Source organism: Flavobacteriales bacterium, from assembly GCA_030584065.1.
GTDB lineage: Bacteria > Bacteroidota > Bacteroidia > Flavobacteriales_F > PHOS-HE28 > PHOS-HE28.
On record CP129489.1, the window covers coordinates 1,028,077 to 1,488,053 of the forward strand.

Below are 459,977 nucleotides of genomic sequence, written 5' to 3' on the forward strand. Positions count from 1 at the left end.
CCATCAAGGCCTTCAATAACGATACGCTCCTGTACGAGGATGACCTGGTGCGCACGAGCCTGAAGCTGAATGCCTTGGTAGGCTATCGAATCATCGATTCCTATCAGTTCGACCTCCGCTTCATGCTAGGTCCAACCTACGATGTGCTGTTGAGCGTCGATGACCGTGACGACCGCATCGGATACAACCGCGGCGATTTCCGTGGAGGGTCCCTGAATCTTGATGCCGCCCTCGGCTTCGACATGGGTGTGGTGACCGTTCAACCCGGAGTCAGCTTCGGCCTGAGCCGGGTCTTCAGCGACAATCCCGTGGTGAAGGATATCGGATCAAGGTACCTCACGTACGGCGTGACCGTCGGCGTGAACTTCGGTAACGACGACTGACGGAAGGCCCCTTATCCGACGAGCGCCCTCGCCAATGCGGGGGCGCTCGGTTTTCTTAGTCCTTCACGACAGGGAGGCCCGCTTTCCGCCACGCGACGATGCCCCCTTCGAGGTGCTGCACCTGATAACCGCGCTGCGCAAGGTGCTCAAGGGCCTGCTCGCTGCGCCCGCCGCTGTGGCAATAGAGCAGCACCGGCCGTTTGGCGTCCAATCGTGCGAAGGCTTGCTCGTAGTCAGGCGCGGTCCAGTCGATGAGGGTGCTGCCGGCCAGGTGCCCTGCTGCATACTCGGCCGGTGTGCGTACATCCACAAGCTGGTAACGTCCGGATTCTACCTCTGCTTTGAATGCGGACGGGCCGAGGGCCGCAGGGTGATTAACGGCCATGCCGGTTGCTGGGGCTTGCTGCACCTGGCCAGCGGCGGGCAGGTGAGAGGTCAGCACGAGCAAAGCTCCGATCAGCCAGGAATGGTTCATTGCGGATCGAGGGTCATGGCCACATCCGTCCAACCGCCGCCATTCTGCAGCCCTGTGATCCCTCGTGCCTCCAGGTACAGCAGCGCCTGACCGCTGCGTGCGCCGCTTCGGCAGCACAGGACGATAGGCGTTGCCATGGTCCGGAATTCAGAGGTCCGCGCCGGCACTTGATCGAGCGGTATATTGATGGAACCGGGCACATGGCCGCCTTCGAACTCCTCCGGAGTGCGCACATCGACGATGGTGCCCGCGGCCATGCCTGCGTTTCGGGTGGAGCTGATGGGAGTCGAACCCACGACCTCGTCATTGCGAACGACGCGCTCTGGCCAGCTGAGCTACAGCCCCGAAGTCGCCGCGAAGTTGCAAAGAAGACGCGAACTGCCGATATGGAACCGGAAAGCTCTTGGTGACGTAGAAGGCGGGCTATGCTTCGCGAAACCTCACTGATCATCGCCGCCTTGCTCGCCGCGTGCCACTGCGTGGCGCAGGCGGATGACATGGCCTACATGCCCAAAGAGGTCCCGGCCCGGACCGCGGACGATGCGGTGATCACCATGCACGAGACCGATACGCCCGGTGTGGTGGCGTTCAGCCTTCCCCCTGAGACCTATCGGGTGGACCTCCTGAACGGGCAAGGCCGGGTGGTGGACAGCATGCCTCCGGATGCCGCAGCGGCCTTCGACCTGGATCGTCTCCGGCCCGGGACCTGGACCCTCCGGGCGCACACGCCTGTGGGCATGCGCGTGCGCCGCTTCGTGGTGAGCAACAGGAACGGCCTCAACCGGGCCGTTGAAGCCTCGGCACGCCCCAAAGGCCGCTAGCGCGCCTTCACCTTCACGCCCTTGGCCGCGAGCCTGCTCAGGCCGAGGGCCGCTTCGGTGTGGGTGGGGTCGATGCGCAGGGTCTGCTCGTAATCCGCCTTCGCACTGTCCAAGCGGCCCTCCAGTTCATAAGTGACGCCCCTGCTGTACCACGCCTGCGTGTAAGTGGGCATCTTGGCAATGGCCCTCTGGAACTGCTCGCGCGCCATCAATGTCTTCTTCTGGTGCTCGAGCAGGATGTACCCGGTGTTGTAGTATGCCAATGGGTAGTCGGGATCGATCTCCTTGATGCGGGCGTAACAGGCGAGGGCCAGGCTGTCCCGGTCATGTTCCTGCGCGAACATCGCCTTGTTGTAATGGGCCTCGATGCTCGTGGGCCGTTCGGCGATGGCCGCATCGTAGTAGTCCAGCGCGAGGGCGTCATGGCGGGCCGCGTGCAGGATGCCCAAGGAGATGTAGGCGTCATAGAGGTCCGGGTCGCGCTCCACGGCGGTCTGGTAGCTGCTTATGGCCAGGTCGGTGTCACCGGCGGTGCGGTGGATCCACCCTTTGAGGTTGTACAGCTGGCCATTCTGAGGGTCCAGCCGCAGGGCGTCATTGGCCTCGGCCATGGCTTCTTTGAAGCGTCCCTGTACGAGGTAAAGCTCACTCAGCTTACTGCGTGCGTCCGTTGAGCTAGGGGCCAGTTCGATGGCCTGTTGGAAGCTCCGCTCGGCATCCACCAGCCTCACCTTCCGGAAATAGAGCCCACCCAAGGCGAGGCGCCAAGCGGAATTGGCGCTGTCAAGGACGATGGCACGCTTCCAGTCGGCCTCAGCCAGCGCCAGGCTGTCAATGCCCTCGAAGAATGCGGCACGCTGGGCGAAGAGCGCCGCATCGTCGGGGTTGTCGATGATGCGCTGCTCGATCCAGGCCAGGCTGCCCTCCGGGGCTTGTGCGTCACGCGGTTCCTTTCCCCCCGGTGCCTGGCAGGCGATGAGGGCAAGGCACCAGAAGGCATTGAAGGCCAGGGAACGGGAAATCGGTTGACCCATAAAGCGAAGGCCCCGGATCACCTTCCGGGGCCTTCAAAAGTAGCGGCTGAACCCATCAGGCCGTGACCGGCTGCTCGGTCTTGGCCACCGCTTCCTTGATCCGTTGCTCGAGTTCGAGGCAAAGTTCCTCGTTGTCATCGAGGAGTTGGCGCACCATGTCGCGCCCCTGGCCGAGCTTGTTGTCCTCGTAGCTGAACCAGCTGCCGCTCTTCTTCACGATGCCCATCTCCACGGCCATGTCGATGATCTCACCCGTCTTGCTCACGCCCTTGCCGAACATGATGTCGAACTCGGCCTTGCGGAACGGAGGGGCCACCTTGTTCTTCACCACCTTCACACGGGTGCGGTTGCCGATGACGTTCTCTCCTTCCTTGAGTTGCGTCACGCGACGGATGTCGAGGCGGATGGTGGCGTAGAACTTCAGCGCGTTGCCGCCGGTGGTGGTCTCCGGATTGCCGAACATGACACCGATCTTCTCGCGGAGCTGGTTGATGAAGATGCAGCAGCAACCGGTCTTGCCGATTGTGCTGGTGAGCTTGCGCAGGGCCTTGCTCATGAGGCGGGCCTGCATACCGACTGCACTGTCACCCATTTCACCCTCGATCTCGGCGCGTGGGGTCAAGGCCGCCACGGAATCGACCACCAAAAGGTCGATGGCGCCAGAGCGAATCAGGTTGTCGGCGATCTCCAAGGCCTGCTCCCCGTTGTCAGGCTGGCTGATGAGCAGGTTCTCGGTGTCCACGCCAAGCCCCTCGGCATAGAAGCGGTCGAAGGCGTGCTCGGCATCGATGATGGCCGCAATTCCGCCTCGCTTCTGGCATTCGGCGATGGCGTGGATAGCCAAGGTGGTCTTTCCGGATGATTCCGGGCCGTAGATCTCGATGATCCGCCCCTTGGGATAGCCGCCAACGCCCAAGGCCAGGTCTAGTCCCAGCGAGCCGGTGGGAATCACCTCCACCTGTTCGATGGCATCATCGCCGAGCTTCATGATGGCGCCCTTGCCGAAGGTCTTCTCCAGCTTATCCAGGGTGAGCTGAAGCGCCTTGAGTTTCTCCTTGTTGATCTCCGTTGCCATGGCCTATGGTGTTGTGGTTAGTTGCGGAATCGAACGATTGACGGAAAAACCGTCGATATCATGACGCCCAAATAAGCACCGCGGTGCAGGCTGTGCCAAATTTCTCGGCAAGAAGTTTTGAACAAGCGTCACCATTCTTGGTACCGATTGATTGGATTACTCACCGTCGAACAGCCAAGAATGTCGACGAAATGAGGTTTTTCAAAGACGAAACTTGACACAGGGTGCCGAATGGCCATAGGTTCGCGGCACTCTTTCTCGACTGGGTCGCTTTTCGGACCACTGCCTTTGAACGCTTGGACCTGAACCACAGGGCCAGCGACATGCGATCCACCCATACGCCCAGCGAGGGCACCGCGAAGCCGGTGACCCGCGCCAACGAAACTGACCGCCTTTGGCTGGACCCCGAGCAAGGCTTGGGGACCGTGCCTGCTCATGCTTCACCGGAAACACATGAACCAATCTCCAACCCCATGCACTCCACACCTACCCTGTTGAGGGCAGCGCGCGCCCTGCTGGCCGCGCTGCTCCTCTTGTTGCTGCCGGCCCTGCCTGCAGCGGCGCAACTGGCTCGCGGCATGGCGCCGTCCAAGGGCCATTCCGCGCCCCAGTCGCACCAAGGCCATCATCACGATGACTTGGCGCAGCTCCTGAACATGCACGACCAGGAGATCCACTTCACGGAGAACAAGGGGCAGTTCAGTCCCGGTGTGCTCTTTCGGGCGGACTTCCCCTACGGACAGGCGGTAGCCACCCCCCAAGGCATGGTGGTGACGGCCTTCGACCCCGTGGAAGTGGACAAACGCATTGCGGATGGCTTCGCGATCGAGGAGGAGCAGCGTCAAGGGCGACCCGCACGCGAGCTCACCTGGAGGCGAAGGGGCCATGCCTGGCAACTGCGCTTCGTGGGCGGAAACGCATCGGCACGTGCGGAGGGCCGCGACGCACACCCTGAGGTATCCAACTACTTCGTGGGCGACCGCCAGGCCACCGACGTGCGCAGCTTCCAGGAAGTATGGTACCGCGATGTGTACCCGGGCATCGATGCGCGCTACTATCCGGCCAAGGACGGCTCGCTGGAGTATGACCTGATCGTGATGCCTGGCGCCGATGCCGGACGCATCGCCATCGCCCATGACGGCATCGGCAAGATGCGCGTGAACGAGCAGGGTGAACTGCTGATCGAGACCCTCCTGGGCGAGCTGGCGCACCCTGCGCCCTACGTGTACCAGCGCATCAACGGCAAGGAGATCGCCGTGGCCAGCCGCTACACTATCGAGGGTGACAACACCCTGCGTTTCGAGCTGGGGGCCTATGACAAGCAGCATCCGCTGGTGATCGACCCCATCGCCATGCGCTGGGCCACCTGGATCAACACCAACAGCAGCGACGACAACCACGGCCACTGCATCTGGGTGGACCCCGCCGATGGCGCCATCTATGTGGTGGCCCGCGTGGTGGGCACCACGGACCAGATCACCCCGGGCGCCTTCGATGAGACGGCCAATGGCAACCTGGAGATCATCGTTGGCAAGTACCTGGAGCCTTCCGCGGTGGGCGGCAGCGGCACCCGCGTGTGGCAGACCTACATCGGTGGCGGCGGTGACGACAACCCCTACGCCATGGAACAGGGCCCCGACGGGAACCTGTACATCACCGGCCAGACGAGCAGCACCAACTTCCCCCTGCTGGGCGGCAGCGCCTTCAGCGGATCCAGCATCAACCAGCAGTCGCAGAGCGGCATCGATGTCTTCGTGCTGAAGATCAATACCGCGGGCAGCAGTATCAAGGCCGCCGTGGTGGGGGGTAATGGGGCCGACGACAACTACGATGTGCGCCTGGCGGCCAACGGCGACGTGTTCGTGGCCGGGAGCACCACCAGCACCAACCTGTCCACGCTGAACCCCGGCAGCGGAGCCAGCAACACCAACAACGGCGGTGCGGATGTGCTGCTGTTCCGGGTGAACCAGGACCTGAGCAGCCTGGTGTGGATGCGCAACTATGGCGGAAGCAGCACCGACCGTGCGAGCATCATGCTGCACAACCCCGTGAGCGGCGACCTCTTCGTGGGTGGCAACACCAGCAGCACCAACTTCCCCACGGTGAGCCCGCGCCAAAGCACGCGCGGAGGGACCAGCGCCGGCTTCATCCAGCGCCTGAACGGCACCACGGCCGCCACGGTCTGGTCCTCCTACTTCAGCAGCGACGCCAACGACGATGCCAACCTGCTGTGCATGGAGTTCAATGCCGCCCGCACGGAGCTCTACTTCGGCGGGGTGACCGAGGGCCTGAACAGTGCGAACATCACGGCCGGCGCCTATGATACGGGACACAACGGGAGCAACGACTTCTACGTGGGCCGGATGAGCATCGACCAGAATTTCCTGGGCGGCACCTACGTGGGTGGCAGCAGCAACGAGGTGAACATGATGGGCCTGAACGTGGACCAGAACAACGATGTCTACGTGTTCGGCTATTCCAACAGCACCAACTTCCCGATGAGCACGGCACCGAACGTGCCGCTGCAGACCACCAACCAGGGCAGCAACGACAAGGTCTTCTTCAAACTGGAGAGCGACCTCAGCGCACTGGAGTTCAGCACCTACTACGGCGGCACGGCCGACGATTATGACCCGGTGGGCGAGCGCGGCATCAAGTTCAGCAACTGCCGCATCTACACCATCGTCACCGCGCGCAGCAACAACATCCCGCTGACGCAGGGCGCGCTGAACACCACCAAGGTGAGCGGCACCACCCGCTACGAGCCCGGCCTGGTGGTGTGGGCCAACCCGCCCGACCTGCTGGGCAACAGCATCACCTACCAGGGCGTGGCCATCTGCCCCGGAGCCACTCCGGGCGATATCATCGGCTCGGAGCCCACCTACGTGCTGCCCACCATCGTGCGCAACAACAGCGCGTCCTCCTATCCTTCGTTCGGCAGCGCCGCGACCTACCAATGGCAGATCAGCACCGATAGCCTCACGTGGACGAACATACCCGGGGCCACAGGACAGAACCTCTCGGGAGCGCAGATCGGAGCGCTCACGCAGGACACCTATATCCGTCGGATCATCGGCGGCGATGCATGCATCCTCGCCGGCGCGGCCGACCAGGTGGTGAAGGTGCGCATCATGACGGTGGAAGGCACCGTGACCGACGCGCTGTGCAATGGCGCGGCCACCGGCAGCATCACCGCAACGGCCGATGGCCAGGCCCCCTTCACGTACATCTGGAGCGATGGGCAGAGCACGCAGACGGCGGGCAACCTCGCCGCAGGGCCCTATACCGTGACGGTGACCGATTTCAATGGCTGCAGCGCCACGGCCAACTTCGTGGTCGGCCAGCCCGCCCCCCTCTCCGCCAACATCAACACCACGCTCGATGCCTGCAACACCAGCACCGGCGGCGCAAGCGCGAGCGGCACCGGTGGCACGCCCGGCTACGGTTACGCATGGAGCACAGGAGCCGTCGGCCCGAACATCACCGGCGTGCCGGCCGGGCTCTACAGCGTGACCGTGACCGATTTCAACCAGTGCTCGGTTTCCATTCCCGTCAACATCCAAGGCACGGTTCCGCCCGTGGCGGATGCCGGTGCTGATGCGGAGATCAATTGCGCGACCGGCCCCAGCATCCAGCTCAACGGCAGCAGCACGCCGCAGGGCCTGCAATTCTCATGGAGCGGGCCGGGCATCGCCTCGGGCGGTGGCACAGCGAATCCCAGCGTTAACCAGGCCGGCATCTACACGCTCACCGTCACCGATCCGCAAACGGGGTGCAGCAGCACTGACGTGGTGGAGGTCACCGTGAACACGACGTCCCCAAGCGCCCAAGCCTCAGGCGGCACCATCACCTGCACCAACGCGTGCGTGCAGCTCACCGGCAGTGGCAACGGCAGCTTCAGCTGGAGCGGCCCCGACGGCTTCACCAGCACCGAGCAGAACCCCACGGTATGCGTCCCGGGCACCTACATCCTCACGGTGACGGGCGCCAACGGCTGCACCAGCACAGCTACCGCTCAGGTCAACAGCGATACGGAGGCTCCTGCGGCCGAGGCCACGGGCGGTTCGATCAACTGCAACCTGCTGTCGACGCAGCTGCAGGGTTCCGGCGATGGCAGCCTGGCCTGGACCGGTCCGAACGGCTTCACCAGCAGCGAGGCCGATCCGGTGGTCAACGTGGCCGGCACCTACACCCTCACGGTGACCGCTGCCAACGGCTGCACCACCTCGATCCTGGCAGATGTCACCATCAGCGGCACCACGGCCAGCGCCGGTGCCAATGGCGGGGAGATCAGCTGCCTTCAACCCACCGTGCAACTCCAGGGCGCCAGCCTAACCCCCAACGTGACCTATGCCTGGAGCGGTCCTGGTGCCTTCACCAGCACCGACCAGAACCCGGTCGTGAGCCTACCCGGCACCTACACCTTGACGGTGACCGGCGCCAGCATCCAGGCGGAGGACGGACCGATCGCCTGCGTGGGCACGGCCGAAGCATTGGTGACCGGCAATACGGATGAACCCGGGGCTGTGGCTTCGGGCGGCACCATCACCTGCAACAACGAGTGCGTGACGCTGAGCGGTAGCGGCAATGGCAGCTTCGCCTGGAGCGGCCCCGATGGCTTCACCAGCACCGAGCAGAACCCGACGGTGTGCGCCCCCGGTACTTACACCCTCACGGTGACCGGTACCAACGGCTGCACCAGCACCGCCACCGCCGAGGTCGGCGAGGACACTGATCTGCCCGGCGCGCAAGCTTCTGGCGGCACCCTCACCTGCAACAACGCGTGCGTGCAACTGAGCGGCAGCGGCAACGGCAGCTTCGCCTGGAGCGGCCCCAACGGCTTCACCAGCACCGAGCAGAACCCAACCGTGTGCGCCCCCGGCACCTACACCCTCACGGTGACCGGCAGCAACGGCTGCACCAGCGTGGCGACCGCTGAAGTGGCGCGGGATGTGGATGAGCCCGGCGCGCAAGCTTCTGGCGGCACCATCACCTGCAACAATGAGTGCGTGACGCTGAGCGGCAGCGGCAACGGCAGCTTCGCTTGGAGCGGCCCCGATGGCTTCACCAGCACCGAGCAGAACCCGACGGTGTGCGCCCCTGGCACCTACACCCTCACGGTGACGGGCAGCAACGGCTGCACCAGCACCGCCACGGCAGAAGTGGGTCAGGATGTGGATGCGCCCGGCGCACAAGCGGCTGGCGGCACCATCACCTGCAACAACGAGTGCGTGACGCTGAGCGGTAGCGGCAATGGCAGCTTCGCCTGGAGCGGCCCCGATGGCTTCACCAGCACCGAGCAGAACCCGACGGTGTGCGCCCCCGGTACTTACACCCTCACGGTGACCGGTACCAACGGTTGCACCAGCACCGCGACCGCTCTGGTCGATGAGGACCTGGTCGCACCCGGGGCTCAGGCTGCTGGCGTCACCATCACCTGCAACAACGCGTGCGTGCAACTGAGCTGCAGCGGCAACGGCAGCTTCGCCTGGAGCGGCCCCAACGGCTTCACCAGCACCGAGCAGAACCCGACGGTGTGCGCCCCTGGCACCTACACCCTCACGGTGACCGGCACCAACGGCTGCACCAGCACCGCTACGGCTGAAGTGGGTCAGGATGTGGATGCGCCCGGCGCTCAAGCGGCTGGCGGCACCCTCACCTGCAACAACGAGTGCGTGCAGCTGAGCGGCAGCGGCAACGGCAGCTTCGCCTGGACCGGTCCCAACGGCTTCACCAGCACCGAGCAGAACCCGACGGTGTGCGCCCCTGGCACCTACACCCTCACGGTGACCGGTACCAACGGCTGCACCAGCACCGCCACCGCCGAGGTCGGCGAGGACACTGATCTGCCCGGCGCGCAAGCTTCTGGCGGCACCCTCACCTGCAACAACGAGTGCGTGACCCTGCAAGGCGTGGGTAACGGTTCGTACAGCTGGAGCGGCCCCGACGGCCTCACCAGCGCCGAGCAGAACCCGACGGTATGCGTCCCCGGCACCTACACCCTCACGGTGACCGGCACCAACGGCTGCACCAGCACCGCCACGGCCGAAGTGGGTCAGGATGTGGATGTGCCCGGCGCTCAGGCCGCTGGCGGCACCCTCACCTGCAACAACGAGTGCGTGACCCTGCAAGGCGTGGGTAACGGTTCGTACAGCTGGACCGGCCCCAACGGCTTCATCAGCATCGAGCAGAACCCGACGGTGTGCGCCCCCGGCACCTATACCCTCACGGTGACCGGTGCCAACGGCTGCACCAGCACCGCCACCGCCGAGGTCGGCGAGGACACTGATCTGCCCGGCGCGCAAGCTTCTGGCGGCACCATCACCTGCAACAATGAGTGCGTGACGCTGAGCGGCAGCGGCAACGGCAGCTTCGCGTGGAGCGGCCCCGACGGCTTCACCAGCGCCGAGCAGAACCCGACGGTATGCGTCCCCGGCACCTACACCCTCACGGTGACCGGCACCAACGGCTGCACCAGCACCGCCACGGCGGAAGTGGGTCAGGATGTGGATGTGCCCGGCGCACAAGCGGCTGGCGGCACCCTCAGCTGCAACAACGAGTGCGTGACCCTGCAAGGCGTGGGTAACGGTTCGTACAGCTGGACCGGCCCCGATGGCTTCATCAGCATCGAGCAGAACCCGACGGTGTGCGCCCCCGGCACCTATACCCTCACGGTGACCGGTGCCAACGGCTGCACCAGCACCGCCACCGCCGAGGTCGGCGAGGACACTGATCTGCCCGGCGCGCAAGCTTCTGGCGGCACCCTCACCTGCAACAACGAGTGCGTGACCCTGCAAGGCGTGGGTAACGGTTCGTACAGCTGGAGCGGCCCCGACGGCTTCACCAGCGCCGAGCAGAACCCGACGGTATGCGTCCCCGGCACCTACACCCTCACGGTGACCGGCACCAACGGCTGCACCAGCACCGCCACGGCCGAAGTGGGTCAGGATGTGGATGTGCCCGGCGCTCAGGCCGCTGGCGGCCCCCTCACCTGCAACAACGAGTGCGTGACCCTGCAAGGCGTGGGTAACGGTTCGTACAGCTGGAGCGGCCCCAACGGCTTCACCAGCGCCGAGCAGAACCCGACGGTATGCGTCCCCGGCACCTACACGCTCACGGTGACCGGCACCAACGGCTGCACCAGCACCGCCACCGCCGAGGTCGGCGAGGACACTGATCTGCCCGGCGCGCAAGCTTCTGGCGGCCCCCTCACCTGCAACAACGAGTGCGTGCAACTGAGCGGCAGCGGCAACGGCAGCTTCGCCTGGAGCGGCCCCGACGGCTTCACCAGCGCCGAGCAGAACCCGACGGTGTGCGCTCCCGGCACCTACACCCTCACGGTGACCGGCACCAACGGCTGCACCAGCACCGCCACGGCGGAAGTGGGTCAGGATGTGGATCTGCCCGGCGCGCAAGCTTCTGGCGGCACCATCACCTGCAACAATGAGTGCGTGACCCTGCAAGGCGTGGGTAACGGTTCGTACAGCTGGAGCGGCCCCAACGGCTTCACCAGCGCCGAGCAGAACCCGACGGTATGCGTCCCCGGCACCTACACCCTCACGGTGACCGGCACCAACGGCTGCACCAGCACCGCCACGGCGGAAGTGGGTCAGGATGTGGATGTGCCCGGCGCTCAGGCCGCTGGCGGCACCCTCACCTGCAACAATGAGTGCGTGACCCTGCAAGGCGTGGGTAACGGTTCGTACAGCTGGAGCGGCCCCAACGGCTTCACCAGCGCCGAGCAGAACCCGACGGTATGCGTCCCCGGCACCTACACGCTCACGGTGACCGGCACCAACGGCTGCACCAGCACCGCCACCGCCGAGGTCGGCGAGGACACTGATCTGCCCGGCGCGCAAGCTTCTGGCGGCACCCTCACCTGCAACAACGAGTGCGTGCAACTGAGCGGCAGCGGCAACGGCAGCTTCGCCTGGAGCGGCCCCGACGGCTTCACCAGCGCCGAGCAGAACCCGACGGTATGCGTCCCCGGCACCTACACCCTCACGGTGACCGGCACCAACGGCTGCACCAGCACCGCCACGGCGGAAGTGGGTCAGGATGTGGATGTGCCCGGCGCTCAGGCCGCTGGCGGCACCCTCACCTGCAACAACCAGTGCGTGACGCTGAGCGGAAGTGGCAACGGCAGCTTCGCCTGGAGCGGCCCCGATGGCTTCACCAGCACCGAGCAGAACCCGACGGTGTGCGCTCCCGGCACCTACACGCTTACGGTGACCGGCGCCAACGGCTGCACCAGCACCGCCACGGCTGAAGTGGGTCAGGATGTGGATGTGCCCGGCGCGCAAGCGGCTGGCGGCACCCTCAGCTGCAACAACGAGTGCGTGACCCTGAGCGGCAGTGGCAACGGCAGCTTCGCGTGGAGCGGCCCCAACGGCTTCACCAGCACCGAGCAGAACCCGACGGTGTGCGCCCCCGGTACCTACACCCTCACGGTGACCGGTGCCAACGGCTGCACCAGCACCGCCACCGCTGAGGTCGGCGAGGATACTGATCTGCCCGGCGCGCAAGCTTCTGGCGGCACCATCACCTGCAACAATGAGTGCGTGACCCTGCAAGGCATGGGTAACGGTTCGTACAGCTGGAGCGGCCCCAACGGCTTCACCAGCGCCGAGCGGAACCCCACCGTGTGCGCCCCCGGCACCTATACCCTCACGGTGACCGGTGCCAACGGCTGCACCAGCACCGCCACGGCGGAAGTGGATCAGGATGTGGATGTGCCCGGCGCACAAGCAGTGGGTGGCACTCTCACTTGCAACACGTGGTCTATAGTCTTGAATGGTGCTGGGGATGGAGCGTATAGTTGGATTGGTCCCAATGGGTTCACGAGTAATCTTGAGGACCCAGTCGTTTTCGAACCCGGCACATACGTATTGACGGTAACTGGTTCGAATGGCTGCACGAGCACTGCAAGTACTATGGTGGACGTGGATTTCGACCTGCCCGAAGCAGTCGTCTATTCGACCTTGATCGGTTGCAACGGCGAACCTGCCACACTAAGCTACTCCAGCAGCAGTTCGATCGCTTACGCCGCTTGGGTCTACTCCATTGGAGTTGTAGGAAGTGGTCCCACCTACTCCACAAGTACTCCCGGCACATACATCCTACTGCTCACTGGTACCAATGGCTGCGTGAATGAGATCCAGGTGGAAGTGATGCAGGACACGGACTGCGGCAAGGTGTGCGGCCCGATCATCGAGTCCTGCCCTCCGGATATCACGGTGCAGTGCGCCGACGACTTCTCGCCCTTCGCCCTCGGCGGTGAGCCCATCTTCCGCAAGAAGCAGGAGGACTGCCCGGAGATCGAGCACGTGGGATGGACCGACGCGATCCTGAGCAACTGCCCGTATGTCATCCGCCGCACCTTCTGGGCGACGGACGAAGCCGGGAACTATGCCAGCTGTACGCAGTACATCACCCTGATCGACGAGGTGCCTCCGGTCTTCACGGGAATCCCGGCCGACCTCGCCGTAGCCTGCGATGCGGACCTGGATGCGATCCAAACGCCGGATGTGACGGCCTACGACGAATGCACCAAGGTGCATGTGGCGGTGCAGCACAGCATGGTGGTGGTACCGGGTGACTGTGCCGGCTCCTACACCATCGTGCACACCTGGACGGCCAACGACCAGTGCGGAAACGTCGGTACGGCCACCTGGGCCATCACGGTGACTGACGATACGCCCCCCGAGCTGAGCTGTCCGGTGGAGGATCTGGTGGTGGAATGCGGCAAGCTGCCGAAGCCGGTGAAGTGCGAGGCGACGGACAACTGCTCTGGAAGCGTTGAGGTCGAGGTGACCGACGTGGCCGGGCAACCAGACTGGACCGGCACCTACGTGGTGACCCGCACCTATACTGCGGCCGACGACTGCGGCAATCCTGCGCAGGTCATCCAGCACATCACCGTGAAGTGCACAAAGAAGCCGGGGTACGGCGACATCACCATCGCGAATCCGAAATCGGCCATGTCGGCGAACGCCTCCCCCAACCCCTTCCGGGAGGAGACGACCGTCTTCCTGATGCCCACGGAGAGCGGCACGGCTCAAGTGGTGGTCACCGACCTGCAGGGACGCAAGGTGGCCGACCTCTTCCAGGGCCATGTCGAAGCAGGGGTTGCCCTTGCCCTCCCCTTCCGACCGATGGAACGGAATGGCGGCGCCTACATCTATCGTATCCGCCTGAACGGCGAGGAGGTGGTGGGGCGCATCATGGCGCAGCCCTGACGGATCGACGTATTGCATCGAACGAGGAAGCCCCGGCATGGCCGGGGCTTCCTCGTTCCAGCATCGACCAAGGCAGCGGGCCTATGGGGCCAGTCGCTGCTCCGGCACTACACGTTGAACAGGAAGTGCATCACATCGCCGTCCTTCACCACGTAGTCTTTGCCTTCCACCCGTAGCTTTCCTGCAGCCCGACAGGCGGCTTCACTGCCGTAGCGGATGAAGTCGTCGTACCCCATCACCTCCGCGCGGATATAGCCCTTCTCGAAATCGCTGTGGATGACCCCGGCCGCCTGAGGCCCGGTGTCCCCTTGATGAATGGTCCAGGCCCGCACCTCCTTCTCCCCTGCCGTGAAGTAGGTCTGGAGCTTCAACAGCCGGTAGGCTGCGCGGATCAGCTTGTTCACACCGGGCTCATCGAGGCCCATGTCGGCGAGGAACAACGCGCGTTCTTCAGGGGTGTCCAGCGCGGCGATCTCTGCCTCGATGGCGGCTGTGACCATGATCACCTCAGCATTCTCCAGCTTCACCGCCTCCTTCACGCGCTCCACATGCGCATTCCCGGTCTTGGCGCTCTTCTCGTCCACATTGCAGACATAGAGCACGGGCTTGGTGGTGAGCAGCTGAAACTCGGCCAACAGGGCCGGATCGTCGGCCCCGGTGACGGCGGCCCTTGCGCTCTGGCCCGTCATCAGGGTGTCTTTGATGCGGGAGAGGAGCTCGAACCGGCGCTTGGCCTCCTTGTCTCCCGTGCCCGCCTGCTTCTGCACCTTGGCGCTGCGCGCCTCCACGGTCTCCAGGTCCTTCAGCTGCAGCTCGATATCGATCACCTCCTTGTCACGAACCGGATCCACGCTGCCGTCAACATGCACCACGTTGGGGTCGTCGAAGCAGCGCAGCACGTGCAGGATGGCATCGCACTCACGGATATTGCCCAGGAACTGGTTGCCCAAGCCCTCCCCCTTGCTTGCCCCCTTCACCAGCCCCGCGATGTCCACGATCTCCACCGTGGTCGGTACGATGCGCTGCGGTTTCACGAGGTCGGCCAGCCGGTTGAGGCGCTCGTCAGGCACGGTGATGGTGCCCACATTGGGCTCAATCGTGCAGAATGGGAAATTGGCCGCTTGCGCCTTGGCGTTGCTCAAGCAGTTGAACAGGGTGCTCTTCCCCACATTCGGGAGTCCCACGATTCCGCACTTCAGTCCCATACGTCCGATTTTCGGGCGGCTAATGTAGGCCGGGGTGCGCAGTACGGCGGGCCCTCATCCGCTTGGTGCGCCGGGGCGGTGATGCACGGCGCAGCACAAGAACCGCATGGCTCAGCCCATCCCCCGCCCGAACCCCCATACGGCGTCATAGTGCCTGATGGCGGAGCCGTGATGCTTCAAGCTGGCGTATGGCAGGGAATGCAACGGCGCAATGCCGCAGTCCGGCATGCGTCCTCAACCGGAGCACGCTGAGCTGCATCGACCGTGGCAAGTGCCCCGTTGGAATCGAAGCCGTCCTATTGCACCGGCAGCTCGGCCACCTGGGCCAGCCGCTCACGGCGGAACATGGCCTCTGCCTGCAAGCGGGCTGCCTCGGGCTGCACACGGGCCTCGTACTCCTTGTTCCATGCCAGGAATCCGGTCATGGGCGTGAACCGCCCCATGCCCATGGGCATGTCGAAGAAGCCAAGATCGAGGCCGTCCACCTGTTCGAAGAGGGTCATCTCCACCTCCACCTGCTTCACGGAGCGGTCATCTTCCCAGGCCGGGCCATGGGTATCGATCGCGAAGCACTTGGTGACACGGCCCGGCATGGAGAACCGGATCACGTACTCCGCGCCGTTGTCGAGCGTGAAGCCGTAGTGGCCGTTCGCACCTGTGCGATGCACATGCTGGCGGACACCATCCTTGTAGACCCTGACCAGCGCGTCGGCCAGGGGCTCGCGGGTGGCCGCATCCGTGACCACGCCCTTCACGTGCAATTGGGCGCCCAGGGCGCTGAGAGCGAGCAGCGAAAGGGCCAGGAAAGCTGGGATGCGCATGGCTGAGGAGATGGGGTTGGTAGCTTTCAATGCCATCAGTGGTTAGCGGCTGGCCTTGAGCGGGGGGCGAAACTATCCCCGCGACCAAGGGCGATCAAGGGGGGGCTGGCCGCTCGGCCGTCATCTTGCGAACAGTCGGCTGTGAATTGCAGGGTGATGAAGTGCGCCCCGGAGCCGCACGTGGGTGCCCGGACTAAGGGCTACCTTCGCCGCCCTTCGGAACACCGCTCGTAGGGTGGCCGGAGCGAACCGATGAAAATCCATGTGACCCTCCCTGACGGCAGCGTCAGGGAATACGATGCTGGAGCCACGGCCATGGACGTGGCCCGGAGCATCAGCGAAGGACTGGCCCGCAACGTGCTCTCGGCCAAGGTGAATGGCGCGGTATGCGACGCCAACCGCCCCCTGCCGGGCAACTGCACGCTGAACCTGCTCACCTGGAGCGACCCCGAGGGCAAGTCCACCTTCTGGCACAGCAGCGCCCACCTGCTGGCGGAGGCGCTCGAGGCGCTGTACCCCGGGGTCAAGTTCGGCATCGGACCGCCCATCGAGAACGGCTTCTACTACGATGTGGACCTCGGCGACCGCACATTGGGCGAGGCGGACTTCCCCGCGATCGAGGCCAAGATGAAGGAGCTGGCCGCGCGGAAGAGCGCCTACCTGCGGCGCGAGGTGCCCAAAGCCGAAGCCATTGCCTACTTCCGGGAGAAGGGCGACGAATACAAGCTCGAGCTCATCGATGGGCTCAATGACGGGGAGATTACCTTCTACGAACAAGGCGGCTTCACGGACCTCTGCCGCGGTCCGCATATCCCGGATACCTCCTTCATCAAGGCGGCCAAGGTGATGAGCGTGGCCGGCGCCTACTGGCGCGGCGATGAGAAGCGGAAGCAGCTGACGCGCATATACGCCATCACCTTCCCCAAGCAGAAGGAACTGGACGAGTACCTGGTGCTGCTGGAGGAGGCGAAGAAGCGCGACCACCGAAAGCTGGGCCGGGAGCTGGACCTCTTCACCTTCAGCGAACGGGTGGGACTGGGCTTGCCCCTGTGGCTGCCCAAGGGCACCGCCCTGCGCGAGCGGCTCATCAATTTCATGAAGGAGGCCCAGGAGAAGGCCGGGTATGTGCAGGTGGCCACCCCGCACATCGGGAGCAAGGCACTCTACGAGACCAGCGGTCACTGGGAGAAATACGGAAAGGACAGCTTCCAGCCGATCAGCACCCCGCAGGAGGGCGAGCTCTTCATGCTCAAGCCCATGAACTGCCCGCACCACTGCGAGATCTTCGCCAGCCGGCCGCGCAGCTACAAGGACCTGCCGCTGCGCCTGGCTGAGTTCGGCACGGTGTACCGCTACGAGCAGAGCGGCGAACTGCATGGCCTGGCCCGGGTACGCGGCTTCACGCAGGATGATGCGCACCTCTTCTGCCGTGCCGACCAGGTGAAGGAGGAATTCATGAAGGTGATCGACCTGGTGCTGCTGGTTCTCCGGGCGCTGGGCCTGGAGCACTTCGAGGCCCAGGTGAGCCTGCGCGACAAGGAGGACCGCAGCAAGTACATCGGCAGCGAGGAGAACTGGGAGAAGGCCGAGCAGGCCATCATCGACGCTGCTGCGGCCAGCGGGCTCAGAACCGTGGTGGAGTACGGCGAGGCCGCGTTCTACGGCCCCAAGCTCGATTTCATGGTGAGGGACGCCCTGGGCCGGCGGTGGCAGCTGGGCACCATCCAGGTCGACTACAACCTCCCCGAGCGATTCCAGTTGGAGTACGTGGGTAGCGATAACCAGCGGCACCGGCCGGTGATGATCCACCGGGCGCCTTTCGGCAGCCTGGAGCGCTTCATCGCCCTGATCATCGAGCATACCGCAGGGCGATTCCCGCTGTGGCTCACGCCGGAACAGGCCATCGTACTGCCCATCAGCGACAAGTTCGTCGATGCCGCGCAAGCTGCCAGCACAGCCTTGGCCCAATTGGGCATCCGCACCACGGTGGACGAGCGCAACGAGAAGATCGGCCGGAAGATCCGGGATGCCGAGCTGGCGAAGACGCCCTTCATGCTCATCGTGGGCGAGAAGGAGGCCGCTGAGGGCGCTGTGGCGGTGCGCGAGCACGGAAAGGGCGACATCGGCACCCTCTCCACCCAGGCCTTCGCTGACCTGGTGAAGGCCCGGGAAGCCGAGCAACTGGGCCGTTACTGACCCACTGACCGCCAACGAGCCGGCCGCAAGCTGCTGATGGTTAGGTAAAGATGCCGATATTCGCGCCCTCAAACCCGGGAAACGGTTTTCCCGGGTACCGAACCAAACCAGTTTAAGTGGCAGGACCTCCGTTCCGTCCCAGTGGCCCGCCCCGCCCTCCCGGCGGAGGTGGCCGTCGTCCCTTCCGTGGTCGCGTCATCAAGGAAGACCCACACCGGATCAACAACAAGATCTACGGTGTCAACGAGGTGCGCGTCGTCGGCGAGAACGTGGAGCAGGGCGTCTACCCGTTCAGCCAAGCGCTGCGGATGGCGGAGGAGCTGGGCCTGGATCTGGTGGAGATCAGTCCTACGGCCGTGCCCCCGGTATGCCGCATCACCGACTACAAGAAGTTCCTCTACGACCTCAAGAAGAAGCAGAAGGAGATCAAGGCCAAGCAGAGCACCGTGGAGGTGAAGGAGATCCGCTTCGGCCCCAATACGGATGAGCACGACGTGAACTTCAAGCTGAAGCACGCGCGCAACTTCCTGGAGGAGGGCCACAAGGTGAAGGCCTTCGTCTTCTTCCGCGGGCGCAGCATCGTCTTCAAGGAGCGGGGCGAGATCCTGCTGCTGAAGTTCGCCCAGGACCTGGAGGATGTTGGCCTTGTGGAGAGCATGCCCAAGCTGGAGGGCAAGCGCATGATCATGTTCCTCATTCCGAAGAAGAAGAAATAACGTAGAGGGCGTGACCCATCGCGCCCCGACAACCACGACAGACAATGCCCAAGATGAAGACCAAGTCCGGCGCCAAGAAGCGGTTCAAGCTGACCGGCACCGGCGAGATCAAGCGCAAGCACGCCTTCAAGCGCCACATCCTCACCAAGAAGGAGACCAAGCGCAAGCGCGCCCTCACCAAGATGGCCTTGGTGCACGACCGCGACAAGAAGGCGATCCTCGATCTGCTGAAGTAAGCCAACCCGATCGCTCCAGGGTATCAATCGGTAGCGTTAACCAGGACGTGCAGCACCAAAGACCAGCCCCGCGCTGACGCTCACGCCCGAAAACCAGTGGAACAATGCCACGCAGTCAGAACAAAGTAGCCAGCAAGGCCCGCCGCAAGAAGGTCCTCGCCATGGCCAAGGGCAGCTTCGGCCGCCGCAAGAATGTGCTCACCGTCGCGAAGAACAGCGTCGAGAAGGGCCTCACCCACGCCTATGACGGCCGGCGCCTGAAGAAGCGCGATTTCCGCGGCCTTTGGATCCAGCGGATCAACGCCGCCGCGCGGATCAACGGAACCAGCTACAGCGTGCTCATGAGCAAGCTGAAGAAGGCGAATATCGACCTGGACCGCAAGGCCCTGGCCGAGATCGCCTACAGCGATGCCGCCGCCTTCGCGGCCATCGTGAACAAGGTGAAGTGATCGGAGCAGCGCTCTGTCGGGAAGGGGCCTTCGGGCCCCTTTTCGCTTCCGTGCAGCCTTGGGCGTACGCTCCGGGCAGGATAGCTTTCCAGCGCCGCACGGCACCCCGCGCCCGATCGGTGGTGCTGGTGCAGTCGGATGAACGAACGACCGGTATCCCATGATCGCGAATCGGCAACTTCCGCTCCCGCTTGTCCTCCTTCTGCTCTCCTGCGGCGCCCCCCCACCTGCGGCAACAGATGCCATCCCGGAAACGCTGCGGAGCCGGGAGCAGACCACCTTGGCTGCCCTGCTGAGCGGCCTTGCGCCTGCCAAGGGAGCCACATACGCCCCTTGGGGGCAGGAGACCGAGATCGCCGATGCGCTGCACGTGCAGTGGAAGGACGGCGCCCCGGTTCGGAAGGGGCAAAGCCTTGTGCGCGCAGCCTCCGTGCGCCTGGTGCTGCCCGCAAGCCCTGACGCCGAAGAGCCGGCCATGGAGTGGGACTTTCTGCTGGTGGGCAATGAACGGGGCTACGACCACGCAGAGCTGGTCCACGGCAACTCCCAGGAGGCGATTTCAACCACTGCCGAAGCACTGATCGGCGAAGGCGGGCATGTGCTGCGCGAGGTGCAGCGCTGCGATGCATCGGCCACGGACGGCTTCACGAAGCATGAGTTGGCTTTCGCGCATAGGTCCACGGGTTGGCTGCGGGTGTCCTACTCTGCCGGCACCGCAGGGTTGGGGCGCAGCATCACCTACGGCTTCAGCCCCGCCTGGGGAAAGGCGCGAGAGGCCTGTGATACCGAATGACGGCTTGGCCGCAACGTGCATGGTTCGTATCCCTTTCATGGAGGGTTGCCGGCGTCGCGGGGCATACCTTGCCGCATGCACCTCGTGATCATCTCCGGCAGCGTGCGCGAAGGGCGTCGCAGTCATCGTGTGGCGGTCTACTTGCACCGAGCTGCCCTGTCAGTGGGCCATAGCGCCGAGGTCATCGACCTCAAGGCCTGCGATTTCCCGCTCTTCCGGGAACGCTTGCGCGAGCAACGCGAGCCCCTGCCGGAAGCGGTGGATTACGCCGCTCGTGTGGCGAAGGCGGACGGCGTGGTGCTGGTGACGCCGGAATACAACGGCGGCTACCCGGCGAGCGTGAAGAATGCCGTGGACCTGCTGGTGGATGAATGGAAACGGAAGCCGGTGGCCATCTGCACGGTAAGCAACGGCTCCTTCGGGGGCAATCAGGCGATCACCGCGCTCGTGTTCACGCTGTGGAAGGTCAAGGCCTGGGTGGTGGCCCATATGCCCGTCCCCCATGTGCAGGAGTCCTTCGACGAGGGCGGGGCCCCGGTGGATCCCGAGATCTGGGCCAAGCGCAGCGGCCAGCTGATCCAAGAACTGAGCTGGGCCATGGAAGCGCGCCGCCGCATGGAGGCCTAATCGTCGCCGGCGGTTCGCCGCCAACGATCATCTTTGGCGAAAGCGGCACCCCTTCGAATGGAACGGAACGGCGCGATGCCCATGGTGGTGCTCACCACGCTCTTCTTCATGTGGGGCTTCATGACGGTGATGAACGATGTTCTCATCCCGCACCTGCGCGGTGTCTTCCCCGAGATGCCGTGGTGGCAGACGCTGTCGGTGAACCTGTGCTTCTTCGGGGCCTACTTCGTGGGTTCACTGGCCTACTACCTGCGCTCCCTCGGCGGGGTGGACCCCATTGCACGCTTCGGATACAAGCGTGCGGTGGTGGCCGGTCTGCTGGTATCGGCGGTCGGCACGGCGCTCTTCGTGCCCGCCACCTACGGGCATGCGTTCGGTCCCTATCTGCTCGCCCTGTTCGTCCTCGGCCTGGGCTTCACGCTGCTGCAGATCGCGGCCAATCCCTTCGTGGCCATCATCGGCGACCCGGCCGGCGCCAGCAGCCGGCTGAACCTTGCCCAGGCCTTCAATTCCCTCGGCACCACGCTGGCGCCCCTCATCGGGGGCACGCTCATCTTCTCGGTGTTCAAGGGAGCCGACGCCGTGCGGTGGCCCTATGCGGCCTTCACGGGCCTTCTCCTGCTCCAGGCGGCGCTTGTCCTGGTCACCCGGCTGCCCGAGCCTCCTCCCTCGGTCGCCGCGCGGAGCCGAGCATGGCGGCATCCACAGCTTCGCTGGGGCATGGTGGCCATCTTCTGCTACGTGGGTGCGGAGGTGGCCATCGGCAGCCTGCTGATCAACTTCCTGAAGCTGCCGTCCGTGATGGCCATGCCCGAAGAAAGCGCCAAGCACTATCTCAGCCTCTACTGGGGAGGCGCCATGGCGGGCCGCTTCATGGGCGCGGTTGCGCTTGCCAAAGGAACATCCCGCATGAAGCGTTACGGGGGCATGCTGCTGCTGGCCGGAGCGATGTTCGCGCTGCTGGCCGCGCTCAATTCGAGCACCGGATTCGGCCTCCGGCATGCCTGGCCCATGGCCGTTCTCATCGGCGCGAACTTCCTGGCCTTCATCCTTGCCGGCCCCGATCCATCGCGGGCTCTGGGCCTATTCGCAGTTGCCGCCATGGTGCTGCTCGGCGCCGTCATCGGCATGCAGGGTGCCTGGGCCATGTGGGCCATCGTGGCCATCGGCTTGTTCAATTCCATCCTGTGGAGCAACATCTTCACGCAGGCGATCCAGGGCTTGGGCGATGACACCGCGCAGGGCTCCAGCCTGCTCGTGATGATGATCGTGGGCGGTGCACTGGTGCCTCCGCTGCAAGGGCTCATCATCGACTTGCTGGGCGCTGAGAGCCGCGCGGCACTGGGATTCCACATCAGCTTCATCCTGCCGCTCCTGTGCTACGCTTTCCTGGCCTGGTACGGCTTCAAGGGCTCCGAACGGGCTCCCAGCGCATGATCCTGGGAATCGACATCGGCGGCACCACCAGCAAGCTCGGCCTGGTGCGGAACGGCAAGGTGACGGCTCGCTCGCGCATCAGCACCACCGGCCATGCGGATGACCATGCCTTTGCCGATGCCCTTGCGCAAGAGGCCGCCGGACTGGCACGGGCGAATGCGGATGCCCCCCTGCAAGCCATCGGCATCGGGGCGCCCAACGCCAATCAGCTCACGGGCATCATCGAGATGGCGCCCAATCTGCCGTGGAAGCACGATGTCCCCCTTGCCCGGATGATGAGCGACCGCCTCGGCGTGCCTGCGACGCTGGGCAATGACGCGAATGCCGCAGCGCTGGGCGAATGGCGCTACGGTGCAGGCAAGGGCATCGACGACCTGCTGGTAGTGACGCTGGGCACCGGTGTAGGCAGCGGCTTCATCGTGAACGGCAGGCTGGTGCTCGGCAGCGCGGGCAACGCGGGTGAACTGGGGCATATGACCTTGATCCCTGGCGGCCGTGTTTGCACGTGCGGCAGGAAGGGCTGCCTGGAGGCCTATGTGAGCATCCGGGGCATGATTGCGACCTATGCGGAAGAGGGCGGCGCCGCCGGGCCAACCGACGTGAAGACCATCGCCGACCTGGCCAATGCCGGTGATGCAGCGGCCAAGGGGTGCTTCAGGCGCACCACGGAATGGCTGGCCATCGGATTGGCGAATGCGGTGTGCGCAACGGGGCCGAAGCGCATCGTGCTCTTCGGCGGCATCGCGCGCAACGGCGAGCTGCTCATGGCCCCGCTGCGCGAACGCTTCCACGCCAGCCTCCTCAACATCTACCAGGGCCGTGTGGACCTCACGGTATCTGCTTTGCCGGATGACGATGCGGCCTTGCTGGGGGCCGCTGCTCTCAGCACACTTTGAACATGACAATTGCCCATTCGCATCCCAACAATGCCGCAGGTCGACCCCCTGGGTCGACGCTACGGGCGGTCGCGACCATAATCTGGGGAATGACCGGGATCATCGGTGTCGCCCAACAATTTAACCCTGCCCGCGACCTCGTCAACCCTTTCATCGGCACCGGCGGCCACGGCCACACCTTCCCCGGCGCCTGCGTGCCCAACGGACTGGTGCAGCTCAGCCCCGATACGCGCCCCGATGGCCATAACGACTGGGACGGCTGCGGCGGCTATCATTACAGCGACAGCCTCATCTACGGCTTCAGCCACACGCACCTGAGCGGCACCGGGGTCGCAGACCTATGCGATGTGCTGCTGATGCCCATGAGCGGCGCATCCTCCACCGAACCGAAGCAGTACCGCTCCGGATTCCGCCATGGCGACGAGCAGGCCCATGCCGGCTACTACCGCGTTCAGCTGGCCAATGGGGTGCTGGCCGAGCTCACGGCCTCCGCACGGGTGGGCGTGCACCGGTACCGGTACCCGGCCGGTCTCGAGGCGAATGTGGTCATCGACCTGCGGCACCGCGACTTCCTGCAGGCCTCGAGCATCATACGTGCATCGGATAACGAGGTGGTCGGCGAGCGCCGGTCGGCATCCTGGGCCAAGGACCAGCGGCTCTTCTACTGCATGCGGTTCAGCAAGCCCTTCACGGCCCGACCGGGGCAAGGCACGCTCGCAGACCAGATCGATGCCACGCAGCGTTCCGAGGAGGTGCTCAGCTTCGGCGACCTGGGCGCGGAGCCGCTGATCGTCCGGGTCGGCATCTCCGCCGTGAGCATCGAGGGCGCGCGCAAGAACCTCGAATCCGAAGTGCCGCATTGGGATTTCGACCGCGTACGTGCCGAAGCCGAAGCCGCCTGGAACGCCAAGCTGAACAAGGTGCAGGTGAAGGGCGGAACCAAAGAGCAGCAACGGGCCTTCTACACCGCGCTCTACCACAGCTATGTGGCGCCGTACATCTTCAACGATGCGGATGGCCGGTACCGCGGCATGGATGGCGAGGTCCACAAGGCCGACCACAACGTGTACACCGTCTTCAGCCTATGGGACACCTTTCGCGCGCTGCACCCGCTGATGACGATCCTGGAGCCTAAGATGACCGAGGATTGGATCAGGACCTTCCTGCTGCATTACCAACAGGGTGGAAGGCTGCCCGTTTGGGAGCTCTGGGGCAACGAGACCGACTGCATGATCGGCTACCACAGCGTGAGCGTGATCGCCGACGCGTATGCGAAGGGCATCCGTGGCTTCGACACCAAGCTTGCGCTGGAGGCGATGGTGGCCAGCGCCGAGGCCGACCATTTCGGGCTGAAGGCCTACCAGGAGCGCGGCTACATCAGCAGCGAGGACGAGCCGGAGAGCGTGAGCCGCACGCTCGAGTACGCCTACGACGATTGGTGCATCGCAAGGTTCGCGGAGATGATCGGCGAGCAGGATGTCGCGCAGCGCTTCTACGCGCGCAGCCGCAACTGGCAGAACCTCTTCGACCCGGATACGCGCTTCTTCCGTGCCCGGCGCAACGGCGGCTTCATCCAGCCCTTCGACCCGTACGAGGTGAACTTCCATTTCACCGAGGCCAACGCGTGGCAATACGGCTTCTTCGTGCCGCATGACATGGACCGTTTCATGCAGCTCACGGGCGGCCCCAGCGGGTTGGCGCAGCGGCTCGATGCGCTCTTCACCGCGAAGGCACGGACAACCGGCCGCGAACAGAGCGACATCACCGGCCTCATCGGCCAATACGCGCACGGCAACGAGCCCAGCCACAGCTTCAGCTACCTCTACAACCTGAGCGACCGCCCCCTCAGCACAGATGTATTCGTGCGGCGGATCACGGAGCGCTTCTATACCGACTCGCCCGACGGCCTGATCGGCAACGAGGATTGCGGGCAGATGAGCGCTTGGCTGGTATGGAGCGCGCTCGGCCTCTACCCTGTCTGCCCCGGCAACCCCAGCTACACGATCGGCTGGCCCATCTTCGATGAGGCCGTCATCGACCTCGGAAACGGGAAGGGGTGGCACATGGCCACCGAGGTGCTGGGCAACGACCGGTCGCATGTGCAGTCCTTCGCGTGGGAAGGCAATGAGCCCGAGCCGTACCGCACGCTCGCCCACGATGCGCTTCGGCAAGGTGGCAAGCTGCGCTTCACGCTGGGTCCGCGCCCCGGCGGATCACCAGGCCGCTACATTCCGGAGTTCGACGATGCATGGACGCCCGTCCCCATCATCCAGGCCGCTGGCCAGAGCTTCAAGGACAGCCTGCTCGTATCCATCACGAGTAGCGATGAACGTGCTGCCATCGAGTTCCGCATCGACGAAAGTGAGCCCCGCCCCTATCAGGCGCCGTTCTGGGTGAAGGAGAGCTGCGCGGTCACGGCTATGGCATCGGTGCGCGGGCCGCGCGGGCAGCAGAACCGCATTCTCTCCAAGCCGGTTACCGCCCGCTACACCCGCTACGAAGGCGGCCGCACCATCACCTTGGAAAGCAACTACGCCAATGAGTACGCCGCCGGCGGCCCCAACGCCTTGATCGACGGCGTGCGCGGCGGCAATGATTTCCGCACGGGTGAATGGCAGGGCTATCGCGACCAGGACCTGGTGCTGCTGATCGACCTGGGCCGCCCGCAGAAGCTGAATCGCGTTGGCCTCAGCGTACTGCAGGACCAGAAGAGCTGGATCTGGCTGCCGAGCGAGGTCACCATCAGCGTGAGCGCGAACCAGCGGCAATGGAGCAGCGCCACCGTTACCCACGATGTGGACCGTCAGGTTGAAGGCAGCATCACCCGCGAGCTCTGGCGCCCGCTGGTCGGCCGCAAGGTGCGCTACATCGCCATTACGGCCAGGAACGCGGGCGTATGCCCCGATTGGCATCCCGGCAAAGGCGGCACCACCTGGATCTTCGCCGATGAGGTGCTGATCGAGTTGGAGCCGTAGCGCGGATCGGCGGCACACTCCTCCGCAAGCGGCAATTCGGTTCCTCAAGGGATAGCATAGGCTGAATTGGTGGTTGGCTCAAGGATGGCGCTGGCAGCCCTCACCTGCTTCACTTCCATCGCCTCCGGTTTCAGTAGAGGGAAAATGGCGCTTGTATTTAACCCATTGGTTTAATATGTTTGTCCTTTCATTACAGCATGGATCGACTCTCGCTCACTTTCTCCGCGCTCGCGGACCCAACACGCAGAGCGATCCTCTCGCGCCTGGTGAGCGGACCTGCCTCGGTGAACGAACTGGCGGCACCATTCGACATGAGCCTGCCTGCGGTGAGCAAGCACCTGAAGGTGTTGGAGCGCGCGCAGCTGATCAAACGCGGACGGGAAGCGCAGTGGCGGCCCTGTGAGCTGAAGGCCGAGCCGCTGAAGGAGGCCGATGCGTGGATCGAGCAGTACCGGGCGCTGTGGGAAGCACGTTTCGATCGGCTGGACGCATACCTGATGGAGCTGCAAGGCAAGAAACCACGGAAATGATGCGGCTGGAACAACTGCTGATCGACGAGCCAGTGGCCTCCCTGAGGCATGCACGTTCCGGTCAGTGTGGTGGTTCAGGCCTGGTATTCCATCGAGCCTACCACGCCTCGCCGGAATGGATCATGCGCCATTGGTTGGAGCCGAAACTGCGCGAACGCTGGCTGCCGCTCCCGCCGAATGCCCGGATGGTGCTGCTTGCGCAGGTCGTTCCCGCCTCCATCCGCGCGCATGTCACCGATGGAATCCACTCCGCCGGAATCGAATTGCTGCTAAGCGACGATGGCCCCATCACCTTGCTCCAACTCACCATCACACCGCACGAGCCCTTGACACGCGCCATGCTCATCGATGCCGGCTATGCCGATCGCTGGGAGGAGCTGCTCTATGCGCTTGCGGACGTGGTTATACCTTGAATCCATGGCATCAGCAGCACGACTCATCGGCGATCGCGAGATCATCATCACCCGCCATATTCGCGCACCGCAAGCCCTGGTGTGGAAGGCGTGCACGGAACCCGGGCACATCGATCTGTGGTGGGGGCCTGACGGCTTCACCAACCGCACCCTGCGCATGGATTTCCGCGTGGGCGGTGTATGGGAGTACACCATGACCGGTCCGGACGAGAAAGTCTGGCCCAACCTGATCACTTACCGGGAGATCGAGCCGATCAGCCGCTTGGCCTATGACCACGGCGATCCCGAGAACCCCAGGCAGTTCGAGGCCGAATTGCGCTTCGAGGAGCAGAACGGAGGAACCTTGGTGACGCTTCGGACCCTCTTTGCGTCCAAGGAAGCACGGGACTACGTGGTGGAGCATGTCGGTGCGATAGAGGGCGGAAAACAGACCTTGGCTCACTTGGACAAGTACACGAGCACATTAATGGTGCAGATCCCATGAGCAAGCAAGCCCTCTTCAACTTCATCGTCGCCAAGGGGGACAGGTCCATCATGGTCGAGCGCTCCTTCGCTGCGCCCTTGGACCTGGTGTGGAGCGCATGGACCGATCCGGCCATCCTTTGCCGGTGGTGGGCGCCTGCGCCTTACCGGTGCATCATCAAGTCGCTCGACTTCCGCGAAGGAGGCAAGTGGCTCTACTGCATGGAAGGCCCGCAGGGCGACCGGCACTGGTGCTACTTCCAGTACGAGACCATCACGCCGAAAAGCCACTTCACCGGGCATGACGCCTTTTGCAGCGAAGAGGGTGTGGCCAACGCCATGAAGCCGGCCACGCACTGGAGGAACCACTTCAGTGCGCATGAAGGCGGCACATTGGTGCGCATCCACATGAGCTTCGACTCATCGGAAGCCTTGGAGCAGATCATCCAAATGGGCTTTCGGGAAGGCTTCACGATGGGCTTGGAGCAGTTGGAGGAGATCTTCGCGAACACCACCTTCTACCACGGCACGAAGTCCGATCTGCGGGTGGGCGATCTGATAGAGCCCGGCTTCAATTCCAACTACGGCCAGCAGAAGACCGCCAAGTACGTGTACCTGACCGCCACCCTGGATGCCGCCACATGGGGTGCAGAGCTGGCCCAGGGCGAAGGGCGTGGCCGGATCTACATCGTGGAACCCACGGGCCATTTCGAGAACGACCCCAACCTCACGGACACTAAGTTCCCGGGGAATCCGACGCGCTCCTACCGCACCAAGGCCGCCTTGCGCGTGGTGGGCGAAGTAACGGAATGGCAAGGCCACCCCCCCGAACAACTCCAGGCCATGAAGGCCCACCTTGCACGTTTGAAGGAGCAGGGCATTGAAGCCATTGAGGATTAGGAGGCCACAAACCGGACCGCACATGAGCACCACCACCCGCATCACGATCACCGCCCACGTCAATAAACCCGTGGCCGACGTCTGGAGGATCTGGACCGATCCCGCGCACATCACCCAATGGAACGCCGCAAGCGATGACTGGCACTGCCCCAAGGCCAGCAACGACCTGCGCATGGGCGGATCGTTCAGCAGCACCATGGCGGCCAAGGATGGCAGCTTCAGCTTCGACTTCGCCGGGGTGTACGATGATGTGCAGCTCCATCGGCGCATCGCCGACACCATGAGCGATGGCCGCACCTGCCAGATCCTGTTCGAGGGGAAGGACGGCGGCACCATGGTGACCGAATCGTTCGATGCGGAATCGCAGAACCCGGTGGAGATGCAACGGGCCGGCTGGAAGGCCATCCTGGACCGCTTCAAAGCGTATGCGGAAGCGCAGGCGTGACGCATCACCTTACATCACGAACCTCATGAGCATCACGGTCGAGATCGTTCCCCACGGGGATAGCGCGATCCGCATCACGCGCACCTTCCTGGCACCGCGCACCGTGGTCTTCGATGCGATGACCACGGCCGACATGATGTTGAACTGGTTCCATGGCGCGACCGGCTGGACGCTTGTGCTGTGCGAGATCGACCTGCGGGTGGGCGGCACCTACCGATGGGTGTGGCGCAATGCCGACGGACAGGAGATGGGCATGGGCGGCATGTACAAGGAGATAGTCCGGCCCGAGCGCCTCGTGACCACGGAGAAGTTCGACCAAGCGTGGTATCCCGGCGAGGCCGTGGGAACGATGGTGCTGACCGAAGAGGGCGGAAGGACCTTGATGACCTTGACCGTTGAATATGAGTCACCGACGGCACGCGATGGTGTACTTGCCGCGGAATTGGGTGACGGGATGGAGATCGGCTACCAGCGCCTCGATCGGTTCCTATTGCAACGCTGATCCATCATGAACGCCCGCTTCGACCCTGCCGTGAACGCTTTGCTGGATGCGCACGATCACCCCTTGCGCAAGGAGATCGACATGCTGCGCAGCATCATCCTCGGCGTCGACAGGTCGATCGAGGAGGGTGTGAAATGGAACACGGCCAGCTTCAGGACCCATGAGTGGTTCGCTACGCTGAACGGCCCGAAGCAGGTGAAGGAACCGATGCTGATCCTGCATGCGGGCGCCAAGGCCAAAGGCCTCGTCCTGAAGGACCGGATCCCCGATCCGGAAGGCCTGATCAAATGGCTTGGAACCGACCGCGCGCGGATCGCTTTCCGAAACGCAACGGACATCACCTCGAACAAGAACGCCCTGCGCGCCATCATCAGCGCCTGGGTCAAGCTCATCTGACCATGATCACCACACCCGAGATCGTCACCACCACCGAGCAGCCTGCCGCCACCATTCACCTGGTGATTCCAAGCATGGAGATGCCCCAGCACATGGATCCCGCCATCCAGGAGGTCATCGTGCTCCTGGGCGAACAGGGCCAACAGCCCGCCGGGCCGATGTTCAGCTATCACCATCGCCGTCCCAGTGACACCTTCGACTTCGAGATCGGCTTTCCCGTGGTGAAGCCTGTTCAGGAGAAAGGCCGTGTGAAGAACAGCGCCCTGCCCGCAGGAAAGGTCGTGCGGGCTGTTTATCAGGGTCCATACGAGCGGCTCGGCGATGCCTGGCGAGCAATGCAGGACTGGGTGCGCGCGCAGAAGCTTCCGGAGAGTGGGCGGTTCTATGAGCGTTACCTGAACAACCCCGATGAGGTGAAGCATCCGAAGGACTACCTCACGGAACTGAACTGGGTGATTGCCTGACGAGCATGGCCATGGAACGTATCGAGGCCTACCTGATCCGGCTTCCCGCGGCCCAGCGCAAAGCCCTCCAAGCGCTGCGCAAGCAGATCCTCAGCGCTTTGCCCGGGATCGAGGAGCACTTCGGCTATGGCATGCCGGCATTCAGGTACCGCGGGCATCCGCTCCTGTACATCGGTGCGGCAAAGGAGCATTGCGCGCTCTATGGCAACGTTCCAGCCGCATTCAAGGAGGACCTCAAGGGATTCAAGACCAGCAAGGGAGCCGTTCGATTCACGCCCGAGAAACCGCTGCCTGCCGGGCTTGTGAACGCCATCGTGCAATCGAAGGCCGCGGATATCGAGGCACGATGGCCTTCTCACGCCCCTGGGAAAGGATGACCACCAACCGTTCCAGTTACATCCGGCGCGACGCACAGGACAGTGCATCGCCCCCTGGTCGTTTTACGCTGCCCACGCACGCAGGCCAGAGCAGCCTGGCTAGGCCTTCAGGGGCTCCAGTTGCAGCACACGTTTGAGCACTTCAACAGCCCTGTCTACCTCTGCCACGGTGGTGTATCGGCTGAAGGAGAACCGGATGTTCGCGCCCGGCCGCTCGGGATAGAGGGCGGCGAGCACATGGCTGCCCTTGTTGCTGCCGCTGCTACAGGCGCTCCCGCCGCTGCAGGCCACGCCCTCGATGTCGAGGTTATAGAGCAGCATCTCGCTGCGGCCGTCGTCAGGGAAGCGCACGTTGAGCACGGTATAGAGCGCATCCTCGCCCGGATCGCCATTGAACCCCACGCCCGGTATCTCCGCCTGAAGGCGCTGCATCATGCGCGCCTTCAGGCCCTGCACATGCCGGTGATGGCCTTCGAGGTCCTCGTAGGCGAGTTCCATCGCCTTCGCCAGTCCCACGATGCCCGCGATGTTCTCGGTGCCGGCGCGCATGTTGCGCTCCTGGGAGCCCCCGAGGATCATCGGCTTCAGGCCGGCGCGGCTGCGCATGTAGAGGAACCCCGTGCCTTTCGGGCCATGGAACTTGTGCGCGGCACAGGTGATGAAGTCCACAGGCGTGCACTCCAGATCGAAGCGGTAGTGGCCCATCGTCTGAACGGTATCGCTGTGGAAGAGCGCCCCGTAACGATGGCAAAGGCCGCCGATCGCATGCAGATCGATGCGCGTTCCGATCTCGTTGTTGGCGTGCATGAGCGAAACGAGCACCCCCTGCCCCTGGGTGTCCTTAAGCAGGTTCTCCAGGTGTCCGAGGTCCGGCTTGCCGTCCGCCTCGAGCTTCACCCAGTGCACCTCGGCGGTACCGGCATCGCCGATGGCGTGGGCCGTGAGTTCCACCGCATGGTGCTCAATGGCACTGGTGATGATGTGCTTGACGCCCAGGTCGCGCACGGCTCCGTGCAATACCATGTTGTCCGCCTCGGTGCCGCCGCTGGTGAAGATGATCTCGCCCGGAGCGCAATGCAGGAGCCTGGCGATGGCCCTTCGTGACTGCTCCACCGCAGCGCGCGTGGCACGCCCGTAGGAGTGAATGGCCGAGGGATTGCCGAAGTGGTCGCGCAGGTAGGGCACCATGGCCTCGAAGACCTCAGGGGCCAATGGCGTGGTGGCGGCGTTGTCCAGGTAGATGCGTTCCATGAGGGCCGGCGAAGTTACCGGGAAGGGGCCGTGGTTGCAGCGATCCCGCGTAGCTCGTTGATGATCCGGCCGGCCAGGGCATCGGCTTCGGCCATGGTGGCGGCCTCGGCGTAGATGCGGATGATCGGCTCGGTATTGCTGCGGCGCAGGTGCACCCAGGTGGTCCCGAACTCGATGCGGAGGCCATCCACGGTGGAATGCGGCTGTGCGGCATGGCGAACGGCCATGGCGTCCACGAGGCCCTGAACATCCATGCCCGGCTCCAACTCGATCTTGTTCTTGCTGATGAAGTAGTCGGGGTAGGAACGGCGCAGCCCCAGGGCGCTCTTGCCGCTCCTGGCGAGCCCGGTGAGGAAGAGGGCGATGCCCACGAGCGCATCGCGGCCGTAGTGGAGCTCGCCGAGGATGACGCCGCCATTGCCCTCGCCGCCGATGGCTGCCCCCACGGCGCGCATCGTTTCAACCACGTTCACCTCGCCCACGGCGCTGGCGTGCCGCTTCCGGCCATGGCGGGCGGCGATGTCGTCCAGCGCCCGCGTGCTGCTCAGGTTGCTCACCGTATCCCCCGTGCGGTGGGCCAGCACATGGTCGGCACATGCCACCAGGGTGTACTCCTCGCCGAAGAGGCTGCCATCCTCGCACACCAGCGCGAGCCGATCCACATCAGGGTCCACCGCGATGCCCAGGTGGGCCTTCTCACGGACAACGGCCCCGCACAGGTCGGCCAGGTGCTCCGGCAACGGCTCGGGGTTGTGCGGGAACCGGCCATCAGGCTCGCAATGGATGCGGATCACCTCCACGCCTAGCCGCTCAAGCAGCTCCGGAACCGCGATGCCGCCAACACTATTCACAGCGTCGAGCACCACCCGGTAGCCCTTGCTCGCCACGGCGGCCGCGTCAACCAGGTCGAGAGCGAGGATCGCCTCGATGTGGCGGCGGGTCCATGTGCCATCATTCCGCACGGTTCCGAGTTCCTCCACCCCGGCTGCGCTCCAGTCATCCTCCTCCGCGATGCGCAGCAGCTCCGCACCTTCAGCGGCGCTGATGAACTCGCCGCGCGCATTCAGCAGCTTCAGCGCGTTCCATTGGGAGGGGTTGTGGCTGGCGGTGAGGATGATGCCCCCGATGGCGCCTTCGCCCGGCACGGCCATCTCCACGGTGGGCGTCGTGACCAAACCCAGGTCCACCACATCGATGCCCATGCCCATCAGCGTTCCCCGCACCAGTTCGGCTGCCATGGGGCCGCTCATCCGGGCATCCCTTCCCAGGACCATCAAGGGCCTCGCCTGATGCGTCCGCCCCTTGCGCATGAGCGCCGCGAATGCCGCGGTGTACCGCGTGATGTCGAGGGGGGTGAGCCCAGTGCCGGGAGCGCCTCCGATGGTGCCGCGGATGCCGGAGATGGAGCGGATGAGGGTCATGGTTGGAGTGGTGGCTGCAAAACTACCGGCTCGAATGGTGGCGCGGATGGCTGAGGGTCAGCCGCATGCACGCCTTCCTGTTCATAAGCGTCAGCGCAGCGGGGCGCCCCCGCAGGCGTTCCGCTATTTTTGTGCGGCAAGGCCGCATGGCCCAACCATGAACGACGGAACGCCCCCCCTGCCGGACCGAGACCATCAGCGCGGTTGCGTGCAACGGTACGAGGACATGATCGCCCGGAACGGGAAGGCCTACTTCGATGTGGAGGAGCTCGAGCTCATCATCGACCACTACCTCGAGGAGAACGAGCCGCGGCGTGCGAAAGAAGTGCTCGACTTCGCGAAGGCCCAGCATCCTGGATCGCTGGACCTGATGTTCAGCGAAGCAGTGGTGCTCATGAACCTGGGACGCCTGAACAAGGCGCTGGAGGTCCTCGATGCCATCGGGAAGCTGGAGCCCTTCAATGAAGAGGTGCACCTGCACAAGGCAGGGATCTACAGCCAGCTGCGGAACTACCGCCGGGCCGTGGAGCACTACAAACGAGCGCTCGACCTCGCGGATGAGGGCCGTGACGAGATCCTGGTGGACCTTGCCTTCGAGTACGAGAACCTCAACGCCCACGAGCAGGCCATCGCCCACCTGAAGGAGGCCTTGGAGATCAATCCGGAGAACGAGGCGGCGCTGTACGAGCTCGCCTATTGCTTCGAGCTCACGGATGCGCATCAGGCGTCGGTGGCCTACTTCCGCCAATTCACCAACGAGCACCCCTACAGCTTCGTGGCCTGGTTCAACCTGGGCAACGCGCTGGCGCGGCTCGACCGGCTGGCCGAGAGCAATGAAGCGCTGGACCTCTGCCTCGCGATCGATGAGCGATTCACCTCCGCCTTGTTCAGCAAGGCCCGCAACCTGCTGGTGATGGGCGAGTACCAGCAGGCCATCGACTGCTACCAGGAGGCACTGGCCAACGAAGGGCCGCAGGCCGTCACCTTCAGCTACATCGGCGAGTGCTATGAGAAGATGGAGCGCTATGAGCAGGCACTGATCCACTACGACCAGGCTCTGGCGCTCGACCCCAACTGGGTGGATGCCTGGATCGGGCGCGGCGTGGTGAAGGACATGCAAGGGCGCTTGGCCGAGTCCGTGAAGGACCTCGAGGTGGCTGTGAAGCTCGCACCGGATCATGGCGATGCCTGGTTCTACTTCGCCAATGCCCTCGGGCGCGCGGAGCGCTACGAGGAATCATTGGCGGCCTATGCCCGGCTCAATGCGCTGGAGCCCGAGAACCTCGATGGATGGCTGGACCACGCCGACCTGCTGCTGACCGTGAAAGGGCCTGAAGCAGCCCTGAAGAAGCTGCGGGAAGGTGCACAGGTCCATCAGCTCCATCCCCGCTACCGGTACCGCTTGGTGAGCTACCTGCTCCGGCTGGGCCAGGAGCAACAGGCGCTGCTTGAGCTGGAGGAGGCCCTTATGGCCGAATACGCCGGGCACCGCCAGCTGCTTGAGCATTATCCACAGGCGGCGGCCATGCCGCAGGTGATACACCTGCTGGAACTCTACAAGCAATGAATTACACCTTGTCGCACATCCCCGTACGGACGAAGCAGCCGCGCGATGAGGGACTTACGATGGTGATGGATAAAGGCCTGTCCCTGCGGCAGGTGGACGACCTCATTGAAAGCAGCGGTGCGCTGATGGACCTGGTGAAGCTCGGCTTCGGGACGTCCTTCATCACCCCCAAGCTGAAGGAGAAGGTCAAGCGGTACCAAGATGCCGGAATCAGGGTCTACCTCGGAGGCACGCTCTTCGAGGCCTTCGTGGCGCGCGGTCAATACAAGGACTACCGCAAGCTGGTGGATCAGCTGAAGCTCGACACGGTGGAGGTCAGTGATGGGTCCATCAGCATGTCCGCCAAGGAGAAGTGTAAGTACATCAGCGAGCTGGCCAAGCACTTCACTGTGCTCAGCGAAGTGGGCAGCAAGGAGAGCGGCATCCTTATCAGCCCTTCGAAATGGGTGACCATGATGCGGTCCGAGCTCGACGCCGGCAGCTGGAAGGTCATTGCCGAGGCCCGCGAGAGCGGAACCGTCGGCATCTATCGGCCGAGCGGGCACGCCCATACCCAGCTGGTGAGCCGTATCCTGGCCAAGGTGGCGGCCAAGGACATCCTGTGGGAAGCGCCGCAGAAGTCGCAGCAGGTATGGTTCATCAAACAGCTGGGCGCCAATGTGAATCTGGGCAACATCGCAAGCGACGAAGTGATTGCGTTGGAGACCCTCCGACTGGGCCTGCGCGGCGACACCTTCTTCCAATACCTGCCGGAATCCGTGGCGGAGAAGCTGCGACAGGTGAAGAGCGAGTCCTGACTCCATGCACCGGCATCCCAATCCATCGGCCGGCTAAACCGGCCCGAAACGCATCCGAATGAAGGAGATCACCTGCGAAGAGCTGAAACGCCTGCGTGCCGAGGGGACGCCCCATCAATTGATCGACGTCAGGGAGCCATACGAAGCCGAGGCCTGCGGCATCGGCGGAACGCTCATTCCTATGGGCGAGGTGATCGAGCGCCGTGCTGAGATCCGCACGGATGTCCCGGTCATCCTGCATTGCCGCAGCGGCAATCGCGCGGCGGCGGTCATTCAAGCCCTCGAGTCGCGATACGGCTTCAGCGGCCTTCTCCACCTCAAGGGGGGCATCCAGGCGTGGTCAGCCGAGGTGGAAGCCCTCCATTGCGATTGAACATGGACCTGCGCTCACGCATCAAGCTCTACCTGAAAGGAATGGCCATGGGCGCTGCGGACGTGGTGCCCGGCGTTTCGGGCGGGACCATCGCCTTCATCTCCGGCATCTATGAGGAACTCCTCTCCTCCATCCGGTCCATCGGTCCCGATACGCTGACCGTGCTTCGGCGGCAAGGGTTGAAGGCTGCCTGGCGGCAGGTGAACGGCGATTTCCTCCTCACCCTCGTGGCCGGCATCGGTACCAGCATCCTGCTCCTGGTGCGTCCCATCACCTGGGCGCTTCAGCACGAGCCGGTGCTCATCTGGAGCTTCTTCTTCGGCCTGATCGCCGTGAGCGTGTGGCTGTGCGGGAAGCTGGTGAGGCAGTGGGGAACCGGCCCCGTCGTGGGAGGCATCATCGGCACGTCCATCGCGGTGGGCATCGGGCTCATGAGCGCTGGCACCGCGCCCGACAGCCTCCTCTTCTATTTCATCGCCGGTGCCATCGCCATCTGCGCCATGATCCTGCCCGGCATCAGCGGCTCCTTCATCCTGCTGCTCCTGGGCGCCTACCTGCCGGTGATGACCGCGCTGAAGACCTTGAACCTGCCGGTGATCGTGGTCTTCGCCGCCGGATGCCTCTTCGGGCTAGCCGCCTTCTCGCGCCTGCTCAACTGGATGTTCCAGCGCCACCACGACCTCACCGTCTCCACCCTTACAGGCTTCCTGCTGGGTTCGCTCACCATCATCTGGCCGTGGAAGGAGGTGGTGAGTACCCGCGTGGTGCATGCCGGCGGCCCCGATGAGCACTTGGAGCCCTTCCTCACGCGCAATGTCTGGCCAGGGGATTATGCCACGCTCACCGAGATTGACCGCCTGCTGGGTGTGACCGCGAAGGACCCGAACATACTGGGAGCCGCCCTCCTTGCGTTGCTGGGCGCGGCGCTGCTCCTATTCCTGGAGCGCTTCGCACCGCCCCGCGCATGATCCGGTACGGCCTCATCGGCAAGTCCCTCGCCCATTCCTTCAGCCAGCGCTGGTTCACGGAGAAGTTCGCCCGCGAGGGCCTTGCCCACCATCGCTACGACCTCTTCGAGCTCAGTTCCATCGAGGAACTGCCGGTCCTGGTCCGGGATACGCCCGGGCTCCGCGGCCTGAATGTGACCATCCCGTACAAGCAGGCCGTTATTCCCCTGCTGCATGGCCTTGACCCGTTGGCGGCCGCCGTTGGCGCGGTGAACGCCATCCGCATCGAGGATGGCCGGCTCGTGGGCCGCAACACGGACGTGGCGGGATTCCGAAGCACGCTGCTTCCACTGCTGGGGGAGCGACGGCCGCGCGCCTTGGTGCTCGGCACCGGAGGTGCCAGCCGCGCGGTGGCGTATGTGCTCAAGGAACTGGGCATCAGGTTCAGGGCGGTGAGCCGGAGCGCACAGCGCGGCGACCTCACCTACGACCTGCTGGAGCCCATCGTGGTGGACGTGTGCAAGCTCATCATCAACGCCACGCCGGTGGGCATGTACCCCGCAACGGAAGAACGGCCTGAACTGCCCTACGCGGCCATCGGCCCGGATCATGTCCTCATCGACCTGGTGTACAATCCGCCGGAGACCGCGTTCCTACGGGCGGGGCGTGCGCGCGGGGCAGTTACCGCCAATGGCCAAGCGATGCTGGAGGCGCAAGCCGAAGAGGCCTGGCGGTTCTGGAATCCCTGACCGGTCAGCCTTCGAGCCGCCGCGATTTCAGGTCCACGTATTCGCTCAGCACATGCGGATTGCGGGCCACCTCTATCCATTCCACCTGGTTCCAGCCCAGGCGTATCCATACCTCGCAGAAGAAGCCCGCCCCCCTATCGGGCCCCATGCGATAGAGGTGAACGCAGTGGCCGATATGCCTGCGGGATCCGAGGTGTTCGCCCTGCGCGCGTACGGCTTCGAGTCGCTGCCGGCGATTCAAGCGGATGAAGGCCTCCTCGGTCATGGCGAGGATTCAGCGTGAGAGCGCGCGCACCACCATCACCCCGATGCAGAACAGGAAGAGCAGGATGCTGATGCGGTTGATCCCGTGCATGAAGCGCAGGTTGAAGTCGGCCTTGCTCTTACCGAGCAGGGTGGCGGGGTTCAGGTAATAGAGCAGCCGCTTGAGGAACATGGGGTGAAGGTAGGTGGAGGGGTGACGTGGCTGAAGGGTTGGCAGGCGCCAATTCCGGAACCTCAACCCGCGTGGGCGCGGAACGGTTCGCTTCCCGGTCCTCAATCCAGCGTGAAGCGCAGCCCGAGGAACCAGCGTCGGCCCTGCAGGGGCGCGTACATGTACGAGGCGTCGAAGGTGTGGCCGTGCGGGTTCGCCACCTGGTCATCAACCGACCGATCGAAGGGGTCGAAGGGCCGCATCAACGGGTCCTGCGGCACGAAGTCGAGCACGTTCTTCGCCCCGCCGTAGAGCTCAAGACGATTGTTGAGGCGGTGCTTCACCTGCAGGTTGATCAGCGTATACCATGGCGAATACGCCGGACGGAAGTCGTTGGGCTGCACCGGCAGGCGCATGGGGCCGTACCACTGGCCGGTCAGGTCGACGCTGAGGCGGCGCGGCAGCTCCTGGCTCAACGCGAAAGTGCCCTGCCAGCCCGGCGCGAAGTACTGGTCCTCACGTTTGGCGCCCTCCACGGTGTGCACGTCCATCCACGTGGCTCCCGCATTGGCCCTGAAGCCGCGGCCAAGGCGTGCCTCCACATTGAGGCTGATGCCCTGCGCGATCCCGTGGCCGTCGAGGTTGCGGTACAGGATGAGGTCCGGGTCGGTGTCGTAGTCCGGCAGGATGCGGTTGCTGAAGCGCGTGAAGAAGAGGGAGGCGTCGAGGCCGATGGAGCGCATCTCCCCGGTCCACTTGCGGACGGCATTGAGCGTTGCGTTCCACGAGCGCTCGGGCAGCAGGTCCTCGGTGATTACCACCTTACGCGCGCCCGTGAGCGCCGCATGGTCCTCGGTGAAGAGGTTCACCACCCTGTAGCCCGTGCCCGCGTTCGCGCGCAGGGTGAACCGGCCGGAGGGCGCGAACTTGTACGCGAGACGCGGTGACTGCACCAGGCCATGGTCGCGATCGTGATCGAGGCGGTAACCCATGAGCAGTACGCTCCGGTCGGTAACCGACCACTCATCCTGCAGGAAGATCCCGGGCAACGGCCGCCGCTCGGGGCTGTTTCGTACCTGTGGTGCCTCGCCGATCGCGGTGGCCGGGGTGTTGTCATCATAAAAGGTGCTCCGGTACGCCAGGCCTGCGAGCATATGGTGCCGAGCGGCACGGCGGTGCCTCCAGTACAGCTGACCGAAGAACACGCGCTGCACGGCATCGTAGGGCGTGGTGCCATACCAGCTGTCCTGATGATGCCCGTTGGCCGAGACCTGCAGCATCACCTGCCCAGGTACCGGCAACTGATACTGGCCGATGAGTTCCCAGCGCCGCGTGGCGATGGTCTCGCCGTAGATGCTGTCGCCCCCGGCGAAGGCCGGTGCCCAGTCCATCTCCCCGCCCCAGCGGTCCTCACCCACCACGCGCATCGCTAGGCTGGCCAGCCGCTTGTCGGGACGCTGCAGGGTGAGCTTCTCGAAGATGGAGAACCGCTTCTGCAGGGTGATATCGGTGAAGCCGTCGCTGTTCTCGTCGCGCGCCTTGTCGTACAGGTAACTGTTGATGCCCGTGAGGCTGCGCAGCCTCCCCTTGCCGAGTGCGAAGCCCAGATCGGTGTGGTGCTCCTGCCACGAGGTGGTCATCAGGTCGATGCTGAGGCGCGGGGCCAGCACGGGGTCCTTGGTGATCACGTTGATGATGCCGCCCATGGCCTCGCTGCCATAGAGGGCGCTGCCCGGCCCCTTCACCACCTCCACGCGCTCGATGAGGCTGGTGGGGATGCCGCTCAGCCCGTACACCGTGCTCAACCCGCTCACGATGGGCATGCCGTCGATGAGCACGAGGGTGTAAGGGCCCTCCATGCCGTTGATGTGTATATCGCCGGTGTTGCACACGCTGCAGTTCAGTTGGGGGCGCACGCCGTTCACCATCCCCACGGCATCGAGCAACGCAGGCCCCGGGTTCTTCCGGAAGAGCGCAGGCGTGATCACCTCCACGGGCACGGGGCTGGCATCGCGCGACACAGGGGCCATGGTACCGGACACCACCACCTCTTCCAGCTCCGCAGCCGCGGGTTCGAGCACGATCACCGCCGCCTCATCGGCCGCCTGCACCGTGAGCGAGCGCCTGCGGTAGCCCACCGCGCTCACCGCCAGGCGCACCGGGCCGCAGGGAAGCGCCTCCAACATGAAACGGCCCTGGGCATCGGCCGCCGTGCCGCGCGACCGGCCCTCCAGCGCGATGCTGGCGAAGGGCACCGGGCCCTCCGGGCCGCGCACCGTGCCGCGCACCGTGCATTGGCCCGATACCCACACCGGGATGAGGCAGGGAAGGAGGGCGGCCCACCGGAACATGCGGCGAAGGTAATCCCATTTTTAGACATATCTAATTTTCATATACCTTTGCGCCGCATGCTCACCCGCAGCGAGGAGGACCACCTCAAGGCCGTGCACGCGCTCCTGCAGGAGGGGGACCGCGCGCTCACGAAGGACATCGCCGCGCGGCTGCGCACCAAGGCCAGCAGCGTCACCGACATGCTGAAGCGGCTGGCGGGGAAGAAGCTGCTGAGGCACGAGCCCTACTACGGGGCGCGGCTCACCGCGACTGGCGAGGCCATCGCGCTGCAGCTGGTGCGCCGGCACCGCCTGTGGGAGACCTTCCTCGTGGAGCGGCTCGGCTTCGGCTGGGACGAGGTGCATGAGGTGGCCGAGCAGATGGAGCATGTGGCCAGCGAGCAGCTCATCGACAAGCTCGACGCGTACCTCGGCCATCCGGCCTTCGACCCGCACGGCGACCCCATACCGGACAGGCATGGCCGGATCCGCGCGCGCAAGACGGTGCGGCTCAGCAGCTGCGCGCAGGGCCGCACCGTGCGCATCGCGGCGGTGAGCGAGACCACGGATGGGCTGCTGCGGCTGCTCGACGCGAAGGGGCTCCGCATCGGCAGCGTGCTCACCATCCAGGACGTGCACGCCTATGATGGCAGCATGGACGTGAAGCCCCGCAGCGGGGCCGCCTTCAGCCTCAGCAAGGATGTGAGCCATCACCTGCAAGTGGAACCCGCATGAAGGACCTGCTCGATTTCTTCCAGCGCATCGACCCGGTGCATGCCGCGGTGCTGGCCACCACCTTCACCTGGCTGGTCACCGCCTCCGGCGCCGCGGTGGTCTTCCTCTTCAAGGACCTGCCCCGCAAATGGCTCGATGGCATGCTGGGCTTCACCGGCGGCGTGATGATCGCCGCGAGCTACTGGAGCCTGCTCGCGCCCAGCATCGCTCTCAGCGAGCGCATGGGGCTCCTTCCCTGGCTCCCGCCGGCCATCGGCTTCGCGCTGGGCGCCCTCTTCATCTTCGTGCTGGACCGCTACGTGCCGCACCTGCACATCAACTTCGACCCCAGCGCCAGCGAAGGCGTGCGCACCCAGTGGCGCCGCACCACGCTCCTCATCCTGGCCATCACGCTGCACAACATCCCTGAGGGCCTGGCCGTGGGCGTGCTCTTCGGCGGCGTGGCGGCGGGACTGCCGGAGGCCACCATCGGCGGCGCCGTGGCCCTGGCCATCGGCATCGGGCTGCAGAACTTCCCCGAGGGCATCGCCGTGAGCATGCCGCTTCGGCGCATGGGCCTTTCCCGCAGGCGCAGCTTCTGGTACGGCCAGCTCAGCGCCATCGTGGAGCCCGTGGCGGGCTTCGTGGGGGCGGTGGCCGTCCTGCACATGCAGGTGGTGCTGCCCTACGCGCTGGCCTTCGCGGCGGGCGCCATGATCTATGTGGTGGTGGAGGAGGTGATCCCCGAGACGCAGCAGGACAGGCACACCGACCTCGCCACCCTGGGCTTCATCGGCGGCTTCATCGTGATGATGGTGCTCGATGTGGCGCTCGGCTGAGCGCATCGGGCTAGCTTCGCGCCACCCGCGTGCCGGTTGCAGCCGGCAACCGCTCACCCATGGCCGGCCAGCACATCGATATCAGGAACCGGAAAGCGGAGTTCGAGTACCACCTGCTCGACCGCTTCGAGTGCGGGCTGGTGCTCATGGGCAGCGAGATCAAGAGCATCCGTGCGGGCGGAGCGAGCATCAACGAGGCGTTCTGCGTATTCGCCGGGGACGAGCTGGTGGTGCGGAACATGCAGGTGAACCCCTACGGCACGGCGGTGCATTACGTGCATGAGCCCAAGCGGGACCGGAAGCTGCTGCTGCATCGCACGGAGCTCAACAAGCTGCGGCGCAAGCTCAAGGATGCCGGTATCACCATCGTTCCGGTGCGCCTCTTCATCAATGAGCGCGGCCTGGCCAAGCTGGAGGTGGCCCTCGCCAAGGGGAAGAAGGCCTTCGATAAGCGCGAGAGCATCAAGGCCCGCGATGTGAAGCGCGACCTGGAACGCGAGGGCTGATGGATTGGCGCGCCCACATTGCCCGGTATGGCGATGCCCCCTGGCCCGGCGCCCCATGGGCCCGCTGGAGCCTGGTGGGCCTGCTGGCCTTGGGGGCCATTCTCCGCTTCTGGGACCTGCCCCACCTTCCCTATACGCATGACGAGCTCAGCGCACTGGTGCGCCTCTACCCCACCCTTTCCGAGACCATCACCACGGGCGTAGCGGCGCTGGACACCCATCCGCCCGGTGTGCAGGTCTTCGAGTGGCTGTGGACGCGCATCTTCACCATGGAGGAGGCCGATGTGAAGCTGCCATTCATCCTCATGAGCCTGGCCGCCATCGCCCTGCTCTACCGCTTCTCCATGGCCTGGACGGGTGAAGGGGCGGCCGTGGTGCTGTCGGCGCTCATGACGGTCCTGCAGTACGCGGTCTTCTACGGTCAGCTTGCGCGGCCCTATGCTGCCGGGCTTTTCACAACAGCCCTCCTGGCCGACCAGCTCACGCGGCATCTGGCCTCCGGCAGCCGGCGAACGCTCGTTGGTGCTGGGCTGGCCGCCGTGCTCAGCGCCTACACCCACCATTTCGCGCTGCTCCTCGCTGCGCTGATGGCCGGCAGCGTCTTGCTGCTGATCCCACGGGAGCGACGCAAGGCCTATGGGTTGATGTGCGGTGCGGTGGTGCTGGCGTACCTGCCGAACCTGCCCATCTTCCTGAAGCAGCTGCGCCAGGGCGGATTGAGCGGCTGGCTGCCACCGCCCGATGGCGGCTGGCCGGTCCGGTACGCGTCATACCTGTCGCATGATGATGGCATGCTGGCAACGGTGATGCTCGTCGGCGTTGCGGCATCGCTGTTCCTTACCGTGCGCCATGGTGGCGCATCCGGACCGGCCCGCTGGTTGCTCCCGCTCTGGGGGGGCGCACCGCTCATCATCGGCTATGCTTACTCGGTCTGGCGCGCCCCGGTACTGCAGTACTCCGTCATCCTGTACTCATTCCCTTACCTCGCGCTCTTCCTCCTCCAGGGCTTGCGCCACCTCGAGCGCCGTGGCGCACTGACCGTGATGTTCATGCTCGCGGCGGTGGGCACGGCCTCCCTGGCACAGCAACGCAAGCACTTCGTGGTCAACTACCACTCCACGTACGAGGCCATCCTGCGCACCGCAATGGACGTCCACCGTGAAGCGGGCGCCGAGGGATCGCTGCTGCTGATCGATGCGCCCGCGCACCTGACCGGATTCTATCAACGGCTCTGGGGCGGCGAGGCCGCAGCGCTCCCGCTCGTGAACATCCGCGAGGGCTGGAGCGCAGGCCGCCTTGACTCCCTGCTCTCCGCGAACGGCAGCAAGCAGGTGGTATACGGCCGCAGCAATGGAGCGGTGGCCGAGCATGCCGCGCTCATCCAGCACCGGTTCCCACGGCTGGTGGATCGCCGGGACTTCGCGGAGGGCCAGGTGTTCCGGTTCGCGTCCCTCCCGGTTCCCATGCAATGGTTCGACCGTGATACGGTAGCCCATATCGGAACCCATCGCCTTGGCCCATGGCGTGTGGATGAATGGCTGCCGCGCCTGCCCGAGGCCGGATGGGACTACACCGGGTTCGAGTTCGGCATCGCCATCGACCTGCCCTTGGATAGCCTGGTGCAGCACCGGGACGACCACCTGGAGCTGATTGCCGTGGTGGACGGTTTCGTGCCGGGGACAAGGGCCTCGATCGTGGCGGATGTCCGTCAGGCGGACAGCACCGTGTTCTACCGCACCGGAGACCTGGATGCCGGCCACCGCCCCGACGGCCCCGTGGCCATGGTCGTTGCCATCAGCCCCGGGGATCTCGAGGACCATCGGCCCGGACGCGTCCTCCGTGCTTATGTGTACTCGCCGGACAAGGCACCGCTCCGCATCAGAAGCGTTACGCTGATGCGCCGGACCTGGAATCCGCTGCGCGACGCGGTGCTGCGCCCCATCCCCTGGCTCGGGCGCTTTCCCCCTGAATGAGCGAAGGCCGCACCAAGCGGCCTTCGCGATCCGGTGCGCGCTCGATCAGAGCTTGAAGGTGAGCCCGATGCCCAGTGTTTGCTTGAATTGGGTGGCAGGGCCTGCGTAGGGAATGTTGTTCTCGTCCACTTTCGGAAGCTTGGTGTCGTGGTCGTAGAGCAGCAGGGTGTTCAGGGTGGCCGCGAACCAGCTGTTCACCTTGAAGGTCCAGAGCGTTTCCCAGGTCACATCCAGATTGCCGGGTTCGCGCAGGTAGTTGCTGAAGAGGTCGCCGCGCGTCATGAAGGTGATGTTCTTCGCAAGCTCGGTCTGGTACTGGGCGCGCAGGTAGCCGCCGGCCTCCAGTTCCGTGGTATTCCCGTACTTGACGCCGTAGACCCTCATCTCAGGGTCGGTGCTCCCGCCCCAGAGGGTCTCGTCGGTCACGATCACCATGCGGGCCGTAGCGGGTGAGATGAACACGGTGAACTTGTCGTTCGGCCGGTAGTCGAAGCCGATGCCGAGGAGGGCGTAGCCGGGAGCGAGCAGGTTGGAGATGCGTGTGCCATTGGCATCGAAGCCCTCGGTGAATTGCGTCTTGAACTGGAGCACCCCCGCGAGGTACCACGCCTTGTTGAGCTCATACCCGTACTTGCTGTTCAGCTCGATGCGGTCATCGGTCTTCTGCGGGTCGGTGCCATTGTGGATGTGCTGCCCGCCGAACGCGAGCACCAGGCTGTTATCCCAAGCGCGGCGGCCCTTCTTCCAGTTGGCGGTCCCGTTGAACAGGGCGATGCCGCTCACGGAGCTGAAGCCGCCGGCAGCCCAGTTCGTCAGGTTCACCTGGGTCATGTTGATGTTGAAGACCCCGGACCTCTGCCATTTGCCATCGAGCGAATCCGATGCGTGCCTTGCTGCTGCTGCTGCTGCGGCGGCATCACGCGCTTTGGGGTCGATGTCCTCCTGGGCGAATGCCGCCACAGGCATCACGGCCACCATAAGGTGTGCCAAGGCTCGCATCATATTCATTGCTGAAGGGAGTGGTATGTGCCGCAAAGATGCGGATTCAGGAACGGATGCTGAACTGACCATGATCACCGCCACCGTCAATGGCGATGCTGCGGAAGTGCGGCTTCACGGGGCGTATGAGAAGCTCCGGCTTGTGGTGGTGCGCCTCCATGAGCGGATACGGGCGAGCAGTTCTCCGCATGCCCAGGGCAGGCGTTCCGGTCTGCCCCCCCCCAGCAATGGTGGAACCATGCGGCAACCCACCCCCATGGGCCTTCCGCATCGCCCGTGTCAGGTCGCAGGCTCCGCCCCATGCACATTGACCCCAGGGTGGTTTTGATGCCGTCCGCTTCACTGGTCGGGTGCGCCACGCCCCCCGCAACCGGTGAAGTGAAGGGGCGTGGGCGACAGCAATTCCTTTTGGCGCTGGTTGCGACCCTCACAAGCCCCCAGCTACGACTTCCTTGACAGGCGTTGGAGGTTCTCCCACTGCGGCCTGCGACACGGCTGCAACCATTGCCACCATTGACAGAGAGGACCCAATAGAACCCTTGTCCTCCCGCCAGGGCGGGACACTCCTCGGTGGGCACTACTGGATTCGAACCAGTGACCCCTACCCTGTCAAGGTAGTGCTCTGAACCAGCTGAGCTAAGTGCCCGATGAGGGCGCGAATGTAGCGATGGTCAGCACAACCGGCATCGCGAGCGATGCAGCCCATGCCCCGGATAGGGGTATCGGTGCGAAAGGTTGTCCCAATACAGGAAAACAATCTCCATGACCGGTACGCCGAAAGCAGGAAAGGCCCCGTTTGATGCTAACTTGGCAGGGCAGCACGCTCATCCACCGACCATGTCGAGGAACGAAGGCGCGCGGATCTTCGGCCACCAGGCCTTGGAGGCCCTCACCCGGACCCACATCGCGGTGCCCTTGGTGCTCTTCTATGGTTCCGGCATTGCCGGCATCCTGCATTCCGCCCTTCACCTCCCGATTGGGTCATGGGCCCTTTCAGGCATGGTGCTGCTCGGGGTGCTGACCTTCACGCTGGTGGAGTACCTCATCCACCGGTTCCTCTACCACATCCCAGCGGATGGCCCGGGCCGTGCGCGCTTCCAGTTCATCATCCACGGTGTGCATCATGAGCACCCGCGCGATAAGCGGCGACTGGCCATGCCCCCCATCCTTTCGGTGCTCATCGCCGTGCTGCTCATGGGCCTCCTCCATTGGTTGCTGGGACCCCAAGGGCTGTCCTTCGGCGCCGGTTTCCTCATGGGCTATGCCACCTACCTGCTGATCCATTATTCCATCCACGCCTACAGGCCGCCGAGGAATTTCCTCCGTGCCCTCTGGAAGCATCACCACCTGCATCACTACGCGGGCGACGACCGGGCATTCGGCGTGAGTTCGCCGCTCTGGGACTGGGTGTTCGGCACGCTCCCGCGTGAGCCCCGCGACCGCAAGGGCTGAATCCACGCCAGCACCCCGTCAATCGGCCTTGTGAAGCATCCGCGCCTCGGCGGACCGATGCTCAGCCCAGCACCTCCTTCACCTTGGCGCCGATGGTGGCGGGGCTGTCCACCACGTGGATGCCGCACTCGCGCATCACGGCCTTCTTGGCCGCTGCACTCTCGTCGGCGCCGCTCACGATGGCGCCGGCGTGGCCCATGGTACGGCCCTTCGGCGCCGTCTCGCCGGCGATGAAGCCCACCACGGGCTTCTTGCAGTGCTCCTTGATCCACTTGGCCGCCCTGATCTCCAGGTCGCCGCCGATCTCGCCGATCATCACGATGGCCTTCGTCTCCGGGTCATTGGCGAAGAGCTGCACGGCCTCGAGGGTAGTGGTGCCGATGATCGGGTCGCCACCGATGCCGATTGCCGTGGTGATGCCCATGCCCGCCTTCACCACCTGGTCGGCCGCCTCGTAGGTGAGCGTGCCGCTCTTGCTCACGATCCCCACCGGGCCCTTCTTGAACACGAATCCGGGCATGATGCCCACCTTGCATTCCTCGGCCGTGATCACGCCGGGGCAGTTGGGGCCGATGAGGGTGCAATCCTTGCCGCGCAGGTACTCGCGGGCCTGTACCATGTCCTTCACGGGGATGCCCTCGGTGATGCAGACGATGACCTTGATGCCGGCCTCGGCGGCCTCCATGATGGCATCGGCGGCGAAGGCCGGCGGCACGAAGATGATGCTGACATCAGCCCCCGTATTGGCGACGGCCTCGCTCACGGTCTCGAACACCGGGCGCTCAAGGTGCGTCTGGCCGCCTTTGCCGGGCGTGACGCCGCCCACCACGTTGGTGCCGTACTCGATCATCTGGGAGGCATGGAAGGTGCCTTCACTGCCGGTGAAGCCCTGGACGATGACCTTGCTGTTCTTGTTGACGAGTACGCTCATGGGTATCGATGACTAATGAGGAATGGGCGGCGAAGGTAACCGCTGGGATTTCACGCTGTCTTGCGCCCGGCCACGGCCCGCAGGTAGCCGTGCACGTAGTACAGGCCGCCGAGCATCACCAGCCCCGATGCGACATAGGGCAGGCTGTGCCCCATCTCGTAGAGCCGGCCGCCGAGCGCAGGGCCTGCGATCCGCGCCAGCGAACCGAAGCTCTGGTTCATGCCCAGCACCTCCCCCTGCTCATGCTGCTCGGCATTGCGGCTGAGCTGCGATAGCAAGGTGGGGCTCAGGCTCCCGTTGCCGAGGGAGAGCAGCGCGATGGAGATGATGCTCAGCGGCAGGAAGAGGCTGTCCGGGATGAAGGCGATCATGCCCAGCCCCACCGCCACCATGAGCGCACCGTAGATCATCAGGTTCCGCTCCCCGAAGGTGCGCTGGAGCCAGCCCACCATGGTGCCCTGCACGATCGCCGAACCCAGGCCCACGATGGCGAACATGTACCCGATCTGCCTCTTGTCCAAGCCGTAGTCATCGTACCAGAGCATGGCGATGGTCATCTGCATCATGCTGAAGGCGGTGATGTAGATGAAGCTGATGATGAACAGGTCGCGGAAGCGGGGTTCGCGCAAGGCCTTGATGGCACTGGTCACCGGTTTGATCCGGATCTTGCGGTGGGTGACCTTCTCCTGCAGCGATTCGGGCAGGAAGGCCCACACGGCCACCAGGTTGACGAGGCACATGATCGCCGCCACGTAGCCCACCCATTCCACGCCCAGCCGGTCGAAGACCAGGCTCCCCAAGGGCGGGCCGAAGATGAAGCCCAGGCCGAATGCCGCACCGATGAGGCCGAGGGCCTTCGCGCGCTGATCGGGCGGGGTGATGTCCGTGATGTAGGCCTGCGCGGCGGTGATGTTGCCCGACCCGATGCCCGTGAGCATGCGGCTGACGATGAGGAGCGTGATGGTGGTGGCGTGCGCGAAGAGCACATAGCTGAGGGCAGAGAGCCCCACGGCGATGAGGATGACCGGCCGCCGCCCGAACCGGTCGCTCAAGGTGCCCCAGAACGGGGTGAAGATGAACATCATCAGGCTGAAGAGGGCGCCCGTATCCCCCACCAGCGACTCGCTGGCGTTGAGCTCGCGGGCGTAGATCGGCACCACCGGAACGAAGATCCCGAAGCCCACCAGGTCGATGAAGATGGTGATGAAGAGGATGACGAGCCGTCGGTCCATGCGGAAAAGGGTGCGAAAGTAGGCCGCGGGTGGCAGGCCTGCGGGCTACTCCACCGGCGTGAAGGGCCGCACGATGACGGTTCCCCGGCGCACATAGGGGCGCACGATGAGCCGTATGGTGTTCTTCCAGCTCAGGTACTTCCAGGCCCAATTGACCAGCACCATCACCCGGTTGCGGAAGCCCACCAGCTGCACCACATGCACGAACATCCACAGCAGCCAGGCAAGCGTGCCGCCGAAGCTCCTCCGGCCTAGGTCCACCACCGCACGGCGCCTGCCGATCACCGCCATGCTGCCCTTGTCCCGGTAGCAGAAGGGGATTGCCCCCTCCCCGCGCGACCGGCGGATCAGGTTCCGGACAAGGTGCCGTGCCTGCTGGATGGCGGCCTGCGCCACCTGCGGGTGACCGTGCGGCCAAGCTTCCTCGGCCATCAACGCGATGTCGCCGAGGGCATACACGCCCTCGGCGCCCTGCACGGCGTTCATCCGGTCCACCTGATAGCGATTGGCGCGCTCATGCACGGCCGTCTCGAGGCCCGGAATGAGCATTCCCTTCACCCCGGCCGCCCAGATCACCGTGTTCGTCTCCAGCGCGGTACCGTCGTCGAGCTGGATGCGCTCGTCATCACCGCCCATCACGCGCTGGCCGAGACGCACCTCCACGCCGAGTTCTTCCAGGTAGCGCAGCGCGCGGGCGCTCGATGCCGGGCTGAAGCTTTTCAGCACCCGGTCGTTGCTGTCGATGAGCACGATCCGCATGAGGCTGCTGTCGAGCTCGCGGTACTCGTGCCGGAGCACGGTCCGGCGGATCTCCGCCAGGGCCCCGGCCAGCTCCACCCCTGTGGGACCTGCGCCCACGATGACGAAGTTCAGGCAGCGGCGGCGCTCCTCCTCCTCCAGCAGCACCATGGCCCGCTCGAACTCCTGGAGGAAATCGCTACGGATATCGAGGGCCTGGCTGATACTCTTCAGCTGCATGGCATGCTCGGCCATGGCCCGGTTGCCGAAGAAATTGGTGGTGCTCCCCAACGCCAGGATGAGCAGGTCGTACCGGAAGTCGCCCACCGAGGTCTCGATGCGCTTCTCCTGGGGCACCACGCGCAGGACTTCCGCCATGCGGAAGGCCACGTTCGGCATGGGGCCCACCGTGCGGCGGAAGGGATGGCCAATGCTGTCGGCACCCAGGCTCGCCGTAGCCACCTGGTAGAGCAGCGGCTGGAAGCAGTGGTGGTTCTGCTTGTCGAGGAGGAGCACCTTATAGGGCTGGCCGGCCAGCCCCTGCACCACCTCCAGGCCGGCGAACCCGCCGCCGACCACGATCACCGTTGGATAGGGCAGCTTGTCGTACCGGTGCTTATCGATGGTCCACATGGGGGCTAAGTTCCGGACATTTGCCACCGCTGATGCTGCTCCGCGACACCATCGCCGCCCTGTCCACCGCCCCGGGCACCGGTGCCATCGCACTGGCCCGGCTGTCAGGGCCCGATGCCATCCGCGTGGCTCGCTCGCTGGTGCCCGGCCTGCCGGAGGAGCCCACGGACCGACACGCCTATCTCGCAGCGCTCAGCGATTCCGAGGGCCGGATCGACGAGGGCCTGGCAACGGTGTTCAAGGCCCCCCGCTCCTACACCGGCGAGGACGTGGTGGAGCTGGCTGTGCACGGCTCGCCCTACATCCAGCAGCGCGTGATGGAGGCGCTGCTCGCGGCTGGCGCGCGGCTGGCGCTCCCCGGCGAGTTCACGCAGCGTGCCTTCCTCAACCGCAAGCTCGACCTCAGCCAGGCCGAGGCCGTAGCCGACCTCATCGCCAGCCAGAGCGCCGCGCAGCACCGGCTGGCGCTCCAGCAGCTCCGTGGCGGATTCGGTCAGCGGATCGAAGGGCTCCGCCAGCAGCTCATCGATTTCGCCGCGCTGGTGGAGCTCGAGCTGGATTTCGGCGAGGAGGATGTGGAATTCGCGAAGCGGCCGCAGCTCGTGGAGCTCATCGATGGGGTGGCCGCGGTCTGCACCGGGCTCATCGACAGCTTCCGCTACGGCAATGCCGTAAAGCAGGGCGTTCCAGTGGCCATCGTGGGCGCCCCCAACAGCGGCAAGAGCACGCTGCTGAATGCGCTGCTGGAGGAGGACCGCGCCATCGTGAGCGACATCCCGGGCACCACGCGCGATACCGTGGAGGAGGCCATCACCATCGGCGGGGTGCTCTTCCGCTTCATCGATACCGCCGGAATCCGCCGAACCGACGATGCCATCGAGCGGATGGGCATCGAGCGCAGTTACAGGAAGGCCCGCGAGGCCGCCATCGTGGTGCTCCTGGGCGATGCAACGGTGATGAACGAACAGGCCTTCGCCTTCGAGGCCGCCATGCTGCGCGAGCGCATCGGTGAAGGGCCTGTGATCATCCCGGTGCTCAACAAGGCCGACCTGGCCCTCACCCCCCCTGGATCGACCCTCGCCATCAGCGCGAAGGCCGGGCAAGGCCTCGAAGCCCTCCGGGAGCGCTTCCTGGTGCAGGTCAATGCCCTGCAGGGCGGCACCGGCGATGCGGCGGTGACCAACGCCCGCCATGTGGATGCGCTCACCAAGGCACGCGCAGCGCTGCATGATGCCCGCAACGCCATCGAGCGCGGACTCAGCGGCGAGTTGCTGGCAGTGGACCTCCGACGGGCGCAGCACCACCTTGGCGAGATCACCGGGCGCATCACGCCGGATGATCTGCTCGGCAGCATCTTCAGCCGGTTCTGCATCGGCAAGTAGCAATGCTGCCTGCCGACCATGCTCCGCGGCACGCATCTCCACGCAACTCATCGCCGCAGGTCACGTAGGAAGGGCCTCCTAATCAAGGGGATGCTCCCCAGCCCTCCGTCATCGTGACCATAAACGCTGGTTCAATCAGGCTTGGCCGCCACTCCTCCCCGGCAGTTATCGCCACAGCCCTCGCAGGGCTGCTGACCCTCGCTTCCACCGCTCAGGACGATGGACAGGAGTACCGCATCCTGAAAGTGGGCGGCACCGAGAGCATCGCCGGCTACCTCACCAGCTGGATCGATGTTTCGCCGGATGGCAGCACCGTGGGCCTCTCCGCCACGCAAGGCTTCCCCTACCGACTCTTCCCCGCCAGCGACGAGGCCCAGGTGCGCACCATCGACGTGGGAAACTGGTACGCCGGGTCCCGCGCACGCTTCAGCAGCACAGGCAGATACATCCTGCTGCAGCAGCTTTTCTACCTGGACTATGCCCCCAACAAGGACCGGCCCATCAAGTACGAGGTGGTCGACGTGACCACAGGCAAGGCGGTCTTCTCCATGGACGAGCTGTATGCGGCCGCCTTGACACCCGACGAGACCACCGTGGTGACCCTGGGCAAGGATGGTCTTCACCTGGTGGACCTCGGTTCCGGCAAGCGCCGGTCGACAGGACTGGAACGCATGGGCAATGCCGTTGCGGTGAGCACCGATGGCCAGCGTGTTGCCGTGGCCCACAAGCCCACGAAAGCGGAACTGGAAGCGCTGACCGGGCTGCGCAACGACAAGGACGCACTGAAAAACGCGCTGAAAGTGGGCCAGTTGGTGACGGTGTACGACCTGGCCACCCTGAAGCCGCTCTACACGCTGAACGAGCTCTTCGACAAGATCTTCCGGTTGGAGTACAGCCCCGATGGGCAGGACCTGTGGATCCACGCCAAACCGCACACGCGGAAGGGCGGCAATCCCAACCCGAACCAGTGCTACGTGAGCGTGGCCGATGCCCGGACCGGTGCCATGCGCCGCACCGCGTTCCCTTCCCTGGCGCAGTACGAACCTGATTTCCGCATCAGTCCTGACGGGAAACTCTTCGCCATCGGCAGCCAGGGCAACAAGTTCATGGAGGTGCACCTCTACGAGCGCGCCACCGGCCGCATGGTGGACCGCTTCGTACTGAGCTACCGCCTGTTCGAGAAGATGGCCAGCAAGGCCGAGTTCCCCAGCGATGGCCGGGTCTCCTTCGTGTTCCTGCCCGATGGCCGGCGCATGCTCATGACGTTCGGCAACCGCCTCATCGAATGGACCTACGCCCCATGAAACACCTTCTCACCATCCTGTTCCTGGTGAGCATCGGTCTCACCGCCGCGGCCCAGAAGAAGGAGCTGCTGGAGGACAAGGAGACCATCCTGGCCCGCGCCACTCTGGCGCTGGATGCCGCCCTGCAGCCTGGACAACCCCTGCATGAGGCGGTGGTGAAGGAACAGCTCATCGGCCGCTATGTGATCCAGGTGAGCTTCCGCGAGAAGGGCGATATCAGCAGCGTGTTCGTGGTGAGCGCCGAGATGCACGACCAGCGTTCGCAGAACCGCTTCAAGGACCTGGTCCATCAGCTGGAGCTGCCTTTCAAGATGCCCAAGGGCCGTCAGTACCGCATTGAACACACGTTCGACCTCAACACCATCCACCGATAAGAAGCGACAACAACCCACCGACCATGAAACATCTGCTCATCACCGGATCACTGCTGTGTGCCACGGGGCTGCTTGCCCAGGAGGACATGCCCACGATGTGGGAGACCAAACTGGAGCACCGCATCGAACATACCGGCACCGGCACCGAGGAGCGTGGCTACAGCTACGCCGCCAGCGAGAAGGAGATCACCGTTTTCGACAACAAGACCGGCGCCACGCGGTGGACCGGCAGGTTCAAAGACCTGGCACCGCGCCTGAACAAGGTGGACGAACTGGTCCCCTTCTGGGAGAGCAACGTGCTCTTCCTCTTCGACCGCAAGATGGGCAAGGACCAGATCGCCTGCCTGGACATGAGCGATGGCCGCCTGCTATGGGCCACGGACAAGTACCAGAACGTGACCGATGAGAACGTGGTGTACATCCCCGAGCTGGATGGCTTCGCGATCTCGCTGAAGGAGCGCCTGGTGTGGATGATGGCCCGCACCGGCGAGGAGCGCTGGAGCACCGACAAGTTCAAGGGCGTGGTGGGCCAGTACGTGGTCACCGGCGACAACAAGCTGGTGATGGTGAACTTCGTGCCCGGCAACCTGGGGGCCCTCTTCAGCGGTTACAAGAACCAGATCGTCCGGATCGACCTCACCAACGGCAACATCCTGTGGGAGAACACCTACGTGGGCCGCGCCGAACGCAAAGTGATATCCAAGGAGTTCCTCTATGACCTGGACGTGGTGGGCGACAAGGTCTTCCTGCGCATGAACGGCATGCAGGTGTACGACCTGAACACCGGTGCCAACATCTACACCGCGGCCTTCGATTACACCCCGGACAAGCTCGTGGGAGCACCTGCCGGCGCCAAGAAGTTCGGCGTGTACCATGCCGTGGCCGATCCGGTGGTCGTGGGCGACGACCTCTACGTGCTGGACATGAGCAACAAGAAGAGCCAGTACGTGAAGAAGTACGACAAGAACAGCGGCAAGCTGCTGTGGACCAGCCCGGAAATCAAGGAGGCCCGCGCCATCCCGGCCATGTACGTGGTGGGCGACCGTGTGCTGCTGCAGATCGGCGGCAATGTGGAGGCCCAGGCCTACATCTACAAGCGTGAGCCTGACGGCCAGGGCGGCTGGCGCATCACCGAGGAGTGGCGCATCTGGCATCCCAACGTGAAGCCCAACGGCATCCAGGCCTTCAGCACGGCGGATGGCAGCCTGGCATGGGAGAGCGAGCGCTTCAGGAAGGGCATCACAAACGCCGTGGTGGTGGGCGATCAGTTCATCGTGTGCAGCGGCAAGGAACTCTACAGCATGGATATCGCCACCGGGGCCGAGAAATACGCCGTGCCCGTATCCAAAGGCGGCCTTGGCCTCGCCGACCAGATCATGGTGTACAAGGACATGATCGTGGTGATCGGGGACAAGGGCGTAAGCACCTTCAACGCCAAGACCGGCGCACCCGTGGCCATGGGCAAGTACAAGAAGAGCGACCTGGAGGACTTCGAGGGCGACCGCATGATCCTGAAGACTGACAAGGCCGACATCGCCTGCTTCGACCTGGACGATTGCACCTACAAGCAGTTCAATGCTCGCACGGGAGCCATCACCAGCATGAGCACGGACGGCAACTTCGTCTACGTCTACGAGAAGAAGAACGTCACCAAGGTGGGTACGCGATAGGCGGCTTGCACAAAGAGCAGCGCGGGCCGTGGCGGAAGCTGCGGCCCGCGTGGCGTTCAGGGACACGCCTCCGCAGACCCAAGCACACGGTGGATGAAGATGTACTCATCCGCCCCATCGCCCTCCATGGCCGGCCCCATGGCCAGGCTGCACTCCACCTCGATCAACCAGGGATCGCCGCCTTGCTTCACGCTTCGCAGGTAGCGCCGTTCAAGCTCGGCGGTATTCAGGCTGCCCAGCACCTCGCCCTCATCCGTCCATTCCTCGCCACCGGCGCAGGGCCAGCTGAAGGGGGATCCGCAGGGCCTGAAGCTCATGGCATCGGCCATGTAGGTGAATTCGCCACGGAGCCGCATGCGCGGAATCTCATCGCCGATCTCATCCGCCAGCTTCTCCAGGGCCATGCCCGCCGACGCACCCACCCCGTTGATCACATCCATGAAAGCAAGCCCCGTCTCCGTACGCTGGTAGTGGTCAGGCGGGTTTCCACCGTGCTGGAACCGGAGCAGGCCGGTGGCAGGTCCGCCCGGCAGATCGACCGCCTGCCATCTCCCGATCGCCCCTTCCGGCAAGGTGTCCGCCTCACCGCGCCGCTGCCGGATCACGAAGGTGCTGTCGCTCCGCACCCACAGTTGCACGGTCATCCTCCGGTCCTCGCCAAGCGGAAAGGTCCCTTCGTAGTAGCCGGGCCAATCAGCTACCATCCGGGCCGATGCAGTGGTGTCGGCGAGCGCTGCCGCATTCTCCGTGGCCGGGGCGGGATCGGATCCGCATGACACAAGCAAGGCACAAGCGGCAAGCGATCGCAGTGGATGCATGAGGGAAGGATGATGCATCGAAGTTAGGGCGCGACCTTTGGCACCATGGACCCTGTCCTCTCCGCCTTCTACTTCGGCTGCGTGGAGCACTACCACCTGCTGGCCGGCCATCCAAGGGCGATCATCGACATTGGGGAGCACTACGAGCGGCAGAGTTACCGCACCCGCACCCGCATCGTGGGGCCAAACGGGGTGCAGGACCTCAATGTGCGCATTGCCCGCGACCACGGCAAAAAGATGCCCATGCGGTCGGTGGAGCTGAGCTATGCGGAGACCTGGCCCGAGCAGCATCTGCATGCGATCCGCAGTGCCTACGGGAAGACGCCATGGTTCATCCATTACATCGATGACATCGAGGCCGTGCTGATGGCCCGGCACCGGCTCCTCATCGAGCTTGACCTGGCGACGATGCGGCTGGGCATGAAATGGCTGGGGCTGAAGACCGAGGTGGAGGTGAGCAAGGAGTACGTGGGCGCCAGCCGCTCCGCCCCACCTGAGGCGGGCGATGCAGGTCCCGATGCGGCGCTTTCCCACTTGTCCTACAGCCGCTCGCCGTTCGACTTCCGCGCCGCCCTGCACCCGAAGCGGCCCCTCCCGCCTGAACTGAAGGGAGCGCCACCCTACCCGCAGGTATTTGCCGACCGCCATGGCTTCCAGCCCCGCTTGAGCGTCATCGACCTGGTGATGAACACCGGGCCGGAGGCCGCCCGAACCATCCGCAGGCCTTGAGCGGCGGGCGGTCCAGGGCTGATCCGGCCTCGCCGCTCATCCCCGGCGCTTCCGCCGTACCTTCGCCGCACGAGCGCTGTTCAGCAACACTTGATCGGACACCTGATCCGCGCATAGCGGCCCATGCGACCAAGGACCACCTGAGCGGGAGAAACGTTCGGTGCGATACATGGCCACATTCGAGAAGCGCGAGAAAGAGAAGAAACGGCAGCAGAAGAAGGAGGAGAAGGAACGCCGCAAACAGGAACGCAAGGCCAATTCCCCCGGCGGCGGCCTGGAGAACATGATGGCCTATGTGGATGAATTCGGTCGCATCACGGATACACCGCCCGACCCCGCCAAGCGCAAGGAGATCGACATCTCCGAGATCGAGATCGGCGTTCCGCGCCGCGCGCAGGAGGATGAGCAGCCCGCCATCCGCAGCGGCCGGGTCGATTTCTTCGACTCCAGCAAGGGCTTCGGATTCATCCGTGAGGACGGCACGCAGGAGCGCTTCTTCGTGCATGTGAGCCGGGTGGAGGACGCCATCGCAGATGGGGACAAGGTGCGCTTCGAAGTGGAGCGCGGCCCCAAGGGCATGAATGCGGTGAATGTGAAGAAGGCGTGATTGGCAGCAGCCGCTGACCACAAGATCCTGCTGCAGTAGCGATCAATCCCTGATCACGCGCTGCGGCCAAGCACAGCCTGCCGCCTCCGCCCGCGGTGAACAGAGGCCCTGCGGCTAGGCGCTCAGGTCCATGGTGCCACCCGATGATGCGTCTCTGCTTCACCTGCACGCCGGCGGCGCGGAGCAACCGTATTGCAGGCGAGCACTTCGAGGTCGGTGCCCTGACCTGGCCATGCAGGCAGCCATGATGCGCCATGCAGGAAGCGGGCGACTGCAGTTGGCACCCATCCCAATCGCGAATCCGATATCGCCCAAGGCTGCATTCGAACCCGGAAGGGCACGAACAGGCTGGGAGGCTGGGCGCTGCGGCTGCCAGCGTGCGGGGATACCTTCGCACCATGGTCCGCTCCTGCCTCGCCGCTGCATTCACGATCTCCGCGATCCAATCATGCGCGCAGCCGCGCGCCAACATCGCCGGCCCGGACCAGTTCATCTGCGGCACAGCCACCTCCATGAACGCACAGCCCTTGGCTGCGCTTGAAACCGGCCAATGGTCCGTGCTGCAGGGCAGCGCGCAGTTCAGCGACATCGGCTCACCTGCCACCCCGGTCACGGGGCTGTCCTTGGGCGAGAACATCCTCCGCTGGACCGTGCTCTCGCCAACGGGCACGGAAACGGACCTGGTTTCCATCTGGTGCTACAGCAGCGCCATGCCCTCGGCGGACGCCGGACCCGACCAGACCGTTCCGCCTTGGCCCGGCGCTGTCCAACTGAATGGCTCCACCCCGGTTGCGCCGGCCACCTGCCTTTGGACGCTAGTATCCGGCAGCGGCATCTTCAGCGACCCCTCTGACCCGCAGGCGACGTTCTCCGCGCCTGCCATAGGAACCAACGTGCTGCAATGGAGCTGCGACAACGGCCCCTGCGGCCAGAGTTCAGATGCCGTGGTGATCGAAGGCGTCGTGGGCATCGATGATGCGAACGCCCCGATGGCGGCCATCCGGTACGATGCCCAGCAGCATGCACTCGTGATCACGGGTGCCCGCGAAGCGATGGACCTGGTGATCCATGATGCGCAAGGCCGTGAGGTGCGTTCCGTGCGCACGCCCGCCGGAGCGGGCCTCTGGAAACTGGATGACCTGCCGGACGGCGTGTACGTGGCGTCCGCTTCAACGAACGTGCGGCGCATCACGCTGCGGTTCGCGGCCACCCATTGAACATGCACGAACCCTAGAGCCCATGAAACTCCGCCACGCCCTCTCCTTCCTCAGCCTGATGGCCACCACCGCCTGCCTCGCGCAGAATGACAATGTCATCGATGTGGCGGTGCCGCAGAGGGAGGAGGCGCACGACCCCAATGAACCGTTCACCTTGGTAGAGGTTATGCCCGAATACCCTGGCGGGCAGGACGCCATGTTCGCGTACATCGGCAATACGCTGAAGTACCCGAAGGAGGCCATGGAGAAAGGCATCCAAGGAACCGTCATCGTGAACTTCGTGGTGGAGCGCGATGGCAGCGTCAACGAGGTGAAGACGCTCCGCGGCATCGGTGGCGGATGCGATGAGGAGGCCGTGCGCGTGGTGCGGGGCATGCCCAACTGGAAGCCCGGAAAGCAGCGCGGCGAGGCGGTGCGGGTGAAGTACAACCTGCCGATCCGGTACAAGCTGACCGGGTCACAGCAGAAGTAGCGCCCCATCCGAGGGCGGCGGGGTTCCGCAGACGGCCAAGAGGGCCGGGAAATCGATTGACGCCGCTGTTTCCGGACCGCCACGTAGCGTGTCCTCCGGTTGGACGCTCCTTCAGCACAAGGGCATGGACCGCATGCTCTGTTACGCGGGGTTCACCCGTTGCTCGCCGTAGCCGGGACACGCAGATGGTTCCATACCCACGAAAGTGGATATCCGACCAGGCATTGGAGTTCGCAGTTTTCGGCGCTCAACAATCCGGACACGATCGCCATGCGCATTCCTCTGCTGCTCACCGCCCTCCTGACCGCCACCCTTGCTGTGCGCGCCCAACAGATCGGAGCCGGAGCCTATTGGTCCATGGCCACCTGTGGCAATGCGGTGCTGCACTCCTGGGGCAGCAACATCTATGGCCAACTGGGCGACAGCACCAGCACCGGGCATTACACTGCGGCGCCGGTGCATGGCTTGCTCGAAGTGGTGGACATGCAGGGCGGTTTCGGACATACCGTGGCGCTCGCGGCCAATTCCACCGTGTGGTGCTGGGGCCGCAACGACGCGGGCGGCCTTGGCGACGGCACCACCAACAGCAGCAGCATCCCAGTCCAGGTACCCGGCTTGGATGGCGTCATAGCGATCGCGGCAGGCGACATGTTCTCCGCCGCCCTCAAGGCCGATGGAACCCTGTGGACCTGGGGCGAGAACAACTACGGACAGCTGGGCACCGGCATTCCCGGCAACTCCTCGGTTCCCGCCCAAGCGAACCTCACGGGCGTTACCGCCATGGCTGCCGGCAATGGCCACCTGCTCGTGCTACTTGCCAACGGCACCGTGTGGGGCTGGGGCCTGAACGATAACCACCAGCTCGGTGCCGGTCTGGGCGCACCCATCGTTGCCGACACCGCCCTGCAGGCCGTTGGGCTCGACCAGGTGGTGGCCATTTCGGCCGGGCGGTACAGCTTCAATGCGGCCTTGCGTGCCGATGGCACCATATGGACCTGGGGCTACAACCAGTGGGGCCAGCTGGGCAACGGAGGCAATATCACCGGCGACACTCCCGCACAAGTGCCGGGCCTCACAAACATCGTATCCATCGCCCGGCAAGGGGGCCAGGGGCATATGTGCGCTGTGCGCGACGACGGCACTGTATGGTCATGGGGCTACAACCTGGCCGGCCAACTGGGCAACGGCGCCAACTCCGACAGCAACGTCCCTGTGCAGGTCGGCGACATCTCGGATGTGGTGGCGGTGACCTGCGGCATGAGCCATGCGCTGGCCTTGAAGGCAGACGGCACCACCTGGGCCTGGGGTAGCAGCGATTGGGGCCAGCTGGGCTATGGTGGCTTGGTCGCCAGCTATGTGCCTGTGGCGGTCAGCGGCATCTGCGCGGGAACGACGGAGATCAGGGAGCCGGAGGCCCCCGGCGCGCTATCCGTCTTCCCCAACCCTGCAAGCGGCATCATCCGGCTGCGGACCGAGCAACGACCCGGCAGCACCGGGGCGATCCACGATGCCTTGGGGGCCAAGGTGATGGACCTGACGGCTGCGCAGCTAAGCGGATCCGATGCCATCGATGTATCGGGGTTGCAGGCAGGCACCTACCTCCTGCGCGCCATTGACCCGAGCGGCTCGGCTGCTGCGCGGGTCGTGGTGCAATAAGGTCGGGCTCCCCCCTATGCAGGAACCCCGCGCGCGGAGGCCCGTGCCGCTTACGGCCTACTTTCGCTGCATTCAGCACTTGGACAAACCCATGTGCAGCGATGTGACGCATGGCTGAGAAGATCGATATCGAAGTGTCCCGCAATGAGGACCACAACAAGCTCCTCGTCTCCGCACTCCACGCGCGCCTGAAGAAGGTCCACCTCGGCGGCGGCGAGAAACGCATCGAGAAGCTGAAGGCCGACGGCAAGATGACCGCCCGCGAGCGCATCGACGCGCTGCTGGACAAGGGCGCGCCCCGCATCGAGATCGGCGCCTTTGCGGCCGATGGCATGTACACCGAACACGGTGGCGCCCCCAGCGCGGGCGTGGTGGTGGTGATCGGCTACGTGAGCAAGCGCCAGTGCATCGTGGTGGCCAACGACGCCACCGTGAAGGCCGGCGCCTGGTTCCCCATGACGGGCAAGAAGAACCTGCGCGCGCAGGAGATCGCCATCGAGAACCGCCTGCCCATCATCTACCTGGTGGACAGCGCCGGCGTGTACCTACCCATGCAGGACGAGATCTTCCCCGACAAGGAGCACTTCGGCCGGATCTTCCGCAACAACGCGGTGATGAGCTCCATGGGCATCACGCAGATCGCCGCCGTGATGGGCAGCTGCGTGGCCGGCGGCGCCTACCTGCCCATCATGAGCGACGAGGCCCTGATCGTGGAGAAGACCGGCAGCATCTTCCTCGCGGGCAGCTACCTGGTGAAAGCCGCCATCGGCGAGGACATCGACAACGAGACCCTCGGCGGGGCCACCACCCACAGCGAGATCAGCGGCGTGACCGACTACAAGTGCAAGGACGATGCGGACTGCCTGAAGAAGATCCGCGCCATCATGGACAAGCTCGGCAAGCCGAAGGACGCGGGGTTCAGTCGCGAAAAGCCCGCCGCGCCCAAGGCCGATCCCAAGGAGATCTACGGGATCATCCCCGCCGACCGCGCCAAGCCCTACGACATGCGCGAGGTGATCGCGCGCCTGGTGGACGACAGCGAGTACACCGAGTACAAGGAAGGCTTCGGCCAGAGCATCATCACCGCCTACGCCCGCATCGACGGCTGGGCCGTAGGCATCGTGGCCAACCAGCGCAAGGTGGTGAAGAGCAAAAAGGGCGAGATGCAGTTCGGCGGCGTGATCTACAGCGACAGTGCGGACAAGGCCACGCGCTTCATCGCCAACTGCAACCAAAAGAACATCCCGCTGGTCTTCCTGCAGGACGTCACCGGCTTCATGGTGGGCAGCCGCAGCGAGCACGGCGGCATCATCAAGGACGGCGCGAAGCTGGTGAACGCCGTGAGCAACAGCTTGGTGCCCAAGTTCACCGTGATCGTGGGCAACAGCTACGGCGCCGGCAACTACGCCATGTGCGGCAAGGCCTACGACCCGCGCCTCATCGTGGGCTGGCCCAGCGCCCAGGTGGCCGTGATGGGCGGCGACCAGGCCGCCAAGGTGCTGCTGCAGATCGAGGTGGCCGCCCTCAAAGGCCGCGGCGAAGAGATCACCAAGGAGCGCGAGGCCGAGATCCTCGGCAAGATCCGCGCGAAGTACGAGGAGAGCATGAGCCCTTATTACGCGGCAGCACGGCTGTGGCTGGATGCGATCATTGATCCGTTGGAGACAAGGACGTGGATATCGATGGGGATAGAGGCGGCGAGCCAGAGTCCGGCGACGCGGGAGTTCAATATGGGGGTGTTGCAGACCTAGAAGGAATGGAACTGACCCGCGCTGAAGAGCTCGACCTTTCGCGCCAATTCGGCTTCTATGTGATAGAGCGCGAAGATCGCTTCGAGGCGGTCAGCTATTTCCACATCGGCAGGCAGGACAATTGGGGCATGTACCTCATTCTTGCCCTTGCACTCTTCCCAGTCCATCAGATGATCTATAACGAGGACCTGGTCGTGCGCATCTTCTGCGGGATCCTCGGCATCGGCCTTGGTGGCTTTGCTCTGCTTGGTTTGCTCAAGCAGGCGACCGACCAACTGGTGGTCACCAAGGACCGGATCACCTTCCGCAACAGCCTTGTGCGAAGGTCCTTGCCGGTCGAAAAGGACATGAAGATCCAGATGCGAACTGACCGGCTGGTATCGCGCCGAGGGCAGCCCCACCTCTACGTGAACCTGTGGCTTGTAACTCCCACAAGGGAACATCGCATCTTTGACTTCAGCAGTCACGAGAAGGATCGCATCCTCCTGGAAAGGCTTGGAAAGCAGATGCGCGCCACGATCAACCGCCACATCCAATGACCATCGGCAAGATCCGCAGCAAGCTTCATAGTCCCGCCTTAGCGGGATACGAGGAGAGTATGAGTCCCTACTACGCGGCGGCGCGGCTGTGGCTGGATGCGATCATCGATCCGTTGGAGACGAGGACGTGGATCAGCATGGGAATCCAGGCGGCGAGCCAGAGCCCGGCGACGCGGGAGTTCAACATGGGAGTACTTCAGACCTGATCGCCATGGACAATCCCAACATTCCCACGGAAAAGGAGCGAGCCTATTTCGCTATGCTGGAATACCTCCACGCCTATTGGGAGCGCGGTCAATCGGCCGAAGTTGGAGGTATGCTAGGTGACATGCATTTCGTTCCTGGAGGCACCACGATGGATGCAGCTTGTTGGGAAGACTGGAACCATGCTTGGAAAAAGTCGGAAGGCAAGGCGAAAGCAGACTATCTTCTCAAGTTGCGCAAATGACCTTGATCAGCATGGGGTAGAGGCGGCGAGCCATAGCCCGGCGATGCGGGAGTTCAATATGATGGTGTTGCGGACATGATGACGTGGCTTAGACGGATCATCGTCGCATTGCCTCTGGCTGTAATCGCCATGCTCTTTCTTGCCGTGATCGCCGGTGCGTTGTTCTTCTTGGTCATGTTTGATTGAGGTTTGGGCGTGCCCCGGCTCAGATCGCCGGGTCCGGCTCTCCGCTACAAGTCCTCGCTCGTTCCTCGCTCCGGGCTTTCCGCTGCGATCCGTCACGCGGAATGCGGCGTTGTCCATTGATCCGGTACGGGGCACGTTGGTCCGTACACGGTTCATACGCCAATGTTGCAAATGCCGGGTCGACCGTGGTCGCCCCCTATCGGTCCGTGGCACGGAACCGGTCGCGTTCCCCATTCATCGGGTTTTCCCACGTTGGGGCCGATCATGATCGGCCCGGGTCGTTACCGGTTATTGAACCTATCCCCCTTCCAATTCTTCGGGTTGTCCTGGATGTATCGGGCGATGCGTCCGTACTCGCCGTCGTCGCGGATCACACGGTCCCAATAATTGCGTTGCCAGATGGGTGTACCGTGTGGCACCAACCCGTCGCGGTACGCCATGCGCGTAACGGCGGATTTGTATGCACGCACGATGCGGCCCAACGAACCCACGGGGACAACGGGCATGGTGCGGGCGATGGAATTCGTGGGCGGCGTGGGCGGCGCGGGCGGGCGTTCGGGCCGATCATGATCGCCCCCCACGGGAACGACCAACCGTTCCCGTATCACCACGATCCCATGCACATGGTTGGGCATCACCACGAATTCCCCGACATCCACATGCGGCATGTGGTCCGGTATCCCATTCCAACACCGTTGCGCCCATTCCCCGATGGGTGATGGATGCATCACACCATCAACGATGCGACCGAACAGGTGCAACCGGTCCTGCGTGCAGATGGTCAGGTAATACGCGCCGACGTTGGCGTAATCGTATCCCCGCCATCGGATGGTACGGCGTTGCGGCAATTCGGCCATTTCATCCCGAAGATCGGCATCAATCCCATTTCGATCGAACCCCTATCCCCCTGCCGTGTACCGCCCCCTGTCATGCGCCCCCTCCTACCCATCATCCTGCTTCTCGTGGCCCTACCCGCCCATTCCCAATGGCATTCCAGCGACCCGGCCCACCTGTTCGAGCGGTTCGAGGGTCGGATGCAGCAGAGCCCGGCCGACAGCGCCGACTTCGCCCGGTTCGGAGAGGCACTGGCGCGCACCACACCGGACATCGGCCCGCTGCCCGACCCCAAGGAATACCGCTTGGTTTGGGAGGTTATCTGCGAGGGCGGCACGTGGCTGCAGCGCGGCAACGGAACCGACCTGACGACCTTCCTGAAGGACCCGCCGGAGAAGCGTTTCACGGTGCCGGTGTGCTGCCCGCGCTATTACGGCGGCCGCTACGCCGTGGTGCACTGGGAGCCGCCCACGGGGCTGGTGCGTTACCGGTACTGGTTCTTCGAGCGTGTTCAACCTTGAACAACTGTACCAAGCCATGACCGGTCGCGTTCTTACCCTGCTCCTTCCCGCGGTCCTTCACTTGGTCGCCATGGCCCAATGTCCGCTCCTGCCAACTACCCAGGTGGCCTCCTCCCCGAAGTACCTGTTCCAGAACGCAGCGGACAGCCTGGCCTACCTGCAGTTCACCGCAGGGCTTCGCGAACGACCATCCGAACTGCCCATGGATACGTCCACCGCAGGGTTGCGCATGGTGTGGATGGCGTCGGAGTTCGGTGATACTTGGTACGTGAAGCGGGGCGATGGCCGTTCACCGCAGGACTTGGAGTTGCGGCCGTTCAGTTTCCACCTGGCCATGCTCTCCGACGAAGGCAAGCGTGTGCTACAGGTGATCGAAGAGTACCCTTGTGCCTTGACCTGCCACACCGTATGGTACTTCGTGGTGGAGTGACGGGATCGGGCGATGCCCAGAAGATCGGACCACCGTGTGCGCGAGCCTTCATGGCAAGGTCATGAACGACAAAGCCCCGGCTCATCGCCGGGGCTTCGCTGTTGCTGCGTGAGGGGGAACCTCAGGCCTTGGTCACGTTGACCGCGTTGAGGCCCTTGGGGCTGTTCTCTACCTCAAAGTTGACCTTGTCACCTTCGTAGAGGGGCTGACGGGTGCCGGTCTTGTGGACGAACACGTCCTTACCACCCTCGTCGGGGGTGATGAAACCAAAACCTTTCTCCGTGTTGAAGAACTTCACTGTACCGCTTGACATTGACTGACTGGTAATGTGCCTGCCTTCCGGCCGACGTGTTGATCCCCGGCAAAACCACCGGGGCATTGATGGAACAAAGGTCGACCATTCCGCCCCGCTCCCGACGATCGTGGCGAAATATAGATGCCCGGCTCCCGCAGAGGGTTCCTGCAACCGTTGCGATGACCAACTTCGCAGGACCATGCCCAGGCCCACGAAAAGTCCCTCAGCCAAGGCGAAAGCCCCAGCCAAGAGATCCGGCAAGGCCCAGGTGAAGCTCCTCTCCGGCGGCAATCCGCAGATTCCCAAAGGCGATGGCGATGCGCCCGTGCAGGCTTACATCGCTGCCATGCCCGGCTGGAAGCGCGCTATCGGTGAGCGCCTGGACGCCCTGCTCGAGGAGCATGTCCCGAAGCTGCAGAAGGCCGTAAAATGGAACTCGCCCTTCTATGGTGTGGAAGGCCAGGGCTGGTTCATCGCCACGCATTGCTTCACCCACTTCGTGCGCATCACGTTCTTCTTCGGGCAATCGCTCCAGCCCATGCCACCAGGCCCCAGCAAGGACCCGAACGCGCGTTACCTGGACATCCGCGTGAGCGGCATCGAGGATGAGCAGCAGCTGATCAGCTGGATCAAGCAGGCCGCCGCGCTGCCGGGGTGGATGAGCCACTGAACCGGTCACACATCGCCATGAGCGCATCGAACCCCAAGGTCGACTGGTTCTTCGCCAAGGCGGGTCCCTGGCAGGCATGCTTCGCCCAGCTGCGCAAACTGTCCTTGGACACCCGCCTCACCGAAGAGCTGAAGTGGGGCCACCCATGCTATACGCTGAAAGGGAAGAACGTCTTCCTGATGCACGGCTTCAACGATTATTGCGCGCTGCTCTTCCACAAGGGCGCGCTGCTGAAGGACGACCACAAGCTCTTGGTGCAGCAGACCGCCAACACGCAGAGCGCGCGGCAGATCCGCTTCAACAGCGTGAAGCAGATCAACGAGCTGACCTCGGTAATCCGGAGTTATATGCAGCAGGCGATTGCCGTGGAGCAGAGCGGGCAGGAAGTGGCGCTGAAGAAGACCGCCGAATTCGCGATGCCCGAGGAGTTCACCGCCAAGCTGAAGGCCATGCCGGCGCTGAGGAAGGCGTTCGATGCGCTCACGCCGGGCAGGCAGCGCGGCTACCTGCTGCACTTCGCCGGGGCCAAGCAAAGCAAGACCCGGGAGGCGCGCATCGAGAAGCATCTGGAGCGCATCCTCCAGGGCAAAGGGCTGGACGACTGAGCCACCTCAGGCCTTGCGCACGTAGATGCTCTTCAGCCCCATGGCGCCGAAGCCCTCGATGCGGCAGTCGATGTCGTGATCGGCCTCCACCAGCCGGATGTTCTTCACCTTGGTGCCAGCCTTCACCGGCTTGGGCATGCCCTTCACTGGCAGGTCCTTGATCACCACCACGTCATCCCCGTCGTTCAGCACGTTGCCGTTGGCGTCTTTGATCACCGGGCCCGCCCCGGCGGCGGCCACCTCCTCCGGGTTCCATTCATGGCCGCACTCGCCGCACATCCACGATGTCCCGGTCGGGTATGTGATGGTCGAGCGGCACTCCGGGCAGGGCTTGGTATCGGGCATAGCGGGGCGAAAGTACCCCCTTGCCGCTGAAACAAGCCTCAACGCATGCCGTGCACCCATTCGGCGATGATCCGCGGCACCTCCGAATTGAAGTGGTCGGCCATGTAGACCGCATCAATCCGGCCCTCCGCCTCCATGCACACATAGTCCTGCATGGACGGCACGGTGTGGTAATGGTGCGTGGTTCCGGGAACGACCATGCTGGTGGCCGTGCCGGGCCGCGTTCGGTTCACGGCGTCTGCAATGGCAGCGGCCCATCCGGTATCGATGGCATGCAGGTCATGCTCCCCAGCCAACAGCAACAAGGGCCGGTCGATGGCGCGATACGCCGCAAGGATGTCGAGCCGGCCGATGCCCTGGAAGAAGTCGGGGTGCTGGAGCCCATGCCAGGTGCGTCCATCATAGTATTCCGCGAGCGCTGTCGCAAGCTCCGGTCGCTGCGCCAATTCCTCAACGGTCTTTCCGTGCACATAGAATTCCGCGAGCAGCGGGAGCCGCGCGCGCACCCGCTCCTCGATGGCCACGGGATCCATGCCCTTGATTGCCTCCTGCTCGCGGATCAGGCGCACCTCGTACTCGAACCAGCTGGTGGCCAGACCACCCCAGGCGATGGCTCCCGCCACCGGCCCTGATGCCGCCACACGCGGCAGGCTGAGCACGCCCATGGAGTGGCCGTAGAGGAAAATGCGCTCGGGATCGATGCCCGGCAGGCCGCGCAGGTGGGCCAAGGCGGCGGAATAGGCCGCAACCTCATGATCGAAGTCCATGTCGAGGCAGGACGTGCGGTTGCGGCTGTCGCCCATGCCCGGCTTCTCCACGCGGAACACGGCGATACCGCGCTGCACCAGGCCTTCCACCCATTGCTTGTAGGGCGAGCGCGGGTCCGCTGCGAAATCCTGTGAATAGCATCCCACGCCCGGCAACCAGAGCACCACCGGGGCCTTCTCCGTGCCATCCGGCAGCTCCAGGATGCTGCGCAAGGCACCGCCATCGAAGGGCGCCTCGCCATAGATGACCTGCCCATGCGCTGAGACCTCCTGGGGCTTGCCCACTACCTTCCCATCCAATGCTTTGCGCGCGCCGTTGCGCATCACCTCCAGCCGCAGGGGCATGCCCGCCGACCAATCACCCACCATGGCCACAAGGTCATTGATCGCTCGCACCGGGGTGCCATTGACCGTCTGCACGGCATCACCTGGCCGAAGCCCGATGGATGCCGCCGTGGTGCCGGGAATCACGCGCACAATGCGAATGCCGGCAGGGTCTGTGGACATTTCCAGCTGTGCCCCGAGCGACCCCTTCCGGACGAGCGGCTGGGAGACTACGAGGGCTGAGGTGGCCCATGCTGCGGCAAGGCCGTGATAACGGAGGCGCATGGGGCGAAATACGGCACGAGGCCCGGCCCATGGGCTACCGCTCATGTGATCCCACCTCCATCCGCCTGCTTGCTATAGCCGTAGGCGTCCTTCACCCAAGTGCTCCGATGCCCGAGTTGACCAACGGTGAGGGCCTGCGCCGAACTTCGTCGCATGGACCGCACCTTGCTCTTCGCGCAGCTCGAGCGCCATGCCGAAGTATTCCGAGCGCTGTTGTCCGGCCTGGCTCCGGAGGAGTTCCGTTGGAAACCCGCGCCGGAGAACTGGTGCGCGCTGGAGGTGGTCTGCCACCTCCATGACGAGGAGCGCGAGGACTTCCGCGCGCGCCTTCGGTCCACGCTGGAGACGCCCGCCCTGCCCTGGCCCGCAATCGACCCGGCTGCATGGGTGGGGCAACGGAACTACATGGATCAGGACTTCGAGGCCAGGCTTCGCGGCTTTCTGGAGGAACGGAGGTGTTCGGTGGAATGGCTTCGCGGGCAGGAAAGGTCTCCTTGGTCCAATGCCTACCTCCATCCCAAAGTGGGCCCGGTGAGTTGCGATCTGCTGCTGACGAACTGGGTGGCGCATGACCTGCACCACATCCGCCAGTTCGTCAACCTCCGGTACGGCTTCCTGAAGGCGCAGGTCGCCGTTCCGCTCGATTACGCAGGAACCTGGTAGCGGCCCGAGCGGGCGCCCCCTGACCGGACAGCCGGAAAGCGAACGCCCCGGAGCAGGTGCTCCGGGGCGCTCGGCGAAAAGCCGGTGGGGCGGAATCAGCGCGCCACCTGCACGCGCTGCACCTTGGTCCACTGCTCAGTGGCCAGCTGCACCACGTATTGGCCGCTCTGGAGGCCTTGCATGTCGATGGAGCTGGCCGAGCCGCTGCGGACGTTGATCGGTGCCTCCAGCACGGTGCGCCCGCTCATGTCGAGCACACGCACACGGGCGGTACCGATCACATCCGGGCCCACATTGATGTAGAGCAGGCCTTCAGTCGGATTGGGGTACACGGCGAAGCCGCCTTGCGCGAGCTCCTCCATGCCCACGGCACCGCAGCCCACTGTCCAGCGCAGGGGAATCGCCACCTGGCCATCGTCGCAAGAGCCGGCGGCATTGGACTGGATCCGGAGCGTGATGGCATTGCTCGGGTTCTGCGAGTTCACCGCGAAGCCGGCCAGGTTACCGGCATTGTTGCCCTGGTAGATCACCGTGGCGCTCTCATCGAACCCGTTGTACACCACGATGCGGTCACCGGCCTGCATCTGCCCTTGGATGAAGGCGATGGTGGTGGGCACGGGGAGCTGTGAGCGGTAGGTGTACCAGCGGTCCTCATCATTCTCGTAGCAGTATTCGTAATTGTCGAATCCGCAGGATACGATCACGCAGCTGTCGCTCGGGAAGGTGAGCGAGTCGCTGAGCCAGGTGCAGCCGGGCTCGCTGAGGTCGGTGATGCCGAAGATGGCCAAGCTGTCGGTTCCGTACGGACCGAATTCGTAGATGCCCGTGCCCGTCACGCTGAGGGTCTCGCCGGTGATGGTGTTGGCGATGGTCATGCCCTCGGCGCTCGGCGGTGTGGTGATGATCACCTCCGTCTTGTAGGTGCGGTGCAGGCAATCGCTCACCAGATTGTAGGCGACGCCCGGCGCCGCGCAGCCGATGCAGGAGACCTGCCACTCCCAGCTGTCGAAGGTCGTGGCAGAGGAGACGCAGGAGACCGAACCGTCCGTGGTGAGCACCATGTAGATGTTGCCCGTGGTGCTGGTGACGTTCACCGCGTAGTAGGGCGAAGCGGCGCTGTTCACTGCGCTGCCGGCGGCCCCCAGGTTGTAGGTGCTGGCGTTGCTGTGCGAGAAGAGGATCGGGCCGCTGGCATCAGGGCCGTCGTAGATCGTGAGGTCGTCCCATGTGTTGCTCTCGATGGTGCCGCGCGTGAACTGGAGGTTCAGCGTGGCGCCCGGAGTGGGGGCCTCCCAGGCCCATGCCCGGTCCTCGAGGTTGTCGTAGCAGTAGGTCTCCACCAACGGGGTGCCTCCGCAGAGGATCGTCGGGCATAGCGGGTTCACCAAGGTGCCCGAATAGATGTTGCAGAGGTTATTGGCGTCGTTCACCAGCGTCAGTTCCACCTGGGTTCCCGAAACGAAGGGCCCGATCTGGTAGGTGCCGGTGGCAGTGATGCTGGTGGAGGCCACACCGGCCGTGTTCGTGATCTCCACCTCCGGGTCGCTGCCCAGGTCTGTCACGTTCACGTCGACGAAGTACTGGAACTGCTCGCAGTCCTGCACGATGCTGAAGGTGGCGGTGGGGGGCACGCAATCCAGGCAATCCACCGTCCACTGCACCGGGACCTGACTGGCGCTGGTGGCGCAATCCGTGAACCCGTTGGCCAGGATCCGCACCGTCATCCGATGCTCGGGGTTCGTGGTGAAGAAGAACAGCCCCGTGACATCGCCGCCGTTGTTCCCCGAATAGATGAGCGGGGCGGTGATGTCGCCGCCGTCATACACCTGCACGAGGTCGCCAGCGAAGACGGCTCCCTGGTCGAAGAAGATGCCCAGCGGGAAGGTGCCGGTTCCCTGGTAGTACCAGCGCACATCGTTGTTGTTGGCGTAGCAATAGCTCACCTCGATGGGCGTGCCGCAGGTGATCAGCTCGGGGCAGGTGCCGGTATCGCTGAAGTCGCCCTTGGGGATATTGCAGAGGCTGTTGCTCTCGTGGGCGATCGTCACGTTCACGATATCATCGAAGGCGAAGGGGCCGATGGTGGTGATGCCGATCCCGGCTCCGGTCTGGGTCTGCACCGGCCCGCCGTTCACCGTGTACTCGATGGTGGCGGTGGCGGCATCACCCGTGCTGGTGATGTCCACATCCAGGCTGAACTGGTTGTTGGCGCAGTCATCCACGATGGTCACCGTACCGGCGGGGATGGTGCAGTCAAGGCAAACCACCTCCCACTCCCAGGAATCGTAGGTCTCCGTCGGGAAGGGATCACCGCACTGCACGGAGCCGTCGGAGCTCATCTCCATGTAAAGGGTGCCCGTAGCGGAATACACCTGCACCGCGTAGTAGGTGGTGAGCGCATTGTTCACCGCGCTGCCCACAGGCCCCAGGTTGTAGGAGGTGGCGTTCGTGTGCTCGAAGACCAGCGTACCCGTTGCGTCGGTGCCATCGTAGATCCGCAGGTCATCGAAGGTGTTGCTCTCGATGGTGCCGCGGTTGAAGGTGAGACGGAGGGTGCCGCTGCCCACCGACTGGTAGGACCAGCTGCGGAAATCGTTGGCCACGTAGCAATACGTCTCCTCCAGGGGCTGGGCGCCGCATACGATGAGGTTGGGGCAGTCGCCGCCATCGGTCACCGTGCCCAGTTCGATATTGCAGGCGGGGTCGGATTCGTGCTGGACGAAGACTGATACCACATCATTGATGGTGAAGGGCCCGAGCTCGGTGATTCCGGTGCCCACACCCGTCAGGAACACAGGCAGGCCGCCGTTCACCGCATAGGCGATGGTGACGGTGGAGCCATCACCAGTGCTCTGCACGTCCACCGGCACGGTGAACTGGTTGTTCAGGCAGTCGTCCACATTCACCATGGACGCTTGCGGGAGCTGGCAGTTGAGGCATTGCACCTGCCAATCCCAGGAGGTCTGACTGCCATCGGCACAGGAGCCGAAATCGCTGGACGTAAGGCGCATGTGAATCGACCCGGTGGTGGAGGCCACGAATACGCTGGAGAGGTCGGTGTTGCCCTGCCCGGTATGCTCGAACAGGATGGGGCCGCTGTCGTCGGTACCATCGTAGATAACGAGCTGGTCGTTGAAGCTGGCCTCGATGTCGCCGCTGATGAAGTCGAGCACCAGCGACCCGGTGCCGCCCAGCGAGCTGTAGTTCCACACCTTGGTCTCACCGTTGCCGTAGCAATACGAGAAGGCCTGTGCGGGCTGCCCGCAGAAGATGAAGACCGGGCAGGCGCCTGATTCCCGGATGAGTCCGAGGTCCTGGCTGCAGGCTGAATTCGTCTCGTGCTCGAGCAGCACGAGCACCTCCTCACCGAAGAAGAACGGACCAATCTGGGTGACACCGAGGCCCACCCCTGACACCGAGTTCACGGTACCGAAGACATCGTAGGTGATGGTGGCGGAGGTGCCATCGCCCAGGGATAGCACGTCCACGTCCACGTAGAAGAGCTGCTGGTCGCAATCCTCCACGAGCGTGGCAGTGCCGAGCACCGGCGCGCAATCGCCGAAGAACTGGACAGAGGTCTCCACGCAGTCGCTCATGGTGCTGCACGCATCGTCCACGTTCCAATGCGGGAACAGGTCACCGGCATCGGCGGCCAGCACATCCACCACGGCGAAGCCCTGTGCCACCACGGGGCCATCGAAGGTGCCTTGGCGCACGGTGATATAGCCCTGGCTGCTGAGCCGGAAGCGATAGGTGGCTCCGGTCTGGATGCCCGTCACCTGCGAGTACTCCTCCTCGAAGCTGCAGGTGGAGATGGTCGTAATGGCCCCCCCGGCATCCGGGGTGACCGCAGCGGTGGGATACTGGAAATCGTTCTGGCAATCACCCTGCGCCAGCGCCGGAAGCCCCGGTAGCAGGAATGCCGCGGCCATCAGGGCCCGATTCAATCGTCCAAGTCGTGACATGGTCTCGGTGTTTGGTCAGTGAGAGGTTCGCGGACGAAGGTAGTTTTCTATCGCGGCTGAGCATCCCTTTCCCCAATGCGGCTTGCGGAGCCAAGGCACTGCTTGTTGGCTGGGCGCCATGCCAACCGGCCGGCAGGGCAGCCGGCCAGCATTAGGGTCTGGCGAACAGCTGCTTAACCTCCTCGTAGGCCGGCTTCGGACGGCCCGCGAAGTCGATGATGCTCCAGCTAGGGCCTGGCCAGCAATCGTTCAACTGCCAGAGGAGCGTACCCATGCAATTCGGCCGGGCGGCCATGTGCGCCTCGATGGCCATGCGGTAGGCCTTGGCCTGTGCCCGCTGGCTCGCTTCGATGAAACTGCCCAGGTTGGTGGGCCGATCCTCTCCCAAGTCGAGTTCGATGGCCTCCCAGATGGGCCGGTCGGTTTTATAGCTGCGTTGAAGGCGCTTCACCTCCGGTGATCCGAGGTGAAGGCTTTCGGGGTGGTTGTACCTGGCCAGCAGCGCGCTGTCCGGGTAGCTCTGGAACCCCCACTCGCTCACGAAACGGCCTACGTTGTTCTTGAAGGAGGAGAAGGTGCTGTCGCCGTGCCACACGCCCCAGTAGTGGAGGTCGCCGTGCCTCAGGCCGATGGAGCTGCCCCAGTTGCTCAATGGCGAGGTCGGCACATAACGCCCAGCACCGAGGCTCTCGGCGATGCCTGCCAAGCCCTGCTGCCAGAGCTTCTCGTTGCTCAGGATCACACGCGCCGAGTCGGGGCCACGCAGGCCGTAGCGATCCTGCCAGCCCCAATGGTGCCAGGCCACGCGCAGCTCGTTGTTCCCGCAGAGCAGAGCCACGCTGGGGTGGTGCTGGATCCGATGCGCCTGCTCCCAGGCCTCATCCAGGAGGTTTCGATGGAAACCGCCTTCTGCCGGCACCAGGTTCGCCAGCATGAAATCCTGCCATACCACGATTCCCGCGGTATCGCATGCTGAATAGAAGGCATCGGGCGGATAGATGCCGCCGGCCCAGATGCGCACCATATTCATGCCGGCACGCTGCATGTGCCGTACCTGGGCGATCCATGCGCTGTCCGTGATGGCCGATGGCACCAGATGCGGCGGTATGAGATTGCAGCCCTTGGCGAAATAGGGCCGGCCATTCACTGCGAAAGTGAAGGAGGTGCCGAGGGAATCCGAGCCTTGCACCAAGGCATGGCTGACACGGGCGAAGGGCGCCTGGTAGCGCGATAGCTCCTTGCCGCCGTCCATCAATCGGATCACCATCGCTTTCACGGGGCGCGGGCCCATTCCCGAGGGGAACCACTCGGGAAGGTCCGTGACCGGAACCGTAGCCGCCAGCTTCCAAGCCCTATCGGCCCTGGCGGTCGCAACACGCCTCCCATCGACGAGGACCTCGCACCTCAGCCGCCGCAGCGATCGGGGCCGGGCATCCATCCAAGGCACGAACCGCACGTGGTCACCGTTCCAGCGCACCGTTGCACCGGCGATCCGAGCACCGCTCCACGCCCTCAGCTCCACCCCCTTCCAGATCCCGGACGTAACCAGCCGCGGGCAGAAGTCCCAGCCGAACTGGTAGGCCGCTTTACGGATATAGGGGCTTACGCCGCTCGGGTCGCTATCGTGCGGCAGCTGTATGCCGTACGCCTCGCGCAGCTTCGCCCCTTGCTTGATCGGACTGCGGAAGACGACCTTCAGCTCATTCCAGCCCTTGCGCAGCGCTTTACGGATGTCCCACTCCCACGTGCGGAACATGTTGTCGGCAGTGCCGATGAGCGAATCGTTCAAATGGACTTCGGCGAAGGTGTCGAGGCCCTTGAAGACGAGGTCGAGGTGCTCATGCTGCAACAGCGTGTCGGCCACGAAGAGCATTCGCCGGTAGATCCAGTCCTCCCCCTCCACCCATTGCACGCTATCGATGTTGCTGCCTTGCATGAAATCGGGGATGAGCCCATGCCGCAGCAGATCGGCCTGCACCACGCCCGGCACTTCGGCGCTGCGCCATTGCTCCGTGCCCGCTCGGCAGAAGCTCCAGCCCTCGTTCAACGGGTAGTACCGTTCCTGCGCGCGGGCAGCGGCGAACCAAGCCCCCATGCAACCCACCGCCAACAGCCAGTGTCTCATCGCAGACCGGCCTTCACCAGTGCATTCAGCACGCCCTCGATCTTGGCTTCGTCCGGTTCCGTGGAAAAGTCCATGCCGGCGTTGGACGAGCTCATGGATGCCCCCTCTGCCCTATCCGCACGCGGTTTCTGCGCTGCGAAATGAACCTCGGTCACTCCGGTGCGCTCCACCAGTTCCACCACATTGCCGGCGTGGACCCCCCCGGCTGCGGCGATCACGGCCCGGCCCTCAGCGCGTACCACCATCCGCCTGATCATGCGTGCACCGTCCATGGCAAGCGTCTCGCCGCCACTGGTGAGCACACGGTGCACGCCATGCGCGACGCATTCGTCGAGGACCGCCAGCATGTCATGCGCATGGTCGATCGCCCGGTGAAAGCTGACCTCCTTGCCGCTGCCAAGCAGCCCCCCGAACGCAGACCACGGCACATGGCCTTCTTGGTTGAATCCACCGGCCACCAAGCCAGTCACGCCCTGAAATCCCGAAAGAAGGAGAGCATCGCTGGCGACCAGGTCGATCTCCTCTTGGGAGTAGCGGAAACCGCCGGGACCTGGACGGCAGAGCACGCGGAGGCGCCTTGGCCTCAGCACACCAACGCGCTCCACGAATCCGCTGCTTGGCGTTACGCCCCCGCAGGCGAGCCACGCGCAAGCCTCAATGCTGTCCACACCAGCAGCGATGGCGGCCCTCGCTTCCGCCAAGGACGCCACGCACACCTCCACGGATACGCGCATGCCCCAAACATAGCCGGCGTAACCCCATGGCACGGGCCGCGTACCAACGGTTCTCCTAACCATGCCCATCCGCCGCATCCTCATCGCCCTCCTACTCCTGGTTCATGCGGCACCGGGACTCCAGGCCTCCCAGACCGGCGACAGCCTGCGGTACCTGATCGATTCCGACGCCACCGCACAGGAGCGGGTGCATGCCCTGTGCCGGTTGGTGGACCGCTCTATGAGCGGGGATCCTACAGCGGCACTCGCCCATGCAGCGCACGCCGTGAGGCTGGCGGAGGGAACGAAGGACCCGGGGTTGCAGCACATGGCCCTGGTCGCGCTCCGCAATGTGCAGCAGAGCCTGGGAATGGTCACCGAAGAGTTCAGCACCACGCTTCAGGCCCTGGAGAGGTCGCGAGCCATCGGTGACCCCGTGCGCATCAGCACCGACCTGCAGGCGCTGGCCACGGCGTACCAGGCGAATCACCGTACGGAAAAATCCGTTGAGCAGGCGCGTATGGCGCTGGCCATGCTGCTGCCGACCAAGGATGAGGCCGCCATCGCGCAAGCGGAGGTATTCCTGCTCCGTGCCCTGCTTCAGCATGGTGCCTATGATGAGACCATCCGCACCGGCGAACGCGTGCTGGTGCGCACCGCCGCGCTGGCGCCGATGGAACATGCCAGGGCCCGCTCGATCATCGCCCGGGCACTGATTGAGCAGGGCCGGTATGGCGATGCTCTTCCCTACTTGGCCGTGGCCGGCCGGTCGTTCGATGCCGAAGGCACACCAGAGGATCGCTTCGGTCATGCACTGGGTCAAGCGATGGCCTCAGCCGGCACCCGCCAGTTCAAGGCAGCAGCGCAGCACCTGGCCGCTGCCGAAGCGCTCCTGCCCGCGGTCAGGGATGCGCACGCACCGGCTGACCTCATGCGGGCGCAGCACAAGCTGGCCGTTGCTGAAAAGGACTGGGTCAAGGCCCACGGGGTCCTGGAGCGGCTGCAGGGCTTCCAGGAGCAGGAGGCGAAGAGGGTCAGAGACCTTTCTTTAGCCGGCATGCAGGTGATGTACGACCTGAAGTCCCGCGACGACGATAACCACCAGCTGCGCGACCGGAATGCGAGGACGGAAGCCCTCTTGGATGACCAGCGGGCCTCGAACCGCTACCTGAGCGCCTCGGCCGCATTGTTGCTGGTCCTCCTTCTGGTCGTGATCCTGATGGCCAGGCAGGCCTATCGGTCAGCCCGGAGGATCCGCCTCAAGGGCGCCGTCATCCAGAAGCAGAAGGACGAGATCCATGCGAAGAACATGGACCTCCAGCGGCAGAACATGCGGCTCGCTGACGCGCTCATGCGCGAGGAGCGGCAGGACATTGTGCTCAGTGAGATCCATCACCGTGTGAAGAACAACCTCCAGGTGATCGATGCCCTGCTGCACATCCAATGCGGAACGGCCCATGACGAGCGAGTGGAGCGCATGCTCCGCGATGCGCAGGGACGGCTCCGTGCCATGGCGCTCGTGCATACCACCATCTACCGATTGGGCGACGAGGCGGCCATCCCCGTCCGGGAGCACATCGAGGAGCTGTCCCGGAACATTCTCGTGGCCTTCGGCCGGCACGACCGGGTATCGGTCGCCATCGACGCCGAACGCCTCACCATGCATGCGCAGGACCTCATGCCCCTGAGCCTGGTGGTGAACGAGCTGCTCACCAACTCGATCAAGCACGCGTTCAACGGGCGCGAGCACGGATCGGTCCATATCGTCATCCGGTCCGATGACGGCTGGTTCGAGCTCCGGTACTGCGATGACGGCCCGGCGGCCAAGGAGAGCCATGACCTGCTCCGCGAAGGGTCGTTCGGCCTGCAGCTCCTCCGCACGCTGGCGCTCCAGCTCAACGGGGAGCTCAGTGCACAGCCAGGCCCGCGACTCACGTTCTGTCTCCGTTTCAAGCCCGACCACGGCGCCCTGAGACAGGCGTCCTGAGCGCCCCTGCCCGATCCGGCTATCTTCGCCGCCCAGCACCGGCGGGCTACCCGTCATCGCCCCCACTCCGCATGGATTTCCATTCGCTCGGCATCAGCGACGACCTCCTTCAGGGCCTCGATGCCATGAACATCAAGGTTCCGACACCCATCCAGCAGCAGGCCATCCCCGCAGTGCTCGACCACCGCGACTTGATCGCCTGCGCCCAGACAGGGACCGGGAAGACCGCCGCTTTCCTCCTCCCCCTCATCGATGTCATCACCGGGTACAGACCCAAGGTGGAAGGCAGCATCCGCGCGTTGGTGGTGGTGCCCACCAGGGAACTGGCCTTGCAGATCGACCAGCAGCTGCAGGCCATCGCCTACTACACGCCCATCACGTCCATACCGCTCTATGGCGGAAGCGATGGCTCCACCTTCGACCAGCAGAAACAGGCCCTGACAGGAGGCGCTGAGGTGGTGGTCGCCACACCGGGGAAGCTACTCAGCCACCTCAACCTGGGCTATGTGCCAGTGAAGGGGCTGGAGTTCCTCGTGCTCGATGAGGCCGACCGGATGATGGACATGGGCTTCATCGACGACATCAACCGCATCATCAAGTTCCTGCCGGCCGACCGGCAGACCCTGATGTTCAGCGCCACCATGCCCCCGGCCATCCGGGAGCTCTCGAAGCGAATCCTGCACGATCCTGTGGAGATCACCATCGCCTTGAGCAAGCCTGCCGAAGGCGTGGACCAGCAGGCCTACGTGGTGTTCGACATGAAGAAAGCCGGGGTGCTGGAGCATATCCTGAACACCAACCCCGCCACGAGCATCGTGATCTTCGCCGGGCGGAAGGTGGAGGTGAAGAACCTTAACCGCCACCTGCAGAAGCGCGGCTTCAATGCCCGGGCGATGCACAGCGACCTGGACCAGTCGGAGCGTGAGGAGGTGATGCTTGACTTCCGCAACCGCAAGCTTCGGATCCTCGTGGCCACCGATGTGGTGAGCCGGGGCATCGACATCGACGACATCGACCTGGTGATCAACTACGATGTGCCGCGCGACCCCGAGGATTATGTGCACCGCGTGGGACGCACCGCCCGGGCCGCGCGCAAGGGAACGGCCATCACCTTCGTCAACGAGAAGGAGATGCGCGAGTTCGGCCGCATCGAAGCCCTCATCGGCTATGAGGTGCGCAAGATGCCCCTGCCGGAAGGGCTCGGACCCGGCCCGGCATACGACCCCCTTGGCGGGAAGCGCGAAAAAGGGAACGGCCACCGCCGGGGCGGTGGCCGCTCATCAAAGGGGCATGGGCGGCGCTAGCGCTGCCGGAACTTCGACTGATTGGCATTGAGCACGGCCACGGCATCCCAGGCCTTGGCCGCCTTGCCTACCCGCTCGATCCGCACGGTCTCCATCACATCGTCCTTCTGGATGGCATTGACCACCTCCTGACCGCTTGTGACGTAACCGAACACGGCATGACGGCCATCGAGCCAGGGCGTATCCTTGTGCGTGATGAAGAACTGGCTGCCATTCGTGGCAGGCCCCGCATTGGCCATGCTCAGCGTACCGGCGCGGTTGTGCTTCAGGTCGGGATGGATCTCATCCGCGAACGCATAGCCGGGTCCGCCGCTGCCGGTGCCCGTGGGGTCGCCGCCTTGGATCATGAAGTCGGCGATCACCCGGTGGAACTTGAGCCCGTCGAAATAGGGCGTGCCCTCGGGCTTCGCGGTATTCTTCATCTTGCCTTCGGCCAGTGCCACGAAGTTGGCCACGGTCATCGGCGCCTTCTCGTGCTCAAGCTTGATGACGATGGTGCCCTTGGTGGTCTTGATGCTGGCATATAGCCCGTCGGTCTTCGTCTCCACGGTTTTCTTGGGTGTTTGGTCGGCCGCACCGGTTCCCTCACCGGCGGAGCCGCAAGCCACCAAGGAGAGGGCCAGCATGGCGGAGGAGCAAAGTGTGATCGGCATGTTCATGATTGGTTTGATGGTGGGCAAATGTAGATGGGAGCAGTCGCCGCCTCATCGCAGCAGCACTTCCTCGATGGCCTCCAGCTTGTCGTCTGAGAACTCCCCTTCCGTACGGTGCAGGATCCGCCCCTCTTTGTCGACCACGAAGAAGTAGGGCCGGCCCCTGTCCTTCAGGCCCAAGGCCCTTTGGAACTCGTCCGTATCCGACTTCACGAACACCACGCGGTCGGCCACCTCGGGGGCCGCGCTCTTCCGGAAGCGCTTAAGGCTTGGCTCATAGGCCGCTTTGTTGGCGCCAGTGAACAACGGCACGAAATAGACCTCTGCGGAATATGCACCGGCAAACAGGCCATGTTTCGCCACGAACCGCAAATAGGCCGGCTCGTACCATCCCTCCAATGCCGGCTGAGCCCGCTGGCCGGCAGCCACGGCGATAAGGACGAAATCCGCGGCCGAATGGCCAGGAAGCTCCACTGTGCGGCCGTCCGCGAGCTCGCCCTTGATGGCGGGGAATCGCTCCTGTGCGCTGGTGATCAGCGGAAGCAGGGCCATGAATGCCAGGCCGGGGAAACGGTTCATACGCCCCGTGGATGCAATAGTGATGCCATCAGCGGATGCCAAGGTCGGGATGCTTGCCCTTGTGCGGCCTGAACCAGTCCTTCATCCGCGCGATATCGGCCTCGGGGTCCTGCGTCAGCGGGAACGGCGCCGTGATGATGCAAAGCCTGTTGGGGTAGTCGAACGTAGCCAGCAGGATGGGCACCCCGGCCCTCGTGGCGATCCGGTGGAAGCCGGTCTTCCAATTCGGCTGATAGGAACGGGTGCCCTCCGGCGTGATGGCGATCTTCTTGATTTCGCCGCGCTGGAACATGGCCACCACGGCGTCTACCATGTTGTTGTGCTTGCTGCGGTCAACAGGGTAGCCGCCCAAAGCCTTGAAGAACCATCCCGTAAGGGGTCCGAAGAGGGAATCCTTCGCCAGGTACTTCACATCCTGCAAGCGGGCGATGCTGCGCACGGCGAGGCCGACGAGGAAGTCCCAGTTGCTGGTATGCGGGGCCACCACGATGATGTACCGATCCACTCCGGGCGGCCGCTCATCCTGGATTCGCCAACCCAGCACCCGTTGGAAGACGAGTTCGTAGAGGAAGCGCATGATGGCAAAGATGGGCGCTGGCATCGGATGCCGGATTTGGCCGCTTGCATGCGCAGCAGCATCTTTGGAACGCTGGTCATGCTGCGCATCCCCATCCCGAGTTCCCCGCGAGCAACCCCTCCGGCCCCACCGGCGTATGAGGGCGCCATGCTAGGGCTACGGTTCGCGGTGCTGGATGTGGAGACCACCGAGGGAAATCCCTCCGAGGGACGCGTCATGGAGGTCGCGATCGTGGCCATGGATGGCGCTCAGGAGCGCCTGCGATGGTCAAGTCTCATCCAGCCGCGTCAGCGAGTCCCTTGGTTCACCCGTAAGCTCACCGGCATCGATGACCGGTTGCTGCGCGGTGCACCGGCCTTCCATGAAGTGGTGCGCTCCATCGAAACCCTCACACAGGACCGCATCGTGGTGGCCCATAACGTGCGCTTCGACATGACGGCCCTTGCGCATGAGTTCGCGCGCACCGGCTTGGTCTTCGAGCGCTCCACCCTTTGCACCGAAAGGCTGGGGCGCCGCTTGGTGCCGCATCTGGAGCACTATAACCTAGGCAGCCTGTGCCGGTATTTCGGCATCCACTTCCCCAAGGCACACAGGGCCATGGCCGATGCGGAGGCTACCGCTCAGCTTCTGGGGCGGTACATCGATGCCTACGGGCACCAAGCGGTCACGGATGCTGTAGTTCCGCTGCATCGAGCGGTGCGGGCCTGAACCCAAGGGACCCAAGGCTCCCCTGTGACCTCCGGGTCGCTGGATTCCGAACTGGCAGGCCTGTATAGGATGTCAGCGATCTGGTCCTAGGTGCTGCTCCAAAGCCCGTTCCCGCGCCATAGCCTTGTGGTGAGCGAAGCTCCCGCCTCGGCGGGAGGCGTTCTGGTCGGCGGACCGCCCGGGCACAGCCTTGGCGGTTCCGCTGTTCTTGGGGGCCTGCGATGGGGTGCCATCGGCTGCCCCCCCCCGTGCCGCTGAGGGCTGGAGGGGCGAACTTCGCAGCGCCGATGACCCTGCACCCACAGAGCGGACCCGCACCGGTGCGCTATTTCACGCACGGCGTAACGCTGGCCTACCGGACCTATGGCCAAGGCCCGCTGCAAGCTGTCGCCTTCCATGGCTTCGGACGGACCGGAGAGGACTATCGCATCCTGCAAGGTCCGCTGGGCGATCGCCTGACCATACACGCCTTCGACCTTCATTTCCACGGGCAAAGCCCCGGGTACCCCCACCGGGCGGACGAGCCCTTCGCACCGGAGGAGCTGGCATCATTCTTCCGGGCCTTCCTCGACTCCATGCAAGCGCCGAAGGCAGCCCTAATCGGGTACAGCCTTGGCGGTCGCATTGCGCTCTGCCTGCTGGAGCAACTGCCGGAGCGGTTCTGCATCGCGTTCCTTGCAGCGCCCGACGGCCTGAAGACCCGGCCTTGGTACCGAGGCCTGGCGGCCTCCGCGCCGGGCCGATGGGCCTACAAGCGGTTCGTTGCCCACCCGGGCCGCATCCACCTCCTCATCGACGTTCTCCGCGCCATGCGACTGATGAATGAGCGCATGCACCGGTTCCTCAAGGGGCAAACTGACAGCCGCGCCAAACGGCAGCTGGTGCACGATGTATGGCTGAGCTATCGCCGCATCGAGCCCGATCTCGGGGCCGTGGCCAAGGGCGCTGCTGGACTGCGCCTTCCCATCCATCTCTTCTTCGGGAAGCACGACCGGATCATCAAGCCCGCACTCGGCCCCCGCCTAAGCGGGCATGCCCCCGAGGTTATCCGCCAGCATGAGCTCCCCTTCGGGCATGTGCTCCTCACCACCGAGTTGGGTGATGCCATGCGTGAATTGCTGGGCGACTAGGCTCCTGATGCAACCGAATGGAGAAGGCCGCCCATAAGGCGGCCTTCCATGATTCAGGATGCGGGTTGCTTACTTCGCCCCTACGCGCTCGTCGCTCACCGTGAGCTTCTTGCGGCCTTGGCGGCGACGGCTGGCCAGCACGGCGCGACCGCTAGCGGTGCTCATGCGCTCGCGGAAGCCGTGCTTGTTGATCCGCTTGCGTTTGCTGGGCTGATACGTGCGCTTCATGACCGTCGAGTTTCGTTAAGGGTCGGCAAATGTAGGCCTTTTCCCTGCTCCGCCAAATCCGCTCAGCGGGGCGCGAACCGCAGCCTGTCCGAACCGAAGGCCTGAACCGCCCCATCCTCCATTTCGACGATGAGCCTCCCTAAGTGATCCACGTCCAACGGCCTTGCGCTGATCATGGCCCCATCGAGCTGCATCCGGGTCCAGCGGCCACGGGTCCATAGCCGGTCAGTATAGGATGCCAATCCAGCCTCACGGTCCTCATCCCACCTTCCCCACCAATGCCCGAAGCGGCCCAGGAGATGCCTCAGCACCACCCACCGATCTAGAGCCCCTCTCGCCTCCAAGGCCAGGCTTGTGGCCACCAACTCCTCCGCAAAGGAGGTGCTGTTCACGTTGAGGCCGATACCAATGATGCTCAGGGACACCTTGTCTCCGGCCAACTCGTTCTCGATCAGTATGCCGGCCGCCTTGCGCCCCTCCACCAGCACATCGTTCGGCCATTTGATACTCGGCTCGGCACCGGCCAGGTCCCTTACCGTATCGTGCACGGCCAGTGCAGCCACCTTCGCCAAGCCGAACTGCGCATCGGCTCTGAGGCCCACCGGTTGGGTTATTATGCTGAGCGCGAGGTCCACCCCTGCCACCGAGCGCCATACACGACCCTGCTGCCCGCGCCCTGCCGTCTGCGCATGAGCCAGAATGACAGCCCCGTGGCCCGCCTTGCCGGCCGCCACGAGTTCGGCAGCCGTTTTGTTGGTGCTGTGCAGTTCTGGGAATTCGAGCAACGGGGTGCCGAACGACATGGTAGCACTTGCTGTTTAGAGCCTTGCGTCACCCGTTGTTCGAGCGTGCATGCCCTACCTTTGAACGCACCAAGGTAATCCGGATGAAAAAGCAGGCCGGCGGGAGCTCCGCCAAGCTGGTGGATGCCGTGATCGGCGGGATTCAGGAGGTCAAGGGGCGTGAGATCGTGCATCTCGACCTGCGGGGTATCCCCAATGCGGTCTGCGACCACTTCATCGTCTGCCATGGCGATTCGGACACTCAAGTGGAGGCCATCACCCGGTCTGTGCTTGAGACCGTCCGCAACCGCACCGGAGAGAAACCTTGGCACACCGAAGGGGAGCGCAACGCCGAGTGGGTGCTGCTGGATTTCGTGGACGTGGTGGTGCACATCTTCCACCGGGACAAGCGGGGATTCTATGCCCTGGAGGACCTTTGGGGCGATGCTGCGCGGAAGCGATATGACAATGTGGCCTGAGCGCCAATAGCAACGAAGACGTGGAGAACAAGACTGAACGCAGCGACCGACAGCCGAACGAACGACCCAAACGGTCGTTCAATTTCTACTGGATCTACGGGATCATCATCCTCGTCATCCTCTCCATCCAGCTCTTCCAGTACGGGGGGCGTATGGAGAAGATCACGCCCACCGAGTACAAGGCGATGGCGGCCAACGGCGACGTGGAGCGGATCGTGATCGTGAACGACCAGATCGTCAAGGTCTACATCAAGAAGGAGCGGCTGACGCAGGAGCCGCACAAGAGCAAACTGAAGGGCGGTGCGCTGAGCGGCGACAATGCCACGGGCCCGCAATACGCCTTCAACCAAGGCAACAGCGATGTGGAGCGCAACGACCTGGTCCTAGAGGCCCGCAAGCATGGCATTCCCTACGAGTATGAGACCCAGGACAACTGGGGGCGCGAGGTGGTTTATTGGGTGGTGTTCTTCGGCGTGATGATCCTGATCTGGGTCTTCGTGATGCGAAGGATCGGCGGAGGTGGCGGCCCCGGGGGCCAGATCTTCAACATCGGCAAGAGCCGCGCACAGGTGTTCGAGGGCGGCAAGAGCACCAATGTCACCTTCAACGACGTGGCCGGCCTGGCGGAAGCCAAGGAGGAACTGCAGGAAATCGTGGACTTCCTGAAGAACCCCAAGAAATACACGGACCTGGGCGCCAAGATTCCGAAAGGAGCGCTGCTGGTGGGGCCTCCGGGCACCGGCAAGACCCTCCTCGCCAAGGCCATTGCCGGCGAGGCGAACGTGCCCTTCTTCAGCCTCAGCGGCTCCGACTTCGTGGAGATGTTCGTAGGCGTGGGGGCAAGCCGTGTGCGCGACCTGTTCAAGCAGGCCAAGGAGAAGGCCCCCAGCATCATCTTCATCGACGAAATCGACGCCATCGGCCGGGCTCGCGGCCGCAGCGTGAGCATGGGCGCCAACGACGAGCGCGAGAATACCCTGAACCAGCTCCTCACCGAGATGGACGGTTTCGGGACCAATAGCGGGGTGATCCTGATCGGTGCCACCAACCGGGCCGACGTGCTCGACCGCGCGCTGCTTCGCCCGGGCCGTTTCGACCGGCAGATCTTCGTGGACATGCCCGACCTGAACGAGCGCGAGGAGATCCTGAAGGTGCACCTGAAGCCCTTGAAGCTCGACCTGACCGTGGACGTAGGCTTCCTGGCGAAACAGACCCCTGGGTTCAGCGGCGCGGACCTGGCCAACATCTGCAACGAGGCCGCCCTTATCGCGGCACGCAAGAAGAAGAAGAGCGTCGACAAGCAGGATTTCCTCGATGCTGTGGACCGTGTGATCGGCGGCTTGGAGAAGAAGAACAAGATCATCACCACCGAGGAGAAGCGCGCCATCGCCTTCCATGAAGCCGGCCACGCCACAGTGAGCTGGCTGGTGGAGCATGCCGCTCCGTTGATCAAGGTTACCATCGTGCCCCGTGGGCGCTCCCTGGGTGCCGCTTGGTACCTGCCGGACGAGCGCCATCTCACCACCGCCGAGCAGATGCTGGACGAGATGTGCATGGCCCTCGGAGGCCGGGCAGCCGAGGATGTCGTTTACGGCAAGGTGAGCACCGGCGCCCTCAGCGACCTGGAGAAGGTGACCAAGCAAGCCTATGCCATGGTCACGATGTACGGCCTGAACGACCGCGTCGGCAACATCAGCTTCTATGACAGCACCGGTCAGAGCGAGTACACCTTCGGCAAGCCCTACAGCGAGAAGACCGCCCAGGCGATCGATGAGGAAGTGAGCAAGATCGTGGAAGGGCAGTATCAGCGGGCCAAGCGGATCCTTGCGGAGAACAAGGACAAGCTCACCGCGCTGGCCACGCAATTGCTGGAGAAGGAGGTGATCTTCAAGGAGGACCTTGAGAAGATCTTCGGCGAGCGCCGCTTCGGCAGTGCCGTGGAGGGGGTGGCCGGCCATACCAACGGCAGCAGCAAGCAGGAGGCGGCCGTGCCGGGTGGCGCCCAGGAGTCAGCCTGAGGCTGAACCGGCCGGTGACTCCCATGGGGCAGGACGGCTCAGCGCCGCTGAAGTCAGCGCGGTCCTAACTTGGCCACCGGCCGGCCCACCATGAGAGAGCTTTCCGTTCGCGCCGCCAGCGGTGCCGTCTTCGCTGCAACGCTGCTGCTCTGTGCGTGGTGGGGCAGCATCAGCACAACGGCGCTCTTCGGCGTGGTGACCGTGTTCGCCGCAGGGGAGTGGCACCGGCTCCTCATTGCCCCATCCGGCCGCACCCTGTTGCGAACGGTCCTCGTCGTGCTGGGTGCCTACGCCGCTGGGGTTGCGACCGCCTTCGGCTACGACGTGGCAGCCAGTGCAGCCGCACTGGTTGGCCTGCTGCTCCTCGCTTGTTTGGCGGCGCTCCGCAGCGGGCAGCCCGATTCCGGCCGGCAGTTCCTGATCCAGGTCGGTGGGGCCGCGCTCGTCGGTCTCCCCCTGAGCTTCGCCACGCTTCTGGTCGTTCACGACCCGCTGCTGCTGATCGGCTTCCTGCTCCTGCTCTGGACCAATGACAGCGGGGCCTACCTGGTGGGAAAGGCGATCGGCCGCCACAAGCTCCTGCCTGCGGTCAGCCCCGGCAAGACCTGGGAGGGCTTGTTCGGCGGTGTTGCACTGGCTTTTGGAGCGGCTTATGGCCTGGCCATCGCTTGGCCGCAGGTGCTGCCTGCAACCGAATGGCTCATGATGGCCTTGGTCATCTCGCTCTCCGCCACCCTGGGTGACCTTTTCGAAAGCGCCATCAAGCGGGCTGCCGGGGTGAAGGATAGCGGCCGGCTAATGCCCGGCCATGGCGGTGCTTTGGACCGCTTCGATGGCTTCCTGTTCGCTGCGCCTGCCGCATACTACCTGCTGGAGGCCTTGGGACCCTGAATTGGGGTTACCGGCCACGGCTATCTTCGCCGCCGCCCTACCCATTGCCGCATGCGCCTGCATCGCGAAGGCACCCCCACCCTCCTGCTGACGGTTTCGGCTGTGGCCTTCGGCCTGTTCGGTATCTGGAACTGGCCGATCCTGCCGCCGGCATTCGCCATTGCGCTGAGCGGTCTGCTCCTGGCGCTGCTGGCGATCATCGTGTGGTTCTTCCGTGTGCCGTCACGCCTCGTTCCCGCCAACGATGCACATGTCCTGTCGCCGGCCGACGGGAAGGTAGTGGCCATCGAGGAGGTGCATGAGCCTGAGTACTTCAATGACAAACGTCTGCAGGTGAGCATCTTCATGTCGCCGCTCAACGTGCATGTGAACTACTACCCCATCGGGGGTACAACGAGCTATTACAAGTACCATCCGGGCAAGTACCTGGTGGCCTGGCATCCGAAGAGCAGCACGGAGAATGAGCGGAGCACGGTTGTGGTGCGGCACGCCCGGCATGGCGAGGTGCTCTTCCGGCAGATAGCGGGGGCCCTGGCCCGACGGATCTGCACCTACAGCCGGCCTGGGCAGCCGGCCCGCCAAGGTGCCGAGTTCGGGTTCATCAAGTTCGGGTCACGCGTGGATGTGCTGCTGCCCTGCGATGCACGGGTCTCGGTGAAGCTCGGTGACAAGGTGCAGGGTTCCGTTTCGGTGATCGCTCAATTCGCATGCTGAATGATCCGCACGGTCAAGACCCTCCTTCTAATCCTCATCGCGCTGCTAGCGGTGGTGCTGGCCTACAGGATGCTCTCCAAGCCTGCCGCCGACGGCTCGGGCATGCAGGAACCGAGCGGTGAGGCCGCTTACAGCGGCCCCAGCCCGTTCGAGGGGCTCGGTCTGCGGTACGACGGACATTACCGGTGCGATCGGGGCGACCTGCGCTACTTGATGCGCTTCTGGCCGGAAGGGCGCGTGGTGCTTGTCAATGGAACCAAGCAGATTGAATCGACCCTTCCCGCCTTCCTCACCCGCGACACCAAGGGCAATCCTGCGATGGGCCTCTATAATGTCATGGCCCGGGTGGAGGGCGACAGCCTGTACTTCATCACACGCCCGGAGAAGGGCGAGATCAGCTATCGGGGCCGTGTGGAGAGCGCTTCCCGCGTCCATTTCCACCGGTACAGCCACATCACGGGCAAGCATTTCGATATGGACTACCTCTTCGTGCCCGATACCCTTGCCGCCCTCCTACCCCAGGATGGGCAGCAGGTCCGATAGGTGAGCCACCCGGTATGTCGCTCCGGGGTCCGGCTCGGCCTCCGCGTGGAAATGCGCATGGTCCCAGCCCGCGCTGCGTGCGCCGGCCATGTCCGCATCGGCGCTGTCCCCGATCATAAGGCAGTTGTCGGCTGCCGCTCCTGAGCGGCGCAACGCCTCCTGGAAGATGCGCGGATGGGGCTTCGGGGCCCCGGCCCGCTCACTGGTGAGCACCACATCGAAATGCGCCGCGATGCCGCTGGAGCCGAGCTTTACGCGCTGCACCTCCTCGAAGCCGTTGGTGATGATATGGAGCCTGTACCGGCCTTCAAGCCCGGCCAGGAGTTCACGCGCCCCGGGCATCAGTGCGGACTTCAATGGGCAATGGGCCAAGTAGTCGGCGGACAAAGCGGCCGCGAGCCGGCCATCGGCGACCCCGAAATGCTGCAGCACCCGGCGGAAGCGGAGCACACGCAGGACCTCCTTCGGCATGCGGCCCTTGCTGAGCTCGGCCCACAGCAACGCATTGATCCGCTCATAGGCGGCGATGAAGGCCTCCGTGTCCTGGATGCCCCGGTCGGCCAATCGATGATGGCTGTGCAGCTCGGCGAGCGTCGTGCGCGAATTGGTCGTGAAGTCCCACAGCGTGTGATCCAGATCGAAGAAGAGGTGCGCGTAGCGTTTCACCGGAGGAAACCCCATGCCGTGCTGAGGACCACGGACCACGCCACCACCGCAGAGAGCAGGTAGGGCAGCGTGCGCCGATCGTGACCGTAGTACTTCGCAGCCACCAGTGAGGTGATCGGGATGGAGAGTATGGGCGGCATCACCGCCAGGCCGATCAGCCCGTAGGTGCGCTTCACCCGCACGATGAAGCGATTGGTGCGCGTGAACACCTTCCGCGGCGGCAGTCCCTGCGCGATGCGCGCTGCACGGCGATGCAGGGAGCGGCGCTGAAGCCAGCGCAGCAGGCGCAAGCCCAGGAGGTAGAAGACCACCGTGCCGATCGCTCCGCCCAGCGCGAGCAGCAGGACCGTTTGCGCGAACGTGTGCTGGAACCCGTAGGAGACCGCTGCCGCGAACAGGAATTTCACGATGCTGGTGCCCAGCACGGTGATGGCGCCCAAGGCATCCATGGCTTACACCTTTCGGCCGTAGGCCAGGTCGCCGGCATCGCCAAGCCCGGGCACGATGTAGGCTTGAGCCGTCATCTCATCATCGATGGCCCCGACCCAGAACCGCGTGCCGGCCGGCAGGTGGAGCCTGGCGTGCTCCAGTCCTTCGCTGCTGGCGATGGCCGTCACCACATGAAGCGCCTTGGGTGCGCCGTGCCGCAGCAGCGCCCGATACACCAGCACCATGCTCTGGCCAGTGGCGAGCATCGGATCGCAGAGCACGAGCACCCGGTCGGCTATGGACGGGCTGCTCAGATACTCCACCTCGATGTCGAATCCGTCCTCTCCCTTGCGGTGCTTGCGGTAGGCGCTGATGAAGGCGCTGTCGGCCCGGTCGAAGTAATTGAGGACGCCTTGATGGAGGGGAAGGCCGGCGCGGAGGATGGTGGCCAGGACGGGCTGCTCCCGCAGCAGGTGGGCACGCGCCACGCCCAAGGGGGTGATCACCTCCTGCTCTTCGTATTCCAGCGTGCGGCTCATCTCCAGTGCCAATGCCTCCCCCACCCGTTCCAAGTTGCGCCTGAAGCGCATCGGGTCCTTCTGCACCCCCACATCGCGCAGTTCCGCGAGGAAGTGCCCCACGATGCTCCGCTGCTTCGCCAATTCCAACACCATGCTGCTATCGCTTGATTAATCGTAGGGGGGCCGGTAGACGGTTCCGCACCAGGCGTAAATATACCCTGGGCTGCGCACCGAAGCCCGCATTGAAGCGCGCCACGCTGGGCGTTTCGGATCCCGCGAAATCCATGAGCAGGGGTTGCCCGGCATGCTGCGCGATCCAGGCATCCACGATCCGGAACATGGCCCTTGCGCGCTGGCCGGCCACGGTATTGGCAGCCTTCAGCAGGATGGTACGCCCGCCCCAGGTGGCGAAGCAGGCCGCAGCGATGCGTGCCGAGCCATCGCTGAGCGCCACCACCTCGCATTGACCGCGGGCCACGCCCTCGGCCAGCGCCTCGCCGAAGGCCTCAAGGCCGCGCACGGCACCGGGGCCGAAACGAGCACCGGTGGTGCTACGGAAGAGCGCGACGAACTCCGATACGGGCATCGTATCGGTCAGGAGGCCGTGATCCGCTGCACGGAGGTTCCTCCGGTGATTCGGAGAGTAGGCGGCACGCAATGCAGCGATCGGCTGCCCTAGGCTGAGCACCTGGTTGGTGCGCTGATGCTGCGTGAAACCCTTGAATGGACCGGCTCCCATGGCCTCGTTCAGCTGGATGTCGGCGTAGCGGAATCGCGACGGCATGCGCTCCAGAAATGCGGCTTCAAGGCCCTCATCGGGCCGCGAGGCGAACACGCCAAGCTGCTGGACACCGAGCGGTTGGAAGAGGTAGTCGATACCCCACTTGCGGCGCCGGGTAAGCGGCATCATGGCCCCCTGCTCCTCATCAAGGAGTGCCTCCCAGCCCGGGCTGACGCGATCGAGCACCCAGCTCTGGGCGTACCAGAGACGGTTGGCGCAGGCCCCCAAGGCCTCATCCCATCGCTGTTTATCGATGGCAGCGTGCGGCAGGTGGCGAATCATGGCCGGGCGGCATGTATGATCCGCCGCACCGCCTCACGCCATGCTGCTGAGGGCCCGGTCGGCGCGAGGAAGCTCTCGTGCCAGAGGCCCGTGAACGTGCCCCTGACGCGCTTCACCGATTGGATCAAGGGCAGTACGGCCTCGACCGCCTTTTCCGGGGCGAGGTGCAGTTTGTCGCGCAGCGTGTTGTCCATCACCGTGAACGGATGGACCATCAGGGCCGTGGGCTCATTCCGCTCCAGATCGAACCAAGGGTATGGGGTGCAAGTCCCAGCACGGAACCCCGGCAGGTCATGGTAGCCCATGCTATGCTCCTCGGCCACGCCCATGCCCACCAGCTCGCGGAACGTACGGGGCGTGCGGAACCGGAGGAAATGCTGACGGCTGAGCGTGACCGGCCTGCCTATCACGTGAGCCAGCCGCGAGCGCTCCTGCGCGGTCAGACCCGGTTGCGCACTGGTTCTGTAGGATGGGTGGATGCCGATCTCGAAGCGCCGGGCCAACCCGCGCAGGTACTCCGCGTATCCGCCATGGAGCACCGGGACGGCATGGTCCCAAGGACCGCGGTCGGCAGCCAGTACGAAGAACAGGACGCGGTCGGCGCCATCGCCGAGCCATGCCAGCGTGTCGTCACCGAGCTGGTAGGGATCGTGCGCTCTGCCCAAGAGCACGCGCAGCCGCTCCGCCAGTGCGAAGCCATCTCCGCGCAAAGCATCGCGGGACCACGAACCAAGCGTACGCCACCATGAGCGGCCCCGGTACTTGAAGCCATTGTCCAGATCCACGGTCACCACTTGGCGATACCGTCGTTCGGGACTTGGCGCCACCGGATGTCGTACTCGCCATCGCTCAAGCAGCATGTGGGCCCATTCATCCACCACCGGGCGCTGCGCGTAGCCCCTGCGGACCGCGTGCAAGGCCCTGGTCAAGGGCCGGCCATGCGCATCCGCGGGAAGGTCTCCCCATTCCTCATGGCGGGAGAGGGCGAAGAAGGCCGCCGCGAATGGATCGAAGTGCAGGTCGCCTTTGTCCGTTGGGAACAGCAAGGGCCCATCGGCGCTCTCCCTCACCACAGGATCGATGGCCGCCGTTCCGGTCTCCTGGAGCCAGCCATGCGGCACCACCCACAATGCCCCCTGCACAGGGGACTCCGAATACGCCAGTCCAGGGCCCTCTGCGGACCTCAACCCATGCAAGTCGGCCATGAACCGGACCTCGAGGCCCAGTACGCGGCCCACGAGATGATCAATGGCATACCGGACCCGTGGGCCAGGTTTCTCGATCCAGGCATTGATGTGCGTCACCGGTGATTGACGCGGGCAAGGTACTCAAGCCGCCCAGCGCCGATGCTCAGGCCAGCGCTTTGACAATGGCCTCTGCGGCATGGCCATCCCCGTACAAGGGAGGGCAATCAGGCAAGCCCTGCTCCATGAAGTGGCTCACCGCCTGCGCCAGGCGCTGCGGATCGGCATCGGCGAGCACGGCCTGCCCGTGATCGATGAGTTCCACCCACTCGGTCTCGGGCCGCAGCACCACGCAGGGGCGATGGAAGAAGTAGGCTTCCTTCTGCACCCCCCCGCTATCGGTGATGATCAGCCGGGCGTTGCGCTCCAGTTCGATCATATCCAGGTAGCCTGCGGGCGGAATCACCTGAAGACCGGCCAGCTCAGCCTCCTCCAGTCCTAGCGGGCTGAGGCGTGCCTTGGTCCTCGGGTGGAGGGGGATCACCACCCTGAGGCCATGCCGGGCAGAGGCCTCCGTTAGCGCTGTGATGATGGTGCGAAGCCGCTCCGCATCATCGGTATTGAAGTCGCGATGGATGGTGGTCAGGAAATAGCCATGGGGCTCCAAGCCGAACGCCTCAAGCACCTGCGACCGCTGGGCCGCGACCGCTGCGAAATGCAGGCTGTTGTCCAGCATGACATCGCCCGAGAGGCATACAGAGGGGGAATCGGGGCTGGGATGCGGATGCTGGACCGTTCGAAAGCCCTCGCGCGCGAGGTTGTCGACCGCGGTGGAGGTCGGGCAGAACAGCCAAGTGGAGCAATGATCGCAGAGCACCCGGTTCACCTCCTCCGGCATGGCCTTGTTGAAGGAGCGGAGCCCCGCTTCGACATGCGCGATGGGAACGCGGAGCTTTGACGCAGCCACGGCGCCTGCGAGGGTGCTATTGGTATCGCCATAGAGGATCAGCGCATCAGGGCGATGCTCGAGCAGGGCTTGCTCGATACCCTGTATCATGCGCGCCGTCTGCTCCCCGTGCCGGCCTGATCCCACGCCGAGGTGGATGTCCGCGGCAGGTATCTCCAGCTCCTCGAAGAAGATGCGGCTCATGGCGTCGTCGTAGTGCTGGCCGGTGTGCAGCAGCACATGACGGATGCCCTTCTGCGCTGCGATGGCGCGGTGGAGGGCCGCAGCCTTCACGAATTGGGGCCTTGCCCCCACGATGCTGAGCAGCGTCCTCATCCCATCATGCCGTTATCGGCGAAACTGAAGTAACCGGTGGCCGTTACAATGAGGTGGTCCTGTACCGCGATATCCAGGAGCCGTGCGCCTTCGGTGAGCTTGCGGGTCAGCCGGATGTCCTCCTCGCTGGGCCTCAGCTGGCCGCTCGGGTGGTTGTGGCAGAGCACCAGTCCGGAAGCCCTTTTGTCGATGGCGGCCTTGAAGATGACCTTGGGGTCGGCCACGGTGCCATGCATCCCCCCGGCGCTGATCCGCATGCGCTCCAGCAGCCGGTTGCCACGGTCCATGAGGAGCAGCCAGAACTCCTCGCTTGGGAGGTCGGCGAGGCTGGCCCGGATCAGCTCATAGGCCACCGCGCTGCTGGTGACCGACGGCCGCTCGGGCGGATCGGTGGCCCTCCGGCGGCGCCCCAGCTCCAAGGCAGCAACGATGGCGATGGCCTTGGCCTCCCCCATGCCGCTGTAGCGTACCAGGTCGTCCACACCGAGCCTGGCCAGCCGGTGCAGGTCATTCCCGTTGTGCGCCATGATGCGCTTGGCCAGGTCTACCGCGGACTCCTTGGTGGATCCGGAGCGGATGAGAATGGCCAGGAGCTCGGCATCGCTCAGCGCCCGAGCGCCGTGGGCCATCAGCTTCTCCCGAGGGCGGTCATCCCTGGCCCATGCACGAATCGGCATCCGCGCATCCTCTTGTTCCTCCATCGCAGGGGTCTGAAAGCGAACAGGTCCCCGTATGGAGGACCTGTCCAAGGTAATCCGGGCGCGAATCACTTCAGCCCGTTGACGTGCTTCTTGATGGAACTCTTCAGGTTGGCCGCCTTGTTCTTGTGGATGATGTTCCGCTTGGCCAACTTATCCAGCATGGCGGTCACCTCGGGAAGCAGCTTCTCCGCCTCTTTCTTATCCGAGGCGGTGCGCAGGGCACGAACCGCATTGCGCGTGGTCTTGTGCTGGTAACGGTTGCGCTCGTTCCGGGTCTCGGTCTGGCGGACGCGCTTGAGGGCTGACTTGTGGTTGGCCATTGATTCGCTCCCTGCCTCATGGGCTAAGGGGCCGCAAATATAGTGGGACAACCGATGCCGCCAAGCACTTTGACGAAAAAGGGCCGGTCATCCCGGCCCCAGACGTTGCGGAATGCCGCATCAATAGGCCATCTCGTCCTTGCCGAACATGTTGGTCACGGTCTTCACCACGATCCGGAGGTCGAGCCAGAAGGACCAGTTCTCCAGATACCAGATGTCCATCTCCACGCGGCGCTCCATCAACTCGGGCGTTCGGGTCTCACCGCGCAGGCCGTTCACCTGGGCCCATCCCGTGATACCGGGCCGGACGAAATGGCGCACCATGTACTTGTCGATGATGTCGCGGTATTGGTCGTTCAGCCTCAGCGGGTGAGGGCGCGGGCCCACCACGCTCATGTGCCCGAGCAGCACATTGATGAACTGAGGCATCTCATCCAGGTTGCTCTTGCGCAGGAACCGCCCGATAGGGGTCACCCGGGGATCATTCTTGGTGGCCTGCTTCACATCGGCCTCCTTGTTCATGCGCATGCTGCGGAACTTCCAGCACACGAACTCCTTGTTGTCACGGCCCAGGCGCATCTGCTTGAAGAACACAGGGCCCTTGCTGGACATCTTGATCAGGAGTGCTAAAAGCGGGAACAGCCAGGAGAAGATGACGAGGATCACGGCTGCGGAGAACACGATGTCGAACCCGCGCTTCATCCAGCGATTCAGCTGCCGGTCGAGGGGTTCGCTCCGGAGCTTGCTCACCGGAACGGCCCCATGGAACTCCAGTTCGCTGGTCTTCACCACCGGGATGAAGCTGTCGGAACTGGGAATCACCCGGAAGCGGATGGTGTTGCGCTCACAGAACTCCATCAGGTCCGTGATCTCCTGCTTGCGCGTACCGGGCAGTGCGCAGTAGACGATGTCGATGCGATTCTGCACGGCGAAGGCCTTCACGGCTTCCACATCACCCATGCGGTGCTGTGCGAGCATGCCCTCCACCGGCTCATCAGTGAAGATGCCGCGGAAGCGATAGCCCCGTACCGTATGGTCCTCGCAGTAACGGAAAATCTCCTCCGCTGCCGGGCTGTCACCCACGATAACCAGATCCTTCACCGAGGTGAGCGGCTCCAAGGTGAGCACCTTGTTCAAGCCGGTCTGCACGTGCTGCAGTGAAATCTTGCCGGAGCGCAACAGCGTGGACAATTCCTGCCCCCGCTCGCCCCCCCCCGTGCCTCGGCCACCCGCTCCCCGATTCGGCGTAATGATTCGCTCCATGCTGGACGCTTCTGCTGACTGCTGTTCGTGGTGTGTGGTCGGGTGAGGAGTGGGACAAAGCTAGACGCCCCTTCGCACTCTGTCAAGTTGGTCGAAGGATTTTATCGCTTCGTCGAATTACGGACGTTTCGGTCGCCGAAAATGCAGGCTCCCCCTCGGCAGCATGTCGCGCCATCACTCCATCGGATGGCCATAGGCTCTGGGCCTTGTCATTCTCCTGACAATCTCCCTGGCGAGGTGCGCAAGGAAGAGCACGTTGGTCACTAGGTAACGCTTCCAGAGTCTTCGGGGTTCGAGCCAGAGCCGGTAGAGCCATTCCAAGGACAGCGAACGCATCCATTTCGGGGCGCGCGAGTCGATGCCGGCATAGAGCAGGAAGGCACCTCCCAAGCCCAGCATCACCCCGTTCACACGCCCCTTGAGCGCCGCCATGAAGCGCTCCTGCTTGGGGCAGCCTAGCGAGACCATGATTATCTGAGCACCAGTACTATTGATACGGTTCGATTCGACCCTTAAGTTAAATTGGCTCAGGGGACCATAGGGAGGGGCGTGGCATCCAGCGATGACCAAACGGGGGTGCTCCCGGGCCACGCGCTCCAAGATCCTGCGGTGCACCTCCTCGCTCCCACCGTAGAGGTATACGGAAAGTCCCTCCGACTCCGCCTTTTCCAGCAGCGCTGGCATCAGGTCATTGCCTGCCACACGCTCTTGATCGACACCGTGCAGCCCACGCATGGCCAGCAGCACAGGCATACCATCCGGCGTCGCGAGATCCGCTCCAGAAACCACCTTGGCGAATCCGCTGTCCCGGGCCTCCATCGTCATGTGGGCATTCACGCAGCACACGTAGGAGGAGATGCGCGCATGTGCCAGCGCCGCAATGGCGTCCACCTGATCTGAGAAGGAACCGCAGGTGATCGGGGCAGTGATGACACGGTACTTGGGCAAGCGGAAGGGAACTGTCATCACTCGGAGGAGTGACGTTCAACGCATCCCGGCCCGGCAGGATACAGCGCCATGCAACTTCTTGGCAATGAAAGCACAAGGCGGTGCTTCCGCACCGCCTTGTGACCCCGGCAGGACTCGAACCTGCAACCAACAGAACCGGAATCTGTCATTCTATCCAATTGAACTACGGGGCCATCGGGCGGCGAAGATAGACTTCGCGGCGTGCATGCAGGAAGTGCTGAACCGGTGCAATCATCGAAGGGCTGGGGGGCATCAGTCAAACCGCTCATATCCCGCGAATTCCGCTTACATTTGCGGCCCCAATTCAGGGAACGCCCATGCAGGGATGCCATGGGCTCACCCGTCAAACCCTTCCGGACAGCATCCTCCCGGTCCGGGATACAAGCAGGAACAGATGTCAACCGTAGAGAACAACAAGGTCACCTTCGCCGAACCGCCCGCCGATTTCGATTGGGCCGCCATCGAGGATGACAGGAAGAGCCAGGCCGCTGATGCGCGCCAGCAGATGGAGGCCGCCTACGAGAAGACCCTGAGCAGCATCTCCGAGAAGGAGGTCCTCATGGGCACCGTGGTGGGCATGAACAAGAAGGAGGTGGTGATCAACATCGGCTACAAGTCCGAGGGCGTTGTTCCCATCAGTGAATTCCGCTACAAGCCCGATCTGAAGATCGGCGACCAGGTGGAGGTGTACATCGAGAAGCAGGAGGACAAGGGCGGCCAGATGGTGGTGAGCCACAAGACCGCGCGCGTGCACAACGCGTGGGGCAAGGTGAACCACGCCATGGAGACCAACGAGGTGATCACCGGCTACGTGAAATGCCGCACCAAGGGCGGTCTCATCGTGGACGTGTTCGGCATCGAGGCCTTCCTGCCCGGCTCGCAGATCGACGTGAAGCCGATCCGCGACTACGACCAGTTCGTGGGCAAGAACATGGAGTTCAAGGTGGTGAAGATCAACCAGGAGTTCAAGAACGTGGTGGTCTCGCACAAGGCGCTGATCGAGGCTGAACTGGAAGCCCAGAAGAAGCAGATCATCGGCGGCCTGGAGAAGGGCCAGGTGCTGGAAGGCACCGTGAAGAACATCACCAGCTACGGCGTGTTCGTGGACCTGGGCGGCGTGGACGGCCTGATCCACATCACCGACCTGAGCTGGGGCCGCGTGAGCCACCCCGAGGAGGTGGTGAAGCTCGACGACAAGATCAACGTGGTGATCCTGGACTTCGACGACGAGAAGAAGCGGATCGCCCTGGGCCTGAAGCAGCTGCAACCGCACCCTTGGGATGCCCTGAGCGCCGACATGAATGCCGGCGACAAGGTGAAGGGCAAGGTGATGGTGATCACGGACTACGGCGCGTTCGTGGAAGTGGCACCCGGCGTGGAAGGTCTGCTGCACGTGAGCGAGATGAGCTGGAGCCAGCACCTGCGCAGCCCGAAGGACTTCCTGAAGGAGGGCCAGGAGATCGAGTGCGTCATCCTGAACATCGACCGCGAAGAGCGGAAGATGAGCCTGGGCATGAAGCAGCTGAGCCCCGACCCTTGGGCCGATATCGAGTTCAAGTACCCGGTCCGCTCCAAGCACACCGCCAAGGTTCGCAACTTCACCCACTTCGGCATCTTCGCCGAGCTGGAAGAGGGCGTGGATGGCCTCATCCACATCAGCGACCTCAGCTGGACGAAGCGCATCAAGCACCCCAGCGAGTTCTGCAATGTGGGCGATGAGATCGAAGTGGTGGTGCTGGAAGTGGACAAGGACAACCGTCGCCTGAGCCTCGGGCACAAGCAGGTGGAGGAGAACCCTTGGGAGGTGTTCGCCACCGTGTTCACTCCGGGCAGCGTTCATGAGGGCACCATCACGGGCCGCGCAGGCCAGAATTTCGTGGTGAGCCTACCCTATGGCGTGGAAGGCACCGTGACCGCCAAGCACCTGAAGAAGGCCGACGGCTCGAAGGCTGAACTGGAGGAGAAGCTCCCCTTCATGGTCCTTGAGTTCAACGGTGACGCGCGCCGCATCGTGCTGAGCCACACCCGCACGTTCGAGGAGGGCGATGAGCCCCTGGAGACCGTCGCCAAGGGCAAGCGTACCCGCAAGGAGGGCGACACCGCCGCCACCAGCGCCAGCGTGAAGAGCGTGAACGACAAAGTGGAGAAGAGCACGCTCGGTGACCTCGGCGTGCTGAGCAGCCTGAAGAGCTCCATGGAGAGCAACGAGCGCGCCGCCAAGGACAAGAAGGACGAGGCCGAAGGCTGATTCGCACTCCCGAGCCATCAAGAAGCAAAGAGCCCCGGCGATCGCCGGGGCTCTTTGCTTCCTGCCAGGCAGGTCAAAGGCTTCCCCTCCCCGCTGCGAACGCCTTCCGGCCGGTCCAGCTCGCCAAGCTGTCCACGGCGCCGGTTCCAAACCGTCGTCCCCTGGCCATCCACCGCACGGAAAACCGAGTTCCCCGAAGGGAAGCTTTCGGGCAGCGACTCCACCACCCCCAAGCATGCCTGCGAGGCGATGAGGCTGCCTTTAACCGGGTCCTGCGCGCTCTGTGCCCCAGTCAGGAGGCACAAGAGCCAGGAAAGCGAGGTCCTGCACCGCATGCGAGCAAGTAAGATGGCCGGACCGGAATTCGAGAAGGCGCGGCCGTGCAGCCGCTCTTGGGCGCGTACCCTGGTGATGGGCACGCCAAAGCCGAGCCTTTCGCATGAGCTCTGGGTCCTGGCTTCCAAAGTGGCGAGCGGGGGCCGAGAGGGCTTGGGGCTCCGCTCCCCGCCTACCTTCGCGGTCCTTTCGATAACGACATGTTCGAGAATCTGAACGACAAGCTGGAGCGGGCCTTCAAGGTGCTGAAAGGCCAGGGGCAGATCACGGAGATCAACGTGGCGGAGACCACCAAGGAGATCCGCAAGGCGCTGCTCGATGCCGACGTGAATTACAAGACCGCCAAGGACTTCACCGACCGGGTGAAGGCCAAGGCGCTGGGGCAGAACGTGCTCACGAGCATCAGCCCGGGGCAGCTGCTCACCAAGATCACGCACGACGAGCTGGCCGAGCTGATGGGCGGGCAGAGCGCCGGCATGAACATGAGCGGCAACCCCACGGTAGTGCTCATGAGCGGCCTGCAGGGCTCCGGCAAGACCACCTTCAGCGGCAAGCTCGCCAACTACATCCGCAAGAAGGGCAAGCGCCCGCTGCTGGTGGCTTGCGACGTGTACCGCCCCGCGGCCATCGACCAGCTGGAGACGCTCGGCAAGCAGCTGGACATCGCGGTGTTCAGCGAGCGCGAGAACAAGGATCCGGTGAGCATCGCGCAGAACGCGATCGCCCATGCGAAGCAGCACGGCTTCACGGCCGTGATCGTGGATACCGCCGGCCGCCTGGCGATCGATGAGCAGATGATGGACGAGATCGCCCGCGTGAAGAAGGCGATCAACCCGCAGGAGACGCTTTTCGTGGTGGATGCCATGACCGGTCAGGACGCGGTGAACACGGCCAAGGCCTTCAACGAGCGCCTGAACATCGATGGCGTGGTGCTCACCAAGCTCGACGGCGATGCGCGCGGCGGCGCTGCGCTTTCCATCCGCAGCGTGGTGGACAAGCCGATCAAGTTCATCGGCACGGGCGAGAAGATGGAGGCGCTGGACGAGTTCCACCCTGACCGCATGGCCGGCCGCATCCTCGGCATGGGCGACGTGGTCTCGCTGGTGGAGCGGGCGCAGGAGCAGTTCGACGAGAAGGCGGCGCGCGAGCTGAGCAAGAAGATCGCGAAGGACCAGTTCGGCTTCGACGATTTCCTGGAGCAGATCGGGCAGATCAAGAAGATGGGGAACATGAAGGACCTCATGGGCATGATCCCCGGCGTAGGCAAGGCGATGAAGAACATCGATATCCCGGACGACGCCTTCAAGGGTATCGAGGCCATCATCAAGAGCATGACGCCGGAGGAGCGCAAGAATCCCTCGGTCATCAACGGCAGCCGTCGCGCGCGCCTGGCCAAGGGCAGCGGCCGCGGCATCGAAGAAGTGAACAAGCTGATGAAGCAGTTCGAGGACATGCGGAAGATGATGAAGATGATGGGGGACAAGAGCAAGATGCAGAACATGATGCGGCAGATGCAGGCGATGCAGGGGATGAGGAGGTAGGGCGAAAAGGTGAGAGAGTACGAGGGTACCTGCCCCGAGCAGAGTTGAAGGATGGCGTGCCCCTCGCAAGAGCCTCGGGTCGCGTGCTACGCTTTAGCCGGACTTGTCGCGGCTCGCGGTCGCGGGCTGCGGGGGCTCCTGCGTCGCCGCCTCGCTCCACGCGCCCGCAAGGCCGCAACCGCGCCGGGCTGCCGCTTCTCCCGTTCACGCAGATACCAATGCAACCCCAGTTCGGGGTAAAGAGTCGCGTCGACCTTCCACCGTCGAACCCATCCCTCAGCTGGTAGGATTGACCTTGGGGCCCCTACATTTGTCAGACTGTACCATGCTGTTTAGTTTTGCTGACACCTGTGGGCGACTTCGCCCCGCCCCTTGTCACAGAGAATGTAAGACCCACATGAGTCGAGAATCTTAAACACAGAGTTGACTGCCAACAACCACCGACCATGAGAACACGGGTGCTTCATCTTCTCACAGCGCTGCTCTGCATCGTTTGCAACTTCGTCAGCGCTTCAGCCCAATCCTGCTCTGGAGGGTCCAAGGACCGGATGGTGGAGTTTCCCACGCCGATATGGGGATTGAAAATATATGCTTGTATACATGGTGCGAACGAAGCGAGTATTGGCGCTCATCAGGACGTGAGTTGGGGCATCAAGAACACACGCACTGACACCTTTGAGGTTTCTTTCACCAAGGTGTACACTTTTCGCAGCGGCAAGGTGATCGAGAAAGCGTTCGGATGGGGTGCGATTAAAGTACTGCCAGGTCAAACTGTTTATGGTGGGAATTTCACAGGAGACGCGGATTTGACCGATATATTTTTTCCGGAGGATTGCGATTGTCCCAAAGAATCCAAGCGGATAAAGTACCTCGATATACGTGACTTGGTGATCGTCAATCTTGGTGAACTCCGCCGCAAGCAAGAACAAGAGGAGCGCATACGAGTGGCCAACAATCAAGCGGAAAGGGAAAAAGCGAAGAAGGAAGAACCGGACCGCGTGGAGGACGGGAATAAAACGGAGAAAGAGCGTGAAGAAGCCGAGGAGAAGAGCGAGAAGGAGGAAAAGAAAGAAGACGGGGATGAAAGCAAGGGGTCGAAATCCTATTCGCCACCACCACCTACCGCCAACCAGATCCGGATGGGGGAACTCCGTAACCAGGCCGTGCAACGACAGGCCCAAGGAACGGCGTACATCGCCGGATGGAGTACGGCCACGGTGGGCTTGTTGTTCTTGAAGTTCAATGATGGAGAAGGCAGCTACTTCCGGGGAGGCGGCTTCCACATTCGGGGCAACTTCGGTGTCGGCCTGTTCAACGTGAGCAACATGGTAGCGCATGAGTACACGACGACGGACTATGATGTGTACTACAACGGTTGGTTCGACCACCATGTGCATGAAGAGAGAGAGGACAGCACATCCAACAATATCACAACTCTTGGGTTCTCTTTCTCTGCGGCCATGGACCTCTTCAATAGCCGGAACTTCATAATTGGGATGGAGGGCAAGTACAGTGCGGGTTTCTGGTTCGGCGGGTTGGGCGATGCGACTGTCACATCATCGACCACGCAAACAATCGGGCAATGGAGCTTGACCGGAAAAGCTGCTATTGGTACTGCCAGCGTGAAACTACTGGCCGGATATGGTTTGGAGAGAACGGAAGCCGCGGGATCAACGACCATCGCCATCGATCAATACTTAGGCAGCACTGACCCAGGTGTAAGTGTGCAGGACTTTTTGGATGAAACCACAGAGGTAACCCTGTTCGATGTGGAATATCTCAAGCCGAGCATTGGGCTTCGGTTTTCCAGCACTGACAAGCCCTTTCAAGTTGATCTTGAATACCATCAAGTATCACCTCGTGGGGATTACTATGGTGAGAGGCTCAAGCGAGATGGCGGGTCCGATATGTTCGGTGTCTCCCTCTCCATTACGCGGGTGAACAGGATGCGCTTTGAGATTTCCTATTCCCAGTTGAAGAACCGGTGGTGGGACCAGGATCCAGCGTCTTGCTGGATGGTCTCGCTCACTAAACAGTTGGATTATTTTAGCAAGAAATATTCCAAGAAGGGTATTCAATACATCCGATAGAAACCTGACTTCTGGTCCGTTTCGCGTCATAGTACAGGTCAATTAGGAGTAGACTAGGTACGCGGATATCTGCGGCGCGAGGCAGGATGCGAGGCGGTCGTCGCACTGATTTCGGTTCTTCATACGTATATCCTGCGTAATTTCGCTGTGTAAACATCCATCGCCATGGACACCAAGCTCACCCTCAGCTTCGACGCGGGCGTGGCCGAGCGGGCCAAGGCCTTCGCCGAGGCGAACAACATCAGCCTCTCGCGGCTCATCGAGTTCATGCTGAGCAAGGTGACCGACAAGCGCTACCGCAGCCTAGATGAACTGCCCGTGAGCGATTGGATAAGCCAAGTAGCCGAAGGCGAAGCGACCTACGTGCGGAAGAACGCCGCGGAGCGGAACGTGAAGAAGGATTACCTGGCCAGCCGGAGGAAGCGGTAGAAGAGGTAACCGCAAAGACGCAAAGAGCGCAAAGGGTAATTCCGTACTGGGCTTCTTGGCGGTCTTTGCGTCTTTGCGGTTTGAATTAACCCCATGCCCCCCAAGCGAATCTTCCTCGACGCCAACGTCCTTGTCACGGTGCTCTGCAATGAGTACCCGCGTTTCGGGGCGTGCGCCCGCGTGCTGAGCCTCGCTGATGACAAGCGCTTCGAGGTGTACACCTCACCGCTGTGCCTGGCGATCGGGGCCTACTTCGCGGAGAAGACGTCTTCGTCCCGCATCGGCGGGAAGAACGGGAAGAAGCTGGCCCGGAGGAAGATCGCGCTGCTGGCGGAGAAACTCCGGGTCACCACCATGGGAGCCAAGGCTGTGGAGCGCACCATGGCCGATCCACGCATCACGGACATCGAGGACGGGTTCCAGTACTTCTCAGCAGTCGATGCGGGCTGCACGAGCATTATCACACATGACAAGCGCGACTGGAGATTCGCAGCGATGGAGGTGCTTGCCCCGGAGGACTTCCTGCTGAAGCATGCTGTGAGGAAGGCCTGACCGTACGTTCACATTCGGGGCACTTTCCCGATGAGGGTGAAAACTTCCATTATGACCATCGCCCGTGCACCCCTGATTGGCCTGCTCGCCGCATTCGTAGCCTGTTCCAGTGGCCCTGGCCGGTCGGCTGGTTCGGAGGAAAGCCCAGAAGAGGCAAGGGACATGAGCGATGAGCAGCAGCCGCGCTTCGTGGAGGGCAAGGACTACACCGTGCTCGAGCGGGTGCGCTTCATGGATGCTCAGGGATTCGAGCGCCCGGCCGAGGCCTTCAGCGTGCTGCTGCCGAAGGGCTGGACCCATGAGGGCGGCGTGTCGTGGAAGGGGCTGAACGAGTGCCGGGGCGAGATGATCGCCGCGAAATGGAGCGCGAGCTCACCCGATGGCGCCATCCGCTATCAGGTGCTGCCCAATCACAGCTGGTCATCGGCCAGCGACATGATGATGATGCAGAACCTGCAGATGCAGGCTCAGCAGGGCGGCTGCGAGGTGGGCGGTCCCATGGATGCCGCCAGCTACCTGCGCGAGGTGTTCGCGCCGCGCGAGCTCCGTGGGGCGAGCATCACCGAGGTGAAGGAGAACGCGGAGGTGGCACGCGAGATGGAGCGCATGGCCGCACAGACGAAAGCGGCCTTCGAGCAGTGGGGAGGCCAGGCCACGCTGCAACCCAGCGCGATCATCGCCCGGCTGAAGTGGAACGATGGCACCGAAGGCATCGCGCTGGTCTCGGTGCTCAACGTCATCAACGTGTCGCAGAACATGTATACCGGCGAGTACCAGCAGCTCACCAACAGCAACGCCAGCGAGCGGAGCATCCTCCGCTTCCCGGCTGGGCGGCGCGATGAGGCCGAGCGCGTGCTGGCCACGATCAAATCGAGCTTCCGCACCAACCCCGCCTGGAAACAGGCCGTGGAGGGCTACTTCGCGCAGCTGCGCCAGCAGCAGGACCGGATGCATCACATACGCATGGCCGCCATCGACGCGCAGACCGCCGCCAACACCCGCGCGCACAACCAGCGCATGGCCGACATACAGGCCCAGGGCGCCGCGAACACCGCACGGCACAACGAGCGCATGGCCGGTTACGACCAGCAGATGCGCAGCTGGGAGCAGCAGCAGTCGTCGCAGGACCGCCAGCACACGCAGTTCGTGAAGACGATCCGCGAGGTGGAGACCTGGAATGATGGGGGCAATGGGCGCGTGGAGCTCACCAGCGGATACGACCACGCGTGGAGCCGTGGCGACGGCAGCTACATCCTGAGCAACAGCCCCAACTTCGACCCCAGCTCAGTGTTCCAGGACCAGAATTGGAAGCCGATGACCCCTGCTGACTAGCCGAGTGGCTCATGTGCCGTATCCTTGGAGCAAAGCGCAAGCGATGCTCAAGCCACTCGCGCTCACCGGCGCATTGGCATTGGCCAGGCCTCCACTGGCCCGGGATGGATACGAATTCGCCTGGGTCCGGAACACCCCATTCGGCAAGCGGGTGGTTGTGGTCACCGTGGAGCCCGGTGAAAGCGCAGCCAAGGACCTGGGCGGCATCACTCTCGGAGCGTTGGCCGCCCAGGCTATGTCCATCATTCCATCCTGGCCACAGAGCGCGACCAGGAGTCGCAGGGCTGGGGGGCACCTTGGACGATGCCGTATGGCTATGCTCCGCATGCCCCGGCCATGATTCTCGCAGTGCCTAGGCAACGTGGCCCGGTTCCTGCCGGTCATCGCACACGCATGCGGCTGTTCGCCTCCCTCCTTCCCTTTGCGCTGGCCGTCGCCGCCTCCGCGCAGCACCTCACCTATGAGGAGTGGCTGCGCCGCGCCATGGTGGACATGCGCCTGCAGCCAAGGTTCGGCGACCAACCGAAGAATGAGGCCCAGGTTTCCAGCGACGCGGAGTTCACGCGCCTTATGCTGGAGCAGGAGCCCGATCGGCGGAAGGCCAGCGAGCAACTGCTGCTGCACGGCTTCGACCTGCTCCGCAAGGGCGAGATGCCTGCGGCGATGAACCGGTTCAACCAGGCTTACCTGCTGGACAGCACGAACGCGGATGTCCATTGGGGATATGGCACCTTTTTCATGATGCTCGACCGTCCCGGCATGGCGCATCGGCAGTATGAGCAGGGCCTGGCCTTGGACAGCACGAGCGTGCGCCTGCTGACGGCCGATGCAGCCGCCTACCTGAACGAGCGGGGCGCCATCGTCGTGAGCGACCCGGCAGCCGCGAGGTCCCTCGCCGATCGGGCGTTCGACCGGCTCCTGCAGGCACAGCGCCATCACCCTGACGACCCTGGCATGCTCTACCGCCTGAGCGTCTGCCATCTCCTGCGCGGGGAATGCGACGAGGCTTGGCGCGCCTACCGCGCCTGCAAAGACCACCCGGAGGCGCCAATCGACCCCGGGTATCCGGAATACCTGCGGGGGCAGTGCCCCGAGTGAGGCGAGGAATGGCCCGATGATTGCCAAATTAGCGGCTCCAGAAGCGCCATGAGAACATCCGTATTCGCCCTCCTGACCCTGGTCAGCCTTTCCGCCCATGCCCAATTGCTCTCGTTCGATGAATGGTATGAGCGCTCCGACAAGGACCTCTACTTGAAGCCGCAGTTCGGTGACCGCGGTCCAGATGTGATCAACAACCTGGTGGACCAGGATGTCTTCGTGGCCATCATGAACAACCGCAACCGTCAGCGCGCGGTGAGCGACAGCCTTGTGAAGCTGGGCTTGGAGCGGCTGCGGAAGAATGATCACGTGGCCAGCATGCGCCGGTTCAACGAGGCCTGGCTGGCGATGCCGATCAATCCCGAGGTGCACCGGGCCTTCGGCGCTTATTTCCGCAGCATGAAACGCCCCCTGGAGGCCCATGAGCACTACCAGGCCGGCATCGCCATCGACAGCACCTATGCCCCCCTCCTGAAAGAGGAGGCCGACGTGTACATGGAGCAGCGGTACCACATGCAACAGGAAGGGCGGGACAAGAAGGCCGAGGAGCTCACACTCAAGGCCTTGGACCTTTACAAAAGGGCCTATCGCCGCATGGGCAATGACCCAGAGGTGACCTATCGCCTCTTCGAATGCTACGTGCTCACGCTGAACTGCCCCAAGGCCTGGGAATTCCACGACAAGGTGGTGGAGATGAAGGCGCGCAGCGTGGAGGAGATGTACCTGAACCGGCTGAAGGCCTACTGCGTTCGCTGAGGCATTCAGGCGCTGCCCGTCTCGCTGGCGTGGATACGCCGCAGGACGTCCTCGGCCTGCGGCGTGAGCTGAACACCCCGCCGCTCCATGACCCTCCGCATAGCCGTCAAAGCCCGCTCGATGTCGTAGACGGCGAAGCCCTCGCTGCCGCCCCAGGCGAATGAAGGCACATGCTTGGGTGGGAATCCACCACCGAAGACATTCGCCGCCACCCCCACCACAGTACCGGTGTTGAACATGGTGTTGATGCCGCTCTTGGCGTGATCGCCCATCATCAGCCCGCAGAACTGGAGGCCAGTGGCGGCCTCCCGGCCTTCGGCATAGCTGTATGCCCTTACCTCCCCGTAGGTGTTCTTGAGGTTGCTATTGTTGGTGTCCGCCCCGAGGTTGCACCACTCCCCGAGCACGCTATTGCCCAGGAATCCATCGTGGCCCTTATTGCTGTAGCCGAGTATCACGCTGTTGTTCACCTCCCCTCCCACGCGGCACTCAGGACCGAATGCGGAGGGGCCATAGATCTTGGCGCCCATCTTCAGTTGGGCATGGTCGCCCAAGGCGACGGGGCCGCGCAGCATGGCGCCCTCCATCACCTCCGCGCCGTGACCGATATAGATGGGCCCTCCCTTGGTATTGAGGATGCAAGCCTCCACGATGGCCCCTTCCTCCAGGAAGATGAGGCCCGGGTCGCCCACCACCGTATTGAGTGCGCTCAAGGGCTGGGAACGGCGCCCATCCGTGAGCAGGCGGAAATCGTGGTCGATGGCCCGGCCGCAATGCTGGAAGAGGTGCCAAGGCCGTTCGAACCGGATCAGCTCGCCGGGGAATGGCACCGGGTGCAGGTAGGCCGGCGGGGCCTCCCAGTCGGTCATAGCGGGAGCCTCCGCGCCCGCCAGCCCGAACGCCAAGGCGCGCCCGTCGCGCACCAGCACCTCACCCGGCCGCAGGCCTATGACCGCAGCCACCAGGTCGTCCGTCGGGAACAGGGCCCCGTCAGCCTCGAAGCGCGGTGCGAGATCGGACGGCAAGGGGAACAGCGGGCCGAGGTAAGGCTCCGTGCGATAGCCCACCTGCAGCCCGCTCCGCACATACCAGCCTTCGGCTATCCGCAGGATTCCGGGGCGGAGCTGGGCCACGGGCCTGGTGAACGTGAGTGGCAGCAACTGCGCGTGGCGCCCGGCGTCGGACAGGATGATGGCCATACGGGCGAAGGTAGCGGGCGCTCCAGCACCCGATCAAGGCATGCCGAAGAGGCCGCATACCCACCAAGCGATGGCTGCAAGCACAGCGCTCACCGGTATGGTCAGGATCCAGGCCCAAAGGAGCCTCAGGGTCACCCCCCATCGCACGGCACTGAGGCGCTTGGTGGCCCCCACGCCGATGATCGATCCGGTGATGGTGTGGGTGGTGCTCACGGGGATGCCCATCTGCTCGGTCATATAAAGCGTCATGGCACCGGCGCTCTCCGCGCACACGCCCTCCAGCGGGCTCACCTTCGTGATCCGGGTACCCATGGTCTTCACGATCTTCCAACCGCCGCTGAGCGTGCCGGCTCCGATTGCGCCATAGCAGGCGAGCGGGACCCAGTTCGGCATGGCCTCCAGGTTCTCGGCGTGGCCGCTGGCCACCATGGCCACCATGATGATGCCCATCACCTTCTGCGCATCGTTGCCCCCATGGCCTATGCTGAATGCAGCGGAGCTCAGCAGTTGGAGCCGCTTGTAGATGTTCGCCGTCCGCAGCGCGCTCGGTGCCTTGGTCATGTCCACCGCATAGGTGACCATGAACACCAGGGAGAAAAGCGCCATTGCAATGCGCAGGTCGTTGTTCTTCAGGATGAAGAGCGAGGTGATGGCCGTCGCCACCGCGATAATGAGCATGCGAAGCCAGAGCCGCTGCACCAGGGTGACCAGCGTGATGAAGATGCTGATGATCATGCCCACCAGGGGGGCGAGGAAGATGAAGGCCGCCACCAGCCCGATCTTCTGCATGTTGACGCTGTCGATGTCGAAACCCGCCCCCGCCAGTGCAGCGCCCGCGAAGCCGCCGATGAGCGTGTGCGATGAACTGCTCGGAATGCCGTACCACCAGGTGAGCAGATTCCAGGCGATGGCCGCAATGAGCCCTGCCAGGACAACGCGGAGGGTGATGAACTCCTCGTGCACCGTCTTGGCCACGGTATTGGCCACGTGGTGGTCGCTGAAGATGAAGAAGGCGATGAAGTTGAAGGCGGCCGCCCAGATGACGGCCTGGACGGGTGTCAGCACCTTGGTGCTCACGATGGTGGCGATCGAGTTCGCCGCGTCGTGGAACCCGTTGATGTAGTCGAAGATCAGCGCTAGCGCGATGATGACGATGAGCAGGGTCATGCGCTCAGGCGTACTTCAGCATGATGGATTCGAGCACGTTGCCGACGTCCTCGCACTTGTCGGTGGCAAGCTCGAGCGTGCTGTAGAGGTCGCGCATCTTGATGAGGGTGATCGGATCCTTCTCGTTGGCGAAGAGGTTCTGGATGGCGCGGTCATAGACCTCATCGGCCTCGTTCTCCATGCTGTTGATGCGGACCACGAACTCGTTGTGGTCATTGGCCTTGTGCATGTGCCGCAGGCCCTGCACCGCCAGCTGAACGATGCCGCAGCCCTCATGCACCAACCGGGCCAACTCGCGGCAGGTCTCGTCGGGCTTGCCGATGGCGAAGAGGCTGAGGTTCTTCGCGCTCGCCAGGATGAAGTCGGCCACGTCATCGAGGCTCGTTGCCAGGTAGTGGATGTCCTCCCGGTCAATGGGCGTGATGAAATTCCGCGCCAGGTCGGTGAAGATGGTGTGCGTCAGGTCGTCGTTGGCCCGCTCGGCGATCTCGAGCCGTTCCAGGAGCGCAGTGCGCTGCGCGCCGGGCTCGGTATTCATGATGGCGATCAGGTCCTCGCTCATCTTCAGCACATTCGCCGCCGAGGCCTCGAAGTGATAGAAGAACACGCGGTCGCGCGGTTTGAAGATGCTGAGGAGGGCTTCGATTGCCATGCGCTGGAGTTTCGGGCGCAAATCTATCCGGGGCGACCCTCATGCACCGGCGGCCGCAAATCCTTAACGATGGCTTAACATGCCCATGGCGCGGCTCAGGAACCGACGGGCCTCTAACTTTCCCCCATGCTCTATGAATTCAACGGATACAGGCCGGTTGTGCATCCTTCAGCCTTCGTGCATCCCCAGGCTGCGGTCACGGGCAACGTGGTGATCGGCGCGGATGTTTACATCGGACCCGGCGCAGCGCTTCGCGGCGATTGGGGCGAGATCGTGGTGAAGGATGGATGCAACGTGCAGGAGAACTGCACCATCCACATGTTCCCTGGCGTGAAGGTGGTACTGCATCCGGGCGCTCACATCGGCCATGGAGCGGTCATCCACGGGGCCACGATCGGCAGGAACTGCCTGGTGGGCATGAATGCGGTGCTCATGGACAATGTCGTGCTTGGCGACGAGTGCATCGTGGGGGCGCTGAGCTTCCTCCCGGCGGATAGCGTATGGGCCCCGCGCAAGGTGGTCGTAGGCAACCCGGCCCGAGTGGTGAAAGAGGTGAGCGACGCCATGATCGCATGGAAAACCGAGGGTACCCGGCTCTATCAGCAGCTGCCCGCCGAGTTGCACGCCACGCTCCGGGAATGCGAGCCGCTGCGCGAAGCGGACCGGAGCAAGCCACCGGTGACAGCCCAATACCGGACCTGGAACGAGACGAGGTCCGGAGACTGACCGGTTCCGCTGCCCAACGCCGCCGATCACGCGCTTCCGTCGGGCTGCTCCAAGTGCAGGGCGTGGAGCATGCGGTGCACCAACGGGGCGAGGATCACGGCCATGGTCCCCAGCAACGCGATGCCGCTGTAGAGGGCGTACACAGCGGCAAAGACCTTCGCCCCATCGGTATCGAGCGGGTCCACAGGGCCCATTCCGCCCATGATCATGGACGCATTGAGCAGGGCATCCACGAAGCGCATTCCTGCCAGATCCATGTATCCTGCAATACCTATGGCCAGGGAGCCGCAAGCCATCCCTGCGGCAAGCAGGAGGTACCGCAATTGGCGCAAAGCGAACCGATTGGCGGACAGCAGGGGCTTGGAGCGATGCTCGAACACCCCGGCAAATTTACGGGCGCGATCAACAGCAGGGCGTTCAACCATGCCCGGCATCCGGCCATTGCCATGGAACCGGTGAAGCGACCTTCGCAGCGTGCTCACCGCCGCATGAAAGCCCTTTCCACCATCGGCCTGCTCATTCTCTCCAATGCCTTCATGACGCTGGCCTGGTATGGGCACCTTCGCTTCAAGGAATACGATTGGGGGCGTGGGCTGGGGCTCTTCGCCATCATCGCCATCAGCTGGGGCATCGCCTTCTTCGAGTACTTGCTGCAGGTGCCGGCCAACCGCATCGGCAGCAACCTGCATGGAGGTCCCTTCACCTTGGTGCAGCTGAAGGTGCTACAGGAGGTGATCACGCTCGCGGTGTTCACCTTGTTCACCCTGGTGGCCTTCCGACACGAGACGCTACGCTGGAACCATGCGCTTGCCGGCCTGTTCCTGGTGGCCGCCGTATGGCTGGTTTTCAAGAAATGATGCATGCACGCCCCGCCGCTCTTCGGTGAATTGGTCGTTATCCTGGCGCTGTCAGCCGGCATCCTCATGCTGTTCCGGCGTTTCAGGCTACCGGGCATCCTGGCGTTCATCCTCACGGGAATGATCGCCGGACCCCATGGGCTGGGCTGGGTGAGGGATGTGGAGGAGGTGGTGGCCTTGGCGGAGATCGGCGTGGTGTTCCTGCTCTTCGTCATCGGAATGGAGTTCAGCCTGAAGAAACTCGCCAACCTGGGAAAGACGGTGTTCGTGGGCGGCGCCCTTCAGGTGGCGCTCACCATCACGGGCATCGGCGGCGTGCTGCATGCCTTCGGCATGCGCACCGAGAGCGGCATCTTCATCGGCTTCCTGGTCTGCCTGTCGAGTACGGCCATCGTCCTGCGGGCGCTCCAGGAGCGCGGGCGCACGGACAGCGCGCCGGGACGGGTGGCCACCGCGATCCTCATCTTCCAGGACATCGTGGTGGTGCCCATGATGCTGCTGACGCCGCTGCTAGCCGGCCAAAGCGACGATATCGGGAACGACCTCCTCTGGCTGCTTGGCAAGATGGCCATCCTCCTGGTGGCCGTTTTCGTTAGCGGGCGCTACCTGGTGCCCCGGCTGCTGCGTGTGGCGCTCAAAGGGCGGGGCAATGAGCTGTTCATCATCACCATCGTGGTGATCTGCTTCGCTGCGGCCTACACCACGCAGGCCATGGGCCTATCCCTGGCATTGGGCGCCTTCTTCGCCGGGCTGGTGATCAGCGAGACGGAGCACGCTTACCATGCAACCGGCATCGTGCAGCCGTTCCATGAGCTCTTCCTCAGTTTCTTCTTCGTCTCCATCGGCATGCTGGTGGATGGAGGGCTCTTCCTGCGCTCGCCGCTGACCATCCTTGCGCTGTTCATCGGCGCCACCCTTGTGAAGGTGCTCGCAGCCACCATCGCCGTATGGGTGCTGCGCTATCCGCTCCGCACGGCACTGCACACTGCGCTTTCCCTGTTCCAGCTCGGCGAATTCGGATTCGTGCTGGCCATCCCCGGCCTCAAACTCGGCCTGCTCTCCAGCGACCACTACCAGCTCTTCCTGGCCGTTTCCATCCTGGGCATGGCCACAACACCGCTCATGCTGGACAGGTCGGAGCGCATCGTCCGACGGGTGTTCATGCAGTTCGTACCGGCTGCGGTCAGCGAGCGCCTCGACCGGGTGATGCGTGTGAAGCTGGAGCAGGTACGCAAGCACGCCTCCGTCCTCAAGGGCCACCTGGTGGTGATCGGATACGGGCTCAATGGACAGAACGTGGCCAGGGCAGCGCTGAATGCAGGGGTGCGCTGCGCTGTCATCGAGGAGGACCCCGATCAGGCCGCACTGGCCCGTTCCGCCGGGTTGCCCGTGCTGCACGGGGATGCATGCAACACACACATGCTGGAACAGGCCCACGTGGAGAGCGCACGCGTCATCGTGGTGGCCATCAGCGATTCGGAGCAGACCGTGAAGATCGTGGCGGCCATCCGCAGCATCACCTCCACCGCCTACATCATCGTGCGCACGCGGTACGTGCGCGACATGGAGCGCTATCTGGACGTGGGTGCGAATGAGGTGATACCGGAGGAATTCGAGACCAGCATCGAGATCTTCTACCGCGTGCTGCGCAAGTACCTGATTCCGGAGGACCGGATCCAGGGATTGGTGGCGCAATGCCGCTCCCAGCACTACGGTATGCTCCGAGGGGCGCCATCCCTGCCCCGTGCCGCACAGGCCAAGCAGGATACGCTGACGATACCAGGGCTCGAGATCGCCACCCTGCCGGTGACCCAGGGCCGGGGAAAGGTGGTCGGCCGCAGCATCGGCGAAGCCGGGCTCCGGGAGAAGTACGGCGTAACGGTGCTCGCCATCAACCGGGGCGGCCGGTACATCACCAACATGAGGGGCGACACCCGCATCCTTACCGATGATGTGCTCTACCTGCTGGGCAGCCCGGAGAGCATCGTTCGCCTCGACCAGGACCTGCGCTGAAGATCCGCTTGCCTTGCATCGGGCGAGCGCCGTCCGATTGATCACCAGTCGGCAGGCCCTTCGGCTGCCGATGGCACGGCCGCCCGAACCTTACAGGGCCGGCTTCCGTTCAACGCGCCCGCCAACCGCTTGAACCGCGACGCATGCCCCAAGCCACGCTCCAGCACACAGAGGTCCTGCACATCCTGATCATCGATGATGAGGAGGACTGCAACTTCGTTACCAAGCTGGTGCTGAAGAAGGCGGGCTATACGGGGCGGGTGACCTGCTACACCAGTGCTGCGGAGGCGCTCGAGCACATGCGCAAGGGCATGGACCTGCCGGACCTCATGTTCGTGGACATAAACATGCCTGCCGTGAGCGGGTTCGAGTTCCTCGCCACCTGCGAAGCGGAAGCTCTGCTGCCGAACGGACTCACGAGCGTAGTGATGTTCAGCAGCAGCAACCGCCCGAGCGATCTGGAGCGGGCCCTCTCCTTCCGGTCCGTGATGGGCTACGTGGAGAAAGCCCTCTCCGTGGAAAGCTTCGAGCGCGTGCTCGCCGATCGCGCCGGCCGACGTCTATGACCCCAACCTCAAACCCATCATTGATAAGATGAAGAAGATCCTGATCATCGAGGATGAGACGATCATTTCGTTCAGCTACCAGCTCCAGTTGGAGCGCATGGGCTTCGAGGTGATCGGTACGGCGCGAAGCTCGGAGGAAGCCGAGGAGCATATGCGGCGGGACCGGCCGGACCTGATCATCATGGACATCTACCTCAAGGGGCCCAAGACGGGGCTCGAACTGGCCCAGGAGATCCATGCGAAGGACCCGATCCCCATCCTGTTCCTCACCGCCAGCACCAAGGCCGATGTCATAGAGGCCATCCGTGGACTGAAGGACGCGCACTACCTGCCCAAGCCCATCAATTCGGACAACCTCGAGGACATGCTGCAGCGATTCGCGCGCGCCTGATGCCAGCCATGAAGGCCACCCCCGATCAATCGGACCGCCTCCACCGGTTCGCGCATGACCTGCGCAACCGGCTTGCAGCCATCCAGCAGGCGATCATGCAGCTGCACGAAGCGCCTGAAGCGGATCGCGGCGAGCTCATCCACTTCGCCGAGCAGCAGTACTTCAAGGCCATGCGCAGCACGGAAGAGCTGCTGGATGACTTTGGCATCGACCGCGTAATGTGCAGCCTGAAGCTCGGTCCCGTCGACCTGAGCGGCCTCGTTTCCGAGGCCATCGGGCGGCAGCGCCACCGGATCGAGCGGAAGGGCCAATCCATCCAGCTCGACATGGAGCCCGGCGTGCGTGTACTGGGCGACCCTCATTGGCTAGACCAGCTCGTGACCGCCCTCGTGAGCAATGCCTCGAAGTTCAGCGCGCACGGATCCCGCATCAGGGTATCGTTGCGGTGCGAGGCCGGGTCGGCCATCCTGAACGTGGAGGATGAAGGCATCGGCATGGATGCGGAGGACCTGGAGCAGGTCTTCACGCGCTATGCCTTGCTGAAAGGTCGGAGCACCGCCGGAGAGGCCCAGGGCCGTTCAACACTTGCCCGCGCCCAGCAATGGGCCGAGGCCCATGGCGGCAGCCTCAGGGCCTTCAGCAGCGGAACCGGACAGGGCAGCAGCTTCGCACTCAGCATCCCCCTTCTGCGCTGACCATCGGTCAAGCCGGACGGGTGATGCGCTTGGCCACTCGCTGGCCGCGGTGGTTTACGGCCACGTTGAATTCCACCTCATCATTCACGGTGAGATCCTCGAAGGCAAGACCCTCCAGGTCATCGTGCCTGAAGAAGAGGTTGTTGTCCGGGTACCGGATGAAGCCATACCCGTTCATCAGGCTCATGACGGTGCTGCGGTGGCGCTCATCATCGACCAGGGCCGCCGCGGGCCGCTCCCCCTCCCCTTCGTAGTCCCGGGACGGGTCGCGCATCACGAACATGTCGCGGACCACCTCATCATCCTCCTTCAGGCCCTCCTCGATGAGGTCATGCATGGGCAGCGGGTAGCTCACCTCATTCCACAGGTCCGTGCTGGTCCGGGTGGTCTGCTGCTCCCCTTGCTCATCGGTGAACTCGAAGTCCCACCCCATCAGCATGGTCTTGCAGCCGAGCGCGTGGAGCTTGCGCACCAAGGGTACGTGGTCACCGTCGCTGGCGATCAGCACGGCCACATCGAACCGTTTCAGCATGCACAGCTCATAGGTCTCCAGCGCCATGAGCACATCGATGCCCTTCTCACGCTTCCGACCGAGCAGGTCCTTCACGGGCAGGTAGTGGGTCTGGACCCCGTTGTACATCAGCACATCATCGAAGACACGGTCATAGTAGAGCTGGTTGGGCTTCTCGTTCGCATCGCGCGCGCTGAACCGGCCGCGGAAGAAGTGGGCATCGATGATGTGGCAGAGGCTCGGGCGCGTGCCTTCCCGCTCGGCCAGCGTGTGCTTGATGAAATCATGCACGCCGCCGATATGGAGACGCCGGCGGTGCGGATGCACATAGTTGTAGTAGTTGCTGACGTGGGTGAAGTAGCTACCGTCGTAGAACACCCCCACCTTGAGGGCTGCAGTGCCCTTGCTGCGATGATCCATAGTCGACACAGGTATTAGTGAAGGAGGCGAATGTAGGCCGACACTGACCCACCATGCAGCTAACTTGCGGTCCGTGCGGACCGTGCTCCTGATCATCCTCGCAGCCCTGCTCGGCCCGGTAGCCGAGTGCCAGCCCCTGGGGGCGGATGCCGCAGGCGCCATCACCTACAGCCGCAGCATCACCGCGCCGCTCAATGCCGTGCTCCTATTCGACCGGGCACATGAAGCCTGGACATGGACCTTCGGGAAGGAACCCGGGGCCAGGGCGCTGCGGACGGACCGGGACGGCGGGATGCTCGAGGGCGTGGCCCGGGTCAATTACCGTTCGGCCCATCTGAGCATGCGCGACGAGACGATGGGGACCATCCAGTACCGGGTCACCATCCATGTGAAGGCGGGCGAGTGCCGGATAACGGTCTCGGAGCTGACCCATTCCGGGAATCGGACAACGCCTCGGGGCGGTATCCATTTCGGCCTGCTGCTGCGAGGGGATGAACCGGCAGGCCGCGTCCGCGGGGTGGGTGCAAGCAACAGCCGCCGCATCTATGCGGAAGTGAAGGCTGTGGCGGACGCACGCATCTCCACGGTGCTCCAGGCCTTCGAGGCCCGCCTGAGGGCAAATACGCAGCCCTGAGCGCAACCCTGCGAGGCCATGGCCGTTCAAGGTCGCGCACATGCTCCGTTCCATCGCTCGAAAGTGGTCACGCTGGCCGGCGGCCGCCGCCTTGGTGGCGCTGCTGTTCATCGCCTACGGAATCAATCTGATGTCCCGCTCACGGGTGCTCCAGGCCAGCATCCAACGAGAGGTGATGCTGCTGGACGAACTCAGCCGCATGAACGACGAGCTGCACCGCGTCTCCCTGGTGCACCGGGTGGATATCTCCGCCCAGCAGCATCAATGGCCCCGGGAATCGGGCAAGCTGAGGCAGCTGGCCGCAGGGATCAGCGAGCGGTATGCGGGACTGCCGGGCATGGACCGCCTCCAGCAGGACCTGGGCCGAGTCATCCATCAAGCCGATTCGCTGCACGCCCTAGCGATGGCCAAAGGCGGCCATGTCTCCGACCCGAGGGCCTTGGAGGCCATCTTCCACATCATGATGCAGCGCGCCCAGAAGGTGATCGACGGAACCGCCCGCGAGGTGCACGAGAAAGGGCTGAGCAGCCACACGGCATCGCTCAACGACAGATGGAACGAGGCGCAGTTCCTACTGGTGACCGCCTGCCTGCTCGCCATCGTCCTGGCCTGGCTGGTGGCCATGCGCAGCGACCTGCTCCGCGAGAGCCGCCTGCGGAGCGAGCAGCTCGCCCAGGCCAAGTCCACCCTGGAACGCACCAATCGCGAGCTGCGCGAGACCATGCTCAGCAAGGAGGAGAAGGAGGTGATGATCAAGGAGATCCACCATCGCGTGAAGAATAACCTCCAGATCGTGAAGAGCCTGATCCGCTTCCAGATGGACCAGGTGAAGGACGCGCGGACGCTGGAGCTCTTCAATGAATGCGTGAACCGCGTGAGCGCCATGGCCCTGGTGCATGAGCAGACCTACCTGAGCAAGGACCTCGCGAACATCGACGTGGGCACCTACCTGGCGCAGCTTACGCGCGACCTCTGTCAAGCCTACGCCATTGACATCCGCCTCGAGCACGATATCCGCATCCAGGTGCCGACGCTTGGCGTGGATACGTTGATTCCCATGGGGCTCCTGATCAACGAGGTGATCTCCAACTCGCTCAAGTACGCCTTCAGGGGCCGCGATCGCGGCACCATCATCGTGCACATCGATGGCAGCGATGGCGGCCTCCACCTGCGCATCGGCGACGATGGCGTGGGCCTTCCCGACCGCAGCCGCTGGGAGCGTCCGAACAGCCTAGGCATGGACCTCATCCATACCCTCGCCGATCAGCTGGATACCACGGTGCACCTGATGCCCGGCCAGGGAACCGTCTATGAACTCCGGCCCAAGCAGTCGGCTCTTGCGCGCAAGAGAAGGGCCTGACCGGGCAACGGTCCATCCCACACCTGTCAAGGCCATGGATGGCTCTGCGGCCCCGCATACATTTGGCGCGGACCATCCAGCGCCTCACCATGAAACCAACCGCTCCCATTGCCCTATCCCTTGCCGTGATGAGCGCCTGCGGGTCACCAGAGCAACCCATGGCGGAGAAGATCGAGTACCCGGCGACGCGCCGGGATAGCGCAGCCGGCGACAGCCTGCATGGCACCTGGATCGCCGACCCCTACCGCTGGCTGGAGAACGACACCAGCGCCGAAACGGCTGAGTGGGTGAAGGCCCAGAACGCGGTTACCAACGCCTTCCTGGCCAAGATCCCCTTCCGTGACAGCCTCGCGAAACGCTACGAGGAGCTGTACAACTTCCCCAAGGTGGGTGGCCCCATGCGGGTGGGAGACCTCTTCTTCATCTGGAAGAACAGCGGACTGCAGAACCAGAGCGTGATCCATGTGCGCAAGGGCCTCGAGGGCGAGGACCGGGTATTCATCGACCCCAATCAACTTGACCCGGCCGGCACAACCACGTACAACCCCATGGGCCACAGCAAGGACAATCGCTACATGGCCGTAGGCGTCCAGAAGGCCGGCAGCGACTGGCAGGAGATCATGGTGTACGACCTCACCACCCTGCAGCCCACCACCGACCTGCTGAAGTGGAGCAAGTTCAGCGGGGCCTCGTGGTACAAGGACGGCTTCTTCTACAGCCGCTACCCCACCCCCGCCAAGGGCACCGAGCTGAGCGCCGCCAGCAAGTTCCAGAAGGTGTACTACCACAAGCTGGGCGATCCGCAGGAGAAGGACGTGCTCGTGTGGGAGAACACCCAGAACGGCGATCTCTACGTGGGCGTCGGCGTCACCGAGGGTGAAGAGTTCGCCACCCTGTACGTGAGCACCGGCACCGACGGCTACGAGATGCATTTCCACGACCTGCGGAGCGGTGGCATCCCCTCCCCGGCCACCACCTGGGTGCCCCTGCAGACCGGCTTCGACCACAAGACCAGTATCGTGGACTTCGTGCCCGGCACCGGCAAGTTCCTGGTGATGACCGAGGTGGACGCGCCCAACTACCGCCTGGTGGAGGTGGACCCGAAGAACCCCGCCAAGGAGAACTGGAAGGACATCATCCCTCAGGCCCCGGAACTGCTGCAGGGCGTGAGCACCGGCGGCGGACTGCTCTTCGCGGAATACCTGAAGGATGCCACCAGCCGCTTCTACCGCATGAAGCTCGATGGCACCGACAAGCAGGAGATCGCGCTGCCCGACATCGGAAGCGCGGGCGGCTTCGGCGGCAAGCGCGGCGACACGTTCAGCTTCTACAGCTTCACCAGCTTCACCGACCCCGGCAGCATCTACAAGTACGACTACGCCACCGGCAAGAGCGAGGTGTGGTTCCGTCCCGAGCTGAAGTTCGACCCAAGCGACTTCGTCACCGAGCAGGTGTTCTACACCAGCAAGGACGGCACAAAGGTGCCCATGTTCATCGTGCACAGGAAGGGCGTGGAGAAGAACGGCAAGAACCCCACGCTGCTCTATGCCTATGGTGGGTTCAATGTGAGCCTGACGCCTAGCTTCAGCACCAGCCGCATGCTGCTGCTGGAACAGGGCGGCGTGTTCGCGCTGGCCAACCTGCGCGGCGGTGGCGAGTACGGCGAGGACTGGCACAGGGCCGGCATGAAGGAGAAGAAGCAGAACGTGTTCGATGACTTCATCGCGGCGGCGGAATACCTGATCGCCGAGAAGTGGACCGACACCCCGCACCTGGGCATCAACGGTGGCAGCAACGGCGGTCTGCTCGTGGGCGCGGTGATGACGCAGCGTCCCGACCTGTTCGGCGTGTGCTTCCCCGAGGTGGGCGTGCTGGACATGCTCCGCTTCCAGAAGTTCACCGCCGGCTTCGGCTGGGTGCCCGAGTACGGCAATGCCGAGAACAGCCCGGAGGAGTTCGCCTACCTGAAGGCCTACAGCCCGCTGCACAACGTGAAGCCCGCGAAGTACCCGGCCACGATGGTGATGACCGCCGACCACGACGACCGCGTGGTGCCCGCGCACAGCTTCAAGTTCATCAGCGCGCTGCAGCCGGCCCAGCAGGGCGATGCACCGGTGCTGATCCGCGTGGAGACCCAGGCCGGCCACGGCGCTGGCAAGCCCACCAGCAAGATCATCGAGGAACAAGCGGATAAGTACGCCTTCTTCTTCAAGAGCGTGGGATTCACGCCATCCTTCTCCGGCGGATCGAAGCATTGATCCAATCGGCGCTTGCGGAACGCCCGTGCCACCGCTGGTCCGGGCGTTCTACTTTCACCCCATGGCCGACCATCATGTGTACGCGCTCGACCTGCTCTGGCGAGGCACCCACACCCGCTCTTACGAGAGCTACGCACGCGAACATGTGATCCGCATAGCCGGCAAGCCCGATCTGCGGGGCACAGCGGACCCGATGTTCCGCGGCGATGCCTCTTTGCACAACCCCGAGGACCTGCTGCTCACGGCGCTGAGCCAATGCCACCTGCTTACCTACTTGGCCCTCTGCGCGCGTGCCCGCATCAACGTGATCGGCTACCGCGATCGGGCCGAGGGCACGCTGGCACTCACACGGGATGGCGGCGGACATTTCACCGAGGCCGTGCTTCACCCACAGGTGGCGGTGGCCGAGGCATCGATGCTCGAAAAGGCACGCCACTTCCACGGCGAGGTCCACAAGTACTGTTTCATCGCGCGCAGCGTGAGATTCCCGGTGCGGTGCGAGGCGGTGGTACGCGCAGGGGATTGACCTCCGCTCAACGCAGCGGCTCACGGTAGAGCGTCCGCTTCTGGGTGGATCCGTGCGGCCGGTATACGTAGTAGGCATGCCCTCCATGCACTTGCACCTCCTCGGGATACGGGTGCAGCAGGCCCTGCTCCGGTCCCAAGGCCCCGGTGGACGGATCCACGCTGCGCAACGCCACCCAAGGGCCTCGCTGGAACACCGCGTAGATCCGCTCTTCAGCGGCATCCTGCAGCAGCAGGCGCCTGTAGGCCCGGTCGCCGAGATGGACCATTCCGACCTCGTCGACCGCCTCCCCTTCGGCCGTGAATCGCCTGATGCTGGCTCTGGCGTGGTCGAAGACATGGAGGGTGTCGCGCACCCTGAACAGCGGCGCATACGGAACCTTGAAGTAGAGTTGCTTGTGGAACCCGGTCATGAAGCCGGCGATCACCTCCCGATCGATGCCCAGTTCACGCTCAAGGTCCATGGCCACCACCTTGCTGCGCCCATCCATGTATTTGTACTGGCTGCGGAAGAGCTCCATCATGAAATCATCCTGCACAGAGCAGAGCAGCGCGGTTCGGCCGGCCTCGATCCGGTGCAGGTAATGATCGAACGCGGGAAAGGCCTCGCTCCGGTTATTGCCCACGAGGCTCCCGGCGATGCTGTCCGTCCACGGGAGCACCCGTTCACGCAGGGTTTCCACGCTGATGCGCTGGAGGGCCAGCTCCCCATCGATGAGCGCAGGCAGCCAGGATTCCTCGACTCCTTCAACGATCACGCGGCGGGCGTGGTCGCGAACCAGACGCCTGGCCGGGGCGGGCAGGTGAACGGAAGCCAACTCCCGGAAGGCTGCATCCAGCAGGATGAGCCGGGAGGAGAGCAGCACCTGTTCACCGGCATGTTCCTCACGGTGCCAGAGCCGGGGCTTGTCGTAAGCCAGCACCCACAAGCCCTGCTCGTTCACTGCGAATGCCCCTACGTGCAGGTCGGTACGCCGGTAGATCTCCTCCGGTGCCACCCGCGCCCTGACCTCGACCAGCCCAAGCTCCACCGGCTTCGGGGCGAGGGCGATGACAACCGGCGACCCACCGATCAAAGCCGTTTCGAACAACCGTCGCTCGGTGGAGAAACCCGTGTGGCTCACCACGAGGCAGGCCTTCTCCGCCAAGGGCAGCGGCAGGCTGAAACCAGCCCCGGCATCGCTTATGGCCAATGCCTTGGCACCCTCCCACCGCACATGGGCGCCCGCAAGCGGCCGCAGGGTGCCCGCCTCCACCACCCGGCCGGTGAGCACGGCTTGGCTCCAAGCGGCCGCCGGGGCCAGGAGCAGCACGAACGCCAAGGCAAGGATCGAAGGGTGCATGCGTTGCTTGCTGGTAAGATAACTTCGGACAGCCGATCGCATATGCCGCGGAACGAGGAGCGTGCGTTCCGCCCCAGGGAGCACCCCATTCAACCAGCCAACGATGGAGCGCACGCTACGCTACGACCACTACAAGGTGCTGGGAGTGCCGCGCGATGCCACCACGAGCGAGATCAAGCGCGCCTACCGTGAGCGCGTGAAGCGCTGGCATCCCGACCGAAATGATTCCGTGAAGGCCAGCGAGGTCTTCCATGCACTTCATGAGGCCTACGTCACCCTGCGTGACCAGGGCCTGCGATCGGCCTACGACGAGCGGTTGCGCCACTACCGCAGCGCCTGTGACCAGCCCAAGTCACCGGGCGCTGCGATGTGCAATGCGCCCACCGGCCGGCCTGCTTCCCCACCCTCCCGGTTCGATCGGCTCGCTTTCCGGGCGTTGCACCTCACCGGGCTCGTCTTCGGGGCTGGCGTTGTCGGTGGCGTGCTGCTCGGGATCGCTGCGCTGGACTGGCCGGCGCACATGGCCTTCTTCACGCTGCCGGGCCTCGCCATCCTTCCTGACAGCCTGCGCGGTCTGGTCTCAGGAACGAGAAAGGCCCCCTCACGGAGGCCCTCCTCAGGTAATCAGGCCTAGCCCTCAGCTTACCGGCACCATCCATCCGAAGGGATCATCGATCCTGCCCCGGCGGATATCGTCAAGCCGGTCGCCGATGCGGTTGGCCAACTCCCGGGTGGCGACATCGGGAAGCTCGAAGACCTCATCCCCGAAAGCGATGCTCTGGATGTGCGCGATGGTGGCGGCAGTGCCTGCCCCGAATGCGGACCGGAGCTTGCCACTCCGTGCGGCCTGCTGGATCTCCTCCACCGAGACCTTGCGCTCCTCCACCTTCACCCCCAGGTCATGGGCGATGCGGATCATGCTATCACGGGTGATGCCGCGCAGGATGGTGCCATCGAGCGCAGGCGTCACCAAGGTCCCATCCACATTGAAGAAGATGTTCATGGTACCGCTCTCCTCGATGTAGCGATGGGTGAGGCCATCTGTCCAGACCAACTGATGGAAACCTTGGTCCTGGCCAAGCTTGGCCGGGTACAGGCCCCCGGCATAATTGCCTCCGCACTTGGCCTCGCCCGTTCCGCCCGGGAAGGCCCTGCTGTAGGTCGTCTCCACCTTCACGCGAACGGGTTCGGTGTAATAAGCGCCCACGGGACAGGTGAAGATGATGAATCGGTAGCCCTCGCTGGGACGCACGCCGATGTAGGTGTCGCTGGCGTACATGAACGGCCTGATGTAGAGCGAAGCATCCGCCCCCCCCGGGATCCAATCACGGTCAATCCGCACCAGTTCCGTGAGCGCCTCCAGGAAGAGGTCCTCGGGGATGGCGGGCATGCACATGCGATGGGCGCTGCGATTCATCCGTGCGATGTTCGCCTGCGGCCTGAAGAGCGCCACTCCGCCATCGGCCTGGCGGTAGGCCTTAAGGCCTTCAAAGATGGTCTGGCTATAGTGCAGCACGAGCGTAGCTGGGCTCATGAGCATATCGGCGAAAGGCCTGATTACCGGGCGCCCCCATGCGCCATCGGCAAAGTCCATCACGAACATGTGGTCGCTGAAGACGCGGCCGAACTTGACGTTCGAAAGGTCGGTGGCCGGTAGCCTCGAATCACGGGTGCGCTCGATCGCTATCTTTTGGCCGGTGCTGATGCCTTCCATGTGCTTGCTGCGTAAGGAACAAATGTAGAATGACCGCAATCGTGACCGGCGCAATGTAACGGCCCGAGCGCAGCCGTGTTGTTAACAGATGTCAGCTGTCCTGCCTATTCGTTTCCGGCCCCATGACGTCCTTCAGCGCCATTGGGGCTATGCTGGATTCAGGCCGGCGCAGGAGTCCATCATCCGGTCCGTGCTCAGCGGGAATGACACGCTCGCGCTCCTGCCAACCGGCGGAGGCAAGAGCCTATGCTACCAGGTGCCCGCCTTGGCCATGGGCCGGCTATGCCTCGTCGTCTCCCCCTTGATCGCACTGATGAAGGACCAGGTGGAGGGGCTTCGCAGGCGCGGGGTGAATGCGCGGCAGATCTCATCCGGCATGCGCTGGGCCGAGATCGACAACACCTTGGAAGCCGCAGCCAATGGGAAGCTGGACTTCCTCTACGTTTCGCCCGAGCGCTTGGGGACCGAGGTCTTCAAGGCTCGGTTGAAGCGACTCCCCTTGGGGCTGATAGCGGTGGATGAGGCGCACTGCATCTCGCAATGGGGCTATGACTTCAGGCCCGCCTACCTGCAAGTGGCCGAGTTGCGCGAAGCGGTTCCAGGCGTGCCGGTGATCGCCCTTACAGCAACCGCCACGGCCGAGGTGGCGCGAGATATCATGGACCGGCTCGGCATCCCCCCCAGGAACCTGATCAGGGGCTCCTTCGCACGGCCTGAGCTGGTGCTCTGGGTGAGCCGTGGCGAGGACCGCATGGGCCGGCTCTTGCGCATCCTCGATCATGTGGAAGGCAGTTCCATCGTCTACATGCGCGACCGAAAGGGGACCGTGCGCATCGCACGGTTCCTGCAGCAGCAAGGGCATTCGGCCGTGGCGTACCACGCAGGGCTACCGCCCCGCGAGCGCGATGCAATCCAGCAGGATTGGACGGCCGGCGCCGTGCGCTGCGTGGTCGCCACCAATGCCTTCGGCATGGGCATCGACAAAGCCGACGTGCGCAGCGTGATTCACCTCGAACCGCCCCCTGACCTGGAGAGCTACTACCAGGAGGCGGGGCGGGGCGGGCGCGATGGGCGAACGGCTTATGCCTTTCTCCTCACGGGTCCTGGAGATGAGGACCGCGCATGGGAGCGGCTGCGCGGCAGCTACCCCACGCTGCCCGAGGTTCGCCGCACCTATCAGGCTGTCGCCGACCTGCACGGGATCGCATTGGGCTCTGGCCTCGGGGAATCATACGAAATCGACCTCACGGCTCTCGCAGCACGCACGAAACTCCGGCCTGCGGTGGTGCTGAACGCCCTGAAGGCGATCGAGCTGAGCGGATTGCTGGCGCTGAGCGACGGCGCTCACTCCCCTTCGCGGGTCTTGATGCGGGCTGCGCCGGCAGACGTCTATCGCCTCCGCTTGCAAGACGTTCGGCTGGGACCGCTGGTGGAGGCGCTGCTCCGACTGCATGGCGGCCTCTTCGAGGAGGCCGCGATCATCGATGAGGCGCGCATCGGGCGCCTCACCGGGATGGTACCGGAGCGCGTGGAGCGAGGCCTCGAAGAGCTCGAGCGGATGGGCATCCTCTCCTACAGGAAGCGCTCGGATGCGCCATCCGCCACCTTGCTCGCGCCGCGGCTGGATGCCGATCGGCTGACGCTCGACCCGCAAGCCCTCCGCCTCCGGCAGGAGCGTGCCGAGCAACGGCTGCAAGCGATGCTGGCCTATGTGCGCGGCAGCGAGGGGTGCCGGATGGTCAGGCTGCTCACCTATTTCGATGAGCCGTCCCCGCAGCCCTGCGGGCGCTGCGATGCGTGCGTAGCAGATACCCGCCGCCGCGGCCTCCGCAACGACGATCGCGCCGCCGAGCCATTGGCTGCCTACGATCGCGATGTCGAAGCCGAGCGGTACGACGAGGATGAGCGCAATGGCTTGCGACCATGAGCTCACGCCTGCCGCGGGCCTTCTTCCTGCGCGCCGATGTGGTGCGCATCGCCCAGGACCTGCTGGGCAAGGTGCTGGCAACGGAATTCCAAGGCGTGCGCACCAGCGGAATCATCATCGAGACGGAGGCCTATGCGGGTGCGACGGACCGTGCCTCCCATGCCTTCGGCAACCGGATTACAGAACGGACGAGAGCGATGTACCTCGAGGGCGGACACGCCTACGTCTACCTGTGCTATGGGATGCATCACCTGTTCAACGTGGTCACCCATCGTAGCGGTGTGCCGCACGCCGTCCTCATCAGAGCAGTGGCGCCATTCGAGGGCGTGGACCAGATGCAGCGGCGTAGGGGCGGGAGCCCCTTGCGCACCGGAGGGCCAGCATTGCTCACCACGGCCTTGGGCATCACCACCCGGCACACAGGACTCGACCTCTGCACCGGCCCCATCAGCCTAGAGGACCATGGCTTCCGCATCGCGCGCAAGGGAATCCAATCCAGTCCACGGGTGGGCGTTGATTACGCGGGGGAGGATGCCATGCTCCCCTACCGGTTCCGCATCCCACCTTCGCACCTCCAATCATGGAGGATTCCTTAGCGCAGAAGCGCATCATCTTCATGGGCACGCCCGAATTCGCGGTGGGCAGCCTCGATGCGCTGCTGCGTGCGGGCATCCGCGTATCAGCAGTGGTCACGGCACCCGACAGGCCGGCGGGCCGTGGCAGGCAATTACGAATGAGTGCGGTCAAGCGCTATGCGATCGAGCATGGCCTGCCGGTGCTCCAGCCGGAGAAGCTTCGCGACCCTGTCTTCTTGGAGGCTCTCGACGGCTATGCGGCGGACCTGTTCGTAGTGGTGGCCTTCCGGATGCTTCCGGCGGCGGTCTGGCAGCGGCCCAGGCTCGGAACGATCAACCTTCACGCCTCCCTGCTCCCTTCCTATCGCGGGGCTGCTCCCATCAATTGGGCCATCATCAACGGAGAGCGCATCACCGGCGCCACCACCTTCTTCATCCGCGAGGAGGTCGATACCGGTGACATCATCGACCAGGTGCAGGTGGAGATCGGGCCCGAGGAGAATGCCGGTCAACTGCATGACCGCCTGATGACGGCAGGAGCAGCATTGCTGGTGCGCACCATTCAGCACGTGCTCCGCGGAACGCACAGCAGCCGTCCCCAGACCGCCGGGACCTTGCCGCTGCCGACCGCACCCAAGCTCTCCTCCGAGGGCTGCCGCATTGATTGGACTGAAGCGGCCGCCAAGGTGCATGACCAGATCCGCGGACTTTCACCGCACCCTGGTGCATGGACACAGTTGCGGTTCGGCGATGGGAGGACCATCCACTTCAAAGTCCTGGCGGGGCGCCCGGCCGATGCAACCGTGCCGGTTCGCCCCCCCGGATCGGTCCACGCCCCGGAAGGCAGGCTACTGATCCATTGCCGCGACGGATGCCTTGAAGCCCTCGATGTTCAACCCGAGGGGAAGCGAAGGATGACCGCAGCGGAGTTCCTGCGCGGTGCCGGGCACCTGGAAGGTGCCTGCTGCCTTTGATCGGCCAGGAGCCAGCGTCATCCTCTCCCCCGTGGCTGTGCCCAACTCCCACGGCAGCATCGTGCAGCGGTGCATCTCCGGTGATTCGCGGCTCCAGCGTGCATCGACCTCACGACCCAGTCGCTGCGGGTGTCGCACCCCAATGCCCCTGCCCATCCCCACCATCCTGGACAGGGCCCTCCATAGGCATCCGCAGTGCGCACCGTGGGACTGGCCGGCTGCAACCGCGACATCCCAGCTGCATGGTCGCACTATGCGGCGCAGCACGATGCCGGGTGCGTGACTGACGGCGTGCCGACACCCCGACATGATTCTGTGCATGCGCAGCATGCCGATGCCAGGCTCAGAGGACGGGCCCCGTTTCCTTACCAGGAATCGGCCCAAGCCTTCATGCATCCGGACTCCGACGAGGCACGACCTCCGGAAACCCTTGCTGGGGGCGGCTTCCAGGAGCAGTTATGAACAAACCCCCTGTTTTTTCAACATTCATAGAGCGGACCGCCGGAAACCCTTGACAGACGCGGGTCTGCGGATACATTTGTCCGCGAGTTCTCAAACCACAACTCAAACACAAAACACCATGGGTCTGAACAAAGCTGAACTGATCGAGAGCATCGCGAACGAAGCGAAGATCTCCAAGGCCGATGCCAAGCGCGCGTTGGATGCCTTCGTGAACAACACCACCAAGGCCCTGAAGAAGGGCGAGCGCGTGGCCCTCGTGGGCTTCGGCACCTTCAGCATCTCCAAGCGCGCAGCTCGCAAGGGCCGCAACCCCCAAACGGGCAAGGAGATCAAGATCGCTGCCAAGAAGGTGGTTAAGTTCAAGGCCGGCGCCGACCTCTCCAACAAGGTGAAGTAAGCACCCCTTGCGATCCTCGGAAAGCCCCTCGCCTCGGCGGGGGGCTTTTCTTTGCGGCTCATCACTCAACCATGACCGACCAGCAGCTCTATGACCGGCTCTGCGCGTTCATCACCGACAACAAGCGGGCGCTCTTCGAACGCATCGCGCCGCTGCGCACACGCCATGTCACCTGCGTGCTCGAGGATATCTACCAGGCGCACAATGCCAGCGCGGTGGTGCGGACCTGTGACCTGCTCGGGGTCCAGGATCTTCACATCATCGAGAACAGGAACAAGTACACCGTGAACCCGGACGTGACGCTTGGTTCATCGAAGTGGGTGGATATGCACCGGTGGCGCGGCCAAGACGACAACACCGCCCGCTGCATCGCCCATCTGAAGGCACTTGGATACGCCGTCGTCACCACATCGCCGCACGCGGACCATGTCACTCCTCACACCATACCGCTGGACCGGCCGCTCGCCTTCTGCTTCGGCACGGAACTCACCGGGGCCAGCGATGCCCTGATCGCGCAATCGGACCTCACGCTACGCATCCCCATGTACGGTTTCACGGAGAGCTACAACATCTCCGTGTCGGCCGCCATCACCCTGTACACGGTGATGGAACGCCTCCGCACATCAGCCATCGATTGGCGTTTGAGCGAGGTTGAGCTTGCCCGCCTCAAGCTCTCCTGGGCGCGCAAAGTGGTACATAGCGCCGCCCACCTGGAGGAGCGCATAAAGGCGGAAGGAGCAGCAGGCTGACGGCCTCGCCTCCCGGGGGAACGGGCCCTTTTCGACACATGCGGGTTGACAATGGGCAAGCCTAAGGCCGAGAGGTAGGCGGCGGCCCGGTAGCTTCGCGGCACATCAACAACTCATCCGACCATGGGTAAAGGCGACAAGAAGACCAAGAAGGGCAAGCGCCGCCTAGGCAGCGCAGGCAAGACCCGCCCCAGCAAGCGCAATGCGCTGCGTGCGGCGCGCAAGGCCGCCGGCAAGAAAGCGGCGCCCAAGAAGGCAGCCGCCAAGAAGGCCGCGCCCAAGAAGGCAGCTGCCAAGAAGGCCGCGCCCAAGAAGGCAGCCAAGAAGGACTGACCGGGCCATCGCCCATGAAGCCAAGGCCCCTGGCGACAGGGGCCTTCTTCATTCAAGTGACTCAGGGCTGCAGCCTCACGCGCAGCCATTCGCCTGTGCTGAGCTGCTCGAAGGCGATCCGGTCATGCAGGCGGTTGGGCCTGCCCTGCCAGAACTCGATCCGCACGGGCCGCACCCGGTATCCGCCCCAATGCAAAGGCCTGGGCACCTCGGCATCCTTGAACCGTTCCGCCCACCGACCGTAGCGATCCTCCAAGGATTGGCGATCGGGCACCGGACGGCTCTGGTCGCTGCTCCAGGCGCCGATCTTGCTATCGCGGGGGCGTGATGCGAAATAGGCATCGCTCTCCCCGGGGCCAACCGGTTCGGCACGGCCCTCGATGCGGACCTGCCGCTCCTGCTGGGGCCAGAAGAAGGAGAGCGCGGCGCGCGGGTCGCGCTCAAGGTCCATCGCTTTCCGGCTATTGTGGTTGGTGTAGAAGACGAAGCCGCGCGCGTCGAACGAACGGAGCAGCACCACACGGCAGCTGATGGTCAGTGATCCCATCGTGGCGAGCGTCATGGCATGATGCTCAGGCACGCCGTCCGCCTCGGCATCATCCATCCAGCGCGCGAAGAGCGCGATGGGGTCCATGCCCGCCGCCTCCTCCGTGAGCGATGCGCGGCCGTACTCGATCCTATGGTGCAAGTGCCTTTCCTGGCTCATGAGTGGAACTTCGAGCGCGCAAGTTATCCGCCGGAACGCCGCCCTCATCGGTAAATGCCCCTTGCCACAGCAACCAATGGGCTGCTACCTTCAGCACCGCATGCCAGACCTGCTCGACTTCCAGCCGGAGAATCGCCACCAGCCAGCGCGCGGCAGGCTGCTGGTGAGCGAGCCTTACCTGCCGGACCCTTACTTCCGCAGGACCGTGGTACTGCTATGCGACCACAGTGCGGAAGGCTCATTCGGCTTCGTGCTGAACCGGCGGATGGACCTGACGGTGAACGACCTCATGCAGGACCTGCCGCCTATCGCCTCGCAGGTGGGCATCGGCGGGCCCGTGCAGAGCGGGGAACTCTACTACCTGCACACCTTGGGGGCGCACATACCCGGTAGCGTAGAGGTGGTCGATGGGGTTCACATGGGTGGCGACTACGAGCAGCTGCGGTCCGTCCTGGCCACCGACCCGCGGCTTTCCCGGCACGTGCGCTTCTTCGTGGGCTACAGCGGCTGGGGCCCGGACCAGCTGAGGAAGGAACTGGATGACCGCTCATGGCTGGTCGCCCCGGCCAGCAAACGGAGCGTGATGTCGCCGGCCGTGGATGAGCTCTGGCGGAACACGCTCCGCTCCATGGGGCGGGCGTTCGCCCCGCTCGCAGATTTCCCCGAGGACCCCTCGCTCAACTGAGCGTCGATGATACGATCAGCCCGGTGAGCATTCCCGAGAGCTTGTGCGCGTAGCGCTTCGTGCGGTAGCCACCCACCCATCGAATGCCTTGGATGGCATTGGTGAAGAACAGCTCATCAGCAGCGAGCAGGTTCTGCGGATTCAGGGAGCACTCGTACACCTTCACACCATTGGCCAGCGCCAGGTTGATGACCTGGGCGCGCATCACGCCACCGATGCAGCCATCGGTGAGCGAGGGGGTGTAGAGCACCCCGTTGCTGACGATGAAGAGGTTGCCCGCACTGCTTTCGATGATGTTGCCACGGTCGTTCTGCAGGAGGCAGTCATCGAGGCCACGGGCCCTGGCCCACAGCGCCGCCATGATATAGTACTGGCAGTTGAGGGTCTTGTGCCTCGAAAGCTCATTCACCGGTTTCCGTATCTCCGGCCAGATGTCGACCTGCAGACCGGTGGGGTTGAGCACATGGTGCGGATCGGGCAGCGCATTCAGTTCGATGGCGTACCGGCCGGCGTCCTGCTCCGGCCTGTAGTAGCCGCCCCCGCCGCGGTAGAGGGTGAACCGCGCTCGGCCGCTGCTGATGCCCGAACGCTCGACCACCGCAGCAATGGCTTCACCGAAACGCTGGCGGTCGAATCCGTCAGGGAGCGTTATGCGCAGCAGCTCGGCACCCGTGGTGAGGCGGGCCCAATGCGCATCCAGGAAGCAGGCCCTGCCGCCCACCACACGGATGCTCTCGAAGAGGCCATCGCCGAAATGGAAGGCGCGATTGTCCAGCCGCAGTACCGGCTCATCCGCCGGGAACAGCGTGCCATTGTGGTCTACCCAAGCGCTCATCGGGTGCGAAGTTCGTTCTTCAGGGCGAGCCGCAAAGACCCGTTGGGCTCCATCAGCACCCCGCGCACACCGGCACCGGCAGCGGCCTCCATGTCACGCTCGCGGTCGCCCACCATGAGTGAGTCCTGCGGGTCGATGCCATGGCGGGCGATGGCGCGCTCCAGCAGGAGGGACCCGGGCTTCCTGCAAAGGCAGCGGCCCTTGGAGGGATGGTGCGGGCAGAACAGGATATCCGCAAGGAACACGCCCTCCGCCGCCAGATGGGCCACGAGGTGGTCGTGCACGACGTTCACCTCTGAGATGCCGTACAGACCCAGGCCGACCCCGCTTTGATTGGTGATGACCACCAGGAGGTAGCCCTGCGCTGCCGCCTGCCGCAGCACATCCGCCACATCCGGCAGCACCTCGAAATCCTCCAGCCTCCAGGTATGCTGACCGCGCTCGCGGTTGAGCACGCCATCGCGATCAAGGAAGAGGGCACGGCAGGAACCCCGTTCGCTCATGGTAGGACCTGATTGAAGAACCAAGGCACCAAAGCCGGCTCCACGACGATCATGAAGGCCACACCGAAGAGGGCGCCATAGAAGTGCGCATCGTGCGCCACGTTGTCGTCGGCTCGCTTATCCATGTACCATGAGTAGGCGAGGTACAGGAGACCGAAGGCCCAGGCCGGTAACTCCATCGGGAGCAAGAACAAGGCGATTCGATTGGTGGGGGTCATCAGGATGTAGGCGAAGAGCACCGCGGAGACCGCACCGCTCGCTCCAACGGCCCTATAGTTCGGATCGCGGAGATGCCGCCCATAGGCGGGCAGCGAGGAGAACAGGATGCCGCCCGCGTAGAGCGCCGCGAACGGCAGGGCCGGAGGCGCAGCCGTGAGTTGGGCAAGCCTCGGCTCCAGGTCATGGCCGAACATGAAGAGCACGAGCATGTTCACCAGGAGGTGCGGGCCATTGGCGTGGATGAAAGCGTGGGTGAGGAATCGGTGCCACTGGCCGCGTGCCTTGATGACGAAGGGCTCGAATAACAGATCGTTGAAGAGCCGGGAATCAGCGAAAGCGGCCAAGGACAGGGCCACCGACAGGACAATCGCCGTAAGGGTGACAGGGCTCAGGATGAAAAGCGTCTCCAGCACGGCGACGGTTCAATAGGTGAAGTCCCTGGCGATGCGCCATCCCTGGGCCGTGCGGACCCAGAGCAGCGCGAATCCCCCCCGGAGGGTATCCGCCTCCCGGTGCAGCGTCCATGTGCCCGTGACCCAGGCATGATGGCCGCCAGCAGGGACCACCTCAGCGATGCCGAAGCCCAGGTCTCCCATGGAGGCCTTGTCCGGGTAAGCCCGGCGGTAGTCAGACGTCACCCGGTCCCTTCCGCAGGTAAGCCGTTTAGGGCTACGGAAGCAGACCGTATCGGAATAGGCCGCCATGAAGGCGTCAATGTCGCCCCGGTCCCATGCCGCCTCCTGCTCCACCATGGCCTGGCGTATGGCCTGTTCATCCGCGGCACCGTGCGGAGCGGAACAGGCTGCGATCAAGGGGAGCATCAACCAACGACGCATGGCAGCGAAGGAAACGAAAAAGGCCACCCGTAACGGTGGCCTTCGTAGCGCGGGGGAGACTTGAACTCCCGACCTCAGGATTATGAATCATGCGCTCTAACCAGCTGAGCTACCGCGCCATGCTCCCCAAAGGCTTCCGCCAAGGGGCGGCAAATATAATCATCTCCTAAAGGCATCGTGTCCATGGCCTGCTTGCAGAGGAAATCGATCTCTCTACCTTTAGCCGCAACCCTACCTCTCCCTTATTCCTCATGGCTCAGAAGAAGAAGACCGCCCCCAGGAAGCCGGTGCGCAAGCCGGCTCGGAACAAGAAGGCGGTTCCTGCGAAACCGAAAGCGAAGGCCGGTCCCCGCAGTGCATCGGCCAAGCCCAGACCCAAACCGGCATCCAAGAAGCCGAAACCCGTCGGGAAGGGCGGAGCCACGGTAAAGAAGCCAACCAAGGCCAAGCAGCCCCCCAAGGCTGCAGCGAAGAAACCGGTGCGCGCCGCGAACCCGGTTGCGAAGCGCGGGAGCGCGGCTCCTGCCAAACCGAAGCGCATGGCCCCAGCCAAGAAGAATGCGTCTGCTGCTGCGAAGGGGCGCACACCCTCGGCCAAAGCGCTGCCCCCCCCACCCCGTCCCACTGCCGCGGCTCAGCGACCCAAGGCCAAGCCGTCGCAGGCCGCGCCGGCACAGGCAGCCCCCAAACCGGCGGCAATCGCCCAGAAGCCTGCCCCTCCCCGCACTGGAGCACAGCCGAGGCCCGCAGAGCGCAGGGCGGCAAAGGAGCGCGTGGTGATGGAGTTCCAGGTGAACAGCGCACCGAACGTCCTCTACGAGCTCATCTCCACCCCCAGCGGATTCAGTGAATGGTACTGCGACGATGTCAACGTGCGCGGAGACCAATACGTCTTCATCTGGAACGGCGAGGAGGAGGCCGTCACGCTCATCGGCAGGAAAGCCCCTGAAGTGATCCGCTTCCATCGCAATGACGACGATGACCACGCGGCATTCTTCGAATTACGGATCCGGATCGATGCCATGACCAATGAAGTGGCGCTGATCGTCACGGACCATGCCTGGCCTAATGAGGTAGAGGCCACCCGCAACCTCTGGGCGTCGCAGATCGCCAATCTCGTGCGCGTCCTGGGCGCCTGAGGCGCCAGGCGACCGACCTTTGCCCGGTCGGCGAATGAAGAAGCTGCATGCGATGATCATCCGGGCCTTCCTGGGCCCGTTGGCGGTGACCTTCCTCATCGTGGTGTTCATCCTGGTGATGCAGTTCCTCTGGAAGTATGTGGATGACTTGATGGGCAAGGGGCTGGAGTGGCACGTGATGCTCGAGCTCCTCACCTATGCTGGCGCGAGCTTCGTGCCGCTGGCTCTCCCCCTCGCCATCCTGCTCTCCTCCCTGATGACCATGGGCGGGCTGGGCGAGAACTCGGAGCTGGTGCCCATGCGATCGGCGGGCCTCGGGCTCGGCCGCATCCTTCACCCTTTGATCGCCTTCACGGCGTTCCTCGCGATAGGCTCGCTCCTGTTCAGCAATCATGCGCTTCCCCGGGCCAACCTCAAGTTCCAATCGCTCCTCTGGGACCTGCGCGAGAAGAAGCCTGCGCTCAGCATCACCCCGGGCGTCTTCTACAACGGCATCGAGGGCTTCGCGATCCGTGTGATGGACAAGGACCCCGACACGGGCCGGCTTTCCGACGTGCTCATCTACGACCACCGGGACCAGCGTCGCGGCAATGGAACGGTGATCCGGGCTAGGCAGGGTACCATGCAGCGGAGCGCGGACGGCTTGTTCCTGCTGCTCACCCTGGAGGACGGCCGGTTCTACGACGAGGGCGGCCCGGGCGGTGAACGGGAGGGCTATCGTCCCATGATGCGTGGCACCTTCGCCAAGGATGTCATCACCATGGACCTGAGCGGCCTTGGGCTCCGCCGAACGGACGAGGACCTTTTCAAGGACAACTACAAGATGCTCGCGCTCGACCAGCTGCAGCAAGGGGAGGACAGCCTGCGTGTGCAGGCTGCGCTCCGGCGGAACGAGCAGCAGGCGCACTTGAGGAACAGCCTCTTCCTGCTTCGGGGCAGCCACCCGGCGCTCAAGCGCGACACCACCGCCTACGTGGGCATGACCCGGTGGATCGCCTCGCGGCCCCCTCCGGCGCGCCAAGAGCTCTTCGACCTGGCCATGAACATGGCGCGCAACAATGCCGGCTACTGCGAACGCAGCGCCGCGGAACTGGATGGCCGCCGGGAGCAGGTGGCCCGCTTCGCAGCGGAGTGGCACCGCAAGCCGATGCTCGCGGCCGCCTGCATGGTCTTCTTCCTGATCGGCGCACCGCTCGGCGCCATCATCCGGCGCGGCGGCATGGGGCTGCCCGTGGTGCTGGCCATCGTCTTCTTCCTCGTCTTCCACATCGTCTCCTTCGCTATGGAGAAGCTGGTCATCGCAGGCGGGATCACGGCATGGGCCGGCATGTGGATGGGCATCCTGGTGCTGCTGCCCGTCGGCCTCTTCATCACCTGGAAGGCTGCGATGGACAGCCCCCTCCTCGACCGTGATGCGTATTATCGCGGCTGGGAGCGCGTGCGCTCCATTTGGCGCCGACATGCGCATCCTCCAGCTGTGCAATAAGCCTCCATGGCCGCCCATCGATGGCGGTAGCAAGGCCATGCACAACCTCACGCGTGGGCTGCTTCGCGCGGGCCATGTGGTGAAGGTCTTGTGCATCACCACACCGAAGCACGGGCTTGACCCCTCGGAGGTCCCGGGCGACCTGGCCTCCGCAACACGGATGGAGGGCGTGTACGTGGATACGAGCCTGAATATCGTGGATGCCTTCACGGACCTGGTAACGGCCGACAACTACAACATCAGCCGCTTCTTCTCCCCGGACATGGACATCAGGCTTATCCGACTGCTCACCGAGGAGCAGTTCGACGTGGTGCAGTTGGAGAGCCTGTTCATGACACCGTACATCCCCACGCTGCGCCGCTACTCCAAGGCCCGCATCGTCCTGCGGTCGCACAACCTCGAGTACGTCATCCAGGACCGCATCGCGCAAGGCGAACGGAACCCCTTGAAGCGGCCCTACAGGAGGTTCCTCGCAAGGCAGCTGCAGCGCTACGAGATGGACGTGCTCGACCGGGTGGATGGCGTTGCAGCGATCAGCCCCAGCGATGCCGAGCACTTCGCTGCGCATGGCACGCACACGCCAATCGCGACCATACCCTTCGGCGTGGACCCGGAGGAGTACCCTGCGGACCCGCACCCGGAAGGCAAGCCGCCGGTCTTCTTCCACTTGGGCAGCATGGACTGGCTGCCGAATGAGGAGGGCATCCGGTGGCTCTTGGACTCGGTCTGGCCCAAGGTGCTTCGGAAGCGCCCGGATGCCCGGCTCGACCTCGCGGGGAACAGGATGCCCGCAGACCTTATCCAGCGCGAATTGCCCGGCGTTGAGGTGAAGGGACGCGTGAAGAACGCGGTGGCCTACATGCGGCGCCGGCAAGTAATGGTGGTGCCGCTTTTCAGCGCCGGCGGGATGCGGGTGAAGATCGTGGAGGGCATGGCCATGGGCAAGGCCGTCATCTCCACCCCCATCGGCGCGGAGGGCATCTCCTGCACCCATGGCAAGGACATCCTGCTGGCCAGTACGGCCACCGCCTTCGCGGACCAGATGATCGCCCTGCATGGAGACCCCGCCCAGGCATCGGCACTGGGTACTGCCGCGCGGCGGTTGATCGAACGTTCCTATTCGGACGCCCCTATCGTGCAGGAACTGGAGGCCTTCTACAAGCTCCTGCTGAAAGGATGAGGCTCCTTGTGCTCCTCTCCCGCGTGCCCTATCCCTTGGAGAAGGGGGACAAGCTCAGGGCCTATCACCTGATCGCCCGGCTCGCCCGGCGCCATGAGGTCCACCTCGTATGCCTCAGCGACATGCGGACGGTGCAGGCCCATATCGATCACCTGGCCGGAATCTGCGCCAGCATCGAGGTCATCCGCATCCCGCGCTGGCGGGTCGTGATGAAGCTCATCACCGCCGTGTTCACCCGCCTGCCGGTGCAGGTGGTGTACTTCTACCACCGTCATGCGCAGCGCCGGATCGACGAAGCCATCGACCGCATCCGGCCCGACCATGTGCTGTGCCAGCTGGTGCGCACCACCGAATACGTCCGCCGGCGCTATGGCCTGCACAAGACGCTCGATTACATGGACACGCTGAGCAAGGGAATGGAGCGGCGCACGGAAACGGCCCCCTTCTACCTGAAGCCCATCTTCAGGCTGGAGACCCGGCGCCTCATCCGCTACGAGAACCTCATGCTCGACCAGTTCGACAATGCCGTCATCATCAGCTCCCAGGACCGCGACTACATCTATCATCCGTTGCGGAACCGGATGGCGGTGGTCCCCAACGGGGTGGACACCGCCCATTTCATGCCCCAATCCGAAGCACCCCGGTACGACCTGCTATTCACGGGCAATATGAACTACCCGCCCAACATCGACAGTGTGCTCTACCTGGTGCACAAGGTGCTGCCGATCGTACGGCGCGAGCGCCCCGGAGCGACATTGCTGATCAGCGGCGTGGACCCCAGCGCCAGCGTGCGCGAGCTTGCCCGCACCGATCACCGCATCGCGGTCACCGGCTGGGTGAAGGATATCCGCAGCTCTTACGCCGCCGCGCGACTCTTCGTGGCGCCGATGCAGATCGGGACCGGCCTGCAGAACAAGTTGCTGGAGGCCATGGCCATGCGCGTTCCCTGCATCACCAGCGCCTTGGCGAACAACGCCGTTGGAGCGCCCGCCGGCGAGGCCATCCTCATCGGCGACACCCCTGAGGAGTACGCGGCGCTCATCCTACGGCTGCTCAGCGATGACCACGAGCGCGAGCGGATCGCGGCCAACGGATACGCCTTCGTGAGGGCCCATTTCGACTGGGACAGAAGCGCCGAGGCGCTCGATGCCCTTATCGCACGCACACCCTCGGCCCCTTAGCCCTGCGCAGCGCCCCTACCTTTGCGCCATCGGCCGCATCCGTGCCGGAAGCCCCCATGAGCCCCCAATTCGACTCCATCGAGGACGCCATCGCTGACCTCCGGGCCGGGAAGGCCATCATCGTGGTGGACGACGAAGACCGCGAGAACGAAGGCGACTTCGTAACCGCGGCCCGCAATGCCACCCCGGAGATGATCAACTTCATGGCTACCCATGGTCGCGGACTCATCTGCGCCCCGCTCACCGAGGAGCGGTGCGATGAACTGGGGCTCGAGCTGATGGTGCGGGACAACACGGCGCTTCACGAGACACCCTTCACAGTGAGCGTCGACCTGAAAGGGCATGGCACCACCACCGGCATCAGCGCCAGCGATCGCAGCAAGACTATGCTGGCGCTGATCGACCCCGCCATGAAGGCCGGTGACTTCGCCCGGCCCGGCCACATCTTCCCGCTCAAGGCACGGAAGGGCGGCGTGCTGCGGCGAACCGGCCATACGGAGGCCGCGGTAGACCTTGCCAGGCTGGCCGGGTTCGAGCCGGCGGGTCTGATCGTGGAAATCATGAATGAGGACGGCAGCATGGCCCGGCTGCCCGAGCTGCGCGAGATCGCGAAGCGCTTCAGCCTCAGGCTCATCAGCATCGAAGCCCTGGTGGCCTACCGCATGCGGACGGAGCGCTTGGTGGAACGGCAGGTGGATGTGAAGCTGCCCACCGCTTACGGCGACTTCGACCTGATCGCCTATCGGCAGACCACCACCGGGGAGGAGCACCTGGCCCTGGTGAAGGGCACTTGGGCCACCGGTGAACCGGTGCTTGTCCGCGTGCACAGCAGCTGCGTAACGGGCGACATCTTCGGGAGCTGCCGCTGCGACTGCGGACCGCAGCTGCACAAGGCCATGGAGATGATCGACGAGGCCGGCAAGGGCGTGATCGTGTACATGCAGCAGGAAGGGCGCGGCATCGGGCTGCTGAACAAGCTGAAGGCCTACAAGCTGCAGGAGCAGGGCGCCGACACCGTAGAGGCGAACCTGATGCTCGGTTTCGACATGGATGCACGGGATTACGGCGTGGGCGCCCAGATCCTCCACGACCTCGGCGTTCGCAAGATGCGGCTGCTCACCAACAATCCGAGGAAGCGCACCGGCCTGGTGGGATATGGACTCGAGATCGTCGAGAATGTTCCCATCGAGATCGCACCGAACGCCCACAACGAACGCTACCTGCGCACCAAGAAAGAGAAGCTGGGGCACAGCCTCAGGCTCGGCGGCCAACCATAGGCCCGCAGCGCCGGCAACGCATTCAGGGCCGCGCCGCCTTCCTGTTCCTGCGCCGGAACAGCTCGCCCAAGGTGTCGAAGTCGCGACGAAGCACAACTCCTGCGCCCTGCGTGGTGGGAGCCTGGTCCGCCTGGGTGAGATTACGGTCGTTCGTGATGCTGAAGGCCCGCATACGGAAGCGCCCTTCGCGCGTGATGAGGTACTCCAACTGGAAATCGCCGATGAGGGCGTTGGACGAGGCCGTGCTCCGGGCCCCGTAGTGAACGCCCACATTGGTGCTGAATAGCAGGCGCTCATTGAAGAACTGCTTGCTGAAGGCCACCTCCAGCTCGTCCTGGGTGATGTTGTCCCCTGGCCTGTAGTTGAAACCGAGGTCGAAGTCGTTGCTGAGGCCGCTGAGCCAGTTGCTCACCTGATTGCTCAGCAACTCGCTGGCCGTGGTGCCGGCGACATTGCCGGTGCCCGAACCGCCCAGCGAGGCGCTGGCTCCCGCATACACGGGAGGCTCCAGGAAACGATTGAGCACGATGAGGGCGAACACCTGCCGGCTCATCTCCTGATCGGTGCTGAGGATGCTCGCCACCTGGGCCTTCACGTTCTCATCGACTGAGCTGAGCCGCACATCGAACCCGATCTCCGGGTTCATCAGCTTCTCACGGAGGCGCATCACCACCTCTACCGGCACGCGCTGGCGGTAGGCCTCCGTGCGCTCCGCCGGGGGCACGATATCGTAGAGCGGCGCTTTCAGGCGATAAATGGCCTGGAGGTCGAGCTGGGCATCGAAAGGGTCGCCGTACCAGATGATGCGCCCCCCGGGCTGCACCTGGAAGCGCTTGTTCACCACATTCCTCAGCGTGAAGAGGTAGTCGCCCTCCACGAGTTCCACCTGCCCCGTCATGCTCAGGTCGCCCATGGGCGTAACCGCCATCTCGATGCTTCCCGTTCCGCGTCCGCTCATGATGTCGCCTACGGTGGGGTCGAAGATGAGCTCGAAGCGGGCGTCGGGGGTGACCGTGATGTCCATGTCGAGCGTGACGCCGCTCAGGTCAACGTCCTCCTCTGCGCCTGTGGTGTCCTGGGCATTGAAGCGGACGAAGGAGATCGGGGAGACCTCGGTGCTCCCTCCTACCGGCAGATGCACATCAGTGCCCGGCGCCGTGGTGGCCTGGACGCTCACGTCGAGCCGGCCCCGTGATCCGCTCACGCCGAAGTCGCCGGACCCATAGGCCTTCCCGTAATAGAGGCTGTTCATGGCCGGTGTGGTATTCAGGACCAGCGTACGGTCCAGCGTTCCCCAGATGTCATAGCTCCAGTCGCGCAGCCCGCGGTGGGCGATCGTGGCACCGATGCGCGCAGCATTGCCCTCCTCATCACGCATGACGGCGCGGTCGCAGGCGAACATCTCATCACCGATGTGCACCTGGGCATCGCCGGTGTAGCGCGTGTTGAGGTAGTCGATCCGCAGGCCGGCGCCAGCGAGGTCGATGGTGCCGACGAGCTCGGGGCCGGCCAGGGTGCCGGTCAGCGCCACCTGTCCCGAGGCGAGCCCATGCAGGTCGCTCAGGCCCTCTGGGAGATAGGGATTCGCCAGGCTGAGCTCGAACCGGTCTAGCAACAGGAGCAGGTCCAGCTCGCTGCCATCGCGCACGCCGATCCGGCCCGTGAAATCAAGCGCTTTGATCGGCCCGCGGTTGAGGGTGCCTGAAACATCGATGGCACCTTGACCTTCCAGCCATGCCAAGGCAAGCCCGATGTCGCCCACAGGCAGTCCGCTCACCGCCACGCTATCGGCTTGCGCTGTGCTCACCACATGGGGAGCGCCATACAGGTCGAACAAGCGGCCATCGGCGTTCAAGCGGCCGCTGATCGGCGGACCATCGAGAAGAGGAACGAAATTGGCGAGTTCCACCCCCGAGAGGCTGAAGGCCATGGCCTCCTGAGGGTCTCGTGCAATGGCCCCGTTGAAGGCGATCCGCTGATCGGCGTTGATGAGCTCGAGCCCGCTCACGCGAACCGTGGAGGAGTCGATCTCGAAGTGCGCGCGTGAAGGATTCGTCCAGGTGCCACGGCCGAAGAACAGCCGAGACGGGAGCAGTTCAAGGGTGATCGACCGCAGCCCGCGGACCTCACCGTACAAGTCAAGGTCGCCGTTGGTCCCGCCGCTGCTGCCATCCCATCCAAGGTTCAGCTCCAGTTCATCCTGATAAGCCTTGCCGGTGGCCCCCATGCCGGTGAACCAGAGGCTGTCGCCCACTTGCTGGCGGGCGCTCTCCACCGAAAAGGCCAGCAGGTCGAGGGTCTTCTCCGCGATGACCTCGACACTATCGAACCGGATGCCCTTGTAGTCGGCCCGGGGAATGCGCCCTGTGAGGTCAAGGTCGAAGGTGCGCGTGTCGAACGAGCCGGTGATGACTGAGCCGGGGGCAACCACGGCGCCCGGCAGGAAGAGCCGCAGCACGGGTTCGGTATCCCGCGTACGGACGGAGAACCTGAAGCGCTGCTCGTCCTGGTCGTACCGCACGGCATCGGAGAGCGAAGGGAACACGCTGTAGACCACATGGGCCAGTGCCGCCGGGAGCTTCGTCGGGAGGAAGGCCCCCGCCACCTCCGCCTCCGCGAAAGATGCATCGAGCAGCAACAGGTTCTCACCGGCCCTCCGCTCGCTGCGCAGGTGGATATCGCCCAGGGCATACTCATCCTCGCCTTGGCAGTAGGAAATGCCGAGGATATGGAGATCGCCGAGGAGGCTGTCCGGCGAGAGCCGGCCATGCACCGCTGCGTCCAGGCTCAGCGCATTGAATCCGGCTGCATCGGTGAAGCCGAGCGCCTCCAGATCCGCATGGTGCAGGCGTGCCGTGAAGTCCACCTGCGGCCACCGGCCGCGGAAATCCGCCAGCCCCTTGAAGTCGAGTTCGAGGCGCTCGTCTTCGGCGCGGAGCTCTCCGTTGAACAGGTTGCGCGCCAGATGCCCCTTGGCGGTGATGCCCCCGATGGTGCGGCCGTTGATGGTGAACATGGGGAAATCACCCTCTACGTCCAGTTCCATGGTCCTGATCGACCGACCATAGGCCTTGAGCCGGACATTGGCCGCCAGCGGGCCGATGGCGCTGGTGCCCAGCAAAGGGCCCAGCCTGAAGGCCTCGGTGGCGGCGCGGCCGTAGAGCACGGCCCGGTCACTTACGGTGTCCCGCTCATAGGTGATGTCGGTCCGGAGCGACCCGAGCGCGGTGCTTGCGCGCCCAGTGGCGGTGAAGGCCCGCAGGAAGCCCGTGAAGCGTCCTTTCAGGTCGATGTCGCCGAGCTGCGCCGCCTCATCGGGAAGGTGCAGCAGCCCGCCGCTGGTGAACGGGGGCACTGGCACGCGCGCCAGGTCCTCCCGTCGGACGTGCATATCGTCGATGTCGATGAGCATGAAGGTCTCCGCGATGGTGGGCAGGCCGCTTAGCTCCGCGCTGCCCGTGAACCAGGAGCCATCGCCGAATCCGATGCGCAGCCCGCGCCCCTTCAGGTCGTCGATGGTGCCGCGGACCTTTCCGCTCACCGTCAGGGGAAAGCGGATGCCCTCGAGATCCGGAGCGAACCAGGCGATATCCGCCATCTCCAAGCGGGAGCTGTCGAGGTCGACCCGCATGGCGACGTTTGAGGTGAATGCGCTGAAATCGGCCCACCCTTCGGATAGCATGCGCAATTGCCCCTTCAGGGCGGTCCCCGGGGTCCGGAGATCCATGCCTTCCACCACGATTCCATGGCGGCTCACGCGCGCCGCGCCGGCCAGGCCATCGATCCTCAGTCCGCTGCGCTCGGTGAAGGCCACACGCTCAAGGTCCGCCGCGATGGAATCCCCGATGACCTCAAGGCGCACTCCGGCGATCTCCGCATCAGGCACATCGATATGCTCGAAATCGACGCCGAACGGCGAGATCGCCGCATTCGCATCGTGGAAGCTGAAATGGAAGCCCTCGATGCGGAAGCGCGCGCAGCGGATGGTCCAATCGCCGCCGCCGGAGGTGGTATCGGCCGATGAGATCCGCTCGAGCAGGTTGGTCAGGTTGCTGTGCGCATCGCCCTCCGCGGTCGCCAGCCTGAACCGGGCTCCGGTGAGGCGGAGCGCGCTCACATCGACCGTCCGACGCTCGGTGCTGACGCGCAGTCCGCGTACGCTCAGCTCGGGCACGAGGAACAGCGTGTCGCCATGCAGGTCGCTCACGAAGACCTGCCGCAGGCGCACCGACCCGTCCGAACCGAGCGCCACTGCGCCGATGGAAATGGTCGCACCCGTGCGCTCGCTCAACTCACCGGCAAGCCATCGTGCCACTGCGCTCTGCACGGCAGGGATCACCATCAAACCGGCACCGACGATCAGCAGCAGCAGCGCGGAGAGCACCGCCCCACCGAACCAGCGGAAGAGCCGGTCGCGCCAGACCTGATATGTGCGCACACGCGCCAGCGGACGTAGCTTTGACTGCCCTTAGCCAACACCGGGCCGTATCCGCCAAAAGTAGCCCGGTCCAGCATGCGTGAAGGCAAGCCCCTCTTCATCCTCGGCATCGAGAGCAGCTGCGACGAGACAGCGGCGGCGGTCCTCGCCGATGGCCGTGTGCTGAGCAACGTCATTGCCGGCCAGGAGGCGCACCGGCAATGGGGCGGAGTGGTGCCCGAACTGGCCAGTCGGGCCCACCAGGAGAGCATCGTTCCGGTGGTGCATGAGGCGCTGCGCCAGGCCGGCATCGGCGTGGCCGACCTGGGGGCCGTGGCCGTCACGCAAGGCCCGGGGCTCATTGGCGCGCTGCTCGTGGGCTTCTGCTACGCCCGTTCCCTGAGTCAGGCCTTGGGCATACCGCTCATCCCGGTCGACCACCTCAGCGCCCATGCGCTTGCGCATTTCATTCAGGACGGCGCACCGCGTTCGGTGCCCCGGTTCCCGTTCCTCAACCTCACTGTGAGCGGCGGGCACACGCAATTGGCGGTGGTGCACGGGTACGACCGGATGGACATCATCGGCTCCACACGCGATGATGCGGCCGGAGAGGCCTTCGACAAGGGTGCAAAGGCGCTGGGACTCCCCTATCCCGGCGGTCCGCTCATCGACCTGCATGCCGCCTCCGGCGATCCAACCCGGTTTCCGCTCCCTGTACCGCAGGTGGCCGGACTCGATATGAGCTTCAGCGGCATCAAGACAGCCTTCGCGCAAACGGTCCGGGCCGGCATGGCAGGTGACCCTTCCTTCGTGGAGCGCGAGCTGCCGCACCTCTGCGCCTCGCTCCAGCGCTGCATCGTGGATGAACTGCTGAGGAAGCTGCGCATGGCCGCCCGTGCGCAGGGGCTTTTCGAGGTCGCCATCAGCGGCGGCGTGAGCGCGAACTCCGCCTTGCGGTCAGGGGCGAAGGCACTGGCAAATGCAGAGGGCTGGGCGCTGCACCTGCCCCCATTCGCCTATTGCACGGATAACGCCGCCATGGTGGCCATGGCGGGCCACTTCGGTCACCTTGCAGGCCGGCATGCACCGTTGAACGCCGTACCCTTCGCCCGGGGCTGAGCATCGGGCCTTCCGACACTGCTTATTTTCGGCCAGTCATGAGCATCCAGCATCATCTTGAGGAAGCGCTACTGGAGGAGATCCAGAGCGAGACCGGTCCGATGCGCGAGATCATCCTGCACAACGATGACGTGAATACCTTCGACCATGTCATCGCCTGCCTGGTGGAGATCTGCGGCCACGATCCGATACAGGCCGAGCAATGCGCCTGGATCGTGCACTACAACGGGAAGTGCAGCGTGAAGCGAGGCACCTTCGACCAGCTGGAACCGCAGTGCACCGCACTGCTCGATCGCGGCTTATCCGCCGACATCCAATGAAGCAGACCATCCTCCGCGGAACAGCGATACTGGCGGCGGTCATCCTGGCCGAAGCCTGCGCCAAGGTGCCCATCACGGGCCGTCGCCAGCTCAACCTGGCCAATGAGAGCCAGCTGATGGCCATGTCGGTCACGGAGTACGACTCCTTCCTGAATGAGCATCCCGTGCTGGCCGACAACGACCCGAGGGCCCAATTGGTGAGCCGGGTAGGCCAGCGCCTGGCCGATGCCGCGACGAGGTTCCTGAATGAGAGCAACGCGGGCAACCGCGTGGAGGGATTCACCTGGTCCTTCAAGACGGTGGACGACCCCACGGTGAACGCTTGGTGCATGCCGGGCGGCAAAGTGGTCGTGTACACCGGCATTCTTCCCGTGACGCAAGATGAGATCGGACTAGCCGTAGTGATGGGGCATGAGGTCTCGCATGCCATTGCGCGCCACGGGAACGAGCGCATGAGCCAGGCCATCGCCATTCAAGGCGCGGGAATGACCTTGGAGGTCCTCACAGGAGAGAAGCCTTCGCTGGCGCGCGACCTCTTCCTGCAGAGCTTCGGCATCGGCAGCGCCTTGGGCATGCTCGCCTTCAGCCGCAAGCATGAGACGGAGGCTGACAAGATGGGCTTGGTGTTCATGGCCATGGCCGGTTACGACCCGCGCGAGGCGCCCGGATTCTGGCAACGCATGAGCCAGCAGTCCGGAGGCCAGGCGCCTCCTGAATTCCTGAGCACGCACCCGAGCGATGCCACGCGCATGCGCGACCTGGAGGCCTACATGCCTGAGGCCCTCAAGTACTACAAGCCCTGACCGCAGGGGCTTGGCATCGGCGGACGCCATGAAGCGCTGGCGGGAAGCCATCACAACAGCTGGGATGCTGCTGGGCTTACTGTCGCATTCCCTGCATCCCTGGTTCAGCAGGCTCGTTTTGGCCAGCGGTTCCTTGCTCCTGCTGGGCATCGCGCTCGCCTTCACGCGGATACCCTACGATGCGCACCGATGGCTCGGGGAGGCGGCCGGGACCTGTGCGAGCGAGCCGTCGACGATCGTGGTGCTGGGCGGGAGCGGCATGCCTTCCGGGCCGGAACTGCTGCGACTGCAGCATGCAGCCATGCTCTCCAACACGTGGCCATCGGCCAGACTGCTGGTGATCCACCCCGGGAATGGCGAGGTGCTGCGTGCGATGCGCGAGGAACTTCTGGTACGCGGGGTCCTCTCCACCCGCATCGATACGCTGAATCAAGGGGAGAACACGCGCGACCAGGCGCTCGCGGCTTCCCGTCTGGCGCAGGGCCCAGTGGCCGTCGTAACGGCCCCGGAGAACATGTACCGGAGCATCCGGGCATTCCGGAAGGCCGGTATCACAGGGGCCTGCGGAGCGCCGGCTTGGGATCATGCCATGGCGCACGATTTCGACTACGGGCACACCCAGATCGGCGGCAAGCCGTGGGTTCCTGATGTGTCGGGCCACCCCAGGCTCCGCTACACGTTCTGGAACTACCTCAAACTGGAGGTGACCTGCCTCCGTGAAGGCCTGGCAATCGCTTACTACCGGCTCAACGGCTGGATTTGAACCATTCAATCCGAACGGTTGTCTATCTTCGCCCCCGCTTTTCAGGACCCGTAGCTCAATTGGATAGAGCATCTGACTACGGATCAGAAGGTTTGGGGTTCGAATCCCTACGGGTCCGCAGAACGAACGAGGCGCCTTTGGGCGCCTCGTTGCATTTCCACCGGCTGCCGGTCAAAGACCGAGCCGGCCGCTGAGGTACTTATGGACCTTCCCTACCCGCTCCACCTGGCCCTTGGCCGCGAAGCGCTCGTAGAACCCTTCATCGCGGAATTCGCGCAGCGCATCGCCCCAAGCGGCGGTGAGGCGTTGTGCCCATCGGGCCTCGCGGGTTTCCTCATCCCCCCGGTCACGGGCATTCAGGTCGGCGCAAACGCGCACCAGCGCCTTCAGGGTGACGGGCTTGGTGACGTGGTATCGGGCATCGCCCCAGGTATCACCGAAGGCCGCCCGGGCTGCCCGGAAGAACTGCTGCAGCACCCGGTACCGGCGCTCCACTGCCGCCGCATTCACCTTCTCGTCCTTGCTGAAGGAGCGCAGGATCCAGCGGTGCACCTCATTGAAGAGCTCGGCCTGCATGATCCATTTCTCCTGCTTGCTCCGGTTGCCGAGCCGGTTGATGCGGTACTGAAGCGGGCTGTCGCCGCTGCTGTAGAGCCGCTCGATCACCTTGGCGGCCAGCCGCTTGTCCGGTCGTTCCCAGCTCACGCGCTCGTAGAGGTCGATGAGGTGGCTCTTGTTGATGCGCGTTGGCGTGCTGTTGATGATCACGAACATCTCGGCCGCGAAATCCTCGCTCTCCCCATCGAAGATGATGCATGGCACATGGATGCTCCGGGCCTCCTCGGGATGGGAGCGCATGTAGAACTCCAGCGCTGCCAAGCGATGCTGGCCATCGATGATGAGGTACTTCTCCCGCGGCTCCTTGAGGTCGCCCACGTTCTGCATGCCGCCGAGCGGCGAGAATTCGAGGATATCGCTGCTGAAGAGCAGGACCGTTCCCGGAATGGGTGGCTGCGCTACGGCGGTCTCGTAGAAATTCCTGATCGCCTTGATCTTGCCGTGTGACATGGTGCGCTGGAAGGCGGCATCGCTGCGCTCGATGCGCTGGATGAATGAAGCCACCTCATCGCCCTTTGCCGCCTCATCCGCCGCTATCGGCTTCTCGCCATCGGCGTAGAAGCGGCTGATGAACCTGACACGGCGCAGGATGTCCTCGCACGGGTAGGAAACGAAGTAGAAGCGGGCGTCTTTCTGACGGATCTGTGTGGCGATCATGGGTGGGCGGGTTGTCGCGCCCTCGAATGTACGCGGCTGAACGCGCTGCGACAAGCGGCCCCCAGGGCCGCCTCCCCTATTCCTTCAGCGCCCTGAACAGGCGCACGCCTCCATCCTGGAGGGTCAGCCGCACCGTATAGGCGCCGGCGCGCACACTGGCCATGGGAAGCACCACCAATTGACCGGCGGGCTGCGGACCGGTAGTCAGCACCAAACGTCCGGCTGCATCGAGAACGTCGATTGCGGCAGCGCCCGAGGCGCCCACTTCAAGGTTGAGCTGATGGTCGAACGGCACCGGCCAGACCCGTGCTTCGAGGCGGTCGGTCTCACCCAACCCGGTGCAGATCAGCACCTCCGCCGTGAACGCATCGTTCACCAGCGTGCAGCCGTTGGCGCCCGACCAGGTGTAAACCACCGGGTAGGTCCCGGCCGCCAAGACTGAAGGGTCGAACACCCCATCCGCGCTGACCGGGGCGGACCAAAGCCCTCCCTCCGGATTCGCGGTGAACACCACGGGGCCATCGCTTGGGCAAAGTCCCAGATCCTCGGATGAGGCCGTGACCAGGACCTCCTCGATCAGCTTGAGCGCCAAGGCCTCGGAAGCACCGCAACCCTGCTCGAATACCGTGTAGGTGACCAGGTACGACCCTTCCCCGACAGCCATGGGGTCGAAGCTCGAACCGGTGACGCCGGGACCGCTCCAGGTGCCCCCGCCAGGTGTCGCGAAGGCCGCCAGGTCAATGGCCTCACCAACTGCGCAGAGCACGGGAACCGGCTGCAGTTCGATCTCAGGCACGGAATCGCTCACCACCACGATGAGCGTATCGGAGGCGCTGCAGACATTGGGGGCCGAAGCTTCAGCAAGCAGCACGACCATGAATGTACCGGCCTGCTGGGGGATGAATGTTGCTCCTGCGCTGTTCCATCCGGCGATATCACCGGTCCAGCTCACACCCTCCGGGGGTGCGGCGGAGGCCGCAATCAATTGAGGTCCGCTGTTGATGCAGAAGGGGCCTGCCGGGGCGATCTGCGCAGGGACGGAAGGAAGCACGGCAATCGGACCAATATCAGTTGCGCATTCCACTCCTGTGGCATCGGTGAACACGGCCACCACGACTCCGCCTTCGAAATCCGATGGATCCAGGATGCCGGTAGGCCCGGCGTTCACCCATGCGGTTGCGGGCGGAACGGAGGTCAATTGAATCGGAGCCTGGCCGCTGCACAGTTCCCCTGACAACGGGGGCTCCACCAGCGGCTGCTCCACCACCAGGATGCTGGTGGTACCGCCGATTGCGCAGCCTTCAACCGCATATGCCGCATGCGAGAGCGGATAGGCCCCGCTGCCATCGATTGACGACCGCAGCAACTGATTCTCGAAGACGGCCAGTGCCGTCCACCTTCCGCCGGCAGGCACGGCATCCGGCAAGTTGAATTCGGGTCCGTACTTGCAGAGCGCAGGAAGTTCGGGCAGCACAAGGGGCTCAACCGAAGGCTGCAGGGCGTTGATGAACAGGCGCCGATCTCCCTCCACGAGGAGCACAAGGTCATCGTGCCCGTCGCCATTGAAGTCAGCCAGCAACGGGAAGTCGCCACGCGGGAAAGCAAGCATGGCCTTGCTGAACGCGAAGGCCCCGATCTCCGTGAGCCAATGCGCATAGCGCACCGGCTCATCGGGATTCAGCGGAAAGGCCACGAAACCAGCGCCTTCGCCACAGCCGAGTTGGCCGAAGGAACCCGGCCCAGCGGTTGTCCATGGTTCCAGGACATGCTCCACCCAATCGGTCCATGCGCCGCCTTCGGAAAGGGTATTCTCGATCCACCTCACTGCAGGGAACTGCGCTTCGGCCAAGTCGAGGTCACCATCCCCATCCACGTCCATGAAAGAGGGGGCCTGAAGGGTTATCCCACTCGGTTGGAAGACGGTGTCAGGCTCCCAGATGGTACCATCGCCGGCCGCGTTACGCACCACCACCACTTGGCCATCTCCATCCACGATCAGGAGGTCGATTCCGCCGGCGAGGTCCATGTTGCCCGTGCGGATGAACCCCGGTGCTGCACCCGCGATTGCGGGCCCGAAGGCCTCGCACGGACCGAACCCGGAGCCAAGGTTCGCGCACATGATCAGACGGGCGCCAAGCATGGAGTCCCAAACGGAAATCACGACCTCCCTCGCCCCATCACCGGTGAGGTCGGCCAATGCCAAGGCCCCAACACCTTCCGGGAACTGCCCCAGGAGCACCGGCGCCTCGAAGGTCGGGCCCGCATTCAACGACCACCGCACCTCTCCTGTTATCGGGTCCGCATAGGCCAGATCAGGCAGGCCATCACCGGAAAGGTCCTCCAGCTCCCATGCCGTCGGGGACTCCAGGATAGCCAGCAGCAAGGCCTCAGCATTGAATCCACCCGCACCATCAGCATTCTCGAGCCAGGCAAGGCCTTCACCCGGCTGCATCCGCACCAGGTCCGGATCCCCATCCGCATCCACATCACATGCCCGCAGAGCACCCGGCACGTCACCCTGCGCGATGGTAAGGCCGGGACCGAACTGGGCTTGTATGGTCAGGCTGAGACAGCCGGCCAAGGAGAAGAGAATCAGCGCTGTGGGCCTCATGACGTTGCCTTGGCCAATTCCGGCAAAGGATGGCGAAGATACCGAAACGCAGCCTCTGGCAGCTGCCAACCGTCAGCTTGAGGGTCAGGCGCAGAGCACCGGAATAGCAGCCGGATTCGACAGGATGCGCTCCTTCTCGGCATCGGCGATGTAGCGATACTCATCGGAGGCATGGGCCATGATGGCGATGCAACCGGCCCCGATGCGCTGCGCATAGTCGATGGTAGCCTTGGCGAAACCCATGCTGAACGAATTCATGGGCTCATTGGCCTCCACCTGGCGAATCCCCTCCTCTTCAAGCCGCTCGAACATGCGCACCTTATTCGCCAGGAGGACATCGCTGGGGGCCTCACCGGGCCGCATGAGCTGGAAGACATGCACTTCAGCAGCACAGGCCCGCGCCAACAGGCATACCGCATCCAGGAGCCTTCCGATGTCCTGGTGGCCCGCCACGGGGAGCACGATCCGGCAAAGCTCCCGGTCGACGGGGGAGCCTTCCTGGACCACGAAACAAGGCGTGGCGGCCTTTCTCACGAGCTTGAGGATGTCCGCGCCGAACAGCTTCTGGCGAAGTCCGTGGGCGCCGTGGGTGCCCATCACCAACAAGCGATGCCCACGTGCGCTCTCCGCCACGATCTCCTCCATGAAATCACCCTCCGGCATGAGCAGCCGTACGGCCGCCCCCCCCAAGGCATCCACGGTTTGCTCGATGCTCTTCCGCACCTCATCCACGGAGCGCCGCTCTTCCTTGCCCACCACATGGAGCAGGCTCACGCGGGCGCCCAGGCGATCGCCCAAGGCCATGGCATGCTGAATGGCCACGGTGGAAGCGGCCGTTAGATCGGTGGTGCAGAGCAGATCGGCCATGGCGGACGGATTGGCCGGCAAGATACCGGGCAGGACCGTCATCCGCTCGTCGAACGGCTGCAAGCATTCATCGACTGGCTGGAATCGTGCCGCGGCATCCCGCCATGCGAAGGGCCTGCATGGTCTAATTTGGCCGGGTTCATCAACCATGCGCAAAGCACTTCTCGCCCTTGCCCTTCTCTGCGGCCTAGGCCTTTCCGCCCAACTCAACGTCTCCTTCGTCGGCCGGTTGGATTACCAGGCTCTACGGGGCAGCAACCTGGCCAATCTCTGGGGCTATACGGACGAGTCCGGCAACGAGTACGCCCTCATGGGCGTTTGCGGGACAGATGAGGACAATCCCGGTGGCTTGTCAGTGGTCAGCCTCGCCGACCCCTCCGCCCCCCAGGAGGTCTTCTTCTTCCCTGGCCCGGCATCCATCTGGCGGGAGATCAAGGTCTGGGGCGACTATGCCTATGCGACCACCGAGGCCGAGAACGGCGGCCTGGTCATTGTTGACCTGAGCCCATTGCCCCAGTCGACAGACCTCCCCGCCACGGTCTGGCTCGCACCGGATTGGCATACCTCCCACTCGCTCTTCATCGATGAGCAAGGCCGGTTATACATCCACGGAGCGAATCGCGGCAATGGAGGAGTCATCATGTACGACCTCACGCAGGACCCGATGAATCCGGTGGAGGTGGGCGAATTCGATACGTGGTATTGCCACGACAGCTACGCCCGCGGCGATACCCTCTATGCGGCGCACATCTATGACGGCTTCTTTTCCATCGTGGACGTGTCCGATCCCGCGGCCCCCGTTCTGCTGGGCACGAAATCGACGCCGAACGACTTCACGCACAACACGTGGCTCGACGATAGCGGGAATTACCTCTTCACCACCGATGAGCGCACCAACTCCTACGTGGGCGCATACGATGTGAGCGATCCCTCGGACATCACCGAAGTGGACCGCCTGCGCAGCGACAACGGTTCCGGCGCCATTCCCCACAATACCTATTGGCTGAACGACTATGTGGTGACCTCCTACTATACCTATGGTGTGTCCATCTACGATGCCTCGGATCCGCACAACATGGTGGAGGTCGGGCACTATGACACCTCGCCATTCACTGGCGACGGCTTCAACGGGGCTTGGGGCGTATATCCCTTCTTCGCATCGGGGAACCTCATCATCTCGGACATGGAGGAGGGCCTGTTCGTGCTTGCCCCCGAATACACACAAGCCTGCCGGCTGGAAGGCATGGTGCGCAATGCACAGACCAGCGCACCGGTCGGTGGTGCCTCCATCACCCTGATCGGCACCCCCATTTCCGCGCTCACGCCCATTGGCGGCACGTATGCCACGGGCTACCACACCGCAGGCATCTACAGCGTTACAGTCAGCGCTCCAGGCTACTATCCATCCACGATCGATGGCGTGGTCCTCGAGAACGGGGAGGTCACTGTATTGGACGTCGACCTGGAACCCATGGTCGCATTCAGCGTCGAGGGGCTGGTCATCACGGAAGGGACGGGGGAACCGGTCCCTGGAGCGCAGGTGCTCCTGAGGAACGAGGAATTCACCTACGAGGGCACCACGGACGGTGCTGGCTCCTACAGCCTCAGCGGAATCTTCGCCGATGAGTTCGCCACCCTTGCCGGGCGGTGGGGCTGGCGCACAAGGTGCCTGCCCGTGCAGGCGGTCGCGGAGGGCGCACCGCCGCCACCGATCGAGCTGCCGCGGGTCTATGCGGATGATTTCGCGCTCGACCTGGGATGGACGGTCACGGGTACGGCAACCTCGGGACAGTGGCAGCGGGGCATCCCGCAAGGCACCACCCTTGGCAATGCGCAGAGCAACCCGGGAGCGGATGCGCCGGGGGATTGCGGTGATGAGGCCTACGTGACCGGATTGACCGGCGGTGGCGCAGGTGATGACGACGTGGACGGCGGCAATACCGTGCTGACCTCTCCCGCTTTCGATGCCACCGGGGCGGGCGAGGCCCATGTGCGCTACCGGCGGTGGTTCTTCAACGGCGGGGGCAGCGGCAACCCGAATGATGCGCTCGTCATTTCACTCAGCGATGGCAGCACCACGGTGGTGCTTGAAACGGTGACGGCTGCCACGGCGGGTGCTTCCTCCTGGATCCAGCGTGACTTCCGGATCTCGGATTTCATGACCCCGACCTCGACGATGCGGCTGCTCGCTTCGGTGGCCGATGATGCGCCGGGCCATGTGGTGGAGGCCGGCCTCGATGTCTTTGAGCTCGTGCACGAGGATGCCAATGGCTTGGCGGATGCCGCTACACCCGCCTTGGTCCTCTACCCCAATCCCACCGATGGCCCGGTTCGCCTGCTAGCCGATGGCGCTGCGGGCACGGTGCGCATCGTGGATGCGGTGGGGCGCACCCTGTTGACGGACCGTATGCCCCCGTCCGGGATGCTCGACCTGATTCTGGATGCCTCGAATGGCACCTATGCGGTGGAGTTGTGCCTTACGGATGGGCGCTGCATGCGTCAGAGGCTCATCCTCGCCCGATGAGCATCAGCGCTTCCGCGTGCCCTGCGAGGCGCAGTGCTCCTGCGCCAACCGGTCCACTTCGGGGATATCCGCAAGTGCCCTCGCCAAGCTGAGGTCGTCGCAGGCCTTGGCACGGTCGCCCCTCCGGAGACGCAGGATTGCGCGAGTGCGCAGCGCATAGGGGTTGCTGGGGTAATTGCGCAGGCTGCGCTCAACGGTGGTCCACGCTTCATCGTCGCGCTCCAGCTTGGCCAATGCATACGCCTTGTGGCTCAAGGCCACCGGCTCGTCCGCATCGTAGCCCAAGGCCCGCTCCGTAATGGGCAATGCATCCTCGAATCGGCCCAGCATGTTCAATTCATGCGCCCTATTGGTCCAGTTGCCCAGGTCGGAGGGATCCATCTCGCACAGGCGCTCAAGCACCCGGAGCGCCTCCTCGTGCCGGCCCTCAACGTCATAGAGCTGCGCGAGGGTGCGCATAGCGGTCACCTCCTCCAGCCCGCCGGCCCATGCAGCGGCCAGGTCCTCGATCGCAGCGGCGAACTGCTTGCGCTCCGCTCTCGCCTCGCCGCGCAGGTTGTGCGCCCTGGCCTTGGCCCGTGCGTCCCGGGCGAAGAGGATTGCCCGCGTGCCATGGAACTCGGCCCGATCCGAATCATTCACGCGCAATGCATATGCGCCACGCTGGTAATGCGCCTCTCCGGCGGTGCTATCGAGCCGGAGAGCCTTGTCGATATCCTCCACGAAACGGTCGTTGCGCTTGAGAGCGGAATAGGCGCGCGCCCTGGAGAGCAGGGTCCGAACGGATGTTTCCTTGCGGACCGCTTCGTCGAAAACGACCAGCGCCCGCTGGGGCTTGTCGGCGTCGAGAAGCGAATCGCCGCGCACCAGCAGGAGCTGTACGCTCTGGGCCCCTCCGTAGCCCGGCAGCAGCCACAGCAAGGCTGCGAACAATCCGCACATCATCGCCCCGCCAAGGCCGGCTTCCCTTTTCATGCTGGCTCCAAAGGTAACCGCGCGGCAAGACGGGGCCGAACCTGTCCTTGTCAAGGCTGCGCCAGGATGGAGGGCCCGAATCGCTCCAGGAGCAGCAACCCATCGCGTACCGGGATGCGCTTGCCGTTGAGGTAGGCGGTGACGAAGGCGTCCTTCACCCCCCGCGCAACAGCTTCGTCCTTGCGCTTGCGGGCCGACTCGTTATCCGGGTAGCGGCCGGTGGTGTACCGCACCTTCGCGGTCTCCGTCAGCTCGCTGTTGAGCGGCGTGATGTTGAACAAGCGATCGAGCGCGACGGGTTTGCTGTATACCCCCACCTGCACGGTGAAGAAGAGGCCCTTGATGGACTCCACCTGCGCGGCGGGCGCAGCACCGGGCACAGCATAATAGGCCCCAGCCTCGGCAGCGGGCGCAAAGCGGCCGATGAGCTCCTCCGCGGTGGCGGGATACTTGGAAAGGATGGTTGCAGCATCTGGCTCAGCGGCCGCAACAATGGGCTGAACGGGGCGCTGAATGACCGCGGCCTGCGGAGGCTGCACCTGGGCAGGATCCGCCCGGCGGGGCTCCGGCTCCTCGGATGCGCGCGCTTGCGCCGTGGCGGCGTTAGGCGGCGCTGCGGCGGCGCGCATGGCTTCACCAAGGGGCACCCGTACGCCGTCCTTGTACGCGACGACAAATGCATCGCGGTATCCGCGTTCGCGAACGAGGTCCTTGGCGGCGGCGGCCCCATCGAAGCCCGTGAAGAGGCCAGCCGTGTAGCGCACGAGCCCGTTGCCGACCGACTCGCCCATCACCGGGCTCATATCGGAGAAGGCCTCCTGCGGCACCGGCTTCCGGAAGGCGCCGATCTGCACCTTGAAGACGATTCCAGCAGGGAGCTCAGCATCGATCGGGATGGGTGCTTCCCGGCGCACGGGAGCCGGCTGTATCAGGAAGATGTCCTCCGCGAGCTCATCGGGCATCCGGAAGGGCAGCTCGGCCGTGGCGGTCGATCGCGTCGCGGCAAGGGACGCCCGGTCATCGGCTCGCCCGGCGGCCCGTTCCGCGATAGCGGTTGTGTCCGCTGCCGCAACGCGGTCGGCGGAGGTCCTGTCGGGCTGCTGCACCACGCGCTCCGGGGCCACGGGGCGCTGCATGCGCAGGTCGCCCGCCGGCCGCTGGGGAGCTGCCTCGTTGCGCGACTCGGCCAGCAGGGGCTCCGTGCGCCGAACGCGCTGCTCGATCGCCATCAGTTCGCTGCTGCGCTGCGGCGGCATGCCCTGGAGCATCACCCCGGCCTGGCTCTCGTTGATGCCGGCAGCACCGCGCAGCCGTGAAGCGATGGTCTCCAGCGAATCGGCCTTCTGCTCCAAGGCAGCGGCCCGGAGATCCAGCTTGGCAGCCCGGTCGACCGCCTCGGTGGCGGTGAGCCGTCCGTCTCGTGCCTCCTGCTCGGCGGCGCGCGCCTGATTGCGGAGCACACCGGCCACATCGCGGTTGCTGCGAGCGGATAGCGAGGCGGCATCCGCGGCTTCATACTGTTCGAGTGCCCGCGCTTTGGCTTGGAAGTAGCGGCTGGCATCACCTTCCATCAGCACCATCTCCTGCTCCTCCGGCGTGAGGTAGTAGAACTTGACCAACCGCTCTCGCAAGGCTTTCGCGACCAGGGTCTCATCGCGCAGGCGCTCCAGCTCCTGCACCTGATCCACCAAGCGGTCCTTGGTTGACCGCAGCGAATCGGATAGCGCACGCTCACGCATGGCCAAGCGCTCGAGACGCTCCCGGTCGCGCTTGCGGGCCCCGGCAGCGCTGTCTGCGAACGCCGTGGCGCGGTCGGCGGCTTCCACGGAGCGCCGGTCCGCATCGACGGCTTCGCCCCTGGTGCGATCCACGCGGATGCTGAGCAGGTCAGTGTCCAATTCGGCGTCCTTGGCCGGAGCGGACAGAACGACCGGCTCGCTGGCGAGGTATCGCTCATACAGCTGCGCAGGCACCCGGGCCTCCGGCGTCAGCCTGCGTTCGGCCTGCTCAATCGCATCCTGAGCGCTGGCGGCTGGTGAAGACGGCGCCTTGTCCGCAGGGGTCGCGGCCTGGTCGGCGTTGCGGAAGTTGCCGGATCGGTCAGGCTCCTGTTCCTGGCCACCGCCTTCCCCACCGGGCGCTTCGCTGCGGGCCACCGCGCTATCCGTGCGCGCTGCACCATCGGGTGCCGGCGCATCCGGTTGAGCTCGCTGAGCCGCCCCCCCCTCGCCCCTCGCAACGGCCGATTGCGCCTCCAGCTGAACCCCGTCGGCTTGGCGCTCGCTTGATTCGGATGGGCGCGCCGGCTCGTTTCCCGTGGCCAATACCATGGAAGGCGAGGCAGGTTCCTGGATGCCGAGCACGCGGGCTGCCACCTCTTCATAGGTCAGGCGCTCGCCCCGCTGATGGTCAGCGCCGGCCAGGTAGTTCTGTACCGTGATGGCCTTGTCCATGGCCAGCAGGGCCGCGAGCTCATCCCTGTATGCGCGCCGGTAGAGGCTGTCGCGCTGCACGATATCCTCGCTGCGGTCGGCGCGCTTGCGCAGCTGCTGGGCCGATTCGTACTGCTGGCGCGCTTCGATACCAAGCTCCTTGGCCATCTGGAGCAGGGGTTCATCCATCGGCAGCCCCCGGCCCGCCGCGGTCCCCTCCACCCGCTTCAGGCTGTCGTTGGCGGTCTTCCACTCCTCACGCATGAGGAAAGCGCTGCGCTGGCCCAGGTCGGTTCGGATGATGTAGCGTTCATCGATGAGCGCATCGGTCTTGCGGCGGAGCCGGTCGCTTTCCTTGCCCAGCGGCATGCCCGCCAGCAGGCCCTCCATGGAGTCAATGCGGCTGGTCAGATCCTCCATCCGGGCCAGGTCGGCATCGCGGAACGCAATCGCCTCGCTCACTCCTTTGGCTGCGGAGCGATGCTCCACCTTGCTCGCGTAGACGTTGCGCGCATATCGGTCGATGACGATGAACCGATCGGAGGCCGATGCCCGCTGCACGGGAGCGCTTTCGACCGTCGCCACGACGGGCGGCTGTTGCGGTCCGGCGCTCATGTCCCCGGAAGCGGCAATTTCCTGCTGCCGCTGGGCCAGCGCCTGTTCGCCAAGGGTCTGATGAGCCTCGCGGAGGCGACGCAGGCGATCCACCCGGGGCAGCACGGTCTCCGCTTGCTGGGGCGAGAGCTGCAGCACGGCTACCTGTCGTTGCATCTCGGCCCGCAGGCTGTCCGCAAGCATGGACTCCACACCGTTGATCGCATCGGCACGGGCATCGGCATCGGCAAGGCGCGCGGCCCGGTCCAAATCAGCGGAATAGGCGGGGTACACCAGGGCGATGACCTCCTGATCCGATGCGGAGCCGCTGAAAGCAATCGCCGGCTTGCTCAGATCGACCTCTCCCACCGCCTCGAGGGCATCGGCAGTGAGGGTATCCCGCTCGGCCGCGTCCCTAGCGCGGTCGATGGCCAGGATGCGCTCATCGACGGCGCGCATGCGCGCTTGCAGGCTGTCCTTCCGCAGCCGACTGCGCTCCGCCTGTTCCAGTTGAGCGAGTTCCGCCCGTTCGTTCTCGAGCACGAACCGCTCCTTCTCCTCATCCGGGGCGGCCGCGTTCACCCGCTGCTCAGCAACCATGGTACGGCCTTGACCCGCTGCTTCGATACGGCCTGCAGCCTGCTCGGGAATGCCCGCACGCTCCTGCTCCACCCGTGCGGCCGGTTGCGCAACCGCTTGGTCGAATTGCGCGGCCGTCCGAACCTCCGGAGACACCTCCTCCCGTCCGCCGGACATCGGCGCCTGAGCCACCTCCGCCCGCTCCGTGGTGCGCACCCCCACGGCGGGTGCTTGGATGGCTATCGGGCGTGCATCGGCCTGCTGCGGGGACGGCTCGTCGCCGCTCTCCATGGCGCGCGTAACGCTGCGGGCACCGCCGATCGCCTGTGCTGCGGAGGCGAGGTCCCAGTCGAAGCTGCGGGCCTCCATTCGCTCGGCCTCAACGGCCAGCTGGGCATCGTAACGCTCATCTATGGCCAGCGCATTGAGGCGCTGATCGGTGCCGGAGATGCGAAGGCCGAGCTCCTGCGCCTGATCGGCACTGAGTTCGGTGCCGGCGCCGCGGTCCGTGACCTGGGCGAGGTGCCGTGTAAGGGAGGCCTGCCCGCGCAGCACAGCCGTCTGGCGCTCTGCGGCCGTGGCCTTGTTCACCGCGGCTTCCGTCTCCTTGCGCTGGTAGGCCAGCTGCTGCTCCAGCTCGGTGATCTCGCGAACGATCTCGTCCTTGCGGCTGCGGGCGCGCGTTTCGTCGCGCTCGCGCTTCAAGCGGGCGATGCGGTCGGCCAGCTCGCCCTCCTCCTCCCGCTTTGACCGCGCGATGCCCATCAGGCGCGATGCATCCTTCTCCTGCTCGGCCAGCGCCCTGCGGGCCTGCTCCACCGGATCGCTCGCGGCATCGGGCTTGCTCTTCTCGTCGAGGCGCTGCCGAAGGGTGCGCAAGTGACCCAGGGCAGCCTCATCCTGCCGGGCAGCAAGGGTCGCTGAAAGGTCATCGGCCAGCTTGGCCGCCGCCAAGGACTTCTGCCGGGTATTCATGGCCATGGTGCTGAGCGATTGCCCGGCATTGAATGCTGCCCGCGCGCGCAATGTGGCTTCTCGCGAGCGCTGGCGCTCACGGGCCGCCTCCGTCATCCGCTCATTGCGCGCCCCCTCGTCCAAGCCCGCGCCTGTGGCCGCCTTCACGAGCCGATCGGCCTGTTCTGCGGCCCGCTCCGCCTCGTTGGCCGCATCCACCGACAAGGCGAAGGCCTCGGCCGCCTGCGCTTCCTGGTCGAGCGCCTCCGCTTCCAGCTCCTTGGCGTCCTCCTTGGCCAGCCGCTGGGCCGCAGCCTGGTCGATGTCGCCCGTGAAGCCGGCGCGGGTCATGATGTCACGGGCCGGCTCCTGGGCAGTTTCGGCCTCGGCCACGAGCGGCTCGCGGCTGCTGACGTCGAGCCGGGCGCGCCGCTTGATCTCCTCCAGCGAGAGGGCCACCAGATCATCGTTGAGCGGCTCATCGAAGTAGTTGCGGATCGTCAGCTGCTCAAGGTCGCCCTTCCGGTCAAGGACGAGTTCCTGGCGATAGGCGCGCGGCCCGTCCGTCTTGGGTACTTCCACGATGCCGCCATGCGTCTTGCCGGATGGGCCGCATTCCACGCGGTAGCGGTACTTGCCGGCGCGCGGAACGCTCAGCACATAGCTGCCGTTGATGTCCGTTACGGCCTCAGCTACGCGCTCTTGGGTGAGTGCGTCCTCCACAGTGATGCTCGCCTTGCGGTCCTGAGGGTCGATGGTGCTGGCGAAGGTGCCCTTGAAGACGCTGATGACCACCGGCAGCTGGGCCGTGGACACGCGGTAAACATGGAGCATGCCCTGCTTGCTGTTGCGTCCGCTGGCGAAGCAGGCCTCCTTCTGCTCCCCGTCAACGATGTAGAAGATGTCATCGTCGGGCGTGCTCACCGCGAAGTCGAGGTTCTCGGGCCTTCCGAAGGCATCGAGCCCCCGGTCGTAGCTGGCGCGGAACACATCGTACCCCCCCATGCTGTTATGGCCTTTGCTGCTGAAGTAGAAGGTCTTCCCGTTCGGATGCATGAAGGGGAAGTCCTCATCCTGGTCGGTGTTGATGTATCCGGCCAGTTTCACAGGCGTGGCGAAGGTGCCGTCAGGAAGGAGCTCGGTGCGGTAGATGTCGCGGCCCGTGGCGCCATCCTTGCCATAGCTGCTGAAATAGATGGGGCCCGGCCGTTCGGGCAGGTAGATTACGGAGCGCTCCTTGCGCTTCTTGTCCAGCGAGGACTTCAGCTCCTCCGGGAGCACCACGATCTTGCCTCCGATATCGGCCAGGTCATAGAACCGGAAGAAGTCGGCATCGGCCACCTCCACCTTGCTGCGCACGGTGATCTCCTTGAGGCTGCTGAGCAGGCGTTCGCCATTGCGGCATTGCTTCTGAAGGGCCTCCACGGGCCATGCCGCGATGGCCTTCTTCTCGGCGGTGCCGAGGAAGCGCTGGTAGGCAACTTGGGCCTCCTTGAACCGGTAGTTGAGGTGGTAGGCCCGCCCCAGCCAGTACCAGGCCATGGGGTCGGTACCAGGCGCCTCGGTGGCGAACTTCAGGTGGCCTACGGCCTGCTCCTTGTCAGCGCTGCCGTGCAGCAGGCATGCGCCGAAGCGGAAGTTGAGGTCGCGGTCGGACGGCCGCAGGCTGACGAGCTGGGAATAATGCGGCATGGCCTCGGCGAACCGCTGCTCGGCGAAGAGCTGGTCGGCCTTGGCACGCAGCTGCTGGTCGCCGCCCTGGCCAAGGGCCAGGAGCGGGAGGAGCAAGCCGGTAAATATGCCCGTGGAACGGGTCATCGTCCGAGAGTGGGCGCTTGTACCGGGATACGGGCCGTGGGGTTTCACCGGGGTCTGCCGCTCCTGCCGGCGAGGCTAAGGCGATTCTCCTCGCCTCGCAGGAGCCGCCCGATGTTCTCACGGTGCGTGTAGAAGACCAGCACGCAGAGCACGATGGCGAACCCGACCTTGATGGGGCTGGGCTCGCGGAATACGACGGCCACCGCCAGGGGGAACGCCGCGGCCGCCGCCAGCGAGCTGAGCGAGACGTACCGCGACAGCAGGAATACGACCGCGAAAACGGCCACGCAGATGCCTGCCGCGCCGGGATGCACGGCCAGCACACCTCCCAATGAGGTGGCCACGCCCTTACCACCTCTGAAGCCGGCCAGCACTGGATACAGGTGCCCGACCACCGCCGCTAGCACCAAGGCCACCCGGAACCACATCCAAGGCGCGGTATCGGGCTGAAGGTCAGTGAGGTTGGGCAGCAGGCGTACCGGCAGGAAGCCCTTGAGCACGTCGATAAGCAGCACCGGGATGGCCGCCTGGGGGCCGAGTACGCGGAAGGTGTTGGTGGCGCCTGCGTTACGGCTCCCATGCTCACGCACGTCGACACCGAAGAGGGCCTTGCCCCACCACACGCTGGTGGGCACGCTGCCGCAGAGGTAGGCGATGACCATCGCGAAGCTGCCGTACACCCAAGGGAAGTCCATGGTTCAGAGCCCGAAGCGGTCGCGGAAGTCGTCCACCTTCTTCTTGTTGGTGAGGATGTACTGGTAGTCCGCCTCGTCCTTGCCGCCGGCGAGCTTCCGCTTGTCATCCTTCACCTCGGAGAGCATGGTGTTGAACTGCTGGTCGCTGCTGTAGGCGTAAAGGTAGTTCCGCGCGTACTGGAAGAAGTAGTAGGTCTGGTCGTCGAGTTGGAGGAAGATGGTCATGATGTCGCCGCTCCGCTTGCGCTCGATGTGGACCTTCCCCTTCACCATGCGGTAGACGGGCTTCTTCATGATGGTGGCGATGCCGATGGGGCCATCGCTGACCCAGCTCTGTTCCGGGCCATCCCAGCGAAGCTTGACGTCGCCCAGGACGATGGGCTTCACCAGCTCATCCGGCAGCTTCTTGATCTCGCCTTTGATGCTGAGCTCGCTGATGAGCTTATCCGAGCGCTCCAGGCCGAGTACCTGGCGCATCATGCGCTCGTAGTAGGTCTTGCCGATGTCGAGGGCCTGCTGGTCGGGATAAGCAGTGATCTCTGCGGCCATGCGCTCCAAGGCGTTCTCGAGGAAGTGGAAGTCGGCCAGGAGCACGCCGTTGCCGAAGGCCTTCTGGCCGCTGGTCTCGTAGCGCATGGCGCCGACCTGCGACAGCTTCACGCGGCCGAGGTCGACCCCGAAGGCGATGGGACCATCGGCCATCACCACGCAAGGCTCCACAGCCAGGCTCACCAGGGCGCCAGGCAGGTCGCGCTGGCGGATCTTGTCCTTGTTGGAGATGACATACTCCTTGCGGCCCTTGTCGAAGAAGAGCAGGCCGCTGGCAGTGATGATGTTGCGGTCGTCCTTGCTCCGGGTGCGGCTGAGGAAGGTGCCGTAGGTGCTGAACGGATCCTCGTCGGTTAGGTGGATACCGGCGCCGATGCGCGCTCCCTGATCGTCGAAGAGGGTGTCGCCCACGGGGATGAAGACCTCCAACGGGTCGATGGGGCCGGTGAAGCGCATCCAGTTGCGCGCAAGGCCCTCGCAGCCGTGCTGGATGCGCGTGCTCCCGGAGAAGCTCAGCTCCTTCACGCTGGCGGTGAGGTGCACATCGCCGAAGAAGTCGAAGGCCGGGCTCAGCTGGAAGTCCTGCTCCTCGGCGATCCGGCCCACTGCGCGGGTCTGGAAGGCCGTGTCGACGCCGATGCTGAAGAGCTTGATGGGGAAGGCCTTCTTGTTCTCGTCCACATAATCGATGGTGCCGGTGGCGGAGTAGCTGCGCTTGGCCTTGATGGTGGCCGTGGCATCGTAGATGCGGTGGAAGCGGGTGACGAAGTTGGCCGTGATGACGGTGCGCTCGAGGGGATCCATGACAGCGTTCTTGCGGATGCGCACGCGCATGCTGTCCGGGGTGATCAGCGCGTCGGCCACCTGGATGTACTGGACATCGTTGGCGGTGATCAGATGCTTCTTCAGGTCGTAGCGCGCCTTCGGGGCCATGAAGCTGAGGCTGTCCTGGTCGGGACGGATGCTGATGAAGTTGGAGCCCGAGAGCTGCAGGTCCTCCGCCCCTTCCGCTGCCGTGCGGTCGCTCTCCAGTTCGAGGTCGCCCTGGTCCATGTACCACTTGAAGCGGTCCATGTAGCAGATGTACTGGTTCACGGGGAACTCCACCTTGGTCTCGCTGCCGTTGCTCACGAACTCGCCGACCCGCTCATCGAGCTTCACCGTGGCGTTCACGTTGTCGGTCTTGAAGGCGATGCTGGCCGTATCCCCCTCGGTGAGGCGGAAGTCGGAGGTATCGGCATGCAACTGCATGGTCTGGAACTGGAACAGGTCCGATCGGAGGGTCGCATTTCGGAAATCGATGAGGCCTGCCCCGGTCATACCGGCTGGCGTGAGGTCGGTGCTTCCGTGGAGCAGGGCCTGGTCGTCGTACAGCACCATGGGGCGCTTCAGCTTCTGCACGTGCAGCAGGTCCTTGGCGGGCTCCAGGCGCACGAACACGCCGCCTGCGCTGACGTGCGGCACCATGCTGGGCTTGGTGGCCGCGACGTTCTCCAAGGTGTCCGCTCGCCCAAGGGTGCTGTCAGGGGTGAAGATGAGCTGCTTGCTGCTCAAGCGGGTGGTGAGGTACCCGAGGTCGCCGTTGCCCTGCAGCCCCCTGCCGTTGAGCGCAATGGTGCTGGTGAACTGGGCCTTGCGGCCGTAGAGCGGCATGCCGGCCTCGCCGGTGGCGCGCACGAATCCGAGTGCATAGTCGGGCTGAAGGCGGATGGGCTCGCGGATATCCGGGAAGATGCCAGCGCTGACCAGCGTGCCGGTGAAGGTGAGGCCGGCATTGGTGAAGTTGTCCAGCGAATCGATCTGGAAGGGGTCGCTGCGGTAGTAGAAGCGGTCGCGGCCGTATGCTCCGCGCTGGATGCTGCGCTTGTCGTAGTACACATAGCTCTCCCGGGCGCTGTTGAACTTGGGGAATTCGGGGTACCGCTCCTGCTGCCGCCCGCTCTTGTTGCTGGGCGCATCGATCTCCAGGGTGCCGCTCACCTGCTCCAGCACGTTCTTCACCCGCACCAGGGTGTGCTCGCCCCGGTCGTTCGGCTCGAAGCTGGTGGCCATGAACGAGACGCTGTCCACATTGATGAGGTCGATGGTGAAGGGGTCGTAGTGGAAGTAGTACTCCTTGCCGTAGTACTGCAGCCGTCCGGCCTTGATGCTTCCGCCGAAGGTGAAGTCGCGGTTCTTCTTGATGGTGATCGCTCTGCCCGAGGGATAGATCCGCACATCCTGGGAGTCGCTCATGAGGATGGTGCTCACCCCCTGCATGGTGAGGTCGTTGTTCAGCAGGTTCAGCGTGGCGTTCACCCCGTCGTCCACCGAGCTGTTGAACTGGATGGCATCGTAATCCTGCTTGCCCGCGCTGTTGAGGATGTGCTGGCGCAGCCGGGGCTGCACCTCCACCCACTCCGTCTCGGGGTCGTACAGCAGGTAGCCCTTGTTGGCCATGTCGATGAGCAGGGGCACCACGCTCTGCTTCTGCATGCGGCTGAAGACGGCGAATTCCTGTGCGTAGAAGCGGCCCCCGTTCTGCTTGCTGAAGTCGTTGAGGCGCACGAGCGGATGCACGTTGTCGATCCCCAGCATGCCCATGTAGCGCTTCTCACGGAAGTAGTCGAAGCTCTCGAAGCTGGCCTTGTTCTGGGTGGTGCCACTGAGGTTGCCGATCTGCAGCACGGGATCGCCTTGCTTCCAGGTGAGCACCTCGAAATACATGTCGAGCCGGTGGTAGGTATTGTAGAAGGGGGCCTTGCCCAGGCCTTCGTCCTTCTTGATCAGGGAGAGCTGCTTCTTGTCGCGTAGGAAGCGCAGGCTGGTGCTCTGGTGGTGGATGGAGTCCTTGTCGAGGCGCACGCGCACGGCCACTTCATCGCTGGTGATCCGCTCCGGCTCAATGCTGTAGCGCAGGCCGCTGGTGACGATGAAAGGACGCTTGTCCCGGTAGAAGGTGAGGTAGGCCGGCTCGTCCTTGGTGCCGTAGCCCTGGAGCTTGGCGCCCTGCATGCTGAAACCGCCCTCGAAGTCGATGCCCTCAACGATGTCGCGGATCTTCATGCGGCGATCGTAGCTCTCGAATCGCGGGTAGGCGGCGCTGCCCTCATCCACGTTCGCCAGCACCTTGTCGCTGAGCTTGCCGAGCAGGGTGCGCTCGAAGTAGGGGTCGTTGAACTGCACGGAGTCGACCTCGAAGGCGGCACTCTTCATCCGGACGGTATAGGGGTGCGCCCACTCCGCGAAGGTGGCGGTGGGCTTGAGCCCTGCGCGCTCCCAGGTGACCCGTCCGCCGTCGCCCAACCAGGTCTCGGTGGTGGGCAGGAAGGTGCCCTTGGTCTGGAGGATCACGGCGCTATCGCCCTTGGCCAGGCAGACCAGGTCGGTGCCCGGAAAGGAGATCTTGGGCACGCTGTCGAAGGTGAAGGCGAAGACCTTGCTCCGCGCGCGCCAGGTGGTGCTGGGGCTGCTCACCAGGGCACCTTCGCGGAAAAGACCGGCGCAGGTGGCGATGAAGGCCTGGACACTCTGCTTGCGCGCGCCCTGCACGAGCTTCTCCATCCCTTGCAGCCACGCATCGAACTCCGCCGGCTGACGGCCTGTGGCGGGGAAGGCCGCCACGCAGGACAGGTAGTCGCGGAACCCCGGGAACGCCTCGAAGCGCTTCTTGAGCATGAAGTTGGCCACCTCCGTCACCCGCACCCGCTGCCGCTCGCTGTAGTACCCCCCGTTCCAGGCGGGAGCGAAGACCTGCTCGATGAACGGGCGGGCCTCCTTCTTGTCCGCCTCCGTCAGGAAGGCCGTGACTTCCTGGAGGAAGAGGGCCTGATCGGAGGAGAATGGCTTCTGCTGGGCCTGCGCCGTGCGCGGGAGGAGCACCATGGCCAGCACGGGCAGCAGGGAACGCAGGTACCGATGGCCTGCAGAGAGCGTGTTCAGATGGGTGTGCGTCATGGCTTGCGGCATCCGAGCAGCGCCCAATCGCCTTCCTGCAGGCGCTCGGCAAGATCCAAGCCGCAGGCCTTCGCGCGCTGCGCCAGCATGTGCCGGTCGCCGGGCACGAAGCCGCTGAGGAACAGCACCCCACCGGGATTGAGCGCGGCGGCCATCACCGGCATGGCATCGAGCAGGACGTTGCGTTCGATGTTGGCCAAAATAGCGTCGAAGGCCAGGCCGCGCAGGCTTTCCGCATCGCCCTTTTCCACAGTGATGGCATGACAACCATTGAGCACGGCATTGTGGCGCGCATTGTCCACGGCGCCCGGGTCGTTATCGATGGCCAGCACGCGCTGGGCCCCCATGCGCTCGGCCAGGATGGCGAGCACCCCGGTTCCGCACCCCAGGTCGCAGACCGCCCTGCCGGCCAGGTCGTGATCGAGCATGGCCTGCACCATCATGCGCGTGGTGGCATGGTGACCGGTGCCGAAGGCCATGCGAGGCGTGATCACCAGCTCGTGCTCGAATCCGGGGCGGCTGGGGTGGAAATCGGCGCGGATCCTGACCCGGTCGCCCACTTCCACCGCCTGGAAGCTGCTCTCCCACTCGGCGTTCCAATTGCGGTCGGCGATCTCCTCGGCGCCCCAGGAAATGGAAGCGTGCGGATCGCGCAGGCTGAGCAGCTCCCGGAGCGCCCGCTCATCGAACCGGTCGCTGCGGATGTAGGCCTTCAGTTCGCCGCTGCCTCCCATCGGGTCCGTGAAGCCCTCCTCGAAGCTGTCGAATCCGATGTCCGCGAGCTCCGCGGCGAGCAGGTCGCGCCAAGGCGCCACCGGGGCGATGAGGAAAGTGACCTGGGTATATGGCACGGCGGTTCGATTCGGTCCGGGGCCAAAGGTCAGGCGCGACCGCCGCCTTCCGACGGGACAGAATGCCCCTTCAGCGAGAGCAGGCCGAGGAAGGCACCCACCAGGGCCACCCCGGCCTGCACCTCCAGCACGGATTCCACCGCAGCCCCGGTGAGCAGCAGGAGTGCGAAGCCGGCCAGCAGCAAGGACCGCCGCCGGAAGCCCTGTGCCAAGGGCACCAGAGGTATCAGCAGAGCGAGCAGCAGGCCCGGCCAGCCGAGGGCCACTCCCCCCTGCAGGAATTGGGAATGGCTGTTGAGGCGCCGCTCCATGGCCGGAACCGCTTTCTTCGAAGCATAGCAGGCGACCAGGGCCTCCTTGATGTCGCCCGTGCCGGCGCCGAAAGGGGCGCCTTGCAGGCATTCCGTGCTGCAGATCCAAGCCACCATCCGCATCTCGCTTCCGCCCTCCGAGGCATAGATCGCGGCATCACCCGACCGTGCCAAGCGAACCGCGGCCACCGCGCTGAAGGCCCGCTCCGCCAGCGTCCCCCCTCCTATCACCAGCCCACCGCCCATGGCGAGCGCCGCAGCACCGAGGATGGCCCACCGCATGGCGGACCGCAACGTGAGCACCGCCTGGGTCAACAGGATGAGCGCCACCGCCGCCAGCGCCACGGCACCGCTACGGCTCCCGAGCATGAAGGCGAAGGCGAGGAGGATCGGCAGGTGCGCCAGTGCGGCTGAGCGGAGCCAGGGCTGCCGCACCCGGCCCGCGATCAGCTCATGGCCCCAATACAGGATGGCCCAGCTGGCATACCACGCCGCATAGCTCGGGTGCAGCTCGAAGGAGAGGGCGCTCTGCGTGAAGCAGGCGGCATTGCCCGATGCCGCGTAGCATGCGGCTGCCTTCCAGCTGCTCAGCCCTATGGCAACGGCCAGACCGGCGGAAAAGGCAATCATGCTTTCGCGCAGGGCCCCGGGCCGGCCGGCGCCCAGCACGCCAGCCGCGAGGGGCAGCAGGATCAGCCCCAGCTTGATCTGAAGGTCGAAGAGCCCGAACTGCCAGTCGGCGGTCCACGCCATGCCAAGCACGTGCAGCGCGTAGAAGGCGGCCAGCGGCCACGGCAGGCTCCACCGCATGCTTCGCCCGGACCACAGGCCCTGGGCCAGTAGCAGTGCGACAGCAGCCACCAAGGGCACCGGCACCAGCCTCCCGCTGATGGGCATCACGAAACAGAGGACCAGCCACGCCCATCGGCCCAGCCCGCCGATCCGGGAAGGCAGGCGGCCTTCGCCAATTGCCGGGTCCGTCGCGCTCACCGCGTGAAGGAACGGATCCCGACCGATACGGCGCGCACGGGGCACCCTCCCCGCCGCTGGTGCGATGGGTATGTTTGCCGGGCACCGCTGCCGCGGAACCATGAGCAAGCACCGAATCGTCCTCGAGCCTGGCTCGTCCGACCGCCGTTATTGGCAGGACCTGTGGACCTACCGCGGGCTATTCGGCTTCCTAGCCTGGCGCGACATCCTGGTGCGCTACAAGCAGACGGCGATCGGGGTGCTTTGGAGCATCATCCGGCCGCTGCTCACGCTCGGGGTGATGGCCTTCCTTGGCTGGCTGTTCGAGAGCAGCGTGCCGGGTGACACGCCACGCCTGCTGCTGGTGGGGGCCGCCACGCTCCCATGGACCTTCTTCAGCACGGCCTTCAGCGAGAGCGCCAACAGCCTCATCGCCAACAGCAATCTGCTCACCAAGGTGTACTTCCCGAGGCTCATCGTACCGGCGAGCACGGTCATCGTCTGCCTGATCGACTTCCTCATCTCCTTCGCCATCCTGGCCGTGCTCATGGCGGTCTATCGCCATGCTCCGGGCATCGAGATCCTGGCCCTTCCGCTGTTCCTCCTGCTGGCGCTGGTGACGGCCCTGGGCAGCGGCCTGCTCATCGCCGCGCTCAATGTGCGCTACCGCGATTTCCGCTACATCGTACCCTTCATCGTGCAATTCGGCCTGTACGTGTCGCCGGTGGCCTTCTCCAGCGCGGACATATTCGGCAGCGCCCGCATCCCGGAGGCCCTGAAGCTGCTGTACGCGATGAACCCCATGGTGGGCGTGATCGACGGTTTCCGCTGGTGCCTGCTGGGGAGCAGCGTCCAGCTCTACCTGCCCGGCTTCGCGATCAGCGTGGGCATCAGCCTGCTGCTGCTCGCGGCCGGCATCCGCTACTTCCGGCGCACCGAGCGGGGCTTCGCCGACGTCATCTGATCCATGGCCGCACCGATCATCACCGTCGAGCGCCTCAGCAAGCACTACCGGCTGCGGACCGAAGCGGGGCCGCGGTACACCGCCCTGCGCGATGTGATCGCGGAGCGGGCGAAGGGGCTCTTCAGCCGCCGCCGCCCGCGGGCCACCATGGAGGAGTTCAAGGCACTGGATGAGGTGAGCTTCACCGTGGAGGCCGGCGACCGGGTGGGGATCATCGGGCGAAATGGCGCAGGGAAGAGCACCCTGCTGAAGGTGCTCAGCCGGATCACGGAGCCCACCAAGGGACGCGTTACCATCGATGGAAGGGTGGCCAGCCTGCTGGAGGTGGGCACGGGCTTCCATCCGGAGCTCACCGGGCGCGAGAACATCTTCCTCAACGGGGCCATCCTGGGCATGAGCCGTGCGGAGATCGCGGCGAGGTTCGATGAGATCGTCGCCTTCGCCGAGGTAGAGCGCTTCCTCGATACGCCCGTGAAGCGCTACAGCAGCGGCATGTACGTACGCCTGGCCTTCGCCGTGGCCGCCCACCTCGAACCCGAGATCCTCATCGTGGACGAGGTGCTGGCCGTGGGCGATGCCGCGTTCCAGCGCAAATGCCTGGGCAAGATGGAGAGCGTGGCCGGCGAAGGCCGCACGGTGCTCTTCGTGAGCCACCAGATGGATGCCGTTCAGCGCCTCTGCAACAAAGGCCTGCTGCTGCACCAGGGCAGGCTGGCGGCGAACGGTCCCATGCAGGAGGTGATCAGGCATTACCTGCAGCGCAACGCCGCCGCTGAGGCGGAGTTCCACTTCACGGCCCCTCCGGATGGCCCGGCGGCCCATGCCACGAGCGCGGTCATCGAGGACGGCAGCGGGCATCCTGCGCCGGAAGTGCCCATCGGCGCTCCGTGGCGCGTGCGCGTGCGCTTCACGGTGAACCGGCCCTTGGAGGGCTTCGTCATCGCCCTGGGCGTGAGCACGCTGCTTGACCTGCCGATCCGCACCACCTGGAGCAAGGCCTGCGCCCTGGAGCCTGGCCGCTATGAGGCGCTCTTCACCAGCGATGGCATCCACCTCACCGATGGCCAATACAAGCTGATCATCGGCCTGTCGGAGCAGGGGCGCACCCTCCACTATCTGCCGGGACCGGCCACCTTGAGCATCAGCGATGTCAGCGACCTGGCCGGTGACTCGCGCATCGTGAACAACAGAAGCGGCCTCCTGCTGAACCAGATGGAGACGGCGATACAACGCATCAGCTGATGTTCTTCCCAGATCGCATCACCGGCATCCGCGAAGGCCATCGCGTGCTCGAGGTCGGCCCCGGCGCCGACCCACATCCCCGCTCGGATGTGCTGCTGGAGATGGCTTTCGAGGATCCCGAAGCGTACGGAAGGCAGTTCGGGCACGATCGCCCGCTCGTGACGGAAAAGGAGGTGGTGTACTACGATGGTAGCCGCTTCCCCTTTGCCGACGGGACGTTCGACTACGTGATCTGCTCGCACGTGGTGGAGCATGTGCCCGATGTCGAATCGTTCGTGGGGGAATGCTTCCGGGTCGCTCGGCGGGGCTACTTCGAGTATCCGCTGTGCTACTATGAGTACCTGTACAACTTCGACGTGCACCTCAACCTGGTCAAGCATACGGACGGGGTGCTGCGCTACATGAAGAAGAGCGAAACGGCCATCGACAGCTTCAGGCCGGTGCAGGCGCTGCTCCAGGAATCCCTCACCAAGGGCTACATCGGCACGTTGAACGAGCTGCTGCCCTGGCTCATGGAAGGCTTTCAGTGGGAGGCCCCATTCCCCGTGCAGCGCGTGCACGACCTGGCTTCCGTCTGCCATGCCGGCGCCCTGCTGCCGATGAGAACAGAACCGCCCGTGCATGCCCTGGGCCCGCGTCGCCTGCTCCGCGAGCTGGCCGCTTCCATCCGCATGCGCATCCTGCCACCGTCATGATCCGACTCCACCTGGGTTGCGGCCAACGCTATTTCGAAGGCTACATCAACATCGATTATCCGCTGAGCGAGCACAGCGTCCAGCAGACCTCCGTGGCCGATGAGCTGCACGACCTCACCGGGATGAGATACCCCGCAGGCAGCGTGGACGAGGTGCGGCTGCACCACGTCTTCGAGCATTTCGAGCGAGCGAAGGCCGCGGCGCTGCTGGCCTCCTGGAACTCATGGCTGAAGAGGGACGGAATCCTGCACGTGGAGGTGCCCGACTTCGGGAGGACGGCACGTGCCGTGCTCGGGCGGTTCTCCAGCGGCCAGGCGCGCATGGTGGGGCTGCGCCACATCTTCGGCTCGCAAGAGGCCCATTGGGCCGTGCACTTCGAGGGCTACACGCGCGTCACGCTCGTGGAGATGCTCCAGCGATTCGGGTTCGGGGCAGGCGAGGTGAAGCAGGAGCGCTACAAGGACACGTACAACCTCATCGTCATCGCCAGGAAGCAGCGCGACCTGTCCGGATCGGACCTCGAGGCGGCCGGGCGCTCGCACCTCAGCCAGTACCTCGTGGATGACAGCACGAGCGAGCGCCAACTCCTGGAGGTCTGGATGGAAGCCTACCGGACGCAGCTCCGCCGCACCTTGGCCAACGGCTGATGGAGACCGTCAGCGTCATCATCCCCACCTTCAACAGGGCCGCGCTGCTGGAAAGGGCGGTACGCAGCGCGTTGGAGCAGGGCGATGCCGTGCTGGAGGTGCTCGTCTGCGATGATGGCAGCACGGACGACACGCGCACGCGAACGGCAGCGATCGGCGACGCGCGGGTGAAGTGGGTCGATGGCCCTCGTGCCGGACGTCCGGCCGTGCCGCGCAACAGGGGCATCAACGCGGCTGCCGGCGAATGGCTGGCCTTCCTCGACGATGACGACCGCTGGCTCCCCGGCAAGCTGAAGCGCCAATTCGAGGCGATGCGGCGAACCGGCGCCCAAGCCTCCTGCACCAACGCGCAGCGCATGGCTCCGGACGGCAAGGACCGGGGCACCTACTTCACGGATGGCGATGCCATTCTCGCCCTGGCCGACCTGCTGCCCGTGAATCGCGTGATCTGCAGCTCGGTGATCGCACGACGCGACCACGTCCTGCGTTGCGGCGGCTTCCCTGAGGCGCCTGACCTGAGGGCCCTGGAGGACTATGCGCTCTGGCTGCGGCTCAGCCTCGCTGCGCGCTTCGCCTACTGCGCTGAGCCGCTGGTGGCCTACATGGATGCACCGGAGGGCAGCGTGCGCAGCGACTCGCTTCCGCTCCCCGTTCAGCGCGACCGGGTGCTCTCCGACCTCTGGCGCTGGGGGCGTGCAGGCCGCTTCGGCCCTGGGCAACGCAGCCTCGTAACGCGCTACCTGCGCGGCGCACGACGCTCCGCGGGCCGTCCCCTTCATCACTGGTTATTCCTGCGGTGAACATGAGCGCTGTGATCGTGCGCCTGATGGGTGGGCTGGGCAACCAGATGTTCCAGTACGCCACCGGCCATGCTGCGGCGAAGCGGCTGGGCGTGCCTTTGCTCCTCGACCGCACCTTTCTCGACAGCAGGCCGGCCGGGATGGATTGGACGCCACGCGACTTCGAGCTCGACGTGTTCGCGGCGCCCATCGCTTTCGCCGACCCCGGGCAAGTGGCCATCCTGCGCCGCCCCATCGACCAGCCGCTCCATCGCCGGCTCCGCCGGTTGCTGCCCAGCCTCTATCCCTCTGTTATCCTGGAGCGGCACCCGGGCCTCGATGCGGCTGTGCTGCGCTGCAAGGCACCGGTCTACCTCGAAGGCTTCTGGCAGAACGAAGGCCATTTCATAGCGGTAGCGGAGGAACTGCGCTCTGCGCTCTTCGTACCCCGCGAAGCACCCGATGCCCGCAATCGCGCCCTGGCGGGGGCCATGCAGGCCAGTGTGAGCGCCAGCGTGCACGTGCGCCGCGGCGATTATGCGACGAATGCCGACACAGCCCGCTACCATGGCGTCTGCCCGCCGGCTTACTTCCATGGAGCAGCCCGGGAGCTTGCCGAGCGGCACGGCGTGGACCGGTTCTTCGTATTCAGCGATGATCCGGACTGGGTGCAGTCAAACCTCTCCTTCCCACGGCCCTCCGAGCACATTGCGCACAATACCGGACGGGCTGCCCACTGGGACCTTTGGCTCATGAAGCAGTGCCGCCACCACATCATCGCGAACAGCAGCTTCAGTTGGTGGGGCGCATGGCTCGATCCGCGCCCCGAAAAAGAGGTGATCGCGCCGGCACGCTGGTTCGCCGGTACCGATACCCCGGCCTCGGCCATCATCCCTTCCGCATGGACCGCCCGTTGAGCATCGCCCACTGCGTGGAGGCCTATCCGCCATCCATCGGTGGCATGGCCGAGGTGGTGCGGCAGCTCAGCGAACGCATGGCGCGGCAAGGGCACATGGTCACCGTGCTCACGAGCGCGCATCCCCAGCGCACCTCAGGCATGCTGAACGGCGTCAAGGTCCGCTCGTTCGCCATCAAGGGCAACGCGGTGGACGGCATCCAAGGCGGATCGGGACCCTATGTGGATGCCTTGCGCCAAGGCGGGTTCGACGTGGTCACATTCTTCGCCGCGCAGCAATGGGCCACGGATGCGGCGCTACCCCACCTGGCGGAGATCGGTGCGAGGAAGGTCTTCGTGCCGACAGGCTTCTCGGCATTGCGCGACCCGCGGTGGGCCGCCTACTACCGCAGCATGCCGGCATGGCTTGCCGCCATGGACCTGAACGTCTTCCATAGCGAAGGTTACCAGGATGCGGCATTCGCCGCCAGGCTGGGATTGACGAATACGGTGCTCATCCCCAACGGAGCGTCGGAGGAGGAATTCAGCGGCGCGGTCACAGGCGACATCAGAGGCGGATTGAACTTGCCGGAAAACGGGCAGCTCGTGCTGCATGTGGGATCCTTCACGGGGATCAAGGGGCACAAGGAGGCGCTGGAACTCTTCATCCGCGCAGAAACGGCAGATGCGACACTGCTCCTCATCGGCAATGGCGTACATGCCTTGGAGCATGCCTACCGCACGCACCCGCGCTTCCTAGGGCTCCGGCTGCGCGCACGCCTGCGCCGCAAGCGGATCGCCTTCTACGAGTGGGACCGGCGGAGCACGGTCGCGGCCCTGCGGCAATCAGACCTGTTCCTGTTCCCCAGCAACCTGGAATGCTCACCCATCGTGCTGTTCGAGGCGATGGCAGCGGGCGTGCCCTTCCTTGCGTCCGATGCGGGCAACGCCGCGGAGATCGCGCGCTGGTCCGATGGCGGCTGGATAATGCCGGGAAGGCGCGATGAGAAAGGCCTGGTGCGCACGAACATCGCTGCGGGCGCACGGCGGCTCTCCGTGCTGCTAGCCGATCGCAGCCTGCTGCAGCGCACTGGCGAAGCGGGGCGACGAGCCTGGCGGGAGCGATTCACCTGGGAGCGCATCGCCCACCGCTACCTGGAGGAGTATCAACGGCTCGTGCTTCGGCAACCATGACCCAGGCTGCAGACCGACCACCGCTGGTGACCGTGCTCCTGCCCGTGCACAACGCGAGCGCATACCTCCAGCGGACGATTGACAGCATCAGCGCGCAGACGCTCGCTGACCATGAGGTCATCGCCATCGACGACGGATCGACGGATGGGAGCGCTGCCATCCTCCAGGCGCACGCCGGCCCGCGCTTCCGCATCATCCGCCATGCCGCCAATCAAGGCCTCGTGGCATCGCTGAACGAGGGCCTGGCGGAGGCCCGCGGCCGCTACATCGCCCGGATGGACGCCGATGACCTCATGCACCCGGAGCGCTTGGAGCGGCAGGCGGCTTGGATGGATGGGCATCCGGAGGTCGCTGTGCTGGCCACATGCGTCGGCCTTATCAATGCCGATGGCGAACCCTGCGGCACCTGGGATACGGATCAGAGAGCCGTGACCGAGGCCGATATCGCGGACCTGCTCCCACGCACCAACTGCATCGCCCACCCCACGGTGATGCTTCGGCGGGATGCCCTTGGAGGACTCCGCTACGAAGACCGCCAGCGCGGCGCCGAGGATTGGGACCTTTGGCTTCGGCTGATGGCCCGCGGTGCGCGGATCGCCAAGCTGCCGGAGCAGCTGGTGCAGTACCGTGTGCATGCATCGAGCGTGATGGCGGAGAGCAAGCGGGAGGTCCCGCTGGAGATCCGGCTGATGACCGTCCGCCAGCGCTTCCTGACCGGGGAACTGAGCCGGGGCCGGTTCGGCCGCGTGCATGCAGCCGTGGCGGCCGCCCAGGTCCGGACCCTGGGCCGGTACCTGATCCACCGCACGATTCGCCCCTTGGCGCGCGACGCATACCGGATGCTGACCTACTCTCCTTGGAAGCTGCTGCGCGAGCGTGCAGCCATCAAGAAGGCGCTCAGTGATTGGCAGGGACGCCACCTCCTCCTCTTCCCCTACCTCCATACGGGCGGTGCCGAGCAGGTGCATGCCGACATCCTGGGCACGATAGCGGACCAGCGCCCGCTCTGCCTCATCACCGGCTTCTCGCGCGACCGGAGCTTCCTTCCGCGATTCGCGGCGAGCGCCCCTGTCATCGAGGTGCCGCGGCTGGTCAACCACCCTTGCACCCGCACGGCCGCGCGCCGGTGGATCGCCCGCGCCCTGGATTCGCGCACCGATGCGCATCTCTTCGCCAGCAACTGTGCACAGTTCTTCGAACTGCTGCCGGAGCTCTCGCCTCATGTGCGCACGGCCTACCTGCAGCACGCCTTCCTCTACCAGCCCAAGGGGAATGCACAGCATCGGGCCTGGCTGCGCCACTTCCCGCGCGTGCATCGCTACGTGTTCATCGCCGAGCACGCCCGGTCGCAGTACCGCAGCTTCCTGCTTGCGCACCATATGACCTCCGCGCAGTTCGGCAAGCTGCAGCTCATCACCAACCGCGTGCACCGCTTTGCACCGCCCCTGCAGCACACGTGGCCCGTCCGGCTGCTCTTCGTGGGCCGTGACAGCCCGGAGAAAAGGCCGGAGCTCTTCCAGCGCATCATTGAACGCCTGCACGCCGAAGCCAAGGGCCGGTTCATGGCCACGGCGGTCGGCATAAGGGCGCGGGAATGCGCGGCGCCCATCGCCTTCGAGGGAGAGGTCACGGATCCGGCTCGACTGGCCGATCTCTACGCCGCCCATGATATCATCGTGGTCACCTCCTCGCGCGAAGGATTCCCGCTCGTGGTGCAGGAAGCCATGGCGCATGGGTTGGCCGTCGCAGCCGCACCGGTCGGTGATATCCCGATCCGGCTCGACGGGCAATGCGCCATCATCGCGGGCTCGGCTGAGGCTGCGACCACCGAGCAGGATCTGGTGGCAGGATTGAAAGCGCTCGAACTCGACCGGGACAGGCTCTGGGCCATGCGCCAGGCCGCGTTCACCAAAGCGCGGCTCGAGTACGACGGCGCCCCCTTCCAAGCTGCCTACCGGGAACTCTTCGGCTGCACCAAGGGCAACGCGTGATGGAGCATCGTGCCCACGAATGCGGTCCAATTGAGCATGTCAGCGTACCGCTTGCGCGCCGCCTCACGCATACCCTTGAGCATATCGGGGTGTGCCATCAACCGTAGAACGGCCTCCGCATAATCCTCCCCAGGCCGGTCGAGATCGAAGAGGAGCCCGGTGACGCCCTCCTGCACGATGGTGGGGATACCGCCGGTCCGTGTGGCCAGCACCGGCAACCCGTGGGCCGCAGCCTCGCAGAACACGATGCCGTAGGCCTCGAAGCGCGTGGGGAGCAGGAGGAAATCGGCCGTGCGCAGGTGCTCTTGCAGCCGAGCGAGCTCAGACGGCTTGTTCTTGTCGAGGAAGCCCTCGCGGATCAATCCGGGATCATCGCACACAGGCGGAGGCTGGCACCCGCAGACCACCAGCTGCGCCTGCACGCCCGCCCTCTTCAGTGCCAGCAGCGCAGCATATGCGATGGGGCCGCCCTTCTCCTCCCAATTCACCCCGAGGAAGAGCAGCTTCACCGGACCGCGGGGCCAGGTGCCGGTGCCCGGTGAAGGGGGGGCCTCGGGCAGGTTGGCGCCGAACGGGATCATGCGGATCCTGGGCGCCGCCTCCGGCACCGCCTTCCTTGCGGCATCGGCGGCCCAGTCGCTGCTGAACACGCACAGCGCGGCGTTGCCCAGTGCCGCGCGCTCGATGTTCAGGCTCTGCTCGCGAGACCAATCGAAGAGATTCTGAAGCACATCGTGATAGCCTAGTGCCCCGGCGATGCAGCGGTCGTTGATGTAGATGATGGGCGCATCGGCGCGCAGGAATGCGGTGGTGGCCAGGCCAGCCGGGGCGATGATCAGGTCAACCGGCTTCGCCCGCAGCCGCTGCTCGATGAGGCGTGCGTAGCTGCGGGCCACCCATGGCGAGGCGCGCCAGTTGAAGCGCTTGCCTGGAACGCGGAGGAAGACCTGATTCAGCGCACGCGTGGCCTTCACCGCGACCGTCTCCCGGAGGGGACCGATCAGCTCCACGCGCTCCACGTGCCGCTCCAGCTCCTTCAGCAGGAAGTGGTGCGTACCCGACCAGCTGCGGCGGTCGCGTGCATCCTCGATGGTGAGGTAGCCGATGGTAATGGGCAGCTTGGCACCGGGCATCGATTCAGCGCGAAAGGGCGGTTGACGCGGCCTTCGGCTCACGGCCGAAGATCAGGAAATCGATGATGCCGCGCAGGTAGCCGAATCCGTAGGCGAGGTGCAGGACCCCGAAGGCCGCGGCCACGCCCGGTGCGTCGCCGGGCGAGGAGGACGCGCGCAGGGCGCTGATGCCCGCCGCAAGGAGGTAGAGCGCGATGCCCGCGGCATAGCCCACTGCCAGCACGGGATGCAGCCAGGCCACCGCCGCTCCGAGCAGCAGGAAGAGCACGAAGGCAGCGGGCACCAATTGCCGCAGCGTGGTCACCGTGCCGTGCAGCCGGTTCACGTACACCTTCCAGTAGCCGTACTGCCAATACTGGCGGTACAGCTTGCGCAGGCCGGCGCGCACATAGTAGCGGCTGCGGATGGAAGCGTGCAGCCGGATGGCCCAGCCGCCGCGCTTCACGCGGAAGTTGAACTCATCGTCCTGGTTGCGCACGAGCCGCTCGTCGAAATAGCCGACCTGCTCGAAGACCGCGCGGCGGTAGGCCCCGAAGGCCACTGTATCCACCTCGCCTTGCCGCAGGCCGGTGCGGAAATGCGCCCCGCCTACGCCGAAGGGATGCCCCATGGCCGCGCCGATCCGCCGGCTCCAGGCATCTGTGTAAACGTTCTCGATCACGCCTCCTACGCAGCCTGCCTCCGGATGGTCTCGCAGGGCCCTGAGGTTAGCCTCCAGGAAGCCGGCATCCACCTCCGCATGGGCGCCGAGGATGATGCCGATGTCGTAGCCGGCGGGTCGCAGACCGATGTTCATGGCTTGAGGCGTGGTGCGCGCCGGGTTGTCAATGAGCTTCACCCAGGGGTGCACAGCCGCCATCGCACGCACCTCCTCGCGCGTGCCGTCGTCGCTCATACCATCGCAGACCCAGACCTCCAGGTGCATGCCATGGCGGTCCGCCTCTGCGAGGGACCGCAGGCATCGACCAATGTACCCGGCCTCGTTGCGGCACGGGATCACCACGCGGACGCGGCTCAGGGCTTCGTTCGTTCCCGGGCTCATCGCTTCATCTCCCTGAGGGCATTCCCGTACACTTCAAGGAGCCGGTCCACGCAGTCGTCCCAGCTGTAGCGCTTCACCACGCGTTCGCGGCCGGCAGCGCCCATGCGGGCCCGCAGTGCGTCATCGGCGAGCAGCTCCGCGATCCGCTCGGCCGCAGCTCGCGAATCCTCCATCGGCACGATGAAGCCCGAGCAATCGCGCTCCACCACCTCCGGTAATCCGCCGGCCTCGCTCACCACCACGGGCAGCCCGCACGCGCTGGCCTCGATCACCGCCACGCCGAAGCTCTCGCTGTGCGTCCTCGAAAGGGCCACGTATACGTCCAGCCGGTTCAGTTCTTGGGGTACCTGGTGGTGGGGAACGGCGCCTACGAAGTCGACGCGGGCCTTGATGCCAAGGTCATCGGCCAGCTGCTCGAGCTCCGACCGTTGGGGGCCGTCCCCCACGATGCGCAGGCGCACCGCCTCCGTCCTTCCTGCGCTGAGCCCTGCGAAGGCGCGCAGCAGGATATCGATGCCATACTTCGGCGCCAGTGCCTTCACCGTCCCGACCACCAGAGCGTCCTTCGACACGGGCCGAGCGGAGAACCGCTGCGTATCCACGCCGAAGGGCACCACGGTGATCGGTGAGAGCCCCGGGCAGACCAGGGCGGTGCGCCGCGCCATCACTTCGCTGGTGCTTACCACGGCATCAGCGCGGCGCAGGTTCCTGCGCAGCAGCCAGCGGTGCAGCGGTGTGGCATCGGGGAATTCATACACATCGCTTCCCCAGACGTTCAGCACCAGCGGGGCTCCTGCGGGCCTCACAGCCAGCGTTCCGTACCCCGATGCGTAATGGGCATTCACCACGTCAGGCCCGATGCGGTCCACCAGGCGCCGAAGAGCGCAGCGATTCAGCAGGTAACCTGCGCCGCCGAGATGGGGAAGCCGATGCACTACCACCCCCGCGCCATAACCGGCCAAGGGCGCATGCTGGGTGGCCACATGCACCTCATGGCCCCGCCCGGCCAGCGCCTCGGCCCAGCGCAGCAGGTGCACGGAACTGGCAGCGCCGACCAGCAGCACCCTCATGGCTCTCCTGATTTGTGCATGGCCACCGCTCGCAGGTGCGCAAGGGTCCCCTTCACCGCTGCGTCCGACCCTACCTCGCCCTTGAGCACCACGGCCTCGGAAGTTCGCCACCAAAGGCCATCGCGCACCGCCTCATTCCGGCAGATGATGCCGGCGGCGAAGAAGGCGGCAAGCTGGGAGAACCACTTGCCCAGCACAGGGCGGGCCACGCCGGGAACATCGCGGCGGTTCACATCATCACCCATGAAGGTGACCACCACGGGCAGAGCACTGCTGAGCACCGTGAAGAGCCCGGCCACCGAGCCGTATTGCACATGAACCACATCAGGGCGCACGCGCAGTATCATCCGCTTCAAGCGCTGGCGGGCGAGCCAGAGACGCACCGGTGAGGTGCGGCTCTCCAAGTGGAAGAGGGTGACATGTGCGCCGTGCCGCTCCATCGCGGCCACCTCGCGACGCACCTCGGCATAGACGGCACCGCTCTCGGCCTCGGGAATCACCGCGATCACGCGGAGCGCATGGCGGCCCTGCGCGGCCAGGCGCTGCAGTTCGGTGCGCACGAACCGCGCATCGCTCCAGGTGGCCAGGCCCAGGTAGCTGAGCGCCAGCAGCAGCACGATGGCCATGGTGTACCACGGTGTGGGCACCAGCAAGTGCAAGGCGCTGCCGGCCAGCAGGATCAGGAACGATTTCGTGAGGTTGATGCCGTTGCGCGGGGTGCGGAAATAGGCGTCGAGCAGGCTGCGCATGCCATTGAAATAGGCGAACGGCAGCGCTGCCATGAAGATGAGGCGGGCCATGGGCACGTACTGCTCGCCCGTGGGCCCCAGGTAGATGCGCAGCACCGGGGTGGCAAGCAGCTCGAAGCCCAAGGTGAGCAGGATGGACGCCGCAAGGACGAGCTTCGACATGCGGGCCACGCGCTCCGCGAGCGCGGCATGGTCGCCCTTGGCGAGCTGGGAGGCCGCCGCTGGCAGCAGCAGCAGCGCCACCGGCGAGAAGGCCGCTGCCGCGATGTTGAGCAGCGTGGCGCCGAAGCCGACCTCGCCGCTGATGTCGAGCCCATGGGTGCGCAGGGCCACGTACCCTGGAACGGTGAGCAACGCACCGAGCGCCACATCGCCGGGCACACGCGGAAGGCCATAGCGCAAAAGCTCCCCGCGCTCGCGCCCGATGGCACCGCCGTACGGGCGGACCAGATCGGGCAGGACGGAGAGCAGCGCAGCGCCCACCCAAACGAGCGCCGTGAACCAGAGCACCGCGGCCATGCCCTTGCACAGGACGAAGGCCAGGCAGGGGCCGATGGCGAGCACCGTCAACTGCAGGGCATTGGCCAGCACGATGGCGCCGCGGCCACGGAGGTACCCGTAGGCTACGCCATGGAATGCCACGCCCACGGTCATGATGCCGATGGGCGGCACCAAGGGGGCCATCGCCAGATCGTCGAAAAGTGCCCAGGCCAGCGGCTCGTCGAAGAGGAAGCCGAGGGCGGACACCACCACACCCAAGGGGAGCACCATGGAGAGGGCGCCGCGCAGGTAGCGGCGGGCGGCTTCGGGCGATGGGCTCATGGAAACGAAGCGCGTGAGGCCGACCATAGCGCCCATCAGCACCACCGGGAATAGGAAGGCCACCGTGCGCCGCGCGATGACGTAGAGGTCCAGCTCGTTCTTGCCGGCCTGGGCGGCCAAGCGGAAAGCCAGCACCATGCCCAGAAGGGCCAGCCCCTCGGTGATGTAGGTTAGGATGCCGTCGCTTCCGAACCCGGACAGGAGCTTGCGCGGTTGAGGCCGGGCCATGGTGCGCGAAAATACCCGCCCCGGGCCAGCCGCCGCTCGCACAGCCCGCCAGCCGCTCATCCAAGGCCGCAGATGCCGCGCGCCGACCGGCGGCTAACTTGGGCGGCGAACACCATGAGCGAATTCCTCTTCTTCCAATGGCACTGGTGGGCCGCCGTGGCCATCGTGCTGCTCATCGCCGAGATCTTCGTACCGGGCTTCTGGCTCTTCTGCGTGAGCATCGGATGCCTTGCCGCTAGCGCAGGCGCTGCCGCCGGTGCCGGCCCCATTGGGCAGCTCATCCTCTGTGCATCTGCCGCACTCCTCTCCTTCTTCACGCTGCGACCGCTGCTGATGAAGCGGATGTGGAAGGGGCCCGAAGTGCGCACCAATGTGGACGCCCTCGTCGGGCAGCGCGGGCGGGTCAGCCAGGATTTCGAGCCGGGCCTCCGGCTTGGCCGCGTGGCGGTGGGCGGGGATGACTGGCGCGCCGAGTGCATCAACGACCGTGCACTGCGCACCGGCGACCTGGTGGAGGTGGTGCGCGTGGACAGCAACACCCTGGTCGTGAAACCCGCTGATGCCTAGTCAATGAGGGGACTGCCATGGCCGTTCCCCGCACCCTCCGTCTCCCACCCCTCAACAACCTACCAACCCTCAACCTCCCATCATGACCGACCTCATCATCCCCGTACTCCTCGTCGTCTTCGTGCTCGTCATCATCGCCAAGGGCGTGCGCATCATCCAGCAGAGCGAGGCCATGGTCATCGAGCGCTTCGGCAAGTACAGAACCACGCTCACCGCCGGCTTCAATGTCATCATCCCGGTATTCGACAAGCCGCGTGAGATCGTCTTCCGATTCACGCGCGACCTCCCCGACGGCAACAAATACGTGCAGTTCCAGCGCAGGCAGCGCATCGACCTGCGCGAAACGGTGTACGATTTCCCGCGCCAGAACGTGATCACCAAGGACAACGTGATGACCGAGATCAATGCGCTGCTCTACTTCCAGATCACCGACCCGGTGAAGGCGATGTATGAGATCGAGAACCTCCCGCTGGCCATCGAGAAGCTCACGCAGACCACATTGAGGAACGTGATCGGCGAACTGGACCTGGATGAGACGCTCACGAGCCGTGACACCATCAACATGAAGCTGCGCACGATCCTGGATGAAGCCAGCAACAAATGGGGCGTGAAGGTGAACCGGGTGGAGCTTCAGGACATCAACCCCCCGCGCGACATCCGCGAAGCCATGGAAAAGCAGATGCGCGCCGAGCGCGACCGGCGCGCGCAGATCATCGATGCCGAGGGCAGCAAGCGCGCCGCCGTGCTTCAGGCAGAGGGCATCCAGCAGAGCCAGATCACACAGGCCGAGGGACAGAAGCAGAGCCAGATCCTGGAGGCCGAAGGCGATGCGCAGGCCCGGATCCGCCGCGCGCAGGGCGAAGCCGAGGCCATCCGGCTGGTGGCCGAGGCCGTGGCCGGCGGCAAGGGCGACCCCACCAACTACCTCATTGCCATGAAGTACCTGGAAACGCTGAAGGAGATGACAAGCGGCCAGGGCAACAAGGTCGTCTACATCCCTTACGAGGCCAGCGGCGTGCTCAGCAGCGTGGGCGGCATCAAGGAAATGCTGGACATGAACCGGAAAGGGTGACCCCTCCTCCTGCATCAAGCGCGAAGGGCGGCCAAAAGGCCGCCCTTCGCATCTCGTACCCCAAGCCTCAGTTCTCGTCCGGCAAGAAGCTGTGGCGCTCGGCATAGCGCAACATCTGCCCGAGGAAGTCCTTCGGATAGGTCACCTTCACATCCGTGATGCTGCCGTCCGCGCCGGTGACGGCCTCCATCTCGGGCTGGATGAAGCCCGCATAGGGCTTGGTCCTGATCTGCTCGGCGCGGCGCAGCACCTCGGCGTGTATGGCGGGGTCCACCTTCACGCCGTAGGTCTCCACCAGAGCTTGGCAGGCCTTGTAGTCGCCCTGGCTCTTGATGCGCTGCACCTCCCGCAGCAGCTCGCCGAAAATATTGCGCAGCTTGTCGTAGTCGCGGATATCGTAGTAGGTGTCGCCATCGCGCACCACCTTCACGATCACGCTGTCGGCCTTGCCGCGCTCGTAGGCCCATGCGCTCACCCACATACGGTTTCGCATGTGCGCCTCCTCGATGTCCTTGCCCGGCTTGATGCGGCGCAGCTGCACCAGCAGGCCGTTGCGGATATAGCTGTCGTACTCGGCCATGCCCACCTCCAGGCTCGGCATCACGCCCAGCTCAACGAGCTTGGGGTCCATCACGAAATAGAGGGCCACGAGATCGGCGCGGCCCTCCTCCAGGGTGCTGGCGTAGCTCTTCAGCGTGGCATCGGTCTCGCCAACGCCGGGCTCCAGCTGGCCGCTGGCATGACCCACCACCTCGTGCAGCGCGGTGTGCAGCTTGCCGGCCAGCGCGCCGTGCGCCTTGGCCAGCTCGATCTCCTTCGCGTCGTGGCAGAACACCTCAAGCGTGCTGCTGCCGCTGCTCTTGTCATAGGCGTCGCTGATGTTCCCCAGGCTCACGCTCTTGCTGCCGTGCTTGGCGCGGATCCAGTTGGCATTGGGCAGGTTCACCCCGATGGGGGTGCTGGGTGAGGCATCGCCGGCCTCGCCCACGGTATTGATGAAGCGGTAGGTGATGCCCACCACATCCTTCTTCTTATGCTGGGGCAGCAGCGGGCTGTTGTCCTCGAACCACTGGGCGTTCCGCATGATCACCTCCATGTTCTTGGTGGCCACCGGATCGTTCACCTCCACGATGGCCTCGTAGCTGCCGCGCTTGCCCATGGGATCGTTGTACACCTCCACGAAACCGAGGATGTAGTCCACCGTGCTCTCCACGTCCTTCACCCAGGCCACATTGAAATCGTCCCACACCTTCAGGTCGCCGGTGCGGTAGTACTCGATGAGGAGCCCCAGGGCCTTGCGCTGGGCCTCGTTCTCCGCTACGCCCATGGCCTTCTCCAACCACTTCACGCTTTCCTCCAGCGCAGGGCCGTAGAGCCCACCGACCCTGTAGGTACGCTCTTCCAGCTGGCCGCTGGCGTTGCGCACCAGTTTGCTGTTGAGTCCGTAGCTCAGGGGCTCGTCGGTCCCGATGGCCTCCTTCGCCGCATAGTACTGCTCCACCTCCCCTTGGCTGACGTCCTCGCCATAGAAATTGACCGCGCTGGCGAGCACCAGGTCCTTGGAGGCATCGAGGCTCACCTTCTTGGCATCGACCTCCGGATTGAAGATGGCCTCCATCGCCTCGGGCGCCAGCTTGACGCCGCTCTCGGCCAAGGCCTGCTCGAACCAGGTGCGGGAGAAGGCCGGCTCATGCTTGTCATTGCTGTAGTGGTGGTGGATGCCGTTGCTGAAGAACACCTGCTTCGCATAGGTCTCGAAGGCCTCCCACTCCGTACCCGAGCGCTCGCCATTGTAATTGAGCAGCACCGCTTCGATGGCCCGACGGATGCGCAGATTATAGCGGTAGTTCTGGTCCCACATGATGTCGCGGCCCGCAAGGCCGGCCATGTTCAGGTAGTAGCACAGCTGCTTCTGCTGGAGCGTGAGCTGGTCCCAACCGGGAATCTGGTAGCGCAGCACCCGGATGTCGGCGAACTCGTCGGCCTCGTAAAAGCCGGAGTCTGAGGGGGAGACGGTCTCGGAGTTGATCCGGGAGGGCTTTTCCGGCTGTCCGCAGGCATGCAGGAGCGCGACGGCCGGAAGGAGAAACAGGAACGTTCGGGAACGCTTCATGAACGAGGGGTTTGGTTCAAGGCTGGCGAAGATAGCCGGGACATCAAAGGCCTGCAGGCAATGCCATGGAGCGTTCGAAGGGGAATGCGACCTTTGGCCTGCCATGGCCGAGCGCAAGCGACGTCCTCCTCTGCTCGATGCCTTCGGCTTCGCGGCCCCTTGCACGGCGGTGCATCCGGCCACGCTGGAACCCCTTGCAGCAGGCGGCGACCTGGCTGCCACCCCGCTGCCGGCCACCTCGCGCACCCATCCTGAGCGCCAAGACCTTACCCTGGCCGAAGGCTGCGATTCGGCATCCATCATCATCCGCAGCAGCCGGCCTGCACGGCGACCGGCCAACTGGGTCCGCAAGGTGCAGGCGCTGCAGTCTGCGCTGACACCTGCCGTGGAGCGCCACGGCGCGCTGCTGCTGCCCAGCGGCTCACCCGTGGCGCCCTGGGGCGCGTCCGAGCCTATCCCCGGCTGCCTGCAGCGCGCGCTCCGGCTCGACCTGCACTTCGACCGGGCCGAGGACTTCGGCCGTCTTCACGCGGCGGTGCGGCTCGTGCTGCCACTGATTCCGGCCATTGCCGCCGCCACACCGATGCGCGAGGGACGCGTCACCGGCATCCTGAGCAACCGCCTCAGGGCATGCCTCGACCTGTATGACCGCTTCCCCGAGCGGGTGGGGGCCTTCATTCCGGAGGCGGTCTTCGACCAGGCCGAGCACGATCGCGCCATCCTAGGGCCCATCGCCCGTTCCGCAGCGGCCGCGGGCCGCGCCGAGCCCCCGGATCCGCAAATGCTGAACCTCCGCGCGGCCACGGCGCACTTCGAGCAGGGCATCCTGTCCATCCACGCCATCGATGCGCAGGAGAATTCCGCTGCCGATATGGCCGTGCTCGAGTTCATCATCGCCATCCTCAAGGCCTTGGTGGGCGGCAGGTGGGTGAGCACCTACCTGCAGCGGGCATGGGGCACGGATGACCTAGCCGCCATCCTGCTCACCACCATCCACGACGGCACCCATGCCATCGTCACCAATCGCGATTATCTGCTGATGTTCGGGCTCATGAAGCAGGAGGAGGCCACCGCGGACCGCCTGCTGCAGCACCTGTTCGTTGAGCTCTATGGCGAGCTGAGCGAGAACGCGCGCGTCCACATCAGCCTCATCATCGAACAGGGCTGCCTGGCTGAGCGCCTGTCGGTGCGCTTGGGCCACGACCCCGGCGCCCAGCGCCTGCGGGAGGCCTTTGCAGCCTTGGCGGCCTGCCGCACGGACGGACCTTTCCGCTAGAGCACGCCACCCGCCGAGGCGAATCGGGGCGCCGTCGACGGCGGAGACGGTATCCATCGAAATGGACGAACCCCTGCGCTGCGGCCGCGTTGCGAAGCCCATAGCGCAGCCATGACAAGATCGCTCCAAGCCACCGTGCTCCTGGCCTGCTGCACTGCCTCGGCCCAGCCGCCGGTACTGCATTGGCCCTTGGATGAGAGCGCGGGCTCCCTGGCCGCCTGCTGGGGCGGACCCGCTGGGGTGCTGGCCGGTGGCACGGCTTGGGCGCCGGAAAGCGGCCATCATCAAGGCGCCGCGCGGTTCGATGGAGTCGACGACCGCATCGTGCTCGGTCCGTGCGACATAACGAGCGGCTCGGGAGGGCTGACGGTATCGCTATGGGCGAAGGCCGATTTCGTTACCGGCATGGAGCGGGTACTCATCGCCAAGGCAACGGGGCCTGCAATAAGCGACCATGTGTGGTCCATCGCCTTCGTGAACGGTACGGCCCTGCGATTCAGGCTCCGCGCAGGCGGGGCGAGCCGTGAGCTCACCACCCCTCCCTCCTCGCTTTTCGGCGCGCTCTGGTACCATCTGGTGGCGGTGCATGATGGGGCCGAGATGCGCCTGTACCTGAACGGTGCCCTCATGGGCTCGATGGCCGCCCCCGGCACCTTGGGGCTGCATCCGCAATCACCGGCCTCCCTAGGCGCCCTGAGCACCGGAGCACAGGCCTTCTCGGGATGGATCGACGATGTGCGCATCCATGACCGCCCGCTCACCGAACCGGAAATCATCGAACTGTTGTTCGCGAGCATGATCACCGGACTGCCACCTGACGACCACGGCCTCCCACTCCTGCTAGGCGATGCGGTGAACGCGCCGTCCGGCTGCCGGCGCGTGCGTGTGATGGATCCGCTGGGGCGTGAGCTGGCATCGAGACCCGTACGTGCGCCGGCCACCGTCGATCTTGCCTTCCTTCCCGCTGGGCACTACCTGGTCTGCCTGGAAGGCGACGGTGGCCGCCACGTGCTTCGCCTGGCAAGGCCGTGATCACCCGATCACTTCCAGCCGCAGGCCATCATAGGCGAGCGATACCCCATCCGGCAACTGACGTGAGACCTCCGCATGCGCACCGAGCAAGTGGCTGATGTGGGTGAAATACGCCTGCCGCGGACCGATGCGGTCCACCAGTTCCAGCGCCTCACGCAGATTGAGGTGCGAGGGGTGCTCCTCGATCCGCAGCGCATTGAGCACGAGCAGGTCAATGCCCTGCAGACGCCGCACCTCCTCGGGCTCCACCGTCTTGGCATCAGTGATATAGGCCAGCCCTCCAAGGCGGAAGCCGAGCACTGGCATGCGCTGGTGCATCACGTGGATGCATTCCACCGGGATGCCCCCGGCCTGGAAGCGTCGCTGCTCAATGGGCACCAGGTGCAGCTCCGGTACGCCGGGGTAGCGGTCCTTCGCGAAGGCGTAAGCGTAGATGCGCTCCACGGCACGCAGCGTCGCCGGTGCGCCATGGATGGGCATGGGGCTGCGCATGCGGTAGTTGAGGGCGCGCACATCATCTATCCCGCTCACATGATCCATGTGCTCGTGCGTGAGCAGGATGGCATCGAGATGGTCCACGCCGGCGCGTAGGAGCTGCTGGCGCAGGTCCGGACCCGCATCGATGAGCAGCGCGCTGATTCCAGTGCGGATGAGCGCCGAGGTGCGCAGCCGGGCATCGCGCTGGTCACCGCTCTGGCATACGGAGCAGCGGCAGCCCACCACGGGAACGCCCTGACTAGTGCCTGTGCCGAGGAATTCGATGGTGACCATGCGGCCAAAGATCGCCGATGGCGCGGTGGCGCGCTGATGCTTCTCGATCCACCCTACGCGAGCCTCACGGCGGAACGGCCTGCCGGTGGTACCATGCGCCACGGAGCCGCCTTCGGGCGGCTCCGTGGTCGGCGGAGAGGGAGGGATTCGAACCCCCGTTACCCTTGCGGGTAAAGCGGTTTTCAAGACCGCCGCATTCAACCGCTCTGCCACCTCTCCGGGCCGGCGAAAGTAGGCGGTGGCGCCCAGCGTGCATTGCGTACCGGTGGTCGGAGCCTTCAGGAAAGGCTTATTGCGCCAAAGCTCCGGCAGCCGGAAGGTGCCTCACGGCCTTAGCTTTGAGGCACGATGAGGCACTTTGCTGTCCTTTCCCTCCTCCTCGCTTCCGCATCCTCAATGGCCGCCGTGGAGGTGGTGGTGGAAGCCAAGGTGTTCCATGCCCCTGGCCTGGGTCCGCGCGTGGAGGTGAACATGGCCATGATCGGCGGAACCATGACCACCTTGCCGAACACGGCCGGATTCATGCAGGCCCGGGTTGAGGCACTCACAATCATCGAGCAGGACGGAGCCATCAAGGCCTTCGCCAAGACGGAGGTGCTGGGTCCGGAGCGGTTGGACTCCCTGCAGCAGGACCTGCTCCACCAAGAGGTATTCAAGCTGGCTCCCGGCGCCTACGAGCTGCTGGTGGAACTCCGCGACCTGAACAGTTCGGACACCACCATCACCAGATACCGTTCCCCGCTGGCCGTCGGGGCACTGCCGCAAGGCATTTCAGTTTCCGACATACTGCTTGCGGAGCGCTTCGATCCGGCCACGGCAGACCGCCCCACCCCATCGGGCTACAGGGCGGTGCCCTTGCTCAGCGACTACCTGCCCTCCTCGGTCGCCCAACTGGCGTTCTACGCGGAGGTGTACGGCACCGATGCCGCCTTCGGGCAGGACAGCCTGTTCCTGCTGACCTACCAACTGGAGGACTTCGAGAAGCGAACGGTCGCCGGTGCTTTCAAACGAAGCATTCGCGCCAAGGGCGGCGCGGTGGTGCCAATCATGGCGGAGATGCCGATCGACCAGCTGCCCTCCGGCAACTACCTGGCGGTGATCGAGGTGCGTGACCGCGCAGGGTCGCTCCAGGCCCGCCGCGAGGTCTTCTTCCAGCGGAACAATCCCGTGCGCGTCAACTACGATCTCGACGCCATGGCCAGCCTCGACCTCACCAACACCTTCGCCGGGGCCATGGCGGACCGGGACTCACTGGCGGAGCACATCCGCAGCATGAGGCCCATCGCCGACCCCCTGGAGCAGAAGATCATCGATGACCGATGGAAGGACCGCGACCTGGATCTGATGCGGAGGTTCTTCTACAGCTTCTGGCTCAACCGCGGTCCCGCTGACCCCGAGGCGGCCTGGCGAGCCTACCGCGACGAGGTCATCAAGGTGAACAAGCAGTTCGGTTGCCGGGTGCTCAAAGGCTACCAGACGGACCGCGGCATGGTGTACCTGAAATACGGCCCGCCCAACACGATGATGGACCGGATGAACGAGATGGACTCGTACCCCTATACCATCTGGCACTACTACCGCGCCGGGCGGTTCACCAACCGGCGCTTCGTCTTCTACCAGCCCGACCTCATCAGCCAGTGCATGGTGCTGCTCCACAGCGAGGTGCCCGGGGAGGTGCAGAATCCGCGGTGGAACCAGATCCTGCATTCGCGCAACGTGGCCATGCCGAACGTGGATCCCGCCAAGGTGGACACGCAGAGCGGGGAGCGCGCGAACGAGTTCTTCCTCATGCCCCGGTAGGCGCCTGTGGCGGCGCGGTGCCACCTTTGCCGCCCAGCATGCCCAGCACCGCCATCGTCATCCTCAATTGGAACGGCCGCCGCTGGCTCGAGCGGTTCCTGCCGGGCGTGGTATCCAACAGCCCGGGCGCCACGATTGTGGTAGCCGATAATGGCAGCAGCGACGACAGCCTGGAGTGGCTCGCTCGGGCGCAACCCGGGGTGCGAACCATCGAATTGGGCACCAACCTGGGATTCGCAGGGGGCTACAATGCCGCCCTGCGGCAGCTGGAAGCCGACCGCTTCGTACTGCTGAACAGCGATGTGGAGGTGGCGGCCGGATGGCTCCAGGGCTTGACCGACTGCCTGGACCGCAATCCCGATATGGCCGCCTGCCAGCCCAAGGTGCTTGCACACGGAAAGCCGTCCTCCTTCGAGCATGCCGGCGCCGCTGGCGGATTCATCGACCGTAACGGCTATCCGTTCTGCCGCGGCCGGATCTTCGAACTCACCGAGGAGGACCATGGCCAGTACGACGACGACTGCGACGTGTTCTGGGCCACAGGAGCCTGCCTCATGGTCCGGGCGGACGCCTTCCGGGAGGTCGGGGGCTTCGATGAGCACCTTTTCGCCCACATGGAGGAGATCGATCTGTGCTGGCGACTCAAGCGGCTGGGCTGGCGCATCGGGTACACCAGCGCCTCCGTCGTTCGGCACGTGGGCGGCGGGGCCCTCGGCTATGGGAGCCCGCGCAAGACCTACCTCAATTTCCGCAACAGCCTCATCGTGCTCACCAAGCACCTGCGATCGCGCGCACTGTTCCTGCGCATCGTGCGCCGCCTGGCGCTCGACGGCTTCGCAGCCTTGAAATTCCTCGTCGAAGGCCATTCCGCGCATGCCTGGCAGGTGGTGCGCGCGCATTGGCACTACTTCGCCGCACTGCCACGAATCCGGCGCCAGCGGATCGCGCTCTCCGCCTCCGAGCGTTCGCCGCGACTGGACGGGCTCTATCTGCGCAGCATCGCCTACGACCGCTTCATCCTGGGCTGGAAGACGTTCAGCGCGCTCGACCGCACCGCCTTCATCAGGCGCGCTGAATGAGGTGCATCACCGCCATCCGGTAGCCCTCCAGCCCGAAACCCATGATGCTGCCGGCGCAGACCGACCCTGTGAGCGAGACATGGCGGAACGGCTCACGCGCCAGCAGGTTGCTTATGTGGACCTCTACCACGGGCACGCGCACGGCCACGATGGCATCCCGCACCGCCACCGAGGTGTGCGCATAGCCGCCGGCATTCAGCACCACGCCCTGTGCACGGCCGTCGGCCTGCTGGATGGCGCTCACCAGCTCCCCTTCCAGGTTGGTCTGGAGATAGTCGATGGTGACGCCCATGAATCCCGAACGGAGCTCGGCGAGGTACTCCTCGAAGGAGCGGCCGCCATAGACCGAAGGCTCGCGCGAGCCGAGCAGGTTGAGGTTGGGACCATTGAGGATGAGGATGCGCATCGGAGGCGGCCGACTGCCCGGCCGATGCGCGAAGATGGCATGAACAGCGCCGCGTTGGCATCCCCCACGGACGAAGACTGGCCAAGGCCATGCCGAGCCGCATCTTCGTGCCGATGGATTGGGAACGGGCCCTCCGCGGATTCAGGATGCACCTGAAGCTGGAGCGCTCCTTGAGCGACCGGACGATCGCGGCCTACCTGAGCGATGCAGCCAAGCTGCGGCGGTATGCTGAGGCGCTGAGCCCGCCGCGCACCCCGGTCAGCCTCAGCGCCGAGCACCTGCGCGCCTTCATGCAGGCGTCCGCGCGCAAAGGAATCGCCGCCACGAGCCAATCCCGCCTGCTCAGTGCGCTGCGCATGCTCTACCGCAGCCTCCTGCTCGACAAGGCCATTGCCGAAGACCCTACAGAGCTGCTCGAGAGCCCGCGGCTCGGACGGAAGCTCCCGGTGTTCCTCTCCTTGGCGGAGGTGGACGCCATTTCGGACGCTGTGGACCTGAGCCGGCCACTGGCCCATCGCGACCGCGCGATCATCGAGACCCTCTATGGCTGCGGCCTTCGCGTGAGCGAGCTCTGCGGCCTCCGGATCTCCCGCATCACAGCCCAGGAGGGATTCGTGCGCGTGATCGGCAAGGGCGACAAGGAGCGGCTGGTGCCCATCGGCAGCGAAGCCCTGCATTGGATCGACCTGTACCGGCGCCATGAACGCGCCCACCTGCCCGTGAAGCGCGCGGCTGAGGACATCCTTTTCCTGAATGCCCGTGGCGGCGCACTGTCACGCATCACCGTCTTCAAGCTGGTGAAGTCCCTCGCCGCGCGGGCGGGCGTGGACAAGGAGATCAGCCCGCACACCTTCAGGCATTCCTTCGCCACCCACCTGGTGGAGGGTGGTGCCGACCTGAGAGCGGTGCAGGAGATGCTCGGACATGCCAGCATCACCACAACGGAGATCTATACCCATCTGGACCGCGAGTACCTGCGCAGCAACATCATGCGCTTCCACCCGCGCGCCGTGCGCGCCTGAAGGCGGCCTCAGCGCGCCACCACGAATCGTGCCCGCCGTGGCGCAGAACGGCCATCGCTGACCGAAAGCAGGTAGGTGCCAGGGACCAAGCCGCGCGCATCGAGCTGAAATGCACCCGTACGCGACACCTGCATGGAGGCCTTGACCGCCTTCCCGCACAGATCCGTGACCAGCACATCCGCATGGGTCCACACGGAGGGGAGTCCCACCTCCAGCAAGCCGCCCGTGGGATTCGGACTGATTCGCAATCCCTCCGCCACGGTCCCGCGGGTGCCGGTGCTCAAATGGAAATACGGTTCCGACTCCTTTATGCACCCGTTGGCGTAGGTCACGCGAACGGTATAGTTGCCGGTGAGGTAGGCATAGATGACCTGGGTGTCGCCATCGGGGAATGCCACACCGTCCACGAACCAGGCATACGATGCACCCTCCGGCGCGATCAATTCATTGCCATCCGGGGTGATCACCGGGCGGTCCATGGGGCAGCGATCGCGCAGTTGGAAGAGGCGCCCTTGCGTGGCGTTGGTCATGAAGAACTCGCCCGTAGGCTTCACGGCGAATGCACTGTTGCCGGTGAAGGCCATCGGCGCTGCCAGCTGGTCCGTGTAGCCGCCCAGGCCATCCGGCGTCAGGGTCCAGATGCCGCCCACGCAGTAATCCGAGTAGAAGTAGCGGCCTTGGAACCGCGGCCACAGGCCACCGCGGTACACCTCCCCGCCGATGATGGCGCAGAAGTCGCCGCCCGTCACCGGGTGCCCCTTCACCGCAACAGGGAATACGTGCTCCGCTTCGGGGAGGCAGGTGCTCAGGTTGAACTCCTCACCGCCCTCGTAGCAGCGCCAACCGAAGTTGGGGCCGGTATTGAGGCCGCCCGGCCAGCGATCGATCTCCTCCCACCGCTGCTGGCCCACATCCGCGATCCACAGGTCGCCGTTGAGCGGATCGATGCCGATGCGGAACGGATTGCGCAGGCCATAGGCCCAGATCTCCGGCCGCTCCCCATTGGGCGAGCCAGCGAACGGATTGTCCGGAGGGATGGAGTAGGTGCCATCGGCCTCGGGCTTGATCCGCAGCACAGTGCCGAACAGCGTGGTGGGATCCTGGCCGTAGTCATTGGGGTCGTCCGCACCGCCGCCGTCGCCCAGCGCGCAATACAGGTAGCCATCCGGCCCGAAGGCCAGGCCGCCCGCCTGGTGGATGGCATTGGGCTGCTCCAATGCGATCAGCACCACCTCGCTGGCAGGATCAGCCCGGTTCGGATCCGTCACATCACGGGTGAAGCGCGAGATCCGCGATGTGCCGAACGGGCCGCTCGGATGGACGTAGTTGATGTAGAAGTGCCCGTTCTGCGCGTAATCCGGGTCGAGCGCGAACCCCAGGAGCCCGCGCTCGCCGCTGTACACCACGCGGCTGCTGATATCCAGGAAGGAAGGGGCCAGCACGGTTGCGCTATCCGCGACGATGTCGATGTTGCCCATCTGGCGGGCCACGTAGATCCTGCCCTCCGAATCGAAGTCGAGGTCGATGGCGCGCGCCAGGTTGGCCCAGGGCACTAATTCGAGTTCAACCGGCTCCTGTGCGGAAGCCGGCGACGCGGTGAAAAGAGAAAGCAGCAGGATGGACGAAGGACCGATTGAACGCATGCGCCGCCTCCGGTTCCGGAAGCGGCGCGAAAATACCCCGGGCACGATACGCAGCGCTCAGAAAACCTGCACCTGCCGCTTGTTGCCACGGATGTAGACGCCGGGAGCAGGTTCATCCCCCACGGGGCGGCCCATGAGATCGTGCAGCGGGCCCTTGCCCTGCGGGATGCGCTCCCAGACCTCGGCGATGCCGGTCTGCGTTCCCTGCAGCGGACTGGCCACCACCACCACCTCGTCCAGCGCCCACGCGCCGTTGGTATTCTGATAGGGCTGGAAACGGAGCTGGAACGTACCGATACTGCTGCCTTCCGGCGGAACCACCGATCCGAGGTCGGACAGGGCCACGCTGGTGAACTCCAAGGGCACCTCCACATCGGCCACCACCTCCGGCGCCATAGCGGCATCCGGGGTGAAGAGCACCTTCACGCGTTGGGGCCCATCTGCGTAGAGCGCATGCCGGAACCGGATGGAATCGATGCGAATGGGGGCCGTGGCGACTCCCGAGATGGCAAGCACCCGGTCGCCAGCCGGCTCGGCGGTCCACCCCGTGGAAAACACCGCATTGTCGCCGACGGCAATGGGCAGCGGGCAGGCGTCCACCCCGATCCATGCCGCATTGGTGCCGATGAGCGGGCCCGAGGTGCCGGCAGCGAGATTGCAGGCAGTGCATCCCCCTTCGCAGTTGAGCACCTCGGCACAGGCCTCGTTGAGCCAGCGGTATTCGATGCGGTATTCCTGCGCCTTGACCGTCCCCATGATGAAGGTGGCTGCGAGGCACAGGATGCGGAATGAACGATGCATGGTCGAGCGTTTTGGAGCGATCCATCCGGATGCTCGGGGCGCTCGTACGCTGTTCAGCGGAAGAGGTTACGCTTAGGGGCCAAGCCGCGCATCGACTCATGCCGGTTTCCGGGCAGTCAGCCCGGTCAGCGGTCCACCACGAAGCGCTTGGCCCCGATGGTACGACCATCCGGCCCGGTGAGGCCGAGCAGGTAGCTGCCCGGCGGCAGGTCCTGCACATCGACTCCGAACGGCCCCGTGCCGAGCGCGCGGGTCTGGCGAAGCACGAGGCGTCCCTGACTGTCCAGGATATCCACCAGGCAGGTGCCCTTCCGGCCGGCCGGCACCTCCACGGTAAGCCGGTCCGCCACCGGCACCGGATAGAGCGTGAAGGCACCCTGCTCCGCCTCCGCCATGCCGATGAAGCCCGATGCCTTGGCGAACGCGATCTGCCCCCGCAGCAGCATGTTCAATTCGATCTGGCCCGTGCCGTTGGTGAGCGATCCGGTGGTGACGGTCTGATCGGGATGGATCACCCACGGCTGGTCGGCGTCCGGGCGCCACACCATCACCATACCGCTCTCGTCGCCGGCGACAAGGTCAAAGTCGAACTGGCTGGGGATGCCACCCTGGTAGATGAAGCGGGCGCGCATCGCCGCGGTCTCCTCGAACCGCCCGCTCACATTCCAGTAATGCGTGCCGCTCACCTGCTGAACGCCCGGGCCGAAGGGCTCCTGATCGGCTCCGGACCAGATGTGCTCCACGCGGACGAGCGCTGTATCGGGCAGGTCGGATGCGATGAGGCGGAAATCGACCCTGGGCAACGCCGTGTTGTAGGAGGCGGCGGGGAGCAGCGTGGCCTCATGGTCCATCCGCGCCTGATTCAGGCGATGGTGCCGGTCGAGCACGGCCATGACGGGCTGGAACGGGACGCTCAGCTGCAGCAGCGTTGAGGCGCCGCTGGCGGTCACTGGCACCTCATGCACCTGCCCATCAGAGCCGACGAGGGTGAGGTCGAGCGGCACGTCGGAATGCAGCGTTTCCGTGCCGTAGAGCTTCTGGCCGATATGCAGGTCCACCGTCCAGCCTCCGCCGTCGGATTGGCTGGTGAATGACCGCACCTCGAAGACTGAATACCCGGGGCTGAACACCCAATCCTGGAAGAACGGATGAAGGTCTCGCCCGGTGATGGACTCCAGCGTATCGCGCCACTGCTCGGGGGTTATGGTCCGGTTGCTGAGGCGCACTTGGCTCTCGCGCATGGCGGTCCGGAAGAGGTCATCGCCCAGGTAGCCTCGCAGGTTGTGCATCACGGCCGCGCCCTTGTAGTAGGTGTGCGTGCCGTAGATGTGCTCATCAGGCATGGGCGAGAGGGCCTGGAAACCATCGTCATCGGTGTGGGCGGAGCCGAGGATGTCGAGCAGGTTGTCCTTCACCATGCTCACCATCGCGGGCCGACCATTGAGCCATTCCTCCAGCAGATGGGCACTGTACTCGGCGGGGCCCTCCTTGAGCCACATGTCGTTATGCACGAAGGGCGTCACCCAATCGCCCCACCAATGGTGGCCCAGCTCATGGGCGAAGAGCTTGCGGTTGCGCGCCACGCTCTGGCTCGGCATGAAATCCGGATAGGCGATGTTGGTGGGGATCTCCAGCGCACCATCGGTGGTGAGCACATAGCCTACGCGCCCGTAGGCATAGGGGCCGTACCAGTGCTCCAAGGCATCGATGCAGGCGCCGAGGTCGCCGAATCTGCCCACCATGGCGTTCAGCTGAGCGGGCTTGGCGCGCAGGGTGACGGGAATCTCGCCATACGCGCCGGTGTGCACGAATGCGTGCTCGGCATAGTCCGCCACGGCGATGGCGCTGACATGCGTCGGGATCTCGTGCTCCAGCGCGAAGGAGCGCACCACCGTATCGCCGCCGAGCTGGGTCTCGCCCAGGAATTCGCCCTGGCCTTGCAGCCTGCGCCCCCCGGCGCTCTTGACGCTCCACGTGTAGCTCGCACGCTCCACGAAGCTGTCGAAGCACGGGTACCAGACCTTCCCGAAGTTCGGCGGCACGGTGGAAAGGCCGATGCCAAGGTTGTAGATGTAGTTGCTGGCGAAGTAGAAGCCGCCCCATTCCGGATCACGGAGGGGCGAGCCCTGGTAATGAACGGTAAGCTGCTGCTCCTCCCCCACCGGCGGAGCGGTCTCCAGGTTCACCCGGAGGAACTGGCCATCGTGGGTGAAGGCCAGGGGTCCATCCGGGCCGATCACGGAATCCACCTGGAGGCCCTGCAGGTCGAAGCGGATGCTCCCTTGGTCCGCCATGAGGGCCTGGAAGGTGATGGTGGTAGCGGCCTTGATGGATTGACCGGCGTAGTCGGTCACATCCATGTCGATGCCATAGTGCAGGATGTCGAAGGTGTCGCTGCGTGCAATGGTCTCGGCGATGAGCGTGCGCTGGCCCGGGGTGAGCGGCTGGGGGCGCGGGGGCTCGCCATCGTGCAGCACCAGGCAGCCGCGCATGAGCGGCTGTGCCATGGCAGAGGAGGCGATCAGGAGTGCGGCGAAGGGAAGGGACGTGCGCGCGAACGGCATGCGATGAAGCTCTGGTCCACGAAGCTAAGGAGGCCCGCTCAGCGCACGGCGATCATCACCCGGTTTGCACGGTGGTCGCTGAGCTCCTCCGGCAGCACCTCGAACCCCCAGCTGGCGATCGCCTCATCGTGCAGGATGTGGTCGATGCGCAGGCGCGGCAGCTTGCCGATGTAGGTACCGCCCGTACCGCTGCCGCTCTCCACGAAGGCATCGCGGCGATTGCCGCGGAGCTGGCCGTAGGCATAGCTCATGGGCACATCATTGATGTCGCCGCAGAAGACCACCGGGTGGGGGCTCCGCGCCATGTCCTCCACGATGGCGGCGACTTCCTCGGCCCTTCGCACCGATCCAGAGCGGAGCAGGCCCAGTATGCGCCCGCCCCTCACCTTGATGGTCTCGGTGTCCGTGCCGGTGTTCAGCGAATCCAGGAAGCGGTAGTCCTGGTCGCCGAAATGGAAGCTCGCGAGGTGGGCATTGTACACGCGGACGGTGTCGCCCTCCACCGCCACATCGGTCCAGATGCAGAGGTTGCCCGAGCGCTCCGCGAAGGCCACCTGGCCGCGCCGCACGATGGGATGGCGACTGAAGGTGGCGATCCCGAAGTGCTGATCGTTGCGCGCCTTCTGCGACCAGGCCATGTGCTCGGCCCGATAGCCGAGTTCACCCACCAGCGCATCGCGCGTGCGGAAGTAGCGCTTGTCCGAGCTGTGGAAGAACTCCTGCAGGCAGAGGATGCCGGCGTCCTCGCGGCGCAGCACATCGAAGATGGCATCGCGCGTGCGGTCGTTGCTGTCCCAGTTGTAGAGGTCGAACAGGCGCACGTTCCAGCTGATCAGCTTGGTGCCTTCGGCCTCAACGCCTTCCGGGGGGGCCGCAGAGCCGCGCAACTGGAAGTGGTCACCGATGTGCGACCCTCCGATGAGCAGGGCGATACCGGAGAGCAGCATCCGCTTGGGACGGGCAATCAGCCAGTACAGCAGGAAGATGCCATGCAAGGCCACCTGGAAGGGGTAGGCATAGGCCAGCAGCACCAAGGGCCAGAAGAGCTTGGGGCTCACGTGCGGCGCCAGATAGGTGGCCAGCAGGACCAGTACGGCCAGGCCATTGGCCCACCACATGGGCCTGTGCCAGCCCGAAGGGCGGCTCTTCAGTAGCTCCCGATCGTCCGACATGGCCATTTAGCTGCCGCCGGCCTTGAAGAGGGTTGCTTTCTCCTCTTTGGTCAGGCTGTCGTACCCGCTGCGCGAGATCTTGTCCAGGATGGCATCGATCCGCGCCTGGTCATCACGCCTGGCCTGGTTATAGTCGGCATCGGAACGGCCCCGGGCAGCGGCCGGACGGGTGACGCGCATCCGCGGCCCTTTCTTCCTGCGCACTAGGCTGAACAGCCGGTCCAGTGCATTCACGAAGGACAGCGACCAGTCGTTCCCTTTGCGCAGCTGCATGGAAGCTGCGTAACCATAGATGGCACCGCCGATATGGGCCAGGTGCCCGCCGCTATTGCCACTGCTGCGCACGCTCACCAGGTCGATGAGCACGAGGACGAGCGCCACCCATTTGAGCCGCACGGCACCGAAGAGCAGCAAGTGCACCTCAAGGTCTGGCCGGTAGGCGGCGATGCCGACGAGCACGGCCATGACCGCCGCCGAGGCGCCGTGGATGGTAGAGATGGGCGCGAGGTCGGCGAAAACCGGCAGGATGTTGTATCCCGCCACGTACAGCGCTAGGCCCGACAGGCCGCCCAGCAGGTAGTTGCCCAGGACGCGGCGGCCGCCAAGGAGGTCCTCGAAGATCCGGCCCATGAACCAGAGCAGCATCAGGTTGAAGAAGAGGTGCAGGAAGTCCCAATGGACGAACATGTAGGTGACCACGGTCCATGGGCGGTGAAGGAGATCCCGCAGGTTGCTCGTGCTCCACAGCCAGCCCAGGATATCGGGGCCCTCTCGGCGGACCGCCCAGAAGGGCAAATCGACCAGGCGCAGGAGCAGGAATACCGCTGCGTTCACCAGGATAAGGCGGATCACCATGCCGCCGCTACGCCATTGCCGCTTCAGATCCTCCAGCATGCCGCAAAGATCGCCCTCAGGCGTAAGGAAGGCGCCGGCGCCAGATGAGCACCGTGAAGAAACCCACGACCAGCCCTCCGATGTGCGCGAAGTGGGCCACATTGTCGCTGCCCTGTCCGAGCAACCCGGCATAGCCTGCATAGACCTCATAGGCCCCATAGAGCAGCACGAAGTACTTCGCCTTGATCGGTATGGGCAGCGGGAAGATCATGAGCTCGACATTGGGGTAGAGCATGCCGAAGGCCACCAGGATGCCGAAGATGGCGCCCGAGGCCCCCACCATCGGGGTGAAGAGCAGCGCCGCCAGCTGGTTCATCGCCCCATCGCCGAAGCCGGTGCCGCCGAACCAGAGATCCCGGAGCGCCGCTGGTCCATCCATGCGCACCAGGGCAATGTCCGACCCGGAGAGGCCCGACGTGAGCTGGCCATACTCCCATGCTTGGACGCCCATGTTCAGGGCCACAGCCCCGAGGCCGCAGATCATGTAGTAGGTGAGGAACCGCTTCGAGCCCCAGCGGTACTCCAGCGGCGAGCCGAGCATGAACAGGCCGAACATGTTCATGAACAGGTGCCAGAAACCACCGTGCATGAACATGTACGTGATGAGCTGCCAAGGCCTGAATTCGGGCGAGGTGATATAGTGCAGCCCCAGGGTGGCATCCATGTCCATGCCGAGGAAGCGCCCTTGGCCGATGAACTTGACGCCATAGACGATGACGTTGATGATCACCAGGTTCTTGACTACGGTGGGCGTATGGGCCAGCGGTCCTGTGCCGTATCTCATCGGTGTTCGAAGCGTTCGTTGAGCTCATCGAGGCTGAAGGTGATGAGCACGGGCTTGCCGCCCGGTGTATGGGTGGGCGATCCGCAGGCGAACAGCCGGTCGATGAGCCCGTGCATCTCGGCGGTTGCGAGGACGCGTCCCGGCCTGATGGCCATGGAGCGTGCCAATCCGCGTGCCAAGGCCGGATGGCGCTCATTCCGTAGGGCGCTGCCCGCGCTCTTGAGCTGCTCCAGCAGCTGCTCGATCAGCCGGCCCGGGTCCTCATCGGCCGCCTCGGCGGGCATCCCGTTCACTTGCACGGTGCGCCCACCGAAGAGCTCAAGGTCCAGGCCCATGCTGCGGAGCTCGGGCAGCACGCCCTGAACGAGTGCCAGGTCGGCGGCGGTGAGCTCCACATGGCGCGGGAAGAGCTCTGTCTGGGACATGCCCGCGCCCTGCGCCAGGAGCTTCAGGTTCCGCTCGTAAAGGATGCGCTCATGTGCGCGGCTCTGGTCCACCACAAGCACGCCGCTCCGCACCTGCGCCACGATGTAGCGGCCGTGGAGCTGGAACACCGGGCGATCGCCGGCACCATCCTCCTCGCGCGAGGGCAGCACCCGGTCCGCCGCGGCCGTCGACCGTTCCACCGCCGCTGTGCCCTCCACGGGCTCGGGCCCCTCCTCCACGGGCGAGGCCATGCCCATGTCGAAGAGCTTCTGCCAACCCTCGGGGCTGGGGCGGGGCGGGGCCGTGAAGGCCCCGAGATCGGCCGGACGCCAAACAGGAGCACCGGCACCCGCATTCGCGATAAGGGCGGGCTCGGGCTCGAAGTCGAGGCTGGGCACGATGCTGAAGCGCCCCAGGGCCCTGCGCACAGCGGCATGCACGATGGCGTACACCGAGCGATCGTCGCGGAACTTGATCTCGGTCTTGGTGGGATGGATGTTGATATCGATCCGCGCCGGATCCAGGTCGATGAAGAGGAACCAGCCCGGGTAGGCATCGGCCGCCACCAGCTCCTCATAGGCGCGCCGAACCGCATGCTCCAGGTAGCTGCTGCGGATGAAGCGGTGGTTGACGAAGAAGAACTGCTCGCCGCGCGACCGCTTGGCGAACTCGGGCTTGCCCACGAAGCCACGGACGCTCACGATATCGGTGCCCTCCTCCACCGGCACCAGGCGCTCATCGTGGCGGCGCCCGAAGAGGCCCGTGATGCGCTGGCGCATGGCCGCCCCGAAAACCGCATCGGAGGGCATCTCCGGAAGGTTGAACTCCTCGCGGTCGTTGCTGATGAGGCGGAACCCGACCTCCGGATGCGCAAGGGCAACCCGGGTGAACTCATCGAGCACGTGCTTCTGCTCCACGCTGTCGCTCTTCAGGAACTGCCGGCGCGCGGGCGTGTTGAAGAAGAGGCTCCGCACACTGATGGTCGTGCCTGCCGGCCCTGCGATGGGCTCCTGCGCCCGCACCCGGCTCCCTTCGATGAGCACGCGCGTGCCCAGCTCCTGATCGTGCTCGCGGGTGCGCAGCTCCACCTGGGCGATGGCCGCGATGCTGGCCAGCGCCTCGCCCCGGAAACCCTTGGTGCGAACGGCGCCAAGATCATCCGCCTGGCGGATCTTGCTGGTGGCGTGCCGTTCGAAGCAGAGGCGTGCATCGCTGGGGCTCATGCCCTTGCCGTCGTCGGTGACCTGCACCAGGGTACGGCCGGCATCCTTCACCACCAGGGTGATGCGGCGCGCGCCGGAATCCACGCTGTTCTCCAGCAGTTCCTTCACCACGCTGGCGGGGCGCTGCACCACCTCGCCTGCGGCGATCTGGTTCGCCACATGGTCGGGCAGCAGCCTGATCAGGTCGGCCATGCGAAGTGCTGCAGGAGCCCGAAGCCCTTGATGATGAAGTAAAGGATGCCGCAGACCATGGCCATGACCACCACCAGGCGCATCACGCTGGCCCCTTCACCGCCCTGCCGCTGCCAGCTATGGCGCATGCGGGCGCGGAACGCCTCAGGGCCCTGGCCCTCCGCACCGGCGGCCCGCTGAATCCGCTGGTGCCGGGCCTCCTTGGCTGCATCATAGTAGCGCGGCGTGTAGTCGAAGCCGCGCCCCCCCCGCTGGCGGAAGAGGCTGAAGAGGGCTGGGATGCGCGGCGGCTGCATGGCCTCAAAAGTAACCAGTCGGCGAGGGTATGCGGGCAGGGAACGCGCCTGGCCGCCGCTTCCGCATCTTCGCGCCATGCGCATCCTCATGGTCTGCCTCGGCAACATCTGCCGATCACCCATGGCCGAAGGCGTGCTGCGCCATCTGGCGCGGGAACGCGGCCTTTCCATCACTACCGACAGCGCCGGCACCGGCGATTACCATGTGGGTGAGGCGCCCGACCATCGGGCCCAGGCCGCCATGCGCCGGCAGGGCCTTGACATCTCCGATCTCCGCGCCCGGCAGTTCACGCCCGAGGACTTCGACCGGTTCGACCTCCTGCTGGCGATGGACGGCGACAACCTGCGCAACATGCTGCGCCTGGCGCCCAGCCCAGCGCATGCGGCCAAAGCGCGGCTCATCATGGACCACGCCCCAGGCAATCCGCTGCGCGAGGTACCCGACCCGTACTTCGGCGGTGAGGAGGGCTTCGATGCCGTGCACGAGATGCTATTGGAGGCTTGCACGAATCTGCTGAACGATGTCCGGCGCTGACGGCAGCGGATCGCTCTACCTCCTCCCCGTGTGGCTGGGCGAAACCGGTGGACCGGAGCAGATGCCGCCTGAGAATGCCGCGCTGGCCGGCCGCATCACCCGATGGTTCTGCGAGCATGAGAAGAGCGCCCGGTCGGCCCTGCGCCGGTTGGTGCCGGCCATAGACCTGTCCAGGCTGGAGCTTCACCGTTTCGACAAGGACTCGACACCGGCCTACGCCCGGGAGTTGATCGGCCTGCTCCGTGACGGCCGCGATGCCGCCGTGATCAGCGAAGCCGGCATGCCGGGCATTGCAGACCCCGGAGCGAGCCTGGTCCGCGCCGCCCACGAGGCAGGCATCCCCGTCATCCCGCTCACCGGGCCATCTGCCCTGCTGCTGGCCCTCGCGGCCTCCGGCCTCAATGGCCAGCGGTTCTGCTTCCACGGCTACCTTCCGGTGAAGCCTCCTGAACGGCGGCAGGCCATCAATCGGCTGGAGCTGGAGGCCAGGCGCACAGGGGCTGCGCAGCTATTCATAGAGACGCCTTACAGGAACGAGGCCCTCTTGGCCGACATGCTTAAGGAATGCCAGCCGGCGACCGTTCTCAGCATCGCCGTGGATGCTACTCAGCCCGGGGGATGGATCCGCACCCGGACCGTCGCGCAGTGGCAGAGGGACCGACCTGTGCTGGGGAAGCGCCCGGCCGTGTTCATCCTCGGCACCTGGCCGCAGTGAGCCGTGTCACGAGACTGAGTCGGTTTGCACCACGGATTCCAGCCTGATGATGTAGCGCACCGGTGCATGCGGGTCGAGCAGGCCGGGGATGCCGCGCTCGCCGAAGGCCATCGCCGAGGGAATGATGAACTCCCCCTCCTGCCCGGTCCGGAGCAGGCTCACGGCCACCTCCACGCCCTTCATCACTTGGTCGGGCGTCCCATAGGTCCATGTGAAGAGCCCGGTGCGCCCCCCAAGGTCATCGAAGAGCCGGCCATCCTCGAGCCGGTGGCCGCGCCAGCGGACGGTCACCGAATCGCCCGGCTGCACCCGGGCCGTATCGCGCACGGGACCCGCGATGCGGTAATGCAGGTCACTCGTGCCCCAGCGCGTCCAGGTGCCGCCATGGTGCGCGAGGTAGGCTGAGATCAGCCGCCGCTCGAAGCCCTCGGGATCCTCCTGACGCATGCGCTCTTCCGCCTCCCGCACCATTTCCGGGGTGCGCAGGTCCACCAAGGCCACCTCTGCCTGCAGCAGCAGCGTATCGGGCGGTGAAGCCAACGCGTCCTTGACCAGCGCCTTCCATGGCCATCGCTCGGCCGGTGCGATCACGCTCATGCTATCACCGGTATGAAGCCTACGCAGCACGGGAGCCAAGGCTCCGGAGCGGAGGTCCCGCGTGAGGTACCATCGCTCGGAGCTCCAGTATGACCCGGGCGCCTCGCCGAGCTCCGCCACGCGAAGCCGCAGGAGCACGCTGTCGCCGTCGGCGGGGATCCGCTGCCCGTCACCCAGCGCATGGTACCTCAGGTGCACGCCTTCAGCCACCTTTTTGAATCCGGGATAGGGCGAGCCCCCGCAGGCCAGGATGACCAACGAAGCCAAGGGCAGCAGGCAATCGGCTCGTGCACTCATGGCCTCACGCCTGCCAGGCCGATGCGGTAGACAACCGTGCTCCGCGGGGGTATCCGGTCCATATCGCCGATAAGGCCGTGCGCACGGTAGCTGGGAATGATGATCACCGCGCTGTCGCCCGGCGAGAGGTGCTGGATGGCCTCGTGCAGGCCGCTCTCCACGTCATCCTCCTCCACCCTGAAGCTCTCCGGGCCTGCGGAATCGCTCACGTACGCGGTATCGCCGTTGAGCAGCTCCACGGTGTAGCGCACCTGCGCCCACTGCCCAGGCCGGACGTTCGCGCCGGCCCTATCGCGCAGGAGAAGATGCCTCACCCCGGTGCCGCTGCGCTGGAGCTGAAGGCCGTTGCGCTCCGCATACAGGTTGATGTCCCGGTCCTCGAGGCGCACGGCATCGCGGTTCTCCTGCATCAAGTTGCGCTCGGGCGGGCGCTGCCCCGCGGGCACCGCCTCACCTCCGCCGCAAGCGGCCAGAAGCAGGACTGCTACCGCGAACCTCATGGGTTTGCCGCGATGAAGGCCGGGAGCAGGGAGCGGAAGCGCGCCACGGCATCGGTGAGGGATTCCTTCGCCTGTCCGCCGGCCGCGTTGCGGTGCCCGCCGCCATTGAAGTGGTCGCGCACCAAATGATCCACCGGAAGCGTGCCTTTCGAGCGCAGGCTCACCTTCACCAGGTCGGGGCGCTCCACGAAGAAGGCCGCCAACCGGATCCCGCGGATGGACAATCCATAGTTCACGAAGCCCTCCGTATCACCAGGCTGGAACCCGAAGCGCTTCAGGTCGGCCATACTGAGGGCGATGATGGCGGTATCCAGCTCCGGGAGCACCTCAAGGCGCTCGTTGAGCGTGAAGCCAAGCAACTTGAGCCGCTCGGGCCGGTTATCGTCGAGGATGGACTCGTGGACCGCGGTGATGACGACGCCGCGCTCCATGAGCTCGGCGGCCACGCGCATGGTGTGGGGCGTGGTGCTGCCGAAACGGAAGGAGCCCGAATCGGTGACGATGCCGGTGTAGAGGCAGGTGGCCGATGCGGTGCTGATGGAAGCACCCAGGCCCAGCGCAGCAGCGATGTCGCAGATCATCTGGCTGGTGGCGCATGCCGTGGGGTCGGAGAACGACAGCTCCGCGAACGGGGCGGGGTCCTGATGGTGGTCGATCAGCACCTTCATCGGGGCCTTCCGCACCGCCTCTTCCAAGCCGCCGACGCGATCGGGCCGGTTGAAGTCAAGGCAGAAAAGGACCTCCGATTCCGCGATGGCGGCCAGCGCCTCATCGCGTCTCGCATCGAAGGCGATGGCCTGGCCGTAGCCCGGCATCCAATGCAGGAAGGACGGTGCGCCGTTGGGCAGCACCACGGTTGCCGAATGGCCTGACCCCTGAAGCAGGTGCATCAACCCCAGCGATGACCCGACGGCATCGCCATCGGGATTGAAGTGCGTGACGATGGCGCAGCGCCGCGGCGATCGGAGCAGGTGCCGCAGGGCGACTACGGCTTCGGCCGGTGCGGAAGGCGAATGCATGGGGCGGCCAAGTTAGCCGCCCCGTGGATGCTGCTGAAACCCGCTCAGAACCCGATGCCCGGTGTGGGCATGTGCTCGATCAGGATGCCCACGCAGCCGATATCGAGATCGGCCGCCTTGCCCTTGCGGTCAGAGGCACCGGGGGCGTTCACCTTCACGGCGATGCGCTTGGTGGCGGTGCAGGAGAATTCGATCTCGCTCGCCATCTCATGCTCGGTGTTGTCCCAGAGCACCTTCTCGGTCTCTGAATAGGTGCGCTTGCCATCCTCGCCATCGCTCGCAGTGCGCAGCTTCTCCACCAGGCGGATGGCGACCTCCTCCCCGAGGATCTTCGAGTCGTGGCAGACGGAGATGCGGTAGTCCTGCCCCCGGTACACGATGATGTTGAGCTCGGTCTCTTCGCCCACCTTCACCAGGGCGCTCCTGCTCTGGCCGTTAACCGAGAACCGCGCATCGCGCGACCGGTCGCAATTGAATTTGTGATAGGTAAGGCACTCGCTCTGGGCCTTCGCGGGGGCGAACGGGGCGGCGAGCAGCGCTGCGGCTGCCAACAGCTGGATGACGTTGCGGGTCATGGTGCGATCAGGAGTTGGTGCCGCCTTCGGGCTTGATCCATTCGTTGCGCAGGTCCGTCACGGCCTTCGAGAGCTCGGCGTACTTCTCGGGGGTGAGCTCCACGGTCATGTCCTCGCCCAGCACCATGCGGCCGGAAGGCGATGCGCCGCCGTGCGGGGCGCGCCTCACCTCGAGCTGGTCGTAGATGGACCTGAGCGCCGAGAGGCGGGCATAGACCTCAGCCACATCCGGGTCCGCCTTGGTCTCCTCCATCATGCCCAACAGGTGGTCCAAGGTCACCTTCTGTTCGGCCACACGCGCCACCAGTGCCTCGCTCTGGCCGAAGGCATCGATCTGCCGCATCACCAGGTGCATGCTTTCGAGCCAGCCGCCCGCAAGCACCATGTGCAGCACGGGGCCCATCCGCTCCTGCTGCATGCGCTCATAGGCGCGCTGGTAGGCCTCGTTGCTGATCACCTCCAAGGAGTCCCCGCGGGTGAGGTTCGACTCCAGGCGCACGAAGTCGGCATCGGAAAAGGCATTGTCCAGGCCCAGCGATTGGGCCAGCTTCTTCGAGGTGAGGTAGTAGCGTGCCACCTCCACGTTCAGCTTGAAGCTGCTGGCATAGACCAGATCGGTGGCATAGACCCCGAAATTGATCGCCCGGGCCCGCAGGCTCGCGTATTTGTCCACATGGCTCGCCGGATTGAGCATCCGCTTGTGGCCTTCCCCTGCCATCTGCCGGACCAGGCCGAAGAGCTCATTGGGCGTTGGCATCTGGTAGAGGGCGCTCACCTCGGCCTCCTCGCCGCCGATCACCAGCCCGGCGCTGGGCTGCTCGGCCTGCGGGCCGGCATCTCCGCCGCAAGCGGTCAGTGCGAGGATGGCGAGTAGCGGGGGGATGCGTGCCGGATGCATGTGGCGAGGGATGTGTTCTGGGGCTTAGGCCCGTGAGGGAGCGACCCCGCGAAGGAAGATGAGCCTGGTGCGGCGGCCATGGCCGGCACCCGATTACTTTTGCGCCGCTTTTTCAACAACCCACAATGGCAGGCAACAGGACATTCACGATGATCAAGCCCGAGGCAGTGGCCGCAGGGAACATGGGCAAGATCCTCGACATGATCATCGACAGCGGATTCAAGGTGATCGCGCTGAAATACACCCGGCTCTCGCGACAGGAGGCCGGCAGCTTCTATGCGGTGCACAAGGAGCGCCCGTTCTACGGCGAGCTCGTGGAATACATGGCGAGCGGCCCCATCGTGGCGGCGATCCTGGAGAGGGAGAATGCTGTTCCCGCCTTCCGCGAGCTGATCGGCGCCACGGATCCCGCCCAGGCGGCCGAGGGCACCATCCGCAAGCGCTTCGCCGAGAGCAAGGCCAAGAACGCCGTGCATGGCAGCGACAGCGATGAGAATGCCGCCATCGAAGGCGCCTTCTTCTTCAGCGGCCGCGAGCAATTCTGACCCACGCCCGACCGGCGGTCACTGCAGCACCACCTCCGCCACCACCGCGCGGCCCATGCGCTGATTGAGGCGCTCCGCGATGGTGACGCGCATGAACGTGAGCTCCTGCCGGAGCGGCGCACTGTCGACCCGCACCAGGAGCCGGCCCCGTTTGAGCGTGATGGCCGTGGTGTGGCGCGCGATCATGGGGCCGGTCACCTCGTCCCACCACGAGGCGATATCCAGCTCGTCCATCTTCTCGCGCATGCCCGCCCCATCGATGAGGTAGGCGATCGCCTCAGCCAAGGACTGTTCGTTGCGTCGCTTCACGGGTGATTCCGGAGTGGGTGAGGTGGAAGAACCGGGTGTCGAGGTCAAGGCCGTCGAGGGCGGCGTGGAGCCGAACCGCATCGGTATCGGTGATCAGCACCTGCCCGAAACGGTGGCCGCTTAGCAGGCGCAGCAAGTGCCGCATCCGCTGGGGATCGATCTTGTCGAAGATATCATCCAGCAGCAGGATGGGGCGCTCGCCGCTGCGGCGCGCCGTGAGCTCGAACTGGGCCAGCTTGAGCGCGATGAGATAGGTCTTCTGCTGCCCTTGCGAGCCGAAGCGCTTCAGCGGCTGGCCTTCGAGCGTGAAGAGCAGGTCGTCCTTGTGTACGCCCACCGTGGTGTGCTGCGCCGCCCGGTCGCGCTCCCACGCCCCGGCGATCAACGCCGCCATGGTCGACTCGTTCAGCCCTGAACGGTACTCCAGGGCCACCTGCTCGGTGCCCGAGCTGATGCCCGCATAGTGCTCCTCGAGCAGCGGCACCAGTTCGCCCATGAAGGCGGCGCGCGCTGCATGGATGGCCGTGGCCTGCTGCGCCAGCTGCTCGTCCCAGGCCTCGAAGGCTCCCTGCGGCACCCCGCCGCGCTCCGCATGCTGCTTCAGCAGGGCATTGCGCTGCGCCAAGGCGCGGTTGTAGCGGATGAGCGCCTCCAGGTACGCCTTGTCGAACTGGGCGATGAGGCCGTCGAGGAAGCGCCGCCGCACCTCGCTGCCCTCCAGCACCAGCTGCCCATCATAGGGCGTGATCATCACCACCGGGTACCGGCCCACATGGTCGGCCAAGCGATCGTACTCCTTCCGATTGCGGCTCAGCACCTTGCGCTGCCCGCGGCGCACGCTGCAGAGCACCGTGTCATCCCCCCCATCCGTTCGCAGCGTCCCCTGCACCACCATCAGCTCCTCCCCGCGAAGGATGTTATGCTGATCCACCGGCTCGAAATAGCTCTTGCCCAAAGCCAGGTAATGGACGGCATCCAGCAGGTTGGTCTTGCCCGTGCCGTTGGGGCCGGTGAAGCAATTCACCTCCGGCCCCAGCTCCAGTTCCGCCACCCGGTGGTTGCGGAAATTCAGCGCATGCAGGCGGCTGAGGTGGAAGGCCATGGCGCGAAGCTACGCCGCGGCCGGCGGGCCTTCCCGGCCGTTCCGGAGGGTGCTTCCCGTAAGTGCCTCGAAATCCTACATTTGCGCCCCGCGAAAAGCGCCATCTAGGACCCATGAGCAAGAAGCACGCTGAGCCCGCCGAAGGCAAGGACCTCGACCTGGGCGAAGTCTACACCCGCACGGAGCTGTTCCTCGACAAGCATAAGAAGAGCATCACCATGGGCGCCATCGGCCTGCTGGTGGTGGTTGGCGGCATCCTCGGGGTGAAGAAGCTGTACCTGGAGCCGCGCGAGAACGAGGCCGCTGAGCTCATCTGGAAGGCGCAGTACTACTTCGAGATCGATTCGCTCGACCTGGCGCTCAACGGCGACAGCCTCTGGCCCGGATTCACCAGCATCGCCCAGGATTTCGGCAGCACGCCCAGCGGCGAGCTGGCCCACTATTACATGGGAGCCATCTACATGCAGAAGGGCGAGTTCGAGCAGGCGCTGGAGCACTACAAGGAGGCCGACCTTGACGATGACGTGCTGCGCGTGATGGCGGTGGGCAACCAGGGCGATGCGCTGGTGGAGCTCGGCCGAGCAGCGGAAGCGGTGAAGCTCTTCGAGAAGGCGGCGAGCATGGCGAAGAACGACTTCACCACGCCCATGTACCTGATGAAGGCCGGTATCCTGCACCAGCAAGCCGGCGACTGGGCCAGTGCGCGCAAGGCATTCAGGCGCGTCGCTGACGACTTCCCCACCAGCAGCGAGGCCAGCCAGGCACGCAAGTACGCGGGCCATGCCGAGGCCATGGGCGGATAGCCATGTCAACGGCCGACAAGCACCTCTCCCACTACGATCCGGCCGGCGTCCCTAGTGGCGCCGGTCGCCGTTTCGCGCTCGTGGTGAGCGAATGGAACAGGACGGTCACCGACGCCCTGCGGCTCGGCGCGCGCGAGACCCTGCTGCGCCATGGCGTGGCCCCTTCCGACATCGTGGAGCGCTGGGTGCCCGGCAGCTTCGAGCTGGCTGCGGGCGCGCAGTTCCTCCTGGAGCGTGGCGGACTGCATGGTATCATCTGCCTGGGCAGCGTGGTGAGGGGCGAGACCCCGCACTTCGACTACGTCTGCCAGGGAACCACGCAGGGCATCATGGCCGTGGGCCTCAAGTTCAGCGCCCCGGTCATCTTCGGCGTGCTCACCGACGACACCTTGCAGCAGGCGCTCGACCGCAGCGGGGGCAAGCACGGCAACAAAGGCGTCGATTGCGCCGTGGCGGCGCTGAAGATGGCCGAGCTGAAGGCGCAGGGCTGAGCGGCCTTCGCTGCTTTCGCCGATCTTCGCACTGATGCGCGCGCCCTGGCTCACGCTCCTCCTGGTCATCGGTTGCTCTGCGGCCGCCCAGCATGGCCCGCGGATCGGGCTGGGTCTGGCCACGCAAGGCCCCGGGGCCTTCCGGGGCAGCACGCGCGACATGCTGCCGGCACCGCTGTTCGGCTGGTGCGTGGAAGCGCAGCTCCACCCGCAGGTGAGGTTCGCGCCCGAGCTGCTCTGGGTCACCAAGGGGGCCTTCGTGCGCAACCCGGCCGTTGGGTCGAGTTCCATCCTCACGCTTCGCTACCTGGAGGTGCCGCTCCTGCTGCGCATCTCCACGGACCGCAAGGCCGACGGCATGTTCCTGCTGGCCGGCGCGGGCCTCGGGTGGTTCCTCAAGGGTCGCGAGCAGCGCTTCCTCAACGGGCAGCTCATCTGGGATGAGCCCTATCGGCTGCCCGACCTGCAGCGCCGCTCGCAGTTCAATGTGGTGGTGGGCATGGGCATGGAGGGCCGCCGTTGGGGCTTCGATGTCCGTGGCCAGTCGAGCCTGGGCCTCTTCGACCGGCTGGTTACCCAGCAGAGCCAGGTCTACGCCATCACCTTCACCTACCGCATGGGCAATCCGCCCCCGGAGCCGCCGCCGGCCGAGGAGGAGCAATGAAGCCCTTCCTTCAACGGCGTGGCGCCCGCTGCGGCGCTGGCACTCACTTCCGGGTGCGCACCTTGCTCCACGGCTTCACCTGCCAGGTGGCGATGCCCGTGGCCACGTGGTTCCCATCCGCATCGTGCAATTCAACCGTGCTGGTGTAATCCACTGCGTCGGCCGCCCGCAATGGCACCATCACCTGCTCCTCGATCACCCGCGTCAGGTCGGGTGCCGAAGCGATGACGCGCTTCTTCGCCTGATAACGGTACTGGATGCGCAGCTCGCGCAGGATCATGCGGTACTCCTTCGGATCGAGGCGCTCAATCACCGCCAGGCCGCTGCACATCTCGGCGGCGGTAGCCAGCGCGCAGGCGTGTATGCCCTTGATGTGGTTGCGGTTGATGCGCCAGTACGGGATGGTGACGCTCATGCCCCCGTCCTTCAACGGCACCACCCTGAACCCATGCGGCCTGTTGAAGGGGATGAGCCAAGGCAGCAGGGCATTCGCCAGCCAGCGATGCGCCCACGAATGGCGGGCCTTCCCGAGCAGTGCGGAGAGCTTCATGCGAGCGAAGCTACCGCCTTGGCCTAGAGGCGCTCGTTGGCAAGGTTGGCCAGCGGGCTGCGCTCGCCCTTCTCCAGCGTGATGTGCGCGAAGAGCGGATCGCCCTTGGCCTTGTCGATGAGGTAGCTGAGGCCGTTGCTCTCGCTGTCGAGGAAGGGCGAATCGATCTGGTGCACATCGCCGGTGAAGACGATCTTGGTGCCTTCTCCCGCACGGCTGATCACGGTCTTCACCTCCAGGGGCGTAAGGTTCTGCGCCTCATCCACGATGAAGAAGATGTTCGCCAGGCTGCGGCCCCGGATGTAGGCCAGCGGTGCGATGGCGATCTTCTCGTTCTCCAGCATCTCATCGATGCGCTTGGGCGTGCTGTCGTGCTTCTCGAATTGGCCCTTGATCAGCTTCAGGTTGTCCCAGAGCGGCTGCATGTAGGGGTCCAGCTTGCTCTGGATGTCGCCGGGCAGGTAACCGATGTCCTTGTTGCTCAGCGGTACCACGGGGCGTGTCACGTAGATCTGGCGGTAATCGCGGCGCTGCTCCAGCGCACAGGCCAGGGCCAGCAGCGTCTTGCCAGTGCCGGCTGCGCCCTGCAGGGTCACCAGCTTGATCTCCGGATCGAGGAGCGCGCTCATGGCAAGGGCCTGCTCGGCATTCTTGGGCCCGATGCCGAAGACGCTCCGCTTCTCCACGCGGTCGACCGTTGCGGTGCGCGGGTCGTACTTGGCCAGGATGCTCTTCTTCTTGTGCTTGAGGATGAAGAAGTGGTTGCCCTTCGGCTTCTCGATGGGCAGCTCCTCCACCGGCAGCGTGCCCTGCTCGAAGAGCGCGTCGATATGCCCTTCGCTGAAATCATCCATGACCGTCCGGCCCGTGTAGAGCTGATCGTTCACGTTGCGCACCTTGCCGGTGAGGTAGTCCTCGGCGAGGATGTTGAGGCTCTTGGCCTTCAGGCGCAGCGCCACGTCCTTGGTCACCAGCACCACCTTGCGGTCCTTGTTCTGCCGCTGCAGGGTGAGGGTGGCGTTGAGGATCTGGTGGTCGTTCTTGCCGTCCTGGAACACCTTGGTGGCATCCACGCCGTTGAGGTCGTGCTTGGCCACCACCTTCAGCTTCCCGTGCGAGGGGCCGTTGAGGGGTATCCAATCGGTGAGCAGATCGCGCTCCGCTATGCTGTCGAGGTGTCGGATGAACTCCCGCGCCTCGTAGTTGATCGTATCGTTGCCCTTCTTGAAGGTGTCGAGTTCCTCGAGCACCTGGATCGGTATGGCCACATCATGCTCGTCGAAGTTGGTGATGGCTGAGTGATCGTGCAGGATCACGGAGGTGTCGAGCACGAAGATCTTCCGGTCTTTCTTCTTCATTCGCTCAAGGAACGGTGTAGCCCAAAAGTACCCGGGCACCCTGCCGGACGCTGGCGACCGCACGCCGCACTTATCCACGATCGATCGTGTTCATGGCGCGGAAAGCCGCGTCCATCAAGGAATCCAGCACCATGCACCGCTCCGCCTCGAGGGAGGGTCATTGGCGCATTAGGCCTGCATGGTTACGCTGGCCTGATGCGAAAGAAAGGCTGGCTTGAACGCGAAGCGGGGAGCGCTTTGGCGCCCCCCGCTCCCATGCATACAGGGCCTTGGCCCCGGTGCATGCCCATTGTCCTTCGCATCCATGGACCTTCCCTTACGGTTCGGCCCCGGCCGTGCCGGCTCCCGGCGCTGCTGGCGCGCCGCGTGATGGACGCTCGCGTGACCTCTTACCAGGTATGGAGCGCCGTAGCGCTGCCTGCGTCGTCCCTCATTCACCTTCCGGCTCTCCGCCCTGCGGCGGAGCGACAAAGAACTTGGGTGACACGAACGTATCCCCTCACCTCACCGGAATGCAAACGAAAGAACGCGGGGTTATGCACAACTTCTGCACAGACTCACCGTCCCTCATGCACCAGGCGCACAGCCGGCCATGCCGCACCGTCCGTCGGACGCACGAAGTACACTCCCGTGGGCTGACCGTTCAATGCGATGCGGTGCGTGCCTGCAGCAAAGGGACCGTTCACCGTAACCGCGACGCGACCCAAGGCATCCACCAGCTGCACCCCGGCCACCGGAGCACCCATCTCCAGGATGTGCTCTGCGCCCTGTTGCCCCAGCCAGCGCGCACCGGTGAAGCGATTGCGCTGCTCCTCAAGGCCCGCGCAAGGATCCACCACCACGGCCACGAAGGCCTGCGCATCCGCACAGGGAGGCACGCCCTCCACGGTGTAGGTGTACAGGCCCGATGCATTCACCGCCGGGTTCAGGATGCCGCTGAATGGTATGCCGGACGGCCCCGTCCAGCTGCCACCGGGCTGCGCACCAGTGAGCAGCGTGATGAGCTGCACCGGCGCCGCATTGGCGCAGATGGTGTAAGTGGTGCTCTGCCCGGCGTTCGGCGCGCTATTCACGGTGAATGTGAAGTCGGCCGTGTCGTTGGCGCATGGGCCCGAGCCATAGACCACATAGATGAGATCATAGGTGCCCGGCGCGGTGAGCATGGCCCCATTGGTGGGCTGGCCATTGTAGAAGAAGATCCCGGTGAGGTCACCGCCCTGCACGAAGCTGGGGAGCGAGGGAGCGGGGTCGGTGGAGCAGCGGCTGACGGCCACATCCTGACCCGCATTGGCAGGGTTGAGCAGGCTCACGGTAAGGGTGGCGGCATCCTGCGGGCAGCCACCAGGGCAGTCCGTGGTGTAGGTATAGGTGCCGCCCAGGTCGCTGAAGGTGTTGAGCTGCCCGCTGAAGGGCTGGCCGAAGGGCCCCGTCCATGCGCCGCAGGCCGAGGCACCGGGCAGGTAGTCGAGAAGGGCGTAGGTGCCCGTGTTCTTGCATAGGGTGATGCTCGCATCGGCTCCCGCGAAGGGCGCTGCGCTGATGGTGAGGTTGACCCCGTTATCGCTGCCCGTGGTCGCAGGGGCACTCGCCACCACGCGGATGCGATATCCCGTGCCCGGCGGCGTAAGGGCCGGGATGGTGCAGGCGATGGTGCCCGATGCCGTAGAGGATACCGTGCCGATGGCGATGGGCGCCGCGAAACCGCCGGCCGCATCGCTGAGCTGCGCGGTGAAGACGTTCCCCGTATTGAAGGCACCGGTGGCCGTGTACGGCACGGACAGCTGCGCACCCTGGCAGTAGGCTGAGACCGGCACGATGCCGGTGGCCACGGAGGCCGGAACGGCGGTGCTGGCGATGATGCGCACATCGTCGATGGCGAAGCCGGGGTCAGCCGCGCCGAAGAGCGATGTGGCGTTGCGGAAGCGGAAGCCGAACCGCAGGGTGGCCTGGTTGCCGAAGGCCGGCAGGCTGATGGTCTGCTCCACCCAGTTGGGCTGGTTGCGGTACTGGCTGATGGGGCTGGTGACCTGCGTCCATGTCAGGCCGCCATCTGTGCTGTAGTGCACCTCGCCATAGTTCTGCGCGCCGCCCTGGCAGAGCCACCAGAAGCGGAGCGATGCCTCGGATTGGCCGAGCGTGCTCACATCGCCGGTCATGCGGGCGAAGATGTTGTCCGGCTCGGTGCAGAAGCCGTCGGCCGCGCCGAAGGAGCAGCATTGGATGCCATTCTGCTGCGCCACCAGGCTCACGGTGTGGAGATACGCGCCGTTCGGCACAGCGATCCCCACTGGCTGGCTCGGGGTGGCCGGGATGGTGAAATCCAAGGGAATGCCCAGGCAATCCGCCACGCCGCTGCCTCCGGCGAACACGCTGTTCACCACCCAGGCATTGGAGACGCCGCTCACCGATCCGAGATCGGGCGTGTTGAGGGCGAATGCGGGCGACGATTCGAAGCCCTCGCTGAAGAGGACGGTCTGGGCGCTGGCCAGGAAAGGGACCAGGAACGGGATGCAGAGTAGCGGTTTGCGCATGGGCTGGGGTTTGGCCCGGGCAAGGTAAACCGGCTCCCCATACGCTTCAAGCCCCGCCCCTACTTCGCCTTGCGCTCGCGCAGGCGGGTCACCAGATCGGCGATCTGGTCGGCCGTGAGGCTCTTGCCCACGAATCGCCGATCGCCATCGACCACGAAGAGCTTCGGCGTGCTGAACACATCGTATGTGTCCGCGTAGTTGAGGCTCTCCAAGGTGGTGAGGCGCGGGATGAACTTCCGCGGGTCCTTCTTGGCCTCTTCGAAGACATTCTTCGTGAGGCCCACGTTCACCCAGTCGGGCGTGTTCTCCCGGATGAACTTCTTCCAGTCCTTCATCAGCGATTCATCCACGGCCTTTGCCACGGCATACACCTCCACGCCCATGGGCTTCAGCCTCTCTTTGTACACCTTGTAGATCTCCGGCAGTTCCTTCTTGCAATGGCCGCAGTGCGGGTCCCAGAAGATGATGACCACGAACTCCTCCTTCAGGTCGTAGAAATTGATCCATTTCTCCTCGGTGCTGTCGGTCAGGCAGAGGTAGGGGGCCTTGCGTCCCAGCACGAGGGGCGCCTGTTTCCGGGCGCGTTCGCAGAGCTTCTCCAGCTTGTCCGCCTCCATCCAATCCACCCGGGAGGCCTGGCCCGGCTTGGGGCAGTAGTAGGTCAGCGCCATGTGGACGAACACGGCATCCATGCCCATGATCTCGCTGGTCTCGAACTTGTGCGTGATGTTGTGGACGATGTACTTGAAGGTCTCCTTCGAGCTCCCGGTCCTGGCGATGAGCGCATCGGCGAGGCGGTTGATGGTATCGGGCACCTGTGCTATGACCTTCGTGAGGTACTCCTCCAGCTTGTTTCCGAAGACCGGCACGCGGACGATTCGGTCGTCCGTCAGGTCGAAGTTGTCCCAGAAATGCTCGCGGTACTGGTAGTATGCGGCAGCGCTATCCAGGCTTCCGTCAGCTTTGCGCGGCTCGGGAAGCTCCACGGCCATGCTCATCTTCACCAGGGAGGCCACCAAGGTGCCGGGGTTGCCTGAAACCAGGTCGCGCTGGTTCTGCTTCACGCGCTTGTCCAGATCCTCCATGGCGGCCTTCACCTCGGTGCGGGTGGCTTCGTCCTTGGCAGCATCGAGCCGGGCCTTCTGCGCTTCCCCCTCAAGGCGGCGCTCGTTCAGGAAGCGGATATAACCGATGAAGAGTTCGTTCTCCCGGCTCTGCTTCACCTGCAGGGCCGGCAGCAGATCCTCTTTGCGCGTGCTCACTTTGATCACGGGCTCGTTCACCACCAGCTCGAAGTACTTCGGACCGGGCACCACCACCGCGTAAACGCCCGCCGCGTAGCCGCTCTCCTTCTTGAACACCGCGGTGGCCTTCGCATCCACGATGGCTGTATCCGCATAGTAGAGCTTGTTGCCGTAATAGTTCGCGAGATAGACGGTGTCGCCTTTGGCCATCCCTAGCACCTGCGCCTCGATCACACGCTTGGGACCGGTGTTCTGCGATGCGGCCGGGGCGGAGAGGAGCGCGAGCAGCGTGAGGGCGGTGAAGGCTCTGTGCATCATGGTTGGCATGCTGTTCGTCAGGCGCGGCAAATGTAGACGGGGCGACCGGCGTGACCGGCGATTTCCGTGCCGGAGACGCGCGGCCGCGAGGCGCCCGTTGCCTCCCGGTCGTTAAGGCTTGCAAATACGGGCTTGCCGTCGTGCGCCGGCGATCGGACGCAGGGGCCGATCAAGCGGTCTCCGTCTTGAATTCACTGGTGGTGTGGAAGGTGATCTCCGGATTGTTGCGGCGCTCGAGGTCGAGCATATAGGCGCTGGGCGCCATGAACACGGGGTTGCCGTCCTTGTCCTGTACGATCTGCTGGGCCTTCACCCGGATGAACCGGTCGAGCGCGGCGGGGTCGGTGGCGGTCATCCAGCAGGCCTTGTGCGCTGCGATCTGCTGGAAAGCGCACTTGGCGCCGTACTCGTGCTCCAGCCGATAGGCGATCACCTCGAACTGCAGCTCGCCGACGCAGCCTACCACTTTCTTGTTGCCGGGCTGCTGGGTGAATAGCTGGGCCACCCCCTCATCGGTGAGCTGGCGGATGCCCTTGTCCAGCTGCTTGGTCTTCATGGGGTCCAGGTTCACCAGCTCGCGGAAGAGCTCGGGGCTGAAGGCCGGTATGCCGCGGAAGGTGAAGCCGGCCCCCTCGGTGAGGGTGTCGCCGATCTTGAAGTTGCCCGTGTCGAAGAGCCCGATGACGTCACCAGGCCAGGCCTCGTCCACGATGGTCTTCTGGGCGGCGAGGAAATTGGTGGGGGTGGCGAAGCGCAGCTGCTTATCGAGCCGCACATGCCTGTAGTAGGTGTTGCGCTGGAACCGGCCGGAGCATACGCGCAGGAAGGCGATGCGGTCGCGGTGGTTGGGATCCAGGTTCGCATGGATCTTGAACACGAAGCCGCTGAACTTCGGATCGTTGGGCTGCACCTCCCCATGGTCGGTATGGCGCGGGCCCGGCGGCGGGGCGATCCCCACGAAGGCGTCGAGCACCTCCTTCACGCCGAAGTTGTTGAAGGCGCTGCCGAAGAAGACCGGCGCGATGCGCCCTGCGCGGTAAGCATCGGTGCTCAGGGGATCGTACACGCCCTCCACGAGGTCGATGTCCTCGCGCAGCTGGCGGGCGGCATCTTCTCCCAGCTGCCGCTGGAGCTCGGGGTCCTGCAGGTCGCTGATCCGGATGCTGCTCTGCTCCACCTTCGTCTTCCCCGGATCGAAGAGCCGCAGGCCCTTGCTGTAAAGGTCGTACACGCCCTGGAAGGTGGCGCCGATGCCGACGGGCCAGCTCATGGGGCGGACCTTGATGGCGAGCTTCTCCTCCAGCTCGTCCAGCAGGTCGAAGGCGTCACGACCTTCGAGATCCAGCTTGTTGATGAACACGATGACCGGTGTGCTCCTCATCCGGCAGACCTCCATGAGACGCTCGGTCTGCGCTTCCACGCCCTTCACGCAGTCGATCACCAGCACCACGCTGTCCACCGCGGTGAGGGTCCGGTAGGTATCCTCGGCGAAGTCGCGGTGGCCGGGGGTATCCAGCAGGTTGATGAGCTTGCCGCCGTACTCGAAGGTCATGACCGAGGTGCTCACCGAGATGCCGCGCTGCCGCTCGATCTCCATGAAGTCGCTGGTCGCACCCCGGCGGATCTTGTTGCTCTTCACCGCCCCGGCGGTCTGGATGGCGCCGCCGTAGAGCAGGAATTTCTCCGTCAGCGTGGTCTTGCCGGCGTCGGGGTGGCTGATGATGGCGAAGGTGCGCCGCCGCTCGATCTCGTCCTGCAAGGCCATGTCGATCCGCTCCGTTGATAAAGGCGGCAAAACTAGGTTTTCGTCGATGCCGCCGCGGAGCGGAAGCCGCGGTTGGGGTAGTTTTGGGCAAACCCTCCCAGGAATGACCCTTCGAACCATACCCGCCGCCTGCGCCCTCGGCCTATGCCTATCGGCCACGGGCCAGGAAACGCCAATCACCCTGCAAGTGGAGCAGGTGGCCACAGGCCTCACCCGCATCACCGACATCAGCCATTGCGGTGACGACCGGCTCTTCCTCACCCTCCAAGGCGGCACCATCCGCATCCTCGATGCGGACAACACCCTGCTGGCCACGCCCTTCCTGAACATCACCAGCCGGGTGAACAGCAGCGGCAATGAGCAGGGCCTGCTCGGTCTCGCCTTCGACCCGGACTATTCCACCAATGGGAGGTTCTATGTGTACTACACCAACGGCAGCGGGTCCGGCACCAGCCGCATCTCCCGGTTCACCGTGTCTGCCGACCCCAACGTGGCCGATCCCGATAGCGAGGAGATCCTTTACACGGCAGCGCAGCCCTACACCAACCATAATGGCGGCGACATCGAATTCGGCCCTGACGGATACCTGTACATCGGCTTCGGCGATGGCGGCAGCGGCGGCGATCCGCAGAACCTGGCGCAGAACATGAGCAGCCCGCTCGGCAAGATGATCCGCATCGACGTGAGCGGCGAAACCGGCTGGGCCGTGCCGCCCGACAACCCCTTCGTGGGCCAGACCAGCGTGCTGCCCGAGATCTGGGCGAGCGGGCTGCGCAATCCCTGGCGCTGGGGCTTCGATGCCGAGACCGGCGATCTCTGGATCGGCGACGTGGGTCAGAATGCCGTGGAAGAGGTGAGCTACTGGCCCGCCGGCGACAACAGCGGCCCCAACTTCGGCTGGCGCTGCTATGAAGCCAACGCAACGTACAACACCGGGGGCTGCCAGCCGGCCTCGGCCTACGTGACACCGGCCACCTCCCATATCCAGAGCCAGCAGGGCTGGTGCTCCGTCATCGGGGGCAGGGTCTACCGCGGAGGCACCTACTGGCGCATCGAGGGGCGGTACATCTACACCGATTACTGCGGAGGCCAGTTCTATGGCCTGCGCCGCGATGAGTTCGGCGCTTGGGTGCGCACCCAGCACCTGGCCAGCGGCCTCTATGGCTTCTCCTGCATCGGTGAGAACAGCGGCGGCGAGCTCTTCGCCGGCAACAACAGCAATGGGCGCCTCTACCGCATCAAGGAGGCTTGCCCCGCACCGGCCCCGGTCATCGCCCTGGATGGCAACGGCCTTGTCTCCACGGCCGCGCTCGGGTATCAATGGTACCTCAATGGCACGGCCATCCCCGGCGCCGTAGGCCAGAGCTACACCCCGACGGAGAACGGCGACTACCGCGTGCTGGCCAATACGGAGACCGGCTGCCAGATCTTCTCCAACATCATCGAGATCACCACCACCGGACTTGCCGAGGGTGATGCGTCCGGGGCGACGGTACGTCCGATCCCGGCCGACGCGGTGATCTGGGTGGACGGCATCAGGGCGCCTGGCGCAGCGGCGGAGCTGCTGGATGCGCAAGGGCGTCGCGTGCGCGCCGCCGCACCGCTCAACAGCGGCTCAATCGCCTTGGACACGCAGGAGCTTCCTGCGGGCCTCTATACCGTGCGGCTCCTCGGCCCCGATGGCACCGTGCTGCTCCGCCGCAACGTGCCGGTGGCGCACTGAGGCGTCCGGACCTGGCAAGAAGCCCTCGCGCATCGGCGCGGGGGCTTCTTGCTGAAGCGCCGTGACCGAGGATGAGCGGTCATACGGAGCACGGGGCGGGGCCTTATGTTCGCGCTGCAGTCCCCATGCGCGAAGCAGCCTTCATCAAGCGGAACCAGGCGAAGTGGCAACGGCTGGAGCAGTCCATCGCCGGGCTGGGACAGCTCAGCGGCGACGAGGCGAGCGACCTCTACATCCAGCTGACGGACGACCTGAGCTACGCCCGCACCTTCTACCCCAAGAGCGCGGTGGTGAGCTACCTGAACGGACTGGCCGTGCGGCTCCACCAGCACATCTACCGCAACAAGCGCACACCGCGCGGCCGATTCATCTCCTTCTGGGCCCGGGAGGTGCCGCAGGCCCTGGCCGAGGCGCGGCGCAACCTGGCACTTTCCTTTGCCATTTTCGCCGTGGCGGTGCTCATCGGCGCAGTGAGCGCCGCGCATGACGACACCTTCGTCCGGCTCATCCTGGGGGATGACTATGTGGACATGACCCTGGACAACATCAAGCAGGGGCGGCCCATGGGCGTGTATGAGAGCATGGAGGAAGGCGGCATGTTCCTGCACATCACCACCAACAACATCCGGGTCTCATTCGTTGCCTTCGTGGCCGGCCTGTTGGCCAGCTTCGGGACCGTGCTGGTGCTGCTGTACAATGGCGTCATGCTGGGCTCCTTCCAGTACTTCTTCCATGAGCAGGGCGTGCTTGCGGAGAGCGTGCTCACCATCTGGGTGCACGGCACGCTCGAGATCTCGGCCATAGTCGTTGCGGGCGGAGCGGGCCTTACGCTCGGCAACAGCTGGCTGTTCCCGGGCACCTACACGCGGGGCGAAAGCCTGCGCCGAGGCGCACGTACAGGGCTCAAGGTGGTGATGGGACTGCTTCCCGTCTTCATCGCGGCCGGCTTCCTGGAGAGCTTCGTCACCCGGCATGCCCTCACCTTGCGGCCTTGGGTGGCCATCACCATCATCCTGGCATCACTGGCCTGGGTCATCCATTACTTCATCATCCTCCCCTACCATGCAGAACGCCGCCGAGCCGGTCCAGTTGCGCCAGGTGCGTGACTTCGGGCAGATCTTCAACGCGACCTTCACCTTCCTCCGCCAGAACTGGAAACCGCTGTTCCGGGCCATCGGCGTGGTGGGCCTGCCTGCCGGTCTGGTAGGAGGATTCCTCTCAGGCGGGGCCATGGCCGGCCTGCAGCAGCTGCAGATGGAGCCTGGCGACGACCCGGGCCGGGTGTTCTCGCTGCTGGGGTCGAGCATGGCGGGGCTCGTGCCGGGCATGATCATCCTCTTCGTGGCGTGGATGATGGTGGTCTCCATGGTGCACGAGTACATCAGGGCCTATCACCAGGGCGAGCACCACCTGCTCGGCACCGGCGACCTGGTGAAGCGCGGGCTCGGCCAGATGGGCCCCTATTTCGGTGCCAGTTTCCTCTCGGGCCTGCTCGTGGGCCTGGGCTTCATGCTCTGCATCCTGCCCGCCATGTATCCGGCGGCCGTGCTCTCCCTGGCGCTCGCCGCGCACGCGATCGAGCGCACGGGCGGGAGCGGTGCACTGAGCCGGTCGAACCAGCTCGTGACCGGTGACTTCTGGCCCACGCTGGGCCTGGTGATCGTGGCTACCCTGCTCAAATGGATGCTGGACTATATCGTTGTGCTTCCCTTCACCATCGCGGGCATGGTTATCGGGATCAATACGGGGCTCGAGGCCGCTTCCGGGAACGGCCCCATGGCGCTGCCCGAGTGGATGGGCATCTTCAATTCCGTGAGCACGGCTGTGCAGTGGTGCGTGCAGATGGTGACCTACCCCATCGTGGCCGTGGCCATGGCATTGAAGTACTTCAGCCGCGTGGAGGAGACCGAAGGCCATGGCCTGAAGGAGCGCATCGCAGGCTTCGACCAGGCCTGAGCGACGGATGCGCGGCCAGGCCCTGCTCCTGTTGTGGCTGCTGCTCACCGGCACCATGGCCGTGGCGCAGCCTACCCGTGGAGCGGCGGAGGGCGCCCAGGGCACGCGGCAGGCCGCTCCACCGCTGGAGCCCCCGGAGCTGAGGCCCTTCGATGCGAAGGAGATCGAGCGCCTTAGGGCCGATCCCGCCTTGCAGTACGACCGTGACCTGCGCCGCACGCCCACCTTCTGGGAGCGCTTCAAGGACTGGCTCTTCCACCTGCTGCGCGAGTTCCTCGGAACGCGCGCCGGGAGCTTCGTCGCAGAGCACCTGCTCTACATCCTGGCCCTGGCCATCCTGGTGGCCGCGGTGATCATCCTGCGGCGCAATGGCCTGCGGGCCGTGTTCCATGGGGCGCCGCGCAGCGCAGGTGAGGTCATCGCGGTGGATGAGGATATCCGCAGCATGGACATCCGCACCCTCATCGCCGAAGCGGAATCCGACGGGGACCTCCGGCGTGCCATACGGCTGCATTACCTGCTGGTGCTGCGTGCCTTGGTGGACCAAGGCGTGCTCACCTGGAGCCCCGACCGCACCGACCGCGACTACATGGCCCAGATCAAGGACCCCGGTCTGCGTGCGCGATTCGCGCAGGCCGCGCTGGTCTTCCAATGGGTATGGTACGGGCATGCCGAGGTTGACAGGGCGCGCTACGAGACCATCCGCCGGCCCTTCCTCCAATTCGAACGGGCAGCAGACCGATGAACGCCTTCGAGAAGCGACTCCTACTCGGCCTGGGCCTGCTCATCCTCGCATTGGCCATCCTGGAGGCCATGGCACCCAAGCCCGTGGACTGGACGCCCACGTTCTCCCGCCAGCACCGATCGCCCTATGGGGCAAGGCTGCTGCACGACCGGCTGCGCGACCTCTTCCCCGAGGTGCGCACGGTGAATGAGCCTCTCGTCCAGTTCACCCAGCACCGGCTCATGGGCGATGCGGACGATGGCAGCGTGAACCTGGTCCTCCTCAACGACCGCCTGCACATCGATGCGCTGGCCGCGGATCAGCTCCTCGACCTGGTGGCCATGGGCGACCACGTCCTCATCGCCGCTGATGCCATCACCGGTTCACTGGCGGACACGCTGCGGCTGGGCATGGCCCGCGACCACTCGATGCAGGAGGACACCAGCGACATCCGGTTCATCGGCAAGCCGCGATTGGCCCCTGGGGTCTTCCGCTTCTCACGGGGATTCACCGGAGCCCATTTCACGCGTTACGACACCAGCCGAACACGCGTCATGGCCGTGGACGGCGCCTCGCGGCCCGTGCTTCTGCACATGGCCTGGGGCGACGGCCGGTTCGTGCTGTGCAGCGCCCCGCTCGCGCTCACCAACTACAACCTGCTCAAGGACCGCAACGCCGCGTTCGCCGCCGGTGTGCTGAGCCTGCTGCCACCCCGCCGGCTGCTGTGGGACGAGTACAGCAAAAGCGGCCGGGCCGAGAGCAGCTCCATAGCCCGGTTCGTGCTGAAGGAGCCTGCCCTGCGGTGGGCCTGGTTCCTCGCGCAGGCCCTGCTCGCCCTCTTCATCCTCGTGCACGTGCGGCGGCAGCAACGCGCCATACCCGTCATCACCCCGTTGCGCAATGCCAGCCGGGAGCTCGCGGAGACCATCGGGCGCCTCTACTGGCACCGGGGCGATCACGCGGACCTGGCACGCAAGATGATCGGCCATTTCAAGGAGGAGGTGCGCGCCCGCACCTACCTGCGCGCCTTCGCCTACGATGAGGGCACCGCACGTCACCTGGCCGCCAAGACCGGACTCCCTCCCGAGCAGGTGATGCAGCGGCTCACCGCCATCGCCCGGCGCGAACAGGCCGCGCGGATCAGCGAGGATGACCTGCTCCGCCTCAGCAACGAACTGCACGACTTCCGCCAACTCATCCCATGAGACCATGACCGAGGACATTCATCCCGAACTGCCCGCGCCCGCAGCACCCGCCGAGGCCGGCTTCAGCCCCGCCATTCCGCTCACCGAGCTGCAACAGGCCGTTGAGCGCCTGCGCAGCGAAGTGCGACGCGTGATCGTGGGCCAGGAAAGCACCATCGACCTGCTGCTCATCGCGCTGCTCAGCGACGGCCACGTGCTCATCGAAGGGGCCCCGGGCCTGGCCAAGACGCTCACCGCCAAGCTGCTGGCCCGCTGCGTGCGCACGGGATTCTCCCGCGTGCAATTCACGCCCGACCTCATGCCCAGCGACCTGATCGGCACCAGCGTGTTCGATCCGCGCACCACGGCATTCGAGTTCAGGCCCGGGCCCATCTTCAGCAACATCGTGCTGGTTGATGAGATCAATCGCGCTCCCGCCAAGACGCAGAGCGCCCTCTTCGAGGCCATGGAGGAGCGACAGGTGACGGTGGACGGCCGCACCTACCCGCTGGCACCGCCCTTCATGATCGTGGCCACGCAGAACCCGATCGAGCAAGAGGGGACCTACCGCCTTCCCGAAGCCCAGCTCGACCGCTTCTTCTTCAAGCTCACCGTGGACTACCCGAGCATCGAGGAGGAGGTGGCCATCCTTCTGCGCGCACAGCAGGGGCGCGAGCTGCTGAGCGCCGATGCCATCCAACCCGTGATCGGACCCGAGGAGCTGGAGCGCGCCCGGGGCCTCGTTCGTCAGGTGCGCTGCGAGGAGAAGCTGATCCGGTACATCGCGGCCATCGTGGATCGCACCCGGCACGACGGGGCCCTCATGCTGGGCGCATCACCGCGCGCCTCGCTGGCCATCCTCACCGGTGCCCGGGCCAATGCGGCCATCATGGGACGCGACTTCGTTACGCCCGAGGATGTACAGGCGATCGCCCCCCATGTGCTGCGGCACCGCATTCAGCTCACCCCCGAGCGTGAGATGGAGGGCCTATCGCCCGATCAGGTGATCCAGCTCCTCGTGCGCCAGATCGAAGTGCCGCGGTAGATGAGGCGCATCGCGGGCACGGTCTTCCTCACGCGCCGCACCTTCGTGGTGGGCTGGGCCCTGGTGTGCGGGTTCGTGCTCGCCTGGATGTGGCCTCCCCTCTTCGTGTTCATGCGCCTGGCGCTGCTCGGCTTCGCAGCGGCAGCGCTAGCCGACCTCATCCTGCTCTACGGCCGCCGTTCAGGCCTCACGGCCTCCCGGATCACCATGGAACGCTGGAGCAATGGCGACACCAACCCCGTCACCATCCGCATCCGGAGCGGCTACGGCATCGCCATGCGCCTGCGTGTGCTCGACGAGCTCCCGCATCAGTTCCAGAAGCGCGACCTGGCCTTCAGCGGCGCCATCGATCCATGGGGCGTCCGCGAATTCGGCTACCAGGTGCGGCCGTTGGCGCGCGGGGTCTATCGCTACGGCGCCATCAATGCCCTGGTGAGCAGCCCCATCGGGCTGGTGGAGCGCCGCTTCCGCCTCGATGCGGAGAAGGAAGTGGCCGTGTACCCGAGCTACCTGCAGCTGCGCCGTTACGAACTGCTCGCCATCAGCAACCGGCTCACCCTCGCGGGGGTGAAGCGCATCCGCCGTATCGCGCACCAGAGCGAATTCGAGCGCATCAAGGACTACGTGCCCGGCGACGATAGGCGCACGCTGAACTGGAAGGCCACGGCCCGCCGCGGAAGGATCATGGTGAACCAGTTCCAGGACGAGAAGGCGCAGCAGGTGGTCTCGCTCATCGATATCGGGCGCGTGATGAAGATGCCCTTCGATGGCCTGAGCCTGCTCGACTACGCCATCAATGCGGCGCTCGTGATCAGCAGCATCGCCATGCGCAAGGAGGATCGCGCGGGCCTCATCACCTTCAGCGACAAGCCGCACGATTCGGTACCGCCCGGCAGGCAGCGCGGCCACATGCAGGCGATCATGCAGGCGCTCTACGGGCAGCGGACAGACCACCGCGAGACCGACTTCGAAGCGCTCTACCTGGGTCTCCGGCGGGGGCTCCACCAGCGCAGCCTGCTCCTCCTCTTCACCAACTACGAGAGCACCCAGGCCATGCAGCGCCAGCTGCCCTACCTGCAGCGCCTGTCCCGGCAGCACCTGGTGGTGCCCATCTTCTTCCTCAACACGGAACTGGAGGCCGACATCAGGTCACGGCCAGCGGACACCGAGCAGCTGTACGTGCGCACCATCATGGAGCGCATGGTGAGCGAGAAGCGCCTCATCGCGCGCGAACTGGAGCGGCACGGGCTGCCCGCGATCCTCTGCCGCCCGCAAGACCTCACCGTCAGCGTCATCAACCGCTACCTCGAGATCAAGGCCCGCGGGCAGTTGTGAGGCGCAACCCCTTTCTTTGCGCGCCCCTTCGCACCGGGGCCCTGCATGAACAAGACCGCCAAGCCCCTGAAGATCGCCCGTCGCCGCTCCAAGATCCACGGCAACGGGGTATTCGCCATAGCGCCCATCCGAAAAGGCGAGCGCATCGTCGAATACGTCGGCAAGCTCATCACGCACGAGGAAGCCGACGAGCAATACCATGGCGATGTGGACTCGGGGCACACCTTCCTCTTCACGCTCAACAAGAAGTACGTGCTCGATGCCAACCGGCAGGGCAACGTGGCGCGCTGGATCAACACCAGCTGCGAGCCCAACGCCGTCGCTTTCGTACACAGCGAGAACAAGCAGCGGCCCGATCCGCGCAAGGACCGCGTCTTCATCGAGGCCCTGCGGGCCATCAAGCCCGGCGAGGAGATCACCTACGACTACGGCTTCGCCTTCGAGGTCCCCTATACGCCCAAGCTGCTCCGCACCTGGGCGTGCAGGTGCGGTTCGCCCAAATGCCAAGGCACCATGCTCAAGGGCAAGAAGGTGCGCGAGGTGATGAAGAAGCATCCCAACTGGAACAAGGGCCGTTGAGCGGTTGCCGCCGGATCGTTGGCACGGCCTTTGACCTGCGGCCGCCCGGATAACTTTGCCCCATGCTCAAGAACGCCCTGCTCTTCACCGTCGCCCTGCTCGCTGCGCTCCCCTCCCTCCGCGCCCAGGACGATCCCAAGTCCAAAGCCATCGTGGACAAGCTGATGGCCCAGGCGAGAACATGGACCAGTTTCGAGGCCGACTTCACGAGCCGCCTGCAGAGCGCCAAGGACAAGCTGGACGTGAAGCAGGAGGGCAGCATGAAGGTGAAGGGCAAGCGATTCCGGCTGGTGCTGGACAAGAATACCGTCATCAACGATGGCACCACGCTGCACACCTACAGCAAGGAGACGAATGAGGTGACGCTGAACGATCCCTCTGAAATGGACCAGGAGCTCGACCCCAGCCGCATCTTCACCCAGTACGAGAAAGGGTTCAAGAGCCAGTTCGTGGAGGAGAAGGCGGATGCGGCAGGCGTCATGACCCAGGTGGTGAAGCTCTTCCCCCTCGACCCCGCCAAGAAGCCCTTCCACACCGTGGTGCTGACCGTTGACAAGGCCAAGGGCGAGCCGCGGAGCGTGCAGGTCCTCTACAAGGACGGCAACGTGGTGACCTACACCATGAAGCGCTTCACCGCGAATCCCGAGCTTTCCGATGCCCTTTTCGTGTTCGACAAGAGCAAGTATCCAGGCGTGGAGGTGAACGACCTGCGCTGATCCGACGCACGGCATCCGCCCCAGTGCCGCATCACCCCTCCCGCCCAGGAACGGGCGGGCGTTACCCCTCGCGCCCGGGCGCATTCACCGGTCATGCGCGGCATCATCCCCCTCGTCGTCCTATTGTTGCTGCCCACCCCCACCGTAGCGCAGCGCGTTCGAACGGTGCATGTGCTGGTGGCGCTCTGCGACAACCAGTACCAAGGCATCGTGAAGGTACCCCATGGCATCGGCAACGGCCAGAAGCCGGGCACCAACCTTTACTGGGGCGCCGGGTATGGCGTGCGGACGCACTTCGACCGATCCGGGGAATGGAAGCGCGTGGCCTGCCCGCCTGCACTGGAGCCGCACATCCTTGACCGCGCCGTATGGAAGCACCGCGACAGCGCCGTATACCTGATCGCCGAAGCCTATGACGGCCAGGCCATCCGGCTCGCCACGGAGGACCTGCTGCGCTATGCCAGCGGCACCGGCGAACGCATGATCGCCGCGGGTGGCGCATCGCTCAGCGCTGGCGGGGGAGCGGACCTGCTCGCCTACATCGGCCACGATGGGCTCATGGACTTCGCACTGGATGCGTCCTTCCCTGGCAGGCCCGGCAACCACCGCGAGGCCATCATCCTCGCTTGCCTGAGCCAGCGCTTCTTCGCGCAGCACCTGAAGCCCACCGGAGCGGAGCCGCTGCTCTGGACCACCGGCCTCATGGCCCCTGAAGCGTATACCCTCAAAGCAGCCTTGGACGGCTGGGTGCTGCGCGAGCGGCCGGAATCGATCCGCGAACGCGCAGCCGCGGCCTACCATCAGTACCAGCGGTGCGGCATCAACGGCGCCCGGCGGCTATTCGTCACGGGGTGGTGACCCGCTCCCCCTTGAAATGCCCGCTTCCGGCGCCCTGCTGGCCGGTAAGGTGTACATAATCCTTCAGCACCTGCTGGAGGAACTCCATCGCGCGAAGCCCGTCTCCGCTGATACCGGTGGCCGCGCGCACCTTGCCGGCCATCTCCTCCATCAACGTCCATCGGTTGGTGACCGAGGTGCTGCCCAGCACCTCCTTGATCATGGCAGCCTGGGCATCGGTCAGCCGGACGGCCTCGGGGAACCGCACCCGGTGCTCATCATGCACCTCAGCCAGCAGCGTATCCTTGAGCTTGGTGCGCTGCTTCAGGGTGATCACCGTGGTACCGGCGGCCAGGTCGCCCAACCGCTGGCCCTTCCCATTGATGAGCACCACCACCAGGCCCAGGCCATAGAATTGGTCCAGCGGACGGATGAGCCAGCGCAGCAGATACTGGCCCAGGGTGGGCTGCCCGCCATCCTTGCGCGCCACCTTCACCTTCATGGCCGCCTTGCCGATGCTCTTGCCATCCATCAGCAGTTCGCAGGCCAGATGGTAGAAGAAATACGGCAGCGCCAGCACCACCGCCATCACCACCATGGCCACGTCATCGTCCGGCTCGGCGATGAAGAACAGCAGCACCCACAGGATGATCCAAGCGGCCAGCACCAGTCGATCGATGATCCAGGCCACGATGCGGTCGCCGAGGCTGGCCACCTCGTGATGCACGACCACGTTCTGGGCGGTCTCGATCGCGATGGTGCTCATCAGCCCTCGGTCTCCCGTGTCCAGATGGCCTCGGTGATGCTCTGGCCGTTCTTGAAGTAGAACACCCCCCACTTCGCGATCACCTTGCTGTACTCATCGGCCTTGTTGCCGTTCACCACCACGCGGCGGATGATCACCTTATTGCCCTCGGTATAGCTCTCCTCGGTTACTCCGGGGGGATACTCCTGCGCGAGCTTGTTGCGGTTGTAGAGCGCGAAGTCGCGCGGCTGATCCACCGGTGTGGCGTCCAGCAGCTCCTTGGTGCGCGCCCGGGCGGCTTCGCTGTTCCGGGCATAGCCCATCTCCCGTGCAAGGGTGGCGCGCTTCTGGTCCTCGATGGCGCGGAGCCGCTCCTCGTTCAGTGCCGCCCCGCGACCCTGGCGCTGCGCCTCCTGGTCGATCACGCGCTCCACCTGCGAGCGCTCGGCGAGCGAGCGCTCCGCCGACCGCTCCATGCGCCGCGCCTCCGAGGCGTGCACCTGCTCGGCCTCCTGCACCACCTGCCCTGTGGCGGAAGCCTGGCGCTCGGCGAGCTGCACTTGGCGCTCGGCCACCTTGTCCTGGGTCACCCGCTTGAGCTCATACTGCTGCGTGCTCGCCTGTGACGAGCGTTCGCGGCGCTCCGCCTCGCTCTCAGCGACGCGGTCCTTCAGTGCCTGAAGCTCCTCCGCTGAAAGCTGCCGGCGCGTCTCGTCGCCCCGGTAGAGTCCCGCGCTGCTCTCCTGGAGGCGCTGCTTGTCCGAGATGGCGCCGCTGCGCCGCTCCGCCGATGCGTTGGCCAGCGCGCTCTCCTCAGCATCGAGGTCGCTGCGCAGCTTCTTGATGCGCTCCCATTTCTCGAGTTCCTCACGCTCGCGTGCCTTGCGCATGAACTCCTCGGCTTGCTGCTCATTGCTCCGGTCGATGGTCGATCCGCCCGCCGAGCGCTTGATCGGCTCCGCCTCACGGGCCTTGGCCGCGGCGAGCTCCGCCTCGCGGCGCAGGCGCTCCTGCTCGGCTAGCAGCTTGTCGATCTGGTCGATCTTGGCCAAGGGGTAGGACTCCTCAGGCTTCAGGTCGCTGGCTTGGGCGTAGAGGCCCCGGGCCCGCTCGTACTCCTTCGCTGCCAAGGCTTCATCGGCGCTCACGATGGCGCTGCGGTAGCGCTCCTCCAGGGCCTTGGCGCCCTCCCGCTCGGCCCGATCGCGCTCAGCAGCGAGCCGGCGGGCCTCGGCCTCCGCGTCCTCCTGGGCTTTGCGCTCGGCCTCGAGCCTTTGCCGCTCCGCGTCCGCCGCCAGTCGGGCGCGCTCCAGCTCCTCTGCCTCACGTCGCTTGCGCTCCTCCTCCTCCTGCCGGCGCTGCTCCGCCAATCGCTCCGCCTCGCTTCGGCTCTGGTCGCGCCGGGCGATCTCCGCATCGATGGCCGCCAGCCTGTCCTTCGGGTACTGCTCGGCGGGTCTGATGCCCAAGGCCTCCGTATACTTCGATCGGGCCCTCTCGTAATTCTCCTGCCCATAGGCGAGATCGCCCTGGGCGACGGCATCGCGGTAACGACGCTCCTCCTCTTCCGCCGCTGCCCTCCGCTGGCGGTCCTCTTCAGCCAAGCGTGCCTTTTCCGCGGCCGCCAGCTCCGCCGCCAAGCGGTCCGCCTCGGCCTTGCGGGCGCGCTCCGCCGCGTCGCGTTCGGCCGCTTCCCGATCCGCCGCTTCCTTCTTCGCCAGCTCGGCCAGGATCCGCTCGATCTCCGCCAGACGGGATTGAGGATGGGCCTCCTCCGGTTTCACGCCAAGGGCCTCTGAGTAGGCGCTTCGCGCTGACTCGTACTTCTTCGCGGCGAAATCGCGATCCGCCGCAGTGATGAGGTCGGCATACCGCTTATCGCGATCGGCCCTCTCCCGCGCCATGCGCTCTTCCTCCGCTTTCGCCCGCGCTGCCGCATCCAGCTTCGACTCGATGTCAGCGATGCGCGCTCGCGGGTGCCCCTCATCGGGCTTCAATGAGGCAGCTTCCTTGTAGTCCACGAGCGCTGGGGACAGCTTATCCGAATCATAGGCCTTGTCCGCGCGGGCGATGAGCTCGGCATACTTCGCATCGCGCTCACGGGCCTTGCGCTCGTCCTCCTCGCGCTTGGCGATCTCCGCCAGCCGCGCCTCCGCCTCCGCGATGCGGTCCTTCGGGTAGCGCTCGGCGGGCTTAAGGCCAATAGCCTCTTGGAACTTGGCCTTGGCGCCCGCGTAGTCCTCCTTCCCGAAAGCGGCATCCCCCGCTCCGATCGCCGCATCATACTTCGCCTGCAATTCCTCCAGGCGCTTCCGCTCCTCCGCTTCGCCCTTCCGCTTCGCCACCACGGCCAATTGGTCCTTCGGGTATTTCTCCGCGGGCTTCAGCACGGCGGCTTCCGTGTACTTGGCCACGGCAGCGTCCCATTGCTCCCCGCCCAGCGCGGCGTCGGCTGCCGCGATGGCGGCATCGTACTTCTCCTGCAGTTCCTTGGCCTTGCGCTCCTCCTCGGCCTTCTTCGCCAGCTCCTCCTTCTTCCTGTTGATGAGGGCGATCTGGTCCTTGGGATACTGCTCCATCGGCTTCAGACCGGAAGCCTCAGTGTACTTGGCGATGGCATCATCGTAGCGGTCGCCGGTGAAGGCCTGCATGGCCTCCGCTAGCAGCGCCTTGTAGCGGTCATCGAGTTCCTTGGCTTTCCGCTCCTCCTCGGCCTTCTGCGCCAACTCTTCGCGCTTCTTCCCGATGGCAGCCAGCTGGTCCTTGGGGTATTTCTCCTGCGGCTTCAGGCCCACGGCCTCGTTGTATTTGGCCTCTGCCTCGTCGTAGCGCGCCGCATTGAAGGCGAGGTCGGCGGCCGCGATGGCAGCCTGGTACTTTTGCTGGAGCTCCTTGGCCAAGCGCTCCTCCTCAGCCTTCTTCCGCTCCTCGTCCTTCCTGGCCGCGATAGCTGCGAGCTGGTCCTTCGGGTACTTCTCCTCGGGCTTCAGCCCCGATGCCTCCGTGTACTTCGCGGTGGCGATGTCCCAGCTGCTGGCCTTGAAGGCCGCATCGCCCGCGGCGATGGCCGCATCGTACTTCGCCTTAAGCTCCTTCGCGAGGCGCTCCTCCTCGGCCTTCTTGGCGGCCTCGGCCTTCTTGGTGGCGATCAGTGCGATCTGGTCCTTCGGGTAGCGCTCTTCAGGCTTGAGGGTGCCGGCCTCGGTGTACTTGGCCGTGGCCTGGTCCCAGTTCTCGGCCTTGAACGCCGCATCGGCAGCGGCAATGGCTGCCTGGTACTTCTCCTGCAGTTCCTTGGCCTTGCGCTCCTCTTCGGCCTTCTTCGCCAGTTCGGCCAAAATGCCGTCGATCTCCTTCACCTTCTGCTTGGGGTAGGCTTCGGCATCCTTGATGTCGCTCGCGGCCTCATACTTGGCCCGCGCCGCCTCATAGCTCTTCTTGCCGAAGAGCCCGTCGGCCTCCTTGATCAGGGCGGCGTACTCCTCGCCCTGCTTCTTATCAGCATCCGCAGCCTCCAGCCGCATGCGTGCATCACTGAGCTTGGCCGTGGCCACCGGCTCGTTCGGCTTCAGCGTGAGGGCCTCGGTAAAGCTCTCCACGGCCTTCTTGAAGTCCGAGGCCGTCATGGCCGCGTTGCCCTGGGTCATGAGCTTCGCGAACTCGGCCTCCGCATTGGCCTCGCGCTTCTTCCGTTCGTCATACTCCTTCAGCAGGCGGGCCTGGGCATCGCGCATGCGGTTGGTGTAATCCATGTCCCACTCGAAATTGCCGGTGGCGCCCACGTACTTCGCCTTGCCGAATGGCTCCTGCAGGATGGAGAAGTCCACCCCCGGTATCTCCGCGAGCATGGTGAAGTCGATGTTCATGCCATGGCCCCCCTGCCGCTCTTCCTCCGGGATATTGCGCGTATCGATGGCGATGTTCTTGCTCACGTAGCCCGCTTTGGAGCACATGACCTTGTAATCGGAGCCGTAATCGAGGTTCACCTCGTACTTGCCGCTGGCGTTGGTGGGTACATCCACCAGCTTCGCCCCGTTCTTGTAGACGGTGATGGTGACCCCGTCCAGCTTCTTGGCGGTGGTCATGTCCTTCACCGTGCCGAACACCACCACCACGTCCACCTGCGCGGAAGCCGCGAATGCAAGGAAAAGCGAGGCAGCGACTGCCAAGAGGCAGCGCCGAGCGCGTTGCAACGAACTGGTGCTCAAGGCCGGAACGGTTTGCTGGTCGAATCTCGAACGCCGCAATTTAGGACATCTTTGGCCCACCCGAAACGGGCCATGGGCATGCCGAGCATCTGGGAATCGCGCGCATTCCACCCCCGCCCCGACTTCACCGTGGTGGGGGGCGGCATCGTCGGGCTCTTCGCGGCCCTGTTCCACCAGCGGCGGTTCCCCCGGCACAACGTGGTGGTGCTGGAACGGGGCGCATTCCCCGCTGGCGCCACCGTGCGGAACGCGGGCTTCGCCTGCTTCGGGAGCCCCAGTGAACTGCTGGCCGACATCCGCCAGGAGGGCCTGGATGCGGCACTTGGCCGGGTGGAGGAGCGCTGGCGCGGGCTGCAGGAGCTGCGGAGCGAACTCGGCGATGACAGGATCGGTTTCGAGGCCAGCGGCGGGCATGAGCTCTATCGTGCGGATGACCCGCTGTACCCGCAGGTAGCCGAAGGGTTCGATGGGCTGAACCGGGCGCTCTGGCCCGTCCTCGGTCGAACGGCGTTCCATTGGGCGGATGAGCGGGTAGGCGACCTCGGCCTGGCAGGCGTCGCGCACCTTGCGCGCACGGACCTGGAAGGTGCCCTGGACAGCGGTCGCCTCATTCGCGCCTTGCTGGCGCGCGTCGCGGAAGCCGGCATCCTTGTGCGCACGAATGCAGGCGTGGTAGCCTTCGAAGAGAGCACGGCGGAGGTGCTCCTTCGCCTATCGGATGGCTCAGCGCTGGCCTCTGAACAGGTGCTGGTGGCCACCAATGGCTTCACACCGCAGCTGCTCCCGCACCTCGATGTGGTGCCGGCACGGGGCCAGGTGCTACTCACCGCACCGCTGCAAGGGCTGCGGCTGAAGGGCACCTTCCACCTTGATGAGGGCTTCTACTACTTCCGGGACTGCGAAGGCGGCGTGCTGCTAGGCGGCGGCCGTAACCTCGATTTCGCCAGCGAGCGCACGGCCGAGGAGGGGACAACGCCCCTCATCCAGGAAGCCTTGGAACAGCTGCTGCGCGAGACGATCATCCCCGGCACGCCCTTCACCATCACCCGGCGCTGGAGCGGCACGATGGCCTTCGGATCTGGATCCAAATCACCGCTTGTGGAGCGGCTCAGCGACCGATTGGGCGTGGCCGTGCGCTTGGGCGGCATGGGCGTGGCCATCGGCATCCGTGTGGCACGACGTGCCACGGAGCTCATGGCGCGCTGAATGCGTCAGGGTTCACACCACCATCCCGTCCATCACCCTCTTCACCGCCTCCTCCACCTTGATATGGAACCCATCGAGTTCCTCCTCCGTCCACGTCACACGGATGTTGAAGCTCACCAAGCGGCTGATCACCGCATCGCTCTTCGAGAAGGTCATCGTCTTGAGGTCCTGCGGCAGGCCGAGCTCGTGCGCCACCAGCCTGTAGGGCATGCGCAGGTGCTTGATGTGGTCCCACTGCTTGATGTAGTGGTACATGTTGTTGAACCAGTACATGGTGCCGATTCCCTGCGCACCCAGCTCCTTGTGCAGCGCGAAGGCCGCGTCGGCGCTGGGAAGAAGCAGGTGGAAGAAAGTGGCGCTGTCACCGGCATCGTCGCACTGCTTGCGGAAGGCCAGGCCGGGGATCTTGCCGAGGCGTTCCTGGATGATGGCCTTGTGCGCACGCTGCTTCGCGACCATCATCGGCAGCTTGCGGCTCTGCGCCAGACCGATTGCCGCGTTGATCTCGCCGATGCGGAAGTTGGTGCCCATGATGGGGTGCTTCTCCATGCCGCGGTTCTCGCCCTCGTGGTTGTGGCCGTGGTCGCTCATGTACTCGGCGGTCTTCAGCAGCTGCTCGTCGTTGCTGATGATCACGCCGCCCTCGCCGCAGGTGGCGATCTTGAAGAAATCGAAGCTGAAGCTGCCCATTTTGCCGAAGAGGCCGAGGTGGGTGCCCTTGTAGGTGGCGCCGAGCGCCTGGGCGGTGTCCTCGATGAGCATGATGTTCTTCTCCCTGCACACGGCGAGGATGCCGTCGATGTCGGCCGCGGCCCCGCACATGTGCACCAGCAGCACGGCCTTGGTCTTCGACGTGCACGCGTTGCGGATGCCCTCGGCGCTGAGGCAGAGGGTCTCGTCGATCTCGGCGAACACGGGGATGGCGCCGGCGAGCAGCACCGCCTCGATGGTGGCCACGAAGGTGAAGGGCGGCACAATCACATGATCGCCATAGCCCACGCCGCAGGCCGCGAGCATGCTGCTCACCGCCGTGCTGCCGCTGCTCACCGCCAGGGCGTGCTTCGCCCCGGTGAACTTCGCGATCTCGGCCTCGAACTCCTTCGCCTTCCAGATGCCCTTGCGCTGGGCGTCGTGGTTGTAGCGGAACAGGACGCCGGTGTTCAGGACGTCCATCACCTCCTTGCGTTCCTCTTCGCCGAAAAGCTCCGTGCCGGGCATATGCGGTTGTGTTAAAGGACGACAAAAGTACAGCCCGGACCGCGCCAGGGTGACGATCGTCAGAAGCCCGCCTATGCTGGTCGATACCTTGGATGCACATTCACGAACAGATTGCTAACGACCGAATAAACCCATATTGATGAGCACAATGAAGAACAAGGTGGCCCTGGTGACCGGGGCCGGATCGGGCATCGGCGAAGCCTGTGTGATGGCCTTTGCGCGGGAAGGCGCCAAGGTGGTGCTGAGCGATATCGTGGGCGAGGACGCCGACCGTGTACTCAAAGCCGTGCAAGAACTAGGCGGCGAAGGCACCGTGGTGCGCAGCGACGTGAGCCGTGCCATGGACAACGAGCACCAGGTGGCGATTGCCCTGCAAGCCTATGGCCGCTTGGACATCGCGGTGAACAACGCGGGCATCGGCGGTCCAGCCGCACCCACCGGGGAATATCCGCTTGACGGCTGGGAACAGGTGATCGGGGTGAACCTGAACGGCGTGTTCTACGGCATGCGGTACCAGATCCCGGCCATGCTGAAGACCGGTGGCGGCAGCATCATCAACATGAGCTCCATCCTGGGCCAGGTGGGCTTTGCCTACAGCAGTGCCTACGTGGCCGCCAAGCATGCCGTGGTGGGCCTCACCAAGAACGCCGCCATGGAGTACGCCGCCCAAGGCATCCGGGTGAACAGCGTGGGACCGGGCTTCATCCGGACACCGTTGCTGGACAAGCACCTGACCGAGGAACAGCTCGCCAGCATCGCAGCGCTGCACCCCATCGGCCGCTTGGGTCGTGCCGAGGAGGTGGCCGAACTGGTGCTCTGGCTCGCGAGCGACAAGGCCAGCTTCGTCACCGGCAGCTACTACGCGGTGGACGGTGGATATCTGACGCGCTGAGCCCAGGTGTCAAGAAGGGAGGCTGGAGAACGATCAGCGGATACTACGCGGGATAAGGCCCCGTTACTTTTCCCGATGCGGCAGATGCCCTCTTCCCTTCTTGTCTGTGGTTTGGTGCTCATCGCGCAGCATGCCATCGCCCAAGGCTGCAGCGATGCCGGCGTTTGCACGGCCGGACCGATCGTCGAGATCCCCGTGCTGACCGACTCCACCAGCACCGAGAAAGAGCCCCGTCACTATGCCCGGATGACGTTCAGCTATGCCATCGGCGAGCGATCGACCACGGTGCTGCAGGTGATCCCGGAGGTCGGATTCGGCATCACCAATCGCTGGGGGGTGCAGTTGCGCGTGCCGTACATGAGCATCGAGGGCGACCTCGGCAGCAACAGCGGCGTGGGCGACCCCGTGCTCACCACGTCCTACGCATTCATCAAGGAGGACCAGAGGCGGCTGGACGCGATGGTGGGCGTGAAGCTGAACTCCGGCAACGCGGACGACCCCTTGGAGGGCACGTCCACTGCAATGACCACGCGAAGCCTGCCCATGCCCTACCAGACCAGTTTGGGCACCACCGACCTGCTCGTTGGCGTGAACTACCGCCACAAGCGGTGGACCGGCGCCCTGGCCTGGCAGCATGTGCTGGTGCACCAGAACAAGAACGACTACCTCCATCTCAACTGGCTGGATAACGCCGTTGGCCGCGCCTACTTCGAAAGCGCCGGCCTGGAGCGCGCGGACGACGCGGTGGCCCGGCTGCTCTATGCGATCCCCATCGGCAAGCTCACCATCCAGCCGGGCATCCTGGCCATCATGCACCTGGGCCAGGATACGCGGGAGCGGCCGCTCACCTTCGACAGAAGCGAACGGATCGCGATCGAGGGATCCGAAGGCCTCACGCTCAACCTCACCGCCGACCTCCGCTACAAGCTGAGCTCCTCCTGGTGGCTGGAGGCATCGGCAGGTGCGCCTTCGGTGGTGCGGGAAGTGCGGCCGGACGGGCTGACCCGGGCCTTGGTGGCCAACGTGGGCCTGCGCTTCGCGTTCTGAGCCCGCTTACCTTGGTGGAGTGAGGCTCCCCGCTCTTCTTGCAGCACTGCTGCTGATCATGGGCACGCATGCCCAGGTCGACCTGCCCGTCTTCGGCAAGCAGCAGGTGATCAACGGCTACGCGAAGGACATCGAAGGCGAGGTCCTCTCCTACTTCAGCGTGTACCCCGAGCATGCGACCACGGCCTTGCTGACTCGCTGCACGGATGGGACGAAGGCGATCGCATGGGAAACCGCCGCTGTGCCCTTCTATCCACAGGACGAGAACATCCCCTACTACTACTTCAGCTGGATCGCCGCGCACAACAGCACCACCAGTGGCGGTAATCGGAACTTCGATCTTTTCATTGGAGATGAAAAGGTGCTCACGTTCACTACGCACCATTCAACCCAGCCGCAAAGCTGGCAGGTGGACACGGTGGACGGAGTGGCGCTGGTGTTCGAATTCTCGAAGGCTGACCGACACGGCGATGCACACGGCTTTGCGCATTTACGCGTTCCCCGGAAGTACATAACGCCCGGCAAGCCGCTGCGGCTGAAGGTGGTGGGCCATGCCCAGAACAGCCCGGACTGGTTCATGACCTTCCGGTACACCTTCGAGGAGAAGGTGGAGGTGGACGTATTGCCGTTCGTGTATCGCGACTCAAAGCTTCCAATGCAGCCTGCGCAATTCACCGTGATGCACTTCGGCGAACCTACTGAACTCGAAGTGCGCCTTACTGGGGTAGCGCCCACCAAGCATCAGATCAAGAATGGACTGAACGTGTTCGAGACCCCAGTGCATGTCTCACCGTTGACTCCCGCAATCATGTTTCCAGAGGACCGAGCGGCACATCGTGCTCCAATTAGGGCGCAGGCTTCTTTGTCCAATCGTCCGGTACTGGACACAACGATTCTTGTCCGTCTCGCACCCCACCGCGACATCCACCTTGTCCACCACAGCCACACCGACATCGGCTACAGCCACCTGCAGGCCGAAGTGGAGGTGATCCAGAACAACAACATCTGGAAGGCGCTGGAGCTGATCGACCGCACCAAGGACTATCCCGAAGACAGCCGCTTCGTGTGGAACGTGGAGAGCCTCTGGGCCGTGGAGAATTTCCTGGGCAAGTGCAGTGAGGCGGACAAGCAACGCTTCATCGCGGCGGTGAAGAGCGGCAGCATCGCCCTCAGCGCGAACTACGCGAACATCCTCACCGGCCTCTGCACGCCCGAGGAGATGCACTGGATCGTGGAGTACGCCGATTCGCTGCGGAAGTGGTATGACCTGCCGATCACCATGGCGATGCAGACGGACATCCCCGGCATGAGCTGGAGCATGGTGGACGCCTACGCCGCGCATGGCATCCGCCACCTGAGCCAGGGGCCGAACTACATCCCCGACATGCCCGACGGCGGCGACCGCATCGGCAGCACCCTGCGCGAGCAGGGCGACAAGCCCTACTGGTGGAAGGGCACCACCGGCAAGGACAGCATCCTGGTGTGGACAGCCGGCCAAGGCTACGGCGGCTGGCACGGGTACACCGCCGGGGCGATCAAGGAGCGCGGCACGCGGAAGATCGCCGCCTACATGAACGACCTGGCCGAGAAGGGCTATCCCTACGACATGGTGCAGTGGCGCTACAACATCGTGAGCGACAACGGCCCGGTGGACAGCACCCTCAGCGACTTCGTGCGCGAATGGAACGAGAAGTATGCCTCACCGCGGCTGATCATCTCGAACGTGGGCGATATGATGGCGCAGTGCGACCGGGAGTACGGCAAGCAGATCCCCACCTGGAGCGGTGACTTCACGCCCTATTGGGAGGATGGCGCGTACAGCACGGCGAAGGAGGAAGGCGAAGTGCGTGTGCTCAGCGCACGACTTTCCAACCTGATCGATGCGGCCAAGATCCTGAACAAGCCCATCGACCCGCACCTGCTCTACCGCGCCAAGCGCAGCATCGTGATGTGGCACGAGCACACCTGGGGCGCTTGGTGCAGCATCAGCGATCCGGATGCGCACTTCACCACCGACCAATGGCGGGTGAAGAAGGCGTTCGCGGATAGTGCGGGGTGGTATGTGGATGCGATTGAAAGAACGCTCTCCTCCGGGCAAGCTCCGATTAAGGAGGAGAAGCAGGCATCAGTTCTTAGGATTCCTGAGGATGATGCGTTCAGGTGTTGGAAAGTCAATGGACTCGATCCCAAGAGTTTCATCACGACGTCCCCCATGGAGTTGAAATTCGAGAAAGAAGAAGATGGAGTGGTTCACCGTCGATATCAGATTGAATACACGCCGACGCGGACCAAAGAATCACTTCATATCTCCATTCCGATCCAGATCCCCAACGCCACCGTCCGCATCGGCATCGGCGATACCTGCGTAACGCCCGAGAGCGGCCGCATCCCCGGCAGCAACAACGACTTCTTCTGCGTCCAGCGTTGGATCGACGTGAGCAACGACAGCATGGGCGTCACCATCGTATGCCCACAAGGCGCGATATGGGAGGTCGGCGAAATGGTGGACGAGCGCAAGGTGAACCCCGGCAAGGGCACCAACCCGGAGTACTACAAGGCCTGGAAGACCGAGGCGAAGAGCAGCAGCACCATCTACCTCTACGTCCTCAACAACTACTGGCACACCAACTTCAAGGCCGACCAGGAAGGACCGATCACCTTCGACCTCTACCTGAAGATGCACGGGCCGTTCAAGCTGGAGGAGGCCAGGCGCTTCGGGCTGGAGATGACGAGGCCGTTGATCACGTGGTGGAAGTAGGAGAAACGCAGAGGCGCAGAGGGCGCGGAGGAACGCGGAGAGTAACGGCTGAGGCGTGCAGCGCATCGGGAGATGAGGTCCGAGCGGGAACATTCGCATCCAGGCGGATCGGGAGTGATTGATGTTCCAACTCAGCGCCTCTCTGCGCCCTCTGCGCCTCTGCGTTGAACTGCGACCTTTGGCCCCATGAAGAAGCGCCCACCCAGCGGCCTTGGTGGCTTGGTCTACAGCACCAACAAGAACCTGAGCACGGCACGTGAGCCCGCCACCCTGCCCCCGCCCCAGCAGGACCTCCGCATCCACCTTGACCGGCTGAAGGGCAACAAGGAGGTGACGCGCATCGTGGGCTTCGTGGGCAAGCCCGGCGACCTGGACGACCTGGGCCGCGCGCTGAAGAGCAAGTGCGGCGTGGGCGGCAACACCAAGGACGGCGTGATCCTGCTCCAGGGCGATCACCGCGACAAGGTGCTGGCCTACCTGACGGAGAAGGGCTACAAGGCGAAGAAGGCGGGCGGCTGATCATGCACTTGTACCGTCGACCCCAAGGGTCGACACTTGACCATGGCCAAGAATCCCGCTGCCAAGACCTACCGCTTCACCGCTCCGCTGGAGAAGATGAACGCGCAGATGGCCTTCACGTACGTGGAAGTGCCCATCGATGTGGTGCAGGAGTTCGGCACCAAGGGACGCGTGCGGGTGCTGGGCACGGTGAACGGCGTGGCGGTGGACCGCGCGCTGATGCCGCAGAAGAGCGGGGTGCACATCATCATCCTGGGCGGCGACATCCGCAGGGCGGCCAAGCTCAAGCGCGTGGGCGACCCGGTCCACGTGGAGTTCTGGAAGCACCCCAACCCGGATGAACTGGACCTGCCGGAAGCGCTGGCCGAGACGCTGGACTTCATGCCGGAGATGAAGGCCGCCTGGGAGAGGCTCACCCCTGGCATGAAGCGCAGCATGTGCTACTGGGTAGGCAGCGCCAAGACCGCGCCCACACAGGCCAAGCGTGTGGCCGAATTGCTGCGTCGCTTCGAGGCTGGCGACTTCCAGGTTGGCAAGGGCCCATCCAAGGAGTCGGCTAAACGCAAGGGATAAGCGCCGTCGATCGTCAGCCCGTACTGGCCCTATCGTCGATGCTGGCGGCGCAGTGCCAATCGCTCCTGCGCACGCCTGCATGCACAACGCCCGCCAGCCGTCCGGATGCCGCGAAGGCGTTGCTCGGCGTGGTGCCACCCGTCGCTCTCATCGCCACCTGGTGGTTCCGCACCTGCCCCCCATCTGGGGCCACCCCTGTCAATAATGTCGCAATCAAGCTGTACCGGAGGGCTTGCCAGATGCGCAGGTCATGCGCGCTGGCGCGCTCCACACGTAGGCCGGCACGCTCCACGGGCTCCGGCTTGCGCAAGCACCGACCACGAACCGCAGGGTCATTGGCCAACTCATGATGCATATGCCCCCCTGGCACCGGGTCGAATCCGCGACATGCAGGCCATCAGCCCAGCCTGCAAAGAAGAAGCCCCGCCGATGGCGGGGCCTCCATGAGTTCTCATTCCACTTTACTCAGCGGCAGGGGCTTCGCCCTCGGCGGCGGGAGCCTCTGCGGCGGCCTCCTCAGCGGCAGGCGCAGCGGTCTCAGCGGCAGCGCTGGCGGCCAGCTTCGCGCTCAGCTTGGCGGCCATCTCCTCGGCCTTCTTCAGCTCAGCGGCAATCCGGGCCTTCTCGGCATCCGTCTTCCCGGCGACCAGCTTGTTCCGCTTCGACTCGATCTTGGCGTTCTTCTCGTTCATCCAGGCATCGAAGCGGCGATCGGCCTCCTCAAGGCTGAAGGCGCCCTTCTTCACCCCGTTCAAGAGGTGATTGCGGTACACGACGCCCGTGTAGCTGAGGATGGCACGGCAGGTATCGCTGGGGCTGGCGCCTTTCTGGAGCCAATCCAAGCACTTCTCCCGGTCGATCTCGATGAATGCGGGGTTCTGGTTGGGATCGTAAGCGCCGATCCGTTCGATGTACTTCCCGTCGCGGGGAGCGCGGGAATCGGCCACCACCAAGTGGTAGTAAGGCCGGCCTTTCTTGCCCTTACGCTGAAGGCGGATGCGAGTTGGCATGTCGCGGTTTGTGTTTAGGTCCCGGAATTGGGGGTGCAAAGATGGGGTATTCCACCCGGATTTCCAACCGGGACTCCGACAACGTACCTCCCTGGTCACCAGTCCGTTGAATCAGGCACCCGGCCCGGGTGGCGCCAAGCAGGGTGCGATGCACCTTTACAGCATGCGCCTTCTGCCCTTTCTGCTCCTGATGGCCGTGCAATCGTCGGCCCAGCAGGCCCCGTTGCCCTCCCTCATCCCCGCGCCCGTGGAGATGACCTATTCCGGTGGCACATGTTCGTTGACCTGCCCATGGTCGGTCGAAGGGAATGCGGGCGACGAAAGGAGTCAAGTTGGTCTGGAAATCCTGCGACTCCACCCTGAAGCGGAGATACTCTGCGAGGTTCCGCTACGCATACGATTCAACATCATTCAAACCGAGACCGCTCTTCCCGACGAGTGGTACCACCTGCAGGTGCTGAGCGACGGCATTACGGTCAATGCGCCGGACGCCGAAGGCCTCTTCCGGGGCAGCCGCACCCTGATCCAACTGCTGGAGCAGGGCCGCGCGACCGGCACCCTCCCCTGCCTCACCATCACCGACTGGCCGCGCTTCCCCTGGCGGGGCATGCACCTGGACGCCTCCCGCCACTTCTGGAGCGTGGAGTTCACCAAGAAGTACATCGACCTGCTGGCCCGCTACAAGATGAACAGCTTCCACTGGCACCTCACGGACGATCAGGGCTGGCGGATCCAGATCAAGAAGTACCCAAAGCTCACCGAGGTGGGCGCATGGCGGAAGGGCAGTCAGGTGGGGCCGTATGCCAAGCTCCAGTACGACAGCATCCCCTACGGCGGTTTCTACACGCAGGAGCAGATCCGCGAGGTCGTGGCCTATGCGGCGGCGCGCCACATCAACGTGGTTCCCGAGATCGAGATGCCGGGGCATGCCTTGGCAGCGCTGGCGGCCTACCCTCACCTGGGCTGCACGGGTGGTCCCTATGAGGTGGAGCGCGGCTGGGGCGTGTTCGAGGACGTGTTCTGCGCGGGGAACGACAGCGTGTTCGCCCTGCTCGAGGAGGTGCTCTCCGAAGTGATGGACCTCTTCCCCAGCACCACCATCCACATCGGTGGGGATGAATGCCCCAAGGAGGCGTGGAAGGCCTGCGCGAAGTGCCAGGCGCGGATGAAGGCCGAAGGCTTGAAGGACGAGCATGAGCTGCAGTCGTACTTCATCCAGCGCATCGAGAAGTTCGTGAACGCGAAGGGCCGCAAGATCATCGGCTGGGACGAAATCCTGGAAGGCGGGCTGGCGCCCAACGCGGCGGTGATGAGCTGGCGCGGTACCGAAGGCGGCATAGCAGCGGCGCGCAGCGGGCACTACGCCGTGATGAGCCCCGGCAGCCATTGCTACTTCGACCACTACCAGGGCGATCCCGCGAACGAGCCGCTGGCCTTCGGCGGCTACACCACCTTGCAGAAGGTGTACGGCTACGAGCCCATCCCCGCTGAGCTGAAGCCCGATGAGCAGAAGTACATCCTCGGCGCGCAGGGCAACGTATGGACGGAGTACATCCTCACGCCGGAGCATGTGGAGTACATGGCCGTGCCGCGTATGCTGGCCTTGGCGGAAGTGCTGTGGACGCCCAAGGAGAAACGCAACGAGGCCGACTTCATCAAGCGGTTAGAAGGCGAGTTCCCGAGGCTGGAGGCCATGAACGTGAACGTCAGCAAGAGCCTGTATCAAGCTCGAATCCTTCCATCTCAAGGAGATAGTGTTGGCCAGATCCGAATCGACGCGCTCTCTGGCATAGAAGGCCTACACACGGACATAATCTGGAGAGTCTACAATGAAAATGGACTGCCCTTGGGAGGCGGGGGATCTACGGACACACTCGTCATAGGACGTTCTTGTATTGTCGAAGCACGAATCCAAGCCGAGACCAGGCCCCCCGGCAAGGGCTATCCTGTTGCTGTAAGGAAATTCCTTTTCAACCTCGCCACCGCCCGCCCCATCACCCTAAGCGCTGCACCCAACGAGCGCTACAACGAGGGCGGTGCCTTCACCCTGGTGGATGGCATCAGCGCGCAGGAGAAGCGCGTGAACACGGAGTGGCTGGGCTGGAAGGAGGGCGTCACCATCACGGTGGACCTGGGCAGCGTGCAGGATATCAGCCGCATCGCCATCGGCGCCCTGAACGAGACCCACAGCTGGATCCACGCGCCGAAGGCGATCGAGTTCCAAGTGAGCACGGATGGGAAGAACTATACCTCGGTCGGCATGGCCATCCCGACGATGCGCGAGATCCCCGTGATCCCGGCGGATCCGATCAAGCGGAAGTCCACCATGATGACCAGGGTTCAAGGACGGAACGTGTTCGCGGTGGAAAAGCCGGCCCAAGCGCGTTACGTGCAGCTGCAGGTGCTGCACAGCGGCATCATTCCCGCTGGCGACCCTGGTGCCGGCAACCCGGCGTGGTTGTTCTTGGACGAGATCGAAGTGCGATGAGCATAATCTTTGTTCAGCCTTGACCATGCGCACCATCCTCCTCCTGGCCCTGCTGCTCGGCGCTTTCGCCGTGCATGCCCAGAGCACCATCTACAGCTTCGCCATCGGCAACTGGCGGAACGGCCCCACGGTGTACATCACGCCGCTCATCGAGACCACCGAGGCGGCCACCAAGCCCAAGCTGAAGGAGGAGTTCCGCGCCCGGCATGCCGAACTGAAGGACATCAATGACATGGACTTCGATGTGCTGCTCTTCGGCACGCGCGAGGAGGGCGAGGAGCACCGCGCCAGCCTGAAGCAGAAGTACGGTATCCGCAAGCTGGAAGTGGTGATGCTCTCCGCAACCGGGCCTGCGCAGGACCCCGCGCGATAGGCCGCTCCACCCACGGCACCGCCCCGCAATGGCTAGCGCAGCGACCGGCTACCTTGCCCGCATGAAGCAAGCGGTCACCGCGGTCCTCTGGCTGGCCCTGGCGCCTGCAGGCTGGGGGCAGCTCACCCGTGCGGATCAGGCCTTCACCCGTGCGGATACCTTGCGGGGCAGCATCGGCCCCGGGCGCGCCTGGTGGGATGCGGTGTATTACGACGTGAGCGTGCGTCCCGACTTCCAGCGCCGCACCATCGCCGGGCGCACCATCATCGCCTTCGATGCCGTGGCCGAAGGCCGGCGGATGCAGATCGACCTGCAGCAGCCCTTGACGGTGGACAGCATCGTGATGGAGGCCTCCGTCTTCCAGGCCGGTTCCATCACGGTCACCGACAGGCCCGTCGATTTCACCCGCGAGGGCAATGTCATCTGGATCGAGCTGCCCCAGCCCATGAAGGCCGGCGAAGCGAGCACCGTCACCATCCATTACCATGGCGAACCGATCGCTGCGAAGAATCCACCCTGGGACGGCGGATGGATCTGGCGGAAGGATGACTGGGGGAAGCCTTGGGTGAGCGTAGCCTGCCAGGGCCTCGGAGCCAGTTCGTGGTACCCCTGCAAGGACCACCAGAGCGACGAGCCCCAGCGGGGCGCCACCCTGCGCATCACTGCGCCGGACAGCCTGCAGGCCATCGGGAACGGACGCCTGCGCAGCAAGGAGCGGAACGGCGACGGCACAACGACCTGGAACTGGCAGGTGACGAGCCCGATCAACACCTACAACCTGGTGCCCTATATCGGCGGCTACGTGCATTGGAGCACGGTTCACCCGGGGCTGGACGGGCCGCTGGACTGCGACTTCTGGGTGCTGGCCGCCAACGAGGCCGCCGCCCGCGCGCAATTCGCCCAGGTGCCCGGCATGCTGCGCTGCTTCGAGGAGTGGCTCGGCCCCTATCCCTTCTACATCGATGGCTACAAGCTGGTGGAGGCGCCCCACCTGGGCATGGAGCACCAGAGCGCCGTGGCCTACGGCAACCAGTACCGCAACGGCTACCTGGGCATGGACCTCAGCGGCACCGGCCACGGAATGGCCTGGGACTACATTCTGGTGCACGAGAGCGGGCACGAGTGGTTCGGCAACAGCATCTCCACCGCTGACATCGCGGACATGTGGGTGCATGAGGGCTTCACCATGTACACCGAGGTGCTCCACACCGAGTGCCTGCTGGGGCGCGAGGCGGCCGATGCCTACTGCCGCGGCATCCGACGGAATATCCGCAACGACCGGCCCCTGATCGGGCCGTACGGCGTGAATGAGGAGGGCAGCGGCGACATGTACCCCAAGGGCGCCAACCTGCTCCACACCATACGGGCGATCGTGGGCGACAGCACCTTCAGGGCCATGCTGCTGGAGATGAACCGACGGTTCCGGCACCGCATCGTCACCAGCGCCGAGGTGGAGGGCTTCATGATCGGCTTCGACGAGCGCACGAAGGAGCTGCTGCACCCGAGCATCTTCGACCAGTACCTGCGCTCGACCAAGGTGCCGGTGCTGGAGTGGGGCGTCCGCAAGGGCCGGCTCATGTGCCGATGGGCCAACGGCGTACCGGGCCTGCGGATGCCGGTCCTTCTCGAGGTGGGAAGCCGCACCATTCTGACCGCAGGGGTCACGGCTGACTGGACGACGGTGGATGCGCGCGCGGGGCGGCGTGCTCCGGTGCGGATCGACCCCAACCTGTACATCGGCGAGAAGCGGGTGAGCGGGAAGCGGGTGGGCCGGTAATTCGGACAGGAGGACGCTGCCGATGCGTAGGTTCGTAGCATGCGTTCGCTGCTTGCCTGCACGGTCGCCCTGGGGGTGACCCATGCCACCTCGGCTGCCACCTTCAGCATCACCCACTTCGGCACCCCTCCCGAGGCGCAGGCTGCCATCGCGCACGCAGCGGCGATCTGGGGCGGGATCCTGGAGAGCGATGTTCCCATCAAGGTTGCCGTGAGCTGGTTCCCGCTCGGCAGTGCCGCACTCGGTGTGACCTTCCCCAACGGGCGCAAGGACTTTCCCGGCGTGCCCGTGCCATCCACCTGGTACGCCACCGCCCTGGCCAACAGCATCACGGGCACCGAGCTGAATCCTGGCGAGGACGACATCAACGTGTACCTGAACAGCAGCGCCGCCTGGTACTACGGCGTGGACGGCAACACACCGCCCGGGCAATATGACCTTGTGAGCATCGCCCTGCACGAGCTCGGTCACGGGCTGGGGTTCGTGGGATTGGCCAAGAAAGTAGGCGCCGAAGGCTCCTTCGGCCAGGTGCAGATCAGTGACTTCGGGCCTTTGATCACCACCTTCCCCTGGCCCGAGCAGGAGGGCCTGCCGGGCATCTTCGATCGCCACCTCACGAGCACGGCACAGGGGGAGCTGCACCTGCTGGAGAACCCCGGCACAGCGCTGGGATCGGCCTTCACCAGCAACCAGGTATACTTCAACGGCCCCTTCGCCGCCGCCGCCAATGCCGGGCAATCGGCGCGCATCTATGCACCGGCGGCCTTCGCCTTGGGCAGCAGCTGCGTCCACCTCAACGAGGCCACTTTCCCGGTCGGCAACCCCAATGAGCTCATGACGCCCTTCAGCAGTGCGGGCCAGGCCAATCACTGGCCAGGGCCCATCGCCATCGGCGTGATGCGCGACATCGGCTGGGTGGTCACCCCGGAAGTGGGCATGACCGAACGCACACCTTCAATGCCTTGGAGCGTGCGGTTGGGCCAAGCGGTGATCGCCGTCGAAGGCCTGCCGCCGGGAACTCCCCTGCAACTCATGGATGCCGGTGGGCGAACCGTGGCCGCAGCATCGGCACCCGAGGCGATGCCCACCGTGCACCTGGCGCCCGGCGCCTATCTCCTCCGGGGTGGTAATCATGGCGTCCGGCGCGTGGCCCTGCCCTGAGGCCACCCGCGCGCACCGAAGCCGTTTCCCCTAATTTCGCCAGCCATGGCGCGCTCCCTGCTCATCCCCCTGCTCGCGGCGCTGCTGCTGGCCTCCTGCAGCACCCACAGATACGTCGCCGCCAGCCATCCCAACGGGAAGCCGGAGGTGGTCATCTACATGAAAGGGAAGGGCGAGGAAGCGGTGAAGGTGATGGAGAAGGTCTATTATCCGAACGGCAAGCTGGAATACGTGGGCCAATTCCAGAATGGCGTGGAGCATGGCGAATGGACCTACTACTACGAGAACGGCACCCGGAAGTACGTGGAGCAATGGGCCAATGGCGTGGAGCACGGGATCCACTATGACTACAGCCCGGATGGGCAGATCTACCGGGAACTCCATTACGAGCATGGCCGCTTGGTGAAGGAGGTGGATCGCAGCAAGCCTCAATAGGTGGATGCGCGGTGTCCTCGCGCGGATCCCGTTCCCCGGGCGATTCGTCCTGGTCCTGGCCGTGCTGGGTGCACTGCTCTACGGCCTGGAGCGGATCAATGGCCGGTTCTGGCTCAATGACTTCCGGGTGTACTACGGCGCGGCGCAAGCGCTGCTGAACGGCGAACCGCTCTATGGCGTGGCGCATGGCCTGGGCACCGGTTTCTTCAAGTATGCGCCGGCAGCGGCCTTGCTCTTCGTGCCGGTGTCGCTACTGCCCTATAAGGCGGCCGCCTCGTTGCACTTTGCGCTGGTCATTGCCGCCTTCATCGGTTCCGCGCTCGCGATCGACCGGCTGCTGCGCCAGAACCTCTTCCCTGGCCGACCTGCCGCCTATGCTCCCCTATTCCTCACGGCCCTTGCAGCCGGCGCCCACCTGCATCGCGAGCTGCACCTGGGCAACGTCAACGCCATGCTGCTGTGGCTGCTGATGGCCGGGCTCGAACGGCTGCTCAGCGGCCGCCACCGCTCAGCGGGGGCACTGCTCGGCCTGGCGGTGGCCTTGAAGCCCCACTTCGTGGTGCTGCTTCCCTGGCTGCTGTTGCGTCGCCGCTGGTCGGCGCTGGCCATGGCCCTGACCCTGCTCGTGGCGGCGGTCGCATTGCCGACTGCGCTCCTCGGCCCTTCCGCATCGCTGCAGCTGCACGGCGAGTGGCTGGCCGAGATGGCCCGCCACAACGCCTCGCTCATCCACACGGGCGGAACCGAGCATGAGAACGTGAACACCATCTATTCATTCCTCCACCGGGCAGTGCTTCAGCGCATCTGGGGAGCACCCTTGGCCTGGGAGGCACCCGCCATCCTTGCGGCCATCGCCTTGGCGTTCGGACTGTTGATGCTGCGCCACCTGCGCTTGGAGGCCCCTGGAGGCGAACGCTCACGGAATATGGCCTTCGAGGCGCTCCTGCTCATTGCGCTCGTTCCGAGCATCACGCTCACCGATACCGAGCACTTCCTCTTCGCTATGCCGCTGGTCGCCTACCTCATCCAAGGGCTGCGGAGCAGCGAACGGCCGCGATGGCTCAGGGCCGCCGGCCTGCTCGTGCTCCTTGGGCATGGCGGCAATTGGGGAGATGCGCTGGGACCGATGGCCGACGTCATGGTCCATTACGGCATCCTCGGTGCAGCCAACGGCGCTCTCCTGTTCCTTGCCGCCGGCCTGCATGCGGCGAATCCTTCGCCGCGATCGAACCATGGGCTGCGCCCGGGGTCCTAGGAATCAAGCATATTGCGGCCATGGTGCACCGTTCCTTCCTGCTGCCCGCCCTGCTGAGCTTCGGCACCGCCTGCGGGCAATCGCTGTACTTCCCGCCCACCTTCGGAAGCGCATGGGAGACGCAGGACCCGGCTGCGCTCAACTGGTGCACCGATCAGGTTCCGCCGCTGCTCGATTTCCTCGAGAGCACCAATACCAAGGCCTTCCTGGTGCTCAAGGACGGACGCATCGTCATCGAGCACTACTTCGGCACCTTTACGGCCGACAGCCTCTGGTACTGGGCAAGCGCCGGCAAGAGCCTCACCGCCTTCCTCGTCGGCAAGGCGCAGGAGGAAGGATTCCTCGACATCGACGACCCGAGCAGCGCCTACCTCGGCGTGGGCTGGACCAGTTGCACGCCCGAGCAGGAGGCGGCCATCACCATCCGCAACCAGCTGACCATGACGAGCGGGCTTGATGATTCAGGCGACCTTGACTGCACGGCTCCGGCGTGCCTCCAATTCCTGGCCGAGCCCGGAACCCGCTGGTCCTACCACAATGCCCCGTACACCCTGCTCGACGGCGTCATCGAGGATGCCACCGGACAGTCGCTCAACAGCTACCTCTTCAGCAAGCTCACGGTCACCACCGGCTTGCAGGGCGCCTTCGTTCAGATCGGCAGCAACAATGTCTTCCTCAGCAAGGCCCGGGCGATGGCGCGGTTCGGCCTGCTGGCGCTGGCACAGGGGCAATGGAACGGCGAGCCCATCATGACCGATAGCGACTACTTCCAGGCGATGGTGACCCCTTCGCAGGCGCTGAACCCCGCCTACGGCTACCTCTGGTGGCTCAACGGCCAGAGCACCTACATGCTGCCGGGCATCCAGCTGAGCCTGCCCGGCATGCTCTGCCCAGCCGCCCCCTCCGATATGTACAGCGCCATGGGCAAGAATGGCCAGCTGATCAACGTATCGCCGGCTACGGGCCTGGTGGTGGTGCGCATGGGCGAACTGCCCACCGAGGACATCTTCGTGCCCAACCTGTACAACGACCAGATCTGGCAGTACCTGAACGCGGTGATGTGCGGTGCCACGGGCGCGCAGGATGAGGCCACCCCACGGATGGAACTGTTCCCCAATCCGTCGCGCTACCGGGTGGACGTACACGTGGGCCAAGGGGGTGGCCAGATCACCGTGCGCGATGGGTCCGGCCGCATCGTGCTGACCCAACAGACCTGCTCCGACCGCATCGGTCTGGATGTGTCCGGTCTGGCCAGTGGCTGCTACACGGTGGCGTTCAGGGGTGAAAGCGGAGCGGCCACCGTTCGGTTCGTGAAGGAGTAGCCGGCTACGCGAACTGCCGCAGGCTGGTGCGGATAATGTCACGCACTCCATCAGCTGCTCCTCGGTGATCACCAGCGGCGGGGCGAAGCGGATGATGTCGCCGTGGGTGGGCTTGGCCAGCAGGTCCTGATCGGTATCTTCGATGCATCACTTCGCCCGGACGATCGGCTCAGGACCGCAGCGCACGTGTGCTACAGCGCGTTGCGTAGATCGCGCCAGGATCGGACGGATATGCGAAGATCGTCGGATAACCAACGTTATCCACTTCGACCCGAATTATGAACATCAAAACAAAAAGGGTATATGAACAGGCTGGATCTAATGATGGATTCCGCATACTTGTGGACCGACTTTGGCCGAGAGGGCTATCCAAAGAAGATGCAGAGATAGATCTGTGGTTAAAGTCTATTGCGCCTTCAAATGAGCTTCGAAAATGGTTCAACCACGATCATGGAAAATGGCCTGAGTTCAAAAGACGATATTTCTCTGAACTTGATCTGAATGGAGATGTGGTCAGTGAGTTGCTATCTCATGTTAAACGTGATCATGTCAGTCCTTTGTACTCGTCAAAAGAACAAGAGTACAATAATGCCACAGCATTGAAAGAGTATATAAACAGCATGTTAAAATAGGTTAGTGCCTCGTACAGCAGGTCGTTTCAAGGAAGCACCACTACGCGGGACCAGTTAACTCCAGCGTTTGGAATACCAGCGCAACCGGAACTAACCGTTCAGGCCCTATGCGAACTGCCGCACGCTGGTGCGGATGATGTTCACGCACTCCATCAGCTGCTCCTCGGTGATCACCAGCGGTGGTGCGAAGCGGATAATGTCCCCGTGGGTGGGCTTGGCCAGGAGACCATTGTCGCGCAGCAGCAGGCAGAGTTCCCAGGCAGTTTTGGGGGAGCCATCAGGTGCCGTGCGGGCTTCGATCACCAGCGCATTGAGCAGGCCACGACCGCGCACCAGCTTGATGAAGGCGTACTCCTCCACCAGCTTCTGCATCTCGGCGCGGAAGAGCTGACCGAGCCGCTCGGCGTTGCCGCAGAGGTCCTCGTCCTGCACGATGCCCAGCGCCTCGATGGCGAGCCGCGCGCCCATGGGGTTGCCGCCGTAGGTGCTGCCGTGAGTGCCGGGGGTGAAGACGTTCATCACCGCATCGCTGGCCAGCACGGCGCTCACGGGGTACATGCCGCCGCTGAGGGCCTTGGCCAGGATCACCACGTCGGGGCGCTGCACCCCTTCGCGCGCTTCGCAGAGGCCCTTGGTGCAGCTGCAGCCATTGTTGTGGCAGGAGGCCAACAATCGGCCGGTGCGCGCGATGCCGGTCTGGATCTCGTCCGCGATGAAGAGCACGTTGCGGGCCTTGCATGCAGCGATGGCGCGGGGGATGTAGTCGTCGGCCGGCACGTACACGCCCTTCTCCCCCTGGATGGGTTCCACGAGGAAGGCGCAGACGTTCGGGTCCTCCAGCGCCTTCTCCAGCGCCGGGATGTCGTCGTAGGGGATCACCTCGAAGCCGGGTGTGAAGGGCCCGAAGCCGCCCTGGCTGTCGGGATCGGTGCTCATGCTCACGATCGTGATGGTGCGGCCGTGGAAGTTGCCCTCGCACACGATGATCTTGGCCTGTCCTGCGGGGATGCCCTTCTGCTCGTAGCCCCACTTGCGGGCCATCTTGATGGCGGTCTCCACGGCCTCTGCACCGGTGTTCATGGGCAGCATGCGGTCGTAGCCGAAGAGCTCGCACACGGTGCGGGCGTATTCCCCCAGCACGCTGTTGTAGAAGGCGCGGCTGGTGAGCGTCATGCGGGTGGCCTGTTCCTGCATCACCTTCACCAGGCGCGGGTGGCAGTGCCCCTGGTTCACCGCGCTGTATGCGCTGAGGAAGTCGTAGTACCGCTTGCCTTCCACGTCCCACACGAACACGCCCTTGCCGCTGTCGAGCACCACCGGGAGGGGGTGGTAGTTGTGGGCACCGTAGTGCTCCTCGAGGTCGATGGCGCGCTGGGACTTGGAGAGGGCACGGGTGAGCTGCGGCATGCGGATGGGGTTGGCGCGAAGGTATTGGGACCGCCCATGAGGGGTTCAACGCCCTTAGCATGATGCAGCTGTTGGGTGATGCCTGATGCACGGGAAAGCCCCTGGGCTCCTACCTTTGCCCCGGGGCAAGTCCCGTACGACCAGCTCCCGCTGAATCCCCCAGGGCCGGAAGGCAGCAAGGGCAGGCGGTTGTAGCGGTGCGATGCGGGTCGCTTGCCCCTCTTTTTTGCCCCTCCGCGAATCGACCGGGAAGCATGCCGACCCGCGCGTTGGGCCACCGCCGCTACCTTTCCCCCATGCCGGAATTCGTGAAAGTGGTGCTGGTCACCGGGGGGAGCAGCGGCCTCGGAAGGGCCATGTGCGCGCGACTCACCGCCCAAGGCCACCGGGTCTATGGGACAGGGCGCGCGGTGGACGATGGCCCTGGCGACCTGGGGTTCGAACTGCTCCGCATGGACATCACCGATGAAGCCTCGGTGCAGCGTGGCGTGAATGAGGTGCTTCGCCGCGAAGGGCGGATCGATGTGGTGGTGAACAATGCGGGGCTAGGGATCCAGGGGCCCGCAGAGGATATCCCCACCGAATTGGCGCAACGGCTGCTGGACACGAATGTGCTCGGGGCGCACCGGCTGTGCCGTGCGGTGCTTCCCGAAATGCGCGCACGGAAGCGGGGCCTCATCATCAACATCACCAGCGTGGCGGCCAACTTCGGCCTGCCCTACCGGGCGTTCTACAGCGCCAGCAAGGCAGCGCTCGAGCGCTACGGCGAGGCCCTGGCCATCGAACTGAAGCCCTTCGGCATCACCGTGGTGAACGTGCAGCCCGGCGAATTCAACACCCCCATCGCCCAGTCACGGCTCAAGCCCGATTCCATCACACCGGACCACCGCCCCGGCTATGAAAAGGCCATGGCCGTGCTGAGCGGCAGCATGCATTACAGCCGTGACCCCGACGAACTGGCCCGGGTGGTGGCGCGCATCATCGCCTCACCGAAGCCCAAGGCCGGTTACGTCGTCGCGAAGGGCGTCCAGCGGTTCAGCATCTGGGCCAAGAAGCTGCTGCCCGGCCGTATGTTCCAGCGCATGGTGGGCAAGCACTACGAGTAGCCATGGTGACCTATGATTCCCGCGACTGGCTGAGGGCGCTGGCCATTCACCGCTCGGACACCTTCCGCAAGCTGTGGCCCTTGCTGGTGCTGGTGGGTCTTTTTACCTACGGGGTGGGATTCCTTGAGCTGCAGCGCTGGGAACTGGGCAACGAGAGCGTGGTGAAGAACCTGCCCGTGATGCATAGCCTGCTGGGCTTCGCCATCAGCATGCTGCTGGTCTTCCGCACGAATACGGCCTACGATCGATGGTGGGAGGGTCGCAAGCTCTGGGGGCATCTGGTGAATACCAGCCGCAACCTGGCGGTGAAAGTGGATGCCCTGGTTCCCGACGATGCGTCGGCAAGGGCCTTCTATGCCCGGCTCATCCCGCTCTTCGCCCATGAGCTTAAGCTGCACCTGCAGCGCGAGAAGACCCGCTTGGAGCTCGACGCCGAGCCCCATCCGGAAATCCCCGACTTCGACCGGAGCAAGCACATTCCGGCCCAAGTGGCGCAACTCATGGCGGCCCGGGCCTCCCGGCTCCTGCGCGAAGGCCGCATCACCGGCGAGCAGCTCCTGGTGCTTGACCGCGAGATTGCCCAATTCCTCGAGATCTGCGGGGCCTGCGAACGCATCAAGAACACCCCCATCCCCTATTCCTACAGCAGCTTCATCAAGAAATTCATCGTCATCTACGTGCTCACCCTCCCGTTCGGCTTCGCCTTCACCCTCGGCCTGCTGGCCATTCCGGTGGTCATGTTCATCTTCTACGTACTTGCCAGCCTAGAGCTCATCGCCGAGGAGATCGAGGATCCTTTCGGCACCGACCAGAACGACTTGCCCATGCAGCGGCTCACCGGCACCATCAAGGGCAACGTAGAGGAGATCCTGGCGTGAAGGCGCTGGCCGGATACCTTCGCCCGCATGACGCCGCAGGACCTGGCCGCGAAGGTGGTGGACCGCATGTTTGGCCACGACCCCTTCAGCCAATGGCTGGGCATCGAGCGGGTCGCGGTAGAACCGGGCCGGTGCATCCTGCGCTGCACCCTGCGCCCGGAGATGCTCAATGGCTTCGCCATCGCCCACGGGGGCATCACCTACAGCCTCGCCGACAGCTGCTTGGCCTTCGCCAGCAACAGCCATGGCATCCAGGCCGTGAGCGTGGAGACCTCCATCAGCCATACCAAGCCGGTGAGGGAGGGCGATGTGCTCACCGCTACCAGCGAGGAAAAGAGCCTGAGCCGGGGAATCGGCGTCTATTATGTCACGGTAACCAATCAACGGGGCGATCAGGTGGCACTCTTCAAGGGCACGGTGTACCGCACCGGGAAGCCCTGGTTCCCTGAGCATCAGCCCAATCCATAAGATGAAGCAAGCTTACGTCGTCGACGCTGTACGGAGCCCGATCGGCAGTTTCACGGGCAGCCTCTCCCCGGTCCGGGCCGATGACCTCGCCGCCCATGCCATCCGTGCACTCATGGCCAGGAACCCGGGCCTTGATCCGGCGGCCATCGACGATGTCATTCTAGGCTGCGCAAACCAAGCCGGTGAGGATAACCGCAATGTGGCCCGGATGGCGCTGCTGCTCGCAGAACTTCCAGTATCAGTTCCGGGAGAGACAGTTAATAGGCTGTGTGCTAGCGGAATGAGTGCTGTTGTTTCGGCTGCTAGGGCCATCGCTGGCGAGACCGGCGAGCTCTTCATCGCCGGTGGTGTGGAGCACATGACACGGGGGCCGTGGGTGATGAGCAAGACCAGCACACCGTTCGGCAGGGACGCCCAACTTTTCGACAGCAGTTTCGGTTGGCGATTCATCAACCCGCTGATGAAGGAGAAGTACGGCGTGGACGCCATGGGAGAGACCGCCGAGAACCTGCTGGATATCAGCCCCATCAGCCGCGAGGACCAAGACCGCTTCGCACTCCGGAGCCAGCAGAAAGCCGCCACGGCACAGGCTTCAGGTCGCCTCGCCCGGGAGATCGCGCCGATAGGCATCCCCCAGCGCAAGGGCGCCCCCATCGCATTCACCGACGACGAATTCATCAAGCCGAAGACCTCCATGGAAGGGCTGGCTGCACTCAAGCCGGCTTTCCGCAAGAACGGCACCGTAACGGCGGGCAACGCCAGCGGGCTGAACGATGGTGCGGCCGCCCTGCTCGTGGCGAGCGACGCGGCCCTGAAGGCTCACAGCCTCAAGCCTTTGGCGCGAATCGTGACCAGCGCGGTCGTGGGCGTGGAGCCCCGTGTCATGGGAATCGGTCCGGTGGCAGCCACCAAGCTGGCCTTGAAGCGCGCAGGGCTAACCCTTGACCAGATGGACATCCTGGAACTCAATGAGGCCTTCGCCGCCCAAGTGCTGAGCTGCACGCGCTCCCTCGGCATCGCCGATGATGACCCTCGGCTCAATCCCAATGGCGGCGCCATCGCGCTGGGCCACCCCTTGGGCATGAGCGGAGCACGCCTGATTCAAACGGCAGCCCTTGAGCTTCAAGTGATTGGAGGCCGATTCGCCCTCTGTACCATGTGCATCGGCGTGGGCCAGGGTTATGCCGTTATCCTGGAGCGGTGTTGATACCGGTGGTTCAACCTTCCATGACCGCCGCGGGAAGGCCGTATTAGCTTGCCCCCCCATTTCATCCCATCATGCTCCCTCAGGAACAGATCAACCTCTACATCGCCGAGCAGCCCGAGTGGCAGCGGAAGGCCTTGGTGCGGCTGCGCCAGTTGATCCATGCGGTTGACGAGGATATCGAGGAGACCTGGCGCTGGAACTCCCCCCATTTCGACCACGATGGCATCATGATCGGCCTGCACGCCTTCAAGTCATGCGTGAGCGTTTGGTTCCACAAGGGAGCCCTGCTCAAGGACAGCCATGGCCTCTTCAAGCTCACGGAGAAGGATGAGGAGCGCGGAATCCGGAAGTACAAGGTCTTCGAAGGGGAGGCCATCCATGAGAAAGCCTTCGCCGACCTGGTGAAGCAGGCGGTGAAACTCAATCAAGCCGGAACCAAGCTGGGCGATGCCAAGCCGCCCCGGAAGGCCCTGGTGGTACCGCCCGAACTGGAGAACTGCCTGAGGAAGGACGACCAGGCATGGGCGAACTGGGAGAAGTTCAGCTACAGCCACAAGAAGGAATACGTGGAGTGGATCGCCGATGCCAAGCAGGAGGAGACCCGCAAGCGCAGGGTGGCCCAAGCGTTGGAGATGATCCGGCAAGGCAAGGAGGACAAGCACCCCGCTTGACCCGGGCCGCCCATGAACAAAGAAGCCCCCTCGGCGTGCCGAGGGGGCTTCTGGTATCAGACGTAAGTCCCCGACTTATTTGCCGTGACGGGCGTAGCGCTTCTTGAACTTGTCCACACGACCGGCCGTGTCGACCAGCATCATCTTGCCGGTGTAGAAGGGGTGCGAGGTATGGCTGATATCCAGCTTCACGAGCGGGTACTCATTGCCATCCTCCCATTTCACCGTGTCCTTGGTTTGGGCGCAGCTCTTGCCCACGAACATGTAATCGTTGGACATGTCCTTGAACACCACGGTGCGGTAGCTCTCAGGGTGGATTCCTTTCTTCATGGGTGTCTATCCGGCGCTTCCCGGATCCGCGTTAAGGGCTGCAAATGTAAGGGCTTTCCCTGTATCACCCAACACCATCCTCTGGCGGTGCCCACCAAAGGCAATGATCGCCCCCCAGCCAGCGTATCTGCATGCGGATATCGGTCATCTTTGCCCCGCTTGTCTCCCGTTCGCACCCTTCCCTTCCTGGCCATGGCCTTGCTGGTGTTCAGCTGCCGCAAGGACCGGCTGTTCACGGACGACCCCGGCGCGAAACTGGAGTTCAGCCAGGTGGAGGTGCTCTTCGACACGGTGTTCGCCGTATCGCCGCCCATCGGCACGGTCACCAAGCGGTTCCGGGTGCGCAACCCCAACAGCGAGGGGGTGCGGGTGGACATCGCGCTGGAAGGGGGTACGCCCTCCCCTTTCCGCATCAACGTGGACGGGGCGGCCGGTACCGCCTTCAACGATGTGGAGATCCTCGGGGGCGACAGCATCTACGTCTTCGTGGAGGCCAGCCTGGACCAATCCAACCAGAGCGCGCCCTTTGTCCATGAGGACCATATCGTCTTCCTCACCAACGGCAACGAGCAGAAGGTGAAACTGGTGGCCTGGGGGCAGGATGCGCATTACTTCTATCCGGACCGGTTCCCGGCAGGCCTGCCGGCCTACAGCATCATCGCGGGCGAGAACGAGACCGTGCAGTGGGGCAATGACAAGCCGTACCTGATCTATGGCTATGCGGCGGTCGATTCGCTGGGAACCCTGATCATCGATCCGGGCGTGCGGGTCTATGTGCACGGCGGCGGGGGGCTGTGGATCTACCGCTGGGGGCGGCTGCTGGCCGACGGCACACCGGAGGAGCCCATCACCTTCCAAGGCGACCGCCTGGAGCCCTTCTATGCCGAACTGCCCGGGCAATGGGACCGCATCTGGATCAACGATGGCCCCGCTGGCGCCGACCATGTGCTCGACAACGTGCTGGTGAAGAACGCCCTTGTGGGCATCCAGTGCGAGACCTGGCCCGGCATCCCGGATGCGCCCACCAGCGCTGCGAAGCTGAACATGAGCAACGTCCGGATCCGCAACTGCAGCGCAGCCGGGGTGCTGAGCCGCAACTTCCGCATCACCGCCGGCAACGTGCTCATCGGCGACTGCGGGCAGTATGCCATGGCGCTGACCGGCGGGGGCGAATACGACCTCAACCACATCACGGTGGCCAACTACTGGACCTATGCCGTGCGCAACGACCCGTCCTTCATCGTGACCAACACCTATGCGGACATCACCGGAACCACACAGGTGCGCGACATCGTGAACAGCAGGGTCCGCAACTGCATCATCACGGGCGCCAATGCCAACGAATTCCAGTTGGCCTTCAACAGCTTGGCCACCCCTGCGCTCACCTTTGAGCGCGTGCTCCTCCGCACGGACCAGCCCACCAACAACACCACCTTCTTCCCGTTCCAGGACCAGGTCTTCCGCAACCAGGCGCACGGCTTCCGGAGCGTTCCGGACCGTGATTTCCACCTGACGGCCGGAGCCTACGCCCGCGGTCGTGCTGACGCTTCAGGCCCCTTCGAGGACCTTGACGGGGTGGTGCGCGGTGCCGACGGGCAATACGACCTGGGCTGCTTCGAGTACGTCCCGTGATCAGGGCAAACCGAAGAGGAAGCGCATCGTATCCGTACCGTCCGCATAGTCCCAGAGGGCCGGATGCTGCGCACGGCCGAACGGGACATGCCCACGGCCCACAACGCACTGGATAGCGGCCGCGTTGGCCTCCAGATACCGCTCCGCCGCCGCCCGGTCCGCCACCCGCTGGAAGAAGAGGGCCGCCACCGGGCTGGCGAGGGCCTCGTCCTCCTTCAGCAGCAGGAATCCATTCTCCAGGAAGGGCACCCGGTCAAGCAGCCAGAGGGCTCGTGTGTAGTCGTAGTTGTTCGCGTACTTGTTGTGCTGGATGATGCCCCCCCACGGGAAGAATGCCCGGAAGAGGCGGTCCACATCGAAATCCACCGGGATCAGCAGCTTGCTCACATTGCGGCAGCCCAGGCCGAAGTAGCGGAACACATCCTCGCCGAGCGCGGCAAGTTCGTCCTCCGTCTCGTTGCCTTCCAGCACGGCCACGCTCACCCGGTTGCGCCGCACGATGCGCGGCAGGTGCCCGAAGTAGTGCTCGAAGTAGCGCGCCGTGTTGTTGCTGCCCGTGGCGATCACCGCATCCACCTCACCCAGCTTCCCCTCCACGAAGGTGATCCGCTCGGCCGCACCCGGGGCGAAGCGGTCCAGCACCTGCGCGACCGCCGGCAGGAGCTCGGGCTCCTGCGAGGAGCACTTCACGCGAGCCCGATGGCCCGCGAGCCAAGTGCACAGCACATCGTGGAGCCCGACCAGGGGCACGTTGCCGGCGAGCACCAGGCCCACATTGCGCACGGCACGCGTGGAGGCGCCCCCCTCCGGGTAGCGGGAGAGCCAAGCCTCGATCGGGGCGGGCCGCAATGCCTCGCCCCATGCGGCGAACGCATGCCGCACCTGTTCCTCTGTCGCCCACCCATTGAACCGCTGCGCGCGGCCCACCGCGCGCTCCAGGCCCTCATACTCAACCCGCGACAGGCCGATGGCATGCCCCGGCCATGGCTGATGGGCGCCCAGCGCCCTCATCACCTCCCCCAGCTGCGCCAGTGCGGCCAGCCGTTGATTCGAACCTTCCATGCCCGGCTATCGTTCGTCGGTCACCCAAAGGCGCCCGGTTATCTTCGCCGCGCAAAAGTACCCCGCACCGCCATGGCCATCATGATCACCGACGAATGCATCAACTGTGGTGCATGCGAGCCTGAATGCCCCAACAATGCCATCTACGAGGGTGGCGCTGAATGGCGGCTGGCCGATGGCACGGCCCTGCATGGGCCCCAGACCACGCCCATGGGCAACTCCTACGATGCCGACGCGGCACAGAAGCCGGTGGCCATGGACGTCTATTACATCGTCACCGACAAGTGCACGGAATGCACGGGGTTCCATGACGAGCCGCAATGCGCGGCCGTCTGCCCCGTGGATTGCTGCGTGGACGACCCCGACCACCGGGAGACCAAGGAGCAGCTGATGGCGAAGAAGGAGTTCATGCACCTCTGAGGCCGAGGGGGCAAGGGGTGGTGAGGCCTTCGGCAAGGCGTTGCCGCTCCGATGGGTCCCATGCCTTTGGCCCCATCTTCGCCGTTGTGCCTGATGATGCGCCGCCTGCTCCTGTCCACCACCGCCCTCGCCTGCTCGGCCGGGGCATTCCCGCAAACCGATCCGGCCAGCGAGGCCGTCATCCAGGCCAAGGCCCTGAAATCGGCGGTAACCGAGGCCGAACGCGATTCGATCAGCGGGCGTCTGAAGGCCGCGCTGCGGGAAGCACTCGATGGCCAAGGCGGTATGGCCGTCAATCTCGATGACCTTCCATTGAGCCGGGCGGAGGGGCCCGACGGCAGCTTCCGCCTGATCACCTGGAATGTTCCGCGGGACGATGGGGGCCACGCCTACGAGGGGCTCCTGCTTGCGCGGCAGGGGAGAGAGATCGCGCTCTTCGAGCTCCGTGACATGACCAGCGGGATACCGGATCCGGAATCGGCCGAATTGGGAGCCGACCGTTGGTATGGCGCGCTCTACTACCAGGTGATACCGGTGAAAAAGGGGGGGAAGACCTTCTATACCCTGCTCGGCTGGAAGGGCTACAGCCGCACCGAGACCAGGAAGGTGGTGGAGGTGCTGAGCTTCCGCTCCGGCAAGCCCCGATTCGGAGCGGCGCTATTCGGCGGCTCGGGACGCTCGAAGGAACTCCGCAAGATCTATGGATTCGCCTACCAGAGCTCCATGATGCTGCGCTATGAGGAGGACCAGCGGCGGATCGTGATGGACCACCTCTCGCCCATGCGGCCGGACCTGGATCGGAGCAATGCATTCCTGGGTCCGGACATGAGCTACGACGCCCTGGTGTGGGAGAAGGGATCGTGGCAGCTGCAGCGGGACATCGATGCCCGTGATCCCAAGCGGGACGGGCGCCCATTCAACCCGCCCCCCAGAGCGCCGCAGCCATGACCCCCGCACCGGTGGTAAGTGCGGCCCTCCCCCGTCCCCGCGCTTGAGCCGACCCAATACCTTTGGCGGCCTCAACATCACCGCCATGACCGTCGCCTCCAAGAAGAAGGTCCACAACTACAGCGCCGGCCCCTGCATCCTCCCCCAGGAGGTCTTCGAACGGGCCGCACAAGCCGTCCTTGACTTCGAGGGCAGCGGACTCAGCATCCTGGAGATCAGCCACCGGAGCAAGCCGTTCGAGGCCGTGATGGCCAAGGCGCAAGCTCTCGTGAAGGAATTGCTGGGCGCCCCCGATCATTACCAAGTGGTCTTCCTCGGCGGGGGGGCCAGCCTCGGCTTCCACATGGTGCCGCTGAACTACATGAAGCCGGGCGGCAAGAGCGCTTACGTGAACACAGGCGAATGGGCCACGCGCGCAATCAAGGAGAGCCGTCTCGTGGGCGAGACGGTCGTGGTCGCCAGCAGCGAGGACAGGAACTTCAGCTACATCCCCAAGGGCTTCGGGATCCCGGCGGATGCCGACTACTTCCATTTCACGAGCAACAACACCATCTTCGGAACGCAGTTCAAGCAGTTCCCGAAGAGCCCTGTGCCGCTGGTGTGCGACATGAGCAGCGACATCTTCAGCCGCCCGGTGAATGTGGCCGACTTCGCCCTGATCTACGGAGGCGCGCAGAAGAACATGGGGCCGGCAGGCGCCACGGTCTACCTCTTCGATCCAGAGCGCACCGGCAATACGGGGCGCAAGCTGAGCCCGATGCTCGACCTGAAGAACCACGGCGCCAAGGAGAGCATGTACAACACGCCGCCGGTGTTCGCCGTGTACGTGAGCATGCTCACCCTGGAGTGGATGAAGAAGATGGGCGGCGTGGCCGGCATCGAGCGCCGCAACACCGCCAAGGCCAAGCTGCTCTATGATGCCATCGACCGCCTTCCCGTGTTCAAGGGAACCGCTGCCGTTGAGGACCGCAGTCCCATGAACGCCACCTTCATCCTGACGGATGCCGCGCTGGAGCCCGCATTCGACGCCATCTGGAAGGAAGCCGGCATCAACGGGCTGCGGGGCCACCGCAGCGTGGGCGGCTACCGGGCCAGCATGTACAATGCCCTGCCCATCGAGAGCGTGCAGGTGCTGGTGGATGCAATGGAGCATTTCGCACAGAAGAACGGATAACCCATGCGCGTACACGCCAACGACGGCCTCAGTGCCAAGGCGAAATCCAGCCTCGTGGAGGAGGGCTTCGCCGTAACCGCCGATCACATCCCCCAGGAACAGCTGGCGGAATTCATCAACAAGGAGCGCATTGACGTGCTCCTCGTGCGCAGCGCCACCAAGGTGCGGCGCGACCTGATCGACGCCTGTCCCACGCTCAAGCTCGTGGGCAGGGGCGGCGTGGGCATGGACAACATCGATGTGGCGCACGCCAAGGGCCGCGGCATCGCGGTCATCAACACGCCGGCCTCCTCGAGCATCAGCGTGGCTGAGCTGGTGATGGCGCACCTCTTCACGCTGATGCGTTCGCTGCACAAGGCGAATCGCCGCATGCCTGGCGAAGGGCGCACCCGATTCAAGGACCTGAAGAAGGAGTACGAGAAGGGACTTGAGCTGCGCGGGAAGACGCTGGGCGTCATCGGCTTCGGGCGCATCGGCCAGTGGACGGCGCGCTATGCCCTGGGCTGCGGCATGACGGTGATCTACACCGATAACCACGCCACGGCCGACGCGCTGGACATGGAGATCGGCGGCACCACCGTGCGCGTGCCGGTGAAGATGGTGACGCTGGAGGAGCTCCTCGCCCAGAGCGATGCCATCAGCCTGCATGTGCCGGCGCAGAAGGATGGGCGCGCCGTGCTCGGCGCCCAGGAACTGGCCAAGGTGAAGCCCGGTGCCGTGATCGTGAACACCGCCCGCGGGGGCAGCATCGATGAAGATGCGCTGATCGCAGCGCTGCACGAGGGTCGCCTGCGCGGCGCCGCACTGGATGTCTTCACCAACGAGCCCGAGCCCCGTGCGGACCTGCTCGGCGAGGATGCACTGAGCCTCAGCCCACACATCGGCGCGGCCACCGCTGAGGCCCAGGGCCGCATCGGCGATGAGCTCGCCGAGCGCATCATCGCGTGGCGCTCTGCGGCCACCGTGGCCTAGATGATCGAGATCCGACCCTTCAGGGCATGGCGGCCGGTGCCGGAGCAGGCGCACCGGGTTTGCTCGCGGTCATACGTGACCTATGCACCGGACGAGCTGGAGCAGCGGCTGCAGGCGAATCCGTTCAGCTTCCTGCACGTGATCCGCCCGGATGACGCCGTCACCCGCGCGCTGCCCCGGACCGAGCGCTTCCACCGCGTCCGCATGGCCTTCAAGGCCTTCTGCGACCGGGGCGTGATGGTGCGCGAGGAACGGCCCGCCCTCTACCTCTACGAGCAGGAAGCGCGCGGCAACACCTCGCGCGGGCTCATCTGCGGCGTCAGCACGCGCGCCTATCGCGACGGCCGCATCAAGGTGCATGAGCAGACGCTCACGGCACGCGAGAACCTCTTCGCCGAATACCTGGGTGCCACGGGCATCAATGCCGAGCCTGTGCTGCTGGCCTCTCCGGATGGCACTGCTTGGGAGGCCCTGCTCGATCCCGTGCTGGCCACGCGCCCCGCCTACAGCTTCCGTACCAACGACCAGGTGAGCCATCGCCTGTGGCCGCTCACCGATGAGCAGCTCCGCAGGCGGCTGCAGAAGGCCTTCGCGGGCATCCCAGCCCTCTACATCGCCGATGGGCATCACCGCCTCGCCTCGAGCACCCGGCTCTCCGAGGAACGCGGCTGCACCGATGCGGATCCCGCGGACTGGTGCCTGGCCTACATCGTGCCGCGCAAGCAGCTCTACATCTACAATTTCGACCGGGCGGTGGGCGACCTGGGCGGCCATGACGAGGCCGCCTTCCTCCATGCGCTCTCGCGCGCCGGACGGCTCGAGCGGGTCAGCGGCCCCTTTGCGGCGCATGGCGTAATAGGCGTGCGGACCGTGGGCGGCTGGCATGCCCTGCACCTGCCCCCTGCCGACCCCACGCTGCCCACGGCGGACCGGCTCGATGCCGCCCGGTTGAGCGCATGCGTGCTCGGCCCTGTGCTCGGCATCACGGACCTTCGGACGGATCAGCGCGTGCGGTTCACGCCGGGCACCATGGGCACAGCCGAGCTCGACCGGATGGTGCGGACCGGTGAAGCAGCCGCGGCATTTCACCTGTACCCGGTGAGCTTCGAGGAGTTGAAGGCCGTGGCCGATGAAGGGGGCACCATGCCTCCGAAGAGCACCTACATCGAGCCGAAGCTCCGCAGCGGCATGCTGGTGTATTCCTTGGAGGAGGCGTGAGGCTACGGCCCGAAGGCCGGTAAGTTTGCCTTGCACAAGATGAATGACCACGCCCCTTTGGCCGAACGCATGCGCCCCCGCAGCCTGGATGAGGTGGTGGGCCAGCGCCATCTCGTGGGGCCGGATGGGGTGCTCCGCAAGGCCCTCGCCGGCGGCATGCTGCCGAGCATGATCCTTTGGGGGCCGCCTGGCGTGGGCAAGACCACCCTGGCACGCCTCATCGCCCAGGACCTGAAGCGCCCCTTCCATACGCTGAGCGCCATCAGCAGCGGGGTGAAGGACGTGCGCGAGGTGATCGAGCTGGCCGGCGGCAGCGGCCTCTTCGCGCGAAGCGCCGTGCTCTTCATCGACGAGATCCACCGATTCAGCAAGGCGCAGCAGGACTCGCTGCTCGGGGCGGTGGAGAAGGGCACCATCACGCTGATCGGCGCCACCACGGAGAACCCCAGCTTCGAGGTCATCGGGGCCCTGCTCTCGCGCTGCCAGGTCTACGTGCTGCAGCCGCTGGCCGAGGAGGAGCTCCTCAGCCTGCTTCATCGTGCCATGGCGGAGGATCCGGAGCTGAAGCAGCGCCGGATCGCCCTGGGCGGGACGGATGCGCTGATGCGGGCGAGCGGCGGCGATGCCAGGCGACTGCTCAACACCTTCGAGCTCTGCGTGAAGGCCGCCGGCCCGGGCGACGTTACCATCACGGACGACCTGGTGAAGGAAGTGGTGCAGACCCAGGCCGCGCGCTACGACAAGCAGGGCGAGCAGCACTACGACATCGTCAGCGCATTCATCAAGAGCATGCGGGGCAGCGACCCCAACGCCACCGTGTACTGGCTGGCGCGCATGGTGGAGGGCGGCGAGGACCCGCTCTTCATCGCTCGCCGAATGGTGATCCTGGCCAGCGAGGACATCGGCAATGCCAATCCCAATGCGCTGCTGATGGCCACCACCACCATGCAGGCGGTGCAGATGATCGGTTGGCCCGAAGGACGCATCATCCTCAGCCAGTGCGCGATCTACCTGGCCTGCTCGCCGAAGAGCAATGCCAGCTACAACGCCATCGGTGCAGCACAGGAGAAGGTGCGCTCCACCGGGGACCTGCCGGTGCCCCTGCACCTCCGGAATGCGCCGACCAAGCTGATGAAGGATCTCTCCTACGGCCGCGACTACCGCTATAGCCATGAGGGCGAGGGCAACTTCATCGAGCAGGAATTCCTGCCCGAGGCGATTTCTGGCTCGGTGTTCTACGAGCCGGGCTCCAACCCCAAGGAGCAGGAGCACGCCGCCCTGCTCGAACGCCTCTGGAAGGGCCGGTACAGGAAGAGCGGGTGAGGCTCAACTGGCGCGCTCCTGCTCCAGGAAGCGCTGGTGCATGTCGTAGATGACGCCCAGGCTGACGGCCAAGCCGCCCAAGGCCTGCTCGAACATCTGCCAGAGCACATCCACCACCATGTGCACCATGCCCGCCTTGGCGAAGCTCATACCCAGAACGAAGATGACCAGGTAGACGAAGAACCCGGCAGCGGCTGCGGCAAGCATGCACATCAGCGGGAAGGCGCCCTTCAGGGAGATCCACTCGTACTGAACCGCCTTATGGATGCCTATGGTGAGCGCCAGGCCGAGCACCAGGTAGACCACCCCTGCCAGGACGAAGTAGAGCGTGAGTGGAATGCTCACATCCTCCAGGTCCGTAAGCACCAGGCCGTGCCAGACGTACGAAAGGCCGAACATCACCGCGCTCGACATGAGCCAGGGCAGCAGGATGTACCGTCGCAGCAGCATGGATTCCCTGCAATGTTAAGCCACGGGCAGCATCACCGGGCTGCCGTCCGTCCTTCCAAACGAGTACATTGCCTCACGCATGGAATACGGTCGCATCCCCGTGGTGGTTGCTTTCGCCGCAGCGGTCATCGCCACCGCACCCCTGCATTCCTGCCGCAAGGAATCGAACCGGCCCACCTGGGACATCGACCTCCTGGCGCCGGTGCTGCGGACCACCTTCACCCTGCGTGACCTGGTGGCCGACTCGCTGATCCGTACCGATGCGGACGGCGAGGTGACCCTGGTCTACAATGGCGAACTCTTCGATGTGGACCTCGATACGGTATTGACCGCCCCAGACACCAGCTTCTTCTACCGCTATGCCCTTCCCCTCCCCGGCCCGCTTGAGTTCCCGCCCGGATTCAACTTCTTCAACCAAGTGGACGTGCAGCGCTTCGACCTGGACGAGCTCGCGCTCCGCCAATTGACGCTGCGCGAGGGCCGGCTTGAACTGCGCATGACCAACATGGTGGCGACCACCGTGCTCGGCAGCCTGGCAATCCCGGCAGCGGTGTTTCCCGACGGCTCCGGAACGCTCAGCACGTCAGTAGGGCCGGGCACGCCTGCGCAACCTGCCTCCGCTGTTTCGGTCCGCGACCTGGCCGGCGCCCGTTTCGACCTCCGCGGCCCGCAGCTCAACAGCGTGAACACCCTGCAGACCATCCTCGGTGCGCAGCTCGACCCCGCCGGGAGCGGCGCCACCGTCACCGACCAGGACAGCCTCATCATCCAAGCCACCTACGCCGGCCTTCTACCGGCCTATGCGCGGGGCTACTTCGGACAGCGCACCGTGGAGGCCGGTCCCACCTCCGAGCCCTTCGACCTCTTCGAGGCCTTCACCTCTGGCACGCTCGACCTGGATGAGGCCACACTGAAGCTGAAGGTGGAGAACGGATTCGGGGTGGACATGCAGGTGCGCATGCGTGAGCTGCGGGCCACCAATACGCGCACCGGGGTATCCGTGCCGCTGGAGCACGCGATCATGAGCGGCCCGATGAACATCACCCGGGCCGTCGACCTCGGCACCGGGCCGGCACCCACGTTCTACGAGCGCACACTGGATATCGCGAACAGCAACCTGCTCCCGTTCATCGAATGCCTGCCCGACCAGCTCTACTACGAACTCGACATCGCGCTGAACCCGCTCGGCGACATCAGCAACGGGAACGACTTCCTCTACGACTCCAGCCAGCTCCGGGCCAGCCTCGACCTCGAGGTGCCGCTGCGCCTGATTGCCAACGAACTCACCCTGCAAACCATCAGCGCCCCGGACCTGCCCGGCAGTGCCGAGGGCCATGCGCTGCGGAGCGGCACCATGAAGCTCTTCGCCACGAACGGGTTCCCGCTGCATGCCCGCATCCTCATCGACCTGGTCGACGAGCAAGACCAAGTGGTGGCGGCACTCCCCGTTGCCGGGGCGGTGGCGGCCGGGCTCCTGGGACCCGACAACCTGGTAGCGCAGCCGGTGAACAGCGTGCTGACGGCGGAACTGGACGAAGCCGCAGTGAACCTCCTGTACGACGGGGCCCGCCTCCGGACGCGAGCGGCCTTCACCACAGCCGATCAATCCGAACACCTGCGGCTGCTGGACCGCTATCGCTTGGACCTGCAGATGACCATCGCGGCGAACTACGTGGTGAACGGTGATGAGTAAGTGGTCGCTGACGCTGACTGGCGGGCTGCTGGCAGCCGGGCTGAGCGGACAGGTGCGTATCCTGCCCGTGGACCACGACCACCGGGCCGGCTTCACGCCGGTGAGCGAACCGGTGCTGATGCGCAACCATGCGCTGATCGCCGAGGGCGCGTTCGACTACAGCGCCAACTCGCTGCTCAATGAGCTGCCGGCCGCGCTCTGGCGAGGCATCTTCCTCAACCGCGAGCTGCGGGGCCGGTCGCGTGATGGCCTTAGGTCCGCCAACCGTTTGGGCTATGCACTCGAAGTACGCCTCACCCACCTCGGCGAGGCCCAAGGGCGTTGGCGCCCTTCGCTCAGCATCGCGCATCACGAGCTGCTGGGCGCCCGGTTCCCGGCGGACCTGTACAACCTCACCTTCTTCGGCAATGCCGCCTATGAGGAGCGCCGCGCCGACCTGGGACCGACAGCGATCATGCGCATGCGGTACCAGACCATCGGCGCTGGGGCGCAGGATACGCGGACGAGCAGCCATTTCCGGGTCGACCTCGTGATCTGTCAATCGCACGATGCCGTGGACATCCGTTGGGCAGACCTCTACACCGGCGCCGACGGCAGGGTGCTGCGCGCACGCATCGCAGGTGACTACCACCGTAGCGATACCGCCGAAGCTGCGCTCGGCGTGCTGAACGGCCTCGGGCTTGCAGTCTCAGGCCGCTGGGATGTCCCCATCGCACGCAATCCGAACAGGGTGCGGCTCGAATTGGAGGCTCGCGATCTCGGATTCTGCGCATGGGGCCGCAAGGGCCAGCGACTGGATCGGGATACCACGCTGACCTTCGACGGAATCACGGTGGACAACATTCTGGACCTGGATGGAACGGTGATCGGCGAAGAGGAGCTGCTCGACACGCTCGGTGTGCGTTTCCGGACCACGGGCTATTCCACTTGGCTGCCCTTCCAGCTCATCGCGCGCCTGAGCGCACCGCTGGGTGAACGCTGGATGGGCAGCATCGCCTTGGACCAACGGAACCTGCCTGGCTACCATCCGCAGCTCGAACTGTCCGCCCGACGGTTGCTGAGCGAGAGGGCTGAGGCCGGCATCGAGATGCGCATGGGCGGATTCGGTGGGCTTCGGGTGGGGGCGAGTGCGGCAATCCGGCCCAGCAATCGCCTGCTGATCACGATCGCCACGCCTCATCTCCCGGCCTTTCTCACCGGCAGGACCCGCGGCGCCGGCCTCTTCATAAACGCCGTCGTCGGCTTCTAGCGTGCATTGACCATGAACTGGCTGCTGCTCATCATCGCCGGTCTCTTCGAGGTGGGATTCGCCGTCTGCCTGGGTCAGGCGCGCGCAACGGAAGGAAGCGCCCGCGGCTGGTGGCTGGCGGGCTTCATCGCCTGCCTGGCGGTGAGCATGGCGCTGCTCTATCGGGCTTCGCAATCGTTGCCCATCGGAACGGCCTATGCCGTATGGACCGGCATCGGTGCCGCCGGCACGGCGGTGGCCGGAATCGTGCTGTTCAAGGAGCCGGCGGATGCCTTGCGCCTGTTCTTCCTGTTCTCGCTCATCGCCTCCATCATCGGCCTGAAGGCCGTTACGCATTGACCATGGAGAGCGAGCCTCAATCGATCCACCCTGGCCCGTGGGGCGAGTTCCCCGACAGCTTATGGCGCGCCTATTTCGGACGCGAGTCGGACTATTACATGAACCAGCTGGCAAAGCTACGCGCGGGCCAGCGGCTTGACTTCAGCCTCGTCGCCTTCCTCTTCGGGCTGGCCTGGATGATCTACCGGAAGATGTATGCCGTTGCGTTCGCTGCACTCATGATCATCCTGCTCGAAAGCACGCTGGAAGAGGTGGTCAGCCAATTGCCCCGCGTGCCGGAAACCGTATCGGGCGCCTTGGGCACCTTGATCAGCATCGTGCTCGGGATCCTCGTAGGCAGCTATGCGAACCGCGTGTATCTCTGGGATGCACGACGCGCGATCCGACAGGTCCTGCAGGAGATGCCGCATGCAACATCGGAGGAGCTGACCGACCGCATCCGGCGGAGCGGCGGCACCAGCGTGTTGGCGCTCATTGCAGCCTTGATGGCGGGTGGCGCCCTGCTGCTTGCGCTGGTGTATGCCGCGGATCTCCTGCAACCCGCGGAATCCATCGACTGAATGGCGCTCCTGCGGGAATGGACCGCCATCCAGAACGCGGGTCTTCCTTGCCGCCGATAGGTTCGGATGAACGCTTCCATGCCCGGTCAGGCTCACCCGTCTCGCACCTCCCGATGCGGTGTGGCACGCTGAGGAGAATCGAGACGGATGGCGGGGAAGCGCTGGCCCCGATCCAGCTGACGCACGCTTTGCGGAGCCGCAAAGGCCCGCGCCTCACGCCATGCCCGGCCGATGGTATCCGAGGGAAGGATATCCATACCTTCCGTTGGTGCACGGCCCTCAGAGCACCTTCACCTCGGTCCTCCGGTTCAGCGCACGGCCGGCTTCGGTGTCGTTGGGCGCCACAGGGCTTGTTTCACCGTAGCCCTTGGCGGTGATGCGCGCGGCATCGATGCCGTTCTCCACCACGAAGTCGCGCACGGCACTGGCGCGCTGCTCGCTCAGCTTCTGATTGGCAGCATCGTTGCCCACGTTGTCCGTGTGGCCGCCGAGCTCGATGCGGAGCGCGGGATTCGACTTCAGGAGCTTCACCAGCTTATCCAGCTCGGCATTGCTTGCCGGGAGCAGATCGTAGCTGGCGGTCGAGAAGAAGACATTGCGCAATGCGATCACGCTACCGCTCACCAGGGGACTCAAGGGCACCTCCAGCGTCACGGGCTTCTCCGCGGTGCCTGCGGCCACATCATAGCTCTCGCTGAAGAAGAGGTAGCCTTCCGCACCGGCATTGAGCGCATAGCTGCGACCGGTGGGCAGGCACACGAGGAACTCACCGGTCTGCGGGTCACTGTAGGCAGCCGTGGCCAAGCGGCCGGTGCCCAGGTCGAATAGCTCCACATCGGCCTCAACGGCCTTGCCCGTGCTGGCATCCGTCACGTGCCCACGGATGTAGCTCACCGGCTGGGGCCGGGCTTCCTGATAGAGCTCGAAGCTGTACAGGTCGAGGTCGCCCAATCCGCCCGGACGATCGCTGGCGAAATAGGCGATGCGGCCATCGGCGCTCACCAGCAGGCTGTTCTCGTCCGCGGCGGTATTGATCGGATAGCCCAGGTTGAGGGCCTGGCCCCAGGTGCCGTCCTCCTGAAGCCGGCTAACATAAATGTCGAGACCTCCGAAGCCGGGGTGGCCATTGCTGCTGAAGTAGAGGGTGCGCCCATCCGGGTGTATCTGCACGCTTTCCTCCTGGTAGGGGGTGTTCACGGCCGGCCCGAGCTTCTCCGGCTTCGTCCATGATCCGGCATCCAGCATACGCGAACTGTAGATGTCCATGTCGCTGACGCCGTTGCCCGTGCGGCGACCGCGGACGAAGTAGAGCGTGCGGCCATCACTGGCCATGCTTGGCTGGCTCTCCCATTGCGCGCTGTTCACAGGAGGGCCCAGGTTCTCCGCAGGGCTCCACCGCTCACCCACGCGGCGGCTGATGAACAGGTCGCAGCTGCCCAGACCGCGCATGCGCCCACCGTAGGAGCCGTCCTCGAGCGCGCACTTGGTGAAGAGGATGAAGCGTCCGTCGGGCGTGAGCGTGCCGGCGCCTTCGTTGTACGCTGCGGTGCTCACCGTGGGGATGGGCTGGCTGGGCTGCCAGGCGCCATCCGCGTTCCGATGGCTCACGTAGAAATCCTCCTGCATCCCGTATACCGGGATCTCCGGCGCCCGGACGCGCCGGGTGAAGATGAGGGTACCGTCATCGGCCGTGATGCAGGGATAGTATTCCGGATCGGCGCTGTTCACCGCTGGCCCCAGGTTATGCGGCTCGAAGGGCACCGGGCGATTAATCGCATCGGCGGCGAAAGCGCAGTTGGAGATCCCCAACCGCGCCCGCGCTTTGCGCTGCGGCTCCTGCTCCCTCTCCAGATACCCCCGGTAGTTGCGCTCCGCCGCCTCATACTGCCCGGCCCTGAACTCAAGGTCCGCAAGGTGCAGCTGCGCTACCGGGAAGAAGCGTGGCGCCATATCCATGACCTCGCGGTAGCGCGCCATGGCCTTGGAATCGTCTCCCTCCTGCTCCGCCAGTTCGGCCAGCATGATACGCGGCTCCACGAATCGGGGGTCCGATTGGGCCGCCTTCTCGAATTCGCTCCTTGCGCATTCCAGCTTGCGCATGCGCAGGCACTCCGTCCCGCTCTCGTAATGCTTGATCGCCCTCTTGTCCTGAGAGGAGTAGCCGCCGGGCTGCGCGTCTGCCTCGATCGCCAGGCATGAGGCGGCCAGCGCCAGCGCAATGAGCGATGATCGCAGCGTCTTCCGCCAGCCGCCTCGCGCCGAATGGTTCATGGGATGTTCAGGTACTTGTGCGTCTGCAGCGAGATCCGCCATCTCGGATTGGCCTTCACGTATTCCACGATGAGCGGGACCATCGATTCGCGCCGGTCCCATTCCGGCTGAAGCAGGAGCGCGCAGCCTTCGCGCACGCGGCCAGCCTGTTCCTCGGCCCATTTCAGGTCATGCTTGTTGAAGACGACCACCTTCAGCTCATCGGCCCTCTCGAAGGCATCCGGCAGGGCGGCCTTGAACTTCTTCGGGCTCAGGCACAGATGATGCCAAGCCCCGGTCACGGGATGCGAACCGCTGGTCTCCAGATGCGTGCGGAAGCCCGCAGCGCGAAGCGCGGCGGAAAGTGGCCCCAGGTCATGCATGAGGGGCTCCCCTCCCGTTACCACCGCGATGCGCGCCGGATGGAGGGCGGCTTCCGATACGATCGACTCCACTGGAAGGGAAGGGTGCGCCGCTGCATCCCAGCTTTCCTTCACATCGCACCAAGGACAGCCCACATCGCAACCGCCCAAGCGGATGAAATAGGATGCTTGGCCGGCGTAGAGCCCTTCGCCTTGAAGGGTGGAGAAGGCCTCCATGACCGGGAGCACACTGGACATGAGTGCAAAGGAAAGGGTGCGGCTCGGGCAAGCGCTCCACTCAAAGAAAAAGCCCACACAGGGCCATGTTCAGGGAACCCATGGAATCACATGGGCGGGACCGCGGTGATGGTTTCCGTAATCCTCCTGTCCCCGAAGGGAATCCTGGCCGAAGCCGGGAATGAGGCCCGCCGTACGTCATCGAGGGTGCGGCCCCTGATGATAATTGTTGGTTCCGATGAACGATTGGCCTGTGTGGGCTTCGCATTGACGGCTCAGTGGCCGTTGGATGCTTGACAGGTCGAATGCGAAAGAACGACGGCTCGAAGATAAGGCGGAGAAGGAACGATTTCCCGCGCGGTGGAAAACTCGCCGCCTACTCGTGGTCCCGGCCGTACCCTTTCTGACGCTGCTTCCAAAGTTCCTCCTCCGCGGCGATCACCGCCTTCAGGGAATCGCTCACCTCCTTCTGCTCGATGCGGTCGAGATCGGGCATGCCCGCATCGACCCACGCGGTGTACCAGAAGCTCCCCAAGGTGATGATGCTGGCGTTCATGCGCTGCTCCACCATGCCGAGCATGGCGTCCTCATAGGCCCTCGCATACTCCCGGGAGTACAGCCTCATGCCGCCGCGGCCGCGGTCCTCAAAGCTGTACTTGCGGTCCTCCGGGAAGCTGAGGCTGAGCCTTCGCTCGATGCCCAGCACGCTATCGAGCAGCATGTGGCTGTCGTACACCGCGCTCCACGCCGCATCCAGCGGCCGATCGATGTAGGAGGCCCGCCCCACAAGATGGTCGTACCCCTCGGCGCTCAGCTCGGGAATGCGGCTCTCCCAGAATGCATGGATGCCATGCTGGTTGGTCAGCTGGCCGTTGTAATTCTCCGTGGTATGCAGCGGCACATGGGCATCAGCCACGTAATGGCCCAGGTCAGCGGCATTCCTGAGGATGCGATCGACATCACCGCGCTGGAACGCCGACACCAAGCGCGCGTGCATCACCTGGATGTGCCAGGGGACGATCCCGTAGGCCTTGAGCGTGTCCTCGGTGTACTTGGCCACCGCGTCGGCCCACTTCCGCGGCATCACGGCGAAGGGGTCCGCCCCCCCCCTGCCATAGTGGTCGATGTCGATGAAATGCCGCTCTGCCTCCCCCTCCACCGCATAGCGCCGCCGGTCCGGATCCACCGCGTGATCGCTGATGAAGTCGATGTGCCGCTTGAAGAAGGGGAACATCTCCGGCGGCAATGTGTAGCACGCCATGCGGTTGATGCGCTTGTGGCCGTAGAAGCCCCATGCCCGGGCATCGGGGGCAGTGGCTGGTGCGAGGGCCGCCCAGCAGATGAGCAGCAATACGGCGATGGCGGCAGCGCGGCGGATCATGCCAGGACAGGGCTCATGCGAACCAGTTCGCCGTCCTTCAGGATGGGGATCACGCGGCTCTGGTCCGGGGTGAGGCAGTACTTCGCATCAGGCAGCAGGTGCAGCTGCTCGATCCGGCGCCTCCGTGGCGCGGCCTTGAGGATGCTGAGGAAGTTGTCTCGGGCAGCCATGAACATGTACTTGGCGGCGATGCTGCTGTCCTCCTCCACGCCGAATTTCCCGCTCGCCAGCAGGCGCTCCATGACGGCTCCGGCATACACGCTGTCCTCCAGGTTGAACTTGTCCTTCCAGCCCGAGCACAGCAGCAGGATGTTGTCGTCCTGGCTGACCAGCCATTCGCTGAGGGCGGTGAGGTTCAGGAAGGAGCCGATGACCAGCTTGCGCGCATCCTTGGCCAGATTGATGGCCTTGGTGCCGTTGGTGGTGGTCATGACGATGGTCTTCCCGCGCAGGTCTTCCCCCGCATAAGCGAGCGGTGAATTGCCGTACTGGAAGCCCTCCACCACCTCTCCGTTGCGCTCGGCGGCAGCGATGAATCCGGGGCGGCCGATGTATTGCCGGGCCTCCTCGATGGTGCTCACCGGTATGATCCGGTCCACGCCATGCTCGAAGGCGGCGACCATGGCACTGGTGGCGCGCAGCACGTCGATGACCACCACGATGCCCATGTCCGGGGCATAGAGCGGGTACTGGCCCGGAACGAAACAGACCTCGACCCGATACTTGTAATCGCTGTTGCGGATGGGTTCCTGCATGGCCTTTCCGGACGAGGGATCACGGCCCCACGCGGGACCTGCTGGTCGTGAATATACTCAGGCTTGCGGCAGGAAGGGTACCTTCACCACGCGCGCCTTCAGCTGCTTGCCGCGCACATCGATGATGATCTCGGTGCCCGGTGCGCTCAATGCGGTCGGCACATAGGCCATGCCGATGGGCTTGTTCAGCGTAGGGCTCATGGTGCCGCTGGTGACCGTGCCGATGGTCGCACCCTGTACATCCACCACCGCATTCCCATGCCGGGGGATCCCCCGCTCCAAGAGCTCGAAACCAACCAGCTTGCGGGCGGTACCGGATTCCTTGTGCGCCTTGATGGCGGCGCTATTGGTGAAATCCTTGGTGAACTTCGTGATCCAGCCCAACCCGGCCTCGATCGGCGAAGTGGTGTCGTCGATATCATTGCCATACAGGCAGAACCCCATCTCCAGGCGCAGGGTGTCCCGAGCAGCCAGCCCGCATGGCTTGATGCCGAAGGGCTTGCCGGCCGCCATGACAGCGTGCCAGGCCTTCTCCGCCAAGGGATTCGGCACATATACCTCATACCCGCCGGCACCGGTGTAACCGGTGGTGCTGATGAGGACCAGCCCCACGCCCTTCATCTCTGCGTACATGGCCGTGTAGTAGGGCATGGAAGCGATATCCTCCGCGAAGAGGCCTTTGAGCGTATCCACCGCTTTGGGCCCCTGCACGGCCAACAGGCTCATCCGGTCGCTGATGTCCTCCAAGCGGGCATCGTGGGTGTTGCGCGCATTGATCCACGCCCAATCCTTGGCGATGTTGCTCGCATTGACCACCAGCACGTAATGATGGTCATCGCCATGCTGCATCCGGTACACCAGCAGGTCATCCACGATGCCGCCGGTCTCGTTCGGAAGGCAGCTGTACTGCACCTTCCCCACCGCCAGTTTAGAGGCGTCGTTGGTCGTCACCTGCTGGATGAGGTCGAGCGCCCCGGGCCCGCGGACGATGAATTCGCCCATGTGGCTGACATCGAAGACGCCCACCCCGTTGCGCACGGCATGGTGCTCATCGATGACGCCGGAGTACTGCACGGGCATCAGGTATCCTGCGAACGGCACCATCTTGGCGCCGAGTGATTCGTGGATGTGCGAGAGGGCCGTTCGCTTCAGTTCGGTGGTGGTATCGCTCATGTGCGTTGGGTGAGTGCGTTGAAGAGCTCCAGGTACCGGTCCCGCCAAGCAACGGTGGAGTACCGTTGCTCCACGGTCAGGCGGGCAGCCGCTCCTAAGCGGCGGCGAAGTTCGGCATCCGCCACCAGCATCCGCAGCCGCGCCATCCATTCCTCAGCGGAGCCGGCCAGGAATCCATTCACACCGTCCTCCACGATGGACCGGTTCACGCCCACCCGGGATAGCACCACGGCCTTGCCCATGCCCATGTACTGTAGCCCCTTGAACCCGCACTTGCCGCGGCTCCACTCGTTATCGGGCAGGGGCATGATGCCGATGTCGATCGGCGCGAGGTCCTCGGGCTCTGTCTCCGCGCTCCAGCGCACCTGCTCGGCGCGTAGGCCGGCCACCTCCACGGGCCGGTCGCAGATGAAGCGGAACCCGATGCGGTCGCCGAGCTCCCCCTGCAGGGCGCGCAGCATGGGCGCGGCCTCCTGCAGCAGCGCGATGCTCGTGAGGCTGCCCGTCCAGCCGATGATGACGCGGCCATCGGCCCGGGCCGGGGCTGGCAGCGGCCGGTAGCGGTCCGTGTCGACCACCGTGGGAATCACCTCGACGCGCGGATTGTAGGCCCTTGCATAGTCGGCCAGGTAGTCGTTGCCGGCAATCACGTGCGTGGCCAGGGCGATGATGGCAGAGGTCTTCCCCGGATCCTTCAGCCAGCGCAGCCGCCTGTTCCCGGCACTGACGTCCATACGCCAGATGGCATCATCGAAATCATAGATGACCGGCTTACCGGTGGCGGCCAGCGCGCGCTCGAAACGGATGCTGCCGGTCATAAGGGCCTCGCGCTGGATGAACACGAGGTCGAAATCGCGGGCCAGCCGCACATGCTCGCGACGGCGCCGCAGGCTCTTCCGGTAGATCCTCGCCTTCTCCAGCAGCCGGCCCGGTGCATAGAAGGCCTTGTCGTCCTCCTCATCGATGATCCAGGCATGGCGCACCGTGACGCCGTGATGCTCCCAATAGGGCACGAACTGCTCGAATCGGTACCGCTGGCTGGGGCTTCGGCCCGGCCGGTGGCTGGCGATGAAGAGGATCGAGGGCATCAGGCTTCGTAGGGCCGGCTCATGGGCGGATGAGCGGCGTCGAAGATAGACGGGGCCTTGCAGCTGGATGGGGACCCATGCACCATGGCACCGGCCGCTATCTTCGGCCACCATGGCCGGCCGCCTCTTCCCCCGCTGGGGCATCCTTGTCATCGACCTGTTGCTGTGCCTGGCGGCCCTGGCTTCCGCTTACCTGCTCCGTTTCAATTTCCAGGTGCCGCAGCATGAGGTGGACCTGCTGCTGCCCGTGCTGCCGCTCTTCCTGCTCGTGCGCGGGGCCTCCTTCCTCATCGCTGGCATCCCGCGCATCATGGTGCGTCACACCAGCACCGAGGATGCGCGCCGGCTCTTCCTCACCGTGCTCGGCGGCACTGCCGCCTTGGGGGCGATCAGCGTGCTGCGCTACCTGTTCTTCGACGGGGTCTATTTCCTGCCCCGGGCCGTGATCATCATCGACTTCATGGCCACCGCCATGCTGCTGATCACCGTGCGCATCGCCTTCAAGCTGCTCCACCTGCGGAGTCGCGGTGCGGGGAAGGAACGCGTCCGGGTGGTCATCCATGGGGCCGGCGAGGCCGGCCTCATCACCAAACGCACGCTGGAGCGGGAAGGCTCGATGCGGTACGAGGTGGCCGCCTTCATCGATGATGATGCCCGCAAGGCTGGGAAACGGCTCGAGGGGGTCCCCATCCATCCCGCGGCCAACCTCGCGAACCTGCTGAAGGATGATACCATCGACCAGGTCATCATCGCCATCGGGAAGCCCGACCCCGAGCATCGTCGGAGGGTCGTGGACGCCTGCATCGCGGCGAAAGTGACCGTGCTCACGATCCCGCCGGTGAGCGACTGGATCAATGGCCAGCTCAGCGCAAGGCAGATCCAGGAAGTGCGCATCGAGGACCTCCTGGGGCGCCCGGTGATCCAACTGGAGCAGGAGGCCGTGCGGACCTTGCTGGCCGGGAAGCGCGTGCTGGTGACCGGAGCTGCGGGCAGCATCGGCAGCGAGCTGGTGCGGCAGCTCAGCGCGATGGACGTTTCGTCGCTGGCCTTGCTCGACATCGCCGAGAGCGGGCTTTACGATGTACAGATGGAACTGGTCGGCAAGGGCCATGGCAGCCGCTTGCGCGTGCTCGTGGCCGATGTGCGGGATGCCGAACGCCTGGAGGAGGCCTTTGCCCTTGTGCGTCCCCAGGTGGTGTTCCATGCGGCCGCTTACAAGCATGTGCCGCTGATGGAGGCGCAGCCCGAGGAGGCCATCCGCACCAACATCGGCGGCACGCGGAACCTCGCGCGCCTGGCCTGCGCACACGGCGTGGAGCGATTCGTGCTCATCAGCACGGACAAGGCCGTGAACCCGACCAGCGTGATGGGCGCAACCAAGCGGGCGGCCGAGATGGTGGTTGGCGCCGCCGCGGAGGGGTGCTCAACCGCCTTCGTCACCACACGCTTCGGCAACGTGCTCGGCAGCAGCGGTTCGGTGATACCGCTGTTCCGGAGGCAGATCGAGGCGGGTGGCCCCGTAACGGTGACCCACCCCGAGGTCACCCGATACTTCATGACCATCCCCGAGGCTTGCCGGCTTGTGCTCGAGGCCGCAGCCATGGGCAGGGGTGGCGAAATCTTCGTATTCGACATGGGCCGGCCGGTGCGGATCGCCGACCTCGCCGAAAAGATGATCAGGCTGAGCGGCATGGAACCGGGCACGGACATCGAGGTGGCCTACACCGGCCTGCGCCCCGGAGAGAAGCTCTACGAGGAACTGCTAGCAAGCAGCGAACGGACACGTCCAACGCATCATCCACGCATCCTCATCGGCCAGGTGGCACCGGTCGACCCCATCCTGGTGGAGCAGCGGACACAGGAATTGCTCGCATTGAGGAATGGCGATGCGGTGGAGGCCTTGCGTTCGCTGATTCCCGAGTACCGGCCCGAGCGGCAAGGGTGAGTCGTTCGAAGGCGCACCGCCAGCGCTTGGCCCCTGATGGCCGTCGAGCCGGTACCTTCGCCCCATTCATCACGCGCTGCATGACCAAGGACCGCAACCTGGAGACCGCCCGCCTGCAGAAGGAGATCGGCGATTACATCGGGCTCGGCAAGGACAGCCTCGTCTTCTCCTTCGGCACGAAGGGCAAGAAGACCCGGTTGCACCTGATCACGCTCAACCCCAAGCACAACCAGAGCTTCCTGTTCCACGCCACCGTGGGCAGCGACAAGGTGGATGCGCTGCGCGAGATGCTGGACTACGTCAAGACTTACAAGGAGCGCACAAGCAGCTACACCATCCAATGGAGCGCGCGCGGCGACAACGGGCTGCAGACCTCGTATTTCCGGGCCAAGAACGTGCTGGAGGCCCTCGACAAGCTCTTCTACGACCGCGACCCCAACAGCATCACCGTGTTCAGCGTGATGCTGAATCCCATCACGTGAGGCCCGTGGGATCCGGAGGCGAACACCGCTCGCAGGCATGACGAAGGCCTTGGGGACAACCGACTACCTGGGCCGCAGCACGCCCATCATCGATGTCCGGTCCCCGCAGGAGTTCGCGCAAGGCCATATCCCCGGCGCCCACTCCCTTCCCCTCTTCACGGACGAGGAGCGTGCCATCGTGGGCACCCTCTACAAGCAGAAGGGGCGCGATGCCGCTGTGCTCGAGGGGCTACGGGCAGCGGGGCCGAAGCTGGCCGGCATGGTATCGCAAGCAAGGGCGATCGCACCGGATGGCCACATCCGCGTCCATTGCTGGCGGGGCGGTGAGCGGAGCGCCAGCGTTGCATGGCTGCTGGACAAGGCCGGATTCCCGGAGGTGATCACCCTGAATGGCGGCTATAAGGCCTTCCGCAACCACGTGCTGGCCTCGTTCGGGGATCCACCGGCACTCCGCGTGCTCGGCGGTTACACCGGAACGGGCAAAACGGAAACGCTCGCGCACCTCAGGGCGCTCGGCGAGCAGGTCATAGACCTCGAGGCCCTGGCGCATCACAAGGGCTCCTCATTCGGGGCGTTGGGAGAGTTGCCGCAGCCGACGAGCGAGCACTTCGAGAACCTCCTCTGGGATGCACGCCGGGGCATGGACCCTGCCCGCACCGTTTGGGTGGAGGACGAGAGCCTGATGATCGGGAGGTGCCGCATCCCGCAGCCATTCTTCGATGCGATGCGCTCCGCCCTGCTCCTCTTCGCCGAAATGCCTCAGGAGGAGCGCGCAGAGCGGCTCGTGGCAGGCTACGGCAGCTACCCTGCCGAGGCGCTGGCCGAGGCTGTGAAGCGCATCGAACGGCGCATGGGGCCGCAGCACTGCAAAGAGGCGCTGGCGGCCCTGCGGAACGGAGACCTGCGGACCGTGGCCATCCTCACGCTGACCTACTACGACAAGGCCTACTTGCGGGGCCTTGAAGCCCGCGACCCTGGGCGGGTGGTGCGGCTCCCGGCCCGCGCAGACGACCTTCGTGGCCTTGCTGAACGACTTGCGCACCATGCCCACGCCCCAGCCTCCTGAGCCCAACCGCCTCACCCAGTACAGCCATGGCGCCGGCTGCGGCTGCAAGATCGCACCTGCCGTCTTGGAGCAGGTGCTCCGTTCCGAGCTGGGAACCTTTCCCGATCCACGCCTGCTGGTCGGATACGGCACCAAGGACGATGCAGCGGTTTACGACATGGGGCAGGGCCGTGCCCTCATCAGCACCACGGATTTCTTCTCTCCCATCGTCGACGATGCCTTCGACTTCGGCCGGATTGCCGCCACCAACGCGCTTAGCGATGTATATGCCATGGGCGGGCGTCCCTTGCTCGCCATCGCCATTCTAGGCTGGCCGGTGGAGAAGCTGCCCGCTGATGTCGCCGCCCGCGTCCTCGACGGCGGGCGAAGCGCCTGCCACGCGGCAGGCATCGCACTCGCCGGCGGCCACAGCATCGATGCACCGGAGCCCTTCTTCGGGCTGGCCGTCACCGGTGAGGCGCCGTTGGCGCACATCAAGCGCAACGACACTGCGCGCGCAGGTGATGTGCTGCTCCTGACCAAGCCGATCGGCCTCGGCATCATGGCCACGGCCATGAAGCGCGGCACGCTGCGCCCAGAGCACATGGCTATCGGCACCGACTGGATGACGCGCATCAATTCGGCCGGTGAGCGTTTGGGAGCCCTTCTTGGCGTGCATGCCATGACCGATGTGACGGGATTCGGGTTGCTGGGCCACCTGCTGGAGATGTGCCATGGCAGCGGCCTTGCGGCCGAGCTGCCGTTCGATGAGGTCCCCGTCATCACGGAGGCGCGCACCTATCTGGGGCTCGGGTGCTACCCCGACGGCACCTTCCGGAACTGGAAGGCGTATGCGGACGAGGTTGATGGCGCCTCCGCCATGGACAGGATGATGCTGCTCAGCGACCCTCAAACGAGCGGCGGGCTGCTCATCAGCGCAGCTCCAAGCGAAACGGACGAGATACTACGGGTTTGCGAATCGGCCGGCACCCCGGCACGGATTATCGGACGAATGCTGCCCTTCACGGCCGGGAAAAGGGTATTCATCCGATGAAGCAAGCGCACGTTGAATCAACCCCCTAGCTTCGCCGCCGGTCTTTCATCCATTCAATTCATACCAACATGGCCCGTGAACGTTTGAAGAAGGAAGAGTTGGACGCGCTGCTCACCGAGTATTTCGCCGAGCGGCGGCAGCTCATGTACAAGCTTGAGCGTGTGCGTGATGCGATCAGCGAGCTGAAGAAGCTGCGCGGGCTGAAGGAGGAAGGCCAGCAGACCGAAGGGCAGGAAGCCGCCCCGAAGCGGGGGGCCGGACGCCCCGCCGCCGAGAAGGCGGCCAAGCGCAAGGGTCGCCGGCGCAAACCCGGCCGCAGGAAGAAGCGCACCGTTGTGGGCGGCTATCGCCTGAGTCCATGGGACATGATGGTGGTGGACGCCGTGAAATCAGCGGGCCGACTGCTCACCAAGCAAGAGCTCTTCGAGCGCACCTTGGCGTGGGCCAAGAAGAATGCCCCGAAGATGAAGCAAGCCGATGTCGAGGTGAAGCTCACCCGTGTGCTGCAGAAGCTCAGCGGCAAGCGCGGCGTGCTAGGCAAGCACCGCACAGGCCTGATGCGCGGCCTGCATTATGGCCTCATCGACTGGTTCTTCCATGGCAAGCTGCGCACCGAGCACAAGGAGAAGGTGGTGGTGCCGAAGGAAGACTGACGGGCCTCATCCGGCAGCGCCGCCCGGCATCTACCTTCACGGCAAACGCCTGCCATGAAGAACATTATCGCAGCCATCGATTTCTCACCGGTCACGGAGCGGGTCATCACCCACGCCGCAGCGGTGGCGAAGGCGATGGGCGCCAAGCTGTGGATCATTTACGTCGCCGCGCCAGAGCCGGATTTCGTGGGGTTCAGCACAGGCCCCCAATACATCCGTGACCACCTTGCCGGACAATTGCGCAAGGAGCATGCGGCATTGCAGGACCTTGCTACTGCGCAGGAGGGAACAGGCCTGGATGCGGAGGCCCTGATGGTACAGGGACCGACTGCTGAGACCATCATCACCGAAGCGGAGCGGCTCCATGCCGACCTGGTGGTGATGGGCTCACACGGCCATGGCGCGCTCTTCCGGGCCTTCGTGGGAAGCGTGAGCCAATCCGTTCTCCAAGCGGGCGGTCTTCCGGTGCTCGTGATACCCAGCGAGCTCCAGGCTGAATGAAACGGCTGCCGCTCCCAACGCTGCTGCTGGTGCTGCTGAACGCATCGGTCTGCGTCCCCAGCATCCGGGGTGGCTCGCCGAAGGTGAACGAGCTGCGCGTGCCGGCCGGCTTCACGGTGACCGTTTTCGCCGAAGGCGTCACCAATGCGCGGGGCATGTGCTGGGGCGACCGGGGCACGCTCTTCGTTGGCAGCCGCAGTGAAGGCGTCGTGCACGCGCTTCGCGACAACGACGGGGACGGCCAGGCCGATGAACGGCATATTGTGGCCGAAGACCTGAACATGCCTGTGGGTGTGGCCTTCCGGAGTGGAGCGCTCTACGTGAGCGCGGTGGACCGCATCGTGCGCCTCGACTCCATCGAGGACCGGCTTGCCACACCACCTGCGGCCAAGGTGGTCACTGACGCCTATCCGAAGGATACGCACCATGGCTGGAAATTCATCGCTTTCGGCCCGGACGGCCGGCTTTACGTGCCGGTGGGTGCCCCGTGCAACATCTGCCTCAGCCCAGACAGCACCTATGCCTCCATCACACGGATCAACGCGGATGGCACCGGCCGTGAGATCGTGGCCCATGGCGTCCGCAATACGGTGGGCTTCGATTGGCATCCAGCGACCAGGGAGCTGTGGTTCACGGACAATGGCCGCGACTGGCTCGGCGACGATTCGCCGGATTGCGAATTGAACCGACTTCCACGCGATGGAGCGCATTTCGGATACCCTTTCTGCCATGCCGGCAACATCAGCGACCCTGAATTCGGAGCGCAGCGGCCGTGCGCGGAATTCACTCCGCCCGCAGCGGGGCTTGGGCCGCATGTGGCCCCCTTGGGCATGCGGTTCTACTCGGGATCCATGTTCCCCGAGCGGTACCGCCATGCCATCTTCATCGCTGAGCACGGCAGCTGGAACCGGAGCAAGCCTATCGGCTACAGGGTGTCGGTGGCCTTCCCGCAGGGTGACGGCACGGCTCGTACCGAAGTGTTCGCCGAAGGATGGCTCAATGGCTCGAAGGCATGGGGACGGCCAGCGGACGTGCTGGTGGCGCCCGATGGGGCGCTATTGGTGAGCGATGACGCCGCGGATATGATCTACCGCATCGCCTACACGCGGCCATGAGGATGGCCAGCCCTGCGCCGCAACTCAAGCCTTTCGGCGCCCCGGCACCATGAGACGGGCATCAAGCCAAGGCCTGCCGCTCATCGGCGAACGGTAGAGCGCCCAGTAGATGCCGAACGCAGCTGCAGTGCCGAGCAGCGAGCCTGCCACCGCATCCTGCAGGAAGTGCTGCGAGAGGTAGACCCTCGACCAGGCCATCAGCGCGGCGAGCACCGCAAAGGGCATGGCCAACCTGGGCCTCGACAGTATGACGGCCAATGCGAAGCACATGCTGAACGCCGCCGTGCTGTGTCCGCTCGGGAAGCTGAAATGACCATGGAGGTCCACCCCCTCCACCCAGTGCAGGTCGCCGAGGTGATCGCGGAAGGCCGATGGGCGGTGCATGTCGCTGAAGACCTGCCGCTTCAAGAGCTGAACGGCGATCGCGCTGATGCCGCAACTCAAGCCCATCATCAGGAAGGCGCGGACATCGCGCACGAACAGGAGCGCCAGCGCGAGCCCCGCAGGCACCAGCCCGTCGGCCGTATGCGTGAACCAACTGAAGAACCAATCGAGCCCAGGGCCATGGATCGCATTCACGGCACGGTGGAGGGCCAGCTTCTCCTGCGTGGCCACCAAGAACAGCCCGATCGCAAAGAGCGCCCCCCACATCAAGGTGAACCGCAAGGCCGCCGCATGCTCCCTTCGCATGCGGCGAAGCTAATCGGCAGGCTGAGGCCTTAAGTTCGTTCCGCCATGACCCTTCGATTCCGCACCGCACCCTTTGAGCTGACCCTTGCGGCTCTCCTTGCCGGTCCGAGCATTGCAGCAGGCCAGGGGTTCGTCAACACGTTCGGCGGCCCCAAGGCGGAGGATGGCGTCGGGATCGTGCAGGAAGGCGCCGGTTTCGCCATCGCCACCAGAAGGCACACGGCAAGCGAACCGGCGTTCACGGGTGAGCTCCTGCGGATCGCGGCGAATGGGAGTGCGCTCTCCTGGGAACCGATTGCCGGTCTGGACGGCATCGTCTTCCTGCAGGGCATGGCACCCGCCACCGGCGGCGGGGCTTTCCTCGCCGGAAGCCGTTTCGCGCCGGACTCAAGCCAACATGACGGCCTCGTGGTGAAGCTCCTTGCGGATGGCGGCACTGACTGGATTGCGCATCCAACAGCACCCGGAGACCAGCAATACCTCTGCGTGAGCGGTCTACCGGACGGTGGGGCCATCGCGGCGGGCGTGCGCTCCATCGGGTCCGGTCACGATGCGTGGGTATGCCGATTCGACTCGGATGGAGCATTGCTCTGGAGCCAGGCGGTGGGCGACCTGAGCGACGAGGAAGCGCTTGCCCTTGAAGTGCAAGGCAGCGATGTCCTCATCACAGGCCGCCAGGCCAACTTCGGCGGCACCTCGGATGCGTTCCTGGCGCGATTGGGACTGGATGGCACCATCGCCTGGACCACATCCTGGGGCGGCATCGGCCAGGAGGTCGGCCGTGGCCTGAAGGCCATCGGGCCGGGATCGTTCCTGCTGGCGGGCACCACGAGCAGCGATGGGGCCTACGATTTCACCGAGCAGCGTCGCAAGGACCATGTCTACCTGGTGGCCTTCGACCTGAATGGCGACTCCCTTTGGACGCGGGCCATCGGCGATACGCTGTTCGACCGGCGCGCGTGGTGCCTTGACATCGCCGGCAATGGGGATATCCTCGTCGGCGGCGAGCGGAGTCCCATCAGCGCCACCAGCGATGCCCTCGCCTATCGCCTCGATGCGCAGGGGCAGGTGATCTGGCAGCGCACGTGGGACCTCGGCAAGGAGGAGCGGCTACAGGCCATCCACGCGCTTCCCGATGGCTTCATTGCCACCGGCTGGGCCTTCACCGACGCCGCGCGCCAGGTGCTCGCGATCCGGCGGGACCCGAACGGCAATTGACCTTCCGAACGACTGCTTGTGCACAGTCGGCCTTCCGTTTACCGCGATCGGGGTATGGCGGAGGTTACGATGGCCATGGAGCTTCGCATCATCCAAACCGAACCGCCATGACCACCGGGAAACGATTCGCGATGCGCACCAAGGACCACAGCGATGAGCGCGTGCTGGATGCGCGAACCAAGGCCGTGCTCTCGAGCGTACTCACTGCACCGCGCGGAAAGGCCCTCGACGCCTACCTGCGTGCTCGCGGCCGCCAGGCCTGAACATGCATCACGGAAGCTGCTCCTGCCGGACGCTATTCGGCGTGGACCCGCCGATGTTCACCAGGATCGGATCGCGATCATTGGCGTTGCCCACATAGCGCACCACGCCATCGAGGTTGACGTCCGCCGCGTGGTATCCGGTAATGGTGCTGTTCGGCACCGACCCGCCGATGATGGCCAGGATAGGGTCTCTGTCGTTGTTCTCCCCAACATACCGGATGCTCGCATCACGGAGCACATTGCCCGACCATTGGGCCCGCCGCCCATTGGGCAGCGTTGCGCGTGCATCGCTTCCCCAGGCCGCAACGCCGGATTGGGTGAAATCGATGCCCGTCTCATGGGCACCCAGGGCTACGGCAGACAAGGTCATCGCGCCGAAATGGTTGCGATGCCGCACGGCCACGTAGTAGTTGTCCGTCGGCACATTGAAGACCAGCCTGGAATAGCCATCCGTGCCGACGATGTCACCGTCGCGCTCCAACAGGGCCGACCGCGTGGCTACCACCTGTGCTGGATTGTTCTTGTTGCGCAATTCCACCCGCACCCAATCGACCACGGCATTCTTGCCCGTCTGCGATAATCGGGCTGCGCTGGTGGCCTCGCCGCCGCCGCCCACCTGCGGGAAGCCAAGCCCGGCATAGGGCTCCGCCAACGGCACCAGACCGCCCGCACGCAGATCATCGCGCATCAGGGCGGTGGAGGCCTCCCAAGGCCCTTGAAGCGCGGTTCTCAGCCGCACGCTGGGCTGGCAGTTCTGCCAACGCGCCAGCACCGAGCCAGGGATCACCGTGCGATTCGCGTTGGAAGGGGTCTGCCATCGCACCGCGAAATGATCGCCGCCACTGCCCTCCTTGTGAAGGAGCTCCACGTAGTAGTAACGCCCGGCCACCAAAGGGATGGCCGCGCTCACCTGCGATGGGTACTTGGTGTATTCCGTCTCGTTGGTCCAGCCCGGCACACTGCAGATGGGCTGGGCATGTTGGGGCTCCGCGTTGGGGCTGAGGTAGAGCATGCTGGCGTCGTCGCTTGTGAGCGTAAAGACGTAATTGCCCGTCTGGGGTGCGATGATGTACCCGCGCACCCGGGTGCCATAATTGTTGGTGAGGTTTGTGGGGCCTTGGAACAAGGTGGGATAGGACACGCTATTCGGGCTTCCCGGATAGTTCGGATGGGTGGTCAGGTCGGAAAGGGCTGACCCGCCGATGCCGGTCCAGAGCTCGCGGAGCAGGCTGCCGGTGGCGCCCACGCATTGCGGCGGGGCGAAGCTCAGCACGGTGATCACACGGATGGCCTGCCCGGTGAGCCCGTCGTCATCGGTCACCGTGAGGGTCACCTGATGTTCGCCCGATTCAGAGAACACCTTGGCCGGTGAGGCCTGGCTGCTGAATGTGCCATCGCCGAAGTCCCAGTGGTAGGCGGTGATGGTTCCGGGATCATAAGAGCTGGTACCATCGAACTGCACATTCAGGGGGCCCGCTCCAGCGGAAGCATTGGCGAGGATGATAGCCGTGGGTGCGATGGCCTGGCACCGCGGATCGAGGCGTCGCTGGACGGTGGTGCTGAGACCGCCGGCATCGGTCACGGTGAGTTCAATGATGTAGAAGTAGGACTCTCCATCGCACCCCACGCCGCTGATGACGGTGCTGGTGGAGGCATTGGGATCGATGGCCTCCGGGTGGATGTGCGTATTGTGGTGCAAGGTGGTCCGCCAAGCATAGGTGAGCTGGGCCGGCCCATGCTCGGCATCCGTCACGCTGGCCGTTAGCTGGTAGGTGGTATCGATGCCCACAGGGAAATACCCATCGGCCGGTATGCTGGTGATGGCCACTTGCGGCGGCGTATTGTTCACCGAGACCAGCAACGTGGTGGTGGCCGATTGCCCGATGTTGTCGGTCACCGTGAGCGAGACCGTGTAGGAGGCCGGAACGCCAGGTGCAGCCGTGAATGTGCGCATGGGGCTGATGGCGGTGGACGTCGGGCCCCCATCGCCGAAATCCCACAAGTAGGTAAGCGCTCCATTCTCCGGATCGGAGCTGCCACTGGCATCGAACTGCACCTCCAAGGGGCCCGGGCCGTATTGGATACTCTGGGCGGCCACGGCTGCCGGTGGGAGGTTGACCGCAAGCGTATAGCAGATCCGCCTCAGTTCGTTCGTGTTATAGCGCATGTACCACACGCAGCCATCAGGGCCGGCACCGATCCACACCACGGCGCCCAGGCCGCTCGCGAAATCGTGCACGCTGACGGGCTGGTCCTGCTCATCGAATTTGAAGCGGCGGATCCAGCCGCTGGCATAGTCGCCATGGAAGGTGCTGTTCTGATAGCCCACGGGCATGTTCTCCCCGGCCATCCACGGTCCTCCCACCGCGCAGTTCCCGCCGAACCGCGGTCCCGGCACAGGAGAACCCGATGCATCGAGGTCGAAGGTGATGGCGGTGCTGCCCGAGAAGCCCCCGCAGCGCGATTGGTTCCCGTGCAGCCAATCGATGGCCGGCCGGGCATGGAAGAACTTGGGGATGGAATTGGGGATCTGCACCTGCGGATTGCAGGGATTCGGGTGCCCGTTGAGGTGGACGGGGGTATCCTGCTTGAGCAGGTCCTGGAACCGCAGGAACGGCAGATTGCAGCTCACGCCATCGTGCAGCGGGTTCGGTGCGTCCAGATTGGCCGTCAACGCGGCCATGTACCCCGATTGCGGGGTGAGGCCTTCGAAAAGGGGCCATCCGAAGTTCATGCCGCCCTCCGTGCAGACGTTGAGGTCCTCCCAGGTCCCCCACTGCACATCACCGATGTAGACCACGCCGGGGCGCCCATCCGCCGGATCCGTGCTGCCGCTGTTGGGCTTGATGGTGGCCCTGTAGGGATTCCGCAAGCCCAGCGCCCAAACGCGCGAGCGCGGTGACCGCGGGGCCACGGGGTCGTACCACGGATTGCTGGGCACGCCATCGCCGGTGTTCGGGTCCATGCGCAGGAGCTTCCCATTGAAGCAGTCCAGCAGCTGCGAGCGCATGGCGCCCACGTTCTCGGCCGGCCTGATGATTCCATCCGCAAGCGCTTGGGCCCAATAGGTGTCGCTGCTGCTGCCCACATCCACCAGGTTGTAGCTGGCGCCGTCGCCGAGGGTGGCGAGCAGGGTGCCGTCGCTGCCGAACATGAGCGAACCGGTGCTGTGCGACTCATGCAGGAGCGGCACCCCGGTCTGCCGCGTTTCTCCAAGGAGCACCGTACGGCTCCCGTAATCGACGGTGCTGAATGAGGGGCCTTGCGCGGTGTAGCGCGTGATGCGCATGATCGTCGCCGCGTAGTACTCGTTCGTATTGGGATTGTAGCCGGCTGTCCCATGGTTCATCAGGTGGTGCCGGTCCACCGCGTACATGCAGTAGATCCGACCATTGCTGAGGAAGGCCGGGTCGAGCGCGAAGCCGAGGAAGCCATGGTCTCGCCAATTGCCCACCTCGTCGCTGATATTGAGCAGGGGGTTGGGCAGGCGAACGCCGTTCTCGACGATCCAGACCATGCCGCGCTTCTCCCACACATACAGCCGGCCATTGGCGTCCCAGGTGGCACCCACCGGTTCCGTCCAGCCCCCCATGACCAAGGCATCGCTGAAGTTGGGCTGCAGCGTCTGTGCCTTGGTCTCGGTATGCGCTGCCGCACCGATGACGCTCAAGAAAACGAGGAACCGGCCAAGGGATTTCGGCGTGCCCATTTGTCGACCAATTTAGGTTTGCGGCCGACGAAGCTACCCGAAACAATGACGAATGTCAATCCTTCCGATGGCTGGCTATGGCAGCTGCTGCACCCGCACCGCCGTGGGGGTCGACCCCCCGATGTTCACCAGGATGGGGTCCCGGTCATTCCACTGGCCCGTGTACCTGACCACGCCGCTGAGATCCACATCCTCCAAGCGGTAGCCGGTGACGGTATTGAGCGGCATGGACCCGCCGATGGCCACCAGGATCGGGTCCCTGTCATTGCCATTGCCGACATACCGGAGGGATCCATCCCGGTTCACATCGCCGCTCCACAGGCCCATGCGTCCATTCACCAAGGGCACTTCGGCCTGCGTTCCCCAAGTGCCGGTGCTGGGCAAGGTGAAATCCACGGTGCGATCGCCGGCATCCAAGCGTATCGATGCCGCTGTCATCGCCGCGAGGTGGTTCCGATGTCGCAAGGCGATGTAGTAGTTGTCCACCGGCACATTGAATGTCAGGCGCGCGAAGCCATCGGTGCCCAGGATGTCGCCATCGCGCTCCAGCAGGGCGGCGCGCGAAGCAATCACCTGTGAAGGCGCATTCTTGTTGCGCAGCTCCACCACCACCCAATCCACCACTGCGTTGGGGCCGGTCTGGGAGAGCCGCGCGGCGGTCGTCGACTCATTCCCCCCTCCGATGAAGGCATAGCCCAAGGCACTGTATGGCTGCCCCAAGGGCAGCAGCCCGACCGACCGCAGGTCGTCGCGCATCAACCCGGTGTTGCTGTCGTAGGGCCCGGAGAGCACGCACCGCAAGCGCGCACCCGGCAGGCAGTCCGCCCATTGGACCAAAGCGCTGCCGGGAATGATGGTCCGGGTTCCATTCAGTGGCGTTTGCCAATACAGCGCGAAGTGGTCGCTGGCGCTTCCCTCCTTGTGCAGCAGTTCCACATAGTAGTACGCACCGGCCACCAACTGGATGGCTGCGCTGGTCTGCGAAGGGAACCGGTCGAACTGCGCCGCTGTGGTGCTGCCGGGGGCGGAACAGATCAACCGCGCATGCCGGGGCTCAGCGTTCAGGCTTAGGTATACGGCCGTCGCATCGTCACCGGTCACGGTGAATACATAGCTGCCCGTGGCTGGCGGAACGATGTAGCCACGGACGCGCGTGCCATAGTTGTTGGCGAAGTTGGTGGGCCCTTGGAAGGAGGTGAGCGTGCTGGAGCCTGTGGGTGAACCGGGATAATTCGGATGATTGACCAGGTCGGGGATGCTGATGCCGCCCACCCCGCTCCAGAACTGGCGGAGCACGCTACCGCTCGGCCCCATGCACTGCGGGGCGCCCAGCGTGACCACCGTCACGGTCCTTGCGGCCTGGCCGGTGAGCCCGTCATCGTCCGTCACGGTCAGGGTCACCACGCGGTCACCCTCATCCGTGAACACCTTGATGGGCGCAGGCTGATCGCTTGCTGTGCCATCCCCGAAGTCCCAGTGATAGGCCACGATCGACCCGGGATCGTAGGATGCGGTGCCATCGAACTGCACGGCGAAAGGGGCTTGCCCCGCGATGGACGATGCCATGATGATGGCCGTTGGCGCGATGGCATAGCAGCGCGGGTGGAGCACGTGCGAGACGGTCGTGCTCAAGCCCGCCGCATCGCTCACGGTCAACCGCACCTCGTAGGAATAGCTCTGTCCGTCGCACCCCTCTCCGGACACATGCGCGCTCGTGCTGACCGCGTTGATGATCGGGCCGGGGTGCTCGTGCGTGTTGTGCCTGAGCGTCACCTGCCAGGCATAGCTAAGCTGTGCCGGCCCATGCTCTGCATCCGAAACGCTGGCGGCCAATTGGAAGACCGTATCCACGCCCACTGGGTAGAACGCGCCATTCGCGAAGCTGGTGATCGCCGCAATGGGCGGCGTGTTGTTCACAGAAACGACCAGGGAAGCGCTGGCCTGCTGGCCGGTATTGTCGGTAACGGTCAACGTCACCGTGTACATGGTCGGTGCCCCTGGGGGCGCCTGGAACACATGCACGGGGCTCACCGCCGTGCTTATCGGCGAGCCATCGCCGAAATCCCATTGATGCGTGATGGCACCGCCTTCGGGGTCACTGCTGGCTGCACCCGAGAAGGACACGGAAAGCGGCCCGGGACCGTATTGCACGCTCTGGGATGCCACCGCCACGGGCGGCAGGTTCACCGCGGCTGTGTTGCAGATGCGCCGCAATTCGGCACCACCGGTGTACTTGATGTACCAGAGGCATCCATCCGGCCCAGCGCCTAGCCAATTCACCGCCCCGAGCCCGGATGCGAAATCCTGCACGCTCTGCACTTCTCCATTGGGGCCGTAGACGAATCGCTTGATCCACCCGCCGGCGAAATCGGCATGATAGGCGCAGTCCTGGAAGGCCGCCGGAAAGCCGCTCCAGGCGCTCCACGGCCCGCCGATGGCCGCATAGCCGCCGAAGCGCGGCCCAGGAACCGGGGATAGCGGGTCATCGAGGTCGTAGGTGATGGGAGCGCCCGCTTGGAACGCCGCGCAGCGCGACCGATCGCCGTGCTGCCAATCGATTGACGGCCGGGCATGGAAGAACCGGGGAACGGACAACGGGACCTGCTGCGCGGGGTCGCAGGGATTGGGGTGGCCGTTCACGTGTCCGACCTGGTCCTGCTTCAGCAGATCGCTGAAGCGGAAGTACGGCACCGTGCAGCTCGTGCCGTTGAAGAGCGGATTGGGCTGATCCCTATTCTCGGTAAGCGCCGACGCATACGAGGCCGCGTTCTCCATGCCCTCGAAGAGGGGCCATCCGAAGTTCATGCCGGGCGAATTGCAGACGTTGAGCTCCTCCCAGGAGCTCCAGCCCACATCGCCGATGAAGAGCGTGCCGATGTCGCCATCCGCGGGATTGGTGCTGCCCGTGCCCGGCTGCAGGGTCATCCGGTAAGGGTTCCGCAGGCCCAGCGCCCACACCCGCGACCGCGGCGCCCGCGGCTGCGCGGGGTCGTAGAACGGATTGCTGGGCACGCCATTGCCAGTGGCGGGATCCATACGCAGCACCTTGCCGTTGAATGAATTCACCAGCTGCGCGCGGAAAGCGCCGACATTCTCCTCGGGCCTGATGATTCCATCGGCCAGCCCTTGCGCGAAATAGCTCTCCGAGGCGCTGCCCGCATCCGTACTGGCGGCACTGGCGCCGTCACCGATGGTGGCGATGAGGGTGCCATCGCGCGCGAAGAGCAGGGTGCCGGCGCCATGGGTGTTGTAGAGCACAGCCGCACCAGTGGTGATGCTCTCGCCGAGCAGGACGGTGCGGCTGTCGGGGTCCACGGCCTCGAAAGCCGGCCCGATGGCCGTGTAGCGGACGATCCGGACGATCGTGGCCGTGCCACCGTCGGTGGCATAGGGGTCGTAACTGGGCGTGCCGAAGTTGAGCAGGTGGTGACGGTCCACCACATACATGGCATAAACCCGTCCATTGCTGGTGAATGCGGGGTCGAGGGCAAAGCCGAGCATCCCATGGTCGCCCCAATTGCCGACCTCTTGCATCAGGTTCAGCAAGGGACTCGGCTTGCGCACACCATTCTCCACGATCCACACGCGGCCGCTCTTCTCCCAAACGTACATGCGCCCATTCTGATCCCAGACCGCACCCACCGGGCTGAACCATCCATCGGAAACGAGGGAGCTGACGAAACCTGCCGGCAGCGTCTGGGCAGTGGACCTTCCCGGAGCCCCAATCAACAACAGGATCAGGCAGGCAATGACTGGAGCGCGTAGCATCGATTCTACTGGAAACTGGTTCGCGTCGCGAAAATCGACAACCAACGAAGCACTCCGCAATGCGAATTCTCAACCATCGAAAAGCCCGAGTTGTCCCTGTGGAGGGGGCTTGAAGAGATCGGTCCTCAGCGTTGGCATGGCCCGTTCACCGAAATGGCGCCGGCGGAGCACGCGGAACACCCTGTTGATATTCTCCGCGAACGGCCCCTCGCCGCGAAGCCGGCGGCCCGGCCGGGAGTCCGACACCGCCCCGCCATGGACAGCCCTGGTCTGGGCCAGCACCCTTGCCGACCGGTCAGGGTAGTGGGCTTCCAACCATGCTCTGAAGACCGGCTCCACGGCCCCATTGGTGCGCAGGACGGTGTAGCTGGCTGAAATCGCTCCCGCTGCAGCGCCGGCCTTGAGCAGCGAAGACACCTCCGGCTCATTGAGGGCCGGAATGATCGGCGCCAGCATGGCCATCACCGGCACACCGGCCCCACTGAGCGCTCGGATGGCCTCCAAGCGCTGAGCTGTTGTACTGGTGCGGGGCTCCAGCGCACGGCGCAAGGATTCATCCAGCGTGGTCAGGCTGATGGCTACGCTGGCCAGTCCCTTGGATGCCATTTCGGAAAGCAAGTCCAAATCCCTCAGGACCAATGCATTCTTGGTGATGATGACCACGGGCTGACCGAAGTCCAAGGCCACCTGCAGCAGGCTCCGCGTCAATCCCTCCTTGCGCTCGATCGGTTGGTAGGGATCCGTGGCGCCCGAGATGCTGATGGGCTGCACTTCCCACCCGGGCCGGCGCAGGGTCTGCTCCAAGCGTGCAGCAGCGCCCCGCTTCACCAGGATCACCCGCTCAAAGTCAAGCCCCGCACTGTACCCCCAATACTCGTGCGTCGGTCGAGCATAGCAGTAGGCGCAGCCGTGCTCGCAACCTTGGTATGGGTTCATGCTGTACCGGAAAGGGAGGTCTGGGCTGTTCACCGGATTGACGATGTTGCGGGCATCAACCGGCAGGTAGCGGGTGGGCTCCGGTGCGGTCTCTCCCAAAGGCTCATCGATGCCTTCCGCATGGAATGCACCCTTGGTGATGGCTTCGAACCGGTTCGGAACCTGAAGCATCGCACCCCGTCCCTTGATGGGTTTGCCGTCATTGCGCATGTTCCCAAGGTAGCCGCGAATGGCCTGACAAACGCTTGACACTGGCTTGGGTAGTTTCGCGCCCCATTCTGAAACCCATGCGATCAAGCACGATCATCCTCGCCCTCCTTGCCATTGGCTGCAACACGGCACCGCCCAGCGCGGAAGCCGATCGGGAACCTCAGGTAACGGGCTGGGACAGCACCTTGATCCATCCGGAGGAGCGGCACTTCAAGCGATTGAAGCAGCTCACCTTCGGCGGTGACAATGCCGAGGCCTACTGGAGCTTCGCTGGGAACCGATTGGTGTTCCAGAGCACCAATCCGGCTTGGGGCGAATCATGCGACCAGATCCATTGGTTCAATCCGTTCAAGGACGACCTGCGCGCCGCCCCCCCCCAGCTGGTGAGCATGAAAGGCGGACGCACCACCTGCAGCTATTTCCTGCCCGGCGACAGCCTGGTCCTGTATGCCAGCACCCACGAGCATGATGCCGCATGCCCGGCCGTGCCGGAGCGCCGGGCCGATGGCAAATACGTATGGCCCATCTATCCGAGCTTCGACATCCACGTGGGCGACCTGAAGGGGAACCTGGTCCGGAAGCTGACGGAGACCCCCGGCTATGATGCGGAGGCCACGGTGTCCCCCAAGGGCGACCGCATCGTCTTCACGAGCATGCGCGATGGCGACCTCGACCTCTACACGATGAACATCGACGGCAGCGATGTGCGGCGCGTGACCACGGCGTTGGGATACGATGGAGGGGCATTCTTCAGCCCTGACGGCACCAAGCTCCTCTGGCGGGCCTCACGCCCGGCCACGCCCGAAGAGGAGGCGGAATACAAGGCGCTGCTGCAGGAAGGACTCGTGAAGCCGACCAGCATGGAGCTGTACGTGGCGAACGCCGACGGCAGCGATGCACGGCGCATCACCGAGCTCGGGCAGGCCAATTGGGCCCCCTACTGGCACCCTGACGGGAAGCGTATCATCTTCGCCAGCAACCACCTCAGCGAGCGCGGCTTTCCCTTCACGCTCTTCATGATCAATGCCGATGGCAGCGGCCTGGAACAGGTAAGCCACGGTGACACGTTCGACGCCTTCCCGGTCTTCAGTCCGGATGGGCGCTACCTGGTCTTCAGCAGCAACCGCAACAATGGCGGCACACGGGAGACGAACCTCTTCCTTGCAGAGTGGGCCGAATGACCGCAGGACGGTAGAGCAGAGGTCGCGCACGTGCGATCTTCGCACCCGATGAGCGGAACGCCTGAGCGAGCTCGAAAGGGATGGATGCAGCGTCTGGCGGAGCGCTGGGGCGTCTCCCCCTCCCGCGTGGTGGTCATCCTCTTGGTGTTCGCCTGCACGGGATTCACGGTGATGTTCCTCAAGCGCCCTGTGGTGGCATGGGTGTCGGGCGATACCGGAGAGCCCCCGCTCCTGTTCACGGTGCTCTACTACGTCCTGGTGCTCCCGCTCTACAATGCGCTGCTGCTCGCGTATGGCGCGCTTTTCGGGCAGTTCAGCTTCTTCTGGGCCTTCGAGAAGCGGTTCTTCGCACGCTTGCTCGGCCGCCCTCCAAGGACCTGATGACCCGGGCCACTTGCTGCACGGGGTTGCGCTTCACGCGGCATTCCCAGAGCATGAGGACACGCCATCCTGCGAGACGGAGCGCAGCGGCCTTCTCCGCATCCCGCTCCTTGTTCCGTTGGAGCTTTGGGCCCCAATACCAACTGTTCCGCTTCGGGGCCTGAGGGCGGCAATACGGGCAGCCATGCCAGAAGCAGCCATGCACGAAGACCGCCACGCGGCGGCCGACGAATGCGATATCGGGCCTTCCTGGCACCCGTGCATAGTGAAGCCGGTAACCGGTGAGGCCGGCAGCCCGAAGGTGCAGCCGAACGATCAGCTCGGGCTGCGTGTCCTTGGCCCGTATCCGGCTCATCGCAGCGCTCACGCGCGCATTGGCCGGAATCGGGCGTCGGCGCGCTTGCTTCAGAGCGGCGTTCATGCCGCAAAGGTTGCATGCACTAGTCGAGCTTGCCACGCGGGGTGGCGCCTGCGAGCTGATCCTGGGCAAGCGCCTCACGCTCGTAGACCAGCTGCGAGCAGGCCTGGCCGTCCTTGAAGTAGAAGACGCCCCCCCACTTGTGGGATACCCGCCTGTACTCGGTGGTGACACCGTTCGTCTCAAGCCGCACCACCGTGGTGATCTTTGCGGCCTCCACGATGAGGTCCTCGTTGCGCAGGGTCTCGTGAACCTCGGGCTCCACCGCCGGGCGCTCCTCCACGGCTGTGTTCATGCGCGCAACGGCCATGCGCGAAGGCTCCTCCGCCATGGTGGGCTCCAAGGCCCGGCGTCCGTCCTCACCGGTAACGGGCTCCGGAGCCCTCGGCTCGCTCTTGCGGGCTGCCTGCGGAACCTTAGGCTCTTTCACCTTGCCTTGGGCGGCGATCGGTACGGTGCGAGTCGGCGGATCCGGCGTGGTGCCCGGGCCGGAGGTCTTTGCGGACTCCCGCCGCACCGCCTCCTCCCTGGCCTTGTCCCGTTTCGCTGTCTCCGCCTGGGCCCGCTCGGCGGCCAACCGCTCCGCCTCAGCCTGGCGGTCGGCATCGGCCTTGGCCTTGGCCTCTGCGGCCTGCTGCGCCGCAGCTTGCCGCCTGGCCTCGGCATCGGCCTTTGCCTGCGCCTTGGCTTCCTCGGCCTTGCGCTTCTCGGCCTCCGCTGCCGCTTGGCTTTCCTGCTTCTGCTTCCGCTCAACCTGCGCAGCGGCTTCCTGAAGTTGCGATTGGATGGACTTCGTGTAATCCGTATCGTAGTCGAAATCGCCCACCGCCGGGTCGTAGCGGATGATCCCCACCGGCTGGTTGAACACCACCACATTCACATCGTCGTATTGCTTGAAGAGCGAAACGGCGAAGTCGAAGGGCGTGAACCCCTTCGAAGCGGCATCCCCAGGCACACGGGTGTTGAACGACAGCTTCTTGGCCACGAATCCGTCCTTCTCGAAAGCGATGATGTAACTGGCATTCAAGGCCAGTTCGAGCGAGAACTTGTGGAGGCCCGTGGTGATCACGCGCTCCTTGACGCCATCCTTGTACACTACGGCCCGGGCACCGCTGAGGTCCGAGCCCTCCGCCTTCAGCCGGCCATTCACCTGAAAGGGCCCTTGGGAGGACACGAGGCTGGTGATGGCCAGGCCGGCGGCGAGCAATGCTCCGCGCAGATGGAGGATTTTCATGGAAGGCATGCGATGGAGGGAACCTCTGGCGCCGGTCTACGTAGCAGGCCCAGTCATGGTTCCCATGCTCAGGCCGCTCGCCGCCGTCGCCATCATGTGCCTCTGCACCACCAGCGGACGCACCCAATCCCCCACCGATGCACTGAACGGCCTATTCGCCGGGAGCGTTCGGTTCCGGATCGATGACCAGGACCGTGTGGTGATCGACTTCCTCGACCGGGGTGGCCGATACAGGCAGGACCAAGCGCCGCTCGCGCACATCGACCCGGCCACCATCCGGTTCGACCCGGAGCAGGACGCGCTGCTGATGGGCTGCCGCACCGGGCATGAGCGCTGCTTCACCAAGGAGGTTTTCGGGCTGAGCGCCATTCGCAGCACGTCATGGATCCAGCTGCCCCGTCCTCCGGAGGACCCCGCCGGAGCGGCTACCGCCGAGGCCCTGCGGGCACTGCTCGGGTGGGACGCCGCGGCGATGGAGCCGCGCGAAACCCCCGAGGTCCCGCAGCGTATGAAGTGACCCATTCCCGAACCGCATGCGCACCATCACGCTCACTTGCACGCTACTCGCCACCATGGCCACCGAGGCCCAGTACCTGGCGGACGCCGGGCGCCCCGACCCCGCCGAAGAGTTCATCAGGGCCGGGGAGCGGGCCTATCGCGCCGGAGACCACTCCACGGCCATCCTCGCATTCACCAAGGCCCTCGAAGCCGCTCCCGACCACGTGAATGCCCATCTCCAGCGGGGCTTCTGCCTCACCATCGCGAAGCAGTACGACCTGGCTGCGGCCGATTTCACCGCCGTGCTCGAGCAGAAGCCGGACCATGCGCAGGCCATCATCAGCCGCGGCAGCGCCTTGGCCAAACTCGGCCGCCATGCCGAGGCCATCGCCGACTTCGACCGCGCCATCGCCCTCGACCCGCGCAACGGCGAAGCCTATAACAACCGAGGCTGGTCGCGCAAGTCCATGGGCGATGCGCCCGGCGCCTGCAAGGACTGGAAGGAAAGCAAGCGCTCCGGCAACGCCGAAGCCCGCATCATACTGGAGAACAACCGCTGCAAATGACCCGAGCCCTTACCCTTGCCATTGCCTTCGCCGCCGCCGCTGCCGCTTCGGCACAGGACCAGAGCTACGCCGACTGCCTGGTGAAGACGGCCAGCCGCTGGGGCGCGCCATGCGACCACTGCGAGCGCTACACGGACGCCTTCAAGCGGGACTGGAGCGGTACTTACCAGATCGACTTGAAGAATGCCTGCCGCGAGGTGATCGAAGTGAAGGTGGCCGTGCAGGAGAAGAACGGCAACTGGCGCACCTTCCCAGTGCGGGCACTGGGGCCCGAAGAGTCGATGCACGCTTACGCCTGCGAGGGTAGCGGCAAGTACATGTATTGGGTGCGCCGCGCGAACGACACGGAAATCGTCCTGCCCACCGACCGGGACATCGTCTCCACCTATAAGGTGCGCTGAATGCGCAACATCCGCACCGGAGGGGCCTTCAACGGCCCTTTCGTCTTTTGCACGGCCAGCTGTTGATGGCTGGTGCTTCCGGGCCATCGGCTCGGTGGCAGGAGCGCGGATTTTTGGCAGGCACCCATACGCCATGCCGAGCAAGCGCTTCCACATCGACCGCACCGAGACCTCGCCGCAGATCGACCTCGACCTCGACCAGGGCGTGCTGGAGTTCATCGGCCGATCCCTGCCGCACAACTCCGAGCAGTTCTACGCACGGGTGTACAGGTGGCTGGAGGAATACCTGGAGGAGCCCCGCGAGGAGACCACGGTGAACATGAAGCTGGATTACCTGGACACCAGCTCGAGCAAGCACCTCTATAACATCTTCGACAAGCTCAGCGCGGTGAACGAGCGGGGGCAGCGGGTGCAGGTGAACTGGCATTTCGAGACAGGCGATGAGGAAATGGCCGAGACGGGCAAGGATTACCAGAGCCTGTTCCGCTTGGATTTCAACTTCGTGGAGGTCGAAGAGCTGTTCTGATCGCACCGGCCGAATCAACGCCTGTTCAAAACTCGGCGGGTTATCAACATGCAGCGGCACGGCAAGTGGCTGTTCTTTGCCTCCGTATCCGTTGACCCAACGCTTCCGCCCAGCCTGCCATGAAGCTCACCTATTACGGCCACTCCTGCCTGAGCGTCAATGCATCAGGCCACGACCTGCTGTTCGACCCATTCATCGCAGGCAACCCGCTGGCGAGCAACATCGACCCGGAGCGCATCCCGGCCACGGAAATCCTCATCACGCACGGCCATGGAGACCATGTCGGGGACGCCGAGGCGATTGCCAAGCGCACGAATGCCACGGTGGTGAGCAATTACGAGATCGCCGGTTGGTTCAGCGCCAAAGGGGTGCGGTCGACCTTGGGCCTGAACATCGGCGGCAGTGCGCAAGTGGGGCTCTTCCGCGTGAAGTACGTCACCGCCATTCACAGCAGCCAATTGCCGGATGGCGCCTACGGTGGCAATCCTGGCGGATTCGTGGTGAGCGGACCGGAAGGCAACTTCCACCACGCCGGCGACACCGCACTGACCATGGACATGCAGCTCCTGAAGGCCTTCGGGCTCCGCTTCGCCTGCCTGCCCATCGGCGATCACTTCACCATGGGAGTGCAGGATGCCATCGCCGCCGCCCAGCTGATGGGCGTGGAGAACGTGGTGGGTATCCATTACAACACGTTCCCTCCCATCACAATCGACACGAAGGCCGCCATTGCGGCCTTCGCAGAAGCCGGACTCCGGCTCCTGCTGCCCGCCATCGGAGAGACCATCGAAATCTGACCCTTGTATGGGCCGTTGTATAGCGGCCCCGCCAAAACCAACCAACATGGCCAAGATCATCTCCATCGTGAACCAGAAGGGCGGCGTGGGCAAGACCACGACCGCCATCAACCTGGCTGCCAGCCTGGGCGCCTTGGAGCGCCGCACCCTGCTGGTGGATGCCGACCCCCAGGCCAACGCCACCTCCGGCACCGGCCTCGATCCGCGGAGCGTGAAGGCCAGCATCTACGAGTGCATCATCAATGGCACACCGGCGAACGAAGTGATCGTGGGCACCGAGAATCCGGGACTCGACCTCCTGCCGGGCCACATCGACCTGGTCGGGGCGGAGATCGAGATGATCGACATGCCGGAGCGCGAGCGCCAGATGAAGAAGGTGCTCGACCCGTTGCGGGACGGCTACGATTTCATCATCATTGACTGCTCGCCCTCGCTGGGCCTGGTGACCGTGAACAGCCTGACGGCGAGCGACAGCGTGATCGTGCCTGTGCAGTGCGAGTACTTCGCGCTGGAAGGCCTCGGCAAGCTGCTCAATACCATCAAGATCGTCCAGCAGCGGCTCAATCCCGACCTCTTGATCGAGGGCATGCTGCTCACCATGTACGACAGCCGCCTGCGCCTGGCCAATCAGGTGGTGGAGGAGGTGAAGACCCACTTCCAGCAGCTGGTCTTCGACACGGTGATCCATCGCAACGTTGCGTTGGGCGAGGCCCCGAGCCATGGCAAGAGCATCATCATGCACGATGCCAGCAGCAAGGGCGCCACCAACTACCTGAACCTGGCGCGCGAGATCCTGCAGAAGAACAGCATGACACGGATCCCCGACAGCGCGCGCATCCTCCCCATGGAGGAGATGCCCTGATCGACGGGCAGCATGTCATTACCGGCGGGGGGCGCCTTCCGCCAATAACACGAGAGCACATGGAGCAGAAACCGATGAAGAAGAAAGGCCTCGGCCGCGGCCTGAGCGCCCTGCTCGACGAGCCGGCGGCCGACATCACCAGCCGCGACCATTCGCCGGCCCACCAGCGGCCCATGGGGGGCACCATCATGCTGCCGGTGGCGCACATCGAGCCAAACCCCTTCCAGCCCCGCGCCCACTTCAGCGAAGAGGCGTTGGCGGAACTGGCGCAGAGCATCCGTGAACTGGGCATCATCCAGCCGGTAACGGTGCGGCGGATGGGCTACGACCGCTACCAACTCATCAGCGGCGAGCGGCGCTTCCGTGCCTCGCAGCTGGCCGGCCTCACCGAGGTACCCGCATACGTGCGCGTGGCCAATGACGAGGCCATGCTGGAGATGGCGCTCGTGGAGAACATCCAGCGGGAGGAACTCGACCCCATCGAAGTGGCCGTTAGCTTCCAGCGCTTGATCGATGAAGTGCAGCTCACCCAGGAGAAGCTGAGCGAGAAGGTGGGCAAGGATCGGGCGACGGTGAGCAACTACCTGCGCCTGCTGAAGCTCCAGCCCGAGGTGCAGCTGGGCCTCCGCAACCGCAGCATCGGGATGGGCCATGCCCGAGCGCTCATCACCATCACCGATCCCGGGCGGCAGGTGGCGCTCTTCCACAAGATCGTCGAGAGCCAGCTGAGCGTGCGCCAGGTGGAGGACCTGGCCCGTGAGCTGACGCCGGTACCGGGCCACGCCAAGGCCCCGGCGGCTCCGAAGCCCAGGCTGGACAAGGCCCTGAGCCAGCGCCTCAGCGAACGGCTGCTGAGCAAGGTGACCGTGAAGCAGGACAGTGCCGGCAGAGGCACCATCGAAATCGGGTTCAAGAGCAAGGAGGAACTGGAGCGGCTGCTGGTGACGCTGGGGTGAGCATTGCCGACCTTCGCGCCGTGGGCATCCGACTCCGCTCCCTCGCCTCCCTCATTGCCGGTCTGGCAACAGCCGGCCCGCTTCTGGCCCAGCCGGATTCCACCGCAACGGATTGGCGCTGGCATCACTCGCCGAAGCGTGCCACCTTTTACAGCGCCGTGCTCCCGGGGGCGGGCCAGGTGTACAACCGCAAGTTCTGGAAAGTGCCGATCGTGCTGGGCGGACTGGGTGCGAGCTACTGGTTCATCCGGGAGAACAACCGGCAGTACCAGCGCTACAAGGACGCCTACATCGCGCTGGTGGATGGAGATCCGGCCACGGTGGACGAATTCGAGGGCCGGTTCAGCGCCCAGAGCGTGCTCAATGTGGCCGATACCTACCGGCGCTGGCGCGACCTCAGCTACATCGCGCTTGGCGCTGTGTATGTGCTGAATATCGTCGACGCCAGCGTGGACGCCCATTTCGTGCGCTTTGATGTAGGCAGCGACCTGAGCGCCGGCCTGGGGCCCTCGCTCTCCACTGCGGCGGTGGGCGCCCCGGGCATCAGCTTCACCCTGGCCCTTCGCTGAGGCGGGCGGCCGTTCACACTTGTTAAGCCCGGCCACGTGGCGGCATCCGGTTACCTTCGGCGCCATGCGTATCGCCCTCTACGGGTACGGACGGATGGGCAAAGCCATCGAACAGGCCGCAGTCGCGCGCGGACATGAGGTGGTGTTGCGGGTAGGCAGTGCGAACCGAGGCACACCTCCCCGGGGGGCGGAAGCCGCCATCGAATTCAGCAAGCCTGACCAGGCACTGGCCAACATGCGGCTCTGCTTGGAGATGGGCATGCCCGTGGTGGTGGGCACCACGGGGTGGTACGACAAGCTGCCCGAGGTACGCGCCTTGGTGGAGCAGTACCAAGGGGCGCTGCTCTGGGCCAGCAATTTCAGCCCTGGCGTGAACCTGTTCTTCCGCGTGAACCGGCAGTTGGCCGCACTCATGGACCGGCAGCCGGACTATGCCGTGCGCATCGATGAGGTGCATCATGCCCACAAGCTGGACGCACCGAGCGGGACCGCCATCTCCCTCGCCCATGACATCGACCTGCGCATGCAGCGCTATGCGGGATGGGAGCCGTCCGAACCGGACCTGCATCAAACGCAGGTCGCCCACCGTTCCGGCCCGACGCCGGTACCGATCTCCAGCGAGCGCATCGGCGAGGTCACGGGGAAGCACAGCGTCACCTGGGCTGGAGCCAACGACCGCATCACCATCACCCACGAAGCCTTCAACCGGAACGGATTCGCACTCGGTGCCGTGATCGCCGCGGAATGGCTCCGGGGCCGACAGGGCCTGTTCACGATGGACGACGTGCTCGACATGAATCCATGACCGGATGGTCTTGGTCGAACCCGTGGTTCGGCCATGCAGCAGCGCCATCAGCCACCAACCACCCTTCAATCCTCAGCCTTGGTTCCCTACCTCTTCCTCTTCGCCTATCTCGCCGTGCTCATGGCCAGCCTCTGGAAGCTCTTCCAGAAGGCCGGCAAGCCTGCATGGGCCGGCTTCGTCCCAGGCTACAACCTCCTGGTCTGGCTGCGGATCACCGGCAAGCCCTGGTGGTGGATCGTGCTCTTCCTGGTGCCCGGGGTGAACCTGCTCATGTTCATCATCATGAACGTGAACATCTCCATCGTGCTGGGACGAAGGGACTTCAAGGAGCACCTGCTGATGACCTTCCTGCCCTGGTGGAAAGTGCCCGAGACGGTGTTCGCGAAGAACACCTATGTGGGCCCCATCCCCGTGGAGCAGCGCAAGCGTACGCGCCTCGGGCAATGGGGCGATGCGATCCTCTTCGCGGTGATCGTCGCCACGGTGTTCCGCACCTACACCTTCGAGGCGTTCACCATCCCGACGCCCTCCATGGAGAAGAGCCTGCTCGTGGGGGACTACCTCTTCGTGAGCAAGCTGAGCTACGGGCCGCGCATGCCCATGACGCCCATCACCTTCCCCTTCACGCACCACACCATGCCGCTCACCGCGAGCACGCCCTCCTTCGTCACCTGGTTCTCGCAGCCGTACCGCAGGCTGCCCGGATTCGGTGACCCGGAGCGCGGCGATGCCGTGGTCTTCAACTTCCCCGAGGGGGATACGGTGGTAGCGAACTTCCAGAACCAGAGCTACTACCAGATGGTACGCGACCTGGGCCGCGACAAGGTGTCGAACCCGGCCTTCACCCAGCTGAACCGCGTGAACGGCCAGGTGATGCCCGTTCCCATGGGCAAGCTCCTGGTGAGACCGCTCGACAAGCGCGAGAACTACATCAAGCGCTGCGTGGCCGTTGCAGGCGACACGCTCGAGGTGAGGCATGGGCACGTGTACGTGAACGGCGTGCCGGAGCAGTTCCCTGCCATGGCACAGCTCGGTTATGAAGGTGCGCTGAAGGTGGACCTTACCGGTAGCAATCCGAATGTGGAGCGGACCCTGGCCATGCTGCGGTCGCGCTACGACGTCTCGCTCTCCGACATCGGCGGCGGCGATGCGCCCGGCACCGTGAACGTGGCGCTCACGAAGCATCAGGCCGAGGCGCTGAACAAGGGCAACGCCTTCTTCGGGCCACTCGTGCCGCAGGATCACCCGAAGGGTTGGGACCGGCCCGCCGGCAAGCTGCCCATCTTCCCGAACAATGCCGGCTTCGATTGGACGGAGGACAACTTCGGCCCGATCTGGATCCCGAAGAAAGGCGCCACCGTGCAGCTCACCTTGGAGAACCTGCCGCTCTTCCGCCGCGTGATCGATGTCTACGAAGGGCATGACCTGGAGGTGGCGGGCGATCGGATCCTGATCGATGGACAGCCCGCCACGAGCTACACCTTCTCCCAGAACTACTACTGGATGATGGGCGACAACCGGCACCGCTCACAGGACAGCCGATTCTGGGGCTACGTCCCCCACGACCATGTGGTGGGGAAAGCCGTCCTCGTCTGGTTCACCAAGGACCCAGAGACGGGCATCCGCTGGAAGCGCCTCTTCACGCTGGTTGACTGACCCTCTGCGGCCTGGAGGATGCCCGCATCCGGAGCGCACCGCCCCTTGGCCGCTCGCCTCGCCCGGAACAGTTGGCTGCAGGCCTTCTTCCTTGCGGCGGCGGCGCTGTTGCTCCTGCGCGCCTTCGTCATCCAATTCGTAACGGTGCAGAGCACCAGCATGTTCGCGACCTTGAAGCCCGGGGACCTGCTGCTGGTGGAGCGATGGCCCGTATGGACGGGGCTGAAGCGGGGTGATGCGGTGGTGTTCAGGGACCCGCTGAAGGACCGCGCTCCGATGCTGCGCAGGCCCTTGCTGGTGAAGCGCCTGGTGGCGCTGCCCGGGGACACCGTGGAGATCCGGCGCGGGACCCTCTACGTGAATGGCACGAGGCCGGATGAGCCCGACGGCCTCACCTTCAGCCATCTGGTGCGCATGCGGAAGGGCGCCGACCCCGAGACCATGCTGCAGCGCCATGGATTGCCGGTTGAGTTGTTGCGGCCCGGTGCGCTGGTGCAGGAACTGCCGCTCAACGAGGCCTTAGCGCGGTTGCTGGAGGCCGACTCCGATGTGGTCTCGGTGGCCCCCATGCGCCTGGCCTCCGGCGCGCGCCCGCAGATCTTCCCCTACAGCCCGCGATATGCTTGGAATGGCGATGATTTCGGTCCCTTGGCCGTACCGCGCTCCGGCGATACCCTGCTCATCGATGCGGACAACCTGCCGCTCTACGACCGGCTGATCAGCATCTACGAGGGCCACCGGATCGGCAATTCCGGCAATCTGCTGCTCCTGGATGGCCTGCCCATGGAGCGGTACGTCGTGGAGCAGGACTACGGCTTCGTGCTCGGCGACAGCCGCCACTTCAGCGCCGACTCCCGGTACTGGGGCTTCCTGCCGCTGGACCACATCGCGGGCCGTTGCGGCCCGGTGCTGCTGAGCAAAGGCGATTGACCGGGCGGCCGCGGTGCCGCCCACGCATCAGGGTATTTTCGCGCACCATGGCCGAGTTCCCATCCTATCTCATCGTGCCGCTCATCATCGCGCTCGCGGGCTGCCAGCAACAACCCACAGCCCATGGCGATCTCTGCCAGCGCACGTTCACCCCCTACATCAACCTGGTTAGCGGACAGGTGCGGACGGTGCACAACGCGGGCTACCTGGAGGCCATGGACCACTACGGCCGGCAGGAATACGATGCAGCGGAGCGGATGCTCGTCGAATACGTGAGCGGAAAGGCGCCCATGAAGAGCGCCTACCTCTACCTGGCGGTCTGCCAGCTGGCCATCGGCAAGCCGTACGATGCCGAACTGTCCATCGACCGGCTCGAGAGCAGCAACCTGAAGGATTTCAAGGACCCCTGCGAATGGTACACGGTGCTGAGCTGGCTCTGCAGCGATCAGCTTGACCGCGCGCGGGAAGGGGCGCGCCGGATCGCGGATGCTCCCCGGCACTCCTACAAGACCCAGGCCGCCGACCTGGTTAAAGCCCTGGAGGCAGGCCGATGAACCTCGTGGGCATCGCCGACCGGCTGCGCCTGCGCCTGCAGGGCGGGCTGCCCGGGCACGATGCCTTCCTCGAACTCTCCGGGTACAGGCGTCCCGATCTGGAAGCGGCCATGCGCGCAGCACCGCCACCCCGGGAGAGCGCGGTGCTCGCCCTGCTGTACCCACGGCACGGCATGGCGCATACGGTTCTCATGCAACGGCCCACCTACGCCGGCGTACACAGCGGGCAGGTATCCTTCCCGGGCGGCCGCAGGGAGCCGCAGGACGACTCGCTCGAAGCAACGGCGCTCCGCGAGTTCACCGAAGAGACCGGCGCCCCGGTGACCGGCGTGCAGCTCATCGGGGCCCTGTCGCCGATCTACATCCCGCCGAGCCGATCGCTGGTCACTCCCTTCGTGGCCGTCGCCGATCGGATCGGCCCGTTCGCGCCCGATGCACGCGAGGTCGCGGAATTGATCGAGGTGCCCCTTGCCGACCTGCTGCGCGAAGACATCCTGAAGCGGCGCGAGCAGCACATCGCGATGCTGGGGCGTACGGCGGAAACGCCTTACTTCGACGTGAAGGGCCGCGTGGTGTGGGGCGCAACGGCCATGATGCTGGCCGAGCTACGCGAGCTCCTGCGCCAATGAGACGCAACAGAGCCTGAGCAGGCGCTCATTGGGCCGCGTACCCTCTGCATTCGCACTGAACTCAGGCTTGATGCGCTTGACGAAGTACATGTCGATGGCGCCCTTGTTCTTCGCCTCGACCTGGCCGCGGTGCACGCATTCGAAATGATCCTTCACAAGGCGGTAGGTGGCACCGCTGATGTTCACCTCGCCCACTTCGCCGCTGCTCTCCATGCGGCTGGCGGTGTTCACCGTATCGCCCCAGATGTCGTAGGCGAACTTGCGTTTGCCCACCACTCCCGCCACCACCGGGCCCGAGTGCACACCGATGCGCAGGGCCCATGGCTCCTTGCCGGCGCTGCGGTGCTCCTTCTGCCAGCGGCTCATGAGCTCGCGCACCTCCAGTGCGGCGAGCACGCACCGGTGAGCGTGCCAAGCATCGCCTGTGGGCACGCCGGCGGCGCACATGTAGCTGTCGCCGATGGTCTTGATCTTCTCGATCCCGTACCGGCCCACGATCTCATCGAACTGGACGAAGCAGTCGTCCAGTTCGCTCACGAGTTCCTCGGGCGTCATCTTCTCCGCCACACGGGTGAATCCCTTCATGTCCGTGAACACCACCGTGACCTCGTCATGCCGCCGCGCGGTGGCCTTCCCCTTCTCCTTCAGCTCCTCGCTGATCTCCTTGGGCAGGATGTTCAGCAGCAGGTCCTCGATGCGTTCCTTCTGCCCCTCGATCTCCTTGCTCTGGGCCACCACCTCTGCGGTGCGCTCCTCCACTTTCTTCTCCAGCACAAGGTTGCGCAGGCGCAGCTGCCGCTCCCGCACCTTGATGTAGCTGAACAGCGACGCACCGATGAAGATGGCCAGGGCCGAATAGAACCACCAGCTGCGGTACCAAGGGGGGTGGATGGTGAAGCTCAGCTCGGCAGGCGGTTCGCTCCAGAGGCCGCTGCGGTCCATGGCCTTCACCTTGAAGGTGTAAGTGCCGGGCGGCAGTGCAGGATAGGCCGCTTCGGTGCTGGAGGTGATGGGCTGCCAGTCGTCCTCCAGGCCATCGAGGAGGTACATGTAGCGCACCGCGCCTGGATCGCTCAGGGCCACGCAGCCGTACCTGAGCCTGATGCTCCGCTCGTCGTGGCTGAGGCTTGACCGGCCTTCAAGGGGCCGCTCCTCAAGGTTCACGGTCCAGCCCCTGATGGTGACCAGAGGAGCCACGGTCCGTTCAGCTTCGCGCTCGTCGCCCACCCGTGTGGCACCGTTCACCGTGCCGAAGAGCACGCCGCCGCCCCTTAGGGCACAGACGGCATTCGGCTTCACTTCGATGCCGGTGAAGCCCGCTCGCTCGGTGAAGGCGATGAAGCCCTCCTGCTTGTGCCGCCATTTGTTAAGGCCCTTGGTGGTGCCGATCCAGATGTGCCCCTGCTCGTCGGTGGCCAGCGCCTTGATCGCATTGCTCAGGAGCCCCTGTTCCGCGGTGAATCGCTGCTGTTCCTTCCCGTCCTTCAGCACGATGATGCCCTGCCCCTCGGTGCCCACCCAGATGCGGCCTTCCTGATCCTGCGTGAAGCACGATGCGGCGAAGGAGCGGCCGAGGTCGATCCGCGTGGCCTTCCCGTTGTCGATCCGGGTGACGCCGTTGGTGGTGCTGCCCACCCAGATCGTTCCGTCCCGATCGCGGAAGATGGCATTGATGTGATTGCCGGCCAGCCCATCCTCCGTCCTGTACGGCGTGGGCACAGTACCGCCGCCAGGGAGGTAGCGCCAGAGTCCATTGACGCCACCCACCCACAGTTCGCCCGGTTGGCCAACCTCCAAGGCCGTCACACGCAGGTCCGCGAGGCTCCCGGAGACCTCCAGTGCCTCCTGCGCCTTGCCTGAGCGCGGGTCAAAGCGCAGCAGCCCCCCGTTCTCGGTGCCCACCCATACGTAGCCTTTGTCGTCCTCGCGCAGGCAGCGGACGAAGTTGCTGGTGAGCTGGCCCTTCTGCGAGGTGACCTGCTCCACGAGCCGCCCCGTCACGTCGAGCACAACGATGCCTGCATTGGTGCCGAACCAGGTGCGCTGATGGCGATCCTCCAGCACGGCGAAGACCTTGGGATCGCTGAGGCCCTCGGACTCCCCGTAGGAGATGAACCGGTCGCCCTTGAAGATGTCCAGTCCGCTCTCGTTGGTTCCGATGAGCAGGTTGCCCTCCCGGTCGCGCACCAGGCAGCGCACGAAGCGCCCGTGCAGCCCATTGTCCGGCCCGAAGCTGCGAACACCGTCGCTGGTCACGCAGGAGGCCCCACCATCGGTGGTGCCGATCCAGACCTGCCCCTCCCCGTCCTCTCCGAAGCAGTAGATGGTGTTGCTCCTCAGGCCGGTCAGGATATCGAAGCGGTCGCAGCGGCCATCCATGCTGCAGCGGTAGGCCCCGCCCCCCTGGGTGCCCACCCAGACGCGTCCTTTGCCATCGACGAAGATCGCCGTGCGCCGGAACACATCGGGGATGCCCGCCAGGTTCAGCTCGGCGATACGGTCCCCCGCCAGTGCCTGCATGCCGCTGCCGTCGGAGACCAGCGCGACCCGCCCATCGGGCAGTGCCGCGATGGAAAGGATGCGGTCCTGGAGACCCGACTCCGCACCGATGCGACGGGCATTGAGCGTCCCATCCTCCGCCGGGGTGCCCGTGATGCGCCAGAGCCCTGAGCCCATGGTGGCTACCAGGATGGATCCGTCCTTCTCCTGCACCCATGCCGTGATGGCGCTGGAGATCCCGCTGCCGAGGGTGCAGGAACGGAACGCACGCCCCTTGCTCCATGTGATGCCGCCGTCCAGATGGCCCGCCCAGATCCCTCCATCGCGATCGACCAGCAGGGAGAACACGCCGCCCGGCGCGGTGCCATCCGCCGTGCCGTGGCTCACCACGCTCATGCCATCATAGCTGGCAAGGCCCACCTCGGTGCCGACCCAGATGATGCCATCGGGGCTCTGGGCCGCGCAGTACACCTTGGCGGCGGGCAGGCCCTGCTGGTTGGAGATGTTCTCGAAGAAATAGCGCTGCCCGAAGCACGCCCCGGCCATGAGCACCGCCAGGAAGGCGGCATGCAGCCTTGCCAGCGCTTGCCGGATCGGGCGACGGAATGGTGTCATGGGGGCGCTACCTGGTGAGGTCGAAGAAGGAAGCTTCGCCAGCGGCCGCATCGGAGACGACGACCGTGTTGGTGATGGACTCGCTGTAGTTCTGCATCTGGGCCTTCAGTGCCCCGTAGTTGTAGAAGCTGTAGATATCATCCTTGCGGCCATCGACCGGTATCCAGTAGGCCTTGCCCCCCACCGTGCGACCATGGCCGGTGTACCACACGAGGATGGTGCCCACCTTGTTGGTCCTCACCAGGTCGCGCAGCTCCACGTTGAAGAACCGCTCCATCTGCTCCTTGGTCAGGTTCTTCTTGCTGATGGTGCGCTGAATGGAATAGCCGGCGAAGGCCTTCTGCATCTTGGCCAGGTCGTTCTGCGAGACCTGCAGGGCCGGGAAGCTCCGGTAGCTGCTGTTCTCGATGTGCACCACCCAGGTGGCGCCCTTCGCCGAGGGGGCAACGGCTCCACCGCCCTCATTGCCGACAGGACGGTTCACGGCCACGGACTCGGAACCGGTGCGCTTCACCGTCCACACCTGCTCGGACGCGTTGCCGAACTGGTCCTCCGCGCGCACGGTGAACTGGTCCTGCCCCTTCAGGTCAACCTTGATCGAGAATTCCGGGTTGGCCCGGTCCGGGGCATAGCTGGCATTCACCCCATTGACGGCGATGAGCCGGATCAGGCTGCCATCCGTCACCGCACCCTCGATGAACACATCGCTCCGGCCCGTGGGCAATGCGATCTCCCGCGCGCCGCTCGGCTTCGGCGAGGTGATGGCGATCACCGGGGCGATGCCCTCCGTGCGCTCCACGCGCAGCACTTCACTGGTGAAGTTCCCGTAGGCATCGGTGGCCTGCACCACGATCTCCTGTGCTTCCTGGGGCAGGGGGACCACCACGACGAACTCCGGATCCTTCTCATCCTTGGAATAGTCAGCAGGTTTCCCATTCACCGTGATGGATTGCAGCAGGCTCTTGTCGCGCACATGTCCGCTCACCTTGGTGAAATCCTGCGAACCTGATACCCGCGCCACATCCCCATCCCGATAAGGGAATACCACGGTGATGGAGGGCGGGTCCGACTCCCGGTTCATCTCGAATACCTGTTTGGCGATGCGCGTGCGGGCCTCATCGAAGGCGGTCCGCTGATCGGCGGTCAGTGCACCGGACAGCTCCAAGCCCTTCTGGGCGCCCTCGATGTCCTTCAAGGCGCCTTCGAGGTCGAGGTTCGCCTCGCGGCATTCAGCCCTCAACCGAAGGGCCTCATAGTCCTTCGCGTCGGCGAGGATGACCTGATTCAGGTCGTTGATGGCATTCTGGAACTGGCCGAAGCCCTTGTAATAGGCGGCACGCTGCATGTAGGCCGACCTGTCCATGCGGCCCAGCGCCATGCACCGGCTGATGTCATCGATGGCCTTGGCGAACTCCTTCTGCAGCGCGAGCGCCTTGCTGCGCGTGAAGAGGGCATCAGTGCTCTGCGGATTGAGCTCAAGGGCCCTGGTGCACTTGTCGATGGCCTTCTCCAAGGTCCTGGCCTTCATGGTCGGTCCGGAATACAGCTCGTACAGCGCCAGCTGCACCTCGCTCAGGGCGACATAGGCCGGCTCGTACAGGTGATTCCATTCGATGACCTTGTCCAGGTCGAATTCCGCGGTCTTGTAATCGCGCGTGGCGGAGCGGACGATGCCATGCAGGAAGTAGGTGTCGGTGGTGGCTTTGATGGCCAGCGCCTGATCGGCCGCGCGCGATGCGCAATCGAGGTCGCCGATGCGCAGGCATGCCCTGCCCAGGGCCATGAGCGCGGATTGGCTCTTCGGGTCCACCTTGACCGCACGCTCCGCGAACGCCCGCGCGGGCGCGAGGCTATCGATGTCGAGGAAGGCGGAGGAGGCCGCCACCGCATGGCCCGGATCACCGGGGTCCAGATCGGCCACCTGGCCCAGGTCCATCGCCCGTTCCTTGGCCCGGCCCAAGGCGCCATGCACCTCCGCCCTGCCCTGCCATGCCTTGATCAGCTTCGGCTCGATGCTGATGGCGAATCCGTATTTCTCCAACGCCTGCTCGTACTCCAGCTGGGCCCTCAGCTTATCGGCCTCCTTCAGGAAGGCCTTGCCCGATTGGGATGCGGCCGGCACCGTGAGGAGTGCGGCGAAGATGGTCGACGGAAGGATGCGGGAGCGGAACGGCAGGCGCATGGGAGGGCCGAAAATAGGGCAGCCTGACCTTGGCAAGCGACGGGCCGGATCGGAGGCGCCTACATGCCGCCCGTGACCTTGTCCATGACCTGGGGCGTCACCCCGGTGCTGCTGAACCCTCCATCATGGAAGAGGTTCTGCATGGTGACGTACCGGGTGAGGTCGCTGAACAGCGTGATGCAGTACTTGGCGCAATCCTCGGCCGGCGCATTGCCCAAAGGGCTCATCTCCTGCGCGAATCCGAAGAACCCGCCGAAGCCCTTGATGCCCGAGCCGGCTGTGGTCATGGTGGGGCTTTGGCTGACGGTGTTCACCCGCACCTTCTTCTCCATGCCGAGGTAGTACCCCCAGCTGCGCGCGATGCTCTCGAGCAGGGCTTTGGCGTCTGCCATGTCACCGTAGCCGGGGAAGACGCGCTGCGCCGCGATATAGCTCAAGGCCACCACGCTGCCCCATTCGGCCAGCGCATCGGTCTTGCGCGCGGCCTGGAGCATGCGGTGGAAGCTCATGGCGCTGATATCCAGGGTCTGGCGGTACCACTCGTAGTTCAGGTCGTCATAGCCCTTGCCCTTGCGCACATTCGGGCTCATCCCGATGCTGTGCAGCACGAAATCGATCTTGCCACCCAGGTGCGCGGCACCATCAGAGAAGAGCTTCTCCAGGTCCTCGTCCTTGGTTGCGTCGGCCGGGATCACCGGGGCACCCACGGCCTCTGCCAGCTTATTGATCTCGCCCATCCGCATGGCCACCGGTGCATTGGTGAGCACGATGGAGGCGCCCTCGGCGTGGGCGAGCTCAGCCACCTTCCAGGCGATGCTCTGGTCGTTGAGCGCGCCGGTGATGATGCCGCGCTTCCCCTTCAACAGTCCGTTTGCCATAATCAGTGGGTTCTGCAGCGGCGAATATAGCCGTAGGGGTCCTAGCTGACCGGAAAGGCGGCCCGTGCACCTGGATCCCATCGAGTATTTTGCCTCGCCAGAACCAGCGCCATGATCCGGACCTCCAGCCTCCTTTTCCTGGCCGCCTGCCTCAGCGGGTCGGCCATGGCCCAGTGCATCAGCACGTTCCCGCACAACCAGCCCTTCACCTCGGGCACAGAGGGCATGCCCGGCACGCTGCCAACCAACTGGGTGAACCTGACGGCGGACAACATCGATTGGAACGTTGACCGGAACGGCACCAACGGGGCTACCCAGCTGGCGACGGGGCCGTACACCGACCATACCCTCAACAACACCACGGCCAACGCGAAGTACATGTATGTGGAGAGCTCCGGCTCCGGCAATACCCCCGCGAAGACGGCCATCCTGGAGTCTCCCTGCTTCAATATCTCGGGCCTCTCCTCTCCCTACCTCACCTTCTGGTACCACATGCGGGGGAGCCAGATGGGCAGCCTCATCATCGACATCAATGCCAATGGAACGGTCACCCAGAACCATTGGGCCGCGAACGGCGACCAAGGCCTTTACTGGAAGCAAGGCTGGCTGAGCCTGGCGCCATGGGCCGGTCAAGCGAACCTCCGGATCCGATTCCGCGCGATCACCGGCACCGGTGAGCTGAGCGATATCGCGATCGATGATGTGTTCGTGGGCAACCTGAACCCGGTCTTCGGCTGCAACGAGCCCACTGCCGCCAACTACAGCAGCAGCGTGAACGTGAACAACGGCACCTGCAGCTACACCTGCCCGACCGGCCAGAAGCGCGTGCGGATCGACATCTTCAACGACAGCTACCCCGGAGAGACCAGCTGGACGCTGAAGAACGCGAGCACCGGCGCCACCTTGGCGAGCGGGACCGCGAGTTCCTCGGTCTGCGTGCCGCAGGGCACCTGCCTGGTGTTCCGCATCAACGACAGCGTGGGCGATGGCATCTACCACGGCACCTACGGCTACGGCCAGTACTTCGTTTGGTTCGACGGCGCATTGATGAAGCAGGGCGGGCAGTTCGGGCAGTTCGAGGAGACCACCTTCAACTGCCCGGCGGGCTTTGCCTGCAGCACTGCGCTGCCGCTGACCCTGGCTCCGCTCACAGGCAGCTACCCGCAGACCCTCGTCACGGCCACCACGAGCATCCTGGAACAGTGGTACACCTTCACGCCGCCCCAGAGCGGGCAATACCGGATCACCACCTGCGGCACCAACAGCTGCGATACCCGGCTGTGGGTGTACGACATGGCCTGCAACAGCATCACCCTGAGCGAGGGCGTGGAAGGCGCCACCTTCGCAGATGACAACGACGGCGGCTGCGGAGCGCAGGCCGTGATCAATGCGAACATGCCGGGCTCGACGGTGCACCGGCTGCGCGTGGGGCACAATGCCGCCACCGCCGGCTGCGGCAGCAGCGTCACCTTCAGCATCATCTACATGGGGCCCGTGGTGGGCTGCATGCAGGCGAACATGTGCAACTACAACCCGCTGGCCACGGTGGCCTGCAACGATTGCTGCATCCCCTTCGGAAACCCCAGCTGCCCGGCCGGCCCGGACCTGGTGATGGACCAGGCCCGTCTGCAGAGCACGCTGAACCTCACCTCTGTGAACATCACGGATGCCTGTGCGCCCGTAGAGGGCTGCGTGCGCGCCCTGGGCCAGCGGTACGTGCTCCGGTTCGCCACCCGCATCAACAACATCGGCACCACCGACTATTACATCGGGAGCCCGGGCACGCAGCCCCAGATGTTCAGCTTCAACAACTGCCACGGGCATGCCCACTATGCGGGCTATGCCGATTACCTCCTCTTCGACCAAGCCGGCAATGCCATTCCCGTGGGCTTCAAGAACGGCTTCTGCGTGATCGACGTCGGCTGCTTCGGGGGCACGGGCCAATTCGGTTGCAGCAACATGGGCATCAGCAAGCAGTGCTACGATGAGTACGGCAGCGGCACCACCTGCAACTGGATAGACATCACGGACGTCCCCAATGGCACCTACACGCTGGTGCTGCGCACCAACTGGCAGCATGCGCCCGACGCCTTGGGCAGGCATGAGATGAACTATAGCAACAACTACGCCCAGGTCTGCATCAACATCACGCGCAACGCCTCCAATGTCCCCTCCTTCACGGTGGTCGCGAACTGCCCCACTTACACGGACTGCCAGGGCCAGGCCTACGGCGATGCGCGGCTGGATTGCAATGGCGTCTGCAACGGGCCCTCGAAGCGCGGCGACCTGAACTCCGACGGCTTCCAGACCCAGCCCGATGCCATGGAGTACGTGCAGCGGATCATGGGCGATGACATCGGCCCCACTAGCTGCAACGACCTGAACGCCGACAACCGCATCACGGTGACCGACGCCGCCCTGATGGTGAATGCATACACCCAGCAAGCCACGCACGACGGCACGGGCCACGTGCTGCACTACCATCCATGGTTCGACTTCCCGCGCGGATGGGTGAGCACCAGCGATCAGGTGGACCTGACCCTTGGGAACCTGGATCCGATCGCCAAGACCGTTGACGTGCTGATCCGCAACCCCTCGTGCCGCGTGATGGGCTACGAATTCACCATGAGCGGCCTCACCATCCAGAGCGCGACCAACCTGGCGAGCAATCTCGCAGGCGAGATCAGCATCAACACGACGCTCGGGGGCACCAAGGTGATCGGGCTCTCCTACATGGACAGCTCGCTCGTGAAGAACGAGGGCTTCGTGCCGCTGGTGCGGATCAGCTACCTGGACCTCACCGGCCCGACCATCTGCATCGCAAGCATCGAGGACATCGTGAACAAGGATGCGAACAATGTCCTCACCGCCGTGGTCGGGGCCTGCCTGAGCGTCCCGAACACGGTGGCGGTGAGCCCCAAACTGTGGCTGGAGGGACCGTTCGAAGCCACGGTGCCGCCCCTGATGCGCGACGACCTGCGGAGCGGCAACTACCTGCCGCCCACAGAGCCCTACACGGGCCTGGGCTACGTGCATACCGCTGGCGGCGGAGGCGAGCAGATCGGAGCGGGCGTCCTGGCGGTAACGGGACCGAATGCGATCGTGGATTACGTGCTGGTGGAGGCCCGCAGTGCGGCCGCTCCGGCCACGATCCTGGCCAGCCGCACCGCGCTTCTGCAGCGCGACGGCGATGTGGTGGGCATGGATGGGGCATCCCCCGTGCTCCTGCAGGTGGCCCCGGGCAGCTATCACGTGGCCGTGCGTCACCGGAACCACCTGGGCGTGATGACGGCCAACGCTGTGCCGCTCGGCGTGGCGCCGATCACCGTGGACTTCCGCGCCAGCGAGACCGCCACCTATGGCACCGATGCCCGCAAGGCCGCCAACGGCACGCAGATGCTCTGGATGGGCAATGCCTGGCGCGACGCCGCACTGAAGTACGTCGGCGAGAACAACGACCGCGACCCCATCCTGGTGGTGATCGGCGGGAACGTGCCCACCGCAACGGTGAGCGGCTATTACCTGGAGGATACGAACCTCAGCGGCACAGTGAAATACACCGGCTCCGCCAACGACCGCGATCCGATCCTGGTGAACATAGGCGGCAGCGTGCCCACGAGCACGCGCGCCCAGCAGCTGCCCTGAGCCGGCATACGACCAGCCGCTGCGTGCCATGCGGCCTGCGCAGTGCATGCCACGCATGCAGTGAGGATCGGGTACGTCCGACGGCATGGGCCGGATGCCCCTTCAGGCATTGCATCCGGAGGGAAGGCCGGCCTCGCACCTGGGGCGCACCGACGAATCCTACCCGCTTGCGCGGGTCACCTCTGCTTCATGAGCTCTCGCGCGTGCTGCAGGGCGGCCTTGGTCGTCTCCCGCCCGCTCAGCATGCGGGCGATGGCCTCTACGCGCTCCGACTGGCTGAGCGGAGCGATGGTGGTGCGTACGCGCTCACCTTCCGCATCCTTCGACACAAGCAGATGGTGAGCGGCCTTGCTGGCGATCTGCGGCAGGTGGGTGATGGCGATCACCTGCCGCTCGCGTCCCATGGCGGCGAGCAGGGTGCCCACGCAATCGGCCACCTCGCCGCTCACGCCGGTATCGATCTCGTCGAAGACCACGGTCGGCAGGTCGCGCGAATCGGCTGCGAGGGAGATAAGGGCAAGCATCACCCGGCTGAGCTCGCCGCCGCTGGCCGCCTTGTCCAAAGGGGCGGGAGCGCGGTCCTTGTTCGCGGTGAAGACGGCGCGCACCTGATCGATGCCGTACGGACCGGCTTCACCCGTCCAATGGTCGAACCGGAAGATCGCGTGCGGCATGCCCAGTTGATGAAGGAGCTGCTCCACCTGGTCGGCGAGCGGCTTCACCGCCTTGGTCCGTGCCTTCGAGACGGCCTCGGCCTGCTTGGCGTAGAGCGCCCCCAACCCGGCCACGCGCTTCTCCAGCTCCCCGCGCCGGTCTCCGAGCGCCCCCATGCGAACCGTGCGGCTGCGCAGGTCATCAAGCAGCGCGATCAGCTCATCGGCGCTCTTCACCCGGTGCTTCTGCTGCAAGCGGTGGAGCAGGTCGATGCGCTCGCGGAGCTGCTCGGCTCGCAGGGGGTCGAGCTCCACGGAGGCCGCGAGCCGCGCTGCTTCATCACCGATGTCCTTGATTTCGATGAGGCTGCTCTCCAGGCGGCTGAGCAGCGCAGCGGCGTCCCCGTCCACACGTGCCGCACGGGCGAGTGCGGCACGCACGCGCTGGAGTACGGAAGCGGCCCCCGCATCGCCCATGGCGCCATCCTCCACCGCGCGGTAGGCCTCGGCCCGCTCCCCGGCATGCTCGGCGAGCTGAAGCTCCCGCTCCACCTCCTGCTGCTCGCCCTCCCGGAGCGCGGCCTGCTCCAGCTCCTCCACCTGGAACCGCAGGTAATCGCCCTCGGCCAGTGCGCGCTGCTCCTCTTCGCGCGCGAGGGCGAGTTCGCGCTCGGCATGCCGCCAGTCCATGAACGTGGCATGAAGTGCCTCAACGGCCTCCTGATGGCCGGCCAAGCGGTCGACCAGGCCAAGCTGGAAGCGCGCATCGTTGAGCAGCAGCGTCTGATGCTGGCTGTGCACATGGATGAGGCGCTCGCCCAGCTCGCGGAGCTGCTCCAGCCGCACGGGCGTATCGTTCACGAAGGCGCGCGAGCGGCCGCCGGGGTCGAGCTGGCGGCGCAGGATCGCACGCGGCTCATAAGGCACTTCGTTCGCCTCGAACCAATCCCTGGCCGGTGCGCGCCGCAGGTCCAGCTCCAATTCGATGATGCAGCGCTTGGAGGGGTCCCGGGCCAGGCCGGTATCGGCACGTGCCCCCATGGCCAGCTCCAACGCGCCGATGAGGATGCTCTTGCCGCTCCCGGTCTCGCCTGTGATTGCGGTGAGCCCTTGAGCCCACTCAAGCTCGAGCGCATCGATGAGCAGGTAATTGGAGACGGAGATGCGCGCGAGCATGACGTGATTATCGGCAACGGGGAGGGTCCCAAGAAAACACGGCCCGGTCAATCCCCAATGTCCCGGTCAGGATCCCCGCATCATGTTCTGGTACTGCCCGATATGCCCGGGATCGATGATCTGCAGGGTGTTGAAGAGCTTGGTCTTCTCCGCCGGGTCAGCGGGCTTGAAGAGCTCCACGATCTCGTTGTACTTGGCGTTGAAGATCACCTGCAGGTTGTAGCTGGCGGGCTTTGCCTGGTGCACCGTCTTGAGCTTCTCGATGGCGGCGGCGATCTTCCGGCGCGCAGCGGCGGCATCCTCGGTCATGGTGTCCATGCCCTGCCGGTGGTAATCGTAGAGCAGCTCACGCAGCGGGCGGAACACCGCCTGCACCTGATTGTCCAGCAGCCAATACCTGTTCTGCTGGCCCTCGAAGGCCTTCCAGCCCTCTTCGCTGGCGTTCTGGGCATTGTTCACCACCTGCTGGGCCTGCGTGTAGAACTCGCTTCCGCCCAAGGGTGAGAAGGTGTCGCCATCGAGCCCGAGCACGAAGTAGGCGTAGAACCCGAGCAGCGAGGAGAGGTTGTTCAGGAAGCGGTCTGGCGTGAACTCGATCTGTGTGTTCTCCAGGAAATTGAACTGCACCTTCTCATCCACCAGGTCAAGGATGGGGCTGTTGTAGTCCGTGCCGTACACCGGTCGGGCATAGATCACCTGCAGGGTGCCCTCGAAACGGTCGGGGGCCGGCTGGTTGCTGATGGTGAGCAACAGGTTCAGGTCGATGCGTTCGGCGGGCGCATAGTTGTAGTTCGTGAATCGCCGGCTGTTGAAGAACTCCCGGATGGCGAGCTCCATGCTCTGGAACACGCGTGGCTGCGCCGTGGCGATCTGCGGTGCGATGACGCTGACCTGGCAGTTGAACTCCTGTCCCAGGGCCGCGAAGGGCAGCAGGAGCAACAGCAGGAACAGGCGCATCGGTCGCATGGCTCAGAGGAGTTCTTCGAGGCGGTCCAAGATAGCGCGGGCCGCATCGCGCTTGCTCATCAACGGCAGCTCCTGCGGATCCTTGCCCGGTGCGAGCAGGGTAACCTTGTTCGTGTCGGTGCCGAAGCCGGCGCCCGCATCGCGCAGGCTGTTGAGGACGAGGAGGTCGAGGTTCTTGCGATGGAGCTTGGCGCTCGCGTTGGCCAGCTCGTTGTCCGTTTCAAGGGCGAAGCCCACGAGGCGCTGGCCCTGCGCCTTGTGCGCGCCCATCCAGGCCAGGATGTCCTCTGTGGGCTCGAGCGCCAGGTGGAGGTCCGCCTCCTTCTTCTTGAGCTTGCCTGGAGCGGGTTGCGCCGGGCGGTAGTCGGCCACTGCGGCGCTCATGATGATGGCATCGGCGTGCGCAGCGCGCTCCTTGCACACGGCAGCCATCTCGGCGGCGGTAACCACATCGGTGCGAGCGACTCCCGGCCGATCGATGCGCAGGGAGACGGGCCCCGTGACAAGCTCCACCCGCGCGCCGCGCGCCGCAGCTTCCTCGGCCAGCGCAAAGCCCATCTTGCCGCTGCTCCGGTTGCCGATGTACCGCACGGGATCTATGGCCTCCTGCGTCCCGCCAGCCGTTACCAGCAGGCGCCTGCCGCTCAGCCTGCTGCGCCCCACGAACTCGGCGTACAAGGCCTCCACAATGGCCTCGGGGTCGCTCATCCTGCCCTCGCCCACCAAGCCGCTGGCGAGCTCGCCGCTTTCCGGCCCGATGAAGCGCACCTTCCTTCCGCGCAGCGCATCCATGTTCTTCTGCGTGCCGGGATCGCGCCACATCTCCAAATCCATGGCCGGGGCGGCGAAGACCGGGCAGGCCGCGCTGAGAAAGCAGGCCTGCAGGAGGTTGTCGCAGAGCCCATGGGTCATCTTGCCCAGGGTGTTGGCGGTAGCAGGGGCGATCAGGAGGACATCGGCCCAGCGCGCCAGATGGACATGGTCGTTCCAGGCCCCGCTGCCATCCCGCACGAAAAGGTCGGTCAGCACGGGGCGTTTGCTGAGCGTAGCCAGCGTGAGCGGCGTGACGAAGTCATGCGCTGCGGGGGTCATCACCACCTGCACCTCGCAGCCGGCCTTCACCAGGAGCCTGGTGAGGTTAGCGGCCTTATAGGCTGCGATGCCGCCCGAGACACCGAGCAGCACCTTGCGATTGAGGAAGCGCTCCACCTGAACAGGGGATCGTTCCGGAATGGACGGTCAGGCTTGCTGGGGCACCTCGGCCGGAGCCTCCTCCCCGCCACGGCGCCAATAGAGCTTGCCCTCCATCAGCTCCTGGATGGCCAAGGCGCCCGGCTTCGGCATCCGCTCGTAGTGCTTGCTCACCTCGATCTGCTCCCGGTTCTCATAGACCTCCTCAAGGTTCTCGCCCGTCATGGCGAACTCCTCCAGCTTGGAATGGAGCTCCTCCTTGATGCGCATGCTGATCTGGTTGGCCCGCTTGCCGAGGATGGCCACGGTCTCATAGACGTTGCCCGTTTCCTGATCGAGCTTCGCCACGTCACGGGTGACGGTGGTCTTGGCGGCGGTGGTCGGCTTGTTGCTCATGGTTGCTGGTTCGGTGTCGGCTGGGCCAATGCAGCCTCGAGCTCCTTGCGGAGCCGCTCGGCCAGGTCGCGCTCGACGCTGTTCGGATAAGCGTCGGCGAAATTACGGTAAGATCGCATAGCCTCCTGCAGGCGCTCCAACCGCTTGGTTTCCACGCTGTTCATGGCCAACGAATGGTCGGCCCGCAGGATCCGGAGCATGGCATCCTCCCGGTAGTCGCTGTTGGGGTACTGGCGCAGGAAGTCCTTGAAGGCCATGCTGGCCGCCTGGTAATTGCGCATGTGGAAGTACTGCTCGGCGGCATGGTACGCCTTCACTTCCAGCTTCGTCCGCAGGGCATCCACGATGCTGTTGCAGCTGTCCCTCAGACTGGAGTTCGGGAACCGCACCATGTACAGCTGGAACTGGTCGATGGCCACGCGCGTATCGGCCTGGTCCAGCTCGTAGTTCGGGCTGTTCATGTAGTAGCAGTAGGCATTCAGGAAGGCGGACTCCTCGGCATGGCGCCCCACCGGGAAGGTGCGGCCATAGTTCTCCAGGTAGTAGGCAGCCATGGTGTAGTCCTTCATAAGGAAGTGGGCCTTGGCGTGCAGGAAGTTCACCTCCTCGCTCTCGGCCGTGCCCCGCTTGAGCATGATGAGCTCCTCGAGCAGGGGGATGGCGCGGTCGTATGCCCCCTTGTCGTAGTACTTCCGGGCCACCTCCATCTTGTAGGGGATGCTGTCGCTCTTCAGGGCCCGGTTGAAGGGACTGCAGGAGCTCAGAGACCCGGCACCGGCCATGCCCAGCAGCACCCAAAGTGCGAGCGCGGATGAGGAGGCGAGCAGGATGCGTATGGCCTTGCGCGGCCCGGGACCTGATTCAGCGGCCATTTCGGAGGGGCGCGAAGATAGCCGGATGCAGCCAACGGCATGCCGTTGATAGCCAACGGTTAACGCTCTTTGGCACTGCAGGGAGCAGGTTACCTTTGGCCGGCCGCAACCAACGGCCCATCCCACAACAACCCAGCGCCCAGCCGGGCGAACCGAACATGAACGACATCTTCGACAAGATCCGCAAGGACCTCGGCCCCATCGGCCGCCATGCCAAGGACAGCCATGGCTACTTCTCATTCCCCAAGCTCGAGGGCGACCTGGGGGCGCACATGACCTTCCGGGGCAAACCGGTCCTCGTCTGGAGCCTGAACAATTACCTGGGCCTCGCCAACCACCCGGAGGTACGCAAGGTGGACGCTGAAGCGGCAGCAGCCTGGGGGATGGCCTACCCCATGGGCGCCCGCATGATGAGCGGCCAGACCAAGTACCACGAGCAGTTGGAGGATCAGCTCAGCGAATTCATGGGAAAGGAGGACACCTTCCTCCTCAACTACGGCTACCAGGGCTGCATGAGCGCCATCGAGGCCCTCCTCTCCCGCCACGATGTGCTGGTGTACGACAGCGAGTGCCACGCCTGCATGATCGATGGCGCCCGCCTGCACATGGGCAAGCGCTTCGTATTCCAGCACAACGACATGGCCAGCCTGGACAAGCAGCTGGAGAACGCCAAGAAGGTGACCGAGCAGACCGGCGGCGGCATCATGGTGATGACCGAGGGCGTGTTCGGCATGGCCGGCGACCAGGGCAAGCTGAAGGAGATCGTGGAGCGCAAGTCGAAGTACAACTTCCGGCTCTTCGTGGACGATGCGCACGGCTTCGGCATGATGGGACGCGACGGCCGCGGAACGGCGGACGCCCAAGGCGTGCAGGACGGCGTGGACATCTACTTCGGCACCTTCGCCAAGGCCATGGCCACCATCGGCGCCTTCGTGAGCGGCCCCGAGGACGTGATCATGTACCTGCGCTACAACATGCGCAGCCAGACCTTCGCCAAGAGCCTGCCCATGCCCGTGGTGATCGGCGCCCTGAAGCGCCTGGAGTTGATCCGCACGCGTCCGGAGCTGGCCGAGAAGCTCTGGACCATCACCAAGGCCCTGCAGAGCGGCCTGAAGGAGGCCGGCCTGGACATCGGCGTCACCAACAGCTGCGTGACCCCGGTGCTGATGAAGGGCAGCATCCCCGAGGCCACCAACGTGGTGCTCGACCTGCGCGAGCATCACGGCATCTTCTGCAGCATCGTGGTGTATCCCGTGGTGCCGAAGGATGTGATCCTGCTGCGCCTGATTCCCACGGCAGCGCACAGCCTGGAGGATGTCGCGCGGACCATCGCGAGCTTCAAGGAGGTGAAGAAGAAGCTCGAGGCCGGGGCCTACAAGGCCGACAAAGTGGCCGCGGTCTAGCCCGCTCCACCGATCGAACCAGGCGAGGGGCTCCCAGCGGGAGCCCCTCGTTCTTCCCTTCCCGCCATCCACATGGCCCGTGCAGCGAAATGACCATCTTCGCGCGTACCAAACCAAGCCCCCATGAGGAAACGCTACACCCTGCTCTTCGCTGCGATGCTCACCCTTCGCGCCGCTTCGGGCCAATCCGGCGTGCCCGATCCGGATTACGGCAACGCCGGCATCGTCATCCTCCAGCCAGGCGACCTCCACGATGTGGCGTACGACATCATGGCGCTGGATGACAACAGCTCGCTCATCTGCGGCGTGGCGCGCATCGAAGGGAGCAACGCCATCTTCCTAGCGCACCTGCTGGAGGACGGGAGCCTCGATGAGGCCTTCGGCACCGACGAGGGCTACACCTTCATCAGCATCGGGGAGGAAGCCTACGGCTATGCCATGGGCCGCGACTCCGAGGGGCGCATCTATGTGGCCGGGACTGCCTATCCCACCTTCGCGCAGAGCGTGGTGGCGGTGGTGCGCACCGATGCCAACGGCCAGCCCGATGGCTCCTATGGCACCGACGGCGTGCTCACCATTCCCGTGGGGAGCGGCGATGCCGTGATCGATGGGCTGGCCATTGCAGGCGATGACCATGTGGTCCTTGCCGGATCGGCGATCGGAGATGACTTCATCCGCGACGCCATGCTCATGCGGATCACGCCGCAAGGTGAACTGGATGCGGGGTTCGGCAACGGGGGCATCGCCATCCTCGACGACCTCTCCTCCGAGAGCAAGCTGAATGACCTCGCTCTGCTGGACGATGGGAGCATCCTGGGCGTCGGTTACGCCACCAGCGGCTTTGAGTACCGCTCCCTGGCCTGGATGGTCGATGCCACCGGGCTTCCCGTAGCCCAATTCGGATCCAACGGTGTTGCCCTGCTGACCATCGGCACCAATGGATCGGTGGCCCATGGGATGGCGGTTCGCGGCACGGATATCTACGTCACCGGAGCGGCCATCGGCAACGGCGACGACGACATCTACGTGGCCCGGCTGCGCGACAATGGCAACTTCTCACCGTTGTTCAACGGCGGTTCGCCGCGCCTGATCGACCTCAACGACATGGAACTCGGCCTCGATGCGGCCATCGGTGTGGGCGGCAACATCATCATCTGCGGCACCACCGGCGCGCCGGGCTTCGCTTCTCCCCGTGACTTCTTCGTGGCTCGGCTCACCAGCAGCGGCGACCTTGTGCAGTCGTTCGGCACCGATGGCGTAGCGGTGACTTCCATCCAGCCGGATTTCGATGATGCCAATGCCGTGGCCATGCAGGCCGATGGCAAGATCATCACCGCCGGCTTCACCTCCGGATTCAGCGCGCAGACCGACAATGATGCGGCCGTGGTGCGCTACGCCGTAGACTGGGTGCTCGGCGAGCAGGCGAGCATTCAGCGCCATGGCCTCCTCGTATGGCCGAACCCCTGCGCGGGAGCGGCGCTGAGTGTGGCCCATGGTGCAACTGGTGCGGTTGAGGCGCGCCTGGTGGATGCCGCCGGCCGGGTCGCCCGCACCGAAGTGCGCACCTGCGATCCGATCACATTGGACATGACCGGTGTGGCTGATGGCCGGTACGTCCTGGAGCTCCGCAGCGATGCGGGCATCCAACGCACCTGTGTGATGGTGCAGCGCTGAGCATCGGATTCGATGGACCGAAGGGCCGCCATGAGCGGCCCTTCGCATTTCCCATCCCCGGGATTCGACAGTCCTGCGGCGCAGGGCGATGGGGCGCATCCCTGATGCGCTGAAGCAGTGCACGCCGCCGATGAAGGGGCCTGCGCAAACCCTTGCCGGGCGCGGCCCGGGTAACCGCATGCTGCGACGCGTCGTAGGAACAGGCGGGTTCACGTACCCTGTCCAGGACCGATGCTCCGCAGAATCACGCTCATCCTGCTGCTGCTCACGACCGCGATCACCGGTCGCGCCACGCACTTCAGCGGCGGTGAGATCTACTGGGATTGCCTCGGCAACAACCAGTACCGCATCACCCTTATGGTGTACCGGGACTGCGCTGGCATCAACGTGGACCCCTCGGTGACGCTGCAGCTCACCAGTCCCTGCGGCAACACGAGCATGACCGTGGCGCACAACGGGCCCACGGAAATATCGCAGCTCTGCGGGGCGGAGCTCCCCAACAGCACCTGCAACGGCGGGCCGCTGCCCGGCATCCAGCAGTTCACCTACACCGGCATCGTGACGCTGCCCCCCTGCGATTCGTGGACCATCTCCTACACGAACATCTACCGGAACAACGCCATCGTGAACCTGCAGAACCCGGGCACCCAGCGCACGCACATCCGCGCTGTGGTGAACACCACCATGGGCTGCAACGACTCGCCGCAGTTCTCCAATACCGCCATCCCGTATGTGTGCATGGGCTATCCCATCACCTACAGCTTCGGCGCCTGGGATCCGGAGAGCGACTCCCTCAGCTACGAGTTCATCAATGCCATGGGGCTCAATGGCGCCTCCATTCCCTATGTGAACCCTTACACGGCCACGGATCCCATCCCTGGCATCACGCTCGACCCATCGACCGGCGAGGTGAACTTCGTCCTCAATGTGCAGGGCAACTGGGTGGTGGTGGTGCGCGTGAACCATTGGGTGAACGGCGTACTTGCAGGCTCGGTGATGCGCGACATGCAGTTCGTCGCCTATCCATGCGGAAACGACCCGCCGAACCCTGCTGCCGGGGTGGTGCAGGCCCTGACCGGGAGCGCCGTTCAGTTGGGTCCGAGGGCGATCCAGGTGTGCGAGTCGGGCAGCTTCTGCTTCTCTTTCGCCATCGACGACCCCAACCTGCCGAACGTGCTGACCGCCTTCAGCAACATCGGCCAGAATCTGCCGGGCGCCACCTTCACCTACACCGCGGGCAATCCGATGCAGGCCCAGGTTTGCTGGACCGCCCAGCCCAACACCTCCGGCTTCTTCCCCTTCATCGTGAACGTGAGCGACGGGGCCTGCCCGATCCCTGCCTTCCAGACCTACATCTACAGCGTGACGGTGATTCCGGGGCTCTTCGGCACCGTGGCCACCACAGGCGAATCCTGCCTGGGCAGCGGCAATGGCACCGCCACGGCCAATGTCACCACCGGCACCGCGCCATTCAACTATGATTGGAGCACCGGTGCCACCACCCCGAGCATCATGGCGCCGCCCGGCACCTACACGGTGACCATCACGGATGCGAACAACTGCGTCTCTCCCCCCCTCTCCGGCACCATCGGCACCATCGCCCAGCCCAATGCGGCTGACGCCGGGCCGGATGCCGTCGGTTGCGTGGGCAGCTTCCCCATCGCACTCGGCGGCTCCGTGACGAACGCCACCGGCGGCACCTGGAGCGGCGGAGCGGGCACCTTCAGCGGCTCCTGGCCCGGTATCGCCTACACACCTACCGCGGCCGAGGTGGCTGCCGGCAGCGTGATGCTCACCCTCACCACCACGGGCAATGACAATTGCCCGCCGGCATCGGACCAGATGGTGCTCTCGCTGCCCAACAGCTTCGCCGGCGTCGGCATCACGGCGACGGATGCCGACTGCAACGGAGCGGCCACCGGCAGCGCAACGGTCACCGGGGGACAGTCCGGCCTCACCTATTCGTGGAGCACCACGCCGGCCCAAACCGCGGCAACGGCCACAGGCCTCGCTGCGGGGACCTATGGGGTCATCATCTCCGATGGCCTGGGGTGCAGCACCAGCCTGAGTGCGACCGTGGCGGCGCCTGCGGCCATCAGCCTGGCAAACCTCGCCGCCTTCGACGAGAGCTGCGCCGGCGCCTCTGACGGCTACCTGGTTGCCACGGCCACCGGGGGCACTGGGCCCTACGCCTATACATGGAGCAATGGAGCCACGGGCAACGTGCTCACAGCCGCGGCCGGTACGTACACGGTATCCATCACGGATGCCAACGGCTGCGCACCGGCCACCGCCAGCGGCACCATCAGCGCGGCGGCACAGCCCAACCTGGCGGATGCCGGCGCAGACCTAGTCGGCTGCATCGGCAGCCTCCCCATCGCGCTCAGCGGCACGGTGACCAACGCCGACGGCGGCGCGTGGAGCGGAGGCACCGGCACGTTCACGGGCGCATGGCCCAATGTGCTGTATGCACCGAGCGCCGCCGAGATCGCCGCCAACGGCGTCACCCTCACGCTCACCACCACCGGCAACACCGGCTGTCCACCGGCTACCGATGAGCTCTTCATCCAGATCCCGAACAGCTTCGCGGATGCCGTTGTGACACCGACAGACGCGATCTGCTTCGGAACCACCACCGGGGCTGCCGCCTTCACCCCCGCACTGCCCGGCTTCACCTACTCATGGAGCACGGTGCCCGTGCAGACCGCAGCCATCGCCACCGGCTTGGGCGCCGGCGACTACACCGTGACCGTCACCGATGCCTATGGTTGCACCATCAGCCTGAGCACCAGCATCGGTCCTGCAGCCGCCGTGGCGGTAGCCGACATCACCATTACGGACGAGACCTGTGCGGGGTCCGCAAATGGCACCGCATCGGCGGTGGTCTCGGGCGGCACGCAGCCCTACTCCTATCTCTGGAGCAATGGCGCCACCACGCCGACGATCACCGCCGGCGCCGGCACCTACACGGTCACGGTGACCGACGCCAACAACTGCGCGCCGGCCACGGGAACCGCCACGATCAATGCCGCAGCGCTGCCCAATGCGGCCGATGCTGGCGCGGACCTCGTGGGGTGCGTGGGCAGCTTCCCCATCACCCTCTTCGGGAGCATCACCAATGCGACCGGAGGCGCATGGAGCGGCGGAACGGGCTCCTTCACCGGAACCTGGCCCAGCGTGAGCTACACGCCCGGGCCCTCGGACATCGCTGCCGGTGGCGTGACCCTCACCTTCACCACCACCGGCAACGACAACTGCCCGCCCGCATCGGACCAGCTCTACATCAGCATCCCCAACAGCTTCCAAGGGATCATCGCCAGCGCCACCGACGCCACCTGCAACGGCTCCACCAACGGATCGGCTACGGTGAGCCCCGATAGCCCGGCCTTCTCCTACCAATGGAGCAATGGTGCCAGCACCGCCACCGCCACGGGCCTGATGGCCGGCGGCCATACGGTGATGGTCACCGACCCCTTCGGCTGCAGCACGGTTCTCAACGTCACCGTTGGCCAGCCCAGCGCCATCGCCATCGCCGAGCTGGTCTCCTCCGATGAGACCTGCGCCGGCTTCGCCGATGGCACCGCGGCGGTGACGGCCACTGGCGGAACACCGCCATACAGCTACCTCTGGAGCAACGGCGCCACGACACCCGCCATCACCGCAGGGGCTGGTTCCTACATCGTGGGCGTGGGCGATGCGAACAACTGCGCCGTGGCCGTCGGCATCGCCACCATCGATGCGCTTGAGCAACCGCCCGCCGCCGATGCCGGTCCGGACCAGGTGGCCTGCATGGGCAGCTATCCGGTGGCCATCAACGGCACCAGCGTCAATGCCACCAGCATCGCCTGGACCGGCGGCACGGGCACCATCATCGGATCGGGCGCCGCCATCCAGTACATGCCCGCTACCGCCGAGATCCTCGCCGGGTCCGTCACGCTCACCCTGACCGCCAATGGCGGATCCTACTGCCCGGCCGCCTCCGACCAGGTGACGCTGGCCCTGAGCAACGCCTTCATCGGCGCAGGGCTCGCCGCGACCGCCGTGGATTGCCATGGCAATGGCAACGGATCCATCCTCTTCGCACCCGATGCGCCGGGCAACGCTTATCTATGGAACGATCCGCTGGGCCAGACCACGGCCAATGCCACCGGGCTCCAACCCGGCAGCTACACCGTGACGGTGACCGATGCCCTGGGCTGCGACACCGCCCTCACCGCGGTCATCGCAGAGCCGCCTCCGCTGGCCATCGCCGCGCTCAACGTAACCGGTGTGACCTGCAACGGCGGCAGCAACGGAACGGCCAACGTGCAGGTGAGCGGCGGAACGCCCCAGTACAGCTTCTCCTGGAGCGGCGGCCAGTCCACTGCCACCATCGTGATGCTCCCGGCCGGCGACCTCAGCGTCACCGTCACCGACGCCAACGGATGCACCGCACAGGCCAGCGGTTCCATCACGCAGCCACCGCCCATCGTGGTACAGCTGTCCGTGCCCGACACCGTGTGCGTGAACGCCCCGGTGCCCTTGGTCGCTCAGGCCACCGGAGGTACCGGCACACTCAGCTACAGCTGGGGGCCGCTCGGCAGCGGCAATCCGATCACCGTCGCCTTCAGCCAATCGCAGCTCGTCCAGCTAACAGTCACCGACCAGAGCGGATGCGCTTCGCCCACCCTACTGGAGCCCGTCTATGTCCTCGACCTTGCGAACGCCACCCTCTCCGCCTACGGCGACACAACCATCTGCCCGGGCGGTGCGCCCGCCGCGGTCGGGGCCGCGCTCACCGGTTATCCCGGCACCTACAGCATGAGCTGGCTCGACCTGGGCGCCAGCGGCCCGGGGCCCTTCACAGTGCCATTCACCACGGACCGGGACCTCACCGTCACCGTCATCGATCAATGCGGGGATACGCTGCAACGCGTCGTGGAATTGCGCGTACAAACGCCGCCGGCCATCAGCCTGCCGCCCATCATCGCGCAGGGCTGCGCACCGCTCACCGTGGACTATCCCGACCTGCAGCTGCCACCCGGCATCAGCTACTCCTGGGACCTCGGCAATGGTTCGGTGAGCAGCGCCCCCAGCCCGGTGATCGTGTACCAAGCCGGAACCTACAGCGCCTCCCTCTCCGTGAGCACCTCCTTGGGATGCACGTCCACGGCCCCTGTGCCCGGCACCATCAATGCCTGGCTTCCCCCCACCGCAGGTTTCAGCGCCAGCACCTACAGCACCACCGCCGACAACGCAAGCATCAGCTTCACTGACCAGAGCACCGGCAGCATCGCCGCTTGGGACTGGCTCTTCGGCGATGGCGGCACCAGCACGGCCAGCAATCCCACCCACGGCTATGTGGAAGTGGGCACCTTCCAGGTGACCCTCACCGTGACCGACATCCATGGCTGCACCGACGAGGCCGATGCGACCATCACCATCAGTCCGGTCTACGAGATCACCATCCCCACGGCTTTCACCCCGAACACCAACGGCGGCAACGGCGGCACCTGGGACCCCAACGACCTGAGCAATGACGTCTTCTACCCCTTCGCCCGCTTCGTGGATGAGTTCCGCATGCGCGTCTTCAACCGCTGGGGCGAGCTCATCTTCGAGAGCAACGACATGCGCGTCGGGTGGGACGGCTACTACCGCGGCCAGCTGAGCCCCCAGGATGTCTATGTGGTCCAGACCTGGTTCCGCTTCGTTGACGGCAAGGAGGAGCAGCGGCTCACCGATCTCACCCTCTTCCGATGAGGATGCGCCGGCATACCGCCCTGCTGCTCATGGCGGCCACCGCTGGCGCCGTGCATGCGCAGGACCCGCAATTCTCGCAGTGGTACGCCGCTCCGCAATACCTCAATCCCGCGCTCACCGGCAACACCCACCAGGACCGGATCGCGCTCAACTACCGCCTGCAATGGCCGGGCGTGCAGCCGGGCTATGAGACCTACATGGCCGCCTACGACCACCGCTTCAGCACGGTGAACGCCGGCATCGGCGGCATGGTGCTGCGTGACAAGGCCGGTACCAGCGGGCTCACCAGCACCACCGTGGGCCTCAGCTACAGCTATGAGGCGCGCATCAACTACCGCCGAGCTGTGCGCGGCGGCCTGCGCCTGGGGTACACCATGCGCGGAGTGGACCCGGGCGGCTACCTCTTCGCAGACCAGGTGATACGCGACAACGCAGCCCAGACCATAGAGCCCAATCTCATGGAGCGCGTGAACTACCTCGACCTTGCCGGCGGCCTCATGTACTACAGCGAGTCGCTGTGGGCCGGGGTGAGCGTGAACCATCTCAACCGCCCCAACATGAGCCTGATGATCGGCGGACATGCCCCGCTCGAGCGCCGGATGAGCGTGCATGCAGGCTATCGTTTCCCCATCGACGGGCAGCGCAGCCTGAGCAAGAGCGAGACGCGGATGACCGTGGCCACGCACTACAAGATGCAGGGCAAGTGGGACCAGCTCGACCTCGGCTGGTACATCGACCACCAGCAATTCACCGCCGGGCTCTGGTACCGTGGGTTGCCGCTTGTGAAGGCTTACAAGCAGGGCTACGGCAACAATGAGGCGGTGATCCTCATGGCAGGCTACCAGACCGAGAACCAGCTGCGCTTCGTGTACAGCTACGATGTCACCATCAGCAAGCTCACGATGCGGAGCGCTGGCGCCCATGAGATCAGCCTGATCTACGAGTGGCCCAGGAAAGCCAAGAACCGCAAGCACCGTATCGTGCCCTGCCCGAAATTCTGAACCTGGCCGGCACAAGGAATGACCAAGCTCTTCCGGTCGTCCTGGTGAGATTCCCGAGGTCTTGGACGGACAACGAACGGTTACATCCGCTCAGGCACTTCGATGCCCAGGCACCACATGGCCCGCTTGGTGGCGTTGGCCACGGCGGCGCTCAGGTCCAGGCGGAAGGCGCGCTTGGCGGCGTCCACCTCCTTCAGCACCGGCACGCCCTGGTAGAACGCGTTGTAGGCCTTCACCAGTTCGTAGGTGTGGTTCGCCAAGGCGGAGGGATCCAGCTTGGTGGCCGCTTCATCCAGCACGGCCGGCAGGTGGTGCAGTAGCTTGATCACCGTTCGTTCTTCGGGAAGCAAGCCCCCGGATCCGATCCGATCATCTGGTCTTCTGACCATCTGATCATCCGATCCTTCCGCCTTCCGCAGCAGGCTTTTGACCCGCGCGTAGGTGTACTGGATGAATGGCCCCGTGTGCCCCTGCAGGTCGATGCTGGCGGCGGGGTCGAAGAGCATGCGCTTCTTCGGGTCCACCTTCAGCAGGAAGTACTTGAGCGCGGCCAGGCCGATCATCTCATACAAGGACGCCTTCTCCGCCTCGGTGAAATCGTCCAGCTTGCTGAGCTCCTCGCCCATGCGGCGCGCTTCGGAAACCACCTCGTCTATGAGGTCGTCGGCGTCCACCACGGTGCCTTCGCGGCTCTTCATCTTGCCGCTGGGCAGGTCCACCATGCCGTAGCTGAGGTGGAAGAGCTCATCGGCCCAGGCGAAGCCCAGCTTCTTGAGGATGATGAACAGGACCTTGAAGTGGTAGTCCTGCTCGTTGCCCACGGTGTAGATGAGCTTGCTGAGGCCGGGATACTCCTCGAAGCGCTTGATGGCCGTGCCGATGTCCTGCGTCATGTACACGCTGGTGCCATCGCGGCGCAGGAGCACCTTCTCATCGAGGCCCTCGGCGGTATTGTCCACCCACACGGCGCCGTCCTTCTCGTAGAACACGCCATTCTTCAGGCCTTCGAGCACATCGACCTTGCCCAGCACGTAGGTCTGGCTCTCGTAGTAGTTGCGGTCGAAGTCCACTCCGGCGCGGGCGTAGGTGGCGTTGAAGCCTTCGTACACCCAGCCGTTCATGGTCTCCCACAGCGTGCGCACGGCGGGGTCGTTGGCCTCCCATTGGCGGAGCATCTCCTGTGCCTCCAGCAGGATGGGCGCGGTCTTCTCCGCTTCCTCCTTCGGTTTCCCGGCAGCCACGAGGGCATCGATCTCGGCCTTGTAAGCCTTGTCGAACTCCACGTAGTACTTGCCCACGAGCTTGTCGCCCTTGAGGCCGCTGCTCTGCGGGGTCTCGCCTTGGCCGAACTTCTGCCAGGCCAGCATGCTCTTGCAGATGTGGATGCCGCGGTCGTTGATCACCTGGGCCTTGATCACCTCATAACCAGAGGCCTGCAGGATGCGGCTGACGCTGTATCCGAGGAAGATGTTGCGCAGGTGCCCCAGGTGGAGCGGCTTGTTGGTGTTGGGACTGGCGTACTCCACCATCACCTTCCTGCCCGTGGCGGGGAAGCTGAGGATATCGCGCTCGCCCGCTTCGCGCAGGAAGCCCAGCCAGTAGGCATCGCCGATCACGATGTTGAGGAAGCCCTTCACCACGTTGAAGCGCTCCACCACGGGCACGTGGGCCACGAGGTGCTCGCCGATGGCCTGGGCTGTCTGCTCCGGGCCCTTGCCGCTGAGCTTCAGAAAGGGGAAAACGTTGATGGTGACATCGCCCTCGAACTCCGGCCGGGTCTGCTGGAAGCCGATGGCCTTGGCATCGAGGTCATGGCCGAAAAGGTCCTTGAAGGCGCCTTGCAGCGCAGGAACGAGCTGGGAGCGGAGTCTGTCCTGGAACATCGGGGTGCAAAAGAAGGGGATGTCGGTTGTTCGTTGTCAGTTGTCCGTCAACGCCTGGCCACCGACAGCCGTCAACGGATGACTAGGCCCTGCTCAGGAAATTCTCCGCCATCATGCAGCGCACGCTGCCTCCCCCGATGGCCTCGATGGTGGGCACAGCAACGGGGATGAGCCGCGCATGGCGCTCCAGGGCGATGCGCTGGAAGGGCTTGAGGGCATGGAAGGCCGTCTCCGAGAGCAGGATGCACGCCCCGCTGGCACCGCGCAGCTCCAAGGCGTTGCCCACGAATCTGTAGAGCTGCGGCAGATCGAAGGCGATGACCTCACGGCCGCTCCGGGCCAATTCCTCCTCCACTTCCTGGCGGTCGCCCGGGTAGGGCAGGGCATCGAAGCAGACCAGCGCCCAATCCGTGCCCAGGCTCATGACCACATTGGTATGGTAGATGGGGGCGCCGTTGATCCGGCCATCCATGGTAGCGGTGAAGGCGATGGGGGAATGGCCCAGCCGATCGCACCAGGCGGTGAGGGCCGCCTCCGTGGTGCGTGGCGAAAGGCAGGCATAGGCGCGACGCTTCAGGCGGTCGAGCACGAGGCTTCCGGTGCCCTCGAGGATGCGGCCGTGGTGCTCCCAGCCGCTGATGTCGATTGTCTGGCGAACGGTGAAGCCCTCGGCCTCGAGCGCGCGCGCCAGGTCGGGGTCGCGCTCAGCGCGGCGGCTGGGCGTGAGCATGGGGTACAGCACGACCGTGCCATCGGCATGCGTGCTGAACCAGTTGTTGGGGAACACGCCGTTGGGCGCGCCGGGGTGGAAGGGATCGAGCACCGTGAAGCCGATGCCGCAGCGGCGCAGGGCCTCGAGCAGGCCATCGAACTCCTCGGCAGCCGACCGGCGCGCATCGTCCACCGGGATCCGCTGCTGGAACTCGTTGCTGGCGGCCGTCTCCGGGTCGTAGCCGAAGCCCGTGGGGCGGACCAGGATGACGGCGGAGGCGGACTGGTGGGGGATCACTGGCCCTGTGGCTAACGCACCAAGCCGGCGCACCGAACGCTCATGTGCTGTTGGAATACAGGCCGGATGGGTACCTGACCGTTCATCGCGCGCGCAGGATGGGGAAGAGCGGCTCCAGGATGGAAAGCGTGGCCTCGGCCATGGCATTGCCGCTATCGAGCGCCGGGTTGATCTCCACCACGTCGAGGGTGGCGGTCTTCGGGTCGGCGCAGAAGCCGCTGAGCAAGGCCTTGGCCTCCTCGAGGAAGAGCCCATCCGGGACAGGGGTGCCGGTGCCGACCGAAATGCTGGGGTCCAGGCTGTCCACATCGAAGCTGATGTGCAGCCGGTCGCAGCCGCTGAGGTGGGCCAGGGTCTCCTTCACCACCGCATCGCCCCCCTTCCTGCGGAGGTCCGCCACGGTGATGACCTTGATGCCGTGCTCCTTGATGATGGCCTCCTCCTCGGGCTCATAGTCGCGCAGGGCGATGAAGACCAGGTCGCCGGGGAGGAGCTTGGGGCCGTGGACACCGATCTTCCGCAGGCGATCCCAGGTATCCATGGTATACACCCGCGGACGGTTGCGGCCCTTCTTCTCAATCTGCATGAGCAGCGCCAAGGGCATGCCGTGCACGTTGCCGCTGGGGGTGGTCCAGGGGGTGTGGAGGTCGGCATGGGCATCGATCCAGACCACCCCGAGGCGCTTATCGGGGAAGGCCATCTTGGTGCCCGATACCGAGCCGATGGCGATTGAATGATCCCCTCCGACCACGATTGGGAAAACACTGTTCCGCAGGTATTTATATACCTCGTACGCCAAGTCGCTCTCGAAGCGGATGAGCCCGTCGATGTGGTGGGCACTGGGGCTGCGGTCGTCCTCGTAGAGCACATCGTTCTCATCGCGCAGGATGCTCTCTTCGGCATGGCCGAAGAGCTCGCTGCCCAGCTTCCACGCCGCCACGCGCAAGGCGGCCATGCCCATGCTGGCGCCCCGTTTGCCCGCCCCGATCTCCGAGGCCGCCTCGATCAATCGCAATTCCATGGTCGTTGCCGCGGCGCTGGTGCGCAACGGCCGTTGCGGGCGAAGGTAAGCCTGCCGCCGGAGGGCGTTCATCGACCCCTGCTTCCGGTTCGCCTAGCAATCAGGCGCTTTCGGCTGAAACGAAGGGACAGGCCCCGCCGTAAGAGGGGCACGCAACACCCTCCCTGATGCCGATCCACAAAGCCCTGTTCCTGAGCGCCTCCACCCTGTTCCTCTCCGCCTGCGGCACCAGCTTGCTGGAGCAGCGGGTAACGGAAGGCACCATCGAGTATGCGCTCACCTTCCCCGACTACGACCCCAACGGGCTGATGGCGGGCATGCTGCCTGAGCGCACCACGCTCACTTTCACCGAAGACCGGCAGGCGGCGGAGCTGAGCGCCGGCATGGGGGTGTTCCGCACCCTGATGCAGGTGGACAACAGCGGCCGCAGCATGGATTACCACATGAGCATGATGGGCAAGCGGATCGTGAGCCACCTGAAGCCGCGCGACATGGACCTGTTCAACGCGGATTACGGACGCCCCACCATCCTGTTCACCAACGACCTGGATACCATTGCCGGGTTCCCCTGCCGCAAGGCCATCGCCGTGTTCAGCCGGATGGAACAGCCGGAGATCGAGGTGTGGTACACCGACCGCATCCGCATCAACGACCCCAATTGGTTCGGTCCCTTCGCGGAGGTGCCCGGTGTGCTGCTGCGCTACGACATGGTGCAGAACGGCATCCGGATGCACCTGGACGCCGTGCAGGTGACCGCCCAGGACATCGACCCCGCCAAGTTCGAGCCCAAGGCCGACCACGAGTCGGTGGCGCCGCCCGTGCTCCATCACGAGCTGGCCGAGGTGCTGGGGACCTTCTCGATGTAGCCCGCCGCCGTCAGTGCCTGGCCATCAGCGGCCAAGGCGCCGCGCTGCGCCCCTGGATCCGCGCCCCCCGGCCCCAGTGCGTGCGCGGCTCTCCACGCGCCCCTGTTGATACTAGCGCCAATAGACTTCCCGTTCTGGCTGGACGGAGGCTCGACCTTCGACGCATCGCCTCGCGCGTGCGAGCGAATCCCGCATTCCACATTGGCCAACGAGAAGCGCAACCGGCTCCGCGAGGAGCCCACCGAAGAGGCCCCGGCCAAGCCGCGGCGGAGCAAGAAGGCCGCGGCGCCGAGCGAGGGCCGCTGGAGCCGCATGAAGGGCTTCTTCGCCGATGAGCGCACCCACAAGGTGCTGGGGCTGGCCCTTACGCTGGGCGGACTCTTCCTGCTCACCGCCTTCGTGAGCTTCCTCTTTACCTGGCGGGTGGACCAGGACCTGATGAGCCGCGGCTGGTGGGAGATCCTCAGCACGGGCACGGCGGCGGAGAATTGGCTGGGCAAGCTGGGCGCCATCAGCGCGCACCGCTTCATCCACGTGTGGTTCGGGCTGGCGGCCTTCGCCTTCCCGCTGTGGAGCTTTTTGGCGGGCATGCGCATCCTGCTGGGCACCTGGCTGCTGCCCCCGCGGCGCACGCTGGGCTGGACGGCGATGGCGGCGCTGTGGGTGCCGGGGCTGCTGGGCTTCTTCTTCCGCGGGGAGTACAGCTTCCTGGGCGGTGGACTGGGCGTGGTGATGACGCGGCACCTGACCACCCTGCTGGGCGAGTTCGGCGCCGGCGCCTTGCTGGTGTTCGCGGCGGCGGCCTTCGCGGCCTACACCTTCAACCTCGATTTCGGCTGGCTGAGCGGGCTGCTGGCGAAGCGGGCGGGCGCGGCAGAAGCGGAACCCGCGGAGGCCGCGGCCGTGAAGCCCGGCGTGCGGATGAAGGAGCCGGAATGGCAGGATAGCGGGTTCGCTGAGGAAGCGGTTGCGGCGGATGAAAGGACCGCCCCGGTTGCCGGCCCCGCAGCGGCCGGTGGCACCGAGGAACCAACGCTGGAGCTCGAGCTGGAGGAATCGGATGCCGAAGCGGCCGATGACGCTGCCGAGGCGCAGGAGACGCCCGCGCTGGAGCTGGAGACCACCCCGATGGAGGTGGTGGCGCCCGTGGCCTCGCCGGTGATGAGCGCGGTGGAGGCGCTGAACGGGGAGCTCAACGGCATGAGCGTGGAGGCCGGCGCCAAGGAAGCCGTGCTGACCGAGGACGAGATCGAGGCGAAGCTGCAGGAGTTCGGCGAGTACGACCCGAAGCTGGACCTGAGCAGCTACGAGCAGCCGCCGCTGGACCTGCTGGTGGACCATGGTACGGGCGAGATCACGGTGACCAAGGAGGAGCTGGAGGCGAACAAGGACCGCATCGTGGCCACGCTGGGCCACTACAACATCGGCATCGACAAGATCAAGGCGACGATCGGCCCCACGGTGACGCTGTATGAGATCGTGCCGCAAGCGGGGGTGCGCATCAGCAAGATCAAGAACCTGGAGGACGACATCGCGCTGAGCCTGGCCGCGCTGGGAATCCGCATCATTGCGCCGATCCCGGGCAAGGGCACCATCGGCATCGAGGTGCCCAACAGCAAGCCGCAGGTGGTGGGCATGCGCGCGGTGGTGGCGAGCGAGAAGTTCCAGAACAGCACGGCGGACCTGCCGATCGTGCTGGGCAAGACCATCAGCAACGAGACCTTCGTGACCGACCTGGCCAAGATGCCGCACCTGCTGATGGCCGGTGCCACGGGCCAGGGCAAGTCGGTGGGCCTGAACGCGATCCTGGTGAGCCTGCTGTACAAGAAGCACCCCAGCCAGATCAAGTTCGTGCTGGTGGACCCGAAGAAGGTGGAACTGACGCTCTTCAACAAGATCGAGCGGCACTTCCTGGCCAAGCTGCCGGGCGAGGGCGAGGCGATCATCACCGACACGAAGAAGGTGGTGGCCACGCTGAACAGCCTGTGCATCGAGATGGACGAGCGCTACGAGCTGCTGAAGGATGCGCAGGTGCGCAACATCAAGGAGTACAACGCGAAGTTCATCAGCCGGCGGCTGAACCCGGAGAACGGGCACCGCTACCTCCCCTACATCGTGCTGGTGGTGGACGAGTTCGCGGACCTGATCATGACGGCGGGTCGCGAGGTGGAGACGCCCATTGCCCGCCTGGCCCAGCTGGCGCGCGCCATCGGCATCCACCTGATCATCGCCACGCAGCGCCCCAGCGTGAACATCATCACGGGTACGATCAAGGCCAACTTCCCGGCGCGCATCGCCTTCCGGGTGACGAGCAAGATCGACAGCCGCACCATCCTGGACGCGGGGGGTGCGGAGCAGCTCATTGGCCGCGGCGACATGCTGCTGAGCACGGGCAACGACCTGATCCGCATCCAGTGCGCCTTCGTGGACACGCCGGAGGTGGATGAGATCACGGCCTTCATCGGCAATCAGCGCGGCTATCCGGATGCGCTGCTGCTGCCGGAGCCGCCCATGGAAGAAGGCGAAGGCGGCGGCGACCTGGACGATGGCGAGCGCGACAGCATGTTCGAGGAGGCGGCGCGCCTGGTGGTGCAGACGCAGCAGGGCAGCACCTCGTTGATCCAACGCAAGCTGAAGCTCGGCTACAACCGCGCCGGCCGCATTGTGGACCAGCTGGAGGCCGCCGGTGTGCTGGGGCCCTTCGAGGGCAGCAAGGCCCGCCGCGTGATGATCCCCAACGAGGCCGCACTGGCCGCGCACCTGAACCAGGGTGTGGCGGCGGGGCCGGGGGTGGGGGGATTCTGAGGGGCCTCCCCTACTCTATCGCATTGTACACTGGGAGCCCGAGGACGGGAGAGCCTGATGTGTTCATCGTTGCACGCAGGGTCCCCGAAGACGGGAGACCCTGCGGAGGTTTAAAGGCCCGCCGCGCGATGATCCCCAACGAGGCCGCGCTGGCCGCGCACCTGAACCAGGGTGTGGCGGCGGGGCCGGGCGTGGGGGGATTCTGAGGGGCCTCCCCTTCTCTATCGCATTGTACACTGGAAGCCCGAGGACGGGAGAGCCTGATGTGTTCTACATTGTATGCAGGGTCCCCGAAGACGGGAGACCCTGCGGAGGTTTAGATTCTGATTGTACTGGATAGAATCAGACGGCCCTCACGGCCAAACACCTTCCTCCCTCAGCACCGCCTTGGCGATCCCGATGCGTGCCGCCGCGAATGCGGCATGCGCGGTATCGCTCGTGCTGATCCGGTTCGCGAAGAAGTAAGGCGCGCGCTGCGGGGCCTCTACCCAGCCCACGTACCAGCCGATGCTGCCCGCATCGCCCATGGCCCAGCCGGTCTTGGCGCGCATAGCGCGGCCCAGCGTATCCTCGCGCAGCATGATGTCCTTGGCGATGCCGTACGTGCGCGGGCTGAAGGGCAGCTGCTCCGCTTCTACCGCACGCAGGAAAGCGATCTGCTGGCGCGGGGTGATGCGCAACCCTCCCCTCACCCAGCACTGGTCGTAGCCGCCGGTGGTGTCGGCATTGCCGTAGCCCACGGTATCGAGCCAATGCTTGAAGGCTGCGGGGCCGATGCGGCGCACGGTCTCGCGGTAGTACCAATACACGCTCGCATCGTAGGCCTCGCGGAGCGTGAGGTCGCGGTTCGCCGCTGGGCGCCCGTAGTCGCTGCCGTCCCAGGCAATAACGTGACTGCTATCGGGGAGCACCCCGGTCTCGAGACCGATGAGCGTGCCGAGGATCTTGAAGGTGCTGGCGGGCAGCGTGGCCGAATCGGCTTGGGCGCTGTCAATGAAGAGCCAGTGATCGCGTTGCGCGTCGTAGCCGATGAAGGAACCGGTGAGCTGCTGGTCGGTGTAGAGCTGGCCGAGCTCGTCGCGGACGGAATGGTTGGGCGGTGCGGCAGGCTCGGGCTGGTGGCCGGCGCACGATGCGAGCAGCAAGGCGGGAAGGATGACGCGCATGGAGCGAAGGTCGCGCGCGGCGCATGAAAAAAACCCCGGCGATCCCGGGGCCTTCTTCAAGATTCGGAACGGATGCTCAGAACGCGTAGCCGATGGAGATGCCGCCGCGCACGATGGGGAACACCTTGTCGCGGAAATCGGCCTCGGCGTGCCGGTCGTCGGCGCGTGCATCGGGATTCCGGAGTATATCGCCGAGCAGGAAGACCTGCACGTCGGCATCATCCTGGTACTTCTCGATGTTGCGCTTGATGGTGAGGTAATCCTCGCGCTCCAGGTTGGGGTCGTTGGTCTCGATGTGGGCATTCCCCATGGCCATGCCGTAGCCCGCATTGATGTCCAGGAACAGACGCGAGGCCAGCGTGAATTGCACGCCCATGCCCAATCCGCCACCGAATGCGCTGGCCGTGCCATCGAGGTTGGCCCTGATGTTGCGCCCATTCTTGTCGTAGTCGTAAGGCACCCGGTAATCGTAGTCGAAATAGCGGAGGAAGGCCTCCACATAGAAGCCCTTGAAGGCCTCCCTTGGGTAGAACCGGAAATAGGGGTTGGCATAGAGGCCCTTGGGCTCCACATCCCCGGTATAGGTCTGCTTCTCGCCGTCGAGGTTGCCGATGGCCTCCACTTTGATGACGCTGGGCAGTTTGTAGCCCGCCAGCAGCCCCACCGTCGTCTTGCGGCCGGTCTTCTGCTCGTAGTTGGCACTCACCGAGAGCAGCGCATACCCGGTGAGATTGGTCTTGATGACGCGGCGCGGACTGAAGACCGCGCTCGCAACGGTGGCGACTTCCTGCGCCTGCAGCCCAAGTGCGGAGAGTGCCAAGGCGAGGCCGACGAGCAGCTTTTTCATGGGAATGGTTTTGATTGACCTAAAGTTGAGGGACCGGCTCCCGGAGGCAACTAACAGCCGTCAGTTCCCCCTGATGGCAGCGGCCATGGCCCAGGGCTACCGACCTTCGCCCCATGGATCCGCGCGCCGAAGCCTTTCTCCGCCTGCTGAGCATCATGGATGAATTGCGCGAGCGCTGCCCGTGGGACCGCAAGCAGACGCTGGAGACGCTGCGACCCTTGACCATTGAGGAGACGTACGAACTGGGGGACGCCATTCTGGAGGGCGACCTGGATGGCGTGCGGAAGGAGCTCGGCGATCTGATCCTGCACATCGTGTTCTATGCGCGCATCGGCCAGGAGCAGGGGTCCTTCGACATCGCCGATGTGCTGAACGGCATCTGCGAGAAGCTGATCCGGCGGCATCCGCACATCTACGGGGATGTGCAGGTGAAGGACGAGGAGGAGGTGAAGGCGAACTGGGAGCGCATCAAGCTGGAGGAGCAAGCGAAGCAGACGGGCCGCAGCGCGGACGCGCCTGGCGGGCCCGGGGAGGCGCAGCCCAGTGTGCTGGAGGGCGTGCCCAAGGGGCTGCCGAGCCTGGTGAAGGCGATACGCATACAGGACAAGGCCCGGGGGGTGGGCTTCGACTGGGAGCGCAAGGAGCAGGTGTGGGACAAGGTGCATGAAGAGCTGCGCGAGCTGCAGGCGGAGGTGGAGGCGGGCAGCGCGCAGCAGGCCGATGAGGTGGGCGATGTGCTCTTCAGCATGGTGAACTATGCGCGCTTCCTGGGGGTGGACCCCGACGAGGCGCTGGAGCGCACGAACCGGAAATTCATCCGCCGTTTCCAGTACCTGGAGCGCGAGAGCCGCCGGGACGGGAAGGAACTGGGCCGCATGACGCTGGCCGAGATGGACGCCTATTGGGAGCAGGCGAAGCGCCAATAGCCATGGGCAGGCTTCTGCGCCCCCTCTTCCTGAGCCTGCTGCTGGGCCTGCTGGAGGCGATGCGCACGCTGGATAAGCAGGAGGCCGGCCGCCCCGCGGTGCGGTGGGCGGTGCGCGTGCCGCTGGACGCGGGGCTGGCGCAGCCGGCCCGCTGCTGGTTCTGGGGCGAGAGCCCGATGGCCAATTGACGGTGCCGCGGGCGACCCGGCGCACGCGGCCCTTGGCAGCAGCATACGGACAGCCACCCCCATCGCGATCCATGGCGGCGCCTATCTTGGCGGGGCCATCACCAAACCCATCGCCATGAAGCACTTCTCCGCATTCGCCCTTGCGGCGCTCCTGCACGCACCGCTATTCGGGGCCATGGGGGGGCCGGACGCCTACGGCTACCTCTGGAAGGACAGCAACGAACCGGACGGCCCGGTGTACAACTGGATCGACATCACCACCACCGGGCAGATGGTGATGGGGCTGGGCGACGACAATGTGGTGGGGCCTTACGTGATGGCCACCGATATGCCCTTCTACTGGTACGGCCGCAAGAACATCTGGATCGGGAGCAACGGCTACATCGCCTTCAATGGCGGCAACATCGCCTCGCCCTTCCCCACCATTCCGCTGGGCGGCGGCACGAACGACTACGTGGCCGTGATGGCGGCCGACTTCAACTTCCTGGGCGCGGGCAACCAGGGACGCTGCTACTTCTTCGACAGCGAGGACCAGACCATCGTGAGCTGGGTGGGGGTGCCCTTCTGGTCGCCCTCGGCCCCGACGTACACGGGCAGCAACACCTTCCAGGTGATCCTGAACAAGCTGGACAGCACGATTACGGTGCAGATCCAGCAGCAGACGGGGCTGACGCAGAACAACGACCTGCTGCTGGGGATCGAGAGCGTGGCGGGCACCATCGGCCTGCAGCACAGCGCGGACGCGTATCCGGTGGGCGGCTATGCCATCCGCTACTACATGCCGCCGGCCTCCACGCTGCAGGTGCTGGACGGCGTGGTGAACTGGAGCACCGACCCGAGCAGCGGCGGGGTGTTCCGCACGCGCAACGGGCAGCCCTTCCAGATGATCGCCAACGCGCTGAACGTGGGGAACACGGCCCTGACGGGCTTCACCCTCTCGGCGCAGCTTCTCAACAGCGGCGGCAGCGCGCTGCTGAATGCCTCGCAGGGCATCGGCCTGCTGGGCCCCGGGCTGGACACGACGGTGAATTTCCCGCCCACGTGGGTGCCCAACCCCGCCGGCACCTACCGGCTGGTGAGCAGCGTGAGCGGCATCGCCGGTGAACTGGTGACGGCGAACAACCAGCGCACGCAGGAGATCGTGGTGGTGGACACCGCCACGGCCACCCACGACCTGCGCTACCATGGCCTCACCGACGACGGCGTGGGGCTGAGCTGGAACGGCGGCAACGGCGGGGTGGGCGTGTACATAAAGCCGCCCTACTACCCGGCCTATGCCACGCACACCACGGTGCGCATCGTATCGAACACGGGCGCCGCCGCCTACACCATGAAGGTGTACGATGATGACGGCGTGGGCGGGCAGCCGGGGACGCTGCTGGACTCGGTGCAGATCCCTGCGGCGCAGGCCGTGGCGGGCGACCAGGTGATCGCCCTGAGCGCACCGCTCACCATCACCAGCGGGGGCGTGTACGTGGAGTGGTACATGCTGGGCGCCAACATCAGCATTGCGGTGGACATCACGCCGCCCTTCTCGCTGCGGACCTATGAGGTGATCGACGGCGTGTGGGCGGAGTACCGGGACCGCGAGAACCAGGACTTCTTCATCGGGCTGCGGCTGGCGCAGGTGCCGGTGCATGATGTGGGCTGCAACGGCTTCTTCGGCCTGGCCGATGGCCAGAGCATCGGCGGGCAGACGGCGGTGCGCGCCTGGGTGCGGAACTACGGCAACCAGCCGGCCAGCTCCTTCAACGTGCACTACCGCTTCGGCAATGGCCCGGTGACCACGCAGGCCTATGCCGGTGCCGCCATCGCCCCGGGGCAGCAGCAGCTGGTGACCTTCAGCAGCTACTTCGTGCCCACGGCGGAGGCGACCGATGCACTGTGCGCGTGGACGAGCATGCCGAGCGACGCATCCACGGCGAACGACACCTCGTGCGTGAGCATTGAAACGTATGTGGGCCTGGAAGAGCTCGCGGAACTGGGCGTGACGCTGGGCCCTGTGCCGGCCCATGATGCGCTGCGCATCACCGGACTCCCTGCGGGCCGGTGGGAAGCACGGGTGCTGGATGCGGCCGGGCGCGTGGCCCAGAGCGGCAGCTACCCGGTGCAGGGCGCGCTGGTGCTGAGCGTGGAGGAGCTGACGGCGGGCGCCTACGTGCTGCTGCTGAGCGACGGCGTCGCGTGGCGCTGGGCCCGCTTCGTGGTGGAGCGCTGAGCGGGGTGGGCCTCGGCTACCTTTGGCCGCCCGCGAAGGGGCACGAGGTTGCATGCTCATCACCGAACGCTTCGTCATGATCAACTTCCCCAAGACGGGGAGCTCGTTCGCGCGCGAAGCCATCCGGCAGTGCCATTGGCATACGCCCACGCTGCGCCAGCGCATCGGCTGGCGCCTGGGCCGCCCCCAGCGCATGTTCAAGGACCTGCTGATGAAGCCCTACCACTTCAACAAGGCCTTTGAGGAGCGCGCGCGGCCGGTGGCGCACGGGGGGGTGTGCCAGATACCGGCCGAGCACCGCGGGAAGCCCATTGTGACGGTGGTGCGCGAGCCCTTGGCGCGCCTTGTCTCGCTCTATGAGTTCCGGGCATGGGCACAGGACCCCCGGCCCAGCCTGGAAGAGGTGAAGGCGGCCTTCCCCGCATTCCCGGACCTGTCCTTCGCCGACTACTTCAGGATGCACCTGGGCATCGGCTACGCGAGCGCCGCACCGCCCGGCATGCGCGCCACCGTGGGTCCCCTTACGCTGCACTTCATCCGCCTGTTCGCGCACGACCCGCTGCGCACGGCCCTGGCGCTGGAGGATGGCATGGACCTGCGCCGGGTGTACGACCAGCACTTCCCGCGCATCACCTTCCTGCGCACCGAGCGGCTCAACGAGGAACTGTACCGCTACCTGCGCGGCATGGGCTACCCTGACCGCGCGGTCGCCTTCATCCGGCGCAAGGGCAAGGTGAACGCCACCGGGCGCAGCCAGGAACGGTACTTCACGCCGGCCATGCTGGAGGAGTACCGGTGGCGGGAACGTTTTTTCTACCAACTTTTCCCCGATTACCTGAAGGCCTTGCCGGCGGCATGACCGGCCCCCACCCCTGAACCCACCCGAGATGGAACGCGATACCCGGATATTCGAACTGATCGACAAGGAGCGCTGGCGCCAGACCGTGGGCCTGGAGCTGATCGCCAGCGAGAACTACGTGAGCGACCAGGTGCTGGAGGCACTGGGCAGCGTGCTCACCAACAAGTACGCGGAGGGGCTGCCCGGGAAGCGCTATTACGGCGGCTGCGAATTCGTGGACGAGGTGGAGAACCTGGCCATCGACCGCGTGAAGCAGCTCTTCGGGGCCGCGTGGGCCAACGTGCAGCCGCACAGCGGGGCGCAGGCCAATGCCGCGGTGATGCTGGCCTGCCTGAAGCCCGGCGACACCATCCTGGGCTTCGACCTGAGCCATGGCGGGCACCTGACGCATGGAAGCCCGGTGAACTTCAGCGGCAAGCTGTACCGCGCCACCTTCTATGGCGTGGAGCAGGCGACCGGCCGGGTGGACATGGAGAAGGTGCGTGAGACCGCGCTGCGCGAGAAGCCGAAGCTGATCATCTGCGGTGCCAGCGCGTACAGCCGCGATTGGGACTATGCCGCCTTCCGCGCCATTGCCGATGAGGTGGGGGCGCTGCTGCTGGCGGATGTGAGCCATCCGGCGGGCCTGATCGCCGCCAAGCTGCTGAACGATCCGCTGCCGCACTGCCATGTGGTGACGACCACCACGCACAAGACCCTGCGCGGCCCGCGCGGCGGCCTGATGATGATGGGCCGCGACTTCGAGAACCCCTGGGGGCTGACGACGCCCAAGGGCGAGCCCCGCATGATGAGCGCCGTGCTGGATGGGGCGGTGTTCCCCGGCACCCAGGGCGGGCCGCTGGAGCACGTGATCGCGGCCAAGGCCGTGGCCTTCCACGAGGCGCTCTCGCCCGGCTTCGCCGACTACGGCCGCCAGGTGATCGCCAATGCGGCGGCCATGGCCGAGGCCTTCATGGCCAAGGGCTACGACATCGTGAGCGGCGGCACCGACAACCACTGCATGCTCATCGACCTGCGGAGCAAGGGCCTGACGGGCAAGGAGGCCGAGCGGCTGCTTGGGCTGGCGCACATCACGGTGAACAAGAACATGGTGCCCTTCGACGACAAGAGCCCCTTCGTGACCAGCGGCATCCGCGTAGGCACGGCGGCGATCACCACGCGCGGCCTGAAGGAGCTGGATTGCCGCAAGATCGTGGAGCTGATCGATACGGCGCTGCGCAGCGGCGGCGATGCCGGCGAGCTGGACCGCGTGAAGTTCCATGTGGGCGGGATGATGCGGTTGAAGCCGCTCTACGGCTGGTCGGTGACGAGCTGAGCATGCGCGCCGCGCTCCTCGCCGCAACGGCTACCGTGGCCCTGGCGCTCCAGGCTCAGGACCACAAAGGCGACTGGTTCGCCTATTGGGGATACAACCGCAGCTGCTACAGCTGGAGCGACCTGCACCTCTACGGCGCTGATTACGACTTCACGCTGCGCCACATCCGCGCCGATGACCGGCCACACCCCTTTTCCTTCCAAGGCTATTTCGACCCGAAGCAGATGTGGGTGCCGCAGTACAACTACCGGCTGGGCTACCACCTCCAGGACCGCTGGAGCATCTCGCTGGGCCTTGACCATATGAAGTACGTGATGCGCGCGGGGCAGCTGGTGCGGATGGATGGATACGTGCGCGGCAGCCGAAGCCTGGAGTACACCACCGACGAGGGCTCGCGCGAGGTGGCTTTGACGCCCGACTTCCTGCGCTTCGAGCATACCGACGGCCTCAACCTGCTGAGCGTGGACCTGGACCACTACGATGCGCTGTGGAGCAGCGCCAGCGGCCGATTCCGGCTGCGCGCCTACGAGGGCATCCATGCCGGGCCGGTGATACCGCGCAGCGATGTGCGGCTCTTCGGCGAGGGCATGAACAACCGCTTCAACCTGGCCGGGTTCGGCGTGGGCGCGCAGCTGGGCCTCCACTTCAGCTTCCTGCGCCACTTCTTCGTGCGCAACACGCTGCGCGCCGGCTGGATCGACCTGCCCCGGATCCTGACCACCGGCCGGAACGAGGACCACGCGAGCCAGCACTTCTGGTTCGTGCAGCACAACATCGTGATCGGTGGCTGGTTCCGATTCGGCCGTGCAGGCTCAGGAGCGCACTGAGCGGATACCCCGCAAGCGCTCCCAGAGCCGGTCGTCGAGCCAGATGGCGTAGCATGCGACGAAGGCCAGCCCCATCTCCGGGATGTCCATGCAGATGGCCGTGGCCAGGTGGAAGAGCGCACCGAGGGCCATGCATGGCAGTCGCACCCCGCGGAACCACATGGCGATGGGGAGGCTCAATTGGAGAACGAGGACGCACCAGGTGATGAAGGCCGCCAGGCCCGGCGCCGACGCGAGCCAGGCCGGTCCGAACGCCTCATCGGTGGCCGCGATGCCCATGGCGGTTCCATCGAGCCAATGCGTGCCGGTGAGCTTGTGCAGGCCCGTGGCCGCGTAGGCCAGGAGCAGCTGGAGCCTGATGGCCCAGAGGCCGAGGAAGCGTGCGCGGCCGGAGCGCATGGCCAGGAAGATGGACCAGAAGAGCACGTTGGCCATGAGCTGCTGGCCGCCGCTGCCGGCGAGCCAGGCGCGGTTCATCAGGTTGAGGAAGAGCAGCCAGATGAGCGCCCAGGCCCACCAGCGGGCGGGAGCAAACAGTTGCCAGACCGCCATTGCGCCCAGCACGAGGAGGGCAACCACGATGATCGGCTCGGGCACGGCACCGGAGAGCGCGTGGGTGATGTGCCGCAAGGGCGAGGGCGGCAGCCATGCGGGCGAGACCGGTGAAAGCCATAGCCGCTCTGCACTGGGCAGCGCCGATAGCAGGAAGCCCAGCAGCCAGAGCAGCGCCAGGCGCTGGAAGAGCGCGATGGGGCGATCGGTGCTCATGGCAAGGGGGTGATGCGCTCGACGCGGGCCGATGGCCGAAACGGGTGGGTGACGCAATGCTCCACCAGCCGGAAGCGGATGGCGCCTTGCTCCCGGCCGATGTCGCGGACCATGGCGCGCATGGCCTGCGCGGTGGGTGCATCGGGGCCTTGGGCTCCGGATGCCAGCGCCCGCTGCACGTTGCGGGCGATGGATTGCGCCATGCGGCGGTCCAGGTAGCCGTCGTCCTGCCGGGTGAGCGGATGCCACTCCTCCTCCCCCAACGACAGCTCCACCGCACAGGAGCAAAGCGGCGGATCGGGCGCGAACAGGCGCCACTGCTGGTGGAAGAGCGGGCTGGCGTAAAGCTGGCCGATGATGCGCAGGCGCTCGGGGATGAGCGAGGCGGGGAGGGTGTAGAAGGCCACCAGCAACGCGTGGAGCGCGAGGAGGAGGATGAGGTTGCGCCTTCGCATGCGCAGCAAGTGTATGGCGCTGAGGCTGTGCGGAAGTTGTTCAAAACCGAACGTTGCATTTCAATGTGGTTGAATACATTTGAGAAAAACCTACCATGCAACGCCCAACGCCCAACGCCCAACGCGCTTAGCGCTTAGTGCGATTGCCCTTGCAACCACCTTGGCAGCCTCACTGGTATCCTGCTCCAAAGAGGAGTCGGTTCAGGAGAGTCCCACTTCAACAAACGAGCTCGATGTGACGCCGCGCGTGCGATCCTTCGTGGATGCTGCACGCGGGGAAGCCTCTGCGAAGAGCAACGCGACGTACACAGCTGATAGCGCGGAGTGGTACATTGAAGCCGGTTTGAATTTCTCCATCGCGACATCCTGGGTGGAATGCAGCGCCACCACGCTGGACAGTGTGGAGGTGGCGCTGGCCGAATCGGCCGGAGGCTATTCGAATGCTGATGTGCAGCAAGCCTACAATGATGCGCACGCCCAAGTGAGCGCCCAGCTCGCACCGGGGCTGAACCACTTGGTACTGGCCGACGCCACCCTGGTGGGCAACGGCCCCACGGCCACCCTGAAGGTGTACCTCGTGCTCGGCAGCGGATATGAGAAAGCGCTGAACACCACATTCACCAATAGCTGGATATGGGGGGATGATTCCTCCTTCCCGATCACGAGCTGTGGTTGCGGCAGCAATCCAGGAACAGGGCGGTGCGCCTACAAGCAGATAGAAGGGCGCGTGAACGCCAACATCCCGCTGATACAGGCCGGATGCTACTGGCACAGCATACGGGCGATCGGTGTGATGTCATGGGAATCCGGCCTCTTTGCCAATTGGAGCTATCTGGATTTCCCTTCAGGAAATCCGGCCGCGCCATGGAAGATCTTCCGATGCCAGCAGCCCGAGACGCATTGTGTGGATTGCTGGAGCCCATCAATGATGGGGACTTACACCCAATACGCATGGGACGTGCTCACACAGCTGAAACCAATTGACCGCCAGCCCATTTCCTGCACCTTCGATTCGAAGCAGACTGTATGCTGGGGCTGCTCCATTCGGTTTCATCAGGTGGTGTACCGCTACGGCAAGAAGGCATGCTTCCAACCGTGAAGGCCAACATGATGATGACGTTCTGGCTGGCCGCAACGAGTGCGGCCAGCCAGAATGCCGACTGGTCAATCTTGTATGACTTGTCCGGCCGATTGGCAGCCACGAGCCAGGTTGTCGAGACCTCGGATGGGTTCTTGCTTGTCTGCGCCGCATTCGGCAACGACAGCTCGCAGAGCCATCTTGTGAGCGCCTCCTCATCCGGCGGGATCCTCGGCAGTCGCCGAATATGGCCGAGCCTGAAGCGCCTGAGCTTGGTTGAAGCCGCAGCTGTTCCTGGTGCTCAAGGGTACGACTTGCTCGGAACAGCACAGGACACGCTGAGCACTTGGAGCATCGTACGCTATCGGGTGAGCGAAAGCGGTGCACCATTGGACTCAGCCCTGTTCGAATTGCCGGGCACCTCATGGATCTCCTTTGACAACGCGCTGCGTTTGGCATCCGGCGACCTGATCGTGCCCGCTGCGAGAACCGGAACGGGAGAACCGCCCTTCGCGCGAATGCGATTGATGCGCTTCGGATCGGACGGGGCCTTGATGGCAAGCGGGGATTTCGTGAATCCCTTTAATATGTTGCTGAGCAGGGGCATCGCGGAGATCGCCCCGGACACCTTCATCCTGGCCACGGATGCCGGCTTCGTGGAGTTGGACCAATGGGGGAATTGGGGCGCCTTCACGGAGTTCAGCACGGACCTTGAGCCGATCTCCGGCTTCGGCCAGTTGATCGTGACCGGCGCTCCGGAGCCTCTCTATTCGAATTCGTTCTGGTCTGCACATTCGGTGCATCCATTGCCCAGCGGCGATCTCATCCTGAGCGGGCGCTACGCCTCACACGGCGCCGTTGCGCGCACCAGCCGCCAGGGGCAGTTGCAGAGCGTCTTCATCCCTGAAGGCGTGGAGTACTCCAATTATCCGGCAGTACAAGGCGGCATTACCATGATCGGGAACGGCAAAGTCCTCTTCACGCTCCATGAGCACTTCGGCCAGAACATCAATGACATCTGGGCGCCTTTCGAGCCGAATGTCGTGAAGGTGTACCACCTTGATACACTGCTCAACACAGAGTGCGTGCTGACGATTGACGGTGCGGAAGAGAATGCGTTCCACTGGGTGAGCCGGACCGTTGCCACCTCGGATGGCGGTTTCATTCTGGTTGGCGGCAAGCTGGATTTCGATGAACAAGTTCCGCGTTGGCGATGCTGGGCGCAGAAATACGCTGCAGGCGCTTGCTTCACCGGATTTGAAGCCCACGAATCCCCAGCACAGGTCCGGGCCTTCCCCAACCCAGGTTCCACCGAAGTCAACTTCTGCCTGAACGGGCCTGAGCGTGGCGCGTATGTGGAGATGTTCGACCTGCAGGGCCGCATCGTGGGCAGCACGCTGTTCCGCATGGGCCAAGCGCGGCTGGATGCGGGCGAATGGCCCGCAGGCCTGTATGGCTACCGGGTCATGGGTGGCGATGGAACTCCCCTGTCGGCCGGCCGCTGGGTGAAGGAGTGATCCGCTTCGGCATCTTTGGGGCCTGTGCTTGCCATGCTCACCCCCAACGACCCCTCCCTCCGCTCCTGGATCCACGTTCCCGCCAACAGCGACTTCCCCATCCAGAACATCCCCTTCGGCATCGGCAGCTGGAACGGAGAGCCGGCGGTGCCGATGACGCGGATCGGCGACCGTGCGGTGGACCTCAGCGTGCTGGCCGAGGCCGGGCTGCTGGATGGGCTGGGGATGGAGCGCTCCGCCTTGAGCGCCCCGCGGCTGAACGACCTGATGGCGGGCGGCCCGGTGGCCGTGCGCGCCCTGCGCCGGCGGCTGAGCGAGCTGCTGCGGGAGGACTGCGCCACGCTGCGCGACGACAGCGCCTTGCGCGAAGATGCCCTGTTGCCGGCGGAGCAGGTGAGGATGCTGCTGCCCGTGGCGGTGGGCGACTACACCGACTTCTACAGCAGCCGCCAGCACGCCTACAACGTGGGCTGCATGTTCCGCGACCCGAGCAACGCGCTGCTCCCCAACTGGCTGCACCTGCCGGTGGGCTATCACGGGCGGGCCAGCAGCATCGTGGTGAGCGGCACCCCCATCCGGCGCCCCATGGGCCAGTACAAGCCAGCCCCCGATGCGGCACCGGCCTTCGGCCCCACGCGGCAGCTGGACATGGAGCTGGAGGTCGCCTTCATCACCTTCGAGGGGAATGCCCTCGGCGACCGCATCAGCACCGCAGAGGCCGAGGAGCGCATCTTCGGGCTGGTGCTGTTCAACGATTGGAGCGCGCGGGACATCCAGGCCTGGGAGTACGTGCCGCTGGGCCCCTTCCTGGGCAAGAACTTCGGCAGCAGCATGAGCCCCTGGGTGGTGACGCTCGATGCGCTGGAGCCCTTCCGCACGGCATCGCCGGTGCAGGACCCGCCGGTGCTCCCCTACCTGCGCCAGCAGGGGCAGCGCCACCTGGACATCGCGCTGGAGGCGGCCATCGCCACGGCAGACGGGAACGAGACGGTGATCTGCCGCAGCAACTTCAAGCACCTCTACTGGAGCATGGCCCAGCAGCTGGCGCACCACACCGTGAACGGCTGCAACGTGCGGTGCGGCGATGTGATGGCCAGCGGCACCATCAGCGGCGATGCGGAGGACAGCTACGGCAGCCTGCTGGAACTCACCTGGAAGGGCACGAAGCCCCTGAAGCTGCACGATGGCACCGAGCGGAAGTTCCTGCATGACGGGGACACGCTGGTGATGCGCGGCCATTGCGAGCGCGACGGCGTGCGCATCGGCTTCGGCGAGGTGCGCGGAACGGTGCTCCCCGCGCTGCCCTTCACGGAGGCCTAACTTTATCGGCGATGAGCACAGCGCCCGCCGCCTCCTCGCAGCCCTCCGCGCCCGCGGCGCCGGTGATTGACCTGGCGGCCGAGCGCAAGGAGATCCTGCGCCGCTACCGCACCCTGCTGCGGGCCATCAAGGGCGAGCGGACCGCCGAGGACACGCGCCTGATCCGGAAGGCCTTCAACATCGCCGTGGAGGCCCACAAGGACCAGCGGCGCAAGACGGGCGAGCCCTACATCTACCATCCCATCGCCGTGGCCCGCATCTGCGCCGAGGAGATCGGACTGGGCACCACCAGCGTGGTGGCGGCGCTGCTGCACGACACGGTGGAGGACACCGACCTCACGCTCGATGACGTGAAGGACCTCTTCGGCCCCACCGTGGCCACCATCATCGATGGGCTCACCAAGATCAGCGGACTGCAGTTCGCCACGGACAGCATACAGGCGGAGAACTTCCGCAAGGTGCTGCTCACCCTGGCGCAGGACGTGCGCGTGATCCTGGTGAAGCTGGCCGACCGGCTGCACAACATGCGCACGCTGGAGAGCATGGTGCGCGACAAGCAGCTGAAGATCGCCAGCGAGACGCTCTACCTCTACGCGCCGCTGGCTCACCGCCTGGGCCTCTACAACATCAAGAGCGAGCTCGAGGACCTCTCGCTGAAGTTCAAGGAGCCCGCGGTCTACGAGGAGATCAGCGGCAAGCTGAAGAAGGGCGAAGCGGTGCGCAAGCGCTTCATCAGCCGCTTCATCCTCCCCATCAAGCAGTCGCTTGACCGCGAGGGCTTCAGCTACGAGATCAAGGGGCGCCCCAAGAGCGTGCACAGCATCTACAACAAGATGCTGAAGAAGCATGTGGGCTTCGAGGAGGTCTACGATGTCTTCGCCGTCCGCATCATCATCGACACCAAGCACGAGCTCGAGAAGGCCGACTGCTGGAAGGCCTACAGCATCGTCACCGACTACTACCAGCCCAATCCCGACCGGTTGCGGGACTGGATCAGCACCCCGAAGGCCAACGGCTACGAAAGCCTGCACACCACCGTGATGAGCCCGGGCGGCCGCTGGGTGGAGGTGCAGATCCGGAGCCGCCGGATGGACGAGATCGCCGAGATGGGACTGGCGGCCCACTACCGCTACAAGGACGACCAGGACCACGCCAGCGCACTGGATGCCTGGCTCAACCGGATCCGCGAGGTGCTCGATGACCCCAGCACGGACGCCATCGACTTCGTGAACGACTTCAAGCTCAACCTCTTCAGCGACGAGATCGTGGTCTTCACGCCCAAGGGCGAGATGCGCAGCCTGCCCGCCGGCAGCACCGCCCTGGACTTCGCCTTCGACATCCACACCCAGATCGGCCGGCAATGCATCGGCGCCAAGGTGAACCACAAGCTGGTGCCGCTGAGCCAGCCCTTGCGGGGCGGCGACCAGATCGAGATCATCACCAGCCGCAAGCAGCAGCCGAAGGACGACTGGCTCGGCTTCGTGAAGACCGCCAAGGCCAAGCACCGCATCAAGCAGAGCCTGCGCGAGCAGAAGAAGAAGCTGGCGGTGGTGGGCCGCGAGCAGGTGGCGCGCCAGCTGCGCAAATGGGGCGCCAAGGCCGATGCCGCGAACATCAACGCCCTCATCGAGCACTTCGGGGCCCGGAGCGCCATGGACCTCTATTACCAGGTGGCGCGGGGCAAGCATGCCCTGGAGCTGGCGGACGGCGCCAATGTGCGCAACGGCAGGCTGCACCTGCCGAAGCCCGAGCGGAAGGCCGACGAGCGCAGCCTGGAGGAGGTGGTGGCCGAGATCCGCGGTGCCACCCCGGGAGCCCTGCTCATCGGCGACGACCTGCAGCGGATCGACTACCAGCTGAGCCCCTGCTGCAACCCCATCGCCGGCGACGATGTGTTCGGCTTCATCACGGTGGGCGAAGGCATCAAGATCCACCGCGTGAACTGCCCGAATGCCGTGCAGCTCATGAGCAATTTCGCCTACCGCATCGTGAAGGCGCGCTGGAAGGGCAAGGAGAACATCGAGTTCCTCGCCGGCATCCGGTTCAGCGGCATCGACGACGTGGGGCTGGTGAACAAGATCACCACGATCATCAGCCACGAGCACAACGTGAACATGCGGGCCATCAGCTTCGAGAGCCACGACGGCATCTTCGAGGGCAAGGTGATGGCCTACGTGCACGACACCGACCACCTGAACGCCCTCATCGAGAAGCTGAGGCGGGTGCGGGGCGTGCGCATGGTGGAGCGCGTGGACCAGTGAGGGTGGCCGGGCCGCCGCGCTTGCTACCTTTGCCCATGCCGGCGCCCTAGGCACCGGCAAGCAGGCATGATGGCCGTGGCCGACCAGCAGAGCAGCGTTCAGCGCATCTTCACCGAGTACCTCGAGCGAAAGGGGCATCGCAAGACGCCCGAGCGCTTCGCCATACTCTCCGAGGTATATGCCCAGGAGGGGCACTTCGACATCGAGCGGCTCTACGGCCGCATGAAGTCGAAGAAGTACCGGGTGAGCCGGGCCACCCTCTACAATACCATGGACCTGCTGCTCGACTGCGAGCTGGTGCGCCGGCACCGGTTCACCAGCGACCGGGCGCTCTTCGAGAAGGCCCATGCCTACCGCCAGCACGACCACCTCATCTGTGATGCCTGCGGCGCGGTGGCCGAGTTCTGCGACCCGCGCATCCAGCAAATCAAGAACACGGTGGCCGGGATGACCGGCTTCCGCCCGATTCATCACGCGCTCCACATCCACGGCCTCTGCGCCGCCTGCCAGACCAAACGCCAAGACCCATGACCGTGACCGATCGACCCGCCTTCGACCTGGAGATCACCGACCACCAAGGCACGCCTGTCTTCCACCTCAAGGGCCGGCTCATGGACCAGCAGCAGGCCGACCGCCTGATGGGCGCACTGGATGAGGAGCTCAAGAAGGGCCAGCGCTCCGTGGTGCTCGACATGGGCGACCTGCAGTACATGAACAGCACCGGCCTCAACATCCTCATCAGCGTGCTCACCCGCACCCGCAACAGCGGCGGAGACACCCTCATCGCACGGATGAGCAACAGCGTTCGGCAGCTGTTCGTGGTCACCAAGCTCGATTCGGTGTTCGTGATCGCCCCCACCGTGGAGGAGGCCGTCGCCAAACTCAACGGCTGACCGTGGCGGCCGCGCGGATGGATGTGCTCCTCGGTGCTCAATGGGGCGACGAGGGCAAGGGCAAGGTCGTGGATGTGATCGCCCCCGATTACGAGGTGATCGCCCGGTTCCAAGGAGGGCCCAACGCCGGGCACACCCTCATCTTCGAGGGCGCCAAGCACGTGCTCCACACCATCCCCAGCGGGGTGTTCCGCGAGGGGACCATGAACCTCGTGGGCAATGGCGTGGTGGTGGACCCCGTGATCTTCCTGAAGGAGGTGCGCACCCTGGAGGCCGCGGGCGTGGATATCCGCGCCTCGCTCCTGCTGGCGCGGCGCGCCCACCTCATCCTGCCCACGCACCGCGCACTCGATGCCGCCAGCGAGGCCGAGAAAGGCAAGCTGAAGATCGGCAGCACCCTGAAGGGCATCGGCCCCACCTACATGGACAAGACCGGGCGCAATGGCCTGCGCGTGGGGGACCTGAACCAGCCCGATCTCAAGGAGCGCTACGCCGCCTTGGTGCGCAAGCACGAGCGCCTGCTCTCCCTGTACGACCATCCCGGGGCCACGCCCGAGGCCGAGGCCGAATGGCTCGATGCCGTGCAGCAGCTGCGCCAATTCCGCACCGTGGATTGCGAGCATTACCTGGACCAGGCCTTGCGCAGCGGCAAGCGCGTGCTCGCCGAGGGCGCGCAGGGCACGCTGCTCGACATCGACTTCGGCACCTACCCCTACGTGACCAGCAGCAGCACCATCTGCGCAGGGGCTTGCACCGGGCTGGGCGTGGCGCCCAACCGGATCGGGACGGTCACCGGCATCTTCAAGGCCTATTGCACCCGTGTGGGCAGCGGCCCCTTCCCCACCGAGCTCGAGGACGACCAGGGCGAGCGCATCCGCCAGGCCGGCCATGAGTTCGGCAGCACCACCGGCAGGCCGCGGCGCTGCGGCTGGCTCGACCTGCCGGCACTGCGCTATGCCGTGATGGTGAATGGCGTCACCGAGCTGGCCATGATGAAGGCCGATGTGCTGAATGGCATGGACACCGTGCGCGTTTGCACCCATTACCGCGTGAAGGGCGAACCCACCGACCGCATGCCCTACGATGTGGCCGCAGGGGTGGAACCGGTCTACCGGGACATGCCCGGATGGGACCGGGCGCACGCGCAGGGCGGGCTGCCCGATGCGCTGGAGCGCTACATCACGGCCATCGAGGAGGCTGTGGGCGTGCCCGTTACGCTCGTCTCCTTGGGCCCTGACCGGGCCGAGACCATACTCCGCCCGGCGGTGTCTCGTGCTTGAGAGCGGGCCATGGCGCATCACGGAACAGGGAAGCGCCGTTTCGCCGCGCGGGATGAAGCCCCGCTTCACCCTGCCTTTCTGGAGCGCTTGACCGGCATGCCGGGCGCGGAGCCCGAGGCCTTGGTGAAAGCCCTGGATGCAGTTCCTCCGGTGAGCATCCGGCTGAATCCGCTCAAGCCCTTCCCCATCCAAGCGGATCAGGTGCCCTGGTGCACCCAGGGCCGCTACCTCCCTGAGCGTCCTTCATTCACGCTCGACCCACTGCTGCACGCTGGTGCCTATTACGTGCAGGAAGCCGCTTCCATGCTGCTGGAGCAGGCGGTCCTTGCCTCTGGTGCCATGCAGCGCGATACGCTGGCGCTGGATCTCTGCGGGGCGCCGGGCGGCAAGACCACGCACCTGCTGTCGTTGCTGACACCCGGATCGCTGGTCATCGCCAATGAGGTGGAACCGGGCCGCCGCCGGATCCTTGCGGAGAACTGCTGGAAGTGGGGCGCACCGAATGTGGCGATTGCCGGAAGCGACCCGGCTGCGCTGGAGGATCTCTCCGGGATCTTCGACCTCATCGTAGTGGATGCGCCCTGCTCAGGCGAAGGCCTCTTCCGCCGCGACCCCTTCGCCCGCCGCCAATGGTCGCCGCAGCTGGTGCAGCAGTGCGCCGCTGTGCAGCAGCGCATCGTGGAGCAGGCCTGGGACGCCTTGGCCCCGGGCGGAACGATCATCTACAGCACCTGCACCTGGGAGTTGGAGGAGGATGAGGCCCGCATGGCCCAGTTGCTGGCCCTTGGTGCGGAACCCCTTCCGCTCCCCATCAGCGCGGCCTGGGGCGTGGTGCTGTCTGAAAGGGACGGCGCCATCGCCTACCGCTGCTATCCGCACCGGCTGCAGGGGGAAGGCTTCTTCCTCTTTGCGGCCCGCAAGCCCGGGCAGCTGCCGTCCCGCGATGCCCGACCGGTGATCCACCGCACGGATCCACCGCCTTGGATCGACCAGCAAGCCTGCCTCTCGCTGGTCGAACGGGCAGGAATCCGGTACGCGAGGCCTGCAGCCTGGGCCGCGGCGCTCGACCGCATCGCCGGAGCGCTGGCGCTGGAGGCGCCCGGCATCCCCGTGGCCGAGCGCAAGGGCGACGGCTGGGTGCCGCATGCCGCCGCGGCACTGTCGGCGCTGCGCGCTGCGGACCATCGGCCGGTTCTGGACCTCAGCCTGCCGGAGGCACTGGCCTACCTGCGCGGTGCGGCCCTCAGCGCCGCCGATGCGCAGGGTACGGCGTTGGTGCGGCACCGCGGCCTTGGCCTGGGCTGGGCCCAGGGCGCCGGACGCCGCTGGAACAACCGCTGGCCCTCGCCTTGGCGCATCCGCATGCTAGCGGCCGGCGCGCCTCCCGTACCTTGGTCGGAGCCGTGAACGCCAGGCGTGCATGCTGAGCAGTTTCCTTGACTGGTTCGAAGAGCATAAAGCGGGGGTGATCGGCACCCTCGCGGTACACACGGCCGCCCTCTTCATCTGCACCCTGCTCTACCTGCGGTCAACGCCACGCGAGGATGAGGTGAGCGACATGCGGATCGAAGTGGTCTCGGAGCCCGAGGCCGAGGAGATGGTGCAGCGCATCCTCAATGAAGAGGGGATCGCCGAGAAGGTCACCAACCTGAGCAGCAACATCACGGCCCAGGTGCGTCCCCATTTCTCGGCAACGAAGCTCGCCGAGCGCGTGGAGGGCGAGCTGCGCGACCTGGAGCAGGCCGAATTCGACCGCCTTGCCGAGGAGCGGCGCGCACGGGGCGAGACGGAGCCCGAGGTGCCAGCGCTCGACCCGAGCAAGTGGAGCAAGGAGCGTTACATGGACAAGGCCGTGGAGCCGGTGAAGGTGGAGGGCGCCACCACCGTATGGCACGACCTGAAGGACCGCGTTCGCGCGGAGGGCATCCCGGCCTACCTGTGCAAGGAGCAGGGCCGTGTGGCCATCCGTGTCACGGTGGAGCGGAGCGGACGGGTGCGCAAGGCCGAACTCGACCGCAGCCAGAGCTACAACTGGGACGACTGCATGCTGGAGCAGGCCATGCAATCCGCCCAGCGGACGCCGTTCCTGCCGAACGCCGGTGCGGCGGACCCGCAGGTGGGCACCGTCTACTTCCGTTTCATGCCCCAGTGAGCGGAGGCCGGGGCAGCGCCTCGCACTGGTGGACTACCTTCGCCGGCCCAGCCCACGCGCATGAAATTCTTCATCGACACCGCCAGCTTGGCGCAGATCAAGGAAGCCCAGGACCTCGGCGTCCTCGATGGCGTCACCACCAACCCCTCGCTCATGGCCAAGGAAGGCATCAGCGGCGATGACCGGGTGCGCCAGCACTACATCGACATCTGCGGCATCGTGGATGGGCCGGTGAGCGCGGAAGTCATCGCCACGGACTTCGCAGGCATCGTGCGCGAAGGCGAGTCGCTGGCCGCGCTGCACCCCAACATCGTGGTGAAGGTGCCGATGATCCGCGATGGCGTGAAGGCCTTGCGGCACTTCAGCAACAAGGGCATCCGGACGAATTGCACCCTGGTCTTCAGCCCCGGCCAGGCGTTGCTCGCCGCCAAGGCCGGCGCCACCTTCGTTTCCCCCTTCATCGGCCGGCTCGATGACGTGAGCACCGATGGCGTGGCCCTCATCCAGACAATCCGCACCATCTACGACAACTACGGCTACGCCACCGAGATCCTCGCCGCCAGCATCCGCCACCCGATGCACATCATCCAGTGCGCGGAGGTGGGCGCGGATGTGGCCACCTGCCCCTTGAGCGCCATCACGGCCCTCTTCGATCATCCGCTCACCACCATCGGACTGGAGAAATTCCTGGCCGACCACCGCAAGGCCGGCGCCGTGAAGGCCTGAGCCCATGCTGCTGCCGATACACCCCAAGGACCCCGAGCCCCGCAAGGTGCGCATGGTGGCCGAGGCGCTGCGCAACGGCGGGGTGGCCATCTGCCCCACGGACACCGTCTACGCGTACGTCTGCAGCCCGCTCCACCAGCGTGCCATCGAAGTGGTGGCCCGGCTCAAGGGCGCCAAGCCCGGGAAGGCCGACCTATCGCTGATCTGCGCGGACCTGAGCCAGCTGAGCCTCTATGCGCGCAATGTCGACACCGCCGCCTTCCGCCTCTTGAAGCGCCACCTTCCCGGCCCCTACACTTTCATCCTGAACGCCAGCAGCGAGATCCCGAAGCTGTTCAAGAACAACCGGCGCACCGTGGGTATCCGGGTGCCCGACCACCCCATCCCACAGGCCCTGGTCAAGGAACTGGGCCACGCCCTGGTGGTGGCCAGCGTGCACGATGCCGATAAGGTGGTGGACTATACCACCGATCCCGAGCGCATCGAGGAGCACATCGGGCATCAGGTGGATTGGGTGATCGATGGCGGAATGGGGGGCCTGGAGCCCTCAACCGTGGTCGACCTCACCTCCGGCGAGCCTGTGCTGCTCCGTTCGGGGAAGGGCCCATGGGACACGGCCGATTGATCAGCCGACCAGCTGTCGCCATGCCTCGGGCAGCGCGGCCACCAGGTCGCCGGCTGTCATGCCTTGGGCGCTGAGGCGGGCGGCGGCGATATCGCCTGCGAGGCCATGCAGGTGCACCCCGACCATCGCGGCTTGGCCGACGGGGAGCCCTTGGGCCAGCAGGCCGGTCAGCAGGCCGGTGAGCGCATCACCGCTGCCGCCCTTGGCCATGCCCGGGTTTCCCGTTCCATTGAATACCACCAGGCCATCCGGCGCGCAGACCGCGGTGAAAGCGCCCTTCAGGACCACGGTGCACCCGTGCTGCTGCGCGAATGCACGCGCCGCCTGCAGGCGCTGGAAGCCGGAGGGGTGCGATTGACCGGCCAATCGGTCGAACTCTCCCGGATGCGGCGTCAGCACCATGCGCGCGCCGAGATGGCTCCACAACCCATGATGCAGCGCCAGTGCATTGAGCCCATCGGCGTCGATCACCACGGGGCAGGTGCTCCGATGCAGGAGGTCGCTGAGCACAGCGGCCGTGTCATCGGTGGCCCGCAGGCCGGGACCAAGGCCGATGGCCGCATAGTCAACCAGTTCCGGCAGCGCGGTGACGTAATCGGCGGCCCTGTCCGGCGAGAGCATGGCCTCCGGAACAGCCGATTGGAGGATGGGGCCGCCAGCGGCCGGCGCATGGACGGTCACCAAGCCGCACCCGCTGCGCACCGCCGCTGCGCTGGCCAGCACAGCCGCCCCCATCATGCCTTCGCTGCCCGCCACCAGCAGCGCATGACCGTACCTGCCCTTGTGATCGAAGCGGGCGCGGGGGCGCAGGAATGCGCGGACATCCGCGGTCTGCAACAGATGGAACGCGGTCCTCTGACTGGCCAGCGCGACTGGCGACAGTCCGATGTCCAGCAATTCCCAATCGCCTAAGTAGGGCGCGCTCTCGGCAAGGAAGAAAGCGAGCTTCGGCACCTGGAAGCTCAGTGTCAGCGTGGCCCGGACGATGGCCCTTCCCTCATGGTCCGTATTGTCCTCGGCGAACAGCCCTGAAGGCATATCGACCGCCACGATCGGCAGGCCGCTGCCATTCATGATGCCCACCGCGTGAGCGGCAGCGCCCTGGAGCGGGGCATTCAAGCCGGTTCCGAACAGGGCATCGACCAGCACCTCCGTGCCCACATCCACCTGGAACGCACCATCCGCGCATTCGCGCAATGGAACACCGGCTTCCGCCGCAGCCGCCCAGTTCGCGGCATGGTCGTCGGAGGGTTCCGCCCCATGGCGCACCCGCACCGCGCGCACCGGCCAGCCCTGCTGGTGGAGCATCCGCGCCACCGCGAGGCCATCACCGCCGTTGTTGCCCATTCCGGCTATCACCAGCACAGTGGGCCTGCCCTCTCCGTGCGCCGCCATCCGCTCGGTGAAGCGCCGGGTGAAGGCCGCTGCTGCGCGCTCCATCAGGGCCAGCGAGCCGATAGGCTCCTCCTCAATGGTGCGACGGTCCACCTCACGGATGGCCGGGGCACTGAGGACGGGGATCATGGCCTGCGGTTACTCCACGAATACCGCCCACTTCATGTTGAAGGTGTAGCGGTCATTGTCAGCGCTGCCCGGCTCATCGAGGATGTCCGTGATGCGCAGCACGGCGTAGTGGCTGATGTTCGGCGGGAGGCTGCCCAGCCGGACGATGATGATGTCGTTCACCGCGATGTTGTTGAGCTGCTCCGCCGGTACGCCGGAGTTGAACGCACTGCGGACGCTCACATTCGTGGCATTGGCATAGTCGAAGCCGTTGAAGCGCACCATGCGGCCGCCCGCCGGTGAGATCCAGGAACGGCTGATGTCGACCTCTGACCCGGAGGCCGGATTGTCCTGCAGGTCGCGGCGGGCACTATCCACGGTATAGAGCACAGGAATGCGCTCCTCCAGGTCGAAGGCGGATTCGCCCGTCGTCGCCGAATTCCGGGAGCTGAACTGGTGGCCGGTGCTTTCCGCCAGCAGCACCGCACCCAGCGAGACCTCCAGGATCCGCGTCACGCCCATCTGGTCGCCATCGCTCTCGTAGAGCTCGAACCGCAACTGGTTGTCGTAGGGCTCCGTGGCGTGCGCCACCGCGTACTCCCAGGTCCAGGCGAAGGTGCTGCCGCTGATCGCCGTATCCGCCACGGTGATGGTGAATCCGTTGTCGCGCTTGGAGGTGATGCGCAGGCGGCTGAGCTTACCGCCGTCGGATGAGCCATTGATGCGGAACGCGACGACGTTGCCGGAAGTGACGGCCATGACCGGTGTTCCGGGACTCACGGTGAGCACGGGTATCTGATTCTCTTTCTTGCACCCTGCGGAGAGCAGGAGCAGGGCGGAGGCGGAAACGGCCGCCCAGTGATTGCGGGTCATGGGAAGGAGGAACGTATGGTGTAAAGGTAGGGGGCTTAAGCACGAGAGCCGCGGTGCAATGCACCGCGGCTCCCGCACTTGTCAGCCGATGGCTGTTCTTATTTCGACTTGATGCGGAAGGCCTTGGCACGCACGGTGAGCGTGGTGCGGTGGCCCAGGAACATCTGGTCGCGAACCGAGCTGGAGCTGAGGGGGAGCACGAAGTCGGCATCCTCACGCTGCATCAGCGCGTCGTACAGGGCATTGTTCGTGAGACGGTCCTGCGGGATGAGGCCGCCACCGCCGATGTTCGCCACGTGGAAGCGGCGACCGCCGATGGGCAGGGTTCCGAACAGGAAGGACTGGCTCGCCGTGCCGCTCACGTCACCGATGTACTCGAGGTCCTCCATCTTGAAGTGGATCTGCGTCTGCACCGAGGTCCCTGCGATGGACTTGGTGTAGGTGGTGCAGGAGGAGAACAGAAGCACTACGGCCAGTGGCAGCAGGATAATCGCTTTGAACTTCTTCATTGCTGCTGTGGTTACGTAGTGATTCTTAGTTGAAGTACAGGTTCAGCACCAGACGCACCTGGTCGTTGCTGTTCATGGTCATGTAGCGCTGCTTCACGCTGCTGTACTGCACATTGGCGCCGCTCTCGCTGCTGGGGTCGTTGCCCACGGTGTAGTACTCGTAGGAGTCGCTGCCGCTCTCCACCTCGTTCTTGGTGCGGTTGCCCATCTGCCAGAAGGCGCTGAGGCCGTACTCCAGGCCCACGCTCAGGGGCAGGTCGAGCACGAACACGTTCACACCGATGATACCGCCCAGACCGACGATGGTGTAGGGGGTGGTGCGGGTGATGGACGAGTTGAAGTCGGTATCGCGGTAGATGTAGGACTCAACGCTCTTGTCGCGACCGAAGCCGAGGAACAGGTCACCGGCCACGTACACGTCGAAGATGTTGCTGTTGCTGAAGTGCTTTTCGATACCGGGCACCAGCATGTACTCGCGGGTGCTCTCGCGGAACTCGAACTCGGCCAGGCTGGAGGGAACGAACTGGTTCGAATCCAGCTCAGCCTTGATCGTGCGCGAAGAACGGGTGAGGCGCAGACCGGCGCGGATGGCCATGTCGTCGGCGATGAACTTCTTGCCCGTGATCAGGTTGCCGCGCATGAACGCGTTCCAGCCGGACACCTCACGCTCGCCCTCGGCGAACTCGGGCTTGCTCAGGTCGAGACCGAACACCAGCGCATAGTCGCCGGCCACCGGACGGGCGCCGAACTTGTAGCGGGTATCCTGATTCTCCCGGGTGGACAGCTGGGCGCTCGCCAGCGAGCAGATGCCCAGCAACGCAAAGGACAGTACTGTCTTTTTCATTGGGTGTGGTTTGGTTTTTTACCTGTTTTTGCCCGGCCAAATGTAGGTCTGGCGGGGCGCAAACATAGAAACGGCATTTCGCATTGTCAACGAAGGGCTGTTCACTACCGACCTGATTGTTGAAAAGGTCGACGAACGGCGAATGAGGCTAAATCCCTCGGGTTGAGCGGAATGCCTCGCGAATCCGGTCAGCTCGCCTTGTCGGCGAGCATGGGAACGAACCGGAAATCGCCCTTCGCCTCGGTGCTCAGGCGGCCATCCGCTCCCTTCTGGATGAGCATCATCCGTTGCACGGCGCCCTCCCCCACCGGGATCACCAAGCGCCCCCCCGGCTTGAGTTGGCCGATGAGCGCCTCGGGGATGAAGGGGGCCCCGCAGGTGACCAATACCCGGTCGAACGGCGCTTCCCGCTCCAAACCGATGAATCCGTCGCCATGGAAGAGCATGACCTTGTAGCCCATCCGGGCAAGGCGCTCCTTGGTCTGCAGGTAGAGCGGCCGGTGCCGTTCGATGCTGAACACCCGGGCGCCCAGCTCGCAGAGCACGGCGGTCTGGTAGCCGCTGCCGGTCCCCACCTCCAGCACGCGATGCCCGGGCCTCAGTTCGAGCAGCTCGGTCTGAAAGGCCACGGTATACGGTTGGGAGATGGTCTGGCCGCAGGGGATGGGGAATGCGGCATCCTCATAGGCGCGCACCAGGAAGGCCGAATCGTCGATGAACTGGTGGCGCGGCACCTTGCCGATGGCCTGCAGCACGGGTTCCGAGGTGATGCCTTTACCGCGCAGGTGCTCCACCAGCTTCCGGCGAAGGCCTTGGTGACGATAATCGTCCGCGTTCGCTCCGCTCTTCATGGTCCGGCGCCAAATGTACCCGAGCACCGGTGGAATGCACTTCTATTTTTGCCGCCCTTCGCAGAAAGCGCCGAAGGGCAAGCCAGAGATGGGTGACCGGATACGGATCGGTGTGTTGGGCGCAGGGCACCTGGGCCGCATCCACATGCAACAGGCCCGGGAGGTGCCGGAACTCGAGCTCGTCGGCTTCCATGATGCGGACCCCGCACGCGCGGAGGCCATCCGGGAAGAGTTCGGCGTGCCTGCCTTCAGCACCTCGGAGGAGCTGCTCACCGCGGTGGATGCCGTGGACATCGTCACCCCCACCATCACGCACCATGCCTTGGCCAAGGCTGCCTTGGGCCGAGGGCTCCACATATTCATCGAGAAGCCGGTTACGACCACGGTGCGGGAGGCCGAGGAGCTGGCCGCCCTCGCCGCCGAGCGGGGCTGCACCGTGCAGGTGGGCCATGTAGAGCGGTTCAACCCCGCCTTCCTCGCGGCGCAGCCCTTCTTCCGGGAGCCCATGTTCATCGAAGCGCACCGGCTCGCCCAGTTCAATCCGCGCGGCACCGACGTGAGCGTGGTGCTCGACCTGATGATCCATGACATCGACCTGGTGCTGAGCGTGGTGAAGAGCCCGGTGCGGGAGGTGATCGCAAGCGGGGTGGCCGTGGTGAGCGACACGCCGGACATCGCCAATGCACGGATCGCCTTCGCCAATGGCTGCGTGGCCAACCTCACCGCCAGCCGCATCAGCCTGAAGAACATGCGCAAGAGCCGGTTCTTCCAGCGCGATGCCTACATCGCGGTGGACATGCTCGCCAAGGAATCGGAGATCGTGCGGATGCGCGCGGTGGAGGGCGAGCCCGACCCCTTCGCGGTGGTCATGGACCTCGGTGCCGGCAAAGGCCGACGCGAGATCTCGTTCGAGAAGCCGGCCGTGCAGCCCACCAACGCGATCCGCGAGGAGCTGCGCAGCTTCGCGCACAGCATCCTGGAAGGCAGCGCGCCCACCGTGACCCTCGCCCAGGCCACCGAGGCGCTCCGCACCGCATTGCTGGTGCTCGAGCGGATGGCCGCGATAAATCCGTGAGCCCGCATACTGATCCGACGCGCGCTGCGTTTCCCCCTGCCCCTTGATGCCAAGAACCCTGCCCGTCATGCTTCCGCTCTGCGGCCTTGCCTTGGGCTGCTCCAAGGGCGATGCTGTGCCGGCCTATGCCGATGTGCAGGCCTTCACCATGACGACGGCATCGGCGCAGGGCGCCGCGACCATCAAGGTCACCGACGCCTGGGTGACCCTGGACGATGAGCTCATCGGGGTGTGGGAGCTGCCCGCGCGGATACCCCTGCTCGGGGAAGGGAGCCGCAAGCTGGCGCTGGAGCCCGCCATCAAGCGCAACGGCACCTTCGACGACCGCTTGCGGTATCCATTCTATACAGCGTGGTCCGGAACGGTGCAGTTGCAGCGGGGGGCCACCGTGGTGGTTCAGCCCGCCACGGCCTACACGGCCGAGACGGCGGTATGGAACGAGGGCTTCGAGGACCCCTTCAGCCAGTTCCAGATGGCCGATGACAGCGATACCGCCCTCATCCGCTTCACCCCGGCGATGAACCCCGATGTCAACTTCCTCGGGGACTCGCCCTGCGCGGGGTTCAGGCTGGACGCGGAGCATCCCTTCGCCCGCGTGCAGACGGACGGGGACTTCGAATCCTACGGAGGGCCGGCCTTCCTGGAGATCGACCACCAGGGCGATGCGACCATCACCGTTGGCCTCCTCTACTTCGCCGGCGGCCAGCAGCGCTATGAGCCTTACATCTACCTGCCCCCCACCCAGCGCGCGGATGGCACCCTGGCCTGGAACAAGGTGTACGTGGACCTGAGCGGATTCTTCAACAGCAACGTCAGCGAGCGGGACCTCTTCATCTCCGCCCAGCTGCCCACGGGGCGGTCGTCGGCCCAGGTCTATTTCGACAACATCAAGCTCCTGCGCATCGAGCCATGACCTCGCGACGGGCACTGGTGGCCAAGTACGTGATCGCCGATGTGATCGGATCAGCGGTGGCCTGGTCCCTGTTCTACCTGTACCGCAAGGCGGAGCTCGACCCGATGAAGCTGGGCTATGCGCCGCCCCTGGAGCTGGACGCCAACTTCTACAAGGGGCTCGTGCTGGTTCCCCTGTTCTGGTTCGGGCTCTACACGGCGATCGGCGGCTACCGCGATGTGTTCCGCCGGTTCCGCACCAAGGAGCTGGGCCAGACCCTGCTGGTGACGACGCTGGGGGTGCTGGTCATCTTCTTCGTGCTGCTGCTCGATGACCAGGTCCCGAGCACGCGCTATCACTACCAGTCCTTCATCGCGCTCTTCCTGCTGCACTTCGGCATCACCTTCCCGGCGCGCTTCCTCATCACCAGTGCCACGGTGCGCAAGGTGCACAGCCGGCGCATCGGCTTCAACACGGTGCTCGTCGGCGGCAACGAGCGGGCGCTCGCCGTGTACCAGGAGATCGAGGCCATGCCCAAATCGCCGGGGAACCGTTTCGTGGGATTCGTGAACGTGAATGGCGGGGACCAGCAATTGGCGGGCATCCTTCCCCGGCTCGGCAAATGGCACCAGCTGCGGCAGGTGATCCAGGAGCACGGCGTGGAGGAGGCCATCATCGCGGTGGATTCCGGCGAGCACGAGCACATGAGCCGCATCATGAACGAGCTGGAGGGCACCGGCGTGCGGATCAAGGTGATTCCGGATATGTACGATATCCTCTCCGGATCGGTGAAGATGTCGAGCATCTTCGGCACCCCGCTCATCGAGGTGAACCCGGAGATCATGCCGGCGTGGCAGTTCACCCTGAAGCGCGTGGTGGACATCGCGGTGAGCGCCGTGGCGCTGCTGCTCCTGGCCCCAGCGCTGCTGGTGCTGGCGGTATTGGTGAAGTGGAGCTCCTCCGGGCCGGTGTTCTTCCGGCAGGAGCGGATCGGCAAGCACGGCCGGCCGTTCCGCATCATCAAGTTCCGCAGCATGTATTGCGATGCGGAGCGGAACGGCCCGCAGCTCAGCAGCGCCACCGATCCGCGCATCACGCCGATCGGCCGCTGGATGCGCCGCACGCGGATGGATGAGCTGCCGCAGTTCTGGAACGTGCTCAAGGGCGAGATGAGCCTGGTGGGCCCGCGACCGGAGCGACAGCACTTCATCAACGCCATCCTGGAGGTGGCGCCGCACTACCGCCACCTGCACAAGGTGCGGCCCGGCATCACCAGCTGGGGGCAGGTGAAATTCGGCTACGCGGAGAACGTGGAGCAGATGGTGCGCCGCTTGAAGTACGACATCCTCTACATCGAGAACATGAGCCTGGCCGTGGACCTGAAGATCCTGGCCTATACCGTGCTCATCATCCTGAAGGGCGACGGGAAATGACCGTTGGCGCGGCGGGGCTACATTCGCCGTCCATCCATCCCTGAACATGAAGATCTCCGTCATCGGTGCCGGCCAGATGGGCAATGGCATCGCCCATGTCTTCGCCCAGAGCGGGCACGCCGTCACCCTCATCGACATCGCACAGGCCAGCCTGGACAAGGCCATGGCCACCATCGGAAAGAACATGGACCGCCAGGTGGCCAAGGGCGCCCTGACCGAGGAGCAGAAGGCCGCCGCGCTCGCCGCGATCGCCACCACCACCGACCTGGCCGCCGGAGTGAAGGATGCCGAGCTCGTGGTGGAGGCCGCCACCGAGCAAGTCGAGCTGAAGCTCCGCATCTTCCGCGACATCGACGCCCACGCTCCGGCATCGGCGATCCTCGCCACCAACACCAGCAGCATCAGCATCACCCGCATCGCCGCCGCCACCAGGCGACCGGGCCAGGTGATCGGCATGCACTTCATGAATCCCGTGCCGGTGATGAAGCTCGTGGAGGTGATCCGCGGCTACGACACCACCGACGCCGTGACCCAGGCCGTGGTGGACCTGAGCACCGCCATCGGCAAGGTGCCGGTGACGGTGAACGACTATGCGGGATTCGTGGCCAACCGCATCCTGATGCCCATGATCAACGAGGCCATCCAAACCCTGTGGCAGGGCGTGGGCGGCGTGGCCGAGATCGACAGCATCATGAAGCTGGGGATGGCCCACCCCATGGGGCCGCTGCAGCTCGCCGACTTCATCGGCCTGGACACCTGCCTCGCCATCCTCCGCGTGCTGCACGAGGGACTCGGAGACCCCAAGTACGCCCCCTGCCCGCTCCTGGTGCAGATGGTGACCGCCGGCAAGCTCGGGGTGAAGAACGGCGAGGGCTTCTACCGGTACACCGCTGGCAGCAAGGAATCGGTGGTGGCGCCGGCGTTCACGCGCTGAGGCGACCCGGCTTGCGCGATGACGCATCTCCGCACGGCCTCCATCGCTGACATCGCAGCCATCCGCTCCATCGCGCATGCCGCATGGCCGGCGGCATATGCCGCGATCCTCAGCCCCGCGCAGCTTGCCTACATGCTCGATCTCATGTACAGCGAGGCCGCCCTGGAGGAGCAGATGACGGCGAAGGGCCATCGCTTCCTGATGGCTGAGCGGGACGGCCACGCCGTCGGCTTCGCGGCATTCGAGCATGGCCATGGCGCGGTGCGGAGCACCCGCCTGCACAAGCTCTATGCACTGCCGATCGTCAAGGGCACGGGCGTGGGCAGCGCGCTGCTGGCCGGCGTGGAGGCAGCTGCCCTCTCAGCCGGCGATGCACAGGTGGAGCTGAACGTGAACCGATTCAACCCGACCAAGGCGTGGTATGCACGCAAGGGCTTCGCCGTTGTGCGCGACGAGGTCATCGAAATCGGCGAGGGCTTCGTGATGGACGACCATGTGATGGTGCGGGCGCTGCGCTGAGCCGTGGCGCGGCGGCGCGTATGTTCGCCGCGCAACCCCTGCCTCAGCCGGCCGTCAGTCCACCGATGCCCCGTCGCACGCCGCTCCTCCTGACCTTGTTGGTGGCCCTCGCCTTCGCGGTGCGCTTCCATGCCATCGACCGGTTCGCCACGGGATACGACGAGCTGTTCTCCGCGCTGGAGGCCAATGGCCTGTTCCCGGCGCTGATCGGGCCTGGGACGGCCTTCACCGGAGCGGACCTCAGCGCCCATGACAGCTGGCGGGGCGCGGCCCGGGCCTGCGTGGCCACCGATGGCGGCAACGGCATCCTCTACATCCTTGCCCTCCACGCCTGGACCGAAACCTTCGGGAACAGCAACCTCGCCATACGGCTGTTCTCGCTGTGCTGCGGACTGGTGGTGGTGCTCCTCACCCACCGGCTGGCCCTGGAGCTGAACGGCGATGGGACCGCCGCGCTGCTTGCCGCAGGCCTGGCCGCCATGGCGCCGCTGCTGGTCGATTACTCGCAGGAGGCGCGCGGCTATATGCTGGGGACGGCGCTCACCCTGGAGGCCACGCGCCTCTACCTCCGCATCTCCCGCAGCGCGGATGCATCCGTCTCCGCCCTTGCGCGCTACGGCCTCGTCGCCGGCATGGCGCTGCTGGTGCACTACTACGCCGCTTACATCCTGGTGGCGCATGCCGCACATGCCGTGCTCCGGCACGCGCCCCGGCGATGGCTGGGCTGGGGCGCGGTGGCCGTTCCCATAGCCGCAGCCTGCATGGGCGCCTGGATGCTGCTCGGCGGCTGGGAAGGCCTGGGCAACATGGCCCGTCACCAGGCGAGCTATGCGGCGCTGCTCGTGGCCAATCCGGAATACGATACCTATTACCGCGCAGCCACCCCGCTGCACCTGGCGCAGGAGCTCTTCGTCCAGTTCCTCTGGCTGAGCGGCAACAGCCTGCTCAACCTGGGTCCTTCGCTGCGGGTGGTGGCGCTGCTCCTGGCCGTTCCGGCAGGGCTGCTGGCAGGGCTGCGCTGGGCCGCAGCGAAGCAGGGCGATGGCGCGCTGCTCCTCGCCCTGCTCGCGATCGCCGGTCCGGCCTACACGCTCCTGCTCTCAGCCCTGTCCGGACACACTTTCGGGATGCGGTACTACTACGTGATGTTCTCCGCGCCGGCTGCGGTGATGCTGCTTGCGCGCGGGGCGCTCGGTTGGCTGCGCGCTGCCCGCGCCCCGCAGCGCCTCATGGGCGGTACGCTGCTCGCCTGCCTGGTGGCGGTGATGGCCCTTTCCATTTCCACCTTCTACCGCTACGGGTATCGCGGCAACAACCAGCCCGAACAGGTGGCCCCCCTGGCCCTGGCGGTGGATGCGCTGGCCGCCGCTGCGCCCCATGCGCGAATCGGCCTTGTGCATGCGACGGACCGTGATGCCATCGCCTTCAACCTGCACCTGGGCCCTGATGCTGCCGGGGTGCCCCAGGTCATCGATGGCCTCTCCCCGCAACGGCATGCGGTGATCGCCACCCTTGGCGGTGAGCCGCGCGTGGTGCTCCGCCTGCGCTGAGCCCCTCCGGTCGGCGCGGCTGGCTACATTCGCCGCTCTCCCCCCGCGCCACCTGCGAAGACCATCATGCCCCAGACCGTCATCATCACCGGAGCCGCGGGATTCGTGGGCTCGAACCTCACCCAGCGCCTGCTCCAGGAGGGGCACCGTGTCATCGGCGTGGACAACATGAGCTATGGGAGCCCGGCCAACCTGGCGGCGGTGAAGGGGCATGCCGGCTTCCGGTTCGTGGAAGGCGATGTTTGCGACCCGGCGGTGCTCGCCGCCCTCGAGGGCGACACCATCGTTCACCTCGCTAGCCAGAAGATACCACGGTACACCAACAGCTACCGCACGATCGAGGAGAACCACCGGATGAGCTCGCTGGTCATCCAGCGCGCGCTCGACCTCGGTGCGCGATTGGTGTTCGCCTCCACGAGCGATGTGTACGGGAAGAATCCCCGCATCCCCTTCAGCGAAGAGAGCGACCTGGTGCTCGGCCCCACCAAGGTGAAGCGCTGGGCCTATGCGGCGAGCAAGATCCACAGCGAGCACAAGATCATCGCCACGGGCGAGGAGAAGGGCCTGCGCTACGCCATCCTCCGGCTCTTCGGCTCCTATGGCCCCAACCAGAACCTCACCTGGTGGGGCGGTCCGCAATCGGTGTTCATCGGGAAGGCCTTCCGCAACGAGGCCATCGAACTGCATGGCGATGGGCAGCAGACACGCACCTTCACCTATGTGGACGACACGGTGCAGGGCTTCATGCTGGCCATCACGAAGCCCGAGGCGGAAGGCGAGGTCTTCAATGTCGCCTCCGATCCCTCGACCGAGACCACCATTGAAGGCCTTGCCCGCTTGATCTGGCGCCTGATCCGCCCGACGGACCTCGAGCCGAAGCTCACCTTCATCCCATACGCCAGCTTCGGCGGCGGCTATGAGGATGTGCTGCGCCGCGTGCCCGACATCGGCAAGATCAGCAGGATGCTCGGCTTCGCCCCGCGCTACGGGCTGGAGGAGGGCATGCGCCTCACGATCGACTGGCAGCGCGGGCGCACCGCTTAGGGCATGCGGTACTTCATCGTGCCCACCTACAACGAGGCGGCCAACCTGCCCAATCTGGCGCGTGAGCTGGCGCCGTTCCTCGCCCAGGCGGACACCTGGCTGGTGCTGAGCGACGACGGTTCGTCGGACGGCACGCGCGAGCTGGCCCCCACCCTGTTCCCACAGGAACGACTCGTGGTACTCGGCGATGGCACCAATCACGGGCCGGGGCATGCCTTCAATACCGGTTTCGAGTGGGTGCTGGCCCGCGCCAAGGACGAGGACCTCGTGGTGACCATGGAGGCGGATTGCACCTCGGACATCGGCATCCTGCCGCAGATGCTGGCCATCGCCGACCTCGGCTACGACCTGGTGCTGGCCTCGGTGTATGCGCAAGGCGGCGGATTCGACCGCACCACATGGCTGCGCAAGCTGCTTTCGGCGACGGCCAACTTCATCTACCGGTTCATCTTCGACCTGAAGGTGAGCACCCTGAGCAGCTTCTACCGCGTGTACCGCGCCGGCACGCTGCGCAAGGCGCGCGCGCGCTGGCCGCAGCTGATCGCGGAGCCCGGCTTCATCTGCATGCTGGAGCTGCTCATCAAGCTCATCCGCGTCGATGCCCGGGTGATCGAAGTGCCCATGGTGCTGGCCTCGCAGAAGCGGATCGGCCGCTCGCGGATGAAGCTGGTGCGGACGACCCTCGAATACTTCCGCTTCCTCTGGCGGTTCCGTTCGGAGAACCGACGGCGGTGAGTCCGGTCAGTTGGCGGCATCGGCCCTGATGGGCATGCCGTACTTGCGGTAGAGCCGTGCCTTCCGCTTTTCGAGGCGTGCCTGCGCCTTGGCCGTGCGGGCCGCGCGCGCAGCAACGGCGAGCTCGCCGCGCTCGATCCGCTGCACGATCAGCTCCATCATCCGGTCCTCGCCCTCCCGGTCGTATCCGCTTCGCAGATCCTGGCCGAAGAGGCGCGCCATCCCCTGCCAGACGAAAGCGGTGAAGGAACCGCGAAGCTCCTTCACCAGCTCGAAGGAAGTCTTGCCGGTCTCACGGTCGATCAGCTTCACCAGCACCCTGCCCTGGCTGGTCGTAAGGTCCTTCACCTCCGCCTCGAACTCGGCGCGCAGCTCAGCCTCTGCGAGCTTGATGTACAGCTCCTGGTCGCCCTCCTTGGCGATGCGCGCCAGGTCATGCTCATACTCGCGGAGCAGGTCACCGGTGAGCCGTGCATAGGGGTAGACCTTGATGACGTTGCGGGTGAGTTTGTCATACCGCTCGGCCTGCCGCCGGTCACGCGCCGTCCAGCGGGTCTCCACCACTGCAGGACCCAGATCGATCACCGGCACGGTATCCCCGCCGATGATCACCGCCCGGTGCACGGTGCGCTGATGCTCCACCTGTGCCGAAGCGGCGGCCGGCGCGGTCAGCAGGGCAATCAGCAGGATATGGGGGAGACGCATGGGACAGCGGCGCGGGGATGCGCTACAGCGAAGCTACAACGCCGATCCCGTGCCGATATTCCCTTATACCCCCTCAGCGTCTGCTTAGTTTCCAGGGACTTGGGGCACTCGCAGCCGCAACCGGAGCAGATGGCCGTGATGCGGCATGCGTCACAGCCGCCACCAGGGCCGCCGCTGCCGCCTCATCCGGTGTCAAGCCCTCCAGGACCTCGGGACGGAAGTGGTCGCGGACGAAATGGGTGTCGTACCCGCCGCTGCGGAAAGCGCCATGCCCCATGACGAATCGGCAGAAGGGCAGGGTGGTCTCCACCCCGGTGATGGCATAGTCATCGATGGCCCGTTCCATGCGGCTGATGGCCTCCTCACGGGTGGCCCCATGGGTGATCAGCTTGGCGATCATGGGGTCGTAGTGGATGGGGATGGTCATCCCCTCTTCGAAGCCATCGTCCACCCGGACACCGGGTCCTTGCGGGGGCCGGTAGGTGCTGAGCCTTCCGATGTCCGGGAGGAAGTTGTTCATCGGGTCCTCTGCATAGACGCGTACCTCGATCGCGTGTCCATTGATCCGCAGATCCTCCTGCGTGAAGGGCAGCTTCTCCCCTTCCGCCACGCGGATCTGCAGCTTCACCAGGTCGAGACCGGTGATCATCTCCGTCACCGGGTGCTCCACCTGCAAGCGCGTGTTCATCTCCATGAAGTAGAAATCGCCGCCCTCATCGAGCAGGAACTCCACGGTGCCTGCGCCGACATAATCCACGCTCCTGGCCACGGACACGGCAGCCTCTCCCATACGCTTGCGCAGCTCCGGGGTGAGCACGGCACTGGGAGCCTCCTCCACCACCTTCTGGTGGCGGCGCTGCACGCTGCACTCCCGCTCGAAGAGGTAGCAGGTGTTGCCGTGGGTATCGGCCATCACCTGCACCTCGATGTGGCGTGGACCGGCCACGTACTTCTCGATGAACACGCTGCCATCGCCGAAGGCATTCGTGGCCTCGCTGATGGCTCGCTCCAGGCCCTCCTTCAGGTCGGCCTCTTTCTCCACCACGCGCATACCCTTGCCCCCTCCGCCGGCCGCGGCCTTGATGAGGATGGGGAACTTGATGCTCTTGGCCACCGCGATCGCCTCCTCCAGCCCGCTCACGGCCCCCTCCGTGCCGGGCACCAAGGGCACGCCGAACTTCTTCACGGCCTCCTTGGCGGCCAGCTTGTCGCCCATCACCTTCATGGCATGGGGCGAGGGGCCCACGAAGACGACACCAGCCTTCTCCAGCTCACGGGCGAACGCCCCGTTCTCGCTCAGGAAGCCGTAGCCGGGGTGAACCGCATCGACCTTGAGGTCCTTGCAGACCTTCACGAGCTTGTCGATCACCAGGTAGCTCTCCTTGCTGGGCGGAGGCCCGATGCACACGGCCTCGTCGGCGAAGCGGACGAAGGGCGCGGTCCGATCGGCCTCGGAATATACGGCAACGGTGCTGATGCCCATCTCGCGGGCCGAGCGCATCACGCGCAGGGCGATCTCGCCGCGGTTGGCGACGAGCAGTTTCTGTATCCTCTTCGGCTTGGCCATGGATCGGTGTCGGGGGAGCGCGAAGATGCGAAGGGTTGGCCCGAACTTTGGCTGAAGACCTGGCATGCGCCGATCCTCCCTGCCCCTGCTCCTGCTGCTCGCCACCGCGGCTGCGGCCCAGCCGAAGGAGCGCACCTTCAGCACCGACACGGGCACCGTGGTGGTGCGCTACTTCACCAGCGGCCAGGTGAGCACGAAGGAGTGGCGCGACAAGGACGACCGCTGGGGCCGCAGCTGGGCCTACACGAAGAGCGGCGCGGTGATCTTCAAGGGTCAGACCAGGCGATTCGCTGGGCATGCATCGGTCCGCTTCAGCTACCACCCCAATGGCGCGGTGAGCAAGGCGGAGACGAGCGATGCGGCCGATGGCGGCATCCAATGGCACAGGAGCACCACCACCTTCGACGAAGAGGGCAACCGGACGGGCTTCTGGGAGGAAGGCCGTGATGACTATGGCCCCCTCCCGCGGCTCACCATGCCGCCGCGCACCTTTCCGCCCAACCCCAGCGACCCGCGCGAACCGGGCCAGCCGGGCCTTGTGGAACCGAGCCCTCCCCCATGCCAGCGGCTCTTCGTCAACGAGGTCTTCCTGGTGAATGCCACACGGCAGGCGGGCAAGGCCAGGGTGAAGGCGCTGCACCCCTCGCCTGCCTTGAAGGATAGCGAGCACACCCTGGCCCCGGGTGATACCGTGCGCTTGGGCAGCTACAGCATGGGCGAAGCGTTCGCACCGCCGGAGAAGCAGTTGAACGTGGAGGTGCGCCGCGCCTTGCGGAACAGGAGGAAGGTCGCGGCACAGGGGGTGCTGCGCACGGAACAGGTGCAGGTCGGTGCCGAGCACCGGAGGTACTACCTCGTGGTGCGGGGGTGGAGCCGTTGATCAGGCCCCCACCGCCAGCCCCCAGAAAGCGCGCAGGTGCGGCAGCAGCACGTCCAGGTCAACGGCATCGAAGGGATGCTGGGTATTGGGCAGCACCAAGGCACCGGCCTGGGGCATGTGCCGGGCGGCCTCGAGGGTATGCTCGGGCACGGCCGTGCGGTCGCGGTCGCCCACGCAGAGCAGCGCTGGTGCCGTGATGGTGCCGAGCACCTCGGGCGTGAGCAGCGGACGCTCATGCAGGCCGGTGATCAACGCGGCCGTAGCGCGCAACAGGCCTTCCCACCGCGCCGGGCCATGTGCATGCTGAAGCTGCATGGCGAATTGCGGCACCTTCTCCTGCATCTTCTGCGGGTCCAGCATCCGCCGCTCGCGATCCAGGCCCTGGCGGTCCCACTTGACCTTGGTACCGAGCGTCACCGCCGACCTCACCTGCTCCGGGAAGCGGCTGGCGTACAGCAGCGCCGCATAACCGCCCATGCTGTAGCCGAACAGGTGCGCCTCGCTCCACCCTGCCTCATCGAGCGCATCATGGATGTCGCCAAGGAAATCCTCCATGGAAAGGCCCTCCTCCGGAATGGGCCTTTCGCCGTGGCCGCGGAACTCGAGGGCATGGGTGCGTACACCGGGCAGTGCCTCGCGCAGCCGGGCAAGCTGTTCGCGTGTACCGAGGGCGCCATGGAGCAGAAGGAGGTTCATGGATGGAAGCGAAGATGCTGCAAAGGACGGGGCCTTGGACGCGATGCCCAGCTGATCCAAGGGCGGACCTCACCCGCCTCATCAACAGGCATGAACTGGAATGCAGTCCGAAGGCAAAGCAGCAGTTCATTACTGTCCGGTGCATCGGATAACCGGAGGACGGAGGGAAATGCCATGATGGACCTTGTGGCGCGCAAGGCATCCCAGCCGCGTCACCCTCGCTGCGCGAACGGCCGCACCTCCGCCTGAAGAGGCTGCAGGCCATCAGGCGCGCAGTCGCCGGTCACACGGGCATTGACCCATCATGCGTGTTCACCGCTTGGTCATTAGCTTGGCGGAGCAAGCCGCTCCCATGCTCCGCCTCACTTTCCTCCCACTCGTCCTGGCCGCGCACGTCCTCCATGCTCAGCAGGCCAGTGTGGCCACCGGCGGCGACGCCGGCGGAGCCGGTGGAAGCATGAGCTACACCGTGGGCCAGCCCGCCTGCATCACCCTTGCCGGCGCGGCCGTTTCATTGGCGCAGGGCGTGCAGCAGCCGTACGAGATCAGCGTGACCACCGGCATGGGCGAGCGGGCCGATGGATTCACGCTCGCTGCCTGGCCCAATCCCACCGCCGAGGACCTTGAACTGACCGCGGCTGGCGACCTCCCCAAGCCCCTGCGCTACCAATTGCATGATGCCGCCGGCCAGTTGCTCGCGGAAGACCGCATCACCACCGACCGCACGCGCATCCCCATGGCCGGCCGCGCAGCGGGCACCTACCTCTTTGGCGTGCTGGGCCCCACAGGCCCGCTGCGCACCTTCAGAATCGTGAAACACTGATCCGCACCCACCCCGCTCCCCCATGATGAAGCCCTTCACCCTTCCCTCCGCGCTGCTTCTCGCGACTGCCCTCTGCGCCCAGGCCCCGCAGCGCCTCAGCTACCAGGCCGTGGTGCGCAATGCCGCAGACGCCCTGGTGACCAACGCCCCTGTGGGCATGCGGGTGAGCATCCTGCAAGGAAGCGCCAATGGCACGCCGGTGTATGTGGAGACCCACAACGGCATCACCAACGACAATGGCCTGCTCACCGTGGAGGTTGGCGGCGGCGCCGCCGTGAGCGGCAGCTTCGCGAGCATCAACTGGGGCGCCGGCAGCTACTGGCTGCGCACCGAGGCCGACCCCAACGGCGGCACCAGCTACACCATCACAGGCACCAGCCAGCTGCTCAGCGTGCCCTATGCGCTGCATGCCGCCACGGCAGGCAGTGGCGGGGGCACCTTCACGGCGGGCACGGGCCTCAGCTGGAGCGGCAACACCCTCAACGCCCTGTCCAACTCGCCGATCTGGAACGCCAACGCGCTGCTCAACATCCCCGTGAGCGGCAATGCCCCGGCGGTCAACAATGTGCTGCTCTTCAACGGCAGCGCGTGGGTTCCCGGCACGGTGAGCGGCAGTGGCGGCACCACGGTGGACTGCAGCACGAGCTTCAACACCAACCACACCATCCGCGGCACCGGCAGCGGCGGATGGGAATGCACCGACGCCGTGTGGGTGACGAGCACGGACCGCGTTGGGATCGGCACCACCTCGCCCAGCAGCAGCTTCGACCTCACCATCGGAAGCGGCGGCTTCCTGGCGGAAGGCAGCACCACCACCAGCAACATCGCCGGGCGGCTGCGCGTGGGCGGCACCACCAGCACCAGCTACGACCTGCAGGTGGACGGCCAGGGCTACTTCACCAATGGCCTGCGCGTGGGCACCACCAGCAGCCCGGCGAGCGGCGGCCTGCTGGCCAACGGGAACATCGAGACCAACGCCCGCTTCGTGCAGGGCAGCAGCACCAGCGGCACAGGCACAGTGATGGTGCGCACCAGCAGCGGCGAGCTGCGGCCGCAGAGCAGCACCCTGCGCGTGAAGACCAATGTGGCCCCCTTGCACGTGGACAAGGAGCGGCTCTTCGCGCTGCGACCGGTGGAGTACGATCTGAAGCCGGCGCTGGGCGGAGGCCACGAGGTGGGCCTCATCGCCGAGGAGGTGGAACGGGTGCTGCCCCAGCTCGTGGTGTACGGCCCTGCCCGCACCTGGACGGACGACAGCGGCATCCCCGCCACCGATGCGCAGGGCCGCGAACTCGTGGACCCCAGCCGCACCGAGGCCTACAGCGTTCACTACGACCGCTTGGCCGTTCTGCTGCTGCAGGTGGTGAAGGAGCAGGAGCAGCGCATCGCCGAGCTGGAGCGGCGGCTGGCGGAGGGCGGCAGGTGAGCGGCTCCGCATTGATCGACAGCGTCGAGCATCCATCGTGATCCGCTGAAGGCTTCACCGCTCTAGGAACCATGCGCACCCGCCTTACCGACATGCTCCGGTTGGAGCACCCGCTCATCATGGCCCCGATGTTCCTGGTCTCCAACACGGCCATGGTGAAGGAGGGCCTGCGCTGCGGCGTGGCGGGCTGCATCCCGGCGCTGAACTACCGCACCCTGGAGGAACTGCGGGCCGCCTGCCGCGAATTGAAGGCCGCCAAGGCGGAGTGCGGCAAGGGCGCCTATGGCTTCAACCTCATCGTGAACAAGAGCAACCCCAAGGCTGCCAAGCAGCTGGAGGTCCTTTGCGCGGAAGGCTGCGACTTCATCATCACTTCGCTCGGCAGTCCGGAGACCGCGATCAACGCGGCGCACAAGGCGGGCATCAAGGTCTTCTGCGATGTCACGGACCTGCGGTTCGCCCAGAAGGTGGAAGCCCTGGGGGCCGATGCGGTGATCGCCGTGAACAACGAGGCGGGTGGCCACCGGGGCAACATCCCGCCCAAGGACCTCATCGAGCTGCTGAAGAAGCACTGCACCATTCCGGTGATCTCGGCCGGTGGGGTGGGCAACAAGGCGGAGATGGACCGGATGCTGAGCTACGGCGCAGAGGGCGTGTCGGTGGGCAGTCCCTTCATCGCCTCGGTGGAAGCCCCCATCACGGACGACTACAAGCAGGCCTGCGTGCAGTATGACGCCAAGGATATCGTGCTCACCGAGCGCATCAGCGGCACGCCGTGCACGGTGATCAACACACCCTACGTGCAGAAGGTGGGGCTGCGTTCCCCTTGGCTGGAGCGCTTACTGAACAAGAACAAGCGCCTGAAGAAGTGGGTGAAGATGCTCCGCTTCTACATCGGCATGAAGGCCACGGAGGTGGCGGCCCAGCAGGTGACCTACAAGACCGTGTGGGTGGCCGGCCCCAGCATCCAGCACACCAAGAAGGTGGAGCCGGTGCGGGAGATCATCCGGCGCTTGGTGGGGTGAGGGTTGCAGGGTCCTCTGCAGGAGACCCTGCGAAGGCATCGGGCCCGTTTCGCAAGACCAGGTTCCACGGCAAGGCCTGACCTAGCCCAGGAACGTTGTCAGGAGAACAGGTACTGCGAGTGCGATCATCAAGGGCAGCACATGGACCGCCACATCGCACCAGTCCTGGCTACGCCCCTCATGCCAATCATACCAAGCACCGCGATTATAAGTCGGCTCGCGGCGAAATACGCGCTTGTACAGGTATCGAAATGAAGCGTAGCAGGCTACATAGGAGAACGGCCCGAGAAGCCCATCCCACGTGTTCAGCCGTAGGTTCTCCGGCACGCGCCCGATGATCCCGACGACCGCCAATGCACCGGTCGATACGAGCAAGACCAAGAGCAGATGGTCGTTCCTGAGCCACTTCATGAAGCCACAGAACGCCGGGCAACAGGTGATAGCGACCCCGATCATGCCGCCAGAGGATTCGGCGCGGCTTTACGCCAGCACCTCCTTCACCCGATCCGCCGCCTCCTGCAGCGCCACGGCGCTCAGCACCTTCAGGCCGCTCTTGTCGATCAGGTCCTTGGCCTCCTGGGCGTTGGTGCCCTGCAGGCGCACGATGATCGGCACCTTGATGTCGCCGATGTTCTTGTAGGCGTCCACGATGCCCTGGGCCACGCGGTCGCAGCGCACGATGCCCCCGAAGATGTTCACCAGGATCGCCTTCACCCGCTCGTCCTTCAGGATGATGCGGAAGGCCTTTTCCACCCGCGCCGCATCCGCCGTACCGCCCACATCGAGGAAGTTGGCCGGCTCGCCACCGCTGAGCTTGATGATGTCCATGGTGGCCATGGCCAGGCCGGCACCGTTCACCATGCAGCCCACGTTGCCATCCAGGCGCACGTAGTTCAGGCCGGCCTCCCCGGCCTCCACCTCGATGGGGTCCTCCTCCGTCTTGTCGCGCATCTCCACGTAGTCCGGATGGCGGTACAGGGCGTTGCCGTCGAGCCGCACCTTGGCGTCCACTGCAGCGATCTTGTCATCGCTGGTCTTCAGCACGGGGTTGATCTCGAACATGGCGGCATCGCAGCCCTCATAGGCCTTGTAGAGCGCGGCCACGAACTTCACCATCTCCTTCTTCGCGTTGCCGGTGCAGCCCAGGTTGGTGGCCACCTTGTTGCACTGGAAGGGGCGCAGTCCCACGCGGGGGTCCACCACCTCCTTGAAGATCTTCTCCGGGTGCTTCTCGGCCACCTCCTCGATGTCCATGCCGCCCTCGGTGCTGTACATGATGATGTTCTTCCCGCTGGCGCGGTCGAGCAGCACGCTCATGTAGTACTCCTTGGTCTCGCTGGCGCCGGGGTAGTACATGTCCTCGGCGATGAGGACCTTGTGCACCTTCTTGCCCTGGGGCGGGGTCTGCGGGGTGATCAGCTGCATGCCGATGATGGCTCCGGCCTTCTCGCGCACCTCATCGATGCTCTTGGCGAGCTTCACGCCACCGCCCTTGCCGCGTCCGCCCGCATGGATCTGGGCCTTCACCACCCAGAACTTGGTGCCGGTCTCCTGGCTGAGGCGCTTGGCCTGATCCACCGCCTCATCGGCGTTGTAAGCGACGTGGCCGCGCTGGATGCGGACTCCGTATTGGGCGAGGATGCTCTTGCCTTGGTACTCGTGCAGGTTCATTGCGGGTGGGTCGTTTTCGCGGGGCGAAAGTAGCCCCTGCCACGGTTCGCGCGCGGTGGTTTCCTTTACGGCATGATCGAAGCGGCGGGGATACGCAAGCGCTACGGCGCGCTGGAGGTGCTGAAGGGTGTCGACCTCCAAGTGGCCAAGAGCGAGGTAGTGAGCATCGTGGGGGCCAGCGGCGCGGGCAAGACGACTCTGCTGCAGATCCTGGGCACCTTGGAGCGTGCGGACTCCGGCACCCTGCGGATCAACGGCGAAGAGACCACCCGTCTGGGGTCCAACGCCCTCTCGGCTTTCCGCAACGCCCACATCGGCTTCGTGTTCCAGTTCCACCACCTGCTGCCTGAGTTCACGGCGCTGGAGAACGTGATGATGCCGGGGCTGATCGCGGGCAAGAGCAAGGGCGAATGCGCGCCGCGCGCCGAGGAACTGCTGGCACGCCTGAATGTGCTGCCCCGCAAGGGCCACAAGCCCACGCAGCTCAGCGGCGGCGAGCAGCAGCGCGTGGCCGTTGCCCGGGCGCTCTTCAACAGCCCCAGCGTGGTGCTGGCCGATGAGCCCAGCGGCAACCTCGACAGCGCGCACGCCCGGGAGCTGCACCAGCTCTTCTTCGACCTGCGCAAGGAGCTGGGCCAGACCTTCGTGATCGTGACGCACAACGAGGAACTGGCCGACATGGCGGACCGGAAGCTGGTGATGAAGGACGGGGTGATCTGAATCATCCCGACCGCCCCCACCCCATGCGTTCGCTGCTTCTCGCTCTGGCACTTTGCCTTTCCTTATCGCATGCCGCCCAACCCGCACTGCCGGTAGACCTCGCCACGCTTCCCGGATGGATGGCGGAACTGGTGACTGGGGAGAAGGCGGATAAGCCGATGAAGCCTGCCGGTACCCACCTGCACACCAACGCCTTCATCGGCACCTGGACCGTGGAGGTCAGAGGCGGCCGCCGGATCGAGTATTGGGGCGATGCCCACCGCGTGGTACTGCGCGAACTGACCGGTCCCTACACCCTGCAACGCGCCACCCTGCTGGACCTGCAGCACAACGTGAAGATGGAGGCCCGATGGGGTGGTCAGCAGGTCGGTGCCAAGGTGGAGGACCTGTACATCCCGCAGGCCGGCTACTTCCATGACATCTGGAACGACAGCCTCACCGCCACAGGCCGTACTGCGGAGATCGTGGGCCACACCTGCCGCGAGCACTGGGGCACGAGCAACGAACGGGACAGCTCGTGGTATTGGACCACCACCGCGCATCCGAAGCTGTTCAGCGACCTGAGGGTTTGGGCACGCTGGTTGACCGAAGGCGACCTCGAACACCTCATCGCCTTCGCCGACAGGCACGCAGGTGCTGCACTGCGCGTCACGTGGAGCAAGCATGAGTACGGCCCGCCTGCGGGGGGCATGGAATTCATCGCGATCACGCCCGGTCGTGTGCCGATGCCGGAACTACCTATGACCGGCGCAAGGCTGGTGGAACAGCGGTTGGCCTGGATCAACAACAGCGGCACTGGCCGGCTGCCCGATTGGATGCGCGCCTACCTCGGCAACCTGCCGCCCGACAGCCTGCCCCTCGCCTACTCGCCGGCTCCGGTGGACCGCGGAATTCCCGACAACCGCTTCATCGGTAAGCTCACTGCCGAGACCCCGACCCGGTACATCGACGAGCACAGCGACACCACCCTGCGCGTGGCGAAGTACAGCTATTGGGCCGATGCGCGGCGCGCCGTGCTGCAACTGAACGACCCGGAGGACGAGGGCACCATCTTCTACGCCGTTGACCTTGATGCTGATGTGGTGATGGTGTCGCGCAACGAAGGGCACGGCCACGTGATCCCCAAGTTGGAGATCGCGAGCCTGGAAACGGTCGGGCTCAACGAGTTCGGGCGCGGACTGGAGCTGGAGTTCGCCCCGCAAGGACGTTACCAGACCATCCTGGGGCGCAAGTGCGAGCTGCACACTGCGCCGGAGCGCTACCTCCACTTCTTCTGGTTCCCGCAGGACAGCGTGGTGAACCCCGTCTTCGACATGCGGAACTGGCTGGTGCAGCGCATCGGCCAGCAGTTCAAGGACCTGATGTTCTTCGGCGTGGCGGACAAGCCGATGCCGATGGCCGTGATGGGCACGCAGCTCACCAGCTACAAACCCGGCAAGGCCAAACCGCCCGTGGTGGACCTGAGCAAGTGCATCGTGCGGGACGAGCGCTTGCGGGAGCGGCGCCGGCGTGGCCGGGAGGTCGAGGTGCCGGAAATACAGGTGCGGGAGATCACTGTGGAGGACATCATGCGCGGCGATGACGTGGCTGTTGAAGTAGCCGAAGCACCCGTTGCGGTGGAAGAGATCGCGCCCGCCAGTGGAGCAACCTACGCGCCGCCCGTCTTCAAGCTCGAACCAGCGATGGACTCCCTGATGAAGGCCACCACGAACCGCTTCATCGGTACCGCCACCATGCAGTTCACCAGCCTGCGCGGTGACAAGACCACCACGTGGACCGTGCGGTACGCCAGCACGGCCGACCGCATGGTGGTCATCGGCCGCGACGAGCAACCGGAACACACCGAGCACACCTATGCCACCGTGATCGACCGCCGGGCCGGCACGGAAACGAACTACCTGATGGTCGGTGGGGAGCTTCGGTCAGTGACGCGAACGCTGGACAGCCGCTTCGCTTCACCATTCCCACCCGCCACCCGGGACAGCGTGCTGGCCGATACGCGCAAGCTCCTGGGACGCAACGCGCAGCACCGCCTGCTGCAGGAGCCCGACCGTCGGCGCGAGTCGTGGGTGGACGCGAAGACCCCTTCACTCTTCCACGATGTGCTGGGCGCGCGCAAGAGCTGGGGCGGTGTGGAGGTGCTGCTGCGCGGCCCCATGATCGCCAGCACGCGACCTGGCATGCCGCTGGAGGTGACTTACCGCTACAGGAACGAGGAAACGATGACCATGCGCGTGCTGGAGCTGAAGCCCGGCGACAGGGACCCGAAGGCGTTCCACATCACTCCGGCGAGCTTCCGTTGAATCGGGGATTCAGCCCAGTCGCGCAGGCATGCTCCCTTCGTGCTTGGAGAAGCGGCGGCGAGGCATGGATCCGCCGGACGCCCTGCGCCGCGACGGGTTACCTTCAGCGCCCAATCCAGCCACCATGCGCACCCTGCTGCTCAGCATCGCCTTGACCGGTGCCCTTTCTTCCACCACCGCCTCCGTGCCACGCAGCCCCTCGGCACCGCAGGCCACCAATGCCTTCACGGGCAGCTTCCGCATGGAGACGCACCTCTTCCGCAACGGCAAGGAGGACCGGAACAGCCCGATGAACCTGCTCTATTGGAGCCGGCCCGACATGACGCTCTACCAGGTGATGGTGCCGGGGCAGAAGGAGACCATGAGGATGCTGACCGACCTGCGGAGCGATTGGACCTACACCATCGTTGACGACGGGCAGGGCAACCGTACCGCCATGAAGATGCGCATGCCCGACCTGGCCGCCATGGCCGACGATGAGGCGGAGCGCGGTGACAAGCCCACAGTGACGGTGACCAAGGAGACACGGACCATTGAAGGCCACACCTGCACCAAGGTGATCGCCACCAGCAAGGAAGGCACATGGACCGGCTGGATCGCCATGGGGCTGAAAGGGCCATTCGCCGACATGGCGCGGAGCCTCGATCAGCGCGCCGGCCAGCAGAGCCTGAAGGGGCATCCTCATCTGGAGGGCTTCCCGCTCGAATTCGAGTGGGTGCCGGTGAAGGATCAGGAACGCGTGGTCTGCTACGTCAAGGACCTGGTGGCCGGCAAGGTGGACGACAGCCTCTTCGACCTGAGCGGCTACCAAGTGATCGAGCTGCCGAGCTTCGCCATGCCGCAGCGCTGATACGAAGCCGTGCGCCCGGTGCGTTCATCGGGCATGCGCCGCGCCATCGGGATCGCCTGCTGCTCCATCGCCCTTGCGGCGCACGGCCAGCCGCTGAAGCCCCGGGGCGGGCCGGGCGGCACGCTGTCCTTGGGCGGGCGCAGCGCCATCAGCCTCTTCAACGATGGCCATGGCGGCGCTCCGGGCCTGGGCACGGGGGGGCAGTTCCGCATCCGGCTCAGCGAGCGCGTCAACACCGATTGGTTCTACGACTACCTGGCGGGGCCCGCAGGCACCGGCGCCCATCGCATCGACCAGCACATCGGCTGGAGCGCGCTGTACTACCTGCGGGCGTCGCGTCCCGCGCAGCCCTTCTTCCAGCCCTACGTGCTCGCCGGCCACTGCTTCGACTACACCCGGCAACGCGCGAACAACGACCCCGCGAACCAGGCCGAACGGTGGAGCAGCGCCGTGCAGGCCGGGCTGGGCGCGCACTTCAACCTCACTCCCCGTTGGGACATCAGCACCGTGGTGCAGTACATGTCGCACCTCGGCACCGACGTGCATGCCGAGGAGCATGATGGCGAAGTCCACTTCCATCAGGAGAAGGGCGGCAGCCTGGAGGGCCACCTGCTGCTGCACCTCAGCTTCAACTACAAGCTCCTCGACGCATGGTGAGGCGCATGCTGTTGCTGATCGCCGTGGCGCAGGGGCTGCATGCAGCGGCCCAGGAGACGGCTCCCGCCCCTTCGCCCTGGCTGCTGCGCGGCTCGGGCGCCATCAGCCCGGGATTCATGTCGCAGCACCCCATCACCAACATCTACCTGGTGGGCAAGGCCGAGCTCTTCACCGATGCGCGCATGAGCTTCCGCGGCGAGCTGCTCTGGTACGTGGATGCGCAGCAGCAAACGCCGCTGCTCGACCAGAACCATCAGATCGCCGCCGGCCCCTTCTACCACTGGGTGGTCGGCCGTCTCGACCTGGCACTGGGCTTCGAGCCCGGCCTTTCCTTCACGCGGCCGCGGCAAGGCATCTTCGCACCTGAGGAGGTCGCACCCGTGCGCGCCATTCCCAACATCGCGCTCTGCTCGGGCCTCACCTTCTCCGTGTGGGAGTACTTCCAGTTCTTCATCGATGCGCGCTACATCCACGGGAACTACACCGGCCCGTACAGCGCTGCCGTCCCCTTGGATGAATTCGTGGTCGGCGCAGGCCTCGGCTGGCAGGTGCGGCTCAAGAAGTGAGCGCGACCTTCGCGCCATGCGATCACGCACGGCGATGCAGGCGCTGCTCGATGAAGCCTACGAGCGCTACGCGCAGCCGGGCTTCATCGCCGACGATCCCATCCAGCTGCCGCGAGCATTCAGCCGCCGCGCCGATGCGGAGGTCATCGGCTTCCTCACCGCCACCATCGCCTGGGGCCAGCGCAAGACCATCATCGCCAACGCCTGGAAGCTGGTGCAGCTGATGGACGAAGCGCCCCACGACTTCGTGATGAACGCCTCCCCCGCCGAACTGCGACGCGTGGAGGGCTTCGTGCACCGCACCTTCAACAGCATCGACCTGACGCACTTCGTGAAGGGGCTGCGCCATGTGTACACGACCTACGGCGGGCTGGAGGACGCCTTCCTCGACGAGGGGCGTCCGGGACCGATGGACCAGGCCATACACCGCTTCAAGCAACGCTTCTTCGAGCCCCGGCACCAGGCTCGCACCGAGAAGCACGTGGCCGACCCGCTGAAAGGCAGCAACGCCAAGCGCATCAACATGTTCCTGCGCTGGATGGTGCGCCCCGGCGACCGCGGCGTGGACCTGGGCCTGTGGCGGCGCATCGCGCCCGGCGAGCTGATGATGCCGCTTGACGTGCACTCCGGCCGCGTGGGGCGCGAGCTGGGGCTGCTCGTGCGCAAGCAGGACGACTGGAAGGCGGTGGAGGAGCTCACGGATGCCCTGCGCGCCTTCGATGCCCGCGATCCGGTGAAGTACGACCTCGCGCTCTTCGGGCTGGGGGTGGCCGCCGGCCGGCCCTCCGGGCCGCGCGGCCGGTAATTTCGCCCGCACCATGATCGTCCGCATCGTCAAGATGACCTTCGCCCCGGAGCACATCGGCCGCTTCCAGCAGCTCTTCGAGGGCTGGAAGGGCCGCATCCGCGCTTTCCCCGGCTGCCGCCACCTGGAGCTGCTGCACGACACGGCCGACCCGCGCGTATTCTTCACCTACAGCCATTGGGACGGCCCGGACGACCTGGAACGCTACCGCACCAGTGCCGTCTTCAGCGAGGTGTGGCCCACGGTGAAGCCGCTCTTCGCCGCGCCCACCGAGGCCTGGACCGTGGAGCGCGCGCACCTGCTGCCGTAAGGCACCGCCTTTGCACGATCTTCGCAGTCGGCCCCTTCCACCCTCACGCACCCCCATGACCCGGACCCTTCTCTCGGCCCTCCTGCTCCTCCCCTGCACGCTGCTGGCGCAGCGCTCCGCCCAGGACCACCTGGATGCCGCCCGCGCCGCGTACGGCTCCGGCGCCCTGGAGGCCGCCCTGGCACATGCCGACAGCGCCCTCCGCATGGAGGAGGGCCTCGATGGCGCCCTCAAGCTCCGCGGCGACATCAAGCAGCGGCAGCGCAACTTCCACGGCGCCCTCATGGACTATGCCCGGGCCGAGAAGCAGGACCCGGACGACCCGCGCCTCTTCGTGAGCCGCTCCGCCGTGCACATCACCCAAGGCAACCTGCGCGAGGCCGTGCGCGACTGCGACCTCGCCCTGAACCTGGACCCCAACGATGCCGACGCCTGGTACAATCGCGCCTGCGCCGACTACATGGGCCGCAACAACGACGGGGCCATGAAGAGCCTGGAGCGCGCCGTGAAGCTGAAGGGCGACCACGCCGACGCACTCTTCCTGCGCGGCGTGGTGCGCGGGGAGCAGTACAAGGAGGCCGCCGGCATCGCCGACCTGCAGGCCGCGCTGCGCATCAACCCCGACATCCCCGGCGGCTGGATGAGCCTGGGCGTGCTGCAATTCGAGCATCAGGCCTACGACGAGGCCATCGCCACCTTCACCCGCGTGATCGACGCCGACGACCCCGAGCGCCGCACAGCCCACTTCTACCGGGCCGACTGCCACTACCAGAAGGGCGACAAGGATGCCGCCTGCCCCGACTACCGGCGCAGCGCCGAGCTGGGCGACAAGGACGCCCAGTTCATCGTGCGCAACTATTGCAACACCGACGCGGAGAAGATCCCCAAGAAGCCCCGCAAGGAGCGCAAGACGGTGATCGAATTCTGAGCGCTGCCGGGCAACGCGCCTGCGGCACAGGCAACGGCACTCGGCACCCGCGCAGCGCCCGCTATCTTGGCCGCCCATCTCAGGCATGCTGGCGCTCATCCGCAAAGAGGTCCGGGGCTTCCTCGGCTCGCTCATCGGCCACATCGTGATCGCGGTGTTCCTGCTGCTCACCGGGCTGTTCCTCTGGGTGTTCCCGGACAACATCCTGGACAGCGGCTTCGCTGACCTTGGCCCGCTTTTCTTCGTCGCCCCCTGGGTCTTCCTCTTCCTGGTGCCGGCGGTGACCATGCGCAGCTTCAGCGAGGAGAAGCGCACCGGCACCATCGAGGTGCTGCTCACCAAGCCCCTGAGCGAGCTGCAGATCGTGCTGGCCAAGTACACCGCCGCCGTGCTGCTGCTGGGCGTGGCGCTGCTGCCCACCCTGGTGTACGTGTGGAGCGTGGACCAGCTCTCCACCGCGGTAACCGCCGTGCCCCCCGGTTCGGTGAGCTGGCGCATCTGGCTCTGGCACCTCCTCTCGGCGCTGAATGCCGGCGCGTGCGCCTGGCTGCTTGTTCGCCGGGGGCGGAGCCGCGGCTGGAGCCGCACCGGCTGGCTCACCCGTGCGCTGGCGGTGCTCGGCTGGGCCATCGCCTTCCGCGCCGTGGTGCATTGGATGCTCTTCATCGGCGGGGTGGACGCCGGCGCCACCTGGGGCTCCTACATCGGCCTCTTCCTGCTGGGTGCCTGCTTCGCCGCCATCGGCCTGCTCGCCTCGGCCCTCACCGACAGCCAGATCGTGGCCTTCCTCATCGCCGTCTTCCTCTGCTTCTTCCTCTACCTGGGCTTCGACCTCATCGCCAGCTTCGACGTGATGGGCGGCCTCGAGGGCCCCATCAAGGCCATCGGCATCCAGCAGCACTACCAGAGCCTCGGCCGCGGCGTGCTCGACCTGGGCGATGTGCTCTACCACCTGGGCGTGATCACCATCTTCCTGCTGCTCACCCGGGCAGCGCTGCAAAGCCGCACCTGGTAGGATGAGCCCGAAATCCGCCCTGCGCAGCAAGCGCCTCACCGACCTCACCGAGCTGCTCATCGGCATCGGCATCGTAGGCCTGGTGCTCTTCATCGCCTCCTTCGCCCGGGTGCGGGTGGACCTCACCAGCGAGCAGCGCTATACCCTCACCCCCGCCACCAAGGAGCTGGTGGCGGGGCTGGAGGACGTGATGTACGTGAAGGTGTACCTCACCGGCGAGCTGCCCGCCGACCTCAAGCAGCTGGAGCGCGCCACGCGCGATGTGCTCGACGAGATGCGCGCCGCCAACCCCGACCGCATCCACTACAGCTTCGTGGACCCCAGCGCCAGCCCCGACGACAAGACGCGGCGCGAGGTGTACGACCAGCTGCAGGGCCAGGGCCTCACCTACAGCAGCATCCGCATCAAGGAGAAGGGCGGCTTCAGCGAGAAGATCGTCTTCCCCGGCGCGCTGGTGACCTACCGCGACAAGACCGTGGCCGTGCAGCTGCTGAAGACCCAGCTGCGCACTCCCGATGCCGACATCGTGGCGCGGTCCATCACCAACCTGGAGTACGAGCTGGCCAGCGCCTTCCGGCAGGCCACCACGCGGCAGCGGCCCCGCATCGCCTTCCTCGAGGGGCACGGCGAGCTCTCCGAGCTGGAGACGGCCGACATCAGCAACGCGCTGAGCGCCCTCTACGACGTATCACGCGTGCGCATCGACGGCCGCATCGACGCCCTGAGCTCGAAGAACGAGGTGATGCGCTACCGCACCAACAACTACGAGGCGCTCATCGTGGCCAAGCCCGACAGCGTGTTCAGCGACCGCGACCGCTACGTGCTGGACCAGTTCGTGATGAACGGCGGCCGCATCCTGTGGTGCATCGATGCCATGGACCCGCGCCTCGACAGCCTGCGCAAGAACCAGTTCAGCATGGCCACGCCCCGCGAGCTGGGCATCGAGGAGCTCCTCTTCGCCTACGGCGCGCGCATCAACAAGGACCTGGTGCTCGACCGCAGCTGCGCGCCCATCGAGATCTTCACCCAGCCCTACGGCAACCAGCGCAAGCTGGAGCGCTTCCCGTGGTACTTCGAGCCGGTGGCCGTGCCCCAGAGCGCCCACCCCGTGGTGGCCAACATCGACCCGGTGCACTTCCGCTTCGCCAGCACCGTGGACACCATCGGGGCCGACAGCATACGCAAGACCATCCTGCTCACCTCCTCGCCCCTGTCGTTCGCCCAGCGCAACCCGGTGCGGGTGAGCCTGGGCATCGTGGAGGTGGACCCCGGCTTCGACAAGCGCAGCACGCCCTACCTGCCGCTGGCCGTGCTGCTGGAGGGCAGCTTCCGGAGTGCCTACTACGACCGGCTGCCCACTGCGCTCATCAGCGACCCCAACGTGGCCTACCGCGAGCGCAGCCCCCGCACCGCCCAGCTCGTGATCGGCGACGGCGACGTGATCGGCAACCGCGTGGACCCCGCCAAGGGCATGTACTACATGCTGGGCTTCGACCGCTACGCCAACGCCAAGATCTACGGCAACCGCGAGCTGATCATGAACGCCATGAACTACCTGCTGGACGACCGCAGCCTCATCAGCATCCGCTCGCGCGCCATCACCCTGCGCCAGCTCGATGCCCCGCGCGTGGAGCGCGAGCGCCGCACCTGGCAGGCCATCAACCTGGGCGTGCCGCTCCTGCTCACCCTGCTCCTGGGCCTCGCCTACCACCAGCACCGGCGCCGCGCCAACGCCGCGCCCCCCGCACGCTGCGCATGAACCGACGCCTCCTCCTCCTCATCGCCCTGCTCGCGGCCCTGGCCGCTGCCGCATGGTGGCTCAGCCGCCGCTCCTCCTCCAGCACGCTCGACACCGTGCTCGCCGACTTCCCCATCGCCGACACCGCCCGGGTGGACCGCATCTTCATCTCGGACCGCAAGGGCCGCAGCGTGGACCTGCGCCGCACCCCGGCCGGCTGGACGGTGAACGGCACTTACATGGCCCGCCAGCCCGAGGTGACCACAGCGCTCAAGACCTTCCTGCGGGTGGAGGTGCGCAGCCCCGTGCCCAAGAGCATGGAGGAGATGACCCTCCGCACCATGGGCGCCTCCAGCACCAAGGTGGAGATCTACACCGGCGGCAGCAAGCCCGAGAAGATCTGGATCATCGGGCACGCCACCAAGGACCACTTCGGCACCTACATGGTGCTGGAGAAGCCCGGCCTGGGCCGCAGCAGCGCGCCCTTCGTGATGGGCATGAGCGGCTTCACCGGCGTGCTCAACACCCGCTTCCCCACCCTGGTGGACAACTGGCGCAGCCCCCGCATCTTCCACTTCCCCGACCTGCACGCCCTGGCCAGCGTGGAGGTGGAGCACATGGCCCGCCCCGCCGCCTCGTACCGCATCGAGAACCCCGACGCCGGCCTGCCCCGCCTGCAGGACCTGAAGGGGCGCCCCCTGCCCATGGACACCGTGCTGGTGCAGGCCGCCCTGCTTCCCTACAAGGAGTTCAACTACGAGTACATCGAGCGCGGCATGAAGCCCGCCAGCCGCGATTCGCTGCTGGGCGTGGCCCCCAACTTCCAGGTTCGCGTGAAGGCGCGCTCCGGCACCGAGGAGCGCATGAAGCTCTGGTACATGCCCTATGTAGGCGAGCAGGGCGGCTTCGACACGCCCCGGCCCCTGCAGGACCCCCTGCGCATGTACGCCCTGGTGCAGGACACCCTGCTGGTGGTGGTGCAGCGCCAATACACCGACGTGATGACGCAGCCCGCCTCGGCCTTCCTGCCCTGACACCGGGCCCGCCCCGGCTGTGGAAAACGCCCCGTTCCTGTTGAAAACTAGGGGGTGCCTCCGGAGGCCCCCCGGATACCTTTGCGCGTCCCGGAAAAAACCCTGCATCCACCGATGAAATTCATCGTCTCCAGCACCGCCCTCCTCAAGCAACTGCAGCTGCTCCAAGGGGTGCTCGCCAGCAGCAACACCCTCCCCATCCTCGACAACTTCCTGTTCGAGATCGACGGCAAGCAGCTCACCGTCACCGCCAGCGACCTGGAGACCACCATCACCGCAACCATGGCGGTGGAGGCCAAGGACAAGGGCAGCGTGGCCATCCCCGCCCGCCTGCTCCTCGACACCCTGAAGGCCTTCTCCGAGCAACCCCTGACCTTCAGCATCGACGGCAAGCACCACGGGGTGGAGATCAACAGCGAGCAGGGCAAGTACAAGATGACCGGCTTCAACGGCGCGGAGTTCCCCAAGAGCCCTGTGCTCGAGGGCGCCGCAGCCCTTACCCTGCCCGCCGGCACCCTGGCCAAGGCCATCAACAAGACCATCTTCGCCACCGGCAACGACGATCTGCGCCCGGTGATGAGCGGCATCTTCTTCGAGCTCACCCCCGAGGACGTGCGTTTCGTGGCCACGGACGCCCACAAGCTGGTGCGCTACAAGCGCACCGATGTGCAGGCCCCCAAGTCGGCCAGCTTCATCGTGCCCAAGAAGCCCCTCAACCTGCTGAAGAACGCCCTGGCCTCGAGCAATGCGGACCTCACCGTGGAGTTCAACGAGAACAACGCGGCCTTCCGCTTCGACAACACCGTGCTGGTGTGCCGCCTCATCGATGGCAAGTACCCCAACTACGAGGCCGTCATCCCCAAGAGCAACCCCAACAAGCTCACCATCGACCGCGGCACCTTCCTCAGCACCATCCGCCGGGTGAGCATCTTCGCCAACAAGACCACCCACCAGGTGCGGCTGCACATCAACGGCAGCCAGCTCGCCGTGAGCGCCGAGGACCTCGACTTCGCCAACGAAGCCAACGAGAAGCTCACCTGCAGCTACGACGGCGAGGAGATCACCATCGGCTTCAACTCGCGCTTCCTCATGGACATGCTCAGCAACATCGAGGCCGAGCACGTGATCCTGGAGATGAGCGCCCCCAACCGCGCGGGCATCCTGCTCCCCGGTGAGGCAGGCGAGGCCGGCGAGGACATCCTCATGCTGGTGATGCCGGTGATGCTCAATAACTAGGCCCAGGCCATCGGCCCCGGCAGCGCCTGCCGGCTGCGGCCCCGTGCAGGCCGCATATCCGGCCTGCCTCGCGCCCACCGGCCCGGAGTTTGATTACTTCGCGGCAACCACCACCGCCATGAGAACCTTCGCCCTGGCCCTTGCCGCCTTCACCGTGCTCAGCGCCAACTCCTGCAAGCAGAAAGCGCCCGACGCGGCCCAGCTGCTCGAGAAGAAGTGGGTGTTCCAGACCCTCAACGGCCTGCGGCTCGAACTGCCCGAGGGCGCCGAAACGCCCTGGCTGAAGCTCACCGGCGACCGCCTGCAGGGCTTCGGCGGCTGCAACGCCCTCATGGCCGGCTACACCTTGGCCGGCGACAAACTCAGTTTCTCCGACATCGGCAGCACCAAGAAGTACTGCGAGGGCATACAGCCCACCGAGAACGCCGTGAAGGACGTGCTGAAGCAGACCGACAGCTTCCGCTTCGACGATGGCGCCGTGCGGCTGATGGCGGCCGGCAAGGAGCTGGCCACACTCCGCGGCGAATAGGTACCGGCCGGCGCTCAGTCCGTGTGGCCGCGCAGGGGGTCCCAGGTGGTGCTCACGTTGTTACCTGAGCGGGCCTGCTCGGCCAGCTTGCGCTTCCACGCCAGCTCGCGCTCGTCCACCGCATCGCCCGTATCGTCCTCCAAGTAGGGCGGCGGCTCCTCCTCGTCCTCCTCGTCGAGGAAGGCCGGTCGCGGGTCGCTCACCGCGGGCGGCACACGGCGGTGGAAGAAGGCCAGCACCACGCCCACCGCAGCGCCCCAGAAGTGGCTCTCCCAGCTCATGCCGTGCACGATGGGGAAGATGCCCCAGATGAGGCTGCCGTAGAAGAAGACCACCAGCAGCGAGAGCGCCATCAGCGTGCGCTGGCCGCGCAGCAGCCCGCTCACGAAGAGGAAGGCCGCCATGCCGTAGATGACGCCACTGGCCCCCACATGGTAGCTGCCGCGGCCCGTGAGCCACACGCCCAGCCCGCCCAGCAGCCAGGTGAGCAGCACCACGCGGCCCGCGATGCGCGGGTAGAAGTAGAGCAGGCACCAGCCGAGCAGGAAGACCGCCGTCACGTTGTTGAAGAGGTGCTCCCAATCGCCGTGCAGCCATGGCGCGGTGAGGATGCCCCACAGCCCGTAGGCCGTGCGCGGGTAAAGGCCATAGCGCGCCAGGTCGAGCTCCAGCACGAAGTCGAGCAGGCTGATGGAAACCAGCACCACCACGCCCACGGCGGGCAGGATGGCGGCCGTGAGCGCCCGGCTACGGGTGCGGGGCTTCACCGGGTGCGGCGGCTGCATGCCGCGAAGGTGGCACGAATCGTTCCCCGCAGCGCCGGCGGCCAGATCGGCAGGATCCTTGCCCATTACCTTGCGCCATGCGCCGCATCGCCCGCCTCCTCTTCCCCCTCGCCCTGGTGGCCATCGTGGCCGGCGCCGCCCGGGTGGCCCCCGCACCCGCCGCACCGCAGGAACTCACCCCGCCCAGCGAGCTGGCCCTGCTCATGCGCGCCATGGCCGCCCACGCCGACAGCGTGAAGGCCGGGCTGGCGCGCGGCGACAAGAAGCTGCCGCCCCCGCCCGCGGGCATCAAGGCGCTGCTCACCGCCACCCCCACCAAGGACATGCACATCGACCCCATCACCTTCCCCACCTTCGGCAAGGACTACCAGGCCAAGGTGCAGGCGCTTTACAAGGCGGCGCGGAAGGACCGGCCTGCGGCCTATAACGCGCTGGTGCAGAGCTGTGCAAACTGCCACAGCACGCACTGCCCCGGCCCGATGATGCGCATCCGCAAGATGTACGTGAAGCTGGGCGACTGAGGCCGCCGCCCCTGCGCCGCGCACATGCGCGAAACGCCCATCTTCGCAGGCATGCCCGCCCGCACCTTCGACCGCCGCACGCTGCTGCTGGTCACTGTGGCCGCCCTGGGCTACTTCGTCGACATCTACGACCTCGTGCTCTTCAACGTGGTGAAGCGCGAGAGCCTCGAGTTCATCCTGGGCCCCGGCCACCCCGCCATCAAGGACCGCGGCATCGACCTCTTCAACATCCAGATGCTGGGCATGCTGGTGGGCGGCGTGCTCTGGGGCGTGTGGGGCGACAAGAAGGGGCGCATCACCGTGCTCTTCGGCAGCATCCTCCTCTACTCCGCGGCCAACATCGCCAACGCCTTCACCTTCGACCTGGTGAGCTACGGCGCGGTGCGCTTCATCGCCGGCGTGGGCCTGGCCGGCGAACTGGGCGCGGGCATCACCCTCATCGCCGAGACCATGCCGCGCGAGCAGCGCGGCTGGGGCACCATGATCGTGGTCACCGTGGGCGCGCTGGGCGCCGTGGCCGCCAGCCTGGTGGGCGGCTATGGCGAGGGCATCAGCGCCTTCATCGCCTCCTTCACCGGCCACCGCTTGATGAACTGGCAGGTGGCCTACGTGGTGGGCGGCACCATGGGCCTGGCGCTGCTGGTGATGCGCATGGGCACCTTCGAGAGCGGCCTCTACCGCAGCGCTGAGCGGGCCGCCGTAGCACGCGGCAGCCTGCGCATGCTCTTCGGCGATCGCACCCGCGCCCTGCGCTACCTGAAGACCATCCTCATCGGCGTGCCCATCTGGTACGTGATCGGCCTGCTGGTGAGCCTGAGCCAGGACGTGTTCGTGCCCGAGCTGGGCATCGACACCAGCGCGCTCGATGAGGCCGGCAATCAGCGCATCAACGGCACCGCCATCCGCTACGCCTATATCGGCCTGAGTCTCGGCGACCTGCTGAGCGGGCTGCTGAGCCAATGGCAGCGCAGCCGCCGCAAGGTGATCATGCTCTACCTGGGCCTCAACCTCGCGCTCACGCTCTTCTTCCTCTTCGGCCTGCGCGGCGCCACCATCGCCACTTACAACTGGATGTGCCTGGGCCTGGGCATGGCCACGGGCTACTGGGTCATCTTCGCCACCGTGGCCAGCGAGCAGTTCGGCACCAACCTGCGCGGCACCGTGGCCATCACCGCGCCCAACTTCGTGCGCGCCAGCGTCTACCCCCTCACCACCCTCTTCCGCGCCCTGGTGCCCCCCGTGGGCAACCTCACCGCCGCCCTGCTGGTGGGCCTGCTCTGCATCGCCGGCGCCTTCTGGGCGGTGCGCCGCAGCAGCGAGACCTTCAGCAAGGACCTGGATTTCGTGGAGGAGTGAGCGGGCGCCGGTGCCCCATGAAGCAGAGGTAGGGGGGCGCCACCCGACCGGGAACAGCGCCACTGATGGCCGCTGCCCGCGCCGGGCGTAATGCGGAGGCCGCTGCACGCGTGTCGATCGCCGCTGCGCAGGTGTCAACCGCCGATGCGCGCGTGTCGATCGGCGCTGCGCAGGTGTCAAAGGGCGCTGCGCGGGTGTCGATCGCCGTTGCACAGGTGTCAAAGGGCGCTGCGCGCGTGTCGATCGCCGCTGCGCGGGTGTCAACCGCCGCTGCGCGCGTGTCGATCGCCGCTGCGCGGGTGTCAACCGCCGCTGCGCGGGTGTCGATCGCCGTTGCGCAGGTGTCAAAGGGCGCTGCGCGGGTGTCGATCGGCGCTGCGCAGGTGTCAACCGCCGCTGCGCGGGTGTCGATCGCCGTTGCGCAGGTGTCAAAGGGCGCTGCGCGGGTGTCGATCGCCGCTGCGCAGGTGTCAAAGGGCGCTGCGCGGGTGTCGATCGCCGTTGCGCAAGTGTCAAGGACGCTGAAAGGGTTGGCGCATTGCAGAATGGCTGCAGCAGGCCCCGGCACAGCCAGAGGTCGGTTCAGAGATGGCTTCTAATCCCTCACGCAGCGCACGCAGCGGCCGGTCCTGAAATCATCCACCGTGCGCGAGATGGCTCCGTACTGGTAGTTCAGGAACCGGTAATAGGCGCCTGCTGTCGGGTTCGGCTCCCAGGGCGTGGCGCTCCACCAGCTGCCCATGTAGCCCATTGCCATGAAGGCCCCGTCCTCATCCTCGCGGACGCCCGTGGCATAGGCGGCAAAGCAGACCTCGTCGGTGGCCCCGGTGTTGGGCGCTAGCCAGAGGGTGGCGGCCTTCAATTTGCCGCCTACGTTCTGTGCACCGCCGCGCGAGGCATTGAAAAGGTCCACCTCACTGGCAGGCATGCCCAGGGTGGTCTCCAGCTGCTTCCATTCCGCATCGGTAGGCAGGTGCCAGCCCGCGGGGCAGAGGTCGGGTGCGGCGGCGGCGTACCAGTTGTAGAGCTTGCCGTACAGGGTATCGTTGGCGGGATCATTGAGGTAGTTGCACCAGGCACCCGTGGCGAGGGCGCTCCACGCCGCGCTGTCCGTCACGTTCGGGACAGGGCTTCCATCGCGGTAGCGCGTGGTGCGGAGGTTCGCGGCCATCCATTGCTGGCTGCCGATGGTGACCACGGGGTACACGTTGCCATCGATGTCGGTGACGGTGCCGGTGGCCTGGCAGCCGGTGGGCGTGCTGGAGCCATTGCCGCCGCCCGCAGCCGGTGTCTCCTCGTTGTCCTTCTTGCATGCGATGAGGAGCAAGAGGCTCAAGGCTCCGAGTAAGGCCGGTGCGGATGTCATGTGACGCATCATGCTTGATCAGGTTTCGGTTGCCGGTGGCCGCATTCAAGGATGGCCCTCCGGGGTTCAATCTATCCAAAACACCGGAGCTGAAGGCCGGAGCGAGAGCACCGCGTCCCCTTCCCCAGCCTAGCTTCGCCGCCGCTTTCATGAACCGCAGCCCCATGCCGCACCAACCGTCGCCTGCGCGGGCCCGCAGGCCGACCCTCGCTGGTGTGCTGCGGGTTGGGCTCCTGCTGGCGGCCGCGCTGCTGTTGGCGGCGGTGCCCCGTGGCGGCAGCGTTCGCTCAGCGGGGCACCCCGGCCACGAGGCTCAGGGCGGCATGGCCTTCGACCAAGGGGCCCTGCTGTTCACTACGGCGCCTGCCGCCGAACGCTGGACCTCACCCAGCGGTGGGGCGCCGCCCGGCACAGCCAAGACCCAGGCCCCCGACGCGCTCGGGCTGGCCCTGGCCGCCGAGCGCCAAGTGCGCACCGCAGCGGTGCGCATAGCCGGGACGCAGCGCATGGCGCTGGTGGCCCTGCGGCGGTGCCGCAGCCTCTTCCCCTTCCACTTCTTCTGGTAGCCGCTGCGGCACGTGGCGGCGCGGCCGTGCTGCGCCACGCACCACCGGGTTGCGCCAGGGCGCGGCCCCAGGCTATTCATGTACCCACAATAAACAGAAGAAGACCATGGAATTCGATGCAACGAGCATTGCGGTGGCAGCGGCGATCCTGCTGCCCTTCGCGATCATGTTCGCCGTGGACCGGCGCAATCGCGCAAAGCAGCGCGGGCAGCTGCTCAACGATCTGAAAGCGGCGGCCCTCACCAAAGGCCACACCCTGCACCGGCACGAGACGCTCGGCGACCTGGTGCTGGGCCTCGACGAGGAGAAGGGCGTGCTCTACTTCAACGACCCGCTCGGCCATGCCGCGCCGCAGCGGGTAGAGCTGGAGCGCGTGCGCAGCTGCGAGGCGCACATCGGCATGCACGGCAAAGGCGCCGACGCCACCATCGAGCGCGTGGAACTGCGCTTCGCCCCGGCCGAGGGCGGCAGCGGCGCAAGCCTGCTGCTCTACCGCGCCGGCGGCCAGCGCCTGCCGAATGACGAGGCCCCCCTGGCAGAGCGCTGGGCGCGCATCGTGAACCAGCGGCTGAAATAGGCCGGACGTAAAAGTGGAAGCGCCCCGTGGAAGCTTCCACGGGGCGCTCGTGCTTCAGCAGGACCGTTCACGCCTCCTCCTCGTCGTCGCTGTTGCTCATCAGCGCGCCCAGCACATCGCCGAAACGATGGCCTTGCGTGAGCTTGCTGCGCCCGATGCGGCTGTGCTCCGCCAGGCCGTGCAGCATGAACTCCATCCAGAGCGGCACCTCATCGGCCTGCAGGTAGCTGTGCTTGGCGGTCACTTTCTCGCGCAGGCCCGGCACCGAGCCGAGCGCCTTCAGGTGCTGCTTGTCGGGCGCGTCGGCCAACAGGTCCAGCTGGTCGTTGTCGAACCAGTCGAGCAGCGCGGAGTAATCGTCGCGGCCCTGCGGCTTCTTGCTGGCCTGCTCGGCGGCACGACGGGCCTTCACCGCATCGGGGAAGAGTTCCTTGAACACGTTGCGCATGGCGGTGGCGATGAGGATGCGCGCCACGCTGTCGGCGCCCTCCTGCTCGCCCTCGTACACCAGCTCGATCTTGCCGTTGATGGCGGGCACCACGGCCCAGAGGTCGGCGATGCGGGCCACGGTGCGCTCCTCGCCGTTTCGCAGCGCACGGCGCTCGGCGGCGCCGATGAGGCTCTCCAGCGCGCTGATGGTGAGGCGCGCGCTCACCCCGCTCTTCGGGTCGATGTACTCGCTGGCGCGCGCCTCCAGGGCGATGCGCTCCACCAGCACGCGCAGCAGGTCGGGCACGCGCACGCGGGTGGCCTGCTCCGGGGTGATGCGCGCCTCCTGCGCAGTGATGCGCATGCCCAGATCGATGCTCGTGGGGTAATGCGTGAGGATCTGGCTCTGGATGCGGTCCTTCAGCGGGGTGATGATGGCGCCTCGATTGGTGTAGTCCTCCGGGTTGGCGGTGAAGACGAACTGGATGTCGAGCGGCAGGCGGAGCTTGAAGCCGCGGATCTGCACATCGCCCTCTTGCAGGATGTTGAAGAGCGCCACCTGGATGCGCGGCTGCAGGTCGGGCAGCTCGTTGATCACGAAGATGCCGCGGTGGCTGCGGGGCACCAGCCCGAAGTGGATCACGCGCTCATCGCTGTAATCGAGCTTGAGGTTGGCGGCCTTGATGGGGTCGCTGTCGCCGATGAGGTCGGCCACGGTGACATCGGGCGTGGCCAGCTTCTCCGTGTAGCGCTGGTCGCGGTGCAGCCAGCTGATGGGCGTGGCATCGCCCTGCTGCGCGATGAGGTCCTTGGCGTAGCGCGAGATCGGCGCCAACGGATCATCGTTCAGCTCGCTGCCCGCCACCACGGGGATCCATTCATCCAGGAGCTGCACGAGCGAGCGGGCCATGCGCGTCTTGGCTTGTCCGCGCAAGCCGAGCAGGTTGATGCTGTGCCCGGCGAGGATGGCGCGCTCCAGCGCCGGGATCACGGTCTCGTCGTAGCCGTGGATGCCAGCGAAGAGCGGCTCGCCGCCGCGGATGCGGGCGATGAGGTTGGCGCGGAGCTCGGCCTTCACGGAGCGCGGCGTGTAGCCGCTCTTCTTCAGTTCGCCGAGGGTGGTGGGGAGCTTGTTCATGGGGCAAGGGAGGGCGCATCACAACGCGCCCGCAGGCTGAACATTCAAGAGGCTTTCCGGTTGGAGGCGTGATCGCGGAACACCATGTCCGCAAGGCCCTGCAGGCCGGTGTAGAAGGCGCGGCCCTGGTTGGCCTCGGTGAAGCGCTCGATGAAGCGCTGCAGGTAGGGATCGCGCGCGATCATGAAGGTGGTGATGGGAATCTGCGCCTTGCGCGCCCGCACGGCGGCATCGAGGCAGCGCGCCACGATGAAGTCGTCGAGCCCGAAGCTGTTCATATAGTACTCGCCGTCGCGCTTGATGCAGCTGGGCTTGCCGTCGGTGATCATCACGATGCGGCGGTTGCGCACCTTCCTGCGGCGTAGCAGGTCCATGGCCAGCTCCAGGCCGGCCACGGTATTGGTGTGGAAGGGCCCCACCTGCAGGTAAGGCAGGTCCTTCAGGCTCACCTGCCACGCATCGTTGCCGAAGACCACGATATCGAGCGTGTCCTTCGGGTAGCGGCGCTTGATCAGCTCGGCCAGCGCCATGGCCACCTTCTTGGCGGGCGTGATGCGGTCCTCGCCGTAGAGGATCATGCTGTGGCTGATGTCGATCATGAGCACGGTGGCACAGGCGCTCTGGTGCTCGGTCTGGATCACCTCCAGGTCGTCCTCGCTCAGGCGCAGGTCGTCGATGCCGCGCTGCTGGGCGTTGCGGATGCTGTCGCTCATGGCCACCTGCTCGATGCGGTCGCCGAAGCGGTAGGCGCGTCGGTCGCTGGTGGGCTCATCGCCGGGACCGGCCTTGCGCAGGCCGTGGCTGCCGCGCTCGCTCTTCTTCAATTTGCCGAAGACCTGGTCCAGCGCGCGCTCGCGGATCAGCTTCTCGGCCTTGCCGGTGAGCGGCGTCTTGCCGCCTTTGGCGGGGCGGCCGATCATGCCATGCTTCCGCAGGTCATCCTCGAACTCCTTGCGGCCGTAATCCTTCGTGTAGAATCCGTGCTCCTTGTCCAGCTCGTCCATCCAGTCCAGCGCCTCCTCCACATCGCCGCTGGTGTGGGTGAGCAGCTCCAGGAAGAGCGGCAGCAGCTGCTCGAACGGCGTGCGGTCGTCGCGCGGGGGCACGTACTTGGAGAAACGGTGGCCGAGCATGCAGCGAAGTAACAGCGGGAAGGGGCCGGGGTTCGCCTCTGGAGGAAAAGGCAGCGCCCAAGCCCGAAGCCCTCCTTTGGTGTTTCGGCCCCCTCATTCGTTTCTTGCTGTCCCTGATCCGAGATTTCCTGCCCTGACCCATGCCCCTCTCCCGCATCGAGATCCGCCGCCGCGCCACCGCCTTCGCGAAAGAGTGGGGCGATGCCGCCGACGAGCACGCCGAGGCCAAGAGCTTCTGGGACGGGTTCCTCCAGGTCTTCGAAGTGCTCAATAGGGACCGCTTTGCCTTGTTGGCGGGGAAAACCCAACAGAGGAATCAGGAATGAGTGCAGCAACAAATACTTCGTCCAAGGCCGACCCTGACCTGCGCGGCACGGACCGCTGGCTCTTTGGGTTCGGAATTGGGTTCCTCAGCTTGTCGGTTGGTGCTCTCTTACTTCTGGGTTTCGTCTTCATCAGCGATTACGGCTCAGATTTCTTGACATTCGATGGCGTGCTTGCTGCCGCTGGTGCTGTCCTAGGCTCAGTGGCGACAACATTCGCCGCAATAGGCAGCGCACTTCTCTTTATCGTCTCCTTGCGTGTACAAGCGCGCGAGTTACAGAACTCAATTTTTGAAATGAGAAACTCAGTCGCTGCGCAAAGACAGACGGCTGATAATCACAAGCAAGCCTTGACCATTGCACAACAGGAACTACTAGTGGCAAAGCAGGAGAAGGAGTTTAATGTGATCTCCACTGTCATTGGCGAAGTGAATGTTCATGTTGCCAGTATCACGGTGCAGACCAATACCGTCGGGAGCAACCATTCGGGCTTCGAGGCTATTTCCACTAGCATAGAACAATGGACAAAAGCTTTGGACGAAAAGAATTTTAGTCATGGGAGAGAAGGCGCAACGCGAATCTTGCTGAGTGGAGAAAACCCAGACTCAGTGCTGGTAAACTACCGATAGATTCACGACCTTTTGATCAAAGCTACATGGCTACAGAATGAGGTGATGACCAAACTCTTGGATAAGGGAGATAGAGCCTACCTTAAATCACGCATCAATCCAATCGTAGATTATTTGGCCAATGCTATGGAGGGAGTTTTCGAACTAGAGCAGGATTTAGCCAACCTTCTGAAATCCGCTGAGCGCGAGAACTCCCTTCTCGACATTATCAATGGATTGAATGCTTGTGCGGTGCACATAAACGCGCTCGCAGAAATGGCAAGGGGACTTCGACCGGATTCAATGGTTGTGAGTCAGCAGCTCCCTCCCTATGAGTAAAGTACTCGTTAGTCGCCCCCTGTCCCTCAGCCCCCAGCGGTTCACTAAACGCACCGCCCGCATGGGCTTCCTCGCCATCAAACAAGAACACGCGGAGATCGAGCCATTCATGAGCGCCTGCGGCTCCACATGGGATGACCTCGTGCGGGCCGGACTCCTGAGGTCGAAGCGGGCGCGCTCCACCGCCGAGTTGCCCGACCATGAGCCCACACGAAAAGGGCGCTCCCTCTTCCACCGGGAAAAGGACTACGACATCCTCATGGTGAAGAAGGGCATGGGCCTGGCCATCGTGGATGCGGTGCGGGCGGCACGCCCTGTGCCCAATCGTTCGCTCCGTGCCGCACCGCCGTCCCCTTTCACCACCCGCCCCGCTACCTTGCCTGCCCCTCAACTCCGACCATGAACGCACGCACCCTCCTGATCACGGCCGCCATCGGCCTCGCAAGCGCCACGGCCACCGCCCAGCAAGCCCTCACCAACCGCGACATCTGGGCCAGCCCGCTCTTCAGCGCCGAGATGGTGGGCGGCCTGGCCAGCATGAAGGACGGCCTGCACTACACCGTGCTCGAGGAGGAAGGCGGACAGCCGGCCATCAACCAGTACGCCTACCGCACCGGCGCCAAGGTGGCCACGCTGGTGAAAGCCGATGAGCTGGTGCCGGCGGGCGGCAAGGAGCCCATCGCCATCGAGGGCTACAGCTTCAGCGGTGATGAGCGGAAGCTGATGATCGAGACCGAGGGCGAGCCGATCTACCGCTACAGCTCCTTCGCCTACAACTACGTGTTCGACCGCGCCAGCAAGAAGCTGGTGCCCCTGAGCGATGTGAGCAAGCCGAAGCAGCGCCTGGCCACCTTCAGCCCCGATGGCAGCAAGGCCGCCTTCGTGCGCGACAACAACCTCTTCGTGGTGGACCTGGCCACGATGAAGGAAGAGCAGATCACCACCGACGGCGAATGGAACAAGGTGCTCAACGGCGCCACCGACTGGGTGTACGAGGAGGAATTCACCCTGGTGCAGGGCTACGCCTGGAGCCCCGATGGCAGCAAGCTCCTGTACCTGCGCAGCGACGAGAGCGGCGTGAAGGAGTTCGACATGACCTACTACAAGGGCCAGCTCTACCCCAGCGAGTACCGCTTCAAGTATCCCAAGGCAGGCGAGGACAACAGCAAGGTCTCCCTGCACCTGCGCGACCTCAGCGGCGGCCTCACCTACAGCATACCGCTCGGCACGGAGGAGACCGACATCTACGTACCGCGCCTCGGCTTCACCCCCAAGGGCGAGCCCTGGTTCATGCGCATGAACCGCCTGCAGAACGAGAAGGTCATCCTCACCGTGAAGCTGCCGCCGCCCGGCACCAAGGCGCGCCCGGTGCCCACCGAGGTGTACAAGGAGACCAGCAAGACCTACATCGAGGTCACCGACGACCTGCACTTCCTGGCCGATGGCAGCGGCTTCATCCTCACCAGCGAGAAGGATGGCTGGAACCACATCCACCGCGTGAGCCTGAAGGACGGCAGCCAGCAGCAGCTCACGCGCGGCGCCTGGGACGTGATCGGCGTGAAGGGCATCGACGAGAAGGGCCAGCGCGTGGTGTTCACCGCCGCGAAGAGCGCGCCCGAGAACCAGGACGTGCTGGCCGCGCCGCTCAGCGGCAAAGGCGTGATCGCGCTCTCCCCCACCGGCGGCGTGAACGATGCGGAGTTCAGCACGGGCTTCCGCTTTTTCATCAACACCCGCAGCACCTTGAACACCCCGCCGGTGATCACCCTGCACGAGGGCAACGGCAAGCAGGTGAAGGTGCTGAAGGACAATGCCAAGCTGGCCAAGACCTGTGCGGAGTACGGCTTGGCGCAGCGCGAGTTCTTCTCCTTCACCACCGAAGAGGGCGTGGAGCTGCGCGGCTGGATGATGAAGCCGAAGGGATTCCAGAGCCGCGAGCGCTACCCGGTGCTGCTCACGCAGTACAGCGGTCCCAACAGCAACCAGGTGGTGGACCAATGGGGCGGGCGCGCCTCCATGTGGCACAGCCTGCTCGCGCAGCAGGGCTACATCGTGGTGAGCGTGGATCCGCGCGGCACCGGCCATCGCGGGCGCGACTTCCGCCACATCACCTACGGCCAGCTGGGCAAGTACGAGACCATCGACCACATGGCCGCCGCCAAGTGGCTGGGCCAGCAGCCCTGGGTGGACAAGGACCGCATCGGCATCTGGGGCTGGAGCTACGGCGGCTACATGAGCAGCCTGTGCATCACCAAGGGCGCCGACCTCTTCAAGGCCGCCATCGCCGTGGCGCCCGTGACCAACTGGCGCTACTACGACAGCATCTACACCGAGCGCTACATGGGCCTGCCCAAGGACAACGCCAGGGGCTACGACGACAACAGCCCGGTGTTCCACGCCGCCAAGCTGAAGGGCAATTACCTGCTGATCCACGGCCTGGCCGATGACAACGTGCACTACCAGAACGCCGCCGAGATGACCAACGCGCTGATCAAGGCCAACAAGCCCTTCGATCAATTCATGTACCCCGACCGCAACCACGGCATCTACGGCGGCACCACACGGCTGCATCTCTACGAGATGATGACCGCCTGGCTGCTGCGCAACCTGTAGTCAGCGCCCCAGGCCCTTGTTCAATCGGCCGCCTGAGCCCATGGACCGCTGAGCGCACAGGCCCCTGCGCCCTTCGGCATCCTTGGATATGCGTCCCCACGGGACGCTGAGCACTTGACCACGCCCCCTCCCCCTTGCCCGCCGGGCCACCGTGATTCAGCCCCTTTTCTACCTTGGCGCACCTCACTTCCAACCCCATCCGATGAGCTCGAGCATCGACACCATGACCATCCCTGTCGGCGAACCGCCCACCCACGGCCATCCCAAGGGGCTGTACTGGCTCTTCATGGCCGAGATGTGGGAGCGCTTCTGCTACTACGGCATGCGCGCCCTGCTGCTGCTCTACCTGGTGAAGAGCCTGGCCATGGGCGACAACATGGGCTTCGCGGTGTACGGCGCCTACACCGCGCTGGTGTATGTGATGCCGGTGATCGGCGGCCGCATCGCCGACAGCATCCTGGGCTCGCGCCTGGCGGTGCTGCTGGGCGGGGTGCTCATGGCCATCGGTGAGTTCATCATCGTGGGCGGCACCGAGATGCTCCTCTTCTGGGGCATGGCCGTGATCATCGTCGGCAACGGCCTGTTCAAGCCCAACATCAGCACCATGGTGGGCCGCCTCTACCCCGACGGCGACAAGCGCAAGGACAGCGGATTCACCATCTTCTACATCGGCATCAACCTGGGCGCGCTGCTGGCCACCACGGTATGCGCCGAAGTGGGCAACATCTACGGTGCCCGTGCCGGCTTCGCGCTGGCCGGCATCGGCATGCTGGCGGGCATCCTCATCTTCCAGCTCGGCAGCCGGCACTACGGCCACGTGAGCGCCCCGCCCTCCCCGGAGACGCTGCACAAGCCCAAGTACGGTCCGCTGAGCCCCTTCACCGCGGTGATCCTGGGCTGCCTGGCGCTCATCCCTGTCCTCTACTTCCTGCTGCGCAACACCGACATCGCGGGCTATGTGCTGCTGGCCGTGGCCGTGCTGGTCATCGGAAGCCTCATCATGCGGGGCATCAAGGACGGCAAGCAGCAGCTCGACAAGATGTTCGGCTTCATCATCCTCATGTTCTTCAACGTGGTGTTCTGGGCCTGCTTCGAGCAGGCGGGCAGCAGCCTCACCCTCTTCGCCGACCGCAACGTGGACCGCCATGTGTTCGGCTGGGAGATGGGGGCCGCGACCACGCAGTTCTTCAACCCGGCCTTCATCCTGCTCTTCGGCTCGGTGTTCTCCATCATGTGGGTGAAGCTGAAGACCGCCGGCAAGGACCCGAGCATCCCCATGAAGTTCGGGCTCGGCATCACCCAGCTGGGGCTCGGCTACCTGGTGGTGCTGCTGGCCGCGCCGCTGGCGATCGAGTACCAGGTGCCCCTGTGGACACTGGCGCTCCTCTACATGCTGCACACCACGGGCGAGCTCTTCCTCAGCCCCATCGGCCTGAGCATGGTGACCAAGCTGGTGCCCAAGGACATGACCGGCACCGCCATGGGCGCCTGGTTCCTGAGCATCGCCGGAGCCAACTATGCAGCCGGCATGCTGGCCAAGCTCACCGGCGCCGAGCACGGCAGCGGCGAAGGCGAAGCCGTGGACACCGCGGCCAGCCTGGCCACCTACGTGGATGTATACAGCACCATGGGCTATGTCACCGTGGGCATCGGCCTGTTCCTGGTGGTGATGAGCCCCTTGGTGAACCGCCTCTTCCACGGCATCCGCTAAGGCGCAGGGCGCATCGCACGCATGGCAGCCGCCGCTCCCTCCCTGGCCGAGATCCGGGGCTTCAAGGGCCAGTACCCGCGACAGCTCTGGAGCCTGTTCTTCACCGAGATGTGGGAGCGCTTCTGCTTCTACGGCATGCGGGGCATGCTCACCGTCTTCATGGTGAGCAACCTCGGCCTCGACGACCCAACGGCCAACCTCCAGTACGGCGCCATCCAGGCCTTCGTATACGCCTTCACCTTCATCGGCGGGGTGTTCGCCGACCGGATCCTCGGCTTCCAGAAGTCGCTCTTCTGGGGCGCCCTGCTGATGATCGCCGGCGGGCTCATCGTGGCCGTCTCGCCCAAGGAGCACTTCTACATCGGCACCTGCTTCTCCATCATCGGCACGGGCTTCTTCAAGCCCAACATCAGCACCATGGTGGGCCAGCTCTACCACGCTGACGACAGCCGGCGCGACGCGGGTTTCAGCCTGTTCTATGCCGGCATCAACGTGGGGGCCCTGCTCGGGGGCGCCATCATGGTGAGCGTGGGCAAGTACTACAGCTGGCGCCTGGCCTTCGCCTTGGTGGGCGTGGTGATGTCCATCAGCCTGGTGAACTTCCTGCTCACCCGGCGCAGCCTGGGCCCCATCGGCCTGAGCCCGCTGCACGCCGACATGCCGCGGAACCGGCGCCGCTTCTATGAGGTCGCCACCTACATCGGCTCCCTGCTCGTGATCCCCCTGGTGCTGCTGCTGGTCACCAACACGCGCTACACGGACCTGTTCATGTACATCATCGGGCCCGCCACCCTGGCCTACCTGGCCTGGGAGATGCGTCGGTTCACCGCCCAGGAGAACAAGCGCCTGCTCGCCGCCCTGGTCTTCATCCTCTTCTCCATCCTGTTCTGGGCCTTCTTCGAGCAGAGCGGCGGGTCGCTCAGCCTCTTCGCGCTCAACAACCTGCGGCATTCGCTGCTGGGCCTGCCGATGGACCCCAACGTGGTGAACAATGGCGTGAACTCGCTCTTCGTGATCCTGTTCGCCGCGCCCATCGGCATCCTGTGGGTGTGGCTGAGCAAGCGGCGCATGGAGCCGAACAGCGTGGTGAAGTTCGGGATGGGCTTCCTGCTGCTGGCCCTGGCCTTCTTCGTCTTCCACGCCACCATCTACCTGGCCAGCCCGGACGGCCTCACTTCGCTCGACCTCTTCACCCTTGGCTACTTCGTCATCACCTTCGGGGAGCTGTGCCTATCGCCGATCGGCCTGTCGCTGATGACCAAGCTTGCGCCTCAGCCCGTGCAGGGGCTGATGATGGGGATGTGGTTCCTGGCGAGCGCCTATGGCCAATACGTGGCCGGTCTGCTCGGCGCGGGCATGAGCCTGGCCGACGAGACCGCCACCAACATCGAGAAGCTGCAGTCCTATACCGACGGCTACCAGCAGCTGGCCCTGTATGCGCTCGTAGCGGGGCTGGCCCTGCTGGCCATCTCTCCCTTCGTGCGCCGCCTGATGCGCGGCGTCCACTGACCCGAACCCGGCACGATGCTTGAAAGCCCCCGTCATCCATTGACCATGCGCAACGCCCTCCGCCCCGCCCGCGTGCTGCTCCTGGCAGCCCTGCTCGCCCCCCTTCACATGGCCGCCCAGACGGGCAGGACCGCCGCAGCGGCCGCACCTGCCAAGGGCATCCGCTGGCTGAGCATGGAGGATGCCCAGGCCCAGGCCAAGAAGGCCCCCAAGCCGCTCTTCGTGGACGTCTACACCAGCTGGTGCGGGCCGTGCAAGATGCTCGATGCCAGGACCTTCGCTGACCCCAAGCTGGCCGAGTACGTGAACAAGCACTTCTATCCCGTGAAGTTCAACGCGGAGAGCGGCGAACCCGTGACCTTCAAGGGCCAGAAGTTCACCAACCCGGACTTCAACCCCGGCATGGTGGGCGGCCGCAACGGCACCCACCAATTGACCATGGCCATCGCCAATGTGCAGGGCCGCATCGCCTATCCCACCGTGGTCTACCTGGACAGCGACCTGAATGTGCTGGCACCGGTACAGGGCTACATGACGCCGGAGCAGATCGAGCCGATCCTGGTCTACTTCGGCGAAGGGCACTACAAGAACCAGGAGTACCAGGCTTTCCTCAACGGCTTCAAGAGCCGCTGGACCGCGCCGTAGGGCCTGAAGCCGTCGCGCGGAAAGCCCCCGTGATGGGGCTTTCCCGTTGTCGCCCACCTTGCCGGAAGCCGGGATCGGCATGGCCTTGAGCGGGCCCGCACGTATCCTGATGAACCTTCGCCCGGCGACGTTGTTCGCATGCTACTTTAGCGGCCATTCATTCCACATCCACCTTTTCAACGAGCGGCGATGAGCGAGAAAGCGCAGATCATCCTCAACGGCAAGACCTATGAATTCCCGGTGATCCAGGGGAGCGAAGGCGAGAAAGCCATCGATATCAGCAAGCTGCGCGACGAAACGGGCTACATCACCCTCGATTTCGGCTACAAGAACACGGGTGCCACCACCAGCGCCATCACCTTCCTCGATGGCGAGGAGGGCATCCTGCACTACCGGGGCTATCCCATCGAGCAGCTCGCCGAGAAGGCCAGCTTCATCGAGGTGGCGTACCTGCTGCTGTTCGGCGACCTGCCGAACCGGAAGCAGCTGGACGAGTTCGAGGGGAACATCCGGTACCACTCGCTGGTGCATGAGGACATGAAGCATTTCTTCGAGTTCTTCCCGAGCAATGCCCATCCGATGGGCATCCTCTCGGCGATGGTGAACTCGCTGAGCACCTTCTACCCCAAGAGCCAGGACCCGCACCGCCCGCAGCATGAGGTGCTGCGCACGGTGTACCGCCTCATCGCCAAGATGCCGACGCTGGCGGCCATCAGCTACAAGAACAACCTGGGCCACCCCTACATGTACCCCAACAACAAGCTGGGCTACGTGGAGAACTTCCTGTACATGATGTTCGCCCTGCCCACCGAGGAGTACAAGGTGGACCCGGTGGTGGCCAGCGCGCTCAATACGCTGCTCATCCTGCATGCGGACCATGAGCAGAACTGCAGCACAAGCACGGTGAGGATCGTAGGCAGCAGCCAGAGCAACCTCTACAGCGCGGTGAGCGCCGGCATCGCCGCCCTCTGGGGCCCCCTTCACGGCGGCGCCAACCAGGAGGTGATCGAGATGCTGGAGACCATCCGCAACGACGGCGGCGACATCCAGAAATGGGTGAACAAGGCCAAGGACAAGAACGACCCCTTCCGCCTCTTCGGCTTCGGCCACCGGGTGTACAAGAACTTCGACCCGCGCGCCCGCATCATCAAGAAGGCCTGCGACGATGTGCTGGCCAAGCTCGGCGTGAACGACCCCGTGCTGGAGATCGCCAAGCAGCTGGAGGAGATCGCACTGAGGGACGACTACTTCATCAGCCGCAAGCTCTACCCCAACGTGGATTTCTACAGCGGCATCATCTACCGCGCCATCGGCATCCCCACCCGCATGTTCACCGTGATGTTCGCGCTCGGCCGCCTGCCGGGGTGGATCGCGCAGTGGAAGGAGATGGTGGAGAACAAGGAGCCGATTGGCCGGCCGCGGCAGATCTACACCGGCGCCACCAAGCGCGATTACGTGGCGCTGAAGGACCGCAAATAAGGAGGACGTGGACGACCCTGGACGGCCGCCCGCGGGCGGCCGTTCTTCTTTCCGGCAGCGCGTCTGGTGCAGCTTCTTCCTGACGGATATCAGCCCGGAAACAGGATATCCGTCAGCCCGCCTTGAGCTTCGTCAGGCTTCCTTCGGGGCGGAGCCGAAGGCCTTGGTTCGTTGAACCCTGAATCCCATGAAGAAGATCCTGGTACCCACCGATTTCAGCGCACCCGCACAAGGAGCAGTTGAGCTTGCCATGCGCCTTGCAAAGGAGCATGGCGCCGCAGTGCATCTCCTCCACGCCGTGGATGTGCCGAGCACCTGGCAGGACGCCCAATTCAGCACTGCTGTGCTGGCCACCAAGCCGACCAAGACGCAGCATGAGCTCTACCCCGAGGCGCGCGAACGGGTGGGCGCGGCCCGTCAGCGGCTTGAAGATGCGACCAACAACATGGCCAAGCGCGGCATCAAGGCTACGTACACCTTGGTACCCAACGCGGCCTGGAAAGAAGTGGTGGATGCCACCGGCAAGCTTGGCGCCGATCTGGTGATCATGGGCACCCATGGAGCCGGGGCCCTCAAGGAGGCCTTCCTCGGCAGCCACGCCCAGCGCGTCATCCGCGTGAGCAGCGTGCCCGTGCTGACGATCCGGACGAAGGCCGGGCCGCGCATGGAGCGCGTGCTGCTGGTCGCCGACCCCGGCGAGAAAGGCATTGAGCGGCACCTGTCGAAGCTCATGGCCCTGGTGGCCGGACCGCGCACCCGCTTCCACCTGCTCTGGGTGAACACCCCGAACCGGTTCCAGGATAGTGCGGCATCGATGGACCAGCTGGACCAGCTTGCGCGAAAGCTCCCGAAGACCGTGGGCCTCCATACCACGGACCACTACACCGCTGCAGAAGGTGCCATCGATTTCGCCTTGAGGGGCCGTATGGACCTCATCGCCCTGGTCACCCACGGACGCACCGGGGCCAATGCCTTCCTGAATCCCAGCGTAGCCGAGACCATCGCGAACCTCAGTCCGTTGCCGACCCTTACCTTGAAAGCCTGATGCGATCTTCGCAACCGGCCATCCTCCCGAACCCCAAACATCCATATCCATGACGACCGCCACCCAGACCGCCAAGCACGCCAACTTCGCCGACCTCCACTTCGACCACATGGAGTGGATCAATGCCCTCAAGTTCTACAAGGACGAGGTCGGCATCTTCGAGCACCGCCTGGAGGATATCGTGCGCCGCAACAACAAGACCGAGGTGCTTGCGGAGCTGGAGCACTTCCAGAACCAGTTCATCCGCGAGAAGGAGGTCATCGACGTGCTCCGCCACGACATCAAGGAGCATGAGAACTTCCTCGAGAAGGAGAGCAAGGAGAACCCGGTGGCCATCGACCATCGCCACTATCACGACCATGCCGGCCTGCGCGACCGGTTCCAGACCTTCGAGAAGCTCTACCGCGAGCTGAAGGGCGAGTTCCACCAGTGGCTCGCCAAGCGGATGTGAGACGACCGGCCAATGCGCAGCGGGGCGGAGGGGAAGCCCGGCCGCTCCGCTGTCCGCACCCCTGCGCGCACAGCGAAGCGGCTGCCGCAGAGGCTATACATTCGCCGCACCAAACCCTAGCACCATGAAGAAGATCATCGGCCTGGCCCTGTGGATCCTCGCGTTCATCATCCCCTTCCGGTACGCCATCCTTGAAACGGATTCCGTGGTGCTGGAAAGCGGCCGCGCGGACAACACCACGGGCCTGATCAGCTTCCTGGTGATGATGGCCCTTCTCTTCATCGGCTATGCGCTGGTTGATTCCTCCAGCACGAAGGCCGGTGCGCACAGCGACGGCCACTAGTCCAACCCCACCGCATGGCCCGCATCCTCATCCCAACCGATTTCAGCAGCAACGCCCTGAGCGCGGCCGTTTACGCCATCCGCCTGCATGGCGTGGAGGGCAACCGCTTCGTGCTGCTCAACACCTACATGATGCCGCATGGCGCCGCAAGCACCATGTGGAACATGGATGACCTGCTGGCCCGCGAGGCCCTGGCCGGCGTGAAGGCCTTCGCCGAGGTGGTGCGGAAGGCGGTGCCGGAACCCGGCCTGGAGCTCGATGCCGTGGCGGAGCACGGCGACCTGCCCAATGTCATCGACCGGTACCGGACCGATGCCGAAAGGCCGGCCATGGTGGTGATGGGCACTCAGGGTGCCAGCGGGCTGCAGGAAGTGCTCTTCGGCAGCAACACCGCGAGCGTCATCAAGCAGGGCGCCTTCCCCGTGCTCGCCGTTCCGGCCAAGGCCGTCTACCGAGCGCCCAAGCGCATCCTCCTCGCCGATGATGGCGGGCCGGTGGACCGCGAAACACTCGCTCCGGCGATCGAACTGGCCCGTTGGAACCACGGCGAGATCCGCGTGGTGCGCGTCATCACCGAGCGCAAACCCGCCGAATCGACCTCGTCCGGCACGCCATACGATGCGCTCTTCGGGGCCATCCCGCACAGCCTCCAGTACATCAGCGGCGAGAACGTTGAGTCGGCCCTCAACGACCTTGCCGAGCAGGGCGATGCGGACCTGCTGGTGGTGCTGCACCGCAAGCGCGGCATCTTCCAAGGCCTGTTCCACAGGAGCACGGCGGCCGCCTTGGCCATGCACACGCACCTGCCGCTGCTGGTGCTGCAGCAAGCCGACCGCTGATGGCCGGTGCCCTCGCGCGCGGCGCGCTGCCGCTCTTCGCGTTCAAGGGCATCCAGGTGAGGCTGCATTGGTCCTTCATCGCGCTTCCCCTCTACATCGTCGTCTCCGGCCTGGCGGACGACCTCGGCTGGCCGGCCATCGGCCTGCGGCTCGGCATGGTCGGCATCGTCTTCGTGTGCGTGGTGCTCCATGAATTCGGGCATGCCCTCACCGCCCGGCGGTTCGGTGTGGGCACGCGCGACATCACCCTGCTGCCCATTGGCGGCGTCGCCTCCCTGGAGCGCATGCCCGAGGAGCCGCGGCAGGAATTCTGGATCACCGTGGCAGGGCCAGCGGTGAACCTCGCCATCGCCGTGATCGCCTTCATCATCATGGCGGCCATGGGCCTGGTGACGCTGTTCTCTGACCTGCTGCTGGGCGCCACGCTGTACACCAACGCCCTCTTCTTCCTGGTGGGCGCCAACCTCTGGCTCTTCCTCTTCAACCTCATCCCGGCATTCCCCATGGACGGGGGCCGTATCCTGCGCTCCCTGCTGGCGATGCGGATGCCCCGCGAGCGTGCCACCCGCATCGCTGCGGCCATCGGGCGCGGAGCGGCCGTAATCGGCGTCGGCTACGGCCTCCTCAGCGGGCAGCCCTTCCTGGCGCTCATCGGCTTGTTCATCTTCCTGGCCGCCGGGGCCGAGGCGCGCAATGTGGCCCAGCGCGAGCAGCTCCGCGGCATCGCGGTCCGCCAGGTGATGCGCACCCGCTTCTGGACCTTGGGCGCAAGCGCCAGTGTGCGCGAGGCGCTGGACCAGCTGCTCAGCGGCGGCGACGGGGCCTTGGTGGTGACCGGCCTTGATGGCCTGCCCATCGGCGTGCTCGGCCGGCAGGACCTCTTCCGGGCCGTGGAATCCGGGTCGGAGCATGTCCGCCTGGCCGACCTGCCCCCGCACATGGCCGCCGCAATCGCGCCGGATGACGATGCCCACGAGTCCACCCAGCGCATGGTGGCCGCCGGCCTGCCCTTGCTCCCGGTGGTGGAGCACGGTGCGCTGATCGGCGTGCTGGAGCTGGAGAACCTGGAAGAGTACCTGCTCCTGCGCCGTGCGCAGGCCACGGCCGGCAGCCGCTAGCCGATCAAGGCTTCTTCTTCGGCTCGTGCACGGTGAATACGCGCGAGATGTTGAAGCCGAACTGGAACCCGCCGCCCTTCGTGGCCGGCTGGAATGCATTGGCCCAATCCCCGGTGGTCTCCGTGATGAAGGCCCGCTCGAACATGCCCGAGCTGTTGGTGAAATGCAGCTGGAACACGTGGCCGCCGGTCTCGATGTCGAAGCCGATGGAGAGTGAGTTGCGGAAGGCATCGGGGACCTGATCGCGCAGCACGTGGAAGTATTCCGCGTTGAAGGCCAGCCGCTTGGTGAGCTTCACCCGGCCGGCACCGCTGATGTGGAAGACATCGTTGGGGTCCTCCACCGTGGCCACCAGGTTGCGGTGCACCACGCCGGGGTTGAGCTGGAAGGAGACGCTTTCACTGAACTTGCGCCCGATGATGAGCGTCCAGGCATAGGAAAGCCGGTGCGAGAAATAGTCGGTCCGGTCAGGGGAGTACCAGGGCACATCGGTAGCGCTCATGGTGGTCATGGAGGCCGCCCCCACCACGGCCAGCGTAAGCGGCGTGCTACAGCCCGCATCGCACTGCCGCAGCAGCTTGTACTTCACGAACCCGTCCACCGTCTTCTGGTAGCTGCTGCGACCGATGCCCACCATGAGGCGGTCCGTGACGCCGTAGTCGAGGCCCAGGCGCACCGTCGCGCCATCGAGGCCATAGAATTGGGCGGCGCCGCCGTTCGCGGGGCCGAAGCGGTGGCCGATGCGGAAATCGAGCACCCCATGCGCCGTGTTCTCCAGGCTGTGCCCGTTGATCACACGGGTGGTCTTGAACGCGGCATTCGTGTACTCAGGGCCTGTCTCCTCCTCGCCGAGCAGGCCGATGAGGTCGTCCTGCGCCGCGAGCGGCGGGGCGATGAGGGCTGCGCCCAGCAACGGCGCAAGGAAGAGGTGGCGCAGGGGCTTCATGCGGGACTCCATCACATGCGCGTGTAATCCATGCGCACCTTCACATCGATCGACTCGGCGATGTTCTTGCGCACGGCGCCGGGGATCTTGATGTCATGGTCCGCGGGCTTCACCTGGAAGGCGCTTTCGGCCCGCACGGCGCCCTTCCCGTCAGCCGTGACGGTGCCGGTGGCCTTCATGGGCTTCTCCACGCCATGGATGGTGATGGTGCCCTCCACGGTCACCGGGTAGGAACCGGCTTGCTTGAGCTGCTCGGCCGTCACCCCTGCGATGCGGCCCTTGAAGGTAGCCTTCGGATAGGTATTGCTCTCCATGTAGTTCTCATTGAAGTGCTCCTGCATCAGCGCCTTCTCGAAGGCGAAGGCCTTGATCACCGCCACGAACTCCACGGCTCCGGTGGTCGCGTCCCATACGCTGGTCACCTTGTCGTTATCGGCATGGATATCCTCCATGGGCGTGGAGGAGTGGAAATCGATGTGGCCGGTGCGGGTCATGTAGCGCTCTTGCGCCGCAGCGGTCAAGGGCAGCAGGGCTGCGAGGAGGAGTGCGTTCTTCATGGCTGTTCTGTTGTTCGTTGGTGTGCGGGAGGCGGGGAGGCAAGGATCATTCCACGGCGGCGCAGCGCTGCAGGAGGACATCGCCCGGTATCATGCCGTCGCCGGTATAGCCCTGGCAGATGCCCTTCACGAAGACCTTGTCGCCGACCTTCCAGCCGGCAGGCAGGCTGCCCGGCTCGAATTCGCAGACGATGCCGGCCATGGGGTCGCCGGTATCGAGGATGACGCTCATCCGCGTGCCGTCCCCCTCATCGATGGTCCGGATGACGCCCTTCACCTTGATGGCCTGCGCCGTGGAGCCCACGTACTTGGCCGTGGCGGCCGGCTCGTCGGCAAGGAAATCCGCCAGCAGCTGCGGCGCATCCACCGTGTGCGCCTCGGCCATGCCGGCCGCGCCCTCGGGCTTGCGGCTGTACTCCTTCCACGCGTATGCGCCGCCAAGGACGGCTGCCACAGCGACTGCGGCGATGATGGTTCGGGCTTTCATGCGGTTCAATTGTTCGGTGCGCCGGCATTGAGCCAGGCCTCCACCTTGCTGCGGTCGCAGCTGGGCAGCCCGAGCGGGGCCGGCATGAAGAAGGGCACGCCTTGGATGATGACCCCGCGCAGCTGGCCATTGTCCGCAGCAGCCTTCACCAAGGCATAGGTGGTGAGGTCGGGGGACTGCGCCCCGGTGACGTGGCAGCCCGGGATGGCGCACGAGGATTGGATCAGGGGCTGAATGGTGCCGCTCCAGGTAACGGCGGACGTGTCGCAGAAGGAGCCCGGATAGAGCTCCTGCTCATTATCATAGTAGCAGCCGGGCACCAGGAGCAGAAGGGCTGGAACGAGGAGCAGGAAGGCCTTGCGCATGGATGCCGGTCAGTTATTGGGGGCGCCTTGGCCGATCCAGAGCTGAATCTGACGGATGCGGCAGGCGCTCAATTGGGGACCCGAGGGCGGCATGGGGGCATACGGATCGCCGAGATGCCGCACGGAGCCCTCGAGCCGCCCGTCCATCGCAATGGTGTTCATGGTGCTCCATTGGGTGAGGTCGAGCCCCCCCGATGGGCTGCCGCCGCTATGGCAGGTTCGGCAGCGCGCCTGCACAAGGGGCACGATGGTTCCGCTGTAGGTGACGTTCAGGGTATCGCACACCGCGGTTTCGCAGCTGTTGTTCTGGGCGCCCTGCTGGATCCACTGCTGGATGATCGCGATCTGCTCCGCGGTGAGCGGCGGGAAGGGCGGACGGGGCATGATCTTGTCCGGGTCGTCATCGGTGATCGCCTCCATCAGGTCACCGTCCTGCACGATGCCGCTGGCCATGAGGGTCTGGTAGCTGGTGATCTGGATGTCGTCGTTGTCGTCGTTGGGCGTGTGATGGCAATTGAGCCCTGCCCCCGGATTGGTGCAGCTGCTGGTGAGGATGGGCAGTACCTGCTGCTGAAAGTAGATGGTATTGGGGTCGCACCCCGGCTCCTCCTCCCCTCCGCCTCCGTTGTTCCCGTTCTGAAACAGCGGACCCTGGATCGGCTCGTGCTTGCAGGACGACAGGGCGAGCGCTGCGCCGAAGGCGAGCGATACCGGATGCAGGATGCGTTTCATGTGTTGCATGCAATCAAGGACTGATCAAAAGTACCTACCCCGCCTTGCCCGCTGCACGCGAATCCGATGGACCGGGAAATGCGGGCGACCAACCGGACGCGCCATCAAGTGTCCCTGAAGCCTCCATGAGCAGGCTCAGGAGTTCCACCGCGTTGAGGCGGTTCGCATAGCCGTCCGCCTGATTCATGCGCAGGATGAGGCCGATGCGCTCATCCGGCGCGGCGGCCATCAGCCGGGCCCAGTCGGCTGCGTGAATCCGCCTTGGCAGCGAGGGCTGGCTTATCCTCTTACTGTGCATGGCATCGCTTATGGTGCCCTGAAGGTCCCACGCGCGCCGCTCTATCGTCGCATCGGCACCGATGGGACGGGCATTCCGGCCGACGACCCGGGAAAGGGGGTTACTCGCCCGCCAGCCAGCGCTTGAACGCCGCGCTGCGCTCGCTGCTCACCACGGCATCCTCGCCGTAGGGCGGATCCAGCACCACCTTCACCCGGCTCTTGCTGTAGGCCAGGAGTTCCTTGATGCTTTGGAGGCTCACGATCAGCTGCCGGTTCAGGCGGATGAAGCGCTGGGGGTCCAATTGGCGCTCAAGCTTGTCCAGGCTCTCATCCAGCGGGAGGTCTCGCCCCTCACGCGTCCGCAGGAAGGTGTTCTTCATCAACGAGTGGATGTAGGCGATCTGCTCGGGCTCCACCACCTTGAAATGCTCCCCGTAGCGAATCAGGAAGCGCTTCACCGGTGCCACGGGCACCTCGGCAGAAGGCTGGCCCGTGCCCAAGGGCCCCATGTCGCGCACCAGGCCGAGCCGCTTCACCCGCTCCACGGCGGCACGGAGCTCCTCGGGGTTGATGGGCTTCAGCAGGTAATCGATGGCGTTGACCCGGAAGGCCTGCAGTGCATGGGCATCGTAGGCGGTGGTGAATACCACCGGAAAGGGCACCTCCACCCGCCGGAAGATCTCGAAGCTCTCACCATCGGCGAGCTGCACGTCGAACAGCGCCAGGTCCGGCGCGGGGTTGGAGCGGATCCAATCGACTGCGGCTCCGATGGCGGCCACGTCGGCCACCACCTCGATGCCGGGACCGATGCCCACGAGCAGCTTGCGCAGCCGCTTCACGGCGGCCTCCTCATCCTCAACGATCAGCACCTTCATGGCACGGGGTCGAGCAAAGGTACCAGCACCGTGAATTCCTCTGCCGACCGCTCCACCCCGATGGGGCGCGCGGTGATCGCCCTGTAGCGCTTGGTGATGCTCTCCAGGCCGAAGCCCGTGGACCGCGGCGGCGACGACCGTGGGCGCAGCGGGTTGCGAACGGCCAGCGTATCATCCGTCAGCGAGGCGATGGTGATGGTGAAGGGCTCTGCGCCCCTCACCACATTGTGCTTGAGCGCATTCTCCACAAGCAACTGGAGGGTGAGCGGCACGATGGCGCGCTGCTTCGCCCGGTCATCCACCATGAGCTGGAGCCGTATCGCGGCACCGAACCGGCGCTGCTCCAGGGCGAAATAGGTGTCGAGCAAACGGAGCTCTTCCGCCACGGTGATGCGCTCATGGTCGCGCACCTGCAGGATATTCCGGAAGAAACGGCTCAGCTGCTCCACGTGCTCCACAGCCTTGGACGGCTCCGTTTCGATGAGCTCCACCAGGGCATTGAAGCTGTTGAAGAGGAAGTGCGGATCGACCTGGCTCCGGAGGGCATCGAGCTGGAAGCGCACCCGCTCCTCTTCCATCCGTGCGCGATAGCGGAGGCGGCGGTCGCGCGCGCGAAGGAGGGCAATGATGCCCCCCGTCACCATCAGGCCCATCAGCGCGATGACCCAAGGCCGGCGCCACCAGGGCGGGTCGACGATCACCTCCAGTTCAGTCCAACCGGAATTCTCCTGCGGCGCCCTCCCCCGGAAAGCACGCACCTGGAACACGTAGCGGCCGGGGGGCAGCGCGGCGAAGCCGGCGTCACGCTCGCTGGTCTCCACGATGCGGTCATCGTAGCCTTGCAGCCGGTACTGGAACCGGATGGCGGCCGGATCGGCGTAGTAGGTTCCGGTATAGCGTACCACCAGTGCTCGTCGGTCATAGGCCAGGCGTATCGCACCTTCATTTCCAACAGCCTCGCCGTCGGCTAGCACACCAAGGATGGCCACCGGAATCCGGCTCCTGAAGTGCAGCGGCGCCGGGCGGATCCGCAGGAGTCCTTTGCTGCATGCGTACCAGATGGCACCGGTGGGGTCCGTTGCGAGCGCATTCAGCTCGGCCGTCGCATCCTCCAGGCCGAACGCGGCGGTCACATCCGTCATAGACCGCGTTGCGGGATCCATGGCCACCGCACCGGTGCTGCCGAACGCGATCAGCTGCCCTGCCGATTCGGCAAGCGCGTTCAGGTCGGCACCGAACGGCGCCACATCGGCACCGAAGCACCGCCCTCCCCTGCTGCCGATGGCGCAGAAACCCGTGGCGGGGCCCGCCGCCCAGACCGTGCCGTCCCGGGCGCGCAGCAAGGCATAGAAGGTGCCCTCGGCCAGCGAGGCGGCCGTCGCGCCATCGGCAGTGATCGTCCGCACGCCACGGCCATCGGTGGCCAGGTGGAAGGCGCCGTGGTCGCCCAGCGCATCGAAGACGAAGCCGGCATCGCGGCCCAGCCGCCGGAACCCGGATGGGCCGAGCACCGTGATGCCCTCTAGGGTCGCGAAGACGACACCGTCATCGGTCGCCCTGGCGGAAAGGACATTGTCATTCGAGAGGCCGTCGCGCATCGTGAAGCGCTCGATGCGGCCGTCGGGCCTCACGGCAAGAACGCCTGACCCGAAGGTGGCTGCCCAGATGGTGCCCTCACCGTCCGCGCAGAGCGACACGATGGGTGTGCGCGGATCAACCGGTACGGGAATCGCGGTCACGGTCATGTCCTCGCTGAACCTGGCCGCATGCTGATAGAGGCGGTGCCCGATGGCGAACCAGAGGCGCTGACCGGCATCGGTGCAAATGGCGCTGATGCCTCGCAAGTCGAGGCCCTCGTGCTCGGGAACGACGAGGATGGATGGGTCGGCACGGTGCAGGACCTCCGTCCCGTCGCACCACCACAGCGCACCTTCCGCATCGCGCAGCATGCCCAGCACCTCGCGGTCAGGGGCACCCTGCCGCCGGTAGGAACCCTTGGGCATCGCCAGGTCGATTGCCAGCACGCCGGCCTCCCGGGTTGCGGCCCATACCATGCCGCCCACAGCGCGTACATGCGTCACCGCGCCATCGCTCCACGGCTGGGCGATGGACCGTGGCTCCTCGCCCACCTGCGGTTTCCAGCTGAACACCCCTGCGCGATCGGTACCTGCCCAGATGGTCCCCTCCGCATCGATGTCGAGGCTGAGGACCAGGTTATCAGGCGCGCCTTGCTCCTCGCCGAGCACGGCATCCACCGCGCCGTCGGCGATCACCGCCAGCCCTTGGTCGGTAGCCACGGCGATGCGGCCGTCGGGCAGCACGCCAAGTCCGTTCACATGATCATCTGGAAGGCCGGCGCGGGAATCGATGGCGCTTCGGCGACCTCCATCATGGAGCACAACACCCAGCCCATAGGTACCAATCACCAGGCCGCCACCGCGGAGGACGGCCAATGCCGTGGCCACTCCGGCCAAAGCCGTATCGCGCTCCAGCGTGTCACAGCCGGCATCGCCGCAGCGCAGCAGATATCCCTGCCCGGTGATCAGGGCCACCCGGTTCCCATCGGCGGCCATCGCAGCGATGCGATCGGCCTGTGCGCGCCAAATCGTCTCGGTGACCCCGCCATCGGTGCGGAGCAGCGCCGCTTCATCGGCCACCCAGATCAGCCCGCGCGCATCCTGCACGGCCTCGTGCAGCTTCGGGCGGTGATGACCTGGCCGCACCTCGAGCCTGCGCACCAAGGGGAACTGCCCGAAGCCCTCACCGGCCAGCAGCAGTAACAGGAGCGTGACGCCCTTCCGCATCAAGGTGCGAAATGCAGGTCCACCGAAACGGCCACGGTAGCCGCCACCTTCTGCTGCACCACCCGCGGGATCCGAACGCCGTGGTCCTCCAGCACCACCTCGAAACGGCTGGTCACCGTCACGCCCGCCGCATCCACCTCCACGGTGCAAGGGATGATCCGCTCCTGAGGAACGCCGCGGATGGTGAGCGTTCCCTTGGCCCGCACCGCGTGCTTGCCCGGCGCGCGCAAATCGACCATCTCGATGATGCGGCCCGTGAACTGGGCATTGGGCCAATCCGCCGACGCCATGTAGTTCTCGTTGAAGTGCTCGCGCTGCAGCGGTGCGTTGAACCCTGCGAAGGATGCCACGGGCACCTGTACGGCGAAGCTCCGCTCGCCGCGGTCGATGACGCCCTTGGCCTGGTCCGTGGCGGCGGAGATGGCCTCCAATGGGGCCTCGCTGAGGAAGCTGATGCTGGAGCGGTCCAAACGGATCACGTCGCGCTCCTGCGCCAATGTGCCGATGGCGATCGGAAAGACAGCGAAAGCGACCAGGCGATGCATGCTCCACCACGGCGAAGGCCGTGCCGAAGGTAAACGCACGCCTCAGCGCGCCACCACCAACCGGCCGATTGCGCGGGAGGCACCGGCCATGACCCTCACGAGGTAGGTGCCCTGGGGCAGCCGGGCCGCATCCACGATCGCCCGGTCCTGAAGGTCCGCGATGCTGAGCACCAGCCTGCCCTGTGCATCGAGCACGTCCATCCGGAAGGTCGCCCCCGGCATGCGCACGGTGAAGCGGTCATCGGCGACGGTCGGCCAGATCAGCGGCAGCTCACCGCCTTCCTGCACGGCCATCCCTGTGCTCAGCTCGCAGGTGGTGGTGCAGACGGCGCGCGTGGTCTGGGCCGTGCTGTCCAGGAAGGCTTCCAGCGCCCCCGATTCGCCTTTGAGGAAGTGCCCCAGCCACAGCGTGGCGAAATCGTTCACTGCATCGTGCTGCTCCGCCCGTTCGATCGACGGCGAAGGGCTGCAGGTGAGTTCGCCCAAGGAGCAGTTGAAGTTGTAATCGGCGAAGTAGCAGTGGCCGCCCCCGGTGATGCTGATGAAGGCCCGGCAGGGAACGGTAAGGGCTTCGTACATGGGCCCTTGGTGCTCCACGATGGGTGTCACGCAATCATTGGAGCCGGCGAACATGAGGGTGGGCACCTGCACTTGGGCGCACGCCGCCACGGCGCTGGGATTCGTCTCCGCCGCCGCGAAATTGACCACCGTGGTGATGGACGTATTCCCCGCCGCTGCGAGGAAACTGCTGCCGCCACCCATGCTGTGCCCCATCAGCGCCGTGGCGGGGGCGACATGCCCGTAGAACGGCGATGCGGGCTCGCCGCCCGCAGCCTGCAGCGCGGTGGAGACATGCGCAATGTCCAAGCCGAAGGCACCATGATTCGGGGGCACGCCGCCTTCCGTGGTCGGCAGTGCCACGATGTAGCCCAGCGGCACGAAGTGGTTCCTCAGGTTGGCATAGGCCCCAGTGCCCATGACGAAGCCGTGCCCGATGACGAGCACCGGGAAGCTGCCCTCGGCGACCTCGGCATTGGCCCCGGCGGCCTGTGCAGGGTAGTACACATCGGTAGGGATGTTCCGATTCCGGTCCGCATCGAAGAAGGTGACGGAGCGGTTGCCGATGGGATAGGGCTGGCCGAGCGCCGCAACCGGCAGCGCAAAGGTGAAGGCAGCGATGACGCGCATGGGGTGAAGGTATGCGAAGCCCGCCGATGGCAACCGCGGTGACGGACCGCCTTGGCACCGCCAAATCCGGCCCGCAGCCCGCCCCGACCGGGCCAGGCTGCGGGCGGAATCGACGAAGCCGCCCGGGGGCGGCTTCTCGGCTGCGGAGAGGGAGGGATTCGAACCCCCGGTACCCGTGAAGGCACATCTGTTTTCGAGACAGACCCGATCGACCACTCTGGCACCTCTCCGAACGGGCCGCGAAGATAGGGGCCGCAGCAGTTCGGGGTTTCCATCGACCTTCGCGCCATGACCGCCATCAGCGAAGCCCAGGTCCTGGCCCATGTGGTGGACCGCACCCGGCAGTACACCCGCTACTACTGCAGCCTGCTCAAGGACCAGGACCCGCACCGGGTATTCGTGTGCGAAGGCAAGCCGCTGAACACCGCGTACTGGCTCATCGCCCACCTGGCCACCAGCCAGAACGGGCTGCTGCTGCGGGCCACGGGAGGGCCCTTCGAGAAGTTCAGCTGGGCCAAGCACTTCACCTTGGGCAGCCAGGGCCTTCCGCCTGAGCAATGCCCTCCCTACGAGGAGATCTGGGCCACCTTCAACGAGGTGCACCGCAAGGCAATGGCGCACCTGCCAACGCTGACCACCGACCAGCTGAACGGACCGAACATCACCGGCCTTACGGCCATCGGAGGCTCGGTACGCGATGTGATCACCCATGCGGCGCGCCATGAAGCCCTGCACACCGGCCACCTCAGCTGGCTGTGCAAGCTGCATGGCATCGGCACCATGTGAGCCGCAGTGGGCTCACGCTCCGTGCCAAAGGAGCCAGAAGGCGATGATGCCGCCGAAATAGCCCAAGGCGGCCGGAAAGGCCATGCGGCGCAGGTACCAGAGGAAGTCGATGCCGAGGATGCCCATCGTGGCGACACCGGCTGCGGAGCCGATGATGAGAATGCTGCCACCGGTGCCCGCGCAATAGGCGAGCAGTTCCCAGAAGGGATGATCGGCATGGAACTGCTCCATGGGATACATGCCCATGGCCGCGGCCACCAAGGGCACGTTGTCCACCACCGCTGAAAGCAGGCCGATCACCGTGTTCACCGCATAGATGCTGCCCAGCTTGGCATCGAGCAGGTGTGCCGCATCCGTCAGATGGCCGGCCTCCTGCAGGCCCGATACGGCGGTGAGGATGCCGAGGAAGAAGAGGACGCTCGGCACATCGATCCTCCTGAGCACCGCTGTGACCGAGAGGTGGCCCTTATCGGTCTCGATGGCATTCATGTGCATGAGTTCCGTGACGATCCAGAGGATTCCCAGGCCGAGAAGGATGCCCATGTAGGGTGGCAGGTGCGTCCAGGTCTTGAAGAGCGGCACGCCGAGCAGCGCGAAGAGGCCGAGTGCGAAGACCAGGTTGCGCTTGCCGGTGGAAACCGCCTTGTGGCCGGCATTCTCCTCCGCCGCCGCATCGGGTCGCTGGATGGTGCCCTTGAAGGTGAAGGTGAACCAGACCAGCGGCAGCAGCAGGCATACAAGGCTCGGCACGATGAGCTTGGCGATGATATTGCCGGTGGTGACCTGGCCGCCGATCCAGAGCATGATGGTGGTGACATCGCCGATGGGGCTCCACGCACCACCCGCGTTGGCGGCCACGATCACCATGCCGGCGAAGGTCCACAGGTCGTTCTTGTCCTTGATCAGCTTGCGCAGCAACGCGCACATGACGATGGCCGTGGTCATGTTGTCCAGCGCCGCGCTCAGGAAGAAGGTGATGATGCTGAGCACCCACATCAGCGTCACCTTGTTGGTGCCGGTGATGCGGTCGGTGATCACGCGGAATCCCTCGTGCGCATCCACGAGTTCCACGATCGTCATGGCGCCCATCAGGAAGAAGAGGATGCTGGCGATGTCGCCCAGGTGGTGCATCAGCGACTCCACCACCCCCTCATGGCCATGCGCGGCCTCCGCCGCGCCCAGTAGCTCGTGCTGGCCCAGCATGAGCATGATCCAGACCAGCACGCCCGTGACCAGGGCGGTGGCCGCTTTATTGATGCGGAGCGGGTGCTCCAGCGCGATGCACAGGTATCCCAGGATGAAGGTGAGGCCGATGGCGAGGTACATCGATGCGGATTTGATCCGCGAATGTCACTCACCCGATCGCGACCGGATGAAAAACCGATGAAAAAAATCCGTGCGACCGCCCGGTCAGTGCCACATCAACCAGAACGTGAGGATGCCCCCCACATAGCCCAGCGCGGCAGGGATGGTCATCCGCTTCAGGTACCAGATGAAGTCGATGTGCATGATGCCCATGGCGGCCACCCCTGCGGCCGATCCGATGATGAGCATGCTCCCCCCGGTTCCCGCGCAAAGCGCCAGCAGCTCCCAGAAGAGGTGGTCCGGCGGGTACTGGCTCATGGGATACATGCCCTGCGCGGCGGCCACCAGCGGCACGTTGTCCACGATGGCGGAGAGGGCTCCGATGGCCCCGTTTATCAGGAAGATGTCGCCGAGCGCCCGATCGAGGCCCTGCGCCAGCAGCGTGAGGTGGCCGGCGACCTGGAGCCCCCCAACGGCCACCAGGATGCCCAGGAAGAAGAGCACGCTGGGCATATCGATACGGCGAAGGACCGCGGTGACCATGAGGTGACCGCGCTGGTCCAAACCGTGGCGCATGTGGATCACCTCGGTGACCACCCACAGGACGCCCAGGCCCAGCATCACGCCCATGAAGGGCGGCAGGTGGGTGATGGCCTTGAAGATGGGCACGAAGAGGAGTGCGCCCACGCCCAGCGCGAACACCAGCATGCGCTCACCTGGAGTGACATTCCCTCCGCCATGGTGACCATGGTCGATCACGCTGTCCGGGCGCTCCACATTGCCCTTCATGGTTCGGCCGATCCAGAGCAGGGGCAGCAGCAGGCAGACCAGGCTGGGCACGATCAGCTTCACGATGATGTTGACCGTGGTCACCTGGCCCTTCACCCAGAGCATGATGGTGGTGACATCGCCGATGGGGCTCCAGGCACCGCCCGCGTTGGCGGCGATGATGACCATGCCGGCGAAGACCCAGAGCGTCTCCTTGTCCTTGATGAGCTTGCGCAGCAGGGCGCACATCACGATGGTGGTGGTGAGGTTGTCGAGGGCGGCGCTCAGGAAGAAGGTGATGATGCTGACGATCCAGAGCAGCGTGGTGCGCTTGGTGGAGCTGATGCGGTCCGTGATCACGCGGAAGCCCTCGTGCACATCAACGAGTTCCACGATGGTCATGGCGCCCATGAGGAAGAAGAGGATGCTGCCGATGTCCCCGAGGTGCTCGAGCAGGTGATGGAGCAGCCCCTCATGGTCGGCGTGCTCGGCATCGTGGAAGATGGTGTCCTTGCCCAGCATGAGGATGGTCCACACGATGGCGCCGGTGAGGATGGCGCTGGCCGCCTTGTTGATGCGGAGCGGGTGCTCGAGGGCGATGGCGAGGTAGCCGATCACGAACACAACGGCCATTAGAGCGAACATGCGGATTGGTTTTGGCGGCGCAAGGATAAGGAACCGAGCGGGCCGCGGGGGACCGCTGAGCGAGCCGTTGCGAACGCGTGGCGGTTAAACTTGCCGCATGGGGCGGAAAGGCGATATCCGGCTGCAAGCAACCGTGCTCGTGGTCGGAGCGGTGCTGATGGCCGTGAAGTTCCTGGCCTGGAGGCTCACCCACAGCAACACCATCCTCAGCGATGCGCTGGAGAGCATCGTGAATGTGGCCGCCGGGGCATTCGCGCTGTACAGCCTGGTGCTTGCCGCCAAGCCCCGAGACCGCGAGCACCCCTACGGCCATGGCAAGGTGGAGTTCATCAGCGCGGGAATCGAGGGCGGGCTGGTGGTCGTGGCCGGCGGCCTGATCATCTGGAGGGCTGTGGCGGCCCTGCTCAGCGGGCAGCACCTGCATGCGCTCGACACGGGCATCCTGCTCACCGGCGGAGCGGGAGCGGCCAACCTGGCCATGGGCCTTGCGCTCCAGCGGCGGGGCCGGCGCGCGCGCTCGATCACCATGGAGGCCAGCGGCGCCCACCTCCTCAGCGATGCATGGAGCACCGTTGCCATGGTGGCCGGGCTCATCCTCATCCGCATCACCGGCCTGCTCTGGCTCGACCAGCTCTTCGCCATCCTGTTCGCCGTCTACATCATCGTCACCGGCCTCCGGATCTTCAGGCGCTCGTTGGCGGGCATCATGGACGAGGCCGACCTGGAGCTTGCCGCGGAGGTGATCGCCAGGCTCCAGGCGGCGCGCCGGCCGCAGTGGATCGATGTCCACAACTTCCGGATGATCAAGTACGGCTCGGTGCTCCACATCGACTGCCATGTGACGCTCCCGTGGTACTACACGCTGGAGCGCGCCCACGCTGAGATCGCTGAGATGGAGCGCATCGTGAACGAGGAGGAGGCCGGCCAGGTGGAGCTGTTCATCCACATGGACCCCTGCATCCCTGCGAGCTGCGGCATCTGCACACTGGAAGCCTGCCCGGAGCGGAAATCGCCTTGGGTGAAGCGCGTGGAGTGGACACCCGATACCGTGCTCGGCAACGCCAAGCATTCCGTGGCCGATCCGGCACGCTAGCCGCTCCTCAGGCGAGGCCCCAATAGGACCCGGGGGCGGGCGGCTGCCGCGCCAGCGGCGGATGCAAGGACGCGGCCGTTGGCGGGCTGAAATGGAGCAGCGCCCTCACGGGCGCTGCTCTGGGGTGGAAGACCGGGCTCGAACCGGCGACCTTCGGAACCACAATCCGACGCTCTAACCAACTGAGCTACATCCACCATGGCGCTGGGTCGCTCCAGCGGGCCGCAAATATAGCGGCGGCGTTCGGTTACGCCGCGCGCACAAGCGGCTCCGTACTTTGCGCAGGTTCATGCACGTGCTTTTCCTGCCCAAGTGGTACCCCGGCCAGAAAGACCCGCAGCTGGGCGATTTCCTGCGCAAGCAGGCACTTGCGGCCGCTGCTCAAGTGCGCCTGAGCATCCTGCACGTGGAGGCGGTCAGCGGGTCCGGTGCACCATCGGATGAGGCGCTTAGGACGGAGGATGGCGCGTGGGAACTGACCGTTCGCTACCGGGCGAGCACGCTGGGGCTGGCACCGGTCCGCAAAGCCGTGAATCTGGTCCGTTATTGGCGCACGGCCAGTGCGGGATGGCGCAGGCTCTGCGCCGAGCGCGGCCGGCCCGACCTCATCCATGCCTACATCCTCGTGAGGCCTGTTCTGTTCGCTTGGTGGACCGGCCTGAGGCACGGGGTGCCCTACATCGTGAGCGAGCAGAGCAGCGAGTACCTCGACGGCACCTATCAGCGCAAAGGAGCGCTCTTCCACGCGCTTTCGCGGTTCCTGTTCAGCCGTGCCGCCGCCGTCACCGCGGTTTCGGCGTGGCTGGGTGACCGGCTGGTCGGCCTCGGCCTTTGCCACCGGTACGAGATCGTACCGAACGTCATACCCGGCCTCGACCGTCCATTGCCACCCGCCGGTGAGCCCGGCCGCTTCCTTGTGGTGGCCGACCTGGTGGACCGCACCAAGAACGTGAGCGGCGTCCTTCGCGCGTTGGCGATGGCGCGCAAGGCGAACGGAAATGCGCACCTTTCCGTCATCGGTGACGGCGCCGACCGCATGATGCTGGAGCGATTGACCACGGAACTGGGACTCACGGAGCATGTCCGCTTCCTCGGCCGACTGGCCAACGCACAGGTCCTCGACCACATGGCCCAGGCCTTTGCCGTGATCGTGAACAGCAACGTGGAGACCTTCAGCGTGGTGACGGGCGAGGCGCTGGCGCAAGGCAAGCCCGTGATCGCCACGCGGTGCGGAGGCCCACAGGCCTTCATCACGGAATCCAACGGCCTGCTCATCGACCCGCGTGACGATGCGGGCTTGGCGCAGGCGATGCTCTCGCTGATGCGCCAAGCGCCCCGCTACCGGCCTGCGGAGATCCGGCACTCCGTCAGCGAGCGCTTCAGCCCGCAGGCCGTGGGGATGGCCTTCCGATCGGTCTATCAAGCAGCGACAGGGCATGGCTGACCAGCGGGTGCGCATCGCGGTGGTGACCGGCGGCCGATTGCGCGGCTGGGAATCGGACATCGTGCGCCGCGTGAGGGCGCTTCGCGAAGCCGACGTGGTGGCCTGGATGCACCTGGATCAACTGGCCACTGAGGACCCTTCAGGGGCTTTCGGCCGGCTGCAGCGCAAGGTCTCCGCATCCCCCCAGCTCGCCTTCGAGGCCCATGGGCCAGCGGACCTGGGTCCCCTGCGCGTCAACGACCTCCGTGGAGCACAGGTGGACCTGGCGTTGCTGCTTGGCGCCGCTTCCGGCCTCCAAGAAGGCCCTTGGGACCCTGCCCTGCGCCGATGGGCTTTCCGCCACGGCGACGACCTGCCCGCCCACCGAGCCTTGCCGGGGCTCCGCGAATCGGTACGCCAGGTGCCGCTCACGCGCTTCGGGCTCGTCGATGCCGGAACGGGACGGACCTTGCGCACGGCCTGCCTTCGCACCGCAGGTGAGCCCGGGACCCTGGCAGCGGTGATTGCCGGGCTCGCCGCGCAGTGGCCCGCAGCTGCCATCGCCGAATGGGCGGCCAACGGCCAAGCGCCGCAGGGCATGGACGATGAGCCCACGGCCGCAATGCCCCTTCCCGGGCTGCTGGAGACCCTGGCCTTCGGCTGGCGCCGGATGACCGGGCGCGGCGGCGCACCTCTGGCGACAGACCATGGCGCGTGGAACATCGGGGTGCTGCATCAGCCCGTGCATGTGCTGCTGGAGGACGATGGCAGCCGTAACGTGCGCTGGCTGCCCGCCCCTTCCAAGGGCAAGGCCCGCATGGAGCCGTTCGGCTATCACACGCCTGACGGGGACCTCAATGTGCTCTTCCGGAAGTGCAGCGTGGACGGCGATGAGGCCGTGATCGCCCGCGTGCGGCCGAAGCCGGACAACATCCTGAAACGCTCGCGCACCATGCTCGAGGGCGATGGGCATGCCGCCTATCCCTACACGCTGACCGTGGATGGTGCGCCGGCCGTCATCCTCGGAGATGGCCCTGCCGCATGCGTGCGGATCCACCGCATCAATGACGCGAACGACGGACTCCTGGATGGCCGCCCTATCCTGAGTGAGGCGCTCCATGCCCCCACCCTGTTCGAGCATGGCGGACGGTGGTGGCTACTGGGCACGAAGGATCCGCTGCCCGATGCACTGCTGTATGGCTACTACAGCGATTCGCCCTGGGGGCCCTTCGTCCCGATCGGCCACGGGCCGCTGAAGTGCGACGTGCGCAGCGCACGGCCGGCAGGCTCGCCATTCCTGCACGACGGTGCGCTGTACCGCCCGGCCTTGGACGCCTCGGCCCCCGGCGCGCCCGCCGTGAGCATCAACCGGGTCGACCGGCTCAGCCCTGCGGGCTTCCGGGAGGAGGCCGTGCGACGGGTCCAGGGCTTCGCGGCAACAGCCTACGGCGAGGGCGTGCGCACCATCACCGCCATGGGCCAGCTGACGCTGGTGGATGGGTTGCTGAGCCCCGTGATGGAGGCCCGGCGGGCCAACGGAAGCCGTTCCTCCACCCGCTCACGATCGAAGCGCGACCGCGGATGACACGCCCCGTGATCGGCACCATCGCTGCACGCGTGGCCATCGCCGCCATGAACCTTCTGCTGGTGGCCGTAGCCGCTCGCTCGCTCGGGCTGGCCGATGTGGGCCGCATGAGCCTGGTGGTGCTCGCCATCACCTTGGTGCTGCTGCTCTGCCATGTGGTTGGCGGCGGCGGATTGGTCTACTTGGAGCCGAGGCACGGCACACGCACGCTCCGCTGGGTCTCTTATGGCTGGGCTGCGGTGGCCTGCGCGATCGCGGGGCTGCTCATCGGGCCGCTGGGGCTCGCCCCGTCCGGCCTCGGTGCGTACGTGATAGGCCTGGCCTTCCTGCAAGGCTTGCACGGCATCCACCTCTCCCTGCTGCTCGGGCGCGAGCGCTTCGGAACGCATAATGCGGTGCAGGTGGGCCGTACGGTCACCCTGGTCGTGGCGTTCGCAGCCCTGCTCCGCATCGGCGATGCTTCGCTCATGGACTTCATCCATGCCACCGCCATCGCCGATGCGGCCACCGTGGTGGTCAGCGGCGCACTCCTGGTCCGCCTGCCTGCGCAGGCGAGCGATCCCGCCCGGGCGCTGATCGCCTTGATCCGGCAAGGGCTGCCGGCACAGGCGGCCAACACGCTCCAATTGCTCAACTACCGCCTGTCCTACTACCTCCTCCAGGGCTTCCAAGGCGCCACAGCACTGGGCCTGTGGTCCATTTCCACCCAGCTCGCCGAGAGCGCATGGCTGGCCCCCAAGAGCCTGGGCTCGGTGCTCTACGCGAAGGTGAGCAACCTGCAGGAGCGGGACCGGCAGCGCGACCTGACCCTGGCCGTGATGAAGGTCTCGATGGCCATCGCGGCGCTCACGGCCGGCGTGCTCATGCTCCTTCCCGAGGGCCTTTTCGAATGGGTGTTCGGGCCGGAGGCCAAAGGGATCGGGCGGCTCATCATGCTCATGGCCCCTGGGCTGCTCTCCATGGCGGCATCGCAGGCGCTGAGCCATTTCATGAGCGGGAGCGGGCGCGTGCTGCACAACACCATCGGGTCGGCGCTTGGGCTCGTGGCCACCCTGGCGATCGGGTACACCCTCATTCCCGGGCAGGGTGCCGATGGCGCTGCGATCACAGCCAGTGCCGCCTACACGCTTGGCGTCATCTATCAGTACCTTGTATTCTCGCGGATCACAGGTGCCCGCCTCAAGCATGTGCTCCCCAACCGGCAGGATGGTGAGCGCGTCGCAAAGGCCTGGCGGCGCTTCGCCGGCGGCTGAACCGCCTCAGAACAGGCTCAGCGCATCCGGTATACCGATGCCCCGGTCCACGGTGAAGCCCTCGCCGAAGGTGCGCATGATGATGCGCCCCATCTCGCGATGCCTGCCCTCCAGGAAGGGCAGGAAATCCTCGCGCGCGATGGGGCTCAGCGGCTCGGTGCTGGCGGGGTCGTGGAACTGCGAGCGGAAGCAGCGCAGCGCCTTCATCTTGCCCTCCCAATGCGGGGTGATGTCGAATACCAGGTCCGGCTCGATCCAGCGGTCCTGTATGGCATGGAGCACGCGCATCGGCCGCCACGGTTCCTGGGCCGCGCCTTCGTCTTCCGTCGCCAAGCGGCGCAGGCCGCTAAGGAAGCCGGCCTCGGCCACCAGCTGGGCGGCGCGACCGTGATCCGGGTGGCGGTCGCGGACCGCGTTGGTCAGCACCACCTGGGGCCGATGACGCCGGATGCTGCGCACCACGGCCATCAGGCTCTCCCGATCGGCGCGGAAGAAACCGTCCGCCAGGCCGAGCTGATACCTGAAAGCGGCGTCCAGCACGAGGCGCGCCGCCTCGGCCTCCTCGCGCCTGATCTCCGGCGTGCCGCGCGTTCCGAGCTCACCGGCGGTGAGGTCCACCAGGCCAACCGACCTCCCCAGCGCACGGTGGAGCAGCACCGTGCCGGCCATGGAAATCTCCACATCATCGGGGTGCGCGGTGATGCAGAGGATATCGACGCGCTCGCTCATCGCCCCTCGAGCCAACCGACGACACGCTCATCCAACGGCGAGATGCCGCTCTCCAGGGACATCACCAATCGGCCCTGCTCATCCACCAGGTACTTATGGAAGTTCCACTTCACGCTGGAATCCATGGCTCCGTTCAGGGCCTTGGTGGTGAGCCACCGGTACACCGGATGCTGGTCGCCGCCCTTCACCTCCACCTTGCTCATCAGCGGGAAAGTGACGCCGTAGTTCTTCTGGCAGAAGGACTCGATCTGTGCCTCGCTGCCCGGTTCCTGCCCACCGAACTGGTTGCATGGGAAGCCGATGATCACCAGCCCCTTCGAGCCATACGCCTCGTGCAGCTCCTGCAGCTGCTTGTACTGCGGGGTGTAACCGCATTCGCTGGCCGTGTTCACCACCATCACCTTGCGCCCCTTGAAAGCGGCGAAATCCACCTCGTTGCCGTGGATGTCGATGGCCTTGAGGGCATGGAAGGAGGCGGACGGCTCTTGCGCGCTGCCGGATTGCGGGGCGGACACCGACCGGAAGCAGCCGAAAAGCGAAAGGATGGAGAGGAACAGCATCGGGCGTGGGTTCATTGCTTTGGAACACTGCGAAGGTCCGGAATGTTCCGGAAGCCGCAGCCTCTCGGGGGCTCGACGCGGGCGTTACCTTTTCCGCCCTGTGCCGTACAAGGTGCCAATGCCCATGATCCGTCCTGCCAGCCTCATCGCTTGCGCAGCGCTGCCGCTGCTCCTTTCGGCCCAGACACAGGTGCGCATCGTCGACCCCAGCGCCCTGATCCTTCGCCCCGACCTGGGCGCCGACGCAGGGGCCCAGGCGGGCATGCGCGCAGCGGGCATCAGCCCGGAGCTGATGCAACAGGCGGCATCGCTCAGCGACCCCGACCGCTGGCCCATCGGCCTTCGCACCGATAGCGCCCGGCTCGCCAACCGGAGCGCGCTTCGGAACTACACCGCCTACCTGGTCTGCGAATACGCCACGGAGGAGGGCGCCCTCAGCATCATCTCGGTGCCAGCCGTGTACAACTACCAGATGCCCGAGGACCTGCGGGCACCGACCGACGTTTACCTGGTGCTCCGATCGGCCGGCATCGAAGCCGTGGAGGCGACCGTGATGAAGTCGGCGCCCAGCAAGGGGCCTTCGTGGCGGAACCTGCGGCCCGCGCGGATCACGCGGCCCGACGCGGTCTATGCTACTTACGACCTGGCGGCCGACGAGGAGGCCATGGCAGCCTTGGAGAAGGCCGGACTGAGCAAGGCCGAGCTTGAGGCCGTGGTGTTCCGGAGCCATGAGCGCAATTGGCCGGAGGGCATCGATAGCTTCGATCGTCGCTACCCCCGTCTCAAGTCGTTCACCAGGTACAAGGCATTCCGGCTGGCCCGATGGTCGGACAAAGTGCTGGTGGTGGTGCCCAGCGAGGTGAACCGCAAGGCACCGGAGGGCGTGAGGCCGTTGATCGACATCTACATGGTATTCGCCGCCGATGCCGTGCAGGTGAAGGAGCGGCGCCGCTGAGGCACAGGGGGGCTACAGCGCGGCGGGACTACCTTCGTCCCCTCCATGAGGGGCGCGGAACTTGTGCATCTGCTGAAGCTTGAGGCCGCTCTGGACCTGCGCCAGCGCGCCGCATGGGGCGGCATGGTGCTCTATGTGGCGAGCGCCATCTACACGTGCCACCTGGCCGTGCAGGAAGGCGCCTCGGGCTCGGCATGGAGCGCGCTGTTCTGGATCATCCTGCTCTTCGCGGCCTTCAACGCACTGGCGCGCTCCTTCCAGCGCGAGGATGGCGGCCGGCAGCTCTACCTGCATACGCTCGCGCACCCGCGCAGCGTGGTGCTGGCCCGCACCGCCTACAATGCCGTGACCATGCTGGTACTGAGCCTCTTGAGCCTGCTGTTCTACACCGTATTCCTCGGCGATGAGCCGCTGCGGGCCGGCGATCCCCTTCAGTTCACCGTGGCGGTGGCGCTCGGGGGCATCGGCTTCGCCTCGGTCCTCACGCTCATCTCAGCCATCGCCGCTCGCGCGGGCAGCGGCATCGGCCTGATGGCCATCCTCGGCTTCCCGATCGTGCTGCCCATGCTGCTGGCAGTGATGCAAGCCAGCCGCCTGGCGCTCTCCGGCGCCCTTTGGGGCGAAACCGCCCCCTACTTCCTCGGCATCCTCCTGATCGACGTGGTGGCGCTGAGCCTGGCCTGGTTGCTGTTCCCGTACCTTTGGCGCGATTGAAATGAAGCACTGGTGGTGGAAGTTCCTGGCGGTGGCCCTCGTGCTCTCCGCATCCATCGCCGCCTTGCGCACGCCACTCGCTCCGGCCGTGGTCTACGTTGATGCCGGAGAGGTGAGCGCCGGTGCGGCAGCCCTCCGCGTGGTGGGCTATGGAACACGGTTCACGGAGAGCCCGGTGCAGGCCTACCTCGAGAACGGTGGCCAGTTCGTGCAGGCCATGCGGATCGAAGTGGCGGACGACCGTCACCTGACCGCTCATTTCGAGGTGCCCGCCGGGTTGCGCGAAGACCTGTGCGACCTGATCGTGAGCGCACCGGGCCAGGGCGACATGCGCCTCTTCGATGCGTTCTTCTACCGCAGCAAAGGAGCCGGCGCCGCCACCGGTACCGTGGAGGCGCCCCAGCGGACGCAGCGCGAGGGCTTCGTGTTCCCCAACCGCAACCTCCTCTACGAATCCATCCGGAACCTCAACTTCCACGTTCCCATGTGGTTCACCATGATGCTGCTCCAGACCATCGCCCTGGTCTTCAGCATCAGGGTGCTCAGCGGCGGCGATCCGCTGCACGACCGCGGGGCGCTCGCCGCCGTGCAGGTGAGCCTCCTCTTCGCCTTCCTGGGCCTCATCACCGGCTCGGTGTGGGCGCGGGCCACCTGGGGCGGCTGGTGGACCGGCGACACCAAGCTCAACGGGGCCGCGGTCACCATCCTCATCTACCTGGCCTACCTGGTGCTGCGCGGCAGCGTCACCGACCCGGCCAAGCGGGCCCGCCTGGCGGCCATCTACAACATCTTCGCCTACGTGCTCATGCTGCTGTTCATCATGGCCCTTCCGCGCATGACGGCCAGCCTGCATCCCGGCAGCGGCGGCAACCCCGCCTTCAGCCAATACGACCTGGATGCCAGCCTGCGCCCCGTTTTCTATGCAGCGGTGCTGGGCTGGATGGGCATCGGCACCTGGCTGCTCCATCTGCAATACCGCCTGGCACGGCTCGAAATCGCCAAGAATCATGCATGACCTCCGTCGGATCGCCGTGATGGCCGCCGTGGCGGCAGCCCCGCTGGCCTGTGCCGCCCAAGGCGAGCCGGATTGGCTGGTGGACACTTTGTACGGCGGCGGCAAGATCAACACCGTCCTTGCGGTGGTGGCACTGATCCTCACCGGCATCGCCTGGTGGCTCACGCGCCTCGACCGCCGCATCTCGCGGATGGAGAAACAGCAACGCACGCCATGAAACGCTCGCACATCATCGCCCTGGTGCTCATCGCGGTGGCCATGGCCGCCTTCATCGCCACGCTCACGGACAGCAGCACCTTCGTGGACATCGCCGAGGCCAAGGCGCGGCCGGGCAAGGAATTCAAGGTGAAGGGCTATCTCGACAAGACGGCACCGGTGGAGTACGAGCCGCTGGTGAATGCCAACCTCACCACCTTCACGCTGGTGGACGACCAGGGCGAGAAATGCCGGGTGCGACTGGCGAAAGCAAAGCCCTACGACTTCGAGCGCTCGGAGAGCATCGTGCTCACCGGCAAGGTCAATGGCAGCGGCGAGTTCGAGGCGCATGACATGCTGATGAAGTGCCCGAGCAAGTACAATGAGATGCAGCAGATGAGCGAGGCCGGAAGCTGAGGGAACACCGCACCACGAATTGGAAGCAGCCATCGAATACATCGGGGAGCATACCTGGGCAGGGGTGCTCGGCCACACGTTGACGATCGCGTCGCTGGTCTCCGCAGCGCTCGCCACCATCGCCTATTTCCTGGGCGCTGAGCGCAAGGATGGGGCCTGGACCCGGCTGGGAAGGCTCGGGTTCCGGGTGCATACGGTGGCGGTGCTCGGCATCGTCACGGTCCTCTTCGTGATGCTGTTCAACCATTGGTTCGAATTCGACTACGTCTGGAAGCACAGCAACCTCCAGATGCCCCTGAAATACATCGCCAGCTGCTTCTGGGAGGGACAGGAGGGCTCCTTCCTGCTCTGGACCTTCTGGCACGTGGTGCTGGGCAACATCCTCATCGCACGCGCCAAGGATTGGGAGCCGCAGGTGATGGCGGTGGTGGCGCTGGTCCAGGTCTTCCTGGCCTTCATGCTGCTTGGCATCTATGTCGGCGACCTCAAGCTGGGCAGCAGTCCCTTCCTGCTGATCCGCGAGCTGCCGGAGAACCTGGGCCTGCCCTGGACGGCGATGCCGGGCTACCTCTCGGCAATCCCGCAATTCGCGGATGGCCGCGGCCTGAATCCGCTGCTGCAGAACTACTGGATGGTCATCCACCCGCCCACGCTCTTCCTGGGCTTCGCCGCCACGCTGGTGCCCTTCGCCTATGCCATTGCGGGCCTCTGGCGCGGCGAGCGCACCGCCTGGATGGCACCCGCCCTGCCGTGGGCCTTCTTCGGCGTGATGATCCTGGGCACCGGGATCCTGATGGGCGGCGCATGGGCCTACGAGGCGCTCAGCTTCGGCGGCTTCTGGGCCTGGGACCCGGTGGAGAACGCCTCCTTGGTGCCGTGGATCACGCTGGTGGCCTCGGGGCACCTCATGCTGGTGAACAAGCGCAAGGAGACCTCGCTGTTCACAGCACTGGCGCTGACGCTGGTCACCTTCATCCTGGTGCTCTACAGCACCTTCCTCACCCGCAGCGGCGTGCTGGGCGACACCAGCGTGCACAGCTTCACGGGCGACGGCATGCTGCCCGCGCTGGTGCGGTTCCTGCTCATCTTCACGGGCATCGCAGCGGCCATGCTGCACCCCGACCGGCGGCAACGCTGGTTCTACACCATCGCCTCGCTGGCGCTGCTGGCCATCGGCATAGCCCTCTCCGTGGAAGTGGAGGCCATCCTGCTCTTCGGCGCGCTCACCGCGATCCACCTGGTGCAGGCCTACCGCGCGGGCTATGCCAGCAGCAGCCCCGAGGAGGCCCTGTGGTCGCGTGAGTTCTGGCTTTTCATCGCCTCGCTGGTGCTGCTGCTCAGCGCTGCGCAGATCACCTTCAGCACCAGCATACCGGTCACCAACCTCATGCTGGCCCCTTTCAAGGGAGCCTTCGCCTGGCTGGGCGACCGCACCGGCCTGGAGTTCTTCACCAAGTTGAGCCAGGATGGGCTCGCGCCGCCCTCGGATGCGATACGCCACTACAACCAGTGGCAAGTGCCCTTCGCCATCGTCACCTCCCTCCTTGTGGCATTCACCCAGTACCTGCGCTGGAAGGACACGGACCTGCGCCGGTTCCTGAAGCAGCTGGCGCTGTCGCTGGTGCTCTCCGCCGCCGTTGCGGGCATGGCGGTAGCCGCGCTGGACTACTCAGCGCGGGAGGCCCAGCTGGCCTTCATGCTCTTCACCACGGCCTTCGCCGCGGTGGCCAACTTCACCTACATCCCCGCGGTGCTGAAGGGCAATCTGCGCGCGGCAGGCCCGAGCGTGGCCCATGCCGGCTTCGCTCTGGTACTGCTGGGCGCCCTGGTGAGCACAAGCCGGCAGGACGAGGTGAGCAGCAACGCCAGGCACATGGACCTCCGCCTGCTGGGCGACCAGTTCAGCAACAGCTCGGACATCCTGCTCTACCGTGGCGATACCGTACGGATGGGCGAGCATTACGTGCATTACCGGGCCAAGCGGCAGGAAGGCGTGAACCTGCTCTACGAGATGGATTATTTCGCCGTGGAGCCCCGGCGCTACACGGCGGGCGACACGGTCAGGATCGGAGGCACGCTGTTCCGCGCCCGGGCGGATCATGATGCCGGCCCCGAGTTCCTCGCCCAGCAGCCGGAGTATTGGGAGCCGCTGGAGGACTATGCCAAGCGCGACCTGTGGTATGCGCGTGACTGGAGCCCCACGCGGCCCGGCGCCAGGCTCTTCGGCCTCGCCCCGTTCATCCAGCTGAACCCGAGGTTCGGCAATGTGGCCGAGCCCAGCACGCGCCATTGGCTCACACGCGACCTGTACACGCACGTGCGCTACGCGGACATGGCCATGGACCCCGATACCGCGTTGGATGGAAGCATCACCCCGGATGACGCCTGGATGCCGAACCGGCGCTATGACAAGCAGGTGGGGGACACCATCGTGACGCCGACGAGCTTCCTGGTGATCGACAGCGTGTACGTGGTGCGTGACAGCGCCACCAAGGCGATGCTGGGCGAGCGCTTCACGGTGCATGCCGCAGCGCTCCGGATTCGCGACCTGTACAATCCGGACCGTCAATTCGAGGCCCGTCCGCTGGTGATCTACGCCGATGGCCAGCCCGTGATGGGGCGCGCCGCCGAGGTGCCCGCGCTACGCATCAAGTACAGCCTGGCCAGCGTGGATGGCAGGAAGATCGGCCTCGATGTGGCTGAGGCCGAGTTCGTGGTGATGCAGGCCATCGTCTTCCCCGGAATCAACATCCTGTGGGTCGGCTGCGTCCTGCTGGCCCTTGGCACGGGCATGGCCGTATGGCAGCGCATCAAGCGACCCTGAACTCCCCCGCATGACCTCCATACTGCTCATCGGAACCGGGCGCATGGCCTACCACTTGGGACATGCCTTGGTGAAGGCCAACCTGCCGCTGATCGGCGTGGCCGGGCGCGACCCGGAGAAGCTCGGCGACCTGGCCCGCTACCTGGAGCGCCCTGCGCATCGACTGGACCGTGCGCTGCCCAAGGCCGATCTCACCATCATCGCCACGAGCGACGACAGCATCGGACAGGTGGCCGCCGGGCTGAGCGACTCGGGCGGGGTGGTGGCGCATACCGCCGGAGCTGTGGGGCTCGAGGTGCTGGCGCCCCATGCGCACCGGGCCGCGCTCTGGCCCGTGCAGACCCTCAGCCACGGCGCACCGGTGGACCTGAGCGATGTCCCCATGGTAGTGGACGCATCCACAGCGGAAGCCCGCGAGGCCATCCTGCGCGTGGCGCGGGCCATCAGCGGCAGCGTGCTGCAGCTCGAGCACGGCCAGCGCGAACTGCTCCACTTGACCGCGGTGCTGGCCAGCAACCTGCCAGTCTTCCTGGTGCAGGAAGCCCAGCGCCTGCTCAGGAAGCAGAAGCTGCCGCCGAACCTGCTGATGCCCCTCTGGCGCCTCACCGCGAGCAAGGTGAGCACCATAGGCCCCGAGCAAGCGCTCACCGGCCCCGCACGCCGCGGTGATACCTCTTCCATCCGCCACCACCTCGACCTATTGGCCGACGAGCCCGATCTTCGGCGCGCCTATGCCCTGCTCAGCACGATGATGCTGAAGGCCCATGGGCATCCAGCCGATGGAATCGCCGACCTATAAGGAACTGCTCGCGGGCATCAACGCCTTCCTCTTCGATGTGGACGGCGTCTTCACGGACAATCGCGTACTGCTATTGCCCGGTACCGATCCGGTGCGGACGTTCCACACCCGGGATGCCTTCGCGGTCCAGCACGCCGTGAAGGAAGGCTTGCGCATCATCATCGTGAGCGGCGGCCGGTCGACGGGCGTGGCCGACAGCTTCGCACGGCTCGGCGTGCGCGAGGTGAACCTCGGGGTCAGCGATAAGCTGGCATTCGCAGAGGGCCTGATCGCCGAAGGGCTGGACCCGCGAAAGGCCGCTTACATGGGGGACGACCTTCCCGACCTGCGCGTGATGGGCCGCGTGGCGCTGCCCTGCTGCCCGGCGGATGCGGTGCCGGAGATCAAGGCGGTGAGCCGCTTCATCAGCAGCAAGGACGGTGGGCGGGGCTGCGTCCGCGACCTGCTTGAACAGGCCTTGAAGGCACGCGGCCAGTGGCTCACCGACGGCGCCTACACCTGGTGAGATGATCGACCTCCTGCGCCTCGCCCGTCCGCTGAACCTGCTGATCATCGCACTGACCATGGCCCTGATCCGCTATGGGCTGGTGCTCGGTTACCTGGAGCGCGGCCTGCACCAGTTCCTGCGGGAGAGCGGCACGGGCCTCGAGCGCGCCGATCTCCAGCTCGCCCCGGGCTTCGGCCCCCAGCTCCCGCTGCCGTTCTTCCTGCTGCTGGTGGCCAGCGTGGTGCTCATCGCGGCGGCCGGCAACATCATCAACGACTATTTCGACACGCGCATCGACCGCATCAACAAGCCCGGGCAGGTGATCGTGGGGCGCTCGGTGAAGCGCAGGGTGGCCATGGCCGCACATCTTGCGCTGAGCGGCGCCGGACTGCTCTGCGGCGCGATCGTGGCCTGGCGCACGGGACAATGGCCGTTGCTCATCATCCCGGCATTTGCCATAGGGGCCCTCTGGTGGTACAGCACATCCTTCAAGCGCCAGCTCATCATCGGCAATGGCACTGTGGCCACGCTCACCGCCTTGGTGCCGCTCACGGCCGGCCTTTACGAGATCCCAGCATTGCAGCGGTCGTTCGCCGCCCACAGTGTCATCGCGCTCCCGGACGGTAGCCGCTTCCGGATGGAAGGCGGCTTCCTCGAGCTGTGGCACTGGGTGCTGGGATTCGCAGCCTTCGCGTTCATCGCTTCGCTGGTGCGCGAGTTGCAGAAGGACATGGCCGATGTCAAGGGCGATGAGGCCGAGGGCTGCCGCACCATCCCCATCGCATGGGGGATGCGCTGGGCGAAGGCCATCGCGCTCGTGCATATCGGCATCCTCATCGTGGCGCTCCTCCTCATCCGCATGTGGTTCCTCCGCGATCCGCTCTCCTACTGGTACATCGGCATCGGCATCATCGGGCCGTTGCTGCTCTCGGCCGGCTTCACCTACAATGCCGCAACGCGTGCCGAGCACCTCCGCGCCGGCAACCTGATGAAGGCGGCCATGGTCACGGGCGCCGGATTCGCCGCCCTTGTGCGTTTCCTTCCTTGACGCCCCAGGCCGCCCCGGTCATGACCGCTCCTCCCCTCTTCCCCTGGCGCCTCATCCTGGCCTCCGCCTCGCCCCGGCGCCGGCAGCTGCTGCAAGGGCTCGACCTGGCCGTGGAGATCACCAGCGTGGATGTGGACGAGACGCCGCCGCCCGGCATGCCCGAAGACCAGGTGGCCGAGCACCTTGCCCGCAAGAAGGCCCATGCCTGGAAGGGCGACCTGGCACCCGATCAAGTGCTCATCACCGCCGACACGACGGTGCTGCTCGACGATGCGGGTGGCCCGCACCTGCTGAACAAACCAGCCGACGAAGCCGATGCCCGGCGCATGCTGGCCATGCTCGCAGGGCGGACCCACCGGGTGATCACCGGCGTTTGCCTGCGCACGGCTTCGGGAGCGCAGAGCCTTGCCGACATCGCCATGGTTCGGTTCAGGGATCTGCGACCGGAGGAGATCGCATACTACGTGGAGCGGCATCATCCGCTGGACAAGGCCGGAGCATACGGTGTGCAGGACTGGATCGGATACACGGCCGTGGACCGGATCGAGGGCAGCTTCTACACGGTCATGGGCCTCCCCATGCACCGTGTGTACCAAGCGCTGCAAGCCCTGCCCCCACCGCACTGACGGGCATCAGCAAGCCAAGGGAGCGCGGTGGCTACCTTGTGGCGGCAATACCGATTCAAAATGCGCACGATCCACACCGCCACCCTGATTGCCTCGCTCGCCGCATGCTCCATTGCCTTTGGCCAGTCCGGGAAATCCAAAGAGGGCTATGCGCTTTCGTGGGAGAGGCCGATCACCGTGGTTCCCGATAGCCTGGCCAACGGCAAGCACCGGCTGCCGGCATGGAGCATCGCCGTCTTCGAAGCGGGCGAGAGCACCGTGCTCGACCTCTGGCGGACCGAAATGAAGGCCATCAGCCAAGGCGTTAGCGGCAACAAGCCGGCCAAGGCGACCAGCGCCCGGATTCCCGGGCTCGGAGAGATCGGCGTGCTGACCATGGCCGTGGCGGATGCCGACAAGAAGGCCGATATGACCCGCCTCACGGTGGCTTTCGCCGCGAATGATTCGCTGCCGCTAGCCACCGCTGACGGCCAGGAAGCCTATATGCGCTCGCTGGCGGTGAAATTCAATAAGGCAGTCGTGCAGGAGCAGGTCGCCACCTACGAGAAGATGCTGGGCAAGGCTTCCGGAAAACTGAGCGATACGCAGAAGGACGTTGCGAAGGAGCGCTCGGCAATCACCAAGGCGCAGAACCGGCTGGAGTCCATCAAATCCAAGCGCAGCCGCATCGAGAAGGACAATGCCGGCATCACGGGCGATATCGCGGGGCTCGAGAAGAAGTTCGCACTGAGCAATGATCCGAAGCACCTGAAGAAGCTCACCAAGGCGCGCACGAAGCTGGCCAAGGGCGAATCCGCCGTCGCCAAGCTGATGGAGCAGGAGGCCTCTGTGCAGGGCGACTTGGCCAAGCACCAGGGCCGGCTCGAGAACCAGGCCGGCAAGCAGGAGGAGCGCGGCGAAACGAAGGAGGAGCTCCAGCGCCTGCTGGACGCGCTCAAGCGCAAGCAGGACGCCATTCGCTGAGGCTCCTCACCGCACCAGCACCACGTGCCCCGAGCGCTCGCGCTGGAAGCCTTGGGTATCGATGAGCCGCAGCCGCCACGGATAGACTCCCAGCGGAACCTCGGCCCCGCGGGCGGTTCCGTCCCAGAGCATCCCCTTCTCGGAAGCGCTGAATAGCAATCCGCCCCAGCGGTCGAACACGAGCAATTCGAAAGCGCGCGGGGTGCCCACGGTGGTGATAATGCCCCAGGAGTCATTGAATCCATCCCCGTTGGGGGTGAAGGCATTGGGAATCCAGGCGGCGAACTCATCCTCCACGCAGAGCAGATGGGTGGCGGTATCCGTGCAGCCCTGCGGATTGGAAACCACGAGCTGCACAGGGTAGCAGCCCACCGCGGGAAAGGAGACGGCAGGCGAAGGGGCCGTGCTTCCTGTGAGTGCGGTGTCACCGAAAGTCCAAGCCCAACCGGTGGCCCCGGAGGATAGGTCGAAGAAGGTCACCTCGGGCTCCCCGATGGTGGTGACCGGCGGATCCGCGCTGAAAGCCGCTACCGGCGAAGCGGACACATGCAGGGTGTCCGGGCTCGCCCAAGTGGCGCTGCATCCCGCATTATCCGTTACCGTGAGCGCAACCGAATAGGAGCCTGCATCGCCGTAGCAGTGCGTGAACGCCTGGCCAGCACCGATCACCGTGCCATCGCCAAGGTTCCACGTGAGGGTCCCTTGGGGAGAAGCCGTATTGAAAGCCACGCACAGCGGCGCGCAGCCGGCCAGGGTATCCATGGTGAAGGAAGGCGAAGCCACGGAGCCGACTGCCACCTGCACCGCATCCTGACCGGACATGCAGCCGTTGGCATCCGTAACGGTCACCGCATAGGCACCGCTCACGGCCGGCGTAATGGCCGGACCCTCGGGCAGCCAAGCGAAGGAATAAGGGGCGGTCCCGCCAATCGCGACGGCCTCAAGCACCAGCGACGCTCCGGCGCAAACTGCCGTGTCGCCCTGTGCGGTGACGGCCAAGGTGGCAGGCTCGGCCACCACCGCCGTCAGCGTGATGCTGCAGGCTGCCGCATCGGTAATGGTGCAGGTGTAGGTTCCAGCGGGCAGTCCCACGGCATCGGATGCAGCACTGACGGGGGGTGCCCAATTGAAGGCGTAAGGCGGACTTCCGCCTGCAACGGCGATGGACGCGCTCCCGTCCGAACCACCGTTGCAGGTGACCGGCTCCACGCTGACCACCGCCTCCGGAGCATCCGGCGGCGGAGCCAGCGTGACCCAGCCTCCGGTGGGGCATGCGCCCGGGCTGGTAGCCTGCACGTAATAGGTTCCGGCACCTAGGCCGGTGACCTCAGGCGTATCGGCACCGGGAATCGGCCACGTGTAGGTGACAGGTCCCACCGCACCGGTGACCTCTGCGGAGGCACTGCCATCGTTGCCCGCGCATGAAGGACCCTCGCTGGTGATGGAGAAGCCCAGGATGAGAATGGACAGGGACAGCGTGCGCTGCGAGCGGCAGCCATAGGAAAGGGTGACGGACACCTCGTAGCTGCCCGGCGCGGAAAAGACGTGACTTGGCGCGAGATCAGTGCTGGTATTGGCGGCGCCTGAAGCCGGGTCGTCGAAATCCCATACCCAGCTCTCCGCACAGGTCTGCATGCCGGTGATGGAAAGGGTATCTCCGAAGCACGTATACTGCACTGCCAGATCCTGCTCAATGGGCGCTTCGCTGATGCGCACATCATCGATGGCGACGCCATCGTAGCTGTTGCACGTGCTACCGGCCCCGAAGACGAATCGGAACCGCACACTGGGCTCGCCAGCCAGGAATGCAAGGCATTGCGAGGCGGTCACCCATTGGCCGCTTCCCTGCCCGCCTGTGCATGCGCCCACGGTGGCCCCCACTCGGCCCGACCATCCCATGCCGGGCGCGCCTTGATTGAGATTGGTGATGCTGGCCGCGTTGAACCAATTCGCATCCAGGCAATCCGGCGCATCGGCCATCGACCCCGCATTGGCCCAGGTGGTCCCGCCATCGAGCGAGTACTGGAAGCCCAGCCCATCATAGGTGCGCTCGCACTCCCAGAAGATCCGGAATGAAACCACCGGGTACTGAAGGGCCGAGAAGTCGAAGCATGGCCCCACCAGCCAGCTCTGCTGGCTGTAGTTGTAGAACGATCCCGTAAGTCCTCCGACGCACCAGCTGCGAAGGCCCTCCCCCGCGGTGCTGATGAGAGGATGCGCAGGGATGCCCCACGCCCAATCGCTGTTGGTGCCTCCGCTCGTCCAAGAGGGGCCGGCCTCAAAGCCCTCCTGATAGGGAAAGGTGGCGATCGTAGCACCGCACTGGGCAGCTGAACGATTCTGCACCAGCAGTGCGAAGCACAGCCCCAATAACCATCGCATCGTCATGAGAGGACGCATCCGCGGGTCCGCTGGTGGCCCGGCATGCAAATGAACACCGGGAAAGGGGAACCGTTCGAGGGTTTAGGGCCGGACGCACTCACCGCAACAGGGTGAGCGTGCCGTGCAGCTTGTGCTCCTGACCATCCAGTCCCCGGGCGTCCAGAACGAAGAAGTAGGTGCCCTCTGAGGCGGGCTCACCGGCAAAGGTCCTGCCATCCCAGGACTGGGCAGGGCGCTCGAGACGGGCCATTTCCTGGCCGTACCGGTTGTAGATGCGGAGGTCGAACCGCTCCAGTCCGGTTGAGGTCACCCGGAACTGGTCATTGCTGCCATCGCCGTTCGGCGTGAAGACGTTAGGTACGCTGACAGCGCTGGGGCCCGAAGCGCCTCGTGTAACCAGGATCACCGTGACCGCTGAAGCGGTGCAACCTTGGCTGGTCACCATGAGCGTCACGGTGTAGGCACCCTCCTCCTCATACAGGTGGTCGGGATCGGTGACGCTGCTCTCGGCGCCGTCCCCGAACTGCCAGAGGACCGCGGCATCCACTGGCACGCTGGTATTGGTGAATTGCACGGTGAGCGGTGCCTCCCCCTCGGTAGGAGCTGCGGTGAAAGATGCCCCGATCACGACCGCCGTCACCTCAGCGGACGCATCATCGGTGCCGCAGCCGTTCGTGCCCGTCACGGTATAGGTGCCCGGTTGATCCACGGTGATGGACGCCGTGGTCGCGAGCGTGCTCCAGAGATAGCCGTCCGCACCGGTGGCGGTCAGGGTCACGCTTTGCCCAGGGCATATCACCGAAGGGCCGTCCAGCGAGATCGACACCGTGGGGCCGATACCCGCGCCGATCTCCACCTGGGCGGAACCGGTGCCACAGGCGTTGGTGCCGGTTACCGAGTAGGTCCCCGGCTGGGTGACCACGATGGAGGGGGTGAGCTCCGAGGTGCTCCAGGCAAAACTGTCAGCACCGCTGGCGATGAGGGTGACGGATTGGCCCGGGCAGAGCACGGAAGGGCCGTCGAGCGCGATGATCACCAGCGGCTCGGTGCCTTCGGCAATGGTGATGGAGGCCTGGCCTTCGCCGCAGCCGTTGGTACCGGTCACGGAATAGGTCCCCGGCTGGTCCACGGTGATTGCCGGGGTTGCCGCGGCGGTGCTCCACACGTAGGCATCGGCACCGCTGGCCGTAAGGGTGAGGGTCTGCCCCGGACAAAGCGCGGCAGGCCCATCGGCCGCAATCGTCACCTCAGGCACTGCGCCGGCCGCCACCTCCACCTGTGCAGTGCCCGTGCCGCATGCATCGGTTCCTGTCACGGAATAGGTGCCTGGCTGCGTGATGGTGACGGCAGCCGTTGCTTCCTGCGTGCTCCAGAGGTAGCTGTCGGCGCCACTTGCGGTGAGCGTCAAGCTTTGCCCGGGGCAGATATCCAACGGGCCGGAAGGATCGATGGTCACGGTCGGCCCCGTCCCTGACGGCAGGGTGTAATCCACGCAGATGGGTGCGCCGCAATTCCCGATGGCGCAGAGCTGGATGGTCACCGGGCCGATGTCGGATGGTCCCGCGGTGTAGGTGGTGATGAGCGATGCCGGATCACTGAACGTGCCGCTGCCGCCCTGCCAGAGCACGCTCGCCACGGCTCCCGAGACGGCACCCGTGAGCTGAACGCTTCCGGTTCCGTTGCAGAGGCTTCCGTTGGCTTCCTCCACGCTCACCAGGATGGGCTCGAAGGGGGCTTGGCAGCCATAATTCACATAGGTCGCCTGCGCCTCACCGGGCCAGGAGAAGACCGCAGTGGCGCCATCGTTCAGGGCCGAAGGGCCGCCGTATGTGCCTTGGCTGTTCGTGAGCAAGGAACGGTCGTACACGACGGTATCGCTGCAGCCGCTGGGCAGGTAGGTGAGCACAAGGGTGCGCAGGCTGGAGGTCCCCGTAGGCACGGGGCTCACCGTGCCGCCATTGGTGTGGTTGGCGAAATGCCCACTGGTATTGCCGGGAGCCTGGAAGATGATGTGCAGGGTATCGCTGAGGTTGGCGAAGGAGTTGGCCGCCGTGCACATCTGGGTGCTCGTGATGAGCAGCACCTGGCTGCCCGGCGGGATGATTCCCTGCGGCGGCTCCACGAGCCAGCCGCAGCCTTGGATGGTGGCATTCAGGGCGTCGGTCAGCGCCGCGGTGCCGGCATCCTGCACAAGGCCGTTCCAGCTGTTGTTGGGCCAATCCGCCTCCAGCTCCGAGAGGGCGATGGCCACGGCGCCCGTCCTGAAGCGCACCATCTCATTCTGGCCCTCCGAGGCCCCCGGGCAGGCATCCAGATCGATGCAGGCATCCACCAGGATGCTCTCGATCTCCAGGCACTGATCGGGCACCTGTGCCTGCACGGGCAGGCCTAGGAGCACCGCCATGGAGGCGAACAGCGCCTGGCGCAACGGAGCGAAAAGCTTCATGGGCGGATGTACTTGCATGCAAAGGTCGCCCCGCTCATGTGAGGCGGTCGTTACCACCGGCACGGGATGTCAACAAGGTTATTCCCAACCGAATGCCCTCAGGCCCGCTTGAACCCTTACCGGAATAGGGTGAAATGGCCAGTGCGGGACACCTCGGCGGTGGGCTGGCAGGGGTCGCGCATGCGCATGGTGTAGGCGTAAACCCCCATGGGGCTGCCTCCCCCATCCCACTGAGCGGCAGGGTCATTGGTCTCCCAAACCACCTGGCCCCAACGATTGAACACGCGCAGCTCGTAGCCGTAGTCGGAAACATCCACGCGATCGGGCCAGCGGTCATTGTACCCGTCATCGTTCGGGGTGAACGCATTGGCGAGGAACAAGGTGGGCTCCGTGCGGACATCCAGCCTCACCGATGCGGTATCGTCGCACCGGTTGGGCTGGGTGCTGTAGAACACGTAATCGTACAGGGCGTAGCGCCGGTGGTCCCACCGGAAGAAGGCTCCGCAATCGGTCGTCACCAGGCTATCACCGATGAAAAAGGCGCACGAATCCGCCACACTGCTCAGGCGTACCTCCACAGCAGGCGAGCAAGGCACCTGGACTACGGTGAATTCGGCGGGAAGCCTGGGGGTCACCCAAACACTGTCCTCCACCGGCACGTTGCCGCAGCCGGATGCAGCGAAGGGCTGGAGCGAGATGGGCTGCCAGCCTCCGGCCGCAAACGCAACCAAGGGGTCGCGCTCGTTGCTGAAGCCCTCATTCCCCCACCGCCAGACGAGGGAATCGGCATCGGTTACCACCGTCGTCGCGAGTACCTGGAGGAACTGGCAGGCCGTATCGGGAGCGGCCATGGAGGCGAAGGGCGCCGGCAACTCCAGCACATCCACCTGATCGGTGGCCACGCATCCCGTGGTGGTATCGGTGGCGGTGAGCGTGATGGTGCCGGATGTTCCCGGCTCCACCTGCAGGACCGGGGTGAGGGCCCCGGTGCTCCATTCGTAGACGTCCGGCTCGAATCCGTACTCGAGCTGGGCGGTGAGCAGCGGCGGCCCGCTCGGGCAATAGGTGAGCGGATCTCCGGTGATGGTGACGTCCGGATCGCCGAGCGTGAAGGCGATGACCGAGTTGCATCCCACCGGCGGCACGATCACCGCCGCGTAGTTATTGCCCGGCATCCCCGTGAGGGTGAGGCTGGTATTGGTGGGGTCATGGGTCCAGAACCAGGTGAACGGACCGCCCGGACCCAAGGTGAGGGTGAAGGCGCCGTCAGACTCACCGGTGCAGGAGATATGCGTGATGGCCACGTTCCCCAGCGGGGGCACCACGGGGTCGAGAATGAGCGTGTCCAGGCTGGATTCGCACGTGGCGCCATCGGTGACGAAGACCGAATAGGCACCGGGCGCCAAGCCCCCCACCGTGGTGCCCGTGGCGGTATTGTCATGCGCCCAGGAATAGGTGTATGGGCCGCCGGAGACGATGCCCACCGAGAGCGTGGCGTCATCATCGCCGGGACAGGTGATGGGCGTGCCGCTGAGCACCACATCGCATGCCGGCAGCTGCGCAAGGGCAAAGCCGTTCAACAGCAGCAGCGGCATCGCGATCGATCGCATCACGTGCTAGTTACGACGCATCCCGGCGCCGGCCGGTTGTTCCGCTTGCCGGACCGGAAAAAGGACGCAATGGCCCAGGATTCGGAAGCCGGTCACCGGAAGATGGTGAGATGCCCCCGCTTGACGATCTCGTTCGTCGGCGAGCATGGGTCGCGCATCTTCATCGTGTAGATGTATACGCCCATGGGTACCCCCGCCCCATCCCATTGCTCCTGGGGATTCGTGGTGCTCCAGATGCTCTCGCCCCACCGGTTGTAGAGCCTGAGCTCGTAACCCAGCTCAGGGACATCGACCCGGGTGGGCCACCGGTCGTTGATGCCATCCTCGTTGGGCGTGAAGGTGTTGGCGAGGAAGAGCGTAGGTTCGGTGCGCACATCAACGAGCGCCTGCAAGGTGTCGTTGCAGTTGTTCGCCTGCGTGGCGAAGAGCGTGTAGGTGTACTCCCGATAGAGCCGGTGGTCCCATTGGAAGTAGGCCGCACAGTCGTGCGTGACCAGGCTGTCGCCGATGAAGAATGCGCAGGAGTCGGCCGTGCTTCCGAGCGTGATCTCCACGATCGGCCTGCAGGGAATCTGCCGGGCGGTGAAGATGGCCGGAACCTGGGGCCGGATGTAGATGCTGTCGAGCACCGGGATATTCCCGCATCCATCGAGGTCGAAGGCTTGCAGGGTCACGTACTGCCAGCCGCTGTTGGCGAAGGCGATCAGCGGATCGCGGGCATTGCTGAATCCGCCTCCGCTCCAGCGCCACACCAGAGAATCCCCGTTGGTGGCCAAGGTGTTGACCAGGAATGCCAGGTTCTGGCAGGCGCTGTCCACCATCACGGGCACGGCGAACGGGGGCGTGAGCTCCACCAGGTTCACCTGGTCCGTTGCGGCGCATCCGTTGGCATCGGTGGCCGTGACCGTGAATGCGCCGGTAGTGCCGGGCACCACCTGCACAACAGGACCGATATCATTGCTGGTCCAGAGGTAATCGATGGGATTGAAGCCCCCAACGGGCGTAGCCGTGAGCACCGGCGGAGCCGAAGGGCAGTACGTGAGGATGCCGTCGATGACCACATCCGGCTCCACGAGCGTCTCCGTGAGGAAGGTCTCGCAGCCGTCATCGCCTGTGACCAATACATTATAGATGCCGGGACCGAGTCCGGTTGCGGTGGGCGCATTCAGCCCGGGGGCATGGTCCCACAGATAGGTGAGGTTGGCTCCGCCGCCACCGGTGACGGTGAGTTCCCCATCATTCGCCCCGCCGCAGGAGATGGCGACCACACTGTAGCTGACGCCGCAATCCTCTTGGGCCAGCGCAGGAACGGCCAGCAGTGAGCCGATGAGCAGGTAGGCGGTGCGCATGAGGGTTCTGGCCCGGCCGAGCCGCAGCGGCGCGAAGATCGGGAATGGAAGGCATTGGCCGCCACCCGCCGCCCTGGGCCTCACAGGACAAAGGACTCACCGCGCCGGGGGGTGGAAACACCTTTGAACCCATGCGCCAGGACGCGCTCCTTCAAGCCCATCACCGACCGCTCCACCCCGTGCACCAGGAACAGCCGCTTCACCTTGGCCGGATCCTGGCAGGAGAGGAACCGGATGAGCTCGCCGCGATCGGCATGGGCGCTATAGAACTCCATGCGTGCGATGGAAGCACGAACCGGCACCCGCTCCCTGAAGATCCGTACCTCCTCGAAGCCATCGAGCAGATCGGCGCCCAAGGTGCCGGGGGCGCAGAAGCCGACCGCGAGGACGCCATTCGCCGGATCGGGCAGGCCGTGCAGCAGGTGGTGGCGGACGCGGCCTGCCTCCATCATGCCGCTGGCCGCAACGATGATACAGGGCTTCTTCAGCGCGTTGAGTTGCTTGCTGCGTTCAGGGCTCCGCACGAATTCGACGCCCGGGAAGCTGAAGAGGTCCGGATCGCGGTGTAGCTCTGCCCGCACCTCTGGCCGGAACAGGGCATCGTAGCGCCGTACGATGTCGGTGGCGCTGATGGCCAGGGGGCTGTCCACGAAGACCGGAAGGCGCGGCAGCCGGCCGGCATTGGCCAGGGCGTTGAGGGTGTACAGGATCTCCTGCGTCTTGCCGATGCTGAAGGCGGGGATGATCAGGCGCCCCCCGCGGTCCACGCACACCTCGCGCACATGCCGGAGCAGCTCCTCTTCGGCTTCCGCAACCGCGGCATGGTCCCGGTCGCCATAGGTGCTCTCGCAGATGATGAGATCGGCCTGTGGGAAGGTCGCCGGCTCGGGAAGCAGCCGGTCCACATAGCGGCCAACATCGCCGGTGAAGGTGATCCGCTGGCGGTGCTCTCCGTCATCCGCTTCGACGTGGATGGCGGCGCTGCCCAGGATGTGGCCGGTATCGGTGAAGACGACGCTCAGCCCCGGAGCAATGGAGAACGGTTTGTCATAGTCCTCGCACTGGAACAGGGCCATCGCCGGCTTCACATCCTCCACCGTGTAGAGCGGCCCCTCCTCCGATAGCGGCTGACCGCGCTCCCGAGCCCGCTTCGCATCATAGGCGTAATCGTACTCCTGGATCCGTGCGCTGTCCTCCAGCATGATGGCGCAGAGGTCGCGGGTGGCCGGCGTGCTCCAGATGGCGCCCTTGAAGCCTTCCTTCACCAGGCGCGGGATGAGTCCGCTGTGGTCGATGTGGGCATGGCTGAGCACCAGCACATCGATGGACCGCGGATCGAAGCCGAACCGTCGGTTGCGGTCCTTGCCGGTGCCGTCCTTCAGCCCCTCTCCCTGGAACATCCCGCAGTCCAGCAGCGCGCGCGTCACGGTGCCGTCGCTCCGCCGGAGCTCCAACAGGTGCTTGCTGCCGGTGACGGTGCCTGCCGCTCCATGGAAGGTGATGGTGATCATGGCCACAAAGTACGCGGCCGGGCCGCGCCCCGGCATGAATGCCGCCGGAGTGCGGTCAACGGCCCAAATTCGCGGCGCTTCCATGCCCTCGCTGCGCCTCCTCCTCGCCGTGCTGCATCTCTTCGCGCTGGCAATCGGCATCGCCTCCGTGTACGGCAGGGCGAGGGCCCTTCAACGGCTGCGCGACAAGGCGGGCATAGCCGCGGTACTCCATGCCGACAACTGGTACGGCATTGCGGCGCTGGTCTGGGTGGCCACGGGCCTATGGCGGGCCTTCGGCGGCGTGGAGAAGGGCACCGAGCATTACCTGGCGAACCACTGGTTCATGGGCAAGCTCGGCCTGTTCGCCATGGTGCTGCTGCTGGAGCTGTGGCCCATGGCGACGCTGATCCGCTGGCGCCTGCTCCTGCGCAAGGGCATGGCTCCCGGCCTGCACCAAGCGCCCGTGCTGGCCCGGCTCACCTACCTGCAGCTGCCGCTGCTCCTCCTCATGGTGGCCATGGCCGCCGCCCTGGCGCGCGGGTACTGAGCAGCCGGCTATCTTTTCCGCGCCCAACCGGCCCCCGCATGCCCAGCATCCGCCACGTGCTCCGAAAGGTCCTCCTGCCCCTGCTCCCCTGCCTCCTGGCGGCTGCCGCGCATGCCCAGCAATACAAGCTGCGGGGCACGGTGGCCGATGTCACCACCGGCGAGACCCTTATCGGCGCCAATGTGGTGCTCAAGGGCACAACGATCGGCACCGTCACCGACATCGACGGTCGGTTCGAACTGCTGCTGAGCGAACTGCCGCCATGCACCCTGGTGGTGAGCTACATCGGCTATACCGCTCAGGAGGTGGTGGTGAAGAGCCTGGACAAGGAGCTGAAGCTGAAGCTGGCGCTGGACCAGGTGCTCCTGGGCGAAACGGAGGTGGTGGGCAGCCGCATCAGCGAAAAGCAGAAACAGGCCCCCCTCACCGTGGAGAGCATGGACATCATCGGCATCCGCGAGGCGCC

The 459,977-nt window shown here is 65.1% G+C and carries 419 protein-coding genes, 8 tRNA genes, 1 other RNA gene and 3 pseudogenes (2 of these 431 only partly in view); 268 read left to right on the forward strand and 163 right to left on the reverse strand.

Features of this window, described 5'->3' with window-relative positions:
* On the forward strand, positions 1 to 383 hold the 3' portion of the coding sequence (locus QY325_04490; GenBank protein ID WKZ67190.1) for an outer membrane beta-barrel protein. 223 nt of this gene lie to the left of the window's left edge; 383 of the gene's 606 nt are visible here — the last part of the coding sequence; its start codon lies beyond the left edge, outside the window; the stop codon is at positions 381 to 383.
* A 55-nt stretch (positions 384 to 438) separates the two neighbouring features.
* Here QY325_04490 and QY325_04495 read toward each other — a convergent pair whose 3' ends face one another.
* From QY325_04495 to QY325_04505, 3 genes are all read right to left on the reverse strand, one after another.
* On the reverse strand, positions 439 to 768 hold the full coding sequence (locus tag QY325_04495) for a rhodanese-like domain-containing protein (GenBank protein ID WKZ67950.1): 330 nt from the start codon (positions 766 to 768) through the stop codon (positions 439 to 441).
* Between the two features lie 86 nt (positions 769 to 854).
* A complete protein-coding gene (locus QY325_04500; GenBank protein ID WKZ67191.1) occupies positions 855 to 1,115 on the reverse strand; it encodes a rhodanese-like domain-containing protein in 261 nt (86 codons plus the stop codon).
* A gap of 14 nt (positions 1,116 to 1,129) precedes the next feature.
* A tRNA-Ala gene (locus QY325_04505) sits at positions 1,130 to 1,203 on the reverse strand.
* Positions 1,204 to 1,283: 80 nt separating this feature from the next.
* On the opposite strand from QY325_04505, the gene QY325_04510 reads away from it, so the two are divergent.
* On the forward strand, positions 1,284 to 1,679 hold the full coding sequence (locus tag QY325_04510) for a hypothetical protein (protein ID WKZ67192.1): 396 nt from the start codon (positions 1,284 to 1,286) through the stop codon (positions 1,677 to 1,679).
* Here QY325_04510 and QY325_04515 read toward each other — a convergent pair.
* Positions 1,676 to 2,713, reverse strand: coding sequence for a tetratricopeptide repeat protein (locus QY325_04515; GenBank protein WKZ67193.1), 1,038 nt, complete (start codon positions 2,711 to 2,713; stop codon positions 1,676 to 1,678). The two genes, QY325_04510 and QY325_04515, sit on opposite strands and share 4 nt — an antisense overlap.
* Before the next feature lie 55 nt (positions 2,714 to 2,768).
* Positions 2,769 to 3,788: a recombinase RecA gene (gene recA / locus QY325_04520; GenBank protein ID WKZ67194.1), complete on the reverse strand. Its 1,020-nt coding sequence runs from the start codon at positions 3,786 to 3,788 to the stop codon at positions 2,769 to 2,771.
* Between the two features lie 473 nt (positions 3,789 to 4,261).
* On the opposite strand from recA, the gene QY325_04525 reads away from it, so the two are divergent.
* Entirely contained in the window at positions 4,262 to 14,026 is a 9,765-nt protein-coding gene (locus QY325_04525) for a hypothetical protein (GenBank protein ID WKZ67195.1), read from the forward strand.
* Between the two features lie 107 nt (positions 14,027 to 14,133).
* Here the strand turns inward: QY325_04525 and ychF are convergent, their stop codons facing one another.
* Together ychF and QY325_04535 are read right to left on the reverse strand one after the other, a co-directional pair.
* Positions 14,134 to 15,225 (reverse strand): redox-regulated ATPase YchF, encoded by a 1,092-nt coding sequence (gene ychF, locus QY325_04530; GenBank protein WKZ67951.1) that lies wholly within the window; start codon positions 15,223 to 15,225, stop codon positions 14,134 to 14,136.
* 302 nt (positions 15,226 to 15,527) lie between these two features.
* Positions 15,528 to 16,052, reverse strand: a complete 525-nt coding sequence (locus QY325_04535; GenBank protein WKZ67196.1) for a carboxypeptidase regulatory-like domain-containing protein — start codon at positions 16,050 to 16,052, stop codon at positions 15,528 to 15,530.
* A 252-nt stretch (positions 16,053 to 16,304) separates the two neighbouring features.
* Here QY325_04535 and thrS point away from each other — a divergent pair, with 252 nt between their 5' ends.
* The 19 genes and pseudogenes from thrS to QY325_04630 all read left to right on the forward strand — a co-directional run bounded on the left by thrS (position 16,305) and on the right by QY325_04630 (position 30,866).
* Positions 16,305 to 18,248, forward strand: a complete 1,944-nt coding sequence (thrS, locus tag QY325_04540) for a threonine--tRNA ligase (protein ID WKZ67197.1) — start codon at positions 16,305 to 16,307, stop codon at positions 18,246 to 18,248.
* A gap of 197 nt (positions 18,249 to 18,445) precedes the next feature.
* Positions 18,446 to 18,964, forward strand: a complete 519-nt coding sequence (infC, locus tag QY325_04545) for a translation initiation factor IF-3 (protein WKZ67952.1) — start codon at positions 18,446 to 18,448, stop codon at positions 18,962 to 18,964.
* 44 nt (positions 18,965 to 19,008) lie between these two features.
* On the forward strand, positions 19,009 to 19,200 hold the full coding sequence (gene rpmI, locus QY325_04550) for a 50S ribosomal protein L35 (protein ID WKZ67198.1): 192 nt from the start codon (positions 19,009 to 19,011) through the stop codon (positions 19,198 to 19,200).
* A 104-nt stretch (positions 19,201 to 19,304) separates the two neighbouring features.
* Entirely contained in the window at positions 19,305 to 19,649 is a 345-nt protein-coding gene (rplT, locus tag QY325_04555) for a 50S ribosomal protein L20 (protein ID WKZ67199.1), read from the forward strand.
* Between the two features lie 160 nt (positions 19,650 to 19,809).
* Positions 19,810 to 20,442 carry a hypothetical protein gene (locus QY325_04560; protein WKZ67200.1) on the forward strand — a complete coding sequence of 211 codons (633 nt, stop codon included), beginning with the start codon at positions 19,810 to 19,812 and terminating at the stop codon, positions 20,440 to 20,442.
* A 75-nt stretch (positions 20,443 to 20,517) separates the two neighbouring features.
* Positions 20,518 to 21,069, forward strand: a complete 552-nt coding sequence (locus QY325_04565; GenBank protein ID WKZ67201.1) for an NADPH-dependent FMN reductase — start codon at positions 20,518 to 20,520, stop codon at positions 21,067 to 21,069.
* 57 nt (positions 21,070 to 21,126) lie between these two features.
* Entirely contained in the window at positions 21,127 to 22,506 is a 1,380-nt protein-coding gene (locus QY325_04570) for a sugar MFS transporter (GenBank protein ID WKZ67202.1), read from the forward strand.
* Complete coding sequence (locus tag QY325_04575) at positions 22,503 to 23,402, forward strand: ROK family protein (protein ID WKZ67203.1); 900 nt, start codon at positions 22,503 to 22,505, stop codon at positions 23,400 to 23,402. Before QY325_04570 ends, QY325_04575 begins: the two co-directional genes overlap by 4 nt.
* Positions 23,403 to 23,491: 89 nt before the next feature.
* Complete coding sequence (locus QY325_04580; GenBank protein ID WKZ67204.1) at positions 23,492 to 26,377, forward strand: GH92 family glycosyl hydrolase; 2,886 nt, start codon at positions 23,492 to 23,494, stop codon at positions 26,375 to 26,377.
* 197 nt (positions 26,378 to 26,574) lie between these two features.
* Positions 26,575 to 26,907, forward strand: a complete 333-nt coding sequence (locus tag QY325_04585; GenBank protein WKZ67205.1) for a metalloregulator ArsR/SmtB family transcription factor — start codon at positions 26,575 to 26,577, stop codon at positions 26,905 to 26,907.
* Positions 26,908 to 27,029: 122 nt separating this feature from the next.
* Positions 27,030 to 27,320: a hypothetical protein gene (locus QY325_04590; GenBank protein ID WKZ67206.1), complete on the forward strand. Its 291-nt coding sequence runs from the start codon at positions 27,030 to 27,032 to the stop codon at positions 27,318 to 27,320.
* Between the two features lie 4 nt (positions 27,321 to 27,324).
* A complete protein-coding gene (locus QY325_04595) occupies positions 27,325 to 27,804 on the forward strand; it encodes an SRPBCC domain-containing protein (GenBank protein ID WKZ67207.1) in 480 nt (159 codons plus the stop codon).
* Between the two features lie 50 nt (positions 27,805 to 27,854).
* Positions 27,855 to 28,274 (forward strand): annotated as a pseudogene (locus QY325_04600) (SRPBCC domain-containing protein).
* Positions 28,257 to 28,682, forward strand: a complete 426-nt coding sequence (gene arr / locus QY325_04605) for an NAD(+)--rifampin ADP-ribosyltransferase (protein ID WKZ67953.1) — start codon at positions 28,257 to 28,259, stop codon at positions 28,680 to 28,682. Before QY325_04600 ends, arr begins: the two are co-directional and overlap by 18 nt.
* Positions 28,683 to 28,704: 22 nt before the next feature.
* Entirely contained in the window at positions 28,705 to 29,127 is a 423-nt protein-coding gene (locus QY325_04610) for an SRPBCC family protein (protein WKZ67208.1), read from the forward strand.
* 25 nt (positions 29,128 to 29,152) lie between these two features.
* Positions 29,153 to 29,629, forward strand: coding sequence for an SRPBCC family protein (locus tag QY325_04615; GenBank protein WKZ67209.1), 477 nt, complete (start codon positions 29,153 to 29,155; stop codon positions 29,627 to 29,629).
* Positions 29,630 to 29,635: 6 nt separating this feature from the next.
* Positions 29,636 to 30,025: a DUF1801 domain-containing protein gene (locus tag QY325_04620; GenBank protein ID WKZ67210.1), complete on the forward strand. Its 390-nt coding sequence runs from the start codon at positions 29,636 to 29,638 to the stop codon at positions 30,023 to 30,025.
* 2 nt (positions 30,026 to 30,027) lie between these two features.
* A complete protein-coding gene (locus tag QY325_04625; protein ID WKZ67211.1) occupies positions 30,028 to 30,489 on the forward strand; it encodes a GyrI-like domain-containing protein in 462 nt (153 codons plus the stop codon).
* Between the two features lie 5 nt (positions 30,490 to 30,494).
* Complete coding sequence (locus QY325_04630) at positions 30,495 to 30,866, forward strand: DUF1801 domain-containing protein (GenBank protein WKZ67212.1); 372 nt, start codon at positions 30,495 to 30,497, stop codon at positions 30,864 to 30,866.
* Positions 30,867 to 30,965: 99 nt separating this feature from the next.
* On the opposite strand, the gene QY325_04635 is transcribed toward QY325_04630, so the two are convergent.
* Entirely contained in the window at positions 30,966 to 32,117 is a 1,152-nt protein-coding gene (locus tag QY325_04635; GenBank protein ID WKZ67213.1) for a cysteine desulfurase family protein, read from the reverse strand.
* Positions 32,118 to 32,131: 14 nt separating this feature from the next.
* On the reverse strand, positions 32,132 to 33,538 hold the full coding sequence (gene glmM / locus QY325_04640) for a phosphoglucosamine mutase (protein ID WKZ67214.1): 1,407 nt from the start codon (positions 33,536 to 33,538) through the stop codon (positions 32,132 to 32,134).
* Between the two features lie 226 nt (positions 33,539 to 33,764).
* Here glmM and QY325_04645 point away from each other — a divergent pair, with 226 nt between their 5' ends.
* Genes QY325_04645 through QY325_04665 form a run of 5 tightly spaced genes read left to right on the forward strand, consistent with a single transcriptional unit; the run spans position 33,765 to position 37,971 of the window.
* Complete coding sequence (locus QY325_04645; protein ID WKZ67215.1) at positions 33,765 to 35,105, forward strand: tetratricopeptide repeat protein; 1,341 nt, start codon at positions 33,765 to 33,767, stop codon at positions 35,103 to 35,105.
* Positions 35,102 to 35,902 carry a phosphosulfolactate synthase gene (locus tag QY325_04650; GenBank protein ID WKZ67216.1) on the forward strand — a complete coding sequence of 267 codons (801 nt, stop codon included), beginning with the start codon at positions 35,102 to 35,104 and terminating at the stop codon, positions 35,900 to 35,902. The genes QY325_04645 and QY325_04650 overlap by 4 nt, the downstream gene beginning before the upstream one ends.
* 58 nt (positions 35,903 to 35,960) lie before the next feature.
* Positions 35,961 to 36,275 carry a rhodanese-like domain-containing protein gene (locus QY325_04655; protein ID WKZ67217.1) on the forward strand — a complete coding sequence of 105 codons (315 nt, stop codon included), beginning with the start codon at positions 35,961 to 35,963 and terminating at the stop codon, positions 36,273 to 36,275.
* 2 nt (positions 36,276 to 36,277) lie between these two features.
* Positions 36,278 to 37,243, forward strand: coding sequence for a DUF368 domain-containing protein (locus tag QY325_04660; protein ID WKZ67218.1), 966 nt, complete (start codon positions 36,278 to 36,280; stop codon positions 37,241 to 37,243).
* Positions 37,240 to 37,971: a shikimate dehydrogenase gene (locus QY325_04665; GenBank protein WKZ67219.1), complete on the forward strand. Its 732-nt coding sequence runs from the start codon at positions 37,240 to 37,242 to the stop codon at positions 37,969 to 37,971. Before QY325_04660 ends, QY325_04665 begins: the two co-directional genes overlap by 4 nt.
* A gap of 4 nt (positions 37,972 to 37,975) precedes the next feature.
* On the opposite strand, the gene QY325_04670 is transcribed toward QY325_04665, so the two are convergent.
* The 3 genes from QY325_04670 to QY325_04680 all read right to left on the reverse strand — a co-directional run bounded on the left by QY325_04670 (position 37,976) and on the right by QY325_04680 (position 40,737).
* The gene (locus QY325_04670) at positions 37,976 to 38,119 is read right to left on the reverse strand and encodes a hypothetical protein (protein WKZ67220.1); all 144 of its coding nucleotides are present in this window, start codon (positions 38,117 to 38,119) and stop codon (positions 37,976 to 37,978) included.
* 126 nt (positions 38,120 to 38,245) lie between these two features.
* The gene (locus tag QY325_04675) at positions 38,246 to 38,407 is read right to left on the reverse strand and encodes a hypothetical protein (GenBank protein WKZ67221.1); all 162 of its coding nucleotides are present in this window, start codon (positions 38,405 to 38,407) and stop codon (positions 38,246 to 38,248) included.
* A 101-nt stretch (positions 38,408 to 38,508) separates the two neighbouring features.
* Positions 38,509 to 40,737, reverse strand: a complete 2,229-nt coding sequence (locus QY325_04680) for a TonB-dependent receptor (protein ID WKZ67222.1) — start codon at positions 40,735 to 40,737, stop codon at positions 38,509 to 38,511.
* A 57-nt stretch (positions 40,738 to 40,794) separates the two neighbouring features.
* Between QY325_04680 and QY325_04685 the strand changes: the two genes are divergently transcribed.
* From QY325_04685 to QY325_04700, 4 genes are read left to right on the forward strand one after another with little or no spacing between them, the layout of a single operon-like run.
* Positions 40,795 to 41,451: a metal-dependent transcriptional regulator gene (locus QY325_04685; protein WKZ67223.1), complete on the forward strand. Its 657-nt coding sequence runs from the start codon at positions 40,795 to 40,797 to the stop codon at positions 41,449 to 41,451.
* On the forward strand, positions 41,448 to 42,269 hold the full coding sequence (locus tag QY325_04690) for a ZIP family metal transporter (GenBank protein WKZ67224.1): 822 nt from the start codon (positions 41,448 to 41,450) through the stop codon (positions 42,267 to 42,269). The genes QY325_04685 and QY325_04690 overlap by 4 nt, the downstream gene beginning before the upstream one ends.
* A gap of 59 nt (positions 42,270 to 42,328) precedes the next feature.
* On the forward strand, positions 42,329 to 42,775 hold the full coding sequence (gene smpB / locus QY325_04695) for an SsrA-binding protein SmpB (protein ID WKZ67225.1): 447 nt from the start codon (positions 42,329 to 42,331) through the stop codon (positions 42,773 to 42,775).
* Entirely contained in the window at positions 42,775 to 44,748 is a 1,974-nt protein-coding gene (locus QY325_04700) for a glycosyltransferase family 39 protein (protein WKZ67226.1), read from the forward strand. The genes smpB and QY325_04700 overlap by 1 nt, the downstream gene beginning before the upstream one ends.
* Positions 44,749 to 44,793: 45 nt before the next feature.
* Here QY325_04700 and QY325_04705 read toward each other — a convergent pair whose 3' ends face one another.
* Both QY325_04705 and QY325_04710 read right to left on the reverse strand, forming a co-directional pair.
* Positions 44,794 to 45,738, reverse strand: coding sequence for a DUF3078 domain-containing protein (locus QY325_04705; protein WKZ67227.1), 945 nt, complete (start codon positions 45,736 to 45,738; stop codon positions 44,794 to 44,796).
* A gap of 580 nt (positions 45,739 to 46,318) precedes the next feature.
* Positions 46,319 to 46,393 (reverse strand) — tRNA-Val (locus QY325_04710).
* Positions 46,394 to 46,584: 191 nt separating this feature from the next.
* Between QY325_04710 and QY325_04715 the strand changes: the two genes are divergently transcribed.
* Complete coding sequence (locus QY325_04715; GenBank protein WKZ67228.1) at positions 46,585 to 47,199, forward strand: sterol desaturase family protein; 615 nt, start codon at positions 46,585 to 46,587, stop codon at positions 47,197 to 47,199.
* A gap of 61 nt (positions 47,200 to 47,260) precedes the next feature.
* On the opposite strand, the gene sucD is transcribed toward QY325_04715, so the two are convergent.
* Genes sucD through QY325_04730 form a run of 3 tightly spaced genes read right to left on the reverse strand, consistent with a single transcriptional unit; the run spans position 47,261 to position 50,733 of the window.
* Positions 47,261 to 48,130 (reverse strand): succinate--CoA ligase subunit alpha, encoded by an 870-nt coding sequence (gene sucD / locus QY325_04720; GenBank protein ID WKZ67229.1) that lies wholly within the window; start codon positions 48,128 to 48,130, stop codon positions 47,261 to 47,263.
* A gap of 50 nt (positions 48,131 to 48,180) precedes the next feature.
* A complete protein-coding gene (locus QY325_04725) occupies positions 48,181 to 49,362 on the reverse strand; it encodes an MFS transporter (GenBank protein WKZ67230.1) in 1,182 nt (393 codons plus the stop codon).
* A 45-nt stretch (positions 49,363 to 49,407) separates the two neighbouring features.
* Positions 49,408 to 50,733 carry an NAD(P)/FAD-dependent oxidoreductase gene (locus QY325_04730; GenBank protein ID WKZ67231.1) on the reverse strand — a complete coding sequence of 442 codons (1,326 nt, stop codon included), beginning with the start codon at positions 50,731 to 50,733 and terminating at the stop codon, positions 49,408 to 49,410.
* A 32-nt stretch (positions 50,734 to 50,765) separates the two neighbouring features.
* Here QY325_04730 and mnmE point away from each other — a divergent pair, with 32 nt between their 5' ends.
* The 4 genes from mnmE to QY325_04750 all read left to right on the forward strand — a co-directional run bounded on the left by mnmE (position 50,766) and on the right by QY325_04750 (position 55,463).
* Positions 50,766 to 52,115, forward strand: coding sequence for a tRNA uridine-5-carboxymethylaminomethyl(34) synthesis GTPase MnmE (mnmE, locus tag QY325_04735; GenBank protein WKZ67232.1), 1,350 nt, complete (start codon positions 50,766 to 50,768; stop codon positions 52,113 to 52,115).
* A gap of 113 nt (positions 52,116 to 52,228) precedes the next feature.
* Positions 52,229 to 53,419, forward strand: a complete 1,191-nt coding sequence (locus tag QY325_04740; protein ID WKZ67233.1) for a WD40 repeat domain-containing protein — start codon at positions 52,229 to 52,231, stop codon at positions 53,417 to 53,419.
* Entirely contained in the window at positions 53,416 to 53,793 is a 378-nt protein-coding gene (locus QY325_04745; GenBank protein WKZ67234.1) for a hypothetical protein, read from the forward strand. Before QY325_04740 ends, QY325_04745 begins: the two co-directional genes overlap by 4 nt.
* A gap of 23 nt (positions 53,794 to 53,816) precedes the next feature.
* Complete coding sequence (locus QY325_04750; protein WKZ67235.1) at positions 53,817 to 55,463, forward strand: PQQ-binding-like beta-propeller repeat protein; 1,647 nt, start codon at positions 53,817 to 53,819, stop codon at positions 55,461 to 55,463.
* Between the two features lie 56 nt (positions 55,464 to 55,519).
* Here the strand turns inward: QY325_04750 and QY325_04755 are convergent, their stop codons facing one another.
* Entirely contained in the window at positions 55,520 to 56,281 is a 762-nt protein-coding gene (locus QY325_04755) for a hypothetical protein (protein ID WKZ67236.1), read from the reverse strand.
* Between the two features lie 45 nt (positions 56,282 to 56,326).
* On the opposite strand from QY325_04755, the gene QY325_04760 reads away from it, so the two are divergent.
* The 9 genes from QY325_04760 to QY325_04800 all read left to right on the forward strand — a co-directional run bounded on the left by QY325_04760 (position 56,327) and on the right by QY325_04800 (position 63,700).
* Positions 56,327 to 57,010, forward strand: a complete 684-nt coding sequence (locus QY325_04760; protein ID WKZ67237.1) for a WbqC family protein — start codon at positions 56,327 to 56,329, stop codon at positions 57,008 to 57,010.
* A 169-nt stretch (positions 57,011 to 57,179) separates the two neighbouring features.
* On the forward strand, positions 57,180 to 57,617 hold the full coding sequence (locus QY325_04765; protein WKZ67238.1) for a cold shock domain-containing protein: 438 nt from the start codon (positions 57,180 to 57,182) through the stop codon (positions 57,615 to 57,617).
* A gap of 398 nt (positions 57,618 to 58,015) precedes the next feature.
* A complete protein-coding gene (locus QY325_04770; GenBank protein WKZ67239.1) occupies positions 58,016 to 58,834 on the forward strand; it encodes a hypothetical protein in 819 nt (272 codons plus the stop codon).
* Between the two features lie 22 nt (positions 58,835 to 58,856).
* Positions 58,857 to 59,306, forward strand: coding sequence for an energy transducer TonB (locus tag QY325_04775; GenBank protein ID WKZ67240.1), 450 nt, complete (start codon positions 58,857 to 58,859; stop codon positions 59,304 to 59,306).
* Positions 59,307 to 59,576: 270 nt separating this feature from the next.
* A complete protein-coding gene (locus QY325_04780; GenBank protein WKZ67241.1) occupies positions 59,577 to 60,962 on the forward strand; it encodes a T9SS type A sorting domain-containing protein in 1,386 nt (461 codons plus the stop codon).
* A 122-nt stretch (positions 60,963 to 61,084) separates the two neighbouring features.
* Positions 61,085 to 62,713 carry an acyl-CoA carboxylase subunit beta gene (locus QY325_04785; GenBank protein WKZ67954.1) on the forward strand — a complete coding sequence of 543 codons (1,629 nt, stop codon included), beginning with the start codon at positions 61,085 to 61,087 and terminating at the stop codon, positions 62,711 to 62,713.
* Positions 62,714 to 62,718: 5 nt separating this feature from the next.
* Positions 62,719 to 63,252, forward strand: a complete 534-nt coding sequence (locus tag QY325_04790) for a hypothetical protein (GenBank protein ID WKZ67242.1) — start codon at positions 62,719 to 62,721, stop codon at positions 63,250 to 63,252.
* Positions 63,249 to 63,458, forward strand: a complete 210-nt coding sequence (locus tag QY325_04795; GenBank protein ID WKZ67243.1) for a hypothetical protein — start codon at positions 63,249 to 63,251, stop codon at positions 63,456 to 63,458. Before QY325_04790 ends, QY325_04795 begins: the two co-directional genes overlap by 4 nt.
* A gap of 5 nt (positions 63,459 to 63,463) precedes the next feature.
* Complete coding sequence (locus QY325_04800; protein WKZ67244.1) at positions 63,464 to 63,700, forward strand: hypothetical protein; 237 nt, start codon at positions 63,464 to 63,466, stop codon at positions 63,698 to 63,700.
* A gap of 53 nt (positions 63,701 to 63,753) precedes the next feature.
* Here the strand turns inward: QY325_04800 and QY325_04805 are convergent, their stop codons facing one another.
* Positions 63,754 to 63,876: a hypothetical protein gene (locus QY325_04805; protein WKZ67245.1), complete on the reverse strand. Its 123-nt coding sequence runs from the start codon at positions 63,874 to 63,876 to the stop codon at positions 63,754 to 63,756.
* A gap of 291 nt (positions 63,877 to 64,167) precedes the next feature.
* Positions 64,168 to 64,743, reverse strand: coding sequence for a hypothetical protein (locus tag QY325_04810; protein ID WKZ67246.1), 576 nt, complete (start codon positions 64,741 to 64,743; stop codon positions 64,168 to 64,170).
* Positions 64,744 to 64,815: 72 nt separating this feature from the next.
* Here QY325_04810 and QY325_04815 point away from each other — a divergent pair, with 72 nt between their 5' ends.
* Together QY325_04815 and QY325_04820 are read left to right on the forward strand one after the other, a co-directional pair.
* Complete coding sequence (locus tag QY325_04815; GenBank protein ID WKZ67247.1) at positions 64,816 to 65,241, forward strand: hypothetical protein; 426 nt, start codon at positions 64,816 to 64,818, stop codon at positions 65,239 to 65,241.
* A 16-nt stretch (positions 65,242 to 65,257) separates the two neighbouring features.
* The gene (locus QY325_04820) at positions 65,258 to 65,671 is read left to right on the forward strand and encodes a hypothetical protein (GenBank protein ID WKZ67248.1); all 414 of its coding nucleotides are present in this window, start codon (positions 65,258 to 65,260) and stop codon (positions 65,669 to 65,671) included.
* Positions 65,672 to 65,792: 121 nt separating this feature from the next.
* Here the strand turns inward: QY325_04820 and QY325_04825 are convergent, their stop codons facing one another.
* Positions 65,793 to 65,984 (reverse strand): cold-shock protein, encoded by a 192-nt coding sequence (locus QY325_04825; protein WKZ67249.1) that lies wholly within the window; start codon positions 65,982 to 65,984, stop codon positions 65,793 to 65,795.
* Positions 65,985 to 66,165: 181 nt separating this feature from the next.
* Here QY325_04825 and QY325_04830 point away from each other — a divergent pair, with 181 nt between their 5' ends.
* Both QY325_04830 and QY325_04835 read left to right on the forward strand, forming a co-directional pair.
* Complete coding sequence (locus QY325_04830; protein WKZ67250.1) at positions 66,166 to 66,636, forward strand: DUF1801 domain-containing protein; 471 nt, start codon at positions 66,166 to 66,168, stop codon at positions 66,634 to 66,636.
* Between the two features lie 17 nt (positions 66,637 to 66,653).
* Positions 66,654 to 67,241 carry a YdeI/OmpD-associated family protein gene (locus QY325_04835; protein ID WKZ67251.1) on the forward strand — a complete coding sequence of 196 codons (588 nt, stop codon included), beginning with the start codon at positions 66,654 to 66,656 and terminating at the stop codon, positions 67,239 to 67,241.
* 6 nt (positions 67,242 to 67,247) lie between these two features.
* Here QY325_04835 and QY325_04840 read toward each other — a convergent pair whose 3' ends face one another.
* Both QY325_04840 and QY325_04845 read right to left on the reverse strand, forming a co-directional pair.
* Entirely contained in the window at positions 67,248 to 67,586 is a 339-nt protein-coding gene (locus tag QY325_04840; protein ID WKZ67252.1) for a zinc ribbon domain-containing protein YjdM, read from the reverse strand.
* Positions 67,587 to 67,624: 38 nt separating this feature from the next.
* Entirely contained in the window at positions 67,625 to 68,962 is a 1,338-nt protein-coding gene (locus QY325_04845) for an alpha/beta fold hydrolase (protein ID WKZ67253.1), read from the reverse strand.
* 153 nt (positions 68,963 to 69,115) lie between these two features.
* On the opposite strand from QY325_04845, the gene QY325_04850 reads away from it, so the two are divergent.
* A complete protein-coding gene (locus QY325_04850; GenBank protein WKZ67254.1) occupies positions 69,116 to 69,625 on the forward strand; it encodes a DinB family protein in 510 nt (169 codons plus the stop codon).
* Positions 69,626 to 69,720: 95 nt separating this feature from the next.
* Here the strand turns inward: QY325_04850 and QY325_04855 are convergent, their stop codons facing one another.
* The 3 genes from QY325_04855 to QY325_04865 form a co-directional block, all read right to left on the reverse strand.
* On the reverse strand, positions 69,721 to 73,557 hold the full coding sequence (locus tag QY325_04855; GenBank protein ID WKZ67255.1) for a T9SS type A sorting domain-containing protein: 3,837 nt from the start codon (positions 73,555 to 73,557) through the stop codon (positions 69,721 to 69,723).
* Between the two features lie 184 nt (positions 73,558 to 73,741).
* Entirely contained in the window at positions 73,742 to 75,715 is a 1,974-nt protein-coding gene (locus QY325_04860; GenBank protein ID WKZ67256.1) for a hypothetical protein, read from the reverse strand.
* Entirely contained in the window at positions 75,712 to 76,449 is a 738-nt protein-coding gene (locus tag QY325_04865) for a copper homeostasis protein CutC (GenBank protein WKZ67257.1), read from the reverse strand. The genes QY325_04860 and QY325_04865 overlap by 4 nt, the downstream gene beginning before the upstream one ends.
* A 61-nt stretch (positions 76,450 to 76,510) precedes the next feature.
* On the opposite strand from QY325_04865, the gene QY325_04870 reads away from it, so the two are divergent.
* Together QY325_04870 and QY325_04875 are read left to right on the forward strand one after the other, a co-directional pair.
* Positions 76,511 to 78,415 carry a sensor histidine kinase gene (locus tag QY325_04870; protein ID WKZ67258.1) on the forward strand — a complete coding sequence of 635 codons (1,905 nt, stop codon included), beginning with the start codon at positions 76,511 to 76,513 and terminating at the stop codon, positions 78,413 to 78,415.
* A gap of 71 nt (positions 78,416 to 78,486) precedes the next feature.
* Entirely contained in the window at positions 78,487 to 79,719 is a 1,233-nt protein-coding gene (locus QY325_04875; protein ID WKZ67259.1) for a DEAD/DEAH box helicase, read from the forward strand.
* An 11-nt stretch (positions 79,720 to 79,730) separates the two neighbouring features.
* Here the strand turns inward: QY325_04875 and QY325_04880 are convergent.
* From QY325_04880 to QY325_04890, 3 genes and pseudogenes are all read right to left on the reverse strand, one after another.
* Positions 79,731 to 80,267, reverse strand: a pseudogene (locus tag QY325_04880) (peptidylprolyl isomerase).
* Between the two features lie 156 nt (positions 80,268 to 80,423).
* Positions 80,424 to 80,951 carry a hypothetical protein gene (locus QY325_04885; GenBank protein ID WKZ67260.1) on the reverse strand — a complete coding sequence of 176 codons (528 nt, stop codon included), beginning with the start codon at positions 80,949 to 80,951 and terminating at the stop codon, positions 80,424 to 80,426.
* A gap of 28 nt (positions 80,952 to 80,979) precedes the next feature.
* Positions 80,980 to 81,528 (reverse strand): 1-acyl-sn-glycerol-3-phosphate acyltransferase, encoded by a 549-nt coding sequence (locus QY325_04890; protein WKZ67261.1) that lies wholly within the window; start codon positions 81,526 to 81,528, stop codon positions 80,980 to 80,982.
* Between the two features lie 147 nt (positions 81,529 to 81,675).
* Here QY325_04890 and QY325_04895 point away from each other — a divergent pair, with 147 nt between their 5' ends.
* Together QY325_04895 and QY325_04900 are read left to right on the forward strand one after the other, a co-directional pair.
* Positions 81,676 to 82,236 (forward strand): 3'-5' exonuclease, encoded by a 561-nt coding sequence (locus tag QY325_04895; GenBank protein WKZ67262.1) that lies wholly within the window; start codon positions 81,676 to 81,678, stop codon positions 82,234 to 82,236.
* A 287-nt stretch (positions 82,237 to 82,523) separates the two neighbouring features.
* Positions 82,524 to 83,366 (forward strand): alpha/beta fold hydrolase, encoded by an 843-nt coding sequence (locus QY325_04900; GenBank protein ID WKZ67263.1) that lies wholly within the window; start codon positions 82,524 to 82,526, stop codon positions 83,364 to 83,366.
* A 69-nt stretch (positions 83,367 to 83,435) separates the two neighbouring features.
* Here the strand turns inward: QY325_04900 and rpmH are convergent, their stop codons facing one another.
* Entirely contained in the window at positions 83,436 to 83,594 is a 159-nt protein-coding gene (rpmH, locus tag QY325_04905; protein ID WKZ67264.1) for a 50S ribosomal protein L34, read from the reverse strand.
* 62 nt (positions 83,595 to 83,656) lie between these two features.
* Positions 83,657 to 84,397, reverse strand: coding sequence for a biotin--[acetyl-CoA-carboxylase] ligase (locus tag QY325_04910; protein ID WKZ67265.1), 741 nt, complete (start codon positions 84,395 to 84,397; stop codon positions 83,657 to 83,659).
* A gap of 83 nt (positions 84,398 to 84,480) precedes the next feature.
* Between QY325_04910 and rsfS the strand changes: the two genes are divergently transcribed.
* The 5 genes from rsfS to QY325_04935 all read left to right on the forward strand — a co-directional run bounded on the left by rsfS (position 84,481) and on the right by QY325_04935 (position 89,021).
* Positions 84,481 to 84,855 carry a ribosome silencing factor gene (rsfS, locus tag QY325_04915; GenBank protein WKZ67266.1) on the forward strand — a complete coding sequence of 125 codons (375 nt, stop codon included), beginning with the start codon at positions 84,481 to 84,483 and terminating at the stop codon, positions 84,853 to 84,855.
* Positions 84,856 to 84,875: 20 nt separating this feature from the next.
* Complete coding sequence (ftsH, locus tag QY325_04920; protein WKZ67267.1) at positions 84,876 to 86,873, forward strand: ATP-dependent zinc metalloprotease FtsH; 1,998 nt, start codon at positions 84,876 to 84,878, stop codon at positions 86,871 to 86,873.
* A gap of 90 nt (positions 86,874 to 86,963) precedes the next feature.
* A complete protein-coding gene (locus QY325_04925) occupies positions 86,964 to 87,764 on the forward strand; it encodes a phosphatidate cytidylyltransferase (protein ID WKZ67268.1) in 801 nt (266 codons plus the stop codon).
* Between the two features lie 51 nt (positions 87,765 to 87,815).
* A complete protein-coding gene (locus QY325_04930; GenBank protein WKZ67269.1) occupies positions 87,816 to 88,478 on the forward strand; it encodes a phosphatidylserine decarboxylase family protein in 663 nt (220 codons plus the stop codon).
* Complete coding sequence (locus QY325_04935) at positions 88,479 to 89,021, forward strand: hypothetical protein (protein WKZ67270.1); 543 nt, start codon at positions 88,479 to 88,481, stop codon at positions 89,019 to 89,021.
* On the opposite strand, the gene QY325_04940 is transcribed toward QY325_04935, so the two are convergent.
* The 11 genes from QY325_04940 to QY325_04990 all read right to left on the reverse strand — a co-directional run bounded on the left by QY325_04940 (position 88,992) and on the right by QY325_04990 (position 97,592).
* A complete protein-coding gene (locus tag QY325_04940; protein WKZ67271.1) occupies positions 88,992 to 89,687 on the reverse strand; it encodes a YjjG family noncanonical pyrimidine nucleotidase in 696 nt (231 codons plus the stop codon). The genes QY325_04935 and QY325_04940 overlap by 30 nt on opposite strands.
* On the reverse strand, positions 89,684 to 90,136 hold the full coding sequence (locus QY325_04945; protein ID WKZ67272.1) for a hypothetical protein: 453 nt from the start codon (positions 90,134 to 90,136) through the stop codon (positions 89,684 to 89,686). The genes QY325_04940 and QY325_04945 overlap by 4 nt, the downstream gene beginning before the upstream one ends.
* Before the next feature lie 3 nt (positions 90,137 to 90,139).
* Positions 90,140 to 90,790, reverse strand: a complete 651-nt coding sequence (gene upp, locus QY325_04950; protein ID WKZ67273.1) for a uracil phosphoribosyltransferase — start codon at positions 90,788 to 90,790, stop codon at positions 90,140 to 90,142.
* A gap of 4 nt (positions 90,791 to 90,794) precedes the next feature.
* Positions 90,795 to 91,700, reverse strand: a complete 906-nt coding sequence (locus QY325_04955; GenBank protein ID WKZ67274.1) for a hypothetical protein — start codon at positions 91,698 to 91,700, stop codon at positions 90,795 to 90,797.
* Complete coding sequence (locus QY325_04960; protein ID WKZ67275.1) at positions 91,697 to 92,887, reverse strand: polysaccharide deacetylase family protein; 1,191 nt, start codon at positions 92,885 to 92,887, stop codon at positions 91,697 to 91,699. The genes QY325_04955 and QY325_04960 overlap by 4 nt, the downstream gene beginning before the upstream one ends.
* A gap of 163 nt (positions 92,888 to 93,050) precedes the next feature.
* Complete coding sequence (gene wecB, locus QY325_04965; GenBank protein ID WKZ67276.1) at positions 93,051 to 94,166, reverse strand: UDP-N-acetylglucosamine 2-epimerase (non-hydrolyzing); 1,116 nt, start codon at positions 94,164 to 94,166, stop codon at positions 93,051 to 93,053.
* Positions 94,163 to 94,867, reverse strand: coding sequence for a DNA repair protein RadC (gene radC, locus QY325_04970; protein ID WKZ67277.1), 705 nt, complete (start codon positions 94,865 to 94,867; stop codon positions 94,163 to 94,165). Before radC ends, wecB begins: the two co-directional genes overlap by 4 nt.
* 65 nt (positions 94,868 to 94,932) lie before the next feature.
* A complete protein-coding gene (gene rpsT / locus QY325_04975; protein WKZ67278.1) occupies positions 94,933 to 95,187 on the reverse strand; it encodes a 30S ribosomal protein S20 in 255 nt (84 codons plus the stop codon).
* A gap of 120 nt (positions 95,188 to 95,307) precedes the next feature.
* Positions 95,308 to 96,366: an undecaprenyl-phosphate glucose phosphotransferase gene (locus QY325_04980; GenBank protein ID WKZ67279.1), complete on the reverse strand. Its 1,059-nt coding sequence runs from the start codon at positions 96,364 to 96,366 to the stop codon at positions 95,308 to 95,310.
* Positions 96,367 to 96,624: 258 nt separating this feature from the next.
* Complete coding sequence (locus QY325_04985) at positions 96,625 to 97,416, reverse strand: WecB/TagA/CpsF family glycosyltransferase (GenBank protein WKZ67280.1); 792 nt, start codon at positions 97,414 to 97,416, stop codon at positions 96,625 to 96,627.
* Positions 97,417 to 97,518: 102 nt separating this feature from the next.
* Positions 97,519 to 97,592, reverse strand: a tRNA-Arg gene (locus tag QY325_04990).
* 221 nt (positions 97,593 to 97,813) lie between these two features.
* Between QY325_04990 and rpsA the strand changes: the two genes are divergently transcribed.
* The 8 genes from rpsA to QY325_05030 all read left to right on the forward strand — a co-directional run bounded on the left by rpsA (position 97,814) and on the right by QY325_05030 (position 107,801).
* Positions 97,814 to 99,667, forward strand: a complete 1,854-nt coding sequence (gene rpsA / locus QY325_04995) for a 30S ribosomal protein S1 (protein WKZ67281.1) — start codon at positions 97,814 to 97,816, stop codon at positions 99,665 to 99,667.
* Positions 99,668 to 100,203: 536 nt separating this feature from the next.
* On the forward strand, positions 100,204 to 101,544 hold the full coding sequence (ffh, locus tag QY325_05000) for a signal recognition particle protein (GenBank protein ID WKZ67282.1): 1,341 nt from the start codon (positions 100,204 to 100,206) through the stop codon (positions 101,542 to 101,544).
* A gap of 446 nt (positions 101,545 to 101,990) precedes the next feature.
* Positions 101,991 to 103,634, forward strand: coding sequence for a hypothetical protein (locus tag QY325_05005; GenBank protein ID WKZ67283.1), 1,644 nt, complete (start codon positions 101,991 to 101,993; stop codon positions 103,632 to 103,634).
* A 165-nt stretch (positions 103,635 to 103,799) separates the two neighbouring features.
* Positions 103,800 to 104,063 (forward strand): DUF6364 family protein, encoded by a 264-nt coding sequence (locus QY325_05010; GenBank protein ID WKZ67284.1) that lies wholly within the window; start codon positions 103,800 to 103,802, stop codon positions 104,061 to 104,063.
* Positions 104,064 to 104,156: 93 nt separating this feature from the next.
* The gene (locus tag QY325_05015; GenBank protein ID WKZ67285.1) at positions 104,157 to 104,615 is read left to right on the forward strand and encodes a PIN domain-containing protein; all 459 of its coding nucleotides are present in this window, start codon (positions 104,157 to 104,159) and stop codon (positions 104,613 to 104,615) included.
* 162 nt (positions 104,616 to 104,777) lie between these two features.
* Complete coding sequence (locus QY325_05020) at positions 104,778 to 105,947, forward strand: hypothetical protein (protein ID WKZ67286.1); 1,170 nt, start codon at positions 104,778 to 104,780, stop codon at positions 105,945 to 105,947.
* 393 nt (positions 105,948 to 106,340) lie between these two features.
* On the forward strand, positions 106,341 to 107,045 hold the full coding sequence (locus QY325_05025) for a hypothetical protein (GenBank protein ID WKZ67287.1): 705 nt from the start codon (positions 106,341 to 106,343) through the stop codon (positions 107,043 to 107,045).
* Positions 107,046 to 107,093: 48 nt separating this feature from the next.
* Entirely contained in the window at positions 107,094 to 107,801 is a 708-nt protein-coding gene (locus QY325_05030; protein WKZ67288.1) for a hypothetical protein, read from the forward strand.
* 5 nt (positions 107,802 to 107,806) lie between these two features.
* Here QY325_05030 and QY325_05035 read toward each other — a convergent pair whose 3' ends face one another.
* From QY325_05035 to QY325_05045, 3 genes are read right to left on the reverse strand one after another with little or no spacing between them, the layout of a single operon-like run.
* Positions 107,807 to 109,000 (reverse strand): putative sugar nucleotidyl transferase, encoded by a 1,194-nt coding sequence (locus QY325_05035; GenBank protein WKZ67289.1) that lies wholly within the window; start codon positions 108,998 to 109,000, stop codon positions 107,807 to 107,809.
* Between the two features lie 33 nt (positions 109,001 to 109,033).
* Complete coding sequence (locus tag QY325_05040) at positions 109,034 to 110,167, reverse strand: inorganic phosphate transporter (protein ID WKZ67290.1); 1,134 nt, start codon at positions 110,165 to 110,167, stop codon at positions 109,034 to 109,036.
* A gap of 4 nt (positions 110,168 to 110,171) precedes the next feature.
* Entirely contained in the window at positions 110,172 to 110,819 is a 648-nt protein-coding gene (locus QY325_05045; protein WKZ67291.1) for a DUF47 family protein, read from the reverse strand.
* A 126-nt stretch (positions 110,820 to 110,945) separates the two neighbouring features.
* Between QY325_05045 and QY325_05050 the strand changes: the two genes are divergently transcribed.
* Positions 110,946 to 111,545, forward strand: coding sequence for a transferase hexapeptide repeat family protein (locus QY325_05050; GenBank protein ID WKZ67292.1), 600 nt, complete (start codon positions 110,946 to 110,948; stop codon positions 111,543 to 111,545).
* 26 nt (positions 111,546 to 111,571) lie between these two features.
* On the opposite strand, the gene QY325_05055 is transcribed toward QY325_05050, so the two are convergent.
* On the reverse strand, positions 111,572 to 111,802 hold the full coding sequence (locus QY325_05055; protein WKZ67293.1) for a hypothetical protein: 231 nt from the start codon (positions 111,800 to 111,802) through the stop codon (positions 111,572 to 111,574).
* Positions 111,803 to 111,913: 111 nt separating this feature from the next.
* Between QY325_05055 and QY325_05060 the strand changes: the two genes are divergently transcribed.
* The 5 genes from QY325_05060 (at position 111,914) to QY325_05080 (ending at position 116,067) form a co-directional block, all read left to right on the forward strand.
* Positions 111,914 to 112,402, forward strand: coding sequence for a DMT family protein (locus QY325_05060; protein WKZ67294.1), 489 nt, complete (start codon positions 111,914 to 111,916; stop codon positions 112,400 to 112,402).
* 3 nt (positions 112,403 to 112,405) lie between these two features.
* On the forward strand, positions 112,406 to 114,415 hold the full coding sequence (locus QY325_05065; GenBank protein WKZ67295.1) for a cation:proton antiporter: 2,010 nt from the start codon (positions 112,406 to 112,408) through the stop codon (positions 114,413 to 114,415).
* A gap of 143 nt (positions 114,416 to 114,558) precedes the next feature.
* Positions 114,559 to 114,981 carry a response regulator gene (locus QY325_05070; GenBank protein WKZ67296.1) on the forward strand — a complete coding sequence of 141 codons (423 nt, stop codon included), beginning with the start codon at positions 114,559 to 114,561 and terminating at the stop codon, positions 114,979 to 114,981.
* 28 nt (positions 114,982 to 115,009) lie between these two features.
* A complete protein-coding gene (locus QY325_05075) occupies positions 115,010 to 115,372 on the forward strand; it encodes a response regulator (GenBank protein WKZ67297.1) in 363 nt (120 codons plus the stop codon).
* Complete coding sequence (locus QY325_05080) at positions 115,372 to 116,067, forward strand: HAMP domain-containing sensor histidine kinase (protein ID WKZ67298.1); 696 nt, start codon at positions 115,372 to 115,374, stop codon at positions 116,065 to 116,067. The genes QY325_05075 and QY325_05080 overlap by 1 nt, the downstream gene beginning before the upstream one ends.
* A 7-nt stretch (positions 116,068 to 116,074) precedes the next feature.
* Here the strand turns inward: QY325_05080 and QY325_05085 are convergent, their stop codons facing one another.
* Positions 116,075 to 116,998 (reverse strand): NYN domain-containing protein, encoded by a 924-nt coding sequence (locus tag QY325_05085; protein WKZ67299.1) that lies wholly within the window; start codon positions 116,996 to 116,998, stop codon positions 116,075 to 116,077.
* A 73-nt stretch (positions 116,999 to 117,071) separates the two neighbouring features.
* Between QY325_05085 and QY325_05090 the strand changes: the two genes are divergently transcribed.
* From QY325_05090 to QY325_05105, 4 genes are all read left to right on the forward strand, one after another.
* Positions 117,072 to 117,632: a hypothetical protein gene (locus tag QY325_05090; protein ID WKZ67300.1), complete on the forward strand. Its 561-nt coding sequence runs from the start codon at positions 117,072 to 117,074 to the stop codon at positions 117,630 to 117,632.
* A gap of 40 nt (positions 117,633 to 117,672) precedes the next feature.
* On the forward strand, positions 117,673 to 118,992 hold the full coding sequence (locus QY325_05095; protein WKZ67301.1) for a sensor histidine kinase: 1,320 nt from the start codon (positions 117,673 to 117,675) through the stop codon (positions 118,990 to 118,992).
* 158 nt (positions 118,993 to 119,150) lie between these two features.
* Positions 119,151 to 121,250, forward strand: a complete 2,100-nt coding sequence (locus tag QY325_05100) for a prolyl oligopeptidase family serine peptidase (protein ID WKZ67302.1) — start codon at positions 119,151 to 119,153, stop codon at positions 121,248 to 121,250.
* A 61-nt stretch (positions 121,251 to 121,311) separates the two neighbouring features.
* A complete protein-coding gene (locus QY325_05105; protein ID WKZ67303.1) occupies positions 121,312 to 121,776 on the forward strand; it encodes an OsmC family protein in 465 nt (154 codons plus the stop codon).
* A 7-nt stretch (positions 121,777 to 121,783) separates the two neighbouring features.
* On the opposite strand, the gene QY325_05110 is transcribed toward QY325_05105, so the two are convergent.
* Positions 121,784 to 123,118, reverse strand: coding sequence for a hypothetical protein (locus tag QY325_05110; protein WKZ67304.1), 1,335 nt, complete (start codon positions 123,116 to 123,118; stop codon positions 121,784 to 121,786).
* Positions 123,119 to 123,221: 103 nt separating this feature from the next.
* Here QY325_05110 and QY325_05115 point away from each other — a divergent pair, with 103 nt between their 5' ends.
* Positions 123,222 to 123,752 carry a J domain-containing protein gene (locus tag QY325_05115; GenBank protein WKZ67305.1) on the forward strand — a complete coding sequence of 177 codons (531 nt, stop codon included), beginning with the start codon at positions 123,222 to 123,224 and terminating at the stop codon, positions 123,750 to 123,752.
* A 3-nt stretch (positions 123,753 to 123,755) separates the two neighbouring features.
* Here the strand turns inward: QY325_05115 and QY325_05120 are convergent, their stop codons facing one another.
* Positions 123,756 to 124,832 carry a branched-chain amino acid aminotransferase gene (locus QY325_05120; protein ID WKZ67306.1) on the reverse strand — a complete coding sequence of 359 codons (1,077 nt, stop codon included), beginning with the start codon at positions 124,830 to 124,832 and terminating at the stop codon, positions 123,756 to 123,758.
* 88 nt (positions 124,833 to 124,920) lie between these two features.
* Between QY325_05120 and QY325_05125 the strand changes: the two genes are divergently transcribed.
* The 6 genes and pseudogenes from QY325_05125 to QY325_05150 all read left to right on the forward strand — a co-directional run bounded on the left by QY325_05125 (position 124,921) and on the right by QY325_05150 (position 130,120).
* The gene (locus tag QY325_05125; protein WKZ67307.1) at positions 124,921 to 126,759 is read left to right on the forward strand and encodes an ATP-dependent DNA helicase RecQ; all 1,839 of its coding nucleotides are present in this window, start codon (positions 124,921 to 124,923) and stop codon (positions 126,757 to 126,759) included.
* Positions 126,756 to 127,355 carry a DNA-3-methyladenine glycosylase gene (locus QY325_05130; GenBank protein ID WKZ67308.1) on the forward strand — a complete coding sequence of 200 codons (600 nt, stop codon included), beginning with the start codon at positions 126,756 to 126,758 and terminating at the stop codon, positions 127,353 to 127,355. The genes QY325_05125 and QY325_05130 overlap by 4 nt, the downstream gene beginning before the upstream one ends.
* Complete coding sequence (gene fmt, locus QY325_05135; protein WKZ67309.1) at positions 127,340 to 128,308, forward strand: methionyl-tRNA formyltransferase; 969 nt, start codon at positions 127,340 to 127,342, stop codon at positions 128,306 to 128,308. The genes QY325_05130 and fmt overlap by 16 nt, the downstream gene beginning before the upstream one ends.
* A 538-nt stretch (positions 128,309 to 128,846) precedes the next feature.
* Positions 128,847 to 129,167 carry an HU family DNA-binding protein gene (locus QY325_05140; GenBank protein ID WKZ67955.1) on the forward strand — a complete coding sequence of 107 codons (321 nt, stop codon included), beginning with the start codon at positions 128,847 to 128,849 and terminating at the stop codon, positions 129,165 to 129,167.
* A gap of 71 nt (positions 129,168 to 129,238) precedes the next feature.
* A complete protein-coding gene (locus tag QY325_05145; GenBank protein WKZ67310.1) occupies positions 129,239 to 129,916 on the forward strand; it encodes an RNA methyltransferase in 678 nt (225 codons plus the stop codon).
* 123 nt (positions 129,917 to 130,039) lie between these two features.
* Positions 130,040 to 130,120, forward strand: a pseudogene (locus tag QY325_05150) (30S ribosomal protein THX).
* A 190-nt stretch (positions 130,121 to 130,310) separates the two neighbouring features.
* On the opposite strand, the gene pdxH reads toward QY325_05150, so the two are convergent.
* Positions 130,311 to 130,955 (reverse strand): pyridoxamine 5'-phosphate oxidase, encoded by a 645-nt coding sequence (gene pdxH / locus QY325_05155; GenBank protein WKZ67311.1) that lies wholly within the window; start codon positions 130,953 to 130,955, stop codon positions 130,311 to 130,313.
* Positions 130,956 to 131,055: 100 nt separating this feature from the next.
* On the opposite strand from pdxH, the gene QY325_05160 reads away from it, so the two are divergent.
* Positions 131,056 to 131,640, forward strand: coding sequence for a YqgE/AlgH family protein (locus tag QY325_05160; GenBank protein WKZ67312.1), 585 nt, complete (start codon positions 131,056 to 131,058; stop codon positions 131,638 to 131,640).
* On the opposite strand, the gene QY325_05165 is transcribed toward QY325_05160, so the two are convergent.
* The 5 genes from QY325_05165 to QY325_05185 form a co-directional block, all read right to left on the reverse strand.
* A complete protein-coding gene (locus QY325_05165; protein ID WKZ67313.1) occupies positions 131,633 to 132,475 on the reverse strand; it encodes an aminotransferase class IV in 843 nt (280 codons plus the stop codon). The genes QY325_05160 and QY325_05165 overlap by 8 nt on opposite strands.
* On the reverse strand, positions 132,472 to 132,978 hold the full coding sequence (locus QY325_05170) for an HAD family hydrolase (GenBank protein WKZ67314.1): 507 nt from the start codon (positions 132,976 to 132,978) through the stop codon (positions 132,472 to 132,474). Before QY325_05170 ends, QY325_05165 begins: the two co-directional genes overlap by 4 nt.
* Positions 132,975 to 133,610 (reverse strand): rhomboid family intramembrane serine protease, encoded by a 636-nt coding sequence (locus tag QY325_05175; protein WKZ67315.1) that lies wholly within the window; start codon positions 133,608 to 133,610, stop codon positions 132,975 to 132,977. The genes QY325_05170 and QY325_05175 overlap by 4 nt, the downstream gene beginning before the upstream one ends.
* 9 nt (positions 133,611 to 133,619) lie before the next feature.
* Positions 133,620 to 134,033 carry a DUF4440 domain-containing protein gene (locus tag QY325_05180; GenBank protein ID WKZ67316.1) on the reverse strand — a complete coding sequence of 138 codons (414 nt, stop codon included), beginning with the start codon at positions 134,031 to 134,033 and terminating at the stop codon, positions 133,620 to 133,622.
* Positions 134,034 to 134,078: 45 nt separating this feature from the next.
* Positions 134,079 to 134,152 (reverse strand) — tRNA-Met (locus tag QY325_05185).
* 420 nt (positions 134,153 to 134,572) lie between these two features.
* On the opposite strand from QY325_05185, the gene QY325_05190 reads away from it, so the two are divergent.
* The 5 genes from QY325_05190 to QY325_05210 are packed head-to-tail and all read left to right on the forward strand — an operon-like array spanning position 134,573 to position 140,296.
* Entirely contained in the window at positions 134,573 to 135,172 is a 600-nt protein-coding gene (locus tag QY325_05190) for an START-like domain-containing protein (GenBank protein ID WKZ67317.1), read from the forward strand.
* 34 nt (positions 135,173 to 135,206) lie between these two features.
* Positions 135,207 to 136,658, forward strand: coding sequence for an LptF/LptG family permease (locus QY325_05195; protein ID WKZ67318.1), 1,452 nt, complete (start codon positions 135,207 to 135,209; stop codon positions 136,656 to 136,658).
* Complete coding sequence (locus QY325_05200) at positions 136,633 to 137,838, forward strand: glycosyltransferase family 4 protein (GenBank protein ID WKZ67319.1); 1,206 nt, start codon at positions 136,633 to 136,635, stop codon at positions 137,836 to 137,838. The genes QY325_05195 and QY325_05200 overlap by 26 nt, the downstream gene beginning before the upstream one ends.
* The gene (locus tag QY325_05205) at positions 137,835 to 139,019 is read left to right on the forward strand and encodes a glycosyltransferase (protein WKZ67320.1); all 1,185 of its coding nucleotides are present in this window, start codon (positions 137,835 to 137,837) and stop codon (positions 139,017 to 139,019) included. The genes QY325_05200 and QY325_05205 overlap by 4 nt, the downstream gene beginning before the upstream one ends.
* 56 nt (positions 139,020 to 139,075) lie before the next feature.
* Positions 139,076 to 140,296 carry a bifunctional 3,4-dihydroxy-2-butanone-4-phosphate synthase/GTP cyclohydrolase II gene (locus QY325_05210; protein WKZ67321.1) on the forward strand — a complete coding sequence of 407 codons (1,221 nt, stop codon included), beginning with the start codon at positions 139,076 to 139,078 and terminating at the stop codon, positions 140,294 to 140,296.
* A 22-nt stretch (positions 140,297 to 140,318) separates the two neighbouring features.
* Here QY325_05210 and QY325_05215 read toward each other — a convergent pair whose 3' ends face one another.
* Entirely contained in the window at positions 140,319 to 144,734 is a 4,416-nt protein-coding gene (locus QY325_05215; protein ID WKZ67322.1) for a translocation/assembly module TamB domain-containing protein, read from the reverse strand.
* Positions 144,735 to 144,809: 75 nt separating this feature from the next.
* On the opposite strand from QY325_05215, the gene tsaD reads away from it, so the two are divergent.
* The 5 genes from tsaD (at position 144,810) to QY325_05240 (ending at position 147,836) form a co-directional block, all read left to right on the forward strand.
* Positions 144,810 to 145,832, forward strand: a complete 1,023-nt coding sequence (gene tsaD / locus QY325_05220; protein ID WKZ67323.1) for a tRNA (adenosine(37)-N6)-threonylcarbamoyltransferase complex transferase subunit TsaD — start codon at positions 144,810 to 144,812, stop codon at positions 145,830 to 145,832.
* 38 nt (positions 145,833 to 145,870) lie between these two features.
* The gene (locus QY325_05225; protein ID WKZ67324.1) at positions 145,871 to 146,152 is read left to right on the forward strand and encodes an ATP-dependent Clp protease adaptor ClpS; all 282 of its coding nucleotides are present in this window, start codon (positions 145,871 to 145,873) and stop codon (positions 146,150 to 146,152) included.
* On the forward strand, positions 146,149 to 146,955 hold the full coding sequence (locus QY325_05230) for a M48 family metallopeptidase (GenBank protein WKZ67325.1): 807 nt from the start codon (positions 146,149 to 146,151) through the stop codon (positions 146,953 to 146,955). Before QY325_05225 ends, QY325_05230 begins: the two co-directional genes overlap by 4 nt.
* Positions 146,956 to 146,983: 28 nt before the next feature.
* Positions 146,984 to 147,718, forward strand: a complete 735-nt coding sequence (locus QY325_05235) for a YdcF family protein (GenBank protein ID WKZ67326.1) — start codon at positions 146,984 to 146,986, stop codon at positions 147,716 to 147,718.
* A 44-nt stretch (positions 147,719 to 147,762) separates the two neighbouring features.
* Positions 147,763 to 147,836: transfer RNA gene (locus QY325_05240), tRNA-Arg, on the forward strand.
* Positions 147,837 to 147,889: 53 nt separating this feature from the next.
* Here the strand turns inward: QY325_05240 and QY325_05245 are convergent.
* From QY325_05245 to QY325_05255, 3 genes are all read right to left on the reverse strand, one after another.
* Positions 147,890 to 148,993 (reverse strand): DGQHR domain-containing protein, encoded by a 1,104-nt coding sequence (locus QY325_05245; GenBank protein ID WKZ67327.1) that lies wholly within the window; start codon positions 148,991 to 148,993, stop codon positions 147,890 to 147,892.
* 76 nt (positions 148,994 to 149,069) lie between these two features.
* The gene (locus tag QY325_05250; protein ID WKZ67328.1) at positions 149,070 to 151,604 is read right to left on the reverse strand and encodes a VCBS repeat-containing protein; all 2,535 of its coding nucleotides are present in this window, start codon (positions 151,602 to 151,604) and stop codon (positions 149,070 to 149,072) included.
* Positions 151,605 to 151,688: 84 nt separating this feature from the next.
* On the reverse strand, positions 151,689 to 152,471 hold the full coding sequence (locus tag QY325_05255) for a universal stress protein (protein ID WKZ67329.1): 783 nt from the start codon (positions 152,469 to 152,471) through the stop codon (positions 151,689 to 151,691).
* Between the two features lie 148 nt (positions 152,472 to 152,619).
* Between QY325_05255 and QY325_05260 the strand changes: the two genes are divergently transcribed.
* Positions 152,620 to 154,995 (forward strand): choice-of-anchor B family protein, encoded by a 2,376-nt coding sequence (locus tag QY325_05260; GenBank protein ID WKZ67330.1) that lies wholly within the window; start codon positions 152,620 to 152,622, stop codon positions 154,993 to 154,995.
* A 3-nt stretch (positions 154,996 to 154,998) separates the two neighbouring features.
* Here QY325_05260 and QY325_05265 read toward each other — a convergent pair whose 3' ends face one another.
* The 6 genes from QY325_05265 to QY325_05290 form a co-directional block, all read right to left on the reverse strand.
* On the reverse strand, positions 154,999 to 155,970 hold the full coding sequence (locus QY325_05265; protein WKZ67331.1) for a tetratricopeptide repeat protein: 972 nt from the start codon (positions 155,968 to 155,970) through the stop codon (positions 154,999 to 155,001).
* Positions 155,971 to 156,020: 50 nt separating this feature from the next.
* Positions 156,021 to 162,317: a hypothetical protein gene (locus tag QY325_05270; protein ID WKZ67332.1), complete on the reverse strand. Its 6,297-nt coding sequence runs from the start codon at positions 162,315 to 162,317 to the stop codon at positions 156,021 to 156,023.
* Between the two features lie 74 nt (positions 162,318 to 162,391).
* Positions 162,392 to 163,042: a glycerol-3-phosphate 1-O-acyltransferase PlsY gene (gene plsY / locus QY325_05275; GenBank protein WKZ67333.1), complete on the reverse strand. Its 651-nt coding sequence runs from the start codon at positions 163,040 to 163,042 to the stop codon at positions 162,392 to 162,394.
* A gap of 3 nt (positions 163,043 to 163,045) precedes the next feature.
* Positions 163,046 to 167,527 carry a hypothetical protein gene (locus QY325_05280; protein ID WKZ67334.1) on the reverse strand — a complete coding sequence of 1,494 codons (4,482 nt, stop codon included), beginning with the start codon at positions 167,525 to 167,527 and terminating at the stop codon, positions 163,046 to 163,048.
* Positions 167,524 to 168,378, reverse strand: coding sequence for a 50S ribosomal protein L11 methyltransferase (gene prmA / locus QY325_05285; protein ID WKZ67335.1), 855 nt, complete (start codon positions 168,376 to 168,378; stop codon positions 167,524 to 167,526). Before prmA ends, QY325_05280 begins: the two co-directional genes overlap by 4 nt.
* A gap of 29 nt (positions 168,379 to 168,407) precedes the next feature.
* Positions 168,408 to 169,679 (reverse strand): O-antigen ligase family protein, encoded by a 1,272-nt coding sequence (locus QY325_05290; GenBank protein WKZ67336.1) that lies wholly within the window; start codon positions 169,677 to 169,679, stop codon positions 168,408 to 168,410.
* 100 nt (positions 169,680 to 169,779) lie between these two features.
* On the opposite strand from QY325_05290, the gene QY325_05295 reads away from it, so the two are divergent.
* The 8 genes from QY325_05295 to QY325_05330 are packed head-to-tail and all read left to right on the forward strand — an operon-like array spanning position 169,780 to position 178,065.
* Positions 169,780 to 170,622 (forward strand): ABC transporter permease, encoded by an 843-nt coding sequence (locus QY325_05295; protein WKZ67337.1) that lies wholly within the window; start codon positions 169,780 to 169,782, stop codon positions 170,620 to 170,622.
* Positions 170,623 to 170,625: 3 nt separating this feature from the next.
* Positions 170,626 to 171,864, forward strand: coding sequence for a polysaccharide ABC transporter ATP-binding protein (locus QY325_05300; GenBank protein WKZ67338.1), 1,239 nt, complete (start codon positions 170,626 to 170,628; stop codon positions 171,862 to 171,864).
* Positions 171,864 to 172,559, forward strand: coding sequence for a methyltransferase domain-containing protein (locus QY325_05305; protein WKZ67339.1), 696 nt, complete (start codon positions 171,864 to 171,866; stop codon positions 172,557 to 172,559). Before QY325_05300 ends, QY325_05305 begins: the two co-directional genes overlap by 1 nt.
* Positions 172,556 to 173,206 carry a hypothetical protein gene (locus tag QY325_05310; protein WKZ67340.1) on the forward strand — a complete coding sequence of 217 codons (651 nt, stop codon included), beginning with the start codon at positions 172,556 to 172,558 and terminating at the stop codon, positions 173,204 to 173,206. Before QY325_05305 ends, QY325_05310 begins: the two co-directional genes overlap by 4 nt.
* Positions 173,206 to 174,006 (forward strand): glycosyltransferase, encoded by an 801-nt coding sequence (locus tag QY325_05315; protein ID WKZ67341.1) that lies wholly within the window; start codon positions 173,206 to 173,208, stop codon positions 174,004 to 174,006. The genes QY325_05310 and QY325_05315 overlap by 1 nt, the downstream gene beginning before the upstream one ends.
* A 2-nt stretch (positions 174,007 to 174,008) precedes the next feature.
* Positions 174,009 to 174,902 (forward strand): alpha-1,2-fucosyltransferase, encoded by an 894-nt coding sequence (locus QY325_05320; protein WKZ67342.1) that lies wholly within the window; start codon positions 174,009 to 174,011, stop codon positions 174,900 to 174,902.
* Positions 174,887 to 176,074, forward strand: coding sequence for a glycosyltransferase family 4 protein (locus QY325_05325; GenBank protein ID WKZ67343.1), 1,188 nt, complete (start codon positions 174,887 to 174,889; stop codon positions 176,072 to 176,074). Before QY325_05320 ends, QY325_05325 begins: the two co-directional genes overlap by 16 nt.
* Positions 176,071 to 178,065, forward strand: coding sequence for a glycosyltransferase (locus tag QY325_05330; protein ID WKZ67344.1), 1,995 nt, complete (start codon positions 176,071 to 176,073; stop codon positions 178,063 to 178,065). Before QY325_05325 ends, QY325_05330 begins: the two co-directional genes overlap by 4 nt.
* On the opposite strand, the gene QY325_05335 is transcribed toward QY325_05330, so the two are convergent.
* From QY325_05335 to QY325_05350, 4 genes are read right to left on the reverse strand one after another with little or no spacing between them, the layout of a single operon-like run.
* Positions 178,026 to 179,198, reverse strand: coding sequence for a glycosyltransferase family 4 protein (locus QY325_05335; GenBank protein ID WKZ67345.1), 1,173 nt, complete (start codon positions 179,196 to 179,198; stop codon positions 178,026 to 178,028). The two genes, QY325_05330 and QY325_05335, sit on opposite strands and share 40 nt — an antisense overlap.
* A gap of 4 nt (positions 179,199 to 179,202) precedes the next feature.
* Entirely contained in the window at positions 179,203 to 180,240 is a 1,038-nt protein-coding gene (locus tag QY325_05340; GenBank protein WKZ67346.1) for a glycosyltransferase, read from the reverse strand.
* Positions 180,237 to 181,310, reverse strand: coding sequence for a glycosyltransferase (locus QY325_05345; protein WKZ67347.1), 1,074 nt, complete (start codon positions 181,308 to 181,310; stop codon positions 180,237 to 180,239). Before QY325_05345 ends, QY325_05340 begins: the two co-directional genes overlap by 4 nt.
* On the reverse strand, positions 181,307 to 183,109 hold the full coding sequence (locus QY325_05350; GenBank protein ID WKZ67348.1) for a hypothetical protein: 1,803 nt from the start codon (positions 183,107 to 183,109) through the stop codon (positions 181,307 to 181,309). Before QY325_05350 ends, QY325_05345 begins: the two co-directional genes overlap by 4 nt.
* A 114-nt stretch (positions 183,110 to 183,223) precedes the next feature.
* Here QY325_05350 and QY325_05355 point away from each other — a divergent pair, with 114 nt between their 5' ends.
* Both QY325_05355 and QY325_05360 read left to right on the forward strand, forming a co-directional pair.
* Positions 183,224 to 183,676 (forward strand): NfeD family protein, encoded by a 453-nt coding sequence (locus QY325_05355; protein WKZ67349.1) that lies wholly within the window; start codon positions 183,224 to 183,226, stop codon positions 183,674 to 183,676.
* 82 nt (positions 183,677 to 183,758) lie between these two features.
* The gene (locus QY325_05360) at positions 183,759 to 184,748 is read left to right on the forward strand and encodes an SPFH domain-containing protein (GenBank protein WKZ67350.1); all 990 of its coding nucleotides are present in this window, start codon (positions 183,759 to 183,761) and stop codon (positions 184,746 to 184,748) included.
* Between the two features lie 67 nt (positions 184,749 to 184,815).
* Here QY325_05360 and QY325_05365 read toward each other — a convergent pair whose 3' ends face one another.
* Positions 184,816 to 186,861: a dihydrofolate reductase gene (locus tag QY325_05365; GenBank protein WKZ67351.1), complete on the reverse strand. Its 2,046-nt coding sequence runs from the start codon at positions 186,859 to 186,861 to the stop codon at positions 184,816 to 184,818.
* Positions 186,862 to 186,964: 103 nt separating this feature from the next.
* Between QY325_05365 and QY325_05370 the strand changes: the two genes are divergently transcribed.
* The gene (locus QY325_05370) at positions 186,965 to 188,137 is read left to right on the forward strand and encodes a glutamate-cysteine ligase family protein (protein WKZ67352.1); all 1,173 of its coding nucleotides are present in this window, start codon (positions 186,965 to 186,967) and stop codon (positions 188,135 to 188,137) included.
* A 111-nt stretch (positions 188,138 to 188,248) separates the two neighbouring features.
* Complete coding sequence (locus tag QY325_05375) at positions 188,249 to 189,169, forward strand: hypothetical protein (protein ID WKZ67353.1); 921 nt, start codon at positions 188,249 to 188,251, stop codon at positions 189,167 to 189,169.
* On the opposite strand, the gene QY325_05380 is transcribed toward QY325_05375, so the two are convergent.
* Together QY325_05380 and QY325_05385 are read right to left on the reverse strand one after the other, a co-directional pair.
* Positions 189,170 to 189,940, reverse strand: a complete 771-nt coding sequence (locus QY325_05380; GenBank protein WKZ67354.1) for an MBL fold metallo-hydrolase — start codon at positions 189,938 to 189,940, stop codon at positions 189,170 to 189,172.
* Positions 189,941 to 190,072: 132 nt separating this feature from the next.
* Positions 190,073 to 190,159: transfer RNA gene (locus QY325_05385), tRNA-Ser, on the reverse strand.
* Between the two features lie 129 nt (positions 190,160 to 190,288).
* Here QY325_05385 and QY325_05390 point away from each other — a divergent pair.
* Complete coding sequence (locus QY325_05390; GenBank protein WKZ67355.1) at positions 190,289 to 191,740, forward strand: GWxTD domain-containing protein; 1,452 nt, start codon at positions 190,289 to 190,291, stop codon at positions 191,738 to 191,740.
* Positions 191,741 to 191,778: 38 nt separating this feature from the next.
* A complete protein-coding gene (locus QY325_05395; GenBank protein ID WKZ67356.1) occupies positions 191,779 to 192,819 on the forward strand; it encodes a glycosyltransferase family 2 protein in 1,041 nt (346 codons plus the stop codon).
* Here the strand turns inward: QY325_05395 and aroQ are convergent.
* The gene (gene aroQ / locus QY325_05400; GenBank protein ID WKZ67357.1) at positions 192,803 to 193,225 is read right to left on the reverse strand and encodes a type II 3-dehydroquinate dehydratase; all 423 of its coding nucleotides are present in this window, start codon (positions 193,223 to 193,225) and stop codon (positions 192,803 to 192,805) included. The genes QY325_05395 and aroQ overlap by 17 nt on opposite strands.
* Before the next feature lie 89 nt (positions 193,226 to 193,314).
* Here aroQ and QY325_05405 point away from each other — a divergent pair, with 89 nt between their 5' ends.
* On the forward strand, positions 193,315 to 194,247 hold the full coding sequence (locus QY325_05405) for a site-specific tyrosine recombinase (protein WKZ67358.1): 933 nt from the start codon (positions 193,315 to 193,317) through the stop codon (positions 194,245 to 194,247).
* An 8-nt stretch (positions 194,248 to 194,255) separates the two neighbouring features.
* Here QY325_05405 and QY325_05410 read toward each other — a convergent pair whose 3' ends face one another.
* The 8 genes from QY325_05410 to QY325_05445 form a co-directional block, all read right to left on the reverse strand.
* Positions 194,256 to 195,890 (reverse strand): PQQ-dependent sugar dehydrogenase, encoded by a 1,635-nt coding sequence (locus QY325_05410; protein ID WKZ67359.1) that lies wholly within the window; start codon positions 195,888 to 195,890, stop codon positions 194,256 to 194,258.
* 57 nt (positions 195,891 to 195,947) lie between these two features.
* Positions 195,948 to 196,691: a hypothetical protein gene (locus QY325_05415; protein ID WKZ67360.1), complete on the reverse strand. Its 744-nt coding sequence runs from the start codon at positions 196,689 to 196,691 to the stop codon at positions 195,948 to 195,950.
* Between the two features lie 125 nt (positions 196,692 to 196,816).
* Entirely contained in the window at positions 196,817 to 199,255 is a 2,439-nt protein-coding gene (locus QY325_05420; protein ID WKZ67361.1) for a M1 family aminopeptidase, read from the reverse strand.
* 38 nt (positions 199,256 to 199,293) lie between these two features.
* Positions 199,294 to 200,427 carry an endonuclease/exonuclease/phosphatase family protein gene (locus tag QY325_05425; GenBank protein WKZ67362.1) on the reverse strand — a complete coding sequence of 378 codons (1,134 nt, stop codon included), beginning with the start codon at positions 200,425 to 200,427 and terminating at the stop codon, positions 199,294 to 199,296.
* Between the two features lie 6 nt (positions 200,428 to 200,433).
* The gene (locus tag QY325_05430) at positions 200,434 to 201,321 is read right to left on the reverse strand and encodes a rhomboid family intramembrane serine protease (protein ID WKZ67363.1); all 888 of its coding nucleotides are present in this window, start codon (positions 201,319 to 201,321) and stop codon (positions 200,434 to 200,436) included.
* Between the two features lie 16 nt (positions 201,322 to 201,337).
* Positions 201,338 to 202,105: a rhomboid family intramembrane serine protease gene (locus QY325_05435; GenBank protein ID WKZ67364.1), complete on the reverse strand. Its 768-nt coding sequence runs from the start codon at positions 202,103 to 202,105 to the stop codon at positions 201,338 to 201,340.
* Positions 202,102 to 203,946: a DNA mismatch repair endonuclease MutL gene (gene mutL, locus QY325_05440; GenBank protein WKZ67365.1), complete on the reverse strand. Its 1,845-nt coding sequence runs from the start codon at positions 203,944 to 203,946 to the stop codon at positions 202,102 to 202,104. The genes QY325_05435 and mutL overlap by 4 nt, the downstream gene beginning before the upstream one ends.
* Positions 203,934 to 204,242, reverse strand: a complete 309-nt coding sequence (locus QY325_05445) for a hypothetical protein (GenBank protein WKZ67366.1) — start codon at positions 204,240 to 204,242, stop codon at positions 203,934 to 203,936. Before QY325_05445 ends, mutL begins: the two co-directional genes overlap by 13 nt.
* 76 nt (positions 204,243 to 204,318) lie before the next feature.
* On the opposite strand from QY325_05445, the gene QY325_05450 reads away from it, so the two are divergent.
* Together QY325_05450 and QY325_05455 are read left to right on the forward strand one after the other, a co-directional pair.
* On the forward strand, positions 204,319 to 204,777 hold the full coding sequence (locus QY325_05450) for a low molecular weight protein-tyrosine-phosphatase (protein WKZ67367.1): 459 nt from the start codon (positions 204,319 to 204,321) through the stop codon (positions 204,775 to 204,777).
* Positions 204,764 to 205,492: an SAM-dependent methyltransferase gene (locus QY325_05455; protein WKZ67368.1), complete on the forward strand. Its 729-nt coding sequence runs from the start codon at positions 204,764 to 204,766 to the stop codon at positions 205,490 to 205,492. The genes QY325_05450 and QY325_05455 overlap by 14 nt, the downstream gene beginning before the upstream one ends.
* A gap of 6 nt (positions 205,493 to 205,498) precedes the next feature.
* On the opposite strand, the gene QY325_05460 is transcribed toward QY325_05455, so the two are convergent.
* The 5 genes from QY325_05460 to QY325_05480 are packed head-to-tail and all read right to left on the reverse strand — an operon-like array spanning position 205,499 to position 209,378.
* Entirely contained in the window at positions 205,499 to 206,386 is an 888-nt protein-coding gene (locus QY325_05460) for an FKBP-type peptidyl-prolyl cis-trans isomerase (protein ID WKZ67369.1), read from the reverse strand.
* Positions 206,383 to 206,886, reverse strand: coding sequence for an FKBP-type peptidyl-prolyl cis-trans isomerase (locus QY325_05465; GenBank protein ID WKZ67370.1), 504 nt, complete (start codon positions 206,884 to 206,886; stop codon positions 206,383 to 206,385). The genes QY325_05460 and QY325_05465 overlap by 4 nt, the downstream gene beginning before the upstream one ends.
* Entirely contained in the window at positions 206,883 to 207,905 is a 1,023-nt protein-coding gene (locus tag QY325_05470; GenBank protein WKZ67371.1) for a bifunctional oligoribonuclease/PAP phosphatase NrnA, read from the reverse strand. Before QY325_05470 ends, QY325_05465 begins: the two co-directional genes overlap by 4 nt.
* A 44-nt stretch (positions 207,906 to 207,949) precedes the next feature.
* The gene (locus tag QY325_05475) at positions 207,950 to 208,480 is read right to left on the reverse strand and encodes a hypothetical protein (protein ID WKZ67372.1); all 531 of its coding nucleotides are present in this window, start codon (positions 208,478 to 208,480) and stop codon (positions 207,950 to 207,952) included.
* Between the two features lie 7 nt (positions 208,481 to 208,487).
* Positions 208,488 to 209,378: a hypothetical protein gene (locus QY325_05480; protein WKZ67373.1), complete on the reverse strand. Its 891-nt coding sequence runs from the start codon at positions 209,376 to 209,378 to the stop codon at positions 208,488 to 208,490.
* Between the two features lie 125 nt (positions 209,379 to 209,503).
* Here QY325_05480 and QY325_05485 point away from each other — a divergent pair, with 125 nt between their 5' ends.
* The gene (locus QY325_05485; GenBank protein WKZ67374.1) at positions 209,504 to 209,923 is read left to right on the forward strand and encodes a nucleoside-diphosphate kinase; all 420 of its coding nucleotides are present in this window, start codon (positions 209,504 to 209,506) and stop codon (positions 209,921 to 209,923) included.
* A gap of 18 nt (positions 209,924 to 209,941) precedes the next feature.
* Here the strand turns inward: QY325_05485 and QY325_05490 are convergent, their stop codons facing one another.
* Both QY325_05490 and QY325_05495 read right to left on the reverse strand, forming a co-directional pair.
* The gene (locus tag QY325_05490) at positions 209,942 to 210,208 is read right to left on the reverse strand and encodes a DUF721 domain-containing protein (protein WKZ67375.1); all 267 of its coding nucleotides are present in this window, start codon (positions 210,206 to 210,208) and stop codon (positions 209,942 to 209,944) included.
* Positions 210,201 to 211,334, reverse strand: a complete 1,134-nt coding sequence (locus QY325_05495) for a DNA replication/repair protein RecF (GenBank protein ID WKZ67376.1) — start codon at positions 211,332 to 211,334, stop codon at positions 210,201 to 210,203. The genes QY325_05490 and QY325_05495 overlap by 8 nt, the downstream gene beginning before the upstream one ends.
* Before the next feature lie 113 nt (positions 211,335 to 211,447).
* Between QY325_05495 and QY325_05500 the strand changes: the two genes are divergently transcribed.
* Genes QY325_05500 through QY325_05510 form a run of 3 tightly spaced genes read left to right on the forward strand, consistent with a single transcriptional unit; the run spans position 211,448 to position 213,292 of the window.
* Entirely contained in the window at positions 211,448 to 212,137 is a 690-nt protein-coding gene (locus tag QY325_05500) for a tetratricopeptide repeat protein (protein WKZ67377.1), read from the forward strand.
* A gap of 2 nt (positions 212,138 to 212,139) precedes the next feature.
* The gene (ribH, locus tag QY325_05505) at positions 212,140 to 212,628 is read left to right on the forward strand and encodes a 6,7-dimethyl-8-ribityllumazine synthase (protein ID WKZ67378.1); all 489 of its coding nucleotides are present in this window, start codon (positions 212,140 to 212,142) and stop codon (positions 212,626 to 212,628) included.
* A 34-nt stretch (positions 212,629 to 212,662) separates the two neighbouring features.
* Positions 212,663 to 213,292, forward strand: coding sequence for an outer membrane beta-barrel protein (locus QY325_05510; GenBank protein ID WKZ67379.1), 630 nt, complete (start codon positions 212,663 to 212,665; stop codon positions 213,290 to 213,292).
* Positions 213,293 to 213,335: 43 nt separating this feature from the next.
* On the opposite strand, the gene QY325_05515 is transcribed toward QY325_05510, so the two are convergent.
* The 5 genes from QY325_05515 to QY325_05535 all read right to left on the reverse strand — a co-directional run bounded on the left by QY325_05515 (position 213,336) and on the right by QY325_05535 (position 221,058).
* Complete coding sequence (locus QY325_05515) at positions 213,336 to 213,842, reverse strand: DUF4442 domain-containing protein (protein ID WKZ67380.1); 507 nt, start codon at positions 213,840 to 213,842, stop codon at positions 213,336 to 213,338.
* A 23-nt stretch (positions 213,843 to 213,865) separates the two neighbouring features.
* Positions 213,866 to 215,200: a PhoH family protein gene (locus QY325_05520; GenBank protein WKZ67381.1), complete on the reverse strand. Its 1,335-nt coding sequence runs from the start codon at positions 215,198 to 215,200 to the stop codon at positions 213,866 to 213,868.
* A 557-nt stretch (positions 215,201 to 215,757) separates the two neighbouring features.
* Positions 215,758 to 217,731 carry a hypothetical protein gene (locus tag QY325_05525; protein ID WKZ67382.1) on the reverse strand — a complete coding sequence of 658 codons (1,974 nt, stop codon included), beginning with the start codon at positions 217,729 to 217,731 and terminating at the stop codon, positions 215,758 to 215,760.
* A 59-nt stretch (positions 217,732 to 217,790) separates the two neighbouring features.
* Complete coding sequence (locus tag QY325_05530) at positions 217,791 to 219,293, reverse strand: DUF5106 domain-containing protein (GenBank protein ID WKZ67383.1); 1,503 nt, start codon at positions 219,291 to 219,293, stop codon at positions 217,791 to 217,793.
* Positions 219,294 to 219,462: 169 nt separating this feature from the next.
* Positions 219,463 to 221,058, reverse strand: a complete 1,596-nt coding sequence (locus QY325_05535) for a peptide chain release factor 3 (GenBank protein WKZ67384.1) — start codon at positions 221,056 to 221,058, stop codon at positions 219,463 to 219,465.
* A 103-nt stretch (positions 221,059 to 221,161) separates the two neighbouring features.
* Here QY325_05535 and QY325_05540 point away from each other — a divergent pair, with 103 nt between their 5' ends.
* The 10 genes from QY325_05540 to QY325_05585 all read left to right on the forward strand — a co-directional run bounded on the left by QY325_05540 (position 221,162) and on the right by QY325_05585 (position 231,178).
* Entirely contained in the window at positions 221,162 to 222,781 is a 1,620-nt protein-coding gene (locus QY325_05540; GenBank protein WKZ67385.1) for a PQQ-dependent sugar dehydrogenase, read from the forward strand.
* Positions 222,782 to 222,906: 125 nt separating this feature from the next.
* On the forward strand, positions 222,907 to 223,887 hold the full coding sequence (locus tag QY325_05545) for a stage II sporulation protein M (protein ID WKZ67386.1): 981 nt from the start codon (positions 222,907 to 222,909) through the stop codon (positions 223,885 to 223,887).
* The gene (locus QY325_05550) at positions 223,844 to 224,737 is read left to right on the forward strand and encodes a hypothetical protein (GenBank protein WKZ67387.1); all 894 of its coding nucleotides are present in this window, start codon (positions 223,844 to 223,846) and stop codon (positions 224,735 to 224,737) included. Before QY325_05545 ends, QY325_05550 begins: the two co-directional genes overlap by 44 nt.
* Positions 224,738 to 224,744: 7 nt before the next feature.
* Positions 224,745 to 225,482, forward strand: a complete 738-nt coding sequence (locus tag QY325_05555; GenBank protein WKZ67388.1) for a DUF4129 domain-containing protein — start codon at positions 224,745 to 224,747, stop codon at positions 225,480 to 225,482.
* A complete protein-coding gene (locus QY325_05560) occupies positions 225,479 to 226,666 on the forward strand; it encodes a hypothetical protein (protein ID WKZ67389.1) in 1,188 nt (395 codons plus the stop codon). The genes QY325_05555 and QY325_05560 overlap by 4 nt, the downstream gene beginning before the upstream one ends.
* Before the next feature lie 4 nt (positions 226,667 to 226,670).
* Positions 226,671 to 227,690, forward strand: coding sequence for a MoxR family ATPase (locus tag QY325_05565; protein WKZ67390.1), 1,020 nt, complete (start codon positions 226,671 to 226,673; stop codon positions 227,688 to 227,690).
* Positions 227,691 to 229,025, forward strand: a complete 1,335-nt coding sequence (locus tag QY325_05570) for a DUF58 domain-containing protein (protein ID WKZ67391.1) — start codon at positions 227,691 to 227,693, stop codon at positions 229,023 to 229,025.
* A gap of 45 nt (positions 229,026 to 229,070) precedes the next feature.
* Positions 229,071 to 229,604 (forward strand): SET domain-containing protein-lysine N-methyltransferase, encoded by a 534-nt coding sequence (locus QY325_05575; protein WKZ67392.1) that lies wholly within the window; start codon positions 229,071 to 229,073, stop codon positions 229,602 to 229,604.
* Positions 229,605 to 229,666: 62 nt separating this feature from the next.
* Positions 229,667 to 230,320 carry an outer membrane lipoprotein carrier protein LolA gene (locus QY325_05580; GenBank protein ID WKZ67393.1) on the forward strand — a complete coding sequence of 218 codons (654 nt, stop codon included), beginning with the start codon at positions 229,667 to 229,669 and terminating at the stop codon, positions 230,318 to 230,320.
* A gap of 93 nt (positions 230,321 to 230,413) precedes the next feature.
* Positions 230,414 to 231,178: a hypothetical protein gene (locus QY325_05585; protein WKZ67394.1), complete on the forward strand. Its 765-nt coding sequence runs from the start codon at positions 230,414 to 230,416 to the stop codon at positions 231,176 to 231,178.
* Here the strand turns inward: QY325_05585 and QY325_05590 are convergent.
* Positions 231,165 to 231,923 carry an RDD family protein gene (locus tag QY325_05590; GenBank protein WKZ67395.1) on the reverse strand — a complete coding sequence of 253 codons (759 nt, stop codon included), beginning with the start codon at positions 231,921 to 231,923 and terminating at the stop codon, positions 231,165 to 231,167. The genes QY325_05585 and QY325_05590 overlap by 14 nt on opposite strands.
* Positions 231,923 to 236,071, reverse strand: a complete 4,149-nt coding sequence (locus QY325_05595; GenBank protein ID WKZ67396.1) for a hypothetical protein — start codon at positions 236,069 to 236,071, stop codon at positions 231,923 to 231,925. The genes QY325_05590 and QY325_05595 overlap by 1 nt, the downstream gene beginning before the upstream one ends.
* A gap of 117 nt (positions 236,072 to 236,188) precedes the next feature.
* Here QY325_05595 and QY325_05600 point away from each other — a divergent pair, with 117 nt between their 5' ends.
* Positions 236,189 to 237,316, forward strand: a complete 1,128-nt coding sequence (locus QY325_05600) for an FAD-binding oxidoreductase (protein ID WKZ67397.1) — start codon at positions 236,189 to 236,191, stop codon at positions 237,314 to 237,316.
* 12 nt (positions 237,317 to 237,328) lie between these two features.
* Here the strand turns inward: QY325_05600 and QY325_05605 are convergent, their stop codons facing one another.
* On the reverse strand, positions 237,329 to 238,534 hold the full coding sequence (locus tag QY325_05605) for a DegT/DnrJ/EryC1/StrS family aminotransferase (GenBank protein WKZ67398.1): 1,206 nt from the start codon (positions 238,532 to 238,534) through the stop codon (positions 237,329 to 237,331).
* A 139-nt stretch (positions 238,535 to 238,673) separates the two neighbouring features.
* Between QY325_05605 and QY325_05610 the strand changes: the two genes are divergently transcribed.
* The 5 genes from QY325_05610 to QY325_05630 all read left to right on the forward strand — a co-directional run bounded on the left by QY325_05610 (position 238,674) and on the right by QY325_05630 (position 244,323).
* A complete protein-coding gene (locus tag QY325_05610) occupies positions 238,674 to 239,426 on the forward strand; it encodes an SDR family oxidoreductase (protein ID WKZ67399.1) in 753 nt (250 codons plus the stop codon).
* An 84-nt stretch (positions 239,427 to 239,510) separates the two neighbouring features.
* On the forward strand, positions 239,511 to 240,473 hold the full coding sequence (locus QY325_05615; protein ID WKZ67400.1) for a hypothetical protein: 963 nt from the start codon (positions 239,511 to 239,513) through the stop codon (positions 240,471 to 240,473).
* Between the two features lie 19 nt (positions 240,474 to 240,492).
* The gene (locus QY325_05620; GenBank protein ID WKZ67401.1) at positions 240,493 to 243,231 is read left to right on the forward strand and encodes a hypothetical protein; all 2,739 of its coding nucleotides are present in this window, start codon (positions 240,493 to 240,495) and stop codon (positions 243,229 to 243,231) included.
* A gap of 186 nt (positions 243,232 to 243,417) precedes the next feature.
* The gene (locus QY325_05625) at positions 243,418 to 243,750 is read left to right on the forward strand and encodes a translation initiation factor (protein WKZ67402.1); all 333 of its coding nucleotides are present in this window, start codon (positions 243,418 to 243,420) and stop codon (positions 243,748 to 243,750) included.
* A gap of 42 nt (positions 243,751 to 243,792) precedes the next feature.
* Positions 243,793 to 244,323, forward strand: a complete 531-nt coding sequence (locus tag QY325_05630) for a YdeI/OmpD-associated family protein (protein WKZ67403.1) — start codon at positions 243,793 to 243,795, stop codon at positions 244,321 to 244,323.
* Between the two features lie 13 nt (positions 244,324 to 244,336).
* On the opposite strand, the gene QY325_05635 is transcribed toward QY325_05630, so the two are convergent.
* The gene (locus QY325_05635) at positions 244,337 to 244,633 is read right to left on the reverse strand and encodes a hypothetical protein (GenBank protein WKZ67404.1); all 297 of its coding nucleotides are present in this window, start codon (positions 244,631 to 244,633) and stop codon (positions 244,337 to 244,339) included.
* A gap of 151 nt (positions 244,634 to 244,784) precedes the next feature.
* Complete coding sequence (locus QY325_05640) at positions 244,785 to 245,333, reverse strand: 30S ribosomal protein S16 (GenBank protein WKZ67405.1); 549 nt, start codon at positions 245,331 to 245,333, stop codon at positions 244,785 to 244,787.
* A gap of 163 nt (positions 245,334 to 245,496) precedes the next feature.
* Between QY325_05640 and QY325_05645 the strand changes: the two genes are divergently transcribed.
* From QY325_05645 to QY325_05680, 8 genes are all read left to right on the forward strand, one after another.
* Positions 245,497 to 247,821 (forward strand): family 20 glycosylhydrolase, encoded by a 2,325-nt coding sequence (locus QY325_05645; GenBank protein WKZ67406.1) that lies wholly within the window; start codon positions 245,497 to 245,499, stop codon positions 247,819 to 247,821.
* 25 nt (positions 247,822 to 247,846) lie between these two features.
* Positions 247,847 to 248,194, forward strand: coding sequence for a hypothetical protein (locus QY325_05650; protein WKZ67407.1), 348 nt, complete (start codon positions 247,847 to 247,849; stop codon positions 248,192 to 248,194).
* Between the two features lie 61 nt (positions 248,195 to 248,255).
* Positions 248,256 to 249,971: a M1 family metallopeptidase gene (locus tag QY325_05655; protein ID WKZ67408.1), complete on the forward strand. Its 1,716-nt coding sequence runs from the start codon at positions 248,256 to 248,258 to the stop codon at positions 249,969 to 249,971.
* Positions 249,972 to 250,010: 39 nt separating this feature from the next.
* Positions 250,011 to 251,132 carry a hypothetical protein gene (locus QY325_05660; protein WKZ67409.1) on the forward strand — a complete coding sequence of 374 codons (1,122 nt, stop codon included), beginning with the start codon at positions 250,011 to 250,013 and terminating at the stop codon, positions 251,130 to 251,132.
* Between the two features lie 45 nt (positions 251,133 to 251,177).
* Complete coding sequence (locus tag QY325_05665) at positions 251,178 to 251,567, forward strand: hypothetical protein (GenBank protein WKZ67410.1); 390 nt, start codon at positions 251,178 to 251,180, stop codon at positions 251,565 to 251,567.
* A 4-nt stretch (positions 251,568 to 251,571) separates the two neighbouring features.
* Positions 251,572 to 252,822 (forward strand): glycosyltransferase family 87 protein, encoded by a 1,251-nt coding sequence (locus tag QY325_05670; GenBank protein WKZ67411.1) that lies wholly within the window; start codon positions 251,572 to 251,574, stop codon positions 252,820 to 252,822.
* A 20-nt stretch (positions 252,823 to 252,842) separates the two neighbouring features.
* The gene (locus QY325_05675; GenBank protein ID WKZ67412.1) at positions 252,843 to 254,144 is read left to right on the forward strand and encodes a serine hydrolase; all 1,302 of its coding nucleotides are present in this window, start codon (positions 252,843 to 252,845) and stop codon (positions 254,142 to 254,144) included.
* A 278-nt stretch (positions 254,145 to 254,422) separates the two neighbouring features.
* Positions 254,423 to 254,776, forward strand: coding sequence for a DUF488 family protein (locus tag QY325_05680; protein ID WKZ67413.1), 354 nt, complete (start codon positions 254,423 to 254,425; stop codon positions 254,774 to 254,776).
* Positions 254,777 to 254,881: 105 nt separating this feature from the next.
* On the opposite strand, the gene rocD is transcribed toward QY325_05680, so the two are convergent.
* On the reverse strand, positions 254,882 to 256,183 hold the full coding sequence (gene rocD, locus QY325_05685; protein WKZ67414.1) for an ornithine--oxo-acid transaminase: 1,302 nt from the start codon (positions 256,181 to 256,183) through the stop codon (positions 254,882 to 254,884).
* A 123-nt stretch (positions 256,184 to 256,306) separates the two neighbouring features.
* Between rocD and ffs the strand changes: the two genes are divergently transcribed.
* The 6 genes from ffs to QY325_05715 all read left to right on the forward strand — a co-directional run bounded on the left by ffs (position 256,307) and on the right by QY325_05715 (position 260,513).
* Positions 256,307 to 256,405, forward strand: an RNA gene (gene ffs, locus QY325_05690) — signal recognition particle sRNA small type.
* A gap of 74 nt (positions 256,406 to 256,479) precedes the next feature.
* Positions 256,480 to 257,289: an SDR family oxidoreductase gene (locus QY325_05695; protein WKZ67415.1), complete on the forward strand. Its 810-nt coding sequence runs from the start codon at positions 256,480 to 256,482 to the stop codon at positions 257,287 to 257,289.
* A gap of 2 nt (positions 257,290 to 257,291) precedes the next feature.
* Positions 257,292 to 258,167 carry a bestrophin family protein gene (locus QY325_05700; GenBank protein WKZ67416.1) on the forward strand — a complete coding sequence of 292 codons (876 nt, stop codon included), beginning with the start codon at positions 257,292 to 257,294 and terminating at the stop codon, positions 258,165 to 258,167.
* A gap of 27 nt (positions 258,168 to 258,194) precedes the next feature.
* A complete protein-coding gene (locus QY325_05705) occupies positions 258,195 to 258,635 on the forward strand; it encodes a hotdog fold thioesterase (protein WKZ67417.1) in 441 nt (146 codons plus the stop codon).
* Between the two features lies 1 nt (position 258,636).
* Positions 258,637 to 259,842 carry a 3-oxoadipyl-CoA thiolase gene (pcaF, locus tag QY325_05710; GenBank protein WKZ67418.1) on the forward strand — a complete coding sequence of 402 codons (1,206 nt, stop codon included), beginning with the start codon at positions 258,637 to 258,639 and terminating at the stop codon, positions 259,840 to 259,842.
* 71 nt (positions 259,843 to 259,913) lie between these two features.
* The gene (locus QY325_05715; protein WKZ67419.1) at positions 259,914 to 260,513 is read left to right on the forward strand and encodes a YdeI/OmpD-associated family protein; all 600 of its coding nucleotides are present in this window, start codon (positions 259,914 to 259,916) and stop codon (positions 260,511 to 260,513) included.
* A 75-nt stretch (positions 260,514 to 260,588) separates the two neighbouring features.
* On the opposite strand, the gene QY325_05720 is transcribed toward QY325_05715, so the two are convergent.
* Positions 260,589 to 260,843: a type B 50S ribosomal protein L31 gene (locus QY325_05720; protein ID WKZ67420.1), complete on the reverse strand. Its 255-nt coding sequence runs from the start codon at positions 260,841 to 260,843 to the stop codon at positions 260,589 to 260,591.
* A gap of 159 nt (positions 260,844 to 261,002) precedes the next feature.
* Between QY325_05720 and QY325_05725 the strand changes: the two genes are divergently transcribed.
* Positions 261,003 to 262,475: a hypothetical protein gene (locus QY325_05725; GenBank protein ID WKZ67421.1), complete on the forward strand. Its 1,473-nt coding sequence runs from the start codon at positions 261,003 to 261,005 to the stop codon at positions 262,473 to 262,475.
* On the opposite strand, the gene QY325_05730 is transcribed toward QY325_05725, so the two are convergent.
* On the reverse strand, positions 262,476 to 263,537 hold the full coding sequence (locus QY325_05730) for an acyl-CoA reductase (GenBank protein ID WKZ67422.1): 1,062 nt from the start codon (positions 263,535 to 263,537) through the stop codon (positions 262,476 to 262,478).
* 72 nt (positions 263,538 to 263,609) lie between these two features.
* On the opposite strand from QY325_05730, the gene QY325_05735 reads away from it, so the two are divergent.
* The 6 genes from QY325_05735 (at position 263,610) to QY325_05760 (ending at position 269,592) form a co-directional block, all read left to right on the forward strand.
* A complete protein-coding gene (locus tag QY325_05735) occupies positions 263,610 to 263,957 on the forward strand; it encodes a 4Fe-4S dicluster domain-containing protein (GenBank protein ID WKZ67423.1) in 348 nt (115 codons plus the stop codon).
* 93 nt (positions 263,958 to 264,050) lie between these two features.
* Complete coding sequence (locus QY325_05740) at positions 264,051 to 264,905, forward strand: hypothetical protein (GenBank protein WKZ67424.1); 855 nt, start codon at positions 264,051 to 264,053, stop codon at positions 264,903 to 264,905.
* An 85-nt stretch (positions 264,906 to 264,990) separates the two neighbouring features.
* Entirely contained in the window at positions 264,991 to 266,079 is a 1,089-nt protein-coding gene (serC, locus tag QY325_05745) for a 3-phosphoserine/phosphohydroxythreonine transaminase (GenBank protein ID WKZ67425.1), read from the forward strand.
* 3 nt (positions 266,080 to 266,082) lie between these two features.
* Positions 266,083 to 267,051 carry a D-2-hydroxyacid dehydrogenase gene (locus QY325_05750; GenBank protein WKZ67426.1) on the forward strand — a complete coding sequence of 323 codons (969 nt, stop codon included), beginning with the start codon at positions 266,083 to 266,085 and terminating at the stop codon, positions 267,049 to 267,051.
* On the forward strand, positions 267,052 to 268,269 hold the full coding sequence (locus tag QY325_05755; protein ID WKZ67427.1) for a DUF1015 domain-containing protein: 1,218 nt from the start codon (positions 267,052 to 267,054) through the stop codon (positions 268,267 to 268,269). It begins immediately after the preceding gene.
* A 39-nt stretch (positions 268,270 to 268,308) separates the two neighbouring features.
* Positions 268,309 to 269,592, forward strand: coding sequence for a replication-associated recombination protein A (locus tag QY325_05760; protein ID WKZ67428.1), 1,284 nt, complete (start codon positions 268,309 to 268,311; stop codon positions 269,590 to 269,592).
* Between the two features lie 3 nt (positions 269,593 to 269,595).
* On the opposite strand, the gene QY325_05765 is transcribed toward QY325_05760, so the two are convergent.
* A complete protein-coding gene (locus tag QY325_05765; GenBank protein ID WKZ67429.1) occupies positions 269,596 to 270,042 on the reverse strand; it encodes a hypothetical protein in 447 nt (148 codons plus the stop codon).
* 79 nt (positions 270,043 to 270,121) lie between these two features.
* Between QY325_05765 and QY325_05770 the strand changes: the two genes are divergently transcribed.
* Genes QY325_05770 through QY325_05785 form a run of 4 tightly spaced genes read left to right on the forward strand, consistent with a single transcriptional unit; the run spans position 270,122 to position 273,883 of the window.
* Positions 270,122 to 271,735 (forward strand): hypothetical protein, encoded by a 1,614-nt coding sequence (locus QY325_05770; GenBank protein WKZ67430.1) that lies wholly within the window; start codon positions 270,122 to 270,124, stop codon positions 271,733 to 271,735.
* Positions 271,728 to 272,984 carry a DUF5723 family protein gene (locus QY325_05775; GenBank protein ID WKZ67431.1) on the forward strand — a complete coding sequence of 419 codons (1,257 nt, stop codon included), beginning with the start codon at positions 271,728 to 271,730 and terminating at the stop codon, positions 272,982 to 272,984. Before QY325_05770 ends, QY325_05775 begins: the two co-directional genes overlap by 8 nt.
* 12 nt (positions 272,985 to 272,996) lie before the next feature.
* A complete protein-coding gene (locus QY325_05780) occupies positions 272,997 to 273,323 on the forward strand; it encodes a multidrug efflux SMR transporter (GenBank protein WKZ67432.1) in 327 nt (108 codons plus the stop codon).
* Between the two features lie 2 nt (positions 273,324 to 273,325).
* The gene (locus tag QY325_05785) at positions 273,326 to 273,883 is read left to right on the forward strand and encodes a DUF2628 domain-containing protein (protein ID WKZ67433.1); all 558 of its coding nucleotides are present in this window, start codon (positions 273,326 to 273,328) and stop codon (positions 273,881 to 273,883) included.
* Positions 273,884 to 274,162: 279 nt separating this feature from the next.
* Here the strand turns inward: QY325_05785 and QY325_05790 are convergent, their stop codons facing one another.
* The 6 genes from QY325_05790 to QY325_05815 all read right to left on the reverse strand — a co-directional run bounded on the left by QY325_05790 (position 274,163) and on the right by QY325_05815 (position 281,129).
* Positions 274,163 to 276,154 carry an OmpA family protein gene (locus QY325_05790; GenBank protein ID WKZ67434.1) on the reverse strand — a complete coding sequence of 664 codons (1,992 nt, stop codon included), beginning with the start codon at positions 276,152 to 276,154 and terminating at the stop codon, positions 274,163 to 274,165.
* Positions 276,151 to 276,753, reverse strand: coding sequence for a 7-carboxy-7-deazaguanine synthase QueE (locus tag QY325_05795; GenBank protein ID WKZ67435.1), 603 nt, complete (start codon positions 276,751 to 276,753; stop codon positions 276,151 to 276,153). Before QY325_05795 ends, QY325_05790 begins: the two co-directional genes overlap by 4 nt.
* 355 nt (positions 276,754 to 277,108) lie before the next feature.
* Positions 277,109 to 278,113 carry a zinc dependent phospholipase C family protein gene (locus tag QY325_05800; GenBank protein ID WKZ67436.1) on the reverse strand — a complete coding sequence of 335 codons (1,005 nt, stop codon included), beginning with the start codon at positions 278,111 to 278,113 and terminating at the stop codon, positions 277,109 to 277,111.
* Entirely contained in the window at positions 278,110 to 278,868 is a 759-nt protein-coding gene (locus QY325_05805; GenBank protein WKZ67437.1) for a 2-phosphosulfolactate phosphatase, read from the reverse strand. Before QY325_05805 ends, QY325_05800 begins: the two co-directional genes overlap by 4 nt.
* A 57-nt stretch (positions 278,869 to 278,925) precedes the next feature.
* A complete protein-coding gene (gcvT, locus tag QY325_05810; GenBank protein ID WKZ67956.1) occupies positions 278,926 to 280,020 on the reverse strand; it encodes a glycine cleavage system aminomethyltransferase GcvT in 1,095 nt (364 codons plus the stop codon).
* Between the two features lie 17 nt (positions 280,021 to 280,037).
* Complete coding sequence (locus QY325_05815; GenBank protein WKZ67438.1) at positions 280,038 to 281,129, reverse strand: glycosyltransferase family 4 protein; 1,092 nt, start codon at positions 281,127 to 281,129, stop codon at positions 280,038 to 280,040.
* Positions 281,130 to 281,241: 112 nt separating this feature from the next.
* Between QY325_05815 and QY325_05820 the strand changes: the two genes are divergently transcribed.
* The 7 genes from QY325_05820 (at position 281,242) to QY325_05850 (ending at position 287,924) form a co-directional block, all read left to right on the forward strand.
* Positions 281,242 to 283,074, forward strand: coding sequence for a nucleoside-diphosphate sugar epimerase/dehydratase (locus QY325_05820; GenBank protein WKZ67439.1), 1,833 nt, complete (start codon positions 281,242 to 281,244; stop codon positions 283,072 to 283,074).
* Positions 283,075 to 283,154: 80 nt separating this feature from the next.
* Positions 283,155 to 283,556 (forward strand): hypothetical protein, encoded by a 402-nt coding sequence (locus QY325_05825; protein WKZ67440.1) that lies wholly within the window; start codon positions 283,155 to 283,157, stop codon positions 283,554 to 283,556.
* A gap of 37 nt (positions 283,557 to 283,593) precedes the next feature.
* Positions 283,594 to 284,622 (forward strand): tRNA 2-selenouridine(34) synthase MnmH, encoded by a 1,029-nt coding sequence (mnmH, locus tag QY325_05830; protein WKZ67441.1) that lies wholly within the window; start codon positions 283,594 to 283,596, stop codon positions 284,620 to 284,622.
* Positions 284,516 to 285,655: a selenide, water dikinase SelD gene (gene selD, locus QY325_05835; GenBank protein ID WKZ67442.1), complete on the forward strand. Its 1,140-nt coding sequence runs from the start codon at positions 284,516 to 284,518 to the stop codon at positions 285,653 to 285,655. The genes mnmH and selD overlap by 107 nt, the downstream gene beginning before the upstream one ends.
* 68 nt (positions 285,656 to 285,723) lie before the next feature.
* Positions 285,724 to 286,308: a hypothetical protein gene (locus QY325_05840; GenBank protein ID WKZ67443.1), complete on the forward strand. Its 585-nt coding sequence runs from the start codon at positions 285,724 to 285,726 to the stop codon at positions 286,306 to 286,308.
* 54 nt (positions 286,309 to 286,362) lie between these two features.
* Positions 286,363 to 286,809 carry a universal stress protein gene (locus tag QY325_05845; GenBank protein WKZ67444.1) on the forward strand — a complete coding sequence of 149 codons (447 nt, stop codon included), beginning with the start codon at positions 286,363 to 286,365 and terminating at the stop codon, positions 286,807 to 286,809.
* The gene (locus QY325_05850) at positions 286,806 to 287,924 is read left to right on the forward strand and encodes a sorbosone dehydrogenase family protein (protein WKZ67445.1); all 1,119 of its coding nucleotides are present in this window, start codon (positions 286,806 to 286,808) and stop codon (positions 287,922 to 287,924) included. The genes QY325_05845 and QY325_05850 overlap by 4 nt, the downstream gene beginning before the upstream one ends.
* A 24-nt stretch (positions 287,925 to 287,948) precedes the next feature.
* Here the strand turns inward: QY325_05850 and QY325_05855 are convergent, their stop codons facing one another.
* Positions 287,949 to 288,614, reverse strand: coding sequence for a phosphatase PAP2 family protein (locus QY325_05855; GenBank protein WKZ67446.1), 666 nt, complete (start codon positions 288,612 to 288,614; stop codon positions 287,949 to 287,951).
* 45 nt (positions 288,615 to 288,659) lie between these two features.
* Here QY325_05855 and QY325_05860 point away from each other — a divergent pair, with 45 nt between their 5' ends.
* Positions 288,660 to 289,832 carry a hypothetical protein gene (locus tag QY325_05860; protein WKZ67447.1) on the forward strand — a complete coding sequence of 391 codons (1,173 nt, stop codon included), beginning with the start codon at positions 288,660 to 288,662 and terminating at the stop codon, positions 289,830 to 289,832.
* 107 nt (positions 289,833 to 289,939) lie between these two features.
* Positions 289,940 to 290,095, forward strand: a complete 156-nt coding sequence (locus QY325_05865; protein WKZ67448.1) for a hypothetical protein — start codon at positions 289,940 to 289,942, stop codon at positions 290,093 to 290,095.
* Positions 290,096 to 290,102: 7 nt separating this feature from the next.
* Here QY325_05865 and QY325_05870 read toward each other — a convergent pair whose 3' ends face one another.
* The 3 genes from QY325_05870 to QY325_05880 all read right to left on the reverse strand — a co-directional run bounded on the left by QY325_05870 (position 290,103) and on the right by QY325_05880 (position 298,718).
* On the reverse strand, positions 290,103 to 293,765 hold the full coding sequence (locus tag QY325_05870; GenBank protein ID WKZ67449.1) for a PKD domain-containing protein: 3,663 nt from the start codon (positions 293,763 to 293,765) through the stop codon (positions 290,103 to 290,105).
* 114 nt (positions 293,766 to 293,879) lie between these two features.
* Positions 293,880 to 297,572, reverse strand: coding sequence for a PKD domain-containing protein (locus QY325_05875; GenBank protein ID WKZ67450.1), 3,693 nt, complete (start codon positions 297,570 to 297,572; stop codon positions 293,880 to 293,882).
* A 69-nt stretch (positions 297,573 to 297,641) separates the two neighbouring features.
* Positions 297,642 to 298,718 carry a PA0069 family radical SAM protein gene (locus QY325_05880; protein ID WKZ67451.1) on the reverse strand — a complete coding sequence of 359 codons (1,077 nt, stop codon included), beginning with the start codon at positions 298,716 to 298,718 and terminating at the stop codon, positions 297,642 to 297,644.
* A 77-nt stretch (positions 298,719 to 298,795) separates the two neighbouring features.
* Here QY325_05880 and QY325_05885 point away from each other — a divergent pair, with 77 nt between their 5' ends.
* Together QY325_05885 and QY325_05890 are read left to right on the forward strand one after the other, a co-directional pair.
* The gene (locus tag QY325_05885) at positions 298,796 to 299,899 is read left to right on the forward strand and encodes a hypothetical protein (protein ID WKZ67452.1); all 1,104 of its coding nucleotides are present in this window, start codon (positions 298,796 to 298,798) and stop codon (positions 299,897 to 299,899) included.
* 48 nt (positions 299,900 to 299,947) lie between these two features.
* On the forward strand, positions 299,948 to 300,280 hold the full coding sequence (locus QY325_05890; GenBank protein ID WKZ67453.1) for a diacylglyceryl transferase: 333 nt from the start codon (positions 299,948 to 299,950) through the stop codon (positions 300,278 to 300,280).
* 440 nt (positions 300,281 to 300,720) lie between these two features.
* Here QY325_05890 and QY325_05895 read toward each other — a convergent pair whose 3' ends face one another.
* The gene (locus QY325_05895) at positions 300,721 to 301,932 is read right to left on the reverse strand and encodes a hypothetical protein (protein WKZ67454.1); all 1,212 of its coding nucleotides are present in this window, start codon (positions 301,930 to 301,932) and stop codon (positions 300,721 to 300,723) included.
* Positions 301,933 to 301,987: 55 nt separating this feature from the next.
* Here QY325_05895 and QY325_05900 point away from each other — a divergent pair, with 55 nt between their 5' ends.
* The 13 genes from QY325_05900 (at position 301,988) to QY325_05960 (ending at position 311,681) form a co-directional block, all read left to right on the forward strand.
* Positions 301,988 to 302,449, forward strand: a complete 462-nt coding sequence (locus QY325_05900) for a hypothetical protein (GenBank protein ID WKZ67455.1) — start codon at positions 301,988 to 301,990, stop codon at positions 302,447 to 302,449.
* Positions 302,450 to 302,465: 16 nt separating this feature from the next.
* Positions 302,466 to 302,996: a tetratricopeptide repeat protein gene (locus QY325_05905; protein WKZ67456.1), complete on the forward strand. Its 531-nt coding sequence runs from the start codon at positions 302,466 to 302,468 to the stop codon at positions 302,994 to 302,996.
* A complete protein-coding gene (locus QY325_05910; protein ID WKZ67457.1) occupies positions 302,993 to 303,397 on the forward strand; it encodes a hypothetical protein in 405 nt (134 codons plus the stop codon). Before QY325_05905 ends, QY325_05910 begins: the two co-directional genes overlap by 4 nt.
* A gap of 133 nt (positions 303,398 to 303,530) precedes the next feature.
* Positions 303,531 to 303,923 (forward strand): DUF1987 domain-containing protein, encoded by a 393-nt coding sequence (locus QY325_05915; GenBank protein ID WKZ67458.1) that lies wholly within the window; start codon positions 303,531 to 303,533, stop codon positions 303,921 to 303,923.
* A 119-nt stretch (positions 303,924 to 304,042) separates the two neighbouring features.
* Entirely contained in the window at positions 304,043 to 304,720 is a 678-nt protein-coding gene (locus tag QY325_05920; protein ID WKZ67459.1) for a metal-dependent hydrolase, read from the forward strand.
* 46 nt (positions 304,721 to 304,766) lie between these two features.
* Entirely contained in the window at positions 304,767 to 305,582 is an 816-nt protein-coding gene (locus QY325_05925; protein WKZ67460.1) for an AAA family ATPase, read from the forward strand.
* 59 nt (positions 305,583 to 305,641) lie between these two features.
* Positions 305,642 to 306,538: a ParB/RepB/Spo0J family partition protein gene (locus QY325_05930; GenBank protein ID WKZ67461.1), complete on the forward strand. Its 897-nt coding sequence runs from the start codon at positions 305,642 to 305,644 to the stop codon at positions 306,536 to 306,538.
* Between the two features lie 20 nt (positions 306,539 to 306,558).
* On the forward strand, positions 306,559 to 307,107 hold the full coding sequence (locus QY325_05935; protein ID WKZ67462.1) for a DUF5683 domain-containing protein: 549 nt from the start codon (positions 306,559 to 306,561) through the stop codon (positions 307,105 to 307,107).
* Between the two features lie 64 nt (positions 307,108 to 307,171).
* Positions 307,172 to 307,912 (forward strand): 4-hydroxy-tetrahydrodipicolinate reductase, encoded by a 741-nt coding sequence (gene dapB / locus QY325_05940; protein WKZ67463.1) that lies wholly within the window; start codon positions 307,172 to 307,174, stop codon positions 307,910 to 307,912.
* 78 nt (positions 307,913 to 307,990) lie between these two features.
* Positions 307,991 to 309,568: a signal peptidase I gene (gene lepB, locus QY325_05945; protein ID WKZ67464.1), complete on the forward strand. Its 1,578-nt coding sequence runs from the start codon at positions 307,991 to 307,993 to the stop codon at positions 309,566 to 309,568.
* 45 nt (positions 309,569 to 309,613) lie between these two features.
* Entirely contained in the window at positions 309,614 to 310,498 is an 885-nt protein-coding gene (gene lepB, locus QY325_05950) for a signal peptidase I (GenBank protein WKZ67465.1), read from the forward strand.
* Between the two features lie 47 nt (positions 310,499 to 310,545).
* Positions 310,546 to 311,052 carry a hypothetical protein gene (locus QY325_05955; protein ID WKZ67466.1) on the forward strand — a complete coding sequence of 169 codons (507 nt, stop codon included), beginning with the start codon at positions 310,546 to 310,548 and terminating at the stop codon, positions 311,050 to 311,052.
* On the forward strand, positions 311,049 to 311,681 hold the full coding sequence (locus tag QY325_05960; protein WKZ67467.1) for a CoA pyrophosphatase: 633 nt from the start codon (positions 311,049 to 311,051) through the stop codon (positions 311,679 to 311,681). The genes QY325_05955 and QY325_05960 overlap by 4 nt, the downstream gene beginning before the upstream one ends.
* Here QY325_05960 and QY325_05965 read toward each other — a convergent pair.
* Genes QY325_05965 through QY325_05975 form a run of 3 tightly spaced genes read right to left on the reverse strand, consistent with a single transcriptional unit; the run spans position 311,658 to position 317,855 of the window.
* Positions 311,658 to 314,795 carry an adenylate/guanylate cyclase domain-containing protein gene (locus QY325_05965; protein WKZ67468.1) on the reverse strand — a complete coding sequence of 1,046 codons (3,138 nt, stop codon included), beginning with the start codon at positions 314,793 to 314,795 and terminating at the stop codon, positions 311,658 to 311,660. The genes QY325_05960 and QY325_05965 overlap by 24 nt on opposite strands.
* Before the next feature lie 7 nt (positions 314,796 to 314,802).
* Positions 314,803 to 316,977 carry a caspase family protein gene (locus tag QY325_05970; protein WKZ67469.1) on the reverse strand — a complete coding sequence of 725 codons (2,175 nt, stop codon included), beginning with the start codon at positions 316,975 to 316,977 and terminating at the stop codon, positions 314,803 to 314,805.
* Between the two features lie 59 nt (positions 316,978 to 317,036).
* Positions 317,037 to 317,855, reverse strand: coding sequence for an SDR family oxidoreductase (locus tag QY325_05975; GenBank protein ID WKZ67470.1), 819 nt, complete (start codon positions 317,853 to 317,855; stop codon positions 317,037 to 317,039).
* Positions 317,856 to 317,966: 111 nt separating this feature from the next.
* On the opposite strand from QY325_05975, the gene QY325_05980 reads away from it, so the two are divergent.
* On the forward strand, positions 317,967 to 321,500 hold the full coding sequence (locus QY325_05980) for a lysyl oxidase family protein (protein ID WKZ67471.1): 3,534 nt from the start codon (positions 317,967 to 317,969) through the stop codon (positions 321,498 to 321,500).
* Positions 321,501 to 321,676: 176 nt separating this feature from the next.
* On the opposite strand, the gene recN is transcribed toward QY325_05980, so the two are convergent.
* From recN to bamD, 5 genes are all read right to left on the reverse strand, one after another.
* Positions 321,677 to 323,329, reverse strand: coding sequence for a DNA repair protein RecN (recN, locus tag QY325_05985; GenBank protein ID WKZ67472.1), 1,653 nt, complete (start codon positions 323,327 to 323,329; stop codon positions 321,677 to 321,679).
* A gap of 66 nt (positions 323,330 to 323,395) precedes the next feature.
* Positions 323,396 to 324,286, reverse strand: a complete 891-nt coding sequence (locus tag QY325_05990) for a DUF4835 family protein (GenBank protein WKZ67473.1) — start codon at positions 324,284 to 324,286, stop codon at positions 323,396 to 323,398.
* A 12-nt stretch (positions 324,287 to 324,298) separates the two neighbouring features.
* Positions 324,299 to 325,504 carry a bifunctional phosphopantothenoylcysteine decarboxylase/phosphopantothenate--cysteine ligase CoaBC gene (coaBC, locus tag QY325_05995; GenBank protein ID WKZ67474.1) on the reverse strand — a complete coding sequence of 402 codons (1,206 nt, stop codon included), beginning with the start codon at positions 325,502 to 325,504 and terminating at the stop codon, positions 324,299 to 324,301.
* Positions 325,505 to 325,534: 30 nt separating this feature from the next.
* Positions 325,535 to 325,882, reverse strand: coding sequence for a DNA-directed RNA polymerase subunit omega (locus tag QY325_06000; GenBank protein ID WKZ67475.1), 348 nt, complete (start codon positions 325,880 to 325,882; stop codon positions 325,535 to 325,537).
* The gene (gene bamD, locus QY325_06005) at positions 325,879 to 326,754 is read right to left on the reverse strand and encodes an outer membrane protein assembly factor BamD (GenBank protein ID WKZ67476.1); all 876 of its coding nucleotides are present in this window, start codon (positions 326,752 to 326,754) and stop codon (positions 325,879 to 325,881) included. The genes QY325_06000 and bamD overlap by 4 nt, the downstream gene beginning before the upstream one ends.
* Positions 326,755 to 326,912: 158 nt before the next feature.
* Between bamD and QY325_06010 the strand changes: the two genes are divergently transcribed.
* The 4 genes from QY325_06010 (at position 326,913) to QY325_06025 (ending at position 336,571) form a co-directional block, all read left to right on the forward strand.
* Entirely contained in the window at positions 326,913 to 328,157 is a 1,245-nt protein-coding gene (locus tag QY325_06010; GenBank protein WKZ67477.1) for an aminotransferase class I/II-fold pyridoxal phosphate-dependent enzyme, read from the forward strand.
* 123 nt (positions 328,158 to 328,280) lie between these two features.
* On the forward strand, positions 328,281 to 329,831 hold the full coding sequence (locus QY325_06015; GenBank protein WKZ67478.1) for a hypothetical protein: 1,551 nt from the start codon (positions 328,281 to 328,283) through the stop codon (positions 329,829 to 329,831).
* A gap of 231 nt (positions 329,832 to 330,062) precedes the next feature.
* On the forward strand, positions 330,063 to 335,570 hold the full coding sequence (locus QY325_06020) for a PKD domain-containing protein (GenBank protein ID WKZ67479.1): 5,508 nt from the start codon (positions 330,063 to 330,065) through the stop codon (positions 335,568 to 335,570).
* A gap of 2 nt (positions 335,571 to 335,572) precedes the next feature.
* Positions 335,573 to 336,571: a type IX secretion system membrane protein PorP/SprF gene (locus tag QY325_06025; GenBank protein ID WKZ67480.1), complete on the forward strand. Its 999-nt coding sequence runs from the start codon at positions 335,573 to 335,575 to the stop codon at positions 336,569 to 336,571.
* Positions 336,572 to 336,651: 80 nt separating this feature from the next.
* Here the strand turns inward: QY325_06025 and argS are convergent, their stop codons facing one another.
* The 3 genes from argS to QY325_06040 all read right to left on the reverse strand — a co-directional run bounded on the left by argS (position 336,652) and on the right by QY325_06040 (position 340,484).
* A complete protein-coding gene (argS, locus tag QY325_06030) occupies positions 336,652 to 338,454 on the reverse strand; it encodes an arginine--tRNA ligase (protein ID WKZ67481.1) in 1,803 nt (600 codons plus the stop codon).
* Positions 338,455 to 338,536: 82 nt separating this feature from the next.
* Entirely contained in the window at positions 338,537 to 339,463 is a 927-nt protein-coding gene (locus QY325_06035) for an arginine deiminase-related protein (GenBank protein WKZ67482.1), read from the reverse strand.
* Between the two features lie 82 nt (positions 339,464 to 339,545).
* Positions 339,546 to 340,484, reverse strand: a complete 939-nt coding sequence (locus QY325_06040; protein ID WKZ67483.1) for an arginase — start codon at positions 340,482 to 340,484, stop codon at positions 339,546 to 339,548.
* 167 nt (positions 340,485 to 340,651) lie between these two features.
* Here QY325_06040 and QY325_06045 point away from each other — a divergent pair, with 167 nt between their 5' ends.
* A complete protein-coding gene (locus QY325_06045; GenBank protein WKZ67484.1) occupies positions 340,652 to 341,350 on the forward strand; it encodes a hypothetical protein in 699 nt (232 codons plus the stop codon).
* A gap of 312 nt (positions 341,351 to 341,662) precedes the next feature.
* Positions 341,663 to 344,155, forward strand: a complete 2,493-nt coding sequence (locus tag QY325_06050) for a DNA translocase FtsK 4TM domain-containing protein (GenBank protein ID WKZ67957.1) — start codon at positions 341,663 to 341,665, stop codon at positions 344,153 to 344,155.
* A 353-nt stretch (positions 344,156 to 344,508) separates the two neighbouring features.
* On the opposite strand, the gene QY325_06055 is transcribed toward QY325_06050, so the two are convergent.
* Both QY325_06055 and QY325_06060 read right to left on the reverse strand, forming a co-directional pair.
* Positions 344,509 to 345,321: a penicillin-binding transpeptidase domain-containing protein gene (locus tag QY325_06055; protein WKZ67485.1), complete on the reverse strand. Its 813-nt coding sequence runs from the start codon at positions 345,319 to 345,321 to the stop codon at positions 344,509 to 344,511.
* Positions 345,322 to 345,397: 76 nt separating this feature from the next.
* The gene (locus QY325_06060; GenBank protein WKZ67486.1) at positions 345,398 to 346,168 is read right to left on the reverse strand and encodes a DUF3575 domain-containing protein; all 771 of its coding nucleotides are present in this window, start codon (positions 346,166 to 346,168) and stop codon (positions 345,398 to 345,400) included.
* Between the two features lie 113 nt (positions 346,169 to 346,281).
* On the opposite strand from QY325_06060, the gene mazG reads away from it, so the two are divergent.
* From mazG to QY325_06090, 6 genes are all read left to right on the forward strand, one after another.
* Positions 346,282 to 347,094 carry a nucleoside triphosphate pyrophosphohydrolase gene (gene mazG / locus QY325_06065; protein ID WKZ67487.1) on the forward strand — a complete coding sequence of 271 codons (813 nt, stop codon included), beginning with the start codon at positions 346,282 to 346,284 and terminating at the stop codon, positions 347,092 to 347,094.
* Between the two features lie 2 nt (positions 347,095 to 347,096).
* Positions 347,097 to 347,282, forward strand: coding sequence for a hypothetical protein (locus tag QY325_06070; protein WKZ67488.1), 186 nt, complete (start codon positions 347,097 to 347,099; stop codon positions 347,280 to 347,282).
* Positions 347,283 to 347,397: 115 nt separating this feature from the next.
* Entirely contained in the window at positions 347,398 to 349,500 is a 2,103-nt protein-coding gene (locus QY325_06075) for a hypothetical protein (GenBank protein ID WKZ67489.1), read from the forward strand.
* 52 nt (positions 349,501 to 349,552) lie between these two features.
* Entirely contained in the window at positions 349,553 to 350,359 is an 807-nt protein-coding gene (locus QY325_06080; GenBank protein ID WKZ67490.1) for a hypothetical protein, read from the forward strand.
* Positions 350,360 to 350,387: 28 nt separating this feature from the next.
* Complete coding sequence (glyA, locus tag QY325_06085; protein ID WKZ67491.1) at positions 350,388 to 351,674, forward strand: serine hydroxymethyltransferase; 1,287 nt, start codon at positions 350,388 to 350,390, stop codon at positions 351,672 to 351,674.
* Positions 351,675 to 351,676: 2 nt separating this feature from the next.
* Complete coding sequence (locus tag QY325_06090; GenBank protein ID WKZ67492.1) at positions 351,677 to 352,501, forward strand: hypothetical protein; 825 nt, start codon at positions 351,677 to 351,679, stop codon at positions 352,499 to 352,501.
* On the opposite strand, the gene QY325_06095 is transcribed toward QY325_06090, so the two are convergent.
* The gene (locus QY325_06095) at positions 352,487 to 353,269 is read right to left on the reverse strand and encodes an HTTM domain-containing protein (GenBank protein ID WKZ67493.1); all 783 of its coding nucleotides are present in this window, start codon (positions 353,267 to 353,269) and stop codon (positions 352,487 to 352,489) included. The two genes, QY325_06090 and QY325_06095, sit on opposite strands and share 15 nt — an antisense overlap.
* A complete protein-coding gene (locus QY325_06100) occupies positions 353,266 to 353,724 on the reverse strand; it encodes a hypothetical protein (protein WKZ67494.1) in 459 nt (152 codons plus the stop codon). Before QY325_06100 ends, QY325_06095 begins: the two co-directional genes overlap by 4 nt.
* Positions 353,725 to 354,067: 343 nt before the next feature.
* Between QY325_06100 and QY325_06105 the strand changes: the two genes are divergently transcribed.
* The 11 genes from QY325_06105 to QY325_06155 all read left to right on the forward strand — a co-directional run bounded on the left by QY325_06105 (position 354,068) and on the right by QY325_06155 (position 365,576).
* Positions 354,068 to 354,823 (forward strand): hypothetical protein, encoded by a 756-nt coding sequence (locus tag QY325_06105; protein ID WKZ67495.1) that lies wholly within the window; start codon positions 354,068 to 354,070, stop codon positions 354,821 to 354,823.
* On the forward strand, positions 354,820 to 356,319 hold the full coding sequence (locus tag QY325_06110; GenBank protein ID WKZ67496.1) for a T9SS type A sorting domain-containing protein: 1,500 nt from the start codon (positions 354,820 to 354,822) through the stop codon (positions 356,317 to 356,319). The genes QY325_06105 and QY325_06110 overlap by 4 nt, the downstream gene beginning before the upstream one ends.
* Before the next feature lie 33 nt (positions 356,320 to 356,352).
* Positions 356,353 to 357,639, forward strand: a complete 1,287-nt coding sequence (gene fahA, locus QY325_06115; GenBank protein WKZ67958.1) for a fumarylacetoacetase — start codon at positions 356,353 to 356,355, stop codon at positions 357,637 to 357,639.
* Positions 357,640 to 357,650: 11 nt separating this feature from the next.
* Positions 357,651 to 359,900 carry a bifunctional (p)ppGpp synthetase/guanosine-3',5'-bis(diphosphate) 3'-pyrophosphohydrolase gene (locus QY325_06120; protein WKZ67497.1) on the forward strand — a complete coding sequence of 750 codons (2,250 nt, stop codon included), beginning with the start codon at positions 357,651 to 357,653 and terminating at the stop codon, positions 359,898 to 359,900.
* 69 nt (positions 359,901 to 359,969) lie between these two features.
* A complete protein-coding gene (locus tag QY325_06125; GenBank protein ID WKZ67959.1) occupies positions 359,970 to 360,431 on the forward strand; it encodes a Fur family transcriptional regulator in 462 nt (153 codons plus the stop codon).
* Positions 360,428 to 360,793: an STAS domain-containing protein gene (locus QY325_06130; protein ID WKZ67498.1), complete on the forward strand. Its 366-nt coding sequence runs from the start codon at positions 360,428 to 360,430 to the stop codon at positions 360,791 to 360,793. The genes QY325_06125 and QY325_06130 overlap by 4 nt, the downstream gene beginning before the upstream one ends.
* Before the next feature lie 17 nt (positions 360,794 to 360,810).
* Entirely contained in the window at positions 360,811 to 362,073 is a 1,263-nt protein-coding gene (locus tag QY325_06135) for an adenylosuccinate synthase (protein WKZ67499.1), read from the forward strand.
* A 9-nt stretch (positions 362,074 to 362,082) separates the two neighbouring features.
* Positions 362,083 to 363,480, forward strand: a complete 1,398-nt coding sequence (locus QY325_06140) for a hypothetical protein (GenBank protein WKZ67500.1) — start codon at positions 362,083 to 362,085, stop codon at positions 363,478 to 363,480.
* 13 nt (positions 363,481 to 363,493) lie between these two features.
* Positions 363,494 to 364,225, forward strand: a complete 732-nt coding sequence (locus QY325_06145; GenBank protein WKZ67501.1) for an energy transducer TonB — start codon at positions 363,494 to 363,496, stop codon at positions 364,223 to 364,225.
* A gap of 60 nt (positions 364,226 to 364,285) precedes the next feature.
* On the forward strand, positions 364,286 to 364,951 hold the full coding sequence (gene fsa / locus QY325_06150; protein ID WKZ67502.1) for a fructose-6-phosphate aldolase: 666 nt from the start codon (positions 364,286 to 364,288) through the stop codon (positions 364,949 to 364,951).
* Positions 364,952 to 364,955: 4 nt separating this feature from the next.
* Entirely contained in the window at positions 364,956 to 365,576 is a 621-nt protein-coding gene (locus QY325_06155) for an L-threonylcarbamoyladenylate synthase (protein ID WKZ67503.1), read from the forward strand.
* On the opposite strand, the gene QY325_06160 is transcribed toward QY325_06155, so the two are convergent.
* From QY325_06160 to QY325_06180, 5 genes are all read right to left on the reverse strand, one after another.
* Entirely contained in the window at positions 365,577 to 367,100 is a 1,524-nt protein-coding gene (locus QY325_06160; protein WKZ67504.1) for an NAD(P)H-hydrate dehydratase, read from the reverse strand.
* Between the two features lie 9 nt (positions 367,101 to 367,109).
* On the reverse strand, positions 367,110 to 367,952 hold the full coding sequence (locus tag QY325_06165) for a hypothetical protein (protein ID WKZ67505.1): 843 nt from the start codon (positions 367,950 to 367,952) through the stop codon (positions 367,110 to 367,112).
* Between the two features lie 98 nt (positions 367,953 to 368,050).
* A complete protein-coding gene (locus QY325_06170; GenBank protein WKZ67506.1) occupies positions 368,051 to 368,461 on the reverse strand; it encodes a hypothetical protein in 411 nt (136 codons plus the stop codon).
* A gap of 25 nt (positions 368,462 to 368,486) precedes the next feature.
* Complete coding sequence (locus QY325_06175) at positions 368,487 to 369,305, reverse strand: hypothetical protein (GenBank protein ID WKZ67507.1); 819 nt, start codon at positions 369,303 to 369,305, stop codon at positions 368,487 to 368,489.
* A 188-nt stretch (positions 369,306 to 369,493) separates the two neighbouring features.
* Positions 369,494 to 370,156, reverse strand: a complete 663-nt coding sequence (locus QY325_06180; protein ID WKZ67508.1) for a protein-L-isoaspartate(D-aspartate) O-methyltransferase — start codon at positions 370,154 to 370,156, stop codon at positions 369,494 to 369,496.
* Positions 370,157 to 370,244: 88 nt separating this feature from the next.
* Between QY325_06180 and QY325_06185 the strand changes: the two genes are divergently transcribed.
* From QY325_06185 to QY325_06220, 8 genes are all read left to right on the forward strand, one after another.
* Positions 370,245 to 371,231 (forward strand): Gfo/Idh/MocA family oxidoreductase, encoded by a 987-nt coding sequence (locus QY325_06185; GenBank protein WKZ67509.1) that lies wholly within the window; start codon positions 370,245 to 370,247, stop codon positions 371,229 to 371,231.
* Positions 371,232 to 371,298: 67 nt separating this feature from the next.
* Positions 371,299 to 372,144 carry a hypothetical protein gene (locus QY325_06190; protein WKZ67510.1) on the forward strand — a complete coding sequence of 282 codons (846 nt, stop codon included), beginning with the start codon at positions 371,299 to 371,301 and terminating at the stop codon, positions 372,142 to 372,144.
* Positions 372,141 to 373,556 carry a sugar transferase gene (locus QY325_06195; protein ID WKZ67511.1) on the forward strand — a complete coding sequence of 472 codons (1,416 nt, stop codon included), beginning with the start codon at positions 372,141 to 372,143 and terminating at the stop codon, positions 373,554 to 373,556. The genes QY325_06190 and QY325_06195 overlap by 4 nt, the downstream gene beginning before the upstream one ends.
* A 46-nt stretch (positions 373,557 to 373,602) precedes the next feature.
* Positions 373,603 to 374,490: a 3-hydroxybutyryl-CoA dehydrogenase gene (locus tag QY325_06200; GenBank protein ID WKZ67512.1), complete on the forward strand. Its 888-nt coding sequence runs from the start codon at positions 373,603 to 373,605 to the stop codon at positions 374,488 to 374,490.
* Between the two features lie 18 nt (positions 374,491 to 374,508).
* Complete coding sequence (locus QY325_06205) at positions 374,509 to 375,009, forward strand: GNAT family N-acetyltransferase (GenBank protein WKZ67513.1); 501 nt, start codon at positions 374,509 to 374,511, stop codon at positions 375,007 to 375,009.
* A 65-nt stretch (positions 375,010 to 375,074) separates the two neighbouring features.
* Positions 375,075 to 376,559: a glycosyltransferase family 39 protein gene (locus QY325_06210; protein WKZ67514.1), complete on the forward strand. Its 1,485-nt coding sequence runs from the start codon at positions 375,075 to 375,077 to the stop codon at positions 376,557 to 376,559.
* A gap of 66 nt (positions 376,560 to 376,625) precedes the next feature.
* Positions 376,626 to 377,603 carry an NAD-dependent epimerase/dehydratase family protein gene (locus QY325_06215; GenBank protein WKZ67515.1) on the forward strand — a complete coding sequence of 326 codons (978 nt, stop codon included), beginning with the start codon at positions 376,626 to 376,628 and terminating at the stop codon, positions 377,601 to 377,603.
* A gap of 3 nt (positions 377,604 to 377,606) precedes the next feature.
* Positions 377,607 to 378,338: a glycosyltransferase gene (locus QY325_06220; GenBank protein WKZ67516.1), complete on the forward strand. Its 732-nt coding sequence runs from the start codon at positions 377,607 to 377,609 to the stop codon at positions 378,336 to 378,338.
* Positions 378,339 to 378,344: 6 nt separating this feature from the next.
* Here the strand turns inward: QY325_06220 and QY325_06225 are convergent, their stop codons facing one another.
* Positions 378,345 to 379,043, reverse strand: a complete 699-nt coding sequence (locus QY325_06225; GenBank protein ID WKZ67517.1) for a DUF4294 domain-containing protein — start codon at positions 379,041 to 379,043, stop codon at positions 378,345 to 378,347.
* Positions 379,044 to 379,116: 73 nt separating this feature from the next.
* The gene (gene accC / locus QY325_06230) at positions 379,117 to 380,592 is read right to left on the reverse strand and encodes an acetyl-CoA carboxylase biotin carboxylase subunit (GenBank protein WKZ67960.1); all 1,476 of its coding nucleotides are present in this window, start codon (positions 380,590 to 380,592) and stop codon (positions 379,117 to 379,119) included.
* 82 nt (positions 380,593 to 380,674) lie between these two features.
* Between accC and QY325_06235 the strand changes: the two genes are divergently transcribed.
* Positions 380,675 to 381,490, forward strand: a complete 816-nt coding sequence (locus QY325_06235) for a hypothetical protein (GenBank protein WKZ67518.1) — start codon at positions 380,675 to 380,677, stop codon at positions 381,488 to 381,490.
* On the opposite strand, the gene QY325_06240 is transcribed toward QY325_06235, so the two are convergent.
* Positions 381,491 to 382,186 carry an alpha/beta fold hydrolase gene (locus tag QY325_06240; GenBank protein ID WKZ67519.1) on the reverse strand — a complete coding sequence of 232 codons (696 nt, stop codon included), beginning with the start codon at positions 382,184 to 382,186 and terminating at the stop codon, positions 381,491 to 381,493. It abuts the gene before it with no gap.
* A 352-nt stretch (positions 382,187 to 382,538) separates the two neighbouring features.
* On the opposite strand from QY325_06240, the gene QY325_06245 reads away from it, so the two are divergent.
* The 3 genes from QY325_06245 to QY325_06255 all read left to right on the forward strand — a co-directional run bounded on the left by QY325_06245 (position 382,539) and on the right by QY325_06255 (position 385,460).
* Positions 382,539 to 383,009 carry a hypothetical protein gene (locus QY325_06245; protein WKZ67520.1) on the forward strand — a complete coding sequence of 157 codons (471 nt, stop codon included), beginning with the start codon at positions 382,539 to 382,541 and terminating at the stop codon, positions 383,007 to 383,009.
* Positions 383,010 to 383,031: 22 nt separating this feature from the next.
* Positions 383,032 to 384,435, forward strand: a complete 1,404-nt coding sequence (locus QY325_06250) for a tail fiber domain-containing protein (GenBank protein ID WKZ67521.1) — start codon at positions 383,032 to 383,034, stop codon at positions 384,433 to 384,435.
* A 71-nt stretch (positions 384,436 to 384,506) separates the two neighbouring features.
* A complete protein-coding gene (locus QY325_06255) occupies positions 384,507 to 385,460 on the forward strand; it encodes a nitronate monooxygenase (protein WKZ67522.1) in 954 nt (317 codons plus the stop codon).
* A gap of 81 nt (positions 385,461 to 385,541) precedes the next feature.
* Here QY325_06255 and QY325_06260 read toward each other — a convergent pair whose 3' ends face one another.
* Positions 385,542 to 385,871: a hypothetical protein gene (locus tag QY325_06260; protein WKZ67523.1), complete on the reverse strand. Its 330-nt coding sequence runs from the start codon at positions 385,869 to 385,871 to the stop codon at positions 385,542 to 385,544.
* Positions 385,872 to 385,940: 69 nt separating this feature from the next.
* The gene (sucC, locus tag QY325_06265; protein ID WKZ67524.1) at positions 385,941 to 387,131 is read right to left on the reverse strand and encodes an ADP-forming succinate--CoA ligase subunit beta; all 1,191 of its coding nucleotides are present in this window, start codon (positions 387,129 to 387,131) and stop codon (positions 385,941 to 385,943) included.
* 72 nt (positions 387,132 to 387,203) lie between these two features.
* Between sucC and QY325_06270 the strand changes: the two genes are divergently transcribed.
* The 13 genes from QY325_06270 (at position 387,204) to QY325_06330 (ending at position 399,822) form a co-directional block, all read left to right on the forward strand.
* Positions 387,204 to 387,851, forward strand: a complete 648-nt coding sequence (locus QY325_06270; protein ID WKZ67525.1) for an ABC transporter ATP-binding protein — start codon at positions 387,204 to 387,206, stop codon at positions 387,849 to 387,851.
* Between the two features lie 23 nt (positions 387,852 to 387,874).
* A complete protein-coding gene (locus tag QY325_06275; protein WKZ67526.1) occupies positions 387,875 to 390,154 on the forward strand; it encodes a hypothetical protein in 2,280 nt (759 codons plus the stop codon).
* A 124-nt stretch (positions 390,155 to 390,278) separates the two neighbouring features.
* Entirely contained in the window at positions 390,279 to 391,004 is a 726-nt protein-coding gene (locus QY325_06280) for a DUF4412 domain-containing protein (protein WKZ67527.1), read from the forward strand.
* 33 nt (positions 391,005 to 391,037) lie between these two features.
* The gene (locus QY325_06285) at positions 391,038 to 391,661 is read left to right on the forward strand and encodes a hypothetical protein (protein ID WKZ67528.1); all 624 of its coding nucleotides are present in this window, start codon (positions 391,038 to 391,040) and stop codon (positions 391,659 to 391,661) included.
* Positions 391,655 to 392,227, forward strand: coding sequence for a hypothetical protein (locus QY325_06290; GenBank protein WKZ67529.1), 573 nt, complete (start codon positions 391,655 to 391,657; stop codon positions 392,225 to 392,227). Before QY325_06285 ends, QY325_06290 begins: the two co-directional genes overlap by 7 nt.
* Before the next feature lie 16 nt (positions 392,228 to 392,243).
* Positions 392,244 to 393,032 (forward strand): TIGR02757 family protein, encoded by a 789-nt coding sequence (locus tag QY325_06295; GenBank protein ID WKZ67530.1) that lies wholly within the window; start codon positions 392,244 to 392,246, stop codon positions 393,030 to 393,032.
* A gap of 13 nt (positions 393,033 to 393,045) precedes the next feature.
* Positions 393,046 to 393,342, forward strand: a complete 297-nt coding sequence (locus QY325_06300; protein ID WKZ67531.1) for an antibiotic biosynthesis monooxygenase family protein — start codon at positions 393,046 to 393,048, stop codon at positions 393,340 to 393,342.
* 55 nt (positions 393,343 to 393,397) lie between these two features.
* The gene (locus tag QY325_06305) at positions 393,398 to 394,270 is read left to right on the forward strand and encodes a tetratricopeptide repeat protein (GenBank protein ID WKZ67532.1); all 873 of its coding nucleotides are present in this window, start codon (positions 393,398 to 393,400) and stop codon (positions 394,268 to 394,270) included.
* A gap of 85 nt (positions 394,271 to 394,355) precedes the next feature.
* Positions 394,356 to 395,285 carry an ABC transporter permease subunit gene (locus tag QY325_06310; GenBank protein ID WKZ67533.1) on the forward strand — a complete coding sequence of 310 codons (930 nt, stop codon included), beginning with the start codon at positions 394,356 to 394,358 and terminating at the stop codon, positions 395,283 to 395,285.
* A gap of 1 nt (position 395,286) precedes the next feature.
* Positions 395,287 to 397,044: a gliding motility-associated ABC transporter substrate-binding protein GldG gene (gldG, locus tag QY325_06315; protein ID WKZ67534.1), complete on the forward strand. Its 1,758-nt coding sequence runs from the start codon at positions 395,287 to 395,289 to the stop codon at positions 397,042 to 397,044.
* Complete coding sequence (locus QY325_06320; GenBank protein ID WKZ67535.1) at positions 397,041 to 398,057, forward strand: hypothetical protein; 1,017 nt, start codon at positions 397,041 to 397,043, stop codon at positions 398,055 to 398,057. Before gldG ends, QY325_06320 begins: the two co-directional genes overlap by 4 nt.
* 114 nt (positions 398,058 to 398,171) lie before the next feature.
* On the forward strand, positions 398,172 to 399,293 hold the full coding sequence (gene dnaN / locus QY325_06325; GenBank protein WKZ67536.1) for a DNA polymerase III subunit beta: 1,122 nt from the start codon (positions 398,172 to 398,174) through the stop codon (positions 399,291 to 399,293).
* Positions 399,294 to 399,411: 118 nt separating this feature from the next.
* On the forward strand, positions 399,412 to 399,822 hold the full coding sequence (locus QY325_06330; GenBank protein WKZ67537.1) for an META domain-containing protein: 411 nt from the start codon (positions 399,412 to 399,414) through the stop codon (positions 399,820 to 399,822).
* Between the two features lie 14 nt (positions 399,823 to 399,836).
* Here the strand turns inward: QY325_06330 and QY325_06335 are convergent, their stop codons facing one another.
* Positions 399,837 to 400,607, reverse strand: coding sequence for a rhomboid family intramembrane serine protease (locus QY325_06335; protein ID WKZ67538.1), 771 nt, complete (start codon positions 400,605 to 400,607; stop codon positions 399,837 to 399,839).
* 77 nt (positions 400,608 to 400,684) lie between these two features.
* Between QY325_06335 and QY325_06340 the strand changes: the two genes are divergently transcribed.
* From QY325_06340 to QY325_06350, 3 genes are all read left to right on the forward strand, one after another.
* Positions 400,685 to 401,128: a hypothetical protein gene (locus QY325_06340; protein WKZ67539.1), complete on the forward strand. Its 444-nt coding sequence runs from the start codon at positions 400,685 to 400,687 to the stop codon at positions 401,126 to 401,128.
* Between the two features lie 51 nt (positions 401,129 to 401,179).
* A complete protein-coding gene (locus QY325_06345; protein WKZ67540.1) occupies positions 401,180 to 402,484 on the forward strand; it encodes an MFS transporter in 1,305 nt (434 codons plus the stop codon).
* 65 nt (positions 402,485 to 402,549) lie between these two features.
* Positions 402,550 to 403,083: a hypothetical protein gene (locus QY325_06350; protein WKZ67541.1), complete on the forward strand. Its 534-nt coding sequence runs from the start codon at positions 402,550 to 402,552 to the stop codon at positions 403,081 to 403,083.
* Here QY325_06350 and QY325_06355 read toward each other — a convergent pair.
* The gene (locus QY325_06355) at positions 403,080 to 403,820 is read right to left on the reverse strand and encodes a fibrobacter succinogenes major paralogous domain-containing protein (protein ID WKZ67542.1); all 741 of its coding nucleotides are present in this window, start codon (positions 403,818 to 403,820) and stop codon (positions 403,080 to 403,082) included. The genes QY325_06350 and QY325_06355 overlap by 4 nt on opposite strands.
* Before the next feature lie 194 nt (positions 403,821 to 404,014).
* Here QY325_06355 and QY325_06360 point away from each other — a divergent pair, with 194 nt between their 5' ends.
* Positions 404,015 to 404,416 carry a hypothetical protein gene (locus tag QY325_06360; protein ID WKZ67543.1) on the forward strand — a complete coding sequence of 134 codons (402 nt, stop codon included), beginning with the start codon at positions 404,015 to 404,017 and terminating at the stop codon, positions 404,414 to 404,416.
* Positions 404,417 to 404,522: 106 nt separating this feature from the next.
* Positions 404,523 to 404,993 (forward strand): hypothetical protein, encoded by a 471-nt coding sequence (locus tag QY325_06365; protein WKZ67544.1) that lies wholly within the window; start codon positions 404,523 to 404,525, stop codon positions 404,991 to 404,993.
* 67 nt (positions 404,994 to 405,060) lie between these two features.
* Here the strand turns inward: QY325_06365 and QY325_06370 are convergent, their stop codons facing one another.
* Both QY325_06370 and QY325_06375 read right to left on the reverse strand, forming a co-directional pair.
* Complete coding sequence (locus tag QY325_06370) at positions 405,061 to 406,560, reverse strand: sigma 54-interacting transcriptional regulator (protein ID WKZ67545.1); 1,500 nt, start codon at positions 406,558 to 406,560, stop codon at positions 405,061 to 405,063.
* Positions 406,561 to 406,604: 44 nt separating this feature from the next.
* Positions 406,605 to 407,693, reverse strand: a complete 1,089-nt coding sequence (locus QY325_06375; GenBank protein ID WKZ67546.1) for a VWA domain-containing protein — start codon at positions 407,691 to 407,693, stop codon at positions 406,605 to 406,607.
* Between the two features lie 140 nt (positions 407,694 to 407,833).
* Between QY325_06375 and QY325_06380 the strand changes: the two genes are divergently transcribed.
* The 14 genes from QY325_06380 (at position 407,834) to QY325_06445 (ending at position 420,716) form a co-directional block, all read left to right on the forward strand.
* Complete coding sequence (locus QY325_06380) at positions 407,834 to 408,019, forward strand: hypothetical protein (GenBank protein WKZ67547.1); 186 nt, start codon at positions 407,834 to 407,836, stop codon at positions 408,017 to 408,019.
* Positions 408,016 to 408,645 carry a hypothetical protein gene (locus QY325_06385; GenBank protein ID WKZ67548.1) on the forward strand — a complete coding sequence of 210 codons (630 nt, stop codon included), beginning with the start codon at positions 408,016 to 408,018 and terminating at the stop codon, positions 408,643 to 408,645. Before QY325_06380 ends, QY325_06385 begins: the two co-directional genes overlap by 4 nt.
* Before the next feature lie 45 nt (positions 408,646 to 408,690).
* Positions 408,691 to 408,963: a hypothetical protein gene (locus tag QY325_06390; GenBank protein ID WKZ67549.1), complete on the forward strand. Its 273-nt coding sequence runs from the start codon at positions 408,691 to 408,693 to the stop codon at positions 408,961 to 408,963.
* 61 nt (positions 408,964 to 409,024) lie between these two features.
* The gene (locus tag QY325_06395; protein WKZ67550.1) at positions 409,025 to 409,366 is read left to right on the forward strand and encodes a hypothetical protein; all 342 of its coding nucleotides are present in this window, start codon (positions 409,025 to 409,027) and stop codon (positions 409,364 to 409,366) included.
* The gene (locus tag QY325_06400; protein ID WKZ67551.1) at positions 409,363 to 411,576 is read left to right on the forward strand and encodes a S9 family peptidase; all 2,214 of its coding nucleotides are present in this window, start codon (positions 409,363 to 409,365) and stop codon (positions 411,574 to 411,576) included. Before QY325_06395 ends, QY325_06400 begins: the two co-directional genes overlap by 4 nt.
* 202 nt (positions 411,577 to 411,778) lie before the next feature.
* A complete protein-coding gene (locus QY325_06405; protein WKZ67552.1) occupies positions 411,779 to 413,287 on the forward strand; it encodes an oligopeptide:H+ symporter in 1,509 nt (502 codons plus the stop codon).
* 21 nt (positions 413,288 to 413,308) lie between these two features.
* Positions 413,309 to 414,796 (forward strand): peptide MFS transporter, encoded by a 1,488-nt coding sequence (locus QY325_06410; protein ID WKZ67553.1) that lies wholly within the window; start codon positions 413,309 to 413,311, stop codon positions 414,794 to 414,796.
* Positions 414,797 to 414,841: 45 nt separating this feature from the next.
* Positions 414,842 to 415,441 (forward strand): thioredoxin family protein, encoded by a 600-nt coding sequence (locus QY325_06415; GenBank protein WKZ67554.1) that lies wholly within the window; start codon positions 414,842 to 414,844, stop codon positions 415,439 to 415,441.
* Between the two features lie 189 nt (positions 415,442 to 415,630).
* Entirely contained in the window at positions 415,631 to 416,920 is a 1,290-nt protein-coding gene (locus QY325_06420; GenBank protein WKZ67555.1) for a citrate synthase, read from the forward strand.
* A gap of 187 nt (positions 416,921 to 417,107) precedes the next feature.
* The gene (locus QY325_06425) at positions 417,108 to 417,965 is read left to right on the forward strand and encodes a universal stress protein (GenBank protein ID WKZ67556.1); all 858 of its coding nucleotides are present in this window, start codon (positions 417,108 to 417,110) and stop codon (positions 417,963 to 417,965) included.
* 49 nt (positions 417,966 to 418,014) lie between these two features.
* Positions 418,015 to 418,416: a hypothetical protein gene (locus tag QY325_06430; protein ID WKZ67557.1), complete on the forward strand. Its 402-nt coding sequence runs from the start codon at positions 418,015 to 418,017 to the stop codon at positions 418,414 to 418,416.
* A gap of 124 nt (positions 418,417 to 418,540) precedes the next feature.
* A complete protein-coding gene (locus QY325_06435) occupies positions 418,541 to 418,759 on the forward strand; it encodes a hypothetical protein (protein WKZ67558.1) in 219 nt (72 codons plus the stop codon).
* A gap of 14 nt (positions 418,760 to 418,773) precedes the next feature.
* The gene (locus QY325_06440) at positions 418,774 to 419,598 is read left to right on the forward strand and encodes a universal stress protein (protein ID WKZ67559.1); all 825 of its coding nucleotides are present in this window, start codon (positions 418,774 to 418,776) and stop codon (positions 419,596 to 419,598) included.
* On the forward strand, positions 419,598 to 420,716 hold the full coding sequence (locus QY325_06445) for a site-2 protease family protein (protein WKZ67560.1): 1,119 nt from the start codon (positions 419,598 to 419,600) through the stop codon (positions 420,714 to 420,716). Before QY325_06440 ends, QY325_06445 begins: the two co-directional genes overlap by 1 nt.
* Positions 420,717 to 420,720: 4 nt before the next feature.
* Here the strand turns inward: QY325_06445 and QY325_06450 are convergent, their stop codons facing one another.
* The 11 genes from QY325_06450 to QY325_06500 all read right to left on the reverse strand — a co-directional run bounded on the left by QY325_06450 (position 420,721) and on the right by QY325_06500 (position 429,724).
* The gene (locus tag QY325_06450; GenBank protein ID WKZ67561.1) at positions 420,721 to 421,662 is read right to left on the reverse strand and encodes a DUF5777 family beta-barrel protein; all 942 of its coding nucleotides are present in this window, start codon (positions 421,660 to 421,662) and stop codon (positions 420,721 to 420,723) included.
* 11 nt (positions 421,663 to 421,673) lie between these two features.
* Entirely contained in the window at positions 421,674 to 422,219 is a 546-nt protein-coding gene (locus QY325_06455) for a YceI family protein (GenBank protein ID WKZ67562.1), read from the reverse strand.
* 46 nt (positions 422,220 to 422,265) lie between these two features.
* On the reverse strand, positions 422,266 to 422,706 hold the full coding sequence (locus tag QY325_06460) for a hypothetical protein (GenBank protein WKZ67563.1): 441 nt from the start codon (positions 422,704 to 422,706) through the stop codon (positions 422,266 to 422,268).
* A gap of 5 nt (positions 422,707 to 422,711) precedes the next feature.
* Positions 422,712 to 423,071, reverse strand: a complete 360-nt coding sequence (locus tag QY325_06465; protein WKZ67564.1) for a hypothetical protein — start codon at positions 423,069 to 423,071, stop codon at positions 422,712 to 422,714.
* A 9-nt stretch (positions 423,072 to 423,080) separates the two neighbouring features.
* The gene (locus QY325_06470) at positions 423,081 to 423,803 is read right to left on the reverse strand and encodes a hypothetical protein (protein ID WKZ67565.1); all 723 of its coding nucleotides are present in this window, start codon (positions 423,801 to 423,803) and stop codon (positions 423,081 to 423,083) included.
* Between the two features lie 34 nt (positions 423,804 to 423,837).
* Complete coding sequence (locus QY325_06475; protein WKZ67566.1) at positions 423,838 to 424,032, reverse strand: hypothetical protein; 195 nt, start codon at positions 424,030 to 424,032, stop codon at positions 423,838 to 423,840.
* Between the two features lie 169 nt (positions 424,033 to 424,201).
* On the reverse strand, positions 424,202 to 424,957 hold the full coding sequence (locus tag QY325_06480) for a LytTR family DNA-binding domain-containing protein (GenBank protein ID WKZ67567.1): 756 nt from the start codon (positions 424,955 to 424,957) through the stop codon (positions 424,202 to 424,204).
* Positions 424,954 to 427,761 carry a histidine kinase gene (locus tag QY325_06485; GenBank protein ID WKZ67568.1) on the reverse strand — a complete coding sequence of 936 codons (2,808 nt, stop codon included), beginning with the start codon at positions 427,759 to 427,761 and terminating at the stop codon, positions 424,954 to 424,956. The genes QY325_06480 and QY325_06485 overlap by 4 nt, the downstream gene beginning before the upstream one ends.
* Positions 427,761 to 428,306 (reverse strand): YceI family protein, encoded by a 546-nt coding sequence (locus tag QY325_06490; GenBank protein WKZ67569.1) that lies wholly within the window; start codon positions 428,304 to 428,306, stop codon positions 427,761 to 427,763. The genes QY325_06485 and QY325_06490 overlap by 1 nt, the downstream gene beginning before the upstream one ends.
* Before the next feature lie 42 nt (positions 428,307 to 428,348).
* A complete protein-coding gene (locus QY325_06495) occupies positions 428,349 to 429,494 on the reverse strand; it encodes a hypothetical protein (GenBank protein WKZ67570.1) in 1,146 nt (381 codons plus the stop codon).
* A gap of 143 nt (positions 429,495 to 429,637) precedes the next feature.
* Positions 429,638 to 429,724 (reverse strand) — tRNA-Ser (locus tag QY325_06500).
* A gap of 58 nt (positions 429,725 to 429,782) precedes the next feature.
* Between QY325_06500 and QY325_06505 the strand changes: the two genes are divergently transcribed.
* On the forward strand, positions 429,783 to 430,280 hold the full coding sequence (locus QY325_06505) for a DinB family protein (protein ID WKZ67571.1): 498 nt from the start codon (positions 429,783 to 429,785) through the stop codon (positions 430,278 to 430,280).
* Between the two features lie 12 nt (positions 430,281 to 430,292).
* On the opposite strand, the gene nhaD (QY325_06510) is transcribed toward QY325_06505, so the two are convergent.
* Both nhaD (QY325_06510) and nhaD (QY325_06515) read right to left on the reverse strand, forming a co-directional pair.
* Entirely contained in the window at positions 430,293 to 431,606 is a 1,314-nt protein-coding gene (gene nhaD, locus QY325_06510; GenBank protein ID WKZ67572.1) for a sodium:proton antiporter NhaD, read from the reverse strand.
* Positions 431,607 to 431,690: 84 nt separating this feature from the next.
* The gene (gene nhaD, locus QY325_06515; GenBank protein WKZ67573.1) at positions 431,691 to 432,998 is read right to left on the reverse strand and encodes a sodium:proton antiporter NhaD; all 1,308 of its coding nucleotides are present in this window, start codon (positions 432,996 to 432,998) and stop codon (positions 431,691 to 431,693) included.
* 97 nt (positions 432,999 to 433,095) lie between these two features.
* Here nhaD (QY325_06515) and QY325_06520 point away from each other — a divergent pair, with 97 nt between their 5' ends.
* Positions 433,096 to 434,091 (forward strand): cation diffusion facilitator family transporter, encoded by a 996-nt coding sequence (locus QY325_06520; protein WKZ67574.1) that lies wholly within the window; start codon positions 433,096 to 433,098, stop codon positions 434,089 to 434,091.
* Between the two features lie 120 nt (positions 434,092 to 434,211).
* On the opposite strand, the gene QY325_06525 is transcribed toward QY325_06520, so the two are convergent.
* Positions 434,212 to 434,288: transfer RNA gene (locus QY325_06525), tRNA-His, on the reverse strand.
* Positions 434,289 to 434,380: 92 nt separating this feature from the next.
* On the opposite strand from QY325_06525, the gene QY325_06530 reads away from it, so the two are divergent.
* The 3 genes from QY325_06530 to QY325_06540 are packed head-to-tail and all read left to right on the forward strand — an operon-like array spanning position 434,381 to position 438,352.
* On the forward strand, positions 434,381 to 435,535 hold the full coding sequence (locus tag QY325_06530; GenBank protein ID WKZ67575.1) for a glycosyltransferase: 1,155 nt from the start codon (positions 434,381 to 434,383) through the stop codon (positions 435,533 to 435,535).
* Positions 435,528 to 437,099, forward strand: a complete 1,572-nt coding sequence (locus tag QY325_06535) for a hypothetical protein (GenBank protein ID WKZ67576.1) — start codon at positions 435,528 to 435,530, stop codon at positions 437,097 to 437,099. Before QY325_06530 ends, QY325_06535 begins: the two co-directional genes overlap by 8 nt.
* The gene (locus QY325_06540; protein WKZ67577.1) at positions 437,096 to 438,352 is read left to right on the forward strand and encodes a polysaccharide biosynthesis C-terminal domain-containing protein; all 1,257 of its coding nucleotides are present in this window, start codon (positions 437,096 to 437,098) and stop codon (positions 438,350 to 438,352) included. The genes QY325_06535 and QY325_06540 overlap by 4 nt, the downstream gene beginning before the upstream one ends.
* Positions 438,353 to 438,358: 6 nt before the next feature.
* Here the strand turns inward: QY325_06540 and bshB1 are convergent, their stop codons facing one another.
* Together bshB1 and QY325_06550 are read right to left on the reverse strand one after the other, a co-directional pair.
* Entirely contained in the window at positions 438,359 to 439,081 is a 723-nt protein-coding gene (gene bshB1 / locus QY325_06545; GenBank protein ID WKZ67578.1) for a bacillithiol biosynthesis deacetylase BshB1, read from the reverse strand.
* Positions 439,078 to 439,641, reverse strand: a complete 564-nt coding sequence (locus QY325_06550; GenBank protein ID WKZ67579.1) for a glutathione peroxidase — start codon at positions 439,639 to 439,641, stop codon at positions 439,078 to 439,080. The genes bshB1 and QY325_06550 overlap by 4 nt, the downstream gene beginning before the upstream one ends.
* A gap of 124 nt (positions 439,642 to 439,765) precedes the next feature.
* Here QY325_06550 and QY325_06555 point away from each other — a divergent pair, with 124 nt between their 5' ends.
* From QY325_06555 to QY325_06605, 11 genes are read left to right on the forward strand one after another with little or no spacing between them, the layout of a single operon-like run.
* A complete protein-coding gene (locus QY325_06555) occupies positions 439,766 to 440,596 on the forward strand; it encodes a hypothetical protein (protein WKZ67580.1) in 831 nt (276 codons plus the stop codon).
* Between the two features lie 45 nt (positions 440,597 to 440,641).
* A complete protein-coding gene (locus QY325_06560; protein ID WKZ67581.1) occupies positions 440,642 to 441,310 on the forward strand; it encodes a hypothetical protein in 669 nt (222 codons plus the stop codon).
* A gap of 1 nt (position 441,311) precedes the next feature.
* Entirely contained in the window at positions 441,312 to 442,325 is a 1,014-nt protein-coding gene (gene ccsA / locus QY325_06565) for a cytochrome c biogenesis protein CcsA (GenBank protein WKZ67582.1), read from the forward strand.
* Positions 442,318 to 442,542 (forward strand): hypothetical protein, encoded by a 225-nt coding sequence (locus QY325_06570; GenBank protein WKZ67583.1) that lies wholly within the window; start codon positions 442,318 to 442,320, stop codon positions 442,540 to 442,542. The genes ccsA (QY325_06565) and QY325_06570 overlap by 8 nt, the downstream gene beginning before the upstream one ends.
* On the forward strand, positions 442,539 to 442,937 hold the full coding sequence (locus QY325_06575) for a cytochrome c maturation protein CcmE (GenBank protein WKZ67584.1): 399 nt from the start codon (positions 442,539 to 442,541) through the stop codon (positions 442,935 to 442,937). The genes QY325_06570 and QY325_06575 overlap by 4 nt, the downstream gene beginning before the upstream one ends.
* 19 nt (positions 442,938 to 442,956) lie before the next feature.
* Positions 442,957 to 445,761, forward strand: coding sequence for a cytochrome c biogenesis protein CcsA (ccsA, locus tag QY325_06580; protein WKZ67585.1), 2,805 nt, complete (start codon positions 442,957 to 442,959; stop codon positions 445,759 to 445,761).
* A gap of 10 nt (positions 445,762 to 445,771) precedes the next feature.
* Positions 445,772 to 446,560 (forward strand): DUF2520 domain-containing protein, encoded by a 789-nt coding sequence (locus QY325_06585; GenBank protein ID WKZ67586.1) that lies wholly within the window; start codon positions 445,772 to 445,774, stop codon positions 446,558 to 446,560.
* Positions 446,526 to 447,065 carry a 3-deoxy-D-manno-octulosonate 8-phosphate phosphatase gene (locus tag QY325_06590; protein WKZ67587.1) on the forward strand — a complete coding sequence of 180 codons (540 nt, stop codon included), beginning with the start codon at positions 446,526 to 446,528 and terminating at the stop codon, positions 447,063 to 447,065. The genes QY325_06585 and QY325_06590 overlap by 35 nt, the downstream gene beginning before the upstream one ends.
* A gap of 1 nt (position 447,066) precedes the next feature.
* On the forward strand, positions 447,067 to 448,095 hold the full coding sequence (locus tag QY325_06595; protein WKZ67588.1) for a geranylgeranylglycerol-phosphate geranylgeranyltransferase: 1,029 nt from the start codon (positions 447,067 to 447,069) through the stop codon (positions 448,093 to 448,095).
* Between the two features lie 20 nt (positions 448,096 to 448,115).
* Positions 448,116 to 448,721 carry a Maf family protein gene (locus QY325_06600; protein ID WKZ67589.1) on the forward strand — a complete coding sequence of 202 codons (606 nt, stop codon included), beginning with the start codon at positions 448,116 to 448,118 and terminating at the stop codon, positions 448,719 to 448,721.
* Between the two features lie 60 nt (positions 448,722 to 448,781).
* Positions 448,782 to 449,684 (forward strand): hypothetical protein, encoded by a 903-nt coding sequence (locus QY325_06605; protein WKZ67590.1) that lies wholly within the window; start codon positions 448,782 to 448,784, stop codon positions 449,682 to 449,684.
* Positions 449,685 to 449,690: 6 nt separating this feature from the next.
* Here the strand turns inward: QY325_06605 and QY325_06610 are convergent, their stop codons facing one another.
* The 5 genes from QY325_06610 to QY325_06630 all read right to left on the reverse strand — a co-directional run bounded on the left by QY325_06610 (position 449,691) and on the right by QY325_06630 (position 458,982).
* The gene (locus QY325_06610; GenBank protein WKZ67591.1) at positions 449,691 to 452,072 is read right to left on the reverse strand and encodes a PKD domain-containing protein; all 2,382 of its coding nucleotides are present in this window, start codon (positions 452,070 to 452,072) and stop codon (positions 449,691 to 449,693) included.
* 91 nt (positions 452,073 to 452,163) lie between these two features.
* Positions 452,164 to 454,512 carry a gliding motility-associated C-terminal domain-containing protein gene (locus tag QY325_06615; protein ID WKZ67592.1) on the reverse strand — a complete coding sequence of 783 codons (2,349 nt, stop codon included), beginning with the start codon at positions 454,510 to 454,512 and terminating at the stop codon, positions 452,164 to 452,166.
* Positions 454,513 to 454,628: 116 nt separating this feature from the next.
* Complete coding sequence (locus tag QY325_06620; GenBank protein WKZ67593.1) at positions 454,629 to 456,122, reverse strand: gliding motility-associated C-terminal domain-containing protein; 1,494 nt, start codon at positions 456,120 to 456,122, stop codon at positions 454,629 to 454,631.
* A gap of 92 nt (positions 456,123 to 456,214) precedes the next feature.
* Complete coding sequence (locus tag QY325_06625) at positions 456,215 to 457,471, reverse strand: gliding motility-associated C-terminal domain-containing protein (GenBank protein WKZ67594.1); 1,257 nt, start codon at positions 457,469 to 457,471, stop codon at positions 456,215 to 456,217.
* A gap of 80 nt (positions 457,472 to 457,551) precedes the next feature.
* The gene (locus QY325_06630; protein ID WKZ67595.1) at positions 457,552 to 458,982 is read right to left on the reverse strand and encodes an MBL fold metallo-hydrolase; all 1,431 of its coding nucleotides are present in this window, start codon (positions 458,980 to 458,982) and stop codon (positions 457,552 to 457,554) included.
* Positions 458,983 to 459,064: 82 nt separating this feature from the next.
* On the opposite strand from QY325_06630, the gene QY325_06635 reads away from it, so the two are divergent.
* Entirely contained in the window at positions 459,065 to 459,511 is a 447-nt protein-coding gene (locus tag QY325_06635; GenBank protein ID WKZ67596.1) for a DUF2214 family protein, read from the forward strand.
* Between the two features lie 38 nt (positions 459,512 to 459,549).
* Positions 459,550 to 459,977, forward strand: partial view of a carboxypeptidase-like regulatory domain-containing protein gene (locus QY325_06640; protein ID WKZ67597.1) — the 5' end (the start) only. Its footprint extends 2,473 nt past the window's final position; the window shows 428 of its 2,901 coding nt (coding positions 1-428); the start codon lies at positions 459,550 to 459,552; the stop codon falls past the right edge of the window.

Coding starts and splice junctions, on each gene's coding strand:
- QY325_04495 (WKZ67950.1), bottom strand. CDS start 768: ATGGCCGTTAATCACCCTGCGGCCCTCGGCCCGTCCGCATTCAAAGCA.
- QY325_04500 (WKZ67191.1), bottom strand. CDS start 1,115: ATGGCCGCGGGCACCATCGTCGATGTGCGCACTCCGGAGGAGTTCGAA.
- QY325_04510 (WKZ67192.1), top strand. CDS start 1,284: ATGCTTCGCGAAACCTCACTGATCATCGCCGCCTTGCTCGCCGCGTGC.
- QY325_04515 (WKZ67193.1), bottom strand. CDS start 2,713: ATGGGTCAACCGATTTCCCGTTCCCTGGCCTTCAATGCCTTCTGGTGC.
- recA (WKZ67194.1), bottom strand. CDS start 3,788: ATGGCAACGGAGATCAACAAGGAGAAACTCAAGGCGCTTCAGCTCACC.
- QY325_04525 (WKZ67195.1), top strand. CDS start 4,262: ATGCACTCCACACCTACCCTGTTGAGGGCAGCGCGCGCCCTGCTGGCC.
- QY325_04535 (WKZ67196.1), bottom strand. CDS start 16,052: ATGCGCATCCCAGCTTTCCTGGCCCTTTCGCTGCTCGCTCTCAGCGCC.
- thrS (WKZ67197.1), top strand. CDS start 16,305: ATGAAAATCCATGTGACCCTCCCTGACGGCAGCGTCAGGGAATACGAT.
- rpmI (WKZ67198.1), top strand. CDS start 19,009: ATGCCCAAGATGAAGACCAAGTCCGGCGCCAAGAAGCGGTTCAAGCTG.
- rplT (WKZ67199.1), top strand. CDS start 19,305: ATGCCACGCAGTCAGAACAAAGTAGCCAGCAAGGCCCGCCGCAAGAAG.
- QY325_04560 (WKZ67200.1), top strand. CDS start 19,810: ATGATCGCGAATCGGCAACTTCCGCTCCCGCTTGTCCTCCTTCTGCTC.
- QY325_04565 (WKZ67201.1), top strand. CDS start 20,518: ATGCACCTCGTGATCATCTCCGGCAGCGTGCGCGAAGGGCGTCGCAGT.
- QY325_04570 (WKZ67202.1), top strand. CDS start 21,127: ATGGAACGGAACGGCGCGATGCCCATGGTGGTGCTCACCACGCTCTTC.
- QY325_04575 (WKZ67203.1), top strand. CDS start 22,503: ATGATCCTGGGAATCGACATCGGCGGCACCACCAGCAAGCTCGGCCTG.
- QY325_04580 (WKZ67204.1), top strand. CDS start 23,492: ATGACCGGGATCATCGGTGTCGCCCAACAATTTAACCCTGCCCGCGAC.
- QY325_04585 (WKZ67205.1), top strand. CDS start 26,575: ATGGATCGACTCTCGCTCACTTTCTCCGCGCTCGCGGACCCAACACGC.
- QY325_04590 (WKZ67206.1), top strand. CDS start 27,030: ATGCGCCATTGGTTGGAGCCGAAACTGCGCGAACGCTGGCTGCCGCTC.
- QY325_04595 (WKZ67207.1), top strand. CDS start 27,325: ATGGCATCAGCAGCACGACTCATCGGCGATCGCGAGATCATCATCACC.
- arr (WKZ67953.1), top strand. CDS start 28,257: ATGGGCTTGGAGCAGTTGGAGGAGATCTTCGCGAACACCACCTTCTAC.
- QY325_04610 (WKZ67208.1), top strand. CDS start 28,705: ATGAGCACCACCACCCGCATCACGATCACCGCCCACGTCAATAAACCC.
- QY325_04615 (WKZ67209.1), top strand. CDS start 29,153: ATGAGCATCACGGTCGAGATCGTTCCCCACGGGGATAGCGCGATCCGC.
- QY325_04620 (WKZ67210.1), top strand. CDS start 29,636: ATGAACGCCCGCTTCGACCCTGCCGTGAACGCTTTGCTGGATGCGCAC.
- QY325_04625 (WKZ67211.1), top strand. CDS start 30,028: ATGATCACCACACCCGAGATCGTCACCACCACCGAGCAGCCTGCCGCC.
- QY325_04630 (WKZ67212.1), top strand. CDS start 30,495: ATGGCCATGGAACGTATCGAGGCCTACCTGATCCGGCTTCCCGCGGCC.
- QY325_04635 (WKZ67213.1), bottom strand. CDS start 32,117: ATGGAACGCATCTACCTGGACAACGCCGCCACCACGCCATTGGCCCCT.
- glmM (WKZ67214.1), bottom strand. CDS start 33,538: ATGACCCTCATCCGCTCCATCTCCGGCATCCGCGGCACCATCGGAGGC.
- QY325_04645 (WKZ67215.1), top strand. CDS start 33,765: ATGATCGCCCGGAACGGGAAGGCCTACTTCGATGTGGAGGAGCTCGAG.
- QY325_04650 (WKZ67216.1), top strand. CDS start 35,102: ATGAATTACACCTTGTCGCACATCCCCGTACGGACGAAGCAGCCGCGC.
- QY325_04655 (WKZ67217.1), top strand. CDS start 35,961: ATGAAGGAGATCACCTGCGAAGAGCTGAAACGCCTGCGTGCCGAGGGG.
- QY325_04660 (WKZ67218.1), top strand. CDS start 36,278: ATGGACCTGCGCTCACGCATCAAGCTCTACCTGAAAGGAATGGCCATG.
- QY325_04665 (WKZ67219.1), top strand. CDS start 37,240: ATGATCCGGTACGGCCTCATCGGCAAGTCCCTCGCCCATTCCTTCAGC.
- QY325_04670 (WKZ67220.1), bottom strand. CDS start 38,119: ATGGGGCCCGATAGGGGGGCGGGCTTCTTCTGCGAGGTATGGATACGC.
- QY325_04675 (WKZ67221.1), bottom strand. CDS start 38,407: ATGTTCCTCAAGCGGCTGCTCTATTACCTGAACCCCGCCACCCTGCTC.
- QY325_04680 (WKZ67222.1), bottom strand. CDS start 40,737: ATGTTCCGGTGGGCCGCCCTCCTTCCCTGCCTCATCCCGGTGTGGGTA.
- QY325_04685 (WKZ67223.1), top strand. CDS start 40,795: ATGCTCACCCGCAGCGAGGAGGACCACCTCAAGGCCGTGCACGCGCTC.
- QY325_04690 (WKZ67224.1), top strand. CDS start 41,448: ATGAAGGACCTGCTCGATTTCTTCCAGCGCATCGACCCGGTGCATGCC.
- smpB (WKZ67225.1), top strand. CDS start 42,329: ATGGCCGGCCAGCACATCGATATCAGGAACCGGAAAGCGGAGTTCGAG.
- QY325_04700 (WKZ67226.1), top strand. CDS start 42,775: ATGGATTGGCGCGCCCACATTGCCCGGTATGGCGATGCCCCCTGGCCC.
- QY325_04715 (WKZ67228.1), top strand. CDS start 46,585: ATGTCGAGGAACGAAGGCGCGCGGATCTTCGGCCACCAGGCCTTGGAG.
- sucD (WKZ67229.1), bottom strand. CDS start 48,130: ATGAGCGTACTCGTCAACAAGAACAGCAAGGTCATCGTCCAGGGCTTC.
- QY325_04725 (WKZ67230.1), bottom strand. CDS start 49,362: ATGGACCGACGGCTCGTCATCCTCTTCATCACCATCTTCATCGACCTG.
- QY325_04730 (WKZ67231.1), bottom strand. CDS start 50,733: ATGTGGACCATCGATAAGCACCGGTACGACAAGCTGCCCTATCCAACG.
- mnmE (WKZ67232.1), top strand. CDS start 50,766: ATGCTGCTCCGCGACACCATCGCCGCCCTGTCCACCGCCCCGGGCACC.
- QY325_04745 (WKZ67234.1), top strand. CDS start 53,416: ATGAAACACCTTCTCACCATCCTGTTCCTGGTGAGCATCGGTCTCACC.
- QY325_04750 (WKZ67235.1), top strand. CDS start 53,817: ATGAAACATCTGCTCATCACCGGATCACTGCTGTGTGCCACGGGGCTG.
- QY325_04755 (WKZ67236.1), bottom strand. CDS start 56,281: ATGCATCCACTGCGATCGCTTGCCGCTTGTGCCTTGCTTGTGTCATGC.
- QY325_04760 (WKZ67237.1), top strand. CDS start 56,327: ATGGACCCTGTCCTCTCCGCCTTCTACTTCGGCTGCGTGGAGCACTAC.
- QY325_04765 (WKZ67238.1), top strand. CDS start 57,180: ATGGCCACATTCGAGAAGCGCGAGAAAGAGAAGAAACGGCAGCAGAAG.
- QY325_04770 (WKZ67239.1), top strand. CDS start 58,016: ATGGTCCGCTCCTGCCTCGCCGCTGCATTCACGATCTCCGCGATCCAA.
- QY325_04775 (WKZ67240.1), top strand. CDS start 58,857: ATGAAACTCCGCCACGCCCTCTCCTTCCTCAGCCTGATGGCCACCACC.
- QY325_04780 (WKZ67241.1), top strand. CDS start 59,577: ATGCGCATTCCTCTGCTGCTCACCGCCCTCCTGACCGCCACCCTTGCT.
- QY325_04790 (WKZ67242.1), top strand. CDS start 62,719: ATGGAACTGACCCGCGCTGAAGAGCTCGACCTTTCGCGCCAATTCGGC.
- QY325_04795 (WKZ67243.1), top strand. CDS start 63,249: ATGACCATCGGCAAGATCCGCAGCAAGCTTCATAGTCCCGCCTTAGCG.
- QY325_04800 (WKZ67244.1), top strand. CDS start 63,464: ATGGACAATCCCAACATTCCCACGGAAAAGGAGCGAGCCTATTTCGCT.
- QY325_04805 (WKZ67245.1), bottom strand. CDS start 63,876: ATGACCAAGAAGAACAACGCACCGGCGATCACGGCAAGAAAGAGCATG.
- QY325_04810 (WKZ67246.1), bottom strand. CDS start 64,743: ATGGCCGAATTGCCGCAACGCCGTACCATCCGATGGCGGGGATACGAT.
- QY325_04815 (WKZ67247.1), top strand. CDS start 64,816: ATGCGCCCCCTCCTACCCATCATCCTGCTTCTCGTGGCCCTACCCGCC.
- QY325_04820 (WKZ67248.1), top strand. CDS start 65,258: ATGACCGGTCGCGTTCTTACCCTGCTCCTTCCCGCGGTCCTTCACTTG.
- QY325_04825 (WKZ67249.1), bottom strand. CDS start 65,984: ATGTCAAGCGGTACAGTGAAGTTCTTCAACACGGAGAAAGGTTTTGGT.
- QY325_04830 (WKZ67250.1), top strand. CDS start 66,166: ATGCCCAGGCCCACGAAAAGTCCCTCAGCCAAGGCGAAAGCCCCAGCC.
- QY325_04835 (WKZ67251.1), top strand. CDS start 66,654: ATGAGCGCATCGAACCCCAAGGTCGACTGGTTCTTCGCCAAGGCGGGT.
- QY325_04840 (WKZ67252.1), bottom strand. CDS start 67,586: ATGCCCGATACCAAGCCCTGCCCGGAGTGCCGCTCGACCATCACATAC.
- QY325_04845 (WKZ67253.1), bottom strand. CDS start 68,962: ATGCGCCTCCGTTATCACGGCCTTGCCGCAGCATGGGCCACCTCAGCC.
- QY325_04850 (WKZ67254.1), top strand. CDS start 69,116: ATGGACCGCACCTTGCTCTTCGCGCAGCTCGAGCGCCATGCCGAAGTA.
- QY325_04855 (WKZ67255.1), bottom strand. CDS start 73,557: ATGGCCGCGGCATTCCTGCTACCGGGGCTTCCGGCGCTGGCGCAGGGT.
- QY325_04860 (WKZ67256.1), bottom strand. CDS start 75,715: ATGAGACACTGGCTGTTGGCGGTGGGTTGCATGGGGGCTTGGTTCGCC.
- QY325_04865 (WKZ67257.1), bottom strand. CDS start 76,449: ATGCGCGTATCCGTGGAGGTGTGCGTGGCGTCCTTGGCGGAAGCGAGG.
- QY325_04870 (WKZ67258.1), top strand. CDS start 76,511: ATGCCCATCCGCCGCATCCTCATCGCCCTCCTACTCCTGGTTCATGCG.
- QY325_04875 (WKZ67259.1), top strand. CDS start 78,487: ATGGATTTCCATTCGCTCGGCATCAGCGACGACCTCCTTCAGGGCCTC.
- QY325_04885 (WKZ67260.1), bottom strand. CDS start 80,951: ATGAACCGTTTCCCCGGCCTGGCATTCATGGCCCTGCTTCCGCTGATC.
- QY325_04890 (WKZ67261.1), bottom strand. CDS start 81,528: ATGCGCTTCCTCTACGAACTCGTCTTCCAACGGGTGCTGGGTTGGCGA.
- QY325_04895 (WKZ67262.1), top strand. CDS start 81,676: ATGCTAGGGCTACGGTTCGCGGTGCTGGATGTGGAGACCACCGAGGGA.
- QY325_04900 (WKZ67263.1), top strand. CDS start 82,524: ATGACCCTGCACCCACAGAGCGGACCCGCACCGGTGCGCTATTTCACG.
- rpmH (WKZ67264.1), bottom strand. CDS start 83,594: ATGAAGCGCACGTATCAGCCCAGCAAACGCAAGCGGATCAACAAGCAC.
- QY325_04910 (WKZ67265.1), bottom strand. CDS start 84,397: ATGTCGTTCGGCACCCCGTTGCTCGAATTCCCAGAACTGCACAGCACC.
- rsfS (WKZ67266.1), top strand. CDS start 84,481: ATGAAAAAGCAGGCCGGCGGGAGCTCCGCCAAGCTGGTGGATGCCGTG.
- QY325_04925 (WKZ67268.1), top strand. CDS start 86,964: ATGAGAGAGCTTTCCGTTCGCGCCGCCAGCGGTGCCGTCTTCGCTGCA.
- QY325_04930 (WKZ67269.1), top strand. CDS start 87,816: ATGCGCCTGCATCGCGAAGGCACCCCCACCCTCCTGCTGACGGTTTCG.
- QY325_04935 (WKZ67270.1), top strand. CDS start 88,479: ATGATCCGCACGGTCAAGACCCTCCTTCTAATCCTCATCGCGCTGCTA.
- QY325_04945 (WKZ67272.1), bottom strand. CDS start 90,136: ATGGATGCCTTGGGCGCCATCACCGTGCTGGGCACCAGCATCGTGAAA.
- upp (WKZ67273.1), bottom strand. CDS start 90,790: ATGGTGTTGGAATTGGCGAAGCAGCGGAGCATCGTGGGGCACTTCCTC.
- QY325_04955 (WKZ67274.1), bottom strand. CDS start 91,700: ATGATTCGCCACCTGCCGCACGCTGCCATCGATAAACAGCGATGGGAT.
- wecB (WKZ67276.1), bottom strand. CDS start 94,166: ATGAGGACGCTGCTCAGCATCGTGGGGGCAAGGCCCCAATTCGTGAAG.
- radC (WKZ67277.1), bottom strand. CDS start 94,867: ATGGAGGAACAAGAGGATGCGCGGATGCCGATTCGTGCATGGGCCAGG.
- rpsT (WKZ67278.1), bottom strand. CDS start 95,187: ATGGCCAACCACAAGTCAGCCCTCAAGCGCGTCCGCCAGACCGAGACC.
- QY325_04985 (WKZ67280.1), bottom strand. CDS start 97,416: ATGACAGTTCCCTTCCGCTTGCCCAAGTACCGTGTCATCACTGCCCCG.
- rpsA (WKZ67281.1), top strand. CDS start 97,814: ATGTCAACCGTAGAGAACAACAAGGTCACCTTCGCCGAACCGCCCGCC.
- ffh (WKZ67282.1), top strand. CDS start 100,204: ATGTTCGAGAATCTGAACGACAAGCTGGAGCGGGCCTTCAAGGTGCTG.
- QY325_05005 (WKZ67283.1), top strand. CDS start 101,991: ATGAGAACACGGGTGCTTCATCTTCTCACAGCGCTGCTCTGCATCGTT.
- QY325_05010 (WKZ67284.1), top strand. CDS start 103,800: ATGGACACCAAGCTCACCCTCAGCTTCGACGCGGGCGTGGCCGAGCGG.
- QY325_05015 (WKZ67285.1), top strand. CDS start 104,157: ATGCCCCCCAAGCGAATCTTCCTCGACGCCAACGTCCTTGTCACGGTG.
- QY325_05020 (WKZ67286.1), top strand. CDS start 104,778: ATGAGCGATGAGCAGCAGCCGCGCTTCGTGGAGGGCAAGGACTACACC.
- QY325_05025 (WKZ67287.1), top strand. CDS start 106,341: ATGCGGCTGTTCGCCTCCCTCCTTCCCTTTGCGCTGGCCGTCGCCGCC.
- QY325_05030 (WKZ67288.1), top strand. CDS start 107,094: ATGAGAACATCCGTATTCGCCCTCCTGACCCTGGTCAGCCTTTCCGCC.
- QY325_05035 (WKZ67289.1), bottom strand. CDS start 109,000: ATGGCCATCATCCTGTCCGACGCCGGGCGCCACGCGCAGTTGCTGCCA.
- QY325_05040 (WKZ67290.1), bottom strand. CDS start 110,167: ATGACCCTGCTCATCGTCATCATCGCGCTAGCGCTGATCTTCGACTAC.
- QY325_05045 (WKZ67291.1), bottom strand. CDS start 110,819: ATGGCAATCGAAGCCCTCCTCAGCATCTTCAAACCGCGCGACCGCGTG.
- QY325_05050 (WKZ67292.1), top strand. CDS start 110,946: ATGCTCTATGAATTCAACGGATACAGGCCGGTTGTGCATCCTTCAGCC.
- QY325_05055 (WKZ67293.1), bottom strand. CDS start 111,802: ATGGATCTGGCAGGAATGCGCTTCGTGGATGCCCTGCTCAATGCGTCC.
- QY325_05060 (WKZ67294.1), top strand. CDS start 111,914: ATGCTCGAACACCCCGGCAAATTTACGGGCGCGATCAACAGCAGGGCG.
- QY325_05065 (WKZ67295.1), top strand. CDS start 112,406: ATGCACGCCCCGCCGCTCTTCGGTGAATTGGTCGTTATCCTGGCGCTG.
- QY325_05070 (WKZ67296.1), top strand. CDS start 114,559: ATGCCCCAAGCCACGCTCCAGCACACAGAGGTCCTGCACATCCTGATC.
- QY325_05075 (WKZ67297.1), top strand. CDS start 115,010: ATGAAGAAGATCCTGATCATCGAGGATGAGACGATCATTTCGTTCAGC.
- QY325_05080 (WKZ67298.1), top strand. CDS start 115,372: ATGCCAGCCATGAAGGCCACCCCCGATCAATCGGACCGCCTCCACCGG.
- QY325_05085 (WKZ67299.1), bottom strand. CDS start 116,998: ATGGATCATCGCAGCAAGGGCACTGCAGCCCTCAAGGTGGGGGTGTTC.
- QY325_05095 (WKZ67301.1), top strand. CDS start 117,673: ATGCTCCGTTCCATCGCTCGAAAGTGGTCACGCTGGCCGGCGGCCGCC.
- QY325_05100 (WKZ67302.1), top strand. CDS start 119,151: ATGGCGGAGAAGATCGAGTACCCGGCGACGCGCCGGGATAGCGCAGCC.
- QY325_05105 (WKZ67303.1), top strand. CDS start 121,312: ATGGCCGACCATCATGTGTACGCGCTCGACCTGCTCTGGCGAGGCACC.
- QY325_05110 (WKZ67304.1), bottom strand. CDS start 123,118: ATGCACCCTTCGATCCTTGCCTTGGCGTTCGTGCTGCTCCTGGCCCCG.
- QY325_05115 (WKZ67305.1), top strand. CDS start 123,222: ATGGAGCGCACGCTACGCTACGACCACTACAAGGTGCTGGGAGTGCCG.
- QY325_05120 (WKZ67306.1), bottom strand. CDS start 124,832: ATGGAAGGCATCAGCACCGGCCAAAAGATAGCGATCGAGCGCACCCGT.
- QY325_05125 (WKZ67307.1), top strand. CDS start 124,921: ATGTCAGCTGTCCTGCCTATTCGTTTCCGGCCCCATGACGTCCTTCAG.
- QY325_05130 (WKZ67308.1), top strand. CDS start 126,756: ATGAGCTCACGCCTGCCGCGGGCCTTCTTCCTGCGCGCCGATGTGGTG.
- fmt (WKZ67309.1), top strand. CDS start 127,340: ATGGAGGATTCCTTAGCGCAGAAGCGCATCATCTTCATGGGCACGCCC.
- QY325_05145 (WKZ67310.1), top strand. CDS start 129,239: ATGACCGACCAGCAGCTCTATGACCGGCTCTGCGCGTTCATCACCGAC.
- pdxH (WKZ67311.1), bottom strand. CDS start 130,955: ATGAGCCAGGAAAGGCACTTGCACCATAGGATCGAGTACGGCCGCGCA.
- QY325_05160 (WKZ67312.1), top strand. CDS start 131,056: ATGCCAGACCTGCTCGACTTCCAGCCGGAGAATCGCCACCAGCCAGCG.
- QY325_05165 (WKZ67313.1), bottom strand. CDS start 132,475: ATGAGCGCTTGGGTAGACCACAATGGCACGCTGTTCCCGGCGGATGAG.
- QY325_05170 (WKZ67314.1), bottom strand. CDS start 132,978: ATGAGCGAACGGGGTTCCTGCCGTGCCCTCTTCCTTGATCGCGATGGC.
- QY325_05180 (WKZ67316.1), bottom strand. CDS start 134,033: ATGCGTCGTTGGTTGATGCTCCCCTTGATCGCAGCCTGTTCCGCTCCG.
- QY325_05190 (WKZ67317.1), top strand. CDS start 134,573: ATGGCCCCAGCCAAGAAGAATGCGTCTGCTGCTGCGAAGGGGCGCACA.
- QY325_05195 (WKZ67318.1), top strand. CDS start 135,207: ATGAAGAAGCTGCATGCGATGATCATCCGGGCCTTCCTGGGCCCGTTG.
- QY325_05200 (WKZ67319.1), top strand. CDS start 136,633: ATGCGCATCCTCCAGCTGTGCAATAAGCCTCCATGGCCGCCCATCGAT.
- QY325_05205 (WKZ67320.1), top strand. CDS start 137,835: ATGAGGCTCCTTGTGCTCCTCTCCCGCGTGCCCTATCCCTTGGAGAAG.
- QY325_05210 (WKZ67321.1), top strand. CDS start 139,076: ATGAGCCCCCAATTCGACTCCATCGAGGACGCCATCGCTGACCTCCGG.
- tsaD (WKZ67323.1), top strand. CDS start 144,810: ATGCGTGAAGGCAAGCCCCTCTTCATCCTCGGCATCGAGAGCAGCTGC.
- QY325_05225 (WKZ67324.1), top strand. CDS start 145,871: ATGAGCATCCAGCATCATCTTGAGGAAGCGCTACTGGAGGAGATCCAG.
- QY325_05230 (WKZ67325.1), top strand. CDS start 146,149: ATGAAGCAGACCATCCTCCGCGGAACAGCGATACTGGCGGCGGTCATC.
- QY325_05235 (WKZ67326.1), top strand. CDS start 146,984: ATGAAGCGCTGGCGGGAAGCCATCACAACAGCTGGGATGCTGCTGGGC.
- QY325_05245 (WKZ67327.1), bottom strand. CDS start 148,993: ATGATCGCCACACAGATCCGTCAGAAAGACGCCCGCTTCTACTTCGTT.
- QY325_05250 (WKZ67328.1), bottom strand. CDS start 151,604: ATGAGGCCCACAGCGCTGATTCTCTTCTCCTTGGCCGGCTGTCTCAGC.
- QY325_05255 (WKZ67329.1), bottom strand. CDS start 152,471: ATGGCCGATCTGCTCTGCACCACCGATCTAACGGCCGCTTCCACCGTG.
- QY325_05260 (WKZ67330.1), top strand. CDS start 152,620: ATGCGCAAAGCACTTCTCGCCCTTGCCCTTCTCTGCGGCCTAGGCCTT.
- QY325_05265 (WKZ67331.1), bottom strand. CDS start 155,970: ATGAAAAGGGAAGCCGGCCTTGGCGGGGCGATGATGTGCGGATTGTTC.
- plsY (WKZ67333.1), bottom strand. CDS start 163,042: ATGGACTTCCCTTGGGTGTACGGCAGCTTCGCGATGGTCATCGCCTAC.
- QY325_05280 (WKZ67334.1), bottom strand. CDS start 167,527: ATGACGCACACCCATCTGAACACGCTCTCTGCAGGCCATCGGTACCTG.
- QY325_05295 (WKZ67337.1), top strand. CDS start 169,780: ATGAGCAAGCACCGAATCGTCCTCGAGCCTGGCTCGTCCGACCGCCGT.
- QY325_05300 (WKZ67338.1), top strand. CDS start 170,626: ATGGCCGCACCGATCATCACCGTCGAGCGCCTCAGCAAGCACTACCGG.
- QY325_05305 (WKZ67339.1), top strand. CDS start 171,864: ATGTTCTTCCCAGATCGCATCACCGGCATCCGCGAAGGCCATCGCGTG.
- QY325_05310 (WKZ67340.1), top strand. CDS start 172,556: ATGATCCGACTCCACCTGGGTTGCGGCCAACGCTATTTCGAAGGCTAC.
- QY325_05315 (WKZ67341.1), top strand. CDS start 173,206: ATGGAGACCGTCAGCGTCATCATCCCCACCTTCAACAGGGCCGCGCTG.
- QY325_05320 (WKZ67342.1), top strand. CDS start 174,009: ATGAGCGCTGTGATCGTGCGCCTGATGGGTGGGCTGGGCAACCAGATG.
- QY325_05325 (WKZ67343.1), top strand. CDS start 174,887: ATGGACCGCCCGTTGAGCATCGCCCACTGCGTGGAGGCCTATCCGCCA.
- QY325_05330 (WKZ67344.1), top strand. CDS start 176,071: ATGACCCAGGCTGCAGACCGACCACCGCTGGTGACCGTGCTCCTGCCC.
- QY325_05335 (WKZ67345.1), bottom strand. CDS start 179,198: ATGCCCGGTGCCAAGCTGCCCATTACCATCGGCTACCTCACCATCGAG.
- QY325_05340 (WKZ67346.1), bottom strand. CDS start 180,240: ATGAGCCCGGGAACGAACGAAGCCCTGAGCCGCGTCCGCGTGGTGATC.
- QY325_05345 (WKZ67347.1), bottom strand. CDS start 181,310: ATGAGGGTGCTGCTGGTCGGCGCTGCCAGTTCCGTGCACCTGCTGCGC.
- QY325_05350 (WKZ67348.1), bottom strand. CDS start 183,109: ATGGCCCGGCCTCAACCGCGCAAGCTCCTGTCCGGGTTCGGAAGCGAC.
- QY325_05355 (WKZ67349.1), top strand. CDS start 183,224: ATGAGCGAATTCCTCTTCTTCCAATGGCACTGGTGGGCCGCCGTGGCC.
- QY325_05360 (WKZ67350.1), top strand. CDS start 183,759: ATGACCGACCTCATCATCCCCGTACTCCTCGTCGTCTTCGTGCTCGTC.
- QY325_05365 (WKZ67351.1), bottom strand. CDS start 186,861: ATGAAGCGTTCCCGAACGTTCCTGTTTCTCCTTCCGGCCGTCGCGCTC.
- QY325_05370 (WKZ67352.1), top strand. CDS start 186,965: ATGGCCGAGCGCAAGCGACGTCCTCCTCTGCTCGATGCCTTCGGCTTC.
- QY325_05375 (WKZ67353.1), top strand. CDS start 188,249: ATGACAAGATCGCTCCAAGCCACCGTGCTCCTGGCCTGCTGCACTGCC.
- QY325_05380 (WKZ67354.1), bottom strand. CDS start 189,940: ATGGTCACCATCGAATTCCTCGGCACAGGCACTAGTCAGGGCGTTCCC.
- QY325_05390 (WKZ67355.1), top strand. CDS start 190,289: ATGAGGCACTTTGCTGTCCTTTCCCTCCTCCTCGCTTCCGCATCCTCA.
- QY325_05395 (WKZ67356.1), top strand. CDS start 191,779: ATGCCCAGCACCGCCATCGTCATCCTCAATTGGAACGGCCGCCGCTGG.
- aroQ (WKZ67357.1), bottom strand. CDS start 193,225: ATGCGCATCCTCATCCTCAATGGTCCCAACCTCAACCTGCTCGGCTCG.
- QY325_05405 (WKZ67358.1), top strand. CDS start 193,315: ATGCCGAGCCGCATCTTCGTGCCGATGGATTGGGAACGGGCCCTCCGC.
- QY325_05410 (WKZ67359.1), bottom strand. CDS start 195,890: ATGCGTTCAATCGGTCCTTCGTCCATCCTGCTGCTTTCTCTTTTCACC.
- QY325_05415 (WKZ67360.1), bottom strand. CDS start 196,691: ATGCATCGTTCATTCCGCATCCTGTGCCTCGCAGCCACCTTCATCATG.
- QY325_05420 (WKZ67361.1), bottom strand. CDS start 199,255: ATGCCGTTCGCGCGCACGTCCCTTCCCTTCGCCGCACTCCTGATCGCC.
- QY325_05425 (WKZ67362.1), bottom strand. CDS start 200,427: ATGTCGGACGATCGGGAGCTACTGAAGAGCCGCCCTTCGGGCTGGCAC.
- QY325_05430 (WKZ67363.1), bottom strand. CDS start 201,321: ATGCTGGAGGATCTGAAGCGGCAATGGCGTAGCGGCGGCATGGTGATC.
- QY325_05435 (WKZ67364.1), bottom strand. CDS start 202,105: ATGAGATACGGCACAGGACCGCTGGCCCATACGCCCACCGTAGTCAAG.
- mutL (WKZ67365.1), bottom strand. CDS start 203,946: ATGGCCGACCTGATCAGGCTGCTGCCCGACCATGTGGCGAACCAGATC.
- QY325_05445 (WKZ67366.1), bottom strand. CDS start 204,242: ATGCAGCCGCCGCGCATCCCAGCCCTCTTCAGCCTCTTCCGCCAGCGG.
- QY325_05450 (WKZ67367.1), top strand. CDS start 204,319: ATGCGCATCCTCATGGTCTGCCTCGGCAACATCTGCCGATCACCCATG.
- QY325_05455 (WKZ67368.1), top strand. CDS start 204,764: ATGTCCGGCGCTGACGGCAGCGGATCGCTCTACCTCCTCCCCGTGTGG.
- QY325_05460 (WKZ67369.1), bottom strand. CDS start 206,386: ATGAGTGCACGAGCCGATTGCCTGCTGCCCTTGGCTTCGTTGGTCATC.
- QY325_05465 (WKZ67370.1), bottom strand. CDS start 206,886: ATGAGGTTCGCGGTAGCAGTCCTGCTTCTGGCCGCTTGCGGCGGAGGT.
- QY325_05470 (WKZ67371.1), bottom strand. CDS start 207,905: ATGCATTCGCCTTCCGCACCGGCCGAAGCCGTAGTCGCCCTGCGGCAC.
- QY325_05475 (WKZ67372.1), bottom strand. CDS start 208,480: ATGACCCGCAACGTCATCCAGCTGTTGGCAGCCGCAGCGCTGCTCGCC.
- QY325_05480 (WKZ67373.1), bottom strand. CDS start 209,378: ATGCATCCGGCACGCATCCCCCCGCTACTCGCCATCCTCGCACTGACC.
- QY325_05485 (WKZ67374.1), top strand. CDS start 209,504: ATGGCAGGCAACAGGACATTCACGATGATCAAGCCCGAGGCAGTGGCC.
- QY325_05495 (WKZ67376.1), bottom strand. CDS start 211,334: ATGGCCTTCCACCTCAGCCGCCTGCATGCGCTGAATTTCCGCAACCAC.
- QY325_05500 (WKZ67377.1), top strand. CDS start 211,448: ATGAGCAAGAAGCACGCTGAGCCCGCCGAAGGCAAGGACCTCGACCTG.
- ribH (WKZ67378.1), top strand. CDS start 212,140: ATGTCAACGGCCGACAAGCACCTCTCCCACTACGATCCGGCCGGCGTC.
- QY325_05510 (WKZ67379.1), top strand. CDS start 212,663: ATGCGCGCGCCCTGGCTCACGCTCCTCCTGGTCATCGGTTGCTCTGCG.
- QY325_05515 (WKZ67380.1), bottom strand. CDS start 213,842: ATGAAGCTCTCCGCACTGCTCGGGAAGGCCCGCCATTCGTGGGCGCAT.
- QY325_05520 (WKZ67381.1), bottom strand. CDS start 215,200: ATGAAGAAGAAAGACCGGAAGATCTTCGTGCTCGACACCTCCGTGATC.
- QY325_05525 (WKZ67382.1), bottom strand. CDS start 217,731: ATGCGCAAACCGCTACTCTGCATCCCGTTCCTGGTCCCTTTCCTGGCC.
- QY325_05530 (WKZ67383.1), bottom strand. CDS start 219,293: ATGATGCACAGAGCCTTCACCGCCCTCACGCTGCTCGCGCTCCTCTCC.
- QY325_05535 (WKZ67384.1), bottom strand. CDS start 221,058: ATGGCCTTGCAGGACGAGATCGAGCGGCGGCGCACCTTCGCCATCATC.
- QY325_05540 (WKZ67385.1), top strand. CDS start 221,162: ATGACCCTTCGAACCATACCCGCCGCCTGCGCCCTCGGCCTATGCCTA.
- QY325_05545 (WKZ67386.1), top strand. CDS start 222,907: ATGCGCGAAGCAGCCTTCATCAAGCGGAACCAGGCGAAGTGGCAACGG.
- QY325_05550 (WKZ67387.1), top strand. CDS start 223,844: ATGCAGAACGCCGCCGAGCCGGTCCAGTTGCGCCAGGTGCGTGACTTC.
- QY325_05555 (WKZ67388.1), top strand. CDS start 224,745: ATGCGCGGCCAGGCCCTGCTCCTGTTGTGGCTGCTGCTCACCGGCACC.
- QY325_05560 (WKZ67389.1), top strand. CDS start 225,479: ATGAACGCCTTCGAGAAGCGACTCCTACTCGGCCTGGGCCTGCTCATC.
- QY325_05565 (WKZ67390.1), top strand. CDS start 226,671: ATGACCGAGGACATTCATCCCGAACTGCCCGCGCCCGCAGCACCCGCC.
- QY325_05570 (WKZ67391.1), top strand. CDS start 227,691: ATGAGGCGCATCGCGGGCACGGTCTTCCTCACGCGCCGCACCTTCGTG.
- QY325_05575 (WKZ67392.1), top strand. CDS start 229,071: ATGAACAAGACCGCCAAGCCCCTGAAGATCGCCCGTCGCCGCTCCAAG.
- QY325_05580 (WKZ67393.1), top strand. CDS start 229,667: ATGCTCAAGAACGCCCTGCTCTTCACCGTCGCCCTGCTCGCTGCGCTC.
- QY325_05585 (WKZ67394.1), top strand. CDS start 230,414: ATGCGCGGCATCATCCCCCTCGTCGTCCTATTGTTGCTGCCCACCCCC.
- QY325_05590 (WKZ67395.1), bottom strand. CDS start 231,923: ATGAGCACCATCGCGATCGAGACCGCCCAGAACGTGGTCGTGCATCAC.
- QY325_05600 (WKZ67397.1), top strand. CDS start 236,189: ATGCCGAGCATCTGGGAATCGCGCGCATTCCACCCCCGCCCCGACTTC.
- QY325_05605 (WKZ67398.1), bottom strand. CDS start 238,534: ATGCCCGGCACGGAGCTTTTCGGCGAAGAGGAACGCAAGGAGGTGATG.
- QY325_05610 (WKZ67399.1), top strand. CDS start 238,674: ATGAGCACAATGAAGAACAAGGTGGCCCTGGTGACCGGGGCCGGATCG.
- QY325_05615 (WKZ67400.1), top strand. CDS start 239,511: ATGCCCTCTTCCCTTCTTGTCTGTGGTTTGGTGCTCATCGCGCAGCAT.
- QY325_05625 (WKZ67402.1), top strand. CDS start 243,418: ATGAAGAAGCGCCCACCCAGCGGCCTTGGTGGCTTGGTCTACAGCACC.
- QY325_05630 (WKZ67403.1), top strand. CDS start 243,793: ATGGCCAAGAATCCCGCTGCCAAGACCTACCGCTTCACCGCTCCGCTG.
- QY325_05640 (WKZ67405.1), bottom strand. CDS start 245,333: ATGCCAACTCGCATCCGCCTTCAGCGTAAGGGCAAGAAAGGCCGGCCT.
- QY325_05645 (WKZ67406.1), top strand. CDS start 245,497: ATGCGCCTTCTGCCCTTTCTGCTCCTGATGGCCGTGCAATCGTCGGCC.
- QY325_05650 (WKZ67407.1), top strand. CDS start 247,847: ATGCGCACCATCCTCCTCCTGGCCCTGCTGCTCGGCGCTTTCGCCGTG.
- QY325_05655 (WKZ67408.1), top strand. CDS start 248,256: ATGAAGCAAGCGGTCACCGCGGTCCTCTGGCTGGCCCTGGCGCCTGCA.
- QY325_05660 (WKZ67409.1), top strand. CDS start 250,011: ATGCGTTCGCTGCTTGCCTGCACGGTCGCCCTGGGGGTGACCCATGCC.
- QY325_05665 (WKZ67410.1), top strand. CDS start 251,178: ATGGCGCGCTCCCTGCTCATCCCCCTGCTCGCGGCGCTGCTGCTGGCC.
- QY325_05670 (WKZ67411.1), top strand. CDS start 251,572: ATGCGCGGTGTCCTCGCGCGGATCCCGTTCCCCGGGCGATTCGTCCTG.
- QY325_05675 (WKZ67412.1), top strand. CDS start 252,843: ATGGTGCACCGTTCCTTCCTGCTGCCCGCCCTGCTGAGCTTCGGCACC.
- QY325_05680 (WKZ67413.1), top strand. CDS start 254,423: ATGAACATCAAAACAAAAAGGGTATATGAACAGGCTGGATCTAATGAT.
- rocD (WKZ67414.1), bottom strand. CDS start 256,183: ATGCCGCAGCTCACCCGTGCCCTCTCCAAGTCCCAGCGCGCCATCGAC.
- QY325_05695 (WKZ67415.1), top strand. CDS start 256,480: ATGCCGGAATTCGTGAAAGTGGTGCTGGTCACCGGGGGGAGCAGCGGC.
- QY325_05700 (WKZ67416.1), top strand. CDS start 257,292: ATGGTGACCTATGATTCCCGCGACTGGCTGAGGGCGCTGGCCATTCAC.
- QY325_05705 (WKZ67417.1), top strand. CDS start 258,195: ATGACGCCGCAGGACCTGGCCGCGAAGGTGGTGGACCGCATGTTTGGC.
- pcaF (WKZ67418.1), top strand. CDS start 258,637: ATGAAGCAAGCTTACGTCGTCGACGCTGTACGGAGCCCGATCGGCAGT.
- QY325_05715 (WKZ67419.1), top strand. CDS start 259,914: ATGCTCCCTCAGGAACAGATCAACCTCTACATCGCCGAGCAGCCCGAG.
- QY325_05720 (WKZ67420.1), bottom strand. CDS start 260,843: ATGAAGAAAGGAATCCACCCTGAGAGCTACCGCACCGTGGTGTTCAAG.
- QY325_05730 (WKZ67422.1), bottom strand. CDS start 263,537: ATGGAAGGTTCGAATCAACGGCTGGCCGCACTGGCGCAGCTGGGGGAG.
- QY325_05735 (WKZ67423.1), top strand. CDS start 263,610: ATGGCCATCATGATCACCGACGAATGCATCAACTGTGGTGCATGCGAG.
- QY325_05740 (WKZ67424.1), top strand. CDS start 264,051: ATGATGCGCCGCCTGCTCCTGTCCACCACCGCCCTCGCCTGCTCGGCC.
- serC (WKZ67425.1), top strand. CDS start 264,991: ATGACCGTCGCCTCCAAGAAGAAGGTCCACAACTACAGCGCCGGCCCC.
- QY325_05750 (WKZ67426.1), top strand. CDS start 266,083: ATGCGCGTACACGCCAACGACGGCCTCAGTGCCAAGGCGAAATCCAGC.
- QY325_05755 (WKZ67427.1), top strand. CDS start 267,052: ATGATCGAGATCCGACCCTTCAGGGCATGGCGGCCGGTGCCGGAGCAG.
- QY325_05760 (WKZ67428.1), top strand. CDS start 268,309: ATGAATGACCACGCCCCTTTGGCCGAACGCATGCGCCCCCGCAGCCTG.
- QY325_05765 (WKZ67429.1), bottom strand. CDS start 270,042: ATGCTGCTGCGACGGTACATCCTGCTGCCCTGGCTCATGTCGAGCGCG.
- QY325_05770 (WKZ67430.1), top strand. CDS start 270,122: ATGGAATACGGTCGCATCCCCGTGGTGGTTGCTTTCGCCGCAGCGGTC.
- QY325_05775 (WKZ67431.1), top strand. CDS start 271,728: ATGAGTAAGTGGTCGCTGACGCTGACTGGCGGGCTGCTGGCAGCCGGG.
- QY325_05780 (WKZ67432.1), top strand. CDS start 272,997: ATGAACTGGCTGCTGCTCATCATCGCCGGTCTCTTCGAGGTGGGATTC.
- QY325_05785 (WKZ67433.1), top strand. CDS start 273,326: ATGGAGAGCGAGCCTCAATCGATCCACCCTGGCCCGTGGGGCGAGTTC.
- QY325_05790 (WKZ67434.1), bottom strand. CDS start 276,154: ATGAACCATTCGGCGCGAGGCGGCTGGCGGAAGACGCTGCGATCATCG.
- QY325_05795 (WKZ67435.1), bottom strand. CDS start 276,753: ATGTCCAGTGTGCTCCCGGTCATGGAGGCCTTCTCCACCCTTCAAGGC.
- QY325_05800 (WKZ67436.1), bottom strand. CDS start 278,113: ATGATCCGCCGCGCTGCCGCCATCGCCGTATTGCTGCTCATCTGCTGG.
- QY325_05805 (WKZ67437.1), bottom strand. CDS start 278,868: ATGCAGGAACCCATCCGCAACAGCGATTACAAGTATCGGGTCGAGGTC.
- QY325_05815 (WKZ67438.1), bottom strand. CDS start 281,129: ATGCCCTCGATCCTCTTCATCGCCAGCCACCGGCCGGGCCGAAGCCCC.
- QY325_05820 (WKZ67439.1), top strand. CDS start 281,242: ATGGCCGGCCGCCTCTTCCCCCGCTGGGGCATCCTTGTCATCGACCTG.
- QY325_05825 (WKZ67440.1), top strand. CDS start 283,155: ATGACCAAGGACCGCAACCTGGAGACCGCCCGCCTGCAGAAGGAGATC.
- mnmH (WKZ67441.1), top strand. CDS start 283,594: ATGACGAAGGCCTTGGGGACAACCGACTACCTGGGCCGCAGCACGCCC.
- QY325_05840 (WKZ67443.1), top strand. CDS start 285,724: ATGGCCCGTGAACGTTTGAAGAAGGAAGAGTTGGACGCGCTGCTCACC.
- QY325_05845 (WKZ67444.1), top strand. CDS start 286,363: ATGAAGAACATTATCGCAGCCATCGATTTCTCACCGGTCACGGAGCGG.
- QY325_05850 (WKZ67445.1), top strand. CDS start 286,806: ATGAAACGGCTGCCGCTCCCAACGCTGCTGCTGGTGCTGCTGAACGCA.
- QY325_05855 (WKZ67446.1), bottom strand. CDS start 288,614: ATGCGAAGGGAGCATGCGGCGGCCTTGCGGTTCACCTTGATGTGGGGG.
- QY325_05860 (WKZ67447.1), top strand. CDS start 288,660: ATGACCCTTCGATTCCGCACCGCACCCTTTGAGCTGACCCTTGCGGCT.
- QY325_05865 (WKZ67448.1), top strand. CDS start 289,940: ATGACCACCGGGAAACGATTCGCGATGCGCACCAAGGACCACAGCGAT.
- QY325_05875 (WKZ67450.1), bottom strand. CDS start 297,572: ATGCTACGCGCTCCAGTCATTGCCTGCCTGATCCTGTTGTTGATTGGG.
- QY325_05880 (WKZ67451.1), bottom strand. CDS start 298,718: ATGCGCAATGACGGCAAACCCATCAAGGGACGGGGTGCGATGCTTCAG.
- QY325_05885 (WKZ67452.1), top strand. CDS start 298,796: ATGCGATCAAGCACGATCATCCTCGCCCTCCTTGCCATTGGCTGCAAC.
- QY325_05890 (WKZ67453.1), top strand. CDS start 299,948: ATGAGCGGAACGCCTGAGCGAGCTCGAAAGGGATGGATGCAGCGTCTG.
- QY325_05895 (WKZ67454.1), bottom strand. CDS start 301,932: ATGAAAATCCTCCATCTGCGCGGAGCATTGCTCGCCGCCGGCCTGGCC.
- QY325_05900 (WKZ67455.1), top strand. CDS start 301,988: ATGGTTCCCATGCTCAGGCCGCTCGCCGCCGTCGCCATCATGTGCCTC.
- QY325_05905 (WKZ67456.1), top strand. CDS start 302,466: ATGCGCACCATCACGCTCACTTGCACGCTACTCGCCACCATGGCCACC.
- QY325_05910 (WKZ67457.1), top strand. CDS start 302,993: ATGACCCGAGCCCTTACCCTTGCCATTGCCTTCGCCGCCGCCGCTGCC.
- QY325_05915 (WKZ67458.1), top strand. CDS start 303,531: ATGCCGAGCAAGCGCTTCCACATCGACCGCACCGAGACCTCGCCGCAG.
- QY325_05920 (WKZ67459.1), top strand. CDS start 304,043: ATGAAGCTCACCTATTACGGCCACTCCTGCCTGAGCGTCAATGCATCA.
- QY325_05925 (WKZ67460.1), top strand. CDS start 304,767: ATGGCCAAGATCATCTCCATCGTGAACCAGAAGGGCGGCGTGGGCAAG.
- QY325_05930 (WKZ67461.1), top strand. CDS start 305,642: ATGGAGCAGAAACCGATGAAGAAGAAAGGCCTCGGCCGCGGCCTGAGC.
- dapB (WKZ67463.1), top strand. CDS start 307,172: ATGCGTATCGCCCTCTACGGGTACGGACGGATGGGCAAAGCCATCGAA.
- QY325_05955 (WKZ67466.1), top strand. CDS start 310,546: ATGGCCGAGTTCCCATCCTATCTCATCGTGCCGCTCATCATCGCGCTC.
- QY325_05960 (WKZ67467.1), top strand. CDS start 311,049: ATGAACCTCGTGGGCATCGCCGACCGGCTGCGCCTGCGCCTGCAGGGC.
- QY325_05965 (WKZ67468.1), bottom strand. CDS start 314,795: ATGACACCATTCCGTCGCCCGATCCGGCAAGCGCTGGCAAGGCTGCAT.
- QY325_05970 (WKZ67469.1), bottom strand. CDS start 316,977: ATGCGCCTGCCGTTCCGCTCCCGCATCCTTCCGTCGACCATCTTCGCC.
- QY325_05975 (WKZ67470.1), bottom strand. CDS start 317,855: ATGGCAAACGGACTGTTGAAGGGGAAGCGCGGCATCATCACCGGCGCG.
- QY325_05980 (WKZ67471.1), top strand. CDS start 317,967: ATGATCCGGACCTCCAGCCTCCTTTTCCTGGCCGCCTGCCTCAGCGGG.
- recN (WKZ67472.1), bottom strand. CDS start 323,329: ATGCTCGCGCGCATCTCCGTCTCCAATTACCTGCTCATCGATGCGCTC.
- QY325_05990 (WKZ67473.1), bottom strand. CDS start 324,286: ATGCGCCTGTTCCTGCTGTTGCTCCTGCTGCCCTTCGCGGCCCTGGGA.
- QY325_06000 (WKZ67475.1), bottom strand. CDS start 325,882: ATGAGCAACAAGCCGACCACCGCCGCCAAGACCACCGTCACCCGTGAC.
- bamD (WKZ67476.1), bottom strand. CDS start 326,754: ATGGCCGCTGAATCAGGTCCCGGGCCGCGCAAGGCCATACGCATCCTG.
- QY325_06010 (WKZ67477.1), top strand. CDS start 326,913: ATGAACGACATCTTCGACAAGATCCGCAAGGACCTCGGCCCCATCGGC.
- QY325_06015 (WKZ67478.1), top strand. CDS start 328,281: ATGAGGAAACGCTACACCCTGCTCTTCGCTGCGATGCTCACCCTTCGC.
- QY325_06020 (WKZ67479.1), top strand. CDS start 330,063: ATGCTCCGCAGAATCACGCTCATCCTGCTGCTGCTCACGACCGCGATC.
- QY325_06025 (WKZ67480.1), top strand. CDS start 335,573: ATGCGCCGGCATACCGCCCTGCTGCTCATGGCGGCCACCGCTGGCGCC.
- argS (WKZ67481.1), bottom strand. CDS start 338,454: ATGTTCCAGGACAGACTCCGCTCCCAGCTCGTTCCTGCGCTGCAAGGC.
- QY325_06040 (WKZ67483.1), bottom strand. CDS start 340,484: ATGGAATTGCGATTGATCGAGGCGGCCTCGGAGATCGGGGCGGGCAAA.
- QY325_06045 (WKZ67484.1), top strand. CDS start 340,652: ATGCCGATCCACAAAGCCCTGTTCCTGAGCGCCTCCACCCTGTTCCTC.
- QY325_06050 (WKZ67957.1), top strand. CDS start 341,663: ATGAAGGGCTTCTTCGCCGATGAGCGCACCCACAAGGTGCTGGGGCTG.
- QY325_06055 (WKZ67485.1), bottom strand. CDS start 345,321: ATGCGCGTCATCCTTCCCGCCTTGCTGCTCGCATCGTGCGCCGGCCAC.
- QY325_06060 (WKZ67486.1), bottom strand. CDS start 346,168: ATGAAAAAGCTGCTCGTCGGCCTCGCCTTGGCACTCTCCGCACTTGGG.
- mazG (WKZ67487.1), top strand. CDS start 346,282: ATGGATCCGCGCGCCGAAGCCTTTCTCCGCCTGCTGAGCATCATGGAT.
- QY325_06070 (WKZ67488.1), top strand. CDS start 347,097: ATGGGCAGGCTTCTGCGCCCCCTCTTCCTGAGCCTGCTGCTGGGCCTG.
- QY325_06075 (WKZ67489.1), top strand. CDS start 347,398: ATGAAGCACTTCTCCGCATTCGCCCTTGCGGCGCTCCTGCACGCACCG.
- QY325_06080 (WKZ67490.1), top strand. CDS start 349,553: ATGCTCATCACCGAACGCTTCGTCATGATCAACTTCCCCAAGACGGGG.
- glyA (WKZ67491.1), top strand. CDS start 350,388: ATGGAACGCGATACCCGGATATTCGAACTGATCGACAAGGAGCGCTGG.
- QY325_06090 (WKZ67492.1), top strand. CDS start 351,677: ATGCGCGCCGCGCTCCTCGCCGCAACGGCTACCGTGGCCCTGGCGCTC.
- QY325_06095 (WKZ67493.1), bottom strand. CDS start 353,269: ATGAGCACCGATCGCCCCATCGCGCTCTTCCAGCGCCTGGCGCTGCTC.
- QY325_06100 (WKZ67494.1), bottom strand. CDS start 353,724: ATGCGAAGGCGCAACCTCATCCTCCTCCTCGCGCTCCACGCGTTGCTG.
- fahA (WKZ67958.1), top strand. CDS start 356,353: ATGCTCACCCCCAACGACCCCTCCCTCCGCTCCTGGATCCACGTTCCC.
- QY325_06120 (WKZ67497.1), top strand. CDS start 357,651: ATGAGCACAGCGCCCGCCGCCTCCTCGCAGCCCTCCGCGCCCGCGGCG.
- QY325_06125 (WKZ67959.1), top strand. CDS start 359,970: ATGGCCGTGGCCGACCAGCAGAGCAGCGTTCAGCGCATCTTCACCGAG.
- QY325_06130 (WKZ67498.1), top strand. CDS start 360,428: ATGACCGTGACCGATCGACCCGCCTTCGACCTGGAGATCACCGACCAC.
- QY325_06135 (WKZ67499.1), top strand. CDS start 360,811: ATGGATGTGCTCCTCGGTGCTCAATGGGGCGACGAGGGCAAGGGCAAG.
- QY325_06140 (WKZ67500.1), top strand. CDS start 362,083: ATGGCGCATCACGGAACAGGGAAGCGCCGTTTCGCCGCGCGGGATGAA.
- QY325_06145 (WKZ67501.1), top strand. CDS start 363,494: ATGCTGAGCAGTTTCCTTGACTGGTTCGAAGAGCATAAAGCGGGGGTG.
- fsa (WKZ67502.1), top strand. CDS start 364,286: ATGAAATTCTTCATCGACACCGCCAGCTTGGCGCAGATCAAGGAAGCC.
- QY325_06155 (WKZ67503.1), top strand. CDS start 364,956: ATGCTGCTGCCGATACACCCCAAGGACCCCGAGCCCCGCAAGGTGCGC.
- QY325_06160 (WKZ67504.1), bottom strand. CDS start 367,100: ATGATCCCCGTCCTCAGTGCCCCGGCCATCCGTGAGGTGGACCGTCGC.
- QY325_06165 (WKZ67505.1), bottom strand. CDS start 367,952: ATGACCCGCAATCACTGGGCGGCCGTTTCCGCCTCCGCCCTGCTCCTG.
- QY325_06170 (WKZ67506.1), bottom strand. CDS start 368,461: ATGAAGAAGTTCAAAGCGATTATCCTGCTGCCACTGGCCGTAGTGCTT.
- QY325_06175 (WKZ67507.1), bottom strand. CDS start 369,305: ATGAAAAAGACAGTACTGTCCTTTGCGTTGCTGGGCATCTGCTCGCTG.
- QY325_06180 (WKZ67508.1), bottom strand. CDS start 370,156: ATGAAGAGCGGAGCGAACGCGGACGATTATCGTCACCAAGGCCTTCGC.
- QY325_06185 (WKZ67509.1), top strand. CDS start 370,245: ATGGGTGACCGGATACGGATCGGTGTGTTGGGCGCAGGGCACCTGGGC.
- QY325_06190 (WKZ67510.1), top strand. CDS start 371,299: ATGCTTCCGCTCTGCGGCCTTGCCTTGGGCTGCTCCAAGGGCGATGCT.
- QY325_06195 (WKZ67511.1), top strand. CDS start 372,141: ATGACCTCGCGACGGGCACTGGTGGCCAAGTACGTGATCGCCGATGTG.
- QY325_06200 (WKZ67512.1), top strand. CDS start 373,603: ATGAAGATCTCCGTCATCGGTGCCGGCCAGATGGGCAATGGCATCGCC.
- QY325_06205 (WKZ67513.1), top strand. CDS start 374,509: ATGACGCATCTCCGCACGGCCTCCATCGCTGACATCGCAGCCATCCGC.
- QY325_06210 (WKZ67514.1), top strand. CDS start 375,075: ATGCCCCGTCGCACGCCGCTCCTCCTGACCTTGTTGGTGGCCCTCGCC.
- QY325_06215 (WKZ67515.1), top strand. CDS start 376,626: ATGCCCCAGACCGTCATCATCACCGGAGCCGCGGGATTCGTGGGCTCG.
- QY325_06220 (WKZ67516.1), top strand. CDS start 377,607: ATGCGGTACTTCATCGTGCCCACCTACAACGAGGCGGCCAACCTGCCC.
- QY325_06225 (WKZ67517.1), bottom strand. CDS start 379,043: ATGCGTCTCCCCCATATCCTGCTGATTGCCCTGCTGACCGCGCCGGCC.
- QY325_06235 (WKZ67518.1), top strand. CDS start 380,675: ATGCGCCGATCCTCCCTGCCCCTGCTCCTGCTGCTCGCCACCGCGGCT.
- QY325_06240 (WKZ67519.1), bottom strand. CDS start 382,186: ATGAACCTCCTTCTGCTCCATGGCGCCCTCGGTACACGCGAACAGCTT.
- QY325_06245 (WKZ67520.1), top strand. CDS start 382,539: ATGCTCCGCCTCACTTTCCTCCCACTCGTCCTGGCCGCGCACGTCCTC.
- QY325_06250 (WKZ67521.1), top strand. CDS start 383,032: ATGATGAAGCCCTTCACCCTTCCCTCCGCGCTGCTTCTCGCGACTGCC.
- QY325_06255 (WKZ67522.1), top strand. CDS start 384,507: ATGCGCACCCGCCTTACCGACATGCTCCGGTTGGAGCACCCGCTCATC.
- QY325_06260 (WKZ67523.1), bottom strand. CDS start 385,871: ATGAAGTGGCTCAGGAACGACCATCTGCTCTTGGTCTTGCTCGTATCG.
- sucC (WKZ67524.1), bottom strand. CDS start 387,131: ATGAACCTGCACGAGTACCAAGGCAAGAGCATCCTCGCCCAATACGGA.
- QY325_06270 (WKZ67525.1), top strand. CDS start 387,204: ATGATCGAAGCGGCGGGGATACGCAAGCGCTACGGCGCGCTGGAGGTG.
- QY325_06275 (WKZ67526.1), top strand. CDS start 387,875: ATGCGTTCGCTGCTTCTCGCTCTGGCACTTTGCCTTTCCTTATCGCAT.
- QY325_06280 (WKZ67527.1), top strand. CDS start 390,279: ATGCGCACCCTGCTGCTCAGCATCGCCTTGACCGGTGCCCTTTCTTCC.
- QY325_06285 (WKZ67528.1), top strand. CDS start 391,038: ATGCGCCGCGCCATCGGGATCGCCTGCTGCTCCATCGCCCTTGCGGCG.
- QY325_06290 (WKZ67529.1), top strand. CDS start 391,655: ATGGTGAGGCGCATGCTGTTGCTGATCGCCGTGGCGCAGGGGCTGCAT.
- QY325_06295 (WKZ67530.1), top strand. CDS start 392,244: ATGCGATCACGCACGGCGATGCAGGCGCTGCTCGATGAAGCCTACGAG.
- QY325_06300 (WKZ67531.1), top strand. CDS start 393,046: ATGATCGTCCGCATCGTCAAGATGACCTTCGCCCCGGAGCACATCGGC.
- QY325_06305 (WKZ67532.1), top strand. CDS start 393,398: ATGACCCGGACCCTTCTCTCGGCCCTCCTGCTCCTCCCCTGCACGCTG.
- QY325_06310 (WKZ67533.1), top strand. CDS start 394,356: ATGCTGGCGCTCATCCGCAAAGAGGTCCGGGGCTTCCTCGGCTCGCTC.
- gldG (WKZ67534.1), top strand. CDS start 395,287: ATGAGCCCGAAATCCGCCCTGCGCAGCAAGCGCCTCACCGACCTCACC.
- QY325_06320 (WKZ67535.1), top strand. CDS start 397,041: ATGAACCGACGCCTCCTCCTCCTCATCGCCCTGCTCGCGGCCCTGGCC.
- dnaN (WKZ67536.1), top strand. CDS start 398,172: ATGAAATTCATCGTCTCCAGCACCGCCCTCCTCAAGCAACTGCAGCTG.
- QY325_06330 (WKZ67537.1), top strand. CDS start 399,412: ATGAGAACCTTCGCCCTGGCCCTTGCCGCCTTCACCGTGCTCAGCGCC.
- QY325_06335 (WKZ67538.1), bottom strand. CDS start 400,607: ATGCAGCCGCCGCACCCGGTGAAGCCCCGCACCCGTAGCCGGGCGCTC.
- QY325_06340 (WKZ67539.1), top strand. CDS start 400,685: ATGCGCCGCATCGCCCGCCTCCTCTTCCCCCTCGCCCTGGTGGCCATC.
- QY325_06345 (WKZ67540.1), top strand. CDS start 401,180: ATGCCCGCCCGCACCTTCGACCGCCGCACGCTGCTGCTGGTCACTGTG.
- QY325_06350 (WKZ67541.1), top strand. CDS start 402,550: ATGGCCGCTGCCCGCGCCGGGCGTAATGCGGAGGCCGCTGCACGCGTG.
- QY325_06360 (WKZ67543.1), top strand. CDS start 404,015: ATGCCGCACCAACCGTCGCCTGCGCGGGCCCGCAGGCCGACCCTCGCT.
- QY325_06365 (WKZ67544.1), top strand. CDS start 404,523: ATGGAATTCGATGCAACGAGCATTGCGGTGGCAGCGGCGATCCTGCTG.
- QY325_06370 (WKZ67545.1), bottom strand. CDS start 406,560: ATGAACAAGCTCCCCACCACCCTCGGCGAACTGAAGAAGAGCGGCTAC.
- QY325_06375 (WKZ67546.1), bottom strand. CDS start 407,693: ATGCTCGGCCACCGTTTCTCCAAGTACGTGCCCCCGCGCGACGACCGC.
- QY325_06380 (WKZ67547.1), top strand. CDS start 407,834: ATGCCCCTCTCCCGCATCGAGATCCGCCGCCGCGCCACCGCCTTCGCG.
- QY325_06385 (WKZ67548.1), top strand. CDS start 408,016: ATGAGTGCAGCAACAAATACTTCGTCCAAGGCCGACCCTGACCTGCGC.
- QY325_06390 (WKZ67549.1), top strand. CDS start 408,691: ATGACCAAACTCTTGGATAAGGGAGATAGAGCCTACCTTAAATCACGC.
- QY325_06395 (WKZ67550.1), top strand. CDS start 409,025: ATGGGCTTCCTCGCCATCAAACAAGAACACGCGGAGATCGAGCCATTC.
- QY325_06400 (WKZ67551.1), top strand. CDS start 409,363: ATGAACGCACGCACCCTCCTGATCACGGCCGCCATCGGCCTCGCAAGC.
- QY325_06405 (WKZ67552.1), top strand. CDS start 411,779: ATGAGCTCGAGCATCGACACCATGACCATCCCTGTCGGCGAACCGCCC.
- QY325_06410 (WKZ67553.1), top strand. CDS start 413,309: ATGGCAGCCGCCGCTCCCTCCCTGGCCGAGATCCGGGGCTTCAAGGGC.
- QY325_06415 (WKZ67554.1), top strand. CDS start 414,842: ATGCGCAACGCCCTCCGCCCCGCCCGCGTGCTGCTCCTGGCAGCCCTG.
- QY325_06420 (WKZ67555.1), top strand. CDS start 415,631: ATGAGCGAGAAAGCGCAGATCATCCTCAACGGCAAGACCTATGAATTC.
- QY325_06425 (WKZ67556.1), top strand. CDS start 417,108: ATGAAGAAGATCCTGGTACCCACCGATTTCAGCGCACCCGCACAAGGA.
- QY325_06430 (WKZ67557.1), top strand. CDS start 418,015: ATGACGACCGCCACCCAGACCGCCAAGCACGCCAACTTCGCCGACCTC.
- QY325_06435 (WKZ67558.1), top strand. CDS start 418,541: ATGAAGAAGATCATCGGCCTGGCCCTGTGGATCCTCGCGTTCATCATC.
- QY325_06440 (WKZ67559.1), top strand. CDS start 418,774: ATGGCCCGCATCCTCATCCCAACCGATTTCAGCAGCAACGCCCTGAGC.
- QY325_06445 (WKZ67560.1), top strand. CDS start 419,598: ATGGCCGGTGCCCTCGCGCGCGGCGCGCTGCCGCTCTTCGCGTTCAAG.
- QY325_06450 (WKZ67561.1), bottom strand. CDS start 421,662: ATGAAGCCCCTGCGCCACCTCTTCCTTGCGCCGTTGCTGGGCGCAGCC.
- QY325_06455 (WKZ67562.1), bottom strand. CDS start 422,219: ATGAAGAACGCACTCCTCCTCGCAGCCCTGCTGCCCTTGACCGCTGCG.
- QY325_06460 (WKZ67563.1), bottom strand. CDS start 422,706: ATGAAAGCCCGAACCATCATCGCCGCAGTCGCTGTGGCAGCCGTCCTT.
- QY325_06465 (WKZ67564.1), bottom strand. CDS start 423,071: ATGCGCAAGGCCTTCCTGCTCCTCGTTCCAGCCCTTCTGCTCCTGGTG.
- QY325_06470 (WKZ67565.1), bottom strand. CDS start 423,803: ATGAAACGCATCCTGCATCCGGTATCGCTCGCCTTCGGCGCAGCGCTC.
- QY325_06475 (WKZ67566.1), bottom strand. CDS start 424,032: ATGGCCGCCGCGCCGGATGAGCGCATCGGCCTCATCCTGCGCATGAAT.
- QY325_06480 (WKZ67567.1), bottom strand. CDS start 424,957: ATGAAGGTGCTGATCGTTGAGGATGAGGAGGCCGCCGTGAAGCGGCTG.
- QY325_06485 (WKZ67568.1), bottom strand. CDS start 427,761: ATGCGGAAGGGCGTCACGCTCCTGTTACTGCTGCTGGCCGGTGAGGGC.
- QY325_06490 (WKZ67569.1), bottom strand. CDS start 428,306: ATGCATCGCCTGGTCGCTTTCGCTGTCTTTCCGATCGCCATCGGCACA.
- QY325_06495 (WKZ67570.1), bottom strand. CDS start 429,494: ATGCGCGTCATCGCTGCCTTCACCTTTGCGCTGCCGGTTGCGGCGCTC.
- QY325_06505 (WKZ67571.1), top strand. CDS start 429,783: ATGACCGCCATCAGCGAAGCCCAGGTCCTGGCCCATGTGGTGGACCGC.
- nhaD (WKZ67572.1), bottom strand. CDS start 431,606: ATGTACCTCGCCATCGGCCTCACCTTCATCCTGGGATACCTGTGCATC.
- nhaD (WKZ67573.1), bottom strand. CDS start 432,998: ATGTTCGCTCTAATGGCCGTTGTGTTCGTGATCGGCTACCTCGCCATC.
- QY325_06520 (WKZ67574.1), top strand. CDS start 433,096: ATGGGGCGGAAAGGCGATATCCGGCTGCAAGCAACCGTGCTCGTGGTC.
- QY325_06530 (WKZ67575.1), top strand. CDS start 434,381: ATGCACGTGCTTTTCCTGCCCAAGTGGTACCCCGGCCAGAAAGACCCG.
- QY325_06535 (WKZ67576.1), top strand. CDS start 435,528: ATGGCTGACCAGCGGGTGCGCATCGCGGTGGTGACCGGCGGCCGATTG.
- QY325_06540 (WKZ67577.1), top strand. CDS start 437,096: ATGACACGCCCCGTGATCGGCACCATCGCTGCACGCGTGGCCATCGCC.
- bshB1 (WKZ67578.1), bottom strand. CDS start 439,081: ATGAGCGAGCGCGTCGATATCCTCTGCATCACCGCGCACCCCGATGAT.
- QY325_06550 (WKZ67579.1), bottom strand. CDS start 439,641: ATGCTGTTCCTCTCCATCCTTTCGCTTTTCGGCTGCTTCCGGTCGGTG.
- QY325_06555 (WKZ67580.1), top strand. CDS start 439,766: ATGATCCGTCCTGCCAGCCTCATCGCTTGCGCAGCGCTGCCGCTGCTC.
- QY325_06560 (WKZ67581.1), top strand. CDS start 440,642: ATGAGGGGCGCGGAACTTGTGCATCTGCTGAAGCTTGAGGCCGCTCTG.
- ccsA (WKZ67582.1), top strand. CDS start 441,312: ATGAAGCACTGGTGGTGGAAGTTCCTGGCGGTGGCCCTCGTGCTCTCC.
- QY325_06570 (WKZ67583.1), top strand. CDS start 442,318: ATGCATGACCTCCGTCGGATCGCCGTGATGGCCGCCGTGGCGGCAGCC.
- QY325_06575 (WKZ67584.1), top strand. CDS start 442,539: ATGAAACGCTCGCACATCATCGCCCTGGTGCTCATCGCGGTGGCCATG.
- QY325_06585 (WKZ67586.1), top strand. CDS start 445,772: ATGACCTCCATACTGCTCATCGGAACCGGGCGCATGGCCTACCACTTG.
- QY325_06590 (WKZ67587.1), top strand. CDS start 446,526: ATGGGCATCCAGCCGATGGAATCGCCGACCTATAAGGAACTGCTCGCG.
- QY325_06595 (WKZ67588.1), top strand. CDS start 447,067: ATGATCGACCTCCTGCGCCTCGCCCGTCCGCTGAACCTGCTGATCATC.
- QY325_06600 (WKZ67589.1), top strand. CDS start 448,116: ATGACCGCTCCTCCCCTCTTCCCCTGGCGCCTCATCCTGGCCTCCGCC.
- QY325_06605 (WKZ67590.1), top strand. CDS start 448,782: ATGCGCACGATCCACACCGCCACCCTGATTGCCTCGCTCGCCGCATGC.
- QY325_06610 (WKZ67591.1), bottom strand. CDS start 452,072: ATGACGATGCGATGGTTATTGGGGCTGTGCTTCGCACTGCTGGTGCAG.
- QY325_06615 (WKZ67592.1), bottom strand. CDS start 454,512: ATGAAGCTTTTCGCTCCGTTGCGCCAGGCGCTGTTCGCCTCCATGGCG.
- QY325_06620 (WKZ67593.1), bottom strand. CDS start 456,122: ATGCGATCGATCGCGATGCCGCTGCTGCTGTTGAACGGCTTTGCCCTT.
- QY325_06625 (WKZ67594.1), bottom strand. CDS start 457,471: ATGCGCACCGCCTACCTGCTCATCGGCTCACTGCTGGCCGTTCCTGCG.
- QY325_06630 (WKZ67595.1), bottom strand. CDS start 458,982: ATGATCACCATCACCTTCCATGGAGCGGCAGGCACCGTCACCGGCAGC.
- QY325_06635 (WKZ67596.1), top strand. CDS start 459,065: ATGCCCTCGCTGCGCCTCCTCCTCGCCGTGCTGCATCTCTTCGCGCTG.